The organism is Kitasatospora sp. HPM-01-4 (assembly GCF_051374625.1).
GTDB lineage: Bacteria > Actinomycetota > Actinomycetes > Streptomycetales > Streptomycetaceae > Kitasatospora.
The window spans coordinates 2,806,804-3,268,176 of sequence record NZ_JBPQGP010000005.1; the positions used below are offsets into that span (position 1 = coordinate 2,806,804).

Here is a 461,373-nt window from a genome sequence, read left to right on the forward strand (position 1 = left end):
GCCGACCGACGACAGGGCCCGCGGCCCCGGAGCCCCGTCCACCCCGAGCAGGTGGTGGACGGGGCTCCGTGCTTCTCCGGCAACCGTGCTTCTCCGGCGACCCGTGCTTCTCCGGTAACGCTTCGGCATCCACCCCTCGCCTGGTCATTGACACCCTCCGGCGGCTGGACTTAGCGTCCTCTCAGTGATTGGAAACTTTCCTAACAGTCGGCGCTTTCCCCACCCCGCACCGCACGGACCGCCAGGGACAGAGGAGGATCGGGCCGTGAACGACAAGATCCCCACCCCGTCGGGCCGGCCGGCCCCGCTGGCCGGCACCCCCAGCCTGCTGCGCGCGATCAACGACCGGGCCGCCCTGGAGCTGCTACTGGAGCACGGTCCGCTCTCCCGTACCCAGATCGGTGCGATGACCGGGCTCTCCAAGCCCACCGCCTCCCAGCTGCTGGCCCGGTTGGAGTCGGCGCGGCTGGTGGAGGCGGTGGGCACCGCGGCCGGCGGTCCCGGGCCGAACGCGCAGCTGTACCGGGTCAATCCGGCCGCCGCGTACGTCGCCGGGCTGGATGTGGACACCGCCCGGCTGAGGGTCGCGGTCGCCGACATCACCGGCACCGTGCTCGCCGAGCACACCGTCCGCACCAAGGGCCGGCCCGCCGCGGAGGCGGTGCCGCGCGCGGTCGCCGCCATCGCGGAAACGGTTCAGCAGGCCGGGCTCCCGGCGGACTGCCTGCGCGAGATCGTGATCGGCGTGCCCGGGGCGCTGGACCCGGGCAGCGGCAAGCTCAGATACGCCTCGCACCTGCCGGGATGGCACTCCCCCCGGCTGCTGGCCGAGCTGACCGAGGCGCTCGGCACCTCGGTGAGCATCGAGAACGACGTCAACCTGGCCGCCGTCGCCGAGCGCAGTTCGGGCGCCGCACAGGGCTGCGACGACTTCGTGCTGCTCTGGGCCGCCGAGGGCGTCGGCGCGGCGATAGTCCTCGACGGGCGGCTGCACCGGGGGTTCACCGGCGGGGCGGGCGAGATCGGCTACATGACCGTCCCCGGCGCCCCGGTGGTGAACAACCTCCACCGGAAGAACTCCGGCGGGTTCCAGGAACTGGTCGGCGAGGAGGCGGTGCTCGCCCTGGCCGCCGAGCACGGTGTGGCCGCGCCGACCGCCGAAGGCGCCGTCGAGCTCGCCCTGCGCACCCCCGGCGCCGGCGACCGGTTCCTGCGGGCCCTGGCCGAGCGGCTGGCCGTCGGCCTGTCCGTGGTGGTCTCGGTGGTCGACCCCGAGCTGCTGGTGCTCTCCGGCCGCACCCCCGGCGCGGGCGGCGAACGGCTGTGCCGGCTGGTCCAGGAGGAACTGGCCAGGATCAGCATCCCCCGACCCCGGGTGCGCTGCAGCACCGTGCCCGACTCCCCCGTCGTGCACGGAGCCCTGCAACGCGCCCTGGCCGCCGCCCGGGAGACGGCCTTCACCACGCACTGATGCTCCCGCCGCCTCCGCACCACCCCCCATCCCCCGCACGCGGGCCGAAGGGCGACGGCGCCTGCCCCCGCACACCCAGGAGGACCCACCGATGCACTCCCAGCGCCGCCCCCGCCGCACGGCCGCCGCCACCGGCGCCGCCGTCCTCGCGCTCCTCGCCACCGCCTGCACCGGCACCAACTCGGCCGGGGGAACGGATGATTCGGCCTCCGGCAAGGACGTGACCATCACCTTCTGGCACGGCTGGAGCCAGGAGAACGAGACCAGGGCGATCCAGGCCAACGTCGACGCCTTCCAGAAACTGCACCCCAACATCCACGTCAAGGTGGTCGGCGACATCGCCGACGACAAGAGCGAGCAGGCGCTGCGGGCGGGCGGCCCGGACGCTCCCGACGTGGTGTCCTCCTTCACCACCGACAACGTCGGCAAGTTCTGCTCGGCGCACGTCTGGGCCGACCTGGACCCGCTGCTGAGGAAGGACGGGATAGACCCGGCCAAAACCTTCCCGGCCGCGATGCTCAAGTACAGCCGGTTCGAGGGCGACCAGTGCTCGCTGCCGCTGCTCGGCGACGCGTACGGGCTCTACTACAACAAGACCGCCTTCGCCGCCGCCGGGATCACCGCGCCGCCGAAGACCCTCAGCGAGTTCGACCAGGACGCCGTCAAGCTGACCATCGCCGAGGGGGACACCTACAAGCAGCTCGGCTTCATGCCGGACTTCCACGGCTACGAGTCCACGCCCTCCCACTTCCTGGGCCAGTACGGCGCCGACTACTTCGGCGCCGACGGCACCTCTGACATCGCCACCGACCCCAGGGTCGCCGCGATGTTCACCTGGCAGAAGAACCTGATCGGCAAGCTCGGCGGCTTCGAGAAGCTGGAGAGGTTCCGCAGCGGCTTCGGCGACGAGTTCAGCGCCAAGAACCCGTTCGAGACCGGCCAGGTGGCGATGGCCATCGACGGCGAGTGGCGGACCGCCTCGATCGCCGACGACAAGGTCTCCTTCGACTGGGCCACCGCGCCCTTCCCGGTTCCGGACGACCAGGCCGACACCTACGGGCGCGGCTACCAGACCGGCACCATCATCGGCATCGCCGGCGGCAGCCGGAAGCAGAGCGCGGCCTGGGAGCTGGTCAAGTACCTGACCTGCGACACCGACGCCGTGGTCGACTTCGCCAACGCGATCCACAACGTGCCCAGCACCATCGCGGCACTCGGCTCGCCCAGGCTGGACGCCGATCCCGACTTCAGGACCTTCGTCGACATCGCCGGGAACGCCCACTCCGACACCACGCCCGCCAGCATCAACGGCGGCGCCTACCAGCTGTCGGTGCAGAACCTCGGCTACGCGTACGAGTCCGGCAGGCAGACCGACCTGGCGGCCGGGTTGAAGGCCACCGCCAAGGAGATCGACGCCGCCGTCCAGCAGGCGAAGTGACATGCCCCTCGACACCACGGCCGTACCGGCGGCGCTGCGCAGGAAGCGCCGCCGCGAGCGGGCCCGCACCCTGGCCTTCCTCTCCCCCTGGCTGATCGGCTTCGGCCTGTTCTTCGTCTACCCGCTGGTCTCCACCGTCTACTTCTCCTTCATGAAGTACGACGGCTTCACCCCTCCCACCTTCAACGGCCTGAAGAACTGGGACTACGTCTTCAACCACTACCCCTTCTTCTGGCAGGGGCTGCGCAACACCCTCTGGCTGGTGGTCGTGATGGTCGCCCTGCGGGTCGTCTTCGGCCTGGGCATCGGCCTGCTGATCACCAGGATCAAGGCCGGCGCCGGCTTCTTCCGGACCGCCTTCTACCTCCCGTACCTGGCGCCGCCGGTGGCCGCCACCATGGCCTTCGCCTTCCTGCTCAACCCCGGTACCGGGCCGGTCGACCACCTGCTCGGCGACCTCGGGCTGCCGCAGCCTGGCTGGTTCAACGACCCGTCCTGGTCCAAGCCGGCCCTGACCATGCTGGCGATGTGGGGCATCGGCGACCTGATGGTGATCTTCATGGCCGCGCTGCTGGACGTGCCCAGGGAGCAGTACGAGGCCGCCGAGCTGGACGGCGCGGGCGCCTGGCAGAAGTTCCGCTACGTGACCTTCCCGAACATCTCGCCGATCGTGATGTTCGCGGTGGTCACCGGGGTGATCCAGACCATGCAGTACTACACCCAGGCGATCGTCGCCGGGAAGGTCGCCAGCGGTGTGATCGGCGGCTCCGGCCAGCAGTTCGAGCCCGGTTACCCGCACGGCTCCACCTGGACGCTGCCGCAGATGGTCTACAACCTGGGCTTCCAGCGCTTCGACACCGGCTCGGCCTGCGTGGTCGCACTGGTCCTGTTCGCCATCTCGATGGCGGTCACCTCGCTGCTGCTGCGGCGCCGTTCGGCCTTCTTCTCCGACTGATCCAGCCTGCGAGGACCGTGATGACCACAACCGCCATGTCCCTGCCGGCGACGGGGAAGGCCACCGCCGCCGCGCGGATGGCCCGCAGACGGGCCGCGCTGCACTGGGTGGCCGTCCACTCGACGGCCGTCGCGGCGGCGCTGTTCTTCCTGCTGCCGTTCGTCTTCGTCTTCCTCACCTCGGTGATGTCGGACCGCCAGGCGCTCACCGGCGACCTGTGGCCGCACCAGTGGCAGTGGAGCAACTACGCCAAGGTCTGGCAGACCCCCGGCTTCCTCGGCTGGTGGCGCAACACCCTCCTCTACGCCGGTCTCGGCACCCTGCTGACCGTCGTCTCCAGCCTCCCGGTGGCGTACGCGCTGGCCAGGTTCCGCTTCCGGGGCCGCAATCTCGCCCTGATGGCGGTGATCTCGATGATGATGCTGCCGCCGCAGGTCACGGTCATCCCGATGTACCTGTTCTGGGCCAAGCAGCTCCATCTCTCCGGCACGCTCTGGCCGCTGATCATCCCGATGGCCTTCGGCGACGCCTTCTCCGTCTTCCTGCTGCGGCAGTTCCTGCTGACCATCCCGAAGGAGTACGTGGAGGCCGCCAGGATCGACGGCTGCGGCGAGCTGCGCACCCTGCTGAGGGTGATCCTGCCGATGGCCCGGCCCGCCGTCGCGGCGGTGGCGCTGTTCCAGTTCTTCTACTGCTGGAACGACTACTTCGGCCCGCAGATCTACGCCAGTGAGAACGAGGGCGCCTGGACGCTCAGTTACGGCCTGGAGTCGTTCAAGGGCGCCCACCACACCAACTGGAACCTCACCATGGCCGCCACGCTGCTCGTGATGGCGCCGGTGATCGTGCTGTTCTTCTTCGCGCAGAAGGCCTTCATCGAAGGCGTGACACTGACAGGGGTCAAGGGCTGATGTCTCTCAAACTCGCCATCGTGGGCGGTGGTTCGACCTACACGCCCGAACTGATCGACGGCTTCGCCCGGCTGCGGGACACCCTCCCGATCGCCGAACTGGTGCTCATCGACCCGGCGGTGGAGCGGCTGGAGCTGATCGGCGGCCTGGCCCGGCGGATCTTCGCCAGACAGGGCCACGCGGCCACCGTCACCACCACCTCCGACGTGGTGGCCGGGGTCGAGGGGGCCGACGCCGTGCTGCTGCAGCTGCGGGTCGGCGGGCAGGCGGCCCGCAACGAGGACGAGACCTGGCCACTGGAGTGCGGCTGTGTCGGCCAGGAGACCACCGGCGCGGGCGGGCTGGCCAAGGCGCTGCGGACCGTGCCGGTGGTGCTGGACATCGCCGAGCGGATCCGCGCCACCAGCCCGGACGCCTGGATCGTCGACTTCACCAACCCGGTCGGCATCGTCACCCGCGCGCTGCAGACCGCCGGCCACCGGGCGGTCGGCCTGTGCAACGTCGCCATCGGCTTCCAGCGCAAGTTCGCCGCCCACCTGGGCGTCGCGCCCGAGCGGGTCCGGCTCGACCACGTGGGCCTCAACCACCTCACCTGGGAGCGCGGCGTCACCCTGCTGGACGCCCCGGGCGGTTCCTCGGGACGGGAGGTGCTGCCCGAACTACTCGACGGCTTCGGCCATCTGATCGCCGATGACCTGCGCCTGCCGCTCCAGGTGATCCGCCGCCTCGGCGTGGTCCCCTCGTACTACCTGCGCTACTTCTACCAGCACGACGCGGTGGTCGAGGAGCTCCGCGCCAAGGGCTCCCGGGCGGCCGAAGTCGCCGAGATCGAACGGCAGTTGCTGGAGCTCTACGCCGACCCGAAGCTGGACGCCAAGCCCGACCTGCTCGCCAGGCGCGGCGGCGCGTTCTACTCCGAGGCCGCCGTCCAGCTGATCGGCGCACTGCTCGGCACCGGCGGCGGCACCGACGTGCAGGTGGTCAACACCCGCAACGACGGCATCCTGCCCTTCCTGCCCGAGGACGCGGTGATCGAGGTCCCCGCCGAGGTGGACGCGCGGGGCGTCCGGCCGCTGCCGCAGCGGCCCGTCGAACCGCTGTACGCGGGCCTGATCGCGGCGGTGACGGCGTACGAGCAGCTCGCCCTGGACGCCGCGCTGCGAGGCGGCCGGGACCGGGTCTTCGACGCCCTGCTGGCCCACCCGCTGGTCGGCCAGCTGGACCTCGCCGACCGGCTGACCGACCGGCTGCTGGCGCACAACCACGCCCACCTGGGCTGGGTCTGAGACCGGCTGCCGAAACCGCAGGACAGGACCTGGAACGAGGACTGATGGACCAACCGATCGACCGGCGGCGGACCGAGCAGCTCCCGGGTGTGCTCGCCATCGACGCCGGCAACAGCAAGACCGACGTCGCCCTGGTCGGCGCCGACGGCACGGTGCACGGCTCGGCGCGCGGCGGCGGCTTCCAGCCGCAGCTGGACGGTGCCGAGGAGGCCGTCGCCGGGCTCGCCCCGCTGGTCGAGGCGGCGGCCGCCGAGGCGGGCCTGAGACCCGGCGGCGGGGTGATCGCCACCCGGGTCAGCGCCTGCCTGGCCAACGCCGACCTGCCCGTCGAGGAGCAGCGGCTGCAGGCCGCGCTCGCCGCCCGGCCGTGGGGGCTGAGCAGCGCGGTCGCCAACGACACCTTCGGCCTGCTGCGGGCGGGTACCGACGGGCCGCGCGGGGTCGCGGTGGTCTGCGGCGCCGGCATCAACTGCGTCGGTCTGCTGCCCGACGGCCGTACCGCGCGCTTCCCCGCCCTCGGCCGGCTCACCGGAGACTGGGGAGGCGGCGGCGGGCTGGCCGCCGAGTCGATGTGGCACGCCGCCCGTGCCGAGGACGGCCGAGGACCCGACACCGCACTCGCCCCGGCGATCGCGGCGCACTTCGGGCTGGAGAGCGCGACCGCCGTGGCGGAGGCCGTCCATCTCGGGCGGCTGGAGCGGCTCCGGCTGCACGAGCTCTCCCGGCTGCTGTTCGAGGTCGCGAAGACGGGGGACGCCATCGCGCTGGGGCTGATCGACCGCCAGGCCGCCGAGATCGCCGGCCTCGCACTGGTCGCCATGCGCAGGCTGGACCTGCTGGACCAGCCGACGCCGGTGGTGCTCGGCGGCGGGGTGCTGGCCGCCCGGCAGCCGCTGCTGATCGACAACGTCACCGCCCGGCTGGCGGCCTCCGCCCCGCTGGCCGAACCCCGGGTCGTGGTCGCCCCGCCGGTCCTCGGCGCCGCCCTGCTCGGCCTCGACCACCTCGCCGCCGCCCGGCTCGGCGGCGGCCCGGCGGCCGAAGGCCGGGTGCGCGCCGCCTACGCCATGCATTCGAGGGCCGCCTGACACAATGCCGGCCGATATCGTCCCGACCATGTCGGGCCGCACCGCCGGAAACGGTTCGAACCGCGCACCGACCTGACAGAATCACATTATTTTTCCAAGCGGACCGCCTTCCTCCCGAAGGCTCCCCGGGGTGCCGCGCACGGCCGTAATCTGCGCATATCCGCCGTACCAGGCCGTCCGGCACCTGCCGCCGCACCGTCCGCACCGCGTTGACCACGCACCGTGGGACAACTACTGTCACACCCAGTCACCCGAGAAAAGCACATGCCAGGAAATATGAAAGAGGTGCCGCAAGGGGATTACCTGGTCCGGCTTCAAGCCCCGTTCCAAGGTATTGGCAGAGTCGCCGCCGGTGAATTCACCCGGCATTCGCCCACCCGTGCCTGGAAATTCTCAGGGAATGGAAACGAACCGCCACCATCACCGGGGCCCTCCGTCACCCCCTGCTGTTCCCGAGCGTTCATGATGATGACGACCCAGAGGAGCCCATGATGGCGTACGTCGTGGAACGGGAGTTTCTGGACGACAAGGATGCCCTGCGCAGAGCACACGAGGCGCACTGGCAGTACCTGCGGCGGCTGGCGGACGCGGGCGAGCTGCTGGGCTGCTGCCCCCCGGGGGAGGACGGCAGCGGCGAGATACTGCTGTTCGAGGTCTCGGAACGGGAGTCGCTGCGCTGCCTGCTGAACGCCGACCCGCATGTGCGGGCCCGCCTGGTCACCCAGGAGCGGATCCGCGAGTGGCAGGTCATCCTCGGCAGTCCCGGCCTGAACTCGGAGGGCCCACCGCTCAGGGCGGCCTCCTCCCTGGCCGAGAGGGCGGCCTCCGCCTCGGGTGAGGGGTCGGAGCTGACCCCGCACGAACACAGGATCGCCGACCTGATGCTCGACGGTATGACGAACCGTCAGATCGCCGCGTTCTTCTCGGTCTCGCCCCGGGCGGTGGAGCAGCACATCACCCGGATCTACCAGAAGCTGTCCATCAGACGCCGGGCCCAGTTGGCGGCCGCGCTCCACGGCCGGTCCACGGTCCGGACCCAGACCGGACCGCGCCGCACCGCGGCGTAGCCGGTCCGTGCGGTCCGCCGCCCGGCTCAGGGCGGCGGACGGCACGAGAGGCGGTCAGCGGTTGGGGCGGACCCGCCAGTACTCCAGCACCGCGGCCCGCAGGGTGCGGGGCGCCGTCACGGCGGACGTGGCGTGCCAGACCGAGGAGTCGAAGGCGATCAGGGTGCCGGCCGTGGGCGCCAGCGAGCGGAACGGCGCCTGTCTCGGATCCCGGGTCTCGCGCACCTCGAAGTGGCCGCCGCCGTCGGCCGGCCAGTCCTGGTTGAAGTACAGCACCGCCGTGATCGCCTTCTCCGGCTCGTCGTGGTGCGGGGAGATGAACTCCCCGGGGGCGTGGGTGAACAGGCCGATGTCGCGGGGCAGCGACCACAGGTCCAGGTCGAGTTCGGCGCCCAGTCTGCGGGTGAACTCCTCACCGCGGAGCTCGTCGAGCAGTTCGGACCAGACCGGGGCGAGCTCCTCGGCGGCCGGCAGCCGTTCGCCGTCCCGGGACAGCCAGAGCGAGCCCATCTGGAACCGCTTCACCGGGTTGTCCACGACGACCTTGGTGAAGCGGTCCTCGTCCGGCTGGGTCCGGTTGAGCTCCCGCAGGTCGTCCCGGGTGAGCAGACCCTCGGCCACCTGGGCCGCTATCGACTCCTTGACCTTGCCGAACCGTGCTTGCGTGCTGAGCATCTGGCAGTCCTCTCATGGGAGTTGACACCGGGACGGCGATCTCCGCGTCCTGCCACGAGGCTATGGGCAGGGCACCTCGCCGAGCTGTACGGAGTCCCGTACCGGGCGCGGCAACCCGCCGGACCGGCCCCCGGCTCACAGCAGCGGAGCGAACCGGGCCACCACCTCCGCCGGCCCCAGGGCGCGGGTGATCTGGTAGAGGTCCGGGCTCTGGGCGCGTCCGCTCAGCGCGACGCGGACCACGTTCGCCACGTCCCGGACCGAACCCCGGTACACCTGCGGCTCCTTCAGCAGCGCGGCGGCGGTCGGTGCGAAGGACTTCCGCTCGGCCAGCGCCCGGATCCGGCCGAACCACTCCTCGGCGTCGCCGTCGTGGCGGTACTCCGCCGTGAAGTCGCGGGCGAGCTCGCGCACCAGCTCCGGGGCCAGCCCGCCGAAGGCCGGGTCCCCGGGACCCGCCACCGGGAGGTGCCCACCCGGCAGCAGGAAGCCGTACAGGCGGCCGAAGTCCGGCCAGCGGGCGAGGTCCTTGCGCGCTCTTCCGGTGCCGAACTGCGCGATCCGCGCGGCCTCGAGGGCCGCCTCCGGGTGCTCGGCCAGCACCCGGTGGCAGGCCTGGTCGTGCTCGGCCGCCCAGGCCGTGACGCCCGCCGACACCTCCCGGGGCGTCAGCGTGGAGATGTACTCGCGGCTGATCGAACGGAGCTTGGCCTCATCCACCATCGGCCCGGCCAGGCCGATCTCGCTCAGCTGCACGGGTTCGGCGAGCGCCTTCTCGGTGGGCAGGTCGAAGAGCCGGCTGTTGGCCAGTCCGCGCAGGTAGTGCTGGAGTGCCTGCGCCGGGTAGCCGGCGGCGAGGAAGTAGGCCGCCGAGGACTCCGGGTCCTTGCGCTTGCTGAGCTTGCGCCGGCTCGGCCCGTCGACCTTCATCAGCGGGGAGATGTGGGCGTACACCGGGGGCCGGAAGCCCAGCGCCTCGTGCAGCTGCCGGTGCAGCGGGAGCGAGGACAGCCACTCGTCGCCGCGCACCACCAGGGTGACCCGCATCAGGTGGTCGTCGACCACGTGCGCGAAGTGGTAGGTGGGCAGCCGGCGGCCGTTGGCCTCCGACTTGAGGATGACCGCGTCGTTCCCGTTGTCCAGCATGGTCACCGAGCCCCGGACCCGGTCGGCGAACCTGACCCGTCCCGGGAAGGGCCGCGGGCAGCGGAACCGGACCACATAGGACTCACCGGCCCGCACCCGCCGGTCGGCCTCGGCCGGATCCAGGTTCCGGCAGACCGCCCACCGGCCGTAGTAGCCAAGCTGCGAACGGGACTTCTGCTGCTCCTCGGCGGCGGCGGCGAGCTCCTCCGGGCCGCAGAAGCACGGGTAGGCCAGAGAGTCCCGCAGCAGTTCGCGGACGTAGCTCAGATAGATCGCCTCGCGGTCGGACTGCCGGTACGGGCCGTAGGCGCCGCCCTGCTCGTCCTCGTCGGGCATCAGCGAGAAGTACTGGAAGATCCGCTCGAAGTCGGCTGCGGCACCGGCCACTTCGCGGCTCTGGTCGGTGTCCTCGATCCGGACCAGGTACCTCCCACCGGTGCGGCGGGCCAGGTCCTGGGCCAGGGTCGCGACGTACACGCCGCCCAGGTGCATCGAACCGGTCGGGCTCGGGGCGAACCTGGTCACCTCGGCACCCTGGGGCAGATCGCGCTTCGGGTAACGGTCCTCCCAGTCCTGCGGGCTGGGGAGGTCCGCGGGGAACCACGAGTTCACAAGATCACGTGCGGGCATGGCGGACTCCCTGGATCGGTCTGGATTCCCGGCCGCGGCAGAGCGCCGCGACCCGCTGAGCAGAACCGTAGGCCGGGAGTCCGGGCAGCCGGGAGCTTCGCGCGGGGTACCGGTGCGGGAACCCGAACACCCCCCGGGCCCGAAGTCCTTCCGCGGTGCGCGGATGGGTGATGCTGTGCTTCCCGGAACACCCGGCCGGCGGGTCGGATGTTCCGGGGGAACAGACACCGAGGGTGGAAGGACGATTCCGTGTTACGACTCCTGCCGCTGGGCCTGGGCGCCTTCGCGGTCGGCACCGATGCCTACATGACCGCCGGGCTCCTGCCCGGCATCGCGCACGACACCCACGGCTCGCTGGCCGCCGTCGGGCAGTTGGTCACCGCCTTCACCCTCTGCTACGCGCTGCTCGCCCCGCTGCTCGCCTCGCTGCTGTCCGCATGGCGGGCGCGGCGGGTGCTGCTCTCCGCCCTCGCGGTCTTCACCGTCGCCAACCTGCTCACGGCGCTGTCCGGTTCGACCTTCGAGCTGCTGCTGGTACGCGGCGCGGCCGGGGTCGGCGCGGGACTGTTCATGCCGGTCGCGGCCACCGCCGCGGCCGCGATGGTCGAGCCGGCCAGGCGGGCCAGGGCGCTCGCCGTGGTACTCGGCGGACTCAGCTCGGGTACCGTGCTGGGCGTCCCGATCGGCCTGGCCCTGGCGGACCACTGGAGCTGGCGGGCGGCGCTGTGGCTGGTCACCGCACTCGGCGCGATCGCCTGGCTGGGCCTGGCCCGGCTGCTCCCCGACCTGGACGCGGGCGCCACACCCGGCCTGCGGGGCCGCCTCACCCAGCTGCGCGACCGGTACGTCGGCAGCGTGGTGCTGACCACGTTCCTGCAGACCACGGCGAGCCTCGGGCTCTACACCTACCTCGCCCCGGTGCTCCACGGCTCGATCGCCACCTGGCAGTTGTGGGTGTGGGGCCTGGGCGGGGTGATCGGCAGCTTCGGCGTCGGGCCGCTGATGGACCGCTGGGGCAGGCCCGCGGTGTTCTCGGCGGTCCTGCTGACGGCCCTCGCCCTGGCCCTGGCCGGTCTGTCGCTGGTCCACTCCCCCGCCGCCGTCGCGCCGCTGCTGCTGGCGTGGGGGGCGGTCGGCTGGGCGTTCGTGGTGCCGCAGCAGCACCGGCTGCTGGCCTCGTCGCGCGGCGGCCCGGCGGCCCTCGCCCTGAACAGCTCCGCCACCTACCTGGGCGGTTCGGCCGGCTCGGCGCTCGGCGGGATCGCCCTCGCCCAGGGCCTGTCCGCGGCCACCGCCCTGCCGCTGCTGGCCTCCGGCGCCGCGCTGACCGGGCTGCTGGTCCAGTTCGCCGGCCGGACTCTGGCGGCACCGGCCGCCGAGGCCCGGTCCGCCGAGGCCTCGAACACCGGGGCCCCGGCCGGTGAACCCCGACCCGGCGAACCCCAGCCCACCGAACCGTAGCCCCACCGCGGACCCGCCGGCCCGAACGCCGCGCCCGGGCCGCACCCCACCGCGCCCCACACCCACCGAGCCGTGTACCGCCCTGCGCGGGCCACCCTCGACAACCGCAGGAGGCAGCCGTGAAGTTCGGCGTCAACGTTCCCAACTACGGTGCCGGCACCTCGCCGCAGAGCATCGCCCGGTGGGCCGGGCACCTGGAGGGGCTCGGGTACCACCACCTGATGCTCTCCGACCACGTGGCCATCACCCCCGAGGTGCAGCAGCTCTTCGCCGCACCCTTCTACGACCCGTTCACCACCCTGGCGTGGCTGGCCGGCACCACCGAGCGGATCAGCCTCGGCACCACGGTGGCGATCCTCCCGTACCGCCACCCCGTGCACCTGGCCCGGGTCATCGCCAACATCGACCAGATCAGCGGCGGGCGGTTCATCTTCGGAGCGGCGGCGGGCTGGGCCCCGCGCGAGTTCGCCGTGCTGAACACCCCGTACCGGCGGCGCGGCGAGGTCAGCGACGAGTACCTGGAGGTCATCCGGGCCTGCTGGAGCGACACCACCGCCTCCTACGACGGCCGGCACGTGTCGTTCCGTCAGCTCGCCACCGAGCCGCTCCCGGTACGGCGGCCCGACGGCCGCACCATGCCGCCGGTCTGGATCGGCGGGCACAGCCACGGTGCGATGCGCCGCGCGGTCCGCCTCGGCGACGCCTGGCACCCCACCTCGGTCACCGGCGCCTGGCTGACCGAGATCGGCCTGCCCACGCTCAGGAAGATCGCGGCGGACCACGACCGCCCGGTGCCCGTGCTCAACCCCCGGATCAAACTCCGCATCACCGACGGCGATCTGGGCCACTACCGGGTGCTCGGCGAGGGCTCGCTGGACCAGATCCGCCGCGACCTGGACCTGCTGCAGCGGCTCGGCGCGCAGTCCGTGGTCCTCGACCCCACCTACCCCGGCGAGCCCCGCGGGCACGCCCGCGCCGAGGCCGACCTCAAGGCGCTGGAGCTGCTCGCCGAGCGGGTGCTCGATCTGGAACAGGAGAGCCTGCGCTGACGTTGCTTCAGGGGCCGCTCCCCCGGTGCCGCACCGGGCCCACCCGAAGGAGAACCGATGAGTACCGTCGGCGAGCCCCGCGCGAACCGGGGTCGCATGGTCGATGTCGACCTGCGGAAACTGCGAGTCCTGCGTGAGCTGGAGCGCCGCCAGACCATCAGCGCGGTCGCCGAGGCGCTCCATCTCACCGCCTCGGCGGTGTCCCAGCAGATCTCCTCGCTCAGCCGGGACCTCGGCGTTCCGCTCACCGAGCCGGTCGGCCGCCGGATCAGGCTGACCGGCGCGGCACGCCTGGTCCTGGAACACGCCGAGCAGATCTTCGCGCAGGTCGAGCAGATGTACGCGCAGCTCGCCAACTACCAGGAGGGCGGCATCGGCGAGGTCACCATCACCGGTTTCGCGGGGGTGCTCTCGCCGCTCGTCCTGCCCGCGGTCGGCATCCTGAAGCGGGAGCAGCCGGAGCTGCGCACCGTGCTGACCGAGGTCGACCCGCCGGTCAGCTTCGACAAGCTGGCCCGCGGCGAGACCGATGTGGTGATCGCGGCGGAGTCGGCGAGCGCCCCGGTCACGGACACCCGCTTCCACAAGGTGCCGCTGATGAGCGAGGGCTTCGACGTCGCCCTGCCGGTCGGCCATCCGCTGGCCGACGCCGCCGAGATCGCGCTGGCCGACCTCGCCGAGGAGGCCTGGATCTTCGCGACCGTGGGGATGTGCCAGGACATCCCGCTCGCCGCCTTCGCGGCGGCCGGCTTCACCCCGCGGTCCGCACACGCCATCGGGGACTGGCACGCCACCTTCACCGCGGTCGGCCTGGGCATGGGCATCTGCCTGGTCCCCCAGGTCGCGCGGCCCGCCACATGGGCCGGCGTGGTGCTGCGCCCGTTCGCCGACGCGCCGAGCCGCAACCTGTTCGCGATGGTCCGCGAGGGCAGCCAGACCGCGCCCGAGATCACCTCCGCCCTCGGCGCTCTGCGGGGCGCCGCCCGCGAGGCGGCCGCCGACGTTCCGGGGTGCGACCTGCACCCGATCGCCTGACCGTCAGCCCGGGATGACGAATCGTTAGACCGGGCTGAAAGGTGACCCTCGGATTCTCTCGATGGACGCCCGCCCCTGCCGGATGTGAAGCTCTTTACCGAGGCCGAACGGCGCGACAGCCGGAAGCCGGACCCCCGCACCGCGAACCACGTGGCACACCGCCGCGCTGTCCGCCGTGTCCTCATCGGGAATCGACGCCTTCAGAAAGCAGGGAGAACCATGTCCAAAGCGGCACTGCTACGGCTTAGCTCACTGAGTCTGCTGTGGGGCTCGGTGTTCCTGTGGATCAAGATCTCGGGCTACGCCTTCTCCCCGGTGGAGATGGTCTTCGCCCGGCTGGTCCTGGGCGCACTGGTCCTGCTGGTCTTCGGCTTCGCCCGTGGCCTGCGCTTCCCCACCGACCCGAAGATCCTCGGTCATATGACGGTCGCGGCCCTGCTCGGCAACGCGGTCCCCTGGCTGCTGTTCGCCGAGGGTGAGCGGACCGGAGCCAGCTCCATCGCCGGCATCGTCAGCGGCACCGGCCCGGTCTGGACCCTGACCACCGCACTGATCCTCGGTTCGGAGAAGCGGCTCGGCCTCCCCCGGCTGGCCGGCATGGTGCTCGGTCTGGCCGGTGTCGTCCTGGTCGCCGCACCCTGGGACCACAACACCCCGATCAGCGTCGGCACCGTGGTGTGCTTCCTGATCGGCGCGATCAGCTTCGGCTCCAGCTTCGCCTACGTGGGCAGGTTCCTCGGCGGCAAGGGGGTCCCCTCGCTGATGCTGGCCGGCGGACAGCTGAGCATCGCCGCGGTCCTCACCCTGATCGCCATGCCGTTCCTCGGTTTCGAGGCCATCCACTGGCGCACCGACTCCACCATCAGCCTGATCGTCCTCGGCATCGTCTGCACCGGTTTCGCGGTGCTGCTCAACACCGAGATCATCACCAAGGACGGCCCGGCCGCCGCGGCCACCGTCATCTACCTGATGACCGTCGTCTCCGTCATCCTCGGCGCCATCTTCCTCGGCGAGTCGCTCGCCTGGACCGTCGTGGTCGGCACCGCGGCCGTGCTCGGCGCGGTCGGCCTGCTGCGCCGCAAGCCCGCGGAGAAGGCGCCGGCCCCGGCCGCGGCCGCCTCGGGTGCGCCGGTCACCGCCCAGGCCAAGTGATCTGACGGCCAGTCAGCAACGCCAGCGGATTCCCGGACCGGTCGGTCGCCACAGGGCGGCCGACCGGCCGCGCAGACCCGGCAGGAGGAGGAGACCTACCGTGCCCTACACCGTTGAACGAGTGATCCGGGTGGACGACCGGAACGCCGCCCACCTCCGCCAGGCCTACTGGACGTACTGGCAGCGGCTGGCCGAGCGGGGCGTACTGCTCGGCGGCGGCCCCCGCGACGACGTCCGGGGTGACGTCCTGATCATCGAGGCGCCGGACGAGATGGCCCTGCGCCGGATCCTGCGGGAGGACCCGTACGCCAGGGAGCGCCTGGTGATGGAGACCCGCACCAGGTCCTGGGCAGCGGCCATGGGCCATGTGATGCTCGCCGGGATGGAGCGGGCCGTCGCCCCCCGGCCCACCGGTCCCGCACCGCACGGCGAACGGACGGCGGAGAGCCGCCGGACCCCGGACGGCGGCCCGGCCGGCAATTCGGCCGGTGAATTCCTCACCCCGCATGAGCAGCGGATCGCCCGGATGATGCTGGAGGGAATGACCAACCAGCGGATCGCCCAGCAGTTCGAGGTCTCCACCCGGGCAGTGGAACAGCACATCACCCGGATTTACCGGAAACTCTCCATCAAGTGCCGGGCCCAGCTCGCCCAGGCCCTGCACGAGGCACAGGCCGGCCCCCGCCGCATGCGGCCCCGACTGACTGCGTAATTCCGTAGTACCGACTGCGTAATCCCGAAGTACGTAATCCCGAAGTGCGCGATCCCGAAGTGCACGATCCAGAAGTGCGCGATTCCGTAGTGACCCGCCCGGCCGGCTGAACCTAGGGTCGGTGGACGACCCCAGTCGGCACCAGGTACCGGCGGGCCGGGCCGACACCCCGTAGTCGGCCCGGCCCGCCACTTCCGTTTTCCCCGGGAAACGGTTCACCCAGCGACGGGTTTGAAATACCGACAGGCTGTGCGGATTTCCGTAGTGCCACCGGCAGAACGTCATCCATATGGTTATGGCATTGCTTCCAACCGTGGGATGAGGTTCCGATGACCCTGCAATCCGCAGCAAAGCTCGGACTGGTGGTTCCCTCCGGAAACGCGGCCGCGGAACCGGAGATCGGCTGCCTGGTCAGGCCCGCCATGAATGTGCACACCTCCCGGTTCCCGAATATCACCGGAAAGGACCTGCGCGCCCGTCTCGACATCTACAACGAGGTCCTTCCCTCCGTTATCGGAGGATTCGGCCGGCTCGCCCTGGACGCCGTGGTGGTGGCCTGCAGCGGCTCGCACTACCTACTGTCGCCCGAGGGCGACCGGGAGTTCTGCGAGCGGCTCGGCGACGAGGCCGGCGCCCCGGTCGCGTCCTCGACCGTCGCCACCCTCGACACCTGTGCCGACCTCGGCCTGACCAAGGTGACGCTGGTCTCGCCGTACGAGCCGTGGCTGACCGACATCTCCGCGCAGTACTGGGAGGCGGCCGGCCTGACCGTCAGCCGGGTCGTCAAGGTCAAGGCGGGCGACCGTTACTCGCCGTACGACGTGAACACCGGGGAACTGGTCCGCCAGGTGCTGGACACCAAGCCGGCCGACGACGAGGCGCTGCTGCTCACCGGCACCGGGATGTTCACCTTCGAGGCGCTGGCGGAGATCAGTGCCGGGAACGACCGGGTGCTGCTGACCTCCAACATCTGCTCCGCCCGCTGGGCGCGCAAGCAGGTCGGCGCCGCCCCGTTCGAGGGCGAGCAGCCCTGGCTGCTCAAGCGCCTCTCCGCCCAGGCCGGTGACGCGTGAGCGAGCCACAGGTCTTCCCCCGGCCGGAGGTCGGGGGAGCGCGCGCCGCCGGCAGGCGTGCGTTCGGCGAAAGCGCCGCCGGACGAGGCGGGGAGGAGGCATGAGCGCCGGCATCCCCCCGGTCGTCGTCGCGGGTGCGGGACCGGTCGGGCTGACTGCGGCCCTGGTACTCGCCCAGGCCGGAGTCCCGGTGCTGGTGCTGGAGCAGGCGGACCAGCTCTCCACCGCCTCCCGGGCCTCCACCTTCCACCCCTCCACGCTCGACCTGCTGGACGGTCTCGGCGTCGCCGAGGACCTGCGGGCGGTCGGCCGCCGGGTGGACCGCATCCAGTGGCGCGATCTCGACCAGCGGGTCCTGACCGAGATCGACTACGCCCTGCTGGCCGGCCGCACCGGCCACCCGTACCGCGTCCATGTCGAGCAGGCCAGGCTCACCCCGCTGCTGCTGCGCAAGCTGGCCGTCCTGCCGAACGCCGAAGTCCTGTTCTCCACCGAGGTGTTGGACGTCAGGCAGACCCGTTCCTCGGTGCGCGTGTGGTACCGGGAGCGCGGCGGGCGGCGGACCTGCCTCCAGACGCCCTACCTGCTGGCCGCGGACGGCGGCCACAGCACGGTGCGCCAGGCCCTGGGCCTGCCGTCCGAGTCCCGTTCCTACCCGTCCTACGCGCTCCGGGTCGTCACCGACACGCCCCTGGACGCACTGGTCCCCGGCCTCTCACCGCTCGCCTACGTCCGCGACGCCAGGCAGTCGTTCAGCGTGCTCGGCATGCCCGACCACTGGCGGCTGATCTTCCGCATCCCGGGCGACACCCCGCAGGACCAGGTCGTCGAGACGGGGGCGGTGCGGGCACTGCTGGAGCGCAGCCTGCCGGCCGTGCACCGCGCGGTGCGGGTCAGGGACGCGCACACCTACCGCCTCTCCTCCTTCGTCCTGCCCGACTACCGGGTGGGCCGGGTGCTGTTCGCCGGTGACGCCGCCCACCTGACCTCCACCGCCGGCGGCATGAACATGAACTGCGGCCTGCACGACGCCGTCGCCTGGGGCCGCGCCCTGGCCGACGTCCTGCTGCACGGCGCGCACGAGGAGGTGCTGCGGGCCACCGCGCGGCAGCGCCGTTCCACCGTGGTCGACGCGGTCATCCCGCGCAGCGAGCAGCGCACCGCCGGCCTGGCCGGCGGCCTCACCGAGGCGCTGGCCGAGGTCCGACGCACCGCCGAGGACCCCGCCCTCGCCACCGACTTCCTCTTCAAGGCCTCACTCCTGGACTGCTCCCCGAACCGACAACTCGTCTCCTGACCACCCACGAAGGGCGGTACGACATGCGAATCTGGTTCCACAAGCACACCGTCGAAGGCCGGCTGCCACTGCTCGACCAGTGGTACCGCGAGCACCTGGACGCCATCACCAGCGCCGGCACCGTCGTCGACATCAAGACCCTGCCCGCCGACACCTACCCGGGTGACACCCCGTTCGGCCTGGTGGGACACCACTCGGCCCAGGTCCTGTTCAGCGAGTACTTCGCCCACTCGGCCGCCCGCGCCGAGCGGGAGGGCTACGACGCCTGGATCACCGCCGCCGGCCAGGACCCCGGGCTGCGCGACGCCCGCCACCTCGCCGGCATCCCCACCCTCGGCTACGGCGAGACCGCCTTCCACCTCTGCGCGATGACCGGGCAGCGGTTCGGCCTGCTGGGCTTCATGCCGCTGCTGCAGGAGCCGATCCGGGCCAACATCACCCGCTACGGGCTGGACTCCTCGCTGGCCGCGTACGAGGTGGTCCCCGGCGGCTGGGACGGCGTGCACAGCTCGCTGGAAGGCGACTTCGACCGGTTCATGACCGTCTACACCGAGGCCGCCGAACGCGCCCGCAAGGCCGGTGCCGAGGTCATCATCCCGGCCGAGGGCATCCCCAACGAGATCCTCTGGCACCTGGGCGTCCGGGAACTGGCCGGCCTGCCCGTGGTCGACCCCGCCGGACTGGCCGTCAAGTTCGCCGAGATGTCCGTCAACCTGCACCGCCTGGGGATCTTCTCCCGGTCCGAGGCCGGCTACTGGCTCGGCCGTCCGGACCCCGCGATCACCGAGCACCTCGAAAAGGTCTTCATCGGCTCAACCCTGACTGGAGCGTGACCGACCGTGAACCTCAACCTCAACAACTCCGCCGACGCCATCGCCGCCCCCGGCACCTCCCGCCTGCCGCTGCACCGGCCGCGCCGGCTGCGCCGCACCCCGGCGCTGCGCCGCCTCACCGCCGAGACCCAGGTCAGCGCGAACAACCTGATCATGCCGCTGTTCCTGCGCGAGGGGATCAGCGAGCCCCGGGAGATCCCCTCGATGCCGGGCGTGTTCCAGCACACCCGCGAGTCCCTGCGCAAGGCCGCGGCCGAGGCCGTCGCCGCCGGGGTCGGCGGACTGATGCTCTTCGGCATCCCGCTGCACAAGGACCCGACCGGCAGCGGCGCCGTGGACCCGGAGGGCATCCTGCAGACCGCGCTGCGCGAGGTGGTCGCCGAGGTCGGCGACAGCACCGTGGTCATCGGTGACATCAACCTGGACGAGTACACCGACCACGGCCACACCGGCGTCCTCGGCGCCGACGGCGACGTCGACAACGACGCCAGCATCCGGCTGTACGCGCAGGCCGCGGTCGTCCAGGCCGACGCCGGTGCGCACATCGTCGCGCCCAGCGGCATGATGGACGGCCAGGTCGGCCACATCCGCGCCGCCCTGGACGCGGCCGGCCACCAGACGGTGGCCATCCTGGGCTACTCCGCCAAGTACGCCTCGCACTTCTACGGCCCGTTCCGCGACGCCGTCGAGTCCTCGCTGAAGGGCAACCGCAAGACCTACCAGCAGTACCCCGGCAACATCCGCGAGTCGCTGCGCGAGGTCGACCTGGACCTCGCCGAGGGCGCCGACATGGTGATGGTCAAGCCCGCCCTGCCGTACCTGGACATCCTGCGCATGATCGCCGACCACGTGGACGTGCCGATCGCGGCCTACCAGGTCTCCGGCGAGTACTCGATGATCGAGGCCGCCGCGGCCCGCGGCTGGCTCGCCCGCGAGGAGTCGATCATCGAGGCGCTGACCTCGATCCACCGCGCCGGCGCCTCGATGATCATCAGCTACTGGGCCACCGAGTTCGCCCCGCGGCTTTCGATCTGAGCGGCGCGGCGCCCCGCAGCAGACCGGCGCGGCGCCCCACCGCCGCCGGATCCACGCGCCCGTACGGCGCCCCCCGTCTGTCCCTACAAGACAGTTAGGTGTGTCACGACCGTGGAACCATCCGTCAAAACCGACTCGGGCAAGTCGGACTCCAACCTGCTGGTGCTCGGCATCAGCCACGCAACGGCACCGCTCGACCTCCTGGAACGGCTCTACGAAGCCCCGAACCCCCTGGACGACCTGGTCAGCCGGATCTCCGCCCGCGAGGACTTCAACGCCGCCGCGGTGCTGTCCACCTGCAACCGCATGGAGGTCTACGTCGAGGCGGCGCCCGCCGCCGACTCCACGGCCCTGGCCGAGATGCTCGCCGAGCACACCGGCGTCAGCGCCGAGGAGATCGTCCCCTACCAGTACACCCACGTCTCCGGTGACGCCCTGCGCCACCTCTTCCAGGTCGCCTCCGGACTCGACTCCGTCGTCCTCGGCGAGGACCAGGTGCTCGGCCAGGTCAAGGACGCCCTGGAGCGCTCCCAGCGCACCGGCAGCACCAGCAAGGTGCTCAACCAGGCCCTCCAGGCCGCCCTGCGGGTCGGCAAGCGGGCCCGCAACGAGACCGGGCTCAACGAGGCCGGGCGCTCCCTGGCCACCGCCGGGCTCGCCTTCTTCGAGCGCCTGGTCGGCTCGCTCGAGGGCAAGACCGCCCTGGTGATCGGCGCTGGCTCGTTCGGCGGCGTGGTGCTGGCCGCACTGCGCAGGTCCGGCCTGCTCCACGTCCACCTGGCCAACCGCACCCCGGACAAGGCGCAGCGGCTGGCCGAGACCGCGGGCGGCACCGGCCACTCCCTGGAGGAGGTGCCCGGGCTGCTCGCCGAGGTGGACGTGGTGGTCAGCTGCACCGCCTCCACCGAGCCGCTGGTCACCCGGGAGGACGTGGCCGCCGCCATGGCGGCGCGCGGCGGCCGCGAGCTGTACCTGCTGGACCTCTCGCTGCCCCGCAACATCGACCCGGCCGTCGGCGAACTGCCCGGCGCCGTCCTGGTCGACCTGCAGCGCATCGCCCGGGAGGGCAACGGCGACGACCTGTCGGCGGCCAGTGTGGCCAGTGCCCACACGATCGTCGACGACGAGGTGGAGAGCTTCGCCGCCGCCCAGCGGGTGGCCCGCGCCACCCCGATCCTCGCCACCATGCGCACCACCGCCCATGAGGCCGCCGCTTCCGAACTGGAGCGCCTGGCCAAGCGGTTGAGCAGCATCGACGACCGCACGCAGAAGGAGATCACCCAGAGCGTGCGGCGCATCGTCGAGAAGATGCTCCACCTGCCCACCGTGCGCGTCCGCCAACTGGCCGACGCCCCCGACGGCGCCGTCTACGTCGACGCCCTCGGCAAGCTGTTCGCCCCCGAACCGAGCGCCCAGAGCGCCCAGGAGGTCATGGTATGAGTGCGATTTCCCAGCTCTGGGAGGCGGACTCGATAGCCGTCATCGGCGCGACCGAACGCGCCGGAGCACTGGGCCGCAAGCCCATGGACTATCTGCTCCGCTACGGCTACAAGGGCCGTATCCTGCCCATCAACCCCAAGGCCGGCGAGGTCCTCGGTGTTCCGGCCTACCCCAGCCTGAAGGACGCCCCCGGTCCGGTCGACCTGGCACTGATCATGGTCTCCGCCGACCGGGTGGCCGGCGCGGTGGACGACTGCGTCGCGGCCGGCGTGCCGCTGGCCGTCATCGCCTCCTCCGGCTTCGCCGAGACCGGACCCGAAGGCGCCTCGCTGCAGGCCCGGATCGTCGAGCGGGCCCGGGCCGGCGGACTGCGCCTGATCGGCCCGAACTGCATCGGCGCCGTCAGCTACAACAGCCGGGTGCTGGCCACGTTCAGCCCGCTGTTCGGCGCGGACGAAGTCCCCTTCGAGCCCGGCTCGCTGGCCTTCGTCAGCCAGAGCGGCGCGCTCGGCTTCGGTGCCGCCAGCCTGGCGCTGCAGCGCGGACTGCGCCCCGGCTGGGTCGTCAGCACCGGCAACGACGCCGATGTCACCGTCCTGGAGGTGCTCCAGGAGCTGGCCAAGGACCCCGAGTGCCAGGGCCTGCTCGGCTACCTGGAGGACGTGCCGGACATCGAGGCGCTGAAGAGCATCAGCGCCTCGGGCAAGCCGGTCGCCCTGCTCAAGTCCGGCCGCACCGAGGCCGGTGGACGGGCCGCCGCCTCGCACACCGGAGCCCTCGCCACGGACGACCGGGTGCTGGACGCCGCGCTGCGCCGGCTCGGCATCGTCCGGGTCGACGACATCGACGAACTCCTGGACGTGGCCCACGCGTTCGAGTTCCCGTTGCGGCCGCGCGGGCCGCGGGTCGCGGTGGTCACCACCTCCGGCGGCTCCGGCATCCTCGCCGCCGACGCGGTGGAGAGCCACGGCCTCCAGCTCAGCGAGCTCACCCCGGAGAGCAAGGCCGCGCTGAGCGAGATCGTCCCCGCCTTCGGCGCGGTGGACAACCCGGTCGACATCACCGCGATGGTGCTCAGCGACCCGACCCTGTTCGACCGGTCGCTGGACGTCCTGATCGCCGACGACACCGTCGACATCATCATCGCGTGCTTCTGCGTCATGGCCAGCAGCGATGTCCAGAAGGCCGTCACCAGCCTGGGGAAGGCCGCCCGCAAGGGCGGGAAGCCGGTCCTGGTGGCCCGCACCGGCGCCGACTTCCTGGCCCCGGACGCGCCCGCCATGCTGCGCGAGGCCCAGCTGCCCGAGTACCCGACGCCGGCCCGCGCCCTGCGTGCCGCCGCCGCGCTCTGGCAGGTCAGCCAGGAGCGCGTCCCGCTCGAGGCCGCCGAGGCCGGTCCGGACTCCGCGCCGGCCCCCGCGCCCACGGCCACCGAGCCCGAGCTCAAGAAGCTGCTCGCCGACGCGGGTGTCAGGGTGCCCGAGGGCCGTCTGGCGACGGACCGTCAGGACGCCGTGGCCGCCGTCCGCGAGGTCGGCGGACGGGCCGTGCTCAAGGCCGTCGTCCCCGGCCTGCTGCACAAGACCGAGGCAGGCGGTGTCCGGCTGGGCATCACCGAGGAGACGGCCGCCGAGGCGTACGACGCCCTGATCGCCCTGGGCGGCGACGTCCTGGTCGAGGAGCTCGCCCCGGAGGGGATCGAGGTCATCGTCGGCGCCCGCAGCAGCGCGCTCGGCCCGGTGCTGACGGTCGGCCTCGGCGGGATCCTCACCGAGATCCTGGACGACGCCAGCAGCCGCCTGCTCCCGCTCGCGCCCGGTGAGGCCGAACGGATGATCGCCGAGCTGAAGGGCGCGGCGATCCTGGGCGGGGCGCGCGGCTCGGCCGGCTCGGACACCGCGGCGCTGGCCGACCTGCTCCAGCGGGTCTCCGAACTCGTCGCCGGCTGGCCCGACGGCTTCGAGCTCGACCTCAACCCGGTCCGGGTCCTGCCGCAGGGCGTGATCGTCCTGGACGCGGCGTACAGCACCACCGCCTGACCGAAGGCCCCGTCCGGTGGCGGCTCCGACCGGTGCCGCCACCGGACCCCCGCTCGGCCCGCCACTTCCCCCGGGCCGGGCGGTGGCCCGGTCCTGCGATCTCCCTCGACCTTCCCGATCCGACTTCCCGATCTGACTTCCCGATCTGACTTCCCGATCTGACACGAAAGGCAGCGCGATGACCGCTGTAAGCCCGACCGCCACCTCCTCCCGGCTCTTCGAGCGCGCGGCCACCGTGATCCCCGGCGGGGTGAACTCGCCCGTGCGGGCCTTCGGTTCGGTCGGCGGCAGCCCGATCTTCATGGCCTCCGCCAACGGCCCGTACCTCGTCGACGTCGACGGCAAGGAGTACGTCGACCTGATCTGCTCCTGGGGACCGATGATCCTCGGGCACCGCCACCCCGCCGTGCTGGAGGCCGTCCGCGGCGCGATGGACCACGGCACCTCCTTCGGCACCCCCACCCAGGGCGAGATCGCCCTGGCCGAGGAGATCGTCTCCCGGGTCGAGCCGGTCGAGAAGGTACGCCTGGTCAGCTCCGGCACCGAGGCGACCATGTCGGCCGTCCGCCTCGCCCGCGGCTTCACCGGGCGCAACAAGGTGGTCAAGTTCGCCGGCTGCTACCACGGCCACGTGGACGCCCTGCTGGCCTCGGCCGGCTCCGGCCTGGTCACCCTCGGCCTGCCGGACACCCCCGGCGTCACCGGCGCCCAGACCAGCGACACCATCGTGCTGCCGTACAACGACCTCGCGGCCGTCGAGCGGACCTTCGCCGAGCACGGCGGCGAGATCGCCTGCGTCATCACCGAGGCCGCGCCCGGCAACATGGGCGCCGTACCGCCGCTGCCCGGCTTCAACGCCGGTCTGAAGGAGATCGCGCACCGGCACGGCGCGCTGTACATCTCCGACGAGGTGATGACCGGCTTCCGGGCGAGCCGCGCCGGCTGGTTCGGCCGCGACGGCGTCGCCCCGGACCTGCTGACCTTCGGCAAGGTCATGGGCGGCGGGTTCCCCGCCGCGGCCTTCGGCGGCCGGGCCGACGTGATGGACATGCTGGCCCCGCTCGGCCCGGTCTACCAGGCCGGGACGCTCTCCGGGAACCCGGTGGCCACCGCCGCCGGTCTGGCCACCCTCCAGCAGTGCACCGACGAGGTGTACACCAGGCTGACCCGGGCCGCCGACACCATCGGCGCCGAGGTCTCCAAGGCACTGTCCGAGGCGGGTGTGGCCCACCGGCTGCAGTACTCCGGCACCATGTTCTCGGTCTTCTTCAGCGAGCAGGAGGTCGTCGACTTCGACGGTGTGAAGGCCTCCGAGTCGTTCCGGTACACCGCCTTCTTCCACAGCATGCTGGAGCAGGGCGTCTACCTGCCGCCGTCCCCCTTCGAGGCGTGGTTCGTCTCCGCCTCGCACGACGAGCGGGCCGTGGACCGGATCGTGTCGGCGCTCCCGGCGGCCGCCCGCGCCGCGGCCGGGGCCCGCGCCTGACGGCGCCCCGCCCACGACGGCGGCGGCCGCACCCGGATTCCGGGTGCGGCCGCCGCCGTCGTGTCGTCCGCCGACGCAGCGTCAGTCGGACACGCTCAGCTCGACCCGGATGTTGCCCCGGACCGCCTTGGAGTACGGGCAGCGCCCGTGCGCAGCCTCGGCCAGTTCCAGCGCCGTCGCCCGGTCCAGACCGGGCAGGCTCACCCGCAGGTCCGCACTGATCCCGTACCCCGAGTCGTCGCGCTCCAGGTGGACCCTGGCCGTCACCACGTCATCGTTCAACGGCACCTTCCGCTCGCGCGCGGCCAGCCGCAGCGCGCTGTGGAAGCAGGCCGCGTAGCCGGCGGCGAACAGCTGCTCCGGGTTGGCGCCGGTGCCCGCTCCGCCGAGTTCCTTCGGCATGGTCAGCGCCAGCGAAAGAACGCCGTCGGAAGAATTAACCGCACCGGAACGGCCATCGCCGCTCGACGCCACCTCGGCAGTGTAGACAATCCCCATGACACATACCTCTCCGTTGAATTCTGCTGGCCCGGCATGAGCCCCAACCAGCAAACCAGACAACGGTGTTCGCCACATCGAAGGCCGCCCGTATACCTTCGGCACTCCGAAGCGGGAAAGACCCAGGAGCAATCCCGCTACGGAATTCCGAAGCCCGTTCCCAGGGGCCGGCTGAGAGAATTCCGAAGACTCCCGGATTCCCCGGGTGATTCCACCGATCCCCCTTCGCGGGCGGACTGGACAGAGGGAAGGCACTGCTATGGGGCCCTTGGACGGCATCCGCGTCATCGAGCTTGCGAGTACCGCGCCATGCGCCTTCGCCGGCACTCTCCTCGCGGACCTCGGGGCCGACGTGGTACGGGTCGACCGGCCGCCGCGGACCGCTCCGACCGACGCCGCGCCGCCGGCCGATCCGCTGGGCCGCGGCAAGCGCTCCCTCGCCCTGAACCTCAAGGACCCGGCCGACCAGGACACCCTGCGGTCCCTGCTGGACCGGGCCGACGTCTTCCTGGAGGGCCTGCGCCCCGGCGGCTGCGAGAAGCTGGGCCTCGGGCCCGACGTCCTCCAGGAGCGCAACCCGGGCCTGATCTACGCCCGGATGACCGGCTGGGGCCAGCAGGGCGCCTGGGCCGAGCGCCCGGGCCACGACCTCACCTTCCTCGCCCTGGCCGGCGCGCTGGACGCGGACCGCGCGGGCGGCGCGGCGCCGCTGCCGCCCTCCACCTACCTGTCGAGCTTCGCCGGCGGCGGCATGCTCCAGGTCCTCGGCGTCCTCGCCGCGCTCGCCGAGCGCGGTTGCTCCGGCCTCGGTCAGACGGTGGACGCCGCGATGGTCGACGGCGCCGCGATGCTGACGGTGATGATCCAGCAGTGGCGGCAGGCGCCGGGCATGAAGACCGTCACCGACGCGCCGTTCTACACCACGTACGCCTGCAAGGACGGCCGGTACATGGCCGTCGCCGCGATCGAACCGCACTTCTACACCGCGCTGCTGGACGGACTCGGCCTGACCGGCCAGGAGCTGCCCGACCGCGAGGACCCTTCGGTCTGGCCGCAGCTGCGCGAGCGGCTCGCCGAGGCCTTCCTCGGCCGGGAGCGCGAGCACTGGGTGAAGACCTTCGACCAGCAGGAGGCCTGTGTCGTCCCGGTGCTGACCGCGGCGGAGGCCGCCGTCCACCCCGTTCTGCGCGAACGCCGCACCTTCACCGAGGTCGCGGGTCAGCCCCAGCCCTCCCCCGCCCCCCGGCTGAGCCGCACCCCCGGCCGGATCAGCCGCCCGGCCCCGCTTCCCGGCCAGCACACCGCCGAGATCCTCGCCCAGTGGGCGGCCCCCGCCTCCTGAGCCCGCTCGGCCCCTGCCGGCGCCGGGGAGCACTCGGCGCCGGCAGGGCCGACACGGTTCAACACCCCGCTGACTCAGGCGGTGCCACGGCCGCGGAAGGCGCGGCGGTAGTCGCGCGGGGCGACCCCGACCCGGCGGACGAAGGCGGGGCGCAGCGAGACCGCCGAGCCGAAGCCGCAGCGGGTGGCGATCTCGTCCACCGGCAGGTCGGTCTCCTCCAGCAGGCGCTGGGCCGCCAGTACCCGCTGCTCCAGCAGCCAGCGCAGCGGCGGGGTCCCGGTGGCGGCGGTGAAGTTCCGGGAGAAGGAGCGCTCCGACATGGCCGCCAGCTTCGCCAACCGGCCTACCGTCCAAGGGACTTCGAGCCCTTCGAGCACGGTGGCCCGCACCGCCGCCAGCGGGTCGTCCGCCGGGCCGCCCTCGGGCACCGGCGAGGGGATGAACTGGGCCTGCCCGCCGGCCCGGAACGGGGCGGTGACCATCGCCCGGGCGATCGCCGCCGCCGCCTGCTGGCCGTGCGCCGAGCGGACCAGGTGCAGGCAGAGGTCGATCCCGGCGGCGACCCCGGCCGAGGTCCAGATCTCACCGTCACCGGTGAACAGCACCTCAGGGTCGACCTCCACCGCCGGGTGGCGGCGGGCCAGTTCGGGGGCCAGCGCCCAGTGGGTGGTGGCCCGCCGGCCGTCCAGCAGTCCGGCCTCGGCGAGGACGAAGGCCCCGGCGCAGAGCGAGGCGATCGGCACTCCGCGCCGGTTGACGTCCCGCAGTGCGTCCAGGATCCCGGGGTCCCGTGACGCCGTCGGTTCCTCGACCCCCGGTATCACCACCAGATCGCAGTCGGCGAGCGCGGCGAGCCCGTGGTCGGGCAACCGTTCCAGGCCGCCGCCGAGCCGGGCCCGCCCGCCCTCGGGTCCGCAGACCCGCAGTTCGAAGGCGGGCGCCCCGAGCCGGGTGTTCCGGTCGGACCAGACCTCGCAGATCACGGCGTAGTCGAAGGCCCGCACACCGTCGAAGAGCAGGCATCCCACCGTACGCATGCCGAGGGGGCCGTCCGCAGTACTCATGGCAGAAATGTATCGATCACCGGCGGACGCGCCACTCACCGTCGGTGCCGGCCCGGCCACATGATGGAGCCATGACGAACACCGCTCCCTTTGACGCCCCGCTCCGGCTCGCCGACGACGCTGTGCTGATCGTGATCGACGTTCAGCAGGGCTTCGAGAACCCCGTCCTCGGCCCCCGGGACAACCCCGAGGCCGAGCAGCGCATGGCCGAGCTGCTGGACCTGTGGCAGTCCACCGGCCGGCCGATCGTGGTGGTGCAGCACCAGTCGACGGGCGGCCCGCTGGACCCCGGAACCCCCGGATACGAGCTCAAGCCCTTCGTGGCCGAGGTGAGTTCGGACCTCCACATCACCAAGAGCGTGAACAGCGCCTTCTACGGCACCCCCGACCTGCACGCCTGGCTCCAGGAGCGCGGCGCCACCCAGCTGGTGACGATCGGCATCATGACCAACGTCTGCAACGAGACCACCGCGCGGATGGGCGGCAACCTCGACTATGACGTGATCTTCCCGGTCGACGCCATGCACACCTTCGACATGGCGGGCCCGGACGGCGAGACGATCCCCGCCGCCGAACTCGCCCGTGCCACCGCCGCGTCGCTGCACAGCATGCGGTTCGCCAAGGTGGTGACCACCAAGGACGTGCTGGCGGCGGGCTCGCCCAAGTAGCGGAGCCCGGCGGGCGTCGCCGTCGAACCGGACCCCGGCGCGGGTCAGCTCGACGGCGGCGCCGGGGGCTGCCACAGGTACGGGGTGGTGGTGGCCAGCGCGGCGAAGCCGAGCCGCCCGAGGATCGGGCGGCTCTGGTCGGAGGCGTCCACCTGGAGGTAGCGGTAGCCGCGTTCGGCGGCCAGGCGGGCCCGGTGGGCGACCATGGCCCGGTAGATGCCCCGGCCGCGCCACTCCGGGAGGGTGCCACCGCCCCACAGTCCGGCGAACCCGGTGCCCGGGTAGAACTCCAGTCGCGAGGCGCACACCGGCTGCCCGCCCGCCATGGCCAGGACCACCACGAACGACTCGGGGTCCCCGGCCAGCTGACCGAGCAGCCGCTGCCGCAGCGCGGAGCCGTCCGTGCCGAAGACCTGCTCGTGGACGGCGATCGCCAGGTCGATCCCGGCCTCGTCGGTCATCGGCACCAGGCTTACGCCGGTGGGCGGTTCGGCCTCGGTGGGCAGTTCCCCGACCTCGGCCACCATCAGCGTCTCGGCGGGTTCGGGCACGAACCCGGCCGCCCGCAGCCGGTCGCCGAGGTCGGCCGGCCGGTCGTACGAGTAGTGCTTCCACTCGAACTCCACGCCCAGCGAGCCGAAGTGCCGCACCTGCGCCGCGATCGCCGCGTCGGCGGTGTCCTCGTCCAGCCCCGACCAGAGCACGGCGTTCCACGTGTGCTGCCCACCGGTCTGCCGCACCACGCCGTCCACCCGCTCGACCACGGCCCCGGGGCCGTCGGGTGCCGCATCCTGCCTCATCCGCTGGTCGAAGACCGCCAGCGTCGCATCAGTGTCCATTGACCGGTACCCCAGCACCGGACGGCGGCCGCGGCAAGTGGATTTACCCCGCGGGCACGCCGTACGGCCCCTCGGCGGCGACACCGCCGTTGTGGCACCTGGTCGGGGCGGCGGCCCGTACCGCACGGCGCGCGGGGTCCGTCCGCGCCCCGCGCCGGCTCCCGCACACCGCCTTTCACCAGCTTGGTTGCACGGCCGGGGAGTTGGACCGAAGGCCCGGACGACGCCGCCGAGGGCCGGTACGGGGCGATGCCGGACGGCGGGCCGATGGCATACGGAGCAACAGCATGCGCGCGCGGGATTGTCAACGCGGCCTCGTCGGACACCTGACACACTTCCCCCCTGTTTCCGGTCGATTCCAAGCGCGGCACTTCCTCCGCCCGGCGACCGGCGGCGAGGCGCCCGGGCGGGCGGCGGGCGGCCCCGACGTGGGCCGCTGCGAGCGGTGACCGGAATATTAGGGAATGTCTGATCTGTCAGCATGCGATCGGATGGGTCACGGTTCTGCGGCAGGGGTCGTGTGACGGCCGAAAATGTACTACCAAGCCCCCCCGGGCCGATGGTTTCCTGGCGGCCATCCCGCAATACCGCGGCAAGGGAGAGAAATATGGCTGAAGTCATCAAGATGCCGAATCCGACCCCTACGGCGTCCACGCGTCCGTGCGGTTTCGTGTCGCCGGACAAGGGAAACGCGCCGACGATCACCCCGCTCCCGAAGACGGAGACGGTCTCCGAGACCGCGACCGCGCAGGAGCCGGTGACCCAGGGCTGACCTCCTGACCGGCCGAAACGGGCATCGTCGCAGGTGGGGCCAGAGGCCCGGGCAACCTGCAGCGACCGCCCCGTTCGGCGCCGTGGCGACGGGGCCTCCCCGTCGCCACCCCCGCCCGCCCACGCCGCACCGCCGTATCGCGAGCACGTTCGATTTCTGGAGGAATTCCGCCCATGTCCGCGCCGGTCTACCAGTCCTCCCGTTACGTCCGCACCGTACGCACCGAGCAGGACCGGGATTTCTCACATTTCGGCGGCCGTCTCGGAACATTCGACGGCAGCTCCCGAACGATCGCCTTTCACTCCCTTTACGGAAATGCCCGGCTGGTCGACCGGGACACCGTGGAACTGCTCCACGAGGCCGCGGACGGGCTTCCGCTGGACCGGCTGTGGGAACGGGTCGGCCGGGAGGCCGTCGACAGCCTGATCGAGGCCCGGTACCTGGTGGCCGCCGGCCACGACGAGGCCCGCGAGATCGACGAACTCCTGGCGAGCCGCGGCGAGGCGCTCGGCAGCGGCGTGTTCCACTCCTCGATCCAGCTGGTGCTCACCAACGCGTGCAACTTCTCCTGCCAGGGCTGCTTCGCCTACAACTTCGACGGCGGCGTCGAGGAGCGCAACACCTCGGGCGAGTCCGTCAAGCCCGGGCCGGTCCTGGTCCAGCTGCGGACCACGCGCGGCGACACCGGTCCGACGCTGGCCAAGGGCGACTGGAACGAGGGCACCGACGGCCACCGCAACCCCTCCATGCACATGTCGCCCGAGGTGGCGGAGAAGACGATCCGCGAGGCGCTCGCCCTGCGCAAGGCCAACGGCGGCGGCGAGCTGACCGTCTCGTTCTTCGGCGGCGAGCCCACCCTGGCGCGCGGCACCATCCTGCACATCCTGCGGACCTTCGGCGACCGCTACGACGGCGTCCGCCTCTCCTACGACATGACCAGCAACGGCTCGCGCATCGACGACGAGCTGCTCAAGGCGCTGGCGGAGCACAAGGTGGCGACCACGGTCTCCATCGACTACCTCGTCCCCGAGACCGGGGAGTTCCGCGGCGGGCAGCAGCAGCGCACCCCCTGGCCGGTGGTGCGGAACGCGATCCTCGCCATGAAGCAGGCCGGCGTCCCGGTCAGCATCACCACCGTGCTCTCCCAGTACACCTGGGACAAGTGGGGCACCCCGCTGATCGACTTCGTCGCCGAGGCCGGGCTCGACTCGCTCGACGTCATCGTCTCCTTCCAGGCCCGCGAGTTCTTCGAGCAGCACAGCCCGCACGAGGTCGCCCAGAGGCTGCTCACCGCGGTCGACTACGGGCGTGCGCTCGGGGTCCAGCTGAGCGGCTACTGGTACCAGACCTTCCAGATGATCGTCGACGAGGCGAAGTGGGCCGCCCAGGCGGACTACAAGACCTGCCCCGCGGTCGGCCGGCAGCTGTCCATCGAGCCCAACGGAAGCGTCTTCGCCTGCAAGGCCACCGCCCGCAAGCTCGGCAGCATCGACGACTGGCGCGGCATCTTCAACTCCTCGGCCTACCGCGACTACGGCATGCGCGCCTACACCAACGGCCCGGGCTGCCAGGGCTGTGAGCTGCAGGGCACCTGCTCCGGCGGGTCGGCGGGAGCGCTGGAGGAGGAGAACGGGTCGATCCAGGTGATGTCCCCCGGCTACTGCGCCTACATGCGCGAGGTCGTCCAGGGGCTGCTGGAGCGCCACCAGGCGCAGGCCCTGTCCGCGGTCTGAGCGGCCCCCTCGACCGCGAGAGGAGCGGAACCCCATGCCGACGATCGGCCTGAACTTCGGGCACGACGGTGGCGCCGCGCTCGCCCAGCCCGGCGGCGTCCACCTCATCGAGGGCGAGCGCCAGGTGGGCCTGCGTCACGTCTGCGGCGGCAACGGTACCTTCGCCGCCGAGGTGGGCGACTGGATCGGGCACCTGGCCGCCCTCGCCGACGGACCGGTCACCGGTATCGCCGTCGCCGACTGGTACACCCCGGCCTGCCGCATCCTGCCGGGCGACCTGGTCGACCTGGTGGCCCAGGACATCGCCTGGAGCAGGCCGGGCCCCGCCCTGGCGTCCTCCGTGCTCCGCCCGCTGAAGGCCGCCGGATGGCCGCTGGCCGACGCGGCCGGCGGCGCACCGGTGACCGCCGTCCGCCACCACTACGCGCACGCCGCCCTCGCCTACTACACCTCCGGCGAGACCAGGGCCCTCACCCTCGCGCTGGACGGCACCGGGAACTTCACCGAGTGCGGCATGGTCTGCCTCGGCGACGGCGACCGCCTCGTCCCGGTCCGCTCCTTCGACAACCGCACCGGACCGCGCTTCGGGCTCGTCTACGAGGCGCTGTCCCGCCGGGTCCACGGCGGCCAGTTCGACACGGGCAAGCTGCTCGGGCTCGCCGCCACCGGCGAGGTCGACCCCGAACTGCTGCCCGTGGTCCGGGCGATGATGATCGGAGAACGGGCGCGCACCGCCGACCCGCTGTTCGTCCCGCTCGGGGCCGCCGCCCCGCTCGGCAGCGCGCTGCGCTACGAGGGCACCTGGTACGAGTACGACGAGACCTCCGGCGGCTACCTCGACGCGCTGCTCGCCGACTCCACCGACGACGACGTCGTGCACTCCTACGGCGGCGTCTTCCCCGACGAGATCCGGACCGCCTCCGGCCGCAGCGTCCTGGTCGGAACCGGCCCGGACGACGCGGTCTGCCGGGACCTCGCCGCGACGGTCCAGGCCGCCGTGGAGACGGACCTGCTGCACCTGGTGACCGGGCTGCGCGAGCAGTACCCGGACTACCCCGTGCTGTGCTACGCGGGCGGCTGCGCCCTGAACATCCTCGCCAACAGCCGTATCGCCGAGGCCGGCCTGTTCACCCGCGTCTCCATCCCCACCTGCTGCGACGACTCCGGGATCGCCCTGGGCGCCGCGCTGGCGGTGGCACACGCCGGGGACCGTCCGCGCCGGGCCGAGGACGCCGAACCGACCTTCGCCGGGCCGCCGCTGGTCCGCTCCCCGATCGGCCCCGAGCACCACCGGGAGGTCTTCCCGGCAGAGGAGGAACTCGTCGCCCACGTCGCCGAGTTGCTCGCCACCGGGCGGTCCGTCGCCTGGCTGCACGGCGGCATGGAGACGGGCCCGCGCGCCCTCGGCCACCGCTCCCTCCTGGTCTCCTCGCACTGGCCCGGCGCGCGCAAGCACGTCTCCCAGGCGATCAAGAACCGCGAGTGGTTCCGGCCGATCGCCCCGCTCTGCCCGGCCGAACTCGCGGACCGGTACTTCAGCGGGCCGCTGGAGCTGACCGACCGGATGCTCTTCGCGGTTCGGGTCCGGCCGGAGAGGGCCAAGGAGCTCGCGGAGGTCCGGCACATCGACGGAACGGCCCGGCTGCAGACCGTCACCCGTACCGGGCAGCCGCTGCTGCACCGGCTCTGCCTGGCGGTGGCCGAGCGGACCGGCATCCCGGTGCTGATCAACACCAGTGCCAACGCCGGCGGCCGGCCGATCCTCAACACCGTCGCCGAGGCGCTGGACCTGCTCACCGGCACGCCGCTGGACGCGGTCGTGCTCGTCGACGACCTCACCGTCATCTCCTGACCCGGCCCAACCCGCCGGGCCCCACCCGCTCCGCCCGCACCGAACAAGGACCCAGATGACGAGCACCCGACTCCGCGATGTCCGCAAGCAACTCCCCCTGCGCACGCTCTCGCCCTCGGACTGGGAGCAGTGGATCACCTGCGGCTACGTGATCATCCGCGAGGCCGTCCCCGAGGACAACGTCCGGCGGCTCACCGAGGCGCTGTTCGAGTTCGAGGAGATGGACCCGAAGGACCAGTCGACCTGGTACCGGCCCCGGACCGGCAACCTGCGGCTGCCCGGCCACAGCGGCCTGGTCGAGATCTACAACCACCAGGCGATGTGGGACAACCGCCAGACGCCGCGGCTGTACGACGCGTTCGTGGACATCTGGGACCGGCCCGACCTGTGGGTGGTGATCGACTTCGTCAACGTCAACCCGCCCAACCGCGGCAGCCGCGCCTTCGACGGCTTCGTCCACTGGGACGTGGACACCTCGCGCCGCCCCCTCCCGAACAGCTGCCAGGGCGTGCTGTCGATCAGCGCGGGCAATGAGGAGATCGGCGGATTCCAGTGCGTGCCCACCATCTTCGAGAAGCTGGACGACTGGCTCGCCGAACAGCGCGCCGACCGCGACCCGTTTACGCCCGACCTCGGCGACCACAAGGTCGTCGTCCCCACCGTCGACCCCGGTGACCTCATCATCTTCAACAGCCTTCTGCCGCACGGAGTTCGCCCCAACCGGTCGGCCGACCAGGTGCGAATGGCGCAGTACATCTCGATGAGCCCGGCGCTCGAGGACAATCTCGCGCTCAAGGCGAACCGTGTAAGGTTCTGGCATGACCGTGTTCCCCCGCACGAGCACGAACAACCCGGGAAATACCGGAAGTTGGAACGCGAGATGTACGGCCGTGCCGAACTGACACCGTTGGGTGAGCGGCTGCTCGGTCTGACGAGCTGGTCCGCCTGACGCGCAAGCGGCGTGTGCCACCGGCCCGGTCCGACGAGAGAGCGAGCGCAGTTGACCACCGAGAACATCCGATCCGTGCCGCGCGCGCCCGGCCTGGGGCGCCCCTTCCGCTGGCTGTGGTCATCATCGGTGGCATCGAACGCTGGTGACGGTATTTCACGGACGCTGTTACCCCTGCTGGTGGTGGCCGACCATCCGCAGCCGCTGGTGGTGTCCGGGCTGACCGCCGTCAACATGCTGCCCTGGCTGCTGTTCGCCCTGCCCGCCGGTGCGCTGGCGGACCGTCACGACCGCCGCCGCCTCCTGGTGATCAGCAACGTCGTACGGGCCGCCGCGCTCCTGGCCGCTGTCGCGGTGTTCGCCGCCGGGGCCTCCATCGCGGTGCTGTACGGGCTGGCGTTCGTCCTCGGCATCGCCGAGACGCTGGCCGAGACCGCGGCCCCGGCGATGCTCCCGGACCTGGTCCCCAAGGAGGAGCTGGAGAAGGCCAACAGCCGGCTCTTCGCTCCGCAGATCATCCTCAACGAGATGGCCGGGCCGCCGATCGCCGGCCTGCTGGCCGGGCTCGGCGCCGCGGCCGCCCTGGCCACCGGCGGAACCCTCTACGCGGTGGCGGCACTGCTGCTCACCGGCCTGGTGGTGGCCGCCCGGGGCGTGCCGCAGGCGGTGCGGCCGGCCGCCTCGGCCCCGTCCTCGATCCGGCGCGACATCCGCGCCGGTGTGCGCTACGTGGTCGGCCACACCGTACTGCTCCGCACGGTGGCCACGAGCGCGCTGTACGGGCTGGTCTACTCGGCCACCTTCTCGATGCTGGTGCTCCTCGCCTACCGGACGCTGGGACTCGACTCCACCGGGTACGGGCTGCTGCTGACGGTCGGTTCGATCGGCTCGCTGCTCGGCACCTGGGCGGTGGACCGGCTGAGCCGGCGCCTGCCCGCCGTCCCGATGGCGATCGGCTCCCTGATGCTGTCCGGGGCCGCCTACCTCACGATGGGCCTCGCCGGGAACGTGGTGCTGGTGGGCGCCGCGCTGCTGTGCAACGGCTTCTTCATGATGAGCTGGAACATCCCCGTCCTCTCGCTGCGGCAGCGGCTGACCCCGGCCGACCTCCAGGGCCGGGTGACGAGCGTGGCCCGGCTGTGCTCCTGGGGCACGATGCCCGTGGGCGCCACGCTCGGCGGGCTGCTGGCCCGCAGCACCTCCGTCACCACCGTCTTCATGGCCTCCGGGGCCCTCCTGATCGTGGGCGCCGTCGTACTGCTCGCCCCGCTGCGGTCCGTCGCGACCTCGTCCGACGCGGCGGACACGGCTGTTGCCAATCACGTTGGAACATCAGAAAGTTGAGGACATGACAGACAACCTCTACGACGCCGTCGTCGTCGGCGGTGGCCCGGCCGGGCTCAACGGCGCGCTGTACCTTGGGCGTTCGCTCCGCCGGGCCATCGTGATCGACTCGGGCGAAGCACGGAACATGGCGGCCGGGGTGATGCACAACGTCGTCACCAACGACGGGGTCGAGATCGCGGACTTCCGGGCGCGGGCCCGCAAGGAGATCTCGGCGTACGGCGTGGAGTTCCTCGACGACGAGGTGACCTCGGTCGCGCCGGACGGCGACCGGATCGTCGTCGAGACGCGGTCCGGGGCAAGGCTGCACGGCCGCACCGTCCTGTACACGGCCGGCATGCGCTCGATCCTGCCCGAGCTGCCCGGTCTCGCCGAACTGTGGGGCAAGCGGGCGTTCGAGTGTCCGTACTGCCACGCCTACGAGGTGCGCAACGGCGCCTTCGGCGTCTACGGCGGCGGCGAGCCCAGCGAGTGCCTGGCCGCCACGCTCACCCAGTGGGCGTCCTCCCTCACCTACCTCTCCGACCAGCGTGAACTTCCGGAGGAGGAGAGCAAGCACCTCGCGGCCTCGGGCATCCCGACCGTCACGGACAGGATCCTCGGCGTCTCGGAGCACCCCGACGGCGTCAGCGTGAAGTTCGCCGACGGGCGCACCCAGGAGTTCACCGCGCTGTTCATGCACACCAAGGCGGAGCCGCGGATCGCGCCGCTGCGCCCGTGGCTGGAGGCGGACGACCTGGAGGCCGTCCAGACCGACGAGCGCGGGCGCACCTCGCTGCCGCGGCTCTACGTCGCGGGCGACCTCGGCAAGAACATGCACCAGGCGGCCATGGCCGCGGCCAGCGGCGGTCTGGCCGCCATGGCCATCAACGCCGACCTGGTCCGCGAGGACCGGCCGGGCTCCCTCTACGACCTGTAGGCCGCCCAGCGGCACCCGACTTCCCTTCGGGACAAGCGGGTTGACCGCACGGGCCGATTCATCGAGCAGGCCGCCCGACCGACCGAGCCACTCGGCGGAGCGGGCCGCCGCAGCCGAGAAGGACCTCGCAACGACCCAGGGAGAGAACAGCCGTGAAGTCCCCGCGCGCGGAACTCGCGCCGCAGATGGAGCACTACAAGTTCATCCTGGAGGACCAGCCGTACATCGGCTTCTTCCAGTATGGCGACGAGAGCACCCCGGTCTACACCACCGACAGCTGCGGATTCCGCGTCTCGCACGCCGCCGACGGCCGGACGGCCGCGGTGGCGGGCGACCGCCCGCGGGGACCGGTACGACTGCTCGCCGGCAGCTCCGCCGTCTTCGGCGTCGGCGCCACCGGTGACCACGCCACCGTCTCCTCCCGGCTCGGCACCCGCTACGCGCCCACCCGACCCTGGCTGAACTTCGCCGGGCAGAGCCTGAACTCGGTGCAGGAGCTGATCCTCCTCAACCTCTTCCAGCACCACCTGGACGAGGTCGAGGAGATCGTGCTGATGTCCGGCGTCAACAACCTCGTGCTCAGCCGGCTGCCCGAGTCGCAGCAGGGCAGGCACGGCGCCTTCTTCGAGTGCGGCCCCGCACCGGAGAACGTCCCGACCCCCGAGCAGCGGATCGCCCTGGCCGGTGAGTTGACGCTGCGTCACGCCCAGGGCTGGCAGCGGTTCGCCACCGCCGTCGGCGCCCGGCTCACCTACGCCCTGCAGCCGCTCGCCCCGTGGGTGCGGGAGCGGCCCGCCCCGCAGGAGAAGTCGCTGTTCGAGGAGCTCGACGACGTCTCCAACTGGCGGCGGCTGCACAACGACATCGCGTCGATGGAGATGGGGCGCCGGTACGCGGACCTGCTGCGCGAGGGCTGCGCGGCCGCCGGGATCGGCTTCCTCGACCTCAACACCGCGCTCGGCGAGGCGGTGAGCGGGGACACCTGGCTGTTCGTGGACCGCGTCCACTGCGTCGACGCCGGGTACGACACGCTCGCGCGGGTGCTCGCCGAGCGGCTCGACCTCCGCTGATCCCGCCATGACCCCCTGCTGAGCGGAGGAGATGCGCCATGTCCCGGCTCCGACGGCTGATCCGCCGGCTGCTGCGCCGCCCGACCAAGCTCAAGCCGCAGCCCACCGACGACGCTTCGATCTACCCGATGTTCTGACCGGATGTTCCGACCCGACGCATCGACGAGGACGCCCGGCGCGCGCTGCCGCCGGCGGGAGGCGCGCATGACTCATCTGACCCTGGGGCTTTCCGCTTTCTACCACGACAGCGCGGCCGCCGTGGTCCTCGACGGTGTGCCCGTCGCGGCAGCGCAGCAGGAACGGTTCAGCCGGCGCAAGCACGACCCGTCGTTCCCCGCCCAGGCCGTCGAGTACTGCCTGAGCGCGGTCGGGGCGGAGCTCGGCGACCTGTCGGCGGTGGCGTACTACGAGGACCCGGCGCTGAAGTTCCGGCGGGTCATGACGACGTTCGGCGCGGCGGCCCCGCACGGCCTGGCCTCGTTCCAGGAGTCGTTCCCGGCCTGGCTGGGCGGCAAGCGGAACGCCGTCCGGACGGTGCGGGAGCACCTCGCGCCGGGCGGCCGGCCGGTGCCGCCCGTCGTCACCACCGAGCACCACGAGTCACACGCCGCCTCGGCCTTCTACCCGAGCCCGTTCCCCAGCGGCGCGGTGCTCTGCGTGGACGGCGTCGGGGAGTGGGCGACCACCACGCTCTGGCACGGCCGGGACACCCGGCTGCGGAAGATCGCCGAACTGCGGTTCCCGCACTCCCTGGGCCTGCTCTACTCGGCGTTCACCTACTTCTGCGGCTTCAAGGTCGACTCCGGCGAGTACAAGCTGATGGGCCTCGCCCCCTACGGGACCCCGCGCTTCGCCCCGCTGATCCGCGAACGGCTGATCGACGTCAAGCCGGACGGGACGTTCCGGCTGAACCTGCGGTACTTCGAGTACCTGCGGGGCCGCGTCATGACCGGGGCCGCCTTCGAGCGGCTCTTCGGCGGCCCCCGCCGGCTGCCCGAAGGTCCGCTCACCGAGCGGGAGTTCGACCTCGCCGCCTCGATCCAGCTGGTCACCGAGGACGTCATGGTCCGGCTGGCGCGGACCGCGCTGGAGCTCACCGGCGAACGCCGGCTCTGCCTGGCCGGCGGAGTGGCCCTCAACTGCGTGGCGAACGGCAGGATCGCCGAGCGGAGCGGGGTGGAGGAGCTGTGGGTCCAGCCGGCCGCCGGCGACGCCGGCGGCGCCCTGGGCACGGCCCTCGCCGTGGCCCACGCGCAGGGCGTCCCCCGGCCGCACCTCGGCCGGGGCCGGGACGCGATGTCCGGGGCGCTGCTGGGGCCGGAGTACGACGACGAGCGGATCGAAGCCGGGCTCGACCGGCTCGGCGCCCGCTACCGGCGCCTGGAACCTGAGGAGTTGGCGCGCACGGTGGCCGCGGCACTGGCCGACGGGAAGATCACGGGCTGGTTCCAGGGGCGGATGGAGTTCGGACCGCGTGCGCTCGGCTCCCGCTCCATCCTGGCCGATCCCCGCGACCCCGGTATGCAGTCGGAGCTCAACCTGCGCACCAAGTTCCGCGAGTCCTTCCGCCCGTTCGCCCCGGCCGTCCTCGCCGAGGACGCCAAGGACTACTTCGAACTGAGCCAGGACAGCCCCTACATGCTGCTGGTCAGCCGGGTCAGCGCCGCCCAGCGGCTGGACCACGAGGTGCCCCCCGGCGCCACCGGCCTGGACCTGCTGCGCGTTCCGCGCTCGACGATCCCGGCCGTCACGCACATCGACGGCACCGCCCGCGTCCAGACCGTCGGCCCCGACCACCCCCACCTGCGCCGGGTGCTCCAGGCCTTCAAACAGCGGACCGGCTGCCCGGTGCTGGTCAACACCTCCTTCAACGTGCGCGGGGAACCGATCGTCAACGCCCCTGAAGAGGCCTACACCTGCTTCATGCGGACCAACATCGACGCCCTCGCGATCGGCGGGTTCCTGCTGCTCAAGGAGGAGCAGCCGCCCTGGCGGGAGGACGCCGACTGGCGGTCCCACATCCCCGCCGACTGACCTCGCCGCCCGCCCCGCCCCGCCCGAGGAGGGACCCCACCGTGCGCCGCGCACTGCTCGCCGTCCTCTACTTCGCCGCCGTCACACCAGCCGGGAAGCTTCACAGGCTGATCGCCGACCCGCTGACCCTGCGCCGGGACCGGAATGCCGCCAGCTACTGGTCGTTCACCGACGGAGCGCGCCGGGGAGCGCGCTAGCCGCTTGCCGTCATGGCGCCATCTCCACCCACTGGGCGCGCCAGGTGGGTGCGGCGAAGGGATCCGCGAAGTACTGGGTCTCGTGGGCGACCTTTCCGTCGCGGAATTCCATCACACTGACGGTGAACGCCGGTTTTCCGTCGTAGTCCATCACATATTCGGTGACCCAGAGATCCCCGCTGCCGAGAATCCGGTGAATGGTGAAGCCGAGCTTGGCCGGGTGGTGCGAGCGCAGCGCCTGCAGGTTGTGGCGGCCGTGGATACGCTCACCCGACTGCGGATAATCCACGATGACGTCGTCGTGATAGATCTCGTGCTCGGTGTCCTGGTCCCCTGCGGCAGACGCCGCCCAGTGCCGATCCAGCGCCGCCCGGGTCTCCTGGTGCCCCATCGCGTTCCCTCCGATCACAGCACCGCCGGCCGGGGCCCGCATCCGGCACCCCGGCCCCTGCTGACCACCGTAACCCTGGCGGCGACAGTCGGCGCGTGCGCCGCCGGGCCGGCCGTCGGCCGGAGCCGAGCGCGCCGGGGAGGGCGCTGTGCGGAGGTCGTCGACCGTGATATTCGATGTACGGGATAACGGGAACAGTGATAATCCGGAAGTCCTGCTTTGACAGCGGATGAGTCGGCGGCCAGCATGGAAACCATCGAAACTTAATCAGTTTCTATGGCAGGGGGTGGTCCCATGACTGGGACACCCGGCAGGGTGGCACTGGTGACCGGATCCAGCAGCGGAATCGGTGCGGCCACGGCGCGACTTCTGGCCGCACGAGGAATGCGCGTGGTGGTCAACTACCTCCACAGCGGCACGGCGGCCGAGGAGGTCGTGGCCGGCATCGAGGCCGCGGGCGGCCAGGCCATGGCCGTACAGGCCGACGTACGTGAGGCAGCGGCGGTCGGGAGCATGGTCGAGCAGGTCCGGGCGGCATGGGGCGGCATCGACGTGCTCGTGCACAACGCGCTCACCCCGTACGCGGTCAAGCCGTTCCGGGAGATGACGTGGGAGGAACTCGGCGGCAAGCTCGACGACGAGATGCGTGCGGCGTTCACGGTCACCAGAGCCGTCCTGCCCGGCATGACCGAACAGGGCTGGGGCCGCATCGTCTATCTCGGCACCGGCCTCAGCCGCCGGCCCCGCGAGGGCATGATCGCCCTGGGCACGGCCAAGGCCGCACTGGCACAGTTCGCCCGGTACCTCGCCCAGGAACTGGGCCCGCTGGGCATCACGGTCAACGTCGTCGAACCCGGCCCGGTGGACGAGACCCGGACGGCGGCCGATGTGCTCGACGAGGAGCACCGGCAGCGGCAGGTGGCCGCAACCCCCTTGGGCCGCCTGGCACACCCGGACGACGTCGCCCAGGCGGTCGCCTTCTACGCCAGCGAGGACAACGCCTTCATGACCGGCACCACGGCCGCGGTCAACGGCGGGATGTCCATGTACTGACGCCCCGCTGTCCCGTCCGCCGACAGGCCGTCACCCAGGCTCAATGAGCCTCGGCGCCACAGGCCTTGGCGGCGGACCCACGGCACGCGGCACGCGCATGACGGTGACACGATCAAGGAAGAGCATTCATGCACACGATCGATCTCGCCTACGTCGGGCGGGGCCTGCACGAGGAACTGGCCGCCTACATCGCCGACCAGCAGGGCTACTACGCCGACGAGGGCGTCCACGTCGCGCTGCACGACGGGTGCTCCTGGGACGAGGAGCGGCTGCGCCGCTGTGCCACCATCGGGCTCGGCCGGGCACTGCTGTCCCGGCTGGCCAACGGCATCCCCTGGGTCGCACTCAACGTCAACACCCACCGCCCGCTGTTCTGGTTCCTCGCCCGCCCCGGCCTGACCCACCTGACCGACCTGGCCGGCCGACGACTGGCGGTGCACGCCCCCCGCACCGCCCCCGGGTGCTTCGCCCGCATCGTGCTGCGCCGGGCCGGCCTCGACCCGGACCGCGACCTCCACAGCATCGTCCGCCCGCCCGGCGACTACGGCATGGACCTGCGCTGGCTGCACGACGGCAGGGTCGACGCCGCCCTGGTCGGCAGCACCATGGCACCGGAGGCGATAGCCGCCGAGCACGGCTGGCAGGTGCCGGCCTGGGTCGGCGACCACTTCCGGATCCCCACCGTGGGCCTGGCCGTCGACCCCACCCACATCCCCCCGGACGACCCCGCGGTCCAGGCCGTCGTACGAGCCCACCGGCGCGCCCTGCAGGTGATCCACGACGATCCCGACACCACGGTGCGCCACATGCTGACGTTCCTCGGCCGACACACCGAGGACGAAGCCCGAGCCCACTACGAGACGTTCATCGCACCGTACTTCACCACCGACGGCCAAGCCGACCTCGCCATCGGCGCCTCCGCGATCACCGCGGTCGCCGCCGAACTCGGCATCCCCGCCACCGTCACCGCGGCCGAGTTCTACCGCACCGCGACCACCATGCCGTAGCCATCGGCAAGCCTGTCAGCCGCTCACATCGAAGGCCTGATCCTGGGCGGCGATCACCAGGCAATGGAGTTCGAGCCCCAGGCGTGGAAAATATCTGATCTGACGCCATATCGTACCGCAGTGAGCCGGGACGGCCGAAAGAGTGAATGACTAAGCCACCAAGGCGTTTCGTTTACGAATCACTGCCATAGCGGCCTGTACTTTTCATGCCTACGGGGTCGCTGTGCACTCCTGCGCCAACCCGTCCCCCTTCGACTCGCCAAGCGGAGGACACAGGAGCGGCCGCCTCCCGGAGTGCAACCGCTTCCCGGCGCGGACCCCGTGGACCGCCCGGGGACGCAGTACCGGCCGACCGCCGGGCCTCCGGTCGCACTCCCGAGTGCCGGCGGACACGGCCGAGCACATCCACCGACTCAACCCCCCTTCGAGGAATCAGGAGGATTCCCATGGCCGTGACCGGCCTCCAGGTGCTTGAGGGAAACGATGCCAAGCCGCCGAACGGATGGCTGAAGATCGAAACCGACCTGAACAAGGGCGCCGGCGGGGCATTCCTCTGGCTCGCATATGAGCAGGACGGACAGGATCATCCCGTCGACGACATCTACTTCGCCCTCGGCAAGGGAGCTCAGCCGAAGCCCGGTTACAAGATGATCGAGACCGACCTGAACAAGGGCGCCAAGGGCGAATTCATCTACCTCTGCTTCTCGCAGAATTCCGACCGGGCCCCTCTTGAGCAGCTTGAGGTGATCGCGGGCGACGTGGAAGCCATCCCGCCCCCCAATGGCTTCGAGAAGATCAACGTCAACCTCAACAAGGACACCAAGGGGAAGTTCGTCTTCCTCTGCCACAGGTAGAGACCGGCCGTCCGAAGCGAACGGAGGGAACGAATATGGCTGTCACCGGACTGACGGTACTGCGGGATGCGGAGGAGCCGCTCCCCGGGTGGGTGAAGGACAAGAACAACCTCAACGAGGGGACATCGGGCACACGCCTCTACTTTGCCTCGGAGAGGGACGGGAAGGAGGCTCCGCTCACTGACGTCCAGTTCATCCGCATGGAGCACGGAATCCCGCCGGCCGGCTACGAGAAGAATTCGACCGACCTGAACGAGGGGGCCGGCGGACGGACGATCTACACCTGCTACACCCGCGACCCCCTCCGGGGCACGGCGATCGAGGACATCTACGTACTCGCGTCAGATCAGCGGGACACTGACTGCCTCCCTGAGAACTACTTCAAAATCCCGGTCGACCTCAACGAGGGCGCCCACGGCAAGTTCATCTACCTCTGCTATCTGGCCAGTTGAGACGACGACGGAAAAGGACGGCCAATGCCCGGTCATGTGACGGATCTCAATGTCATCGTCGGGAAGGTCCAGCCCCCCGACGGGTGGGCCAGGATCGGAGTGGACCTCAACTCGGGTGCCGACGCGCCGTATCTGTGCTTTGCCCTGGAGCGGGACGGCGACCAGCTCCCCCTCACCGACATCGTCTTCATGTCCTCCCGGACGCAACTCCCGGATGCCGGATACACCAGGATCCCGGTCGATCTGAACCTGGGCACGGCGAAGGGCCGCCCGATCTACGCGTGTTTCACGCGGGACCCGAGCCGTGGCAGCCCCATCGAGGAGCTGACGGTGATCTGGTCGTCGTCCGAGAACCCGCCGGTCCCTTCCGGATACCGCAAGCTTCCGCAGGACCTCAACGAAGGGGCCGGCGGGGACTACGTCTACCTGGCACGCATGCCCGGGTAGCCACGATCCCCCCTCCCCCACGCGCCGCCGAGCGCCGGTGCGAGCCCATCAGCACAGGAGAGGAAGACGCGCATGCCCATTGACAACGAGGGGAATCTGCCGGCCGCGGTCTACCGCGCCCTGGAACTGCCGCCTCCTCCCGGAGGCATGGAGGCGATCAAGCACGTGGTGCTCCTGATGCAGGAGAACCGCTCGTTCGACCACTACTTCGCCGATCTGCCCGGCGTACGCGGCTTCGGCGACCGCAACGCGGTCCGGCTGCCCACCGGACGCGGCATCTTCGACCAGCCCTACGGCGACCCCGGCAAGGGCCACGCCATCCGCCCGTTCCTGCTGCCCAGCGACGGCTCCGGCGACGAGAGCATCGACCACACCTGGGAGACCGGTCACCAGGCGTGGAGCAGCGGCTGGTACGACGACTGGGTCGAGGCCAAGAAGAGCGACGGCCGCGGACGCGGCGACACGATGGGGTACTACGGCGTGCAGGGCGTACCCATCTACCGCGAGTTGGCCGACAGATTCACCATCTGCGACGCCTATCACAGCTCGGTGCTCAGCGAGACCACGTCCAACCGGAACTACTGGTTCTCCGGATACGGCGGTTACGAGCCCGACGGAACCCGCGTGACGGGAGCAGAGGCTCACAACAGCCGCGAGAACACGGACGACGCCTACCAGTGGACCAGCTATCCGGAGTGGCTCGATGCCAACGGGAAGACCTGGAAGGTCTACCAGCAGTGGGACAACTTCTACGACAACAACCTGGAGTTCCATGCCGAGTTCAAGCGGATCTTCCGCGCGCTCCTGAAGGACGCCGGACTCCCCGCGCCCTACCAGAGCCTGTTCGACTTCTACGAGTACCTGCAGGGGAACAAGAAGGACGACAAGCCGACCCCGCAGCAGGTGGAGGACTGGCTTGCCGCCCTTGAGCGGCAGGTGGCCAAGCTTCCGGAACCGGACCGCCAGTTGTACGAGCGAGGACTGCGCCGGCACCGGACCGAAGAGAGGCACGAGAAGGACACACCCAGAGGATTCGTACAGGCGTTCCTGGACGACATCAAGGCGAAGAAGCTTCCCCAGGTCTCCTACCTGGTGGCCGCCGCCAGGGACACCGAGCACCCTGACAACCCCCCGGGCCCCGGACAGGAGGTGGTGTACCAGGTGCTGAAGGCCATTGCCGAGGACCCGGAGATCTGGAAGTCGACCGTCCTCCTCCTCAGCTACGACGAGAACGACGGCCTCTTCGACCACGTGCCGCCGCCCGTGCCCCCTGCGGGGATCAATGACGAACTGGTCGACGGGGTGCCCATCGGCCTCGGGGCGCGGGTGCCCCTGATCGTGGTGTCCCCGTGGAGCACCGGCGGGTACGTCTGCTCGCAGGTGTTCGACCACACCTCCCAGGTGCGGTTTCTGGAGCAGTGGCTGGGGGTGCGACAGCCGTGGATCAGCCGGTGGCGGCGTACCGTCGCCGGGGACCTCACCTCGGCGTTCGAGTTCAACCACGACCCCACCGCACAGCAGGTCGTGCCACCCGGCCGCCGCAAGGCCCGCCCGCTGCCCTACCAGGTGGACGCCGACGGTACGTGGAACACCGGCAGGCGGTCGTTCACGGTGCGGATGACCAACACGGGCAAGGCCAGTGCGCATCTGACGGTCTATCCGTACGCGGGCGAGTACCCAAATCCCCTGCATCTGGATGTGCTCGGAGCCCACCAGGAGGACATCCCCACTGGCAAGGGGCGGTACGACTTCACCCTCACCGGGCCCAACGGATTCCGCCGTGAGTTCGCGGGCAAGGCCGACGGCCCCGCCGCGGATGTCCGGGTCTCCTCGGCCCTGAGCGCCGAGCCGCGACAGCTGGAGATCCATGTGGTCAACGGCTCCGCCGCGCCTGTGACGCTCACTCTCACTCCGCTCGCGTACGCGGCGTCCCTCGATCCCGAGCGGCGGACCGTCCAGCCCGGTGGCGAGGAGAGGTTCACCTGGAAGACGGAAGACGCCTCCGGCTGGTACGACCTCCAGGTCTCGATCACCGAGGATCCCGGGTTCCACCGACGTCTCATGGGACACATCGAGAACGGGGCGGTGAGCCTGAGCGGGTGAGCATCACCATGACTCGACGCGCCGTCACCGAGGCAGGGGTGTTCCCGCTCCGAGGGCTGGTGAAGGCGCCCCGACATATGCGGCCCGCCCGTCGGGACAGGCCGGCCGCACGCGGAGGCCCGGGCGATCACGGACGACCGAGGTGAGGCTGCCGAGCGTTCACCACTTCGGGTGAACTCCGGCAGAAGTCAATTCCGCATACGCACTAGCTGCTGAGAGCACGTCTAGCCTCACCCGAGACGGCGAGCGTTCCGCTCCGCCCCCATGACAAGGCCCGACCGCCCGGCCGAGTGCCGGCGTACCGGTCGGCCGCAACTCGAGGAGACACTCCATGGCCGTCACGAACATCACCATCCTGGAAGGCAACGAGCCGACCCCGTCCGGCTGGGAGAAGGACTCGCACGATCTGAACGAGGGGGCCAAGGGGTCCTACCTGTACCTCGCCTACGAGCTGAACGGGAGCGGGAGCTCCATCACCGACCTCTACGTCCTCGACAACTCGGACACCCCGCCGCCCGGTTACGAGAAGATCAACGTCGACCTCAACAAGGGGGCGCACGGCGACTACCTCTACCTCTGCTTCTCCCGGAAGGGCTCGACGCCCATCCAGGACCTTGCCGTGGTCAGCGCCAGCGACCCGAACCCGAACCCCCCGAGCGGCTACAAGCGCATCGACACGGACCTGAACAAGGGAGCCGGCGGGAAGTACATCTACCTCTGTTACAAGAACTGACCGGCAGGCAGTCGCTCCGGCCCGCGTGGGGTGGTCTCCAGCTTCGGGAGACCACCCCACGCGTGTTCCCCCTCAGCCGCCGATGCTCGCGCGGCCGCTCTCGATACGGATGAACGGAAGTGACGTATGGCCCCCAGGTTTCCGCTGGTCGAGAGCTTCTTCGGGGCGATTCCTCCAAGACGGTGGAAGGGGTTCGCGAGAATTCCGCGCAGGGCTGTCGGCCTGGCCGCAGCCGTCGTGGTCGCATCGCCCCTGGCTCCGGTTTCCCTCGCCGCTCCGCAGGTCCTGGAGCGCTGCCCGACCCTCGACAGCCGTCTGACCTGGTACGGGGACAACCTTCACCGCCTCCAGGAGTTCGTCGACGCCTTCGGCAGCTGCGCCCGGCCCGGTCGGCATCCCCTGGCGGTGTTCGACTGGGACAACACCATGGTCAAGAACGATGTCGGCGACGCCACCACCGCCTGGTTGCTGCGCAACGGCAAGGTGCGCCAACCCGAGCGCAAGGACTGGTCGACGACCAGCCGCTATCTCACCCCTGCGGCGACCGCCGCGCTGAGCGCGGCCTGTGGGGATGCCGCCGATCCCGGAGAGGCACTGCCCACCGGTACCGACACCCGGTGCGCGGACGAGATCCTGTCCGTGTACAGCGAGGGCACCACCACCGGCCGGCAGGCCGCTTTCGCAGGCTTCGACCACCGGCGCATCGAACCGTCCCTGGCCTGGGCGGCTCAGCTCCTCGCCGGCTGCACCCCCGGCGAGGTCACGGCGTTCGCCGAGGAGGCCCGCCGGGAAAGCCTCGCCGCTCCCGTCGGTTCCACCGAGACGGTCGGTTCCCGTCGTGTCACCGCGTGGGTGCGCTACTACGACCGGATGCGTGATCTGACGGGTGCACTGCGGCGGGCCGGCTTCGACGTCAGAATCGTCTCCGCCTCCGCCGAACCGGTGGTGCGGGTGTGGGCCGCGGGCCTGGGTATCGCCGCCGAGAAGGTGATCGGCATCCGCAACCAGACCTACGCGGGCAGGTTGACGTCCCATCTGGCGAGCTGTGGTGACGCCGAGCCCGATTCCGTGATCCCGTACATCGACGGCAAACGCTGCTTCATCAACCAGGAGATCCTCAAGATCACCGGCGGCGGCGCCTTCGACCGGGCGCCCGACGGAGAGCGGCAGGTCTTCGCGGCGGGAGACTCCGACACGGATGTCACCTTCGTGGGAGACGCGACGGGGCTTCGCCTCGTCATCAACCGCAACTACGCCGAGTTGATGTGCCACGCCTACGCCGACAGTGACCGGACATGGCTGGTGAATCCGATGTTCATCGAGCCCCTGCCGGCCAGGACCTCGCTCTACCCCTGCTCCACCACCGCCTACACCCGTCCGGACGGAACGAAAGGCCCGGTCCTCGACGACCACGGCGCCGTGATCCCCGACCAGGCCGACACCGTGTACTGACGTGAACTGCCGTGCGGCGTACGCCGGATGACCCATGAGGAGAACACCATGCCGAATGCCGATTCGGTCTACCTGACGCCCGCTTCCGACCCCGGAGAGGCCGACATCCTCGTCAGCGACTTCAGCGCGGTCCAGTCCCCGATCGACACGTACTGGGCCCTGCAGAACTGGAACCAAGGCGCCATGATGGGCGGCTATGCGGGGTTCCAACAGAGCAGCGACAAGGGGCGGCTTCTCATCCTCTCCATCTGGGACCACAAGGATGTGAAAGCGGCCAACGAGCTGGTCTACTGCTCTCCGTGCGGACACTCCGAGTCCTTCGGCGGAGAAGGCACAGGCCTGCATGTCACGACCCCCTACCAGTTCCGACTGGGCCAGTGGTACCGCATGGCGATCCGCTGCTGGCAGGACGACCACGGCACCTGCGTCGGCCAGTGGGTGATGGACCTCGCGGCGGACCGATGGGACGCCATCGCGGCCATCCGCTTCCCCCACCAAGGGCTTCGACTGGGCGGCACGCTCGAGATGTTCCAGGAGAACTGGACCGCCACCGGCGAGAACGTCCGTGAAGGACACATCCGCAACAGCTGGTCACGCCACGTCACGCCACCCTGCGTACCCGGCGGCTGGGTGTACTGGGAGACACAGAGAGCCCAGGGCAGCAACGACCACAAGGACTGGGACGGCGGTTCGACGCGCGAGTACTTCTGGGTGAAAGCCGGAGGCGGTACCAAGCCCTCGGATGAACACGGGATCACAGGAAGCGTCAGCCACACCTTCGTTCCGGACGACGACGGAGGAAGCCGCGCGAGCATCAGCACCGCTGAATACGACGCGGGGGTCGTCCATGTCGGGTGGGAGCTCGCGGCAGGCCAGACACCACAGTTCAGCCGCGAAGTCAGAATCCTTGAAACGGAAGGGACCCGGCTGGCCGCCCAGCAGGCGATCTCCCCCTTCTGCTCCCAGGCGAACGTCCGGGTACCGGGTGGGCTGACCCCCGGGAAGGAGTACAGGGCCGAGCTCACGGTGGTCAATCTGTTCGACAAGCCCTCCTCGGCTTCTCTGCACTTCAAGGCCTGACGCCGAACTCCGCGCCTGGTACACCCCGGCTTTTCGACCGTGCGGCACCGTGCTCTCCCTGGCTCCCCACGGCCTCGGCACGCACTCGGCGCCCCCATGCCCGCGAGCTCCCTTCCGAGCTGAACGTCACGCGACATCCAACCGGCCGCGGACCTTCTAGCGCCAACGCGTGAACCTATGCGGTCACGGCGCTAGACAGCTTCCGATCCCAGACGTCGGGATTGGCGCTGGGGGGCACCGAGGTAGGTGAGAACTGCGAGGACGCGCCGGTCGCCGCTGTCCTCAGGCGGGAGGTCGAGCTTCACGAAAATGTTCCCGACGTGCTTGTGCACGGCCCGCTCGGTGACCACGAGGCGATCGGCGATCTCAGCGTTCCCGTATCCCTGGGCCATCATCGCGAGTACCTCGCGTTCGCGCTCGGTGAGCCGCGACAGAGGGTTGCCGCGCGTCGCGAGCAGCTGCCGGACCACGTCGGGGTCCAGCGCCGTGCCGCCGGCCGCCACCCGGTGCAGCGCCTCAAGGAAGTCGTCGACGCGGGCGACTCGGTCCTTGAGCAGGTAGCCGACGCCGGTGCCATCGGCGAGCAGCTCTCGGGCGTAGGTGTCCTCGACGTACTGGGAGAGCACGAGGATCGGCAGGCCGGGGACACGTTCCCTGGCGCGCAGCGCCGCCCTGATGCCCTCGTCGGTGAAAGACGGAGGGAGGCGGACGTCCACCACGGCCACGTCCGGCCGGTAGGCGACAGCGGCCGTCACGAAGGACTCGGCGTCCTCGGTCGTGGCGAGCACCTCGTTCCCCAGGGCCTCCAGCATCGCGGAAAGTCCCTGCGCGAGCAGCGCGTTGTCCTCGGCGATCAGGATCCGCACGGGCACTCCACGGTGATCACTGTGGGCCCGCCGGGCGGGCTCTGTACCCGCAGCACGCCGTCGACTGCCTCGACGCGCTGCCGCATGCCGCGCAACCCGGTGCCGCGGCCCTCTGCTGCCCCGCCTCGGCCGTCGTCGGTGATCCCCGCGCGGACCGTGCCGCCGGCCCTGGTCAGGGTGACCGACACGGAAGCGGCGTGGCCGTGCTTGGCCGCGTTGGTGAGTGCCTCGGTGATGGCGAAGTACACGGCGACCTCGATCTGCGCCGGTACGTCGCCGAGTTCGCCGAGTTCCACGGTGGCGGGTACCGGGCAGCGGGCGACGACCGCCGAGACCGCACCGGCGAGGCCCCGGTCGGCGAGGATCGGCGGGTAGACGGAGCGCAGCACGTCGCGCAGCTCGGCCATCGCCTCCTCGGCGCCCTCCCGCGCCCGGGCCAGCAGCGGGCCCACCGCCGCGGGGTCGGAGCCGAGCGTCCGCTCGGCGAGCCCGAGTTGCATGGCAAGGGACACCAGCCGGGCCTGGGTGCCGTCGTGCAGGTCCCGCTCGATGCGGCGCAGCTCGTTGCCGTGCGCGTTGATGGCCCCGGTGCGCGTACGGTCCAGCGTCAGCACGCGTTCGGCGAGGATCGCGGCGGCCGAGGGGGCGAGCAGCCACCGGCTCACCGACGCCGCCAGCCTGGCCAGCAGGGGCGGGCCGAACAGGGTGAGCAGCACGCTCAGCAGGAACTGAGGCACTCCGGCGTAGACCGCGGATCCCCAGCTGTCGATCGGGATGTTCCCGATCAGCCTGACCGGATCGTCCGTGGGGAACAGCCACCACAGGCCTACGAGCACGAGCACGGCTGCCGGGAACAGGAACAGCGCCGCGCCGATGAGCCCGAGCAGGGTGCCGGCGACCATCATGGCTGGCGCCCACCGCAAGTCGCGGCCGGTTGCCGGGTCCGACAGCACCGCCATCAGGCGCCTTCGCGCGTGGGGTCCGGCCGGTGCCGTGGATGTCGCCGCCCACCGTCCCAGCCGGTCGCGCTCACCGTCGGCCAGCCGGCGCAGCAGCCGGAGCTCGTGCGGCAGGATCAGCAGACCCACGCCGACCAGGCAGAGCACGGCCGAGTACACGAGTACGGGCACCAGCACGAGCAGGGTCAATCCGCGGACGAACACGGCCGCGCAGTACCCGGCGGCATGGGTCGAACGTGCCGCACTCGCTCGCGTCATCGATAAGTAGTTCACGGCGGCCAGTCTTCCCGTCCTCGGCCTCCCGGCGCAGTGGAGCGTGCTACACCATTGGTCGGCGAGCCTGCACGATCGCCCCGGTCCCCCCTCGGTTCGTAGCGTCACGGCCATGAAACGAACGGACACCCGGGGCAGCTCGCGCTCCGATCTCATCCCCTTCCTGTCGATCAGTTTCGTCGGGGCGTGGATCACCATGATCCCGCTCTGGCTCGACGGCCTCCGCCGGACGAACGCCGCGCAGGGGACCCCGCGGCTCGCGGCGCTGTGCATGATCCTCATGATGCTGGTGCCGGCGCTGACCGCTTTCGGTCTCACCGCGCGCGGCCGAGGGCCGCGCCGGGCCGTGCGGGTCCTCGGACTCGCCAGGGCCACACCGTGGCGGCACGAAGTCCGCTCCGTAGCGATCGCGCTCACGATCCCGCTCGGCCTCACCGCCGCCGGCCTGACCGTGGCCACACTCGCCGGCTGGTACACCCCCGCGCACCTGCCCGGGCCCGCCACGATCACGCCGCTCGTGCTGAGCGCGCTGATGTCTATTCCGCTGTACTTCGGCGAGGAACTCGGCTGGCAGGGCTACCTGCTGCCCCGGTTGCTACGCTACGGCAGGACCCGCGGCCTCCTGATCGGCGGCGCGATCTGGGGGGCGTGGCACATCCCGATGACCGCGCTCGGCGGAAGCTATCCCGGTCATTCGGTGCTGCTGGGCATACCCGTCGCCGTGGTGACCGCCATGTTGCTCGGAACGGTGATCGCCACCGTCCGGCTGTCCACCGGGTCGGTGTGGGCGGCCGTCGCGGCGCACCTGTCGCTCAACGAGTTCACGCTGCCGCTGACCCGCGAGGTCTCGGGCCACCTCGTCGACCCGCTGCTCGCCGGCCCGCTGAGCATCTCGACCTGGCCGGTGAGCACCCTCGCCGTGTTGGGCACCTGGCTGGCCTACCGACGGCGCGGCGGGCGCCCGGCGCCTGGCGACGGCGCCGCCCCGCGCGGGCTGGGCGCGCTCCGTACTGGCGACTTGACCAAGGGGGGTGCAGGGCGAGGACGGACAGACCTGTCCGGGCGAGAATCGCGCCTTGCGGGCCCGCACGAGACTTCGGGCCCGGCCTGTGCCTCTCCGGCAGGGGGACCGGGAACGGCGACATCCTCGCGGCCGGCTGCGGAAGCAACAACGACAACCAGTGGTGGGAGCACACCTACGTCGACGGATCCGACAGCTACTGGTTCATCAACTACCGCAACCGGTCCGTCCTCGCCCCCACCTACGACGGCAGCGCGTACCTGAGGATCCTCGGCGACACCGACCCGTACCAGCAGTGGAAGGTCGGCTGACAGCGGCCCGGTAGACCGCGACACCAACGACCCATCCAACCTGGCGGCGTGACCGCAAAGGCGGGCGCGAAGAGACCCCACTGCCAATACGGGGCGGTGGGATCTCGGTGAGGAGCGGACGGTCAGACGGTGCCGAACTCGCCGCTCTTCACGCCTGCCACGAAGTCGGCGAAAGCCTCGGCGGAGAAGACCAGGGCCGGGCCCTCGGGGTCCTTGGAGTCACGGACGGGGATGACGCCTGCGTAGCCGGGCGCGACCTCGATGCAGTTGCCGCCGTTGCCGCTGCGGGAACTCTTGATCCAGTTCGCGCGGGAAAGGTCAAGGTCGGTTGCCATGTTGCGAGTTCCCTCCAGGCTGCACGAATGATGTCCGGGGAAGTGACTTGCGCAGGCGCATACACCTGAAGCCGAACGTAGCGCCGCAGCCCACCCAACCACTGCCGCCACCGACCCGGTAGACCGCCATACCGAGGGCCAGTTCAGCCTGGCGGCGCGACCGCAAGGGCGGATGCGAAGAGACCCCACTGCCAACGGGGCGGTGGGGTCTCGGTGAGGGGCAGGCGGTCAGACGGTGCCGAACTCGCCGCTCTTCACGCCCGCCACGAAGGCCGCGAAGCCCTCGGCGGAGAAGACCAGGGCCGGACCCTCGGGGTCCTTGGAGTCACGGACGGGCATGATGCCGTCGGTGGCGGCGAGTGCAGGTGCGAACTCGATGCAGTTCCCGCCGCCGCCGTTGCTGTAACTGGACTTGACCCACTGGACCGGGTCGGTAGAGGTACTCATGCGGGAAGTGCCTCCATAACCTCTCTGATGAGAGCTGCGGACGACCGGGGCGACAGGGCAGACGCCCTAGCCAGATCGTATGCCCGACGGCGCGCAGTCACGTCCGCATATTCTTCCAGCAAGGTGCCTGTGTCGTTCCGGACGACGACGGAGGAAGCCTCGCGAGCATCAGCACCGCTGAATACGACGCGGGGGTCGTCCATGTCGGGTGGGAGCTCGCGGCAGGCCAGACACCGCAGTTCAGCTGTGAGGTCAGAATCCTTGAAACGGAAGGGACCCGGCTGGCCGCCCAGCAGGCGATCTCCCCCTTCTGCTCCCAGGCGAACGTCCAGGTACCGGGTGGGCTGACCCCCGGGAAGGAGTACAGGGCCGAGCTCACGGTGGTCAATCTGTTCGACAAGCCCTCCTCGGCTTCTCTGCACTTCAAGGCCTGACGCCGAACTCGGCATCCCCGCCACCGTCACCGCGGCCGAGTTCTACCGCACCGCGGCCACCATGCCGTAGCCATCGGCCGGCCTGTCACATCACCGGCTCGCACGGTCCTCAGGGCACTCCAACAGACAGCCTCAGGCCTGTCGGAGGCCCGCGTGATGTGGATGGTGCCGCCGCGTCAGGAGAGGCTTCGGCGCGTCCACCGGAAGCAGAGCGCGGTCGCGAGGAGGGCGAGGGCCAGAAGGACTCCGGTCTCCGCCCACTGGAGCGGCCAGAAGTGGTCGGCGAGATGGAAGGTGGTCTCCTGCCGGTAGCCGAGCTTGCCCAGGACGGCACCGCAGACCTGCGGATCACCGCCGGACTGCATGCAGTTGGTGAACTCGTGCGGCAGTGTGACCGGGTGTCCGGCTGCGTCAAGGGTCCGCTCGGAGATGACCCAGGCACCGTGCTGGTTGATGTCCACGGACAGGGCGCCGTCTCGCAACCCCATGAGGTTGTCGGCGGTGATCGGCACGGTGATCCGGTTGGGTGCGACCAGTAGAGGCCGGATGAACACCGAGATCACGCCCTCGGCCACCGCGAACCCGGCGAGCGTGGTCGCCATCGCGGGCACGGTCCGGCGCAGCACGGTCCCGACCGCGACCCCGAGCGTGAAGGCGAAGACCGCCCAGCCCACCGGGACGACACCGCGCGAGTCGAACATCGTGGGGGAGAGCCGCTGGGGAAAGCCCGCCGCGCCGCCGCCATTGGCGGTCGCCTGGTCGATCGGGGCGCACCACCAGGAGACCGCGAGCGTGAGCAGTCCGGCGGCGGCCATGGCGGCCAGGCCGACGAGTCCGAGCTTCACGGCCAGCCAGCGGGTCCGGGTGACGGACTGGTTCCACGCCAGCCGGTGCGTGCCGGCCTCCAGCTCACGAGCGACCAGGGGTGCGCCCCAGAAGACGCCGATGAGGGCCGGCAAGGCCCGCACCAGCAACGCCCCGACCAGGTACACGTCGTAGTCGGAGCCGCCCAGCAGCTGGACGAAGTGGTCGCCTGCCGTGTGGTGCAGCTGCACCAGGTGGGGGCCGGTGGCCAGCAGGACGGCCGCGAAGAGGGCGAGGCCGGCGAAGACCCAGGCTCCCTGGGTGCGGAACTGGCGCCAGGTCAGCCAGATCATCGGGATATCTCCAGCGCAGGGTGGGCGGGGTCGGTGGTGGAGCGGCTCATGTAGGCCAGGACGAGGTCTTCCAGACCGGGGCGGCTGACGGACCAGGTGGGGTCGTGGATCGGTGTGTCGGCGCGCACCAGGAGGGTGGTCCCCCGATCCGTGTGGCTCGCGGAGACGACGTGCGCGCCTGCCGGGAGGGCGCCGGGGTCGCGGCGGGGCCCGGTGAGCCTGTGGTGGGTGGTGAGGAGTTCCTCGATGTCCCCGGCCACCTGCACCCGGGAGCCGACCAGCACGATGAGGTAGTCGCAGGCCCGCTCCACGTCGGAGACCAGGTGTGAGGAGAGCACGACGCTGAGCTCCAGCTCGGCGGCGGCTTCCGTCAGGTCCCGGAGGAACTCACTGCGGGCGAGGGGGTCGAGGCTGGCGACCGGTTCGTCCAGGATCAGCAGCTGCGGGCACTTGGCGATGCCCAGCGTCAGGGCGAGCTGGGCACGCTGACCGCCCGAGAGCATCCCCGCCCGCTGACGGGGTTGCAGGCCGAGCCGCCGGATCCGGTCGCGTGCGAGCCGGTCGTCCCAGTCCGGATTGAGATGGGCGCCGAGCCGAAGGTGGTCCTCGATGCTGAGGCCGGCATAGGTGGGGGTGTCCTGGGCGACGAAGCCCACCTTGGCCAACTGCGCGGCGCCGTCGGCCGGGTGGCCGCCGCACACCTCGATCGTGCCCGAGGTAGGTGTCAGCATGCCCGCGGCAAGGTTCAGCAGCGTGGACTTCCCGGCGCCGTTGGGGCCGACCAGCCCGACGACGCGGCCGGCCGGGATATCCAGGGTGCAGTCCGACAAGGCCCAGCGCTGCTTGTATCTCTTGCCCAGTCCTTGGGCCCGCAAGACGGCGGTCACGCTGTCTCCTCCGAGTGGTGGTTTGAAAAGTCGGCCGCGCGCCGGGTCTCGCCGCTCCCGCATGTCCCGGGACCGGCCGGGCGTATCGGCCGACCGGCGCTGATCCAGCGCCGTCGCCGACAACGTTTTCGCAGGTTGGGCCGGTGTGGCGTCAGGCCGTCGGCGGACCCCGCTCCCCCGGTGGGCGTACGCCCGCAGAGGGACGCCCGGTGGACGGGGGGGCAGCTGCGATCCCGGCCTGGCGGGGCAACCGCGAGGGACGGATACGAAGAGACCCCACTGCCAACGGGGCGGTGGGGTCTCAGTGAGCCGTGAGCATCGTGAAGTTTCAGGTCACGGGCCTGTGTGCGTCGATGTCGGCGGACTCACGCTGGTCAGCGGCCGGTGTCCACGGTGAGGATCGTCTGACGAACCGGTCGGCGGGAGTGCTCGGGTTCTGCTGCGCGTGCCATGGCGAGCCGCCTACGATCCGTCACCGTGCGGACGCGCCGCCAGGTCACGAGGAGGGTGCGGGATGTCTGAGCTGGAACGGATCACGGCTGTCAGTACCCGATGGTGAACCGCCGCTGGATGAACCGGGGCAGCTCGATCTCATCCAGCAGGGCGGCCGCCGCGTCCGGCACCGAGATCCGGCTGCGGCCCTCGGCGTCCAGGACCGGCTGGTCGCCGCCGATCCGGTAGCGGTTGGTGCGCTCGCCGGGGCCGATCTGCTCGGCGGGGCTGAGATAGGTCCACAGCCGGTTGGAGGCGCGCAGCACGTTGAAAGCGTCCCGGTGGCCCTGCACCGCCGTGATGTACTCGCGGGGCAAGCCGAGTTCGTCCAGGGCCTCGTACACCAGCTCGTCGTGGTCGACCCGGACCACGCCCGGTGCGATCTCCAGGCTGCCGGCGCCGCCGACCACGATCAGCCGGGTGCGGGGGCGCTGCGCGAGGGCGCCCAGCAGGTTGCGGGCGGCGGTGGCGTACACCGTCGGGTCGGCGATCGATCGGGCCACGGTGTCGGCGAAGTCCCGGGAGGCGTTGCCCGGCTGGAACAGGCTGACGACGGCGTCGAACCAGACCCCGGGCGCTTCGAGCTCGCTGCGGACGGCTTCGGCGTCCAGTACGTCGAGGCTGCGCCAGTTGACGTTGGCGCGCTTCTCCTTGATGCCGCTGGCGTCCCGGCTGAACGCGGTGACCAGGTGGCCGCGCTCCAGACCCTGGTCGACCAGCTCGCGGCCGACGCTGCCAGTCGCGCCGATCACTGCGATGTGCATGGGTTCCCTCCCTGGTTGAGTCCTGCCTCACGGCACTCTTGTTCACGCCGTGCGGTGACTATACGGCGTGAAGTTTTAATACGGCAAGCACAAAAGGACGGCCCGTCGGTAGCATGGGTGCCGTGGCGAACACCCTGGGACGACGAGAACGGCTGCGCGCCGAGACCACCGCCGAGATCAAGCGGGTCGCCCTCGCCTTGATGGCCTCCGGCGGGCCGGACGCCATCACGCTGCGGGCCATCGCCCGTGAGATGGAGATGACCGCCAACGCCATCTACGGCTACTTCGCCACCCGCGACGACTTGGTGACCACGCTGATCGCCGAGCTCTACACCGGCCTGGCCGACGCGGTCGAGGCGGCTCGGGACGCGGTGCCGGCCGCCGACCCGGCCGGCCGGATCCGTGCCTGGGCCGACGCCTTCCGCGCCTGGGCGCTGGCCAACTCCGAGGGCTTCCGGCTGATCTACGGCGACCCGGTGCCCGGCTACCAGGCACCCGAGGGCGGGCCCGCCCCCGAGGCCGCCTACCGGGTCTGCACCAGCCTGACCGGCCTGGCGGTCGGCGCCTGGCCGTACCTCGAACCCCACTACCAGGGAGCCGAGTTCGACTGGTCAGATTTCGAGCCCGGCCTGGTCGCCAAGGTCCGAGGCGCTTTCCCCGAGCTGACCCCGATCCCAGTCGCATTGGCACTGCGGCTGTGGAGCCGGCTGCACGGCCTGGTGTCGCTGGAGGTCTACGGCCATCTGCGCGGCCAGACCGGCAGCCCGGACAAGCTCTACCGCGACGAGGTGGCCGAGCTGGTCCGCACCCTGGGGGTCTGAGACGGGCCGTCGTCCGTCAGCATCCGGCGAGGTGGCGCTCGATCCGGGCGATCGCCTCGGCGTCGCCGGTGAAGGGGTGGGCCTGCGGTCCGACTGTCCGCGCGCCCTCGATGTCGGGGGCGTGGTCTCGGCCGACGATCTTCGAGGAAATCATCCGCCCATGACCAGCGTGAGCACGCCGACCTCAACGCACACCAGGCCCGTGACCTGCAACTTCACGATGCACACCGCTCAGTGAGGTGCAGGCGGTCAGACGGTGCCGAACTCGCCGCTCTTCACGCCCGCCACGAAGGCCGCGAAGCCCTCGGCGGAGAAGACCAGGGCCGGACCCTCGGGGTCCTTGGAGTCACGGACGGGCATGACGCCCGCGTAGCCGGGCGCGACCTCGATGCAGTTGCCGCCGTTGTTGCTGTACGACGACTTGAACCAGGACGCGTGGGAGAGGTCAAGGTCCGTTGCCATATCGCGAGTTCCCTCCACCCGGGTTCGACATAATTCGGCAGCCTGGAGTGGCGAATCCGGGGTCTGACCTGGGCGGACGTGCTTGTGGCCGCCTGGAGGGCGTTTCTCTAGGCGGTCGCGTTTCTGCTGGTCAGCGGGTTGCGGGCTGAAGCGCGACGACCTGCTTGGGGACGGGGATCTGCAGCTTCGCGAGCAGGTCACGCTGAGGCTTCGTCAGGGCGGTGACCTGCTGGAACGTTCCGGTGGGGCCGGTGAAGGTGCCCAGGTGGAGGCGGTCGAGCTCGCGTCGGATGTGCGGCCAGGTGTCGCCGGTGGTGGTCTCGGTGATCCTGATCAGCAGGAGAGCGAGCCAGCACAGGACGACGTGGGCTCGGATGCGTTCTTCGAGTCGGTGGTAGACGGGCCGCAGGTCGATGATCTGCTTCATGTCGCGCCAGCCGCGCTCGACTTCCAGCAGTTGCTTGTAGCCGAGCGCGATGTCCTCGGCGCTCAGGTGGGGGTCCGAGCAGCGCAGGAGGTACTTCCCGTCGAGGTTCTCCTCAGCCTTGATCTTCGCCTGGTCGATGCGGAGCTTGCCGGCCTGGGTGGCGCGAAGGTAGCGGTTCAGGCCGGGCTTGTCGGCGATCCTGCCGCGCAGTTCGCCCCGCTTGAAGTCGCTGAGCTTGTCGGTGTCGGCGATCAAGTCGGCAAGTTGGGCGACGAGTTGTTCGCGCATGTGCCGGTCACGCTCGGCCGCTTCAGGGTTGTGGCAGATCACGAACCGGTCGGTGTCGGATATCCGCACTTCCTTGACGCGCATGTTCTCGCCGACGTCCTGGTAGCGGCCCTGCCGGGACAGGGCGGCCTGCACCTCGGGGCTCCCGGAGCGGAGCTTCTCGCCGATGATGTAGGCGTGGTCGCCCTTGCGCAGGTAGCGGCGGTTCTCGGCGGAGGAGAATCCGCGGTCGGCCACCCACACGATCTTGGAGAGGGTCCAGTCCCGCATCTCGTCCTTGACCTGCCGGATCAGGGTCTGGTCGGAGGCGTTGCCCGGCCAGCACCAGCAGCGCACCGGGATGCCGTCGCGGGTGACGGCCATGCCGATGACGATCTGCGGCAGGTCGTCGCGGGAGTCCTTCGACTTGCCGTAGGTCCGGAACCCGACCGGCTTCGCGTCGCCGCCTGCCTGGCCGTCGCCCTCCAGCCTGCGGCCGGCGTTGTCGCGGGCGACCGGCTCGTCGGGCTCCTCCAGCTCGAAGTAGGTGCTGGTGGTGTCGAAGAACAGCAGGTCCACCTCCAGGTTCAGCAGGTTCGCGACCTCGTCGAACACCTGCTTCTCCAGGTCGTCCTTGACCTCGTGCAGCCAGTCCATCGCCCGGTAGCAGGTCTGTTCGCCGGCATCGGCCAGGCCGTCGATGTGCACGTCGTTCGTGATCCAGTCCGCGGCTGCGAGCTTCGAGGACGGGGCCAGCGCGCGGTTGGCGACAAGGGCGAACAGCACCCGCTCGGTCGCGGCCATGTCCCGGCGGCGACCCCGCTTGGGCTGCCCGACTCGGCCCACGATCTGATCGATCCGCAGTCGGCGCCAGAGGTGGTCGAGTACGTAGGCGCCGCCGAACGGCACCGAGGAGACGAACTCCAGGTCGGAGGCGGCGGTCGCGGCCAGGGCGTCCCCCGGCTCCAGCAGCCTCGATAGAGACGCGACCAGGCGCTTGACCGCGTCGCGGTCCAGGTCGTCCTCGCGGCCGAAGGTGAACAGCACCTTCGGCACCGCCCGCCCCTTCACCGGGTCCCACTCGTTGTGGGCTAGGTGCAGGTACCGGACCGTCCCGGACTTGTTCTCCCGCTTCGTCGTCTTCACGTACACGACTCCAGACGATAGGCCGAAGCAGCAGGCCAGCGCAGGAGAATCAGAAAAGTCGCGTCTCTAGGCATTCTCGGGCGCCAGCACCCACCGCAGCCCGATGACCTGCACGTTCAACCCCGGAGACCCTCTAGAACCCGCGAATTACGTCGAACCCGGGCTCCAGGCTGCACGAATGATGTCCGGGGAAGTGACTTGCGCAGGCGCATACGCCCGAAGTCGAACGTAGCGCCGCAGCCCACCCAACCACTGCCGCCACCGACTTGGTAGACCGCGACACCAACGGCCAGTTGAGCCTGGCGGCGCGACCGCAAGGGCGGGTACGAGGAGACCCCACTGCCAACGGGGCGGTGGGGTCTCGGTGAGGGGCAGGCGGTCAGACGGTGCCGAACTCGCCGCTCTTCACGCCTGCCACGAAGGCCGCGAAGCCCTCGGCGGAGAAGACCAGGGCCGGACCCTCGGGGTCCTTGGAGTCACGGAGGGGGACGATGCCGTGGGTGGCGGCGAGTGCAGGTGCGAACTCGATGCAGTTCCCGCCGTTGCCGTTGCTGTAACTGGACTTGACCCACTGGAGGGACTTGGGGGCGGTGCTCATGCGGGAAGTGCCTCCATAACCTCTCTGATGAGAGTCGCGGACGACCGGGGTGACAGGGCGGAAGCCCTCACCAGATCGTATGCCCGACGGTGCGTAGTCACGTCCGGAGTTTCCTCCAGCAGAGTGCCCGTGCCGATGCTCTCCTCGTACGCCACGGCGGAGCTGTCGTCGAGGGTCAGAAGGGTCAAGGAGCCTCCGAGAAGCGCATGCTCACCATGGGCAAAAGGCAGCACCTGCACGAGGGTTGTCGCTCCTTCAGCGAGTACCACAAGCACCTCAAGCTGTGCCCGCATCACCGCCGGACCGCCGATCGGCCGGCGGATCGCCGCTTCGTCGAGGATCACCGACAGGTCGGGCGGTGCGTCGCTTCGCAGCAGGGATTGCCTGCTCATGCGAGCGTTGACCTTGTCGTCCACCTCGTCGTCGGTAGCTCTTGGGTTGCTCACTCGGAAGAGGGCGCGCGCGTAGTCTTCGGTCTGAACCAGCCCCGGAACCAGCGGAGAGAATTCCTCGATGACCCGTGCGCGGGCCTCCAGCTCCATTCGGCGCCGGTATCTGTCCGGGTGCGCCTCGCGCCTGGCGATGTTGTAGAGCCCTACGAAGATCTCGGTCTTGAACTCGGCGTCCAAAAGGGCCGGCAACTCGGGCGGCGGCATGCTGGCAGCCGTCTCGATCCGGGCCAGGTGACTACGGCTCACCGGCACCCTGGCCGCCAAGGCTTCCAGTGTCATGTTGTCTGCCCGCTGGCGCTGCGATCGCATCTGTGAGCCGAACAAGTGTCTGGCGGACACGTTCGGTGTAAGCGGGTTGGATGGTCGTGCCATCTGCACTCCCTTTTCCCATGTCTTGGGCTGGGATAAAAAGCTCTGTCGAATCGTAGACCCGTAGCGTCACGATAGAGGCACGCGCAGTGATGAACGAAGCGCCGCTTCCTCCCACTTGACTGGAGCACCCCTATGCCTGCCGCCGCTGTCGGCCTGCCGGAGATCAACCGTGCGAAGCGTCCGCCGACCCTACTTGAACGCCTCGTGACGCGACAGCAGTTCAGCGCGGTAGCCGCCTGGCGGGGTTTGGCCGATGCATTGGCCCAGGCGGGCATCATGCTGCCATCCCTGGGAGTTGAGCAGGTGCCCGTAGTCGGAAGCGGCGTGTTCCTGGTGGAACTCGGCAGGGCCCGACCTGACGTGATCGTTCAACTCGCTGCGGTGGTACGGCTCGGCGCCGAGGCGCAGAGAGCACAGTCGGGCGCCGTGGCCCTGTGAGAGGGACGAGTTCGCTGCGATGCCCCACTCAGGGGTGCGAGTGGCAGGTCGAGTTGAGTGATCCCGGCACCGAGGGTGTTCGTGACTGGCGTTGTGGCGGTTGCAAGACCTTCGGCTACACGCTTCCGCCGCAGTACGCGGCGGAGCACCCCCACGAGCAGTTCCTCCAGCTGGCCGGCGGCCCGGTGAAGGTCGGGAAGGAGGTGATCACGTAATTCCCGCCTTAGCGTCAGCATCCATCGTCGGGCGCCTGATACCGCGCGCCCGGCCGCCCGATTCGCCGCCCCTCCCCCCGATCACGGAGTTCCCGAAATGACGTACCGCCCCACCCAGTTCATGAACACCGACTACGGCGCCTGGGCAGATCCCCCCGAGCGCCCCGACGCCGACAACAGCGAACCGGACGACGAGCCCGAGCAGTTGGCCGATGGCGCACAACCTGAACAGCCCCGGCCCGACCGGCTCGCCGCGCAGGTGGTGGGCCCGTGAGGCCGAGCCTCCCGGCCCGCCTCGCCGCCATGGCCGTCATCCTCGCCGCTGCGACTGGCATCGCCATCACCACGGCCGCACTGGTCGACCCGCAGCAGCACGGCACCCGCACCCTGGTCGGACTCCTGACCGCCGCAACCGCGATCCTCTGCGCCGTCCCGCTCTACGGCGCCTGGATCACCCGGTGCCGACGGCGCGCGCTCCAACAGCCGTGACGGTCGACCTGATTCTCGGCACCGGCCTGGTCATCGCCCTCACGGTCAGCGGCTGCGCCGCATTCCGCGCCGAGCACTACCGCACCAAGCTCCCACCGGGCCCCAACTCCCCAACCCCGGTGGGTAATCCGGGTCGGCCGCACGCCTCCACCCCCCGAGGGGCGCGCGGCCGGCCACGGTCCCACGATCGCCAAGAGACACCTCACAACAGTCAGAAGGACGGCTGATGCACCCCGACCTCGCTCCCGACCAGCACTCCCGGATCCAGGTGGGATGCCAGGCCCTGATCACCAACCCCCGAGGCTTCATCCTCCTCATCAACCCGGACGACCAGGAAGGCTGGACCCTCCCCGGCGGCACCGCCCACCAAGGCGAACTGCCCCACCTCGCCGCCACCCGCACCGTCCGAGCGAGCACCGGACTCAACCTGCACCTCACCGACACCCTCATCATCGACATCACCCCCGGAACACACGCACCCCAGAGCATCGACCACATCTTCACCACACAGGTCACCGCACAGACCGCCGCCACCGCCACCATCCCCGCCAAAGCACTCACCACCATCAGCGAAATCGCCTGGATCGAACCCGACTACATCCCCGACCGCTGCACCGACCACCAGACCCACCGCATCTGGTCCGCCCTGCTACGCCTCACCGACCCGTTCGCCCCCGTCTACCACGTCGAAGGCCGCGCCATCACGACCTGACGGCAACCCGAACCCCCGCCACCGCATCACTGCCGGTCGCGGGCGCCGTGGAGGGACTGGACCCCCGAAACGGCAGGCCGGAGCAGGGGAATGGGCTCCCCGAGGACCGGCCGACCACCCCGGCCAGGCCACTCCTGCACGGCCTGGCCGGGGCTTCACGACATCGCGACGCCAACCAAACAGGAGGACATCATGGGAGACCAGAACAAGGGCGGGCCGAACGACGGCAAGGGCGGCAGTCACTCCAAGCCCGGCGGACCGGTGATCGGGCCCAAGCCCTCCCCCGACGGTTCGGGCCCCCAGCAGGGCGGAAAGCACCGGTGATGACGGACCCCCAGAACGGGTCGGAGCAGGCCGCCGTGCGCGGCCTGATCCAGGCCGTCAGCGATGAACTCGGCCATGATGTGGCGCCCGAATGGCAGGACGCGGCGCGGTCCCACCCGCGCCACCACTTCCTTCCGGAACGGATCTGGCTCGAAGCCGACGGCGCGTACAGCAGCATCGGCCTGCGGGATGACCCCGAAGCCTGGTTCGCCGCCGCTTACACCGACGCTCCCGTCATCACCCAGATCAACGACGGCAGTGAGCCCGACGATCCGGCCGAGGCATGGCCGTCGTCCTCGCTGTCCGCTCCGTCGGTGGTCTTCGGCATGCTCGGCATGCTCGACCTGCGCGACGGCATGACCGTGTTGGAAATCGGCACCGCCAGCGGCTACACCGCCGCGTTGCTGTGTCATCGCCTCGGGAACGACCGGGTGGTCACGGTCGAACTGGACCCGGTTCTCGCCGGCCGGGGCGAGAAGAACCTCCAGGCGGCGGGCTGCTCCCCCACCGTCGTCTGCGGGGACGGACTGCTCGGCCATGCTCCCGCCGCACCGTACGACCGTGTCGTGTCCACATGTTCGGTACGACGCGTTCCGCCCGAGTGGATCAGCCAGACCACGCCCGGTGGCGTCATCCTCACCCCGTGGGACAACCCGTGGATCTGCTGGGGTCTGCTCCGCCTCACGGTCGGCGAGGACGGCGTGGCCGTCGGCCGGTTCAGCCCGCACAGTTCGTTCATGCTGGCCCGTACCCAGCGAGATGACGTTCAGCTGTTCCGCGACGTGGTGAAGGACGACCACTGGGCTGATGTGTCCGAGACGGTACTGCCCCGCCGCTCGGTCGTCCGGGGAGACGCCGCGTTCGCCGTCGGCCACCGCATCGGCGACATCTGGCACGCCTGGCAGGACACCCCCGTGGACGGCGTGGCGGACCGGCTGTGGATCTCTTCCACTGACCGGGCGTCATGGGCGGCCGTGGATCACGACGGCAGCGATGACGACCGCTTCACCGTCCGGCAGTACGGGCCGCGCCGTCTGTGGGACGAGATCGAGGCGGCGTATCGGTGGTGGCTCGACCACGACCGGCCCGGCCCTGAGCGCTTCGGGCTCACCGTCACGCCCGAGGGCCACCGGGCATGGCTGGACACCCCGACCGACTGGTGGCCGCTGCCGCCGTTCATGCGAGAGCCGTGATCACCACTGGCCCCGCCGGACGACTCCAAGGAGCCGATCGCGCTCGCCGAGGGGCCGCGGGAGTCCACCTGGCCGTGGGCCGACCCGCTGCGTGACCGCCGCCGGCGCGGCACCTCCGCGGCCTGCGGTCACGGAGCCGCTATAGGGTGGGTGATCATTTCGGAAGAAAGGCCACGGCGCTCACGGTGACCGAGTCCCGTCCCCACACTCTGTTCTCCTTCGGCACGCTGCAGGACGAGCAGGTCCAGACCGCCCTCTTCGGGCGGACCGTTCCCACGGCGGCGGCATCGCTGGTCGGTTACACGACCAAGCCCCTGGTGATCGTTGACGAGTCCGTGATCGCCACCAGCGGCCAGGACGTGCACCTGACCCTGGAGCGCAGGTTCGGCGCTACGGTCGAGGGCTCCGTCCTGCACCTCAGTGACCGGGAACTCGCAGCGGCCGACGCATACGAGGTGGACGACTACACCCGTCGGCGGGTGCTCCTGGCCTCCGGGGAGACCGCCTGGGCATACCTCGACGCGAAGCCGCTGCGCTCGGCGGCGCGCATCGTGATCGCGGGCGACAGCATCGCCTATGGACGCTGTGATCCGCAGGGAGGCTGGGCGGCGCGCCTGGCGGCAGCTCACATCGCGGCGAACGAGATCGAACACCGGGTGTTCAATGTCGCCATCCCCGGCAGCACCCTCACCGATGTCCGCGAGCAGATACCCGCACTCCTGGCTCCCCGCCACCCGGACACCATCGTGATCGCCGCCGGCATCAACGATTCCGCCCAGCCGCTCGCCATGCCGGAGGATCACCGCGACGGGCTGGCGCACATCGCGGACACTCTCACCTCGCTGGCCGCCACGGCTCAAAGCCACAACGCGCGACTCGTCGTCGTGGGGCCCGCCTGGGTCGATGAGGCACGCACTCACGACTACGAAGGCCTGCGGTTCACCCAGGCAAGGGCGCTGGCCCTGCGCGAGGCCCTGCAGACCTGGTGCGTCGGTAACCACGTCGACTACCTCGACATGTGGGAACCGCTCCGTGACAAGACCGAGCTGCTCGTCGACGGCATACACCCCACCCCCGAAGGGCACGAGGTGCTCCACCGGCACCTCAACGCGCTCAGCAGCTGAGCCCGCACTCTTGCGGGCGCGTGACCCCATCCGAGGACGGGAGCACCAGGGCGACGAAGCCCCGTCCCGCTCAGCGGAGTTCGGTGCGCACCCACTCCGCGAGGATCTTGGAGGAGCCGTCCACCGACTCCCGCCAGCTGCGGGCGGCGCTCTCGTCGGCCTCGTCGCTGACGTGCTTGATCAGGCGGATCGGGACACCCGCGTGCTGGGCGACGGAGGCGAGCGCGTAGCCCTCCATGTCGACCAGGTCTGCGCGCTCGGCCAGGCGGTCGCGGGCCTGCGGGTCGGAGACGAAGAGGTCGCCGGTGGCCAGGATCGGCCCAGGGGCCTCGCTGACGGTGATCGGCGCACCGTAGAGCCTGCCGGTGAGCGCGTGGAGGGCCGTGGGGTCGATGTCGTGCTGGATCACCTGGGGCACCTGGTGGATGCCGGACCAGCCGGGGCGGAGGGCACCCGCGGTGCCCAGGTTGACGATCTCGGACGGGACCGCGCCCCGGGCCAGCACGGTGGCCAGCGAGGCGGCCGCGTTGACCTTGCCTATGCCGGTGAGCAGGACGGGGAGGCCGTCACCGAGGTGGACGGCCTCCTCCTCGGCAGCGACGACGAGCAGCGGGCGGTCGGGGGTGATCGTTCCAAGCAGGCGCATGCGGTCCATGGTAGGCGGCGCGTTCCCGGCCCGGGAGTGCCGAGCACGTACCGGGGCCTTCCCCGACCAGCACCGGCCCGTACGACCCGTACACGGCTTGCCCGGCCCACCGCACAGGGTGCATCCGCGCCGACACCCACCGGAACCCCGCACGGGCGGAACCGGTACGGGGAAAGGGAGTTGGGGCTCGACAAAGCTCAAGAGCCGCACAACTCGCGTGTGGCCGCCCGAAGCTGCGGCCATACTCCTGGGCAATGGCGGGCTCCGGCAGGCGGAGCGGCCTGTCGGGGGAGGTCGGGCAGGTGGCGGTACCGGCACGCACGGGGGAAGCGGCACGCACGAGAACAGCGGCACCGAGACCGGCATCGGCACCGAGGCCCGCGCCGGTGCCGTCCGCGAGGCCCGGCCCGGCCCGGGCGGTGGTCCGGGGCGTAGCGGCGCAGCTGCGCCGCACCACACGGACCGCGCCCGCCCGACTGCGCACCGCCGCCGTCCTGTTGACGGTCCTGGTGCTGGCCTTCGGCGCGCTCACGGCCTGGCAGGCCGCCGTCCGGGCGCACGCGGCCGGCCAGGTGGTGTCGCACAGCCAGCCGCTCAACCAGGACGCCGCCGAGATCTACCGCTCGCTGGCCGACGCCGACGCCACCGCCGCGTCCGCCTTCCTGCTCGCGGGCGACGCTCCGCAGGCCGTCCGCGACCGCTACCGCGCCGACCTGGACACCGCCGCCCGGCTGCTCGCCGAGGCCGCCGCCCGGACCGGTCCCTCATCCGAGGCCCAGCAGTGGCTCACCGCGCTGAACCGGCAACTCCCGCAGTACACGGGCCTGGTGGAGACCGCCGGGGCGGACGACCGGCAGGGCCTGCCGCTCGGCGGGGCCTATCTGCGGTACGCGTCCGCGCAGATGCAGGGCACCATGCTGCCCGCCGCCCAGCACCTCGCGGCGGTGGAGGCCGGGCAGTTGGACGGCGACTACCGGACCGCCGGGTCCCTCCCGTGGGCCGCGCTGGTGCTCGGGGTGCTGACGCTGGCGGCGCTGGTCCGCTGCCAGGTGCTGCTGCTGCGCCGGACCAACCGGGTCTTCAACCCAGGCCTGCTCGGTGCGAGCGCCGCCGTGCTGGCCGTGCTGGGCTGCCTGGCGGCGGGCAGCCTGAGTGTCCGGTCCGAGCTGGCGGACAGCCGGTCGAACGGCGCCGTCCCGCTGCGGACGCTCAACCAGGCCAGGATCGAGGCCCTCCAGTCGCACACGGCGGAGAACCTGGACCTGGTGGCCCGGGGTGCCTCCGACACCTACACCAGGCAGTGGTCCGCGCTGACCGCCTCGCTGGCCGGTGCGCCCGGCGCGGACGGCGGCGACCGGACGGGCGGCACCCTCGCACGGGCCCGCTCGGGCGCTCCCGGTGAGGCGGCCACGGCGCTGGACCGGGCCCGGACGCTCTTCGCCACCTGGGACGAGCGGCACGTCGCCGCCGCCAGAAGCAATGAGCAGGGCGACTACGAGGCCGCGCTGCACACCGTCCTCGGCGGCGCGGGCGACTCCGCCGAGGGCGCCTTCACCGCGCTGGACCAGCAGCTCGCGCGGGCCGCGACGGCGGAGCAGACGGCGCTCACCCGGTCGGCGAAGGGCACCGACGGTGTGCTGGACGCGGTGGCGGCGGGTGCCGTGGTGCTGGCCCTGCTGGCCGCGGCCGGGGTGCTCCGGGGCCTCGGCCACCGACTGGCCGAGTACCGGTGAAGGGGGACTGATCGATGCGTGAGGCAGTGGCACGTACCGCGAGGCTGGCCGGCGCCGCCGTGCTGGCGACCTGGCTGCTCGGCGCGGGCGGCTCCGGGGCCCTGGCCCCGGTGGCGGCACCGCGGCCCCAGGCCGCCGCACCACAGGCGGCACCGGAGTCGGCGGGCGGCTGCGAGGACCGTACGCCGGCGCCGAGCCACGACGAGAGCGGGCCGAAGATCCGGCAGATCAAGCAGCGCGGCACGCTGATCGTCGGAGTGGACCAGAACAGCTACCACTGGGGCTACCGCAACCCGCAGACCGGCCGGATCGAGGGCTTCGACATCGACCTGGCCCGGGCGGTGGCCAAGGCGCTCCTCGGCGACCCCGACAAGGTGACCTTCCGGACCGTCCCGACGGCCCAGCGTATTGAAGCCGTCAAGACCGGCCAGGTCGACCTGATCGCCCGTACCATGACGATCACCTGTGCGAGGTGGCAGGACGTCGCCTTCTCCGCCCCGTACTTCGCCTCCGGCCAGCGGCTGGTGGTACCGAAGGCGGCCAGGGTCACCAGCCTTGCGCAGGGGCTCAGGGGCAAGCGCGCCTGCGTGGCCGACCAGTCGTCCTCGCAGGCGGTGCTCAGCCCCGGAGGGAAGCAGAACCCGTACGGGACGGCCGAGGTCAGGGTGGTGGAGAACCAGCTGGACTGCCTGGTGCTGATGCAGCTGGGCCAGGTGGACGCCACGCTCACCGACACCGCGCTGGCGGCCGCCCAGGCGGCGCAGGATCCGACCGTCGAACCGGCGGGCGAGCAGATCGCGTTCGCCCACATGGGCATCGCGATGAAGAAGGAGGACACCGACCTGGTGGCGAGGGTGAACCAGGTGCTGGTGGACTACCGGGCCGGCGGCGGCTGGCGGGCGAGCTACGACCACTGGCTGGCCGCCAGCATGGGAGCCGACCCGGCCGAGTACCTCGGGTGACCGGTCCGGAATAGTGTCGGCCAGCGGATCGGAGCGCCCGAAGCCGCCCTGGCACGTCACACGGAGGGCGCGCCGGTGCCGTGGGCCACGTGCGACCGACGCAGGAGGGAGTGAGGAGTGTCGGCACCGGATCGACGCGCCCGAAGTCGCAGAGACACGTCACAGGACAGAGGAAGGACTGAGCGTTGGCAGGATCTGCTGGCCCGGTGATGAACCGGGAGGAGGTGGACCGCGCCCTGGCACGGCTCGGCGCCGAGCGCGATGCCGTGGAGGCGGCGCTGCTGGCCCTGCAGGACCACCCGGGCCGTCGGCTGCTGGAGGGCGCCGCGCTGAGCGGGCGCACCGAGGAGCGCTGGTCCGTCGCCGCGCAGGGCCTGACGCTGCTCTGGGCGCTGTTCGACCGCTACTCGGAGGCGCTGGCCTCCGCCCGGGCGGTCCGCTCCCGCCGCAACCGCCTCGGCGGTGCCGAACTGGCCGAGCTGAGCGAACTGCTCGGCGGCGCGGCCGTGACCGTCTCCGGCGGCCAGCTGCCCGACCTGGCCGGGCCGGGCCCGGCCCGACTGGTGGAGCGGATCAGCCTGGACGAGCTCATGCAGCGGATGAACGCCTGGTACGCCACCGTGCTGGAGGTGGTGAACTCCGCCGACGCGGTCTGGTCCGCGCTGCCCGCCCGGATAGACCTGCTGCTGGCCGAGCTCGGCCGGGTGCAGATGCTCGCCGTCTCGGTCGGCGTCCGGCCCGGCACCCACCCGCTCGGCGACGATCTGGCCGGGCTGACCGAGGAGTTGACGGCGCTGCGGGCCGAGGTGCTGGCCGACCCGCTGACGCTCTGGCGGCCGGCCCGGGTGCCGGCGCAGCGTGCCAGTGACACCCCCACCGGCGCCGGTCCCTTCGCCCCGGCCTCCGGCGTGGTGGACACCGAGCGCTTCGACCGCGCCGGGCGCGCGCTGGACTCCGTCCGGGTCGAGCTGGAGGGGCTGCTCCGGCTGCGCGACGAGGCCCATGAGCGGCTGCAGCAGGTCGGCGACGTGCTGCAGCGCGCCGACGCCACGCTGGCCGAGGCCCGCCGCGCCCGCGGCGAGGTGCTGGCGAAGATCGCCGCCACCGAGGTGCCCGCCGTACCGGGCCCCGCCTCGGCGCTGCGTGAACGGATCGTGCTGGCCGTGGAGTTGCAGCAGAGCGGCCAGTGGCACCGGCTGGCGCCGCTGCTGGACCTGCTGGAGGACGCCGCCGCCAAGGAGCTCGGCCGCGCCCGGCAGTCGCTCACCGAGGTCGCCCAACCGCTCGCGCTGCGGGCCGAGTTGCGCGGCCGGCTGGAGGCGTACAAGGCGATGGCCGCCCGGCTCGGCCTGGCCGAGGACCCGGAGGTGGTCGAGCGTTTCGAGAAAGCCCGCTGGCTGCTGTGGAGCGCGCCCTGCGACCTGCGGGCGGCGGCGGAGGCGGTGAACCGCTTCCAGCAGTCGCTGCGGCCCGTCCAGCAGGAGGCGGCGCGGCGGACGGACGGGCCGGTCGACCGGCCGGTGACCGGGTACCAGGACGAACGGGGGGCTTGAGGTTCATGGGCGAGGCATGTGTACGGCCGGAGTGTTCCGGCTCCGGGGTGATCGACGCCGACGGCTACTGCGACGAGTGCGGGCTCGCCCCGGCGGTGGCCGGTGCCACCGCGGGCGCTCCCGCCGGGGCGGCCGGGCACTCGGGCCCCGGTGACCGCTGCGCCAGGGGCGGGTGCTCCGGGACGATCGACGCGGACGGCTACTGCGACGAGTGCGGACTGGCCCCGCTGGAGGCGGGCACCCAGACCCAGCCGTACGTGCCGTCGGCCCGCACCGCCTCGCCGGACTCCACCAGCAGCCGCTCGGCGCGCACCATGTCCGGCCGCTCCCGCTCGCACCGCTCCGCCCGGACCGGCAGCGGCCGTTCGCTCTCGGTCCGCAGCAGCAAGGGCGGCAGCAAGGGCACCGCGCGGCGCGGCAACCTGGGCGCCGGGCTGGTGACGGTGCCTCCGGTGCCCCGGCCCGACCCGGCGGCAGCGGTGCTGACGGACCCCCAGGTGCCCGAGCGCAAGCGCTTCTGCAGCAAGTGCGACACCCCGGTGGGCCGGGAGAAGAACGGGCAGCCCGGCCGGCCCGAGGGCTTCTGCACCAAGTGCGGTACGCCGTACTCGTTCACGCCCAAGCTGGTCCGCGGCGACCTGGTCGGCGGCCAGTACGAGGTGCTCGGCTGTCTGGCGCACGGCGGCCTCGGCTGGATCTACCTGGCGGTGGACCGGCGGGTCAGCGACCGCTGGGTGGTGCTCAAGGGCCTGCTGGACACCGGCGACGAGGACGCGCTCGCGGTGGCGATCGCCGAACGCCGGTTCCTGGCCGAGGTGGACCACCCGAACATCGTCCGCATCATCAACTTCGTCGAGCACCCTGATCTGCGGACCGGCTCCACCGACGGCTACATCGTGATGGAGTACGTCGGCGGCAAGTCGCTCAAGGACATCGCCAACGAGCGCCGCACTCCCGACGGCCACCGCGACCCGCTGCCCGTCGAGCAGGCCATCGCGTACGCGCTGGAGGCGCTGCCCGCACTCGGCTACCTGCACAGCCGGGGGCTGGTCTACTGCGACTTCAAGATCGACAACGTGATACAGGCCGAGGACTCGCTCAAGATCATCGACATGGGCGCGGTCCGCCGCTTCGACGACGAGGGCCCGATCTACGGCACCGTCGGCTACCAGGCGCCGGAGATCGCCGCCCACGGCCCCTCCCCCGCCTCCGACCTCTACACCGTGGCGCGCACCCTGGCCGTGCTCACCTTCGACTTCCAGGGCTACTCGACCACCTACCGCTACGAACTGCCCGACCCCGAACAGGTGCCGCTGTTCACCCGGTACGAGTCGTACTACCGCTTCCTGGTACGCGCCACCGACCCCGACCCGGCGCGCCGGTTCGCCTCCGCCGAGGAGATGGCCGACCAGCTGACCGGTGTGCTGCGCGAGGTGCTGAGCCTGCAGGACGGACGGCCCAGGCCCGCGCTCTCCACCCTGTTCGGACCCGAACTGCGGGTGGTGGACACCGAGTTGGCCACCATGCCGCCGGACGCGGCCGCCGCCGCACTGGCCCTGCCGGTACCCCGGGTCGACCCCGCCGACCCCAATGCCGGGTTCCTCGCCACCCTGGTCGCCGGCTCGCCCACCGAGGCGCTGGCCGCCCTGGCCACCGCCCCGACCCCCTCGGTCGAGCTGCGGCTGCGCGAACTCCGCGCCCACCTGGAACTGCGGGACGGCGAGGTGGTGGAGGCGGCGCTGCGCGCCCTGGAGGACGAGCACCCGGACGACTGGCGGGTGGTCTGGTACCGGGGACTGGCGGCGCTGGTGATCCGGTCCGCGGAGAGTGCCGGGGTCCGGGAGGCGGCCGAGGCCTTCGACGCGGTCTACGACGCGTTCCCCGGCGAGGCCGCGCCCAAGCTGGGCCTGGCCGTCTGCGCCGAACTGCTCGGCTCGGGCGAGGACGCGGCCGAGTTCTACCGGCTGGTCGGCAGCACCGACCGGGCCTACGTCAGCGCCGCCTTCGGGCTGGCCCGGGTCCTGCTGGCCGCCGGCGACCGGCCGGGCGCGGTGCGGGCCCTGGAGGCGGTGCCCGAGGTGTCCACCCACTTCACCGCCGCCCGGATCGGCGCCGTCCGGGCCCGGCTGCGCGGGCGCACCGCCCAGGAGCCGCTCGGCCCCGACCTGGTCGAGTGCTCCGAGCAGCTGGCCGCGCTCACCCTGGACGCCCGCCGGCGCGAGGAGTTGGCGGTCGAGGTGCTCGACTGCGCCCTCGCCTGGGTGCTGGCCGGACTGCCGGGTACGGGCCGGGACACCACCGTGCGGGTGCTCGGACATCCGGCCGGTGAACGGGAACTGCGCTTCGCTCTGGAACACTCCTACCGAGTGCTGGCCCGGTTGTCCGACCGGACCGAGACCAGGATCGAGATGGTGGAGCGGGCAAACCGAGCCCGTCCCCGGACGTGGGTGTGAGTGCGATGCCGCAGCAGACCGTGTGCCCGAGCTGTGCCGAGCCGCTGGAGGAGGAGGACGTCTTCTGCGGCGCCTGCGGCCGCAACCTGAACGACCCCGGACCCGATCCCGCCGTGAGCCCGCGGGCCGCGGCGGCCCCCGAGGCCGACGCGAGCCCCGATCCCGACGCGAGTCCGCAGGCCGACACGAGCGCGAAGGCCGACGCGAGCGCGAAGGCCGACGCGAGCGCGAAGGCCGACGCGAACCCGCAGGCCGAACCGAGCGCGAAGGCCGCGGTGGCCCCCGAGGCCGGCCCCGGCCAGGTGCCCGCCGCACCGGCGGCCTGCGTGCACTGCGGTGCGGCCGAGGTCGCCGCCGACGGGTACTGCGGGTCGTGCGGCGGTGTGCAGCCCCGGCCGCGCGACCACCAGGAGCGCTCGCTCACCGGCGTCGCCGGCGTGACCGACCGCGGTCTGCGCCACCACCGCAACGAGGACGCGTTCGCGGTGGCCGCCACCTCACTGCCCGGCGGCGAGCCGGTCGTGGTCGCGGTGGTCTGCGACGGCGTCTCCTCCTCCGCCCGGCCCGACGACGCCTCGGCGGCCGCCGTCGACGTCGCCTCCGAGTCCCTGCTGACCGCCCTGGAACACGGCGAGGAACCCGAGGCGGCGATGCGCGGCGCCATCGAGAGGGCCGCGCGCGCCGTCTCCGAGCTGGCGCAGGACGGGGCCCTCACGCCCGGCGGTAGCCTCAACGCGCCGGCCTGTACCTACGTCAGTGCGATCGCGTCGGGCGGACGGGTCACCATCGGCTGGGTCGGCGACACCCGGGCGTACTGGATCCCGGACGACCGGGTCTCCGCCGTCCCGTACCGGCTCACCGAGGACGACTCCTGGGCCGCCCGGGTGGTCGCGGCCGGACTGATGGGCGAGGCCGAGGCGTACGCGGACCCGCGCGCACACGCCATCACCGGCTGGCTCGGCGCGGACGCGGAGGAGCTCGAACCGCACACCGTCAGCTTCACCCCGCATGTCCCCGGAGTGCTGCTGATCTGCACCGACGGCCTGTGGAACTACGCCGAGGCCGCCGCCGACCTGGCCTTCTTCGTCCGGGCCGACGCCCGAACCGACCCGCTGTCGGCCGCCAGGGCGCTGGTCGAGTTCGCGGTCACCGCCGGCGGGCACGACAACATCACCGTCGCCGTCCTGCCGATCGACCCGCCCGCCATCGGACCCGCCCCGACCCTGGTGGACTTCCGGCCGTTCCAGACCCTCATCGACATGCCCTCCCCGGCAGCCACCCCCAAGCCCTGACGCCCCATCAGGCACTGCGGTACCCGCACCACCGTCTCCCCCGGCTCTCTCACCGCTCTACTTCACCCACGGCTCGACAGGAGCAGCGATGGCCACTCAGTCCAAGTCGCACCCGGCTTTCAGCGTCGACATCTTCCAGAACGAGTACCTGGCGGACGGCGCTCGCGAGGTGAACGCGATCGTCACCGTCACCGCCACCGGCGGCGGCACCCCGGTCGGGCTGCCGTCCGCCGACGGCGGGCAGGGCGCGGACGCCGCGGTGGTGATCACGGTCGACGGGTCGGGTTCGATGGACTACCCGCCGACGAAGATGCGCAACGCCCGCGAGGCCACCGCCGTGGCGATCGACACCCTGCGCGACGGTGTCGCCTTCGCCGTGGTCAAGGGCACCCACGAGGCCGTCGAGGTCTACCCGGGCGGCGGCCGGCTGGCCGTCGCCGACCACGACACCCGGAAGCAGGCCAAGCAGGCCCTGCGCAAGCTCACCCCGGCCGGCGGCACCGCGATCGGGACCTGGCTGACCCTCGCCGACCAGCTCTTCGACAGCCGTCCCGACATCGCCATCCGGCACGGCATCCTGCTCACCGACGGCCGCAACGAGCACGAGAAGCCCGCGGAACTGCGGCGCGTCCTGGACGAGGTCGCCGGCCGGTTCACGGCGGACTGCCGGGGGGTCGGCACCGACTGGGAGGTCGACGAGCTGCGCCGGATCTCCTCCGCACTGCTCGGCACCGTGGACATCGTCGCCGAGCCCTCCGGCCTGGCCGAGGACTTCCGCGCCATGATGGAGAAGACCATGGGCAAGCAGGTCGCCGATGTGGCGCTGCGCCTGTGGACCCCGGCCAACGCGGTGGTGAAGTACGTCAAGCAGGTCGCCCCGGCGGTCGAGGACCTGACCGGGCGCCGGACCGAGGCCGGGCCGCGCGCCGGGGACTACCCGACCGGCTCCTGGGGCGACGAGAGCCGCGACTACCACGTCTGCGTCGAGGTCCCGGCCGCCGCCGTCGGCAGCGAGATGCTCGCCGCCCGGATCAGCCTGGTGCTCCCCGCGCCCGACGGCGGATCCGAGGTGCTCTCCCAGGGCCTGGTCCGGGCGATCTGGACCGACGACCTGGTCTCCTCCACCCGGATCAGCCCGCAGGTCGCCCACTACACCGGCCAGGCCGAACTCTCCGCCGCCGTCCAGGAGGGCATGGCCGCCCACCGGGCGGGGGATGTGGACCGTGCCACCGCCAAACTGGGCCTGGCCGTCAGGCTCGCTCACGAGACCGGCAACGAAGGCACGTTCAGGCTGTTGCAGAAGGTGGTGGACGTGGTGGACGCCCGGGAGGGTACGGTTCGGTTCCGTAAGAACGTGAGCGAGGCCGACTCTATGACTCTTGAGACCCGGTCGACCAAGACGGTACGGGTGAAGAAATGAACGGTTCAGCCCAGCACGGCGGACCTGCGGGAATGTGGGGGAACTGATGCCGATCTGCCCTAGGGGCCATGAGTCGCGGGCCGAGGACTGGTGCGACTTCTGCGGCTTTCCGATGACCCCGCCTCCCGGCGTGGCCGTCCCGGGCTCGGCGCCGTTCGGCGGGCCGGGTGCGCCCGGTATGCCCGTCTCGCACGCGGCGGCCCCGATGGGCCGCCCGATGGGTGCCCCGGCGGGCGGGCCGGTGCCGCCGCAGGCTCCCCCGCAGCCGCCGATGTCACCGCCCCCCTTCGCCCCGCCGCAGGAGCCGACGGCCCCGCTGGTCAGCTGCCCGATCTGCCGCACCCCGCAGACCGACCGGTACTGCGAGGAGTGCGGGTACGACTACGACCTCTCCGCCCCCTCGGTCGGCCAGCAGCACTCGGCCCCGCCGGCCGGCGGCGGCTACGGCTACCCGCCGCCCGCGGCCGCTCCGTACCAGCCGCCGGCTCCGGAGCCCGCTCCGTTCCCCGCTCCGGGCCCGGCGCCCTTCGGGAACGACCCGTACGCCCGGCACGAGCCGTACGCCCAGCCGCAGGCCGCGCCGTACGAGAACGCCGACCCGTACGCGCGCGAGCCGTTCGCGAAGGCCGGTCCGTTCGCGGAGGCCGATCCGTTCGTCAAGGCGGCGCCGTACGAGGGTGGGCAGCCCTACGAGGGCGGGCAGCCGTACGAGGGCGGGCAGCCGTACGAGCAGGCGGCGGCGTTCCCCGACCCGGAGGGCTTCGAGCGGACCGGCCCGGTCTACGCCCAGCCCGGGCCGACCGCCCCCGGTGACGAGTTCGGCACGTCCTTCCGGCTGGCGCCGCCCTCGAACGCGCCCGCCGCACCGCAGCCGCCCGCCCGCACCACCTGGATAGCGGTGGTCAGCGCCGACCGCGACTACTTCACCGACATGATGGCGCGCAGCGGACCCGAGGCCGCCGGGCTGTTCTTCCCGCCGTACTGCCCCGAGCGCCGGATCCCGCTGACCGGCCGCGGCCAGCTGCGGATCGGGCGCCGCAGCCAGCACCGGGGCACCGTCCCGGAGATCGACCTGTCGGTCGCCCCGGAGGACCCGGGCGCCTCGCACCAGCACGCCCTGCTGGCCGAACAGACCGACGGCAGCTGGGTGCTGGTGGACCAGGACTCGACCAACGGCACCACGGTCAACGGCGGCTCCGAACCGGTGCCGCCGCACACCGCGATCCCGCTGGCCGACGGTGACCGCATCCACATCGGCGCCTGGACCACGATCACCTTGCACCGCTCCTGAGCCCGTGCCGGTCTGATCCCCCATCGGACCGGCACGCCATCAGGTTCGCGCCTCACCGGGCGGGGCCCCGACCGACGGGCCCCGCCCGGTCACGGTTTCACTAAGCCCACGCCTCTGACCTGCGCGACAATCTCTTCAACCTCTAGTGTGCAGGGCATGACTGCAGCAATATCCGCTGACGGGATCCGGAAGCGGTACGGGGATGTCCAGGCTGTCGACGGGGTGTCACTCACCGTCGAGACTGGCGAGTTCTACGGGATTCTCGGCCCGAACGGGGCGGGCAAGACCACCACTCTCGAAATTCTGGAGGGTATCCGAGAGCCCGACGAGGGCCGTATCGAGCTGCTGGGGATGGCACCCTGGCCGCGCAACAGCAAGCTACTGCCGCGCATCGGCGTGCAGTTCCAGGCCTCGGCCTTCTTCAACAAGCTGACGGCCCGTGAGACCATCCGCACCTTCGCGTCTTTCTACGGGGTGGGCCCGAAGCGGGCCGACGCGATGCTGGAGCGGGTGGGACTGACCGACTCGGCCTCCGTCCACACCGACAAGATGTCCGGCGGCCAGGCCCAACGCCTGTCCATCGCCTGCGCGTTGGCGCACGACCCGGAGCTGGTCTTCCTGGACGAGCCCACCACCGGTCTGGACCCGCAGGCCCGCCGCAACCTCTGGGACCTGCTGCGTGACATCAACTCCGAAGGCCGCACGGTCGTCCTGACCACCCACTACCTGGACGAGGCCGAGGTGCTCTGCGACCGGGTCTCGGTGATGGACCACGGCAAGGTGCTCAAGACCGGAACCCCGGCCGCCCTGGTCCGCGAGATCGACGACACCGTGCGGGTGAGCGTCGAGTCCGGCCAGCTCGCCGTCGCACGGGCGCGCGAGCTGTTCGACGCGGCCGGCGCCGAGACCGCCAACCTTGAGGACAACGGGGTCTCGCTCTCCGTCTCCACCCGCGCCCCGGCGCCGGTGCTCTCGGTGCTCGCCGAGCAGAACGCCCTGCGCGGCCTGGAAGTACGCGGAGCCACCCTGGAGGACGTCTTCCTCCAGCTGACCGGACGGGAGTACCGGGCATGAGCACGACCTCGGCCACGGCACAGGAGACACCGACCGGGCGGGGTCCGGAGGAACGGGAGAGAGTCAGCGCCTTCGGCGGGCTCTCCCGGGCGATGCTGCTCGGCTTCCTGCGGGACCGCGGCACCGTGTTCTTCACGCTGGTCCTCCCGCTGCTGTTCCTGGTGCTCTTCGGCAGCCTCTACAAGAACTCCAGCAGCCCTCAGGTGAAGGTCGCCCAGGTCGGCGCGGTGCAGCTGCTCGACCAGCTGCCGAGCGAGGCGCACGCGCAGCTGGACAAGACCCTCAAGATCACCAAGTACTCGGACGAGGCCAGCGCCCTGGAGAAGGTGCGCAAGGGCCAGCTGGACGGTCTGGTCGAGTCCGGGACGAACGGACAGGTCGTCCTCCGCTTCAGCGCCAACGACCAGGTCAAGGCCGGCGGCGTGCAGGCCATCCTGAACTCGATCGTCGAGTCGGCCAACCAGCAGGCCTCCGGAAAGGCCCCCACCTACACCCTGGCGGCCAGCCAGGTCGAGGACCAGTCGCTCAAGACGATCCAGTTCCTCACTCCGGGCCTGCTCGCCTACGCCATCGCCATGGGCGCCGTGTACGGGGCCTCGTTCACCCTGGTCACCTGGCGGAAGAAGCGGGTGCTGCGGCGGCTGCGGCTGACCCCGGTCTCGCCGCTCGCCATCGTCGGCGCCCGGGTCTGCATCAGCGCGCTGGTCGCGCTGGCCCAGACCGCGCTCTTCCTGCTGGTCGCCACCACGCCGTACTTCGGCCTGAAGCTGACCGGCAACTGGTGGCTGATCGTGCCGGTGGTGCTCTGCGCCACCATCGCGTTCATGTCGATCGGTCTGGTCACCGGTTCCCTCGCCAAGTCCGAGGAGGCGGCGAACGGCATCAACCAGATCATCGTCCTGCCGATGTCCTTCCTGGGCGGCGCGTTCATCCCGCTGGACGTCGCGCCCGGCTGGCTGCAGACCGTCTCGCACGCCCTGCCGCTGCGGTACATGATCGAGCCCGCCAAGTCGGTGCTGAGCAAGGGCGGCGGCCTGATGGACGTGCTTCCGTCCATGGGCATCCTGCTCGGCTTCGCCGCCGTGATGACCCTGATCGCGTCCCGCTTCTTCAACTGGGACGACGCGTAACCGCACGCTCCCCGGCCCCCTGGGGCCGTCCCGCAGGGGTCGTACGCCGAAGGACCGGTGTACGGCCCCTGCGGCCGTCTGCGACCATGGTCGGGTGAATGACATCCCACGTGGCACGCTCAGCGAGGAGACCTTTTACGACGCCGTCGGCGGTGAGCCGACCTTCCGTCGGCTGGTGCACCGCTTCTATCAGGGCGTCGCCGAGGACGAGCTGCTGCGGCCGATGTACCCCGAGGAGGACCTGGGCCCCGCGGAGGAGCGGCTGGCCCTGTTCCTGATGCAGTACTGGGGCGGCCCCCGCACCTACAGCAACGAGCGCGGACACCCTCGGCTGCGGATGCGGCACGTGCCGTTCCGGGTGGACCGGGCCGCCCACGACGCCTGGCTGAAGCACATGCGGGTGGCCGTGGAGGAACTGCGGCTCCCCGCCGACGCCGAGCGCCAGCTGTGGGACTACCTGACCTACGCCGCCGCCTCGATGATCAACACCTCGGGCTGACGACGGTCGGCCCGGTCCACCGGAACGGCACGGCACGGAGGCGGTCGGCACGGAGACGGTCCGGGCGGGGACGGGGCGAGCGCGGCAGGCCCGCCGACTCGGGGGGATCCGCCGAGTCGGGAGGTCCGTCAGCGCGGGGGCTCCGTCAGTGCGGGGACTCCGTCAGCGCGGGGGGCTCCGTCAGTGCGGGGGGCTCCGTCAGCGCGGGGGGCTCCGTCAGTGCGGGAGAGACGTCAGCGCAGTGGGCTGAGGCCCAGTCCGGCCCCCGGTGCCGCGGCGGTGCGCACCGCCACCGACCCGGCCGGAGCGCTCAGCCGCAGCCAGGCTCCGGCCCGGTGCACGGTGAGCGGGACGGCGGGGCGCAGGAACCCCATGACATACGCGGCGTGCGCCGCCCGCAACGGCAGCTCGGGCGCAGCCGTCAGCGGACGGGACCAGATCTCGTCCGCCAGCCCGTCGAGCACGGTGCGGGTCCGGTGATGCTCGGGGACCGCCTCGCTGCGCTCCTTGAACTCCCGGACGGCCGCCATCAGTTCGGGGAAGACCTGCAACGCGGGCGGCTCGGCCAGCAGTTGCCACCCGGTGCGGGGCGGCAGCAGACCGGCCCACGCGGGCCCGGTCACGGCGGCGGGGAGCAGCACGGTGTCGGCCTGCTCGTCGACGGACTCCAGCAACTGGCCCGCGGAGACCGTGAGATCGGCCGGCTCACCCAACTCGGCCAGCCTCGCCGTCCGGATCGCCAGCGCCCCCGAACTCCCCAGCGGGAGCCGCCCGAAGACCGCCAGCACCCCGCTCGCTGCTCCCGGCTGCCCGCTCCCGGCCGAACGCACGGCCTGCAGGCGCACCGCGGCCGCCCGGTCGAAGCGCAGCAGCCGCTCCAGGAAGGCGGCCAGGTCGGCGGCCTCCCCCGCGTCGGCGAGTATCAGGCGGACTGGCGTACTCAACGGATCAGCTCACTCGGTACGGGGATCGGTGCTCGGAGGGTCGGTTCGCGGCGGCGGCGGGGCGGCGGTGGCGGGGCGGCGGTCAACGGCCGATGGCGGTCTGCCTGCCGCGGTCAACCGGTGGCCGTTCGACCAGGGGCGGCGGTGGCGGCCGCCGCACCGGGTGCTGCCGCGCCGGTCAGACGGCGGCCGGGACGCTGCCGACGCCGTCGGCGACGACCGCCTCCTCAACGTCGTCCATGAAGTTGCTGAGGAACTTCCGCTCCACGGGGCTGATCCGCCGCGGCCGGCCCTCCGCCAGGTCGTACGGCACGACGACGGTGGACGCCTCGACGTAGACCGTCTCGCCGCCGTCCTCGTGGATGTCCTTGATCTGGTACGAGACCGTCAGCGAGGCATTGCCGATCCTGGTCACCCAGGTCTCGATGGTGACCGGCGTGGGCCGGTGGACCAACGGGCGCTTGTAGTCGATCTCGTGGCGTGCCACCACGGAGCCACCCGCGAACTCCCCGGCCCCGGCCGCGGCGGCCTGGGTGAACATGAAGTCGATCCGGGCCTCCTCCAGGTAGCGCAGGAAGACCACGTTGTTGACGTGCCCGAAGGCGTCCATGTCGGACCACCGCAGCGGGCAGGCGTAGATGTGGCGTGCCACGAGCTATCTCCTTCAATCCGGTTACCCGTCGGCGGATCACCCGCCGACCGGCTGCCCACCGGCCGACCACCGGTTGGCCACCGGTCGGCTCGCGGGCGGCGGCCCGGCAGGCCGCCGCGCGGGCGGTCTGCCGGGCCGTGGTCGCACCTGGGTGTCAGCTTCGGGTCAGCTTCTTGTAGGTGGCCCGGTGCGGACGGGCGGCGTCGGGGCCCAGTCGCTCGATCTTGTTCTTCTCGTACGACTCGAAGTTGCCCTCGAACCAGAACCACTTGCTGTCGCCCTCGTAGGCGAGGATGTGGGTGGCCACTCGGTCCAGGAACCAGCGGTCGTGGGAGATGACCACGGCGCAGCCCGGGAAGTCGAGCAGGGCGTTCTCCAGCGAGGAGAGGGTCTCGACGTCGAGGTCGTTGGTCGGCTCGTCGAGGAGCAGCAGGTTGCCGCCCTGCTTGAGGGTCAGCGCCAGGTTGAGGCGGTTGCGCTCACCACCGGAGAGCACCCCGGCCGGCTTCTGCTGGTCCGGGCCCTTGAAGCCGAACGCCGAGACGTAGGCACGGGAGGGCATCTCGACCTGGCCGACGTTGATCCAGTCGAGGCCGTCGGAGACGACCTCCCACAGGGTCTTCTTCGGGTCGATGTTGGCCCGGTTCTGGTCGACGTAGCTGATCTTGACGGTCTCGCCGACCTTGACCTTGCCGTCGTCCGGGGTCTCCAGACCCTGCAGCATCTTGAACAGGGTGGTCTTGCCGGCACCGTTCGGGCCGATCACGCCGACGATGCCGTTGCGCGGCAGGGTGAAGGACAGGCCGTCGATCAGGATCTTCTCGCCGAAGGCCTTGTTGAGGTTCTCCACCTCGATGACGATGCTGCCCAGACGCGGGCCCGGCGGGATCTGGATCTCCTCGAAGTCCAGCTTCCGCATCTTGTCGGCCTCGGCCGCCATCTCCTCGTAACGGGCGAGACGGGCCTTGGACTTGGCCTGACGGCCCTTGGCGTTGGAGCGGACCCACTCCAGCTCTTCCTTGAGGCGCTTGGCGCGCTTGGCGTCCTTCTGGCCCTCGACCTTCAGACGGGACTGCTTGGTCTCGAGGTAGGTGGAGTAGTTGCCCTCGTAGCCGATGGCGCGGCCGCGGTCGAGCTCCAGGATCCAGCCGGCGACGTTGTCCAGGAAGTACCGGTCGTGGGTGACCGCGACGACGGTACCGGCGTACTTGGCCAGGTGCTGCTCCAGCCAGTTCACCGACTCGGCGTCCAGGTGGTTGGTGGGCTCGTCGAGCAGCAGCAGGTCGGGGGCCTCCAGCAGCAGCTTGCAGAGCGCGACGCGGCGCTTCTCCCCACCGGAGAGCTTGGTGACCGGCCAGTCGCCGGGCGGGCAGCCCAGGGCGTCCATGGCCTGCTCCAGCTGGGCGTCGAGGTCCCAGGCGTTGGCGTGGTCGAGGTCCTCCTGGAGCTTGCCCATCTCGTCGAGCAGCTCGTCGGAGTAGTCGGTCGCCATCAGCTCGGCGATCTCGTTGAATCGGTTGAGCTTGCCCTTGATCTCCTTGACGCCGTCCTCGACGTTCTCCAGGACGGTCTTGGACTCGTCGAGCGGGGGCTCCTGGAGGAGCATGCCGACGGTGAAGCCCGGCGACAGGAAGGCATCGCCGTTCGAGGGCTGCTCCAGCCCGGCCATCATCTTCAGCACGGTCGACTTACCGGCGCCGTTGGGGCCGACGACGCCGATCTTCGCTCCGGGGAGGAAGCTGAGCGTCACGTCGTCAAGGATGACCTTGTCGCCGTGTGCCTTGCGCACCTTGCGCATGGTGTAGATGTATTCCGCCACGTGGGATCGCTCCGGCGTCGTCATGAGTATTCGGCTTACAGCTTTCCATTCTGCCGCACGGCGGCGGAGGTCCCGAACGGCCGTCGGCAGGGCGGCCCCGGCCACCGGGCCGCCGGCCCCGCAGGACTCCCGGTACGACCCGGTCCCGCCCTCCGCTCGATGCGGAGGACGGGACCGGGCGCCCCTCGGCACCTCAGCGCTTCGGCGACTGGGACGCCGTAGCGGTTCGGTTCACCGGACCGGGGCGGAGACCGCCGGGTCAGGGCGGAAGCGGCTCAGGCCGCGAGTGGGCCGGGCCGAGATCGGCTCGGGCCGCGAGCGGGTCAGGCCGAGGTGCGGCTGTGACGGCCACGGCGACGCAGCGCGAAGACCGCACCGCCACCGGCGATCAGCAGCGCACCGGCGGTGCCGGCCAGCCACGGGGTCTCACTGCCACCACCGGTGAAGGCCAGGCCGCCGCCGGTCGAGCCACCGGTCGAACCGCCCGTGCCACCGCCGGTGGACGAGCTCGGGGAGGGGCTGGGCTTGGGGCTCTCGGAGGAGCCGGGGGTGGTGATGGCGGTGTCGGTCTTGCAGTTCAGGACACCCTGGATGTCCTGCTTGAAACCGTTCGGGCCGGTGACGGTGAAGTGGTACGGCTTGTCCTCCTCCACCTTGATCGGGACGCTGGTGGTGCCGCCCGGCTTCACCGTGTAGGTCTTGCCGTTGAGCGTGAAGGTGTAGTCCTGGTCACCGTTGTTGGTGGCCGTGACGACCACCGCGCCCTGCACGCAGTCCACCTTGCTGGTGACCGCCGGGATCGGGCCGGCCGGGGCCCAGTTGACCGTGACGCCGGCGGTGGCCGGGACCGCCTCGGAGCCCGCCAGGATCAGGGTCTGGCTGTGCACGTTGTCCGCGTTGACGCCGGTGAAGGCGCGGCCGACGGAGACCTGGGCCGCGGTGGTGGCCTTGATGGTCGCCGTGCCGTGGGTGCCGCCGACCGGGGCCTTGGCGTAGATCTCCTCTCCGGGCTTGGCGCTCGTGATGGCCTTGCCGGCCTTGTCGGTGATGGTGAGCCCGGCCTTGGCACCGTCCGCGTCCACGGCGAGGTCCACCGAGGAGCCGTTGGTGGTGACCGTGATCGGGCCGAGCAGCGCGCCGCTCTTACCGGAGACGGAGGTCGGCGCGAGGCTGAGGGTGGGCTTGGGCTCCTCCAGCTGCTGCGCGTTCTTGATGAGGTACTTGGTCAGCTCGTTCGCCTTGCCGTCCTCCGGGACGGCGTCCGCACCGTCGGAGAAGTGCCAGATCGCCGCCTGGGTACCCGCTGCGGCCTCGTCCTCCGACAGGCCGCCGATCTGCGTGTCCTTGGCCAGCTGGCCCGCGCTGACCTGGGGGTAGGAGTGCTGGAGGATCCACAGGATCCTCCCCGCGTCCTCGTTGCCCGCCAGCGAGCTCGACTCCCAGCCGGTCTCCTGGTACTTCGCACCGCGCTGGGTCGGGTTGTGCAGGTCGATGCAGTAGGTGTCGAGGGTCTGGTCACCGGTCTTCAGCTGGATGATCCCGCCCTGGGCGCGCTCGGTGCTGCGCTTGCCGCCGCGCGTGGTGGCGACATCGATGAACTGGCCGTGCTTGAGCGGCCCGTCGACCAGCACCGCCTTGGCGCCCGATATGTTCGCGTCGGCCGCGACAGCCGCACCTGCCGCACCTGCCGCGATCATTCCCGCGCTGACCGCAACGCTGGACGCGAGCATGACAGCGCCTATGCGGGAGACAGCCCGCCCCTGCTTGTGGAACATGAGATCCCTTCGGGCTGGGTCTTGCCGATGGCAGCCCGCCTTGCAAAGCGGCGCACCCTGTGACGCCGCTGCACCTGTGTGAACCAGACGCAATCCTATTGACCCGCCGAGGCCCTCAAACCTCCATGCCAAACCAGGACAGTTCCGTATCTGTATTGTTATCAAGGAGCTTAAACTCGACCGAACTTGACGGGTAACCAGCTTTAGACCGTCAATCAACGCTCCCTACCCGAACCACAGCTCCCCCACTTGGGGACACCCCGGGACGGGGGCGCCCGGGACGGGGGCGGACACCCCGGGTCAGACCGCGACGGCCGGCTCCACGGCGGACGACCCGGGCCCCGCGCCGGACTCACCGGGCAGGCCGCCCTCCCCCGCGCCGCCGGCCGCCCCGTCGCGCGCGGCGTCGGCCCCACCCGCCCCGGCACGCTGCTCGACCCCACCCGCGCCGACCGCCGCGACGATCCAGTCCGGCACCGCGGGCGGGTCGGCACGTTCAGGCCGTGGCGCGACCAGCTCCGGCCTGGCCTGCACCGCCCAGCGGAACGCCGAGGTGCCGCGCCCGAGATCATGGCCGATCGCCCGGGCGTCGATCTCCACCACGGAGCGCCGCTTCTCCTCCTCGCCCCACTCGCGGACCCGCAGCCGGCCGCTCACCACGACCGGATCCCCCTTGCTCACCGAACTCACCACGTTGGCGGCCAGCCAGCGCCAGGCCACCACGGTGACCCAGTTGGTCTCGCCGTCCACCCAGTCACCGGTGGACCGGTCGAATCGGCGCTCGGTGGCCGCCATCCGAAAGTTGGCCACCGGAACGCCGGCTGGAGTTTCCGTATAGCTCACGGTGGAGGCGACATTGCCGACCATCGTCACCAAGGTCTCGTTCACGGAACACTCTCCGTTCCTCAGGAATAACCAAGCGGAATCACCGCCGCGAGGAGAGAGTGCCCGGCATGGAAAATCCGCACCAGCCCCAAGGGAAATCCTGTGGATAACCCGGCCCTGTGGATAACCGAAGTAACTCTCCGGAGTGAATCAGAGACGGAAAATAACCATAGTCCGACTTCAGGGCAACGAGGCCATGACAAGTAGGGATGGCTCGCGGCCAACCGTCCGAGCCCCGAACGGGTGGCCCAGTACATGCGCCCGACCTTGTCATCCAACCGAACGAACCCATATCTGCCCCCCTCCAGACAGGACAGACCCGGATTCTCCGCACCAAATCCATAACGGGTGAGGCTTCAGCCCCGTAACGACTGCACAACGTCCGGCGCCAGAACGTCCCAGAGCGCTGCAGACACGGCCGCCACCTGCGATTATCGGACCGCTCCACCGGGGCCGACACACCCGAACCGGTGCCCTAAGACTCGGAGGAGTATCCGGACACCCTTATCCTGTCCCGGAACAACCGGTCGCCACCGCGTGCGCACCGGTAGACCCCAAACCGGCCGAAGCCCAACCTGGGCTGACTCCACCCTGTAACGCCCTCATAGCTCAGCGGATAGAGCACCCGCCTTCTAAGCGGTAGGTCGCAGGTTCGAATCCTGCTGGGGGCACCACATCTCACCCCGCAATCCGGCCGGCCTCCGGTCCGGTCTCCGAGCGAGAGCCGCCGGGCCGCACGAGCGGCCCAGGGTGCGGAAGGCTCAGGCCGTGCGCAGCGACTCCAGGTAGGCGTCCAGCAGGGCCGTCTGGCGCTCGGGCGGGAAGTCCTGCGGAGCCAGCAGCGCCTGCACCACGAGGCCCAGCACATGGCTCTGCACCGACGCCGCCAACTCCTCCGCCGGGCGGGCCGAGGTCATCGCCCCGGCCTGCTGCGCGTCGGCTATCAGCGCGGTGAGCCGCTCGCGTGAGCGCCGGTAGCGCGCGGCGTGCTCGGCGGCGAGCTCCGGGTCGGCCAGTGCCACGTCCCAGGAGCCGACCCAGATCCGGTTGCCGCCCCGGCTCTCCGGGGTGAGCGGAAGGGTGTCGAGCAGGACCGCCCGCAGCAGCTCCAACGCCGGGGCCTCCGCCCCGTCGGCGGCCTCCAGCGCCGCCACCGCCGGACGCGGACGGCCCTCGGAGCGCCGTTCCAGGACTTCCAGAGCGTGCGTCACCAGGGCGCGCTTGTTCGGGAAGTAGTGCGTGAGCAGCCCGGTGGTGGCCTTCATCTCGGCGGCCACCGCCCGCAGCGTCAGGCCGCCGAAACCCCGCTCGGCCAGTACCCGCCACACGGCCTCGGAGACGTCGGTACGTCGGGCGTCATGGTCTCCGCGGGCAGGTGTCATGGGCGACATGGTACCTACCAAACGTTTGTTATGTATCCTCTCCAGCGGGTACCGGCCTCCCCCGAGACCGGGTACGGCCCTGCTCTGAAAAGCCACCGCAAGCCGCCGAAGGCAGCTGAAGGCCGCGAAAAGCCGTCAGAAGCCGTCGGAACAACCTGTCGAAGCCCCTACCGGAGGCCCCGTGTACGCGATCCCGCTCACCGACGACGCCGAGCTGCGCCCGCTCGAACCCTGGCAGGCCGCCGAGTTCCTGGCCCACATCGACCGGGCCCGTCCGAACACCGACCCGTGGATCCCGTGGGCGTCCCGGTCGACCGACCTCGCTTCGGCCCGCGCCACGCTGCAGGGCTACGCGGACAAGCAGGCCACCGACACCGGCCGGATCTTCGGCATCTGGCTGGAGGGCACGCTGGTGGGCGGCGTGATGTTCGTGCACTTCGACGCCACGACGGGCAACTGCGAGATCGGCGTCTGGGCGGAGGCCGCCGGCGAAGGCCGCGGTCTGGTCAGCGCCGCCGTCCGCCACCTGGTCGACTACGCACTGGTCGAGCGCGGGATGCACCGGGTCGAGTGGTGGTGCAGCACCCGCAACGCCCGCAGCCGGGCGGTCGCGCAGCGGATAGGCATGCACCTGGACGGCGTGCTGCGCGAGTACTTCCCGCACAACGGGATCCGGCACGACAAGGAGATCTGGTCCGTCCTGGCCCACGAGTGGCCGAAGGACGGGACCCAGGACACACCGAAGGCATAACCGGACCGGAGCGCGCCGGCTCTCCGGCCGCTCCGCAGGTGCCGGGCAGCCGGAGAGCCGAGGCGACAGTGGGAGGACCGGGGCGGTCGCAGGGTCGCACGCCCCGGTGCCGCTCCGCGTGGCCGCCCCGGCCGCACCGTCCGGTTGGCCGAGATCACAGCCACCGCCGTGGTCCACGGGGCCACGCTGTGGAAGGGTGAGCGCCGACCCGAGGAATCCGGAGGCCGCCTTGTCCCAGCACGACCCGAGCCGCACCGGCACGACCACCGCTCCGGCCGAGCCGCCGGCCGCCGGCGGCGGCAAGACCACCTGGACGCCCACCGCCGGCGCACCCGAAACGCCAGCAGGCGGCGCGGCAGCGCCCACCGCCGGAGCCCCCGCCATCGCGGCGCCGGCCGGAAGCACCGCCGTCGGCACCGGAGTGGACGGCCTGCGCGCGTACGTCGGGGCCGACGGCGTGGCGGTCCTGGTGCTGGACCGCCCGGAGCGGCGGAACGCGGTGACGCTGGCGATGTGGCAGGCGCTGCCCGGCGTCCTGGAACGGCTCGCGGCGCTGCCGGAGGTCCGGGCGCTGCTGCTGACCGGCGCGGGCGGCACCTTCAGCGCGGGCGCCGACATCGCCGAACTGGCCGGGATCTACGGCACCCCGGACCGGGCCGACGCCTACCACGCGGTGAACGTCGCGGCGGAGGAGGCACTGGCCGCCTTCCCGCACCCGACGATCGCCGTGCTGCACGGCTACTGCGTCGGCGGCGGCTGCCAGTTGGCGGTCGCCTGCGATCTCCGGTTCGCCGCCGAGGGGGCCCGGCTGGGGATCACCCCGGCCAAGCTCGGGGTGGTCTATCCGGCCGTGCCGACGCTCCGGCTGGCAGCGCTGGTCGGGCCGGCCCGGGCCAAGTACCTGCTGTTCTCCGGAGAGTTGGTCACCGCCGAGCGGGCCGAGCGTTACGGCCTGGTGGACGAAGTCCTTCCGGACGGTGAACTCGACTCCCGCGCAACGGAGTTCGCCCGACTGCTGGCCCGGCGTTCACCGCAGACCATCGGCGCGGCCAAGGCCGTCCTGGCCGCCGGAGGGCCCGCCGGCGACCGGCTGGCCGAGGCCCGGGCGGCGGTGGCCCCGTGGGAGCGCAGGTCCCGCCGGGCGCCGGACGTGCACGAGGGGCTGGCCGCCTTCCTGGAACGCCGGGAGCCCCGGTTCTGAGCCCCCGCACGCCCTCACACGCCCCGGCACACTCCCCGGCACACCCCCGCACGGCCCGGCAGGCCCTGGCACACCGCGGAAGCGTGGGCGTCAGCGGATCGGCAGCCCGGAGATGCTGCGTGCGATGACGAGCCGCTGGATCTCGCTGGTGCCCTCGAAGACGGAGTAGATCGCGCTGTCCCGGTGCATCCGCTCGACCGGGTACTCCCGGGTGAAGCCGTTGCCGCCGAGGATCTGCATCGCCTGCGCCGTGACCCACTTCGCGGTCTCGCCCGCGTACAGCTTGGACATCGAGCCCTCGGCGGAGGTGAACGGCTGGTTGTTGGCGGCCATCCAGGAGGCCCGCCAGACCAGCAGCCGGGCGGCGTCGATCCGGGTCTTCATGTCGGCCAGGGTGAAGGCCACACCCTGGTTGTCGATGATCGGACGGCCGAACTGCACCCGGGTCCGGGCGTAGTCGAGCGCCACCTCGTACGCGGCACGCGCGATCCCGACGGCCTGTGCGCCGACCGCCGGGCGGGACGCCTCGAAGGTGGCCATCGCCGCGTTCCCGCCCCGCTTCCCCGGGCCGGCCGCGTCCGCCTCGCCGCGCGCCGCCTGCTCGCGGGCCCGCGCCAGCCTCCCGTCGAGCCGCTCCTTCCCGCCCAGCAGGCAGTGGCCCGGCACCCGGACGTCGTCCAGGACGACCTCGGCGGTGTGCGAGGCCCGAATGCCGTGCTTCCTGAACTTCTGCCCCTGGGTCAGACCGGGCGTGCCGGGCGGGACCACGAAGGAGGCGTGCCCGCGCGCACCGAGCGCGGGGTCCACGGTCGCCACCACCACATGGACGGCGGCGATCCCGCCGTTGGTGGCCCAGGTCTTGGTGCCGTTCAGCACCCACTCGTCCTTGGCCTGGTCGTACACGGCCCGAGTGCGCAGCGCGGAGACGTCCGAGCCCGCGTCGGGTTCGGAGGAGCAGAAGGCGGCCACCTTGACGTCGTCCGCAGTGCCGAACATCTGCGGTGCCCAGGTGCCGATCTGCTCGTCGGTGCCGTTGGCCAGGACCGCGACGGCGGCGAGTGTGGTGCCGACGATGGCGAGCCCGATCCCGGCGTCGCCCCAGAACAACTCCTCCATGGCGATGGGGATTCCGACGCCGGAGGGGTCGAAGTACTGCTGGGCGTAGAAGTCCAGGGAGTAGATGCCGAGCCTGGCCGCCTCCTGGATGACCGGCCACGGGGTCTCCTCCCGCTCGTCCCACTCCGCGGCGGCCGGTCGCATCACGCCGGCGGCGAAGCCGTGCAGCCAGTCGCGTACGGCGAGTTGGTCCTCGCCCGGGTCGAGGGAGAAGGTGCTCATGTTTCCTGCCTCCGGTCACGAGTGCCTGGCGGGTGTTCGGCGGGCTGCCCGTGCCGGCGGAGGGACGGTGCGGCCGGCCGCCGTCCCGGCGCACGGGGTGGTCCACGCCACTGCGGGTGTTACCCCCGGTAACACGCCGGAGTCTGCTACTCATTGGTAACGCGTGTCAACGCCCCGCCCCCGCCCTGCCCCAGTGCCCACGCCCCAGGAGCCAGTACGTGCCGACCGCCGACACCGCACCGCCCGGAGAGCCGCGCCGCGAGCAGCTGCTCAACGCCGCCGACCGGGTGGTCCAGCGTGACGGGCCGAGCGCCAGCATGAACGCCATCGCAGCCGAGGCCGGGATCACCAAGCCCATCCTGTACCGGCACTTCGGCGACCGGAACGGGCTGATCAGAGCGCTGACCGAGCGGCACACCTCCGGTCTGCTGGCCGCCGTCAGGGCGGCACTCGACGAGCCGCTGGAGCGTCGCGACCGGGTCGAGCACGTCCTGGACACCTACCTCGCCGCGATCGAGTCCCGGCCGCAGGTGTACCGGCTGCTGACCCACCCGGAACCCGGCGACCCCACCGGCGCCGGGAACGCGCTGGCACCCGCGCTGAAGCGGATCGCCGACGAGATCACCAGGGCCGTGCAGGCCCAGGTCGACCTCGGCGCGGACGGCCCGCTGCTCTCCGAGGCCTGGGGCCGGGCGATCACCGGCATGGTGCTGGCCGCCGGGGACTGGTGGCTCGAACAGCGGCCCTGCCCCCGCTCGCACATGGTGCGGGCCCTGGCCGACCTGCTCTGGGGCCGGCTGGCGACCGCCGCGCCGCTGCCGCCCGCCGCCGTCCCGCCCACTGCGGACGCCGACGGAGATCCTCCCAACTGACGTGCAATTCACGGAACATGAGCCGTCCTCAGCTCTTGTGCGACCCATCCGCGTGGGGCATCATCGGCGGTCACCACCCCTCCCCTGCCGAGGTGCCCCGTGCGTGTCCGCCGTACCGCCGCAGCACTCACCCTCGCCGTCGCCGCCGTCCTGGGCAGCACCGCCGCCGCCCCGGAGGCCGCACCCCTGGAGCACTTCCCCACCGGTACCGTCACGGCCGCCGACGGCCGTACCGTGCTGGCGGATCCGAGCGGCCGGGCACTCCAGCTGCGCGGCTTCAACGTGGACAAGTACGACGAGACCACCGAGAACGACGTCAGATCCATCGCCGCGCACGGCTTCACGCTGATCCGGGTGGCCGTCTCCTGGGCCCGCCTGGAACCCGCGCGGGACGTCTACGACCGGGGCGAGACCGCCAGGCTGCGCCGGCTGCTGGACTGGGCGGGGAAGTACGGGCTGCTGGCCGTGATCGACTTCCACCAGGACGTGTACGGGCCGAAGTTCGGCGGCGGCGACCGCGGCATCCCGCTCTGGGCCACCCGCGACGACGGGCTCCCGTTCACCCCGGACCCGCACGACTGGTTCGCCGGGTACTACCAACCCGCCGTACAGGCCGCCTTCCGGCACCTCTACGACGACCCCGACCTGCGGCGGTGGCAGAGCGACTTCTACACCCGGATCGCCCGCGAACTGCGCGGCCACCGCGCCCTGCTGGGGTACGACCTGTTCAACGAGCCGTTCGGTCCGATCGACGGGGACCCGGGCGATCCGGCCGTGCTGGCGGCCTCCGCCGCCGAGCTGGAGCAGGGACGGCTCGCCGGGATGTACCGGCGGCTGATCGCCTCGATCCGCCGGGCCGACTCCCGCTCCTGGCTGTTCGTCGAGCCGACGGTGCTGGTCGGCCTGGGCGTACCGACCCGGCTGCCGGTCTTCGCGGACCCGCGCGCCGGTGCCCCCAGGCTCGGCTACGCCCCGCACTTCTACGACACGGCGGTCGAGGCGGGCCAGGACTGGGACCCGTCCGACGGCTTCATCGAGCACTACACCGCCGCCGTCACCGCGTACCCCCGGGCCGGCCGGCTGCCCCTCCTGGTCGGCGAGTGGGGGCCGCCCGACTCCCGCACCCCCGGCAACACCCTGCTGGTGCGGCGGCAGGTCGCCGCCATGACCGGCTTCGCCACCGCCTGGACGATGTGGTACTGGTGCCGCGGCAGCGGCGGCTACTGCGCGCTCGGCCCGGACGGCCGGCCGGCCCCCGGGGACGGACCCGCCTTCGGCCCGTACGCCGCCGCCCTCGCCGGACTCCCCGGCACCGAGGACTACCAGGACGGGGTCTACCGCCTCACCTTCACCACCGGCCGTCCGGGCTGGACCGAGGTGGTGCTCCCGGCCGGCGGCCACCCGGCCCGGGTGAGCGTCGACGGTGCCCGCGCCTCGGCGGTGGTGATCGAGCAGCCCGGCCCCGACCGCTTCGGCCTGGCCTGGATCCTGCTGCCGCGAACCGCCCCGGGCACCCACGTCACCGTCACCGTCAGCTGAGCACGCGACCGGCCGCGACCCCGGCCGGGAAGCGGGACCGGGCGCGGGACCAAGCGCGGCGGACCGGACGGAGGCCGGGCGCACTGCCCCGCGCCCGGGAACCCGCTCAGAGCAGATCGGCCCGCGCCGCCTGGATCCCCGCCTGGAAGCGCGTCCGGGCGCCGAAGCGGTCCATCAGCTCCCGCACCCAGCGCTGTACCGTGCGGGTGGAGACCCCGAGTTGGCGAGCGATGCTCTCGTCGGTGAGCCCCGCGGCCAGCAGGCCGAGCAGACGCTGACGCCGGTCCTCCGGCTCGCTCTCGGCGTCCGCCGCCGGGAACCGCATGGCCTGCGACCAGTACAGCTCGAACAGCCCGATCAGCGCGTCCAGCAGCGAGGACGGCCTGACCAGCAGCACGTGCTGCAGCTCGGTGCCCGCGCTCACCGGCAGCACCGCCCAGCGCGCGTCGACCACCGCCAGCTTGAGCGGCAACTCCGGCAGTATCCGGGCCTGTTCACCACCCCGGATGAAGCCGCGGACCTCGGCCACCCGGTCCGGCTCGCGCAGCACCCGGCTCTCGTACACCACCCGCGTCGTCACACCCCGGCCGAGCAGGGAACCTTCGGTCTCCGGATCGCAGCGGCGGATGTAGGGCGGCCGGTCCAGCACCCGCAACTGCTCGCGCGAACCCAGCTGAAGGCTGCGCCAGAGCTCGGCGATCGCCTCGCGTCCGGTGATCACCTCGACCAGCTCGCCCATCCCGGACTGGCGCCGGCGGTAGGTGCGCATCAGCTCGTTGATCCGCCCGCGGGCCCGGCGGAGTTCGACCTCGCGCTGGAGCAGCAGTTCCTCCAGCGCCACATCGGGCGCGGCGGCCGTCCAGCGCCGCTGCCCTCCGGCCGGACGCGCCACCAGGCCGTGGTCGGCCAGCGACTCCAGTGCGGCCAGCGAGCGTTCGGCGTTCAGCCCGGCCCAGGCCCCGAGCTGCTGTGCGGAGGCGCTGCCGGCGTCGAGCAGCCGCAGGTACAGCTCCTCCGCGTCCGCGCCGATACCCAGCCCGGCGAATCTGGCCCCAGCGAGTTCCGGCATCGGTGCCCCCTTCCCGGACCCGTCCTGAACGAGAAGTCCGCTGGTGGAGTCCGACTCTGCTCCGACTCTGTGTCATCGGACGGACGAACGCAAGGGACCGGCGACAAGACATGTACCCGCCATGACGCGTTCCTGACCCGCTCATTGCCTTCCGTCCGGGGCCGGGCGGCCCGCACTCTTGGCGACAGCGTTCCGCCGGGTGCCGACCCCACACCGGTCCGGTGGTGCGCCGAAGTCCTCGACCCCCACCAGGAGTTCTCCATGCCCGCATTCCGTATCGCCGGCTCCGTGGCCGCCGCCGTGCTCGCCGTCTCCGCCGCCACGCTCGCCACCCCCGCGAGTGCCGCCACTCCCGCCCACTCCGCGCGGGCCGTGCACTACTACGGCCATCACCCCCGCGGCTCGCACAACTACGCCGACAGCGTCTGGGGCGGGTACGTCGCCCAGGGCAGCAACTTCAGTACCGTCACCGGCTCCTGGACCATGCCGCAGGTGCAGTGCAACACCTCGAACGACCTGTTCGCACCCTGGGTCGGCATAGACGGCTACGGCTCGCAGACGGTGGAGCAGACCGGCGTCCAGGTGGACTGCTCCAGCGGCTCACCGGTCTACTCGGGCTGGTACGAGATGTACCCGGCCCCGCCGCAGTACTTCAACGACCCGGTGGACGCCGGTGACAGCTTCACCGGCAGCGTGGTCTCCAACGGCAACGGCTCCTACTCGCTGAAGCTCACCGACAACACCAAGGGCTGGACCGAGACCACCGACCAGTCGCTGGACGCCCAGAACGTGAGCGCCGAGGCGGTCATCGAGTCGCCGTCCCAGAGCTACCCGTCCTTCAACAGCCTGGACTTCAGCGGCGTCACGGTGAACGGGCAGGCCTTCGACGCGTACTCGCCGCAGGCCATCGACAGCGGCCAGTACACCGAGACCGCTCTGCAGAACGGCTCGTTCTCCATCGTCCCGGCGAACTGACCACCGGCCCCGGTCCGTCGCCGCGCCGGCGCGGCGACGGACCGGTACCACGGGTGAGCGGGGATCAGGCCCCGGCGAGCCCGCGCCGCTTCAGCAGCGGGGCGATGTCGGCCTCGCGGCCGACCACGGCGCGGAAGCAGTCCAGCGCGTCCCTGCTGCCACCGCGCGAGAGCAGTTCGGCCCGGAAGACCCCACCGCTCTCACGCACCGTGCGGCCGTTGGTGCGGAACCACTCGACGGTGTCCGCGTCCAGCACCTCCGACCAGATGTAGGCGTAGTAGCCCGCGCTGTACTCGCTGGCGAAGATGTGGCTGAAGTACGTCGTGCGGTAGCGCGGCGGGACGGCCGGCAGCGCGAGGCCGGCCCTGGACAGCGCCTCGGCCTCGAACTCCTGGGCGTCGGCGATCTCCTGACCGGCCGGCACCGTGTGCCAGGCCCAGTCCAGCAGCGCGGCGGCCAGGTACTCGACCGTACGGAAGCCCTGGCCGAACCGCTCGGCGGCGGCGATCCTGGCCACCACCTCGGCCGGCAGGGCCTCGCCGCTCTCGTGGTGCCTGGCGAAGTTGGCCAGCACCTCGGGCCAGTCCATCCACATCTCGTTGACCTGGGACGGGAACTCCACGAAGTCGCGCGGCACCTCGGTCCCGGCGAACAGCGGGTAGCGGACGGCGGAGAACAGGCCGTGCAGCGCGTGGCCGAACTCGTGGAACAGCGTCCGCACCTCGTCCCAGGTCAGCAGGGCGGGCTCACCGGGGGCGGGGTGGGCGATGTTGAGGTTGTTGACCACCACCGGCCGCTGGCCGAGCAGCTCGGACTGCGAGACCAGTTCGTTCATCCAGGCGCCGCCGCCCTTGGACTCCCGGGCGTAGAAGTCGCCGAGGAAGAGGCCCAGCGGGCTGCCGTCCGCCTCGAACACCTCGAAGACCCGGACCTCCGGGTGGTACCCGGTGAGGTCCTCCCGCTCGGTGAAGGTCAGCCCGTACGCCAGGTTGGCCGCGAAGAACACACCGTCCCGCAGCACCCGTTCGAGCTCGAAGTACGGGCGCAGCGCGGCGGTGTCCAGGTCGTAGACGGCCTTGCGGACCCGCTCCGAGTAGTAGGCCCAGTCGTGCGCGGCGAGCTCGGTGACGCCGTCGGCCTCGGCGGCCCTGGCGAGTTCGGCGGCCTCGCGCTCGGCGTTGGCCACCGCGGCGGGCACCAGGCGGGCCAGCATCGTGTCCACCGCCTCGACCGTACCGGCGGTCTCGTCCGCCACCACGTACGCGGCGTGGCTCGGGTAGCCGAGCAGCGCCGCGCGCTCGGCGCGCAGCGAGGCCATCCGGATCGCCACCGGACCGTTGGACTCCACGGCCCGGCCGAGCGAGGCCTCCAGCAGCCGGGCGCGCACGGCCCGGTCGGTGAGCGCCGCCAGCTCGGGCTGGTTGGAGAAGTTCTTCAGGCTGAGGACGTAGGTGCCGTCCGGGTGGCCGAGCGCCTTGGCGTTCTCGGCGGCCGCGGCGATCTGGCCGGCGGGCAGGCCAGCCAGCCGCTCGGCGCTGTCCAGCTCCAGGGCGCGGGCCCGGGTGTCGTCGAACACGTGCTGCCGGAAGGTGGTCGCGTCCGAGGCCAGCTGGGCGTTGATCTCACGCAGCCGCTGCTGGTCGGCGGCCGACAGCCGGGCCCCGGCCCGGACGAACCGGGTGTGGTGGCGCTCCAGCAGGCGCAGCGCCTGGGCGTCCAGGTCCAGGCTCTCGCGGGCCTCGTACACGGCGCGCACCCGGGCGTAGAGCGCCGGGTCGAGGTGGATCGCGTCGGCGTGCGCCGCGAGCCGCGGGCTTATCTCGGCGTCCAGTTCCTGCAGCGCGGGAGTGGCGTCGGAGGCGACCTGGTTGTCGAAGGCCAGCCGCACCCGGCGCAGCAGCGCACCCGAACGCTCCAGCGCCACCAGCGTGTTGTCGAAGCCCGGCTGCTCGGGGTCGGCCACGATCGCCGCGATCTCGGCCAGCTGGTCGGCCATTCCCCGCTCGAAGGCGGGCAGGTAGTGCTCTTCCCGGATCTCGGCGAAGGGCGGGAGTTCGTAGGCCAGGGTGCTGGCCTCGAAGAAGGGGTTGTCGCTCATTGCCCGAACCTTACGCGCTGTCAAGCCCGCTGCCTACGGGTCGATCGGCCCACCCGGCCCTCCTCGGCCGCCCGGTTCCGGCCCGGGCCGCGGAGACGGGCGGAGCCGGCCGAAGGCGCCGCTCGGCTCGCCGCTCCGGGCCGTCCGCGACGGTGAGGACCGGGGGACGGCCGTGTTCCAGAGGACGGCCCTTCCAAAGGACGGCCGCATTCCGGGGGCCGGCCCGTTCCAAAGGCCCCGCCCGGCCGGCTCCGGCATCCGGGGTGCGGCGCCGGGCCCACGCCGGGCCGGGTGAGCCGCGCGACGGCCCGGCGAACGGCCCGCCGACCGCCAGGCCCGCTTCGGCCTCGCCCTGGACGCCCCTGCCCACCGGCCTCACCGGGCACCGGCCGCCCCGGAGCCGGGCCGATGCCCCGGTTGTCAGTCCCGGGCGTTACCGTCGAACGACCACCCGTCCGAGAGGAGGAGACCCCGTGACCCCGGCCCCCCGCACCGCACTGGTGCCCGACCCGCACGGCCCGGGCGGGCGCCTCCAGCCCCTCGCCGAGGACGGCACCCCGCTCGGCCCGCCCATCCGCACCCCTTCGCTGGCCGCCACCGTCGCCGAGCGCGAGGCCGCCGAGCGGCCCCGCTGGGTCTGGTCCTCCGCCGACAGCGCGTACGCACCGCTGCTGCCGCTGCGCCTGGCCCGCTGCCACGACCTGCGGCTGACCGAGGCCCTGCTGCTCGGCCACGACGGCGCCTGGGGTGCGCCGCGCTCGCTCGGCGCCGCCTGGGCCAGGCTGCGCGGGCTGCCCGTCCCCGCCGACCTGCCCGAGAGCGCCTCCCCGGACGACCAGGACGGCCTCTTCGCCCCGGACCGCCTGCAACTCCCGCCCGGCACCGACCCGCTGTCGGCGGTGGTCGCCGTCCACGCCGAGCAGCAGCGCCGCCTCCAGGCCGTCACCGACCCGGCGGCCCGCGCCCGCCTCCGGCTGCTGGTGGCCGCCGAGTCCGCCGGCGGCCTGCTGGCGGCCGAGATGTCCCACGACGGGCTGCCCTGGCGTGCCGACGTCCACGACCGGCTGCTCACCGAGCTGCTCGGTCCGCGCCCGGCCGTCCCCGGCACCCAGCCGAGCCTCCTGGCCGAACTGGCGGTCCAACTGCAGCAGGCCCTCGGCGGCCGCCCGTTCAACCCCGACTCGCACAGCCAGGTGCTGCGCGCCTTCGCCGAGCAGGGCATCCAGCTCGGCTCCACCCGCTCCTGGGAGCTGAACCGGGTCGACCACCCCGCCGCCCGCCTGATGACCCGGTACAAGGAGCTCTCCAGACTGCACGCCGCCCACGGCTGGGCCTGGCAGGACACCTGGGCCAGGGGCGGCCGGTTCCGCCCCGAGTACGTGGCCGGCGGCGTGGTCTCCGGCCGCTGGGCCAGCCGGGGCGGCGGCGCGCTGCAGACCCCCCGGATCCTGCGCCGCGCCGTGGTCGCCGACCCCGGCTGGACCTTGGTGGTCGCCGACGCCGCCCAGCTGGAGCCGCGGGTCCTGGCCGCGCTCTCCCAGGACGCCGGGCTGGCCCGCAGCGCCGCCGAGGGCGACCTCTACAACGCACTCGCCGCCACCGCCTTCCAGGGCGACCGCGAGCAGGCCAAACTCGGTCTGCTCGGCGCGATGTACGGACAGACCAGCGGCGACATCGGCCCGCTGCTGGCCACCCTGCGCCGCCGCTACCCCGCAGCCATGGGGTACGTCGAGGCCGCGGCCCGGACGGGAGAGGACGGTGGGATCGTCCGCTCCCGGCTCGGCCGCACCTGCCCGCCGCCCTCCGCCGACTGGCTCGACCTGATCGAGGCCCCCGAGACCAGCGGTGAGGCCGGCGGCCGCTCGGCCAGGGCGCGCGGGCGGTTCACCCGCAACTTCGTCATCCAGGCCAGCGGGGCGGACTGGGCGCTCGCGCTGCTCGCCGCGCTCCGGCGGCGGCTGACCGCGCTGGAGTCCGGCGCGGACCGGCCGCACCTGGTCTTCTTCCAGCACGACGAGGTGGTGGTGCACACCCCGATTGACCTGGCCGACCAGGTCGTCGCGGCCGTGCGGGACTCCGCCGAGGAGGCCCGGGTCCTGGTCTTCGGCGACACCCCGGTCCGCTTCCCGCTCAGCGCCACCGTCGCGGACTGCTACGCCGACGCCAAGTGATCAGGGGCAAGGGGCAGCCCCCAGGGGCGGCCTTCGGCCCCTGAGGCGCACCTCTCCGGCGGCCGGGCCGCTCAGAACTTCCTGAAGCCCCGTGCCTCTTCGGCCGCCGCGACCACCGCCGCCAGGTCCGCCCCGGCCGAGGCCGTGACGACGGCCGCCACCGCGCCCTCCACGAACGGCGTGTCCACCAGCACCACCCCGTCCCGCGGATCGTCCTCCAGCACGACCCTCGCGGTCAGCACCGAGCTGCCGAGGTCCGGCACCACGACCACTCCGACGCCGCTGTCCGCCTCCTCGACCGCGCGGGCGATCAGGTCGTAGCTGGTGCCCAGGCCGCCGTCCTCGGTGCCCGCGGCGATCGCCACGGTGACGCCGTCGGAGCCGAGTTCGGTGAGGAGCTCACGCAGTCCGGCCGCCATGGCGGGGCTGTGCGAGACGAGAACGATACCCACGTGCTTGACCATGCTCCGACCCTAGCCCGCTTCATCGCCCGTCACTCGACGGCCAGTTCGAGACTCGGCGTGTCGTATCGCTCACCAAGCCGTGTCGGCTGGCGTAACGTCACCTTCAAGATCTGCCGAGGGAGTGTGCCTTGAAAAAGCTGATCAACTCACCGGACACCGTCCTGACGGACGCGCTGGCCGGACTCGCCGCCGCCCATCCGGAGTTGGCGGTGGACATTCCCAACCGCGTGATCACCAGAGCCGGACGGCCCGGGCGCCCCAAGGTGGCTCTGATCTCCGGCGGCGGCTCCGGCCACGAGCCGCTGCACGTCGGTTTCGTGGGGCGCGGCATGCTCGACGCCGCCTGCCCCGGCGAGGTGTTCACCTCCCCGGTACCCGACCAGGTGCTGGCCGCCGCCCAGCGGGTGCACAGCGGCGAGGGCGTACTCCTGATCGTCAAGAACTACACCGGCGATGTGATGAACTTCCAACTCGCCGCCGAACTGGCCGCCGAGGAGGGCATCGAGATCCGCACGGTCCTGGTCAACGACGACGTCGCGGTGGAGGACTCGACCTGGACGGCGGGCCGCCGGGGCACCGGGGCGACCCTGATGGTGGAGAAGATCACCGGGGCGCTGGCCGAACGCGGCGCGCCCCTGGACCAGGTGGCCGAGCTCGGCCGACGGGTCAACGCCGCCTCCCGCTCCTTCGCCGTCGCACTCACCGCCGCCACCACGCCGGCGGCCGGGAAGCCCGGCTTCGACCTTCCGGAGGACGAGATCGAGGTCGGCGTCGGCATCCACGGCGAGCCGGGACGCCGACGCGAGAAGCACCGTCCGGTGAACGAACTGGTGGCGGAGGTGGTGGACACCATCCTCACCGACCACGAACTGGCAGCGGGCGACGAGGTGATCGCCCTGGTCAACGGCCTCGGCGGCACACCGCTGCTGGAGCTGTACGTGGTCTACGGCCAGGTGCGCGACAGGCTCGCCGAACGCGGCATCCGGATCGCCCGCAGCCTGGTCGGCAACTACGTCACCAGCCTGGACATGGCCGGCTTCTCGCTGACCCTGACCAAGGCCGACCCCGAACTGCTGGAGCTGTGGGACGCCCCGGTGGCCACCCCGGCCCTGAACTGGTCCTGACCCCGATCCCGTCCCCTGGAGGAGCACCGTAGTGGACACCGAACTCGCCGTCGCCTGGATCCGGGAGACCGCCGCCGCCGTCGAGCAGCAGGAGTCGTACCTGGCCGAGCTGGACTCGGCGATCGGCGACGGGGACCACGGCAGCAATCTGCGCCGCGGCTTCACCGCCGTGGTCACGGCCCTCGACGCACTGGAGCCGGACTCCATCGCCGCCGTCCTCGCCAAGACCGGAACCACGCTGATCTCCAAGGTCGGCGGAGCCTCCGGGCCGCTGTACGGAAGTGCGTTCCGCGCCATGGGCAAGGCGCTGCCGCAGGCCACGGCCACTCCGGCCGAGCTGGCCGCCGCGCTGACGGAGGGCCTGCTGGCGATCCAGCAACTGGGCGGGGCCGCACCCGGCGACAAGACCATCGTGGATGCCTGGGCACCGGCCGTCGCCGCCTTCGAGGCGGCCGCCGGCGACGGTCTGCCCGCGGCGGCCGACGCGGCGGACGCGGCCGCCGCCCAGGGCGCGCGCGACACCATCCCGCTCCAGGCCCGCAAGGGCCGCGCCTCCTACCTCGGCCCCCGCAGCACCGGCCACCAGGATCCCGGCGCGACCTCCACCGCCCTGCTCTTCCACACCCTCGCCCTGGTCGCCCGCGCCGGCTGAGGTCCCGGGCGCGGCCCGGGGGCGCGCGGCAGAGGGGCCCGCGGCGCCCGGCGGCGCGAAGCCGCACCGCGTCGACTGTACGGAGAGCCAGGCCGTACGGGAAGCCAGGCTGTACGGAGAGCCAGGCCGTACGGAGAGCCAGGCCGTACGGAGAGCCGCGCGACCGGCCGTCACCGGATCCGTCCGGCCGGTCGCGCGGCTCTCCGCGCCGTCGCACGGGTCCGCTCACCCGATCCGCGACCAGTCGAGATCCGTCCGGCTGATCAGCAACAGCAGCGCGTCGTCATCGAGCTCCCCGCCGGTGTGCGTCAGCAGGTCCGCGTAGACCCGCCCGACCGCGCTCTCCAGCTCCGCCACCGAGCGCGCGGCGTCCCGCACCAGCGGCCCCACCCGCTCGGCCAGCGGATAGAACTCGCCCGACCTGTGGTGCCTGGCCTCGATCACCCCGTCGGTGCAGAGCACCAGGACGTCATCCGGACCGAACGGCAGATCGACGCTCTGCGGTGAGCCGCTCGCGAGCCTGCCGAGCCCCAGCGGCACCCACGGGTCGGCGGCCTCCAGCACCGTCACCGTCCCGTCCGGGCCGACCCGGATCGGCGGGACGTGCCCGTAGTGCAGCAGCCGCATCGTCCCGGGCCGACGGAACTCGGCGAACAGCGCGGTGGTGAACTCCCCTTCCGGCACGTGCCGTTCGACACTGGCCTCGATCCGGGACGCCACCGCCGCCAGCCCCCTCTCGTCGTACGCCGCCTCGCGGAAGGCGCCGAGCACCACGGCGGCGGTCCGCACCGCGTCCAGCCCCTTGCCCCGGACGTCGCCGACCAGCACCCGGGTGCCGTGCGGGGTGTCCAGCACCGAGTACAGATCCCCGCCGATCCGTGCCGCGTCCGCCGCCGAGACGTACCGGACGGCCAGCCGAAGCGGCCCGACCGAGGGACCCGGCAGGCTGAGCAGCGCCCGCTGGGCGGCCTCGGCCACCGAGCTGACGGCGGCGAACGCGGCGGCCCGGTGCATCCGCAGACGGGCCAGCCAGGCACTGAACACCGTCAGCACGATGTAGCTGAGGAGCGCCCCGTAGAGGAACCGGCCGTCCTGCAGGTCGTCCATCCGGTCGTAGTGGCTCAGGCCGAGCAGGGCGAAGAGGCCGAGTGAGCAGACCAGCAGCAGTTCGGCGGGGCGCAGCGTGAGCGCGGCGATCGACGGCACCACCACCATCAGCGGCGCCAGATAGCGGTCCTGCCCGGAGAAGTAGTCGGTCGCCGACACCGCCAGGACCGCCAGCAGCGCGGGAGCGGCTCGGCGCAGGAAGGTCAGGTCCTGCAGGTCGGTGGCGAGCAGCGCGCTCTCCCGCCTGGCCCGTGGCAACCCGGACGGCCGAGGGTTCGCGGGCGACTGGGCGGGGCGGAACCGGGGCACACACCGAACATATCGGAGGAACCACACGACTGCGGCGCGCGCGCCGATATCAGGATTCCCTGCTATTTATCTGATTTGCCATACGGTACGAGAGCGTGACCCAGCCCACCGTCGGACCGAGGGAAGGCGGCCGCAGATGTCCGGGCCCGGCAGCACCCCGCCACCGTCGACCCCGCCACCGTCGCCCCCGCGCTGGGGCCACCCCGCCCAGCCGGGCGGGCCCCCGCCGGGCAGGCCACCGGGACCGCCGCAAGGCTGGCCGCCCGTCCCGCCGTCCGTCGCGCCGACCCAGCACTGGCTGAAGGTCTTCCTGACCGGCCTGGCACTCTGGGTCGCCACCGTCGTGGTCACCTTCCTCACCGCCAACAGCAACCTGGTCCCGACCATCGTGCTGCTCGGCAGCTTCCTCGTTCCGACCACCTTCGTGGTCTGGGCGTACGAGCGTTTCGCGGCCGATGTCGGCATCGAGCGGATCTTCGTCTGCTTCGGCATCGGCGGCATCATCGGCGTACTCGGCGCCTCGGCCCTGGAGAGCTACTTCGTCTCGCCCTCGGTGTGGATGTACGTGCTCGTCGGGCTGATCGAGGAGGGGGTGAAGCTGGCCGCGCTCATCATGGTCGCCCGGCGGATCCCGGTCACCGGGCTGCGGCACGGACTCGTCCTGGGCGCGGCCGTCGGCGCCGGATTCGCCGCCTTCGAGAGCGCCGGCTACGCCTTCAACGCCGTGCTCACCGTGCGGGGGCTCTCACTGCACGACCTGGTCGAGACCGAGATCCTGCGCGGCATCCTGGCCCCGGTCGGCCACATCCTGTGGACGGCCATCCTCGGCGGCGTGCTCTTCCGCGAGCGGCAGGGCACCCACTTCCGCCTCAACGGCCCGGTACTGCGCACCTATCTGGGCGTCTCGCTGCTGCACGCGCTCTGGGACAGCATGAGCGGCATCGCCGTGTGGCTGGTCGCCCTCACCACCGCCAGCGCCCACCAGCGAGCCCTCTTCAGCCTCGGCTACCTGCCCTCGCCCACCGAGGAGCAGGTGCACCTCTACACCCTGTACGACGTCGGCGGCCTGGTCCTGGTCTCGCTCGGGGGCCTGTGCTGGCTGCTCACCCTGGTCCGGCAGGCCCGGGTGACCTGACCGCGCACTCACCCGGGCGGGTGGTTGCGCCCCGTCTGCGGAACCATCCGCCGCGCCGCTCCGACGACTGCAGAAGCCGCCCGCGCGGGCTGCGACGTGCACCACAGTCCCTTGCCCGCGGAATACCCCCTAGGGGTATTGTGTTGCGAGCGGACGGAAGCGCGAACCCACCAAGTGTCCGGGCACCCCCGCCCGGACGGTACCGACTCGGAGGCCCTGGATGTCCAGCACCATCACGTACACCGTCACCGGCATGAGCTGCGGCCACTGCGAGAAGTCGATCAGCGAGGAGGTCTCCGCCCTCCCCGGCGTGACCGACGTCACCGCCGACGCCAAGGCCGGCACGGTGACCATCTCCTCCGACGCGCCCCTGGACGAGAGCGCCGTGCGCGCCGCCGTCGACGAGGCCGGCTACGAACTGGTCGGCCCGGCCGCCTAAGACCGATCGGCAGTAGGGCCCTATTGCCGGTCGGTCTAAGCCCGCCGTACGGGGCGCGCCGAGGCGTGCGCGCCCCGTACGCCCGCACCGAGGTCAGCAAGGAGCAACCAGCATGAGCACCACCACGCCGGGCATAGCGTCCGGGGCCGTCCGCGAGCGGGTCGAACTCTCCATCGGCGGGATGACCTGCGCCTCCTGTGCGGCCCGGATCGAGAAGAAGCTCAACCGGATGGACGGCGTCGAGGCGACGGTCAACTTCGCCACCGAGAAGGCGCGGGTGGACTTCGCGCCCGAGGTGAGCGTGGCCGACCTGATCGCCAGGATCGAGCAGACCGGCTACACCGCCGAGCTGCCCGCCCCGCCCGCCGCCGCGGCGGAGTCCCCCGCCGAACCGGCCGCCGAACCCGACCCGCTCTGGGACCGGCTGCTGGTCAGCCTCGCGCTCTCGGTGCCCGTGGTGATGCTCTCCATGATCCCCGCCCTCCAGTTCGACAACTGGCAGTGGCTGGCCTTCGCCCTCACCGGCCCGGTCGTCGTCCACGGCGGCCTGCCCTTCCACCGCGCCGCCTGGACCAACCTCAGGCACGGCGCGGCCACCATGGACACCCTGGTCTCGCTCGGCACCCTGGCCGCCTTCGGCTGGTCGGTGTGGGCCCTGTTCTACGGCAACGCCGGAATGCCGGGGATGCGCCACGAGTTCTCGCTCTCGGTCGGCGGCGGCGACGCCTCCTCCTCGCTCTACCTGGAGGCCGCGGCCGGCGTCACCACCCTGATCCTGCTCGGCCGCTGGCTGGAGCACCGCTCCAGGCGCCGCGCGGGCGCGGCCCTGTACGCCCTGCTGGACCTCGGCGCCAAGGACGTCGCGGTGCTGAGGTCCGGCCGCGAGGTACGGCTGCCCCTCGCCCAACTCGCCGTCGGGATGCGCTTCGTGGTGCGGCCCGGCGAGAAGATCGCCACCGACGGCGTGGTGGTCGAGGGCGCCTCCGCCGTGGACGCCTCGATGCTCACCGGTGAGTCAGTCCCGGTCGAGGTCACGGTCGGCGACCCGGTCACCGGCGCCACCGTCAACGCCGGCGGCCGCCTGGTGGTCGAGGCCACCCGGGTCGGCGCCGACACCCGGCTCGCCCGGATGGCCAGACTGGTCGAGGAGGCCCAGAACGGCAAGGCCGCCGCCCAGCGCCTGGCCGACCGGATCTCCGCCGTGTTCGTCCCAGCGGTCATCCTGATCGCGCTCGGCACCCTGGCCACCTGGCTACTGCTCGGCGGCAGCGCCACCGAGGCCTTCACCGCCGCCGTCGCCGTGCTGATCATCGCCTGCCCGTGCGCCCTGGGCCTGGCCACTCCGACCGCGCTGATGGTCGGCACCGGCCGCGGTGCCCAGCTGGGCATCCTGATCAAGGGCCCCGAGGTCCTGGAGACCACCCGCGCGGTGGACACCATCGTGCTGGACAAGACCGGCACCGTGACCACCGGCCGCATGGCGCTCACCGCCGTGCACACCGCCGACGGCGTGTCCGAGGCCGAGGCGCTGCGCCTGGCCGGTGCGCTGGAGCACGCCTCCGAGCACCCGATCGCCCAGGCCATCGCCGCGGCCGCGGCCGAGCGGCTCGGCGAGCTGCCCGCCGTCGCGGGCTTCGAGAACCTGCCGGGACGCGGCGTTCGGGGCGTGGTCGAGGGCCGCACGGTGGTGGCGGGACGCGAGGTGCTGCCGGCCGACTGGGCCCAGCACCTGCCGCCCGCGCTGGCGGACGCCAGGTCGGCCGCCGAGGCCGCCGGCCGGACCGCCGTCGCGGTCGGCTGGGACGGCGCCGCCCGCGCCGTGCTGGAGGTGTCCGACACGCTCAGGCCCACCAGCGCCGAGGCGGTCCGCGAGCTGCGGGCACTGGGTCTGCGTCCGGTCCTGCTGACCGGCGACAACCGGAAGGCCGCCGAGGCTGTGGCGGCCGAGGTCGGCATCCCCGCCGAGGACGTGATCGCCGAGGTGCTGCCCGAGGACAAGGTGGCCACCGTACGGCGGCTGCAGGCCGAGGGCCGCTCGGTGGCGATGGTCGGGGACGGTGTGAACGACGCCGCCGCGCTCGCCCAGGCCGATCTGGGCCTGGCCATGGGGACCGGGACCGACGCGGCGATCGAGGCGGGCGACCTGACCCTGGTCCGCGGCGACCTGCGCTCGGCCGCCGACGCCATCCGGCTCGCCCGCCGCACCCTGGCCACCATCAAGGGCAACCTCTTCTGGGCCTTCGCCTACAACGTCGCGGCGGTCCCGCTGGCGGCGGCCAGCCTGCTCAACCCGATGGTCGCCGGCGCCACCATGGCCTTCTCCTCGGTCTTCGTGGTGACCAACAGCCTCCGGCTGAAGCGCTTCAACCCGTCGTGAGCCGCTTCTCCTCAGGCGCCGGAGGCCACCGGCCCCCAACGGGCCACGGCCTCCGGCACCCGCACGGTTCCCGCGCCCCGGATGCCGCAGGCCACCCGGGCGCCGTGCCGCGGAGCGCTCAGCGCCCGAGCAGCTCCCCGCCGTTGCAGTGCAGGATCTCGCCAGTGATGAACCCGGCCTCCGGCGAGGCCAGGAAGTAGACCGCCGCCGCTACCTCACCGGTCTCGCCGATCCGGCCGAGCAGGGTACGGGCGGCCCGCCGGGACACCTCGGCGTCGTCCAGCCGGGGCCCGAAGAACTCGGTGCCCGCGACCGTCCCGGGCGCCACGATGTTGGCGGTGATGCCGGAGGGGCCGAGCTGGGCGGCCAGGAAGTGGTTCCAGGCGTGCAGCGAGGCCTTGGCCGCCCCGTAGGAGCCGGCCCCGCGCAGGGCCGCGATCGAACTGACCGTGACCACCCGGCCGGTGCCCTGGATGAGCCGGTCCCGGATCGACTCGGTGAGCATCACCACGGTGAGCACATTGCGCTCGAAGTCCCCGCGCCAGCGGGCCAGCACCGCGTGCGGCCCGGCTCCGATCACGGTCTCCCGGCTGCCGGCGTTGTTGACCAGTACGTCGATCCGCTCGGGCAGCTCGGCCAGCGCGTCCTCGACGGCGTCCGGGTCGGCCAGGTCGCAGACCAGCGGCGTGACGTTGCTGCCCAGGTCGGCGGCGGCCCGTTCCAGCACCGCGCGTCGGCGCCCGACGATCACGACCTGCTCGCCCGCCTCGGCGAAGCGCCGGGCCACGTCGTACCCGATACCCGTGCCGCCACCCGTGACGACGACGTTTCTGGCCATCTGCGCACTCCCTCCCAGTTCCGCCGCCGCGACTTCGGCGAGCGCGGTCGGTCCGTACCGGATTGGCACGATTCCTATCACGCTGGGTTGCCACGTCTGCGGGCAGGGTGATGTCACTCGCTGTGGATCGTGTGGTATGGGCGAGGGTACAGACGCATACAGAGCGTGGAGAGAGCCAACTCACACCCGTCGGGCGTAACTTTGCGCCCCCAGATACGTCTTACCTTTTGTAGTGCGGCAGCTTTGGTGGGCAGCGGCGCCGAGAACGGCATGACGTCGCCGCGGGGCCACCACTGTCGCCGACGGGGCTCCGGCGGGCCCCGGGACGACTGCCGACCGGTTCGTTCGGTGGTCCTCGCGCACGACGCCGGGGCGCGGCCGGCCAGGAACGCTTTGAGCGGCCGTTCCTGGCCCGGCCGCCCTCGGGCGTCGTGCGCCGTTGCGTCGAAGGGCCCGGCTGCCATGGCAGCCGGGCCCTTCGGTTTCAGACCTCTGTCAACTCCGGACCGACGTCAGCTCCGGACCGGCGTCGGCTTCGAGCCGACGTCAGCGAGCGTCGAGCGCGACGTAGTCGCGGGTCTCCACGCCGGTGTAGATCTGACGCGGGCGGCCGATGCGGCTGCTCGGGTCGTTGATCATCTCGTGCCAGTGGGCGATCCAGCCCGGCAGCCGGCCGAGCGCGAACAGCACGGTGAACATGCTGGTCGGGAAGCCCATGGCGCGGTAGATCAGGCCGGTGTAGAAGTCCACGTTCGGGTAGAGCTTGCGCGAGATGAAGAAGTCGTCGTTGAGCGCGTGCTCCTCCAGCTTGAGCGCGATCTCCAGCAGCTGGTCGGACTTGTCCAGCTGGCCGAGGACCTCGTGGGCCAGGCCCTTGACCAGGCGGGCACGCGGGTCGAAGGCCTTGTACACGCGGTGACCGAAGCCCATGAGCTTCACGCCGTCCTCGCGGTTCTTCACCTTGCGGATGAAGGCGTCGACGTCGCCGCCGTCCTGCTGGATCTGCTCCAGCATCTCCAGCACGGCCTGGTTGGCGCCACCGTGCAGCGGGCCCCAGAGCGCCGAGATGCCGGCCGAGATCGAGGCGAACTGGTTGGCGTGGCTGGAGCCCACCAGGCGGACCGTGGAGGTCGAGCAGTTCTGCTCGTGGTCAGCGTGCAGGATCAGCAGCTTGTCCAGCGCGTTGACGATGACCGGGTTGATCTCGTAGTCCTCGGCGGGGACCGCGAAGGTCATCCGGAGGAAGTTCTCGACGTAGCTCAGGTCGTTGCGCGGGTAGACGAACGGCTGGCCGACCGACTTCTTGTAGGCGTAGGCCGCGATGGTCGGCAGCTTCGCCAGCAGGCGGACCGTCGACAGGTGGCGCTGGCCGGCGTCGAACGGGTTGTGGCTGTCCTGGTAGAAGGTGGACAGCGCGCCGACGACCGAGGACAGCATCGCCATCGGGTGAGCGTCGCGCGGGAAGCCGCCGAAGAAGCGCTTGACGTCCTCGTGCAGCAGGGTGTGCTGCGTGATCTCGGCGTTGAACTCCTGCAGCTGTGCGGCGTTCGGCAGCTCGCCGTTGATCAGGAGGTACGCGGTCTCGATGAAGCTGCCCTGCTCGGCCAGCTGCTCGATCGGGTAGCCGCGGTAGCGCAGGATGCCGTTGTCACCGTCCACGAAGGTGATCGCGGACTTGTAGGCGGCGGTGTTGCCGAAGCCGTTGTCCAGGGTGACCAGACCGGTCTGCGGGAGCAGCTTCGAGATGTCGAAGCCGGCGTTGCCCGCAGTGCTCTCGACGACGGGGTACTCGTACTCGCCGCCCTGGTACCGCAGTACTACCGATGTGTCGCTCACGTCTTCCTCACCGACGAAATTAAATCCCTGGGTGTCCTGACTGACTCTACGATCCCCCATCCGAGGGACAGCTGCTCACCCGGGGTGGGCCGAAAAGGGCCCGGTCCTACAAAACCTGTCGCCGCTGCCGGTATGTACCGGACAAGATCGGCGTCAGACTAGGCTCTGCCTTAAATCTCTTTACGTCAAGACAACCCCAGAGCCGCCGACCCCCTTGGACGATCATCCAGTCGCCAGTCGATGATCAAGCGCAGAGTGCCTCCGACCTGCACTGACCGCGCGAACAGCCTGCCCGATTGCTCTCCGTGACCCCACCAGCACCACCAGTTTCTTCGCCCTTGTCACGGCCGTATAGAGCAGATTGCGCTGCAGCATCGTCCAGGCCGAGGTGGTGACGGGAATCACCACCGCCGGATACTCACTGCCCTGCGAACGGTGAATGGTCACCGCATATGCATGCGAGAGTTCGTCAAGTTCGTCAAAGTCGTACGGCACCTCCTCGTCCTCGTCGGTGAGCACCACCAGTCGCTGCTCCTCGACGCTGAGCGAGGTCACCACCCCGACCGTGCCGTTGAAGACGCCGTTCCGCCCCTTCTCGTAGTTGTTCCGGATCTGGGTGACCTTGTCCCCCACCCGGAAGGTACGACCGCCGAACCGGCGCTCCGCCAAGCCCTCGCGCGCCGGTGTGACCGCCGCCTGCAGCAGCGTGTTGAGATTCCCCGCACCCGCGGGACCCCGGTGCATCGGTGCCAGCACCTGGACGTCCCTGCGGGCGTCGAAGCCGAACTTCTGCGGGATCCGCCGGGCCACCACGTCCACCGTCAGCCCGGCCGCCCGCTCCGCGTCCTCCTCCACGAAGAGGAAGAAGTCCTTCAGCCCGTCGGTGATCGGCGGCAGCCCCTCGTTGATCCGGTGCGCGTTGGTCACCACGCCGGACTGCTGCGCCTGCCGGAAGATCCTGGTCAGCCGGACCGACGGGATCGGGCTGCCCTCGGCCAGCATGTCCCGCAGCACCTCGCCCGCCCCCACCGAGGGCAGCTGGTCCACATCCCCAACGAACAGCAGATGCGCCCCCGGCGCGACCGCCTTCACCAGCTTGTTCGCCAGGATCAGATCCAGCATCGACGCCTCGTCGACCACCACCAGGTCCGCGTCCAGCGGGCGGTCCCGGTCGTACGCGGCGTCACCGCCGGGACGCAGTTCCAGCAGCCGGTGGACCGTCGACGCCTCCACCCCCGTCAGCTCCGACAGCCGCTTCGCCGCCCGCCCCGTCGGCGCCGCCAGCACCACCTTCGCCCGCTTGGCCAGCGCCAGCGTGACGATCGACTTCACCGTGAACGACTTGCCGCAGCCCGGACCACCCGTCAGCACCGCCACCTTCTCGGTCAGCGCCAGCTTCACCGAGTCCCGCTGCTCGGGCGCGAGTTCGGCCCCGGTACGCTGCGCGAGCCAACCCAGCGCGGCCGTCCAGTCCACCTCCGCGAAGCCGGGCATCCGGTCGGTCCCCGCCCGCAGCAGCCTGATCAGCTGGTTGGACAGCGAGATCTCCGCCCGGTGGAACGGCACCAGATACACCGCCGTGACCGGCTCCCCCGCCTCACCCGGCACCGGCTCCCGGACCACACCCTCCTCGGCCACCAGCTCCGCCAGACAGTCGATCACCAGACCGACATCCACCTGAAGGAGCTTCACCCCGTCCGCGATCAGCCTCTCCTCCGGCAGATAGCAGTGCCCCTGATCACTGCTCTGCGACAGCGCGTACTGCAGCCCCGCCTTCACCCGCTCCGGACTGTCGTGCGGGATCCCCACCGCCTGCGCGATCTTGTCGGCCGTCAGGAACCCGATGCCCCAGACATCCGCCGCCAGCCGGTACGGCTCGTTCTTCACCACCCCGATCGAGCTGTCGCCGTACTTCTTGTAGATCCGTACGGCGAGGGACGTCGAGACCCCGACCCCCTGCAGAAAGACCATCACCTCCTTGATGGCCTTCTGCTCCTCCCAGGCCGCGGCGATCATCTTCGTCCGCTTCGGACCGAGCCCCGGCACCTCGATCAGCCGCCCCGGCTCCTGCTCGATCACCTCCAGGGTGTCCACCCCGAACCGCTCCACGATCCGCTCGGCGAACCGCGGACCGATCCCCTTGATCAGCCCGGACCCCAGATAGCGCTGGATGCCCTGCACCGTCGCGGGCAGCACGGTCGTGTAGTTCTCCACCATGAACTGCTTGCCGTACTGCGGGTGCGACCCCCAGCGGCCGAACAAGCGCAGCGACTCCCCCGGCTGCGCCCCCAGCAGCGCCCCGACCACCGTCAGCAGATCGTGCGCCCCGCGGCCCGTGTCCACCCGGGCCACCGTGTAACCGGTCTCCTCGTTGGCGTACGTGATCCGCTCCAGCACGCCCTCCACCTGGGCCAGCTGGCGCTGCTGCTGACCGGCGGCCTGGGACCCGCCCCGTGCGGCGCCGGACTCGTCCGCCTGCCGGGCCGACCGCTGCTGCATCCCCACCGGGCCCCCTCTTCGCTCGGATACCGGTGACCTTCCGCTACGCACCGTACCGCCCGCCGCCGACAGCCCGGGAACCCCGCCCGGCCGCACCCCGCCCACGGCCCGGCACCACCGGTTGTGGGCGACCCGGGCAGGGCCGAGGATGCCAGAGGGGGCACCACCGCCACACCCGTCGAAGGATCACCATGCTCACCACCGACTCCGTCCCCGGTTCCCCGGTCTGGCTCGACCTCGGAAGCCCCGCCCCCGGCACCGCCGGAGAGTTCTACTCCGCCCTCTTCGGCTGGACCCTCGACTCCGCCGGCCCCGAGGCCGGGGGCTACGGCTTCTTCCGACTGGACGGCATGACCGTGGGCGGACTCGGCCCGCTCACCGAGGAAGCCGCCGCCCCCGCCTGGACGGTCTACTTCGCCACCGAGGACGCCGACGCCACCACCGCCCGGGCCCGGCAGGCGGGCGGCACCGTGCGCTTCGGCCCCGTCGACGTCTTCAGCCACGGCCGGATGTCCGGCCTCACCGACCCGACCGGCGCACAGTTCGCCGTCTGGCAGGCCGGCGACACCAGCGGCCTCGGCGCGGTCACCATCCCCCACAGCCTCTGCTGGACCGAGTTGCTGAGCGCCGACCCGGCGGCCGCCAAGGGCTTCTACCGCTCCGTCTTCGGCTGGCAGGAACAGGACGTCCCGTTCGGCGACGCCACCTACACCGTGCTCACCCCGGCCGGCGGCGGCACCAGCAGCGGCCAGGGCGGCATCATGCAGCTGACCGCCGCGCAGGCCGCCGCCGGCCTCGGCTCGCACTGGCTCCCGTACTTCGAGGTCCCGGACGCCGACGCCACGATCGCCGAGGCCCGGCGGCTCGGCGGAGCCGTCCGGGCACCGGCCAAGGACGCCCACGGCGTCGGCCGCTTCGCCCAGCTGACCGACCCGCACGGCGCCCCCTTCGCCGTCATCACCAGTGCGGGACCCGGCGACTGACGCACGGTCAGCCGGGATGTGTCCTTCCGAAGCCGCCCAAGGGGTGCTGAGCGGGCTGGGCTAGGGTCCACCGGTATGACGACCACCACCAGCGGCCTGACCATCCGACCCGCCGCCCTGACCGACGTCCCCGCGATCGTCGCCCTGCTCACCGACGACCCGCTCGGCGCCACCCGGGAGTCCCCCGACGACCCGGCGCTCTACCAGGACGCCTTCGTCCGCGTCTCCGCCGACCCCAACCAGCACCTGATCGTCGCCGAACGCGACGGCCGGGTCATCGGCACGCTCCAGCTCTCGGTCATCCCCGGCCTCTCCCGCCGTGGCGCCACCCGCACCGTCATCGAATCCGTCCGCATCCACACCACCGAACGCGGCGGCGGCCTCGGCACCGAACTGATCCGGTGGGCCGTCGACCGCTCCCGCGAACTCGGCGCCGACCTGGTCCAGCTCACCTCGGACGCCACCCGCACCGACGCCCACCGCTTCTACGAGCGTCTCGGCTTCGTGGCCTCCCATGTCGGCTTCAAGCTGGCGCTCTGACCCAGGGCCGTGCCCTGGGTCTCAGCGGACCGCCGGGACTGGAAAAAAGAAAAGCCGTGGCTCCCAGTGAAATCACTGGGAGCCACGGCTCTGAATAATTGTTCGGCGGCGTCCTACTCTCCCACAGGGTCCCCCCTGCAGTACCATCGGCGCTGTAAGGCTTAGCTTCCGGGTTCGGAATGTAACCGGGCGTTTCCCTCACGCTATGACCACCGAAACACTATGAAACTATCAACCGCACCAACCCACACAGGGTCGGGGTCGTTGTTTCAGAACAACACAGTGGACGCGAGCAACTGAGGACAAGCCCTCGGCCTATTAGTACCGGTCAACTCCACCCCTCACGAGGCTTCCATATCCGGCCTATCAACCCAGTCGTCTACTGGGAGCCTTACCCTCTCAAGGAGGTGGGAGTGCTCATCTCGAAGCAGGCTTCCCGCTTAGATGCTTTCAGCGGTTATCCCTCCCGAACGTAGCCAACCAGCCATGCCCTTGGCAGAACAACTGGCACACCAGAGGTTCGTCCGTCCCGGTCCTCTCGTACTAGGGACAGCCCTTCTCAACACTCCTACGCGCACAGCGGATAGGGACCGAACTGTCTCACGACGTTCTAAACCCAGCTCGCGTACCGCTTTAATGGGCGAACAGCCCAACCCTTGGGACCTACTCCAGCCCCAGGATGCGACGAGCCGACATCGAGGTGCCAAACCATCCCGTCGATATGGACTCTTGGGGAAGATCAGCCTGTTATCCCCGGGGTACCTTTTATCCGTTGAGCGACGGCGCTTCCACAAGCCACCGCCGGATCACTAGTCCCTACTTTCGTACCTGCTCGACCCGTCAGTCTCACAGTCAAGCTCCCTTGTGCACTTACACTCAACACCTGATTGCCAACCAGGCTGAGGGAACCTTTGGGCGCCTCCGTTACCCTTTAGGAGGCAACCGCCCCAGTTAAACTACCCACCAGACACTGTCCCTGATCCGGATCACGGACCCAGGTTAGACATCCAGCACGACCAGAGTGGTATTTCAACGGCGACTCCACCATGACTGGCGTCACAGCTTCAAAGTCTCCCACCTATCCTACACAAGCCGAACCGAACACCAATATCAAGCTATAGTAAAGGTCCCGGGGTCTTTCCGTCCTGCTGCGCGAAACGAGCATCTTTACTCGTAATGCAATTTCACCGGGCCTATGGTTGAGACAGTCGAGAAGTCGTTACGCCATTCGTGCAGGTCGGAACTTACCCGACAAGGAATTTCGCTACCTTAGGATGGTTATAGTTACCACCGCCGTTTACTGGCGCTTAAGTTCTCAGCTTCGCCCGACCGAAATCGGACTAACCGGTCCCCTTAACGTTCCAGCACCGGGCAGGCGTCAGTCCGTATACATCGCCTTACGGCTTCGCACGGACCTGTGTTTTTAGTAAACAGTCGCTTCTCGCTGGTCTCTGCGGCCACCCCCAGCTCAGAGTGCAAGACTCATCACCAGGAATGGCCCCCCTTCTCCCGAAGTTACGGGGGCATTTTGCCGAGTTCCTTAACCATAGTTCACCCGAACGCCTCGGTATTCTCTACCTGACCACCTGAGTCGGTTTGGGGTACGGGCCGCCATGAAACTCGCTAGAGGCTTTTCTCGACAGCATAGGATCATCCACTTCACCACAATCGGCTCGGCATCAGGTCTCAGACTATTGCAGGGCGGATTTGCCTACCCTACGTCCTACACCCTTACCCCGGGACAACCACCGCCCGGGCTGGACTACCTTCCTGCGTCACCCCATCGCTCACCTACTACCACCTCGGGTCACCGGCTCCACCACTCCCCTTTGTCCGAAGACTCCGGGACGGCTTCACGGGCTTAGCATCAGAGGGTTCAGCGTTGGCGCTTCAAAGCGGGTACGGGAATATCAACCCGTTGTCCATCGACTACGCCTGTCGGCCTCGCCTTAGGTCCCGACTTACCCTGGGCAGATCAGCTTGACCCAGGAACCCTTGGTCAATCGGCGCAAGAGTTTCCCACTCTTGTATCGCTACTCATGCCTGCATTCTCACTCGTATACCGTCCACGACTCGATTCCTCGGCCGCTTCACCCGGCACACGACGCTCCCCTACCCATCACAGCAGGCGTTAGCCCTCATGCTGCAATGACACGACTTCGGTGATGTGCTTGAGCCCCGCTACATTGTCGGCGCGGAATCACTTGACCAGTGAGCTATTACGCACTCTTTCAAGGGTGGCTGCTTCTAAGCCAACCTCCTGGTTGTCTCTGCGACTCCACATCCTTTCCCACTTAGCACACGCTTAGGGACCTTAGTCGGTGTTCTGGGCTGTTTCCCTCTCGACCATGGAGCTTATCCCCCACAGTCTCACTGCCGCGCTCTCACTTACCGGCATTCGGAGTTTGGCTAAGGTCAGTAACCCGGTAAGGCCCATCGCCTATCCAGTGCTCTACCTCCGGCAAGAAACACGCGACGCTGCACCTAAATGCATTTCGGGGAGAACCAGCTATCACGGAGTTTGATTGGCCTTTCACCCCTAACCACAGGTCATCCCCCAGGTTTTCAACCCTGGTGGGTTCGGTCCTCCACGTGGTCTTACCCACGCTTCAACCTGCCCATGGCTAGATCACTCCGCTTCGGGTCTTGGGCATGCAACTCAAACGCCCTATTCGGACTCGCTTTCGCTACGGCTACCCCACACGGGTTAACCTCGCTACACACCGCAAACTCGCAGGCTCATTCTTCAAAAGGCACGCAGTCACGGCCACCGAAGTGACGACGCTCCCACGGCTTGTAGGCACACGGTTTCAGGTACTATTTCACTCCGCTCCCGCGGTACTTTTCACCATTCCCTCACGGTACTATCCGCTATCGGTCACCAGGGAATATTTAGGCTTAGCGGGTGGTCCCGCCAGATTCACACGGGATTTCTCGGGCCCCGTGCTACTTGGGTATTCTTCAAGCGAGCCGTACAGATTTCGTCTACGGGGGTCTTACCCTCTACGCCGGACCTTTCGCATGTCCTTCGACTACCCATACGGTTTCTGACTCGCCGACCGGCCGGCAGACCGATCAAGAAAAAACCCACGACCCCTCAAGCGCAACCCCTGCCGGGTCTCACACGCTCAAGGTTTAGCCTCATCCGGTTTCGCTCGCCACTACTCCCGGAATCACGGTTGTTTTCTCTTCCTGCGGGTACTGAGATGTTTCACTTCCCCGCGTTCCCTCCACACTGCCTATGTGTTCAGCAGCGGGTGACAGCCCATGACGACTGCCGGGTTTCCCCATTCGGAAACCCCCGGATCAAAGCCTGGTTGACGACTCCCCGGGGACTATCGCGGCCTCCCACGTCCTTCATCGGTTCCTGGTGCCAAGGCATCCACCGTGCGCCCTTAAAAACTTGGCCACAGATGCTCGCGTCCACTGTGCAGTTCTCAAACAACGACCAGTCACCCACACTCCGAAACCCCACAGGGCTCCATCACATGAGACCGGCATCCTAGAGGTAACAGCCATACAGCCGTTCCCTCAGGACCCAACAACGTGCCCGACACAATCCAGTCACACACCACGTTCCACGCCCCAAAGGGCAGTACTAGCGGAAGCTTCCGAACCGTGCCGAATAGTCAACGTTCCACCCATGAGCAACCAATCTGAGGCATTCGCTCAGATCTGGCTATGTGCTCCTTAGAAAGGAGGTGATCCAGCCGCACCTTCCGGTACGGCTACCTTGTTACGACTTCGTCCCAATCGCTGGTCCCACCTTCGACGGCTCCTCCCCTTACGGGTTAGGCCACCGGCTTCGGGTGTTACCGACTTTCGTGACGTGACGGGCGGTGTGTACAAGGCCCGGGAACGTATTCACCGCAGCATGCTGATCTGCGATTACTAGCAACTCCAACTTCATGGGGTCGAGTTGCAGACCCCAATCCGAACTGAGGCCGGCTTTTTGGGATTCGCTCCGCCTCACGGCATCGCAGCCCTTTGTACCGACCATTGTAGCACGTGTGCAGCCCAAGACATAAGGGGCATGATGATTTGACGTCATCCCCACCTTCCTCCGAGTTGACCCCGGCAGTCTCCTGTGAGTCCCCATCACCCCGAAAGGCATGCTGGCAACACAGAACAAGGGTTGCGCTCGTTGCGGGACTTAACCCAACATCTCACGACACGAGCTGACGACAACCATGCACCACCTGTACACCGACCACAAGGGGGCTGACATCTCTGCCAGTTTCCGGTGTATGTCAAGCCTTGGTAAGGTTCTTCGCGTTGCGTCGAATTAAGCCACATGCTCCGCTGCTTGTGCGGGCCCCCGTCAATTCCTTTGAGTTTTAGCCTTGCGGCCGTACTCCCCAGGCGGGGAACTTAATGCGTTAGCTGCGGCACCGACGACGTGGAATGTCGCCAACACCTAGTTCCCAACGTTTACGGCGTGGACTACCAGGGTATCTAATCCTGTTCGCTCCCCACGCTTTCGCTCCTCAGCGTCAGTAATGGCCCAGAGATCCGCCTTCGCCACCGGTGTTCCTCCTGATATCTGCGCATTTCACCGCTACACCAGGAATTCCGATCTCCCCTACCACACTCTAGCCTGCCCGTATCGAATGCAGACCCGGGGTTAAGCCCCGGGCTTTCACATCCGACGCGACAGGCCGCCTACGAGCTCTTTACGCCCAATAATTCCGGACAACGCTCGCACCCTACGTATTACCGCGGCTGCTGGCACGTAGTTAGCCGGTGCTTCTTCTGCAGGTACCGTCACTTGCGCTTCTTCCCTGCTGAAAGAGGTTTACAACCCGAAGGCCGTCATCCCTCACGCGGCGTCGCTGCATCAGGCTTTCGCCCATTGTGCAATATTCCCCACTGCTGCCTCCCGTAGGAGTCTGGGCCGTGTCTCAGTCCCAGTGTGGCCGGTCGCCCTCTCAGGCCGGCTACCCGTCGTCGCCTTGGTAGGCCATTACCCCACCAACAAGCTGATAGGCCGCGGGATCATCCTGCACCGCCGGAGCTTTCCACCAACCCCCATGCAGAGGAAGGTCATATCCGGTATTAGACCTCGTTTCCAAGGCTTGTCCCAGAGTGCAGGGCAGATTTCCCACGTGTTACTCACCCGTTCGCCACTGATCCACCCCGAAGGGCTTCACCGTTCGACTTGCATGTGTTAAGCACGCCGCCAGCGTTCGTCCTGAGCCAGGATCAAACTCTCCGTGAATGATTACCCGTGATCGGGTCAACACTCGCGTTGAGCGGCACGGCAACCACCGGAATGAGGTGATCCCGCGCACTGCGTCCTCGCTGTGTATTACAAAAGGAATCTCCAACAAGACCGGATGGTCTCGCCGGGGATGTCAACATATCTGGCGTTGACTTTTGGCACGCTGTTGAGTTCTCAAGGAACGGACGCTTCCTTCGAGCCGCCTTCCAGCGGGCCCTCCGGGCGCTTCGTTCTTTCGTGTTTCCAGCTTATCAGATGTTTTCCGCTCCGTTTTCCGGAGTTTCATTCATCGGACTCGCTTTTCTTCGCCCCTCTCGGTGCGACTCCGGAACTCTACGGGTACGGCCCCCCGGCAAGCAAATCGCCCCCGCCCGAGGTCCGGGCGGGGGCGATCAGGAGCGACGATCAGCGAACCTCGGTGATCTCCGGGCCGCGTGCGAAGGGGTCGAGCGAGGCGCCGCCGAAGCGGGAGCCTTCGGCCTGGGCCTCGCCGGGGCCCGCGTCGGCGACCATCTGGGCGTCCTCGGGGAGCTTCAGCACGATCGGGTCACGCGGTGCCATCGGGCTCTCACCGCGGACGACCACGGTCTGGCGGAACACCTGCTCGAGGATCCCGGCCATCTCGGGCTGCACCGCGGCCTGCCCGGAGATCACGCCGCGCAGGAACCAGCGCGGGCCGTCGCAGCCGACGAACCGCACCAGCTGTGCGCCCTGGGTGCCGTCGGGCAGCTGGACGGGGACCTGGGCGCGGAGGTGCCAGCCCAGCGGGCCCTCTGCCTCCTCCACCAGGCCGCCCTGCTGGGTGATGCCGGTGGCGATCTCCTCGCGGACCTCGCCCCAGATGCCCTCGGACTTCGGTGCCGCGAAGGCCTGCAGCTGGATGGCGCTGTTGCCGAGGACCAGGGTGGCGGCCACGATCGCGTCGCCGGCCACCTCCACCCGGAGCTCCATGCCCTCGACCCCGGGGACCAGCAGGCCGCCGAGGTCGACTCGGCCCTCCTGCGGGTTCTCCAGCTCGGAGATGTCCCACGGTCCGTCGGGGCGCGGAGCCGGCGGCAAGCCGACCCGGTCCGCCGGGTCCTGCTCGGTCACGTTCTCGCTCTCGGAGTCTGCGGAACCTTCGACGCCCTCGGCCGTCTCGTCGGCGCTGGTGGCATCGTCGGCGAGCTGCTCGACAGCGTCCTCGCTCTTCTGGCGACGACGGAACACGGTCACTGTCCTTCCCGGTCCAAGACCCCGGTCCAAGACCGAAGCGAATACCTGCTCGGCTACTGCGAGCCGCGGGCATGCTAGACCGCGGCGTGACCACCCGTCGATCCGAACCCGCCCTCGGCGCGTGCCGACCCGGGCAGCTCCGTCACCTCGTGGAAGCGCGCCTTCTCGACCTGCTGGATGACCAGCTGGGCGATTCGGTCCCCACGACGGAAGCTGACCTTCTCACGCGGGTCCAGATTGACGACGATCACCTTGATCTCACCACGGTACCCGGCATCGACCGTCCCTGGGGCGTTCACCAGAGCAACACCGCAACGAGCTGCGAGACCCGAACGCGGGTGCACGAAGGCGGCGTAGCCGTCGGGGAGGGCGATGGCGATGCCGGTCGGGAGCACGATGCGCTCCCCGGGAGCCAGTTCGGCGTCCTCCGTGGTGCGCAGATCGGCACCGGCGTCGCCGGGGTGCTCGTACGCCGGGAGCGGCAGTTCGGGGTCGATCCGGGTAATCAGGACGTCTACCGGCTGGCGGACGGTGGGGCTCACGGGTTCACCTCAAAAGCTCTGGAGCGCTTCAACAGATCGGCGTCGTCGAGGACCTTCCTAACGTCCTCGGGACGACCGTGCTGGGTGAAGTGTTCCAGCTTCACCTGAATGAAGAGTGCCTGAGCGCGGATCGCGACCGGTCCGTCCGGGCCTCCGATCCGCCCCTCGGCGGCGCTGTAGATCTTGCGGCCGTGCACACCGGTGACCCTGGCGTGGATGTACAGCTCGGCGTCGACCGGGACCGGCATGAGGAAGTCGGTCTCCAGCCGCCCGGTCACGGCCGGGGCGTGCAGCAGCCAGTTCAGCGTGCCGAGCGTCTCGTCCATCGCCGTGGTCAGCACACCGCCGTGGGCCAGTCCCGGGCCGCCCTGGTGGCTCGGCTTGACCCTGAAGCGTGCCGTGACCTCCAGCCCCTCCCCCGCCACCGCGCTCAGCTGGAGCCCCTGCGGGTGCTGCGGGCCGCAGCCGAAGCAGTGGTCGTAGTGCGAGCCGAGCGGGGTTCCGGGGGCCGGGGCCTCGGGGGCCCGGGGCGGCAGCACCGCATCGGCGGGCGGGGTGGTCGGCGAGAGGACGATGGCACCGTCAGCGGGCACGGCGGTGCCCTGCGGGGCGGGCGGGGAGGCGACAGGTCCGTTCACACGCGCGACCCTACCGCCGAGTAGATAAGGAAGAACAGGGTTGTTGAATCCGGGACCGCCGAATCGGGACAGGCCGGACACGCAGGTGGGAGCAGGTGTGCCGGTGAGGGCCGCGCCCACAGCCGGGGGCGGGGCGGGGCCGGCAGCGGTCGGCGCACACAATGGGGGCATGTACGACGAACGCCTCACCGTCCCGCGCTCCTGGTGGCTGCTCCCGCTCGCGACAGGGCTCTCACTCGCGCTCATCGCGCTGCGCTTCAGTGCGGTGGCCGCCCTGGTCGGGCTGGTGGTCGGCATCGTCGCGGCCGCGGCGGCGCTGAGCAGCTACGGCTCGGCGCGGATTCGCGTGGTGCAGGGCTCACTGGTCGCGGGACAGGCCCGGATCCCGGTCGAGGCCCTCGGCGAGGCGCACCCGCTGGACCGGGACGAGGCGGTGGCCTGGCGCGGGGTGAAGGCCGATCCGCGCGCCTTCATGCTGCTGCGCAGCTACATCCCGACCGCGCTGCGGGTCGAGATCACCGATCCGGCCGACCCGACACCGTATGTGTACCTCTCGACCCGTTCGCCGCAGCGGCTGGCGACGGCGCTGGCCAAGGCCCGTCAGGCCGGCGAGAACTGACCCGCGCGCCCTGGGCGGGGCTGCGCCGGGCCCGGAAACGGAGGAGGGACGGTTCCGCTGGTGCGGGACCGTCCCAGTGCTCCGGTGAAGGGGTCGTGCGCAGGAGACTCCTGCCGGTGCGGCCACTCAGGGGACCGCGCTTTCTGCCTCCGGCCCGGATTCGCGGGGCCGGACGGGGCGGCTTGCCGGGCCGACGGAGGCCGTCGGGCCCGGAGCAGGCCCACATGGTGCCTATTCGCAGTCTCGGCAGATCGGCTGGCCGTTCTTCTCACCGGCGAGCTGGCTGCGGTGGTGCACCAGGAAGCAGCTCATGCAGGTGAACTCGTCGGCCTGGCGAGGAAGCACTCGGACCGACAGCTCCTCGTTCGACAGGTCGGCGCCGGGGAGCTCCAGGCCCTCGGCGGCCTCGAACTCGTCGACGTCGACGTTGCCGCCCGACTTCTCGTTACGCCGAGCCTTCAGTTCCTCGATGCTGTCCTCGTTGAGGTCGTCATCGGTCTTGCGTGGGGTGTCGTAGTCCGTAGCCATTTTCGCTCTCCCCCTCTGGGTGTGTGTGCGGTATCTCCAGCGCACGTAACGCATGGGCGGTCGGTCTTGTGCCCGACCCGAGGCGGGAATTGTGCCTTACTTCAAGCCCTGTTACTCAATCGACACCCAGCGGCGGGTCCGTTGGAGTGATCCGGTGCGGTTCCGGCACTCTCACCCAGCGCTTCCGACCCGCTGCGCAGCGGGTCACCCGGCCGCCGCCCCACACGCGCCGTGCGACCGCACGACACCGGCAATTCCCCAGGCCACCAGGGTGATTGACGGGACGACGGGAATTCCCGGCGGCGGATTCCCGGCCGCCGCCGGCCGACCCGGCGGCCGGGCTCCCGGTCACACTGGGCAATCAAGTCGTCATGTCACGCATTCGGATGTGATCTTCATCACATCGAGGACGTTTCAGGCAAAAACTGGGAAAAACGCCCTCCTGATGTCACCTTCCCACCGGCTCCGGCAGCGCCGTCCCGGGACGGACGGCACTGCCGGGACTCACCTCGCGGACCTCACTTGCGCGCGGCCCGGCGCGCCAGAAGAGCGGCCTGCCGCTCGTCGAAGCGCACCGCCTGGGCATGCAGGCCCTCCAGGAACAGTCCCAGCTCCTCCTGGGCCCTGGCGCCCTCCGGGCCGAGCCCGTCGATGTCCAGCACCTTGAGGTGGCGCAGCACCGGCTGCAGCACGTCGTCGTGGTGGATCCGCAGGTTGTAGACCCCGCCGACGGCGATCTGGACGGCGGCGCGCTCGAAACCGGGGATGCCGTGTCCGGGCATCCGGAAGTCGGTGACCACGTCGGCGATGGCCCGCATCGCCTGGTCGGGGGCGAGCTCCAGGGCGGCCTTCAGCAGGTTGCGGTAGAAGACCATGTGCAGGTTCTCGTCGTTGGCGATCTTCGCCAGCAGTTGGTCGCACAGCGGGTCGCCGGCGAAGTGGCCGGTGTTGCGGTGCGAGATCCGGGTGGCGAGCTCCTGGAAGGCCACGTACGCGATGGACTGCAGCATGCTGTGCGCGTTGTCGGACTCGAAGCCGGCCGACATGTGCGACATCCGGGCCCGCTCCAGCTCCACCGGGTCCACCGCACGGGTGGCCAGCAGGTAGTCACGGATCGCGATGCCGTGCCTGCCCTCCTCGGCGGTCCAGCGGTGCACCCAGGCGCCCCAGGCGCCCTCGCGGCCGAACATGGTGGCGATCTCGTGGTGGTAGCTGGGGAGGTTGTCCTCGGTCAGCAGGTTGACGACCAGCGAGGTCCGGCCCAGCGGGGTGATCTTCGACTGCTCTATCGCCCAGGGCTCGCCGCCGAGCACTCCGTCGAAGTCCCGGCCCTGGCTCCACGGCACGTACTCGTGCGGCATCCACTCCTTGGCCGCCTTCAGGTGGCGGTTGAGCTCGGTCTCCACCACCTCCTCCAGCGCGAGGATCAGCTTGGTGTCGGTCCAGGCCGTCGAGGCTGGGCGCTGCACGGGTGCGATGGTCACGACTGGTGCTCCTGAGGGCGGGCAGGGACGGGTGGGACGCACTGGGACCCCCGGGGCGGATCCCGCGTGGCGGGGCCGGAACCGGGGCCTGGGCCGGACGGAGCCGGGCAGAGGCGACTCACTTACGGCTGCGTAGGTTACGTAACCGTAAGTTGTACCGGCGGCAAAAGACAAGCCGCCCCTGCCAGGGCTTATGTCGTCTTGACAGCCTGGCGGGGGCGGCGGTCGATGGTCCGCGCACGGAGCAGAACGGGCCCGCACCCGACTCGGTCGGGTACGGGCCCGCGGAGGGCGCCTGACGGCCGTACGGCCATCCGGGGAGGTTCAGGCTCCGGGGATCCGAACCCGGATCGTGAGCCCGCCTCCCGCGCGCGCGGTGGCCTCGATGGCCCCACCGTGCGCACGGACCACCGAGCGGACGATGGACAGGCCCAGCCCGACCCCCTTGTCGCTGCGGGTGCGGTTGGCGCCCTTGACCCGGCGGAAGGGCTCGAAGATGTGCTCCAGCTCGTACCCGGGGACCACCGGACCGGTGTTGGAGACCACCAGCTCGCCGGCCCCGCCCGCCACCACGGTGGTGGTGATCTCCACCCAGCCGTCCGGGACGTTGTAGCGCACCGCGTTCTGCAGCAGGTTCAGCGCGATCCGCTCCAGCAGCACCCCGTTCCCCGAGACCGTCACCGGGGTCAGGGTCGAACGCAGCTCGACCTCACGGGTGGCCGCCTCGGCCCGGGTCTGCTCCAGCGCCCGGGTGGCCACCTCGGACAGCTCCACCGGTCTGCGGTCGGTGAGCTCGTTGTCGCTGCGGGCCAGCAGCAGCAGGCCCTCGACCAGCTGCTCGCTGCGCTCATTGGTGGCCAGCAGGGTCTTGCCGAGCTGCTGCAGATCGGGCGAGGCGTTCGGGTCGGAGAGCTGGACCTCCAGCAGGGTGCGGTTGATCGCGAGCGGGGTGCGCAGCTCGTGCGAGGCGTTGGCGACGAACCGCCGCTGCGAGTCGAAGGAGCGGTCCAGCCGGTCGAGCATCCCGTCGAAGGTGTCGGCCAGCTCCTTGAGCTCGTCGTCCGGACCGTCCAGCTGGATCCGGCGGTGCAGGTCGGAGGAGGCGACCTCGCGAGCGGTCCGGGTGATCCGGCCGAGCGGGCGCAGCACCCGGCCGGCCATCGCGTACCCGGCCATGAAGGCGATCACGGCCAGGCAGACCAGCACCGTGAGCGACTTGCGCAGCAGCACGGTCAGGGCCGCGTTGGACTTGAGCTCCTGCATCTGGACCAGTTGCTCGTTGAACTGCTGGGAGGTCATCACCCGGCCGTTGACGGTGGCACCGCCCTGGTCGAAGCCGAAGGTCGGCAGCAGGGCGTCGTGGAAGGCCTGCCGGACGAAGAAGTACATCAGCACCAGCAGGACCACCCCGGCCATCAGGAACATCCCGCCGTACAGCAGGGTGAGCCTGATCCGGATGGTCGGCCGCAGCTGGAGCCAGCTGAGCAGGCCGTCGCCGGGGGTGTAGGACTCGGACTCGGACCTGCGGGCGGGCTGCTCCACGGCGGTGGCCGGCGCATGCGCCGGCTTGGGCGGTACCGGGACCGGGCCGCCGGCAGGCGCGCCGGGGGCCCCGCCGGCGGGGGGCGGGGTGGTCATGACTGTCCTCTCCGGGTCTTGCGGTACGTATGGTGCGACGCGGGGGCGGCGGACGGCCGCCCGCGGCGGCTCAGATGCGGTAGCCCGAGCCGGGGACGGTGACGATCACCGGCGGGTCGCCGAGCTTGCGGCGCAGGGTCATCACGGTGACCCGTACGACGTTGGTGAACGGATCGGTGTGCTCGTCCCAGGCCTTCTCCAGGAGCTGCTCCGCCGAGACGACGGCGCCGCCGGCCCGCATCAGGACCTCCAGCACGGCGAACTCCTTGGGTGCGAGCTGGACGGTCTTGCCGTCCCTGAGCACCTCGCGGCGGCCGGGGTCGAGCGTGATCCCGGCCCGTTCCAGGATCGGCGGCAGCGGCACGGTCGCGCGGCGGCCCAGTGCGCGGACCCGGGCGACGAGTTCGCTGAAAGCGAACGGCTTGGGGAGGTAGTCGTCAGCGCCGATCTCCAGGCCCTCGACCCGGTCGCTGATGTCGCCGGAGGCGGTCAGCATGATCACCCGGGTGGCGAGGCCCTGCTCGACGACCTTGCGGCAGACGTCGTCACCGTGGACCAGCGGGAGGTCGCGGTCGAGCACGACCACGTCGTAGTCGTTGATCGCGATGCGCTGCAGCGCGGCCTCACCGTCGTACACCACGTCCACGGCCATCGCCTCGCGGCGCAGGCCGGTCGCGACGGCTTCGGCGAGCAGCTGCTCGTCCTCCACGACGAGTACCCGCACGATGGTTGTCCCTTCTTCCTGAGCGGCCCGCCGCCGTGCCCGCCCGTGCGGGCCACCTGGCGCCGGGCGCGGAGCCGACGCGTCCGGAAACCCGGGGCTCGGCATCGGCCCGGGAGCCGGCACACGGATCCGACGGTGTTCCCATCCTGCCTGGTCGGCCGGTAAAGCAACGGTAAGCTGCCGGAGCCCGGGACCGTGAGCGGCTTGAAACGGCAGGGTCCCCTGCCGTTTGGACTGTGACGCGGGCAACTTTCTCGGGTCCGGAGGTTTCCCGCCTTCACCCGCGGGGAGGACAGCTGCACACCCGCGATCGGGCCGTACGCCGATCGCAACCACCACCCGCCGTGCGTTCATCCGCACCGGCTCAGGGGACCAGGTGTCACCGGGAGCGGCCCGAGGCCGTCTCCGCACCCGACCGGAGAACAGCAGCTGGCTGGGGCGTTTCCGTTGACCGCCGTCCTCCCCGACGCCGGGGAACGCCGGACCGTGCCCGTCCGACACAGCAAGGGGGCTCGTATGGACGCCTTCACCGCCGGAATCCTGCAGCGCATACAGAACACCGAACAGGACCTCCACCGCGCCATCGAGGCCGGTGACGACTTCTTGGCCGAGGTCGAGCAGTCGGAACTGGACGATCTGCGCCGACTCGCCGCTGAACACGGCATCGACCCGGTTCGCGAGAGCCACCGCTCCGCCGCCTGACGCGACCCTCAGCGGTCGCGACTCGCTCGCACCATCCGCCCCGGCGGCCACCGGGGCAGCCGAAGCCGGGCCCTGGCACCAGATCGCACGTGTGCCAGGGCTTTTCGCTTGCCTCCTTCGGCCGCCCCGTCGCCACCACCCGGTTCATCCGCGCGACACCTCGGCGTCACGTGCCCGCCGGACCGGGTTTCCGGGCCGGGCCTGCCGCCGCGGCGTCGCGCGGAACAGAGCGCTCAGTCGTGCCAGGCGCCGAGGGATTCCAGCCGGGACTGGAGCGGTTCGAAGACGCCGGGAGGGGCCGCCACGGTGAGGTCGCCGTCGGGCTCCTCGCCGGGGCGTCCGCCGGCCAGCGCCCCGGCCTCGCGGGCGATCAGCACCCCGGCGGCCATGTCCCAGGGCTTCAGCCCGCGCTCGTAGAAGGCGTCCATCCGGCCGGCCGCCAGGTCACAGAGGTCGACGGCCGCGGCCCCGGCGCGACGGATGTCGCGCACCTCGGGCATCAGCGCGAGCAGCACCTGTGCCTGGTGGGCCCGGACCTCACGGACGTAGTTGAAGCCGGTGCCGACCAGCGCCTGGCCCCAGGGCGGCGCCGGACGGCAGGAGATCGGCCGGCCGTCGAGGCGGGCACCGCCACCGAGCACCGCCTGGAACAGCTCGTTCCTGGCCGGAACCGCCACCACCCCGACCACGGCCCGCCCGTCCAGCTCGGCGGCCACGCTGACCCCCCAGGAGGGCAGCCCGTAGAGGTAGTTGACCGTTCCGTCGAGCGGGTCGACCACCCAGCGGACTCCGCTGGTGCCGGGGTGGTCGGCACCCTCCTCGCCGAGGTAGCCGTCCTCGGGGCGGCGCCGGCCGATCAGCTCCAGGATCAGCTTCTCGGAGGCGAGATCCATCTCGGTGACCACGTCCACGGGGCTGCTCTTGGTGGCGGCGACGCCGAGGTCCGCGGGACGGCCGTCACGGAGCAGGGCACCGGCTCGGGTGGCCGCGTCGACGGCGACGTCGAGGAGTTCGGCGAGCAGCTCGGGGTTGGGCATGGGATTCCTTCCAGTCCTGGGCGCGTGGCGAGCGCCCTGGGGTCGGGGCTGATCGGACCTCAGTGCTCGGCCGCCGCGCGGCGCGGAGCTCGCGGGTTGGGGCAGCAGGCGAGGGCGCACACGTCATGGCTGGGGCCGAGCGTGCCCAGGGCGCGGCGCTCGGCCGGCAGGCCGCGCTCGACGGCGGCGCGCTCCAGGAGCAGTTCGCGGACGGCCGCCGCGAACCGGGGGTCGGCGCCCACCGTGGCGGCGCGGGCCACCGGCAGGCCGAGTTCGGCGGCCTTGGCGACGGCCTCGGTATCGAGGTCGTACCTGACCTCCATGTGGTCGGAGACGAAGCCGATCGGCACCATCACGGCCGCCGGGACGCCCGCCGCGTGCAGGCTCTCCAGGTGGTCGCAGATGTCCGGTTCCAGCCACGGGATGTGCGGGGCGCCGCTGCGGCTCTGGTACACCAGCTCCCAGGGGCGGCCGGCCACCGCGGTGGCCTCCTCGACGGCGGCGGCGATCAGCCGGGCGACGTCCAGGTGCTGGGCGACGTACGCGCCGCCGCTCCGGCCGCGCGCGGGGTCGTCGGGGGCGCCGGAGGTCTCGGCCATGCTCTCGGGGATGGAGTGGGTGGTGAAAGCCAGGTGGGCCCCGTCGCGGACCGCGGCCGGGAGCTCGGCGAGCGCCGCCAGGGTCGCGTCGATCATCGGCTGGACGAAGCCGGGGTGGTTGTAGAAGTGCCGGAGCTTGTCGACGCGCAGCTCGGGCAGGCCCTCCTCGGCCAGGGTGGCCAGGGCGTCGGCGAGGTTCTCGCGGTACTGGCGGCAGCCGGAGTATCCGGCGTACGCGCTGGTGGCGAGGACGGCGATCCGGCGGTGTCCGTCGTTCGCCATCTCGCGCAGGGTGTCGACCAGGTAGGGCGCCCAGTTGCGGTTGCCCCAGTAGACGGGCAGGTCCAGGCCGTGTCCGGCGAAGTCCCCGCGCAGCGCGGCGAGCAGCTCGCGGTTCTGCTCGTTGATCGGGCTGACCCCGCCGAACAGGAAGTAGTGCTTGCCGACCTCGGCGAGACGCTCCTTGGGGATGCCCCGGCCCCGGGTGACGTTCTCCAGGAACGGCACCACGTCCTCGGGGCCCTCGGGACCGCCGAAGGAGAGCAGGAGCAGTGCGTCGTAGGGCGCGGGATCGGTGGGGGTGCGCGAGTCGGGCATGGCACCGATCCTGCCACCACCCCGTCGGCGCCCGGCGGCAGGTCCGCCCGACGGGTAATCGTTTGCCATGGTTCGTAAGCTGTCTAAACGATCCGTGTTCCTTACCCCACTCCCAGCGGAGCCTCGCGTGCTGTCCAGCTACCGCCAGATCTTCGCCGCCCCCGGCGCTCTGGCCTTCTCCTCCTCCGGTCTGATAGCCCGGCTGCCGATCTCGATGACCGGGATCGGCATCGTCACCATGCTGTCCCAGCTGCGCGGCTCGTACGGGCTGGCCGGCGCCGTCTCCGCCACGATGGCGCTCGCGGGGGCGGTGCTCGGGCCGCAGGTCTCCCGGCTGGTGGACCGCTACGGGCAGCGCCGGGTGAGCCTGCCCGCCACCGGGATCACGGTGGCGGCCGCGGTCGCACTGCTGCTCTGCGCGCGTGCCGAGGCCCCGGACTGGACGCTGTTCGCGGCCGCGGCCGGGATGGGTGTGGTGCCCAGCACCGGTTCGATGGTCCGGGCCCGCTGGGCCCAGCTGTACAGCGGAGAGCCGTCCAAGCTGCACACCGCGTACTCGTTCGAGGCCGTGATGGACGAGATCTGCTTCATCGTCGGCCCGGTCCTCTCGATCGGCCTGGCCACCTCGGTCTTCCCCGAGGCCGGTGTGCTGCTGGCGGGGCTCTTCCTGGTCAGCGGCGTGTTGCTGTTCACCGCGCAGCGCCGCACCGAGCCGCCGGTGCACCCCGCCGCGCACCGCTCCGGCAGGTCCGCGCTCTTCTCCCCCGGGCTCGAGGTACTGGTCCTGACCTTCATCGCCACCGGTGCGATCTTCGGCTCGGTCGAGGTGGTGACCTACGCCTTCTCCAGGGAGCAGGGGCACAACGGCGCCGCCGGTCTGGTGCTCGCCGTGTACGCGCTCGGATCCGGCCTGGCCGGGGTGGTCTTCGGGGCGCTCAAGCTCAGCGGTTCGATGGCCGGCCGGTTCCTGGGCGGGGTCGCCGTGATGGCGGTCAGCATGGTGGTGCCGCTGCTCGCCGCCACCTGGCTGCGCGGCGTCACCGGCATGGTCGCGGTCGGCGCCGCGCTGTTCCTGGCCGGTATCGCCATCTCGCCGACGCTGATCACGGCCATGGCCCTGGTGGAGCGGCTGGTTCCGGCCGCCCAGCTGACCGAGGGCATGACCTGGACCACCACCGGGCTCGCCCTGGGCGTCGCGCTCGGCTCCTCGGCCGGCGGCTGGGTGGTGGACGCCGCGGGCGCCCCCGCCGGGTTCCTGGTACCGGCCGGCGCGGGCCTGTTCGGTGTCCTCACCGCGCTCGCCGGGCTGCGCCGGCTGCGCTCGGGCTTGTCCTCGCCCTCCGCCGTCGAACCGGCCGACTCACAGGCCGCGCTCCAGCACTGAGCACCGCCCCGGGGTGCGGGGGCTCCCGCTCGACCGACGGCGCGGCCCGGCCCGGCCCGCCGCACGGTCGCGGGAGCGCCCGCACCGCCCCGCGCCCGCGGGCTCCCCGGGCGGCCGCGACGCGCGCTTTCGCGGCCGGTTCCATGGACCTGAGTCGTGCGACTGGCTACGCTCCCCCTACTCAGTGGTAGGACGTGCTCGGGGCACAGCCGTCCCGGCACCGGAGCAGGAGGCACCCGTATGCCGCAGGCCAGTACCGCCCGCTGGAGCAACTGGGCCGGCAACCAGAGCGCCCGCCCCAGCCGGGTGGTCGCCCCGGCCTCGACCGCCGAGCTGTCGAAGGAGATCCTGCGGGCCGCCGAGGAGGGCCGGACGGTCAAGGCGGTCGGTTCGGGCCACTCCTTCACCGCGATCGCCTCCGCCGGGGACGGCGTCCTGGTCCGGCCCACCGCGCTGACCGCCGTCCGGGAGCTGGACCGCGCGGCCGGAACGGTCACCGTGGAGTCCGGCCTTCCGCTCTCCACCCTCAACCGGCTGCTCGCCTCGGCCGGCCTCTCGCTCACCAACATGGGTGACATCGAGGTGCAGACCGTGGCCGGCGCCACCAGCACCGGCACCCACGGCACCGGCCGTGACTCCGGCTCGCTGGCCGCCCAGATCCGGGAGCTGGAGATCGTGCTGGCCGACGGCACCGTCCGGACCTGCTCGCCGACCGAGGACCCCGAGCTGTTCCAGGGCGCCCGGCTGGGCCTCGGCGCGCTCGGCGTGGTCAGCGCCCTCACCTTCGGCGTCGAACCGGCCTTCCTGCTGACCGCGCACGAGCAGCCGATGCGCTTCGATGGGGTGCTGGACCGCTTCGAGGAACTGGCGAGCGTCAACGAGCACTTCGAGTTCTTCTGGTTCCCGCACACGGAGCTCTGCTCGACCAAGCGCAACAACCGCAGCCAGGGCCCGGCCCGTCCGCTGCCGCCGGCCAGGGCCTGGCTGGAGGACGACTTCCTCTCCAACACCGTCTGGGAGGGGGCCTGCCGGATCGGCCGGGCCTTCCCCGCCACCGTCCCGGCCATCGCGCAGCTCGCCGCGCGGGCCTGGTCGGAGCGGACCTTCACCGACCTCGCGTACAAGGTGTTCACCAGCCCCCGCAGGGTGCGCTTCTTGGAGATGGAGTACGCCGTACCGCGCGAGGCGGCCACCACCGTGCTGCGCGAGCTGAAGGCGCTGGTCGAGCGCTCGAACTGGCGGATCGGCTTCCCGGTCGAGGTGCGGCTCGCCCCCGCCGACGACCTCTGGCTCTCCACCGCGAGCGGCCGGGACACCGTCTACATCGCCGTCCACCTCTACCGGGGCACCCCCGAGCAGGGCTACTTCACCGAGGTCGAGCGCCTGATGACCGCCCACCAGGGCCGACCGCACTGGGGCAAGCTGCACACCAGGGACGCCGGGTACCTCGCCTCGGTCTACCCGCGCTTCGGCGAGTTCACCGCGCTGCGCGACCGGGTCGACCCCGGCCGGCTGTTCGCCAACCCCTACCTGCGCCGGGTGCTCGGCGAGTAGTGCTCAGGGAGTCGGGGCGGCGGGCGGCGTCTCGGCCCCCCGGCCGCGCTGGTCACCGAAGGTGCCCGGGTCGGAACCGGTGCCGGAGCTCGGGCTCGGATCCGGGGTGGTGCTCGGGCCGGAGCTGGGCATCGGCGAGGAGGACGGCGTACCGCTCGGGTTCTGGGACGGTGTCGCCGAGGGCGTGTGCCGGTCGCTCGGCACGGTCTCCGGGGTGCCGGTCGAGTGGCGGGAGGGGACCGTCGAGGGGTCGGTGCCGGCCGAGCCGCCCGACGGGTGGTCGGCGGGCGGCGGCTGCTCCGACCTGCGGCCCGGGTTGAGCGAGGTGCCGGAGGAGCTGCCGTCGCCGGTGACGATGGAGTGCATCGGCTTGTCCGCGATCAGCTCCACCGCCAGGATCGGCGTCATCGCCAGTACGAAGATCAGCCCGGAGACCGCCGAGTACGTCTTCCAGGTCCAGCGCCGCTTGGCCCGGACGGTCTGCGGCTCGTTCCACTCCGGGGAGATCACCGGGGAGGCCATCGGGGAGGCCACCGCCCCGTCCGCCGGTACCTGCCTCAGGTCGTTGACGGTGACACCCGGCCCCCGGTCGACCGCGCTGCGTATCTGCTCGCCGGTCCGCCTGAACAGGTGCTGGAAGACCGCACCGCCGGTGGTCGCGCCGATACTGACCACCGCCGCGCCCAGGATCGTGCCGTACACACCGAGTTCGGAGGCGAGCACCGCGCCGACCACCGCGGCCAGGGCACTGGCGGCGACCTGAGCCACACTCAGGTCGATCCGTGCACGCCTGGTCGCCGGCGGCTCGGCGTCCTGCGACTCGCCCTGCTCACGCTGCTGCGGCATCAACATCCCTCGGTCGGTACGGCTCGACATCGACAAGTCCCTCCATCTTGCACAAAGAAGGACACAAGGGGCGAAAATCTGGTTCTCAGCGGTCGATATATGTGAAGATGATCACCGTCCGCTGATCGGCGGTCGGCCATTGGAGTGCCCGCCCTTGAGATTCCCGTGAATCGCGGGAGACTTGACCGGCGAGCCGCCCCTGTGGATGCCACTAATGGAGTACTGTTCGTGGGGCCTGAGCCTTTGGTCGACGTATCGACACTCCGTCAGCCGTCGACCGGGGAACACGGGCACGACGTCGACCGGCGACGTGGCAAACAGGCAACCGTGCCATAAGGGCGTGTCCGGGCGAAAGCACGACACGCGAGTAACTCAGCAAGGTTGTGGCCACTCGCGAGTGGGCAGGCCACACTCAGTACGGGAGCAGCGACGCAGGTGACGTCGGCAGGCACCACCCGGGAGGTAACCGTGCCCGAACTGCGGGTTGTGGCCGTCAGCAACGACGGCACACGGCTGGTGCTCAAGGCTGCCGACAGCACGGAGTACACCCTTCCCATCGACGAGCGGCTGCGCGCCGCCATCCGCGGGGACCGGCCGCGCCTCGGCCAGATCGAGATCGAGGTCGAGAGCCACCTGCGGCCCCGGGACATCCAGGCGCGGATACGAGCAGGCGCCTCCGCCGAGGAGGTCGCCCAGGCTGCGGGGATCTCGGTGGACCGGGTGCGGCGCTTCGAGGGTCCGGTGCTGGCCGAGCGCGCCTTCATGGCCGAACGGGCCCGCAAGACCGCGATCCGCCGCCACGGCGAGCCCACCGGGCCGCAGCTCGGCGAGGCCGTGGCCGAGCGCCTGGCGCTGCGGGCGGCGGAGAAGGACACCGAGCGGTGGGACTCCTGGCGCCGCGACGACGGCACCTGGGAGGTCATCCTCTACTACCGGTCCGACGGCGAGGGGCGCAGCGCGAGCTGGACCTACGACCCGCCGCGCCGGCTGGTGCAGCCGAACGACGACGAGGCCCGCGCGCTGATCGGCGAGAGCGTCGAGCGCGAGGAGGACTCGGTCTTCCCGTTCATCCCGCGGATCGCCCGGCTCCCCCAGGACCGGCCGGCCCGCCCGATGATCGAGCGCCCCTCGGCGGACCGGATCATGTCGGGCCGTGAGATCCGTGAGGCCACGGCCGACGGCCGGGACTCGCTGACCAGCCTGCTGGACGTGGTGCCGGCGTTCCGCGGCGAACTCACCGTGCCGGCCGTGGAGGCGGTACAGGTCGAGGAGGCCGAGGAGGTTGAGGAGCAGGCCGCCCCGGCGGCCAGCGTCGGCGCGGGGTCGGCGTACGCGGACATCCTGATGCCGCGCGCGGTCTCCCCGCACCGCGAGCGGCTGGTGGGCACCACGGACCGCCAGGCCGAGGCGGACGGCGTCCGTCCCGGCCGACGGGCCACCGTGCCGAGCTGGGACGAGATCGTTTTCGGCAGCCGCCGCAAGAAGCAGGACTGAGGCAAGGGCCCGTGCCCTTGTCCCGTACGGAACAACGATCCGTACGGGACGAGGGCACGGGCCTTCTTCGTCCCTGAAGCGGTCTGCGGTCAGCCGGGCAGCGGGCCGGTGGCCGCCGGGTTGTCGGGGTCGGCGGACCACTCGCTCCAGGAGCCCGGGTAGAGCGCGGCGCGGAAACCCGCCACCTCAAGGGCCAGCAGCTCGTGCGAGGCCGTGACGCCCGAACCGCAGTAGACGCCGACCTCGCCCTCACCCACGCCCAGCGAGCGGAAGCGCTCGGCGAGTGCGGCGGCGGGCAGGAAGCGTCCGTCCGGGCCCACGTTCTCCGTGGTGGGGGCGCTCACCGCACCGGGGATGTGCCCGGCGCGCGGGTCGATCGGCTCGGTCTCGCCCCGGTAGCGCTCGCCCGCGCGGGCGTCGAGCAGCAGTCCGGTGCGGGCCAGTGCGGCGGCCTGTCCGGCGTCCAGGACGGGCAGCCGGCCGGGGGCGGGCCTGAAGTCGCCCTCCCGCGCCGGGGCTTGGCCGGTGCTCTCGGGCAGGCCGGCGGCGCGCCAGGCGGCCAGGCCGCCGTCCAGGACGCGGACGTCCCGGTGGCCAGACCAGCGCAGCAGCCACCAGGCGCGGGCGGCCGAGGTCGCGGGCCCGGCGTCGTAGACCACCACCGGGCGTTCGGCGCTCACCCCGGCCCGGCGCATGGCCGCGCCGAACACCTCGGGGTCGGGCAGCGGGTGGCGGCCCGCGGCACCCGGAGGTGCGGCCAACTCGTCGTCCAGGTCCACGTACTGAGCCCCCGGCAGATGCCCGGCGGCGAACTCCTCGGCGCCGGGCGGGCCGCCGAGCTGCCAGCGGATGTCGAGCAGGACCGGCGGGTTCGCGGAGTCGAGGGCCCTCGCCAACTCGGCGACGGAGACCAGCGAAGCGGCGGCCGGCGGGCGGCCGGCGCCGGAACCTTCAGCGGATGCGGCTGTCATGCCCGCCATTGTGACCCGCGTGACCGTGCTCTTTGTACGGTCTTTGCCTACCACCGCCGCGCGGCCAGCGGATTTCGGCGGGCAAAAGGTGGAAGCATCGCCGTGGGACGCTCGGCGGCCCCCGCCGGCCGCCCCCGGCGAGGAGGAACGCGATGACTGCGGTGACGGTGCGGCTGGCGCAGGGCACACCCTGCTGGGTGAGCCTGATGACCAGCGATCACCAGGGGGCCACGGCCTTCTACGGATCCCTGCTGGACTGGGAGTTCACGCCAGGCCCGACCCATCTCGGCGCCTATGCGCGGGCCACCCTGCACGGCGCCAAGGTCGCCGGAATCGGTGTCACCCCTCCGGGTCCCGGCCGTCCCGTGGAGTGGACGACGTACTTCGCGGTGGACGACGCCGACCTGGTCTCGCAGCGGATCCGCGAGTGCGGCGGCACCGTGGCGGTCGGACCGCTGCAGGCGGAACGCGCCGGACGGCTGGCGATCGCCGCGGATGTGTGGGGTGCGGTGTTCGGCCTCTGGCAGGGCGAGGAGCACCTCGGCTGGGAGGTCGTCGACGAGCCGGGCGCGCCCGCCTGGAGCGAACTGCTCACTCCTGACGAGCAGTCGGCCACCGCCTTCTACCGCCAGGTGTTCGCACCGAGCCTGCCGCAGCAGGACGCGGTGGCGCCGGTGTCGGGCATCAGGCACAGCACCGATCTCCGGGACGGGCCGCCGCGCTGGCGGGTGCACTTCGCGGTCGCCGACGTGGAGTTGACGGCCGATCGGGCACTGGCGCTGGGCGGTTCGGTGCTGGTGGCCCCGCACCAGGGCCCGGCGGGGCGGGTGGCCAGGCTGGCCGACCCGCAGGGCGGGCGCTTCTCGGTGGTCCAGCTGCCGTGACGGCCCGTACCGCCCGCGCCCAAGGGAACCTCAGGAGCGCTGCCCCTCGAAGGGCAGGACGTCCGGGGAGAGCACCGAGGCGCGGGCGGCGGCGGCCGTGAGGCGGCGGCGGTGGTGGCGGCGGCAGAGCACCTCGTAGCCGACCTCGGTCTCGCTGACGGCGATGTCGCCGACCACGACCTGCGCGCCCTCGACCACCATCACGCCGCCGACGGTGCGGGCGTTGTGGGTGGCCCGGGCGCCGCACCAGCAGAGCGCCTCGACCTGGAGGATCTCCACCCGGTCGGCGAGTTCGATCAGGCGCTGGGAGCCGGGGAAGAGCTTGCTGCGGAAGTCGGTGGTGATCCCGAAGGTGAACACGTCGATGTTCAACTCGTCCACCAGGCGGGCGAGTTGGTCGACCTGCTCGGCGGCGTAGAAGTTGGCCTCGTCGCAGATCAGGTAGTCGACCTTGCCGCCGGCCGAGAGCAGCTGGACCACATAGGCGTGGAAGTCGAATTCCTCGGTGACCTCGATGGCGTCGGCGCGCAGGCCGAGCCGGCTGGAGATGGTGGAGGCGCCGGCCCGGTCGTGGCGGGAGAAGATGATCCCCTTCCGGCCCCGCGCGGAGTGGTTGTGGTCGAGCTGGAGGGCGAGCGTCGACTTGCCGCAGTCCATCGTGCCGGAGAAGAACACCAGGTCAGCCATGGGTGGAGCGAGGGCCTTTCGAAAGACTTACGAGTGGGGGCGGTTCAGGCGCGGACTTCGAGCAGCGGCACCAGCTGCTCCACCGGGGTCATCGAGCCGTGCAGGCCGATCATCGAGGACTCGCCGGGCTCACTGCGGGAGGCGATCACCGCGATGTCGTCCCGGGCGGCGGCGACCACGTCGCCGATCCGGTGGTAGACCCGGTCGTCGACCGCCGGGCCGAACCAGCCATTGGCTATCGCCTGGTCGCGCCCGGCCACCCACATCCGGTCGCCGAGCACCTCGCTCCAGACGGTGAGCACGTCGTCGGCCGCGCCGGGCACCGCGTACACGTGCCGGGCCCGGCCCTCGCCGCCGAGCAGGGCGACGCCCGCGCTCAGCTCCCAGTCCTCGTCGAAGTCGATCCGGTCCTCGGGGGCGATGTCGATCATGCCGTGGTCCGCGGTGACGTAGAGCGCCGAGCGCGGCGGCAGCTGTTCGGCCAGCCGCTGGGCGAGGCGGTCCACGGTGTTCAGCGTGAGGCGCCACTCGTCCGAGTCGACGCCGTAGCGGTGGCCGGCGGCGTCCAGTTCGCTGACATAGGTGTAGACCAGGGCCCGGTCGTGCTCGGCCAGCCACCGGGCGGAGACGTCCATCCGCTCCTCGGCGGTGCTGCGGCCGAGGAAGGTGCCGCCGGAGAGGGCGACCCGGGTGAGCGGGGTCTGCGCGAACAGCGGGGAGGAGACCTGGCAGGTCGCCACCCCGGCCGCGTCGGCCCGCTCGAAGACGGTGGGGTAGGGCTGCCAGGTCTCCGGCTCGACGTACGGCTGCCAGCGCAGCTGGTTCATCAGCTGACCGGCACCGGGGATCGCCACGGTGTAGCCGGCCAGCCCGTGCACACCGGGGGTGAGGCCGGTGCCGACCGAGGCCAGCGAGGTGGCGGTGGTGGACGGGAACCCGGCGGTGATCGAGCGGCCGCCCGCCGTCAGCGAGTTGAGGAACGGCGCCCACTCGGGGTGACGCCTGATCAGCTCCCAGCCCATGCCGTCGACCAGGAAGACGCAGACCCGGTCGGCCGGGACCAGTGGCAGCCCGCTCTCGAAGCCGGGTACGCCGAGCCCGGCCGCCACGGCGGGCAGCAGGTCGGCCAGCGAGCCGTGCCCGTACGCGGGGACAGGGGCGCCGGAGGGGTCGAGGATCTCGAAGGAGTCGTAGTCCAGGTGCGACATGGGTGACGTACGCCTCAGGCCCGGTTGGCGATGGTCGCCTCGGACAGGGCACGCGCGAAGACCAGGGCCTGGGCCACCGTCTCCGGGCCGTCCCCGGCCTCGCTGACCCGCAGCGACAGGTCGTCGGCGGTGGCCGAGCCGGTGTAGCCGTGGTCGGCCTCGCAGTTGGGGTCGGAGCAGCCGGCCGGCTCCAGGTCGAGCCGCTGGACGGCGCCCCAGCCGATGGTGAGCACCACCTCGCGGGGCAGCGTGCCCGGCGTGTACGTCTCCGGGTTGGCCACCATGCGGCTGAGCACCACCGAGTTGATCCGGTCGATCCGGACGCACTCGGTGGAGGTGGTGGCGTACGGCACCGGGCTGGTGGCGTCGCCGGACTGCTCGTCGGTGTGGCTGACCACGAACCTGGACGCGGTCAGCACCAGCACGGTCACGTGCCGGCGCACCTCGTTGGCGTCGAAGGTGGTCTCCTGGTGCACCAGGTACGAGGTGATCGGCTCGGGACCCACCGCGGACTCGACGGCCTCGGACACCAGGGCCGGGTAGTAGCCGCTGCGCTCGATCGCCGAGCGCAGGTCCTGCGTGGTGGTGGTACCGGTCTTCGCCATAGCTCCATCCTGGCATGTCCCGCCGACGAGGCGGTCGGCACTGGGCCGAGCGATCGGCCTTCCGCGCCCGTGGGAGAAGAACTGGTGGGCGCAACCAAGGAAGGTTACAGGGTGCTCATGACGCGCGGGCCCAGATCGGTGCGGACTGGGAGCGGGGCGATCCGGACGCGCGCCTCCAGGACCGCAAGCCCGTGCGGGGCCACGACCACGGGTTCGAGGTCCACGGAGGCGACCTCGGGCAGGTCGTCGACCAGCCGGGAGACCCGCAGCAGCAGCTCCTCCAGCGCGCCGGCGTCCACCGGCACGGCACCGCGCCAGCCGAACAGCAGCGGAGCGGCCCTGACTTCGCGGATCAGCGAGGCGACGTCCCGGTCGGTGGCCGGGATCAGCCGGTGCGCGACATCGCCGAGCAGCTCGGCGGGCGCTCCGGCCAGTCCGAAGGAGAGGATCGCGCCGACCCCCGGGTCCACCGTGGCGCTGATCACGGTGTCCACACCGCGCGGGGCGAGCCGCTGCACCACCGGGCGGATCCGCTCCGCGCCGCCGAGCAGCGCGTTCAGTTCGCGGTAGGCGCGGCGCAGCCCGGGCTCGCCGGTCAGGTCGAGCCGGACGCTGCCGAGGTCAGGGCGGTGCCGCAGGTGCTCGGCGGTGGCCTTGAGGGCCACCGGGTAGCCGAGGACGGCGGCGGCCCGGACGGCGCTCTCCTCGTCGGGCGCGGGCAGCGTCGGCACGACGTCGATGCCGAAGTGGGCGAGCAGCGCGGCGGCCTGGTCGTCGGAGAGGGTGGTCTTCACGCCCTCGGGCCGGGTACGGGGGGTGCCCGGTTCGGGAGCGCTGGACGGGCGGGCCCCGGCCGTGCCGATCCCCAGGGCCTCGGCGATCAGTGCCCGCGCCCCGGCCTCGTCGATCCGGTCGAACTCGGGGACCCGGGCGGTCTGCTCGGCCTCCGCGGTGCGGCGGCGCCAGGAGGCGTAGTGGACGGCCTGGGTGAGCGCGGTCACCGCCCGCTCCGGCCTCGGGTAGGCCGGGATGCCCACCGTCCGCAGCCGCTGCGGCAGTTCGGTCAGCGCCAGATGGACCAGCAGCAGCGGCTTGCCCAACTCGGCCGCCCGCGCGCCCGCTTCGGTGAGCGCCTCGGCGAACTCGGGCTCGTCGGCGCCCATCTCGGGGCTGCTCGCGGTCTGCGCGGCGATCGGCGGGATGGCGACGGCGACCACCGCGTCCACGCCGGGGTCGGTCAGCGCGGTCTCCAGGGCGATCCGGAAGTTCTCCCCGGTGGCGGCGGTGGTGAGGTCCACCGGGTTCCGCGGGCGCAGCCCGGCGCTCAGGCAGGCGTCGTAGGTGACCAGGCCGAGCGAGTCGGAGTTGCCGACCACGGCGACCCGGTCGCCGGTCGGGAGCGGCTGGGCGGCGAGCAGTTCGCCGGTGTCGAGCAGTTCGGTGATGGTGCCCACCCGGAGCACCCCGGCCTGCCGGAAGAGCGCGTCCACGGTGGTGTCGTCCAGCCCGCGGGCGGCCGGCTGGACGGCGTGCCCGGGCGGCAGGCTGCCGGTGTGCCTGGCGCCCTTGATCACCACCACCGGCTTGGCCTGGGCCAGGCGGCGGGCGATCCGGGTGAACTTGCGCGGGTTGCCGAAGGACTCCAGGTAGAGCAGCACGACCTCGGTGGCCGGGTCCTCCTCCCAGTACTGCAGCCAGTCGTTGCCGGAGACGTCCGCCCGGTTGCCGACCGAGGCGAAGGAGGAGATGCCCATGCCCCGGCGGTGGGCGGCCTCCAGCAGTGCCACCCCGATCGCCCCGGACTGGCAGAACAGCCCGAACGGCCCGCGCGCGGGCAGCACGGGGGCCAGCGAGGCGTTGAGCGGGCCGGCGGGGTCGGTGTTGAGCAGGCCGAAGGCGTTCGGGCCGATCACCCGCATCCCGGCGGCGCGGGCCTGGCTGACCAGCTCGCGCTGGCGGTCGCGCCCCTCGGGGCCGGTCTCGGCGTACCCGGCGGTGACCACCACCAGGCCCTGCACACCGTGCGCGCCGCACTCGGCGACCGCCTCGGGTACGGCCTCCCTGGGCACCGCGATCACCGCGAGATCGACCGGCCCCTCGATCTCCAGCAGCGAGCGGTGGGTGGGCACCCCTTCCAGCTCGGTGCCGCGCGGAGCCCTGCGGTTCACCGCGTACACCGGCCCCTGGAAGCCGGCGAGGTTGCGCAGCAGCGCCCGGCCGACCGACTGGGGGTTGCGGGACACCCCGAGGACGGCCACCGAGCGCGGGGTGACCAGCCGCTGCACCGACCTGGCCTCGGCCCGGTGCTCACGGGCGCGCATCACCGCGAGCGAGGCGGCGGTCGGCTCCAGGTCCAGCTCCAGGTGGACCACGCCGTCGGCGAAGCTGCGCCGCTGGACGTACCCGGCGTCGGTGAAGACCTTCACCATCTTGCGGTTCTCCGGCAGCACCTCGGCGGTGAACCGGCGGATGCCGCGCTCCTGGGCCACCGCCGCGATGTGCTCCAGCAGTGCGGAGGCCACGCCCCTGCCGTGGTGGGCGTCCTGCACCAGGAAGGCCACCTCGGCGTCGGTGCCGGAGGCGGAGGGGCGGCCTTCCGGGCCGATCCGGTCGTAGCGGACGGTGGCGATGAACCGGTCCCCGACCACGGCGGCCAGGCCGACCCGGTTGACGTAGTCGTGGTGGGTGAACCGCCTGACGTCCTTGTCGGACAGGTGCGGGTAGGGCGCGAAGAACCGGAAGTACTTCGACTGGTCGGAGACCTGCTCGTAGAACTCCACCAGCCGGTCGGCGTCGGCCGGGGTGATCGGGCGGATCCTGGCGGTGCCGCCGTCGCGCAGCAGGACGTCGGCCTCCCAGTGCTGGGGGTAGCCGTAGCGGTCGTCGTCGGGCCGGCCGGTGGCCTGCGGCTGCTCGGCCAAGGGCCGGTCGGCGGCGGGCCGGGTCGCGTCGGTGGGAGGCCGCGAGCTGGGCGGCTGCGAGGGCCGGGGGTCGTCCACATCGGCCAGGTTATCCGGCGGCGGGCCGCTTGGCTCCGGCCGTACCGGCCCGGCCGCCCGGGGCCGAACGTCCCCGCCCGCCGCCGGGTGCGTGGTACGGCCCACCGGCCGGTGGGCAGTGGTTCACGGGGCCCGTCCGGCGCCGGCCGGGTGCCGGGGACGCGGCTCGGTCTCGGGTCGGTCTCAGGTCGGGCCCAGCTCGGGCTCAGGTCCGGCACACCGCGGCCTGGGAGCCTCCCGCACATGCAACACTGGTCTAGACAACATGGTCACCCAGTACCACCTGAAAGGCACGTCTCATGGCTGAGCGCCGCGTCACCATCGGTTGGGCCGAGGGCCTGCACGCCCGTCCCGCCTCCGTCTTCGTCCGCGCGGCCACCGCCGTCGGCGTGCCGGTCACCATCGCCAAGGAGGGCGGCAACCCGGTGAACGCCGCCTCCATGCTGGCCCTGCTCGGCCTCGGCGCCCAGGGCGGCGAGGCGGTCGTCCTCGCCTCCGACGCCGAGGGTGCCGAGGGTGCTCTGGACCGCCTCGCCAAGCTGGTCCAGGAGGGCCTCGACGAGCTGCCCGCCGTCTGACACGGGCGCCACCGCACCAGGGCGTGCCGTCCCGCCGGCCACCGGACCCTCCGGAGCCGAGCGGCGACGGCACGCCCTTGCGCACGCCGCGGGCCGGGCAGTGCCCGGGGCCCGATGGACCGCACCCCGCCGGCACCCGACCGGCCCTGCGCCACCGACCGCCGCGCACGGCCGGCCGGGCGGCTCGGATGCGGGCCGCGGACCGCCGGGTCAGGTACGGCAGGCCGTTGGGCCCCGATCAGAAGAAACGTTCCGGCAGGTCAGAAGACGGACCAGCCCGTCGCAGTGGTCAGCGCGTCCAGGGCCGCCACTCCCAGCACCGAGTTCCCCGCGGTGTCCAGCCCCGGGCTCCACACGCACACCGCGCCCCGCCCCGGCAGCACCGCCAGCACTCCCCCACCGACCCCGCTCTTGCCCGGCAGCCCGACCCGGTACGCGAACTCGCCCGCCGCGTCGTACGTCCCGCAGGTCAGCATGACCGCGTTGATCCGCTTCGCCTCACTGCGCGTCAGCAGCCGCGAACCGTCCGCCCGCAGACCGTGCCGGGCCAGGAACCGCCCGGCCAGCGCGAGGTCCCGGCAGTTGGCCGCGATCGCACAGTGCGCGTAGTAGTGCGCCAGCACGCTGTCCACCGGATTGCGCAGATTCCCGTAGCTCGCGATGAAGTGCGCCAGCGCCGCGTTCCGGTGACCGTTCCGCGCCTCCGAGGCCGCCACCGTGTCATCCGTGGCGATGGCCGCGTTGCCCGACTCCGCGCGCAGGAACTCCCGCACCGCCCCCGCCGCGTCGCCGGTCAGCTCCAGCAGCCGGTCCGTCGCCACGAGCGCACCCGCGTTGATGAACGGATTGCGCGGAATGCCGGCCTCGGTCTCCAGCTGCACCAGTGAATTGAACGGATTGCCCGAGGGCTCGCGCCCCACCCGCTGCCACAGGTCGTCGCCGCCCTCCGCCAGTGCCAGCGCCAGCGTGAACAGCTTGGAGACGCTCTGGATCGAGAACGGCTGCTCCCAGTCGCCGACCCCGTACACCTCACCGTCCACCGTGGCCAGGGCCATCCCGAACGACTCGGGGTCCGCCTCCGCCAGTGCCGGTATGTAGTCCGCCGGCCGACCGCGCCCCGGAGACCGGCGGGCGGTCTCCATGGCTTCGTGCAAAAACTGCTGGTAGTTCACCCAGCCATTCTGCCGGTCCGGTCCTGGAAGCGGGATGCTCCCCTGGGCCGACCGGCGACAGGGCCCGCGCCGGATCCTTCGGCGCCCGGCCCCGGGGACTCGGCAGAGCGGTACCCGCCGCCCGGGTCCGAGCTCCGCGCGGACGGGCCGTCCAGGGCGCCCTCGGCGGCGGCACGGGCCTCCTCCCCTCTCGGCCCCCGGAGCGGCTTCGGGCCCCGCCGTTCCCCGCGCTGATCTGCGCGCTCGCACCGCGGCACCGGCGTCCTCGCCGACGCGCGCCGAGCGCCCGGCCGGGTTCTGGACACCTCACACCGCGGCAACCGACAATTCCCCCATGGCACTTCCAGAGATCCGTACCCAGGTTTCCCGGCCCACCGAGGCCGAACGGGATCACGCGGTCTCCGTCCTCCGCGAAGGGGTCGGCAGCGGGCGGCTCTCCCACGACACCTTCCTCGGCCGGCTCGAACTCGTCCTCGGCGCCCGCAGCCGCGCCGAACTCGACGCCGTCCTCGCCGACCTGCCGCACGACGGCAGGCTGCCGGGCCTGCTGCTGCGCGCCGTCGGCCGCCTCTCCGCCTTCCGCGCCCGCCTCCGCGGCGCCTGGCGGACCGAACAGGCCCCCGGCCTCTGCCTGCCCGCCCCCGGTGACCAGCCCATCCGGATAGGCCGCATACCCGGCTCCGACCTGCGCCTCACGGACAGCTCGGTCTCCCGCCAGCACGCCGAACTCCGCCACCACGCCGACGGCTGGACCCTCCACGACCTCGGCTCCACCAACGGCACCCACGTCAACGGCCTGCGCATCATCGGCGCCGTCCGCGTCCGCCCCGGCGACCTGGTCACCTTCGGCACCGTCAGCTTCCGGCTCGCAACGGGCTGACGACCCGCGCGCAAGGGCCGGGACGCGCCTCGCGCGCACCCCGGCCCGGCGGTTCAACCCTTGACGCACACCACCTGCTTGAGCTGCGCGACCACCTCGACCAGATCGCGCTGCTGCTCGATCACCTTCTCGATGTTCTTGTACGCGCCCGGGATCTCGTCCACCACGCCCGCGTCCTTGCGGCACTCCACCCCGCTGGTCTGGTCCGCGAGGTCCTCGGTGGTGAAGCGCTTCTTGGCGGCGGTACGGCTCATCTTCCGGCCCGCGCCGTGCGAGGCCGAGTTGAAGGCCGCCTCGTTGCCGAGACCGCGGACGATGTACGAACCGGTGCCCATCGAGCCCGGGATGATCCCGTAGTCGCCGGAGCCCGCCCTGATCGCGCCCTTGCGGGTGACCAGCAGCTCCACGCCGTCGTAGCGCTCCTCGGCCACGTAGTTGTGGTGGCAGCTGATGGTCTCGTCGAAGGCGACGTTCGCCTTGGGGAACTCGCGGCGGACGACGTCCTGGAAGAGCGCCATCATGACCGCCCGGTTGTTCTTGGCGTACTCCTGCGCCCAGAACAGGTCCTGACGGTAGGCCCGCATCTGCGGGGTGTCCGCGATGAAGACCGCGAGATCGCGGTCGACCAGGCCCTGGTTGTGCGGAAGCGCACGGGCCACGCCCATGTGGTGCTCCGCCAGCTCCTTGCCGATGTTGCGCGATCCGGAGTGGAGCATCAGCCAGACCGAACCGGTCTCGTCCAGGCAGACCTCCAGGAAGTGGTTGCCCGCCCCGAGCGTTCCCATCTGCTGCGCGGCCCGCTCGCGCTTCCACCGCACCTCGGGTGCGATGGAGTCGAAACGCTGCCAGAAGTCGTCCCAGCCGGCCGTGGCGAAGCCGTGCAGCCTGCGTGGTTCCACCGGGTCGGAGTGCATGCCCCGGCCCACCGGGATCGTCCGCTCGATCCTGGAGCGCAGCCGGGACAGGTCGTCCGGCAGGTCCCCGGCGGTCAGCGAGGTCCTGACCGCGCTCATCCCGCAGCCGATGTCCACCCCGACCGCCGCCGGGCAGACCGCGCCCTCCATGGCGATGACGGAGCCGACGGTGGCGCCCTTCCCGAGGTGGACGTCGGGCATCACGGCGAGCCCGTGCAGCCAGGGCAGGGAGCTGATGTTGCGCAGCTGCTGCATCGCCTGGCCCTCGACGGTGGCCGGGTCGGTCCACATCCGGATCGGGACCCGGATGCCGGGTACCTCGGTGTACGACATGGTTGTACGACCTCCAGAGGTCGGTTGGTTCAAGCCTGGTTGTGGAGTGTCGCCACGCGAAGCTTCCGGCGTGGCTCGGGGAAGTCCCTCGGGGGGAGCGCGAAGTGAGCGGCGCTCAGGCGGAGCGGCGGCGGAGCCGGGGCGATCGTGGGGAGCGCCGGGTGGTGCTGGGCTCGACCCGCATGGTGATCGCCTCCTCTCCTGGTGTACCGGGTGTTCCGTACCGCGGTGGACATCTACCCACGTCCTGCGGGGGACGTGCAAGCGGATATAAGACCGACCGGCAATAGGGCCCGCGGCGTCGCGTGCCGGTCGGTCTAAGCACGTGGGCCCGGCGGAGCCGATGCTCCGCCGGGCCCACCGGGCGAACCCCGGATCAGGAGGTGAGGACGGTGACCTCGCCGATGCCGAGCTCCCTGACCTGGTCGGCGATGGCGGCGGCATCGCCGACCAGCACGGTGACCAGGCGGTCGGGCGGGAAGGCGGCGACGACGGCCTCGGTGGCGGCGGCCGTCGGAAGGGCGGCGAGCTGCCGGTAGACCTCGGCCTGGTAGTCGTCGGGCAGGGACTGCTCGACCTGGTCGGCGAGGGTGCCGGCGACGGAGCCCGCGGTCTCGTACTTGAGCGGGGCGACCCCGACGAGGTACTGGACCGCCTCGGCGCGCTCGGTGTCGGTGAGGCCTTCGGCGGCGAGGGTGCGCAGGATGGTCCAGGTGTCGGCCAGGGCGGGAGCGGTGGAGGCGGTGTCCACCGAACCGCTGATGGCGAGCATGGCGCGGCCGCTGCCGTCGGCCGCGGAGCGCAGCGGCTGGGCGAAGGCCCGGACGCCGTAGGTGTAGCCCTTCTCCTCGCGCAGGACCCTGTCGAGGCGGGAGGTGAGGGTGCCGCCGAGGCAGTAGATGCCGAGGATCTGGGCGGCCCAGGCGGGGTCGTGGCGGTCGGGCCCGATCCGGCCGATGAGGAGCTGGGTCTGCACCGAGCCCGGCCGGTCGACGATGACCACGCGTCCGGTGTCGTCGGCGGTGACGGGGGCGTGGAGGCTGGGCGCGGCGCTGGTACCGCTCCAGCCGCCGAGGGTGCGCTCCAGCAGGGGCAGCAGCTCGGTGCCGGAGAGGTCGCCGACGACCACCACGGTGCTGGTGGCGGGCCGGACATGGGCCTGGTAGAAGGCGCGGACCGCGGCGCGGGTGATGTTCTTGACGGTCTCGGCGCTGCCGTTGCGCGGCCGGGAGAGCCGGTCGGTGTCGTCGAAGAGGGTGGCGTAGAGGGCCTTGGCGGCGCGGCGGGCGGGGTTGGCCTGCTCGTGGACGATCTCGTCGAGGCGGTTGGCGACCAGGCGGTCGATCTCGTCCTCGGGGAGGGCGGGCGCGCGCAGGGCGTCGGCGAGCAGGGTGAGGCCGCGTTCCAGCCGGGAGGCGGGGACCTCCAGCGCGATCCGGATGCCGGAGTGGTCGGCGTGGGAGTCCAGGGTGGCTCCGGCGCGTTCGAGTTCACCGGCGAACTGCTCGGCGTCCAGCGTGTCGGTGCCCTCGCTGAAGGCACGGGCGAGGATGCCCGCGATGCCGTCGAGGTCGGCGGGTTCGGCGGCGAGCGGGACGTCGAGGAGGACCTCGACGGCGACCAGCTGCTGGCCGGGCCGGTGGCAGTGCAGCACGGTGAGGCCGTTGCCGAGGGCGGCCCGCTCGGCCGCCGGGAAGGCCCACGGGGTGGGGGTGCCGGCGGTGGGCTGGGGGTGGAAGGTCATGGTGGGCGTGTGGTCGGTCATGCCGCCGTCTCCTCGTTCTGGTCGCCGTCGGCGGTGGTGGTCGGCTCGTAGACCAGGACGGCACGGTTGTCGGGCCGCAGCCGGGCGGCGGCGACGGCCTTGACCTCTTCCGCGGTGACGTCGAGGACCCTGGCGAGCGCGGTGTTGAGCAGCTTGGGGTCGCCGAACAGGACGGCGTAGCGGCAGAGTTCGTCGGCGCGGCCCGCGACGGTGGTGAGCCGGTCGAGCCACTCGCGCTCGATCTGCGCCTGGGCGCGCTCGAGTTCCTCGGGGGTGGGGCCCTCGGCGGCGAAGCGGGCGAGCTCCTCGTCGACGGCGGTGTCGATCTGCTGGATGGTGGCGTCGCCGGAGGCCTTGACGTCGAGCCAGCCGAGGGAGGGCGCGCCGGCCAGCCGGAGCAGGCCGAATCCGGCGGCGACGGCGGTGCGGTCGCGGCGTACCAGGCGGTTGTAGAGGCGGCTGGACTCACCGGAACCGAGGATGGTGAGGGCGAGGTCGGCGGCGTCGGCCTCACGGGTGCCGTCGTGCGGGAGCCGGTAGGCGGCCATCAGCGAGCGGGAGGGGACGTCCTCCTCGACGATCTCCCGGATCTCGCGGCCGATGGTGTCGGGGAGGGCGCCGTCACGCGGGGGCTGCTTGCCGCTGTGGGCGGGGATGGTGCCGAAGTACTTCTCGACCCAGGCGATGGTCTGCTCGGGGTCGAGGTCGCCGACGATGGCGAGGACGGCGTTGTTGGGCGCGTAGTAGGTGCGGAAGAACGCGCGCGCGTCCTCCAGGGTGGCGGCGTCGAGGTCGGCCATCGACCCGATGGGGGTGTGGTGGTACGGGTGGCCGTCGGGGTAGGAGAGCGCGGTGAGCTTCTCGAAGGCCGTGCCGTACGGGACGTTGTCGTAGCGCTGGCGGCGCTCGTTCTTGACGACGTCGCGCTGGTTCTCCATCGAGGTCTCGTCGAGCGCGGCCAGCAGGGAGCCCATGCGGTCGGCCTCCAGCCAGAGGGCGAGCTCCAACTGGTGGGCGGGCATGGTCTCGAAGTAGTTGGTGCGCTCGAAGCTGGTGGTGCCGTTGAGCGAGCCGCCGGCGCCCTGGACCAGTTCGAAGTGGCCGTTGTTGGAGACGTTGGCGGAGCCCTGGAACATCAGGTGCTCGAAGAGGTGGGCGAGGCCGGTGCGGCCCTTGACCTCGTGGCGGGAGCCCACGTCGTACCAGAGGCAGACGGCGGTGACGGGGGTGAGGTGGTCCTCGGACAGCACCACGCGCAGGCCGTTGGCCAGGCGGTGTTCGGTGATGGCGAGGCCTTGGTTGGCGGCGGGGGCCGGGTTGGCCATGCGTTTGGGGTCCTTCCCGTCTTCGACTGCTGGTCGGGGGTACGTACCGTGTCCCCATTGTGGTCCAACGCGCGAGAGGCCGGGACGTGTCCGTGGTACGGGAGCGTTCGCCAGGGGCGGAAGTGCGGTCGGGAAACCGACTGCGGGTCACCCTTGACAGTGGCTGTCGGCGGGAGGGTCCACAATGGGGGGCGCCGTGCCCCCGTACGGTTTGAGTCAGTTATCACAGGATCGACGCAGCCGACCGAGCAGCCGACAGCCACACACAAGGGAGCCCCGCCGCGATGGCCCGCCGTAGTTCGCCCACCCCGCCGCCCGGAGATTTCGAGGAGCGGATCCTCGACGTCGATGTGGTTGACGAGATGCAGGGTTCCTTCCTGGAGTACGCCTACTCGGTGATCTACTCGCGCGCCCTGCCGGACGCGCGGGACGGCATGAAGCCGGTGCACCGCCGGATCCTCTACCAGGCCAACGAGATGGGCCTGCGCCCCGACCGGGCGCATGTGAAGTGCGCCCGTGTGGTCGGCGAGGTGATGGGCCGGCTGCACCCGCACGGCGACGCCTCGATCTACGACTCGGTGGTGCGCATGGCGCAGCCGTTCTCGATGCGGCTGCCGCTGATCGACGGTCACGGGAACTTCGGTTCGCTGGGCAATGACGACCCGCCGGCCGCGATGCGGTACACGGAGTCGCGGCTGACGGCGGCGTCGATGGCGATGGTGGAGTCGATCCACGAGGACACCGTCGACTTCGGGCCGAACTACGACGGCAGCGAGCTGGAGCCGACGGTGCTGCCGGCGGCCTTCCCGAACCTGCTGGTGAACGGCGCCTCGGGCATCGCGGTCGGTATGGCCACCAACATGCCGCCGCACAACCTGTCCGAGGTGGTGGCGGCCGCCCGGCACCTGATCAAGCACCCGAACGCGGACCTGGAGACGCTGATGCGTTTCGTCCCGGGTCCCGATCTGCCCACCGGTGGGCGGATCGTGGGGCTCTCGGGCATCCGGGACGCCTACGAGTCGGGCCGTGGCACCTTCAAGATCCGGGCGACGGCCTCGATCGAGAGCGTCACCGCGCGCCGCAAGGGCATCGTGGTCACGGAGCTGCCGTACACGGTGGGCCCGGAGAAGGTGATCGCCAAGATCAAGGACCTGGTGGGCGCCAAGAAGCTCCAGGGCATCGCGGACGTCAAGGACCTGACGGACCGTGAGCACGGCCTGCGCCTGGTGATCGAGGTCAAGAACGGCTTCGTCCCCGAGGCGGTGCTGGAGCAGCTGTACAAGTTGACGCCGATGGAGGAGACCTTCGGCATCAACAACGTCGCCCTGGTGGACGGCCAGCCGCTGACGCTGGGCCTGAGGGAGCTGCTGGAGGTCTATGTCGACCACCGTTTCGAGGTGGTCCGCCGGCGCAGCGAGTTCCGGCGCGGCAAGCGGCAGGAGCGGCTGCACCTGGTCGAGGGCCTGCTGGTGGCGCTGGTCGACATCGACGAGGTCATCGCGATCATCCGCAACAGCGACAACGCGGGGCAGGCGAAGGAGCGGCTGATGGAGCGCTTCTCGCTGTCCGAGACGCAGACCTCGTACATCCTGGACACCCCGCTGCGGCGGCTGACCCGGTTCGACCGGGTGGAGCTGGAGGACGAGCAGCGCAAGCTGATCGCCGAGATCGCCGAGCTGACCGAGATCCTGGAGTCGGACAGCAGGCTGCGCAGTGTGGTGTCGGGCGAACTGGGCGCGGTGGCCAAGCAGTTCGGCACCGAGCGGCGCACGGTGCTGCTGGAGGCGGGGGCGGCGCCGAGCGCGGCGCTGTCGGTTCCGCTGGAGGTGGCGGACGACCCGTGCCGGGTGCTGCTGTCCTCGACGGGTCTGCTGGCGCGGACCATGGACAGCGAGCCGCTGGACCTGGCGGAGCTCTCGGGCAAGCGCGCCAAGCACGACGTGATCGTCTCGGCGGTGCCGGCCACCGCGCGGGGCGACGTGGGTGTGGTGACGACGATCGGCCGGGTGCTGCGGCTGGCGGTGATCGATCTGCCGGAGCTGCCGCCGACGCCTACGCCCTCGCTGGCGGGCGGCGCCGCGGCGGGCGAGTTCCTGCGGCTGGAGGAGGGGGAGCGGGTGCTGGCGCTGACCACGCTGGACGAGTCCTCGCCGGGTCTGGCGCTGGGCACGGTGCAGGGTGTGGTGAAGCGGGTGGTGCCCGAATGGCCCGCGAACAAGGACGAGTTCGAGGTGATCGCCCTCAAGGAGGGTGACGAGCTGGTCGGCGCGGTGGAGCTGCGGACGGGTGAGGAGGACCTGGTCTTCATCACCTCGGACGCGCAGTTGCTGCGCTACCCGGCGGGCCAGGTGCGTCCGCAGGGCCGTCCGGCGGGCGGTATGGCCGGGATCAAGCTCTCCGACGGAGCGCGGGTGCTGTCGTTCACGGCGGTGGATCCGGCTTCGGACGCGGTGGTGGTCTCGGTGGCGGGCTCCCCGGGGACTCTGGCGGGTCAGACGCCGTCCTCCTGGAAGGTGACGCCGTTCGAGCAGTACCCGCGCAAGGGCCGGGCGACGGGCGGCGTGCGCTGCCAGCGCTTCCTGCGCGGTGAGGACGCGCTGGTGTTCGCCTGGGCGGGCGCGGCACCGGCGCTGGCCTCGGCGGCGAACGGGGTGCCGGTGGAGCTGCCGGAGCGTGACCCGCGCCGGGACGGCTCGGGTACGCCGGTGTCGAAGCCGATCGTCGCGGTGGCCGGCCCGGCGCGCTGACCCCCGAGGGGCGCGGGGCCTGCGAGACCGGCCGGGTGGCTTCCCGGCCGGCCGCTCGCAGGCCCCGCGCCCCTGGCTGCCGCAACGGCCGGGCCGTGCATGGACGGCCGCGCGGCTCCACGCCCCGGGCGCGGCACCGGCGCCGGCTCGGACGGCTCTCCGGGGCACCGGTCAGCACCGCCCGGCTTCCCGATCACCCTCGTGGGCGACCTGACCCGCGGGTAGGGTGACCGGCGTGATCACCTGTACGACGCTGTCGCGTGAACTGACCGAGCCGCTGGCCGCGACCGCCGCGACCGCCACCACCTGGCTGCTGATCGAGCAGGCCGGGCCTTGGGGCGCGAAGGCGCTCACCGAGAGCCACCTCGACGCCGGGCTCGGCCGGGCGCTGGACGCGGCCTGCGGGGGTACCGGCGTACGGATCGCGCTGATCCGCCGCCCCGGACGGCATGCGGACAGCATGCCGATGGCCGGGCACGAGGTGATCGTGGCGCACACCAGGCCCGGCCGCTCCTGGGTGCGGCGGAGCACCGTGGCGGATCCGGCGGAGCTGCTGGACCTGGACTTCGGGGCCCTCGGCGACGGCGAGCACGGCGGTTTCGGCACGGCCCATGTGGGCGGTCCGATCGCGCTGGTGTGCACCAACGGCCGCCGGGACCGCTGCTGTGCGCTGCTGGGCCGCCCGCTGGCGGCGGAGCTCGCGGCCGCCGGGCACAGCGAGGTCTGGGAGGTCACCCACCTCGGCGGCCACCGCTTCTCCCCGACCATGCTGGTGCTGCCGTACGGCTACGCGTACGGGCGCCTGACGGGGGAAGCGGCGAAGGAGGTGCTGGCGGCGACGGCCGCGGGGCACACGGTTCCGGAGTGGTCGCGGGGCCGCTCGTGCTGGGACCGTCCCGGCCAGGCCGCGGAGCAGGCCGTACGGCTGCTGACCGGTGAGACCTCGGCCGACGAGCTGACGATCGGCCGTGCGGAGGGACTGGTCGAGGTCCGGCACCGCGACGGGCGCCGCTGGCTGGCCGAGGTCGCCGAGCGGGCGAGCGAGCCGCCCCGTCCGGAGAGCTGCGGAAAGACCCCGGGCACCCCGTCCCGGATGGACGTGGTCTCGCTGCGGGAGGTGTGACGACGGCGCGGCGGCCCGGTACCCGCCCGAGGCGGGTACCGGGCCGCCGTCGGCCGCGGGCTCAGCCGGCCTTGCCGACGAACTCGGTGGTGTAGGTCCGGCTCAGGTCGATGGACCCTTCCTTGCCCTTGACGTCCGGGTGGAAGGCGCCGAGCACGTCCAGGACGGTCTTCGGTCCGTCGGGCGGCATCACCCCGTCGGTGGTGAACATCGGCAGGGTGGCCTTGATCGCCTCGGCGTACTGCCCGGCGCCGCCCTGTGCGTAGTCGGCCGGCATCTTGGCGGCGATCTCGGCCGGGGTGTGGGCGGACATCCACTTGAGCGTCCTGACGAACGCGTCGGCCAGCTTCTGGGTGGTGTCCTTGTTCCGGTTCACCCAGTCGGTGTTCATGTACAGCGCGGAGGACGGGTAGAGCCCGCCGAGCGCGGCGCGCGAGCCCTCGGGGGTGCGCATGTCGTAGAGCACCGTGCCGATCTTCTTGTCCAGGATGCCGGCCACGGTCGGATCCGTGGTCATCCCGGCGTCGATGCTGCCCTGCTGCATCGCGGCGATGAAGGTCTGCCCCGCGCCCACCCCGATCGGGCTGAACTCGCTCACCGCGACACCGTTCTTGACGGCGAGGTACTTGGTGAGGAAGTCGGTGGAGGAGCCGATACCGGTGACACCCAGCTTCCTGCCCTTGAAGTCCGCGGCGCTCCTGATCGTCCCCGCCTGCTTGGCGGAGACCACCTCGACCTCGCCCGGGGTCTGCGCCAGTTGCACCACCGACTCCACGTTCTTGCCCTTGGCCTGCAGGTCGATGGTGTGGTCGTAGAAACCGACGGCGCCCTGGACGTCCCCGGCGAGCAGCGCGGTGGTGGCGTTGACCCCGGCGGGTTCGCTCATCAGCTCGACGTTGACCCCCGCCTCGGCGAAGTAGCCGAGCCGCTGGGTGAGCATCGCGGGCAGGTAGATGACCTTGTCCAGGCCACCGACCATGATCTTCACCTTGGGACCGTCGACGGTGGGGCCGGCGGGGGCGGCACCGGAGTGGGAGCCGGAGGCGGCGTCATTGGCGCAGGCGGTCACGGACAGGAGCAGCGCGGCGGCGATGGCGGCTGCGGCGGTTCTACGCATTCTCAATGGCCTTTCGTGGCGGAGGGTTTCAGCGGCCGTCGCCGGTGTCGGCGGGCTTCCAGCGGAACAGGCGCTTCTCGGCGAAGGTGAGCAGTCCCTCGGTGAGCAGCGCGACCACGGCGAGGATGGCCATCGCGGCGTACACACCCGCCGCGTTGAAGGTGCCCTGGGCCGCCGCGACCAGCAGGCCGAGGCCCTTGGTGGCGCCGATGTACTCGCCGACGATCGCGCCGATCAGCGCGAAGCCGAAGCTGACGTGCAGGCTGGTGAAGATCCAGGTGGTGGCGGCGGGAACGACCACCTGCAGGGTGACCTTGCGGTCGCCGGCCCCCAGGATGCGGGCGTTGGCGACCAGGTTGCGGTCGACCTCGCGGGCCCCCTGGAAGGCGTTGAAGAAGACCGGGAAGAACACCAGGACGACGGCCGAGGCGACCTTGGAGGCCGGGCCGAGGCCGAACCAGATCAGGAAGACCGGGGCGAGCACGATCCTCGGGATCGCGTTCAGCACCTTGATGTACGGGCCGAACACCTCGGCGAGGAACCGGATCCGGCCGAGCGTGATCCCGAGCAGCACCCCGCCGATGACGCCGATCACCCAGCCGCCGAGCGCCTCGTAGAGGGTGTAGCCGATCTGCTCGCCGAGCGGGCCCTGGGCGGTGCCGTGGGTGATCCACTGCTGGATCTGGTCCCAGATCCGGGAGGGCTGCGAGAAGTTGAAGGGGTCGATCACCCCGGTGCGGGCGCCGATTTCCCATAGCCCGAGGAAGCCGGCCAGCACCGCGGCACGCATCGCGTACACGGTCAGCTTCCGGTTGCGGGCCGCCCGTTCGCGCTGTTCGGTGCGGGAGGTCACGGCGGCGGGTGTCCGGTCGGCGGTCTCAGGCTGCATGGCCCGCTCCTCGCTCACGGGTGATCCGGACCTCTTCGCCGAGCGAGGCCCAGATCTCGCGGTACAGCTCCACGAACCGGGGTTCCAGCCGGACCGCCTCGACGGTGCGCGGCCTGGGCAGGTCCACGGTGAAGCTCTCCTTGACGGTGGCGGGGCCCGCCGTCATCACCACCACCCGGTCGGCGAGTGCGATCGCCTCGTCCAGGTCGTGGGTGACGAAGATGACGGAGGAGCCGGTGCCGGCCCAGAGTTCGAGCAGCTGGTCCGACATCAGCGCCCGGGTCTGCACGTCGAGCGCCGAGAAGGGCTCGTCCATCAGGAGGATCTCCGGGTCGTTGACGAAGGTCTGGGCGAGCGCCACGCGCTTGCGCATCCCGCCGGAGAGCTGGTGCGGGTAGCGGTCCTCGAAGGCGGCCAGACCCACCCGGCCCAGCCAGTCGCGGGCGCGCTCGCGGGCCTCGTGCGCGGGCACGCCCCGGAAGCGCGGTCCGGCCATGACGTTGGACAGCACGGTCCGCCAGGGGAAGACGGCGTCCTGCTGGAAGACGAAGCCGACCTTCCGGCTGATCCCGCTGACCGGCGCCCCGGCCACCCTCACCTCGCCCTCGGTGGGCTCCTCCAGACCGCTGACCAGGGTCAGCGTGGTGGACTTGCCGCAGCCGGTCGGGCCGACCACGGCGACGAACTCCCCTTCGGCGACGGTCAGATGGAGGTCCCGCACCGCGGTGTGCAGCGCCCCCGAGGGAGTCCTGAACCGCTTGGTCGCACCGGTCAACTCGATCGCCGGCGCTGTTCCCGCCTGTTTCATCGGCCCTCGTCTCCTGCTGGTTCCGTGCTGTGCTCCGGGAGGTTAGGAGCAGGCCCGGGGCGCGCGGCAGCCTTCCGGGCGTACTGCGGCTTTCGCGTGTTGAGGGCTGTTCTGCTCGTTTTGCTTCCGCTACAACAGCGGGGCAGGGCTGACAGAAACACGGCCGAAACATAGGGTGTGCGTCCCAAACCCACCTGTCGGCACCGGGCCGCGGCCGGCCCGCGGTGACCACAGGCCCCCCGGTACGAGAGGAGACCCAGCGATGAGGCGTCCGCACTGGCCCCGCCGGGTCTTCGCCCAGCTGCTGCTCAGCCAGACGGTGGTCACGGTCGGCGTCACCGCCGTGACGGCGGGGCTCTTCCTGGCGCCGGTCAGCCGGGAGCTGGACCGTGACGCGATGCAGCGGGCGCTGTCGATCGCCCAATCCACGGCCTCCGACGAGTCGATCGCCCGTGCCGCGGCCGCCCGGGACGCCGCCGCCGTGCAGCACGTCGCCGAGCGGATCCGCCTGGCCACCGGCGCCAGCTTCGTGGTGGTGACCGACAGCACGGGTATCCGGCTCTCGCACACCGACCCGTCGAGAATCGGCCAGCGGGTCTCCACCGACCCCGAACCGGCCCTGCGCGGGCAGAGCGTGACGGCGATGCAGGAGGGCACCCTCGGCCGCACCGCCCGCGGCAAGGTCCCGCTGCGGCTGGCCGACGGCCGGATCGTGGGCGAGGTCTCGGTCGGCATCAGCGACGACTCCATCCGCCACCGGCTGCTGAGCATGGTCACGGGCATCCTGCTCTGCGCGGGCGCGGGCCTGGCGGCGGGCACGGTGGCCACCCTGGTGCTGGCCCGGCGGCTCAAGCGGCGCACCCACAACATCGCCCTCGCCGACATCTCGGCACTGCTGGTCGAACGCGAGGCGATGCTGCACGGTATCCGCGAGGGCATGGTCGCACTGGACGAGAGCGGCCGGATCCGGCTGGCCAACGACGAGGCGATCCGGCTGCTGGCCCTGCCCGAGGACTCCACCGGACGCCGGATCGACGAGATACTCCCGCCCGGCCGGCTGGCCGAGGTGCTGACCGGCCGGATCGAAGGCGCCGACCTGCCCGCCGTCCGGGGCGACCGGGTGCTGGTGGCCAACCGGATGGCCACCGCCGACGGCGGCGCCGTGGTCACCCTGCGGGACCGCACCGAACTGGAGCTGCTGGTACGGGAACTGGACAACACCCGCAGCCTCACCGAGGCGCTGCGGGCCCAGGACCACGAGCACGCCAACCGCCTGCACACCCTGCTCGGCCTGCTGGAACTCGGCCGGTACGAGCAGGCGGCCGAGTTCGTCTCCGAGCAGTCGGGATCGCACACCGCCCTCACCGCCAGGATCGCCGAGCAGGTCCAGGACCCGCATGCGGCGGCGCTGCTGGCGGGCAAGGCCGCGGTCGCGGCCGAACGCGGCATCCGGCTGGCCGTCACCCCGGACAGCCATCTGCCGGACACGGCCCTCGACCCGCGCGCCGTGGTCACCGTGCTGGGCAACCTGGTCGACAACGCACTGGACGCGCTCACCGGCGGCACGGTCGAGGTCACCCTGCGGGCGGACGGTGCCACCCTGCTGATCGAGGTGGCCGACAGCGGGCCCGGCATCCCCGCCGAGCTGCGCGAGCGGATCTTCGAGGAGGGCTGGACCAGCAAGGACGCACCCGCACACCGCCCGCGCGGCCTCGGCCTGGCCATGGTCCACCGGCTGGCCGAACGCTGCGGCGGGCGGATCGAGGTCGGCCGCGGACCGCTCGGCGGCGCCCGGTTCACGGTCGAACTTCCCGAGGCCCTGCACTCCCCCGTCCCCGGGCCCGTCCGCGTACCGTCCAGCCGCGGCATCCCCCATCTGCCGCAGGCGGCGACCCCCCTGCTCCTGGAGGCACCGTGATCGACGTACTCGTGGTGGACGACGACTTCCGGGTCGCCGAGGTGCACGCCGCCTACGCGGCGAAGGTCCCCGGCTTCCGGGTGACCGGCCGGGCGCACAGCGCCGCCGAGGCACTGGCCGCCCTGGAGCGCCGTCCGGTCGACCTGGTGCTGCTGGACCACCACCTGCCCGACGAGAACGGACTGGCCCTGGTCCGCCGGATGCGCGCCGCCGGGATCGGCTGCGACGTGATGATGGTGACCGCCGCCCGGGACGTCTCCACCGTGCACGCCGCGATGCAGCACGGGGCGCTCCAGTACCTGGTCAAGCCGTTCACCTTCACCGGCCTGCGGGAGAAGCTGGTCGCCTACGCCCAGCTGCGGCACGCGCTGGCCGGGCCGGCCGCGCGCGAGACCTGCCAGGACGAGGTGGACCGGATGTTCGCCGCCATGCGCAGCGCCGCGCCGCCCGCCGCCACCCTCCCCAAGGGCCACTCGGCACCCACCACCGACCTGGTGCTGGGCGTGCTCAGAAAGGCCGGCCGGCCGCTCTCCGCCCAGGAGGTCGCCGACCACTCCGGACTGAGCCGCTCCACCGCCCAGCGCTACCTCAAACAGCTGGAGCGTGACAGCCGCCTGCGGCTGAGCCTGCGCTACGGCGACACCGGCCGCCCCGAGCACCGCTACCTGCTGCCGTCACGCGGCTGACCCGCCCCGCGCATGGGCCGGCTCGCGCATGGGCCGGCTCGCACCGTACGTGGTTCGGGACCCGCCGTTCGACGCCACCTGATCGACGCCACCTGATCGACGTCATCTGATCGACGAGACCTGATCGACGCCGGTCGATCGACGCGAACCTGACAGAAAATCCCGAAACTGGTAACTCTTCTCATCCGAGCTGATCACAAAACGTGACGTAACCCATAGTGACGGCCGCGTTACGTTGGTGAAATAGTCGGCACAGCCCGCACATTCGGCTCTGATTCAAAGGAGAACAGTGCCATGATCTCGCGTATCGCAGGTCTGATGGTTGGAACGGCAGCGGTCCTCGCAGCCGCCGCAGGGCCCGCGCTCGCCGCCCCGGCAACCGCGCAGGCCGTGACCCCCGCCTGCCTGGCGGCCCTCAACCGGCCCTGCGCCTGGCAGCAGCCGAACGGCGCCGGCTCGGGGGTCGTCGGCTCGGCGAAGGTCTACGCCGCCGATGACCAGCTGACCTATCTCCGGGTCGAGGTGAAGATCCAGCGCGCCTGGGGCAGCCCCTGGGAGACCGTCGCCTCCACCACGATGATCCGCAACGGGTCGATAGCGCAGCTGTCCACCCCCGTGGTGGTGACCGACTACCGCACCATGGTCTGCGCCACCGGCGGCCCGGCGGCCGACGTGGAGCAGTTGGTCACCACCTGTACGCCGTAACACCTCGAAGGCGTGGGGAACCGGTCCGACCGCCCGGTTCCCCACGCCTTCGGCCTCCGGTCGCTACGCCGCGCCCGCCCCCGTCAGCGACCGGACCTCCAGCTCGGCGTACCGGTCGGGGTCCGGGACCTCCGGTGAGGTCACGGTGCCGATCCAGCCCGCCAGGAAGCCCATCGGAATGGAGACCACACCGGGGTTCTCCAGCGGGAACCAGTGGAAGTCCACACCGGGGAAGAGCGCGTCCGGGGTCCCGGAGACCACCGGGGAGAACACCACCAGCAGGACCGCGGGGACCAGCCCCCCGTAGACCGACCAGACCACGCCGCGGGTGGTGAACCGGCGCCAGAAGAGGGTGTAGAGCAGGGTCGGCAGATTGGCCGAGGCGGCCGCCGCGAAGGCGAGGCCGACCAGGAAGGCGACGTTCAGCTGCTGGGCGAAGAGGCTGAGCACGATGGCCGTGGCCCCGATCACCACGGCCGCCACCCGGGCCGCCACCACCTCCTGGCGATCCGTCACCTCCTCGGCACCGGGGCGCCGCCAGGCCCGCGCGTAGAGGTCGTGGGCGGAGGCGGCCGAGGAGGCCAGGGTGAGTCCGGCCACCACGGCCAGGATGGTGGCGAAGGCCACCGCCGAGATCAGCGCGAACAGCATCATGCCCCCGGCGCTGCCCATGCCGCCGCCCAGATCCAGGGCCAGCAGCGGAACCGCGGTGTTCCCGGCGGAGTTGGCGGCCCGTACCGTCGTCGCGCCGATCAGCGCGGTCGCACCGAGGCCGAGCACGATGGCCATCAGGTAGAAGCCGCCGATCAGGCCGATGGCCCACATCGTGGAGCGCCGGGCGGCCCTGGCCGTCGGCACCGTGTAGAAGCGGGACAGGATGTGCGGCAGACCCGCCGTGCCGAGCACCAGGGCGAGGCCCAGGCTGAAGAGGTCCAGCCGACTGGTGGCACTCGTGCCGTACTTGAGCCCGGGCTCCAGGTAGGCCTGGCCGACACCGCTGTTCCGTGCGGCGGCCCGCATCAGCGCGAACGGGTCACCGTGGAAGCGGGCCAGCACCAGGACGGTGAGCAGCAGTGCACCGGCCAGCAGCAGCCCGGCCTTGACGATCTGGATCCAGGTGGTGGCCCGCATCCCGCCGACCGTCACATAGATGATCATCAGTGCGCCGACCCCGACGATGGTCAGCGTCTTGGCGAGGCCGCTGTCGGTGCCCAGCAGCAGGGCGACCAGGCTGCCCGCACCGACCATCTGCGCGATGAGGTAGAGCAGGGTGACGACCACACCGGCCGTACCGGCGGCGGCCCGCACCGGGCGCTGGCGCATCCGCAGGGCCAGCACATCGGCCAGGGTGTACCGGCCGGCGTTGCGGACCAGTTCGGCGACCAGCATCAGCACCACCAGCCAGGCGACCAGGAAGCCGATGCTGTAGAGCACGCCGTCGTAGCCGTACAGCGCGATCAGGCCGGTGACGCCGAGGAAGGAGGCGGCGGAGAGGTAGTCCCCGGAGAGCGCGAAGCCGTTCTGCAGCGAGGTGAAGCCGCGCCCGCCGGTGTAGAAGTCCTCGGCCGCCTGGCCACGCCGTCCGGCCCAGAGGGTGATGCCGAGGGTGACCAGGACGATGACCGCGAACAGGACGATGGCCAGGTCGTGGTGGGCACCGCCGGTCAGCGTCCCGATGCCGGAGGGCGCGGGCGCCGGCTGCGGCGGTGTGGTGGTGAGCGGCGCCGAGTGCGGGGCGAGGTACGGGGCGTCCGGCCGCGCGGTCACGGCGAGTGCGGTCTGGGGGTTCGGGATCCGGGTCATCGCAGCTGGTCCTGGGTGTCCCAGCGGAGGCCGAGCGCCGCACGGTCCCGCTTGGCGCGGGCGTTCCTGGCGTAGAGCCAGGCGAGCAGGAAGGTGGAGGCGAACTGCAGCAGGCCGAGCAGCCAGGCGACGTTCACCGGACCGGCCACCTGACTGCGCATCAGCCCGGGGGCGGCGGCCTGCGCTCCGAGGTAGAGCAGGTACCAGGCCAGGAAGGCCACGGTGGCGGGGAAGACGAAACCGCGGTAGCCGCGCCGGATCTCCTGGAACGCCGCGCTGGCCTGCACCTCCCGGTAGACCTCGGCGGCGGCCTCGGCCGACACCGAGGTCTCTTCGGGTGCGGCCGAGGCCGCCGCCGACGGCTCCACGGCTGTCCTGGCCGCCGAACGCCCGAGTGTGAGGCGTCTCACCGGCGACGGGAGGACTGCCTTGCGTCCGGCGGGCTGTGCCGCCCACCAGTCGAACCTCTCCTGCTGTGCCACTGCTGCTCCTGGACCTGGACGCCGAAGGGGGTGGGGCGTCGGTGTGGGCTGGTGCAGGTGGCGAAGATTGCGGTTCCGCACACCCGCTGACCGCACCATGGTCGAGCCGCTGGGAACACCCTTCTGGCCGATTGCAGATACGTTCACCCGATCAGGCGATCGAAGCGTCAGCTCACGAACTGCGCCTAATCCCATGGGTGAACGCGTACGCCACCGCCTGCGCGCGGTCACGGACGGCGGTCTTGGCGAAGAGGTTGTTGATGTGCGTCTTGACCGTCGCCTGGCTGACGAAGAGCTCCCGCGCGATCTCCGCGTTGGACAGCCCGTCGGCGATCAGCGCCAGCACCTCGGCCTCCCGGGCGGTGAGCCCGTCGGGCAGCTCGGCCCGGGCCGCCGCCCTCGGTTCGCCCGCAGCCGGCCGGTCCTGTCCGGGCGTCTGCGACAGCCGCTCCAGCAACCGCAGCTGCACCTGGGGCGAGAGACCCGCCGCGCCGGAGCGGACGTCCGCGATCGCCCGGGCGATCTCCTCGCCGCCGGCGTCCTTGGTCAGGTACCCGCGGGCACCGGCCTGCAGGGCGGGGAAGAGTGAGGCGTCGTCGGCGTAGGTGGTGAGCACCACGACCTCGGTGGCCGGGTACTCGGCGCGGATCCTCCGGGTGGCCTCGACGCCGTCGCAGCGCGGCATCCGGAGGTCCATCAGGACCACGTCCGGGCGGTGCTCGGCCACCAGCCGGACGGCCTCCTCGCCGTCGGCGGCCGAACCGACGACCTCGATGCCCGGCAGCAGACCCAGCAGCATCACGATCCCCTCGCGCACCACCGTCTGGTCGTCGGCGACCACTACCCTGGCCGGCCGGTCAGTCATGCCCCACCTCATTCACGCCGGCACCCGCAGCAGCACGCGCCAGCCTCCGTCCTCCGGGCCCGCCAGCAGCTCGCCGCCGAGCAGCTCCGCGCGTTCGCGCATCCCCAGAAGACCGTACCCACTCCCGCTGACCGCGAGCTCCCCCGAGCCCGCGCCACGCGGTGGACGGCCGTTGCGCACCTCCAGCTCCACACCGTCCTCCAGATAGCCGAGCCGGACCGTGACGCGGCTGCCGGGCGCGTGCTTGCGGACGTTGGTGAGCGCCTCCTGGGTGGTGCGCCGCACCGCCAGCGCGGCCTCGGCGGCCAGCGGCCTGGCCGTACCCCACACGATCAGCTCCGCCCCCGCCTGTCCGGTCAGCTCCACCAGGTACTCGCCCACCGGCGTGAACTCGCCGCGCAGCGCGGAGAGCGCCTGCCGGGTCTCGGCCAGGCCGTCCTGCGCCATCCGGCGGGCCGCCACCACCCGCTCCCTGACCGCCTCGCGCTCGGCCCCGGTGTCCAGCATCAGCCGGGCCGCCTCCAGGTGGACCAGCTGCGCGGAGAGGCTGTGCGCCAGTACGTCGTGGATCTCCCGGGCGATCCTGGCCCGTTCGGCCAGCGCCGCGCTCTCCGCCTCGGCCTTGTGCGCGGCCCGTTCCTGGACCAGCAGCCGGTGCGCGGTGGCCCGGGCTCCGGCGTCCAGGCGCAGCAGGTACCCGAGCAGCATCAGGCCGCCGACGGTGGGGGCGGTGGCCAGCCAGCCGCCCCAGCCCACCACGGTGTACGTGCCGAAGGCGGCGGCCGCCGCCAGCACGGCCGGCCCGAGCGGCAGCCGGACCAGCACGGTGACCCCGAGCCCGAGGAAGACGATGTCCGACAGCGGGGTCGCGTGCTGCCACTCGGCCAGGGCGCCGACCGCGAGCAGCCCGGCGGTGGCCGCCATGGCGGGCCCCAGCCGCTGGCCGCGGGTGGACCGGAGCAGGGCCACGGTGAGGGCCACCGCGGCGAGGATCTCCGCCGCCACCGCGGCGCCTTCCCAGAACCCGAAGCGGCCGTGCGCGTAGGTGCCCCAGATCATCACCGTGAGCACCACGATCCGGGTGACCACCGAGATGACGCGCCGCGGCGTACTCTCCCGGTCGCGGCTCGTCCCCTCCCGGGGCGGCCAGCGGGTCCACTCCTCCAGCGGCACGGACGGTCCTCTCGCGGCTCGGACAGTCGGCTCAGACGCCGACGGCATGGGGCTGCTCCAGGCTACGGGCCCGCCAGTTCACCACCACACCGCGGACCAGCAGCAGCGCGCCGAGGCTGAGCAGCAGGGCGTTGCTGCTCTGGTGCACATGGAGCGCGGCGCCGATGCCGTAGAGGCCGAGCCGGACGGCGATCATGACACCCCAGGCGGCGACGGTGGCCTTGGTGCCCTTGGCCCACACACTGCCGTCGCCCTCCTGCCAGAGCCGGACGGTCCATCCCCAGACCGAGCCCATGGCGAGCACCGCGACGATCGAGGCGGCCAGCAGTGCGGCGGACTCGGCCCTGTGGGCGGGGTCGACGAGCCTGGGATCGCGCAGTGCGACCACGGCCAGGACCACCGGGAGGATCCAGAACCGGCGCTCGGTGTCGATCCTGCGGGCGCGCAGCTGACGGCTGATGACCAGGGCGATCGCCGCGACGGCGATCAGGACGTTGGCGAGGGCGGGCATCGGTTTCTCCGACCGGACGGTGGTGTTTCCCTGACACCACCGACGCTACGGATCACGGGCCCGCGAGTCCTCGGAGCCAGGGTTGATCCGGACGGCGGAGGGGCCCTCCACCCGTGGGTGGAGGGCCCCTCGGTACCGGCTCGGTACCGGCTCGGTACCGGCGGCGTCAGGCGTCGATGCGCGAACGGTCCAGCGTGGCGGCGGAGTCCACGATGAACTCCCGCCGCGGCGCGACCTCGTTGCCCATCAGCAGGTCGAAGATCCTCTCGGCCTGCTCCAGGTCTCCGAGGTTGATCCGGCGCAGGGTGCGGTGGCGCGGGTCCATGGTGGTCTCGGCCAGCTGGTCGGCGTCCATCTCACCGAGGCCCTTGTACCGCTGCACCGGGTCCTTCCAGCGCTGCCCCTTGCGCTGGAACTCCATTAGCGTGCTGCGCAGTTCGGCGTCGGAGTAGGTGTAGTGGTACTTCTCCTGGCCGCGCTTGGGGTTGGTGAGCTCGATCCGGTGCAGCGGCGGGACGGCCGCGAAGACCCGGCCCTGCTCGACCATCGGGCGCATGTACCGGTGGAAGAGCGTCAGCAGCAGGGTGCGGATGTGCGAGCCGTCGACGTCGGCGTCGGCCATGAAGATGACCTTGCCGTAGCGGGCCTGGTCGATGTCGAAGGTACGGCCCGACCCCGCTCCTATGACCTGGATGATCGAGGCGCACTCGGCGTTCTTGAGCATGTCGCTCACGGACGCCTTCTGCACGTTCAGGATCTTCCCGCGGATCGGCAGCAGCGCCTGGAACTCGGAGTTCCGGGCCAGCTTGGCGGTACCGAGCGCCGAGTCGCCCTCCACGATGAACAGTTCGCTGCGGTCGACGTCGTCGCTGCGGCAGTCGGCCAGCTTGGCGGGGAGCGAGGAGGTCTCCAGCGCGGTCTTCCGGCGCTGCGCCTCCTTGTGCTGGCGCGCGGCGACCCGGGTACGGGCGGCGGCGACCACCTTCTCCAGCACGGCCCGCGCCTGGACCTTCTGCTCCTTCTTCGCGGAGGTCAGGAAGGCCTTGAGCTCCTTGGCCACCACCGCGGCCACGATCCGGTTGGCCGCCGAGGTGCCGAGCACCTCCTTGGTCTGGCCCTCGAACTGCGGCTCGGCGAGCCGGACGGTGACCACGGCGGTGAGGCCCTCGGTGGCGTCGTCCTTGGTGATGTCGTCCTCGGCCACCCGCAGCAACTTGGCTGCCCGCAGCACCTCGTTGACGGTCTTGGCCAGCGAGCGCTCGAAGCCGGTGACGTGGGTACCGCCCTTGGGGGTGGCGATGATGTTGACGAAGGAGCGCAGCGTGTAGTCGTAACCGGCGCCCCAGCGCAGGGCGATGTCCACGCCGAGGTGGCGGGTGACCTCGGTCGGGGTCATGTGCCCGCGCTCGTCCAGGACCGGGACGGTCTCCTTGAAGCTGCCCTCGCCGTGCAGCCGCAGCACGTCGCAGACCGGCTTGTCGGGAGCAAGGAACTCGGCGAACTCGCCGATGCCGCCGTCGAAGCGGAAGGTCGCCTCCTCGGCCTTGTCGCTCTCCGTCAGCCGTTCGTCGCGGACCACGATGGTGAGGCCGGGGACCAGGAAGGCGGTCTGCCGGGCCCGGTTGTGCAGGCTCTCCAGGGACAGCTTCGCGTCCTTGAGGAAGATCTGCCGGTCGGCCCAGTAGCGGATCCGCGTTCCGGTGCGGCCCCTGGGCGCCTTGCCCTTCCTGGTGAGTCCGCTGGTCGCCTCGAACGGTGCGTCCGGGCTGAGTTCGGTGAAGATCCCGGGGGTGCCGCGCCGGAAGCTGATCGCATGGGTGTGCCCGCCGCGGTCCACCTCGACGTCCAGCCGCGCGGAGAGCGCGTTGACCACGGAGGCGCCGACACCGTGCAGACCACCGGAGGCGGCGTACGAGCCACCGCCGAACTTGCCGCCGGCGTGCAGCTTGGTCATCACGACCTCGACACCGGACAGTCCGGTCTTCGGCTCGACGTCGACCGGGATGCCACGGCCGTTGTCGCGCACCTCGACCGAGCCGTCCTGGTGCAGCAGCACCTCGATCCGGTCGCAGAAACCGCCGAGCGCCTCGTCCACCGAGTTGTCGATGATCTCCCACAGGCAGTGCATCAGACCGCGACTGTCAGTCGACCCGATGTACATACCCGGACGCTTGCGGACGGCCTCCAGGCCCTCCAGGACGAGCAGGTGCCGCGCGGTGTAATTGGAACCGTCGTCTCCGGCCAACAAGCCGGACGGCACGGTTTTTTCAGCGCTCACGCGGTGCTCCTCATTGAAGTTCTGACCCGTCCGACTTCCGTCCGACGCTCGACTGACTTCCGACCCGGTCGACAGGCCGACTCGCACAGTGTTCCCAATGCCTGAGACACAGGCGGTTCGGCCCGCGCAGCTTGTACGCGCTGCGCGAACAAGACCTCTACCGGAGCCCGGTCCTCGGGAGCGCCATCTCCACCTGCCAGCAAGGGTCCTGGCGAACCGGGACGCGAACAACAGGCGGCGGAACTGCTGCGATGCAGGCTACCGGTGCCGGGGACGGGGCTTATGCTCCAACCCAGCTGAGGATTATGCTACGCGGACCCCGACCCCGCTTCGTCAGGGCGTTCGAGGGCCGGGGCGAGTCCTGGGAATCGGTACGCATGAACCGCCGACGCCCTGGGCACGTCCTCAACAACGACACAGCAGAATCCTCAAAGAAGAAAAGCCACGAGCGGGAACGATTTCGACCTGGTTGGATGTTGACCCTGGTACGACAGCTCGTCGAGCTAGAGAAGAGGCGACGTGACTACTGTTCTGACACCTGCGAGCCCGCTCACCGCGGCTGACCGCTGCGACCGCTGCGGCGCCCAGGCATACCTGCGCGTCGTACTCGCAAGCGGCGGAGAGCTGCTCTTCTGCGCCCACCACGGCCGGAAGTTCGAGCCCGAGCTCAAGAAGATCGCCGTCGAGATACAGGACGAGACGGGTCGCCTCACGACGACCACCGCCTCGGCCTCCGACGACGAGCGCTGATCTCGACGCTCGCCCGGCGAGCTGAGTCGAGCCAGGCCGACACCAGCCGGACGGCAGACCCCAGCAGGGGTTCGCCGTCCGGCTGCGGTGTTTCCCGCCCCCCTGCGCCGAACTGACGGTCTGTCGCAGCGTGACCGACCCAACACCCTTGGTCAGCAAGAGTGCACGGAAGGCAGTCGTCAGATCACCGAGTGCAGCCAGTCCGAGACCGCCGCCACCCGCGTGTAAACACCGGGGTGGTCGGGGTCGGCGCAACCGGTACCCCAGGAGACCAGCCCGGCGAGCCGGCCGCCCACCACCAGCGGGCCGCCGCTGTCGCCCTGGCAGGCGTCCTTTCCGCCGTGTTCGTCCCCGGCGCAGACCATGCCCCTCGCGTCGAACGCCCCGTCCGGGCCGCCCGGGTACGCGTGTGCGCAGACCTCGTCCGCGACGATCGGCAGCTCGACGCTACGCAGGGTGTTCGAGTAGCTGCCGTTTCCCCTGGTGTCGCCCCAGCCGTAGACCCTCGCCCGGGTGCCCGGCGCGTACGGCCCGGTCTCGCCCGGCGCCAGGTAGTCGAGCACGGCGGAGACCGGCTGGGCCTCGGCGAGCGTGAGTACCGCCACATCCTGCATATTGGCTGTGAAGGAGTACTCGGGGTGGACCTGGACCTCGCGGACCTCGACCTCCTTGCCGGTGCGCTGGGTCAGATCGTCCCGGCCGACGATCACTCGCAGCCCCGGACGGTTCACCCGGCGGCCGGTGCTCTCGTCGTAGAAACAGTGCGCGGCGGTGACCACCTTGGTCGGTGTCACCAGGGCACCACCGCAGAACTGCCCGGACCGCGTGTTGCCGTACTCACGGCGGCTGGCCACCGCCACCATCCAGGGGTGGGTGGCGGTGGAGACCGCCCCGCCGCCCACCACGCGCCGCTGCGCCTCGGCGGGCACGGCGGCGGTCAGCGCGACCAGCGGGGCCGGGAGGGCAGCGAGCAACGCCAGGGCCACCATCCGACGGCGGCGCCTGCGGGGCGACAGCGTGGCCGGATGGGCGTCCAGGATGGGCAGCACCGGTTCCTCCAGACAGTTCGGCGGCAGGCAACCGGCACAGCGTATGTGACCGACTACGCAAAGCACCGGCACCCGACGCCGGACCACCCGCACGAGCGATCCGGTGCACGGCCGGATGACGCGCGCCCCGCGCCGACTGTGCCCGGGCAGGCCGAAGGGCCCGGAGCACACGGCTCCGGGCCCTTCGGGGACGACTCCGGATCAGTCCAGGTAGTCGCGCAGAACCTGCGAACGCGACGGGTGGCGCAGCTTGGACATGGTCTTCGACTCGATCTGGCGGATGCGCTCACGGGTGACCCCGTAGACCTTGCCGATCTCGTCCAGCGTCTTCGGCTGGCCGTCGGTGAGGCCGAAGCGCATCGAGACCACGCCGGCCTCGCGCTCGCTCAGGGTGTCGAGCACCGAGTGCAGCTGCTCCTGGAGCAGGGTGAAGCTGACCGCGTCGGCGGGGACGACCGCCTCGGAGTCCTCGATCAGGTCACCGAACTCGCTGTCGCCGTCCTCACCCAGCGGGGTGTGCAGCGAGATGGGCTCGCGGCCGTACTTCTGGACCTCGATGACCTTCTCCGGGGTCATGTCGAGCTCCTTGGCCAGCTCCTCCGGGGTGGGCTCGCGGCCCAGGTCCTGGAGCATCTGGCGCTGGACACGGGCCAGCTTGTTGATGACCTCGACCATGTGCACCGGGATACGGATGGTGCGGGCCTGGTCGGCCATCGCGCGGGTGATCGCCTGGCGGATCCACCAGGTGGCGTAGGTGGAGAACTTGTAGCCCTTGGTGTAGTCGAACTTCTCGACCGCACGGATCAGACCCAGGTTGCCCTCCTGGATCAGGTCCAGGAAGAGCATGCCGCGGCCGGTGTAGCGCTTGGCCAGCGAGACCACCAGACGGAGGTTGGCCTCCAGCAGGTGGTTCTTGGCGCGGCGGCCGTCCTCGGCGATGATCTCCAGCTCACGCTTGAGCTTCGGCGCGAGCTTGTCGGCGGCGCTGAGCTTGTCCTCGGCGAACAGACCGGCCTCGATGCGCTTGGCGAGCTCGACCTCCTGCTCGGCGTTGAGCAGCGGGACCTTGCCGATCTGCTTCAGGTAGTCCTTGACCGGGTCGGCGGTGGCACCGGCGACGGCGACCTGCTGGGCGGGCGCGTCGTCCTCGTCGTCGTCGGAGAGGACGAAGCCCTCCGACTCCTCCTCCGGCCCGTCGCCCTCGGCCTTGTCGCCGGGCAGAGCGACATCGTCGAGCAGCTCCTCGTCGCCGAGCAGCTCCTCGTCACCCTTGCCGGCCTTGGCGGCGGTCTTCTTGGCGGCGGTCTTCTTCGCGGGCGCGGCGGCCTTCTTGGCCACGGTCTTCTTCGCGGGGGCAGCGACCTTCTTGGCCACGGCCTTCAGCTCGGGCGCCTCGACGCTCTCCACCACCGTCACGTCGGTGGTGGAGACCACCGCGGCGACGGCCGGGGCGGCCGGGGTCGCCGCGGGAGCGATCCGTACCGGGGGCCGGGTGGGGGCGGTCGGGGTCCGAGTGGTGACGGCCTTGGTCGCGGTGCGCTTGGTGGTGCTCTTGGCGGCAACGCTCTTGCGCTTGGACCCGGCGGGCTCAGCAGCGCTGACCATCAGGTCCACCCCTTCCTCAATCAGCACCTGGTTGAGGCTGCGCATGACGTTCTTCCACTTGGTGACCGGGATCTGGTCTGCCTCGAACGCCTGGCGCACGTCGTCACCGGCGATCTGCCCCTGGGCCTTGCCCCGCTCGATGAGCGCGAGCAGAGCCGCGGACTCGGCGATCTCGGGGGGAAGCGAACGGGATGTGCTGGCCGACACGAACAACCTCTCGGACGATGAGTGGACTCGAACCCCGTACCTGACCGCCCGAGGGGACGGGGAAGCGACACGCGACGGCGCGCGGTGTCGATTCCGACCGGCTCGGGGCCCCAGGACTGGGTTTGTAGGACGGCAGCAGCGCCGCAGACCAACACAGCATTGTGACACTGGCTGGTATTCCGGAGCTGCTTCCGCTCCGTACACATCGCTGCCGCCCCTCAAGTGTTACGCATGGCCGTCGTGGCGCCGGTCACACCGGCGTGTCGGCATGGACGCGGCCCTCCGGGCCTTCCCGGACGGCCTGCGCGACCGCGGCGGTCCGGGGACTGCGGCGGTCGCGGAGCTCAGTCGGTTCAGCCGAAGGGCCGTGGTGCCAATTCTCTCCGGAAAGTGCCCGGATTCTTCTTCCGGTGGATGCCCGGTCTTCCCCGAGCGGTACCCGGATCTTCTCCGGGCGGTACCCGGACCTTCCCCGAGTGGTAGCCGGATCTTCCCCGGGCGGCGCCTGGTCTTCTCCAGGCGGCATGCGTTCCGGTCGCTGCTCCCGGCCGGATCAGTGCTCGCGCGGGCCCGGCACCGAGGGCTCGATCTCCGGGTGGACGGTGAGCAGTGCCCGTACGGCCGCCTCGGCGGCGGTGCCGTCCCCGGTGCCGAGGGCGTCGACCAGCCGGCTGTGCAGGCTGACGGAGGAGTCGGACGGCCGCTCGCAGGTGGTCGCCGCTCCCCCGGAGACCTGCAGGGCACAGGCCACGATCCCGGATAGGTGCTCCAGCATCCGGTTGCCGGCCAGCTGCAGGACCAGCGCGTGCAGCTCGGCGTCGGCGCGGCCGAAGCTGACCAGGTCACCCTGGGCCGCGGTGTGGTTCATCACCTCGGTGAGCTCCACCAGCCGCTGCTGGACGTCCTCCCGGCCGTGTCCGGCCGCGAGACGGGCGGCGAGCGGCTCGATCGCCCAGCGGAGCTCGAACAGCTCGCGGCGCTGCTCGTCCCGCTGCGGACCGAAGGCCCGCCACTCGATGATGTCGGGGTCGAGCAGGTTCCAGTCGCCGACCGGGCGGACCCGGGTGCCGACGTTCGGCCTGGCGCTGACCAGGCCCTTGGCCTCCAGCACCCGCAGCGACTCGCGGACGACGGTGCGGGAGACCTCGAACCGCTGGCCGATCTCCTCGGGGACCAGCGGGCGGTCGGCGCCGAGGTCACCGGAGACGATCATCTGGCCGAGCTGCTGGACCAGTTGGCCGTGCAGGCCGCGGCCACGGCTGCTGGTGGTCTTCCGTCCGACCCTGCTGAGGTCGGCCTCCGCGCCCTCCCAGCGTGGCGCGGGCGGAGTGGGCCGGTCGGCGTACGAGAAACGGTCCAGCTCGCCGGCGCCGACGGAATCTGCCGAACGAGCTGCGGTCATGGTGGGGTGCGCAAGGGTACTCACACGTCCTTTGTCGGCGATCGGTGGGGCTGGCTTGAGAATTCTCGTGAAAAGCACACGAAAGGGTGATCGCCCATGACCGGATAATTGACCTCTTATCAGGAAGAAAGCGCTTGTTTCGATCTCTCCCTTTCAGATGCCGTGACGGCCGGTCACCGGACTGGGTCGCACGGCCTGTTGCGCGGACCGGGCCCGACCGGAACGTCCTGGCCGTGGGCGCGGCGCCGTGCCGGTCCGTTCCGCGCCGTCTCTCATCGCACCGTCTCTCATCGCACCGTCTCGCGCCACGCCGTCTCGCGCCACGCCGTCTCGCGCCACGCCGTCTCGCGCCCCGCCGTCTCGCTCTGCCGCTTCTCTCTGCGCCGGCCACGCCGCCTCCGACTCCCGCGGTTCCGGCTCCCGCGGTTTCCGACTCCCACAGCGGCGGCCGTCAGAAGGCGCGCCGCCGGGACTGCGCCACGAGGCAGGCGACCACGAGCGCCGCCGCCGGGGCGAGCGAGGCCGCGAGGAGGAGCGGCTGCAGGGTCGGCTGCAGTCCGGGGCCCAGTACCGGGCCGAGCGTCGTGGCATCGCCATCGGATCCGCCACCCGGCCAGTCCAGCCCGTACTGGAACGGCAGCAGCTCACGGGCCTGCTCGGGCAGCGATCCGTCCAGTTGGCGGAGGGCCAGCGAGAACGCGGGCTCCAGCAGCGCCGGGAGCACACAGAGGATGAGCGTTCCCGCGGCCGCGCTGCGCACCAACGAGGTCGCGAGCAGCCCGGCGCATCCGGCCAGCACCACCAGCGCCCCGAACACCGCGAGCGGCCGACCGGCCGCCAGGAGGCCCGGGACGCCCCCGGAGAACAGTGGTCCCGTGTCCACACTCGTCGGGAGGGCGAGGCGCAGCACCACGATGTCCACCACGGTGGTGGCGACCGCGAGCGCCGCGGCGAGCAGACCGATCACCATCAACTTCCCGGCGAGCAGACCGATCCGGCTCCGGTATGCGACCTGCGAGGCCGCCAGGCCGGGGTGTCTGACCTCGTGCCCGTACGAGAGCGCCCCCAGCGCACCCGCCCCCAGCGCCGCGATCGGGAGCGGCAGCAGCGGGACGACCGCGGTCACCGAGCGGACCATGGCGGACACCGAGAGGACACCCGCGGGCTGTTGTTGGGCGAGCACGGTGGCGACCGCGGCATCTCCGATCAGGACCGCACCGAGGACGGACCAGGTGGAACGGAGACCGCGCAGCCGTCGCAGCTCATAGCCAAGGACTCGCACGACTCACTCGCTCCGGTGGTGGTCGAGGCCGGGAAGGGGCTGGGACAGCAGGGTCGGCTCGGGCTCCGGCCCCGGCATCGGCACGGTCGCCGAGGGCCGCGCCGCCGTCCGGTCGGACTGGACGGGAGCACCGGCCACCGCGGATCCGCCCGCCTCGGCCCCGCCGCCCGGCTGAATCCCGCCGGAGGCTCGGGCCGGGGACTGCCCCGCCGTCTGCTCCACGGACTGGGCCCTGAACCGGTCGGGCTGCCGACCGAGTGCCCGGCTGCCCGACCGCCGCCCGGCCGTCGACTGCGCGGCCGGCCCGCTGCCCGGACCGCCGCCCGTGCCGTGCACACCCGCCGCCGGCGCTCCCGCGGCATGTGCGCCCGCGGTCGGCGCGACCACCGCTGGGGCAGCCGATGCCTGAGTGGCCGCCGCCCGAGCGTCCTCCGGCCTTGCCGCGGAGTGGAGTTGGACCTGGCCCGATCCCCCCGAGGCGGACGGCAGGCTCAGGTGCGGCACGGGCTGCTCGACCACGCGGTCGGACAGCTCGTGAAGCAGGATGCCGTGCCGGTAGGCGAGTTCACCGATCTCGGTACGGCCGATGCCGCTCACCGCGATGCCGGCGCCACCGTCCCGGCGCACCCGGGCACCCTGTCCGGCGAGCAGGTCCGCCAGCCGGGCCATCTGCGGGCCGCGGACCGAGACTTCGGGGTGCAGCCGGGTCCGGCGGAACTCCACGACCGGCTGGTCCGCGAGCAGTCGCCCCTGGTCCAGGGTGATCACCCGGTCCGCGAGGACGGACGCCTCCTGCGGGCTCCGGGTGGTGACCAGCACCGTGCCGCCCGAGACGGCGAAAGAACGCACGAAGGAGTGGAACCACTCGACGTTCCGCGGTGAGAGGTCCTCGGTGGGAGCGTCGAGCAGCAGGGTGTGCGGGGAACCGAGCAGGGCCGCGGCGAGAGCCAGCCGACGGTGTATCCCGGGTGAGAAGCTGCGCAGCCGGTGGGACGAGACCGTAGCCAGCCGGGTCTGTTCCAGCAGCTCGTCCGCTCGGGTGTCCGGGACGCCGACCGCTGCGGCCAGCATCCTCAGGTGGTTGCGCGCCCGACGCCCCGGATGCCCGGCCAGCGGCCTCCCACCGGGGAGCAGCACGCCGACCTCCCGCTCGGGATGGCGCAGTCTGCGGTAAGTGCGCCCGTCGAAGAGCGTGATGCCGGATCCGCGCTCCACTTCCACCATGAGCCGAAGAGCGGTGGTCTTCCCCGCACCCTCGGCGCCCAGCATGACGGTGACCGCACCGGGACGGGCGTCGAAGGTCAGGTCCAGCAGAGCCGGCGGGCGGCCCCGACGATAGACCTTGGTCAGTCCGGTGATCTGGATCATCGCTGCCTGCTCCCACGTCTTGGGCCGACCGGGTCGCGGGCGTCCGGGACGGCCGCCGGGTACCCGCGCCAGCACACTAGGGCGCATCAAGGGAGAAATCGGGCATTACGGATGAGTCGTGCACGGCATGCCCGCGCAGCTCACTCAATCAGGCGACTGCGGTGGCGGGTGATCAGTTCACCGGCGTCCGCCGCCGGATTCCGCGTTGATCCGTCAGGACTCGGGGCGAAGCATCGGCGGGTTGAGGACGGTCGCCCCACCCGCCTTGAAGAGCTGCGCCGGGCGGCCGCCCTGGCGGGTCGTCGTACTGCCCGAGGGCACCAGGAAACCCGGGGTACCGGTCACCTTGCGATGGAAGTTGCGCGGGTCCAGGGCCACGCCCCAGACCGCCTCGTACACCTGGCGCAGCTCGCCGACGGTGAACTCCGGCGGGCAGAACGCGGTGGCGAGCGAGGAGTACTCGATCTTGGACCGGGCCCGCTCCACCCCGTCGGCGAGGATCTCACCGTGATCGAAGGCCAGGGGTACGCCCTCGGCCTGGCCCGGTCCCAGCAGCTCGGCGACCGGCGCCCAGCGGGCGCTGCGGGCATCCCCCCCGGGGCGGGGGGTGGGCAGATCGGGGGCCAGCGCCAGGTGCGCCACGCTGACCACCCGCATCCGGGGGTCACGCTGGGGATGGCCGTACGTCGCCAGCTGTTCCAGGTGCGCACCGGCCGAGCCCTGACCGGGAGTGGAGTGCGCGCGCAGGCCCGTCTCCTCGGCGAGCTCCCGTGAGGCCGCTTCGGCCAGTCCCTCGTCCGGCCGGACGAAGCCGCCGGGCAGCGCCCAGTACCCCTGGAAGGGGGGCTCACCACGACGTACCAGCAATGCGCACAGCGCGTGCTCCCGCACCGTCAGCACCACCAGGTCGACCGTGACAGCGAACGGGGGGAAGGCCGACCGGTCATAACGCGACATGGCGACGATCATAGTCGTCTTTCTGACGATAAGCACAGGGTTGTGCAAGGAAGGACCGGACAGTTCTGTGGGACTGCACTGTCGCGCCCTTCACCCGGGCAGCGCATGCCTGTCGACAGGCCGCCGACGCCGCTCCCCTCCACGCCTCGCCGACCGGCCCTCCGGTGCCCCGGACTGCCACCGCCCTGCTGCTCAGCGGGTGCCCAGCTGGAGTGCCGGCGGTGCCTCCTCCACCACGGCGACGCCGATCCGGCTGACCCTGACCGAGAACGGCTCCCCCGCCACGCGCAACCCCGTGAGCTCCAGCTCTCCCAGCGGAGCCGTACTGGCCGGGCGTACCACCACCCGTCCCCCCGGGACGTCGGGACGTACCCCGCCAAGCGTCAGCACCAGGTGGACCGATGCGGCGGCCGAGACCGCCGCGGGGCGGCAGGCAGCGGGGTGCGGCACCGGAGGGCAGCCCAGCACCCGCTGCTCTCCGGCGTACATCTCGGGCAGTCGGCCCTCGAAGTGTGTCGATGCGTCCAACAGGCCCTCCAGCAGCGCCCCGGCCTCCCGTTCGAATCCGGCTTCGGCCAGACCCGCCACCGCGAGGACGGTCTCGTGCACCCGGACCGCTCCGCTGCGGTGCCCGAGCGGGTTGAACCGCGGGGACTTCGCGCTCAGCGTGCGCAGACCCCGGCCGCAGTCGAGCTCAGGAGCGGCCAGGCGCTGCGCAAGCGCCCGGGTCTGCTCCCGATCGAGCAGGCCCTCGTGAAGGGCGCCTTCGGCCGACAACCCCAGGTCGAGCAGGTGCACGAAAGAGGCCGCGACCGCGGGCACCGGACGCCCCGGCCCCGCTAGCGCCGCCGCGGGGCGCCCTCCGGACAGATCGTCGATCCAGAACTGTTCTCGGAAGCGTTCACGCAGGCCGGCCGCCCACGCCCGCCAGTCCGCGCCACCGGGACGGCCGAAGGCGTCCAGCAGCTCGGCCCCGTGCAACGCCGACCGGTAGGCCTGGGCCTGTACCTCACAGCGGGCCGGAGCCGGACGGGAGGCCCGCTCCCCGGGAGAGCGCCCGAGGTCCGTCACGAAACTGCCCGGCCCGTCGGTCAGGAAGGCCCCCGAGCCGTCACTGACGTTGGTGCGCAGAGCTGCGAGAGCGCGCTCGGCAGCCGGGAGAAGCTCGGCGACCTCCTGCTCGGGCAGCCCCCAGCGCCATGCCTCGGCCAGCAAGGTCACGAAGAGGAGTGTGGCTTCGGTGGCGGTGCAGGACGGCGGCAGTTCGGGACCGCCGTGTTTCAGTCCACCCGGCAGGAGGCCTTCCGGGCCGGCCCAGGGACCCGGCCCGGCCGCACCGGCCGCAACTGCCGCCCCGGGTGCGCTCGATGCGGCTCTGCCGCTCGCGATGCCCGTGGTGGAGCCGGAGGACGCCCAGCCACCGGGGCCGCTGAGGCCGGGTGAACCGACGCCGTGGTGCTGACGGCGCGCCAGCGCCCGCAGCGTCCCGGCCGCAAGACGCGTGCCGAGGGGCAGCATCAGCCTGGCCGCCCAGATCGCGTCGGCCGCGGTCAGTCCGAACCGCCACGGGACGCCGGACGCCGCGTAGAGGTCCGTCGGCCGGTCGGAGTCGGCGAGCAGCAGACCGCCGAGGGTGTCCAACGAGCGCGGGACGAGCAGTTCCACCCTGGCGTCGTCGCATCGCACCTCCGGCTCCGACCAGGGCAGGAGCACGCCCTGGGCGCGACCGGTCGGTGGGCGGAAGGCCGCTGACGCAGAGGAGTCGACGTCGATCCGCAACTCGACCGACCAGCGGCCGCCGGGTTGAAGTTCCAAGTCCCAACGCAGCACCCCGGCCCCGGCCAGAACGGAGTGCGGGGACGGACGTGCCGCGACGGTCGCGCTGCATCCCGGCCTACCCCATCGCAGTCCGGCTGACTGGACCTGGCCCGGAAGATCGGCCGACCGCCGACCGGCGGCGATGTCGGCCAGCGGCCCCAGGTCCGTACCGAGGGCGATCTCCAGCGGGAGACGGGCCGGACGGCCGCCCGTGTTCCGTACGGTGACGGTCTCCACGCCGTCGGCGTGACGCAGCCGCTCGACGGTCAGGGCAGGGTCCGGATCCGGGTCTCCGGGGATACGGACCGCACCGACGAAGCGTGCGGCGGCCGTCGACGTCAGTGCGCCCTGCAGGGGAAGCGGCTCGATACCGCCCAGTCGGAGTTCCATCCGGGCCAGCACTCGGATACCCGAGCGGTAGAAGCCGTGGAGGCCGTGACCACGGAGCTGGCCGTCGGGCCCGGAGGCCGCCATCGCGGGAGCGTTGACGCACAGGATCGCGGCGTGGGCGGCGGCATGAGCGGCCGTCGACACGGGTGTCTGCTGCATACGCGCCTGGTACGACGGACGTGGCTGCCCAAGGCTCGCCCACTCTGAGCGCACAGCCGAACGGGGCACGGCCTCCGGCGGATCGGCCTTGGGCAGGACGGCTCCGGCAGAAGCGGCAGCAGTGGTCGGGCGGACCGGATCGGTCTGGGGCAGTCCGCTGCGCGCTGCCGCGAACGACGTGTCGACCAGGAGCGCCGCGGACTGGGTCTGCGCCGCTACCGGGGGTGCCGGTACCACGGCCGGGCCAGGGCCGGCCGGAACCGGCGGTTGGGATGACGGTGCGGTCGGCGGCGCTGTCTGCGGCACTGCCTCTGGTGGCCTCATGGCGGTCACCTGGCTCTCCTCTCTCGGCCGACCGACGGCTGCCGTACCGGTCGGCCGCGAGCGTGCTCGATCGCGTTCTGCTGTCTGGGCCGCCGCCCCGGGGTGGACACCCGTCAGCGGCCGGCCTCTCCGCCCTGTCTTCGGCGCTGCCCCGGCTGCGCCCCCGACTCACGGCCCTGTCTGGCGCGGCCTGGCCGGTGGCCTGGACCCGGCGGCCGGTCCGGCTCAGGAACCGGCCTTCCGCCCGCCCCGGCCGGAGCCGGACTCCCCGAGCACCGCCTCACCCCGCCCCCGGGCCGGAGCAAGGCTGACAGTCCGGTGCGTCTCCGTCTCCCGAGCCTCCCGAGCACCCGACACCAGTCCGAGGAGCGGCAACACCCCGCAAGGGCTGCACCCCGCAGGATGAACGCGGCTTACCTCCCCCAGGTCACGCCGGACCGATGACAACCGCCCCAGTGGCGCCATCCCTCAGCGCACACCGCCGGTCCCTGCTCCGCGCCCCGTGCCACCGAGCCGAAAGTCCGACCAACACGTCGAACATCCGAACCATCAGCGCCGAGCCGGCCCACCGTGCCGACTCGCACTGCGGTTGCCGACGGACAGCGGGCCCGATGGGCCGTCAGCAGCCGGACGAACGGGGGCGCCAAGGCCGACCGCCCCCACCCTGCCGCCGCACCGAAGCCCGGCACGGCGGCAGGATACGGTGCGTGGGCGGCGGGCCCCGCACCAGGGACCCCGCTGGTATCCGCCGTACCGCGCCCGTGACCAGCTCATACCGAGGACTCGTATGCCCATCACCAGCCGACTGCCCGGGATCGTCACGACCGACCGCCTCTTCCAGCTGCCTCTGGACCACCAGCTGCCCGACGGTGAGCAGATCGAGGTGTACGCCCGCGAAGTGGTCGCCGCAGGACGGGAGTCGGACGATCTGCCGTGGCTGCTCTTCCTCCAGGGCGGGCCCGGTGGCAAGGCCGCGCGCCCACTGGGCCGGGACAGCTGGCTGGCCCGGGCTCTGGACGACTACCGGGTGCTGCTGCTCGACCAGCGCGGCACCGGGCGCTCCACCCCGGCAACCCGTCAGACTCTGGCCCGGCGCGGCACTCCCGGACAGCAGGCGGACTACCTGGCCCACTTCCGAGCCGACTCGATCGTCCGGGATGCCGAGTTGATCCGCCGTCGGCTGCTCGGTGAGGACGGCCGCTGGACCCTGCTCGGCCAGAGCTTCGGCGGCTTCTGCACGCTCACCTACCTTTCGCTGGCCCCGGAGGGCCTGCGCGAGGCGTTCGTGACCGGCGGCCTGGCCGGCCTGCGCAGTTCGGCGGAGGACGTGTACCGCGCCGCCTACCCGCGTGTGGTGCGGAAGAACGAGGCGCACTACGCCCGCTATCCGCAGGATGTGGATCGCGTTCGACGGATCGCCGCGCACCTGGCCTCGGCACCGGTCCGGCTGCCGGACGGCGGTCTGCTGACCGTAGAGGCGTTCCAGGGGCTCGGCATGCTGCTCGGGTTCGGGACCGGTTCGCACACCCTGCACTACATGCTGGAGGAGGCGTGGGTGGAGGGCTCGGAGGGCCCCGAGCTGTCGGACACCTTCCTCGCCGACGTCCAGGCACAGCTGTCCTTCGCCCGCGGGCCGCTGTACGCGGTGATGCACGAGTCGATCTACGGCCAGCGCTCGGTGGACCCGGCCGGGACGGGCTGGGCGGCGGAACGCGTCCGCAAGGAGTTCCCGGAGTTCTCCGCCGAACAGGCTCTGGCGGAGGACCGGCCGGTGCTGTTCACCGGCGAGATGATCTACCCGGCGCTGTTCGAGACCGACCCGGCGCTTCGCCCGTTGCGTGAGGCGGCGCAGCTGCTCGCCGAGCGCGGCGACTGGCCCGACCTGTACGACTCGGCGCGGCTGGCGGAGAACGAGGTGCCGGTGGTCGCGGCGGTCTTCCACGACGACATGTACGTGGACACCGCCGACTCTCTGGAGACGGCCCGGGCCGTGCGGGGGCTGCGCACCTGGGTGACCGATGAATGGGAGCACGACGGCCTGCGCGTCAGCGGCACTGCGGTGCTGGACCGGCTGATCAGGATGGCGCGAGGGGAGCTGTAGCCGGGCCTCGGGCCCTCGGCCGAGACGGTCCGGGCCGGTCGACGGCGCGCGGCCCCGTCGGTGCGAGGGCGGTGGCCGGTGGACGGTGGCCCCGCCCGCGTGGGTTGGCGGGGCCACCCGGGGCGCGAACCCACTCATACCGGCTTCCCGATCCGGCTCGGGGCCCGGTGCCGGGAAGCACCACCGCACCGCGGAACGGAAGCACGCCGAGCCGCCGCACCCGGTCCCGCCGCTCGGAGCCGACCCGACAGCCGCCGGCCGGCCTGACGGACCTGGCTCCGGAGGCTGCTTCGGTCGACGCACCGCCGCTCCCCCGGGTCGGCCGCGCCGTCGGGCGGACCGGACCCGGCTTCAGGACCGTGGACCTCGTGCGTCCCCCGCCCCTCGCCGGCCGCCGGAGGTGTCTCCCCGCTCGCTCCTGCCGGGAGCGCCCAGCCCGGGCCGGGGAGGGCCGAGACGTCCTTCTCGGCCGGCGGGGCTCCGTCCTCGACCTGCGGGGCTCCGTCGGCCGCGTCGGCCGCTGGTACCTCCGTGTTCTGCTCCTCGGGCAGCCGGTGGCCCGCCCGCGCGTTGCCCGGCGGCCCGAGGAGGGGCGGCTCGGTGATCGGCGCTCCGGCGACGGCCGCCTCGTCGATGTGTGCGTCGATGTGTGCGTCGTCGACCGGTGTCTCAGGCCCCGGCGAGCCGGCGGCCGGCGGATCCTCCGAGGGCGGCGCCGAGTCCCGGCGGACCGCCCTCTCCTGGCGCACGCTGCCCAGCAGCTGGTCCGGAAGCAGCCCGCTGTTGAGCGACTCGTAGAGCAGCTGCGCCAGCGTGTACTCGGGGTTGAGGTCGAGCGTCCTCGCCAGCACGACCCGGGCCGTCGCGGAGTCGTCCGCCAGCCAGGACGTCCAGGCGAGCAGTGTCAGGGGCGCCGCCGCGAGGTGCTCGAAGGGCGGGACGCAGCGCTGTACCAGGAAGCGCCAGAGCCGCTGGGCCGAGCCGAGCTCCTCCGCCTCCGCGTACTCCGCGGCGCGGTCCCTGCCCAGCTTGTCCTGCAGACCGACCAGCAGCCGCGCCGCGCGCTCGGGTGTGATCTCGTGCGCACCCGCCTGGAACTCGGCCATGCTCTCGTCGAGCAACTCCACCGTGCGGGCCACCGCGGCCTGGCGGCCGCCCGGCGCGGTCAACTCGTCGAGCAGCTGAGGCCCCGCCCGCTCGATCGCCACCCGTTGCGGCTCGTCGTCGGGTGCTCCGATCGGCGCCAGGCTCGCGATGATCGACTTTCTGCTGCCTCTCGGAGCCAGCCCCGCGAAGGTGGCCGCCGCGGCGGCCGGGCTCGCCGTCCCCGGCGGGCGGACCGGGACGCCCTCGGGGTCACAGCAGCCCGTCCCGGCGCAGAGGAAGGACCACCAGCGGCCGGCCGAGACGCACAGGGACTCCTTCACCACGACGCCCTGTTCACCGAACGCCTGCGCGAGGTACCCCGCCAGCGGTCCGAGCTCCGCGAGGACGCCGCGGCCATCGCCGTCCGCGGGATCTCGACAGAGGTAGAGCAGTACCTGCTCGGGGCGGCGATCGCGCTCCTCGGACAGTTCGACCAGCAGTCGTGCGGTCTCCGTCGCCATCGACTGCCACTGGGCGGGGGTGTCGGGGATGTCCAGCCTGATCACCCCGCCCTGCTGGAGGTAGGGGCCCCGGAGGCCCACGGCGACGATGCTGTCGTCGGGGAAGAAGCCCAGCAGGTAGGGCAGCATCTCGGCCATGTCGGCCGGGCCTCTCAGCCGGACCGGCAGCTGGGTGGGCAGGTGGCCGGGAACACGCCCGGACGGTTCGGTGGGAGTGGTGTCCTCGTTCATGCCGGGAAGCGTGCCGCAGCCCGGACTCCTCCGGCCGAAGTCGGCTCCCGCCTGTGGACAAACCGGGGGATACAGCACCAACTCACTCGTTCGAGTGAATTGAAATCAACAACATATCCGGACAAACAGCACCCACTCGGCAGACTGTCCGCTGGTATTCAGAACTCCACCCATTTCCGGTATTCGCCGCTTGTCCGTCCCACCCGGTATCCATGGAGCCATGCACGCACCCATCGAAGCCCAAGACACCGCCCCCGACCGCGCCGCCGTCCGGGCTCAGGCCGAGGCCGTGCTGCACCGGCTGGCAGGTCCCGCCGCCGCGCTGCGTGAGGACCAGTGGCTCGCGATCGAGGCCCTGGTCATCGACCGCCGCCGCGCCCTGGTGGTCCAGCGCACCGGTTGGGGCAAGTCGGCCGTCTACTTCATCGCCACCGCCCTGCTGCGCGCCCGCGGCGCGGGCCCGACCGTGATCGTCTCCCCGCTGCTCGCCCTGATGCGGAACCAGGTCGACTCGGCCGGCCGGGCCGGGATCCACGCCCGGACCATCAACTCGGCCAACCCCGAGGAGTGGGACGAGATCCAGGCCGAGGTCGCCGCAGGGACGGTGGACGTCCTGCTGGTCAGCCCGGAGCGGCTGAACAACCCGGACTTCCGCGACCAGGTGCTCCCCAAGCTGGCCGCCTCCACCGGTCTGCTGGTGGTGGACGAGGCACACTGCATCTCCGACTGGGGCCACGACTTCCGGCCCGACTACCGCCGGCTGCGGACCATGCTCGCCGAGCTGTCCCCCGGCGTGCCGGTGCTGGCCACCACGGCCACCGCCAACGCCCGCGTCACCGCCGACGTCGCGGAGCAGCTGGGGACGGGCGCCCCCGGCGGCACCACGCCCGGGAACCAGACCGCACCGGGCACCGGCACCCGGGCGCTGGTGCTGCGCGGCCCGCTCGACCGGGAGAGTCTCAGCCTCGGTGTCCTGTCGCTGCCCGACCCCGCGCACCGGCTCGGCTGGCTGGCCGACCACCTCGCCGAGCTGCCCGGCTCCGGCATCGTCTACACGCTCACCGTGGCCGCCGCCGACGAGGTCACGGACTTCCTGCGCTCCCGCGGCTACCGGGTCGCCTCGTACTCCGGCCGGACCGAGGACGCCGAACGGCGCGCCGCCGAGGCCGATCTGCTGGCCAACCGGGTGAAGGCCCTGGTGGCGACCTCCGCCCTGGGCATGGGCTTCGACAAGCCGGATCTCGGCTTCGTGGTGCACCTCGGCTCACCGAGTTCGCCGATCGCCTACTACCAGCAGGTCGGCCGGGCCGGGCGCGGTGTGGAGCGGGCCGAGGTGCTGCTGCTCCCCGGCCGTGAGGACGAGGCGATCTGGCGGTACTTCGCCTCGCTCGGGTTCCCCGCCGAGGAGCAGGTCCGCCGGACCATCGACGCCCTCGCCGAGGCCGGCCGGCCGCTCTCCACGGCCGCGCTGGAGCCCCGGGTCGATCTCCGCCGGACGCGGCTGGAGACGATGCTCAAGGTGCTCGACGTGGACGGCGCGGTCCGCCGGGTGCGCGGCGGCTGGACGGCCACCGGCGCGGCCTGGTCCTACGACGCGGCCCGCTACGCCAAGGTCGCCGAATCCCGTGAGGCCGAACAGCGGGCGATGCGCGAGTACGCGGCGACCACCGGCTGCCGGATGGAGTTCCTGAGGCGGCAGCTGGACGACGAGGAGGCGTCGTCCTGCGGCCGTTGCGACAGCTGCACGGGCCCGCGCCACTCCCCCGAGGTCTCCGCCGACACCCTGGCGGCGGCCAGGGCCGCACTCGGGCGTCCCGGTGTCACCTTCGAGCCGCGCCGGCTCTGGCCCACCGGGATGGACGCGCTCGGCGTCGGGCTCAAGGGGAGGATCCCGGCGGGCGAACAGGCCGAGACCGGCCGGGCCCTGGGCCGGCTCTCGGACATCGGCTGGGGCACCCGACTGCGCGCGCTGCTCTCGGAGCAGACACCCGACGGTCCCGTTCCGGCCGAGGTACGGGACGCGCTGGTCAGCGTGGTCACCGACTGGGCCCGCGGCCCCGGCGGCTGGGCCGGCCCCGCGGCAGCCGACGGCACTCGGCTCACCCGGCCGGCCGGGGTGGTCGCGATGGCCTCCGCCACCCGGCCGATGCTGGTGGAGAGCCTGGCCTCGGAGATCGCCGCGATCGGACGGCTGCCGCTGCTGGGACGGGTGGAGTACGCCGCCGGCCGGCCGCCGCACGGCCCGCGCAGCAACAGCGCCCAGCGGCTGAACTCCGTCGCGAGCACGCTGGTCGTACCGGCCGGGCTCGCCGCGGCGCTGGCGGCGTCCCCCGGTCCCGTGCTGCTGATCGACGACCTGGTCGACTCGGGCTGGACGGTCACGGTGGCGGCACGCCTGCTGCGGCAGGCGGGCGCCGGTGCGGTGCTGCCGCTCGTTCTGGCGGTGCAGGCGTGACCGGCTCCGCCCGTCTGACGGCCGGGCCCCGGCCGTCAGACGGGCGGCTCGGATCCTGACGCGGAACATGTCCGGCAGATCGCCCGAATGCGGGCGGCGAGCACCGAGTCGTCGTTGCCGGTCGGGCCGGTATGACCGGAGAATTGGTCCGTACCCCGCCCCCGGTCCAGTGGACCTGGCCCTTTGGCCTACGCGGGTACCGGTACGCCCCGCGGGCGGGTCAGGAGGATCGCGATCAGCGGCATCGACCGACATCGGTACCCCTCCGCCCGGAAACGGTCCATCGACCTTGAGACCTGGACCGGCTCCGGGATCCCGCCGCTACACGCCGCGCGCGCGTTCGTCACCGAGCTGCACCGGCTGCACCTTCCCCAGCCCGGCAGCACCGTGGTGGCCGTGCTGGACGTCCGGCACCGGGTGACGGCCTCCGCCTCGTTCGCCGTGCGCCCGCACGTCGAGGACGGCTGGCACCACCGGAACGCGATCCTCGCCCATCTGCGCCAGGTCACCGCGCACGACCTGCGGCTCGCCGGGCCCACCCGGACGGCGGTCCTGCTGCGCTGCCGCGAGGGTTCGGGTGACTGGACGGAGCAGGACGGCGCCTGGATGTGGGCACTGCGCGACGCGGCCACCCTGCACGGTCTGCGGTGCGGCTCCTACATCGCCCTGACGCCGACCGGCTGGCAATCGCTCGGCGACGGCCACCGCGGCCGCACGCCGCACTCGGGCTCGTGGGCCGAGGGCCCCCTGCACACCGTCACCGAACTCACGCCGTCTTCCGTCCGGGAGCCCGCCCCGGAGCGGGCCTGGCGGCCGACCGGCCTCGCCTCGGTCGAGACGGTCCGCCGCACGGCCGCGCGCTGACGGTCCTTCCACCAGGCGCGGCTGACGGTCCCGCCACCAAGCGCCCTCGACCGGACGGGGCGGCCCGTGCCCACCAAGCGCCCTCGACCGGACGGGGCGGCCCGTGCCCACCAAGCGCCCTCGACCGGACGGGGCGGCCCGGGCCCACCGAGGCGCCGCCCGGGCCGTCCTCGCGGACCCGGGGGCGCAGGCGCGGCGACCCGGAACACCGGGCCGCCGCGGAAGAGGGCTGATGTCTGCTCGAAGCCACCGGCCTGGACGGGCGCACCCAGCGGGAGGCCGGTCGGGCCGGACCGGTGCGGCTCCGGGCCCTGGCCGGTTCAGGCCGGGACGGGTCGGCTGGCGTCCGGGAAGACCGCTGCCGTCAGCCCGGGCTCACCGCAGACCACCAGAAGTGCTCCGGCGTGGCCGAGCGCCTTCCGGGCCAGCTGCTCGACCTGCGCGGAACGCGCCGCGTTGACGACCAGCACCACCACATCGCGGCGGAGCAGCCTGGTAGCGGTGGACTCCGCGTAGAACACGTCGCCGCCTTCGGCGAGTTGGGACCAGTACCGGTCCGCGCCGAAGGAGAGCTCGTGCTGCTGCCACGGGTGCGGCTCACCCACCGTGAGCACCAGGATGTCGCCGGGCCGGTGTCCGGACTCCAGCAGCAGGTCCACCGCCTCGTCCGCCCGCTCGATCGCGTCCTCCGGTGCGGTCGGCACCAGACGCACCTCGGGCTGCCCGGCCGGGCGTTCGGCCGCGGGCACGGGCGCGACCTGACGGGGACCGGGGACCGGCTTGGGCACCGGTGTGCGGGCCGAGGGCGGCGTCGGCCGGGGCCGGGCGCTCGGCGGGGCCGGGCGCGGCGCCGCAGGCCGCGGCCCGGGCACGACGGCACCCGTGGCGGGAGCGGTTGCGGGGGTCTTGCTGCCGACGGCAGGCGTACGGGGGGCGTGTGCGTCCGACTCGCGGGGGAAGGGAACGCCGGGGCCCGGGATACTCTCGTGAATCTCCGGCTCCTCGGGGAAGACAGGCATACCCGGATATCTATCAAATGCCGGTCGGATGCGCACGGGCACCCCACCTCTTGGGCGTTGGCCACCCAACCGCCAAGCCGCGCAGGCGGATGGACGATTCGTCAGAAGCCGTCAGAAACCCAGCGAAAGCTGCTCGCCCTGCGCCTCCGCCGCCCTCTCCCGTTTCAGGTGGCTCCACTTGGGCAGCGCGTCCAGGTACGCCCAGGACAGCCGGTGGTGTTCGGTCGGCCCGTACTCCTCCAGCGCCGACCGGTGCACCGGCGAGGGGTAGCCCGCGTTCTCCGCGAAGCCGTACGCGGGGTACGACTCCCCGAGTTCGGCCATCAGACCGTCGCGGTGCACCTTGGCGAGGACGGAGGCGGCCGAGACGCAGATGCAGGACTGGTCGCCCTTGATCACGGTGCGCACCCGCCACGGGCCGCCCAGGTAGTCGTGTTTGCCGTCGAGGATGACCGCGTCCGGCCGCACCGGGAGCGCCTCCAGCGCGCGCACGGCGGCAAGCCGCAGGGCGGCGGTCATGCCGAGCTCGTCGCACTCCTGCGGCGAGGCATGGCCGAGCGCGTAGGCGGTGACCCAGTCGGCGAGGACCGGGGCGAGCGCCGTACGGCGGCGCTCGGTGAGCAGCTTGGAGTCGGTCAGGCCCTCCGGCGGTCGGCGCAGGCCGGTCACCGCCGCACCGACCGTGACCGGACCTGCCCAGGCCCCGCGCCCGACCTCGTCGAGGCCGGCCACCAGTCGGGCACCGGCCCGGCGGAGGGAGCGTTCGACCGAGTGGGTCGGCGGATCGTAGGGCATCGGAGGTCCTTCGGCTGTGTCCAGGGCGCCTCCAGCCTACGTCCTGGCCGCGTCCCGGATCCCGCCGCGATCGACCTGGGCCACAACGGCCGCTCGGGCGCACGGTCTCCGCTCAGCCCTTGACCGATCCGGCCAGCAGTCCCTTGACGAAGTAGCGCTGGAGGCTGAAGAAGACGATCAGTGGAACGATCAGCGAGAGGAACGCCCCGGCCGTCAGCAACTCCCAGCGCCCGCCGAAGGAACCGGAGAGCTGGGCCAGCCGTACGGTCATCGGGGCGACCTCAGGGGTGCCGCCCGCGAAGGTGAGCGCGACCAGCAGGTCGTTCCAGACCCAGAGGAACTGGAAGATCGCGAACGAGGCCAACGCCGGTGTGCAGAGCGGCAGCACGATCGATCTGAAGATCTTGAAGTGCGACGCTCCGTCCACCAGCGCCGCCTCCATCAGATCGCGAGGCAGCTGCGAGATGAAGTTGTGCAGCAGGAACGTGGCCAGCGGCAGCGCGAACATGGTGTGCGCCAGCCAGACCGGGACGTACGTCCCTCCCAGGTCCAGGGCCGGGAGGATGGTCACATCGCCCAGATGCGCGCCGTCGGAGAAGAGCTGGAGCAGCGGGATCAGTGCCATCTGCAGCGGCACCACCTGCAGTGCGAAGATCACGAAGAAGACGGTGTCGCTGCCCTTGAACCGCACCCAGGCCAGTGCGTACGCGGCCAGTGCCGACAGCACCAGCGGGAAGACGGTCGCCGGGACGCTGATGGCCAACGAGTTGACCAGATAGGGCATCAGGCCGCCGCTGACGCCGAACCCGCCCTCGAACAGCACGGTGTGGTAGTTGGAGAGGATCAGGTCCGGATGGACGAAGACCTCCCACCAACCGCTGTTCGCCACCGCCTCCTTGGGGCGGAGCGAGGTGGCCAGCAGGCCGAAGGTGGGGATCGTCCAGAGCACCGTCACCGCGATCACGAAGACCGAGGCGAGCGGACTGCTGAAGGACCTGCGCACGGCCTTCGCCCCGGGGCGCGCAGGCCGTAGGGATCGCGCCCCCGGCGCGAGTTGCGTCTTCGGGGCGTGCCGCACCTTTGAAGCGCGCGGCGGCCCTGGAGCGGGCTGCGTCCCTGGAGCGCGCGGCGGCCCTGGAGCGGGCCGCACCTCCGGAGCGGGCTCGGAGGCGGGCATGGCCGCGTCGCTCATCGGGTCTCACGCTCCTTGCGCAGCTGAACGATGTTGTAGGCCACCAGCGGCAGGACGGCGAGGAAGAGGATCACGGCCAGGGTGCTGCCGCGGCCGATGTTGTACTGCTCGAAGGACTGCGAGTACATCTCGTTGGCCAGCACCTGGGTACCGAAGTTGCCGCCGGTCATGGTCCGGATGATGTCGAACGCCTTCAGCGTGGTGATCATGACGGTGGTGAGCACCACCACCACCGTGGTGCGGATCATCGGCACCGTGACGTACCAGAAGAGCCGCAGTCCGCGTGCGCCGTCCAGCCTGGCCGCCTCGGTGACCTCGTCCGGTATCGCCTTGATCGCGGCCGAGAGCACCACCATGGCGAATCCGGTCTGCACCCAGACCATCACCGCCATCAGCAGGAAGTTGTTCAACGGATGGGAGAGGATCCAGTTCGGCGGGTGCGACCAGCCCAGGCCGATGGCCAGTTGGCTGAGCAGGCCGATCTGCTGCTGGGAGGGGTCGCGGGCCTCGTAGACGAACTTCCAGATGATGCCGGCGCCGACCAGCGAGACCGCCATCGGCATGAAGATCAGCGACTTGTAGACCGCCTGGCGTTTCATCCGCTCGACCAGCAGCGCGAGCACCAGGCCCAGCACGGTGGCCGCCAGCGGCGCGACCACCAGCCAGAGTGCCGTGTTGAGCAGCACCTGGTGGATGGAGTCGGTGGTCAGTGCCCAGCCGTAGTTCCTGAGGCCCACCGAGCGGGTGGAGTCGTCATTGCGGAAACTGAGGTAGACCGTGCGGACCAGCGGGGCGATCAGGCCGATGACCAGCAGAACGACGGCCGGCCCGAGGAAGACCAGGACGGCCAGCGGGCGCCCGAACCGTCCGGTGGCCCGCCCGGCGGCGAAGAAGACCGCCAGCAGGATCCCCAGGAAGACGGCAACGGCACCAAGGCTGTTGCCGAGTTTGACGGCGGCGTCGGTCCACGCGGAGTCGGCCAGCAGGGCCGCGCGCATACGGGAACTCCCTTCCTCGAAGCCCAGACGCACGGAAGCGGGAAGCAGGAAGCGCAGAGGGGACAGCGGCGGGAAGCGCGAGGCGCGGCACGGCGGGAGGTGCGAGAGCCGGACCACGGAACGGGCGCGGAGCCGGAAATGGGCGGCGCGGGCGGGTGGTCCCGCGCCGCCCGTGACGACTGCCTACTGCGGCCAGGCCGCGTCGATGTCAGCCGCCACCTTCGGGATGGCCTGTCCCTCGGCGAACCACTTGGTCAGTGACTTCCACTCCTGTGCGGAGCCCACGGCGGCCGGCATCATGTCGGAGGCGTCGAAGCGGAACGTCGCGGTCGGGTCGGTGAGCAGCTCGGCGGAGAGCCTGTCGATCGGGTCGGTGTAGAGGCTCTTGTCCACGCCCTGGTTGGCGGAGACCCAGCCCGTGGCCACCTTCACCCGGCTGCTCGCCCAGTCCGAACTGGAGAGGTAGTTCTGCACCGCCTGCACCTCGGGCCGGCTGGAGAAGGCAGTGACGAACTCCCCGCCGCCCTCGACCGGATTGGCCACCGCCGGGTTGACCGCGGGGAGGTGGAAGGCGAAGACGTCGCCGTCGGGGCCGACCTTGGTGCCCTTGGGCCACTGGGCCTCGTAGAACGAAGCCTGCTGCAGCATCCAGCACTTGTCGGTGAGGATCGGCGCCCCGGCGTCCTGGAACGTGGTGGTGGCGATCGACTTCACGTCACCGAAGCCGCCGTTCACCCAGTCGGGATTCTGCATCCAGCCGGCCACGGTCTGCATGGCGGCGATGATCTTCGGGTTGCTGAACTTCACCTGGTGGCTGACCCACTGGTCGTAGACCTCGCCGCCGTACGAGCCGAGCACCACCTCCTCCAGCCAGTCGGTGGCCGGCCAGCCGGTGGCGGTGCCGGAGCCGATACCGCCGCACCAGGGCTTCCCACCGCCCGCCTTGGCGATCCTGTCGCTGAGCGCCATCAGGTCGGCCCAGGTCTTCGGCACCTGGTAGCCCGCCGCCTTGAACGCCTTGGGCGAGTACCAGACCAGCGACTTCAGGTTGGCGCTCATCGGTGCCGCGTAGAAGGTGCCGTTGACCGAGCCGTAGGTCTTCCAGGCCGGATTCCACTTGTTCTCGTTGGCCACCGTCTGGGCGGGCGGCTTCACGACCTTTCCGCTCTTCACCATCTGCGCGAGCAGACCGGGTTGCGGAATGATCGCGAGATCCGGGGCGTTCCCGCCGGTCACGCGGACCTGGAGCTGCGACTCGAAGTCGTTGGAGCCCTCGTACGAGATCTTGATGCCCGTACAAGAACTGAACTTCGCCCAGGACTTCTCCAGCGAGTCCGACTCCGGGCTGAGGATCGAGGCGTACATCGTCACCTTGGTGCCCGAGTGTCCGGCGTACGCCTGGTACCCGGCGCAGTCACCGGTCAGTGTCGGGGCCGCCTCGCCGCCGCCCTTCGAACCGCCCGAGCTGTTGGAGCAGGCGGCGGCGAGAGCGAGCACGAGGACGGCCGGAACGGCGAGCAGACGGCGGCGCGCGGACGGAACAGACCGTGGCTTCCTGGTCATCGGGGGCCTACGGCGGCGATCGTGGCGAGGGTCATGGCGGTCCTCCTTGCCAGGGCACGGGATGCCTGCGGTGAGAGAGAACTACGCTGCGCTGTACCGGAGATCGACTGGAACCGGGGTCGGTCGTGCCAGGGACCCGCCGCACCGCCGACCGGCTGGGGCCGGGCCCGGCGGAACAGGGGTACGCAGAACGGCCGGGCGGCTGGGCTGGCTTGAAGACGTTAACCCACTGATCACCCGCCGCCAAGGTGTGCGTTCGACCTTCATCCGCCGGTGCCTGCTTTGTGACCCCACCGTGCTGAGGGGCCGGCCCCTCGGCACGTCACCGAGGGGCCGGCGGTCCGCCACCGACCGGCCCCGCCGCCCACTACCCGGTCACAACCGGACCGGGAGCTCCCGCAGGCTGTTCACCACCATCGCCGGGGTGGGCCGCAACTCACCGTCCCCAACCGCCAGTTGCAGCCCCGGGAAGCGCTCGAACAGCGCCGGGAGCGCGATCGAGGCCTCCAGCCGGGCCAGCTGCGCTCCCGGGCAGACATGCGCTCCGTGCCCGAAGGAGAGGTGCCGGGCCGCATCCCGGGTGATGTCGAAGATCTCGGCGGTGATGCCGTGCTGCGCCGGGTCCCGCCCGATCGCGTTGTACGAGACCAGCACCGCGTCGCCCTTGGGGATCACCGTGTCCTCGTACGCGATGTCCTCGGTCGCGAAGCGGAACAGGAAGTTGCTGGTCGGGGGCGTCCAGCGGAGGGATTCCTCGACCACCGCGGCCCACTCGACCTCGCCCGAGCGGACCAGCGCCAGCTGATCGGGGTGGGTGAGCAGGGCGCGCACCGCGTTGGTGATCAGGTTGACGGTGGTCTCATGGCCGGCGGCGATGATCACTCGCAGGGTGGCCGCCGCCTCCTCGTCGGTCAGCGCACCGCCCTCCACGACCTCCTCGGTGTCCGCCGCCAGCAACGCGCTCGCCAGATCGTCACCCGGCTGCGCCCGGCGCTTGGCGACCAGATCGTCGACGAAGGCGTTGAGCGCGGTGATCGTCGCCCGCACCTGCGCCGGGTCCTTGACGCTGCTGAAGAAGCTCTCGTACAGCTCGCGCACATAGGCGTGGTCGGCCTCGGGCACGCCGAGCAGCGAGCCGATCACGGTCATCGGGAGCGGGAAGGCGAACGCGGTCTTCAGGTCGACCACCGGCCCCAGACCGGCCAGCCGGTCCAGCAGTTCGGCGGTGATCTTCTCGATCGCCGGGCGCATCAGCTCCACCCGGCGGGGCGTGAACGCCTGCGCCACCAGCGCGCGCAGTCGACGGTGCTCCGCGCCGTCCGTGGTGACCATGCTCCGGCGCGGCAGCGCCAGTCCGATCAGCGGCCAGCTCCCGGGGACCTCACCGCGCTGGTACGCCGCCCAGTGCTCGGCGCTCTTCACCAGCCGGTGATCCGTCAGCAGATCGCGCGCGGCGGCGTGCCGGGTGACCGCCCAGCCCCGTACCCCCATCAACTCCACGGGCACCACCGGCCCTGCCGCGCGCAACAGGGCGCCCTCCGCCGCGTTGTCGCGGGCCAGCGGGTCCATCACTATCGGGGCGGTCATCCGCTCTCTCCTCAGCTAGGCAAATCCTCGGGCCGACCGCTCCCCGGGGCCCGCCGTACCTCCGGCAGGCGAGCCCCGGGCGGACAGGCAGGACCGGATCGAACGGTCCGGACCAGGGCACACCGGCCGCCAGGCGACAGCCGACCGTCGGCCGACGGTCGGCAGCCGGCGCTCAGCCGAGCGCGTACCCCGGGGTGTAGGCCACCGGCAGCGCCACCAGCGCCCGCACCCAGGCGGAGGGCCGCCAGACCAGGGCGCTCTCGGCCACCGCCAGCCGGATGTCGGGCAGCCGGTCCAGCAGCACCTCGATCGCCGTCGCGGCGATCACCTCGGCCTGCTCCTGCGCCGGGAACGGGCAGCTGTGCGGGCCGTAGGAGAAGCTCATGTACGCCCGGTTGCCCTCCGCCGGAACACCGCTCTCCTGCCGGACGGTCGGGTCCGAGTTGGCCCCGGCGTACCCGAGCAGCACCATGTCCCCGGCCGCGATCCGCTGACCGCCGAGCTGGGTGTCCCTGGTGGCCCAGCGGCCCGCGAAGATCTGCGTCGGGGTGTCCTCCCAGAGCGCCTCGGAGAGTGCCTGGCTGATGCTCCGCCGGCCGCCGGAGAACGAGGCGGCGAACCGCTCGTCGGTCAGCATCAGCCGCAGTGCGTTGGCGATCCAGTACGCGGTGGGCTGGTGAGCGGCGATCAGGATCACCCGCATGTCGCGCATGACCTCCTCCTCGCTCAGCCCGGCCTCGTGGGCCAGCAGCCGCGAGGTGATGTCCGCACCGGGGTGCTCGCGCTTGGCCCGCACCAGATGCAGCATGCTGTCCAGCAGCCGCTGCGCCGCCGCGAGCGCGTCGGCGCCGCCGTCCAGCATCGCGAGCACGCTGCTGATCAGCACCGGAGCCTCGTCCTCGCCCAGACCGAACAGCCGGCAGAGCACCAGCAGCGGCAGCCGGTGCGCGTACTCCGCGACCAGATCCGCCTCGCCCCGGCCCGCGAACTCGTCGATCAGGGCGTCGGCGATCTCCTCGCAGTGCTTCTTCAGCTCGTACGGGTCCACCCCGGCCAGGGCGTCCGTCACCGCGGACTTGCGGCGCTGGTGCTCCTCACCCTCGGTGTAGAGCATCGACGGCACCGGGGCCATCATCGGCTTCAGCGGCCAGTCGTCCGGGATCCTCGGCCACATGTTCCAGCGGCTGGAGTCCCGTCCGAAGACCTTGGGCTGGCTGGTCACCAGCTGCAGCTCGCGGTAGCCGATCACCAGCCAGGCCGGTACGCCGCCCGCCAACTCGACCGGTGCGACCGGGCCGTGGGTCTCGCGCAGCTCCTGGTAGAGCTGTCCCGGATCGGTCTGGAAACGCGGACCGTACAGCGGGGCCGCGTTCGCGTGCGCCGGGCAGCCCGGCGGCGGGGTGATCGCGGGCTCGGTCACGGGGTGCACTCCTCTAGGCGGAACTCGGCCGGCAGTTCGGCGGGGACACCGGCGGACGGCTCCGCGGGGCTCCCGGCCACGGGGTCGGGCTCGGGCTCGGCGCCGGCCAGGCGGTACAGATGGCGGACCAGCTCGATCAGCACCTGCTTGCTGGACTCCCGGTCCCGGGCGTCGCAGTCCACCAGCGGCACCTCGTCGGGCAGGTCCAGCGCCTGACGGACCTCCTGCAGCGTGTACTCGGGCTCGATGAAGTTGTTGCGGGCCACGATGAACGGCATGCCGTGGTGCTCAAGCCGGTCGATCGCGTACCAGGACTCCTCCAGCCGCCGGGTGTCCACCAGCACCACCGCGCCGAGCGCACCGCTGAACAGCCGGTCCCAGAGGAACCAGAAGCGCTCCTGCCCCGGGGCGCCGAACAGGTACAGCACGTTCCGGTCGTTGAGCGTGATCCGGCCGAAGTCGAAGGCCACCGTGGTCGAGCGCTTGCTCTGGATCCCCGACAGGTCGTCGATGCCCTCGCCGGCCTTGGTCATCGTCTCCTCGGTGTTGAGCGGACGGATCTCGCTCACCGCACCGACCAGGGTGGTCTTGCCGACGCCGAAACCGCCCACCACGACGATCTTCAGACCGTTCTCCGCCGTACTGCGCAGCGGGACGGTGCCGCGCGACCCCTGGGCGTGAGCGTCAGAGCCGTTGGAGTCCATGCAGCACCTGCTTCAGCGTGTCGAGGTCGGGCAGCCGGGCCTTGGTGGGGGCGAACCGGGGGTGCCGCGCGGTGATCCGATGGGTCTCCAGCAGATCGCCCAGCAGGATCTTGACGATGCTCACCGGCAGGGCGAGCTCGGCCGCGATCTCCACCACGGCCGTCGGCGTCCGGCACAGCTCCAGGATCCGGACGTGCTCGGACTGCATCCCGGCCACCGGCTCCTGCTCGCTGACGATCAGCGTGACCAGGTCGAAGGCGTGCTCCGGCGGGCGGCTGCGCCCCCGGGTGACGGTGTAGAGCCGGTCCGGGTCGTCGTCACGGCCCGGCAGGCCCGGAACTCCCGGCCGCCCGGTCACACCCCGGCCTCGTTCCCGGTCACGGCCGCCCTCGGCGGCGAGCTCAGCATGGTGCCGATCTGCTCGATCAGGCCGTGCATGTTGTGGCCGACCACGCCGACGTCCGCGTCGTCGTCCGTGACCACGGCCAGGTGCGCGCCCTCACCGGCCGCCACGATGCACAGGATCCCGCCGTGGAACTCGGTCATCGACTGCCGGACCCCGCCGCTGCCGTCACCGAACTCGATCGACGCCCCGTGCGCCAGGCTCTGCATTCCGGAGGCGATCGCCGACAGCTGGTCGGCCTGGTCGACGCTCAGGCCCGAGGTGTGGCAGAGCTTGAGTCCGTCGGCCGAGAGCACCAGCGCGTGCCGGGCACCGGGTGTACCGGACAGCAGGTTCTCCAACAGCCAGTCGAGGTCGCGGTCGGTGCTGCTGCTCATCGGGAGTCATCCTTCGGGAGGGCTTCGGTGGTGTCGGGCCCCTGCTGAAGGGCCCTGCGGAAGGCGCCGAACCGGGCTGCGGAGACGGCCGCGTCGGCTCGTACGGGCTGCGCCGGCAGTGCGGCGGACGGCTGGGCCGCCGCGAGGGTCTGGCCCCGACGGCGCTGCGGCAGGCCACCGGTGGGCCTGCCGCCGCTCGCCCCGGCGCCGGGGGTGCTCGCGCCGGAGTCGGCACCGGTCGCGGTGGCGTCGTCCACCGGCTCGTCCACCGGCTCGTCCACCGGTCCGGCCGGCGTTACGGCCGCCGGCTCCAGCTGGCCCTGCTCGGGACGGGCGACCGGGGCAAGGGCGGAGGGCGAGCGGCTCGGCTCCAGTGCGGGGCGCACCCGCTCGGTACGGATCTGTTCGGCCCGCGGCCGTTCGGCGCGACCGTGTTCGGCCCGCCCCCGGGTGCCGTCTCCCGCCTCCGTACGGGCGGCCGTGAGGGCCCGGCTCAGGGCGGGGCCCGGGTGCGTGACCAGCGTCTCGGGGATCAGCATCACCACGCCGGTCCCGCCCCGGGCGGACGGCCGGAAGGAGATCGACAGACCGTGCTTGCGGGCCAGCGAACCGACCACCGCGAGGCCGAGCCGGGTGCCGGCGGAGAGCGTGGTGAGGTCCAGCGGAGCGGCCGAGACGGCCTGCTCGGCCCGGCGCAGCCAGCTCTCGCTCAGTCCGAGACCACCGTCCTCGACGGTGATCGCCAGGCCGGAGTGGACCTCTTCGACGTACACGTGCACCTCGGCCGGCGGTGCCGAGAAGTTGGCGGCGTTGTCGAGCAGTTCGGCCAGTGCGTGCATCACGCCCTCGGCCGCGAAACCGGCCACCGCCGCCGTGCTCGCGGAGTGCAGCCGCACCCGCTGGTACGCGCTGATCCGGCCGAGCGCACCGCGCAGGATCGATTCGACGCCGATCGGCTTGGTCCAGCGCCGTCCGGAGCGGGCACCGGTCAGCACCGCGATGCTGTCCGCCATCCGGCCGACCTGGGCGGTGGAGTGGTCCAGGCTGAGCAGGTCGCCGAGGACGTCCTCACCGTGCTGGTGCTGCATCTCGCGCAGCTCGGCGTGCATGCTGGTGGCCAGCGCCTGCACCCGGCCGGCGGCCGTGGCGCAGACCGCGAGCGCCGCCGCCCGCTGGCGCTCGCCGCGGCCGACCTCCTCGGCCACCGTGCGCAGCAGCCCGGCGTGGGTGAGGGCGGTGTGCGGCGCGAGTACGGAGTCCACCGAACCGCCGGAGCGCAGCCGGGCGACCACCGCGGGCAGCACCTCGTCGGTGAGCCGGGCGAGTTCGACGCGTTCGTGCTCGGCGGCTTCGGTGCGCTCGCCCAGCTCGGCCGCCGTCCCGTCCAGTTCCCCGCGCAGCGCGGTGAGTTCGGTCTCGCTCCGCTCGCGCAGTTCCGCGGTGGCCGCCTCGGCGTCGGCGAGAGCGGTGCCGGCGACCGAGAGTTCGGCCCGGGCGGCCTCGGCCTCGCCCTGCGCCGCGGTGAGCTTGGTGCGCAGCGCGGCCGCGGCGGCCTGGGCGGCGGACAGCTCCGACTGCAGTGCGGTGGTCCGGGAGCGGACGTCCGTCAGCTCGTAGCGCGCGGTGGCGAGCTCCTCACGCATCCGGCGGGAGCGCTCGGCCTGCCAGCACGCGACCACCACCAGGGCCGACCACAGGACCAGGCCACCCGCCACGGTCACGGCGACGGCGGTCCGCTGGGCGGTGGAGGCGAGAGTGACCGCACCGGCACCGGCGAGAGCCCCCACCAGGATCCCGGCCACCGCCCAGAGCACGGTCCTGCCGTTCGGGCGTGGTTGCGCCACGCGGTAGAGGCGCGTGCGAGCTCTCATCAACCTGATCCTCGGGGGCGGGCGTCAGTGCGGACCGAACGACAGCGCGCCGCTGCCCGGGGCCTGTCAGGGGGGTTGGCTCAGGACAGTCGACAAATACACGCGGTCAACAGATCATATCCATTCACCCTATTTGCTCAACCGACCAGTTGACAGACCGTCTCACTCGTGCGAGCTCCGGGCCCGGATCGAGCCACCCCCCGGCCGGGCGGCCCGGAAGGGCTGTCAGGCCGCCTCCGCCGCCAGCGCCCGGGCCACCGCCTGCTGAACGGCGGCCGGATCCAGTCCGTACTCACGGATCGCCAGCACCGCGACGCCTCCGCCCTCGCGCAGCAGGCCCAGCAGGATGTGCCCGGCCTCGATCCGGCCGCCGCCGAGCCTGACGGCCTCCTCCAGACCCAGCGAGAGCGCCCGCTTCGCCCGGTCGGTGAACCGGGGCGCACCGATCCTCCGCCGCCGCTTCGCCGGCACGGGCGCGGCGTCCAGCGCGCCGGCGCCGAAGCTCGCCTCCACCGCCTCCCTGATCGCGTCCAGGTCGACCCCGATCGAGGCCAGCGCCGCGCCGTCGACGTCCGGGTGCGGAGCACCCAACAGCCGGGCCACCGCACCGCGCGCGGTCACCAGGTCGAACCCGGCTCCTTCCAGCACGGCCGCCGCCCGGTCCTGCGGCTGCCCGAGGACACCGAGCAGCAGATGCTCGGTCCCGATGAAGCCGTGCCGCAGCCGCCTTGACTCCTCGCGCGCCAGGACCACCGTCCGCCGCGCCCCTTCAGTGAACCGCTCGAACATCCTCAGTCCCTCCCCGCCCCGAAACGCTTGGCGTACTTCTTGTGCACCGCCTGCCGGCTGACCCCGAGGCAGGCCGCGATCTCCTGCCAGGACCACCCCAGCCCCCGCGCGTTGCCCACCTGCAGGTCCTCCAGCCGATCCGCCAGATCCCGCAGCGCCCGGACCGCTCGCAGTCCCACGGCCGGATCCCGGCTGCTCGCGTCCGCCGCAAGCTGCTTCGTATCGCTCATATTGTCAACGTAGGTTGACACACCCATCGTGTCAACCTACATTGACGCAATATTCCGGAGCAGACGCGAAAAGGCGGGGCGAGGACTCGAAAGTCCTCGCCCCGCCTTCGAAACCACCCCTCAGGGTGGAATCAGCTCAGCGAACCCGCAGCGGATCAGCTGCAGCCGCTGGTGGAGCCGCAGCCCTCGCAGAGGTAGCAGCTGCCGGCGCGGCGCATCTTGGTGCCGCAGGAGAAGCAGAGCGGCGCGTCGGCGTTGAGGCCCTGCTGGATCTCCAGCAGCTCGGTGGAGTTGTGGGCCTGGGGCTTGGGCGCCTTCGGCTGCTCGGCCACCGGCTGCTGGACGACCGGCTTGGCGGCCACCGGCGCGGACTGGGCCAGGCCCTCCACGTCGACGTCCTCGGGCTCGAGCGGCTCGTAGGAACCGGTCTCCAGGTGGCGCTGGCGCTCCTCGACGGAGTGGATGCCGAGCGCGGAGCGGGTCTCGAAGGGCAGGAAGTCCAGCGCCAGGCGGCGGAAGATGTAGTCCACGATGGACTGCGCCATCCGCACGTCCGGGTCGTCGGTCAGACCGGCCGGCTCGAAGCGCATGTTGGTGAACTTCGACACGTACGTCTCCAGCGGGACGCCGTACTGCATGCCGACCGAGACCGCGATGGAGAAGGCGTCCATCATGCCCGCGAGGGTCGAGCCCTGCTTGGACATCTTCAGGAAGACCTCGCCCAGGCCGTCGTCCGGGTAGGAGTTGGCGGTCATGTAACCCTCGGCGCCACCGACCGTGAAGGAGGTGGTGATGCCGGGGCGGCCCTTCGGCAGACGCTTGCGGACCGGGCGGTACTCGACCACCTTCTCGACCGCCGGCTCGGCCGCGGCCTTCTCCTCCTCCTTGGCCTTCTTGGCCGAGAGCGGCTGGCCGACCTTCGAGTTCTCGCGGTAGATCGCGAGCGCCTTGACGCCCAGCTTCCACGCCTCGAAGTAGATCTCCTCGACGTCCTCGACGGTTGCGGTGGACGGCATGTTGACCGTCTTGGAGATGGCCCCGGAGATCCACGGCTGGATCGCCGACATCATCCGCACGTGGCCCATCGGCGAGATGGAGCGCTCGCCCATCGCGCAGTCGAACACCTCGTAGTGCTCGGCCTTGAGACCGGGCGCGTCCATCACGTTGCCGTGCTCGGCGATGTGGGCGACGACCGCCTCGATCTGCTCGTCCTGGTAGCCGAGGCGCTTCAGGGCGCGCGGGACGGTGCCGTTGACGATCTGCATCGAGCCGCCGCCGACCAGCTTCTTGAACTTGACCAGGGCCAGGTCGGGTTCGACACCGGTGGTGTCGCAGTCCATCATCAGGCCGATGGTGCCGGTCGGGGCGAGCACCGAGGCCTGGGCGTTGCGGAAGCCGTTCTGCGCACCGAGGCGCAGCACGTCCTGCCAGGTCTCGGAGGCGGCGGCCCAGACCGGCGCGTCCAGGTCGTCGTAGGCGCGGGCGACGCCGTTGGCGTCCGCGTGCTGCTGCATGACCCGCTGGTGCGGGGCGGCGTTGCGGGCGTAGCCGTCGTACGGGCCCACCACACCGGCGAGTTCGGCGCCGCGGCGGTAGGCGGTACCGGTCATCAGCGAGGTGATGGCACCGGCGAGCGCGCGGCCGCCCTCGGAGTCGTACGCGTGGCCGGTGGCCATCAGCAGGGCGCCGAGGTTGGCGTAGCCGATGCCGAGCTGGCGGTAGGCGCGGGTGGTCTCGCCGATCTTCTCGGTCGGGAAGTCGGCGAAGCAGATGGAGATGTCCATCGCGGTGATGACCAGCTCGACGACCTTGGCGAAGCGCTCGGCGTCGAAGGAGTCGTCCTCGCGCAGGAACTTCATCAGGTTCAGCGAGGCCAGGTTGCAGCTGGAGTTGTCCAGGTGCATGTACTCGGAGCAGGGGTTGGACGCGTTGATGCGGCCGGACTCCGGGCAGGTGTGCCAGTGGTTGATGGTCGAGTCGTACTGGATGCCCGGGTCGGCGCAGGCCCAGGCGGCCTCGGCCATCTTGCGGAACAGCTTCTTGGCGTCGACGGTCTCGATGACCTCGCCGGTCATCCGGGCGCGCAGGCCGAAGGAGCCGCCGGCCTCGACGGCCTTCATGAACTCGTCCGAGACGCGGACGGAGTTGTTGGCGTTCTGGTACTGGACGGAGGTGATGTCGTCACCGCCGAGGTCCATGTCGAAGCCCGCGTCGCGCAGGGCGCGGATCTTCTCCTCTTCCTTCACCTTGGTCTCGATGAAGGCCTCGACGTCCGGGTGGTCCACGTCCAGGACGACCATCTTGGCCGCGCGGCGGGTGGCACCGCCGGACTTGATGGTGCCGGCCGAGGCGTCGGCGCCGCGCATGAAGGAGACCGGACCGGAGGCGTTGCCGCCGGAGGAGAGCAGTTCCTTGGAGGAGCGGATGCGGGAGAGGTTCAGGCCGGCGCCGGAGCCGCCCTTGAAGATCATGCCCTCTTCCTTGTACCAGTCGAGGATCGACTCCATGGAGTCGTCGACGGACAGGATGAAGCAGGCGCTGACCTGCTGCGGCTGCTTGGTGCCGACGTTGAACCAGACCGGCGAGTTGAAGCTGAACACCTGGTGGAGGAGGGCGTGGGTCAGCTCGTGCTCGAAGATCTCGGCGTCGTCCGGGGTGGCGAAGTAGCCGTGCTTCTCACCGGCGGCGCGGTAGGTGAGCACCACGCGGTCGATGATCTGCTTGAGGCTCCACTCGCGCTGCGGGGTGCCGACGGCGCCGCGGAAGTACTTGGACGTCACGATGTTCACGGCGTTGACCGACCAGAAGTCGGGGAACTCGACGCCGCGCTGCTCGAAGTTGATCGACCCGTCACGCCAGTTGGTCATGACGACGTCGCGCCGCTCCCAGCGGACCTCGTCGTAGGGGTGGACGCCAGGGGTGGTGTAGATGCGCTCGATCCTCAGGCCGCCCTTGAGGGCCTTGCCGGCCGCCTTGGTCGCCTTCTCGGACTTCGACCCGCGTGCGGAACCGCTCGTCGTGTCTGTCACTTCTTCTCCTCCTCCTGGGCAAACGCCCCGGATGCCCCGATGCTTCCGGGCATCGCTGGCTCGCTTTTCCTGGTGTGCGGGCAGCCGGAGACATCGGCGGCCTATGCACGGTTTGTGTTGTTCTGCGCCCTGTTTTCGGGCACGCGTCGACCCCGACGGACCGACTGGGGTCGACCGGCCGTACTAGGGCGCGGCGGTGGCGGACGGCACGGCTTCGGCGCCCTCCGCGATGAGGGGCCGCTCGGCGCGGAGTTCCGCGATGGCGGCCTCGAAGTCTTCGAGGTCGTCGAAGGCGCGGTAGACCGAGGCGAACCTCAGGTACGCGACCACGTCGAGCTCCTTGAGCGGGCCGAGTATGGCCAGGCCCACATCATGGGTCGAGAGCTCGGCGCTGCCGCTGGCCCGGACGCACTCCTCGACCCGCTGGCCGAGCTGGGCCAGCGCGTCCTCGGTGACCGGCCGGCCCTGGCATGCCTTGCGGACGCCGGAGATGACCTTCTCCCGGGAGAACGGTTCGGTCACACCGCTGCGCTTGATGACCATCAGAGTGGCCGTCTCCACAGTGGTGAAGCGACGACTGCAGTCCGGGCACTGACGGCGACGGCGGATCGAACTCCCGTCGTCACTGGCACGGCTGTCCACAACACGGCTGTCCGGGTGCCGGCAGAAGGGGCAATGCATCCCGAGGACTCCCAACCAGGCGTGACAGCAGACCCCGACACTCTACGCGATAGACGTGGGTGAACCACAACTTGTGGGCCCAGGCGAGGACGCTAGCCACAAGATCTAGGCCTGGAGGCTCGCCACGCCGCTACGAGTCGAGATCTTCACAGGGAGTGAAATAGACTCTTGATGTCGAACATTTAATCGATCTACACCCAAAGCCTTGATCGAGTCAGCCAACCTCGAAATAATTCACTCGAACGTGTGTTTGGCGCAACCTTTCGATAGGTGCACCAGTTGAGCTGAACAAGAGGGAGAACGCCTGTCGAGAAGAGGGGCCGCCATGAACACCGTCGAAACCAAGAGCAACTCCATCCCGGTGCAGGAGCGTTCCGAGCGCACCATGGACCAGCAGAGCGTGGACATCAGCATGAGCCGTAGCGAAGACCAGCGCCTGGCCGGTGCCGCCCTGACCGGTCCGACCGGATCGGGCCGCCTGCCGGACCAGGCGATCGAGCACGCCGTCGCCCCCGACTCCCCGCTCGGCGTCGCCGCCCCCGCCCGCTCACTCCCCGGCCGCCCCCCCGGCATCCGCACCGACGAGGCCGGTCTGACCGAGCGTCAGCGCCGGGTCATCGAGGTGATCCGGGACTCCGTCCAGCGCCGCGGCTACCCGCCGAGCATGCGGGAGATCGGCCAGGCGGTCGGCCTCTCCAGCACCTCCTCCGTCGCCCACCAGCTGATGGCCCTGGAGCGCAAGGGCTTCCTCCGCCGCGACCCGCACCGCCCCCGGGCGTACGAGGTCCGCGGCGTCGAGGTCGCCCGGCCGAACACCGCCGAGGCCGCCGGCCGGCCCTCCACCTCGTACGTCCCGCTGGTCGGCCGGATCGCCGCCGGCGGCCCCATCCTGGCCGAGCAGACGGTCGAGGACGTCTTCCCGCTGCCCCGCCAGCTGGTCGGCGACGGCGAGCTGTTCGCGCTCACCGTGCGCGGTGACTCGATGATCGACGCCGCCATCTGCGACGGCGACTGGGTCACCGTGCGGCGCCAGCCGGTCGCCGAGAACGGGGACATCGTGGCCGCGATGATCGACGGCGAGGCCACGGTCAAGCGGCTCAAGCGCGAGGACGGCAGGATCTGGCTGATGCCGCACAACCCCTCCTACGAGCCCATCCCCGGGGACAACGCCACCATCCTCGGCAAGGTCGTCGCCGTGCTCCGCCGCCTCTGAACGACGCCTCCGAACGACGCCTTCGGCAACAGGTCGCGTCCCTCCAGAAGGGATCGGGCCTTCGGAAGGGACAGGGGCAACTCCTCGCCCCTGTCCGTCACCCGTTGCGCTTGGCCACCGGCCTGACGGGCGAGGCCGAGGCGTCGATGGCGGCCAGGGAGCGACGGACCTGGTTGCGGTCCGTGGTGTACCAGAAGTCCGGCATCGAGGAGCGGAAGAAACCGCCGTACCTGGCCGTGGCCAGCCGGGGATCGAGCACCGCGACCACACCCCGGTCGTCGGCCGCCCGGACCAGGCGCCCGGCGCCCTGCGCCATCAGCAGCGCGGCATGGGTCGCCGCCACCGCCATGAAGCCGTTGCCGCCCGCCTCCTCGACCGCCTTCTGACGGGCGCTCATCAGCGGATCGTCGGGGCGCGGGAACGGAATGCGGTCCATCACCACCAACTGGCAGGCGGAGCCCGGCACATCGACGCCCTGCCAGAGCGAGAGCGTCCCGAACAGGCAGGTCTCCGGGTCGGAGGCGAACTCCCGGATCAGCTCACCCAGGGTGTCCTCCCCCTGCAGCAGGATCCGGTTGCCGAGCCGGCCCCGCAGCGCCTCGGCCGCCGTCTGCGCGGCCCGCATCGAGGAGAACAGGCCGAGCGTCCGGCCGCCGGCCGCGCCGATCAGGTCGGCGAGCTCGTCCAGCATCTCCGGCCGGTCCGGCTCCCGGCCGGGCGGCGGCAGATGCCTGGCGACGTACAGAATGCCCTGCTTGGGGTACGAGAACGGCGAGCCGACGTCGATCCCGCGCCAGTACGGCGGGGTGTCCTCGCCGATCTCCAGCTCGGGCTCGCCCGGGCCGCGGGAGTCCGGCAGGCGGCCCTCGGCCGGCAGGCCGACCGAGGCGGCGACACCGTTGAAGTCGCCGCCCAGCTTGAGGGTGGCGGAGGTCAGGACGACCGAGCGCTCCTTGTAGAGGTTCTCCCGCAGCAGGCCGGAGACGCTCAGCGGGGCCACCCGCAGCGAGGCGGTGCCGAGGCCGTAGCGGTCACTGCGCTCGATCCAGACCACGTCGTAGTCGGACTCTCCGAGCAGCCGCTCGGCCGTCTCGTGCAGCGACTCGGCGGAGGCCATCGCCTGCTTGCGGACCGCGTCCTCGTCGGTGAGCGCCTTGTCCCTGACCTCGCCGAGCGAGGTGATCACCTGGCGGCAGGCGTCCCGGATCCCGGCGACCGCGTAGGCCAGGTACTCGGGCAACTCCTCGACCCGGCCGGGCTGCGCGGTCTCCATCAGGCCGTGGTAGTTCTCGGCCGCGGCCTGGAGCTGGTCCACCGCCTTCTCGTTGGCCAGCTTGGCGGCCCGCTTGACCGCTCGGTTGACCGCGCCGACCGTCAGCTCCGCGGTGGCCGCACCGGTCACCCGGTTCACCAGCTCGTGCGCCTCGTCGATGATCAGCATCGCGTGCTCGGGCAGCACCGGCGCGCCCTCGATCGCGTCGATCGCCAGCATCGCGTGGTTGGTGACCACCACATCGGCCAGCTTGGCCCGCTCACGGGCCTTCTCCGCGAAGCACTCCTGCCCGTAGGCGCACTTGGTCGCCCCCAGGCACTCCTTGGACGTGACCGAGAGCTGGGCCCAGGCCTTGTCGGAGACGCCGGGCGAGAGATCGTCGCGGTCGCCCGTCTCGGTCTCGTCGGCCCACTCGCGCAGCCGCAGCACATCCTGGCCGAGCTTGCCGGTCGGGCCGCCGAGCGCCTCCACCGGGTCGAACAGGCCCTCGCCCTCGTCGCTCGGGGTGCCCTCGTTGGCCCGGTGCAGGCAGAGGTAGTTCGAGCGGCCCTTGAGCATCGCGTACAGCGGCCGGCGGCGCAGCACGGGGTGCAGCGCCTCCACCGTACGGGGCAAGTCCCGCTCCACCAGCTGGCGTTGCAGGGCCAGGGTGGCGGTGGCGACCACCACCCGGTCGCCGTGGGCGAGCGCGGGCACCAGGTAGGCGAGGGACTTGCCGGTGCCGGTGCCGGCCTGGACGAGCAGGTGCTCGCCGTGCTCGACGGCGTCGGCGACGGCCTCGGCCATCTGGACCTGGCCGGGGCGCTCGACGCCGCCGACGGCGGTGACGGCGGCGTGCAGCAGCTGTGGAACGAGGGCGCGGGAGACGGTCTCCGGGGCCTCGGACGCGCCGGGCAGGGGCTGGGGTGCGGAGTCGTTGGTCATGGCACTCCAACCCTACGGCGCGGGAGTGACAGTCCGGTCCCGCCGACAGGAGTGAGTGCCCGGACCGACCGGATTCAGGACGTTGGCGACCTGGCCGTACACGGCGGCATGCGGGCGCTGGGGGCGGTCCCGGTAGCCGTCCAGCAGCAGGCGGTTGCGGTTGAGGCAGAGCCGGTCGATGCGCGGGGTGAAGAGGTCGAAGAGCTTGAACCGGTCGGCCAGCTCGGGGAAGCGGCGCTGGTAGGCCAGGATCCGCTCGCTCAGCAGTGTCCAGAACTCGTCCTCGGCGACGCCCAGCTGGCGCTCGGCGATCGGGGCGAGGTAGCGGTAGACGCCGATGAACAGGCCGGAGTGCAGGAACTGGCAGAGGTACTCGGGCGGTTGGCGCAGCAGTACGGCCTCGACCTCGGCGGGGAGGCCGGCGAACTCGGGCAGGTCCTGGTCGGAGATGTTGACGTCGTCGACGAAGTCCTTGACGGCCAGGCGCACCGGGCGGTCGTGCTCGTCGAAGACCACGATGGCGTTCTCGCCGTGCGGTGAGAAGACGGTGCCGTACCGGTAGAGGAAGTGCAGCAGCGGCGGCATCATCACGGCGAACAGCCGGCGCAGCCAGTCCCGGGCGGGCAGGCCGGAGCGGGCGACCAGTTCGGCGACCAGGGCGCGGCCGTCGGAGCCGGTGGAGAGCAGCGCGGCCAGGGTGCGGGCCCGCTCGCCGGGCCGCAGCCGTGGATCCAGCGGTTCGCGCCAGATCGCACCGAGCAGTTCCTTGTACTGGTAGGGGACTTCGGGGAGTTCGCGGTAGATCGGGTGGTCCACGGTGACCGAGGCGATCTCGCCGAGCAGGATCACCCGGCACTCGTCGCGCAGGAAGGGGTCGTTGTCGCGCAGGCCGTGGATCCAGGCGGTGACGGCCGGGGCGGCGAGGGTGCGTTCGGTCGGCAGGCCGCGCCAGACCAGGGTGTTGAGGATGGAGAGCGGCAGTTTGACGGTGCAGCGCTCGGGGTGGCTGAGGTTGAAGAAGCTGCGGATGGACTGCTGGGGCAGCCGCAGGTCGCCGTCGCTGGGCAGCGGCACGATCAGCCCCGCGGCGATCTGGGGGGCGAACAGCGGGAGGATCACCTCGTCCCACTGCCAGGGGTGGACGGGCAGCAGGTGGTACTCCTCGGCCCGTGCGCCGAGCGGTGCGCGCAGGGCCGCCGGGGAGTCCAGTTCGCGCTCGTAGAGGCCGGCGGGCCCCCGGTACTGGGCGAGGCTGCGGTGGACGGCGAGCCAGGGCAGCCGCTGCGGGGTGCGGGCCTCGGGGGTCCACTCGGCCGTGTCACGGGCGGAGAGGCCGATCCGGCCCTTGTTGGGGACGATCCAGGGGTGGCCGGTCTGCCGGCCCTCCAGCTCGGTGTGGCCGAGGTCGGCGAGCTCGGCGGCGGTCAGTTCGGTGGCGAGCTGGCGGGTGTCGGCGAGCAGCGTGGCGGTGAGCTCGCGCAGCAGGTGGCCGAGGGTGTCGCCGGTGAGTTCGAGGGTGTGCCGGGCGTGCTGGAGGAAGCGCAGCGGGTCCACCTCGGCGCTGGAGGTGATCGAGTCCGGGTCGACCTGCCAGCTGCCGTAGGCGCCGCGCCGGGCGGTGTAGCGGTAATCGGCGGTGGGGAGCTCCAGGTGGTAGCCGTCCGCCTCCGGCACCGGGGTGATCAGTTCCTCGTACGCGAACTCGCCGAGCATCTTGGCCAGCATCGCCCGGCAGGCCCGCCGCCAGTGCTCCTCGGTGAGCTGTGCGGGCCGGTGGAGCAACAGCCGCTCGCTCCCCGGCCTCCGGGCCTCGGGGCTCTCCCCGGCCGAAGGCTCGGGGACGAGGCCCTGCGGCCCAGGGACGGGGGACGGGTGCCCCCGCCCGGTGTCGGCCGAGGAGGGTTGGTCAGCGGGTTGGTGTTGCGGCACGGTTCCGCTCCTGGGGTCGTGGGAGAACGGTGGTGGCGGTGGGCGGCGCGAAGCTGGTCCAGGCAGCGCGCTCGGGCAGGTGGTGCACGGTCCTGCCGGCCACGGCGTTGAGGATGACGGCGGCGCGGTGGGCGCCGAGGCCGAGGTCGGGGGTGCCGACGCCGTGGGTGTGGAGTTCGGCGTTCTGGACGTAGAGGCCGCCGCTGAGCGGGGGTCTGGTGGCGACCCGGTAGTCGAGGTCGACCCGGTAGCGGCCCTGTTCGTCCCAGTCGATCAGCTCGGCGATCGGGTCGAGGGCGGCGGGGCGTTCGGCGCGGTAGCCGGTGGCGAGCACCACGGCGTCGGTGCGGACGGTGTGCTCGGTGCCGGAGTCCAGGTGGCGGCAGAGCAGTTCGAACCCGCCGCAGGGGCCGGCCGCGGTCCCGGTGACGGCGGTACCGGGAAGGATCTCGACCGGGTCGGTGTCGATCGGGCGGCCGATGGTGCGTTCGTAGAGGTGGTCGTGGATCTCGGCGAGGGTCTCGGCGCTGGCGGCCTTGTGCAGCTGCCACTGGTCCTGGACCAGGCGGTCGCGGACGGCGGGCGCGAGGGTGTGGAAGTAGCGGGTGTAGTCGGGGGTGAAGTGCTCCAGGCCCAGCTTGGAGTACTCCATGGGGGCCAGCGCCCTGGTCCTGGTGAGCCAGCGCAGCCGGGTGCCGTCGGTGCCCCGGGTGCGCAGCAGGTCGAGGAAGACCTCGGCGCCGGACTGGCCCGAGCCGACCACGGTGATGTCCCGTGCCCCGTCGAGTGACCGGCGCCTGGCCAGGTAGTCGGCGGAGTGCCAGATCCGGGGGTTGCCGCGCAGCGGGGCGAACGGCTCGGGGTGGGCGGGCCGGGTGCCGACGCCGAGGACGACGTTGCGGGCCCGGAGCCGGCCCGTCGGGGTGTCGACCCGGAACAGTTCGTCCTCGGCGGACCAGTGCAGGGCGGTGACGGCCGTGCCGAAGCGGCAGTTGACCAGGCGTTCGGCGGCCCAGCGGCAGTAGTGGTCGTACTCGCGGCGGGCCAGCTGGAAGCGCTCGGCGAAGTAGAACGGGAAGAGCCGCTGGTGCTGGCGCAGGTAGTTGAGGAAGGACCAGGGGTTGGTGGGGTCGACCAGCGAGACCAGGTCGGCCAGGAACGGGACCTGCATCCGCGCTCCGTCCACCAGCATCCCCGGGTGCCAGCTGAACTCCGCTCTGGCCTCGCAGAACAGCGAGCTGAGGCCGCTGACCCGGTCGGCCAGTGCGGCCAGTGACAGGTTGAACGGGCCGAGGCCGACGCCGAGCAGGTCGTACGGCTCGGGCTGCAGGTTGTCCATGGTGTCCAAGGGATGTCAGGAGCGGGTGCGGCTGCGGATCATCAGCGCCGCGCGCTTGGTGGGCAGGTCGAGTTCGTCGGCGGGCCGGAAGCCGGCGGCGGCGAAGGCCCGGACGGACCGGGTGTTGCGGACGTCCGGTTCGGCGAGCACCCGTCTGCAGGCGGGCTCGGCGGCGAGGATGCGGTCGGCGAGGGCGGCCAGCAGCACACCGCCCAGGCCGCGGCCGCGCGCGGTGGCGGCGAGCAGCAGGTGGATGCCGATGTCGTGGTGCCGGGCGGGGTAGTGCTCGGCGAGCGGGTCGAGGTCGGCCCGGTAGATCTCCCAGTAGCTCATCGGGAGGCCCTCCAGCAGGCCGACGCAGGGGAGGCTGCGGCCGTCTCCGTCGAGCTGGGCGCGCAGGTGGCGCTCGGTGACCTCGGCCGGCCCGTCCAGTTCCCAGAAGTCGGCGACCTCCGGGTCGTTCATCCAGGCCGTGAGCAGCGGCAGGTCGTGCGGCAGCCGGACCGGGCTGAGGCGGAACTCCCCCGCGGTGGTGGGCATCGGTCCCCTGGCGGGGATCTCCTCCAGTCCCCCACGGGCCTCGCCGAGGGTCCTCATCGGCCGACGACCGGGTTCCGGATGGTCACGTACACGGACTGGGTGGCGACCGGGCCGACCAGTTCGTCCATGCCGTTCAGCCGGGTGAGCAGGTTGGCCTTGCAGTGCAGGAAGGGTTCGTCCAGCAGCAGTCGCGGCAGTCCGGAACCGGTGGCCACGGCCCGCCCTCCGGCGAGGAAGCGGCGCAGGGCGGCCAGCAGCACGCCCTCCTCGGCCAGGCCCTGCGAGCCCATGGCGCCGATCAGGCCGAGCACGTGGTTGATGCCGAGGTAGTAGGCGAAGCGCTTGTCGACCACCTCGTCGTCGACGAACGTGTCGCTGTGCGCACCGATGCCCGGCAGGCGGGCGGCCAGCCGGTCGGCGTGCGAGGTGCGGTAGTAGTAGCCCTGGTTGTCGCGGTAGCGTCCGCCGGCCGGCCAGCCGTCCTCGTCCAGCAGGACCAGGCTGTTCTGCTGGTGCGCCTCCAGGGCGATGCCCGCCCGGCCGTCCAGCCAGAGCACCGGGAGCACCACGGCGTCCAGGTAGCGCGAGAACCACTCGGCGGCCACCGTCTGCACCGGCTGCCCGCTGCGGGCGGCCAGGGGGCGCAGCACGTCGCCCAGGTGGGACGGCAGCGGTCCGCCCGGGCCGATCGGCCGCTCGGCGACCAGTCCGGCCACGCAGAGCGCCCGTTCGGTGGGGCCGAAGGGCTGGCTGCGCAGCACGGTGTCCAGGCCGCCCGGGTCGCCGAGCGCGGGGAGGTCGACGCCGATCCAGGCGGGGTCGCGGACGATGTCGAAGCCTGGGTGGGCGGCGCGCCACTCGGCGCCGAGGCCTCGCTCCAGCAGCCGGTGCACCTCCACACCCCGGTGCAGTTCCTTGCGCAGGTTCTCCCGGCGGGAGTTGGTGATCCGCAGGCCGAGCGAGAGCTTGAGCATCCAGGGCGTGCCCGGGCGGCAGACGGTCCGGACGGAGGAGGTCGGGTGCCAGAACTCCCCGTGTACACCGAGGTCGTGGAGCAGCCCGGCGGCCAGCAGCCCGGCCACCTCGGGGCGCAGCGCCAACTCCCGCGCCTGCCAGGGGTGCAGCGGCAGCGCGGCGGTGCCGGGCGGCAACAGGCCGCGATCGCCCAGCAGTTCGGCGGTGAGCTCCTCGGCGGGCCGCCCGACGGCCGAGTCGGCGGCCAGCAGCTCGCGGTCCACGGCGTACCAGTGCAGCCGGAAGGCACCGTGCAGTTCGGGTGAGTAGGCGGCGCTCTGGGCCGGGCCCAGGCCGTCGCGGCTCTTCGGGGTCGGGTGCAGCGGGTGGCCGAGCAGCAGTGCCTGTTCGGCCCGCAGGAAGGGCCAGTCGCCGGGCTCGGCGGCCCGGCGGCGGTGGGCGAGCACCTCGGCGGTGCGGACCACGGAGTCGGCGACCCGGCCGGCCAGGTCGGCGATCTGCCCCGGGTCGGGGCGTTCGGCGGCGGCGCTGGCCATCAGCGCCGCGAGGGTGACCGCGTCGACGGGTGCGCCTTCGCCCTCCAGGGCGGGCGGGTCGAAGCGGTGCCAGCCGCAGGCCGACCAGTACCGTACGGGTGCCGCGAGCCGCGCCGCGCCACCCAGGACCGGGATCCGCAGCAGCCCGTCCGCCCCGGGTACAGCTCCGGTCTCCCGGACCCAGCAGCGAAGCAGGCACTCCACCGCGGCGTGCTCGGCGGCGACCGCCGGATCGGGATGGAGCAGCGGATCGGTGTCGGCGCTGTGGTGCGGGGCGTCGGCGGGTGGGGCTCCGGTGAGGGCGGTGCTCAAGGCTGCTCCTTGGGGCGCGTGGGGCTGCGGACGCGAGCGGTAGCGGGCGCGGGGCCGTGGGGGTGCGCGGGGTGGCGCGGCGCGCTTCCGGCGGGCGACAGGTAAGGGTTACCTACCCCTGACGAGTGATCACAAGATCAGCTCACTCGTTCCGGTGAATACCGCCGGATCACTCATCCCTGGGGGTGACCGGACCGGCTGGACTGTCCGACGGGCCGGCCCGGTCGCGGGCTCGGTGACCACCCGTCAGTGCGGGCAACCGAGGGGGCGGCGGTGCCCACCGGGCTCCGGGGTGGAAAAATTCACCCGGCCCGGGGCGAGTTCCCGGGCCATTCGTTCAGGAAGCCACCGGGGGGACCGGCTATGTCATCGGTACGTCGTACGGCCTGCGCGCTCTTCGCCGCAGCAACCCTGTTCACGGTCGCGGCGTGCGGCAGCGACGGGGCGAAGGACACCCCGCAGGCCGCGGGCGACACGGCGAGCGCCGGCCCGGGCAGCAAGCTGCACCTGCCGTCCAGCCTTCCTTCGGGCCTGCTGGACGGGCTGCCGAAGAGCTGGGACGAACTCAAGAAGTGGAAGTACGCGGACTGGGACCGCTGGGCCTCCAAGCACGTCTTCAACAATCCGGTGGTCCGTGACCTCTGGAACCCGGACAAGATGAAGAACGCCCAGCCGCAGCAGCCCGAGCCGGCCGCCTCCACGCCGCCGGCCGAATCCGGGGTGACCGACCCCGACCCCGCTCCGGTCCGGGCGGTCGCGGTGCCCCGCCCGTACACCAGGTACGCGGCCTCCGGGAAGGTCTTCTCGACCGCCCCGAACGGAGGCACCGGCCAGTGCTCGGCCACGGTGATCCAGGACCCGGCCCACCCGGGCAAGAGCAACCTGGTCTGGACGGCCGGGCACTGCGTGCACGAGGGCAAGGGCGGCGGCTGGTTCAAGAACATCATCTTCGTGCCGGCCTACAACAGTTCGGGCGCGGCCAGCGCCGGCCACAAGGCCACCCCGCAGGACGTCGCGCCGCTCGGCATGTGGTGGGCGGACAACGTCATCACCTCCCCGCAGTGGACGGCCGAGGGCAGCCACAGCGGAAACGCGGCCAACCAGTACGACTTCGCGGTGCTGAAGGTGCACAGCCCCGACGGCAACGGCAAGTCGCTGGAGGAGACGGTCGGCAGCGCGATGCCGGTCTGGTTCGACGCACCGCGCGACCAGCTGTCCGTCTCCGCCTGGGGTTACCCGGTCGTCAAGCCCTTCGACGGGCAGGAGCTGGACAAGTGCGACGGCGGGAAGCCGGTGCGGCTGTCCTTCGACCCGAAGCGGCCGCCGATGATGACCATCGGCTGCACCATGACCGCCGGTTCCAGCGGCGGCGGCTGGTTCGCGACCATGCCGGACGGCCGCGAGGCCCTGGTCAGCAACACCTCGCTCGGCACCACGGACCACACCTCGCTCAGCGGCCCCTACCTGGAGAGCGTGGCCAGGGAGGCGCTCGACTACATCAGCAAGAAGTAGGACCGACCGGCGACAGGGCCCGCGGCGTCGCCCACGCTCCCTGTCGCCGGCCGGTCCGACGGGCGGGCGGGAGCCGACCGCCCGGATCAGTACGCTCGACCAGCATTCGGGGGAATCCTCATGAACACCACCACGCACACCGCGGGCCCGCGCCGACGCGCCGGGCTGACCGCCGCCGTCGCGGCCGCACTCGCGCTCACCGCCACCGCCTGCGGCCCGGACGGCAAGGGCGGTTCCTCGCAGGCGGCGGCATCGCCGTCGGTGAGCGCGAGTGCGAGCGCCGACAAGGGCGGCATCGACCTGTCCAAGGTCCTGCAGAACATCAAGAACTGGAGCGCGGACGACTGGGCCAAGTGGGCCGAGCAGCACGGCTTCAAGCCCGAGGTGATCAAAGGCTTCTGGGACCAGGCCAAGATGCAGGCGGCCAAGGGCATGGAGAACCAGGAGGCCGGCGTCCAGTCCGGCAAGACGGTTCCCGGCAACGATCCGCTGCCGCCCGTGATCCAGGCCAAGCCGCAGCCGCACCCCTACACCCCCAACACGGCTGTGCTCGGCAAGATCTTCATGCAGGTCGACGACCAGGAGGCCGCGGTCTGCTCCGGCACCGTGGTCAGCGACCCGGCCCACCCCGGCAAGAGCAACCTGGTCTGGACGGCGGCGCACTGCCTGCACGGCGGCAAGGGCAAGGACTGGTTCAAGAAGATCAGCTTCGCCCCGTCCTTCAACCGCACCGGTGCCGCCAGCAACGGCAGGACCGGCACCCGGGAGCAGGTCCTCCCGTACGGCATGTGGGACGCCGACTACGCCGTGGTCTCGCCGCAGTGGACCGAGGAGGGCGGCGAGCGCGGCGGCCCGGTCAGCCAGTACGACTTCGGGCTCATCCGGGTGCACAACGAGGACGGCGACGGCAGGTCGCTGGAGGAGACCGTGGGCAGCTCGGTCCCGGTCTGGTTCAACGCCCCGCGCGACCAGATCACCTCCGTCTCCTCCTACGGCTACCCGCAGGCCGCACCGTTCGACGGCCGCGAGCTGGAGCACTGCGACTCCGCCATACCGCCCGCCCGGATGTCCTTCGACGCCGACCGCCCGACCATGTACAACATCGGCTGCACCATGACCGGCGGTTCCAGCGGCGGCGGCTGGTTCGTCCTCAGGAACGGCAAGCCCTCGCTGATCAGCAACAACTCGATCGGCCCGCGCCCGGCGGCCTGGATGGCCGGTCCTTCGCTGGGTGACGAGGCGAAGTCGGTGTTCGACTTCATCAGCAAGCGGAAGGGCTGACCCGGTACACGGCGAGGGCCCCCACCGTCCTGGGAGACGGTGGGGGCCCTCGGGATGTCCGCCGGTGTCAGCCCTGGGCGACGACCGCGAAGCGCTCCAGCTCGGCCGCGAGTTCGGCGGAGACCTTGGCGCGCAGCAGCGTCCCGTCGGCGGTGTGCTCGGTGTCGAGCAGCTCGCCCTCGGCGTGCACCCGGGAGACCAGGTCGCCCCTGGTGTACGGCACCAGGGCCTGGAGCTCGATCGCGGGGCGCGGCAGCTCGTCGTCGATCAGCTGCAGCAGCTCCGCCATGCCCTGCCCGGTGCGGGCCGAGACCACGATGGCGTGCGGCTCACGGCGCAGCAGGCGCTGCAGGACCAGCGGATCGGCGGCGTCGGCCTTGTTGATCACCACGATCTCCGGCACGTTCTGTGCCTCGACCGAGACGATCACCTCGCGGACGGAGGCCAGCTGGGTCTCCGGCTCGGGGTGCGAGCCGTCCACCACGTGCAGGATGAGGTCGGCGTCGGCGACCTCCTCCATGGTCGAGCGGAAGGCCTCGACCAGGTGGTGCGGCAGGTGCCGGACGAATCCGACGGTGTCGGCCAGGGTGTAGATCCGGCCGCTGGGGGTCTGCGCCCGGCGCACGGTCGGGTCCAGGGTGGCGAACAGCGCGTTCTCCACCAGCACGCCCGCGCCGGTGAGCCGGTTGAGCAGCGAGGACTTGCCCGCGTTGGTGTAGCCCGCGATGGCGACGGAGGGGACCTGGTGGCGCTTGCGCTCCTGGCGCTTGGTGTCCCGGCCCTTCTTCATCTCGGCGATCTCCTTGCGGAGCTTCGCCATCTTCTCGCGGATCCGTCGGCGGTCCGTCTCGATCTTGGTCTCACCGGGACCACGGGTGGCCATACCGCCGCCGGAGGAACCGGAGCCACCGCCACCCATCTGCCGGGAGAGCGACTGACCCCAGCCGCGCAGCCGCGGCAGCATGTACTGCATCTGCGCCAGGGAGACCTGCGCCTTGCCCTCCCGGGACTTGGCGTGCTGGGCGAAGATGTCCAGGATCAGAGCCGTCCGGTCGACGACCTTGACCTTGACGACGTCCTCGAGGTGGATCAGCTGGCCCGGGGTGAGCTCACCGTCGCAGACGACGGTGTCGGCGCCGGTGGCGGCGACGATGTCGCGCAGCTCCTGCGCCTTGCCGGAGCCGATGTAGGTCGCGGCGTCCGGCTTGTCACGGCGCTGGATCACGCCGTCGAGAACCTGGGAGCCGGCCGTCTCGGCCAGCGCCGCGAGCTCGGCCAGGGAGTTCTCGGCCTCCTCCGCCGTGCCGTCCGTCCACACGCCGACGAGTACGACCCGCTCCAGGCGGAGCTGGCGGTACTCGACCTCGGTGACGTCCTCGAGCTCGGTGGAGAGACCGGCGACGCGCCGGAGTGCGGCACGCTCGCTGCGGTCGTACTGCTCGCCGTCGAAGTGCTGGTCGAGGTCCTCGTCGATCGCCGCGAGGTCCTCGTCCATGAGGGCTCCCGCCCGCAGGCCGTACAGACGGCTCGCGGACTCGTCGGAATGGCTGCGGCTGTCGAACGTGGAGGTCATCTCATCCTTTGCGGGTCGGGAGGGCCGGTGCGCAGGCCCGCGCACCCCGGAGCCTGCCCAGATACCCGCCCCTGCTACCGGACGAAGGTGATGAGCTACCCCTGCAGGCCACGGTCTGCACCGGCACTACTGCGTACCGGTGAACGCCGTGGACCGGCCGTGAATTCCCCTGAATGGTCGCATGCCGGACCTGGGTGGGGCATCTTCATTTCACCCGGCCGACGGCCCGGCCCTCACCCGTGCCGGCCCCGGCGGGCCGGGTCGGGCCTCGGCGGCCCCGCCCGGTAGACGTCGTACACCCCGGAGACCCGCAGCATCGCCCGCATCACCAGCGGCAGCGTCCCCGGGGTGGGCAGCTCGATGGTGTAGGTGTGCCGCACCCTGAGGTCCTGCGGGGGCTCCACGGCGGCCGAGACGATGCCGATGCCCTCCGCCGACATCACGGCCGTCAGGTCGGCGAGCAGCCTGGGCCGGTTCAGCGCCTGGGCCTCCAGGGTGACCCGGAAGCCGCAGGGCGGGCAGACCCCGGCCACCCAGCCGGGCACCACCGGACTGCGGCCCGCCTCCCGCAGCCGCTCCCCCGCCGGGCAGCCGACCCGGTGCACCGCGAACGCGCCGCCCCTGGTCTCGTACCCGACCACGGCGTCCGGCGGGACCGGGGTGCAGCAGCGGGCGAGACGCACCGGCGCGCCCGGACGGCCGGGCACCGCCACCGGGGACGGCTCGCCCCGACCGGCGGCGGGGGCGGGCGGGACTCCCGGCGGGCGCTCCGCGGGCGGGCCGCCCGCCGGGGCGAGGTCCGGCGCACCTTCCGGGTGCTCGGCCAGCCAGCGCTCGATGGCGAGCCGGGCGGCCGGCGTCCTGGTGTACTCCAGCCACTCGGGGGCAGGCCCCGAGGGCTCGGCGCCGGGGCCGGGACCGGCCTGCTCGGTCAGGACCGCCACCACGTCGCCGTCCCCGAGCACCGTGGAGAGCGCGACCAGCCGTCCGTTCACCCGGGCCCCGAGACAGCGGTGGCCGGTCCCCTCGCCGAGCAGGTACGCCGCGTCCACGCAGCTGGCCCCGGCGGGCAGCTGGAGGGTCAGACCGTCCTCGGTGACGGCGGTGATCTCACGGTCGTCGGAGAGGTCGGCGGTGAGGGCGGACCAGAAGGTGTCCGGGTCCGGGGTCTCCTGCTGCCACTCCAGCAGCCGGCTGAGCCAGCCCGGCCGGGCCCCCTCCGCCCCCTCCGGGCGCTCGGACTCGCCGCCCTGGCCGCCGGGGACCGGCCGGTCCCCCAGCGCGACCACGCCGAACTCGGCCACCCGGTTCATCTGCCGGGTCCGCACCAGCACCTCGACCACCTCGCCGTCGGCCAGCGTCACGGCGGTGTGCAGGGACTGGTAGAGGTTGAACTTCGGTGCCGCGATGAAGTCCTTGAACTCGCCCGGCAGCGGCGTCCAGCAGGTGTGCAGCTCGCCGAGGACGGCATAGCAGTCGGCGTTCTCCTCGACCGTGACCAGCAGCCGGCCGAAGTCGGCGGGCCGCAGCCCCTGCGGCAGGCCGTCCGGCCCCGCGGCGGCGGTGCGCTTGAGCAGGATCCGGTGCACCGAGACGCAGTGCCTGGCCCGGACGGTGACACCCGCCGTCACCCCCGCCTCGGCCAGCTGCCGGGTGAGCGCCCGGGCGAAGGGCTGGAGCAGCGTGTCCGGCTGCGCCTCGTGCGCGGTCACCAGGGCGCGGGTGCGGGCGTGTTCCTCCGGGTGCAGGGTGGCGAAGACGATGTCCTCCAACTCGGCCTTCAGCACCTGGATTCCGAGCCGCTCGGCCAGCGGGATCAGCACGTCCCTGGTGACCTTGGCGATCCTGACCCGGCTGGCGGGCTTCATGTGGCGGATCGTCCGCATGTTGTGCAGCCGGTCGGCCAGCTTGATCACCATGACCCGGACGTCGTCCCCGGTGGCCACCAGCATCTTGCGGAAGGTCTCGGCCTCGGCGGCCGCGCCGAAGTCGACCTTCTCCAACTTGGTGACGCCGTCGACCAGGTACGCCACCTCGGGGCCGAACTCGGCACTCACCTGGGCCAGCGTCATCTCGGTGTCCTCCACGGTGTCGTGGAGCAGCGAGGCCACCAAGGTGGTGGTACCGGAGCCGAGTTGGGCCAGGATCATGGTCACCGCGAGCGGGTGCGTGATGAACGGCTCACCGCTCTTGCGGAGTTGGCCCCGGTGGCTGGCCTCGGCCGTGCGGTAGGCGCGGCTGAGCAGGGTCAGGTCGGCGTGCGGATGGTGGCGGCGGTGCGCCTCCACGATCGGCTCGATCGCGTCGGGGACCGGCGTACGGCCGGTGGCCAGCAGGGCCGCCCTTCCGGCCCGGCCGAGCGCCGCGCGGCCGAAGGGGGACCGGCCGGACCGGGCGGGCGGACCGGTGGGCTCGCCGTGGTCGGCGATGACGGGCCGGCCGAGCTGGGGTGGGCCGCCTGCTGGTTGGCCGGTCAGGGGCCGGCCCGCGTCGATGGTCATCTGCACCTCCGGCAGCGATCACCGGAGCGGCTCCCGGCCCCGGTGGTCCATGCTACCGAGCACAACACGTTCCGCGATGCCGTGCTTCCCACCCGTCACCGAAATCACCCGATCGGGCGGATTCAGCCACCTCGTAACGGGGGAAAGCGAAGCGCGCACTCGGGAGGGCGAAGAACCCGCGCGCTCGCGTGCGCCCCCGCGAGCCCGTCCTTCGCCCCCAGGAGGTCTCAGCGGAGCGGCAGCCCGCCCAGCCAGGCCGGGTCGATGACGCCGGTGGCGACGATCTCGGCGGGACCGGTCATCTCCACCCGGCCGTCCGGGTGCTCGGTGATGGCCAGGCGTCCGCCCGGGAGGTCCACGGTGTAGGTGACCGCCTCACCGGTGACGGCCGGATCGAGTCCGTCCCGCCGCGCGGCGGCGACCCCGACGGCGCAGGCCCCGGTCCCGCAGGACCAGGTCTCCCCCGACCCCCGCTCGTGCACCCGCATCGCGACGTGCCGCGGCCCCCGGTCCACCACGAACTCGACGTTGACGCCCTCGGGGTACGCACTCTCCGGCGTGGTGCGCGGCGCCCTCAGCAGATCGCCCGCATCGTCGAGGTCTGCGACGAAGGCGACCGCGTGCGGGTTGCCCATGTTCACGTTCCGGGCGGGCCAGCTGCGCTCGCCGACCGTGACCTCGATCCCGTCGGGGCCGGGCAGCAGCGCGCGGCCCATGTCCACGGTGACCTCACCGGGCGTACCGTCGGCGGCGTCCTCGGCGACGACCGCCCGCCGCACCCCGGCCCGGGTGGCGATCGCGAGCGGGCCCGGCTCGGCCAGCCCGGCGTTGACCAGGTAGCGCGCGAAGACCCGCACGCCGTTGCCGCACATCTCGGCGATCGAACCGTCGGAGTTGCGGTAGTCCATGAACCACTCGGCCTGGTCGGCCTGGTCGGCGGCGGCCGGGTCGGCGGCGGAGCGCACCACCCGCAGCAGCCCGTCGCCGCCGATGCCGGCGCGGCGGTCGCACAGCCGGGCGACGACGGCCGGGCCCAGGTCGAGCAGGCCGTCCGGATCGGGGATGATCACGAAATCGTTCTGGGTCCCGTGGCCCTTGAGGAAGGACAGGCCCGTCGCGGTAGCGGAAGCACTCACAGTGCCGATGGTACTGACCGGCCGGACGGCCCGGTCACCTGGTCCGGCCCGTGGGAGCGGGACCTCGGCCGCAGGCCCTCCGGGAACGGGCCACCGCGGCGGGGAGACGTCCTCAGCCGCCCAGGCGGACGACCCGCCAGACCGCCAGCACCGCCGCCACGACCGCGATCAGGGTGTAGACCGCGATGGCCCGGCGGCTGGCCCGCTGCCCGGTGCCCCGGCGCGGCAGGCCCGGCCACTTGTACCCGGCGATCCTGGCCGCCATCGCGCCCCAGCCGACCGAGGCGGCGGTGAGCAGCAGCCCGAGCATCCCGATCATGGCCGAGGCGCTGTCGCTGGAGCCGAAGGCGAGCGGGAAGGCGAACATCAGCGAGCCCAGGGTGGCGACCAGGGCTATCGGCAGGATCTGCCACCAGCGCAGCCTGCGCCGCGGACGGATCTCCCGCTCGTGCACCACGCCGGGCACCGCCAGGTCCCCGATCGCGGGCACGGCGACGGCGTACGAGGTGGTGGGTACGGCGAGCTCGGGCAGCGTGATCTCGGCGCTGTCCTCGGCGCCGTTCTGCAACTGCTCGATCTCGGGGCCGGTACCCGGCGACACGCCGCCTCCCCTGACGGTTTGACACGGGCTCATGGAGCCGTGAACGGTGAGGCCGGTCCATGCGACCGACCTCATATGCCCTCGATGATGGCATGTCCAGAGATGGCCGCAGGGCGTCCCGAGGGGTCGGCGGGTGATCCGTGGCCAGGACGTGATGCGGCCGTAACCCCGAGTTCGCCATGCACATGCAGGTGCATGGCACGATGGCTGGAATTCATCGGAACTGAGGCCGAATCAGATCAGCGGCATCAGTCGGCGATCAGCTCCAGCGACCGGTCGAGCAGCTCGACCGGGTCCGCCCCGGCGGGACGGTCCAGCCAGTGGATCCGCTCGTCGCGGCGGAACCAGGACTCCTGGCGGCGGGCGAACCGCCTGGTCGCCCGGACCGTCTCGGCGCGTGCCTCCTCCTCGGTGCACATCCCGGCGAAGTGGTCGAGCACCTGCTGGTACCCGAGCGCCCGGCTGGCCGTACGGCCCTCGCGCAGGCCGAGCTTCTCCAGTTCCCGCACCTCGTCAAGGAGTCCCGCCGCCCACATCCGGTCAACCCGCAGCGCGATCCGCTCGTCCAGCTCGGGACGCGGCACCCGGACGCCGATCTGCACCGTGTCGTACACCGACCGGTGGCCCGGCAGACTGGCCGTGAACGGGAGGCCGGTGATCTCTATGACCTCCAGCGCCCGGACGATCCGGCGGCCGTTGCTCGGCAGGATCGCCGCGGCGGCGGCCGGGTCGAGCCCGGCGAGCCGGCGGTGCAGCAGGCCGGACCCGGCCTCGGCCAGCTCCTGCTCCAGCCGGGCGCGCACCTCGGCGTCGGTGCCCGGGAACTCCATCTCGTCGATGGCCGCCCTGACGTACAGGCCGGAGCCGCCGACCAGCACCGGGGTCCGCCCGGCCGCCAGCAGCCGGTCGATCTCGGCCCGCGCCAGGCGCTGGTACTCGGCGACGCTGGCGGCCTCGGTGACCTCCCAGATGTCCAGCAGGTGGTGCGGGATGCCGCCGCGCTCGTCCTCGGTGAGCTTGGCGGTCCCGATGTCCATCCCCCGGTAGAGCTGCATGGAGTCGGTGTTGATCACCTCGCCGCCGAGGCTGCGGGCGATGGCGACCGCCAGATCGGACTTTCCGGCGGCGGTCGCGCCGACCACGGAGACGACGCGGGGCGCATGGACACGGGAGCTACTCACGGTCCCAGTCTCGCAAAGCCGGCCGGAAGACCGTGCGCCGGTACTGGAGATCGTTCCGGAGAACAATGAGGCTGTCTGGGGCGTTGAACCATTCGGAACATCCGACCCACGAGGAGAGCGAGACAGCCATGGGCCTGATGGACACCCTCAAGGACAGGGCCGAGGAGCTCAAGGTGAAGGCCAGCGAACTCGCGGGCCAGCACAACGAGAAGATCGACCACATGGTGGAGAAGGCCGGCGAGGCCGTCGACAAGGCGACCAAGCACCGGTACACCGACAAGATCGAACACGGTGCGTCCAAGACCAAGGAGGCCGTGCACAGCTTCGCCGCCAAGCCCAAGGACGAAACCGGGGACGAGACCCAGCCCCCGGCCGGCTGACGTCAGGCCCTCCTCCCGACCGTCAGGCCCTCCTCCCGCCCGTCAGGCTCGCTTCCGGGCCGTGCCGTCGGGCGTGGGGTGGCGCGCGGCCCCGAGCGCTGTGGGCCGTGATGCGGGGCCCGGGTGCCGCGGGGCCTCGGGCCCGGCGGTCAGTGCCAGGAGGCCACGAAGTAGCCGACCCCGTACGGTGCCTCGGCGTAGCGCAGCCGCGCGCCGAGCCCCGCCCCCTCCGCGGCTCCGGCGAGGACCTGCCAGGGCGCGCGGCCGTCCACCAGCAGCTCGGTGGCCGGCTCCGGGTCGAGGGCGGCCAGCGCCTGGACGTCGGCCGCGCCCAGGGCGCGGGCGACGTCCGCGTCGTAGCCCTCGGCGCGCTCGTCCAGGTAGCCCGGTGCCTTGACCGAGCGGCAGGCGCTGCCGTCGCCCATCACCAGCAGGCCGACCCGGTCAGCGAGGTCGGCCAGGCCCTTGCCCAGGCCGAGCATCCGGGCGGGTGAGGCGTCGGCGGGGACCGCGCAGGCGTGTGTGGGCAGGGTGGCCCGGGCCTCGGTCAGCAGCCAGGCCCCGACGGTCAGCGAGGGGGCGAGCTCCGGCCCCTCGACGCCGCCGGAGGGCAGTCGGACGGCCAGGTCCACGCCGTACCGGTGGAGGGAGCCCGCGCCGCCCTCGGTCCAGACCTGGGCCTGCGGGCCGGTCCCGACCACCACCAGCAGCTCGGCGCCCGAGTCGAGCAGCTCCCGCACCGCCTCAGCGCAGGCGGTGCGCAGCGGCTCCAGTTCGGGCGCGGCCCCAGCGGCCACCTCCGGTACGAGCAGCGGGGGGCAGGGGCAGACGGCGGCGGCAACCAGCATGTCGATCACTCTAACCGCGCGTCCCGACCGGCCCCCAGGCGGCGCGGGGATCCGCCCGACCAGCCGGGCGGCACCGGGCGCGGGTCCGCTCGGCCGACCGTGTGTGCGCAGCCGTGCGCCGCCGTGGCGGGTAGGCCTCACACGCGGTCGACCCGACCGGCCCCGCGCCCTGGTGTGTCCGTGCCGCTACGTCAGCAGTCGCCGCAGCCGTTGGCCGGCGCGGCCGCCAGCGGCGCCGGCGCACCGATCGTCGGCAGGCCGAGCATCACTCCGGCCGGCTTCGCGGCCGGCGCGGCCTGCCGCTTCTCCCACGCGTCACCCGCGCGGGTACGGCGCACGGAGAGCACCGGCCCCTCGGCGAGCAGGTGGTGCGGGGCCGCGTAGGTGATCTCGACCGTGACCATGTCGCCGGGACGCACCGGAGAGTCCGGCCGGCTGAAGTGGACCAGCCGGTTGTCGGGCGCGCGGCCGGACAGCCGGTCGGTCCTGTCGTCCTTCTTGCCCTCGCCCTCCGCGACCAGGATCTCCAGGGTGCGGCCGACCTGCTTCTTGTTCTCCTCCCAGGAGATCTCCTCCTGGAGGGCGATCAGCCGGTCGTAGCGCGCCTGCACCACGGCCTTGGGGATCTGGTTCTCCATCTCGGCGGCGGGGGTGCCGGGCCGCTTGGAGTACTGGAAGGTGAAGGCGTTGGTGAACCGGGCCTCGCGGACCACGTGCAGGGTCTGCTCGAAGTCCTCCTCGGTCTCGCCCGGGAAGCCCACGATGATGTCGGTCGAGATGGCGGCGTCCGGCATCGCCTCGCGGACCTTCCTGATGATCCCGAGGAAGCGCTCCTGCCGGTACGAGCGGCGCATCGCCCGCAGCACGGTGTCCGAACCGGACTGCAGCGGCATGTGCAGCTGGTGCATCACGTTCGGGGTCTCGGCCATCGCGGCGATCACGTCGTCGGTGAAGTCGCGCGGGTGCGGCGAGGTGAAGCGGACCCGCTCCAGGCCCTCGATCTGCCCGCAGGCGCGCAGCAGCTTGGAGAAGGCCTCGCGGTCGCCCAGGTCGGAACCGTAGGCGTTGACGTTCTGGCCGAGCAGGGTCACCTCGACGACGCCCTCGGCGACCAGCGCCTCGATCTCGGAGAGGATGTCGCCGGGGCGGCGGTCCTCCTCCTTGCCGCGCAGCGCGGGCACGATGCAGAAGGTGCAGGTGTTGTTGCAGCCGACCGAGATCGCGACCCAGGCCGCGTACGCGGACTCACGGCGGGTGGGCAGCGTGGAGGGGAAGGTCTCCAGCGACTCCAGGATCTCGACCTGGGCCCTCTTCTCGACCGCCGCGCGCTCCAGCAGCGCGGGCAGGTGGCCGATGTTGTGGGTGCCGAAGACCACGTCGACCCACGGGGCCTTCCGCACGATGGTGTCGCGGTCCTTCTGCGCCAGGCAGCCGCCGACGGCGATCTGCATGCCCTTGTGGCGGTTCTTCACGGGCGCGAGCTGGCCGAGGTTGCCGTACAGCTTGTTGTCGGCGTTCTCCCGCACCGCGCAGGTGTTGAAGACGACCAGGTCGGGATCGTCACCGCCCTGCTCGGCCTTGACGTATCCGGCGTCCTCCAGCAGTCCGGCGAGGCGCTCGGAGTCGTGGACGTTCATCTGACAGCCGTACGTGACGACCTTGTAGCTCTTCGGTTCCTGGCTCGTACCCACGGACCCAAGAGTACGAGACCGCGGTCCACCCGTGTGAACCTCTCCCGATCATGGCCCGGGCCTGGCAGGATCCCCCGCATGACTTTCGCGCCGGGCACCGTGCTTCGCGTGGTGGCCCGCAGCCGGCTCGGCCGGGCGGCCGCCGCGCTGCTGCTGGTGGTCGGCGCGCTGGCCGGCTGGTGGCTGAGCTCGGGGAACGGCAACCGCTACCCGGGAGGCCCGCCCAGACTCGCGACCGGTGTGCAGCGCGGGGTCTACGACAAGTACGGGTCGCTGCTGCGCGAGTACCTGGACGAGCACCAGCCCGCTCTGAAGCTGCAGTTGGACGACTCGGAGGGCTCGGTCGACAACCTGGAGCGGGTGCTCTCCGGACGGGACGCCTTCGCGATAGCGACCGCCGACGCGGTCACCGACTACCAGGGACCGCAGAAGTCCCGGCTGCGGGCCATCGCCCGGCTCTACGACGACTACCTGCAGCTGGTGGTCCCGGCCGACTCGCCGGTGCACCGGGCGGCGGACCTGCGGGGCCTTCGGGTGAGCGTCGGCCAGAGCCTGTCCGGCGTGAACCTGGTGACCAGACGGCTGCTGGCCGCCGCCGGGCTGGACCCGGACAAGGACATCCACCCGGCCATGCTCGGTGTCGGCGACGCGGCCGACCAGCTGAAGGCGGGCAAGCTGGACGCCTTCTTCTGGTCCGGCGGGCTGCCGACCTCCGCGCTCGCCGACCTCTCGGAGCAGTTCCCGATCCGGATCGTGCCGCTCGGCGACCTGGCCGAGTCGGTGCACCAGCAGGAGGGCGGCGGCGTCGACGCCTACCGGGCCGCGACCATTCCGCCCGACGCCTACCCCAAGGCCCAGAACGGCGAAACGGCGGTGCCCACGCTCGCGGTGCCCAACCTCCTGGTGACCAGGGACGACGTCGATCCCGGTCTGGTGGAGGACCTGACCAGGGCGGTGATCGACAGCCGCGACACGATCGGCGCCAAGGTGCACGCCGCCCAACTCGTCGACCTGCGCACCGCCGTCTACACCGCCCCACTCCCGCTCCACGAAGGCGCCCGCCGCTACTACACCTCGGTCAAACCGTGAGACGCCCCCGGGGCGGAGCCGGCCGGAGGTAGCGGGGTGACCGCCCTACCCGGTGCCCTTGGGCACGGTGAGCGTCACCGCCAGCCCCCTCGGCTCGGCCGGGGCGAAGTCGAGTGAGCCGCCGCCGGCCAGCAGCAGGGTCCGGGCGATGGAGAGCCCGAGCCCGGAGCCGTCGACGTTCTGGTGCCTGGGGCTGCGCCAGAAGCGGTCGCCGACCCTGGACAGCTCCTCCTCGGTGAGCCCGGGCCCCTCGTCGGTGACCGTCACCGCGACCTCGCGCCTGCCCATCGCTATCCGCAGCGCGATCCGCCCGGCGTCCGGAGTGAACTTGAGCGCGTTGTCGAGCACCGCGTCCAGCGCGCTGCCGAACCCGATCGGATCGGCCAGCCCGACCGCCGACGGCGACCCTTCCCAGTCCAGCCGCTGCCCGCGCTGCTCGGCGACCGGACGCCAGGCGTCCAGCCTGGCCAGCACCAGACCGGTGAGGTCGACCTGCTCGGGTTCGGGGCGGGCGTGCTCGGCGGTGGCCAGACCCAGCAGGTCGTCCAGCACCCGGGCCAGCCTGGCACCCTCCTCGCGGACCTGGCCGAGCTCCTCCTCGTGCCCCTCGGGCAGCTCCAGGCCGAGCAGCTCGACCCGCAGCAGCAGGGCGGCGAGCGGATTGCGCAGCTGGTGCGAGGCGTCCGCGACGAAGGCGCGCTGCTGGTCCAGAGCGAGCACCACGTTGTCCGCCATGTGGTTGAACGAACGTGCCAGCCGCCGGAGCTCGGGCGGGCCCGCACTGGCGGCGACCCGCGCGTTCATCCGTCCGGTGGCGATGTCATGGGTGGCCCGGTCCAGGGTGCGGACCGGGCGCAGCACCCAGCGGGTCAGGCGTACCGCCAGCAGTACGGCCACGATCATGGCCAGCGCCTCGCCCGCGCCGAGCACCAGCCAGCGGTGCAGTATCCGGGCCCGCAGCGACCCGGTCGGCGAGTCGGTGAGCACCACGGCGACCACGTCGCCGTCCCGGACCACGGGGGTGGCCACGGTGAGCGTCCGGTCCGGGGTCCAGGGCCAGACCTGCGGCGGGTTGTGGCTGCGCCGACCGTCCAGCGCCTCCTGGAACGCCTGGCGGCCCGCGACGGTACCCGGCACCCGCCAGCCGTCCGGTGCGCTGGCCGCGGCGACGCCGCTGCGCCGGAAGATCCCGATCCGGATCCCGTACAGGTTGTGGTAGCGCCCGGCCTCGACGGCCAGGGCGTTGCGGCGGCCGGGGTCGCCCGGGTCGGGCGTCGGGTCGCCCTTCATCGCGGTGTCCATGCCGAGGTAGCCCTGGGTGGGCAGGTCCTGGGCGAACCTGGCCGCGTCGTCGAGCCGGTCGACCACCACCACGCTCTGCTCGGCGGCCGCGATGAACACCGCGAGCGGCACCCCCAGGGCCGCGAGCACGCAGGCCATCAGGGAGAGCAGAATGCCGAGCAGACGGTTGCGCACGGGGGTCAGCGCCCCGATTCGGGGGTGGCGGGGTCGGCCTGGGCCGGCTGCTCGGCGATCAGGCGGTAGCCCACGCCGCGGACGGCCTCGACCAGCCCGGGCAGGCCGAGCTTGTTGCGCAGCGAGCCGACGTGAACCTCCAGGGTGCGCCCGTTGCCCTCCCAGCCGCTGCGCCAGACCTCGCTGAAGATCTGCTCGCGCCGGTAGACCACGCCGGGGCTCTGCGCGAGCAGCGCCAGCAGGTCGAACTCCTTGCGGGTGAGCGGCACGTCGCGGCCGTCCACGCTGACCCTGCGGCGCTCCCGGTCGATCGAGATGCCGCGCGACTCCAGCGGTCCCGGCCGGGCCGACTGGTCGCCGGACTCGGATCCGGTGCCGGTGGCCGGCCAGCGCCGGACCACCGCGTGGATCCGGGCGAGCAGTTCGCCCATGTCGTAGGGCTTGGTGATGTAGTCGTCGGCGCCGAGGTTGAGCCCGTGGATCCGCGAGCGGACGTCGGCCCGCGCGGTCACCATGATCACCGGCACCCCGCTGTGCGCGCGGATCCGGCTGCACACCTCGAAGCCGTCCCGGTCGGGCAGCCCGAGGTCGAGCAGGACCACCCGGTACGGCTCGTTACCGTCGGGCACCAGCGCGTCCAGCGCCTCGTGCCCGCTGCGGGCATGGCGTACCTGGAAGCCGTGCCTGCCGAGTACGGCGACCAGCGCGGCGGCGACCCGTTCGTCGTCCTCGACGAGCAGCAGGCGCACCCCTGCCTCCTTTCCGTGGTCTGTCCGGTGAGCGATCGGTCCGGGTTTGGCCGGTCCTTGCGGAGTATGGTCGAGTCCGCCGGGTCCTGTCACCAGGCCGTCGGTGCCCGGCCGTCGGTGCACGGCCGCTCGCCCGGCAACCGCCCGGCGCACAGCGGGATCCCGTGGTCACTCCGGGCAGATGGTGTGGCCGGATCGTGATGCTCAAGTTCCCCTCAGATCGGCTGACATGACATCGTCGGCGCTTCTATGGTCTGCCCAACCGGGGGCCGTCGGGCTCCGCCGGCTCTCGGCCCCCGGCGCAGACAGCACATGCACCAGCACCGCAGCCCCGGGGCTCACCCGGGTCGGACCCGAGGGAGCAAGGCGCGATGACCGAGACCACCGGCACCGACTCCCGGCCTGAGCCCCTGGTCGCGCTGAGCGGTGTCAACAAGCACTACGGGGCGCTGCACGTGCTCCAGGACATCGACCTGGAGATCGCCCGGGGCGAGGTGGTGGTGCTGATCGGCCCGTCCGGCTCCGGGAAGTCGACCCTGTGCCGGACGATCAACCGGCTGGAGACCATCGACTCCGGCACCATCACCGTCGACGGCCGTCCGCTGCCCGCCGAAGGGCGGGAACTGGCCAAGCTGCGGGCCGAAGTCGGCATGGTGTTCCAGAGTTTCAACCTCTTCGCACACAAGACCGTGCTGGAGAACGTGGTGCTCGCCCAGGTCAAGGTCCGCGGGATCCCGAAGGCCGAGGCCGAGCAGACCGCCCGCACCCTGCTGGACCGGGTCGGGGTGGGCGCGCAGGCGGACAAGTTCCCCGCCCAGCTCTCCGGCGGCCAGCAGCAGCGGGTGGCGATCGCCCGCGCGCTGGCCATGAAGCCCAAGGTGATGCTCTTCGACGAGCCCACCTCGGCCCTCGACCCCGAGATGGTCAACGAGGTGCTGGAGGTGATGCGTTCACTCGCCGCCGAGGGCATGACGATGGTCGTGGTGACACACGAGATGGGCTTCGCCCGCTCCGCCGCCAACCGCGTGCTGTTCATGGCGGACGGCCGGATCGTCGAACAGAACACCCCCGAGGCCTTCTTCACCGCGCCGCGCAGCGACCGCGCCAAGGACTTCCTTTCGAAGATCCTGCACCACTGAGGCCGCAACTGATCTAGCGTCTGACCCGATTCCGGTGGGACCGGGCCCGAGAGCGTGCCCGGAAAACCCACCGGTGGTTGGCGCGCGGGTACCGTGCCAGGAACTCTTAAGCCCAGCGGCCCGGTTGACCCGTGGCCAAGAACGAGGAGAGCGAACCCTCATGAGGACCCGTCGCACCATCGCCGCCGCCATGTCGGTACTCGCCCTGACCGCCGTCGCAGCCTGCGGCAAGAGCGGATCCCCCAGTGACAGCGCGGCCGGCGGCAGCGCCGCCCCCAAGGCCCCGACGTACCAGGTGAAGAGCGACGTCAAGCTGACCGGCTCGCAGACCTTCGACGCGGCCAAGAAGCGCGGCCACCTGGTCGTCGGCGCCAAGTCCGACCAGCCCTTCCTCGGCTTCGAGGACCTCACGGCCGGCTCCGGTGCCAGCGCCCGCTCCGGTTTCGACATCGAGATCGCCCGGATGATCTCCGCCGACCTGGGCTTCGACCCGAACACGATCGAGTGGAAGACGATCGCCTCGGCCAACCGCGAGACCGCCATCTCCCAGAACCAGATCGACTACTACGTCGGCACCTACACCATCAACGACAACCGCAAGAAGCAGGTCTCCTTCGCCGGCCCCTACCTGGTGGCCGGCCAGGACCTGCTGGTCGCGAAGAACAACACCACGATCACCGGCCCCGAGTCGGTCAAGGACAAGGCCGTCTGCACCGTCACCGGCTCCACCTCGATCGACAACATCGTGAAGTACGGCGCCAAGATCACCAAGTACGACAACTACTCGCAGTGCGTGGACAAGCTGATGACCGGTGAGGTCGACGCGGTCACCACCGACGACGCGATCCTCAAGGGCTACGCCGCCAAGAACCCCGACAAGCTCAAGGTGGTCGGCAAGCCCTTCACCCAGGAGCCGTACGGTGTCGGCCTGGCCAAGGACGACACCGTCCTGCGCGGCGCGATCGACGACGCGCTCAAGGCCCACGAGGACAACGGCGACTGGAAGAAGGCCTACGACGCCACCCTGGGCCTCTCCGGCGCCCCCGCCCCGGCGGTCCCGGCCCTGAACCGCTACTGAGCCTGACAGCCGACCAGTTCCGACCACCTGACAGCCCCTTTGATCGAGAGGAGGGCCGCCGGCATGGGCATAGTCTTCGATGACGGCAACTTCGCGCTGCTGCGCGCCGGATTTCTGCAGACGGTCGAGCTCAGCGCGCTGAGCGCGCTGCTCGCGCTGCTGATCGGCACCCTGCTGGCGGCCTTCCGGGTCTCCCCGGTACCGGCGCTCCGCGTCTTCGGCACCGTCTGGGTCAACATCTTCCGCAACACCCCGCTGACGCTGCTGTTCTTCGCGGTGGCCTTCGGGCTCCCCCGGCTCGACGTCCACCTCTCCAGCTTCACGTTCGCGGTGATCGCGCTCGGCTTCTACACCGCCAGCTTCGTCTGCGAGGTGCTGCGCTCCGGCATCAACACCGTGCCGCTGGGGCAGGCCGAGGCCGCCCGCAGCCTGGGCATGAACTTCGGCCAGACGCTCGGCCTGATAGTGCTGCCGCAGGCGGCCCGCTCGGTGCTGGGTCCCATGAGCAGCGTCTTCATCGCCCTGCCCAGGAACTCCGCCGTGGCCGGCGCGTTCAGCGTCAGCGAGCTCTTCAGCGCACAGCAGACCCTGACCGAGCGCGGATACGCCATCTTCGCGGTCTTCTTCTGGCTGGCCGCCGCCTATCTGCTCGTGAGCGCCGTGGTCGCCCTGATCTTCCGTCTCCTGGAGACCCGACTGGCGGTGGCCCGATGAGCAGCGCCCCGACCTCGACCGTCCTCTACGACACCCCCGGCCCCCGCGCCAGGGCTCGCTACCGCGCCTTCGGGGTGCTCTCGGTGCTCGGCATCGCGGCCCTGCTCTGGTACGCGTACGACAGCCTGGACAGCACCGGGCAGTTCGCCGCCGCGATGTGGGACCCGTTCCAGTACACCGCCATCCAGCAGCGGATCCTCGACGGCCTGCAGAGCACCCTGACCGCCTTCGGCCTGGCCGCCGTCCTCTCGCTGGCCCTGGGCTCGCTGCTGGCGGCCGGACAGCTCTCCGACCACAGGCCGGTGCGGGCGGTGGCCACGGCGATCGTGCAGTTCTTCCGCGCGATGCCGCTGCTGATCATGATCTTCGCGCTCTACCACTCGCTGTTCGCCACCTCCCCGCTCTGGGGGCTGGTCACCGGACTGGCCCTGTACAACGGCGCCGTCCAGGCCGAGATCATCCGCGGTGGTGTCAACGCGGTCCCGCGCGGGCAGGGTGAGGCCGCGTTCGCGCTCGGCATGCGCAAGACCCAGGTGCTGTTCACCATCCTGGTGCCGCAGGCCGTCCGCACGATGCTCCCGACGATCATCGGCCAGCTGGTGGTCACCCTCAAGGACACCTCGCTCGGCTTCCTGATCACCTACACCGACCTGCTCTACGCCGGGAAGCTGATCGCCAGCAACACCTCCACCCCCGGGGGCTACCCCTACATCCCGGTCACCATCGTGATCAGCGTGATCTACATCGGGATGTGCCTGGCGCTGACGGCGCTGGCCAAGTGGCTCGAGGCGCGCGGGCGCCGCGGCGCGAACCGGCGTACAACAGCCACTGCTTGACGGACACCCAGGCGATCTGTTGCATTGCTCTTCGTGACAGCACCCGGGACCCCCTGCACCGCAGCCGACGCCGCTTCCTCCGTATGCCCCGTATCCCCGGAGGTCCCGGCACGCGCGGCCACCCCCGCGGGGGCCCGGGTCCGGACGGAGGTCCGCGCGTGGACCCCGTGATCGTGGTCGGCGCCGGGCCGGTCGGGCTGGCGACAGCACTCGCCCTGGCCCGGCACGAGGTGCCCAGCATCGTCCTGGACGAAGGCGCGGGTGTCTGCCCGGAGGGCCCGCGCACCGTCGTCCTCGGCGACGACAGCGCCGCCCTGCTCACCCGGCTCGGCTACACCAGGGCCGTCTCCGACGCCGCCCGCTGGGACGCGCTCAGCGTCTGGCGCCGCCGCTCCGAAGTACTGCGGCTGGAGCTGGACGCCAATCCGGTGCTCCACCTCCCGCAACACCGCCTGCAGCGGGGCCTGCGCGACGCCGTCACCGCCACCCCGCTGGTCCAGCTCACCCCGCTCAGCCGGGTCATGGAGCTCGAACAGGACCGGGACGGCGTCAGCGTGCGCACCCGCCACACCCAGGACGGCACCGACACCTGGTGGCGCGGCAGCCACCTGGTCGGCTGCGACGGCGCCCGCTCCACCGTCCGCAAACTGCTCAAGGTCCGCTTCCCCGGCCGCCCGGCGGTGGACCGGCACGCCGTCGCCACCGTGCGCGTCAACCTGCCGTTCCCCGGCGAGGCCCGGCTGCACCGCGAACCGCCGTGGCGCGGCGACCGCGAGGCCTCCGCCCGCCCGCTGCCCGACGGACTCTGGCGGCTCGACTGGCGACTGCCCCCCGGCCGCCCGGCGCCCACCGCACCGGTCGACCCGCACGCCACCTGGCCCGGCATCGTCACCGGCGACACGCTGCTCGCCCGGGTCAAGTCCACCCTCACCGGCTGGTGCGGCGAACTCCCCCCGTACGAACTGCTCGCCGCCGCCGACCACACCTACCAGCAGCGCCTCGCCGCCCGCTTCCGGGTGGGCCGCTGCTTCCTCGCCGGGGACGCCGCCCACCTGCACGGCGCGCTCGGCATGCAGAACCTGGTCGACGGCCTGCGCGACGCTGACAACCTCTCCTGGCGGATCGCCCTCACCTGGCACCTCCCCCCGGCCTCCGGCCGACAGGACCCTCCTCCCGCCCAGCTCACCGGCGGACCGCAGCCCGACGGCTCGCTGCTCGACGGGTACGAGGCCGAGCGACGCGGCGCGGTCGGCGCCCGGCTGCGCTCGGTCGACCAGGCCATGCCGCTGCTGCGACCGCTGCGCGGCTGGCAGCAGACCAGGCGCTCGCTGCTCACCGGCTCGTTCCGCAAGCACGCCCCGCTGCTCGCCGACGGCCAGCTCGGCACCGGGCGCTTCGGCGGCGCGCCCGCCTACCCGGCGGCGCCGTCCGGCGTACCCGGCCGGGTGCCGGTGCAGCGCGGGGCCGGCCGGGGCACCACGCTCAGCGAGAACCTGCCCGCGACCGCGCCCGGGGTGCTCGTCCCCGACGTTCCCGTGCTCACCACGGAAGGGTCCCCCGACTCACTGCGGGCCCGGCTCGGAGCCGGGTTCCTGCTACTGCTGGTCGCCCCCGGCACCGCCGTATGGGCCTCACAGCACTGGCTGAGCGCCGGGATGATGCCCCAACTCGCCGAGGTGGCAAGCGCGTTGCCGGTGCCCACCGAAGTCCTGGTCACCGAGCGGTACCCGGGTGCTGATCCGCACACCGTGCTGCTGATCCGCCCCGACGGCCACCTGGTCGGCACCACCCAGGGCTGCCGCGGCGAAGACCTCCGGGCCCTCGCCGACCGCGCCCGCGGCGGGCCGCCCTCGCTGGCCGGCGCCGAGAGCTGACTCCCGAGTGCCGCGCCTCGGGGCGGCGGCTCTTCAGAGCTCCGGCCCGCCCGACGGGGGGGCGACTGCCGGCCCACCCGGGGCACGAGCGCCCCAGGACGGTGGCTCTTCAGGGCACGGAGCGGATGCCCAGGACGAGGGGAGGCCTCCAGAGGCACGGGGAGCCGCGTGGAGGAGCACCCCCTCACCCCTGGTCCGTCCGCCCCGGCCTACCAGTCCTCCGCCGGGCCGTCCTCCCCGTCCGGCGAATCGCCCTCCCCGTCCAGCGCGTCCCGCACCACCCGGAAGGCCAGGCCCTCCGAGTAGCCGCGCCTGGCGAGCATGCCGACCAGGCGGCGGATCCGGGTGTCCCGCGCCAGCCCCCGGGTCGACCGCAGCTTCCGGTCGACCAGCGCCCGGGCGGCCTCCGCCTCGTCCTCCTCGTCCAGCTGGGCCACCGCCTGCTCGACCAGGTCACCGGCCACCCCCTTGGTCCGGAGCTCCTGGGCCAGCGCCCGCCGGGACAGGCCTCGGACGGCGTGCCTCGACTCGACCCAGGCCTCGGCGAAGGCGGCGTCGTCGATCAGCCCGACCTCCTCGTACCGGGAGAGCACCTCCTCCGCGACCTCGTCCGGGATCTCCCGCTTGCGCAGCGCGTCCGCCAGCTGCTTACGGGTCTTGGCCGTGCCGGTGAGCAGGCGCAGGCAGATGTCCCGTGCCCTGGCCTCCGGATCGACCGACTCCTCCCGTGCCGGCCGCTCCGGGGGCTCCGCCCCATCGGAACGGGCTGCCCCGCCCGGACGTCCGGCCCGGCCGGACCGCTCCGGGCGCCCCTCCCCACGACCGCGCCGCCCCTCTCCCCGGGGGCCGCGCCGTCGCTCCCTGACCGGCACGTCGGGAGCCGCCCCGTCGAAGACCGCCGGCTCGAACGCCGGCTGCTCGGCGGCCACGGCGGTCCGCCGACGACGACGCCCGGGTGTCAGCTCGGAAGCCCGGACCACCCCGAGCTCCGTCAAGCCGTCCGGCGTCTCCTCCTCCGCACTGCCCGTCCACCAGTCCGGTGGACCGTGGTCGCCGGGGCCGGGGGCGGCCCCCGGCGGCCACTCGTCCTCGTAGCTCACTCGTACCTCGGTGGACTCAGGCCTTGGCGGCCGCCGCCTTCTTCGCCGCCGCGGTCTTGGTGACCGTAGCGGTGATCGGCTTGGCCGCGCCCTCGGCCTCGGCGGCCGGGGCGGCGTCGCCCTCGGTGTCGCCCTTCACACCGATGCCCAGCTTCGTCTTGATCTTCTTCTCGATCTCGTCGGCCAGCTGCGGGTTGTCCCGCAGGAAGTTGCGGGCGTTCTCCTTGCCCTGGCCGAGCTGGTCGCCCTCGTAGGTGTACCAGGCACCCGACTTGCGGATGAAGCCGTGCTCGACGCCCATGTCGATCAGACCGCCCTCGCGGCTGATGCCGATGCCGTAGAGGATGTCGAACTCGGCCTGCTTGAAGGGGGCGGCCACCTTGTTCTTGACCACCTTGACCCGGGTGCGGTTGCCGACCGCCTCGGTGCCGTCCTTCAGGGTCTCGATCCGGCGGATGTCCAGCCGGACCGAGGCGTAGAACTTCAGCGCCCGGCCACCGGTCGTGGTCTCCGGGGAGCCGAACATCACGCCGATCTTCTCGCGCAGCTGGTTGATGAAGATCGCGGTGGTGTTCGACTGGTTCAGGGCACCGGCGATCTTGCGCAGCGCCTGGCTCATCAGCCGGGCCTGCAGACCGACGTGCGAGTCGCCCATCTCGCCCTCGATCTCCGCGCGCGGCACCAGCGCCGCGACGGAGTCGATGATCACCAGGTCGATCGCGCCGGAGCGGATCAGCATGTCGGTGATCTCCAGGGCCTGCTCACCGGTGTCCGGCTGGCTGACCAGCAGGGCGTCGGTGTCCACGCCGAGCTTCTTGGCGTACTCCGGGTCGAGGGCGTGCTCCGCGTCCACGAACGCGACCGTGCCGCCCGCCCGCTGGGCGTTGGCCGCCAGGTGCAGGGTCAGCGTGGTCTTGCCGGAGGACTCGGGGCCGTAGATCTCGATGACCCGGCCGCGCGGGATACCGCCGACACCGAGGGCGATGTCGAGGGCCGTGGAACCGGTGGGGATCACGTCGATCGGCTCGTTGGCCTTCTCGCCCAGGCGCATCACCGAGCCCTTGCCGAACTGCCGCTCAATCTGGGCGAGTGCGGTCTCAAGAGCCTTCTCGCGGTCCGTACCTGCCATGGCTTCCACCCTCGGGTTCTGTGCTGTGCGCTTCATCGTCCTCGACGCTAGCGCGTCCCACCGACAATCGACCCGGATCGGGCTCGGCCTGTGGATAACTCGACACCAAACAGTATAGGGAACAGGCGTTCGAATAGAACGAAACCGCCTACCTGCTCTCCTCGCCACCGCCCTGACCTGCGGAATCCTCCGATCCGCCAACACCGACCAGGCGTCGCAACCGGCGTGCGGTCTCCAGACTGCGCTCCCTGGCAAGCCGCTTACGCTCCTCGCCTCGATCGATCCGCGGATCGCTGGCGACCTCGTACCTGCGGACGTACGTCCCGACGAAGCCCTGCAGCGTGGCGGCGGCCGGGATCGCGATCAGCGCGCCGACCGCGCCCAGCAGCGCCGCCCCGGCGATCACCGAGCCGAAGGCCACCGCCGGGTGCAGGTCCACCGTCCTCGCGGTGATCCTCGGGTGCAGCAGGTAGTTCTCGACCTGCTGGTAGACGATCACGAAGACCAGCACCCAGAGCGCGTCCACCGGCCGCACGGTGAGCGCGACGAGCACCGGAAGCGCACCGGCCAGATAGGTGCCGATGGTCGGGACGAACTGCGACATCACCCCGACCCAGATCGCCAGCGCCCCCGCGTACGGGAGCCCGAGCACCGCGAACATGACCCAGTGCCCGACGGCCGAGACGACCGCCAGCAGCGCCCGGGAGTAGAGGTAGCCGCCGGTCTTGGCCAGTGCGATCTCCCAGGCCCGCAGCACCTCCGCCTGCTTGGCGGGCGGCAGCAGCGAGCAGACGGTCCGCCGCACCCTGGGTCCGTCGGCGGTGAGGTAGAAGGTGAACAGGCCGACCGTGAACGCCTGGAACAGCCCGCCGAGCAGTGTGCTGGACAGGCCCCACACGTTGTCCGCGGCCTGCTGGGCGTACTTCTCGATGCTCCCGGAGTCCTTGAGCACCCGCTGCTGGAGCTGACCCAGCGACAGGTCCTGGTGGAACGTCCGGTTGATCCAGTCGATCAGGTTGTCGACCAGGTGCGGCAGGTCACCGGCGATCTTCGCCACCTGGTCCACCAGCAGTGTGCCGAGCGAGGTGAGGAAGCCCGAGAGCGCGATCCCCAGGCCGATGAAGACCAGGAACGTACCGAGCCCGCGCCGCACCCCGCGAGCGGCCATCCGGTCCACCGCGGGCTCGATCGCCAGCGACAGGAAGAAGGCGACCAGCAGCATCACGAAGAGGTCGATGAGCTGGTGGAACGCCCAGTCGGCAAGTTTGAACGCCCCCACCAGCAGCAGCGCCAGCATCATCGCCCTGGGCAGCCAGCGGGGCATCGCCTCGCCCCGCAGGGCACCGCGGCGGGCGGGTGGCGGGTCCTGGTCCGGGCCTTCCCGGTCGGTCCGGTCGGTCTGCTGGGGCTCTGCGCTACTAACCACCAGCCCAGTCTCACCCATGTCCGTCCGGAACCGGGCGGACCGCCGACCCGGGCCGCGGGCGGGCGGGCGGTCTCAGCGCAGCAGGGTGGAGACCCCCTGGGTGTCGCAGACCACCCGCCACACGTCCTTCGCCTCCCAGCCGGCCTCCAGGGCCTGCCGGATCGTCCGCCCGCCGAGCCCGCTCATCACGTGGTCGCTGGCGAACGACTCGGCGTACGCCTCGCCGAAGTGCTCGTACATCCGTCGCCAGAACTCGGTCAGCCTCATGGCCCCCAGTATCCCCCGCGTCAGCGCGGACCCCGCCGGCGGGCGTGCCATTCGGCCCGCTCCAGCGCGTACTCGACCTCACCGTGCTCGGAGCCCTCGATGGCCTCGGGCCAGTCCTGGAAGAAGGTACGGACGTGGCGCAGCCCGGCCTTCTCCATCACCCGGCGCGAGCCCTGGTTGACCGCCATGGTGACCGCGAACACCCGCTCCACGCCGGGTTCGGTGAACCCCTTGCCGATCAGCGCCCGGGCGCCCTCGGTGGCGTAGCCCAGGCCCCAGGCGGAGCGCCGCAGCCGGTAGCCGAGTTCGACCTCGTCCGGCCGCTCGTCGTCCGGCGGGCGGAACTCGAACCAGCCCAGGAACTCGCCGGTGGTGCGCTCCAGCGCCGCCCAGTACCCGAGCGCCGGGAAGCGCCGGTAGTAGGAGAAGTACAGCAGCAGGATCCGCTGTTCCACCTCCTCCCGGGGCGTGGCCCGGCCCCCGGTCAGGTAGCGCATCACCTCGGGATCGGCGTCGAGCTCCAGCAGGAGGTCGGCGTCCTCGGTGGTGAACCGGCGCAGCACCAGGCGCCCGGTCTCCAGATGAATCCGCATCCGCCGATACTGCCCGGGCCGCCCGAGCGTGCGCACGCCGTTTTCCGGGCGCCGCCCGCGGCCGTCACTCCCTGGGCAGGGCCAGCACTCCGGCGCCGTAGTAGTCGTGTTCCGTGCAACGTCCCTGTCCGAGCGGGCAGTTGGCCGCGGCCGTCCTGGTGAGCAGGGCTACAGTCCGGTCCGGGCCGAAGTCGGGGTGCTCCGCGGCCACCACGGCGACCGCGCCGGTCACGTGGGCGGCGGCCATCGAGGTACCGGCCAGCGCGGCGTACTGGCCGCCGGGCCAGTCCGAGACGATCCCGCCGAGCGCCCCGGTGTCCGGGTCGCCGCCGGGGGCGGTCAGGGTGATCCGGCCGTGGCCGTAGTTGGAGTACCCGGCCGGCGCCCCGCTCCGGTCCACGGCGCCGACCGTCACCACACCGGGCAGTTCTCCGGGGAGGCGGATGCACTCGGTGCCGAGGTTCCGGTCCTGCGCCGGCCCCGAGGTCCGGTCGTTCGGGCTGCGCTGGTCGGACCGGGCGGCGCCGAGGTCCTGCCCGTCGTTCCCGGCGGAGGCCACCACCACGGCACCCTGCCGCTGGGCGTACGCCACGGCCCGGCCGACCGCCGCGATCAGCGCGGCCTGGTCCGGGTCCTCGGGGCAGTTGTACTTCCACGGGTCGGCGAAGTAGCTGTCGTTGATCGCCCTGGCCCCGTGGTCGGCCGCCCACAGCAGACCGCAGACGATGTTCTCGGTGTAGTACTGGCCGAGCGGGCCGAGCAGCCGGACGGCGGCGATCCGCACCCCCGGGGCGACCCCGACGACGCCCTTGCCGTCCTGCGCCGCGCCGACGATCCCGGCGACATGGGTGCCGTGGCCGCTCTCGGGCACGCCCTCGTCGGGGCGCCAGGCGCCGTACCGGGGATCGGGGCGCCCGTCGGCGCAGGAGGCGGACGCCGCCGGGTCCACCGCGCTGCGCAGGTCCGGGTGGGTGTCGTCGACGCCCGAGTCCAGCACCGCCACCAGCACCCGGCGCAGCTGCTGGGCGGAGGGCAGCGGCCGGTCCGCGCCGCGGTCGACGGCGGGGCCGCGCAGCAGGGAGGTGGCGTTCCCCGGGCTCCCGGCCGCACCGATCATCGCCAGGTTCCAGCCGGCGGCCTCCCTCGGATCGGGGACCGTGCCCTCGGGGCGTGCCGCGGCACGGTCCAGGGATGCCGGCACCCCGCACCCGGGCGGGCGCTCCGCCGGGCAGCCGTCCCGGGGGAACCGCGCGCCCCGGGAGGCGGTGCCGCCGCACCGGGCCCGGGAGCCGCAGCCGCCGAGGGGCGCGGGGAGCCCGCCGGGGAGACTCACGCCCGGCCGGCGCGCCTGCGGCGCTCCGGTGGCACCTGGGCGGTACGCGGCCGTCCCGCGCGCCCCCGGTCCGGCGGAGCCCGGCGCGCTACCGCCGGCCCGGAAGTCGCCGATGCCGGACAGGGGGCCCGGCGGACTGGGCACCGCCTCGGTCCTGGTCGCCCCGACCGCCGCGACTCCGGGCCGTCCGCGGAGCCGTTCGCCGAACCCGCCGCCCGCGTACGCGAGCACCGCCCCGATCTGCGGGTACTCCTGGACCACCTGCCCGCCCGCCGCCCGGACCAGCCCCGATGCCAGGGCGGTTCCCCCGGGGTCCTGCTGTTCGGCCAGCACCAGGTAGCTGAGGTACGAACGGCCCGGTCCCGAGACATAGGGGACCGCGCCGCCGAGCACCAGCGCGGTCATCAGCATGGCCAGCAGGGCGCGCGCGGGGCCGCCGGGACGTTTCGCGGGCTTGCCACAGGCCGGACCGACCCGTTCCATCGCGCCGCCTCCGCTCCTCGACCCCCGCGATCACCGGACTGAGTCATCACAATATGAGCTGATTGTCCTAATTGACCCGCTGGACTAGGTCAGACGGTCGCCCGGCTCCGCCCCGCGCGGCAGCCGGGCTGGCCCACCCACAGACCTCCGGCACCGGTTGTCAGTGGCGGGCTGCACCATGGGGGCATGGCGCGACGTACCGGTGCGGACTCAGTGGACGGCCCCGACCCGCTCGCGGGGTTCGCCCCCGCGACCAGGGCCTGGTTCACGGGTGCCTTCACCGCGCCCACCGCCGCCCAGTCCCAGGCCTGGGCCGCCATCCGGCAGCAGACGGACGTCCTGGTGGTCGCCCCCACCGGCTCCGGCAAGACGCTGGCGGCCTTCCTCTCCGCGCTCGACCGGCTCAGCAGCACCCCGCCGCCCGCCGACCCGAAGCACCGCTGCCGGGTCCTCTACATCTCGCCGCTCAAGGCCCTCGCGGTGGACGTCGAGCGCAACCTGCGCGCACCGCTCGCGGGGTTGCGCCAGGCCGCCGTCCGGCTGGGCCTGCCCGAGCCGGAGGTCCAGGTGGCCATCCGCTCCGGCGACACCCCGGCCGCCGACCGCCGCCGCTTCGCGAGCCACCCGCCGGACATCCTGATCACCACCCCGGAGTCGCTGTTCCTGCTGCTCACCTCCGCCTCCCGGGAGGCACTGCGCGGCATCGACACCGTGATCCTGGACGAGGTGCACGCCGTCGCCGGCACCAAGCGCGGCGCCCACCTCGCCCTCAGCCTGGAACGGCTGGACGAGCTGCTGGAGCGGCCGGCCCGCCGGATCGGCCTCTCCGCCACCGTCCGGCCGGTCGAGGAGGTGGCCAGGTTCCTCAGCCCGCGGCGCGGCGCCGCGATCGTCCAGCCGCCCGCCGCCAAGCGGTTCGACCTCTCGGTGGTCGTCCCGGTGGCCGATCTGGGCGAACTGCCCGCCGGTGCGGACGACGGCCCGTCCCGGCCGCAGGCCCAGGGAGCCTCCATCTGGCCGCACGTCGAGGAGCGGATCGTCGATCTGATCCAGGCCCACCGCTCGACCATCGTCTTCGCCAACTCCCGCCGCCTCGCCGAGCGGCTCTGCAACCGGCTGAACGAGATCGCCGTCGAGCGCGCCGCCGACGCCGTGCCCGATCCGCGCGGCCGGGTCGCGACGCTCACCGAGTCGCACGCTCCGGCGGAGCTGATGGGCGGGTCCGGTGCCGCCAAGGGGGCTCCCCCGGTGCTGGCCAGGGCGCACCACGGCTCGGTCTCCAAGGAGCAGCGCGCCCTGGTGGAGGAGGAGTTGAAGGCCGGCCGGCTGCCCGCCGTGGTGGCCACCTCCAGTCTGGAGCTGGGCATCGACATGGGCGCGGTGGAGCTGGTGGTCCAGGTCGAGTCACCGCCCTCGGTCGCCTCCGGCCTGCAGCGGGTCGGCCGGGCGGGCCACCAGGTCGGGGCGGTCTCCACCGGTGTGGTCTTCCCCAAGTACCGGGGTGACCTGGTGCAGTCGGCGGTGGTGACGGAGCGGATGCGCGCCGGGCGGATCGAGGCCCTGCGCATCCCGCGCAACCCGCTCGACGTGCTGGCGCAGCAGCTGGTCGCGATCACCGCCCTGGACACCTGGGACGTGGACGAGCTGCTCGCCCTGGTCCGCCGGGCCGCGCCCTTCGCCACCCTGCCGCAGTCCGCCTTCGACGGTGTGCTCGACATGCTCGCCGGCCGCTACCCCTCCGACGCCTTCGCCGAGTTGCGGCCCCGCCTGGTCTGGGACCGGGTCGCGGGCACGGTCACCGGCCGCCCCGGCGCCCAGCGCCTCGCCGTCACCTCCGGCGGCACCATCCCCGACCGCGGCCTGTTCGGCGTCTTCATCGCCGGCACCGACCCCAAGAAGGGCGGCGGCGGGCGACGGGTGGGCGAGCTGGACGAGGAGATGGTGTACGAGTCCCGGGTCGGCGACGTCTTCACGCTGGGCACCACCTCCTGGCGGATCGAGGAGATCACCCACGACAGGGTGCTGGTCACCCCGGCCCCAGGCATCCCCGGGCGGCTTCCGTTCTGGAAGGGCGACTCCCTCGGCCGTCCGCTCGAACTCGGCCGCGCGGTGGGCGCCTTCGTCCGCGAGCTGGGTTCCCTCACACCGGGCGACGCCACCACCCGCCTCAAGGCGGCCGGTCTCGACGACTGGGCGGCCGGCAACCTGCTCAGCTACCTCGCCGAGCAGCGTGCCGCCTGCGGCCACCTGCCGGACGACCGCACCATCGTGGTCGAGCGCTTCCGCGACGAACTCGGCGACTGGCGGATCGTCATCCACTCCCCCTTCGGCGCCCAGGTGCACGCCCCGTGGGCCCTCGCCCTCGGCGCCCGGCTGCGCGAGAAGCACGGGCTGGACCCGCAGGTGATGCACGCCGACGACGGCATCGTGCTCCGCCTCCCCGACGCGGACCTGCTCGACTTCCCCGCCGAAAAGCCGGCTTCGGACGAGGCCCCGGTCGGTGCCGACACCGCGCTCTTCGACGCCGAGGAGATCGAACAGCTGGTCACCGACCAGGTCGGCGGCTCCGCGCTGTTCGCCTCCCGCTTCCGCGAGTGCGCCGGGCGCGCGCTGCTGCTCCCCCGGCGCAGCCCCGGCAAGCGCACGCCGTTGTGGCAGCAGCGCCAGCGTGCCTCCCAACTCCTCGAGGTGGCCGCCGAGTACGGTTCCTTCCCGATCGTCCTGGAGGCCGTCCGCGAATGCCTCCAGGACGTGTTCGACGTCCCGGGGCTGGTCGAGTTGATGCGCGATCTGGAGTCGCGCACCGTACGCCTGGTGGAGGTCACCACTCCCGAGCCGTCCCCCTTCGCCCGCTCGCTGCTCTTCGGCTACGTCGCCCAGTTCCTGTACGAGGGCGACTCCCCGCTCGCCGAACGCCGCGCCGCCGCCCTCTCGCTGGACTCCCGGCTGCTCTCCGAGCTGCTCGGCCAGGCCGAGCTGCGCGAGCTGCTGGACCCGGACGTACTCGCCGAGTTGGAGGCCGAGCTCCAGCGCCTCACCCCCGACCGGCGGATCAAGGACATGGAGGGGGTCGCCGACGCACTGCGCCTGCTCGGCCCGCTGAGCGAGGACGAGTTGACGGCACGCGGAGCCGAGCCGCTCTGGGCACTGGAGCTGGAGGCCGCCCGCCGCGCCATCCAGGTCCGGATCGGCGGCGAGCCGCGCTGGGCGGCGATCGAGGACGCCGGCCGGCTGCGCGACGCCCTCGGCACCCCGCTGCCGGTCGGTGTGCCCGAGGCGTTCACCGAGCCGGTGAAGGACCCGATGGGCGATCTGCTCGCCAGGTACGCCCGTACTCACGGCCCCTTCACGTCGGTTGAGGCGGCGTCGAGGTTCGGCCTGGGCACGGCCGTGGTCACCGGCGCGCTGCACCGGCTCACCGCCGCCGGCCGCCTGGTCCAGGGCGAGTTCCGCCCGCCCGGCCAGACCGCCGCCCACCACCCTTCCCAGGGGGTGCTTCCCGCCGCCCCGTCCGAGGGCCACCCCGCCACCGTCGAGTGGTGCGACAGCGAGGTGCTGCGCAGGCTGCGCCGCCGCTCGCTGGCCGCGCTGCGCCAGGAGGTCGAGCCGGTCCCGCCGCGCACGCTGGCCGCCTTCCTGCCCCAGTGGCAGCACCTGGCCGGCCACCGGCTGCGCGGCCTTGACGGACTGCTGCGCGTGGTCGAACAGCTCCAGGGCACCGCGCTGCCCGCCTCCGCGCTGGAGAAGCTGATCCTCCCGGCCCGCCTGTCCGACTACACCCCGGGGATGCTGGACGAGCTGATGGCGGCCGGCGAGGTCGGCTGGTCCGGCGCGGGCGCGCTGGCCGGCAAGGACGGCTGGATCAGCCTGCACCTGCCCGAGTCCGCCCATCTGCTCCGCCCCGAGCCGGTGCCGCCCGCGCTGACCCCGGTGCACTCCGCCCTGCTGGACGCCCTGACCGGCGGGTACGGGCTGTTCTTCCGCCAGCTCGCCGAGCGGGCACCGGACACCCCCGCCCCGGAACTCACCGAGGCGCTCTGGGACTTGGTCTGGGCCGGGTACGTCACCAACGACACCCTGGCCCCGTTGCGGGCCCTGCTCGGCTCCGGCCGCACCGCCGGTGCCACCGCGCACCGCGCACCCCGCGCGACCCCGCGCGGCCGCTACGGCGGCGCCGGGCGCGGCTTCGGCCGCCCGGCGAGCGCGCTGCGCGCCGGGCCGCCCACGGCGGCCGGGCGCTGGTCACTGCTGCCCCCGTTCACCGAGGACGCGACCACCCGGGCCGCCGCACAGGCCCAGATCCTGCTCGACCGGCACGGCGTGCTCACCCGGGGCACGGTGGCCGCCGAGCGCGTCCCGGGCGGCTTCGCGGGGGTGTACCGGGTCCTCGCCGCCTTCGAGGAGCGCGGCCGGGCCCGGCGGGGCTACTTCGTGGAGGGACTCGGCGGCGCCCAGTTCGCCATGGACGGCGCCGCCGACCGGCTGCGTTCGGTCAACGGCCGACTGGAGCGGGCCGCCGCCACCGAGTGGCCGGGCACCGGCACCGGCGCGGAGCCGCCCCAGATCCTGGTGCTGGCGGCGGCCGACCCGGCCAGCGCCTACGGCGCCGCACTGCCCTGGCCGGAGCCGCCGGCCGCCCCGGGGGCCGAAACGGCTGCGGCCCACCGGCCCGGCCGCAAGGCGGGTGCCCTGGTGGTGCTGGTCGACGGCGAGCTGGCGCTGTACGTCGAGCGCGGCGGGAAGTCCCTGCTGGCCTGGCGGTCACTGCCGGCCGCGGTCGAGGCGCTGGCCGAGGCGGTCCGGCAGGGCGCACTCGGCAGCAGCGTCACCATCGAGCGCGCCAACGGCGAGTCCGCCCTCACCTCCGACCTGGGCCGCCTCCTGGAGCAGGCCGGCTTCCACCCCACCCCGCGTGGTCTGCGGCTGCGCGCCTGATGCCGCCGGGCGCGGGGCCCCAGGGGCACCGGCCGAGGCGCGTGGGGCCGGTGCACGGGCCGGACGTCATGGCGTCCGGCCGACCCGGCGGGAGCACACCGGGGGCGCGGGAGCCCGAGTGACCGGCCCGCGAAGGTGCATGGTCACTCGCTTGAGCCCCGCGCCCCTGGGAGACCGTCCCTGCTCCTGGCGCCCTGCCGGGGGATCTGCGGTCTATCGGTCAAGTGGCGCTGCCGGTTCCACCTTCGGCGATTCACCCGTACGGCGTCGTGACCCGGTCAGCGGACGGCTGCTGTGCACCGGTACGAGCCCAAGACCCCAACCGCCCAGCGCCAGCGCCCCGAGCATCGCGCCACCGCTCGGCAGCCCTCCGCCCATCAGCAGTACCCCGGCGGATGCGACCAGCAGGACGGCCGGGCTCCAGCACCGGTCCGGGCCTATTCGCCCGGGGGTGGGGACGCACCGCCGTACGGCGGCACACGCCGCCCGGACCCTCCGCATCGCCGGCCTCCTTCACTCGTCCCCGCGGTACACGGGGGGCGAGGTCCGGTCAGGCCGCCACCACGTCCACGGCCGCGGCCTTGGGCGAGATGCCGCTCATCCGGTCGACACCGGGAGCGGGCAGCGGAACCGGTTCGAGTACCGGCCTCAGCAGCTCACCCTCCGAGAGGGTGGCCATTGCCGCAAGTTCGGCGAGCGACAGCTCGTCGCTGACCTCGCGCATGACTTCGGACATCCGGACATCGAGTGCGTCGCAGATGGCGGAGAGCAGCTCGGAGGAGGCCTCCTTCTGCCCCCGCTCGACCTCGGAGAGGTAACCGAGCGAAACCCTGGCGGCCGCCGACACCTCGCGGAGTGTGCGGCCCTGGCGCTGGCGCTGCCGACGCAGTACATCGCCCAGTAGGCGACGGAGCAGGATCATCGGTGCCTCCCTCCTCGGACTGCGGATCGAGATGTCACGACCCCACCGTACCGCCTTGTCCGCATCGCGTGCGGGGACCATGGTCGTGTTCACTCTGGGCTGCAAGGCTGTCCCCTCCCCTGTTTGTTCCCCGCCCGGACCGTCCGCGCGCCCGCTGTCGGCCCGCAGTCGAGGCCACGCGACTTGCCGGCTACCTGGTTTCTGCCCAGCCAGGCCATCTGGTGTAACACGATCCTCCAGCTCTGACAGCCAGTTCGGTGCCGATTCGGGAAAACAGCCGGTGGACTCAGTGCGACGGGGCTTCAGCCGCCACCCGGTCGCTGAGCAACTCCAGCGCGGCCGCCACCGCATCGGCACGGATTGTGTCACGTGTACCCGACAGCCGGGGCGAGACCACGAAGGTTCCCTCCGGTCCGGCCAGTGCGAGGTGTACCGTGCCGACCTCCTGGCCGTCCTGCGGATCGGGTCCGGCCACACCGGTGGTGGCCAGTCCGTAGGTGGCGCCGAGCAGTCTGCGGACGCCGTCGGCCATCTGCCGGGCCACCACGGGGTGGACCGGCCCGTGGACGGCCAGCAGCCCCTCGTCCACCCCGAGAACGGACGCCTTCAGATCGGTGGCGTACGCCGTGACCGAGCCCCGGAAGGTCCTGGAGGCGCCGGGGACGTCCACCAGCGCCGCCGCCAGGAGTCCGCCGGTCAGCGACTCCGCGACGGCCAGCGTGGCACCGCGCCCGCGCAGTGCGGCGTGCACCCGCTCCGCCAGTGCGTGCGCCGGAGCCGCCGTGCGGTCCGTCGGGGTGGTGTCGTTCACCGCTCGGCCCGTTCCCTGGCCATGCCCTCACGGCGCAGCCGGATCGCCTGTCCGATGTAGTCGATCCCGGTACCGACGGTGAGCACGACGGCGAGGCCCATCAGCACGGCCCGCCCGGTGGCCAGCCAGCCGGTGAGCACCAGCACGTACATGCCGACCGCGATGCCCTGGGTGAGGGTCTTCAGCTTGCCTCCCCGGCTGGCGGGGATGACGCCGTAGCGGATCACCCAGAAGCGGAGCAGGGTGATGCCGAGCTCGCGGGCCAGGATGACCACGGTGACCCACCAGTAGAGGTCGCCGAGGACGGAGAGGCCGATCAGCGCGGAGCCCATGATCGCCTTGTCGGCGATCGGGTCGGCGATCTTGCCGAAGTCGGTCACCAGACCCTTGCGGCGGGCCAGTTCCCCGTCGAACAGATCGGTGATCATCGCGACGGCGAACGAGGCCCAGGCGACCGAGCGCCACTTGGGGTCATGGCCGCCCGCCGCGAAGAGCAGCGCCACGAACACCGGCACCAGCAGCAGCCGGACCATCGTCAGTACGTTGGCGATGTTCCAGAGGCCCGGCTGCGGCGGCAGCGCCGCCCCCGGGCGGCCCGGGTGCGGCGCTGCCGGGGCGCCCGGCCCCTGGGTCATGCCTCGGCCCCGGCGTCGTCCGCGGTGCCGGCTGCGTCCGCCGCGTCCTCCGCGTGTGCCGGAATCAGCTCCGCGACCAGGTCGACGCCCTCGGTGGCGACCACGACGGCGCGGTGGTACTCGCCGACCTCGACGTGCTCGGCGCCCAGCAGGGTGGTCAGGCCGTCGGTCTCGGGGGCCTGGTGGGCCGCCCGGCCCTCGACCACGCCGTCCTCGACGGACTCGACCAGCACCACGACCTCGGTGCCGATCCGCTGCTCGGCGCGCTGCGCGGTCATCTCCTCGGCGAGCCGGGAGAGCTTGGCCAGACGCTCGGCGATCACGTCCTCGGGCAGCTTGCCGTCGTAGGAGGCGGCCTCGGTGCCGTCCTCGTCGGAGTAGCCGAAGACGCCGATCGCGTCCAGCCCGGCGTGCGTGATGAACCGTTCCAGCTCGGCGAAGTCCTCCTCGGTCTCACCGGGGAAGCCGACGATGAAGTTGGACCGGGCGCCGGCCTGCGGGGCCTTGTCCCGGATGGTCTTCAGCAGGTCCAGGAACTGGTCGGTGCTGCCGAAGCGGCGCATCCGGCGCAGCACCGCCGGGGCCGAGTGCTGGAAGGACAGGTCGAAGTACGGGACGACCCCGTCGGTTCCGGTCATCGCGTCGATCAGGCCGGGCCGCATCTCGGCGGGCTGCAGGTAGCTGACCCGGACCCGCTCGATGCCCTCGACGGCGGCGATCTCGGTCAGCAGCGTCTCCAGCAGGCGGATGTCGCCGAGGTCCTTGCCGTACGAGGTGTTGTTCTCGCTGACCAGGACCACCTCGCGGACGCCCTGACCGGCCAGCCAGACGGCCTCGTTCAGCACGTCGGAGGGGCGCCGGGAGATGAAGGAGCCGCGGAACGCCGGGATGGCGCAGAAGGAGCAGCGCCGGTCACAGCCGGAGGCGAGCTTGATCGAGGCCACCGGGCTGTCGTCCAGCCGCTTGCGCAGCGTGCGGGGGCCGGAGGCCGGGGCCACGCCCTCGGGCAGGTCCTCGGGGGCGCCGTGGCCCGGCAGGGCGACCTCGGCGGCGGCCGCCTGGCGCTCGACCGGGGTCAGCGGGAGCAGCTTGCGGCGGTCGCGCGGGAGGTGGGAGGCGTGGTGGCCGCCGGAGAGGATGGTCTGCAGGCGGTCGGAGATGTTGGTGTAGTCGTCGAAGCCGAGCACGCCGTCCGCCTCGGGCAGCGCGTCGGCGAGCTCCTTGCCGTAGCGCTCGGCCATGCAGCCGACCGCGACGACGGCCTGGGTGCGGCCGTGCCCCTTGAGGTCGTTGGCCTCCAGCAGGGCGTCGACGGAGTCCTTCTTGGCGGCCTCGACGAACCCGCAGGTGTTGACCACGGCGACATCGGCTTCGGCGGCGTCGTCGACCAACTGCCAGCCATCGGCCTCCAGTCGCCCGGCGAGTTCCTCGGAGTCCACCTCGTTGCGGGCGCATCCGAGCGTGACAAGGGCGACTGTGCGGCGTTCAGGCATAGGGCCAAGATTAACGCGCGACCTCCGGTGCCGTTCGCCCCGGAGGTCACGCGCCCCGAATGACGGCTCCGCTCAGCCCGCCTGCGGGTCCCCCGGGGTGTACGTGAGGTGCACCACCTGGCCGTCCGCGCCCGCCGGGCCGAGGTCCTTGCCGTTGACGTACACGTGTACGGCGGCCGCGTTGCCGATCACCAGCTTGATCTGCTTGGGGTCGGTGAAGGTCTGGTCGGTGCCCTGGTCCAGGTTGTTCTGGAAGAGCGACTTGCCGGTGCTGTCCGTCGCCGAGACCCAGCTGGTGTCCTTCTCCGCGACCAGCTTGACCGTGACCTTGTCGGCGGGGGCCGCGGCGATCGCGCCCGCGCTCGACGCCGCGGTGCTCGGCGCGGGGGCGGGCGGCTGGACGGCACTGGACTGGGAGGCGGCCGGGGCCGTGGTGGAGCGCGGGGATCCGGCCGTCGGGCGGCTCGGCTTGCCGGCGAACAGGTTGTAGCCGATCAGCACGACCACCACGAGGATCGCGACCGTCATCGCGGCCGTCCAGTTCGGGCGGCGGTGGTCGTTGACCTTGATCGGTCCGGTGTCCAGCAGCCGGGTGGCGCGCCGCGCCCCGGGCGCACCGCCGTGCGCGGCGTCGTACCTGGCGACCAGCCACTCACCGTCGGCACCGACCGCCCGGGCGATCGACCTGATGTGGCCGCGGGCGTAGAAGTCGCCGCCGCAGCGGCTGAAGTCGTCGTCCTCGATGGCGTGCACGATCGGCACCCGGACCCGGGTACCGGCACTCACCTGATCGACCGTCATCCCGGCCGCCAGTCGGGCGGCGATGAGCACCCGGCCGATGCTCTCCGCCTCGGCGGCGGGCTCGACGGGCAACTGCTGCTCCGAAGGGGCCCCCGAGGGGCCGGCGGAGGACCGGCGCTTCGCGCGGCGGGAGGACTTGCCGATGGTCACTGGGCGCGCCTTTCGAGCGTTGGCCATCTGCTGAGAAGACAGTCTAGGGGCGGGGACGGAGCCTTTCTCAAGCGGAACGGACCCGAATGCGCCCCCTGTTTCCGGTCCGCGCTGACATGCGGTCAACCGGCGGGCGCACCGGACTTCCCTTCCCGGGGAACGGACCGGCCCGGCCGGTGGTTTCCCGCCCGCCGGGCCTCACCCGCTTCCTCCGAACGAGTGAGGCCCGGCCGTCGTCAGCCTCGGATGGTGAGGATGACGGCGTCCAGCTCGTCCGGCTTGACCAGCACGTCGCGGGCCTTGGACCCCTCGCTCGGCCCGACGATGCCGCGCGACTCCATGAGGTCCATCAGCCGGCCCGCCTTGGCGAAGCCGACCCGCAGCTTGCGCTGGAGCATCGAGGTCGAGCCGAACTGGGTGGAGACCACCAGCTCGGCCGCCTGGATCAGCAGCTCCAGGTCGTCGCCGATCTCCTCGTCGACCTCCTTCTTCGGCCCGCCGCCGACCGTCACGTCGTCCCGGTAGGCCGCGGCCAGCTGGTCCTTGCAGTGCTGGACCAGCTTGGCGATCTCGGCCTCGGTGACGAAGGCGCCCTGCATCCGGACGGGCTTGCTCGCGCCCATCGGCAGGAAGAGCGCGTCGCCCTTGCCGATCAGCTTCTCGGCACCCGGCTGGTCCAGGATGACCCGGGAGTCGGCCATCGCCGAGGTGGCGAAGGCCAGCCGGCTCGGGACGTTGGCCTTGATCAGACCGGTGACCACGTCCACCGAGGGCCGCTGGGTGGCCAGCACCAGATGGATACCGGCCGCGCGGGCGAGCTGGGTGATCCGGACCACCGAGTCCTCGACGTCGCGCGGGGCGACCATCATCAGGTCGGCCAGCTCGTCGACGATCACCAGCAGGTACGGGTACGGCTTCAGCTCCCGCTCACTGCCCAGCGGCGGGGCGACCTTGCCCGCCCGGATCGCCGCGTTGAAGTCGTCCACGTGCCGGAAGCCGAAGGCCGCCAGGTCGTCGTAGCGCGCGTCCATCTCACGGACCACCCACTGGAGGGCCTCGGCGGCCTTCTTGGGGTTGGTGATGATCGGCGTGATCAGGTGCGGGATGCCCTCGTAGGCCGTCAGCTCGACCCGCTTGGGGTCGACCAGGACCATCTTGACCTCGTCCGGGGTGGCCCGGGCCAGCACCGAGGTGATCAGGCAGTTGATGCACGAGGACTTGCCCGCGCCGGTCGCGCCGGCCACCAGGATGTGCGGCATCTTGGCGAGGTTGGCCAGCACGGTGTGGCCCTCGACGTCCTTGCCCATGCCGACCACCATCGGGTGCTCGTCCTCGGCGGCGCTGCGCGAGCGCAGCAGGTCGCCGAGGTTGACCATCTCCCGGTCCCGGTTGGGGATCTCCACGCCGACCGCCGACTTGCCGGGAATCGGGCTGATGATCCGCACGTCCGGGCTGGCCACCGCGTACGCGATGTTCTTGGCCAGCGCGGTGATCCGCTCGACCTTCACGGCGGGGCCGAGCTCGACCTCGTAGCGGGTGACCGTCGGGCCGCGGGTGAAGCCGGTGACCTTGGCGTCCACCTTGAACTCGGCGAAGACGCCGCTGAGCTGGGCCACCACCTCGTCGTTGAGCGCACTGCGGGCCTTGGCGGGCGCGCCGTACTCCAGCAGGTCCAGCGGCGGCAGCTGGTACGTACCGCCGCCGGGCAGCTGGAGCTGCTCCATCCGGACCGGATCCTCCGTGTGCTTGGACAGGTCGACCCGGTCCGCGGCACGGGCGGGCGGGACCGCGGGCTCCTCCGGCGGGGCGGTGCGGTCCTGGACCTGGTGCATGATGCCGGCCACCGCGGGCGAGGCGGGCACCCCGTGCGCCAGGGCGCTGCCCAGCTCGGCGGCCACGCCTGCGGCGATATCCCTGGTCGCGAACGGCTCCGCGGCGAAGGCGTCGGGGGCCTCGGCGGCCGGCTCGGCCTCGTCCGTCTTCCTGCGCCGGCGGCGGCGCCGGGCCGCCACCTCGTCCTCGGGGGAGTCCGCGTTCTCGACGGTGAACGGCAGCGCGTCGGGGTCGGCATCCTCGGGCGGCTCGTTGGAGTACTCGTGCCCGTACGCCTCGTCGTCCTCGGCGTGGTACGGCGGCTCGACGACGCCCAGGCGCTCGCCGAGCAGGCGCAGCCGCTCGGGGATGCGGTTGACGGGGGTGGCGGTGACCACCAGCAGGCCGAAGAAGGCGAGCAGCAGCAGCAGCGGCACGGCGAGCGGCGGTCCGGCGGCGGCCATCATCGGTGTCGACACCGCCCAGCCGATGATGCCGCCGGCGTGCCGTATCCGGGTCGCGCCCAAGGACATCCCGGGCGCACCGCAGCCGATGTGCACCAGGCCGAGAATGCCGACGATCAGCGCGCTCAGCCCGATCGCGACCCGGCCGTTGGCCTCCGGCACCCCGGGGTGGCGCATCATACGGACCGCCAGGACCGCCAGCAGCAGCGGCATCAGCACGTCGAGCCGGCCGAACAGCCCCGACACCACGTCGGTGGCCGCCTCGCCCAGCCAGCCCTGCGGGCTGAACCAGGTACCGGCCGCCGTGACCAGGGACAGCGAGAGCAGCAGCAGCGCCACCCCGTCCTTGCGGTGGTCGGGGTGGAGGTTCTTGGCGCCGTCGCCGAAGCCCCGGAAGACCGCGCCGACACTGTGCGCCATGCCCAGCCAGACCGCTCGGACGGCCCGGAAGAGTATCGGCTGGCGCGGCGGCGAGGACACCGGAGGCCTGGTGGCGCTCCTGGCCGCGGTCCGCTTCGCCGGGGTCCGCTTGGCCGACGGTCCGGCGGCTGCGGTCTTCTTGGCGGCGGCCTTCTTCGCCACGGGCTTCTTGGCGGCGGGCTTGGCGGTGGAGGCCTGCTTGGCCGGCCCGGGTTTGGAGTTTCGTGCGGCGCTGCCGGGCGTACGTGTGGCCATGGGTCAGCAGCCTACCGGGGCCCGTCTTCCGTGCACATGTGACCGATCGCCACGTGTCGCCGACGCCCCGTCAGGCACTGGTATCCCGGGCAAGGACCGGCGGGTGGGCCGCTGGGCACACCCCGGGAGCCACCCGGTCGCGCGACGTCGTCGACGCCGAACGCCGCATGGTTCCGCGCCGCTGTCTGCGCCGGGAGCGCGCACAGGCGCGCGAGGTTCAGTTCGCGCCTGGGCGCAGGGCTTCGAGCGCCTGGCGCAGACTGGTGAGCTTGCGCTCCAGATGTGCCGCCGTGACCGCCGCGCCCGCCTCGCTGGACCCCGCCAGCTGCTTGGTGAGCGCCTCCGCCTGCTCCTCCACCGAGGCCAGCCGCGCGGACAGCTCGCCGAGCAGCATGCTGCCGATGGCCGGCTGCTCGCCCGCCTCCAACTGCAGCCGCAGCAGCGCCGCCTGCTCCTTGAGCTGGCAGTTCTTGGTGTAGAGGTCCACGAAGACGGAGACCTTGGCGCGCAGCACCCACGGGTCGAAGGGCTTGGAGATGTAGTCCACCGCACCGGCCGCGTAGCCCCGGAAGGTGTGGTGCGGGCCGTGGTTGATCGCGGTCAGGAAGATGATCGGGATGTCCCTGGTGCGCTCCCGGCGCTTGATGTGGGAGGCGGTCTCGAAGCCGTCCATGCCCGGCATCTGGACATCCAGCAGGATCACCGCGAAGTCGTCGGTGAGCAGCGCCTTCAGCGCTTCCTCCCCCGACGAGGCACGAACCAGGGTCTGGTCCAGCGCGGAGAGGATCGCCTCCAGCGCGAGCAGGTTCTCCGGCCGGTCGTCGACCAGGAGGATCTTCGCCTTCTGCACCAGGACCCGCCCTCCTGCCGGTTGTTTTCCGAGGGAAGACACCCGCGTGCCGCCCACCACTGCCCCGGTCATGCTAGCCGCACCCCCTCGCCCGCCACATCGCTGTGCGCAAATGCGGCCCGCAGACTTCGTGGAGACACTCCGGGCCACGACCGGCCCGAAAACGCGACTTGTCACCATTCGGTCACTGTTCGCAGTGATGGGTGACCTTACCGGGTTCCCGGCTCAACCCGCCAGCCCGGCCGGAAACCTGAATTCCCCATATTTTTGGCCGCTGCTACCCCTGCCCGCGTCCGGGCGCTCCGATCCGGAGCCGACGCTCGCCCTCCCCGCCCGCCTTCGGGCAGGGAGGGGCCCCGCTCCCGCGTCCCTCGGTCGTCTCCCCGGCACCGGCACGCCCTTCGGCTCGCGAAGGGGCACGCCCCCTTCGACTCACGTACACACTCAGACGCACCGGCGCCCGATCCGGCTTCCCCGCGCCGTGGCGACTACTTGCCGGACAGCCACTGGCGCATGACCGCCAGCAGGTGATCGGTCTCCACCGGCTTGGTGACGTGGTCGCTGGCTCCCGCCTCCAGGCTCTTCTCCTTGTCCCCCTTCATCGCCTTCGCGGTCAGCGCGATGATCGGCAGGCCGGAGAACTGGGGCATCCGCCGGATCGCCTCGGTGGTCGCATAGCCGTCCATCTCCGGCATCATGATGTCCATCAGGACCAGTGCCACGTCATCGTGCTGCTCCAGCACCTCCAGGCCGGCCCGTCCGTTCTCCGCGTACAGCACCGTCAGCCCGTACTGCTCCAGCACGCTGGTGAGGGCGAAGACATTGCGGACGTCGTCGTCCACGATCAGGACCCGCTGGCCGTCGAAGCGGCCCTGGAACTGCTCGGCGGCGTTCGGCCGCCCGGCCGCCTCCCCGCCCTGGCCGGCCGCCTCCTCGGCCGCCCGGCGCCGCTCGGCCTCGCCCCGGCGCCGCTCCTGCGCCAGCTCGCGGACCTCCTGCGCCCAGTGCTCCGCCGGGTTCTCCCCCACCGGCACCGGGGTGCCCGCGGGGGTCACCGCGACACTGGCCCGCAGCTGCGGTGACGGCTGCCGCTCCAGCGTGACCATCGGGCCGGGTGCCTCGCTGCGCAGCGGGAGGTAGAGGGTGAAGGTGGAACCCTGGCCCAGTTCGCTCTCGGCGTGGATCTCGCCGCCGAGCAGGCGGGCGATCTCCCGGCTGATGGAGAGTCCGAGTCCGGTGCCGCCGTACTTGCGGCTGGTGCCGCCGTCGGCCTGCTTGAAGGCCTCGAAGATCTCCCGCAGCTTGTTGTCCGGGATGCCGATCCCGGTGTCGGAGACCGAGAAGGCGATCAGCGTCTCGTCGGGGTCGGTGATCGAGCCGCTCTCCAGCAGTTGCTCCCGGACGTGCTGCGGGGCACCGCCCGCACGGCGGATCCGCAGTTCGACGGCGCCGGACTCGGTGAACTTGAAGGCGTTGGAGAGCAGGTTGCGCAGTACCTGCTGGAGCCGCTGCTCGTCGGTGTGCAGGGTGGCCGGGATGTCGGGGGCGACCACCACCGCGAAGTCCAGGCTCTTGCCCACGGTGAGCGGGCGGAAGGCGGCCTCGACGTAGTCGACCAGCTGGACCAGGGCGATCCTGGCCGGGCGGACGTCCATCTTGCCCGCCTCGACCTTGGAGAGGTCGAGGATGTCGTTGATCAGCTGGAGCAGGTCGGAGCCCGCGCCGTGGATGGTCTCGGCGAACTCGACCTGCTTCGGGGTGAGGTTGCCCTCGTTGTTGTCGGAGAGCAGCTTGGCCAGGATCAGCAGCGAGTTGAGCGGGGTGCGCAGCTCGTGCGACATGTTGGCGAGGAACTCGCTCTTGTAGCGCGAGGCGAGCGCGAGCTGTTCGGCGCGCTCCTCCAGGACCTGCCTGGCCTCCTCGATCTCGCCGTTCTTGATCTCGATGTCGCGGTTCTGCTGGGCGAGTTGCTCGGCCTTCTCCTGCAGCTCCTCGTTGGTGCGCTCCAGCTCCTCCTGGCGGGCCTCCAACTCGGCGGAACGCATGGAGAGTTCGGCGGTGAGCCGCTGGGACTCCAGCAGCAGGCCCTCGGTCTTGGTGTTGACGCTGATGGTGTTGACGGTGACGCCGATCAGGTCGGCGATCTGGTTGAGGAAGTCCAGTGCGACGGTGGTGAAGGAGCTGAAGGTGGCCAGCTCGATCACGCCGAGCAGCCGGCCCTCGAACATCACCGGGAGCACCACCACATGGGCCGGGCTGGCCTCGCCGAGTCCGGAGGCGATCTTCAGATAGCCGGGCGGGGTCTCCCTCAGGATGATCGAGCGCTTCTCCACCGCCACCTGGCCGACCAGCCCCTCACCGGGCCGGAAGGTGGTCGGCATCGCACGGCGCTGGTAGCCGTAACTGCCGATCAGGCGCAGCACGGTGTCGTTCTCGTCGTCGTCCTCGGTGATCAGCTCCGCGGTGCGTCCGGCGGGCTGAGCGAGGAAGAAGGCGCCGTGCTGGGCGGAGACCACCGGGGTCAGCTCGTTCATGATCAGCGAGGCGACGGCCTCCAGGTCCCGGCGGCCCTGGAGCAGGCCGGAGATCCGGGCCAGGTTGGTCTTGAGCCAGTCCTGCTCCTGGTTGGCACGGGTGGTGTCGCGCAGGTTGGCGATCATCTGGTTGATGTTGTCCTTGAGCTCCTCGATCTCGCCGGACGCGTCGACGTCGACCTTGAGGCTCAGGTCGCCCCTGGTCACCGCGGTGGCGACCTGGGCGATCGCACGCACCTGCCTGGTCAGGTTGTTGGCGAGCTCGTTCACCGACTCGGTGAGGTCCTGCCAGGTGCCGTCCACTCCGGGCACCCTGGCCTGCCCGCCGAGCCGGCCGTCGGTACCCACCTCGCGGGCGACCCGGGTGACCTCGTCGGCGAACGCCCCCAGCTGGTCGACCATGGTGTTGATGCTGGTCTTGAGTCCCAGCATCTCGCCGCGGGCGTCCACGTCGATCTTCTGCGAGAGGTCACCGCGCGCGACCGCGGTGATGACCAGGGCGATGTTGCGGACCTGCCCGGTCAGGTTGTTGGCCATCTGGTTGACGTTGTCGGTCAGGTCCTTCCAGATGCCGGCCACACCGGGGACGCCGGCCTGGCCGCCCAGGATGCCGTCGGTGCCCACCTCGCGGGCCACCCTGGTCACTTCGACGGCGAAGGCGGACAGCTGGTCCACCATGGTGTTCAAGGTGCCCGCCAGGGCGGCGACTTCGCCCTGCGCCTCGATGGTGATCTTCTTGGAGAGGTCGCCCCGGGCCACCGCGGAGGCGACCTCGGCGATGTTCCGCACCTGGCTGGTCAGGTTGGAGGCCATGAAGTTGACGTTGTCGGTCAGGTCCCGCCAGATACCGGAGACTCCGCTCACCCGGGCCTGACCGCCCAGGATCCCCTCGGTACCCACCTCGCGGGCCACCCTGGTGACCTCGTCCGCGAACGCCGACAGCTGGTCCACCATGGTGTTGACGGTCATCACCAGCTCGCGGATCTCGCCGCGCGCATCGACGGTGATCTTCTTCGAGACGTCGCCGCGGGCCACCGCGGTGGTCACCTCTGCGATGTTCCGCACCTGACTGGTCAGGTTGGACGCCATGAAGTTGACGCTGTTGGTCAGGTCCTTCCAGGTACCGGACACCCCCGGCACGCTCGCCTGGCCACCGAGGATGCCCTCGGTGCCGACGTCCCGGGCGACTCTGGTGACCTCGTCGGCGAAGGCACCGAGCTGGTCGACCATGGTGTTGATGGTGTTCTTCAGCTCCAGGATCTCGCCCCTGGCGTCCACCTGGATCTTCTGCGACAGGTCGCCCTTGGCCACCGCCGTGGTCACCTGGGCGATGTTGCGCACCTGGTTGGTGAGGTTGTTGGCCATCGAGTTGACGTTCTCGGTCAGGTCCTTCCAGACCCCCGCGACGCCCGGCACCTGCGCCTGACCCCCGAGGATGCCCTCGGTGCCCACCGCACGCGCCACCCTGGTCACCTGCTCGGCGAAGCCGGAGAGCTGGTCGACCATGGTGTTGATGGTGTTCTTCAACTCCAGGATCTCGCCCCTGGCATCGACCTCGATCTTGCGCGACAGGTCGCCCTTGGCCACCGCCGTGGTCACCTCGGCGATGTTGCGCACCTGCGCCGTCAGGTTGTTGGCCATGAAGTTCACCGAGTCGGTGAGGTCACGCCACACCCCGGCGACGCCCGGCACCTGTGCCTGACCGCCGAGGCGGCCCTCGGTACCCACGTCCCTGGCCACCCTGGTGACCTGCGCGGCAAAGGAGTTGAGCTGGTCCACCATCGTGTTGACGGTGTTCTTCAGCTCCAGCATCTCGCCGGCCACGTCCACCGTGACCTTGTGCGACAGGTCGCCCTTGGCCACCGCCGTGGTCACCTCGGCGATGTTGCGCACCTGCGCCGTCAGCCGGCCGGCCATGGTGTTGACCGAGTCCGCCAGGTCCTTCCAGCTGCCCGACATCCCGCGCACCCGGGCCTGGCCGCCGAGCTTGCCCTCGGTGCCCACCTCGAGGGCGACCCTGGTCACCTCGTCGGTGAACTCCGAGAGCTGGTCCACCAGTCCGTTCACGGTCCGGCCGACCTTCAGGAACTCCCCGCGCAGCGGGTGGCTCACCCCGTTCATGTGGACCGAGCGCAGCTCCATCCGCTGGTCCAGGTCGCCCTCGGCGATCGAGGAGAGCACCCGGCCCACCTCGGCCATCGGCCGTGCCAGGTCGTCGATCAGCGCGTTGCAGTTGTCGACCGCCGCCATCCAGGCGCCCTCGCCGACCCCGCTCTCCAGCCGCTCGGAGAGCCGCCCCTCCCGGCCCACCGCCCGCCGGACCCGGGCCAGTTCACCGGTCAGGTGCTGGTTGCGCTCGGCGACCTCGTTGAACACCGCCGCGATCTCGGCCAGCGGCCCGTCCCCGGGGACGGTCAGCCGGCGCCGGAAGTTGCCGTCCCGCATCGCCGTCAGCGCCGCCAGCAGCTTGCGCAGATCCGCGGGCTCGGCCCCCCGGTTGTGGCTCGGACGCCGCCCCTGGCCGCCGCGTGCCTGCGTGGCCCGGCCACCGCGCGCGGTCGCCGGAGTCGTACCGGGTACGTCCTTGGTGGCCGAACTCAACGGGCCCTCCCACATCGTGACTGCTCAAGTCCGATCGGAAGCGGGCACCACCCGCCCCCGAACACCGCCCCGGCCGCTGCGGAACAGCCACCGACGCACCCCACCGACCGTACTGCGTCGCCGCCTGCCGCGGATCCCCCAGTCTGGCAGCACCGGCGCTCCGTGTCCGGCCCGTTGCACAGGGTCTCCACCCGGCGGGAACAAAGTGGTGGCCAGAATCACCCTCAGGTGCCTGTTTCGACGCCCCGGGCCCACGGGGTACCAAGCGGAAAGTAGGGTGGAGCGCTGCACCTGGCCATGGGCGCTCCCCATACCCCGACACCCGCCGCCAGGTCGGCCAGGCCGGGAGGGGTTCCCGGCCGGTGCCGCCGGGAAGTCATTCCCGGCCGGTGCCAGCAGGCCGGAGCAGAGCCGTCGAGCGACCTGATGGGAGAAGTGGCACGTGGTCACCGCGCGCGCAACCGCCACCTTCGAACCGGTCGGCCGCTCGGCCGCCGCCGCGCGCGGCTTCGTCCGCGACGCCCTGCTCGGCTGGGGCCTGCCCGAGGTCGTCGACGACGCCGTCGTCCTGGTCAGCGAACTCGTCACCAACGCCGTGGTGCACGCCGGCACCGCCGCCGAGGTCGCCTGCCTGCGCGAGGAGGACTCGGTACGGATCGAGGTGACCGACCGCCACCCCGAACGCGGCCTGCCGTCCTTCGCCAACGTCCCCGCCTCCTCCGACCGCTACGCCGACCCGGACGGCGAGGGCGGCCGCGGCCTGCTGATGTGCTCCGCGCTCGCCAGCCGCTGGGGCGTCGAGTACGCGACCGGACAGAAGACCGTCTGGTTCCGGCTGCCGCTGCCCGAGCAGGTCACCGGCACCCGCTACGCCCTCCCCAGCCTCCCCGGCGGCGAACTCCCGGACGCCGAGGCCCCGGTGCGGGTCGCCGTCGTCCAGGTCGACGAGCACGGCCTGGTCCGCGCCTGGAACCCGGACGCCGAAGCGCTCTTCCAGCACCCCGCCGGCCAGGTCGTCGGCCGCCCCTGGAGCGAGCTGGCCGTCTGGCCGCAGAGCTCCGGGATGGGCCTGGGCCTCGCCGAGACGCTCCGACTGGCCCGCTGGGAGGGCGGCTTCGGGCTGCGCCGCGCGGACGGCCGGGTCGCCGAGGTGTACGGCCTCCAGGTCCGGGTCCGCGACACCCACGGCACCGCGTCCACCCTCTGCCTGCTGGTCCGTGAGACCGACCGCGGCGTACTGCGCTCCCCGAGCACCACCGCCGAAACCCCCTCGGCCATCGAACCGCTGGACCTGCTGGTCGGCCCGGTCGACCAGCACGACCTCGGCGGCCTGCTCCAGCGCGTCGTCGAACGCGCCCGCGACCTGCTCGACGCCGACGCCGCGTACCTGATGCTCACCAGCGACGACGAGACCGAGTTCGAGGTCCGCGCGGCCACCGGGCTGAACCCGCTCGGCCGCCACCACCGCCCGATCCCGGTCGAGGCCGGCGCCGGCCGCGGCTTCGACTCCGCCCGGCTGCCCGCGGTGCACGAGGACCTCTCGGTGCGGCCCAGCTCGGCGCCGCTGCTCAGCGGTAGCGGACTGCGCTCGCTGATCACCGTCCCGCTCAAGGTCGAGGGCCGCCTCACCGGCTCGCTCGGCGTGGCCGCCGCCACCCCCGGCCGGTACGACAACGAGGACGCGCTGCGCCTCCAGTTCGCCGCCGACCGGATCGCCCTCGCCCTGGAGAGCGCCCGGCTCACCGAGCTCGAACGACTGCGCAGGGGCTCGCTCTCCTTCCTGGTCGAGGCCTCCGACCTGCTGGCCGGCACCCTGGAACACCGGCAGACCCTCGCCCTGATGGCCCAGATGGCGGTCCCCACCCTCGCCGCCTGGTGCGCCGTCTACACCACCGCCGACCAGAGCGGCGGCGCCGACCTCGCCTTCGTGCTGCACGAGGACGAGGACCGGATCGACCCCCTGCGCGCCCTGCTCGACAAGACCCCCGCGCCCGAGACCGACCCGGCACCCGGCGCCCGGTTCTGGAAGGGCCCGCTGGAGACCGCCCGTGCCGCCGGCCTGGCCGACAGCCCCGAACTGGCCGGACTGCTCGGCGAGACCGTGGTACTGCCGCTCGCCGCCCGCAACCGGGTGATCGGCCTGCTGGTCCTCGGGGTGGGCACCGGCGTCCGGTTCCGCCAGGAGATGCTCGAACTCGCCGAGGACCTGTCCCGCCGGGCCGCCCTGGCACTCGACAACTCCCGGCTCTACTCCGAGCGCACCGCCACCAGCCAGGCCTTCCAACGCGCCCTGCTGCCGCCCGAGTTGCCCAGGATCCCGGGCGTCGAGGTGGAGGTCTTCTACCAGGCCGCCGGCGAGGGCAACGAGGTCGGCGGCGACTTCTACGACATCTTCCCGATCCGCCCGGGCACCTATGGCTTCGCGATCGGCGACGTCTGCGGCACCGGCCCCGAGGCCGCCTCGGTCACCGGCCTGGCCCGCCACTCGCTGCGCCTGCTCGCCCGCGAGGGCCTGGGCGCCCCGCAGGTCCTCGCCCGCCTCAACGCGGCCATCCTCGACGAGGGCGCCCGCAGCCGCTTCCTCACCCTGCTCTACGGGGAGTTGACGCCCCGCCCGGACGGCAGCACCGCACTGTCCCTGGTCTGCGCGGGCCACCCGCTGCCACTGCGCCTGCGCACCGACGGACAGGTCGAACCGGCCGCCTCGCCACAGCCCCTGCTCGGCGTGCTGGAGGAACTGGAGCTGGAGGCCGAGGAGTTGGTACTCCACCCCGGCGAGGTGCTGCTCTGCGTCACCGACGGTGTCACCGAACGCCGCGAGGGATCACGGATGCTGGGCGACGACGGACTCGCCCAGGTCCTCAGCGGCTGCACCGGGCTGACCGCCGGAGCGATCGCGGCACGCGTCCAACGTGCGGTGGAGCGCTTCGCGCCCGAGCCGCCCTCGGACGACATGGCGATCCTCACCCTCCGGGTGCCCGACCGGCAGGCCGGCTGACCGGCCGCCACGCGGCCCACGCGACCCACCGGCAGCGACCGGGGCGCAACCGCCCCGCCGCCGAACTGACCGGCAGGCGCGGCCTCCGCTGACGGCGGAAGGGGGTCCCTGGGCCTCTCGGGGGTCGGGAGCACCCCCTGGCCGTACCGGTCACCCCTGAGCCCTCAGGACCGGCTCACGGACGGCTGCTCCCCGAGCCGGCCCTCCGCCCGGGCGGCCGTGACGGCCGGCTCGTCGGCATCCGTCCGCCAGCCGCCGGCCGCGTACTGCACCAGGTACACCACCGACAGCAGTGCCACCGCCACGATGCCGTCCGCCCAGAAGTGGTTCGCCGTCACCACCACGACCACCACCGTGATCAGCGGATGCAGCACGGCCAGCCACCGCCACGGCCCACGCGCGACCTGCACCACGGCCACCGCCACGATCACGCACCACGCCACATGGACCGAGGGCATCGCGGACAGCTGATCCGCCACCACACCGCCGACCCCGCCGCCGTACACCGACTGCCCGTGCTCCGCCGCCAGGTCCACGAACCCGCTCTCCGGCAGCATGCGGGGCGGTGCGACCGGAATGAACTGGATCACCAGGCAGGCCGCCGTGGTCAGCACCACCGTGGTCCGGACCCTGCGGTAGCGGTCCCGGTGCCGCAGGAACAGCCAGAGCAGCAGCACGAGCATCACACCGAAGTGCATGGTCGCGTAGTAGTAGTCGGCGCCGGTGACCAGCCAGCCGTGCCCCTCGACCGCGCGCTGCCAGGCCGCCTCGTCCGGCAGACCCAGCCGAAGCTCGGTCCGGTGGATCCACTCCGCCCGGTCCAGCGCATGGTCCGCGCTCATCACCGAGAGATGGCCGACCAACTGCCAGAGCGCGAAGAGCCCCAGCAGAATGCCGGCCTCCCGCAACACCGCGGCCGTACCGGCACCACGCGCGGCCGGTCCGGCATGAGTGGCGCGCTTGACCGCATACGCGGCGCCGAACAGGACCACCGCCGCACCGCCGGCGGTCTGCCACGTAAGGGTCAGGTTCTGCATTGGCAGAGATTAACGCAGAAATGCAGAAAGCCCCTCCCGATCCCGGGAGGGGCTTTCTGCTATCAAAATTTGTTCGGCGGCGTCCTACTCTCCCACAGGGTCCCCCCTGCAGTACCATCGGCGCTGTAAGGCTTAGCTTCCGGGTTCGGAATGTAACCGGGCGTTTCCCTCACGCTATGACCACCGAAACACTATGAAACTATCAACCGCACCAACCCACACAGGGTCGGGGTCGTTGTTTCAGAACAACACAGTGGACGCGAGCAACTGAGGACAAGCCCTCGGCCTATTAGTACCGGTCAACTCCACCCCTCACGAGGCTTCCATATCCGGCCTATCAACCCAGTCGTCTACTGGGAGCCTTACCCTCTCAAGGAGGTGGGAGTGCTCATCTCGAAGCAGGCTTCCCGCTTAGATGCTTTCAGCGGTTATCCCTCCCGAACGTAGCCAACCAGCCATGCCCTTGGCAGAACAACTGGCACACCAGAGGTTCGTCCGTCCCGGTCCTCTCGTACTAGGGACAGCCCTTCTCAACACTCCTACGCGCACAGCGGATAGGGACCGAACTGTCTCACGACGTTCTAAACCCAGCTCGCGTACCGCTTTAATGGGCGAACAGCCCAACCCTTGGGACCTACTCCAGCCCCAGGATGCGACGAGCCGACATCGAGGTGCCAAACCATCCCGTCGATATGGACTCTTGGGGAAGATCAGCCTGTTATCCCCGGGGTACCTTTTATCCGTTGAGCGACGGCGCTTCCACAAGCCACCGCCGGATCACTAGTCCCTACTTTCGTACCTGCTCGACCCGTCAGTCTCACAGTCAAGCTCCCTTGTGCACTTACACTCAACACCTGATTGCCAACCAGGCTGAGGGAACCTTTGGGCGCCTCCGTTACCCTTTAGGAGGCAACCGCCCCAGTTAAACTACCCACCAGACACTGTCCCTGATCCGGATCACGGACCCAGGTTAGACATCCAGCACGACCAGAGTGGTATTTCAACGGCGACTCCACCATGACTGGCGTCACAGCTTCAAAGTCTCCCACCTATCCTACACAAGCCGAACCGAACACCAATATCAAGCTATAGTAAAGGTCCCGGGGTCTTTCCGTCCTGCTGCGCGAAACGAGCATCTTTACTCGTAATGCAATTTCACCGGGCCTATGGTTGAGACAGTCGAGAAGTCGTTACGCCATTCGTGCAGGTCGGAACTTACCCGACAAGGAATTTCGCTACCTTAGGATGGTTATAGTTACCACCGCCGTTTACTGGCGCTTAAGTTCTCAGCTTCGCCCGACCGAAATCGGACTAACCGGTCCCCTTAACGTTCCAGCACCGGGCAGGCGTCAGTCCGTATACATCGCCTTACGGCTTCGCACGGACCTGTGTTTTTAGTAAACAGTCGCTTCTCGCTGGTCTCTGCGGCCACCCCCAGCTCAGAGTGCAAGACTCATCACCAGGAATGGCCCCCCTTCTCCCGAAGTTACGGGGGCATTTTGCCGAGTTCCTTAACCATAGTTCACCCGAACGCCTCGGTATTCTCTACCTGACCACCTGAGTCGGTTTGGGGTACGGGCCGCCATGAAACTCGCTAGAGGCTTTTCTCGACAGCATAGGATCATCCACTTCACCACAATCGGCTCGGCATCAGGTCTCAGACTATTGCAGGGCGGATTTGCCTACCCTACGTCCTACACCCTTACCCCGGGACAACCACCGCCCGGGCTGGACTACCTTCCTGCGTCACCCCATCGCTCACCTACTACCACCTCGGGTCACCGGCTCCACCACTCCCCATTGTCCGAAGACTCCGGGACGGCTTCACGGGCTTAGCATCAGAGGGTTCAGCGTTGGCGCTTCAAAGCGGGTACGGGAATATCAACCCGTTGTCCATCGACTACGCCTGTCGGCCTCGCCTTAGGTCCCGACTTACCCTGGGCAGATCAGCTTGACCCAGGAACCCTTGGTCAATCGGCGCAAGAGTTTCCCACTCTTGTATCGCTACTCATGCCTGCATTCTCACTCGTATACCGTCCACGACTCGATTCCTCGGCCGCTTCACCCGGCACACGACGCTCCCCTACCCATCACAGCCCCCGTTAGGAGTATTGCTGCAATGACACGACTTCGGTGATGTGCTTGAGCCCCGCTACATTGTCGGCGCGGAATCACTTGACCAGTGAGCTATTACGCACTCTTTCAAGGGTGGCTGCTTCTAAGCCAACCTCCTGGTTGTCTCTGCGACTCCACATCCTTTCCCACTTAGCACACGCTTAGGGACCTTAGTCGGTGTTCTGGGCTGTTTCCCTCTCGACCATGGAGCTTATCCCCCACAGTCTCACTGCCGCGCTCTCACTTACCGGCATTCGGAGTTTGGCTAAGGTCAGTAACCCGGTAAGGCCCATCGCCTATCCAGTGCTCTACCTCCGGCAAGAAACACGCGACGCTGCACCTAAATGCATTTCGGGGAGAACCAGCTATCACGGAGTTTGATTGGCCTTTCACCCCTAACCACAGGTCATCCCCCAGGTTTTCAACCCTGGTGGGTTCGGTCCTCCACGTGGTCTTACCCACGCTTCAACCTGCCCATGGCTAGATCACTCCGCTTCGGGTCTTGGGCATGCAACTCAAACGCCCTATTCGGACTCGCTTTCGCTACGGCTACCCCACACGGGTTAACCTCGCTACACACCGCAAACTCGCAGGCTCATTCTTCAAAAGGCACGCAGTCACGGCCACCGAAGTGACGACGCTCCCACGGCTTGTAGGCACACGGTTTCAGGTACTATTTCACTCCGCTCCCGCGGTACTTTTCACCATTCCCTCACGGTACTATCCGCTATCGGTCACCAGGGAATATTTAGGCTTAGCGGGTGGTCCCGCCAGATTCACACGGGATTTCTCGGGCCCCGTGCTACTTGGGTATTCTTCAAGCGAGCCGTACAGATTTCGTCTACGGGGGTCTTACCCTCTACGCCGGACCTTTCGCATGTCCTTCGACTACCCATACGGTTTCTGACTCGCCGACCGGCCGGCAGACCGATCAAGAAAAAACCCACGACCCCTCAAGCGCAACCCCTGCCGGGTCTCACACGCTCAAGGTTTAGCCTCATCCGGTTTCGCTCGCCACTACTCCCGGAATCACGGTTGTTTTCTCTTCCTGCGGGTACTGAGATGTTTCACTTCCCCGCGTTCCCTCCACACTGCCTATGTGTTCAGCAGCGGGTGACAGCCCATGACGACTGCCGGGTTTCCCCATTCGGAAACCCCCGGATCAAAGCCTGGTTGACGACTCCCCGGGGACTATCGCGGCCTCCCACGTCCTTCATCGGTTCCTGGTGCCAAGGCATCCACCGTGCGCCCTTAAAAACTTGGCCACAGATGCTCGCGTCCACTGTGCAGTTCTCAAACAACGACCAGTCACCCACACTCCGAAACCCCACAGGGCTCCATCACATGAGACCGGCATCCTAGAGGTAACAGCCATACAGCCGTTCCCTCAGGACCCAACAACGTGCCCGACACAATCCAGTCACACACCGCGTTCCACGCCCCGAAGGGCAGTACTAGCGGAAGATTCCGAACCGTGCCGAATAGTCAACGTTCCACCCATGAGCAACCGTGCGAGACATTCGCTCGCAGTCGGCTATGTGCTCCTTAGAAAGGAGGTGATCCAGCCGCACCTTCCGGTACGGCTACCTTGTTACGACTTCGTCCCAATCGCTGGTCCCACCTTCGACGGCTCCTCCCCTTACGGGTTAGGCCACCGGCTTCGGGTGTTACCGACTTTCGTGACGTGACGGGCGGTGTGTACAAGGCCCGGGAACGTATTCACCGCAGCATGCTGATCTGCGATTACTAGCAACTCCAACTTCATGGGGTCGAGTTGCAGACCCCAATCCGAACTGAGGCCGGCTTTTTGGGATTCGCTCCGCCTCACGGCATCGCAGCCCTTTGTACCGACCATTGTAGCACGTGTGCAGCCCAAGACATAAGGGGCATGATGATTTGACGTCATCCCCACCTTCCTCCGAGTTGACCCCGGCAGTCTCCTGTGAGTCCCCATCACCCCGAAAGGCATGCTGGCAACACAGAACAAGGGTTGCGCTCGTTGCGGGACTTAACCCAACATCTCACGACACGAGCTGACGACAACCATGCACCACCTGTACACCGACCACAAGGGGGCTGACATCTCTGCCAGTTTCCGGTGTATGTCAAGCCTTGGTAAGGTTCTTCGCGTTGCGTCGAATTAAGCCACATGCTCCGCTGCTTGTGCGGGCCCCCGTCAATTCCTTTGAGTTTTAGCCTTGCGGCCGTACTCCCCAGGCGGGGAACTTAATGCGTTAGCTGCGGCACCGACGACGTGGAATGTCGCCAACACCTAGTTCCCAACGTTTACGGCGTGGACTACCAGGGTATCTAATCCTGTTCGCTCCCCACGCTTTCGCTCCTCAGCGTCAGTAATGGCCCAGAGATCCGCCTTCGCCACCGGTGTTCCTCCTGATATCTGCGCATTTCACCGCTACACCAGGAATTCCGATCTCCCCTACCACACTCTAGCCTGCCCGTATCGAATGCAGACCCGGGGTTAAGCCCCGGGCTTTCACATCCGACGCGACAGGCCGCCTACGAGCTCTTTACGCCCAATAATTCCGGACAACGCTCGCACCCTACGTATTACCGCGGCTGCTGGCACGTAGTTAGCCGGTGCTTCTTCTGCAGGTACCGTCACTTTCGCTTCTTCCCTGCTGAAAGAGGTTTACAACCCGAAGGCCGTCATCCCTCACGCGGCGTCGCTGCATCAGGCTTTCGCCCATTGTGCAATATTCCCCACTGCTGCCTCCCGTAGGAGTCTGGGCCGTGTCTCAGTCCCAGTGTGGCCGGTCGCCCTCTCAGGCCGGCTACCCGTCGTCGCCTTGGTAGGCCATTACCCCACCAACAAGCTGATAGGCCGCGGGATCATCCTGCACCGCCGGAGCTTTCCACCAACCCCCATGCAGAGGAAGGTCATATCCGGTATTAGACCTCGTTTCCAAGGCTTGTCCCAGAGTGCAGGGCAGATTTCCCACGTGTTACTCACCCGTTCGCCACTGATCCACCCCGAAGGGCTTCACCGTTCGACTTGCATGTGTTAAGCACGCCGCCAGCGTTCGTCCTGAGCCAGGATCAAACTCTCCGTGAATGATTACCCGTGATCGGGTCAACACTCGCGTTGAGCGGCACGGCAACCACCGGAATAGGGTGATCCCGCGCACTGCGTCCTCGCTGTGTATTACAAAAGGAATCTCCAACAAGACCGGATGGTCTCGCCGGGGATGTCAACATATCTGGCGTTGACTTTTGGCACGCTGTTGAGTTCTCAAGGAACGGACGCTTCCTTCGAGCCGCCTTCCAGCGGGCCCTCCGGGCGCTTCGTTCTTTCGTGTTTCCAGCTTATCAGATGTTTTCCGCTCCGTTTTCCGGAGTTTCACTCACCCGATCCGCTTTCCTTCGGCCTTTCGGCGTTCCAGACTCTATCAGAGCCTTTCGCGCTTCCCGGCCTTCAGGAGGCTTTCCGCCGGACCCGACCTGACGGCCCGTCCGACGTCCAAAACTTTAGCCGACCCCCGCTCCGAAAAGCGAATCCAGCCACAATCCAGAAAAACAACACGGCAATTCGCACCAAGCCGCGACAATGCACGACTCAGCTCGAACAGAAGAAGTGGTGTTTCAGAGGATTGGCCGCCCCGGGACCGTCCGCGCCGATGCGTGTCCGGTGCTCCCTGCCGAGCGACTAGGGAACACTACCCCTGTCCGGGGCCGAAGGCAAATCCCAGTGGCCGACGATCCGGGTGCATGCCTCGCGGCCTGTCTTGATGTACTCACCGTTCGGGTGGTCGTTGGACGTGATCCGCTGGCGGGCGGCCTCCGGAGCCCGGCCGCCCTCGGTGTGCCGGTGCATCAGGCGGGTGTCCCGCACGTCGTCGGCGGTGTCCACGTACCAGAGTTCGCCCAGCAGGACGCGGGCCTCGGACCAGGGGGCGTCGGCGCTGGCGAGGTAGTTGCCCTCGGTGATGACGAGTCGGGTGTGCGGTCGGATCACGTGCTGGGCGGCGATCGGTTCGTCGAGAACCCGGTCGAAGTCGGGGACGTACACGTCGTGGAAGCGCTCGGCGAGGACTCTGCGCAGCAGGACGACGTAACCCTGTGCGTCGAAGGTGAGCGGGGACCCCTTGCGGTCGTGCAGTCCCAGGCGTGCCAGCTGGGCGTTGGAGAGATGGAAACCGTCCAACGGGAGATAGGCGGCGGTGCCGGAGCCCTTCTGGCGGTTTATCTCGTCGACCAGGTAACGGGCCAGGGTGGACTTTCCGGCCCCGGGCGGCCCTGCCAGGCCGAGGATGGTGCGGCCGATGGCGTTGGTGCGGTCGTGGAGCAGTCGGAGGGCCGATGCGACGAGCTCCGCGCGTCCGCTGATCAGCGGTGGTCCGTTCGGAGAACGTCCTGCGCCTGTGGCCACTACGCGGCCGCCGTGCTCCGTGCCCGTCGCCGCAGGGGCGTGCGGGGCACGGCTCTGCGGCGCGGAGGCGTCGGAAGGGGTGCGCTCGCTGTGGCCGTCCACGTGCATGGCCGCACCCTACTCATCGGTGCCGGTCTGGAGAACCGGAGCTTCCAGGGTCAGCCTGCCCGCATCGGCGTCGAGGTGGGCCGGGACGCCGAGCGGCACGGTGAGACTGGTGGGGCAGTGGCCGAACCCGAGTTCCCACAGGACCGGTACGCCGAGTGGGGCGAGCCGGTCGAGCATGACCTCGCGTACCCGGTCGAGCGGACCGCAGCCTTCCCAGGAGCCGAGCACGATGCCCGCCACGCCGTCGAGGGCGCCGGTGCGGATCAGCTGGGTGAGGATGCGGTCAAGCTGGTACGGATGCTCGTTGACGTCCTCCAGCAGAAGGATCGCTCCGGCGAAGGAGGCCCGGGCGGTCGGGGTGCCTCGGTCTGCGGCGAGGGTGGAGGCGCAACCGCCGGCCGTGATGCCGCGGGCCCGGCCCGGCACCAGCGCCGCCGCGGTGGTCGAGGTGAGGACGAGCGTGTCCGCCGGGTGGAAGAGGGTACGGCGGAGGTGCTCGGCCGTCGGGCCGTCGCTGATGAAGGCGGCACTCGAAGCCATCGGCCCGTAGAGCGTGGGGATGCCGAGGCGCTGCGAGACGGCCTCGTGCAGGATCGTGATGTCGCTGAATCCCACCAGCGCTTTCGGCGGGGCGGTACGGAGTGCGTCCCAGTCGAGGAGGTCCGCCATCCGCTGCACTCCGAATCCGCCGCGGGCGCAGATGACGGCGGCGATGGTGGGGTCGAGCCAGGCGCGCTGGAAGTCCGCGGCGCGGTCGGCGTCGGTGCCGGCCAGGTGGCGGAGGGCCGGGTGGGTGTCCTGGAGGTGCTCGGCCGGTACGACGTCGAGGCCCCAGCCGTGGAGGATCTCGATGCCGGCGGCGAGCCGGTCGGGTTCGAGCGGGCCGCTCGGAGCGACCAGGGCGACTCGGTCCCCGGGGACCAGACGGCGCGGACGCCGGTCGGAAGCGGGTGGCTGGAGCCGAACCATCAGCGGGACCTCTCTTGGGGAGTCGGTGGGCGGTGATCGGGCATCACACCGTATGCCCGATCCGGTGCGCGGTCCGGCCCGGCCGAGTACCCGGAGCCGGGAGCCGAGTACCAGGGGCCCGACCGCGCACCACGGAGAAGGGGCGTTACAAAAGGGGGCGCTACACCGGTGCGAAGGAGCGCAGCACCAGCGCGAAGCCTTCAGCGCATGCCCATGACCTCCCGGACCTCGGCCAGCGTGGCGTCGGCGACCGCGTTGGCGCGTTCGTTCCCGGCTCGCAGGACGGCCCGCAGGTGGGCCCGGTCGGCCGCGAGCTCGGCCCGGCGGGTGCGGTGCGGGCGGAAGTACTCGTTCACCGCCTCGGTGACCCGCTGCTTCAGTGCGGCCGAGCCGCGGTCACCGATCTCCTCGGCGATCTCCTGCGGTTCTCCGCCTTCGCACAGGGCCGCGAGCAGAAGCAGGCTGGACACCTCGGGCCGCTGCTCGGGGTCGTAGCCGATCCGCCGTTCGGTGTCGGTCTTGGCCCCCCGGATCAGCCGGGCGGTCCGGTCCTCGTCCGCACCGAGGGTGATGGCGTTGCCCCGGCTCTTGCTCATCTTGCCGCCGTCGGTGCCCAGCAGCAGCGGGGCTTCGGAGAGCAGTGCCTCGGGTTCGGTGAAGACCGCGGCGCCGTAGCGGTCGTTGAAGCGGCGGGCGATGGTCCGCGCGGTCTCCAGGTGCGGCAGCTGGTCCTGGCCGACCGGGACCAGGTTCCCCTTGCAGGAGAGGATGTCGGCGGCCTGGTGCACGGGGTAGGTGAGCATCAGCCCGCTGACCGAGCTCTGCCGGGAGTGCGCGATCTCGTCCTTGACCGTGGGGTTCCGCTGGAGTTCGGCGACGCTCACCAGGCTGAGGAAGGGGAGCAGCAGCTGGTTCAGCGCCGGCACGGCGCTGTGGGTGAAGATCGTGGCGCGCTCGGGATCGATGCCTGCGGCCAGGTAGTCGAGGACGAGTTCCTCGGCGCGTTCGGCGGGGCGGTCGGCGATGTCGCGGTCGGTGAGTACCTGGTAGTCGGGGATGACCACGAACAGTTCGACGCCGAGCCGCTGCAGCCGGACCCGGTTCTGCAGGGTGCCGAAGTAGTGGCCGAGGTGGAGCGGTCCGGTCGGGCGGTCTCCAGTGAGGACGCGGTAGCGGCTGGGGTCCTGCTGGACCTGGGCGGTGCTGGTCTGCACTGCGGGTTCTCCTTCGGGCGGGCCGGCGGCGGTTGCCGGTGGGCTGACGGTGCGTCGGCACGTGGGCGCCGCCGGCGGCGGCGGTGTGCCGGTGGGCGCGTCCGTCGGTGCGGCCCGCGAGGAGGTAAAGCATCAGGGCCGCCCGTACGGACGGCCCGGTGGTCATGCAGGAGTGGTGGCCGTCCTAGGACGGCCACCAGCTCAGGCACGGCAGATGCTTCATGCCTTCGAGGGTAGCGCCTCTCGGCCGGTTGCCGCCATGCCCGTTCCGGACGGCCGATGCCCGGTCAGTCTTCGACGACCATGGCCGGGGTGTCCTTGCGGAGGGTCTCACCGCGGAAGAACTCGGGTCGGCTGACGCTGTAGGCGGTCATCAGGACGGCACCGAGCAGCAGGATGCCGACGCCGATGACGAACACCGAGCCGACTCCGAGTACCGAGCCGCTGCCGTAGTCGGCGTGGAAGGAGCCGACCAGGGTCTGGATGAAGACCGCCGTCAGCAGCACACCGCCGAGCAGCGGCGCGACTCCCTTGAGCACCAGATCCCGTGGGCTGCCGAGGAGTTCGCGGCGGAAGTACCAGACGCAGGCGAAGGCCGTGAGTGCGTAGTAGAAGCAGATCATCAGCCCGAGGGCCTGGATGGTGTCCAGCAGGACGTCCGAACTGATCAGGCTCAGACCGACGTAGAACAGCGCGGTCGCGCCGCCGGCCGCGAGGGTGGCGAAGCCCGGGGTGCGGTGCTCCGGGTGGACGGTGCCGAAGCGCGGCGGGACGGCCCGGTAGGCGCTCATCGCCAGCAGGGTACGGGCGACCGGGATGAAGGTGGTCTGCAGGCTGGCGGCGGCGCTGGCGACGACGGCCAGGAAGAGCAGGATGCTCCACGGCGTGCCGAGCACAGGCCGGGCCAGCGCGGCGAACACGTTGTCCGCAGTCGCCGGGTTGCCGAGGCCGGTCCCGGTGCTGCCGGTCCCGGCGAACATCTGGGACGCCACGGCGACCAGGAGGTACGAGCCGACCAGGGTGACCATCGAGATCATCGCGGCGCGGCCGGGGGTCCTGGCGCTGCCGAGGGTCTCCTCGTTCATGGTCAGGCAGGTGTCCCAGCCCCAGTACATGAAGATCGAGAGCGACAGCCCGGCGGTGAACGCGCTGAACGAGCTGACGTCCAGCGGGTTGAACCAGCTCGCGGAGAAGCCCAGCGAGCCGGGCAGGTCCCCCGAGACGGCCCTGCCGATGGCGACGCCCGCGAAGAGCAGCAGCACCGCCAGCTGGAGACCGACCAGGGTGTACTGGAACCATCTGGTGGAGGTCACGCCCCGGTAACTCATCGTGGTGGCGGCGCCGATGAGCAGCAGCACGGTGACGAGGTGGACCGCCCTGGCATCGCCCAGTCCGGCGACCCGGTCGCTGCCGGTGATCTCACCGAGCATCAGGTAGATGAAGTCGGCGGCGACTCCGGCGAGGTTGGAGAGCACGATGATCGTCGCAACCGTCAGGCCCCAGCCCGCCATCCAGCCGATGCGGGGACCGAAGGCCTTCACCGTCCAGGTGAAGGAGGTGCCGCAGTCCGGGAACGCCTTGTTGAGCTCCTTGTACGCGAAGGCGACCAGCAGCATCGGCAGGAAGCCGGCGAGGAAGACCGCCGGCATCTGGACGCCGACCGCGGTGACGGTCGGGCCGAGCGTGGCGGTCAGGCAGTAGACCGGAGCGACGGTGGAGACGCCCAGCACGACGCTGCTGACCAGCCCGACCGAGTTGCCGCGCAGCCCCTTGCCCCCGGCGGGCGGTGTCGGCGGAGCCGCTCCCGCGGAGTCGGTCGTGCCGCTGTCCGGGGCACACCTCGGGGCGGTGGGCGTCGTTGCCCGTCCGCCGATGCCGTGCTGCTGATCAACCACGACCGCAGGGTAGGTAGCAGCAGTGCGAGCTGGATAGGTCAAAAGAAGGTGATATGAAACACCGTTTTCGGTAAACCTTCAGCAAAATTCGGAAAATTCCAGGGTTTTGAGGCTCACCCGCCACCCTCCGGGAGGGGGCGGCCGAGACCTGACCGGCCGTCCGCTGCACCTGGTCACGTTCCGTCAGTCTTCCTCCACCCCTTTGCCGGTCACACGCTCGTACGGGAGGATCATCCGACCGACTTCGGGAGGGCCCGTACCGATGACCTCGCTCGACCAGTCCGCATCCGACAACTCCCCGGCCCGGGCCTCGCAGGCCGACCGTGACGCGGCGGACGCCGAGGCCACCACCGCGGCCTGGCTCCTTGCCGGACTGGCAAGCAGACTCCGCACGGCGTACGAGCAGGGCGCCGACGTCCGGCTGCTGGCGGAGGCCTGCCGACAGCCGGAGTCGGAGGTACGGCGGCTGCTGGAACTCGCCGGGGCCACGGAGGGCCGGCGACCGGGCGGAGTTCCACCCGCCGGGGTGCCGGGCCAGGGCGGCGGCCCGACGGCGCCGTTCACGGACTGGCAGGACTTCCGGCGGATCCGTCGGCCGACACCCTCCCGGCGGCTGAGCCGGCTGCACCCGCGCAGTTCACCGGCGCCGGAACCCGAACGGGCGGCGCCCGGACCGGCGGTACCGGTGCAGAGACCCGGAGGCAACGAGTCCGGGCAGCCGGTGGAGAGTGCGACCGCACCCGCAGCAGCCGGGACTCCGGCGGAGGTCGCGACCACACCCCCAGCGGCCGCACCCCCAGCGGCCGGGGCGGCGGCGCAGGCGCAGCCGCACGACCAGGTGTCGGCCCCGCTGGGCGTCCTGATCGGCGCCTCCCCGGCCTACGCCGAACCGCCGAGCGCGTTGAGCTCCTCGGGTCCGCGCCGGGTACCGGTCGAACTGGTGCGGCTGAGCCCAGGCACCAGCCTGATCGTGCTGCCCTCCTGGCGCGCCGCCATCGCGGTGTCGGTACCGACCGAGCAGCTTCTCGCGGAGACCGGACTGGGCTTCCGGGACCTGCCCGGGGCCCGGCTCACCGTGCTGATGAACCCGGACGCACTGCACGACCGCGAACTGGACCTGCGCTGCTGGCGGACCGAGAACGGGCCTGCGGCCACCGGGAACTGACGCCCGCCGCCGCGCGGCGCAAGGCCGTACCGCCGGTTGCCGGTACCGCGGTCCGCGCCTCCCGCCCCGGTCCGGTTCACCCACGGGAAGCAAGCCCCCGGATCCGCGCACGGGGCCCCGGGCGGTTGGCGGGAAACTCCGGCGCACCGGGCGGTACCCCGGTTCTACCCTGGGCCCATGCCGGTACCCGTCATCCTCCTGCCCTCCGATCCGCTGACACCCCGCCGACCGGACCCCCACTTCGTGTGGGAGGCGCGGCTCGTCCGCGAGTTGGGCGGGGAGTACGTGCTCCTCGACCATGACGCGCTGCTCGCCGGGGACGCCGTCGCGGCGGTCCGCCAGGTACCCGAGGCGTACGGGCCGTTCTGGTACCGGGGTTGGATGGTGCCCGTACCGGCCTACGCCGGACTCGCCGCCGCCCTCACGGCACGCGGCTGCACACTGCTGACCTCTCCCGCCGCGTACGCCGACGCCCACGAACTGCCCGGCTGGTATCCGGTCTTCGAAGGCGCGACACCGCCGAGTGCCTGGATCCCCGGTGGCGAACCAGACCTTGCGGCGCTCCTGGAGGCCGCGCGGCGGCTCGGCGGCCGGGGCCCGGCCGTCGTGAAGGACTACGTCAAGTCCCGCAAGCACGAGTGGGACGAAGCCTGTTACGTGCCCGAGCTGGCCGATCTGCCCGCGCTCAGCCGGGTGGTGTCCCGGTTCGTGGCGCTGCAGGGCGAGTTCCTGGCCGGCGGCGTGGTGCTGCGCAGGTACGAGGAGTTCACGAAGGACGCGGACGGGCGCACCGTCGAGGCCCGGATCTGGTGGGTGGACGGCGAACCGGTCCTGGTCGGCCCGCACCCCGACCACCCGCAGGCCACGGTGGACCCGGACCTCTCCGAAGTCAGGCCGCTGGTACGCGCGTTGGGCTGCCGGTTCATCACCACCGACCTCGCCCGGCGGGCGGACGGGCCCGGGTGGCGGGTGATCGAGGTCGGTGACGGCCAGGTCAGCGGGCTGCCGCACGGGATCGACGCCGCCCCGCTGCTGTCCTCGCTCCTCGCCGCGTGAGCGGGTGAGCGGGGCCGGCAGCGGGGCACGGCGACGGCGGTGTGCTCAGCTCGCCGCCGGCACTCGCGCCGGCTCCTCCCGGTCGAGCTGCCCGTCGGCGATGAAGGCCCGCCACAGCCCGGCGTACGTGCCGCCTCGGCGCAGCAGTTCCTCGTGCGTCCCGTCCTCCACCACCCGGCCGCGGTCCAGGACCACGATCCGGTCCGCACGCTGGGCGGTCGTCAGGCGGTGGGCGATGACCAGTGTGGTTCGCCCGCCGGCCAGCCGGTCGGCCGCGTTGTTGACCGCCGCCTCGGTGGCCAGGTCGAGCGCCGCGGTCGCCTCGTCGAGGAGCAGGATGTCGGGGGCGACCAGTTCGGCACGGGCGAGCGCGATCAGCTGGCGCTGCCCGGCGGAGAGGTTCCGGCCCCGGGCGGCGACCTCGTGGTCGTAACCGCCCGGCAGCTCGACGATCATCTCGTGCGCGCCGACCGCCCGGGCGGCGGCCTCGACCTCCGCGTCGGTCGCGGTGGTCCGGCCGTACGCGATCGCCTCCCGCACCGTCCCGGCGAAGAGGTACGCCTCCTGCGGGACGACACCGAGCCGGTGCCGGTACTGGGCGAGGTCGTAGCGGGTGATGTCGGTGCCGTCGATCCGGACGGTGCCGCCGGTCGCGTCGTAGAACCGGGCCACCAGCTTGACCAGGGTGGACTTCCCCGCGCCGGTCTCGCCGACCAGTGCGACGGTCTGCCCGGCCGGGATGTGCAGGTCGACGGCCGACAGGACGTCCGGGTTGCCGTCGCCGCCGCCGTTGTAGGCGAAGCCGACGTTCTCGAACCGGATCTCGCCGCGCAGCTTCGACACCGGCACGGAATCGTCCGCGTCCGGCGTACTGGTCGGTGTCCGCAGCAGCTCGCGGATCCGGCCGAGGCCGACGGACGCCTGCTGGTAGCCGTCGAAGACCTGCGAGAGCTGGTTGACCGGCGCGAAGAAGAGGTCGATGTAGAGCAGGTAGGCGACCAGTGCGCCGATGCTGAGCGTCCCCGAGTCCACCCGGGAGGCACCGGCGATCAGTACCAGAGCGGCGGCCGCGCTGGAGAGGAACTGCACGAACGGGAAGTACAGCGAGATGTACAGCTGCGCCTTGACCCGGGCGTCGCGGTACTCCAGTCCGCGCGCCACGAAGCGGGTGGTGTTGGTCTCCTGCCGCCGGAACGCCTGGACGATCCGCATGCCGGCCACGTTCTCCTGGAGGTCGGCGTTGACCGTGCTGATCAGGTCCCGGGCGATCTGGTACTGGGCGGTCGACTTGCGCCGGAACACCACGGTGGCGATCACCAGCAGCGGCAGCACCGTGAAGACCACCAGGGCCAGGCCGGCGTCGATGATCAGCAGGGCGATCAGGATCCCGAAGAAGGTCAGCACGCTGATCACGGCGGTGACCACACCGGTCTGCAGGAATGACGATATGGAGTCCACATCGGTGGTCATCCGGGTCATGATCCGGCCGGACAGCTCGCGTTCGTAGTAGTCCAGGCCGAGCCGGTTGAGCTGGGCGAAGATCTTGAGCCGCAGGGTGTAGAGCACCCGCTCCCCGGTCCGTCCGCTGACCCTGGTCTCCGTGCTCTGGACCAGCCAGTCGAGCAGCACGATCACGAGCGCCGCCAGGGCGGCGGCCGCGACGCCGGACATCGCGGCCTTGCGGACGCCGTCGTCGATACCGTGCCGGATGAGCACCGGGAGCGCGAGACCGGCGGCCGTGTCCAGGGCGACCAGCAGGAGGGCGAGGGCCAGCGGGCGGCGGAAGGGCTTCAGCAGGCGGGCGAGGCCGAAGCCGGGGTCACTCGCCTCGGCTGCGGGGATCGGGACGTCCGGGATGTCGGTGGCCGGCGGGAGTGCGGCCACGTCGGCGAGCAGCTTCGCCCGGTCGGGATCGGTGGCCCCGGACGGAGTGGCCCGGTCGATCCCCTTGAGCCGCTTGGCTCCGACGAGTCGCCCTGCGCCACCGGGGCGCTCGGCTCCGTTGACCGGAGTGCCGTTGACCGGAGTGCCGTTGACCGGAGTGCCGACCGGTGCGGCCGGCTCACCGGCACGGCCGGCGGCGGGTGCCGGGGCCTCGGGGGCCTGGGCGTCGGGGTCGGTGATCAGCGCACGGTACAGCGGACATCGCCGTTCGAGTTCCTCGTGGGTACCGAGATCCATCAGGCGGCCGTGGTCGAGCACAGCTATCCGGTCGGCCAGGTGCAGGGTGGACCTGCGGTGGGCGATGAGCAGCGTGGTCCTGCCGCTCATCACGCCACTGAGCGCCTCGTGGATCTCGGCCTCGATCTGCGGGTCCACCGCGGAGGTCGCGTCGTCCAGCAGCAGGACCCGCGGGTCGCTCACGATCGCCCGCGCGAGGGCGATCCGCTGCCGCTGGCCGCCGGAGAGGGTGAGCCCCTGCTCCCCGACCTTGGTGTCGTAGCCCTCGGGGAGCTCGCGGATGAAGCCGTCCGCCCGCGCGGCCCGGGCCGCCGCCTCGATCTGTGCGTCGGTCGCGTCCGGGTGGCCGTACGCGATGTTGTTCCGGACGCTCTCGGAGAACAGGAAGCTGTCCTCGGGGACGATCCCGACGGCGCTGCGCACCGAGTCGAGCGTGAGCTCGCGCAGGTCGTGGCCGTACAGCCGGATGGTGCCGGCGGTCGGGTCGTAGAACCTCGGTACGAGTTGGGCGACGGTCGACTTGCCCGAGCCCGAGGCGCCGACCAGCGCCAGCGTCTCGCCCTCCGCGAGTTCCAGGCTCAGCTGCCTGAGGACGAGTCCGCCGTGCGGCGAGCCGTCCTGCGAACGGTCCGGCGAACCGCCGTGCGCGTCGTCCCGTGCACCGTTCCGCGCACCGTCGTGCCAGTCGCCCTGCGACCCGTCCTGCGCGCCGTCCCCTGCCTCGCCGAAGCGGAAGTCCACCTTGTCGAACTGGAGCGCGGGGGCCCCGGGGACGGCGCGGACCACACGGCCGTCCGAGCCGCCGGGCCGGTCCGAGCCGGGGAGGACGAGGTCGGCCGCGTCCCCGTGCTCCCGCACCACGGGCTGCCGGTCCACCAGCTGGAACACCCGCTCCACACCGGCTCGGGCCTGCTGGCCGACGGTGATCAGCATGGTGAGCATGCGGACCGGACCGCTCATCTGCGCCAGGTAGGCGGAGAAGGCCACGAAGGTGCCCAGCGAGACCTGGCCCCGGACCGCGAGCCAGCCACCGAGGGCGAGCACGGCGACCTGCCCGAGCGCGGGCATCGCCTGCATCGCCGGGGTGTAGCGGCTGGTGAGCCGGATCGCGCGGAGCCGTGCGCCGTAGAGGCTGCGCGAGGCCTGCTCCAGCTTTCCGCGCTCCTGGGCTTCCTGGCCGAAGCCCTTGACCACCCGGACGCCGCCGATGGCCCCGTCCACGACACCCGCCACGGCCGCCGCCTCCTGCTGCGCGGCCCAGGTCGCCGGGAACAGCCGCTTGCGGCTGATCATCGCGATCCACCAGAGCAGCGGACCCATCACCAGCGCGACCAGGGTGAGCGGCGGGGAGAGCCAGAGCATCACCAGGATCGACATGCCGAACATCAGGAAGTTGCCGGTCATCATCGGCAGCATCGACAGCAGGCCGTTGATCAACTGGAGGTCGGAGGTCGCCCGGCCCACCACCTGGCCGATGTCGAGCGAGTCCTGACGGGTGCCGTCCAGTCTGGTGAGCGAGCGGAAGAGGTCCGCCCGCAGGTCGTGCTGCACGTCCACGGCGAGCTGACCACCGTAGTACCGGCGGATCTGGGTGCAGAGGAAGACAAGGACGGCGGCCAGCAGCAGCACACCCGCCCACGGCGCGAGCGGCCGGGTGTGGGCCGTGATGACGTCGTCGATGATCAGCTTGGTGATCAGCGGGACGAGGGCCGTGACAGCCATGCCCACCAGCGAGGCTCCGAAGGAGAGCAGCACGTTCCGGCGGTAGCGCCAGCAGTAGTGCGCGATCCTGGTGAGCCAACCGGGCTCGGCCGGTTGCCGCCGGGCCGACTCGGGACGGGGGTGAGGGCCACTCGCCGAACGGGTGGTCGCCGAGCCTGTACCGGACAGGTCTCGGTCTGCCCTGCCGCCTGGCGAAAGCTCCGCTGTGGATCCGTGAGTCTCAGGCATATTTAGGGATACTAACCATTCGGTCGGGTGGGAGTCCACGGAGATTCCGACGGGGCCCGAGCGGGCCCTACGGGTGTGCAGTGACTCGAACAGTGCGCGACCCGAGCTGCTTCCCGTCTCCCACCAGCCTGGATCAACCGACGGCCGCGCGACACCGGCCGGGCGGTCTCGGCCCGGCCCTCCATTGGTCCTAGGGCCCGCCCATCCGCCTCGGGGTCACACTGGGGCCGCCCCGGAAGGCCGCTACGGCCGCACCACACCCCACCCCAGTCGGCCGAACGCGCCCGCCATGACCACCACCCCGATCAGCCGGCGCACCCTGACCAACGGGCCGAAGGGCGCACCCCGACCACCCGGTCGACCGGCCGCGCCCCACCGCGGCGACAGCCGCCGGTCAGCCGGCCGCACCCGCCACGGCGGCAGCCGCGGCGGCGAACGCGCCCAGCGCCAGACTGTGCAGCAGCGCCGCCATGCTGTCCCGGGTCAGGCCCGACCGCTCCCCCTGCGCCAGCTGCGGTCCGGCGCTGTGCGGGGTCGAGTTGAGCAGGCCGAAGACCGCGTGCACCGCCGCCCGGGCGGTCTGCTCGGAACCGTCCTCCGCCAGCGCGGGAAACGCCTGGCGGACGACGTCCACCCAGAGCTCCACATAGCCCCGCTGGAGGCGCCGAACCCGCCGACGATCCTCCTCCTTCAGATGGAGCAGCTCGCGGTCGTGCAGGATGATCAGGTCGCGGTCGTCCAGCGCGAAGTCCACGTGCCCGCCGATCAGGGCGTCGAGCGCGCCGGTCGCGTCCGGTGCGTCGCCCGCCCGGCGACGGCCTTCGTCCAGCAGCCGCTCACTGATGCCGACCAGGAGGTCGGCGAGCATGGCGTCCTTACCGGAGAAGTGCCGGTACAGACCCGGGCCGCTGATGCCCACCGCCTTGCCGATCTCGTCGACGCCGACACCGAGGAACCCACGCGCCGCGAAGAGGCGCGCGGCCTCCTTCCGGATCTGGTCGCGGCGTGAGAGCGCGGAGGAAGCCTGGGCGTTCAACATGCCGTCCATCGTAGACAGTCGAGTTATCGAGGGTTAACCTGGGCGACAGGAGTTAACGGTCATTAACAGGGCGGCGGAACTCATCCGTTCGCATGCCCACCTGGCTCCGAGGGCAAGGGAGCTCTTGGGATGGTCTTCTCAACCGTCGGCCCGGCCGCAGCATCCGCAGGCGCGGCACCGGGGCTGTTCAACGACGCAAGCACGGGTCTGTTCGAGCCGGTCGCCTCGCCCGCCGCCGCTGCTCCCGCGCCTCGGCTGGAGAGCTCGGTGGACACCGGCTCGGCGGCCTTCCGCACCAACACCGCCGCGCACCAGGCCCTGGTGGCCGATCTGCGGGAGAAGCTGGGGGCCGCCGCCCTCGGCGGCGGGGCCAAGGCCCGCGCCCGGCACACCTCCCGGGGCAAGCTGCTGCCCCGCGACCGGGTGAACACCCTCCTCGACCCGGGCTCCCCCTTCCTGGAGCTGAGCCCGCTCGCGGCCGACGGACTGTACGACGGCGCCGCGCCGGCGGCGGGCGTGATCGCCGGGATCGGCCGGGTGGCCGGCCGCGAGGTGGTGGTGGTCGCCAACGACGCCACCGTCAAGGGCGGCACGTACTACCCGATGACGGTCAAGAAGCACCTCCGGGCCCAGGAGGTCGCCCTGGAGAACCGCCTGCCGTGCATCTACCTGGTGGACTCCGGCGGAGCGTTCCTCCCGATGCAGGACGAGGTCTTCCCGGACCGCGACCACTTCGGGCGGATCTTCTACAACCAGGCACGCCTCTCCGCCGCCGGGATCCCGCAGATCGCGGCGGTACTCGGCTCGTGCACCGCGGGTGGCGCGTACGTCCCGGCGATGAGCGACCAGGCGGTGATCGTCCGCAATCAGGGCACCATCTTCCTCGGCGGCCCGCCGCTGGTGAAGGCGGCGACCGGCGAGGTCGTCACCGCCGAGGAACTGGGCGGTGGCGACCTCCACTCCCGTACCTCGGGGGTCACCGACCACCTGGCCGAGGACGACGCCCACGCCCTCTCCATCGTCCGGACCATCGTCTCCGAACTCGGTGCCCGGCCCGCCAAGCCCTGGCCGCTGGCTCCGGCCGAACCGCCCGCGGTGGACCCGGCGGCGCTGTACGGCGCGGTGCCGGTCGACCCGCGCACCCCGTACGACGTCCGCGAGGTGATCGCCCGGATCGTGGACGGCAGCCGGTTCGCCGAGTTCAAGGCGGAGTACGGCGCCACCCTGGTCACCGGCTTCGCCCGGATCCACGGCCACCCGGTCGGGATCGTCGCCAACAACGGTGTGCTGTTCGCCGAGTCGGCCCTCAAGGGAGCCCACTTCATCGAGTTGTGCGACCAGCGCGGCATCCCCCTCCTCTTCCTGCAGAACATCACCGGCTTCATGGTCGGACGGCAGTACGAGGCGGGCGGCATCGCCAAGCACGGCGCCAAGATGGTCACGGCCGTCGCCTGCACCCGGGTGCCGAAGCTGACCGTGGTGATCGGCGGCTCGTACGGTGCGGGCAACTACTCGATGTGCGGCCGGGCTTACTCACCTCGCTTCCTGTGGATGTGGCCCGGGGCGAAGATCTCGGTCATGGGTGGCGAGCAGGCGGCCTCCGTACTGGCCACCGTGCGCCGCGACCAGCTGGAGGCGCAGGGCGAGGAGTGGCCCGCCGACGCCGAGGAGGAGTTCAAGCGGCCCGTCCGGGAGCAGTACGAGCGGCAGGGCAACGCCTACTACTCGACGGCCCGGCTCTGGGACGACGGCGTGATCGACCCCATGGACACCCGTACCGTGCTCGGTCTCGCCCTCACCGCCTGTGCCAACGCCCCGCTCGCCGACCCCCGTCCGTACGGCGTCTTCCGTATGTGAGCGGCCGGTTCGCGCTCTTCTGTCTGTGAGCGGCTGCGTGTGAGCAGCCGCCTGCGAGCCGACGGCCCCGGCGGCGACCGCTCAATTGTCCGCCGGGCCGGGCTCCTTGCCCCCAGTGCCACCCTCGGCCCCACCCCACGGTTCCCTCGACCCGGAGGAACGCCTCCCATGTTCGACACAGTTCTGGTCGCCAACCGAGGCGAGATCGCGGTACGGGTGATCCGTACCCTCCGGAAGCTCGGAATCCGCTCGGTCGCCGTCTTCAGTGACGCCGACGCCGACGCACCGCACGTCCGCGAGGCCGACGTCGCGGTCCGGCTCGGCCCCGCCGGCCACAGCGACAGCTCGGCCGTCGAGACGTACCTGCGGACCGACCAGATCCTGGCGGCCGCCCGCCGCACCGGCGCCCAGGCCGTCCACCCGGGGTACGGCTTCCTGGCCGAGAACCCGGCCTTCGCCCGAGCCTGCGCCGAGGCCGGTCTGGTCTTCGTCGGCCCGCCGCCGTCGGCGGTGGAGCTGATGGGCGACAAGATCAACGCCAAGGAGGCGGTCCGCGCCGCCGGGGTGCCCGTCGTCCCCGGCAGCCAGGGCGGAAACCCCACCGACGCCGAACTCACCGCGGCCGCCGCGGAGATCGGCTACCCGGTACTGCTCAAGCCCTCGGCCGGCGGGGGCGGCAAGGGCATGCGCCTGGTCCGCGACCCGGACGACCTGCCCGCCGAACTGGCGGCCGCCCGACGGGTCGCGCGGACCGCCTTCGGTGACGACACCCTGCTGCTCGAACGCTGGGTGGACCGGCCAAGGCACATCGAGGTCCAGGTCCTGGCCGACACCCACGGCCGGACCGTCCACCTCGGCGAGCGCGAGTGCAGTCTGCAGCGCCGCCACCAGAAACTGATCGAAGAGGCACCCTCCGTTCTGCTGAATCCGGAGACCCGGGCGGCCATGGGAGCGGCCGCGGTCCGGGCCGCCGAGGCCTGCGGCTACACCGGCGCCGGTACGGTGGAGTTCATCGTGCCGGGCGTGGACCCCGACGGGCCGGCCCCCGACGGCGTCCTCGACTTCTTCTTCATGGAGATGAACACCCGTCTCCAGGTGGAGCACCCGGTCACCGAACTTGCCGTCGCCATCGGCGCCGACACCGGCCGGCCCGAGCGGCTCGACCTGGTGGAGTGGCAACTCCGGGTCGCCGCAGGCGAATCCCTGACGTTCGACCAGTCGGACGTCTCCTTCCTGGGCCACGCGATCGAGGCCCGCATCTGCGCCGAGGACCCGGACCGGGACTTCCTGCCCACCGGTGGGCGGATCCTGCTGCTGGACGAGCCGCACGGCCCCGGCATCCGCGTCGACTCCGGTGTCGGCCCCGGCACCGAGGTCGGCAGCCGCTACGACCCCATGCTGGCGAAGGTCATCGCGTACGGACCCGACCGCCCGACCGCACTGCGCCGCCTCCGCGCCGCACTCGCCGAGACCCGGATCCTCGGTGTCACCACCAACACGGGCTACCTGCGCCGGCTGCTCGCCCACCCCGATGTCGCAGCCGGCCGCCTCGACACCGGCCTGGTGGAGCGGACCGCCGAGCACCACCCCGAGCTGCTGGCCTCCCCGTACGTGACCCACCCGAGCGGGACCGACACGCCGTCAGCGACGGCACACCTCAACGGTTCCGATGGCGAACCCCCTTCCGTCGCGGACGCGTCCACCGCGCCCCCTGTCGGCGCCTCCCCCGTCGAGACGCTCTACTACGCCGCCGCGCTGGGCCGGCATCTGGGCCTGGTACCCGCCGTCGCCTCCAACGGCTGGACCGACCCGTTCTCCGTCCCCTCCGGCTGGCGCCTCGGCGGCGAAGCCGCCTGGACCACCCACCGGCTCCGGCTGCCGGGGCACGAGCCCGTCTCCGTCCATGTCCGCCCCGTGGCCGATCGCAACGTATCGGACACCACTGACAACTCCCCCGATACCACCCCTGAACTGCACATCCGCCTCGGTGAAGGCCCGACCAGGCGCGCCCGCGCGGCCCGGGCCGGCGGCCGGCTGCACCTCACCGTGGACGGCTTGCAGAGCACCTTCGCACACACCACTGACAACGGCCCCGGCAACGCCGCCGGCCCGGTCACCTGGCTGGGCATCGACGGCGACGCCTGGCCGCTCCACCCCTACGACCCGGTCGCCGACCGGACCTCCTCCGCCGCCGCCCATCACGGCGCGCTGACCGCGCCGATGCCGGGCACCGTGACGCTGGTCAAGGTCGACGTCGGCGAACAGGTCAGGCGCGGTCAGCCCCTGCTGGTCCTGGAGGCCATGAAGATGGAACACGTGATCGCCGCGCCACACGACGGCACGGTCAGCGAGCTGCGGGCCGCCGCCGGGACCACGGTCGCCATGGAGGAGCTGCTGGCCGTGGTGGCACCCTCCGACGAACCCTCCCTCGAGGTGACGCCATGACCTCCGCCCAGACTCCGGCCGCGGCCCCGCCCGCCAGCGTCCAAGAGCCCGACGCCCTCGACCTCGGCCTGCCGGACGCCGTACGGGACCCGGCGCTGCCCGCCAGGGTTCGCATCCACGAGGTGGGCCCGCGCGACGGGCTGCAGAACGAGAAGGCGCTCGTACCGGTCGAGGTGAAGGCCGAGTTCATCGAACGGCTCGCCGCCGCCGGGCTGCGTACCGTCGAGGCGACCAGCTTCGTCCACCCCAAGTGGGTGCCGCAGCTGGCCGACGCCGAGGAGCTGATGCCCAGGCTCGCCGGGCTCACGGAGCGCCACCCGGGCCTGCGGCTGCCGGTCCTGGTCCCCAACGAGCGCGGTCTCGACCGTGCCCTCGCCCACCACGCCACCGACATCGCGGTCTTCGCCAGCGCCACCGAGACCTTCGCGCGGCGGAACCTCAACCGGTCGGCCGACGAGGCCCTGGAGATGTTCCGGCCGGTCGTCGGCCGGGCCGCCGAGGCGGGCGTCCCGACCCGCGGCTACCTCTCGATGTGCTTCGGCGACCCGTGGGAAGGGCCGGTCCCGCAGTCCCAGGTGATCGGCTTCGGCCTGCGCCTGCTCGAGATGGGCTGCACCGAACTGAGCCTCGGCGACACCATCGGCGTGGCCACACCCGGCCAGGTCACCGCACTGCTCGACGGCTTCGTACGCGCCGGGGTGCCGATCGAGCGGATCGCCGTCCACTTCCACGACACGTACGGCCAGGCGCTGGCCAACACCCTGGCCGCGCTGCGCAGCGGGGTCACCGTCGTGGACGCCTCCGCCGGCGGTCTCGGCGGCTGCCCGTACGCCAAGAGCGCGACCGGCAACCTCGCCACCGAGGACCTGGTCTGGATGCTGCACGGGCTCGGCATCGAGACCGGGGTCGACCTGCGGGCCCTGGTCGCGGCCAGCGGCTGGATGGCGCAACGGCTCGGCCGTCCGAGCCCGTCCCGTGCCGTCCAGGCCCTGTTCCACCAGCAGGCCTGACCGCCACGGCGGTTCCGGGCCAGGACCTCTCCCAGCCCCCTTGCCAGGCCCCGGACGTGTCCGGTGCTTCGCCCTTGGACCACCGGCCGCTGCGGCCGCCACACAGTCGACACCGTCGGCCTTCCGAGCCGCGACCCAGGAGGATCACCATGCTCGACCATCGTCTCGACCACGAGTACGAGGAGCTCCGGCGCACCGTCGCCGAGTTCGCCCAGGATGTGGTCGCCCCGAAGATCGGGGAGTTCTACGAGCAGGGCGAGTTCCCGTACGAGATCGTCCGCGAGATGGGACGGATGGGCCTGTTCGGCCTGCCGTTCCCGGAGGAGTACGGGGGCATGGGTGGCGACTACTTCGCGCTCTGCCTCGCGCTGGAGGAGCTCGCCCGGGTGGACTCCTCGATCGCCATCACTCTGGAGGCGGCGGTCTCGCTGGGCGCGATGCCGATCTACCGCTTCGGGACGGAGGAGCAGAAGCGCACCTGGCTGCCCCGGCTGACCTCGGGCGAGATGCTCGGTGCCTTCGGGCTGACCGAGCCGGAGGGCGGTTCGGACGCGGGCGCCACGCGGACCACCGCCCGCTTCGACGAGGCCACGGACGAGTGGGTGATCAACGGTACGAAGTGCTTCATCACCAACTCCGGCACGGAGATCACGGGCCTGGTCACGGTAACCGCACTGACCGAACCGACCACCCGTTCGAGTGAAGATGACTCGGACCTCTCGCCAAGGCGCGAGATCTCCTCCATCATCGTCCCCACCGGGACCCCGGGGTTCACGGTCTCGAAGAAGTACTCGAAGGTCGGGTGGAACGCCTCCGACACCCGCGAACTGTCCTTCACCGAATGCCGAGTCCCCGCCGCCAACCTGCTGGGTGCGCGTGGCCGCGGCTACGCCCAGTTCCTGCGGATCCTCGACGAGGGCCGCATCGCCATCGCAGCCCTGGCCACCGGCCTGGCCCAGGGGTGCGTCGACCAGTCAGTCCTCTACGCCGGTACCCGCCGGGCCTTCGGCCGGCCGATCGGCGCCAACCAGGCCATCCAGTTCAAGCTCGCCGACATGGAGATGCGCGCACACACCTCCCGCCTCGCCTGGCGGGACGCCGCCTCCCGGCTGCTGCACTCCGAACCCTTCAAGAAGGAGGCGGCGATCGCCAAGCTCTACTCCTCCGAAGCCGCCGTCGACAACGCACGGGAGGCCACGCAGATCCACGGCGGGTACGGCTTCATGAACGAGTTCCCGGTCGCACGGTTCTGGCGCGACTGCAAGATCCTTGAGATCGGCGAGGGCACCTCGGAGGTCCAGCGGATGCTGATCGCAAGGGAGTTGGGCGTCACGTCCTGAGGCGTCACGCCTGAAGGAATCGCGCATTGAAACGTTGCGCCCTGAGGCTCGACGTCCGAGGCCGTGTGCTTCGGTAGCCCCGGCCGGGGCTACCGAAGAGCCAGCCCCCTGACATGCCGTCAGGGGATCACGATCACAGGCCGGTTGGCCCGCCTCGCCAGCCGACCGGATACCGAACCGAACAGCTTGCCGAGCAGGCCGTGGGTGCTGCCCACCACGATCGCGTCGGCGGCGTACTCCCGTCCGACCTCCTCGATCTCATGGCAGATGTCACCGCCGCGCTCGACCAGGATCCAGGGCACCCCGGTGAGGAAGTCGGCACAGGCCAGTTCCAGACCGAGGACCTCCGTGCGGTGGTCCGGGAGGTCGACGAAGACAGGGGGCTCGCAGCCGGCCCAGACCGTGGCCGGCAGGCGGTTGGCGACATGGACGATCACCAGCCCGCACTGGGAGCGGCGCGCCATGCCGACCGCGTACGCCAGTGCGCGCTCACTGGAGAGCGAGCCGTCGAAGCCGACCACTACACCGTGCTGGAAGACCGGGTCACAGGAGTGGACGGGCTGCTCCTGCGGGGTCAGCCCGCTCTCCCCGTCGGTACCGCCCGCCGCGCGTGCTCCGCGCGGCCGGCCGACGGGTGCTCCGGCGCCATCCGTCATGGCGTCTCCCACCTGCTCTCCCCTGCGCTGCCGGGGTTTCGGCCAGCCCCTGCGGACGACGTCGCGGGCAGAGGGCTCCCTGGACTGCCGACCGTCCCGCGCGGACGCCACGACGCGCCCAGCGGCCGCATCGGCCGCACCATGCCCGCCAGCCGCGCCGTACTCAGCGGCTGGGGCCCGCTCTGCCTGAGCTCCGCACTCGAAAGGATCTTCCTGCCCGGCAGAGCCTCCGCAGACAGGTCGAGCCCCATGTGCACCGGAAGTCCCGGGCGCCACGGGAGTCGCGGACGCAGCGGGAGTCGCGGACGCAGCGGGCCTGCCAGGGACAGTGGCCCCACGAGGTGCAGGGGGTCTCGGCGCGGGGGGCACGGAATCGTTCGGCACCGCGTCCACCGGCCGCGCGACGATGTCTGCCTCAGCAGATCTGGAGGACTCAAAACCAGCCATGGCTCAAGGCTCTTCGAGTGGGGTTGGCCGACAGGAAAGGGCGTGGTTGTCGAGGCAACAGGCCCGCCCAAGGCACCGATTCGGTCTCCGCAGAACAGCACCGATTGTGACCTGTTCCTTTCAGAGTACGACGGGCATGAGGCCCGGCCCAGCAGCAGAACCCTGAAACGGCAACGTTCCCGCTAACGGGTGACGCGCATGTCGGGCTTTTCGCGCCCTCGACCGGCAACCTCGCGCCTACCGGGAGAGGTTCCCTGGAGCTTCGCCGAGGAGACGCGTTGACGCAACAGGGCAGCCACACAACGTGACCCGACTGTCATCGAGCATCGCCGCCCCATTGATGACCTCCAGGGCAGTTGGCAGACCAGGTGCCCGTGCCATCCCATGCGCCCCAGCTGCCCCATTGGTCCGTGACGCTCCGGTTTCAGCCAATTACATCTGGTTCGGGACGACGACTGGCAATTGCCTGATGCATACCCCGTGGCGCTGGCAGCATTCAGCGCATGCCCCTGCTCCTGTTCGACCTCGACAACACGCTGCTGCCCAGGGACGCTGCGTACCTGGCCTGGGCCCAGGACTTCCTCGACGAACACCGGCTGCCCACCGGCGACCTGAGCTGGTTCGCCACCATAGACGGCGGCGGCTACGTGCCCCGCAGCACCGTCCTGGGCGCGGCCAAGCGCCGCTACGGACTCGACCACTCCCTCGACTTCCTCCTCGCGCACTACCGGCGAGGCGTCAACTCCCACATCCACTGTCCCGCCTCGCACATCGAGGCGTTGAGGTCCGCCAGAGCGGCGGGCTGGACGCTCGGCATCGTCAGCAACGGCGGCACCGGGCCGCAGTTGGAGAAGATCCGCCGCACCGGCCTCGAACCCCTGGTGGACGGATGGGTGATCTCCGAGGAGGCCCGGTGCGTGAAGCCGGACCCGAAGATCTTCGAGATCGCCGCGAAACGCTGCGGCGTCCCACCGGTCCACGACTGGACCTCCCACACCTGGATGGTCGGCGACTACGGACCCGCCGACATCGCCGGCGCGGAGGTGACCGGACTGCGCAGCGTCTGGCTGCACCACGGCCGCCCCTGGGCCGAAGGCGGCTACCGTCCCACGCTCAGCGCGGCCGGTCTGCCGGAAGCGGTCGGACTGGTCCTGAGCTCGCGCAACGCTCCCGGCTCCCAGGTGCGTCAACGGCCTGCCGGTCGAGGCAAGTTGGCCGTTGCCGCATCAAGTCTCGTGCCACGGGCAGCAGTTGCCGAGGAGCGATTCGCACGCGGTGGCGGCGGTGCGCCGCCGCGCCGGTACGCCGCAGTCGCCCGCCTGGGCGGACCGGCAGACGGCAAGGCCGGCTGAGTCGGCTGTTCTGCCGAGTCGGCGGCGCGGTCGGCGACGCCGAAGGCGTCGGCTGGGCGACAGCACGCCGATCCGGTCGAACGCGGTGGCCAACGGTATGAACTGCGGGCAGGCCGCTCTACCTGCCCGCTGATCCTTACCCGCCCACCGACCCCCGCCAGATCCACCGAGAGCCGTCGGCAGCCGTCGGCAGCCGTCGGGACCGCCGGAGTCGGGTGGAACCACCAGAGGCGGCCGAGGCCGGCCCGAGGCCACCAGCGGTGGCCACAGGGCACTCCCGGGCACTCCCGGCGCTCCCGGGCACTCCAGGGCGCGCTCCGGACTCATCGCCGCGCCACCGCGCCCCGAACCCCCGTACGCGGTACCGCCATACCACCGAACCGCAGCACTGCCGCACCGCCCTACCGCCGCTCCACCGCGCCACCGCTCCACCCGCGCTGCCGAGCAGCCGCGCCGCCGGGATGGCCACCAGTGCTCCGGCACCTGTGCGGTGATGTCGAGTCAGTGGAACACGGGCCCGCTCGCCAGGCGATCACCCGCCGAGGACGTCGGCTCGGCCCCGGCATGGCGCACCGCCTCGAAGCCCCGGCGATGGCGTTCCCGACCACGCCCCGAACCCGCACCCGGGGGCCGGGCGAGGCGTAGGTCGACCGCGCCACCGTTGGCCTGTTCGAGTCTGCTCCGCGACTCCGGGAAAGGGTATGCGGGTTGGTCCTGACCACACGTCACGACAACCCGTTCCGGCCTTTGATAGCACGGAACCGGGCCGTACAACAGGCTCACAACGGCGCACGGCAGTAGGTCGCGCGCCCCTTTGTTCAACCGTCTGTTTTCGGTCAATCTCGGCCCACCCCCTACCCCTTGGGCAAAGCCGCAGTCCAGAGCGTTCAGCGCTGCCCAGCCCGCCCCGATCGCCGTCAGCGGGTCGTGCGACAACAAGCCACCGTTCCTCCTGCCCCCTTCCCAGAGGGGTCGCGGGATGCCACGCTTCGTGATCGAATGCATCACGCCAAATTGCCATGTCGACATAGCGTCGGATGGTGAACTTGTCACAACGGCAACGGTCCACCCAGTAGATTCGATCTTGGCGAACAGTGCGGCACCACCACACCACACCACCGAGGGGGCTGGAGCGCCTTGAGCAGGGTGAGCAGGAGCGACGCGGGTCCTGACGGCGGCCAGTCGCCGACCGGTCGCACGAGCCGGGCCACCAGAGGGGGCGTGCCCGCGCAGCCGCCGATGCCTACTCCGACGACCAGACTGCCCCGGCCGCCGCAGGCCGGCCCGCACGCCGCCGTCCCCCGGTCCCCCGGCGCCGCCCAGCCCGCGAAGCCCTACTACGCGCAGAGCCCGTTCGCGCCCCGGCCCGGCATCGCGTCGTCCGCCAATCCTCTCGTGGGACAGGCAGGTTACCCGTTCTCCGCCGCGCCCTCGTACCCGACCCCCGGTCCGTCGGCCGGCCTGGTGCCGGAAGGCGCCCCGCTCACGGCTCCGGGGCCCGGCGCCGGTCACCTCTCGGTCCAGCTCGCCGGCCATGCCACCGGTCAGTACGGTCCGGCCGTCGGCAGCATGGCCGCCACCGGCGCCTCCGCTGCCGCCACGATGGCCGCCACAGCTGCCGTAGCGGCCACGGTGGCGGCAGCGGCGTCCGCGGGCAGCGCGGGATCTTCGGGTTCCATCGGCTCCTCGGGCTCGTCCACGATCGCACCGGCCGCCGCGCCGAGGAAACTGTCGGGCCGTCGGCGGCGCGAGACGGTGGCCGTACTGATCTTCGGCGGTGCCCCTATCTTCGAGAGCTCCATCCCGCTCTCGGTCTTCGGGGTGGACCGCCAGGACGCGGGAGTGCCCCGGTACCGGCTGCTGGTCTGCGCCGGCGAGGAGGGCCCGCTCGCCACCACCGGCGGACTCACCCTCACCGCCCCGTACGGGCTGGAAGCGCTCGCCCGGGCCGGCACGATCGTGGTGCCGGCCTGGCGTTCCATCTCCCAGCCGCCGCCGGTCGAGGCCATAGCCGCCCTGCGCAAGGCCCACCACGAGGGCGCCCGGATCATCGGGCTGTGCACGGGCGCCTTCGTCCTGGCGGCGGCGGGCCTGCTGGACGGACGGCCGGCCACCACCCACTGGATGTACGCGCCGACGCTGGCCAAGCGCTACCCCCGGGTCCACGTCGACCCACGTGAACTCTTCGTCGACGACGGCGATGTGCTCACCTCCGCCGGTACGGCCGCGGGGATCGACCTCTGCCTGCACGTCGTGCGGACCGACCACGGGGCGGAGGCGGCCAACGCGCTGGCCCGCCGGCTGGTGGTACCGAGCCGCCGCAGCGGTGGCGGACAGGCTCAGTACATCGATCAGTCATTACCTGAAGAGATCGGCAACGACCCGCTCGCCGAGGTCGTGACCTGGGCGCTCGAGAACCTCAACCAGCAGTTCGACGTGGAGGTGCTCGCCGCCCGCGCCTACATGAGCCGCCGTACCTTCGACCGGCGCTTCCGCACCCTGACCGGCAGTGCGCCGCTGCAGTGGCTGATCACTCAGCGGGTACTGCAGGCGCAGCGACTGCTGGAGACCTCCGAGCTGTCCGTCGACGATGTCGCGCGCCGCTGCGGCTTCCGCTCACCGGTCGCGCTCCGGGGCCACTTCCGGCGCCAGCTGGGGGTCTCGCCGGCCGCGTACCGGACGGGCTACCGCGCCCGGCGCCCGGTCCCGACCGCCACCACGGTGCCGCCGCAGGGACATCCGGCCCACGGCCCCGGCCAGAGCCACCCGGTGCTGGGACACCCCGGCGCGGGCGGCCACCCGGCCGAGCGGCTGACGGGTACCGCCGGTTCGCCCGGCACGGCCTCCGGGCCGGGCGGCGCGGTCGGGGCACCGGCTGCGGGCGCGGCCGGGAACGCTCCGGGCACCGGCTTCGGTCAACCCGGCGTGGCCGCGGCGACCGGCCCTGTGCTCACCGGAAGCCCGGAGATCACCGGTCTGGTGAGCGGCAGTCCGACAGCCGGCGCCGCGGCGGGTGTTCCCTCGGTGCACCAGTCGCCGAACGCGCCGGGCACCGCGGGCTCGCCGGTCGCGGGCGCACCCGCCAGGGGACGGTTCCGCCCTGCCGTTCCATCGCAGCCGGGCATGGGCCTCGGCAGGCTGCTCAGGCCCGGCGAACGGCCCGGCGAACGGCCCGGCGAGCGCCCCGGGGAACGAGCGGCCGACCGTCCCGCGGAACGGCACGAGCGGCAGGAGCGGCGGGCGGAACGGCTGACGGACCGCCTGGCCGATCGGTCGCCGGAACGGGCCGTCGAGCACGCGGCCGCGGAGGACGAGGCCCACGGCGGTGCCGCCGCCCGGGGCCTCGGGCAGCGGCACCGCACCGACGGCAGCGCTCTTCCGCACGCCCACAGGTCCGGCGTCCCGGCGGCCGGAGTTCCGGTGCCGGGCCTCCCGGCGGCCGGCAGGCTCGGCACCGGGGACCACCCGGGCGGCGGCTTCGCGGACGGCGGTCCCGACGGCCCCCGCACCGGTGGTCCCGGCGCCGAGCACAACAAGGTCCCCGACGCCGACCGGACGGACGACACCACCGGGGGGAACCCCGAAACCGGCGGTACGGCACGCCCTGCCGGGGCGGACCGTCAACTGTCCGGCTCGCGTGATCGCGCCGTAGGGTGAGTGCGTGAATGACCGTTTGGTATGGATCGACTGTGAAATGACGGGGCTCGACCTCGACCGGGACGCACTGGTCGAGGTCGCCGCCCTGGTGACCGACTCCGAGCTCAACATCCTCGGCGAAGGCGTGGACGTCATCATCCGCCCGCCCGCCGAGGCGCTGGCCAACATGCCCGAGATCGTGCGCACCATGCACACCTCCTCCGGGCTGCTGGACGAGCTGGAGCACGGCATGACGCTCGCCGAGGCCGAGGAGCGCGTCCTCGCCTACATCCGGGAGTACGTGCCGGAAGCCGGCAAGACCCCGCTGTGCGGCAACTCGGTCGCCACCGACCGGGGCTTCCTGGCCCGCGACATGCCCGCCCTCGAAGGCCACCTGCACTACCGGATCGTGGACGTCTCCTCGATCAAGGAGCTGGCCCGCCGCTGGTACCCGCGCGCCTACTACAACAGCCCGCAGAAGGGCGGCAGCCACCGTGCCCTCGCGGACATCCGCGAGAGCATCGCCGAACTCCGCTACTACCGCGAGGCCGTGTTCGTCGAACAGCCCGGACCGGACACCGACGCCGCCCGCGCGATCGCCGCGAAGTACCAGCTGCCGACCGCCTGAGCCGGGCCGGCCGGCCGCCACCACGACCCGAGCGACAACCCTGGCGCGAGCACCCCTTCTGATCCTGTAGAGTTCTCTGTGTCGGAGCGGGAACGCGAAAGCGGGAAAGCCCCGGACAGATGGTGGGCGTAGCTCAGTTGGTAGAGCACCTGGTTGTGGTCCAGGTGGCCGCGGGTTCGAGTCCCGTCGCTCACCCCAACAGCCTTGAGGGGCGGATCTCTTGGAGATCCGCCCCTCAAGGCGTTTTCGCGTTGCGGACTTTCACGTCCGACCCGGTCGGACAGGTCGCCCGGGTGGACCGGATCAGCCCGCCCGGCCCACCCGACCCAACCGGCCCGCACACTCGGCCGAGTCGCGCACCCCATCGCCGCGCACCCCACGGGCCGCGTGCACCCCATCGCCGCACACCACCGCCGCACACCTCGCCAAGCCCGGCTGGCCGAAAAGATTTCCGACCCCCCTCCCCGAAAAAGCTACCCGCTAGTAACATCATCGCCATGACCACTCCTTCGATCGGCCAGCTGCTCGACTCCACCGTGCCGATGGCCCACACCCTCAAGCTCGAGTACCTGGAGACCGGCTCCGAGCGGGCCGTGCTCCGCCTTCCGGACCAGCCGGAGTTCCACAACCACGTCGGCGGCCCGCACGCCGGTGCGATGTTCACGCTGGCCGAGTCGGCGAGTGGCTGCATCGTCCTCGCCGCCTTCAGCGACCAGCTGTCGCGGGCCGTGCCGCTGGTCGTGAAGGCCGAGGTCTCGTACAAGAAGCTGGCGATGGGTCCGGTCACCGCCACCGCGACGCTCGGCCGGCCGGCCGCGGACGTCGTCGCCGAGCTGGACAAGGGCGAGCGCCCCGAGCTGCCGGTGACCGTCGAGATCACCCGCGCCGACGGCGCCGTGACCGGCGTGATGACCATCACCTGGACCCTGCGCCCCAACTCCTGAGCTCCGGCTCCCGGGCGCCAACTCCCGGGCTTCGGAAGCTTGCTGGACTCCCGGCGGGGAGCCGTCGACGGGGGCGCAACGGCATCCCGCACGAGCACTCGTGCGGGATGCCCCCGTCGGCGGGCCGAGACCGGTCAGGACGTACCGGCAGTCCTCCGCACCGGGCGCATCCGGGACACGGCACCTGCCCGCGACACGGCCCCACGCGCAGGACGGCACCTGCCCGCGACGCCGAACGCATCCGCAGCGCCGGGCCTTCCGAGGGCACGGGCCGACCGGGGACCCCGGGCCCGACCGGGACACCAGATCTTTCCGAGGCATCGGAAGCAGAAGTACGCCGTCCGCCCGAAGTCGCGTCAGATCGTCCGAAACCCGCCCTCACGAGTACTGCCGCCTTCGGGCGGCAGGGTCCTCGAAGGCGCCGTCGGACCGAGACGACGAGCTGCCGCGATGACGGAAGGTCACCAGTGCGCGTGACCTGACACCCCGAGTGCTCGTTCTCGCTTCACGTGCGAGCCATTCACGCGATCCCAGCGCAGCCGGGAGCCGCTCCCGTCCAGCCCGACCGTCCGGGGCGCATCCCGCCGCAGACCGGCGGACGGCTGCCCCGCCCCCGCGCCCTGGCCGTGGGCGGCGCGCTGCTGGCCCAGGTGTGGGGTCTGGGTATAGGCATCACCGGTGCGTACGCGGCGACGGCCGCCGAGCCCGACACCGACCTGGTCGGCCGCGCCGACGCGCCCGCCCTGCTGGACGGTCTGGCCGGCAGCGCCGCACCGGCCCTACGGCAGCCGGCCGCACCGGTCGAGCACGTGCTCCAGGACCGGATCAGGGCGGGCGGGCTGCCGCTCCCGGGGCAGGCGGCCGGCGTGCCGGACGCCTTCGCGATCGCCGCCGTGCTGCTGCCCGCCGCCCCGTCGCAGCCGCGCGGGAACGGCCCGCGTGCTTCACGGTCCGCCCCGGCCGACGGTGAGGCGGGCTCCCCCGACACGGCGGACGCCGAGACCCGGCCGGCCACCGAGGCCGCCGCCGACCAGGCCGCCGTGCCGCCGCAGGTCGCGCCCGGCGGTACGAGTGGCAACGGTGCGGGAGCCGGCTTCGACGCGGCCGCGACCGGCGGTCGGCCCGGCCCGGAGCCGGTACGGCTCCAGGATCCGGCCCAGCCGCTCACCGTCGATCCGCTCGCCCTCACCGCGGTCACCCCGGTCGAGCCGGGCGGCGACCTCACCGCCGTACTCGTCCCGATCGCGGGCGGCATGCTGCTCACCGGGGCAGCGATGTACAAGCACCGGGGGCTGCCGCGCGGGCACTGAGCGCGCGAGCCGGGCCCGACCGTTCGCGCCGGGCCGTGGGCCGGCGCGCCGGGGCTCAGCGGAAGACGCCGGGTGGCGGGGCCGGCGACGGGGCTGCCGTGGCGTCGGTGGCCGGAACCGCGCCGGCGGTGAAGTCGGCCAGTGAGCGGCCGTGCTCGACCCGGCCGAGATAGGAGTCCGAGGCCACCCGCCGGCTCAACTCGTCCAGCGGGAGCGGCTGCTGGGCCGCCACCAGGATCAGGTTCCCGAACCGCTTGCCCCGCAGCACCGCCGGGTCGGCCACCAGACAGACCTCGGGGAAGACCGCGCGCATCGTGGCCACCTGGGACCTGGCGAAGCGCAGTGCCGAACCGTCCGCGATGTTCACGGCGTACCGCCCACCGGGCGCCAGGGCCCGCGCGGCCAGGGTGGCGAACTCCACCGTCGCGCAGTGTGCCGGAACCCGGGCCCCGGCGAAGACATCGGCTATGACCAGGTCCACCGCCCCTTCCGGGGTGCGTTCGAGCACGGCACGGGCGTCGGCGCCACGGACCTTTATCTGCCAGCCGCGCTCCAACGGGAGCTCCGCCCGGACGAGTTCGGTCAGTGCGGTGTCGATCTCGGCCACCTGCTGGCGTGAGCGGGGACGGGTGGCGGCGACGTAACGGGCCAGGGTCAGGGCGCCACCGCCGAGGTGCAGGACGGTGACGGGCTTCCCGGGGGCGGCGGCCAGGTCGATCAGGTGGCCGAGCCTGCGCTGGTACTCGAAGCCCAGGTAGGTGGGGTCGGCGAGGTCGACCAGGGACTGCGGCGCACCGTCGACCAGCAGGGTCCAGGCCTGCGGACGGTCCCGGTCGGGAACCAGCTCGGCCAGTCCGGAGCCCACCTGGCGGGCCAGCGGGCCCTGGGCGCGGGTACGGCCCGCGCCGGACGGTCCGCTCGGGGCGGCGGGGGTCGGCTCGGTCTCGCTGCGAGCCCTGCCGGCCCTGTTACTGCGTCCCATGCCGACCATTATCGCCGGAGCGGCGGGCGACGCCGCAGCTCAGCGGGGGGCTCAGAAAGGCCCGAGGCCGCCTGCGGTCAGTGTGCAGGCGGCCTCGCAGAGTGCTGAGCGCAGCACCCACGCGTCCGTGGCCCGGGCCACGGAGTCCGGACCGGACGGTGGCATCACCCACCGTGGATCGGTGGGCGGGTAGAGCACGGCGCCCGGTGTACAGCTGCTGCCCGGCAGGTGCCAGAGGTCGGCGGTGCCGGCCGGCACGAGGAACGCGACCGCCGAGCCGCCCGCGGTCTGGAGCACCGCCCCGCAGGCGCGGCGGAGCCGGAGGATGTCGACCGTCTCGAGACCGTGCCGGACGGCGACGGTGACCGTGTCGTAGCCGACCTGGGCCGGGGGCGGTGCGGTCGCGCCGCCGCCCCCGGCGCAGGCCGATGGTTCGCCCTCGACGCCCCTGGCTCCTCGGGCGCCCTCGGCGCCGCGCGGGCCGTCCGGCAGCAGAGCGGGCTCCAGCCCCTGGGCGAATCCGCCGGCGACCGTCCGTCGGTACTGCGGTACTCCGATGACCATGACGGCCCTCCTGTCACCTCGTCAGGTCGGAAGCCCGACCGCTCTCTGGCAGTGGGGGTGCGGTCAGGCTTCCAGCTATCAGGACAACGCGAAGGGTGCGCCCAAAGCCACGGGGCCGCCTACAGCAAGCCATGGCATTTCATGGCAGATCTCGGCAATGACGTCCAAAATGTGGGGAATTGAGGGTACATCATCCAGCAACTCACCGTATTCGCCGGATAACTCCGGGTACTGTCGTGAGCGCCCGTCCACCACCGACCTCATGCCATCACAGCGGCCACCGGGGACGCCAACCGCATCCCCGTCAACAGCCGCCGGCGCCGTTCACGACCGCACCGGCCGCGGTGCACCCCGTACGACCCGCCCCACCCGGCACGACCCGGCACGACCCCGCCCCACCCGGCCTCCCGAACCGTCACAGCGACAGCCCGCAGCGACCGCGACCTCCACAGCACGAGCCCGGAGCACAGACCATGGCAGCCCAGCGATCCGGCGGACCGCAGTCCACGCCGACTGCCGCCGTCACCCCCCACCTCGCCCTCCCCGGCGCCGCCGTCCCCAACGCCGTGATGCGGGGGCTGCGGGGCGACCGCTCCCCCGGCGAGTTCGCCACCGCGATCCGGCGGGCCGCCCGCGAGATCGGCGAGCACGTGTCCTGCGACGCCCGTTACGTGGGGCGGGTCGAGTCCGGTGAGATCCGCTGCCCCAACTACGCGTACGAGCGGGTGTTCCGGCACATGTGGCCGGACCGCTCACTGCAGGATCTCGGCTTCTCCCCGCGCACGGCGGTCCGTCGCCGCACCGCGGGGAGCGCCGCACCCAGGCCGGCCGCACCCAGGTCCGACGGCCCCGGGTTCGACGGCCCGGCCCTGCTCACCGATTCGCACCATCCCCACGAGGAGAACGACGACGTGCGTCGCCGTACGTTCCTGAGCGGCGGCTCGACCGCCCTGGCGGCAGCGCTCGGCCTTGACCGGCCGGCGCAGGCCGCGGTCCCCGCACCCGCTGCCGGCGTCCAGGCGCCGCTCCCCCGGGTCGAGCCGGCTCCCGGCTGGCCGGCCGGTGACGAACTCCCCCCGACCCGGGCAGGACTGGCCCGGCAGGCGGCCCGCGTCCCGCCCCCGCGCAGGGTCGGTGCCGCCGAGGTGCGCGGTGTCGAGCAGGCTGTCCGTGACATCCGGCTGCTGGACGACGCGCACGGTGCGGACACCCTCTTCGAGCTGGCCGGGCAGTCGCTGCGCAACGCGTACACCCTGCTCAACGACGGCGAGTACAACAGCGCCACCGAGCGCCGACTGCAGTCCGGGGCAGGGGAGTTGGCCATCTCGGTCGGCTGGCTGGCGCATGACTCCAACCGGCTGGCCGATGCCCGGTCGTTCTACTCCGAGGCGCTCGCCACCGCCCGGATGGCCGACGACGCGTCGCTCGAGGCACATGTGTTCTGCAACAGCGCGTTCCTCGCCAGGGACGCCGGACGGCCACGCGAGGCGCTGCGGGCGGCGCAGGCCGGCCAGGCCGCGGCACGGAGGCTGGACTCGGACCGGCTGCTCGCACTGCTCGCCATGCGCGAGGCCGGGGGCTGGGCACTGCTCAAGGACCGGCCGGCCTGCGAGCGGGCACTGGCCCGCGCGTACACGCTGTTCGACCGAGGTGAGTCGGAGGCCGACCCGGAGTGGATGTCCTTCTTCGGTGAGGCGGAGATCGCCGGTCTGGAGGCGCAGTGCTGGTCCGCGCTGGGCGAGTGGGACCGGGCGAGCGAGCAGGCCGGGCGGGCCATCGCGCTCCAGGACCCGCACTTCGTCCGCAACCGGGTGCTGTTCACCGCCGAACTGGCCCATGACCGGCTCGGCCGGGGGGATCTGGTGGGGGCGGCGAGCCATGGTTCAGCGGCCGTGGCGCTGCTCGGCGAGGTCCGCTCGGCACGGATCCGGAGCATGCTCGCCGACACCGCCGAGCATCTGGGGGTGCACCGGTCGGTGACGGAGGTCGCCGACTTCCTGAGGGTGTACCGCAACGCGATGGCGGCCTGACCGTCGCACCGAGGCGCCCCCGGGGCGGGACGCGACCGGTCACGCGCCGCCCCGGGGTGGACAACCCCGGTTCAGTGGCCGTCGAGGTGGCTGAGGTCGTTCCAGATCTCGACGGCGGGCAGGCCGTACTCCCAGGAGAGGACCGAGAGCGCCGCCGTCCCCAGCTTGAAGCGCTGGGCGTACTCGGGCGGCAGGCCGAGCCAACGGGCCGTCAGGATGCGCAGCAGGTGGCCGTGGGCGAAGAGCACCACGTCGCGGTCCGCGCAGTGCATGGTGGTGGTGTCGGGGTCCGGGGTGCCGTGCTCCTCGTTGAGTCCGGCGAGGAAGGCGTCGACCCGGTCGGCCACGTCGGACAGCTTCTCGCCGCCGGGTACGCCGTCCCGCCAGATCAGCCAGCCGGGGCGGTCGGTGGCCCTGATGTCCTGCCCGGTGCGGCCCTCGTACTGGCCGTAGTCCCATTCCATCAGTTCGGGGCGGTCCACCGCGCGGTCGCCGAACCCGGCCAGCTCGCAGGTCTCCCGGGCCCTGGAGAGCGGGCTGGTGTAGACGACGGCGTCCGGCAGGCCGTTCCACGGTGCCTTGGCCAGCCGCGCCCCGAGCGCGCGTGCCATCGCGCGGCCCTCCTCGGTGAGCGGGATGTCGGTACGGCCGGTGTGCCGACCGGTGGCCGACCACTCGGTCTCGCCGTGCCGGATGAGCACGATTCGAGCGGGCATGGGGAACTCCTCGCAGCTGGGGTGGCGGGTAGCCAGGGTGGGGTGCGGCCGGGCTCGCCGTCGAGTCGCCGAGGACCATGATCCCCCACCACCGTGCCCGCGCCCGGCACCGGCCCATGGCCGACCCGGCCCGCGCCCACGGTTCGGCCACGACCGACCCGTACCGCGCCGTCGCGCCGACCGGTTCCGTGCCATCCGCTCACCGCGCGCGGCGCCGCACGGCGGGCACCCGGAAGGACTTCCGGCGGGCCCGCCCGGAGACCACGCACCCCGGGCGGCCGCCACCCCGCACATCCGTACGGGCCCACGGACTCGTACGGCCGGCGCGGTCGGTGCGGTCCGGAGGGCACCGTCCGCGCCGAATTGTCGGCCCCGGATGCGAAACTGGGCCGCACCATGAACGTCTCGACCATCGGGCAGGCAGAGCCGCTGGCCCAGCGCCTCTCCGAGCTGCGCGGCCGGGCGCCGCAGCGCAGCCTCGACGCCCGCGCCCTCGCCGCCCTCGCCGCCAACCCCGGCTGCCGCCGCCGCGCCGTACTGGACGCCGCCGGGGTGGACAAGGCGGCCGTCGCCGGACGCCTCGGCCGGCCGGCGCCCTTCGGACAGTCACCGTTCGCGATCGCGCGCGGCCACGTCTTCGAGTCCCGCCTCAAGAGCGACGGCTACGCCGCACTGCTGGAGCCGCTGCGCCGCCACCTCGGGCTGCCGCCGGAGAAGGCCGAGCTCGCGGTGCCCGATCTGCTGGTCCGTTCCGCCCCTGCGGTCCGGGCCGAGCGGACCGGGGAGGTGCTGGCCGAGGCCGCCGCCACGCCAGGGGCCTGGACCTTGCTCGACCATCCGATGCTGCGGCTGACCGTGGCCGGCAGCCCGGTGTACCTGGAGCCGGACGCCGTGGTGGTGCACGACGGCCGCTGCACCGTGGTGGAGATCAAGTCGTTCCCGGTCCTGGACGGCTCCGCCGACCCGGCGAAGGTCGGGGCGGCGGCCCGGCAGGCGGCGGTGTACGTGCTGGCGCTCCAGGAGGCCGCGGCCGCGGCGGCCGGGCAGGAGGTGCCCGGCTCGCCGTACGCGGAGCAGAGGCTGCCCGGCAGCCCGGAGTCGAGCGTGCTGCTGGTCTGCCCGAAGGACTTCGGCAACCGTCCGACGGCCGTCGCCGTGGACGTCCGGCGTGAGCTGGCCACCACCCGCCGTCAGCTCGGTCGGCTCACCCGGATCGAGGAGCTGCTGGCCGCGCTGCCGTCCGGCACCACCTTCGACCTGGCGCCGGACGAGGCGGGCAGCCCGACCCGGCCCGTCGAGGAACTGGCCACCGTGGTCGGGGCGTTGGACGCCTCGTACAGCCCGGACTGCCTCTCCGGCTGCGAACTCGGCTTCCACTGCCGGGCGCAGGCCCGCTGCGCCGACTCGGTCGAGCAGCTCGGCCGCAGTGTCCGGGGCGAGCTCGGCAGCCTGCGTACGGTCACCGAGGCGCTGGCCGCCGCCGAGGGCCGGGGTGCCGCCGGCTGTGACGGTGCGGACGGCTCCGGCCAGGCCGAGGCCGCCGCCCGGCTCGCGCACGCCGCCGCGCTGCGCGCCGAGGCCCTGGGCAGGAGCGCCGGATGACCTCGCACGCCGCCGCGGTCCCGGCCCCGTACCCGAGCGGAGTGGTCAGGGGGTCCACCCGATGAGCCTGTTGAGCACCCTGGCCCGGCTGGAGGCCGTCCGCAGCGGCCAGGCCGAGCCGCTCGCGACGGTCCGGCACCGGCACCTCTCGGAGCGCCCCATGGTGCTGGTGCCGTTCTCCGCCGCCGGTGAGTCGGGCGCGCCGCTCGCCATGCTGCTGGGCACCGACCGGACCGCACCGCGGCTGCACATCGTGCCGCAGCCGCTGAACCGCACCCAGCGCTTCGACTTCCTCGCCCACATCGCCGCCGACCTGCTCCCCTATCTGGAGTCCTACGGGGCCGAGGCCGAGCGGATCGAGGGCTCGGAGAAGGACCCGGAGACCGGCGAGAAGACCCAGGTCTTCAGGGAACTCTGCACCGACGCACCCCAGTTGATCGTCCCCAACGGCGCGGCCGTCCGGCATCTGGCGCTGCTCGGCCGGTCCACCCGGTTCCGCCGCACCGCCGAGGACGCCGACCCGGGCCCCTACCCCGCACCGACCCGGGTCCCGCTGCTGGGCCGCTGGCTGACGCATCTCACCGAGCGGGCCCAGGTGCCGGGCGCCAGCCTGCTGCTGTCGATGACGGCGCTGCTGGCCCGCCACTGGGCGACCGGCCAGAGCCACCTGGAGGACCAGCACCTGGCCGCCCAGCTGGCCTGGCACTTCCCGCGTCCGGGCCTGAGCGGCGCCGAGACGGCCGTGCTGACGGAGACCGAGCGGGACGCCCACGGCCGGCTCACCCACCCGCCCGCCGGCCCGGTCACCGATCCGCGCTTCGACGAGCTGCTGCTCGCCCCCGCCATCGGCCGCCACGACTCCGCCGTGGCCGCACTGGCCGCGCTCCGGGAGGCCCAGGCCCACACCGCGCAGGTCGAGCAGGCCCGACTGCACGTCAAGGAGGCCTCGGCGCAGCTGCACTCGGTCCTCGAGCAGGAGCTGCTGCCCACCTGGCATGACGTCTGGCGCGGCCTCGACCTGCTGTACGCGCTCCCGCCGGCCGCCCACCTCGCCGAGCGCTGGGAGTCCGACCGCTGGTCCTACACCGGCCACCGGGACCGGCTCGCCGCCGGGGAGCCGCCGCAGCCCAGGCAGGACGACGCCGTGACCGCCGCCCGCAAGCTCGCCCAGCGCGAGCGCGAGCAGGCCAGGCTGGCGGTCCAGGAGGCGCTGGACGACCCGCTGGCGATGGCCGAGCACCGGCTGGCGGGCGAGGCCTTCGCGGGCACGGTGACCGAGGTGGCCATGGACTACGACACCTCCGGCCGCTCGCCCAAGCCCCGGCCGCTGGTCACCGTCCGCACCTCCGACCGCCCGCACGCCGATCCGGGCCGCGAGGTGTACCGGGCCTCGGGCCCGACCGCGCAGAAGGCCGTGGTCGTCGGGTCCGACCCGGCCGGCGGCACCGTCACGGTCCGGATGCTGTCCGGGATGGGCCGGAAGAAGGAGCCCGAGCCGGGCAGCCTGCCGGAGCCCGGCGACCGGATCGTCCTCACCCTGTTCGAGCTGACGCCGCGCCAGTCCGCGCCGCTGCCCGAGCCCGAGGACACCCCCTGGACACACGGAGGACCGCCGGGCGCCGCCGACCATTCGCTCACCGCCGCCGAAGAGTGGGAATGACAGACACCATGACCTTCGACCCGGAGTCCGCAGCCGACTCCTTCGGCAAACCGCAGACCGTCTCCCCCGGCGCCGCGGCGGACGCCGCCGTGGCCGGGATCCTGGCGGCCACCGTCCACCCCGGCCCCGGCGCGCCCCGCGGCGTGGTGGTGGACTCACCACCCGGCGCCGGCAAGTCGACGCTGGTGGTGAGGGCGGCGAAGGAGCTGGTCTGCGCGGGCGAGCGGCTGATGATCGTGGCCCAGACCAACAGCCAGGTGGACGACCTGGTGGACCGGCTGGCCGAGAAGGGCCCCGAGCTGCGCATCGGTCGGCTGCACGCGAGTGACTCCCGCCCGGCGCCCGAGGCGCTGCGGCACGAGAACGTCACCCCGTCCGACAAGGTGAGCGCGCTGCTGGAGCACGACGTGGTGATCTCCACCGCCGCCAAGTGGCAGTGGGTGAGGACGGAGGCACCGTGGCGGCACGCGATCGTGGACGAGGCGTACCAGATGCGCTCCGACGCGCTGCTCGCGGTGGCCCGGCTGTTCGAGCGGGCGCTGTTCGTCGGTGACCCCGGCCAGCTGGACCCGTTCACGGTGGTCGGCACCGACCAGTGGTCGGGACTCTCGTACGACCCGTCCAGCAGCGCGGTGGTCACCCTGCTGGCGCACAACCCGGAGATCCGGCCGCACCGCCTTCCGGTCTCCTGGCGGCTGCCCGCCTCGGCGGCACCGCTGATCTCCTCCTCCTTCTACCCGTACGCGCCGTTCCGCTCCGGTACCGGGCCCGGCGAGCGACGGCTGACCGCGGCCGTGGCGGCGGACGGTTCGGCCCTCGACGCGGCGATCGACGAGGCCTCCGAGAGCGGCTGGGCGCTGCTGGAGCTGCCCGCCCGGCACACCGTGCGGACGGACCCGCAGGCCGTCGCCGCGGTGGCGGCGACGGTCCGGCGGCTGCTGGAGCGCGGTCTCACCGCCCACTCCGAGCAGGGCACGGCCCCGCTGACCCCGGCCCGGATCGCGGTGGGCACCGCGCACCGGGACCAGGCCGCGGCCGTCCGGACGGCGCTGGCCGGCCTGGGCGTACCGGTCGACCCGGCCGCCGGTCCGGCCGTGACGGTGGACACCGCCAACCGGCTGCAGGGCCGGGAGTACGACGTCACCGTGGTGCTTCACCCGCTCTCCGGCCGCCCCGACGCGACGGCCTTCCACCTGGAGACCGGCCGGCTGTGCGTGCTCGCCTCCCGGCACCGGCACGCCTGCATCGTGGTCGCCCGCGCGGGCATCGCCGAGGTCCTGGACGAACACCCCGCGACCGAGCCGGTCCAGCTCGGCGTCACCGTCAAGTTCCCGGACGGCTGGGAGGCCAACTACCGGATGCTGCAGCACCTGGAGGAGCACCGGGTGCGGCTCTGACCGGAATCCGCAGCCGAGGGCCGTTCTCCACCCGGCGCGCGGACCGGGAATAGCGCTCTGCCCTCACACCGTTCCGCTACGGGCTGCCGCCGAGTGACAATGGACGGCGGCCGACAGCGGCGGCCCTACCCGGCCGCCCGTGCCCCGAGGCAGCGAACCCACCCACCACCCCGGAGGTGTCCCCCCATGCCCGATCGCCACTCGCCGGTCTCCGGCCAGAGCGGCCAGCACGTCCCGAGCGGCCCCGCCGGACCGGCCGCACCGGGTCCGGGCACCCCCGTCCGCCGGCTGCGCCCGGCCCAGCTGCTCTTCGAGCCGCAGGCGAGCGAGCCCGAACCGGAACGCTTCTTCGACCTGGATGCCATCGAGGATCCGTCCGAACTGCTGCGCCGTTCCACCGAGTTGACCCTGGCCTTCAGAGCCGCGGCCGAACGCGCCACCGACTTCCAGGCGATCGCGGCGGCTCAGCTCGCCGACACGCGGCGGTTCGACGCGCTCTCGCCCGCCGAGATCGCCGACCGGGCCGACTGGACGCCCGACTACGCGGCGCGGATGGTCGAGTACGGACGGACACTGCTGAAGCAGCAGGCCGCGGGCGAGCACTGAGCCCCGCCGCACCCGCGAGCGCTCCCCGCTCCTCCGTGCTCCCCGTTCCCCGTGCTCGTCGAGCCGCGCACCTTCTTCCCCGGAAGTCGCGTTCCGCCCCACGGAAGCCTGCCCCGCCTGCCTGCGGGGTAGCCAGTGGCATATGCAGGCGGGAAGGGTACGCCTGCACAACGGGCGTTGTCCGGCGATTGGGGCTTTTCTTCCACGCGGGGCGGCCGGGGGCCAGGCTGCTGTACGTGGACATCTGGACCTATCAATCCGTGGAGTACGTCACCGTCGCCGGCGAGGCGTGGCTGGCCTCGGCGAGCGAGTACCCGCGCAGCATGCGGGCGCTGTGGGAGTCCAGGCCGTGGGCGCCGTCGGTGCTGCCGTGCGGGCGGGTCTTCGACGTGATCAGCATGCCCGCGCTGTTCGGCCGCCGGGTCCTGGACGAGCTGTGGGAGTCCGGCCCGGGGTGCGGGCCGGTGGCGCTGTTCCGGGGACGGACCCTGGTCTTCGTCCAGCCCGGCGCGGCCCCCCGGCTGCGGAGGCTGCTGGCCTGGGAGGAGTGGGCCCGCGAGGTGCCGCCCCTGCTCTGCCACGGGGCGGGCGACGCGGTGACCGTCCCGCCGATCCAGCGGGTGGTGGACGCGCCCGACTCCCCCGGCCAGGGCGCGGGCCGCTGGATCGTGGCGCCGGACACCCGTGAGCCGTGGCTGCCCGGCGCCGCCACGGTGCTCTGGGCCTGCGTCCGCGCCTCCAGGACGCCCACCGCTCAGACGGCCGGCACCGGGGCACCCTCCCGCGAGCGGCGCGCCCCGGCCGCCGCGGACCTGGACGGCGAACCCGAGCCCGTGCCCTTCGCCTGAGTCCGGTCCTGCGGGCATTCGATTTTGGTTCCACCCGAGGCCACTGCTAGAGTTTTCTCTGTCAGCAGGCGCCGCTAGCTCAGTTGGTTAGAGCAGCTGACTCTTAATCAGCGGGTCCGGGGTTCGAGTCCCTGGCGGCGCACAGACAGCCGAAAGGCCCCTCGCAGCAGCGAGGGGCTTTTCGGCGTTCCCGGGTGCGAAGAGCCCCCCGGGTGGGCCGCCCCGCGCGGGGCGGCCCACCCGGGAGTCCGGTCAGCGGCCGCGCAGCGAGCGGTAGTTGGCGACCAGGGCGGCGGTGGAGCTGTCCAGCTGCTCCGTGCCCGCACCGGTCAGCAGCACCGGCTCGATCCGCTTGGCGAGCACCTTGCCGAGCTCGACGCCCCACTGGTCGAAGGAGTCGATGTTCCAGACCGCACCCTGGACGAAGACCTTGTGCTCGTACAGCGCGATCAGCTGGCCGAGCACCGACGGGGTGAGCTCGGCGGCCAGGATGGTGGTGGTCGGGTGGCTGCCCTTGAAGGTCTTGTGCGGGACCAGCTCGGCCGGGACGCCCTCGGCGGCGACCTCCTGGGGGGTCTTGCCGAAGGCGAGCGCCTGGGTCTGGGCGAAGAAGTTGGCCATCAGCAGGTCGTGCTGGGCGACCAGGCCGGGCAGCAGGTCGGCGACCGGCTTGGCGAAGCCGATGAAGTCGGCCGGGATGACCTTGGTGCCCTGGTGCAGCAGCTGGTAGTAGGCGTGCTGGCCGTTGGTGCCGGGGGTGCCCCAGACCACCGGGCCGGTCTGCCAGTCGACCGGGTTGCCCTGGCGGTCCACCGACTTGCCGTTGGACTCCATGTCCAGCTGCTGGAGGTAGGCGGTGAACTTGGACAGGTAGTGCGAGTACGGCAGCACGGCGTGGGACTGGGCGTCGAAGAACGCGCCGTACCAGACACCGAGCAGCCCGAGCAGCAGCGGGACGTTCTGCTCGGCCGGGGCGGTGCGGAAGTGCTCGTCGACCAGGTGGAAGCCGTCCAGCATCTCCCGGAACCGCTCCGGGCCGATCGCGATCATCAGCGAGAGGCCGATCGCGGAGTCGTAGGAGTAGCGGCCGCCGACCCAGTCCCAGAACTCGAACATGTTCTCGACGTCGATGCCGAAGTCGGCGACGCCCTCGGCGTTGGTGGAGAGGGCCACGAAGTGCTTGGCCACCGCGTCCGTGTCGCTGCGCAGCTCGGTGAGCAGCCAGTTGCGCGCGGAGACGGCGTTGGTGATGGTCTCGATCGTGGTGAAGGTCTTGGAGGCCACGATGAACAGGGTCTCGGCGGCGTCCAGGTCGCGCAGCGCCTCGTGCAGGTCGGCGCCGTCCACGTTGGAGACGAAGCGGACCGTGAGGTCGCGCTGGGTGTAGGAGCGCAGCACCTCGTAGGCCATCGCGGGGCCGAGGTCGGAGCCGCCGATGCCGATGTTGACGATGTTCCTGATCCGCTTGCCGGTGTGGCCCTTCCAGGCGCCGGAGCGGATCCGGTCGGAGAAGGCGGCCATCTTGTCCAGTACGGCGTGCACGGCGGGGACGACGTTCTCGCCGTCCACCTCGATGACGGCCTCGCGGGGGGCGCGCAGGGCGGTGTGCAGGACGGCCCGGTTCTCGGTGATGTTGATCTTCTCGCCGCGGAACATGGCGTCCCGCAGCCCGGCGACCCCGGTGGCCTCGGCCAGCTCGCGCAGCAGGCGCAGGGTCTCGTCGTTGATCAGGTGCTTGGCGTAGTCCACCCGGAGGTCACCGGCCTGGAGCACATAGCGGCTCCCGCGCTCCGGGTCCGCCGCGAACAGCTCGCGCAGGTGCCGCTGCCCGATCTCCTCCCGGTGCTTGGCCAGTGCCGCCCACTGCGGCAGCCGGTCCAGCGGGGTACGGCCGCCGACAGGGTTCTCCGTCATCGGTTGCTCCTTGACTCATCCGGTTTCTCGGATACCGGCAGGGCCCAGCGGGGAGGGTTGCGCAAGGGTCTGGCGGTACGGGGTGCTGTGTGCGCCGACTCCGTTGACGGCCTGCCCCGGCACAGCCTACGCTTCCGGCCCACTCGCCTGGCGCAGCGTCACCTGCGCCTCGCCAGCGCCGTCACCTGCACGTCACCGGGGTTCCGCCGGGCCGTCACCCACGCCGTCACGCAAGCCGTCGCGAGTGCATCAGCCGCTCCGTCACGGGGTGGCCGGTCCGCCGCACCGCCGCGTCACCTGCGCCGGGACATCAGGTCCAGGCCGCGCATCACCTGGTCGGCGATCTCCGGGTCGGACCCGACCTCGCCGCGTGCCGCCAGCACCTCGCGGCGGGAGGCGGCGATCATCTCCTGCTCGACCTCGGCGGCCGCCTGCCACTGGCTCGTCCGGAGCCGGGCCTCGGCGGCTTCCTCCTCCTCGTACTTCTCCGGGCAGAGCCTGGCCAGCCGGTCGTGCTGGCGCTCGCGCAGCCGGTCGGCGACCTCGGGCGGCAGCCCGCGCTCCTCCTCCAGCTCGGCCAGCCGGTCGAGACCGGCCTTCGCCGCCCGCCACCACAGCTCCCTGACCTCCCGCTCGTGCCGGTCGTGGCCGGTGTCCAGCCGGAGCAGCCGGACCAGCCAGGGCAGGCTGAGGCCCTGGACCAGCAGGGTGAACAGCACCACTCCGAAGGCGATGAAGACGATCTCGCTGCGCCCGGGGAAGGGCTCTCCGCCCGCCAGCAGCAGCGGGATGCCGAGCGCGAGCGCGACGGTGGCCACCCCGCGCATCCCCGACCACCAGAGGACCACCGTTTCGCGCCAGCTGATCGGGGTGTCCTCCTCGCCGTGGCTGACCCGGCTGGAGATCCAGGCGGCGGGCAGCAGCCAGACCAGCCGGACCAGCACCACGGTGGCGATCACCCAGGCGGTGTGGCCGAGCATGCCGCGCCAGCTGTCCTTGACGTCGGCGAGCACGGTGGACAGTTCGAGCCCGATCAGGCCGAAGGCGACCCCGGTGATCAGGATCTCGACGATCTCCCAGAAGGCGTTGCCGACCAGCCGGAAGGAGACGTCCTCGGCGTCGGCCGCCCGGTCGGCCAGGTAGAGCGCGCAGACCACCACGGCGAGCACGCCGGAGCCGTGCGCCTCCTCCGCCAGCACGTACGCGGCGAACGGGACCAGCAGGTTGAGTGCGACCTGCTGGGTGGGGTCCTCCAGCATTCCGGCCAGCCTGGTGTTGAGCCAGCCGAGCGCGATGCCGATGACCACGGCGACCACGGCGGAGAGGATGAACCGCAGCACCGCGTGGGTGGCCGAGAAGTCGCCGCTGACCACGGCCTCGATGGCCAGCGAGTAGATCACGATCGCGGTGACGTCGTTGAACAGGCCCTCGCTCTCCAGTACCGCCACCAGCCGGCGCGGCAGGCCGATGCTGCCGGCCACGGCGACCGCCGCGACCGGGTCCGGCGGGGAGACCAGCGCGCCGAGCGCGACCGCGGCGGCCAGCGGCAGTGCGGGTACCAGCCAGTGCAGGACGCCCGCGACCGCCGCCGTGGTGATGATCACCAGGGCGACGGCGAGCAGCAGGATCGAGCGGATGTTGGCCCGGAAGTAGCGCACCGAGGAGCGTCTGGCCACCGCGAAGATCAGCGGGGGCAGCACCAGCGGGAGGATCAGCTCCGGCTCGATCTTCACATTGGGGATCTGCGGCACCAGGGCCATCACCAGCCCGACCACCGTCATCAGCACCGGTTGAGGCACGCCGGTCCGCCGCGCCAGCGGAATGGTCACGACCGATGCGAGCAGTACCACGAACAGCAACGACAGCTGGGTCACCAACTCAGCATAAATGTGACAAACAGTCGATTCCGATCATTTGTCCGCGGCCCGGTCTTGATCTCAAGCCCACTTCAACTTGCAGAGTGGTGGCACCCGAGAGAGAGGACGTCCGGACATGCTGGCATCGATCTTCGACCGGCCCGGCGGGCCGGAGGTGCTGCGGGTTGCCGAACTTCCGGTACCCGTGCCGGGCCCGGGCCAGGTGCTGGTCCGGGTACTGGCCGCCGGCATCCAGCCCGCCGACACCGCCATCCGCGGCGGCTGGACGCCGCCGGGCGCGGCCGTCGAGCTGCCCGCCGTACCGGGCAACGAGTTCGCCGGGGTGGTGGAGCGGCTCGGCGAGGGCACCACGGGCTGGACGGCCGGGGACGAGGTGCTCGGCTTCCAGTTGCTCGGCGGCCACGCCCAGTACATCGCGGTGGACGCCGACCGGCTGGTGGCCAAGCCGGCCGCGATGCCCTGGACCGCCGCCGGTTCACTCTCCGCCTCCGGTCAGACCGCCCATGTCGCGCTGACCGAGCTGGAGGTCGGCCGGGGCGATGTGCTGCTGGTGCACGGCGCCGCCGGCGGGGTCGGCACGGTGGCCGTGCAGCTGGCCCGTGCCTGGGGGGCCACGGTGATCGGCACCGCGAGCGAGCGCAACCACGGCTACCTGCGTGAGCTGGGCGCGATCCCGGTGGCCTACGGCCCCGGGCTGGCCGACCGGGTCCGCGCGCTCGCCCCGACCGGGGTGGACGCCGCCTTCGACGCGGCCGGCCGGGGCGCGCTGGAGGCTTCCGTGGAGTTGGTCGCCGACCGTACGCGGATCGGCACCATCGTGGACTACGAGACCGCCGAACGCCTGGGCCTGCGCGGGCTGCGCGGCCTGCGGACCGCCGCCCGGCTGGCCGAACTGGTCCGGCTCTGGGAGGCCGGCGGGCTGCGCCTGGAGACAGCCGCGACCTTCCCGCTGTCCCGTGCCGCCGAGGCCCACCGCCTGGTCGAGGACGGGCACGTCCGGGGCAAGGCCGTGATCACCCCGTGGTCGGCCGACTGACCCGGGGCGCCGGGCACCGATTATGACTTCGGGCCGCTGACCAGGTAATGTTCTCTTCGTCAGCAGGCGCCGCTAGCTCAGTTGGTTAGAGCAGCTGACTCTTAATCAGCGGGTCCGGGGTTCGAGTCCCTGGCGGCGCACAGACAGCCGAAGGGCCCCTCGCAGCAGCGAGGGGCCCTTCGGCGTTCCACCTGCACCGCTCAGCCGAAGTAGCCGTGGAAGTTCTTCGAGAACTCCTGGCGGTCGACCTCGGCGGGGTCGACGTAGCCGCTGCCCGCGCAACTGTCGGGCGGCATGCCGATGGCGATCCGGGACGAGGCAAGCGGCGGGAACACGTTGCCGGTGCCACCCGCGACCGGGGAGCCGGTGAGCAAGATGTCGGTCATCGCGATGTGGAAGCCCGCGCCGCCCCTCGACGTCGACGTCGAGCCCGTCCAGACCTCGATACAGGGGTGCCCGGACGCCGGTGGCCGCGCACGGCTCCCGAGTGGACTAGACCACTGAAGCGAACCGCCGCACCGGGTGCCAATGGCCGGGGCCGTGCCCGGTTCTGGCGGGCCGTCGTCCGGCGGGGCACGGGGAGCAGTCCCGGTTGCGGGCCGCTCCGAGCCACCGAAGCATGGAGTGGTGACCGCGCCCGGCTATCTGAGGTACCCCCATCTGCGCGGCGGGCTGCTCACCTGCACCGCCGAGGACGACGTCTGGGCCGCCCCGCTCGCCGCCGACGGCACGGTCGGCCGGGCGTGGCGGGTCAGCTGCGACCGGACCAGGGTCAGCCATCCCCGGCTCTCCCCCGACGGCTCCACCATCGCCTGGACCAGCTGGCAGACCGCCGTCCCCGAGGTGTGGACCGCGCCGACCGGGGGCGGCGAGGCCGTCCGGCTCACGTACTGGGGCAGCCACGACACCCGGGTGCGCGGCTGGCTGCCGGACGGCGAGATCCTCGCGGTGACCTCGTACCACCAGCCGTTCAGCCACTACACCTGGGCGCACGCGCTGCCGCCGGACGGTTCACCGGGCCGCCGGATGCCCTGGGGCCCGGTCAACGACGCCCAGATCGGGGCCGAACACACGGTGCTGCTGACCGCCGCGGCCCCGCACGAGCCCGCCGCCTGGAAGCGCTACCGGGGCGGCGCCACCGGCCGGCTCTGGCTGGACCGCACCCAGCTGCTGCCCGACCACCGGGGACACCTCTCCTCCCCGATGCCGGTCGGCGACCGGATCGCGTTCCTCTCGGACTACGAGGGCGTCGGCAACCTCTACTCCTGCCGTCCGGACGGCACCGACCTGCGCCGCCACACCGACCACGCCACGTACTACGCCCGCGAGGCCGCCACCGACGGCACCCGGATCATCTACCAGCACGCGGGCGACCTCTGGCTGCTGGAGAGCCTGGACGCCCCGCACCCGCACCGGCTGGAGGTCCCGCTCGGCGGCTCGCGGGCCGGGCGCCGCCCGTACCAGGTGAACGCCGGCTGGCAGGTCAAGGACCTGGTCTGCGACACCACCGGACGGGCCGCGGTGGTCACGGTACGCGGCAGTCAGTACTGGCTGAGCCACCGGGACGGCCCCGCCCGGATGCTGACCGACACGCCCGGGGTGCGGACCAGGCTGCCGGTGATGCTCGGCCACACCGGCCAGGTCGCCTGGGTGACCGACGCCGAGGGCGAGGACGCCATCGAGATCGCCACCCTGCCCGCGCGTGGCCGGGCCGAGGACGGCCCCGACGGTCCGTGGGCCGCCGCGCCGCGCCGGATCGCCGCCGGACGGATCGGCCGGGCGATCGAACTCGCCGCCACCCCCGACGGGCACACCCTGGCGGTGTCCGCCTCGGACGGGCGGCTGCTGCTGGTCGCGACCGCCGACGGCGCCGTCCGGCAGGTGGCCGCCTCCTCCTACGGCCCGGTGAGCAGCCCGTCCTTCTCCCCGGACTCACACTGGCTGACCTGGTCGCAGCCGGTGGCCGGGCGTTCGCTGCGCAGCATCAAGCTGGCGCGGGTGGACGCGCCCGAGCATGTGACCGACGTGACCGGCGGGCGGTTCGAGGACGAGCACCCGGCGTTCACCAGGGACGGCCGCTTCCTGGTCTTCCTGTCCTGGCGCGGCTTCGACCCGGTGCACGACGTGCACACCGGGGACATGTCCTTCCCGCTCGGCTGCCGCCCCTACCTGGTGCCGCTGGCGGCCGACACCCCGTCACCGTTCGCCGCGGCAGCCGAGGGACGGCCCCCGGTCGGCCTCGACCCCGACCTTTCGCAGGGCGACGGCACGGTGCGGGTGGACCCGGTCGGGCTCGCCTCCCGGCTGGTGGCCTTCCCGGTGATCGCCTCCAAGTACTCGGCCACGGCGGCGGTGCGCGGCGGCGTGCTCTGGCTGCGCTGGCCCATCTCCGGGGCGCTCGGGCAGACCTTCGCCAACCCCGCCGACATCTCGGGCCGCCCGTCCCTGGAGTACTTCGACCTGGCCCGCGGCACCCGCAGCACCCTGGTGGACCGGCTGGACGGCTTCTCGGTCTCCGGCGACGGCAGCGCCGTCCTGGTGTACTCGGGCGGCTCTCTGATGCTCCATCAGATCATCTCGTCCGCACCCCCGTTGAGCGTCGATCTGCGCAGGATCACGCACACCGTGCACCCGGCCGCCGAGTGGCGGCAGTCGTACCACGAGGCGGCCAGGATCGTCCGCGACCAGTTCTGGGACCCCGGCATGTGCGGCCTCGACTGGCCCGAGCTGGTCACCCAGTACGAACCGCTGCTCGAACGCATCGCCGGTCCCGACGACTTCGCCGACCTGCTGCGCGAACTCCTCGGCGAGCTCGGCACCTCGCACGCGTACGTCACCCCGTCCCGGCGCGGCGAGGGCCCGGCGCCCGTCCAGCAGCCGCTGGGCCTGCTCGGCGCCAACATCCACCGGATGCCGGACGGGCGGTGGGTGGTGGACCGGATCCTGCCCGGCGAGTCCTCCGACCCCCGGGCGCGTGCCCCGCTCGCCGGGCACGGCCTGCGCGACGGCGACGAGCTCCTGGCCGTCGACGGACGCCCGCCCGACCCGGTGCGCGGGGTGGGGCCGCTGCTGGCCGGCACCGGGGGCAGCACCGTCGAACTCACCTTCCGCAGCGGCCCGCAGAAGCGGATCCGGCGGATCGCGGTGACCCCGCTGTCGGACGAGCGGCCGATCCGCTACCAGGACTGGGTGATCAAACGCCGGTACCTGGTACGGGAGTTCAGCGACGGCCGGTGCGGCTATCTGCACATCCCGGACCTCGGCGGCTCCGGCTGGGCCCAGTTCAACCGCGACCTGCGGCGCGAACTCGACCGTCCCGCCGTGGTGCTGGACGTCCGGGGGAACGCCGGCGGGAACGTCTCCGAGCTCGTCCTGGAGAAGCTCCGGCGCCGGGTGATGGCCTGGGACTTCAGCCGGGGCAGGGAACCGGTCCGCTGGCCCAGGGACGCGATGCGCGGCCCGATGGTGGCCCTCGCCGACCACGCCACCAGCTCGGACGGGGACGTCATCATCACCGCCATCAAGCTGCTCGGACTCGGCCCGGTGGTCGGCACCCGGACCTGGGGCGGGGTGGTCGGGATGACCGGCAGGCACGTGCTCGGCGACGGGACGGCGATCTCGGTGCCGAAGAACGCGTCCTTCTTCCTCAGCGGTATCGGCTTCTCGGTGGAGAACTACGGGGCCGCCCCGGACCTCGAGGTGCTGCGCTCCCCGCACGACTGGGCCAGGGGCGATCACACCGAACTGGTGACCGCCGTCCGCGTGGCGATGGACCTGCTGGAGGACAACCCCGCCGCCGTACCGCCGCCACCCGACGTGCCGCCGCCCGACCTGCGGCGTCCGCCGCTGCCGCCCAGGCCCTGAGCCGGGGGCCGGCCCCGCGCCGGAAGGCTGGCCCCGCACTGGGGGCGTACGGCCGTGGCCGACGGGCGTACGGCCATGGTCAGCATGGTCAGCGGGCGTACAGCGCAGCGGGGCGCGCCCGCTCCGGACGGACGCGCCCCGCTGCGCGCCGGCTGATCGGTCCGGCTGGACGGTCCCGCGGGCCGGTCAGCCCCAGGGGTCGCCCTCGGAGGTCATGTCCGCGGCGCGCCTCTCGTCCTGTTCCCTGAGTTCGGCCGCCCGCTGGGTGTCCTCGCGGGACTTCTCGGTCTCGTCGCTGAAGGCGTCGGCGGCCTCGTCGTGGGCGAGGGCCTCGCGCTCATGGGCGAGGCTGGCACGCTCCGCCGGGCTCTCGTGGTGGTGGGCCTTGCCGCGCAGCCTGTCGAAGATGCCCATGTCTCCTCCTCTGGTCCTGACCGGACGATGGGCCTCCCTCACTGTCACACTACGTCGCACGGCATGCCACCGGGGCGACCCCGGTTCGGGGCGGCCCCGGTGCGCGGCGCCGGGCCCGGATCACCACGGCTTGTCGCGGTCCTTCAGGTTCTGCTCTTCCTGCTCGACGGTGTGCTCGGCGCTCTGCCCCGCCTTGGTGGACTCGTCGGACAGCGCGTCGGAGGCCTGCCCCGACTTCTGGCCGAGGGCGGCCTTCGCGTGCTCCATCAGCTCCTGCGCCTTCTCCTGGAACTTGTCCATGAGGCCCATGTCTCCTCCTAGGGATGCGATGGACGACGCGACCACTGTGGCACCGGCACCCCGGGGTCGCACGTTGGGACATCCGGGTGACCGGCGCGCCGGGGCGTCAGCAGGACGCCCGTCCGCGAGCGGGGCGTCCGGGGCGGCCTGCGGCAGCCGGGCGGGCGTCTCGCCGGTGGGCGCGAGGACGGTGACGGCCCGGGCCCGGTCCGGGGCGGCGGCCCGGACGGCCGTGAACAGCGCCCGCCCTCCGACCCGTGGGTCCGCGGGCCGGAGGGCGGGCGCCGGACCGCCGGCGGAGGAATCGGCCGCCGCGCCGGACCGTCCGGGCGGATCAGCCGGAGATGCTGGGGCTGCCGGTCTCCAGGTGGCCGGAGAAGCGCTGCGACCAGGTGGAGTCGGAGCTGACGGTGACGGTGAAGTCGTACCAGCCGTCGGTGTAGGCGGCGGCGTTGAAGTAGTCGCTGGTGCTGCCGCCGGCCGGGACGGTGTAGGTCCAGGGGCCGTCGGTGCGGTAGCCGTTGGAGGTGATGGTGAAGGTGACCGGCGCGCTGTCCGCGTTGTCGAGCTTGAACCAGACGGCGAGCTGGCCGGTGTCGGGGGCGCCCGCGTAGGAGGCGGTGACGGTCACCGACTTGCCGGGCTTGGTGGCGTCGCCCTTGAAGCGGCGCAGGAAGCGGTTGGGGCCGATGACGCTGAGGTCGTACGGGCCGTTGCCGAAGTTCGTGCCGCAGTTGAAGAAGTCGCTGGTGTCGGCGCCCGGGTCGACCGTGTACTGCCACGGGCCACCGCCGCGGTAGGCGTTGGCGTAGGCCGCGAAGTGCGCCGAAGTGGCGCCCGGTGCGCCCTCGTTGGCCATCTTCAGCCAGACCTTCATCACACCGCCGGAGCCGTACTCCAGGTGGTCCAGGTTGGCGTTCGGCTGGTAGGGCAGTGCACGGGCCGGGCGGGTGCCGGGCTCCTGGGCGGGGAGCGCGTTGCTGGTCGGCGAGGGGTTGAGCTGAGGTCCGCAGGTGGCCAGGCCGATGGTCTGCGACGTGTCCGGCAGCGAGGGCATTCCGTAGACCGGGTTGGCGAAGTCGAAGACTCCGGTGAGGTCGCCGCAGACCTTGCGGCGCCAGTCGCTGATGTTGGCGCAGCCGGCGGGCGAGCCGATGGCGGCCGTCCACACCTCCAGGAAGCGCAGCACCGAGGTGTGGTCGAAGACCTCGGAGTTGACCCAGCCGCCGCGGCTCCAGGGCGAGATGGCGATCAGCGGGACCCGGAAGCCGAGTCCGATGTTGGTGCCGTTGTAGAACTCGCCGGGGGTGCCGGCCGGGGCGGCCGGCGGCGGGACGTGGTCGAAGAAGCCGTCGTTCTCGTCGTAGTTGAGCAGCAGGATGGTGGAGTTGAACACGTCGGGGTCCGCGTTCAGGGCGTCCATCACCATGTGCACGAAGTGCGCGCCGTCCTCGGGCGACGCGTACGGGTGCTCGGAGGACTGCTGGTCGGCGACGATCCAGGAGACCTGGGGCAGCGTGCCCCCCAGCACATCGGCCTTGATCGCGGCGGCGATGTCGTCGGGGGTCCGGCCGGTCACCTTGGGGACCGAACCCATGCCCTTGACCGCCAGCGCGCTGCCGGCCGGGGCGCTCGCGAACTGGCTGAAGTAGGCGAGGGCGTTGTCACCGAAGTTGTCGGCGGCGTTCTGGTAGACCTTCCAGCTCACCCCGGCGTTCTCCAGCGCCTCGGCGTAGGTCTGCCAGCGCAGTCCCTTCTCGTCGCCGCCGTCGTACGCCGGACCGCCGGCGGTGCCCGCCGGGTCGATCATGCCGCTCCAGTGGTAGGTGCGGTTGGGACCGGTGGCGCTGAGCGTCGAGCAGAAGTAGGCGTCGCAGACGGTCCAGTTGTCGGCCAGCGCGTAGTGGAAGGGTATGTCGGAGCGCCGCAGGTAGCCCAGGGTGCGGACGTTGCCCTTGGCGGAGACCCAGGAGTCCATCTTGCCGCCGTTCCACGCCTTGTGCTGGTCGGACCAGGCGTGCGCGAGGTCGCCGTTGCACTGGGCCCGGATCTCCGCGCTGGAGGTGGCGCCGGAGTCGGTGGCGTTGAACGCCCACGGGTACTGGCGGAAGAACAGGCCGTTCGGCTGGTTGAAGACGCTGTAGCCGCCCGCGATCTGGATGGCGCTGCGGTCGGCGAACCCGCGGACGCCCTTGAGCGTGCCGAAGTAGTGGTCGAAGCTGCGGTTCTCCTGCATCAGGATCACGATGTGCCGGGCATCGGTGATGGTGCCGGTGGTGCTCAGGCCCGCACCGCCGGTGGCCGCCGCGGCCGACGCGCCGCCACCGGCCACCGACCCGGCGACCGCCGCGCTCGCCGCCGCACTGGCGGACAGCGACATGAACTTCCTACGACTCAGCTCAGCCATCTGGGGCCGACCGTCCCTTCAGTCGCGATGTTGTGCACACAGGTTGTGTCCACGCCACCGATCGCGCAGCATCTTTGCGCAGGTCCGGGCGCCAGTACATGGCCGTGCAGCAAGGATTGTCGGACTGTTCAGCCCGGCTTCGCCTTGCCGCAGCCAAGTGAAGGAAATGTCAGCGCTCCTTGACGGTGATGCCCAGCGCGGCGGCGAACTGGGGCGCGAGTTCGAGGAGTTGGCTGGTGGAGATGACCGCGCCGCGCAGCCCCTGCGGCCCGTCGGGGAGTTCGAGCCGGACGGCGCCGCGCAGGTCCACCTGGCGCAGCTGCGCGCTGCCGAACCGGACCTCCTCCAGGGTGCTGCCGGGGAACGAGACATCGGTCAGCCTGGCCTCGCCGAAGTCCACGTCGCGCAGCAGGCAGTCCTCGAAGACCACGTCGCGCAGCACGGCACCGCGCAGGTTGACCGACTCCAGCTTGCAGCGGCGGAACACCACCCGGCGCAGCGCGGAGCCGTACGCCGAGACGCCCGCGAGCACCGTGCCGAGCAGTTCGCTGTCCTGCCACTCGCTCTCGGGCAGCTGGACCGCGACCCAGCGGCTGCCCTGCACCCAGACCTCGTTGAAGCCGGCCTTGCGGAGCTTGACACCGCTGAACTCGACGCCGGTGAAGGCGCACTCCAGGAAGCTCGCGCCGCCCGCGGCCTGGTCCCGGTAGCCGCCGCCGTCGAAGTGGACGGTGTCGTAGCGCTCGTCCCCGCGGAGCGGCCCCGTGTGCGGGCGGAGCAGATGGCCGTACGGCAGGTCGGAGAGCTGTTCGTAGGCGGAGGGCATGGCTTCTCTTCTCCTCGGGACGACGGAAGGGCCATGCTCGCACGGCCCGCCGACAGCCTCGCGGAGGTGGAGGCGGGCGGGTTCAGCGGGGAGAACCCTGCGCCGTTCCGCCGTTCCCACCGGAAGCGGAGGTGGCCCCGGCCAGGCCGTGCAGGAGTGGTCTGGCCGGGGTGGTCGGCCGGTTCTCGGGGAGCCCATTCCCCTGCTCCGGCCTGCCGTTTCGGGGGTCCAGTCCCTCCACGGCGCCCGCGACCGGCAGCAGTGATGCGGTGGCGGGAGTTCGGGGTGCCGTCAGGCCGTGATGGCGCGGCCTTCGACGTGGTAGACGGGCGCGAACGGGTCGGTGAGGCGCAGCAGGGCGGACCAGATGCGGTGGGTCTGGTCTTGGGTGCAGCGGTCGGGGATGTAGTCCGGTTCGATCCAGGTGATTTCGCTGATGGTGGCGAGTGCTTTGGCGGGGATGGTGGCGGTGGCGGCGATCTGTGCGGTGACCTGTGTGGTGAAGATGTGGTCGATGCTCTGGGGTGCGTGTGTTCCGGGGGTGATGTCGATGATGAGGGTGTCGGTGAAGTGCAGGTTGAGTCCCGTGGTGGCGCGGACGGTGCGGGTGGCGGCGAGGTGGGGCAGTTCGCCTTGGTGGGCGGTGCCGCCGGGGAGGGTCCATCCGTCTTGGTCGTCCGGGTTGATGAGGAGGACGAAGCCTCGGGGATTGGTGATCAGGGCCTGGCATCCCACCCGGATCCGGGAGTGCTGGTCGGGGACGAGGTCGGAGTGCATCAGCCGTCCTTCGGTGCGCAGTGATGGGTGGGCCCGTGTGGTTTGGGCAGGGGTTGTCGCATGGTGATCGGGTGACCGTGGCCGGCCGCGCACCCCTCGGGGGTGGAGGCGTGCGGCCGACCCGGATTCCCCACCGGGGCTGGAGAGTTGGAGCCCGGCGGGAGCTTGGTTCGGCGCCGCTCGGCGCGGACTGCGGCGCAGCCGCTGACCACGGGGACGATGAGCGGGCCGGTAGCGGCGGCGATTGCGGGTGAGGCGGGCCGAAAGGCTCGGCCTCACGGGTTCACACCTGCGGGGCGACCTGGTCGAACTGGGGTTGCTCAGGCCGCACGTCATCGGCCAACTGCTCCGGCTTGCCGTCCAGTTCGGCACTGTCGACGTCGGCGCGCTCGGGAGGATCCGCCCAGGCTCCGTAGTCGGTGTTCATGAACTTGGTGGGGCGGTACGTCATTTCAGGAACTCCGTGATCGGGGGCGGGGGGCGATGAATCGGGGGCCGGGCGCGCGGTATCAGGCACCCGAAGACGGACACCGGCACCAGGGCGGGAATCACGTGCAGCCTTCACCGGGCCGCCGGTCCGCTGGAGGAACTGCTCGTGCGGATGCTCCGCCGCGTACCCCGGCGGGAGTGTGTAGCCGAAGAACCCGCAACCGGGACAACTCCAGTCCCTCGCCCCGTCGTTAGCCGGAGCACTCAACTCGACCTGCCCGCCGCATCCTTGCGTGGGACACAGCAGCGAACCCGTCTCGTTCATGCCGTCACGAGGCCCGGTTTCATCGGCTGCGCCTGAGCTCCGAGCCGAACCACCGCCGCGAGTTGGTCGATGACGTCGGGCCGGGCCCTGCCCAGTTCGACCAAGTGGACACCGCTCCCAGCCACGGGTTCCTGCTCGACCCCCAACGACGGCAGCACAATGCCCACTTGAGCCAGAGCACCAGCCAGGTTGCGACAAGCCTTGACGGTCTCGAACTTCTGGCGCGTCATGAGGCATTTGATCAACAGCCGCCCGCCCTGCGAACCGTCCTCATTCTCGATACGAGGGTCAAACCCCTCAGTGAGGCGACAGTCGTCCAATCCCGCCGCAGCAATCGCCAGGTCCGGGCGTCGCACCAGCAAGCCCCGAACAATCTCCCGAACCTGGCGCTGGTACGGCGCTCTGCGGGTCGTCCCATACGTCTCCACTGCCACTCCTCTCTATAGCGATCCCACTACCAGGATCGGTAGCAAGCCCTACGATCGGAAGCACTTCAACTACGGAGCTGAACTCACCTCAAGTTGGTAATGCTCGTGAATCGACGAACACTTGATCCAACATCATCACCGCTAGCCGCACTAGCTGTGCAACTTCGCAGGTCACGCGAGGCAAAAGGCCTGACACAGGTCGACCTCGGACTCCTGGTCCGCTACTCCAACACCTACATCTCGAACACAGAGACGGCAAAAGAGCCGCCGAGTTTGACCTTCGTGCAGCGGGCTGACCAGCACCTGAATACCGGCGGCTCTCTTGAGCTGCTGTGGTGGAGCTGGAAGAACGGCGCACTGATCCCTGGATTCCCCGAGTACACAGCGCAAGAGACCAATGCCGCTGCGGTACGCCTGTTTCAGACGCGCGTCGTTCCCGGTCTCCTACAGATTCGCGAGTACGCAACCGCCTGGGAGTCGGGCAACGTTCAGCGCGGCAAGGTCACACAGGAGCAGGCTGACAGCCGTGTGCAGTTTCTGATGGACAGACAACACATCCTTACCAAGTCTCCCAGCCCAGCCATCCACGCGATCATGGATGAAGCCTGCCTGCGCCGCCCCATCGGCGGGCCCGCTGTGATGGTTCGGCAACTTCGGCATCTCGAAGCGCTGGCCCTGCGACCCAAAACCACGATCCAGATCGCCCCCGAGTCACTGGGGGAGGCTCACCCGCTCAACCACACCTTGACGCTGCTCACGATGCCTGGCCGTGTGATGCTCGGCTACACCGAGACGCTTCAACGCGGCTTCCTGGAGAGGGATAGTGAGACGGTGGCAACTTGGGCAAGCGACTACGATCAGCTCCAGATCGAAGCGCTTCCCCGAGCTGCTTCACTGGACATCATTCGCAGGCTACGAGAGGGCTTTGAACATGAACGCTGACCTGTCTCACGCCGCCTGGCGCAAGAGCTCCTATTCCGGAAGCGGCGGGGAGTGCGTCGAGGTCGCCGACGGCTTCCCCGGCATCAGGCCTGTCCGTGACTCCAAGGACCCCGAGGGCCCCGCCCTGGTCTTCTCCGCCGAGGCTTTCGCCGACTTCGTGGCAGGCGTGAAGAGCGGTGACTTCGGCACCGTCTGACCGCCGGCCCCTCCCGAGGCCCCACCGCCGCCGCCTCGACAGTGAGGTCTCGTCGCGTTGGGGCCGCCCCTCGGCCCAACCAGCAAGCGCGCCAGCACCAAGCCCGCTCCTCACTGCCTCGATCTCATACGCAAGGCACGAAAGGAACTTCAGCGATGACGGCCCCAGACCTGCCGGGCGCCCCGTGGCGCAAGAGCACGTACAGCAACGGCCAGGGCGGCTGCGTCGAGGTAGCAGACGGTTACCCCGGCATCATGCCCGTCCGTGACTCCAAGGACCCCAAGGGCCCGGCCCTGATCTTCTCCGCCGAAGCTTTCGCCGACTTCGTGGCAGGCGTGAAGAGCGGTGACTTCGGCACCGTCTGACTGCTCGGCCCTCACGGAGGCCCCACCGCCCGCCGTTGCCTGGTGATCGCCGTCCGCGAGCAGGTCTTCGGCACGGACGGCTCCGCGCTTCGGCATCGGTCGCCCAATGGTCCTTCAGGGCTCCTATTCTCCTGGACATGAGTAACAGTGCCCCGAAGTCCCAGCCAACGTCGCTCCACTCCGTTTCGGTGGCCGGCGCCGTCGTGCGCGAGGACGGGCGAGTACTGGCGATCCGGCGAGCCGACAACGGCACCTGGGAGCCGCCCGGTGGTGTGCTCGAACTGACCGAGACCGTCGAGGACGGTGTACGTCGCGAGATCTTCGAGGAGACCGGGCTCAAGGTCAGCGTCGAGAGGCTGACCGGCGTGTACAAGAACGTGGCGCGCGGAATCGTCGCGCTGGTCTTCCGTTGCCACCCTGAGGGCGGCAGCGAGCAGTTGTCCGACGAGTCGACTGCGGTCGACTGGCTCACGCCGGCCGAGGTGTCCGACCGCATGTCCGAGGTCTATGCCGTGCGCATGCTGGACGCACTCCGCGACGAGACCGCAGCGAGCATCCGGTCTCATGACGGCCGACAGTGGCTTGGTGGGAAAGCCATCTGCTAGCGTCCGGCACGATCGGCCTGGGGCGTGAGTACGTGCTGCTGAACGCCGAGGTAGATCCTCTTGCCGCGTCCGCCGCTTCCCTCACGCGGCCAGGCTGAACTGGCCGTCGGTGTGGCGGTCTACCGGACCGATGGCGGCAGTGGTTGGGTGGTCTGCGGCGCTACGTTCGACTTCAGGTGTATGCGCCTGTGCAAGTCACTTCCCCGGACATCATTCGTGCAGCCTGGAGGGAACTCGCAAGATGACAGCCGACCTTGACCTCTCCCGCGCGGCCTGGATTAAGAGTTCTCACAGCAGCGACGCAGGCCAGTGCATCGAGGTAGCACCCGGCTACGCAGGCATCATGCCCGTCCGTGACTCCAAGGACCCCGAAGGCCCCACTCTGGTCTTCCCGGCGGACACGTGGCAGGGCTTCCTCGCCGGGATCAAGGCGGGCGAATTCCCGATCATCTGACACTCAGTGAAGATCTCTCAGCCCCGGTGCGGTTCGCCCGCCAGGGCTGTTCGCGGCATGTACGCCGGTCGCGCAGCCCCGGTTTACCGGCCTTTTTGCCCATGTGTCAGCGACAGTTGACGGCACAGTGCGCGAACCGGGTGACAGCTCGACGGCTCCCGGGCGCGCCCCATGGAGGATGCCCCATTCGCCCCGATCAGCCCGATAGATTCCCTCCCAACGTCGGAAAGGGGCGACACGGGCGGTCTGCGAGCAACGCGGAAGGTCAAGGCCGATGGCGGGACTTGGGGGCGGAGCCACCGCTCTCCCGTGTCCGCGCCACCGACCTCGTGATCACCGCGCTGCTCGCCAGCGCCGCCTGCTGTTCGTCGGGGCCTCAGCCGGCCCGGCGGCTCCGGGTCACTTCATCCAGCCGATCTTGGCGATATCCGGGTCGGAGAGACTGCTGGCACCTTCGTTGGCCAGGCCCTTGCGGACGGCCAGGATGCTGGGCCGCTGGTAGAGCTCGATGGTGTGGCCGAGCTCCCAGATCTTGGCGTCGGCCTCGTTGTAGAGCTTGTCGGCCTCGGTCTTGTCCAGGGTGGCGGCGGCCTTCCTCAGCAGCGAGTCGATCTCGGGGGTGCTGAGCTTGGAGTAGTTGCCGAACACGTTGTCACCCTCGGGGGCGCGGAAGTTGGCGACGCCCTGGGAGAGCGGGAAGGAGTCGGTGTTCCGCCAGCTGGCCAGGTCGAACTTGCCCTGGTCGATGTACTTGGTGAAGTACTCCTTGCTGGACACCTTGTCGATGTCCATCTTGATCCCCACCTGCTGCAGCATGTTCTGCACGGCGGAGATCATGTCCAGCGTCTGCTGGGTGCTGCCGTCGCTGACCACGAAGTGCAGTTCCAGCGACTGCCCGTCCTTGGTGCGCGGCGCTCCGGCCGCGCCCTCCTTCCAACCCGCCTTGTCCAGCAGCTGCTTGGCGACGTCCGGCGAGTACGCGGCCCAGTCGCCCGAGTTGTTCTGGTAGCCGGCCTGGTTGATCATGTAGAGGTGGTTGTCCAGCTTCTTGAACTGGATCGGCAGGCCCTGGTTGACCACCTTGATCAGCGCGTCGCGGTCGATCGCCCGCCCGATCGCCTGCCGGACCGTCTGGTCGGCCAGCGCGCCGTTGCCACCGAAGGAGATGTGCACCTCGTCCCACGGGGTGCCGGTGCTGATCCGGGTGTCCTTGGCGTCCTTGAGCTGGTTGTACGAGGTCGAGGTGCTCGCCGGGGCCTCGTCGATCTCGTTGTTGAGGTAGGCCTGGGTCATCGCGGGGAGGTCCATCACCCGGTAGGTGACCTTGTCCAGCTTGGCCGGGGTTCCCCACCAGTCGGGATTGCGCACCAGGGTGATGGTCTGCGCGCTCTTGTCCAGGCTGCCGATCTTCATCGGCCCGCCGAAGACGGAGACCTTCTCGATCGAGCCGGTGTTGAACACGTCCGCGGTGGCCAGCATGGAGGCGGGAACCAGCGGGTTGAACAGGTTCTGCCAGTCCGCGTACGGGGTGCTGAAGGTGACCTTGACCTCCTGGTCGTCGGCTCCCTTCTCCACGCTGGAGATCTGGTCGTAGCCGGAGGTGTCCGCGATGTTGTAGCCCTGGGCCTTGCCGTTGGTGGACTGCCAGACCGCCTTGAAGTCCTGGTACGAGATCGGCGTGCCGTCGGACCACTTGGCCTTGGGGTTGATCTTGTACGTCACCACCTGCGGTGAGGTGGAGGTGAGTTCGGCCGAGGTCAGGTAGTCCGGCACCGGGTGGAAGACGCCCTTGGCGTCGGAGCGGAAGATCTTCGCCTCGACGTAGTCCATGATGGAGACCGCGTCGCCGTAGCGGCCGTCAACCTGGTACGGGTTCCACTGGGTGATCCACTGCTGCAGCGCCACCCGCAGCTCGCCACCGTCCTTGATCTTGTCCAGCGGCTGGGCGTTGATGTCATCCGCATCCTGGACGGGGGCCACGGTCTTGGCCACGTCGCCGGTGGATCCCGAGCCGCCGGAGCTGCAGCCGGTGACGGTCAGCGCCAGGGCGATCGCGGTGACGGCGGCCCGGCCAAGGCCGCGGGCGGTGGTGGATCTGTCCATGCGGGAGCCCCCGGGGATTCCTCGATTGATTCGGCGCAGCCAGGTGTGGCAAGCCTTGATGGTGGGCAGCCAATTCGGGTGTCCAGTGAGGAGGAACGTAACAGCCGATCAACTCCGCCACCAGAGGGGCGTGTTCGGAGCTGATCGAATCGCAATAAGCCGCAACATCGCCGCAATACGCCGTAAGCACCCACCTGATCTACTCTGACCTGCGCTTTCCCCCACCCGGGGAGATCCGCCGGCGTCACACCCCTGGACGGCCGGGCGTTCGTGCCGTACAACTGCTGCGCGAAAGTGCGTCAAATACCAGCTCACCGAAGGCCTTTGATCATGCACAGCAGGCTCGCGAACAGTTCCTCCGGCGGTGGGCGGTGATCCGCTACCTGGCCAAGCGCCTGGCGTACTACGTCGTGCTGCTGGTCGTGGCGGTCTTTCTGGCCTACGCGCTCTCCAGTTCCGCGCTCGGCCCCAGGACGTACTTCGAGGCCAAGCAGCCCCGCCCGTCCGCCGCCTCGGTGGACCGGCAGCTGACCGCGCTGAACATCAACGACCACACCCCGGTGGTGAAACGTTTCGGCACCTGGGCCGGCGATCTGGTGCTGCACGCCGACCTCGGCCGGACGATCCACAACACCTCGGTCAACGCCGAGTTCGGGCGCCGGATCCTGGTGTCGCTGCGGCTGCTGGTGATCGGCAGCCTGCTGGGAATGCTGCTCGGGGTGGCGGGCGGAGCCTGGAGCGCGATCCGCCAGTACCGGATATCCGACCGGGCACTGACCCTGTTCTCCTTCGTGCTGCTCTCGACCCCGGTCTTCCTGGTGGCTCTGCTGCTGAAGAACGGCGCCATCGCCGCCAAGGACGCGGTCGGCCACGAGGTCGTCCCGTTCACCGGGTACGAGACCCCCGGGCTGACCGGGGGGATCGGCACCCACCTCGGCGACTGGGCGCTGCACCTGCTGCTGCCCACGCTCTCACTGGCCCTCGGCGGGCTGGCGACGTACAGCCGCTACCAGCGCGGCACCATGCTGGACGTGCTCGGCTCCGACTACCTGCGCACCGCCGAGGCCAAGGGCCTGACCCGCAACCGGGCGCTGCTCAAACACGGGCTGCGGACCGCGATCATCCCGATGTCGACCATGTTCGCCTACAGCTTCCTGGGCATCTTCACCGGCGCCACCTTCACCGAGACCATCTTCGGCTGGCACGGGATGGGCGAGTGGTTCATCCAGGCGATCAACGAACAGGACGTCAACTCGGTGGTCGCGGTCAACCTGTTCGCCGCCGTGGTGGTGCTGGCCTCGGGTTTCCTCGCGGACCTGCTGCACGCCGCGCTCGACCCGCGCGTACGGTCCTGAGGAGCGAATCGACATGACTGCCGCAATCGCGGAGAACACCCCGGTACTGGAGGACGAGGCCGCCCCCGCCGGACGGCTCGGGCTGGTGCTGGGCCGGATGCGGGCCGCGCGCGGGGTGCTGGTCGGCCTCGCCATCGTGCTGCTGCTCTTCCTGCTCGCCTTCGGCGGCCCGTACCTGATCCCGTGGGACTACGCCACGCCCGACTACCTGGCGATCCGCCAACCGCCGTCCGGCCAGCACTGGTTCGGCACCAACGGGCTCGGCCAGGACGTCTTCGCGCAGACCGTGCGCGGCCTGCAGAAGTCGCTGATCATCGGCCTGCTGGTGGCGCTGTTCTCCACCGCGCTGGCCTCGCTGGTCGGCGCCTGCGCGGGGTACTTCGGCGGCTGGACCGACCGGGCCCTCACCTTCCTGGTGGACCTGATGCTGGTCTTCCCCAGCTTCCTGATCATCACCATCATCTCGCCCAAGCTGCGCGGGGCCGGCTGGATCGCCTTCGTCGCGCTGCTGGCCGTCTTCAACTGGATGATCACCGCCCGGGTGGTCCGCTCGATGACCCGCTCGCTCAAGGAGCGCGAGTTCGTCCGGGCGGCGCAGTTCATGGGGGTCAGGCCACTGCGGATCATCGTCCGGCACATCCTGCCGAACGTCGCCTCCTTCCTGATCACCGACGCCACCATCGCGGTCGGCGGCGCCGTGATGAGCGAGACCGCGCTCTCCTACTTCGGCTTCGGCGTCCGCGCCCCCGACGTCTCGCTCGGCACCCTGCTGGCCGCCGGCACCGACCAGGCGCCCGTCTACCCCTGGCTGTTCTACTTCGCCGCCGGGCTGCTGGTGCTCTTCGTCCTGGCGGTCAACCTGATCGGCGACGGACTGCGCGACGCCCTCGACCCGACCTCCGAAGGGGCCCGGCAGCCCCGCAAGTCCCGTCGCACCTCCCGGAGAAGCAAGTGACCACAGCCGTAGAGACGGACCTGCTGACGGTCGACGGCCTGACCGTCGAGTTCAACGGCGTCCCGGCGGTGCGCGGGGTGGACCTGCGGCTGCGGCGCGGCGAGACGCTGGGCATCGTCGGCGAGTCGGGCTCGGGCAAGTCCGTCACCTCGCTGGCGATCCTGGGACTGCTGCCGGGCACCGCGACCGTGGGCGGCTCGGTCCGGCTGGAGGGACGCGAACTGGTCGGCCTGCCGGCGAGGGAACTGGCCGCGATCCGGGGCCGCAAGGTGGCGATGGTCTTCCAGGACCCGCTCTCCGCCTTCACCCCGGTCTACCGGATCGGCGACCAGATCGTCGAGGCCCTGCGCATCCACCAGGACCTGGACAAGGCGGCGGCGCGCAAGCGGGCCGCCGAACTGCTCGACCTGGTCGGCATCCCCGCCCCCGACCGGGCGCTGAACAGCTTCCCGCACGAGTTCTCCGGCGGGATGCGCCAGCGCGCGATGATCGCGATGGCGATCGCCAACGATCCCGACATCCTGCTCGCCGACGAGCCCACCACCGCCCTCGACGTCACCATCCAGGCCCAGGTGCTCGACGTACTGCGCACCGCCCAGCGGGAGACCGGTGCGGCGCTGGTCCTGGTCAGCCACGATCTCGGCGTGATCGCGGGGATGGCCGACCGGGTCGCCGTGATGTACGCCGGGCGCGTGGTCGAAACCGCAGGCGTGGACGAGCTGTTCGCACGCCCCCGACACCCGTACACACTCGGGCTGATCGGCGCGGTGCCCCGCCTCGACACCGGCGGCGGGCCGCTGGTCCCGATCCCCGGCGCGCCGCCGTCGCTCGCCGATCTGCCGCCCGGCTGCCCGTTCGCGGCCCGCTGCCCGCTCGCCGAGGACCGCTGCCACTCCGCCGAACCCCCGCTGACCGGCGCGGACGGCCACCTCGCGGCCTGCGTACGGGCCGCCGAGCTGGCCGAGCGCGCACCGGCGCCGAGCGAGGTCTACCCGGTGCCCGAGGTGCCGGCCGGCCCTTCCGTGCAGGCGCCCCGCCAGGAGCGGGAGACGGTCCTGCGGGTGACCGGGCTGACCAAGACCTTCCCGGTGCTCAAGGGCAGCGTCTTCAAGCGGAAGGTGGGCGAGGTGTACGCCGTGGCCGGCGTCGAGCTGGACATCCGGCACGGCGAGACCCTCGGCCTGGTCGGCGAGTCGGGGTCGGGCAAGTCCACCACGCTCTTCGAACTGCTGCGCCTGGCCAAGCCGGAGGCCGGCACGATCGAGCTCCTCGGCCAGGACACCGCACGGCTCGACCGCACGGCCGCGCACCGGCTGCGCTCCGACATCCAGATCGTCTTCCAGGACCCGATGGCCAGCCTGGACCCGCGGATGCCGGTCTCCGACATCGTGGCCGAGCCGCTGCTGGCGCAGGGCGCGGCACGCGAGGCGATCAAGCGCCGCATACCCGGACTCCTGCGCCAGGTCGGGCTGGACCCGGCGCACGCCACCCGCTATCCGCACCAGTTCTCCGGCGGACAGCGGCAGCGGATCTCGATCGCGCGGGCGCTCGCGGTCCGGCCGCAGCTGCTGGTGCTGGACGAACCGGTGTCGGCCCTGGACGTGTCCGTGCAGGCGGGCGTGCTCAACCTGCTCCAGCGGCTCAAGGCGGAGCTGGGGCTCGCCTATCTCTTCGTCTCGCACGACCTGTCGGTGATCCGGCACCTCTCCGACCGGGTCAGCGTGATGTACCTCGGCCGGACGGTGGAGTCCGGCGCGGTCGAGGAGGTCTTCGAGCGGCCCCGGCACCCCTACACCCGGGCGCTGCTCTCGGCCGTCCCGCTGCCCGACCCGGCCGTCGAGCGCGGTCGCGAGCGCATCCTGCTGGCCGGCGACCCGCCCTCCCCCACCGAGCAGCACACCGGCTGCCCCTTCCGGGCCCGCTGCCCCGTCTACGCCGCGCTCCCGGCCGGGAGCCAGGGGCGCTGCGAGAGTGAGCCCCCCGCGCTCACGGCCGCCGCCGAGGGCCGGGACCACGCCGCCGCCTGCCACTTCCCGGACGCCTGACGTTCAACCCACGGCGACCGGCCGATCACGATTCGGAGATTCGGCCGAAGTCGCGTAGAGTCTTCGACGTCAGCAGGCGCCGCTAGCTCAGTTGGTTAGAGCAGCTGACTCTTAATCAGCGGGTCCGGGGTTCGAGTCCCTGGCGGCGCACAGACAGCCCGAGGGCCTCTCCGTTTCGACGGGGAGGCCCTCGGGCTGTCTGTGCGCCCGTGCACCCTCACTTCGAATGCCGGCTCGACTTCTCCCTGGTGCACGGCGGTACCAGCGAAGTCGGCCGCCGCCCGCTCGGCACGGTGACCCTCGAACTGCACAGCGCGGACGGCAACAATCACCGCCTCCCGGCCAAACTCCACCACACCGGACGAGCAGTGGCCGCATGAAGGTCGGCTGCGGCTCTTCTGGCCGAAGGCGCGCGACGTCACCGGCCAGACCGTCTACGTGACTCCTCCCCACGGCTGCAGCCGTGGGGCTTCCTGTGTCGGTAGCTAAGCCACGTTACAGAGGGCCAGCCCGGCCCTGTTGAGGACGTTCAGGGCACCGACGTGGTCCGCGTTCGCGGCATGGCCGCATGCGGTGCACTGGAACTTCGCTTGGGTGATGCGGTTGTCCGCGCTGACGTGCCCGCATTCGGGACAGGTGCGGGAGGTGTTGCGGGCGTCCACCGCGATCACTCGGCGACCGGCACTCTCAGCCTTGTTCGCCAGGATCGCGAGAAACTGCCCCCAACCCGCGTCGAGGATGCTCTTGTTCAGGCCGGCCTTCGCTGATGCGCCGTTCGACAGGAAGGCGCCAGGCTGCTCGGGGTCGGGCTTGGCCTTCGGGGCTCGGGTCATGCCCGCGATACTCAGCCGCTCATGGGCGATCACGTCGTGGTCGCGGACGAGAGCAAGGGCGGTCTTGTGGTGGTGGTCGACGCGCTGCCGGGCGATCTTGGCGTGCAAATGCGCGACCTTCCGGGCCGCGACCCGATGCTTCTTGGTGCGGTTCTTGGCCTTCCGCTTCTTCGTAAAGGCATCCAGACGCCGCTGTGCATCTGTCAGCGCCTCAGAGGATGTCTGGAGGAAGCGCGGGTTCGGAATGTGCCCACCGTCGCTGGTCGTGAGGAAGTGCACCGTGCCCATGTCGATGCCGACCATCGCGCCGGTATCCGGGAGCGGCTCGGTCGGCACTTCGTCGCAGGCGAGCATGATGTACCAGCGGCGGCCTTCCCGCTTGACGCTGATCGTCTTGACGCGACCCTTGATGGCGCGGTGTTGGTGCACGCGGACGTGTCCGACTCCTTGCAGCCGGACACGGGTCACCGCCTCGTTGGGGGCGGAGTCCCACCGGCAGCCGTCTCCGTCTTTCGGGAACACCACCGTGTCGAAGTGCCCGATGCCCTTAAAACGCGGATAGCCCGGCCTCTCACCAGCCTTGACCCGGCGGAAGAACGCGGCGAACGCCTTGTCCAGGCGACGCAAGGTCGCCTGCTGCGAGCTGAACGACCAGCGACCCTGACACTCTGGGTCGAACGCCCGGATCTCCTTCAGCTGCGTCGACTGGTCCGCGTACCGGACAGTGGTCTTTGAGACGTGCCGGTAGGCGTCGCGGCGTTCCTGGAGCGCCCCGTTGTACAGCGAGCAGTGATCCCGCAGCATCTCGACCAGGGCAGCAGCCTGTTGGACCGTGGGACGCAGAATGAACTTGTACGCGCGGATCAACAGCCTCCCCCTCTCAGCCGATCGCGGTCAACATAGCTGCCAGCACTGGCAACACGCACTGCCCGGCTTTCCAGGCGACGCTCCGGCTCCGCGCCGGAGACCCAAGGATGCGATTTCCCCACCGGCTGAAGCCGGTCGTCCCCTCGCAAAAAGGTCTGATGGTGCTGGTCACCCTGCTGCTCTCCTCGGTCCTCGGACTGGCGCTGGGCCTGCTGCTCTACGCCACCCGCCGGGGGAACCTGCTGCAGAACCGGGTCCTGTTCACCGTGCTCAACCTGCTGATCAACCTGGTCCGGCCGGTGCCGTTCATCATCGCGATCGTGGCACTGGCACCCGTCACCCGGGCGGTCACCGGCTCGATGATCGGTACCGACGCGGCCGTCTTCCCGATGGTCCTCGTGGCCACCTTCGGTGTCGCCAGGATCGTCGAGAACAACCTGGTCTCGGTCGACCCCGGGGTGATCGAGGCCGCCCGGGCGATGGGCGCGGGGCCGCTGCGGATCATCCTCACCGTCCTCGTCCCCGAGGCCCTCGGCCCGCTGGTCCTCGGACTCACCTTCATCCTGGTCGCGCTGATCGACTTCTCCGCGGTGGCCGGCACGGTCGGTGGCGGCGGGGTCGGCAACCTGGCCATGATCTACGGCTACCTGCGGTTCGACACCTCCGTGATGGTGGTGACGGTCGCGATCCTGATCGTCCTCGTCCAGGCCGCCCAGCTCACGGGCAACCTCCTGGCCCGCCGGATCCTCCGCCGCTGAACACCCGCCGTGCGCCCGGCGGGCCGCTTCCCCCCGCCCGCCGGGCGCCCGCGCCCCTCCAAACACCGGACGACGGTGATCCGCACCACATTCGAGCGGCCGGACATCCGATGGCCGCACGCCAAACAGCCTCAAACACTGGCAAGACAGACATCTCCCGGCGCATACCCGCGCAGTCCGATTCGGAGCAGCCCCGCGAACCGTGTATTGTTTTCCAGGTCAGCAGGCGCCGCTAGCTCAGTTGGTTAGAGCAGCTGACTCTTAATCAGCGGGTCCGGGGTTCGAGTCCCTGGCGGCGCACAGACAAGCCTCAGGGCCTCCTCACGACGGTGAGGAGGCCCTGAGGCTTTTTCGCGTCCACTCGCCCCCTCCGCAGGTCTCCCAGTTACGAAATCGTGAAACAAAACAGGACAAAGGTCCCTAACGGCCCACAACGGCCTGAGGCAGGCTGAATCGGTCTGTCGTCCGACTCAGATAGCGTGAGCAACTGTCACAGGGCTCGCCGGAAAGGCGCTACGTTGCGGCGCACATCGCCCACCGGTCTCCGCCCGCTGCCGATCGGCCGCCCCACCGGGCACATGCCCCGGCGCCCCCGTCGGAGGGGCTGGCGCCGGCTGATTCCCACCTGGCGGCTGACCCTGCTCGGCCTGGTGGCCTCGGTACTGCTCGGGGTCGGCCTGTTCGTGATCGGCATGACCGTGGTCAAGGTCCCGGACGCGCACGCCGCGGCGACCGCGCAGAGCAACACCTGGCTCTACCAGGACGGCACCCTGATCGCCCGCACCGGCCAGACCAACCGCCAGAACGTCGGCCTCGACAAGGTCTCGCCCGCGGCCCAGCACGCCGCCCTGGCCGCCGAGGACCGGAACTTCTACAACGAGGGCGCGGTCAACGTGAAGGGCCTGACCAGGGCCGCGATCAACACCGCCACCGGCAAGACCACCCAGGGCGGCTCGACCATCACCCAGCAGTACGTCAAGAACACCTACCTGACCCAGAAGCAGACCATCAGCCGCAAGGTGAAGGAACTCTTCATCTCGCTCAAGGTGGACGCCACCCAGAGCAAGGACGAGATCCTCGCCGGGTACCTCAACACCGCCTACTACGGCCGGGGCGCGTACGGCATCCAGGCCGCGGCCCAGGCGTACTTCGGCGTCGACGCCACCGAGCTCGACCCGGCCCAGGGCGCCTACCTGGCCACCCTGCTCAACGCGCCGAGCGCGTACGACGTCTCGACCGCGACGGCCAAGGGCAAGCAGGACGCGGTCAACCGCTGGAACTACGTGCTGGACGGCATGGTCCAGGAGAACTGGCTCACCGCCGACCAGCGCGCCGCCGTCACCTTCCCCAAGGTGAACGAACCCAAGAGCTCCCCCGGTCTCTCCGGCCAGGCCGGATACCTGGTCGGCGCGGCGACCGACTACCTGACCTCGCACGGGATCGTCAGCGACGCCGAACTCGCCCAGGGCGGCTACACCATCACGCTGACCGTCGACGCCAAGCGCGAGCAGCAGCTGCAGGACGCGGTCCAGCAGCAGCTCACCGACAACCTCTCCCCCGACCGGCGGAAGAAGGACGCGGACGCCCAGGCCGGTGCCGCCTCGGTGGACCCGAAGACCGGCGCCGTGGTGGCGCTCTACGGCGGTACCGACGCCACCAAGCACTGGGTGAACAACGCCACCCGGCAGGACTACCAGGCCGGTTCCACCTTCAAGGCGATCGCGCTGGCCGCCGCCCTGGACAGTGGCGCCCGCACCCAGGACGGCGTCAGGATCAGCCCGGACACGCTCTACGACGGCACCAGCCGCCGCCCGGTGGTGGGCGGGAGCGGCACTCCGTACGCCCCGCCGAACGAGGGCGGCGTGAGCTACGGCCGGGTCACCCTGCAGCAGGCCACCGACTGGTCGGTGAACTCGGTCTTCGCCCAACTCGCCCAGGACACCGGGCTGGAGAAGGTCCGGCAGACCGCGGTCGCGATGGGCGTGCCCGCCGACACCCCCGGGCTGAGCCCCCACCCCTCCATCCCGCTCGGCACCGCCACACCCAGCGTCCTGGAGATGGCCGGGGTGTACGCCACCCTGGACAACGACGGGCAGCAGATCACCCCGTGGATCGTGAAGTCGCTGCAGCACGAGGGCGAGCAGGTCAAGCTGCCCTCACCCAAGACGACCCAGGCGATCAGCAAGGAGACCGCGCAGGCGGTCACCACCATGCTGCAGGGCGTGGTGAGCGACCCGGGCGGCACCGGCTACCGCGCCCAGGCGCTCGGCCGGCCGGTGGCGGGCAAGACCGGCACCACCGACAACTCCAGGTCGGTCTGGTTCGTCGGCTACACCCCCGAACTGGTCACCTCCGTCGCCCTGTTCGGCCAGGACCCCTCCAGCGGCGCCCAGGTCACCCTGGACGGGGTCGGCGGCGTCTCCGCCGCGGCCGGCGGCAAGTTCCCCACCCAGGTGTGGACCGCCTACATGAAGTCCGCCCTGGCCGGTCAGCCGATCAGCGACTTCGACGGCTCGTCCGCGGACAACCCGCTGCTGTCGGGCCCCTCGGGCGGCTCGGACACCTCGACCGCGCCGTCGGACGGTACCGCCTCGGGAACGGCCACGCCCAAGGCCTCCCCGTCCGCGACCGACTCCTCCCCCTCGGCGGCCCCGACCGGCTCGGGCGACTCGGGCGGTCCGTCCGGCGACTCCTCGCCGACGTCCCGGCCGACCCCCCGGCCCACGCCGTCCCGCACGGCGACGCCCAGGCCCGACCCGACGACCCAGCCGCCCACCGAGCCGACGACCCAGCCGGTTCCGGGCCCGAGCGGACAGCCGAACGGCCAGTCGCAGAACGGCGGGTAGCCCCGTGGCCCTTCCTGGAACGGGCAAGTGACGCCCGGTCCAGGAAGGGCCACGGGGCAGGACCAAAAGGCGAGATGGCGCCTTACATAGATCGACACGAGCTGACAGAATGCCCCGATGCACAGCTCTACGTCCGCCGTCGGCAGTACGGCCAGAAGGCTCGGGCTGCCGCTCGCGCTGGTCTCCGCGCTCTCCTTCGGCGGCTCCGGCACGGCGGCGAAACCGCTGATCGAGGCGGGCCTGTCACCACTGCACGTGGTCTGGCTCCGGGTCACCGGCGCCGCGCTGTTCCTGCTCCCGGTCGCCTGGCGGCACCGGCAGGCCGTCCGCCGGCGCCCCGGCGTACTGCTGGGCTTCGGCCTGCTCGCGGTGACCGGCGTGCAGGCGTGCTACTTCGCCGCGATATCCCGGATCCCGGTCGGGGTGGCCCTGCTGCTCGAGTACCTGGGCCCGCTGCTGCTGCTCGGGTACGTCAAGTACGTCCAGCGCCGGCCGATCACCCGGGCCGCCGCGGTCGGCGCCGGGGTCGCGGTGACCGGCCTGGTCTTCGTGGTCGAGATCTGGAACGGCCTGGCCTTCGACACCCTCGGTGTGGTGTTCGCCCTGGGCGGGGCCTGCTGCCAGGTCGGCTACTTCGTCCTCGCGGAGGCCGGACGCGAGGGTGACCACCCGGTGGACCCGATGGCGGTCAGCGCCTTCGGACTACTGATCGGCGCCATCGCGATGACCGCGTTCACCCGGCCCTGGGACGCCGACTGGAGCGTCCTCGCCGGGCAGGTGACCATGAACGGGTCCAGCCTGCCCGCCCTGGTGCCCGCCGCCTGGATGGTCCTGATCGCGACCGTGCTCGCCTACCTGACCGGGGTCACCTCGGTGCAGTACCTCTCCCCGCAGGTCGCCGCGGTGGTGGCCAACCTGGAGGCCGTGGTCGCGACGGTGTCCGCCTGGGTGCTGCTCGGCGAACGGCTCGGCACCCCGCAACTGGTGGGCGGCCTGCTGGTGCTGGCCGGCGCCTTCACCGCGCAGACCAGCAGACCGGCCGCCGACCCCGAGGCTGACGGGGTCCTCGGCGCCGGTGATCCGGCCCTCGGCCGTACTGCCGAGGGCGATCTCCCGGTGGCCGTCGGCGGCCCCCGGGAGGGCACCGCCGAGGGTCAGTTGCCGCTCCAGCCGAACCAGTCGGCGTGACCGAGCGGCCAGACCACCGCCGACACCGGACCGACCACGTTGGCCACCGGCACGGCACCGCCGCCCGGCCCCTCCTGGTGGTACCGGGAGTCGGATGAATCGCTGCGGTGGTCGCCCTCGACCCAGACGTAGCCGCTGGGCACCGTCACCGGGCCGAAGTCCAGTCCGGCACAGGAGTCGTCCCCGGCGTGGAGGTACGGCTCGACCACCGGCCGGCCGTCCACCCGCAGGGTCGAGCCGCTGCACTGGACGGTCTGCCCGCCAGTCGCGATAACCCGCTTGACCAGGTAGTTGTCACCCTTGGGCGGCAGCAGGCCGACGAAGCTCAGGGCGTCCCCGAGCACACCGGAGGTCAGCCCGGAGTCGGGGGCCTGCCCGGGAGGCAGCCAGCCGCCCGGGTCCTTGAACACCACCGGCTCCCCCGGCTTCGGTTTCCACCCGAAGAGGGACACCGCCTTGTTGACGGCCACCCGGTCGCCGATCCGCAGCGTGTTCTCCATCGACCCCGAGGGGATGGTGAACACCTGGAACAGACAGGTCTTCACGAGCAGCGCCACCAGCAGACCCACCACCACCATCACCGGCAGCTCCACCCACCAGGGCCAGCGCCGGCGCGGCGGGCGCGGCCGGGCGGCCGCCCCGGTCCGAGGGGCCTGGCCGGTGTAACGGTCGTCCTGCGGAGCGGCCGGGGCCGACTGCGATCCAGTGCTCACCGGTCAGACCGCCCGTACGCCGGCTGCGGGCGCCTCGTCGGCACCTGGCAGCACACCGCCGCCGCGGCATCCGGCACGGCCGTGCCCACGACGACGGCCGTCGTCGTGCCCGTGCTGCTGCCCGGTACTCCAGGCCTTGCTCTGCCGCCGTGTGCGTGCCACCGCCGGACCACCTCCAGGGGAGTGGGAAGGACAGCACGCTAACGCCGTCCGGGAAGCGTCGGGAAATCAGGCCTTTAGCCCGCGCTCACGCAACCCGGCCCGGCACTCCCCGCCGGACCGGCCGGGCCGGGCCGGAAGCGGCTCAGGAGCGGTCTCAGGAGCGGTCTCAGGAGCGGGCGATCGCCTCGTGGTGGCGGATGACCTCGGCGATGATGAAGTTGAGGAACTTCTCGGCGAACACCGGGTCCAGGTGGGCGCCCGCCGCCAGCTCGCGCAGCCGGGTGATCTGGTCCCGCTCACGCTCCGGGTCGGCCGGCGGGAGCTTGTGCTCGGCCTTGAGCCGCCCGACCCGCTGGGTCGCCTTGAACCGCTCGGCCAGCATGTGGACCACGGCCGCGTCGATGTTGTCGATGCTCTCCCGCAGACTGGTCAGCTCCGCCCGCACGGCCTCGTCGATCGCTTCGAGGGACGCGGCGGCGGAGTTGGCGGGCCGGGTGGGCTGATCAGTCATCGGGGCGGCTCCGGAGGCTGGCTGCATTGGACGGTGCCCGGGCGGCCCGCGTTCCCGCCGAACCTCCCCGAGCCCTCGCAAATCTAACAGGAGAGCACTGGTCCATTCGTGGTTATTCGGGACTTCCGTCCACCATCCGGACGGGGCGCCGGATCCCGGCGGCCGACCGCCGCGAGGACGCGGCCCGCCGCCTGAGGCCCGTACCGGCCGCGGGCCCGTAGCCTTGGCAGCGCACCGCGCCGCACCATCACCGCACCACGCCGCGGAGCCTGACGAACCGGCAGTTCCCCAGTACAGGAGGTACCTGATCGTGGCAACCATCCGTACCGCAAACACCGCCTGGGAAGGCAACCTGCTCGACGGCAAGGGGCTGGTGACCTTCGCCTCCTCCGGCATCGGCGAGTACCCGGTCTCCTGGGCATCCCGCGCGGAGCAGGCGAACGGCAAGACCAGCCCCGAGGAGCTCATCGCCGCCGCGCACTCCGCCTGCTTCTCGATGGCGCTCTCGCACGGCCTGACCGGTGCCGGCACACCGCCCGCCAAGCTCGACACCCAGGCCGACGTGACCTTCCAGCCCGGTACCGGCATCACCGGCATCCACCTCACCGTCACCGGCCAGGTGCCCGGGCTCGACGAGGCAGGCTTCGTCAAGGCCGCCGAGGAGGCCAAGGCCAACTGCCCGGTCAGCAAGGCCCTGAGCGGCACCACCATCACCCTGACCGCCAAACTGGCGGGCTGACGACCGCTCGCCCGCGGCAGCGCCGCGCGCCCCCGGCCCGCGTCCCACGACGCGCACCGGGGGCGCGTGGCGTGCGGCCGGGTGACCCCGTATCCGAAACCGGTTACGGGCGAGGAATCACCCTGGCGGCGGTCGCCGCCGGATCCGTGCGCAGCCTATGATCAGCGGCAGTGCCCTGTTCTCCGCCGAGCGCCGCAGGCAAGCGTTCTTGAACCGAGTTCCGGGGGCCTCGACAGTGCGGGATGCCGGCCACCGCGGTGCGGAGAGCCGGCCCGAATCAGCGTCAGCAGCGGACGGGAGCATGCCGTGCCGGGCCGGAACGAGGGGGCCGACGCGCACCGCCAGCGGGCGCGGCACGCGGAACCGTGCCACCCCGCCCAGGCCGCCACCGCCGACGGCGGCGAGGCCAGGCACCAGCGGCACGAGGCCCTCCGCCTCCCCACCCGCTCCGACGAGCAGTCGTATCCGTACTGCCCCACCTGCTCGGCCCCGCTGGGCGGCGGTACCAGGGAGCTGCTCGCCGCCCTGCGGGCCAGCGAGTCCCGGTTCCGGGCCGCCTTCGCCGACGCCGGGATCGGCATGGCGCTGATCGACGCCGACGACCGGATCATCGAGGCCAACCCCGCGTTCGCGGCCATGATCGGCCGTGAACTGCCCGACCTCGTCCGCACCCACATCCACGACATCATCGACCCGGAGGAGACCGACCGCCGGCACTACCGGGAGCTGGTCCGCGGGGAACGCGACCGGCTGCGGGTGGAGAAGCGGCTCAAGCACCTCGACGGCCGGACCGTGTGGAGCAATGTGACGATCTCGCTGATCCGCGACGGCTCGGGCCACCCGCTCTACACGCTGGCCATGGTCGAGGACGTCACCGAGCAGCGCCTGCTCGGCGACCGCCTGGCCTACCAGGCCCTGCACGACCCGCTCACCAGGCTCCCCAACCGGACCCTGTTCTTCGAGCGCCTCAACGCCGCCTTCATGCCCGCCCCCGACGGGTCACCGCAGGGCGGCTCCGCGGCCAGGGCCGGCGCCGGGTTCGAGCAGCCGGCCGAGTCCGCCCCGACGGCCGGACCGGCGGCCCTCACCGAGGCCGCCGTGTCCGGGGGCCCGGCAGGGCGGGTGGCCACCGTGACGGTGACCGTACCGGCCGCCGCGACGCCCACGCCCCCGGCCGCACCGGCCGGCGCCCGCCCGGCCCGCCGGGTCGGGCTCTGCTACGTGGACCTGGACGGCTTCGCCGCGATCAACGAGACCCTGGGGCACCACGTGGGCGACCAGCTGCTGGTCGCGGTCGCCGCCCGCCTGGAGCGCGGCTTCTCCCGGGACAAGGAGAGCCTGGTGGCCCGGCTCGGCGGGGACGAGTTCGCCGTACTGGTCGCCGACAGCACCGACAGCGAGCAGCTGACCCGGCTGGCCACCGAGCTGATCGCCGCCCTTGAGCAGCCGTTCGACATCGCGGGGCAGCAGCTGGTGGTCACCGCCAGCGTGGGCGTGGTCGAGCGCCCCGTGCAGGAGACCACGCCCACCGACCTGCTGAAGGACGCCGACGCCACCCTGTACTGGTCCAAGGCGGACGGCCGGGCCCGCTGGACGCTCTACGACCCCGACCGCGGCGCCAACCAGCTCACCCGGCAGCGCCTGGCCACCGCGCTGCGCCCGGCGCTGGAGCGCGGTGAGTTCACCGTGGAGTACCAGCCGCTGGTGGGTCTTGCGGACGGCGCGGTGCACGGCGCGGAGGCGCTGGTCCGCTGGCGCCATCCGCGGTACGGGACCCTCTCGCCGGACCGTTTCATCCCGCTGGCCGAGGAGTCCGGCGCGATCGTGCCGCTGGGCAAGTGGGTGCTGGAGGAGTCCTGCCGGCAGGCCAGGCAGTGGCAGGCGGAGTTCCCGGACACCGAGACCTTCGTGAGCGTCAATCTGGCGGCCCGCCAGATCTGGGACTCCGACGTGGTCGCCGATGTCGCCCAGGTGCTGGAGCGCACCGGGCTGCCGCCCCGGCTGCTGCAGCTGGAGATCACCGAGAGCGCCGTGCTCGGCCCCGGCGGCCGCCCGGTGCAGGCGCTCCAGGCGCTGGCCGACATGGGCGTGCGGATCGCCATCGACGACTTCGGTACGGGCTACTCCAACCTCGCCTACCTCTCCCGGCTCCCGGTCCACGTGCTGAAGCTGGACGGCAGCTTCATCGAGGGCTTCCGCGACCCGGCCCCGGGCGGGCGCCCGGACAACCGGTTCCGGCGGGCCGACGCCGACGAGCAGATCGTCGGCGCGATGGTCCAGCTCGCCCATGCCCTCGGACTGACCGTGACCGCCGAGGGCATCGAGAACGCCTCCCAGGCCGAACGGCTCCGCCTCACCGGGTGCGACACCGCCCAGGGGTGGTACTTCGCCAAGCCCGGGGAGGCGGAGCGGGTCGCCGCCATGCTCCGTGCCAAGCGGGCGAGTTAGCGGCGGGCCCGGTCAGCCGAGGCCGTACGCCTCGGCTATCAGGCCGTACGAGCGGATCCGGGCCTCGTGGCCGTGGATGTGCGAGGTGACCATGAGTTCGTCCGCGCCGGTCCGCTTGCGCAGCGCCTCCAGGCCGTCGGCCACCTCACCGGGAGCGCCCAGCACGACGTTGCCGAGCCAGCTGTCGAGGAAGTCCGCCTCGACCTCGCTGTACGGGTAGGCCGCCGCCTGCTCGGGGGTCGGGATCAGCCCGGGGGTGCCGCGGCGCAGCCGCAGCATGGCCAGCGCTCCCGACATCGCCAGTCGCCGGGCGTCGGCCGCGGTGTCGGCGGCGACCGCACCGACGCCGATCAGCGCGTAGGGCTCGTCCAGTACGGCGGAGGGGCGGAAGCTGGCGCGGTAGAGGTCCAGCGCGGGAACCGTGTTGGCGGCGCTGAAGTGGTGGGCGAAGGCGAAGGGCAGGCCGAGCCGGCCGGCCAGCTGGGCGCTGAAGCCGGACGAGCCCAGCAGCCAGATCGGCGGACGGCTCTCGCTCCTGGGCACCGCGGTCAGCCGCGCGTAGGGGTGGCCGTCCGGGAAGTCGCCGTCCAGGAAGTGCGTCAGCTCGGACAGCCGGCGGGGGAATTCGTCGGCGTCCTCGGCGATGCCGCGGCGCAGTGCCGCGGCCGTGGCCGGGTCGGTGCCGGGGGCGCGGCCGAGACCGAGGTCGATCCGGCCCGGGTGCAGGGCCTCCAGCAGGCCGAACTGCTCGGCGATGGTGAGCGGGGCGTGGTTGGGGAGCATGACACCGCCCGAGCCGAGCCGCAGCGTACGGGTGTGGGCGCCCAGGTGGGAGAGCAGCACGGCCGGCGTCGAGCTGGCGACTCCCGGCATGCCGTGGTGCTCGGCCACCCAGAAGCGGTGGTAGCCCCAGCTCTCGGCGCTGCGGGCGAGTTCGGTGGTGGCCGCCAGCGCCTCGCCGGGCGTGTAGCCCTCCCCGACCGTCGCCAGATCGAGGATGGAGAGCGGCGCGGGGGCGGTGCCCCGGACCACGCCGCGGATCGGGTCGGGGAGCGCCGGTCCGTCGGCCCGTGCCGCGCCGGTGCCCTGCTCGTCCTCGGTGGTCATGCCTCGCTCCTCCTGCTCGACCTGATCGGTTGCGGGAGTCCGATCCCGCCTGGGGGTCAACCCACGGGCACAGCGGCCTGTTCCCCGGGTCGGTGCCGGGCACGGGAGCGGCCCGGCTCCGGCCGTACGGTGTGAGCGGCGGGGCGGACCGCATGAGCATGGCGACTCTTCGCCAACGCCGGAAGTCGCCAGGAGAACGGGTCGCGCGGGCGGCCCGGCTTCGGGCAACCTTACTGATCAGTGAGAGCCGTTCACACGGTCCTCACCCATCGGCAAGGCAGGCGGGCTGAACCAGTTCCGACTGACCCCGACGAGCCCCCGGAGCGGCACCCCGCTCCGGGGGCTCTCCCAATTCCCGGGCGCGAACGCCCAGGCCCCCCCGCACCTGTGATCCCGCCCACGGCGGGGGTGCTTCATGGCATGAAATGTCGAAGCGCTAGCGTTGTTCCCCGAGCCACCTGTTCCTCCGGGCCGGCTGGAGGGAGAACGACCTTGGGTGCCATAGCGCTGATCGGCCCTGCGTGGATATGCGTCCTGGCGCTCTTCGCCGTTCTCGGTGACGCACTGCTCCCCTTCCTGCCGAGCGGAACGCTGGTGGTCCTGGCGGTGCTCAGGACCTCGCAGGTCGCTGGGGCCCCGGTGTTCCTGGCGCTCGGTGTGGCGCTCGCCTCCTTCCTCGGCGATCTCCTGCTGCTGTCGCTGGCCCGCCGGGGTGCGTCGCTGGTGGACCGGCGGCTGGCGGGCAAGCCGCAGCTGGCGGCCAGCGTCGAGCACGTCCAGCAGAGCCTGTCGGGCCGGAGCCCCGGGGCCACCGCGGCGATGGTGGTCGTCGCCCGTTTCGTACCGGCCGGGCGCACGGTCCTCGATCTCGCCGTGGGGTACTCCCCCGACCAGTCCCGCAGCTTCCTGCGCTGGTCGGCGCTGGCCGCGGTGGTCTGGGCCGGGTACATCGTCACGCTGGGCTGGCTCAACAGCCACTGGTTCGACACGGCGTGGCTCAGCCTGGCCGTCTCCTGCTGTGCGGCGACCGCGATCAGCACCGCCGTCGCCCGGGTGATCCGCCGCCGGCGCCGCCGGCCGGCCCTCTGACGCCGGCCTTCCGACTCGCCGTCAGCCCTTCCTTCGCACCCGTCCCACCAGCCCCCACCTGCACGGATGTCCGCGCCGACGGACGGGTGAAGTGTCTCAGGACTGCAACAGTGACCGGCGGACCGCATCCACGCGATGGCTCGCCGCGTAATGGCCAATAGTGGGTAGGGCCCCTTGGTCGGTGGTCTGGACCCATGACATCCTGAAGAGGAAATAGTCAGCATTGTCCGTTTTCTCCTGGACGTCCGGATGCCCCGCCGGGGCCTCCGGACTTTTTCCGGGCTCGGACGCCAACCGGCAGGGGAGACCATGACCACCATCTCGCGCAGGGCCGTGCTGAGCGCCGCGGCCGCCACCGCGGCAGTGGGAGCCGTGACGGCCTGTTCGAGTGGCAGCAGCGCCGGTTCGGACGCGAAGGGCCAGGGCGACGGCGGAAACGGTGGGCGTACGCCCGGCTCGTCCGGCTCGCCCGCGGCCAAGGGCACCCCGATCGGGGACGGTTCGACCTCCGACACCGGGCCCCAGCCCAACCAGCCGAAGCCGCAGAAGCTCGCGCCGGGCGAGCGCCCGCCGCAGTTCGTGGTGTTCTCCTGGGACGGGGCCGGCGGCACCGACGACGGCCAGTTCCCCCGGTTCCTCAAGCTGGCCGAGGAGTACAAGGCCACCATGACCTTCTTCCTCTCCGGTATCTACGCGCTGCCGAAGAGCAAGGCCGACCTCTACCACCCGCCGAAGCACTCGGTCGGGGCCTCGGACATCCCGTACCTGTCGGACGGGGCGGTGAAGAGCACCCTGAAGCTGATCAGCCAGGCGTGGCTGGCCGGGCACGAGATCGGCACGCACTTCAACGGGCACTTCTGCTCGACCCGTTCGGACGGCAACGGGGTCAACAAGTGGAGCCCCGAGGACTGGGAGAGCGAGATCGAGCAGGCCGTCTCGTTCGTCACCCAGTGGCGCACCAACACCGGCTTCACCGACGTCGACCCGCTGCCCTTCGACTACCGGAAGGAGCTGATCGGCGGCCGCACCCCGTGCCTCGAGGGCCAGCAGGCGCTGCTGCCGACCGCCGCCAAGCTGGGCTGGAAGTACGACGCCAGTTCGCCCGGCGGCCAGCAGATCTGGCCGCAGAAGGTCCAGGACGGGAAGATATGGGACTTCCCCCTGCAGGGCATACCCTTCCCCGGGCACAGCTTCCAGGTGCTGTCGATGGACTACAACATCCTGGCCAACCAGTCCAGCGGCAGCACCAAGGGCGACCCGGGGAAGTACGACGAGTGGCGCACCCAGGCCAAGGAGGCGTACCTGGCCGGCTTCGACCGGGCGTACACCACCAACCGGGCGCCGTTCTTCGTCGGCAACCACTTCGAGCAGTGGAACGGCGGCATCTACATGGACGCCGTCGAGGAGACCCTCAAGGCGATCGCGGGCAAGCCGGATGTCCGGCTGGTCTCCTTCCGCCAGCTGGTGGAGTGGCTGGAGGTCCAGGACCAGTCCACCCTGCGGAAGCTGCGGACGCTGGGCGTCGGCAAGGAGCCGGCGGGCGGCTGGGAGAGCTTCCTGGGCTCGGCCGGGTGATCGCCGCGGGCTGAGGCGGCGGGGCCGGGGCGCGGCGGGTGACCCGTCGGCGGGCCCGCCGCGCCCCGGTCCGCGGGTCAGCGGCGCACCGGCTCCCCGGCCAGCAGCCGGCCGGCCACGACCGCCGCGCCCTGGCGGCCCATCAGGATCGTGTAGTGGTTGGTCCCGGGAACCGGTGACTGGACCACCCTGGCCGGGTCGAGTGCCGCGTTCTTGAGCCTGACCGGGTCGTACAGGCCCTGGAGCTCGTCCTGCAGTCCGCGCTCCGCCCAGAGCAGTTCGGCGGGGCAGGGGAGCCTGTGGATCGCGCCGGTCACGTCGGCGTCGAGCAGGACCTGCCGGCCGTCCTCCCGGATGGCCTCCGGGACGCACGAGGAGCGCAGTTCCCCTCCGGTGCCGGTCAGGTCCCGGAGGGCGTAGGCGTCGTAGTCCGCGATCCACTCACCGGCGAAGGCCGGCAGTCCGCGCCAGAACGCCAGGTAGGCCTCCTGGTCCGGGAAGGTCATCGACAGGCGGGCGAGCGCCGGTCCGAGCACGGCGGCCAGCACGTCGTCCGCGTCCACGCCGGCGGGCAGCGGGAAGCTGACCGCACCGTCCACCAGCAGCAGCCGCTCGACCAGCGCCGGGTGCCGGACGGCGGTCAGCGCGGCCACGTACGCCCCCATGGAGTGACCCGCCAGCCTGACCCGGCCCAGGTCCAGGGCGCGGATCAGCTCGGCCAGGTCGTCGGCGTGCCGGCCGATGCCGTACGGCCCCAGGACACCGCGGCTGGCGCCCCGGCCGCGCAGGTCGGGGGCGATCAGGGTGGCCCGGCCCGCGATTCGGCGGGCCACCTGGCTCCAGGCCAGGGCGTTGGCGGTGATCCCGTGCACCGCCACCACGGTCGGTGCGTCGGGGACGGTGGCCGGCCAGCGGAGCACCGCCAGGTCTCCGCCTGGAACGGCCACGGACAGTTCTTCGCACTCGGGGGGCTCGGGGCTCACGTGGCGCCACCTTCCGGGAGTCGGGCGGTCTGGGGCCTGGGTACCGCGGTACCGGCTGCCGGAACGGTAGGCGGGGCCGGTCTACCGCAGTATGTGGCAGGACACCGCTTCGGCGGAGGGCGCTGTGTGCCCGCCGGCCATACCCCTGGGTGTGCGCGGAGCGCCGAGGTCGCCCCCGGCCCGTCAAGGTGGCCGCCGGTCACGCGCCGGACGGACCGCGCGCCGGCAGCGGCCAAATGGACCGCGCCCCCGCGCTCCCGGCCACCACTGTTCGTATCACCGTTGGATCCGAATACCCGCCAATAGCACTGATCAGCCGCCGAGTGCACCGATTCCGCCAGATCTTCACCCCCCGAGCAAGGTCGCCGACAGGATCGGTTGCGATCTTCCGTGGTGCTGAGGAGAGTTGACGAATAGTCAGAGAAATCCGCCGAACCCATCGCCCGACCGCGGCGACCGGCCGATTCGCCACGACATCCGAGTCGGAGCCGGGTACCGGGAATCCACGCCTCCGGCGAGCGCGGCACGCTCGCTCGGAGCCGAAGCGGTGACGGCCGGGAGACCGCCGCCGCTTCGACGGCTCGTCAGCCGTGCTTCGCCCCGGAGACCACAGCTGGGGGCGGCGAGTCCGGGGGGATCCGCCGGCACCGGGTTCAGGGGGCAGCAACAGGGCCGCGGCAGCGCGGCCCTCGGGGGGAGTCACCGCCATGCCGACAACCGAGGCACACCCGCAACCTCACATACCGGAGCACACCCGGACCCACCCGTCCCACCGGCGGCGCCAGGAACACCCGGGCGCACTCGGCCGCATCGAACCTCCTTATGACTACGAGCACTTCAGCCGGCTCGCCGGACCGCTGACCGAGCCGGGCACCGGTACGCCGTACCGGGTCCGGTACCGCAGCCTGCTGCGCGAGGAGCCGCACCGCATCCGCGCCGCACTGCTGCTGATCGCCGCTCCCGTGGTCGAGGCGGTGCTGCTGGTCTGGCTGCTGCTGCCCGGGCACTGGCCGGTACGGCCGGGCGAGACCCACCTGTGGCTGCTCGTCGCCGACAAGGCGATGATCACGATCATCGCGGTGATCGAGGCCTTCCGGCTGGTCAACGTGGTCTCCAACGCACACGCCACCCTGGTCGCCCGCGATCCGGTCCCGGTGACGCCCGAGGCCGGCACCAGGGTCGCGTTCCTCACCACCTGCGTGCCGGGCAAGGAACCGCCGGAGATGGTCCGGGCCACCCTGACCGCCGCGCTCGACGTCCGGCACGACGGGCCGTACGACGTCTGGCTGCTGGACGAGGGGGACGACCCGGCCATGCGGCGGCTCTGCGCCGAGCTGGGCGTACACCACTTCAGCCGCCACGGCATCGGGCGGTGGAACCGGCCCAAGGGGCGGTTCCGCGAACGCACCAAGCACGGCAACTACAACAGCTGGCTCGACGCCCACGGCGAGGACTACGACTACTGGGTCTCGGTGGACACCGACCACGTCCCGCTGCCCGACTTCTGCGAGCGGATGCTCGGCTACTTCCGCGACCCGGACGTCGCGTTCGTGGTCGGCCCGCAGGTGTACGGGAACTACGGCACCTCGCCGTCGGCCGTCACCAGGTTCTCCGAGAGCCAGCAGTTCCTCTTCCACGCGCTGATCCAGCGAGCGGGGAACCGCTACGGCACACCGATGTTCGTCGGCACCAACAACGCCGTGCGGATCAGGGCGCTGCTGTCCGTCGGCGGGCTCCACGACTCGATCACCGAGGACATGGCGACCGGCCTGGAGCTCCACCGCCGCCGCAACCCCGACACCGGCGCGAGGTGGAAGTCGGTCTACACCCCGGACGTGCTGGCCGTCGGCGAAGGACCGTCCTCCTGGACGGACTTCTTCTCGCAGCAGCTGCGCTGGAGCCGCGGCACCTACGAGACCATCCTCACCCAGTACTGGCGGGCCGCCTGGCGGCTGTCGCCCGGCCGGCTGCTCAACTACACGCTGATGGTGTGCTTCTACCCGATGGCGGCGCTCACCTGGCTGCTCGGCGGGGTCTCCAGCGTGCTCTACCTCGGCTTCGGGGCCTCCGGCGTGCACGTCTCCTCCGAGATCTGGATGATGCTCTACAGCGACGCCGCCGCCCTCCAGGTGCTGCTCTACACCTGGAACCGCAAGCACAACGTCAGCCCGCACGAGCCGGCCGGCTCCTCCGGAGTCGCCGGAATGGTGATGTCCGCGCTCTGCGGCCCCGTCTACGCGGCCGCGCTGCTCCAGGCGGCGCTGCGCCGCAGAAGCCGCTTCGTGGTGACCCCGAAGGGCGACTCCGCCAGCCCCGACCGGCTCGCCGCCTTCCGCCTCCACCTGTTCTGGGTGCTGGTCTTCGGCGGCTCGGTGGCCGCCTCCTTCGTCACCGGCCACGACCACGTCGCCATGCGCGCCTGGGCCTGCATCGCGCTGTTCTTCAGCCTGCTGCCGATGCTCATCCTGGCCTTCGACCGGCTGCGCCGGCGCCGCGCCCACGCCTGATCCGGCGCCCCGAGCGCCGTCCACACCACCCGCACCGGCTCCACTGGGGGGACCAGCCATGAAGATCCGCCACACCGGCGGCCGGACCAAGCGCTACGCGCTGGGCAGCACCGTCGCACTCGTCGTCGCCGGTATGAACGCGCCGGCCGTCCTCGGCTTCGCCGGGGACCAGTACCACCACTACGTCATCAACCGGCCCGGCTACAAGGCCGAGTACGGCCACTGGCAGACCCTCGAACTGCCGACGCGGTTCCGGGTCAACGCGGTCCACGCCACCCTGCTGCGCACCGGGAAGATCCTGATCGTCGCGGGCTCCGGCAACGACCAGCAGGCCTTCGACGCCGGCACCTTCAAGACCCTGCTCTGGGACCCGGTGAAGAGCACCTACAAGCTGATACCCACCCCCGTGGACATGTTCTGCGGCGGACACACCTCGCTCCCCGACGGCAAGGTCCTGGTGGCCGGCGGCACCCTGCGCTACGAGAAGCTGGACGGCGCGGTCAACAAGGCCGCGGGCACCATGCGGGTCCGCAACGAGAACCCGGACGCCCCCCGCACCTTCGCCAAGGGCACCGTCTTCACCGGCCCGGACGGCCGTGAGTACGCCTCCACCGCCCCGGTCACCGTCCCCGCCGCCGCCAAGACGGTCACCAGGGCCGCCGACGGACGGACCAGCGTGAGCGTCACCGCCGGGGAGCGGCAGGTCTTCGTCGAGGCGGTCGCCGAGGGCGCCTCCTACGTCGACCGGAACCCGGCCCAGTACCGGATCAAGGGCCTCACCGGCGCCGACGCCCGCAACCTCTACGGCATGGGCGGCGCGATGACCCTGGACAAGCAGGACTTCCAGGGCATCCGCAGCGCCTACGAGTTCAACCCGGACACCGAACTCTACGAGCAGGTACCGGACATGGCCCACGCACGCTGGTACCCGACCCTCACCGGGCTCGGCGACGGCAAGGTGGTCACGGTCTCCGGCCTGGACGAGACCGGCCAGATCCTCAGCGGCAACGACAACGAGCTGTTCGACCCGGCGACCAGGACCTGGTCCAAGGCGCCCGACCGGTATTTCCCGACCTACCCCTCGCTCTTCCTGACCGCCTCCGGCAAGCTCTTCTACTCCGGCTCCAACGCCGGCTACGGCCCGGCCGACAAGGGCCGCACCCCCGGCCTGTGGGACCTGGGGAACAACAGCTTCCAGACCGTCGACGGCCTGCGCGACCCGGACCTGCTGGAGACCTCGTCCTCGGTGCTGCTGCCGCCCGCGCAGTCGCAGAAGGTGATGGTGCTCGGCGGCGGCGGGGTCGGCGAGTCCCCGGCCTCGACCGCCCGGACCGGTATCGCCGACCTGAGCGCGCCCGAGCCGCACTTCGTCCCGGGCCCCGACCTGCCCGCCGGCGGCACCCGGTACCTCAACAGCGTGATCCTGCCCGACGACACCGTGTTCACCACCGGCGGCTCCGGCGACTACCGGGGCAAGCACCGCAGCGACCTGCTGAAGGCGCAGACGTACCACCCGGACAGCAACTCCTTCACCACCGCCGCCGCGCCCGCCGTCGGCCGGGACTACCACTCCGAGGCCCTGCTGCTCCCCGACGGCCGGGTGGTGGTGCTCGGCTCCAACCCGCTCTTCGCCGACAAGGCCGACACCCAGCCGGCCGCCTTCGAGCAGCGGATCGAGATCTACTCCCCGGCGTACCTGTACCACGGCGACCGGCCCGAGATCGCCGCCGCCCCCGGCAGGGCGAGCCTAGGCAGCGAGATCACCGTGGCCACCCCGGACCCTGACCGGATCGCCACCGCCAAGCTGATCCGGCCGAGTTCGGTCACCCACGCCACCGACGTCGAACAGCGCTCGGTCGCCCTGGACATCACCGCACGCGGTGCCACCGGCATAACCCTCTCGCTGCCGCGCAACGCCGACCTGCTGCCGCCGGGCTGGTACATGCTCTTCGCCACCGACCGCAAGGGGACGCCCTCGGTGGCGCGCTGGATCCAGATCACGCCCTGACCCTCGACGGCGGCCGGGCCGGGGGCGGGGAGCCGCCTCCGGCCTCCCCCGGTCAGCCGTGGGCCAGCCCAAGGGCGTACGAGAGCCAGAACTCGCCCGCCTTGGGCTCGCCCCGGCCGCAGTCGCCGTCGGACTCGCCCGGGTTCTTGATCCAGAGATAGGCGTCCACGCCCGGCCGCCCGGTCTCGGTGGTCGGTGCCTCACCCAGCGCCCGCCCGGCCGGATTGCACCAGTCGCGGTCCCCGAGCGGGCCGTTGCCGTTGCGGCTGGTGTCGATCACGTAGTGCTTGCCGCCGAGCAGCGCGGACAGCCTGTCCCCGTACGCCGAACTCTGCTCGGTGGTGTAGAAGTTGGAGACGTTGACGGAGAACCCGTCGGCCTCGGCGATCCCGGCGCGGCGCAGCGCGTCGGCGAGCCGGTCCTGGTCCTTGAGCCAGCCCGCGTTGCCCGCGTCCAGATAGACCCTGACCTTGGGCTGCTTCTTCAACTCCGTTACCGCGTAGGCCAGTAGGTCGTAGCGCTCGCCGGCCGCCACCGGCGTCAGGCAGCCGTCCAGGGTGTGCGCGACGGCGTCCGGCTCCAGGACCACCCAGGCGGCGCGGTCGGCCAGACCGGCGGCGAGCCGGTCGGTCCAGTCCCGGTAGGCGGCCGCGTCGACGGCGCCGCCGGCCGAGAACCGGCCGCAGTCGCGGTGCGGTATGTCATACGCGACGATCAGCGCCGTACGCCCCGCCGCGGCGGCCTTGATGGTCAGGTCCTCGGCCTCGGCCCGGGCGTCCTCACCGCCGAGCCAGAGCGCGGACGGCTGGTCGGCGATCCTGGTCAGGCTCCTGGCGTCCGGCCCCTTGGTCTTCGCCAACTCCCTTGCGGCGGAGGTCTGGTCGGAGACGTAGAAGACCTGCCCGGGCCGCTGCCCGAGCGGCCCGGCCGATCCGGCCGGCCCCGGCCGGGCGCCCCCCTGCGCCGCCGCGCCGCACCCGGCCACCACACCCGCGGACAAGGCCGCCAGTACGGTCGTCGCCGCCACTCGCCACCCCAGGCGCCCCACGGCCACCCCTCCCCATCCGCACGGTCGGCACCAGCTTCGCACAGCCGGTGCCGACCGGGGCTACAACGCCAACAAGTGGGCGCCGAAGGGAGGTTGGGGAAATGAGCGGAGAGCGTCAGGCGGACGCGAGGTCCGGCACCCGCCAGTCGATCGGCTCCGAACCGAAGCCCGCCAGCGCCTCGTTGATCTGCGAGAACGGGCGACTGCCGAAGAACAGCTTGGCCGACAGCGGCGACGGGTGCGCCCCCTGCACCACCACGTGCCGCGAGGTGTCGATCAGCGGCAGCTTCTTCTTGGCGTAGTTGCCCCACAGTACGAAGACGCAGGGCTCCTCGCGGTCGCTGACCGCCTTGATCACCGCGTCGGTGAACTTCTCCCAGCCCTTGCCCTTGTGCGAGTTGGCCTCGTGGGCACGGACCGTCAGCACCGCGTTGAGCAGCAGCACGCCCTGCTCGGCCCAGTGCATCAGATAGCCGTTGTCCGGCGCCGGGACACCGAGGTCGGCGTTCAGCTCCTTGAAGATGTTCCGCAGCGACGGCGGGGTCTTGGTGCCCGGCAGCACCGAGAAGCTCATGCCGTGCGCCTGGCCGTCGTCGTGGTACGGGTCCTGACCGAGCACCAGCACCCGGACGTCCTGGTAGGGCGTGGCCTGAAGCGCCGAGAACTCCTGGCCGCTCGGCGGGAAGACCTGGTGCTCGGCCCGCTGCTGCGCCACGAACTTCGCCAGCTCCGCGAAGTACGGCTTCTCCAGCTCCCCCGCCAGCGCCTCGCGCCAGGACTCCGGCACCTCGAACTCCGCGCCCACGGCCACCTCAGCCAGCTCCGTCACGACTCAACCTCCCACCGGGCCGCGCCCGGACCGCATGTCCACTTGCACCGAGAACGCTACACAGACCCACCGACAACGCCCGTCCCCGGCGGAAAGCCGCCGGGGACGGGCACGGACAGCCGGCCCTCCGGGCCCCGCCCTGCCTCCGGAGCGCAGGGCGCACCGCCCGAGGGGGGCCGGCTCAGATGAGTTCGATCAGGTCCGCGACCGAGTCGACCACCCGGCCGGGACGGTAGGGGAAGCGCTCGACGTCCGCCGCGTCGGTGAGTCCGGTGAGCACCAGGATGGTCTCGAGACCGGCCTCCATGCCCGACACGATGTCGGTGTCCATCCGGTCACCGATCATCGCCGTGGTCTCGGAGTGGGCACCGGCGGTGTTCAACGCCTCGCGCATCATCAGCGGGTTGGGCTTGCCCACGAAGTAGGGCTCCACACCGGTCGCCTTGGTGATCAGCGCCGCGACCGAGCCGGTGGCCGGCAGGACGCCCTCGGTGGACGGGCCGGTCTCGTCCGGGTTGGTGCAGATGAACCGGGCGCCCGCGTTGATCAGCCGTATCGCCTTGGTGAGCGCCTCGAAGCTGTAGGTGCGGGTCTCGCCGAGGACCACGTAGTCCGGGTTGTTGTCGGTCAGCACGTACCCGGCCTGGTAGAGCGCGGTGGTCAGCCCGGCCTCGCCGATGACGTACGCGGTGCCGCCGGGCCGCTGCCCCTTCAGGAACTTCGCGGTCGCCAGGGCGGAGGTCCAGATGCACTCCTCCGGCACATCCAGGCCCATCCCGGCCAGCCGGGCGCTGAGGTCCCGAGGGGTGTAGATCGAGTTGTTGGTCAGCACCAGGAACGGCTTGCCGGACTCCCGAAGACGCCGGAGGAACTCCTCCGCGCCCGGGATCGGGGTGCCCTCGTGGATGAGGACGCCGTCCATGTCGGTCAGCCAGGACTCGATGGGCTTGCGGTCTGCCACGTGCATGTCTCCAGAGGTCGTGCGTGGTGGTAGGGACGAAATCCGGCCCGTACGGAACTGCGAACCCGTCCGCCCGGGCACAACCGGGCGGTCGGGGGTGCTACTGGCTGCCCCAACGCCTCCAGCCTAATCCGCCCGCGCACCCGACCGCGGCCGGTCCCGTCGGACGGCCCCCACTGTCCACCGGCCGTGCCCGGAGCCTTCATCCGCCCCCGGCCGGCGCCCGCCGCCTCAACGGAGGCTTAAGCGGCCCCTAAGCAAGCTGATTCGACGTCAACTCCATTGCCGCACATGGATAGCGTACGGAACAGCGCGATCCCCCACCGCGCCGCCGCCGAACCGCCCCCACCGGTCCGGCGGTTCACCCGACCCCCGGGTACCGGCCCCGCGCCCACGATCCCCCCTCCCCGGCGCGTCCGGTACCCGGGTCCACCACCCCGCCGGTCCGCGGACGGTGCCCCACCCCGGGCGCGGCCGTCCCCGCGGACCGGCGGCCGCGTGCCCGGCCGGGGGCGGTGGGACGGGCGCGTGCCTGGGCGAAAGCCCGACGGGCACGTGATTGAGTAGCGCCATGACCAGCAGCACGTCCCACTCCCCGTTCCGCGTCGGTCTGATCGGCTACGGTCTGGCCGGCTCCGCCTTCCACGCCCCGCTGATCGCCACCACCCCCGGCCTGCGGCTGGACGCGGTGGTCACCGCCAACCCCGATCGCCGGGCCCAGTTGCAGCGGGACCACCCGGGTGCCCGTCCGCTGGACACGCCCGAGCAGCTGCTCGCCGAGGCGGACCGGCTCGACCTGGTGGTGATCGCCTCGCCCAACCGCACCCACATCCCGCTGGCCCGGGCCGCGCTGAGCGCCGGCCTGCCGACCGTGGTGGACAAGCCGCTGGCGGCCACCGCCGCCGAGGCCCGCGAACTCTGCGAACTGTCGGAGCGGACCGGGGTGCTGCTCTCGGTGTTCCAGAACCGCCGCTGGGACGGCGACTTCCTCACCGCCCGCCGACTGGTGGAATCGGGTGCGCTGGGCCGGGTGCACCGCTTCGAGTCGCGGTTCGAGCGGTTCCGCCCGAAGCCCAAGGCGGGCTGGCGGGAACTGGCCGACCCGGCGGAGGCCGGCGGCACCCTGTACGACCTGGGCAGCCACCTGGTGGACCAGGCGCTCACCCTGTTCGGTCCGGTGGAGTCGGTGTACGCGGAGGTCGACGTCCGGCGGGACGGCGCGGTGGTGGACGACGACGCCTTCCTCGCCCTGACCCACACCGGTGGCGTCCGCTCGCAGCTGTGGACCAGTGCGCTGGCCCCGCTCGCCGGGCCGCGGCTGCGGGTGCTCGGGGACACGGCCGGGTACGTCAAGTTCGGCATGGACCCGCAGGAGACGGACCTGCGGGCGGGCCGGCGGCCCGACGACGGCGGCGCATGGGGCGCGGACAACCCCGCCGCATACGGCACCCTCGGCACCGACGACTCCTCCGCCCCGCTCCCCACCGACCCGGGCGACTACCCCGCCTACTACTCCGGCATCGCCGCCGCCCTCGCCGACGGCACCCCGCCCCCGGTCGATCCCCGGGACGCCGTCGCCACCCTCGTCGTCCTCGAGGCCGCCCGCGCCTCCGCCGCCACCGGCAACGTCGTCCGGCCGCTCCAGTAGCCGCGCGGAGCGACTCCCCGGGGGCGCGGGGCCCTGCCCGGTCGGCCGCGGGCACGACCGGCCCGCGATGGACCCGTGCGGCTCCCCGCGCCCCGGGGCGACGCTGACGGCGGGCCCGGGGAACTCCGGTGCCCGGGTGGGCGGTCGGCCTCACGGTTCCCCGCGCCCCGGCCATCCCGTACCATCGCCGCTGAGTACCGTTCACCGCCCGGAAGGAGGGCCCGCAGTGTCGTTCATCGCCGCACTGCTCGGCCTGCTCCGGGTTCTGACGGGCGAGCTGCTGGTCGGCCCCGCCCCTCTGACGGCGGTCGCGGCCACCGCGACCCTGGTGCTGCTGGCCGGTGTCGCCGCCGGTGTGCTGACCACCGGCCGCGTGCTCGGGGCGGGCGCCCCGGCACTCGTACGGTCGGGAGTGCTGCGCAGACGCGCGTTCCGGACCGCCTTCCTCCCTCAGCGTGATCCGGACGCCCGGGGCCGCCGCCGGCCCAGGGCACCCGGCGCGGCCCCGGCGGCCGCGTAACTCCCGCTCCTGTCAACGGCCCTGCGCGGCCGCCCTCCGCCGACCTCTCAGCACCGGCACCACGAGTGCCACGAGACCCCGGAGGGCTCGCTCCACCATGTCCGTCCTCACCCTGCTCGACCCCGCCGTACACCTGGCCCACGATGTCGTCTCGGCCCTCGCCGGCCTACTCCCGACCGCGCTCGCCATCGTCGTCTTCACGGTCTGCGTACGCCTCGCGCTGCACCCGCTCGCCCGGGCCGCCGCGCGCGGCCAGAAGGCGCAGGCGCGGCTCGCCCCGAAGATCGCCGAGCTGCGGCGCAAGCACGCCAAGCACCCGGAGAAGCTGCAGGCCGAGCTGGCGGAGCTGTACCGCGCGGAACAGGCCTCACCGTTCGGGGGGTGTCTGCCCGGGCTGGCCCAGGCGCCGTTCTTCTCGGTGATGTACCGGCTGTTCACCACACCCAACGACCTGCTGCACCACACCGTGTTCGGCGTACCGCTCGGGCTGCACGTGAACGCCGCGCACGGCCAGGGCCAGCTGCTGGTCTTCGGCCTGCTGTACGCGGCCCTGGCCGGCGTCGGGTACCTGTCGTTCCGCAACGCCCGCCGGGCGGTGACGGATCCCACGGCGCCCGGTGCGGCACTGCTGCCGTACCTCTCGTTCGGCACCGTGCTGTTCGCCACGCTGGTACCGCTGGCGGCGGGGATCTACCTGCTCACCACCACCACGTGGACCGTCGCCGAGCGCGCCTTCCTCCACCGGGACGCCCGGCCGGCTCAGCCCCTGGCGGTCCAGCCAGCGAGGTAGCCGTCGATCTCGGCGACCAGTCGGGACTTGCCGCCCTCGTCCAGGAAGGACGCCTCGACGGCGTTCCTGGCGAGGGCGGCGACCCCGGCCTCGTCCAGGCCGAGCAGGCGGGCGGCGACCGCGTACTCGGTGTTGAGGTCGGTGCCGAACATCGGCGGGTCGTCGCTGTTGACCGTGACGAGCAGGCCCGCGTCGACCATCTGCCTGATCGGGTGGTCCTCGATCCGCTCGACGGCCCGGGTGGCGATGTTGGAGGTCGGGCAGACCTCCAGCGGGATCCGGTGCTCGCCGAGGTGGTCCAGCAGTGCCCGGTCCCTGACCGCCTGGGTACCGTGGCCGATCCGCTCGGCGCCCAGCTCCCGGATCGCCTCCCAGACCGACTCGGGTCCGGTGGTCTCGCCGGCGTGCGGGACGCTGCGCAGCCCGGCCGCCCGGGCCCGGTCGAAGTACGGCTTGAACTGCGAACGCGGCACGCCGATCTCGGGACCGCCGAGGCCGAAGCTGACCAGGCCCTCCGGTGCGAGGTCGACCGCGAGCCGGGTGGTCTCCTCGGCGGCCGCGTGCCCCGCCATGCCGGGGACGTCGAAGCACCAGCGCAGGACCACGCCGAAGTCCCGCTCCGCGGACTTGCGGGCGTCCTCGATCGCCTCCATGAAGGCGACGTCCGGGATGCCCCGGCTGACCGAGGAGTACGGGGTGATCGTCAGCTCGGCGTAGCGGATCTGCTGGCGGGCCATGTCCTCGGCGACGCCGTAGGTGAGGGTGCGGACGTCCTCGGCGTCGCGGATCAGGTCGACCACGCTCAGGTAGACCTCCACGAAGTGCGCGAAGTCGGTGAAGGTGAAGTACTCGGCGAGCGCGACGGGGTCGGTGGGCACCTTCGACCGGCCCCGGTACCGGGCGGCGAGCTCCGCGACTATCCGCGGCGAGGCCGAGCCGATGTGGTGGACGTGCAGCTCGGCCTTGGGCAGGCCGGCGATGAACGCCTCGATCCCGTTTCCACCGTCTGACACGCCACTGCTCCCTGCTCGAACCTGCCTGGCCTCGGATCATTCCACGATTCGGGGGAAGCGCCCGTCACCGGGGTTTTGTCTGACAAATCCCGCCGGGGGTCGAGCCCTGGAGCGCCTATGACCCGAACACCACCGTCACCGTGTGGATCAGCAGCCCGGCGAGCGCGCCCACCACCGTGCCGTTGATCCGGATGAACTGCAGATCGCGCCCGACGTTGGCCTCGATCTTGCGCGAGGCGTCGTCGGCGTCCCAGCCGGCCACGGTCTCGGAGATCAGCGCCGTGATCTCCTCGCGGTAGGTCTCCACCACGTACTGGGCGGCGTCCTGCAGCCAGCCGTCGGTCTTGGCCTGCAGCTTGGGGTCGGTGGCCAGCCGCTGCGCGAACGACCGTACGCCGTCGCGGATACGGCGGCGCAGTTCGCTCTCCTCGTCCTCGGCGGCGGTCACCACGAGCGAGCGGACGGCGGCCCAGGACGAGGCGATCAGCTCCTGGACCTCGGCGCGGGCGAGCAGGTCCGCCTTGGCCCGCTCGACCCGGGCGATGGTCTCCGGGTCCTGCTGGAGCTCGGTGGCGAAGTCGGCGAGGAAGCTGTCGACGGCTCCGCGGGCGGTGTGCTGCGGGTCGTCCCGTACCTCGGTGACGAAGCGCACCAGCTCCTTGTAGACCCGCTCGCCGACCTGGTGGTCGATGAACTTGGGCGTCCAGCCGGGGGTCTTCTGGGTGACCCGCCGGACGACCTCCTCGTGGTTGTCGGTCAGCCAGTCGTGCGCCCGGACCGCGATCAGGTCGACCAGTCCGTGGTGGCCGCCGTCGGCGATCACCTTGCCGAGCAGCCGCCCGGCCGGCTCGGCGACGGAGGTGGCGGCGGCGCGGCGGGTGACGGCCTCACTGACCACGGCCTGGATGTCCTCGTCGCGCAGCACCGCGAGGACCCCGCGCAGCGCGGCCGCCGCCTCGGTGGTGACGCGTCCGGCGTTGCCGGGCGCGGCCAGCCATTCGCCGAGCCGCCGGGCGATGCCGATCTTGGCGAGGCGGCCGCGCACCACGGGGGCGGAGAGGAAGTTGTCGCCGACGAAGTCGCCGAGCGTCCGGCCGAAGGCGTCCTTCTTGGTCGGGATGATCGCGGTGTGCGGGATCGGCAGCCCGAACGGCCGCCGGAACAGCGCGGTGACGGCGAACCAGTCCGCCAGCGCACCGACCATCCCGGCCTCGGCGGCAGCCGCGACGTACCCGGCCCAGGCACCCGCGCCCGCGGATTCGGCCCAGGCCGTCAGGGCGTAGACCACGCTCACGAAGGCCAGCAGGCCAGTGGCGATCCGCTTCATCCGGCGGACGCCCCGGCGCTTCTCCTCGTCGGCTGCGGTGAAGCTCACTCCGGCAGACAGTCCGACTTTCTCATCAACGCTCACCCGGACAGTCTGCCCCGCGGCCCTGCGCGGGCGGCCTCTTCCGCCTGCACCGGGCCCGATGAGCCGCGCACCGGCCCCGGCGCACCGGGTCCTTCCCGTACGGTCCCGTCACTCCCGCGGGCGGCACGGGCGACGGCGTCCGCCCTCCCCGGGGCGCTCCGGCGAGCGAGTCTCACCCGAAAGGAGGAACGGCACTCGTCGACGGTCCGCGTCCCTCAGGCGGGCGGGTGGTCAGCCGTGCGGGCCCCGGCCAGCAGCGCCGTCACCCCGCGGCGGGGACGGTAGCCGAGCACCTCGCCCGCCCGCGCCGACACGTACACCCGGTCGATCGACGTCGGCAACGCCCAGCCGTGCCGGCCGAACCCGGCCGCCACCTCGGGGATGCGCCGGGTGATGAGGTCGGCCGGATCGTGCCGCAGCTGCCCGCCGTCCTCCACCCGCCACGGATACGGGCCCGCGATGTTCAGCACCCCGGCTGCCTCCCCGGGGCCCCGGACGGCGAGCAGGTGGGCCTGCGTCACATCGGCCATGTCCACACCCCGGTAGAGCCGGTGCCTGGCCAGGACCGCCGGCGGTTCGGGGAAGCACCGGGCGATGCGCAGGCACACCGTGCTCATCGCGCCGGCCGCGGAGAGCACCAGGCGTTCGGCCGCGAGCTTGGTCTCGTCGTAGATGTCGCGCGGCCGGCAGACGAGGTCCTCGGTGACCCAGACCGCCTCGTCCACCGGCTCCAGCGCGTGCCCGTACACCGAGGTCGAGCTCGTGTAGACGAACCGGCGCACCCCCGCGGCCGACGACGCCTCCAGCAGGTCCCGGGTCGCCGTGACGTTGATCCCGTGGAACTCGTCCTCCGGGCACACCCCGACGTGCGGCGCGTGCAGGGCCGCCGTGTGGACGACCGCCCCGGCCCCGGGCAGTGCGTGGCGCCAGGCCGCGGGGTCGCGCAGGTCCGCCACCACGGTCGTGTCGGGGGACGGCCGGCGGTCGAGGCCGACGACCGGGCAGCCCGCGGCTCTGAGGCGGCGCACGATCGCCGAACCGACCAGCCCGGCGGCCCCGGTCACCACCACATGACCCGGCTGCTGCATCACGGACACCCTCCCCGGCGTGAACTCGACGGCACGACCCACCGCTTGAGCGTAGGGCCTCCCGGGGGCGGGGGTGTCCGCCGCGTCCGGTCCGGTGGGGACCTCAGCGGACGAAGCAGTCCGAGTCGGCCGACCTGACGGCGAGCAGATCGGCCACGGCGCCCAGCAGACTGCCGGCCACCGGGACGGACATGCCCCTGAGGTGGTCGAGCTCGTGCAGGGCGTCCTCGCCGGGGTGGTAGAGCATGCAGGACACTCCGCACGCCTCGGCCGCCACGGCGTCGTCCGCGCTGTCCCCGATCATGAGGACCCGGTCCGGGCTGACGCCGAGCTTCGCGAGATGGCGGTCGAGGTGCGGAGCCTTCCGTCCCGCCTGCGTGCCGACCAGCCCGTCCACTTCGGCGAAGTAGTCGAAGATGCCCATCTTCTGCACCAGCGGCACCAGCCTCTCGTGGGGGTGCATCGACAGCAGCGACTGGCCGCCGCCCGACTGCTTCCACGACTCCAGCGCGTCGGCGGCGTCATGCGTCAGCTCGATGCTTCCGCGGCGCCGCGCGTACGACTCCTGGAAGTGCCGGTCCAGCATGCTCTGCTCGGTCGCCGTCAGCGTCCGGCCGGCCAGCCGGTCGTAGAAGACCGGGATCGGCTGGGTGAAGTGCCGCTGGTACGCGGCCCGGGTGACGGGCGGGAGGCCCATGGCGTCGAAAGCATCGATCGTCGAGTCGATGAGGGCCCGGTTGTCGCCGAAGAGAGTGCCGTTCCAGTCCCACACGATGTGATCCACGATCACCCGCCCGGTCACACTGCCTCCTCAAGATACGAGTCCTGGCGTTCCCGCCGTGCGGCGCCGGAGCAGCACACCAGTCCGGCGGCGCACAGCACCGCGACCAGACCCGAGTAGCCGTTGAACGAAGCGCCCAGACCGGCCACGGTGATGACGGCTCCCACGCCGAAACTGGCGATGGTCGTGCCGAGATAGCACCAGATGAAGAAGAACGAGACCGCCTTCCCCCTGCTGGCGGCGTCGCTCTGGACCGCGATGAGCTGGATGGCACCCTGCAGCCCGAACCCCTGGCCCACACCGCAGATCACCGCCGCGGCCGCCATGACGGCCAGGCTCGACAGTTCGACGGCGGCTATCAGTGCCAGCGAGCCGACCGCGGTCCACACCAGGCCCAGCCTGATGGCCGCGATGTCACTGCGCCGCAGCCGCATGGCGCCCGCGACCGCCGACAGGACGAAGCAGACGGAGACCAGTACGCCTTCGACCGCCCCGTTGCCGACGCCGATGACGGAGTCCAGCACCACCGACCCCAACGAGGCGAGCAGGCCGCCGGAGGAGAAGGCGCAGAAGCCCGCGAGCAGCGCGGCGGGACCGGACCACCCTCCGGTGAGCGCGCCCAGGACGCGGCGCAGCGGGACGCGTTCCCCGGTGTCCTGACCGAGGCCGGCCGGGATCCGCATGAACGGCATGATCGCCAGCGTCGCGGCGATCTGGATCACCCACACGAGCTCGCCGCGCCATGGCGCGTACTGCAGCAGCACCCCGCTCCACAGCGGGCCGGCCGCCAGGCCGACCGCGTTCGCGGAGGTGGTGAGGCGGCCCACCGTCTTGTTGACGCCCGACATGTCCAGTTCCGCGAGCAGTACCGGGACCACACCGGTGAACAGGCCGAGCACCACGCCCTGGAGAAGGTGCCCCCCGAACAGTGCGGCCGGTCCGGTCGCGGCCAGGAACAGCAGGTCGGCGAGGATCGAGAGCCCGCACGCGCTCACCAGGACGTACCGCTGCCGGATGGTCAGCGGCACCAGCACGAGCCCGGCCAGCACGCCCACCACGTAGGTCGCGAAGAGCATGCTGACCGTCGCCGACGTGATGCCCATCGTGTTCTCGTACAGCGGGTAGAGCGGGGCGGGCAGCCCACTGGGCATGTGCAGCAGCGTCAGTCCGAAGGCGAGCACCAGTGCGGCCCGCAGGGAGCCGTCCCGCGCTCCCGTCCGCGTCACCGGGCCCCCTCGGGCAGGCGCAGCGGTGCGGCCAGGTCCGGGTTCCCACGCCACTCCTTGGGGAGGTGCGAGACGTCGCCGATGGCCTTCAGGACCGTGCGGTCGCCCTTCATGTGCAGGTGCGACACCGAGCCGACCGCCACGTTGCCGATCTCCCGGTAACGCGACGGCGGGAGCCCGAGGAAGAAGGACAGGACCAGACGGACCGGCGCCTTGTGGGTGACCACGGCCACCGCCGGCGCGGCGAGTGCCGCGTCACGCACCGCCGCGACCGCCCGCGCGGCGACCTCCAGTCCGGACTCGCCGCCCGGCGGGGTGAAGAGGGCGGGATCGGACTCCCAGCGCTCCAGCGCCTGCCGGTCCTCCAGGTCGCCGGGCAGGCGGTCCTCCCACTCCCCGAACGACAGCTCACGCAGCCGCTCGTCGAGCAGGACGGGAAGCCCCCGTGCGGCGGCGATCGCCTCCGCCGTGTGGACCGCGCGCGTGGACGGGCTGGACACCACCGCGCCGATACCGTCCAGCGCGGGGTGCAGTGCGGCCAGCCCGGCCATCTCGCGGCCGACCTCGGTGAGTTCACCCTCGTGCGCCCCGCAGAACCGGCCCTGGACCGTGCACCGCGTCTGGCCGTGCCGGATCAGTACGACCCGGCCGCGCAGCCCGGCCACGGCCGCCTGACTCTGGTCCATCAGCTGTCCTCGTCCGCGCTGAGGTCGATGCCCAGCGACGAGGCCAGCGCCCTGGCGACGTACTCGTCGCACTCCGGGGGCAGCGGGTGCAGTCCGGGTGCCAGCGCAGACGCCTGGGGCAGGACGTTGAGCAGTGCGAGCACCTGGCTGGCGAAGGTGACGTCCATGACCTCGCTGGCGTTGCCCCGGCCGGCGGCGAGATTGACGATGTTGCCGCCGCCGAGGAGGGTCAGCTTCCGGCCGTCGTCCAGCTCGAGGATCTCGGTGCCCTGCGGTGACAACGGCTGGCGCTTCGTCATCCCGTACAGCGCCGCGACGTCCAGCTCCACCGGGAGGTGTCCGCCGTTGGCCAGCACCGCACCGGACTTCATCACCGCGAAGTGCTCGCGGTGGATGACCCCGGCCGCTCCCGTCACGGTGCAGAAGAAGTCGCCCACCGCCGCGGCCTTCGCCATCGGCAGGACCTCGAAGCCGTCCAGCACGGCCAGCAGCGCCCTGGTGGCATCGACCTCGGTGACGATCACCCGGGCGCCGAGGCCGCGCGCCTTGGCCGCGACCCCGGTGCCCACCCGGCCGTAGCCGGCGACGACGAACACCTTGCCGGCCAGCATCCTCCCGCTGACCGTGGCGATGGTCTCCACCAGCGACTGAGCGGTCCCGTGCGGGTTGTCCACCGCGTGCTTGCCGAACGACTCGTCGCTCTTGACCACGGGAAAGCGCAGCTTGTCCAGGTCCTCGAGGACGGTGAGGCCGTCCGGCGTCTTCTCCGAGGCCAGCACCGGCGCGGGCACGTCGGCCAGTTCGCCGTGGAGCGCGCGGATCATCACCGCGCCCTCGTCGAGCACCATCGTGGGGCCCTGCGGCCAGGCGCGCAGGGCCGCGAGCGCCCCGAGCCTGAGGTCCTCCTCGCTCATCCCGCGGCGTCCGTGCACGACCACACCGGACCGGCGCACCAGCTCGGCGATGTCGTCGTCGGTCGTGCTGGTGCTCGACGCGGCCCACACCAGCTCGGCACCGAGCTCCACCAGCGTGTTGACCTGCACGGCCGTCTCGGCCGTGACATGCCCGCAGAGCGCGATGCGCTGGCCGCCGAGCGGCTTGTCCGGGCCGAGGTCGCTCCGGATGGCGGCCAGTACCGCCATCCGGTCACCCGCCAGCTCCAACCGGACCGCAGCGCCGCTGAGTCGGCTGCTCTCAGCTTCCTCAACCATGCTTCACTCCGTTCCGTCGTAGTCGATGCCCATCGCGACGAGCTTGCGGCGCGCGACCTCCTGGTCCTGCTCGCCGCTCACCTCGTGCAGACCGGGCTGCAGCGCGGCCGCGTCCCGGCCCAGCCGAAGGGCGGCCAGCGCCTGGTTGGCGAAGGTCACGTCCATGACCTCGCTCGGGTTCCCCTCGGCCGCGTCGAGGTTGACCAGTCCGCCGCCCGAGAGCAGGTCGACGTAGCGTCCGCCGGCCAGGACGTGCCTGCGGACGTGCGGCCTCACCTCACGGACCTCCTCGGTCCGCGCCTGGAGGTCGGCCAGGTTGATCTCGGTCACCGAGTGCCCGGTGTTGCAGAGCACCGCCCCGCTGGGCAGGAGGTCGAGGTGGTGTCCCCTGACCACGTCCGGGTACCCCGTCGCCGTGCACAGGATGTCGGCGACCGCCGCCGCCTGCCGCAGCGGCAGCACCTCGTACCCGGCCAGCCTGGCCTGGACCGCGGTGGTCGCGCTGCGGCAGGTCACGATGACCCGCGCGCCCAGACCGGCGGCCCGCAGCGCCACGCCGCGGCCGACGTGGCCGAAGCCCACGACGACGAACCGCTTGCCGGCGATCAGCGCGCCGGTGGCCCGGAGGATTCCGTCCACGGTGGACTGGCCGGTTCCGTAGGTGTTGTCCACCTCCCACTTGGTGACGATGTCGTTGACCGTCACCACCGGGAAGTCCAGGCGGCCCTGCCGGTTCCACTCGCGGACCCGCCGGCTTCCCTCGGTGGTCTTCTCGGTGGCGGCCAGCAGCTCGGGGAACCGGGCGCGGTCGCCGAGGACCGTCTCGATCAGCCGGCTGCCGTTGTCCAGCACCAGGGTCGGCCCGGACGGGAAGGCGGTGAGGGCCTCCGCCGCGGCCTCCTCGACCTGCCGGGTGGTGATGCCCCGCCGGCCGAAGACCCTGACGCCCTGGTCGGCCAGCGCGGCGGCGACGTCGTCCTGGGTGGACACCTCGTCGCCGCCGGTCCAGGCGACCTCCGCGCCGGCGGCGAGCAGCAGCTCGACCAGTACGCCGGTCTCCTTGGTGAGGTGGATGCAGCCGCTGATGCGGTGCCCCTCGAGCGGCCGGTTCACGGCGGCCTCGGCCTGGATGGCGTCCAGTACCGGCATCTGGCTCCGGGCGAAGTCAAGCGACTCCCGTCCGCGCCGGACGAGTTCGGCCGACGGAGAAGTCACCCGCAGGCTCATGTGCGCGCCCCCGACAGGGCGGTCTGGCAGCCGCAGTCGACGCCTTCCACACTCTCGGGCAGCGCCTTCACCAGACGGCGGACGATGTCCAGCACCCGGTCCGAGTCCGCGCTGAACGCCTTGAGCACGCCCTCGTGCGAGACCGCCTCGGCCTCCTCGCCGGCGATGACCTCGGCCGCGGCGACGTCGTAGTCGGTGATGTAGGAGAGGTTGGCGTAGCAGAGCTCCAGCTCCCGGGCCAGCACGACCTCGGGGTACTGGGTCATGTTGACCAGGTGCCAGCCCTGCGAGCTGAACCAGCGGCTCTCGGCGGTGGTCGAGAAGCGCGGCCCCTGGATCACCACCATGGTGCCGCTGGGGTGCACCGTCGCGTCGGCGCCGACCAGCGCCTCGGCGGCCAGCGAGCGCATCCGGCCGCAGTAGGGCACGGCCGAGCTGATGTGCGCCGCCGCGCTGCCCTCGAAGAAGGTGTCCGCACGGCCCGTCGTCCGGTCGACGAATTGGTCGACGAGGACGAAGTCCCCCTTGCGGTAGTCCCGCTGGAGGCTGCCGACCGTGTTGAACGCCACGATCTGCCGAACGCCGATCTCCTTCAGCGCCCACAGGTTGGCGCGGTAGGGCACATTGGCGGGCAGGTAGTCGTGGTTGCGGCCGTGCCGCGGCAGGAAGGCGACCTTCTGCCCGGCAACCTCCGCGATGCTGATCGGCGCGCTGGTCTCACCGTAGGGGGTGGAGACCTCCACCTCCTTGGCACCGTCCAGGAATTTGTAGAAACCGGTGCCGCCGATGATCGCTATCGTCGCTTCGGACATGTACGTACTCCTTGCACATATGAAACTTCGTCAATTGATAAAAAACATGGGCCACTTATCCATGCGCGATGGCAAGTAGCGTTCAGGAAAGGCCGGTTCCGACCGCTTCGACCACACGCTGGGCGAGGCCGTCGGCGGCGGACTCGGCGAGGAACTCGCCGTAGATCCGGACCCCGCCCTCGGTGGACGAGGGCCGCAGGAGCAGCCACTGGCCCCGGCCGAGCCAGAACTTGACCCCGTCGGTCTCGGTGACGGCCGACACGGAGCGGTCCAGCCGGCTCTCGGCGAGGGCCTTCAGGCCCGCCTCGCGCAGCGCGGCGTTGTCCGCGACGCCGTCCACCTTCGCCTCGAACCAGCTCAGATCGCCCACCCGGGCCCGCAGGTCGTCGAGCAGGCTCGCCACCGAGAGTTCGGTGGCACCGAGCAGGTCCGCGAAGAGCGCGATCGCCGCGAACGGATCGCGGTCCACGCCGTACTCGGCGAACGCCAGGTCGCCGACGCTCCCGCCGGCGGCGTCCGCCAGCCCGGCGGCGAGCTGCGGCGACAGGTGCTTGAAGCCGATCCCGAACTCCTTCACCGGGGCGCCGATCCACCGGGCCACCCGGCGCACCGCGGTGCCGGCGGACGCGGTCACGGCGACACCGCGCCGCGGCGTACCGTAGCCCGCACGGTGCCGGTGCTCCAGCAGCAGCGCGAGCAGTTCGTGCGACTGCACGGTCCGCCCCCGCTCGTCCACGACGTACACCCGGTCACCGTCGCCGTCCAGGACGATGCCGAGGTCCGCGCCCCGGTCGAGCACCTCGCCGGTCACCCGCCGGCGCGAGGCCGGGACGGAGGGGTCGGGCACCAGCCCGCCGAAGTCGGGGGCGGGGAGGTGTCCGACGGCGTGGACGTCCCAGTTCAGCTCGGAGCACAGCCGGGCGGTGGGACCGCCCGCGATGCCGCCCAGTCCGTCGACCACGACGCTCAGCCGCCTGGCCGGGCGCCGGGGGAGCCGGGAGAGCACCTCCTCGATGTGCCGCCCCACGACCGCGTCCCCGCCCTCCGCCTCCGCCACCGGATCGGCGTCGGCTCCCGCCCCTGCGAGGGCGTCCTGGAGCCGACGGCCGAACAGCTCGTCGGTGGCCCGCTCCACGGCCTTCGGCGGCGGACAGCCAGGCGCCGCCTTCACCTTCAACCCGTTCCAGCGGGGCGGGTTGTGACTCGCCGTCACCAGCAGTGCGAGGTCGGCCTCGCCGAGCCGCACCGCGGCGGTGGCGGTGGGGGTCGGCAGGTGCGGCACCAGCCGCACCTGCCGGGCTCCGGCGGCCTGAGCGGCCCGAACGACCGCCTGTGCCGCCTGTGCGCCGAACCGGCGCCCGTCATGGGTGACGAGCACCCTCGGGGAGTTCGCGACGACCTCGACCACGCATCCGGCCAGCAGGCCCGCAGAGGCCGGGGTGAAGCTCTCGCCGATCACCCCGCGCCAGCCGTCGGCACTCGACCGCAGCCGCAGTGCCGTGTTCATCTCAGTCATGTCCCGTTCCCGGCTCGGATGCCGACGCCTTCCTGATCAGGGGGTTTCCGTGATCAGGCCCCTTCGGTTGATCAGGTGCCGACGCGCCAGTCGGTCAGGTAGCCGGTCTGGCTGTCGGTGAGCCGGTCGATCTCGATGCCGTAGGCGTCCAGCTTGGCCTGGGCCACCGTGTTCTCGATCCAGCGCGGGATCTCGTGCACGTCGGGGCTGAGACCGGCGGCGTTCTCCACGAGGTACTTCACCGCGAGGGCCTGGGTGGCGAAGGTCATGTCCATCACCTCGGCGGGGTGCGCCTCGGCGGCGGCCTGACCCACCAGCCGGCCCTCGGCGAGCAGGAGGATGCTCTTGCCGTCGGACAGCTTGTACTCGACGCAGTTGGGGCGGATCTCCTGCCGGCTGACGGCGGCCTCCGCCAGCGCGGCGACGGCGATCTCCACGTCGAAGTGGCCCGAGTTGGCGACGACGGCGCCGCTCCTCATCCGCTGCATGTGGGCGAGGGTGATGGCGTCGCGGTTGCCCGTGACGGTGACGAAGACGTCGCCCAGCGGGGCGGCCTGGTCGATGGTCATCACCTGCAGGCCGTCCAGCTTGGCCTCCAGCGCGCGGATCGGGTCGACCTCGGTGACGATCACCTGCGCGCCCATGCCGCGGGCCCGCATCGCCACGCCGCGGCCGCACCAGCCGTAGCCGACGACGACCACGGTCGACCCGGCGAGCAGGATGTTCGTGCCACGCAGGATGCCGTCGATGGTGTTCTGCCCGGTGCCGTACCGGTTGTCGAACAGGTGCTTGGTGGCAGCGTCGTTGGTCGGCAGGACCGGGTAGCGCAGGGCGCCGTCCTTGGCCATGTTGCGGATCCGCAGGACACCGGTCGACGTCACCTCGGTGCCGCCGATGATGTTCTCCAGCAGCTCCGGGTGATCGTTGTGGATCTTCGTGGTGAGGTCGGCCCCGTCGTCGACGATGATGGTCGGCCGGATGCCCAGCACACCCTGCACCTGCTTGTAGAAGGTGTCACGGTCGCAGCCGCGGATCGCGAACACCTCGGCGCCGAGGTCCCGCTGGATGGAGGCGGCGACATCGTCCTTGGTGGACAGCGGGTTCGAGGCACACAGCGCGAGCTCCGCACCGCCGGCGACCAGCGCCTTGCACATGTTCGCGGTCTCGGTCGTCACGTGCAGGCACGCCGCGATCCGCTGCCCGAGGAACGGCTTGGACTCCGCGAAACGCTCCGTCAGCGCCGCCAGGACCGGCATCCGGCTCGCCGAGTAGTCGATCTTGAGTTTGCCCGCGTCGGCGAGCAGGGGGTCACGCAGCATGCTCATGGGTCGAGTGCTCTCTTTCCTTGTATTCGACAGCCGGGTCACTGTCGGGCTACTGGGGTGCGGACGAGGTCCGATGGACGGAGGCCCACGTCACGGCACCAGATCGGGAAGCCGGGCGAGCCGACCACGGGCACCGACCGCACCGACCGCGAGCGCTCCGCTCGCGTTGGCGACGGCCAGTCGTTGGACGGGCTCCAGCCCGGCCAACCGGGCGAGCAGATAAGCGGCGGAGAAGGCATCGCCCGCCCCGGTCGGATCGACGACGGGCACGCGTCTTGCCGGGACGGCCCACTCCGAGCCCCGGTGGCGCAGCGCGGAGCCGTTCTCACCGGAGGTCAGCACCAGCTCCGGGCGCAGGGCGTCCGACTCGATGGCGGGCAACCGCTCTGCCAGGTCGCCGTGTTCGGCACGGTTGAGGAAGAGCACGTCGCAGTGCGGCACCACCTGCTCGGCGACGGGGTCGCGGGAGTAGATGCCGCCGGGCGTCCAGCACAGGATCGGCGCCGAGGCCATCTTGGCGGTCACGCGCTCGATCTCCCGAAGCACCTCCCGGCTCGGGTCGAACAGCATGACGGCGTCGAAGTCCTGCCGCAGCGCCGCGTCCTGTACGTCGGACGCGGTCAGCAGCTCGTTGGCGCCCCGGGACAGCAGCATGTAGTGCTTCTCGCCGAACACCGGGATCACGACCCGGCCCGTGGGCTCCTGCTCGTACCTCCGCACGCCGGAGACGTCCACCCCGCGCCGCAGCAGGTCGGCCAGCAGCAGATCGCCGTCGGCGTCGGTGCCGACCGCCGCGACCAGGCTCACCGACATCCCCAGGGCGGCCAGGGCCGAGGCGCAGTTGCCGGCGTGCCCGCCGACGTCCGTGGTGGCCTTGCGGACCAGCACCGCGCCCTCGTCGGGCGGCTCGGAGTCCACGTTCAGGATCAGGTCGACGTTGAGCGAACCGATGACCAGGACCCGGGCCTTCGCGGCCGTCTCCCGTAACGCCTGCCCGGCCGCCTGTGGCAGCACCACGTCGGTCACCGAGCCTGCCTCGCCCCGTCGCCGGAGACGACCGCGATGCCGCTGATCTCCACCAGGCAGCCCTCCTCGGCCAGCCGGGAGACCTCGACCAGCGTGCTCGCGGGCGCCGGGCGGCTCAGCACCCGGTTGCGCACGGTGGAGACCGCCTTGAAGTCCCGTGCCACGTCGTGCACGTAGATGACCAGGTTGACGAGGTCGGCGAGGTCCGCGCCCGCACCGTTGAGCACCTGCCGGATGCGCTCGAAGACGATCTCGGCCTGTGCTCCGGCGTCACCCGGCGCGAGGACGTTGCCCTGGTCGTCGGTGGCGACCTGGCCGCTGACGAAGACCAGCCTGTCCGTGGCGGACACGGAGAGCGCCACACCCGGTGAGTACAGGCCGATCGGTTTCGAGTGCCCGTCCGGAACGATGGCCGTCACGTCGGTCGTCAAAGCACAACCCTTTCCGGGAAGAGTCCGTAGGTGGAGGTCATGGCGGCCAGCTGGACCTGTCTGATCTCGACGTTGGGCGGTAGCTCGAACAGTCCGGCGACGACCTCGGCCACCTCGGCCGCGGTGAGTGCGCCTTCCCGTGTTCCGGGGCCGGCCTCGGCCTGACTGCCCTGGAAGTAGGTGTCCACCCTGCTCGGAAGCACCGCGCTCACGCGGACTCCGCTCGCCCGCACCTCCCGCCGGACGACCTCCAGCAGCGCGCTCATCCCCGACTTGGACGCGGAGTACGCGGCCCGTTCGGCGAAGGGGTGCAGCACCGAGTCCGAGAGCATCCCCACCAGCAGCCCGTGTCCGTGCGCGATGAGATGCGGGAGCGTCTCGCGCAGTACGTGGTAGGTGCCGTCGAGGTTGGTCCTGATGGTCGCGGACCAGTCCTCGGGGTCGATGTCCGCCAGCGGGGACCACACACCGCGGCCCGCGTTGAGCACCAGCCCGGCCAGTCCCTCGGCCGCGTCGATCGACTCCGCGGCCGACGCGACCTGCCCGGCGTCGCCCACGTCGACCGTGGCGGTCCGCACCCGGGCCCCCAGCGCGCGGGCCTGCTCGGCCGTGTCGGCGAGCGCGTCGGCACTGCGGGCCCACAGGACGAGGTCGAAACCCCGTCCTGCGAGCGCCATCGCAGTGGCCCCGCCGATGCCCCGGCTCGCGCCGGTCACCAGCACCCATCCCCGTCTCGCCGTCATGTCCGGTCCTCCCGGACATCGTTGGCGAGGACCCGGCCGGGGGTGGTCTCCATCCTGGTCGAGACGGGCTCGACCAGCTCGGGTGCGAAGTCGGCCAGGATCTGGAAGGCCAGATCGACGGACTTCACCGAAGTGCTCGGGTCGCCGCCCACCGAGCGGATCCGGCCGTCCCGCACCAGCCCCTGGGCGACCTCGCCCACGGGATAGCTCCGCAGCAGGTCCCCCTTGGTGTGGTGCACCGCGATACGGCGCTCCCGCGCCAGGCCGGCCCCGGCGACGAGGAGCGCGCCGGAGCACACCGCGTAGATCGCGGCCCCCCGGGCGTCGGCGGCCCGCAGCAGATCGGTCAACTCCGGTTCCGCTGAAGCGTTCTGCGCACCGCGGCCGCCCGGGACCACGACGACGCCGGCTGTCGCGGCCGCGTCGAGCCCGTCGTCCACGGCGAACCGCACACCACCGGAGCCGGTCACCTGCGGTTCGCTCGCCACGATACGGACGTCCAGCCTGGGCCCCCGCGAGCTCTCTCCGCTCAGGGAAGCGGCCTTGGCGAGCACCGAGTACCCCCCGAACAGGTCCAGCTCGTCGACCTGCGGGTAGGCCAGGAGCACGACCTCGATGACGTCCGTCCGCATGTCCGGCTCCGGTGGTGTCCCGGTCACTTCTCGGCCATCGCCTCGGTCACGGCGTCCAGCTGGCGGTACGCCTCGGCGACGTCCTCGCTGGTGTAGCTGGGGTGACCGCCGGCCGGGGACTTGAGCACCTTCACCGCCGCGGCGGAGAAGCCGCCGAAGCCGACCCGCCGGGCGGCGGCCGCGATGCGGATGAGGTCGATGATCACACCGGCCGCGTTGCTGGAGTCCTGCACCTTGAGCTTGAGGTCGATCGACACCGGGGTGCCCGCCCAGCCGAGGCCCTCGATGTTCAGCATCGCGACCTTGTGGTCCTTCAGGTGGGCCACGTAGCCGGCGGAGGGGATGACCTCGACGTTGCTGGTGTCGACGCCCTCCTGCGCAAGGGCGTTGATCTTGGACTGACGCTTGCTGGCGCCGCGCTCCCGCAGGTTGCGGAAGTCCTCGTTGCCGCCCAGGTTCAGCTGGTAGGAGCTGGCGAGGGAGAGACCGCGCTCGCTGAGCAGCCCCAGCAGCGCCCGGTGCACGACCGAGGTGCCCAGGTGGCTCGCCAGGTCGTCACCGATCAGCGGGACGCCGGCCTTCTCGAACTCCTCGAGCAGCTCGGGCGTCCGAGCGACCAGCTCGGGGGTGCAGTTGACGAACGCGACCTTCGCCTCCAGCGCGGCGCGGGCGTAGGCGATGGCCGCCCACTGCAGGCCGGTGGGGAGCGAGTACAGCAGAACCTCGGCCTTGCTCTCGCGCAGCCGCTCGACGATGCGGCGGAAGGCCGGCGAGGACGGGTCCGCGTCCTCCTCGGTCAGGCCGGCGTCCACCGAGAAGCCCGGGTCCGGAAGCTCGACGCCCAGGAGCGGGTAGTTGTTCGGCTCGGCCAGGGCGGCGTCCTTGAACGGGACACCGACCTTGTTCGGGTGGAGGTCGAAAGCCGCGACGAACGTCAGGTCGCTGACACCTATGCCACCGATACGGGGCCGCTTGATACCGGGGAAGTCAGCCTCGGCGACTCCCTCGGCACTCATCTTGCGGTACAGCTCCGCTCCCTGGAAGAGCGCGGAAATGTTGTTGCCGACGCCCGCGACAGCAAGGCGAATCGATTCTGCCATGTGTGTCACCGATACCTTTTATCAGGAATAAGTTAAGGAGTGCATCATCATCCTGCAAATCCACACCGGAGGGTGGATATAAACGCCGACTTCCGCAAACAATCAGAATCAGAATTCCTGGACAATTCCAGGATTACCGCAGCCGCGCTCCAGAGCTTCTTCGAGGAGAAGCTGCGCGGCATGCCCGGCGGAGAAGTCGGCGACACCGGTCGAATCCATCTCGACACCGCGAGCGATGCGGGTGAGAACGAATTCGTAGGGGTTCATCGAGTGCGGCCCGAAATTCGTCACCGAAGGTGCGAGAGGCTCCCCGGTGACCACGGTGAGGGTCGCGCTGCCACTGTCCGGGTTCGCGGACAGCACGGCGTACCCCTTCGTCCCGTGCACCACCACGCGCAGCGCCCGGCGCCCCGCCGAGACCCTCGACACCAGCACACGGGCCCGCGCCGGGCCGTCCGTGTCGGCCAGCAGCACATCGGCGATGTCCTCGGTCTCGCACTCCACCACGCCGCCCTCATGGGAGCGCCGCGGCCAGGCCACCGAGGAAGTGCCCGCCACCACGGACCAGGCGCCGGGCGCCAGCCATCCGAGGAGGTCGAACATGTGCACACCCTGGTCCCCCAGGGTGCCCGCACCGGCGGTCTCACGCCGGTGGCGCCAGGGCCAGGCGGTGGTCGGCCCGGCCAGGAAGTCGTGGTGGAACTCCAGGTCGACCCGCACCACGGTGCCGAGATCGCCCTGGGCGCACACCTCGCGCAGTCGACGCAGACCGGGGTTCACCCGCCACTGGAAGGTGACGAAGGCGCCGTTCGCGGCGGCCTTGGCCCGTTCGACGAGGAGCGCGGTGGCCTGGGCACTGCTGGCCAGCGGCTTGTCACTGAAGACGAGCAGGCCGGCCTCCAGCCCCGCACTGATGAGCGCTTCGTGCGTGTCGGGAGGACTGACCACGGCCAACGCGTCGATACCGCCGTCGGCTATGGCCTGAATTGGATCATCGCTTACCTGCGGCACACCGTACCGCTCAGCCAGGTCAAGCGCGCGCGCCTTGTTCTTCTGGTAACCCAGAACCTCGACGGAGGCATCCGTGCACTCGGTTAACCACCCGAGATGCGTCTCCCCAAAACCGGCTCCGACCAACATGAAGCGCAACGTGCTTCCCTCTCGGTGCATTACGAAGGTGCTTGCTGATCTCCGGGGCGCACCCCGGCCGTGCTCTTGTAAGTTATATGAACCATTCGGCCGACTCAAGCGATCTTTGGTGGTTTAAACGGAACGCAAGCGGCACATGTGCACTGACCTGCAAGTCCGTGACCTTTGCAAACCGGTCCGGTGGCCGGTTTTGACCAATGCATGACCGGTTCTGATCGCTTGCCGAGGTTGTTGATCTTGCACGGGGTGCCGGCCGCTCATCGCGGCCGACCGGCGGGCGAGCGTGAGGCCCCGCCGGAGCGTCCGCCGGGGCCTCGGGAAGCCGGGCTCAGCCGATCGCGACCTCCGCGTACATCCGGGCGATGACGTCCTCGATCGCCGGCTCGCGGACCGAGAGGTCAGCGAGCGGGTAGCGGTCCGCGACGGCGGCGACGATGGGCGCGGCGCTGGTCCGGGCGGGGAAGGCGAGCCACTGCCGCGGGCCCTCGACCCTGACCACCCGCGCCCCGGCGACCTCGATCGCGGGCCCGGCCTCGGCGAGGTCGACCACCAGGGTGCGCTCGCTCCGCCCGGCGGCGTGCAGGCCCTCCAGGCTACCGTCGTAGACCACCCGGCCGTGGTCGATCACCATCACCCGGCCGCACAACTGCTCGATGTCGACCAGGTCGTGGGTGGTGAGCAGCACGGTGGTCCGCCGCTCGGTGTTGACCTCGCGCAGGAACTCCCGGACCCGGGCCTTGCTGACCACGTCGAGGCCGATGGTCGGCTCGTCCAGGTAGAGCACCTGCGGATCGTGCAGCAGGGCGGCGGCCAGGTCCCCCCGCATCCGCTGCCCGAGCGAGAGCTGGCGCACCGGGGTGTCCAACAGGCCGCCCAGGTCCAGCAGTTCGACGCAGCGGTCGAGGTTGGCCCGGTACCGGGCGTCGGGGATCCGGTAGATCCGGCGCGCCAGCTCGTAGCTGTCGCGCAGCGGCAGGTCCCACCAGAGCGTGGTGCGCTGGCCGAAGACCACGCCGATCCGCCTGGCCAGCCTGACGCGTTCACGCGCCGGATCGACCCCGGCGACCCGCAGGCGTCCGCTGCTGGGCACCAGGATGCCGGTGAGCATCTTGATGGTGGTGGACTTGCCGGCCCCGTTGGGACCGATGTAGCCGACGCACTCCCCGGCGTCGATGCCGAAGGTGAGCCCGTCCACGGCGTGCACCTCGCGCTTCTCCCGGCGCAGCCGTCCGGCCCTGGTGCGGACGGTGAAGCTGCGCCGGACATCCTGCAGTTCGATCATGCTCACGGTTGAACTCCTCTGCGGTGAAGGTCAGTTGCCGGTTCCCCGGTATGCGCGCAGCCCGGCCCGCCAGGCCAGTGCGGCGGCCAGGACGCAGAGCGCGGCGGCGAGGGGGGAGGCGTACTGGAAGGCGGTGGGCAGGCCGAGCGGGTCGGGCTTGCCGAGGATGCGCAGCGACGGCAGCCAGTTGACGAAGGCCAGGGGCACACCGAAGACGGCTCCGGCGACGAGTTCCTTGGCGAAGACGGTCGGCGGGTAGTGGATCAGCGTGGCGCCGCCGTAGGTCAGGGAGTTCTGCAGCTCCCTGGCCTCGCCCCACCAGAACTGCAGGGTGGCGCCCCCGACGAAGATGGCGCCGAAGATCACCGTGCCGGAGGCCAGCATCAGCGGCACCAGCAGCACCCGGTCGGCGCTCCAGTGCACCGGCAGTGCGGTGAGCGACCAGGCCAGCACGGCGGCGGCCTGGAACGGGCGGCCGAGACGGCGCAACGAGAAGCGCTCGGCGCAGAGTTGGGCGAGCGCGGGCGCGGGCCGGATCAGCATGGTGTCGAGGGTGCCGGTGCGGATCCGGTCGCCGAGGGCGTCCACACTGCCGACGAACAGGTTGGCCAGTCCCAGGGCCAGGCCCGAAGTCCCGTACAGGAAGCCGAGTTCGGGCAGCGACCAGCCGCCGAGGCGGTCGGTGTGCCGGAACATCAGCAGCAGTACGACGAAGTCCAGCGAGGTGACGGCGAAGTTGGCGATGAGCATCAGGTAGAAGGAGGCCCGGTAGGCCATGATGGCGCGGGTCCACATGGCGGCGACCAGGAACCAGGAGCGCAGCGCCCAGCGCGCCCTGGCCGACCTCCCTTCGGCCACGAGGAGTTCAGCCACCCTGGACCACCACCTTGCGGGCCGCGAGCAGCTGGGCGGCGCGGCCGGCGGCGAGCAGCAGGACGGCCCACAGCAGCTGGAAGCCGAGTCCGGCGAGCACGGCGAAGCCGGTGCGGCGTTCCAGCAGGATGTCGGTGGGGATCTGGATCAGTGCCGCCCAGGGCAGCACATGGGCGAGTTCGCCGAGCCAGCCGGGGAAGAGGCCGATCGGCAGCAGCATCCCGGAGAAGAACATGGCGACCACCAGCGTCACCGCCCGGATGCCCTCCGAGTCGTGCAGCCAGAAGCCGGTGAGCGAGACCAGGAAGCGCAGGCCGAAGCTGACCAGGACGGCGAACAGCACGGCGAGCAGGAAGAGGGCCCAGACCAGCGGGTCGGCGGGCAGCGCGAGGTCGAAGGCGAGCGAGCCCGCCAGGGTGGGCGCCAGGCCCCGGGCGAACAGGTGGAAGGCGGCGCGGCCGAGGTCGGTGGCCAGCCACCAGCCCTGGAAGTCCACCGGACGGTAGAGGTCGATGGCGATGTCCCCGCTGCGGAACCGCTCCTGGACCTCGTCCTGGAAGCCGCCGCCCCAGACCGCGACGGTGACCAGCAGGGACTGGCTGATCCAGATGTAGCTGACGGCCTGTGCGGTGTCGTAGCCGCCGAGTCCCGGCCTGGCCCGCCAGAGCGCGAGGAAGGTGTAGGCGAGGATGAAGCCGAAGACGGTGTTGGTGACCGCGCCCGCGACGGTGGCCGCGCGGTAGGTGGAGTAGCGGCGGAACGCGCCCTTGGCGATGGCCGGGTAGAGCCGTACGGCGCCGCGCCACCCGGCCTCCCGGCCGGCATCCGGCTCCCGCACCCCGTCATCCGGTCTGAGCTGCACGGAGATCTCCACAGAGGTGTCCATATTGTCTCCTTGTCGACTTTTCATCGCGCGGTACTCCGCGACTCCCCGCATGCACACGCGCAGCGTCGAACGGCTCCGACCGGCGGACCCCCGGGGGTGGCGGGGCGCGGGCGGAGCTGCGGACTCTTCCTGTGCGCTATGCGGTTTTCACCTTTCACCGTAGCGCCGCCGGGCAGGCCGCGCAGCCGCTTTTACCCGCCCGCAAGCCCCCCGGGGCGCGAGGAGCCAGCCTTACTCCAATCCGCCGCAAAAACGGCTGATTACGCACCAAATCACCCATAATCCCCCCATGAGCCTGGAGTCGCCGGACCACCCCGTCGCCGGAAGCACGCCATCGCACACCCCGAGCCCGCACGACCCGCTGGAGCGCGAGGACCGCGCCGAGGGCTCGCGCCGCGACCGCCGCCGCGCCAGACGCACCGCCCGCCGGGCCCGCCGCCGGGCCCTCCCCCACTGGCGCCGCCTGGTGCCCACCTGGCGGATGACGGTCGGCGGCCTGCTGTCCCTGCTCCTCCTGGGCATCGCGGCCTTCGTGACGCTCTACCTGCTGGTCCCCGTCCCGGACCCGAACGCCCGCGCGGTGGCCCGGAGCACCGTCTACTACTACGCCGACGGCACCACCGAACTGGCCCGCACCGGCGAGGTGAACCGCGATCCCGTGGCGATCGGCCAGATCCCACCGGCCCTTCGGCACGCCGTGGTCTCCGCCGAGGACCGCTCCTTCTACCGGAACAAGGGCGTCGACCTCAAGGGCATGCTCCGCGCCGCCTGGCGCAACCTCCAGGGCGTGGCCGCCAGCGGCAAGGGCTTCCAGGGCGGCTCCACCATCACCCAGCAGTACGTCAAGAACCTCTACCTGACCCAGGACCAGACCATCACCCGCAAGGTCAAGGAGCTGTTCATCTCGCTCAAGGTCGACCAGCAGCAGGGCAAGGACGACATCCTGGCCGGCTACCTCAACACCAGCTACTTCGGCCGCAACGCCTACGGCATCCAGACCGCCGCCCACGCCTACTACGGAGTGGACGCGACGAAACTGACCCTCGCCCAAGGCGCCTACCTGGCCACCCTGCTGCAGGCCCCGAGCGCGTACGACGTCAGGACCGGCACCCCCGCCAACCGCGGCAAGGCCGTCGCCCGCTGGAACTACGTCCTGGACGGCATGGTCTCGATGGGCGTCCTGCGCCCCACCGAGCGCGCCTCGCTCACCTTCCCCGAACCGCTGGACCCGCAGCCCACCAAGGGCCTGAGCGGGCAGGCGGGCTACCTGGTCGGCATCGTCGACGACTACCTGGCCGGCACCGGCGTACTGGACACCGCCAGCCTAAAGGCCGGCGGCTGGAAGATCACCACCACCTTCGACAAGGCCAAGCAGGACGCCTTCGTGGCCGCCGTCCGAAGCCGGCTGACGTCCGAACTCGACCCCAGGGCCCGCCCCGACTCCGACACCCACGTCCGGGTGGCCGGCGCCTCGATCGACCCCGCCACCGGCCGGATCGTCGCCGTCTACGGCGGCCCCGACTACGCCAGCCAGCCCTTCAACGACGCCACCCGGCAGGACAACCAGGTCGGCTCCACCTTCAAGCCGATCGACCTGGCCGCCGGACTGGAAGGCGACCACACCACCCAGTACGGCCACCGGATCACCACCGAGACCCTGTACGACGGCGACAGCGGCCTGTCCGTCGCCGGCGGCCCGACCGCCTACTCGCCGTCCAACGAGGACGACGTCGACTACGGTGACGTCACCCTCCGCTACGCCATGATGAAGTCCGTCAACTCCGTCTACGCCCAGGAAGGCGTGGACGTCGGACTGGCCGAAGTCCGGCAGACCGCCGTGAGACTCGGCATCCCCGACACCGTCCCCGGCATGGACCCCGCCAACACCTCCATGACACTGGGCACCGCCACCCCCAGCGCGATCGACCTCGCCGCCGCGTACGCCACCTTCGCCAACCACGGCCAGGCGATCGCCCCTTGGCCGGTCCTCAGGCTGGAGCGGGCCGGCGGCAGCGAGGTCCCCAAGCTGCCCGGCCACCCCACCCGCACCGCCGTCGCCCGGGGCACCGCCGACGCCGTCACCGACGTACTGGAGGACGTGGTCAGCCCCAGCGGCACCGGTGCCCTCGCGCTCGACCTCAACCGACCGGCCGCCGGGAAGACCGGCACCACCGACAGCAACCGGTCCGCCTGGTTCGCCGGCTACACCCCCGAACTCGCCACCGCCGTCGGCCTGTTCCGCGAGGACCCGAAGACCCACGCCAAACTGCCGCTCTCCGGGACGGCCGGCCTCGCCCGGATCAACGGCGGCGCCTTCCCCACCTCGATCTGGACCGCCTACATGGGCAGCGCGCTGCGCTCCACCCCGGTCTCGTCCTTCGACCTCCAGCTGGACCGGGACAACCAGCCCGCCGAGGCCCTGCCGCCCCGCCCGGCACCGGCCAGGCCCCGCCCCCCGGCACCGGCCGGACCGCACGCACCGGCACCCGCGCCGGCCCCGCCCGCGGCGCACCCCGCCCAGTCCTCCCGCACGCCCGCTCCCCCGCCCCGCCACACCCCGACCGCGACCCGCCCCCCGAGCCGTCATCCGTCCCCCTCCGCCGTACCGTCCCTCCCCGACCCGTGGCCCACGTCGGAAGCCGAGTCATGGGCCGGTCAGTGATCCGCCGCATGAGCCGCCCCTCTGCTCCGGCCCCTGCTCCGGCCCGTACTCCGGCCCGTACTCCGGCGGCCGGGCCACCCACCGGCATCCGGGCCGTGCTGCGGCGTCCAGCCCGTGAAACGGCATCCCGGCCAGAGACCGGCGAGGAGTAGGGTGTCCGCCATGCATCGCGGAGTTCTGCCACCTCCTGCCGCCTGAGCGGGCGGCAGGCCACTGAGGACCCGACCCGGGCGCGCTAGCCCCCCGGGACGGTCGTTGCTGCCCGCAGCCGGAGCACACGACCGACATCCGAGTCTTCCGTGGGAGAACACCCGTGTCTTCTGCCGTACCCACCCTGTCCACCGGACGGGGCCTGCTCTACATCGCCTTCGCCGCCACCTCCTGGGGCACCGCCGGCGCGGCCGCCGCACTCTGCTTCGACGGCAGCGGCCTGGGCCCGCTGGCCCTCACCTTCTGGCGCTCCCTCGGCGGGCTGGCCCTGCTGCTGCTCGCCTCCCGGGCCACCCGCCGCCGCACCCCGGCCGCGCCCGCGCAACCGCGCCGCCGCCGGATCACCGACACCCTGGTCAACGGCCTCGGCCTGACCCTCTTCCAGGCCGCCTACTTCGAAGCCGTCCAGGGCACCGGGCTGGCCGTGGCCACCGTGGTCACCCTCGGCGCGGCACCCGTCATGATCGCCCTCGGCGCCCGGGTCACCATGGGCGAACGGATCGGCGGTACCGGCACCGTCGCGGTGACCGGCGCACTGACGGGCCTCGCCGTCCTGGTCCTCGGGGACGGCGGCGGCAGCGGCGAAGTCCGCCCCGCCGGCATCGTCTGGGCCCTGCTCTCCGCGGCCGGCTACGCCTGCATCACCCTGCACACCCGCAGGCAGGGCCGGACCGGCCGGCCCTCGGACGCCTTCGCCACCACCGTCCGGTCCTTCGCGGTCTGCGCCGTCTGCCTGTTCCCGTTCGCCGCCGCCGAGGGCCTGTGGCCGCACTCGGCCGGACTCGGCCGCACCCTCGCCCTGCTGCTGTACATCGCCGCCGTTCCCACCGCACTCGGGTACGCGCTGTACTTCGCCGGCGCCGCGACGGTCCGGGCCACCACCGCCTCGGTGATCGCCCTGATCGAGCCGGTCAGCGCCACGGTGATCGCGGTCGCCCTGCTCGGCGAACACCTCACCGCCGCGACCGTGGCCGGCACCGCCGTCCTCCTCGCCTCGGTCACCGGCCTCGCCCTCGCCGAGGCCCGCCTCGCCGTCCGCACCCGGCCGGCGCCCGCCACCGGGTGACCCGTCCCCGTACCCGGACGCGGCCACCGCCGGCCGGATAGGCCCTGACAGAGCCGGACCCGCACCGCCCGACCGGGCAGTGCGGGTCCGAAGCCGGGCGGGCGGCCGCTACGTCACGATCCTGAACCGCTGGTTGGCCCCGCCGGTGCAGCGGTACTGGATGACCGGCGTATCGTCCGCCGAACTGCCACCCCTCACATCGAAGCACTTGTCGGCAAAGGTCCGGATCTCGAACTCACCGACGCCGACCGGCAGGATCCTGAACCGCTGGTTGAACCGCCCGGTACAGACGTACTGGATGACCGGCGTATCGTCCGCCGAGCCGCCGCCCCTCACATCGAGGCACTTGTCGGCGAACGTCCGGATCTCGAACTCACCGTCACCGACCGGCAGGATCCTGAACCGCTGGTTGAACCGCCCGGTACAGACGTACTGGATGACCGGCGTATCGTCCGCCGGACTGCCACCCCTCACGTCGAAGCACTTGTCGGCGAACGTCCGGATCTCGAACTCACCGCCCTGCCGGATGTCGACGACCTGGGTCGCCTGTGCCGCGGTGAACGGCGCCATGGCGGCAACCGCCATGCCCAGCACGGTCAGCGCACGCCAAGCCTTGGAAGAAGCACGCACGAAGCCACCTCTCTGTGTGGGAGGTCTACCTGTCCGCCCAAGCGTCGGCTCCCCCGCTCCCCCGGGGTCGCGCGAACGGCCCGGCTTCACCCCGTTGCAGCAGCACGACCGCACCGACGAGTGAGCCGCAGGACCTCGTCGACGCCACCTCCCGGTCCTGGGGCGCCTCCGTAAACGACGGGCTTCATGGACGGAGGTCACTCCCCCTGGGCAGTGAAGGCGGACGCGTTCTCGACGGCCCACTGCCGGAAGGTGCGGGCCGGGGTGCCGAGCAGAGTCCCGGTGGTGTCGGCGATGGTGGCGGGGGCGGCCGAGGCGGCGGCCCAGAAGTTGAGCAGGGAGCCGATGATCACCGGCGGCATGAATCGTGCCATCTGCTCCTCGGCCTCGGCCCGGCTGATGCTCTGGACGGCGATGTCACAGCCCAACACCTCGGCCAGGACGGCGAGTTGCTCGCGGAAGGTCAGCGCCTGCGGGCCGGTGAGGGTGACGGCGCGGCCGCGCAGGGCCGTACCGGTCAGCGCCTCGACGGCGACGTCGGCGATGTCCTCGGCATGGATCGGCGCCACGGACGCCTCGGGGTAGGCGAGTTGGACCGGCAGGCCGTGGCCGATCGGGTGCGCCCAGGCGAACGCGTTGCCGGCGAAGGCACCCGCGCGCAGGAAGGTGCACGGCAGACCGCTCGCGGTGAGGGCGCGCTCGACGCCGAGGTTGTGCGAGGCGAGCGGGTCGGTCTCGGCATCGGGCGCGAGGACGGATGAGGACGAGAGCAGCACGACGCACTCGACGCCGGCCGCACGGGCGGCCTCGGTGAAGGCGCCGATGCCGGCGGGCTCCGGGTAGAGGAAGACCTGGCGCACGCCGTCGAGCGCGGCGGCGAAGGTCTCCGGCCGGTCGAGGACGAGTCCGGCGGTCTCGACACCGTCCGGGACGGCAAGGTCGGCGGGCCTGGCGCTGGCGGCGCGGACCGGCAGGCCGGCAGCGTGCAGCCGGTCGAGGACGGCGCGGGCGACCTTGCCGCGAGCGCCGGTGACGAGGATGGTCATGGGTGTTTCCCCCGCATGAGACTCAGTGCGCAGCCGCTTGCCGCGACACATATGCATGCTGGCATGCATATAATTGCCAGTCAACACATTCTTGCCACTGCTCATGGACATTAGGATGGAGGTCATGACGACGAACGAACCGGACGACCACACGGCCGAGGACCTCCTGAACGCCGTGGGCCCGGCGTTCGGCAAGCTGCGCCGCACCTCGCTCCTGGAGGTCGAGAACCCGATCTCGGCCAAGGACCTCAGCCGCACCCTGGTCCTGAACCTCGTCGAACAGCACACCCGCGACTCCGAGGCGGAGATCACCGTCGGCGCGGTGGCCGAACTCCTCGGCGTGGACCCGTCGGTGGCCAGCCGCATGGTCGGCGACAACATCAAGGCCGGCTACCTGACCCGCGCCGCCTCCCAGCAGGACGGCCGCCGGACGGTCCTCCACCTCAGCCCGGCCGGCACCGACCTGATCGCCCGCCTGCGCCGCCACCAGCGCGACGCCTACGACTACATCACCGCCGACTGGAACGAGCGCGACCGCCTCGAATTCGCCCGCCTGATGCTCAAGTACGTCGCCTCCCTCGACCGCCTCGCCGAGCGCAACGCGAACGGCGGCGGGGCGAACGGCTAAGCCACGCCGGCACAGCGCCGGTCGGCCCGGGCTTCAGCCGGGCATGACTTCTGCAAAGCCATCCTCGACAGCCTGTCCCGCAGCGCAGCCGCCCACCTCACATTGCTGACTGAGCCGTAGCAGCCGCAGATCGAGGTCGGGCCCTCCCCCGGTCACCGGGGAAGGGCCCGAACAAGCGGCCGCACGATCACAGGTAGAGGCCGGTCGAGCCCTCCGTGTCACCGAAGCGGGTCGCCGCCACCGCGTGCAGGTCACGCTCGCGCAGCAGCACGTAGGTCGCGCCGCGCACCTCGACCTCCAGCTTGTCCTCCGGGTCGTACAGCACCCGGTCACCGGGCTCCACCGAACGTACGCTCTGGCCGACGGCCACGGCTTCCGCCCAGGCACAGCGCTTGGACAGCTCGGCGGTGGCCGGAATGAGGATGCCGCCGGTCGAACGGCGTTCGCCCTCGCCCGCCTCGGTCTTCACCAGGACCCGGTCGTGCAACATCTTGATCGGCAGCTTCTCGCCCAGCCGGTCGTGCCGGGGCGCCTCGTGCTGCTGGCTCTGCTCTGCATTCGTGCTCACGCCCCTGACGGTACCCGGCGCATGCGGCGGCCGTGACGTTGACCCGTTGAGCGGCAGGGCAGACGAAAGGGGCCGGTGCCCGGCCCCTTGGTCGCGCTGCAGTCCGAAGCCCGGCTCAGCCCCGCTTGCGCTCGCTGCGCGCGGAGGCGATCAGCAGCAGCACACCGGTACCCACCAGCGCGGCCGGGACGATCCGGTCCTGCCGCGGCCGGCCCTGCTCGTCCGTGAAGTGCGCCTTCACCTGCTCGACGGCACCGCTCACCGCGACGTACGCACGCCCCGCCTTCTGCTCGACCGAGGCTCGCATCTTCGCCTTGGTCTGCGCCGCCACCGTACTCGGGTGGACACGCATGGCGAGCTCGTCGAGGTTCACCGCGAGCTGCTTACGGGTCCTCTCGATGTCGGCCTCGATCTGGGCGGTCGTCCGTGCCGCCTTGTCCTCAGTGCCGGCCTTGCCCACGCGGGCCACCCCTTACCTGATCACTCGTCCTGTCCTTCAGGGCCAGTCTCTCAGCTGCCCCCGCCATCCGCGCGGCCCACCCACCGTCGGAGGGTAAGTTGACCGTGGTACGACCACCAGTCCATCCACGAGGAGATCCATCGTGAGTGAGCGCCTCAAGGCCGGCGACACCGCTCCCGCCTTCACCCTGCCCGACGCCGACGGCAAGCAGGTGTCCCTCGCCGACCACCTCGGCCGCAAGGTGATCGTCTACTTCTACCCCGCCGCCCTCACCCCGGGCTGCACCAAGCAGGCCTGCGACTTCACCGACAACCTGGAGGTCTTCGCCGGCGCCGGGTACGACGTCATCGGCATCTCGCCGGACAAGCCGGAGAAGCTCGGCAAGTTCCGCGAGGCCGAGGACCTCAAGGTCACCCTGCTCTCCGACCCCGACAAGTCGGTGCTGGCGGTCTACGGCGCGTTCGGCGAGAAGCAGATGTACGGCAAGACCGTGGTCGGCGTGATCCGCTCCACCGTCATCGTCGACGAGCAGGGCAAGGTGGAACACGCCCTGTACAACGTCAAGGCCACCGGCCACGTCGCCAAGCTGCTCCGCGATCTGAAGATCGCCGCGGCCTGACGCCGCCCGGCCGCCCGCCACGGGGCGGCGACCGCGCACCGACGGCGGCGGTGCACCCCGACCGGGTGCACCGCCGCCGTCCGCCGTCCGGGATCAGCAGGGACCGAGGTCGCTCCAGACTCCGAACTGGCCGGTGGTCGAGGGGTCCTCGCCCTGGGTCCACCACTTGTTGCTGTAGTAGTGGCCCTTCCAGGACACCTTGGTGCCCGGGGCGGCGTAGACCGTGGCCGCGCTCCAGCTCGGCGCACCGGTGCAACTCGCGGGCGTACTCGGGCTGCTGCTCGGGCTGGAACTCGGGCTGGAACTCGGGCTGCTGCTCGGGCTGGAGCTCGGGCTGGAGCTCGGACTGGACGAAGGCGAGGAGCTCGGCGAGGAGCTCAGGCCGCCGGAAGGCGAGGAGCTCGGCGAGGAGGCACCTCCACCCGCACCCCTGGTGAAGTCCCCGGCGAGGCCGTACAGCGTGCCCCCGACGTTGACCGTCCAGTTCGCCGGGGTGCTCACCGGCAGGTAGTAGACGAAGTCGATGTCGACCGAGGCCCCCGGCGCCAGCGACTGCCAGGCGGGCAGCTTCACCGAGACCCGGTTGTAGGTCCCCTTCAGCCCGCCGATGTTGTTGCCCCCGGTGTTGTCCTGCCGGATCACCGTCAGCCCGTAGCCGGACTGGTCCTTGGCGTTCCCCGGAGCCGAGTTGCCGTAGTCGAACTGGAACTCGGTACCGCCCGGCAGCGTCAGCTGCGAGTTGTTGACGATGTGGATCTTCGGGTTGATCGGGTAGTTGCTGTCACCGAGCGCGAAGTTGGTGAACGACACGTCGACCGGCAGGGTCCGCGTCGGCAGCGCGATCGTCGAACGCGTCGCACCGTACGGCGAGGCCGACTTGAACCTGTTGTACAGGTCCGTGGTCAGCGTGGAGCCCGCCACGTACTCGCCCTTGCCGCCGTTGGCCGCCGGGTCGAAGGTGTAGTCGCCCGCCAGCTCCCAGATCATCGCGCCACCGGCGCCCTGGCTGACCAGGTAGTCCGCCTTGGCGTTGACCGACTGCTCGTCCTCGGTCGACAGGAACACCTTCTTGGCCGAGTTCCACAGCCACGGCGCCACCAGCGAGGAGCTGTAGTTCCGCGCGTAGGTACCGGTCAGCGGGGTGTCCGTCACGCCGTACTTCGACAGGTAGTCCGGCAGGATGCCGTTCTCCAGGTTCTTGGCGTGCCACATCGGGTTCGAACCCGCCGGGGACTCCTTGCCGTTGGCGTCCAGGTCGTGCCACAGGTTGTCGATGCCGACCGCACCGTCACCACAGGTCGTCAGCCCGGATCCCGCCGGGCAGCTGGTCGTCGAGGACGTCCCCCACAGGCCGTTGGTGCCACCCGTGACGTTCTTGAAACCCCGGGTGTAGTAGGGCAGTCCGAGGTTGATCCGGCCGGCCGGCATCGAACCCCGGAAGTAGTGGTACGCCCAGTCGCCGTTCAGATAGCCGATCCCGCCGTACTGCGAAGTGCCGTACACGTTGGCGGCCTTGAGCTCGGCGTCGTTGCCGTCGTCGTACAGCGAGGCGTTCGGGCCGACGTACTGGTTCCAGGCCCCGTGCAGGTCGTACGACATGATGTTGACGTAGTCCAGGTACTGCGTCACCTGGAACGTCTCCATACCTCGCAGCAGATAGCCCGAGGACGGCGCCGCCACCGACAGCAGGTAGTACCGGCCGTCCTGCGCCGAGGCCCGGTCCAGCTTCTCCCGCACGGTCTTCAGCAGCGCCGCGTAGCCCTTCATCAGGGATGCCCGCTTGCCGTTGGCGATCGTCCAGTCCAGCGGGTTCCCGGCGTTGTTCATCGAGGTCGGGTACTCGTAGTCGAGGTCGACGCCGTTGAAGCCGTACTTCTCGACGAACGCGACCGCCGAGTCCGCGAAGGTGTTGATGCCCGCCTGGTTGACGCTGCCGTCCGCGTTGACCGTCATCGAGTAGAAGCCGCCCGAAGCCACCCGGTTGCCCGAGTCGTCGAAGTAGCCCCCCGTCTCGGCCCAACCGCCCACCGAGATCATCGTCTTGACGTTCGGGTACTGCTTCTTGAACTTGCTCAACAGGTTGAAGTGCCCTTGGTACGGCAGCGACGGGTCCATCTCCGCACCCGCCACCCCGGGGAAGGTCATCCCGGTCGCCGCGTTGCTCGGACCGTCCGAACCCACCGAGATCCGGTTGTCGCTCCCGACGTGCGCGAAGGCGTAGTTGAGGTGGGTGACCTTGTCCCAGGGGATGTTGTTCACCAGGTACGCGGGCGTACCGTCCCTGCCGGTGCGCCAGCCGGTGAAGTAGCCGATGACCCGGCGCGGGTGGTCCGCGCCCATCATCTCCCGGCCCGAGCCGTCGTAGACGTCGCAGTACGGCACATCCACCCCGGGCGTGGTGTACATCCCGTCGGGCCGACACGACTGGTTGTCCACCGGCGCCGACGCCCGCGAGGGCGCCGCACCCAGCGTGGCCACCAGCAGACCGGCCAGCCCGGCGGCGGCCACGGTGGCCAGCGCCGCCCGTATACCGGTGGCGATGGGGCGGCCGGCAGCGGTGGGGCGCTGCTCGGCCCTGGTTCTGATCAACACTCGGCCTCCAGGAGTGAGTGCCGCGCGCGCCGTGGGGGGACGCGCTCGTGGGGGATCGGGAAGCATCGTGCGGCTGACTGCCGGTCAACTCGTGCCGCTGCCAGGCCGCAGGTTGGCGTGACCGTATGTGGTCTGAACCAGTAGGTCAATAGGTCTGTACCAATTGACGGCAACTGTCGTCACGTTCATGCGGCGGCCCTCTCGGCACTCCCCCATCTCCCGGACGGCCGTGACCGGTTCGCCCGCCGCTCGTTTGTGTGTGCGGGGGACGGGCGCCCAATCCACTCGCGGAGGCACCCAATGAACGACACCTACGAGCCGACCAACCTTGCTGCCCAGGTGGCACGTTCGCGGAACTGGAACGACCTGATGCGCAACCTCGGCGTCGAGATCAGCGGCGGCAGGCGAAAGCAGCTACAGAAGGTCGCCAAGACGCTTGGCCTCGACACCGGCCACTTCAAACAGGCCAGCCCCTGGGTGAAGTACTCCGACTCGGCCATCGCCGCCGCAGTGGCTGAGTCGACCAACCTGCGCGAGACCGCGCAGAAGCTGGGTGCCACTCCCGCCAGTGGCACCCTCTCTCACCTGCGGCGGCGCATTGACAGGGCGGGAATCGACATCAGCCACTTCCCGCTGATGAACCGAGCTGCTGACTCCGAACTCCCCTTCACCCGAGCAGAGATCGAGCAGGCAGTCCGCGTGGCACGCAGTGTCCGCGAGGTGGCAAAACTGCTCGGGGTCGCCAACGGAGACAGCGACACCCGTCGGTTGCTCGGCCAGGCCGTCAGGCAGCTGAAGCTCGACACCGCGCACTTCATGTACGCCACCATGGCCTTCGACGAGCAGGAGCTACGTACAGCCGTCGCCGAATCCAGCAGCTTCGCACAGGTCATGCGCCGGTTCGGGCTCGTCACCAACTCCGCCAACCACCGCAAGGTCCGGACCCGTGTGCACAAACTGGGTCTGGACACCTCCCACTTCACCCGGCGCTCGACGGACCTTCCACCCCGAATGCCGACACAGCGGCAGCCCACCGATCTCCTCCGGGTACTCCCACCCGGGTCCACCCGGCTCAACCACCCCCGACTACGGCGAGCGATGGAGGCCATCGGGATGCCCTACCGATGCAAGTCCTGCGGGAATCCCGGTGAGTGGATGGGCGGACCGATCACCCTCCAGATCGATCACATCAATGGCGACTGGCTTGACAACCGCCCCGAGAACCTCCGGTTCCTCTGCCCTAACTGTCACGCCCGAACAGAGACCTGGTGCGGCGGAAACCGAGGCAAGGTTCGACTCCGGGGGAATGGAGGTGTCATCCGTTCTGCAAGCCAAGTAGCATGATGGGCAGCAGTACGAGCGGCCGTGGCGGAGCTGGCTTAGACGCGCTGGGTTTAGGTCCCAGTGGGGTATTCCCCGCGAGGGTTCGAATCCCTCCGGCCGTACGCTGCCGAAGGCCCACCCCGGGTGATCACGGAGTGGGCCTTCGTTGTGTCCACCGACGCCCCGTCAGCCCAGCAGTTCCCTGACCACCGGTGCCAGTGCCCGGAAGGCCTGGCCGCGGTGGCTGATGGCGTTCTTCTGCTCGGCGGTGAGCTCGGCGCAGGTCCGGGTCTCGCCGAGGGGCTGGAGGATCGGGTCGTAGCCGAAGCCGCCGTCGCCGGCCGGGGCGGTGCGCAGCGTGCCGGGCAGTCGGCCCTCGACCACGCGCTCGGTGCCGTCGGGGAGGGCGAGTGCGGCGGCGCAGGCGAAGTGGGCGCCGCGGTGCGGGTCGGAGATGTCGGAGAGCTGGGCGAGGAGGAGTTCCAGGTTGGCGCGGTCGTCGCCGTGCTTTCCGGCCCAGCGGGCGGAGAAGATGCCGGGCGCGCCGTTCAGGACGTCCACGCAGAGGCCGGAGTCGTCGGCGACGGCGGGCAGTCCGGTGGCGCGGGCGAGGGCGTGTGCCTTGAGGAGGGCGTTCTCGGCGAAGGTGACGCCGGTCTCGGGTACGTCGGGGATTTCGGGGTAGGCGTCGGCGCCGACGAGTTCGACGTCCAGGCCGGCGTCGCCGAGGATGGCGCGCAGTTCGGTGACCTTGTGCTGGTTTCGGGTGGCGAGGACGAGGCGTCGGGTAGTCATGCGGTCCACCCTACTGACCTGCGGAGTCGGCACGTTCCGGTCAGCGGTTCACGTGCCTGGGCGGCTCGTCGTCGCGGCGGCTCACCTGCCTGGCCGCCGGTTCACTTGGCGCAGACCTTGGTGAGCTGGGCTGCCGCGTCGCCGAGCGGTTTGAGGTCGGGCGTCTGCTTGTCGTTGATCGCCTGCTGGGCCTTGTCCGCCTGGGTGCGGAGGTCGTCGACTGCCTTGGCGAGGTCGGTGTCGCTGGAGTTGCGGCCGATCTGGTCGAGGTCCTGCTTGAGCTTCTGCAGAGCTTTGCCTGCGGCCTGCGGGTCCTTGTCGGCGTTGTTGTAGGCGGTGCCGGCGTCGGCGACATCGCCGGCGATCTTCACGGCGGTGCTGCCGCAGTCGACCGCTTTCTGGGCGGCGGAGCAGCTGACGGCGCTGAGTGGCAGCAGGAGGATGAGTGCGGCTGCGGCGAGGGTGGTGGAGCGGTTGATGCTGGGCTGCATCGCTGGTCCTCCGGTGGTGGCACTGGGGCTGGTCCGGTATGGGAGGACGGCCGGTGGGGTGCCGGCGGTTCCCGGTTCCGGATCACTGTGCCGAACGGTACGGGTTCCGGGCGCGGCCTGTACAGCGGGCGTTCCCGGAACCCGTCCGGTGTTGACGGGTGTTCAGCTCTGCAGGGCCTTGCGCTGGATCTCGTCCAGTTCGGCGCAGCCGAGGGTGCCGAGGTCGAGGAGCTGGTTGAGCAGGTCGCGGTCGAAGGGGGCGCCTTCGGCGGTGCCCTGGACTTCGACGAAGCGGCCGTCGGAGGTGCAGACGATGTTCATGTCGGTCTCGGCCCGGACGTCCTCCTCGTACTGGAGGTCGAGCATGGGGGTGCCGCCGACGATGCCGACGCTGATGGCGGAGACGCCGCCGGTGATCGGCCGGGCGTTGGCGCGGAACAGCTTCTTGTCGCGGGCCCAGGAGACGGCGTCGGCCAGGGCGACGTACGCGCCGGTGATGGCGGCGGTGCGGGTGCCGCCGTCGGCCTGGAGGACGTCGCAGTCGAGCACGATGGTGTTCTCGCCGAGGGCGCTGTGGTCGACCACGGCGCGCAGTGAGCGGCCGATGAGGCGGCTGATCTCGTGGGTGCGGCCGCCGATCTTGCCGCGGACGGATTCGCGGTCGCCGCGGGTGTTGGTGGCGCGCGGGAGCATGGAGTACTCGGCGGTGACCCAGCCTTCGCCGCTGCCCTTGCGCCAGCGGGGGACGCCTGCGGTGACGCTGGCGGTGCAGAGCACCTTGGTGTCGCCGTAGGTGATGAGGACGGAGCCTTCGGCGTGCTTGCTCCAGCCTCGTTCGATGGTGACGGGGCGGAGCTGGTCGGGGGTGCGGCCGTCGATGCGTGACATAGCCTTTGAGCGTAGTCGTTTCCGGGGCGTGCGAAGAACGGGCGTGGAACGCGCGAAGGCCCGCCGGTCGGGGTGGCCGGTGGGCCTTCGCGGTGAGCCTGTGGGCTCGGTTACATCATGTCCTCGATCTCACCGGCGATCGGGTCGGCGTCGGTGCCGATGACGACCTGGATCGCGGTGCCCATCTTGACGACGCCGTGGGCGCCGGCGGCCTTGAGCGCGGCTTCATCGACGAGCTCGGGGTTGACGACCTCGGTCCGCAGGCGGGTGATGCAGCCCTCGACCTCTTCGATGTTCTCGATCCCGCCGAGGCCGGCGACGATCTTCTCAGCCTTGCTGGCCATGTCTTTCTCCCTCTGTCTCGGCGCGTCGGCTGCTCTGCCGGGTGCCGTACTGCTCGGTGCTGGGGTGCCCCGGCCGGAGCCGGGGGTGGCTGCCGGAGTTGATGCGGGCTCAGCTGTGGCGCGCCGCCGGGCAGCGCGACCAGCATCACCCGAGTCCGCCGGGTGTGCCATGTCAGGCCACTGATGGAGCATTCCGGCGCGCACGTTACCGATCTTCATTCGAGAATGGACGATCAGTAGGGCGTGCGGCCCGGTGCGGCCGACCCCGCCGATGGTGGTCTACACCAATCTTAGGTGCACTTCGCGCAACGAGGGACGGGGCCCCAGGGTTCCGCGACCGCCACCGTATCCGGAGGGCGAAGATGAGCTCAGCAGGCGCCGCCGTCCCGCGGGGCCGGTGGTGGCACGGCTTCTACGGCGGCCTGCAGAAGATGGGGCGCAGCCTGCAGCTTCCGGTGGCCGTGCTGCCGGCGGCGGGTCTGCTGAACCGGTTCGGCCAGGACGACGTCTTCGGCAGGGACGGCCTGGACTGGGAGGACGTCGCCAGGGTGTTCGCCGCGGCCGGTGGTGCGCTGCTGGACTCCTCGTTCGGGCTGCCGTTGCTGTTCTGCGTCGGTGTGGCGATCGGGATGGCGAGGAAGGCCGATGGTTCGACCGCGCTCGCCGCCGTGGTCGGGTTCCTGGTCTACTACCGGGTGCTGCACGCCTTCCCCCTCGCCTGCAGGGCGCCGACCGTGCTGGTCGGTGACAGTTGCGTGGACGTCTCCTCGGCGCGGGCGGCAGCGGCGACGTACCGGAATCCGGGTGTGCTGGGCGGCATTCTGCTCGGCCTGGCGTCCGCGTGGCTGTGGGTGCGGTTCCATCGGACCAGGCTGGTGGACTGGCTGGGCTTCTTCAACGGCCGGCGGCTGGTGCCGATGATCACGGCGCTGGTCGGACTGGTCCTCGCCTGCCTGTTCCTGTGGGTCTGGCCGCCGATCGGGGATGCGCTGACCTCCTTCAGCAGGTGGCTCTCCGATCTCGGCGCCGTCGGGTCGGGGGTCTTCGGGCTGGCCAACCGCTCGCTGCTGCTGATCGGTATGCACCAGCTGCTGAACACGTTCGTCTGGTTCCAGTTCGGCGACTTCGTGAAGCCCGACGGATCGACGGTCCACGGTGACATTCCGCGTTTCCTGGCGGGCGATCCGACGGCCGGGCAGTTCACCTCGGGTTTCTTCCCGATCATGATGTTCGCGCTGCCCGCCGCCGCGATGGCGATCGCGCACTCGGCCCGTCCCCACCGCCGCAGGGAGATCTACGGTCTGATGGGCTCGGTGGCCCTGACCTCGTTCGTCACCGGTGTCACCGAGCCGGTCGAGTACTCCTTCGCCTATATCGCGCCAGGGCTGTACGGGGCGCATGCCGTCCTGACGGGCGTGTCGATGGCGGTCACCTGGGGGCTCGGGGTGCACGACGGGTTCAGCTTCTCGGCCGGCCTGATCGACTACGTGATCAACTGGGGCCTGGCCACCAGGCCGTGGCTGATCATCCCGATCGGGCTCTGCTTCGCGGCGGTCTACTACGCGGTGTTCCGCTTGATCATCGTCAGGTTCGATCTGAAGACCCCGGGGCGCGAGGAGGAGTCCGAGGTCGAGGACGTCACCAAGGCCTGAGCGGAAGCCGCCGCCGGGTGCGGAGAATTCCCGTCGTGAATCGTTCGGCCCGGGCACCGGTATTTTGTTGCGCAACTCTCCAAAATCACGGTTCCGCCGGGCGACGTGATCATTAATCCGCATCAAGGTTTCGATTTCATAGCGCTTCCCACCGGCGTGCCTTTCCGCCCTTTCCCCCCTCGTCCACACGTGCTACAAAGCTGGTCTACACCACTAGTGGTGTAGACCAGTTCGCGGTTCGGCCCCCATTGGACGTCCCCCGTCCGACCCGCCCTGTCGTTAGGAACCATCCCCCATGAGTACGACTGCGCAGGCATCGGCGCCCGCTGCGGCACCGGCCCCTTCCCCTGCCAAGAAGTTCGGCCAGAACCTGCTCCAGGGTCTGCAGAAGATCGGCCGGAGCCTCCAGCTCCCGATCGCCGTGCTGCCGGCAGCCGGTCTGCTGCTGCGGCTGGGCCAGGATGACGTCTTCGGCAAGGACGGGCTCGGCTGGGGCAAGGTCGCCGCGGTGTTCTCCACCGCGGGCAGTGCCGTCTTCGACAACCTCCCGCTGCTGTTCGCCGTGGGCATCGCGATCGGCTTCGCCAAGAAGGCCGACGGCTCCACCGCGCTCGCCGCGCTGGTCGGCTTCCTGGTCTACAAGAACGTGCTGACCGCGTTCCCGATCACCGAGGGCCACATCGACAACGGCAAGTGGGTCGCCGCGACGTACCAGAACCCGGGTGTGCTCGGCGGCATCGTCATCGGCCTGCTGAGCGCGGTCCTCTGGCAGAAGTACCACCGCAAGAGGCTGGTCGACTGGCTCGGCTTCTTCAACGGCCGCCGGCTGGTCCCGATCATCATGGCCTTCGTCGGCACCGGCGTCGGTGTGCTCTTCGCCCTGTGCTGGGGGCCCGTCGGCGACGCCATCGGCAGCCTGAACAACACCCTGATCGGTGCCGGTGCCTTCGGCGCCGGCGCGTTCGGCCTGGTCAACCGCGGTCTGCTGCCGGTCGGCATGCACCAGTTCGTCAACTCCTACGCCTGGTTCCAGACCGGTGACTACACCAAGGCGGACGGTACCGTCGTCCACGGCGACCTGACCCGCTTCTTCGCCGGCGACCCGAGCGCCGGACAGTTCATGACCGGCTTCTACCCGATCATGATGTTCGCGCTCCCCGCCGCCGCCATCGCCATCGCGCACTGCGCCCGCCCCGAGCGCCGTCCGGCCGTGATGGGCATGATGGTCTCGCTCGCGCTCACCTCGTTCGTCACCGGTGTCACCGAGCCGATCGAGTTCTCCTTCATGTTCATCGCCCCGGTCCTGTACGCGATCCACGCCGTGCTGACCGCCCTGTCGATGGGCATCACCTGGGCGCTGGGCGTCCACGACGGGTTCACCTTCTCCGGCGGCCTGATCGACTACGCCCTGTCCTGGAGCAAGGCCACCGAGCCCTGGCTGATCATCCCGATCGGCCTGGTCTTCGCGGCGCTGTACTACGTGCTGTTCCGCTTCGCGATCACCAAGTTCAACCTCCCCACCCCGGGCCGCGAGCCCGAGGAGGAGATCGAAGACGTCACCAAGGCCTGACGCCCTCCGCGCCACGCCCACGGACCCCGCCCCGCGCACGCGAGGCGGGGTCCACCCGTTCACGGGCCCGGCCACACCCCGCGGAGAAGCGCGAATTCCCGCCCGGAGCAGGCGAGTTGAGGTCATGCCAGGACGGCCGGGCGCGGCGCCGCTGAGGCCGTCTCAGACCTCGTACGTCGCGCCGGCCCGGGCGATTTCGACCGGGCCGTGGTACTCCTTGGCGGCGTCGCGCCGGTTGCCCTCGGCGTCCGTCCACGGCGGGATGTGGGTGAGCACCAGGCGCCCCACCCCGGCGGCCTCGGCGTGCTCCCCGGCCTGGCGGCCGTTGAGGTGGACGGATTCGATCTCCTCCTTGCCGTGGGTGAAGGCGGCCTCGCAGAGGAAGAGGTCGGCCCCCCGGGCGAGTTCGACCAGTTCGGGGCTCTCACCGGTGTCGCCGGAGTAGACCAGGCTGCGGCCGCCGTGCTCGATCCGGAAGGCGTAGGCCTCGACCGGGTGGTTCACCGGCACGGCGGTGACCCGCAGCGGGCCCAGCCGGAAGCTGCCCGAGTTCAGGGTGTGGAAGTCGAAGACCTCCTTCATCCCCGGCTCCTCGGGCATGTCGTACGCGCGGGCGAGCCGCTCGGCGGTGCCGTGCGGACCGTAGACCGGGATGGCCGGGGGGCACCCCTCCACCCGGTAGTTGCGGGCGACCCAGTACGCGCAGAGGTCGATGCAGTGGTCCGCGTGCAGATGGGTGAGCAGCACCGCGTCGACCTCGTACAGCCCGCAGTAGTTCTGCAGCGCGCCGAGGGCGCCGTTGCCGAGGTCCAGGACGGCGCGGTAGCCGTCGGCCTCGACCAGGTAGCTGGAGCAGGGCGAGTCGGCGGACGGGAAGCTCCCCGAGCACCCCACCACGGTCAGTTTCATGCCGAGCCCCTCCGCCCCACTGGGTCATGGTCCGCAGCCACTGCCACTACCTGCCGGTAGCACTGTGTTCGCCTGTCGAGAGTAAGGGCGCGGAGGCACTCTGTCCCCGTCCCCGTGCCGCGCTGTGGCTGGAATCACCAGAACGGGCCGGGCCCGCGCCCACGCCCGTACGGACCGTCGGGCAGAGCCGTACGCATGCCCGACCGAACGCCCGACCGCGCCGCGTGGGCGCCCGCTCGGCGGCGGCCCGGCCGGCTGCGGACGGCGCTCTGGCCGGCGTCGGTCCGGACGGCGTCGGTCCGGACGGTGTCGGTCCGGACGCCGATGTGCCGGGCGGTCTCCGCACAGGAGCACAGGTCACTGCCGCGCGGGCTCACCCCGACCGCCGTGGTGCGAGGCCCCCAGGCGTGGGGCGAGGCCCCGGGGCCGTGGGGGCCGGCGTCCTGGCCCGGAGCGGATGCGCCGGCGCGCCATGGACCCCGTCGTCGTACCGCGACCGGCGAAACGCCGTGGTCACGGCCTCGAACCGGACGAGGGTGCGGCGCCCTGCGACTGCCGCACCCTCCGGTCGAACTGACGGACCGTCAGGCCCAGAGCTGCCCCTGGAGCGCCTCGACGGCCTCCTCGGTGGTGGCGGCGGTGTAGATCCCGGTGGACAGGTACTTCCAGCCGCCGTCGGCGACCACGAAGACCACGTCGGCCCGCTCGCCCGCCTGCGCGGCCTTGCGGCCGACGCCGATCGCGGCGTGCAGGATCGCACCGGTGGAGACCCCGGCGAAGATGCCCTCCTGCTGGAGGAGTTCGCGGGTGCGGCGGACCGCGTCCTGGGAGCCGACGCTGAACCGGGTGGAGAGCACCTCGGCGTCGTACAGCTCGGGGACGAAGCCCTCGTCGAGGTTGCGCAGGCCGTACACCAGGTCGTCGTAGCGCGGTTCGGCGGCGACGATCCGGATGCCGGGGACCTTCTCGCGCAGGTAGCGGCCGACGCCCATCAGGGTGCCGGTGGTGCCGAGTCCGGCGACGAAGTGGGTGACGGTCGGCAGGTCGGCGAGGATCTCGGGGCCGGTGGTGGCGTAGTGCGCACCGGCGTTGTCCGGGTTGCCGTACTGGTAGAGCATCACCCAGTCGGGGTGCTCGGCCGCGATCTCCTTGGCGATGCGGACGGCGGTGTTGGAACCGCCGGCCGCGGGCGAGGAGATGATCTCCGCTCCCCACATCCGCAGCAGCTCGCGGCGCTCCTCGCTGGTGTTCTCCGGCATCACGCAGACCATGCGGTAGCCCTTGAGCTTGGCCGCCATGGCGAGCGAGATGCCGGTGTTGCCGCTGGTGGGCTCCAGGATGGTGCAGCCGGGGGTGAGCCGGCCGGCCGCCTCGGCCCGCTCGATCATGTGCAGGGCCGGGCGGTCCTTGATCGAGCCGGTCGGGTTGCGGTCCTCCAGCTTGGCCCAGAGGCTGACCAGGCCCTCCGTGTTGCCGGGGATGGCGGCGGAGAGCCGGGGCAGGCGGACCAGCGGCGTGTTGCCGACGGCTTCGAGCGGACTGTCGTAGCGCACGGGGCCTCCGGCGGCTGAGGAGTGGGCGGGGAGCGGGAGGGTCAGCGGGCTCCGCCGGCCACGGCGGGAAGGATGGTGACGCTGTCGCCGTCGGAGAGCTCGGTGGCGACACCGCCGAGGAAGCGGACGTCCTCGTCGTTCAGGTAGACGTTGACGAAGCGGCGCAGCTCTCCGCTCTCCTCCAGCAGCCGCTCGGCGATGCCCGCGTGGCGGGTGTCGAGGTCGGCGAAGAGCTCCCCGAGGTTGCTGCCGGTGCCCTCGACGGCCTTGGCGCCGTCGGTGTAGGGGCGGAGGATGGTCGGGATGCGGACCTCGATGGCCATGGCTGCGCTCCTGTGGAGTCGGTCGGGTGCCGCAGGGCTCGCGGCAGGGCGGTTGGCCCCTGGGCGGGGCGGCGGTTCGGCGCCGAGGTCAGCTGGCGTCGGCGGTCGTGTCGGTGAGCGGCTCCGCCGCGTGGGGACAGATCGAACTGGCGAGCCGGCACAGGTCGATGTGCAGGCGCGCCACGAGGCGGATGCCCGGGGCCTGAGTTCTCACATCGACGGAACGCATGGGCTCATCGTATAGATTCCCGGGCCCGCACCGACATCTCCGTCTTGCGATACGGATGTTTCCGTTCCTCCCCTTGGGATTCGCCCGGAAGCAGAAGGGCCCGCCGCACCGTCCGGGGACGGTGCGGCGGGCCCTCGTCGAGCCGGACCGCTAGACCTCGACGACCTGGACGTCTTCCTCCGTGATCACACCGTCCACGATGCGGAACGAGCGGAACTGGAAGGGGTCGCCCTCCCCGTTGCCCTCGGCCGTGGAGACCAGGACGTAGTGGGCGTTCGGCTCGGAGGCGTAACTGACGTCGGTGCGCGAGGGGTAGGCCTCGGTGGCGGTGTGCGAGTGGTAGACCACCACCGGCTCCTCGTCCCGGTCGTCCATCTCGCGGTAGAGCTTCAGCAGGTCACCGGAGTCGAACTCGTAGAACGTGGGCGAGCGGGCCGCGTTGAGCATCGGGATGAAGCGCTCGGGGCGGTCGCTGCCGGCCGGTCCGGCGACCACGCCGCAGGCCTCGTCCGGGTGGTCGGCGCGGGCGTGGGCCACGATCGCGTCGTGCAGCTCTCGGGTGATGGTCAGCATGCGGTCAGGATAGCCAGGCCCGCTCGGGCGCTCCCGGCCTCGTCTCACCTGCCGGACTTGACGTGCAGATGGTCGTGCGCCTGGGCCTGGACGGCCTCCGGGCGGGAGCGCTTGAGCACCTGGTAGCCGACCACCAGCAGCACCGCCCAGAACGGGAAGACGTAGAGCGAGATCCGGTTGTCCGGGTCGAGGCCGATCAGCACGATGACCACGGCCAGGAAGACCAGCGCGGCCCAGCTGGCCACCACGCCGCCGGGCGCCTTGAAGCTGGGCGGCGGCAGGTGCCCGTTCTTCCAGGCCTTGTGGTAGCGGATCTGGCAGATCAGGATCATCGCCCAGGTCCAGATGCCGCAGACGGTCGCGACCGAGGTGATGTACTCGAACGCCTTGGCCGGGGCCAGGTAGTTCAGCACCACGCCCAGGCCCATCAGCGCGCAGGAGACGGTGATCGCGGAGGCCGGGGTCCTGTGGGCGTTGAGCAGGGTCAGGCGGCCGGGAGCCTGGCCGCGCAGCGCGAGGTCACGCAGCATCCGGCCGGTGGAGTACATCCCGGAGTTGCAGGAGGAGAGCGCCGCGGTGAGCACCACGAAGTTGATGATGCCGGCCGCGGCCGGGATCCCGATCTTGCCGAAGGCGGCCACGAACGGGCTCACGCCGGGCTGGAACTCGGTCCACGGGACCAGGGACAGGATGATGATCAGCGCGCCGATGTAGAACAGCGCGATCCGCCAGGGCAGGGTGTTGATCGCCCGGGGCAGGGTCTTCTCGGGGTTCTGGCTCTCCCCCGCGGTGACGCCGACAAGCTCGACACCGAGGTAGGCGAACATGACGATCTGCAGGGTCATCACGGTCGAGCCGATGCCCTTGGGGAAGAAGCCGCCCTCGTGCCACAGGTGGGTGACCGACGCCGTGTCACCCGCCTTGCTGAAGCCGAGGGTGAGCACTCCGATGCCGATCAGGATGATGCCGATGATCGCCGTCACCTTGATCATCGAAAACCAGAACTCTATCTCCCCGAAGACCTTCACCGAGATCAGGTTGGCGGCGTAGAGGATCACCAGGAAGCCCAGCGCGCTGACCCACTGCGGGATGTCCGGTTCCCAGTACTTTATGTAGACGGCGGCGGCGGTGGTCTCGGCCATGCCGGTGACCACCCAGAACAGCCAGTAGGTCCAGCCGGTGACGTACCCGGCGAACGGGCCGAGGAACTCCCTCGCGTACTCGGCGAAACTGCCGGAGACCGGTCGGTAGGTCAGCAGCTCACCCAGCGCCCGCATGATCGCGAAGATCACCAGGCCGGCCACCGCGTAGCTGAGGATGAGGCTGGGGCCCGCCTTGGAGATGGCGGTGCCGGCGCCGAGGAAGAGGCCGGTGCCGATGGCGCCGCCGATGGCGATCATCTGGATCTGGCGGCTGCCCAGCCCGCGGGCATAGCCCTCCTCATCCGGTTCGGTGTCGACGACTTCGTCATACGCCTGATCGGCCATGGCCACCGCCTTGGGTCGTGGGGGAAAGAGGAGAAGTCCTACCACGGTTTGTCCGGATACCGGCGGGTATCTGAGCGTTACTTGAGCATGGCATGTCCGTTTTTGTGATGATACGCCTGAAATGAGATAACCCCCTGTCCAACAGGTGGACAGGGGGTTATCGGGCGTTAACGCTCAGCCGGCCATCGCGGTGAGCAGCGACTCCTGCATCCCGCCGAGCCAGAGATAGGCCATCACCAGCGGCTTGCGCGGATCGCTGTCCGGCAGCCCGTAGAAGTCCTCGTCGTCCTCGGCGACCTCCAGCCGGGAGCCCAGGGTGAGCCGCAGGTCGTTCAGCGCCCCCAGCCAGTGCCGGCAGTCCGCCGCCGCGACCGTCACCACACCGCCCTCGCCGCCGAGCCCGTCCAGCGCCCTGATCACGTTCAGCGCGTCGTCCCGCTTGCGGGTGCGCAGGTCCGGCTCGGTGTAGCGGCGGAACTCGCCCGCCATCGCCCGGGTCTCCGAGTCGGCCACCGCCCCCGGATCGCCGTACGCGTCCGGAAACAGCCGGGCCAGCGCCGGATCGGCGGGCGCCTCGGTCGGCCCCTCGGCGAACAGCGCCGCCAGCGGATCGTCGCCGTCCCCACCGGGACCGGGCCCGATCAGCTCCAGCATCTGCACCTCGAGCGAGCGCAGGATGGAGGCCTCCAGCTCGTCCAGCGCGATCGCCGCGCCACCGTCACCGGCACTCTCGAACAACCCAGCCATGAGTCCCAATCAGCCCGTCTTCGTCGTGTGTCAGAGGTCGCAGCAGGTCGCGCGCGGTCAGTCGTGCTGAAGGGTCGCCCACAGTCCGTAGCCGTGCATCGCCTGCACGTCCCGCTCCATCTCCTCGCGGGTACCGCTGGAGACCACCGCCCTGCCCCTGGTGTGCACCTCCATCATCAGCTTCCTGGCCTTGTCCTTCGGAAAGCCGAAGTAGGCCTGGAAGACGTACTGGACGTAGCTCATCAGGTTGACCGGGTCATTGTGGACGATGGTCACCCAGGGGGTGTCCGGCTCCACTGCCGGAATGCCTTCGACCTCCGGGCGCTCGATCTCCACGGGCGCGACACTCACGGCAGCCACTCCTCATCAGGGCACGGTTTCCGTCTCTCATGCTTCCATCCGGGGGAGGTCCGGGCGAATCCGGGTCACTCCACCCGACAGAAATCGTCACTTTGACGCTAAGTGGTAGTAGCATCATCAGCATGGACGCCATCACCTCGCACCGCTCCACCGCGCTGCTCACCGACCGTTACGAGCTGACCATGCTGCAGGCCGCGCTGCGCAGCGGGGCGGCGCACCGCCGCTCGGTCTTCGAGGTGTTCACCCGGCGGCTGCCCAACGGCCGCCGCTACGGTGTGGTGGCCGGGACCGGTCGGCTGCTGGACGCGATCGAGGCCTTCCGCTTCAGCACCGCCCAGCTGGACTGGCTCAGCGACCGGGGTGTGGTGGAGGAGGACACCCTGGAGTTCCTGGCGAACTACCGGTTCACCGGCGATGTGCACGGCTATCCCGAGGGCGAGGTCTACTTCCCCGGCTCACCGGTCCTCACCGTCGAGGGCAGCTTCGCCGAGGCGGTCATCCTGGAGACCGTCATCCTCTCGATCCTCAACCACGACTCGGCCGTCGCCGCCGCCGCATCCCGGATGACCAGCGCGGCCGGGGGCCGCCCCTGCATCGAGATGGGCGCCCGCCGGGCCCACGAGGGCGCCGCCGTCGCCGCCGCCCGCGCCGCGTACATCGCCGGGTTCACCGCCACCTCCGATCTGGAGGCCGGATACACCTACGGCATCCCGACGGCCGGCACCGCCGCGCACGCCTTCACCTTGCTGCACGACAGCGAGCGGGACGCCTTCACCGCCCAGATCGAGTCGATGGGCCGGGGCACCACCCTGCTGGTGGACACCTACGACCTGGCCGAGGCGGTCCGTACCGCCGTGGAGGTCGCGGGGCCCACCCTCGGCGCCGTGCGGATCGACTCCGGCGACCTCACCCTGCTCGCCCACCGGGTCCGCCGCCAGCTGGACGAGCTGGGCGCCGAGAAGACCCGGATCATCGTCACCTCCGACCTGGACGAGTACGCCATCGCCGCGCTCGCCGCCGCCCCCGTGGACGGCTACGGCGTCGGCACCAGCCTGGTCACCGGCAGCGGGCACCCGACCTGCGCGATGGTCTACAAGCTGGTCGCCCGGGCCGCCACGCCGGACGGTCCGCTGCAGCCGGTCGCCAAGCGCTCGGCTGGGGGCAAGACCAGCGTCGGCGGCCTCAAGTGGGCCGCCCGGCGGCCCGACGAGGACGGGGTGGCCGAGGCCGAGGTGGTCGGCACGGGGCCGGTGCCCGAGCACCTGGCGCCGCACCTGCTGCACGTTCCGCTGATCCGCGGCGGCGAGGTGGTCGGCCGCGAGCCGCTCGCCGCCGCCAGGGAGCGCCACAAGCACGCCCGCTCCACCCTCCCGCTGTCGGCCACCCAGCTCTCCAAGGGCGAGCCGGTACTGGTCACCGAACTGCTGGCCTCCTGAACTCCCGGGGGCGCGCTCCGGGCGCGGGTGATCCCCTGAGGGCTGCCCTCCGCCGGTCCTCCGGGAGGGGGAACCGCACACCGCCGTGCGGCCCCCCGTGCACGGCTCGCCGTGCCCCCGCGATGCGGGGGCCCGGGTCCGCGGCGAGGGGCCGCCGGGCCGGTCGCGCACCAGGCCGGTCGAGCCGGTTCCGCGCCGCCCGGGCACCGGCCTGCCGGGCCCTGCCGCCAGGCTTCCGCCTACGCGCGTAACTCCCTAGAGTGGCCACACCAGCGGACCGCCGCACCGAGCCGCCGCACCACCGAATCCACCCAAGGAAGCACCCCATGCACCGGGCACTGATCGTCGTCGATGTGCAGAACGACTTCTGCGAGGGCGGCAGTCTGGCCGTCGCCGGCGGGGCCGAGGTGGCCGCCGCGATCACCGACCTGATCGCCGAGGCCTCCCCCGGGTACGCGCACATCGTCGCCACCCGGGACTGCCACATCGACCCGGGTCCGCACTTCTCCGCCGAGCCCGACTACGTCGACTCCTGGCCCGCACACTGCGTCGCGGGCACCGAGGGCGTCGGCTTCCACCCCAACTTCGCGCCGTCCGTCACCTCGGGCGCGATCGAGGCGGTCTTCGACAAGGGCGCCCACTCGGCCGCGTACAGCGGTTTCGAGGGCGGCAACGAGAACGGCGAGACGCTGGCCGGCTGGCTGCGCGAGCGGAACGTCACCGCGGTGGACGTGGTGGGCATCGCCACCGACCACTGCGTCCGGGCCACCGCCCTGGACGCCGCCCGCGAGGGCTTCACCACCCGGGTCCTGCTGGACCTCACCGCCGGGGTCGCCCCCGCCACCACCGAAGCCGCTCTCGCCGAACTCCGTCTCGCTGGCGTCGAGTTGACCGGGAGCCCGGCAGTGCAGTCCTGAGCCTGGCGAGGACACGGAACCCGGCCGACCGCCCGCGCCACCGGCCCCGCACGGTGGTGCGTTGACTCCCCCGCTCGCGGTCGCGCCGACGGCACCCGCCGCCCTCGAAACCCTTCCGGCGCGCCCGTGACCACGGGGCCGCACCACGGCTCTGCCCCGAAACGCCCGCCGCACGGCCGTTCAGCGCTCGGCGACGACCAGCTCCACCACATCCGCCCCACCCGCCACGAACGCCTCCCGCAGCTCGGCGCCCACCGCGTCGGGCTCCGCCGCGACCCGCTCCCCCGAGAGGTGGACCACCCGTACCCCGAGGTACTCCATCCGCTGCTGTCCGCCCCTGACCCAGGCCGACTCGCCCTCGCTGACACAGCGCAGCTCCGAGTCCACCTCCACCGCCACCCCCACCGCGGGCCAGTACAGGTCGGGCACCGCGATGTACGTGCCGCCCCGCATCCGCAGTTCGGGGCTGGTCAGCGGGACCGGGAGCAGCCACTCGTCCACCAGCTCGCCGATCCGGTCGAGCGTCGACTCCCGTTCCGCGGCCAGGAGTTCGTCCAGCGCCGCCCTCACCCGGGCCTCGCCCAGCAGGTCCGCCTCCCGCAGCTCGGTCAGCAACTCCCGCAGTGTGCACCGGGATTCGCCGCTCACCAGGCCCGGACCCGCCGGCCCCCCGGAGACCGCCTCCCCGAGCACGGCGCGCAGCAGCTCGGGCCGGGCCTCGCCGCGGTCGAACACGCCCTCGTCCGTCCATTCGCGTACGGCGTCCGCGACCGCCCGCGCCACCGGGGCGCAGGCCAGGCCGTGCACCGAGCGCGCCTCCAACTCCCGTTCGGTGCGCCGGATCCGGACCTCGCCGACGTCCCTGAGCCGCCGCTGCCTGGGCACCAGGACGTCCACCTCGGTGACCGCGGGCAGCCGGGGTGCCGAGGCGAAGCCGTACAGGGCGAGTGCCGCCGCGCCGGTGATCACCGCGCCCTCGCGGCGGCCCTCCTCGCGGCCGTTCTGCGCCGCGTACAGCAGCGCCGCCCACATCCGCTGCTCGGGGGTGGGCTCGCCGTCCTGCAGCAGGTACACCCGGGGCAGCACCCGCTGCCATGGACCACCCCGCCGGCAGTGCTCGCTGACCAGCCTGGTCGGCACGCCCCTGGCACGCAGCTGACTGGCCGTGATGACGTTCTGCTGACGGCGCGCCAGTTCTTCGAGCGAGGGGTGCGAGGGAGGAGTCTGGTAGTTCATGCCGACACCCTCCCCAACAGCCAGGCCGCCACATTCACGACCTGACGCACTGTTACCCAACCGTCGCCAAATCGGGACTACCCCGCACTAAAGTCCCCATATCCTCACTCGTTCGGCGTAACGGACGTTCACCACCTTGCCGCTTTCGACCGGAGTTGACATGTGCCATCCGGTTTTTTCACCATCCGCTGGCTCCGATGGCGCCTGCCCGGAATCCCGCGCTGAGCTGGGATGGCTGACCGACAGTGACGAAGGCCATACGGTGAAGCACCACCCCGAGGTCACGACCGCCCTCCGGGATTGCCTACCATCACCTCATGCCACGCGATGAGTCCGCCGGCCTGCGTGCCGCCCAACTTCGTCTCGGCCGACTGCCCGGTTACGTCCGCCAGCCAGATCTGGCCCGCCGCAACGGCGAGGACGGCCGCACGTACAAGAAGGGGTGGGAGGTCCGCTTCACCGCTCGCACCGAGGAGGAGATAGCCGAGATCCGCGACCTGGTGGTCGCCGCGGGCTTCGCCCCCGCCCGCCCGTTCTTCAAGGGGCACCAGCTGATCCAGCCCGTCTACGGGATCGCCGCCGTACAGGCCTATCTCGCGGCCCGCGAGGCGGTCGAGGACCTGGCCCGCACCAGAGGCGGCACACCGCGCATCCCCGAGCAGTGCCGGGCCGAACCGGCCGACCGCACCCCGGCCCAGCGCAGAGGCGCCGACCGGAGCCGCAGCGAGCGGGGCCGCGCCGAACGCGAGCACCGCAGCAGCGCCGCACCGGCGGCCGCAGCCGCGGCCTCGGCTGCCGCAGCGGCGGCGGCACGGCGGGCCCGCCAGGCCGCGGAGCCTGCCGCGAGAGCGGAGGCGCAGGTCAACGGGCCGGCAGCCGGTCGTACATCCTGAAGGTGTACTCGGCGTCGTAGGTCATCAGGTTGCCGGCCGGGGAGGGCAGGCCGAGACGGCGGTTCAGCAGACCGGACAGCGGACCGCAGTCCTTGGCGGCAGGGACGGTGAACTGGTCGGCGTACGCCGAGAACTTGATCAGAGGGGGGTTCTGGGACAGCCAGACCGAATTGCCCGAGCGCTTCAGCCGGAAGTCCACCGGGGCGTCCGCACCGATGCCGCAGCCCTTGGGCAGCAGCGGGCCGGCGAGTTCGAAGCCCAGGCTGAACTGCCCGTTGTAGAAGTCCGAACGGCCGCCGTACCGCGGCTTGACGGTCACACCCGTCAGCGCCGAGTGCTTCCCCGCCCCGGCACCGGTGAGCCCTCCCGGCACGACGGTCGGCGTGGTGTGCATACCGCCCCAGACCTGGGCCATGGTGCCGTCCGCGAGCGGGCCCTCGGCATGCGTCATGGTGATCGGCGCAAGCTTCAGCTGCCGGACCTCGCCGATCGTCAGCACCGGCGCGCTCACGGTCACCTCGCAGCGCCAGCGGGACGGGTCCACCCCGGCCGGAAGCCCGGGGCAGTCCCGGTAGTCGGTGTGCCCGGGGTCGATCAAGGACCCCTGGACGGCCGCCGGAGCGGGGGTAGGTGCCGCCGTCTCCGCATGGGCGAAGGCGGGTGCGTAGGCCGCCGCGATCACCGCCGTGGTGGCCGCTCCGGCAAGGACGGTCGCGGCCCTGCGGGCGAGGGGCGGACGGGCTCCGGTGGCGGCTCGGGCGGAGCGGGCTCGGGCGGAGCGGGCTTGGGCGGCGCCAGCACGGGCGGTGTGGGCTCGGGCGGTGTCGGCTTCGGCGGCGGCCTTCTTGATCTCCATGGCCGCCAGCCTGCCGCCCGGCACGCCCCCGCGGCCATCGGTGACACCCCTGCCCCGCCCCTGAGCCGACCATGACCGACCGTCAGGGTTCCACCCCGGGCGGAGGATGGTCGATGTGCACGGTGGCGGCCAGCAGCCGTGGAACCGCCCTGATCAGCGCCCGTTCGGCCGCCTCCGCCACCTGGTGCCCGGCGACCACCGTCAGCCCGCCGTCCACCACCACATCGGCCTCCGCCCGCAGCGAGTGCCCGATCCAGCGCATCCGCAGCGCCCCCACCCCCTGCACACCCGCGACCGTACGCAGTTCCCGCTCCGCCGCGTCCACCAGAGCCGGATCGACGGCGTCCATCAGCCGCCGGCCGACCTCGCGCACGGAGGTCCGCAGCACCAGCAGGATCGCCCCGGTGATCACCAGACCGACGACGGGGTCGGCCGGCCGCCAGCCCAGCGCACTGCCGGCCGCGCCGAGCAGCACGGCCAGCGAGGTCAGCCCGTCGGTGCGGGCGTGCATCCCGTCCGCGACCAGGGCGGCCGAACCGATCGCCCGCCCGGTGCGGATCCGGTGGCGCGCCACCCACTCGTTGCCCAGGCAGCCGGCCAGCGCCGCCCCGGCGACCGCCCACAGGTGGGTGACCGGCTGCGGATGGAGCAGCCGGTCCACGGCGGTGGCGGCGGCCAGCACCGAGGAGGTCAGCACGGCGAGCACCACGACCACTCCCGCGAGGTCCTCGGCCCGGCCGTAGCCGTAGGTGTAGCGGCGGTTGGCGGCCCGGCGGCCGAGCAGGAAGGCGAGCCCGATCGGCACGGCGGTCAGGGCGTCGGCGAAGTTGTGCACGGTGTCGCCGAGCAGGGCGACCGAGCCGGACAGGACGACGACCGCCGCCTGCACGGCGGCGGTCAGACCCAGGACCAGCAGCGAGATCCAGAGCGTGCGCAGGCCCCGGGCCGAGGACTCCAGGGCGCTGTCGACCCGGTCGGCGGCCTCGTGCGAGTGCGGCCCGACCAGATGCCCGAGCCGGTGGGCGAAGCCCCGCCAGGAGCGCTCCCGGCCGTGGCCGTGCTCATGACCGCGGTCGTGCTCATGGCCGCAGTCGTGGCCGTCGTATCCCCCGTCGTACTGACCGTGCCCGTGGGGGTGCCGGCCGTGCTCGTGGGAGCGCTCGCCGTACTCGCCGTACTCGCCGGCATGGGCGTGCGGGTCGGCGGCCCCACGGGTGCGGCCACGGCTCGCGCCAGGGCCGTGGTGGTGGTCCGCGTATGCCTCCATGAGGCCCACGGTCGCACACCAACTCCCTTGCAGCCACTGCCGTTGTACCTACCCTGACCAGCTGCGACATACTTGCAACCGCACCGGCCGGGCACACCGGCTGACACGTCGTCAAATAGCGGCTCAATCAAGCCCATTCCAAGAATCTGATGGGACTTGTCACTCAAAGCAGCCACTCAAGGGCCTAGAGTGAGCATAGGGTGCTCCCTTGCCGCCGAGACCAGATCGCGAGGCCGATGTGACCGACCGTCATGTCCCTTCCACCGGCCTGGGCAGCTCGGAAGACGATCCCGCCGCCGGGGAAGATCTCACCGAACTCTCCGCCATGCCCCTGGACTTCACCGCGTTCCGGGAACTGCACCATCCGCGCTACCTGAGCTACGCGCGGGTCTGGTTCCACGAACCGGCCCAGGCCGCGGCGATCGTCGAACTGGCCTTCCGCGCCCTGGCCGGGGTGTGGCGAGAGGTCCTGGGCACTCCCAACCCGGCTGCCGCGGCCTGGCAGATCCTCCGTACCACCGTCGCGGAGCAGATCGCGCACCGCGACGGTCCCGACGGCCAGGCCTCCGCCAGGGAGTGGAACCTCCCGGAGCAGCGGCGCGCGGCCCTGGACGAGGACCTCGCCATCCTGCACTACGTGGTCGGCCTGGCCACCCCCGAGATCGCCGACGTGGTCGGCGGCGACTCCGCGAGCATCGCCAGCCAGCTGCGGCACGCCTTCCGGCACGAAGCGGCCGACTGGTGAACCGCCCGGGCCGGCCGTGACCGTAATCACCCGCCGGGACCCTACTCAGCCGACCCCGTCGGGCGAAGGATGATCTCCGTCCGGATCCCGATCCCGCGCAGGCAAGGAGTCCCCTTCCCATGTCCATCGACCACGCCGTCGCGATGTTCGGACGCCAGGCAGAGGCCTGCGAGGAACTGGGGTCAGCGCTGTACGCCGCGCTGCTCGTGCGGGCCGCCGAGGACATCCGGGACGGCGGACCGTGTGCCGACGCCATCGCCGGGTACGAGGACGCTCCCGGCCCCGACGCGATCGCCCTGCGCCTGCTCGGCGGCGTCCACGCGCTGGTGCTCACCGGCCGGGCCACGGAACTCGCCGTGCACTACCCGAGCGCCGGCGGCGTCTTCGACCCCGGCGCCGCGGACCGGGCCTGGGCCGCCTTCCGCGCCACCGTGGCGGCCGAACTCCCCTGGATCAGGGACTGGATGACCCGTCCCCCGCAGACCAACGAGGTCGGCCGCGCCAACCTGCTGATCACCGGGCTGCTCCACACCCTGGCCCGGCACCCCTTCCCCGTGAGGGTCTTCGAACTCGGTTCCAGTGCGGGGCTCAACCTCCTCGCGGACCGCTTCCGCTACGAGTCCGCCGGCTTCGCCCACGGCTCCGAGGACTCGCCCGTCCTGCTCCCGGACGCCTGGCGCGGCACCCCGCCCGCCTGGCTCACCGGCCCGCAGCCGGCCGTGGCCTTCACCGAGCGGAGGGGCTGCGACCCGAACCCGATCGACCCGGTCTCCCCCGAGGGCTCGCTCGCGCTGCGCGCCTACGTCTGGGCCGACCAGCCCGCCCGCGCCGCCCGCCTGAACGGGGCACTCCGGCTCGCCGCCACGATTCCGCCCCGGGTCGAACCGGTCGGGGCCGCCGAGTTCCTCACCCGCGTGGAACCCCGGGAGGGCGCGCTGACCGTCGTCTGGCACTCCGTCATGCGCCAGTACGTCCCCGCCGGGGAATGGGCCCGGGTCGAGACCGAGTTGCGGCGCCTGGCGGCGGCGAGCACCGCCGCCGCGCCGTTCGCCCACATCGCCTTCGAGCCCCGCCGGGTCGGCGGTGAGCACCGGTTCCGGCTGACCGTGCGGGACGGAGCCGACTTCGAGCTGGAGCGGGTGCTCGCCGAGGCCATGCCGCACGGGCTCCCCGCCTGGGCTCTCTGACCCTCCCGGGGACGCCGGGTCCTCTGGGGGCTACCGGGCCCTCCAAGGGAACGCCGGGCCCTCCGGGGCTTCAGATCACGACACCGGTGACGTCGAAGAGGTGGTGCACCGGGTCGTGGATCAGGTAGCGCGCGAAGGACTCCACGGTGAAGCGCGCGCCGTCGCTGCGGTTGCCGGTGCGCTGCCACTGCTCGCCGGAGACCGCCTCGAAGGCCTGTGCCAGCCGCTCGGCCGCCTCGGCCAGCTCCACCGCGACGACCGCCGGATCCTGGGTGCCGTACTGCTCGGCGACGGCGGTCTCGTCCTGGTTCCAGTTGGCGAAGAGCGGGTCGTCCTGGGTGAGCATCAGGTCGAGCCGGACGGCGAAGAGCCGGAACACGTCCCGGACGTGGCAGGCGTACTCCAGGTCCGACCACACCTCGGGGCGCGGACGGCGGCGCAGCCGCGCATCGGGGAGCTCGGCGAGCCTGGCCACCCAGGAGTCGGCATTGGCGCGCACCATCGCGGGAACGTCCTCGCGGACCACCGACGGGGTGTCCAATCTGCAGTCCGCGCACGGGCGTTGGAGGACCCAGGTCCAGTCCTTGGTGTCAGGAGTGATCATGCGTCCAGGGTGGCGCGTCCGCCCCTGTCTCCGCCAGCGGCCGGACCGCCAGCCGACACCAATATCCCGCCAATCGCGCCCCGTCGGCCACCACCCGCGCCGGGGCCACCGCGAGCAACCGCCCGCCGAAGGAGAAGTTCCACCGCGCGACACGACCCGCTTCGAGGTACATGTCCGTAATGGGGCCACGCCCCACCGGCGACCCGGAGGCGGTTTGTCCGACCGGTGACCCCACAAGTAGAACTACTGAGTGATCAACGACCACGCCCTGAACGACAAACCCACCGTGATCGGCGAACAAGTACGCCTGGTACCCCTGGGCCCACAGCACGCGGAACCCTTCTGGCACGCCACCGTTGACCCGGAGAACCGCCGACTCACCGGCACCCGCCGGGAGTTCACCCTCGACTTCGTCCGCGACTGGTGCGCCGACCGCGCCACCCAGCCCGGCCGGCTCGACCTCGCCATCGAGGACCGCACCACCGGCGACTACCTCGGCGAACTCGCCCTGATCGACATCGACCACGACAGCGAGTCCGCCGCCTTCCGCATCGCCCTCAGCCCCGGCCTCGCCGGCCGCGGCTACGGCACCGAGGCCGCACGCCTCCTACTCGGCTACGCCTTCGGCCAGGTCGGGCTGCACCGGGTCCAGTTGGAGGTCTACTCCTTCAACTCACGCGCCATTCGCGCCTACCAGAAGGCCGGCTTCGCACTCGAAGGCCGCCTGCGCGACGCCCACATGTGGGAGGGCCGGCGCTACGACGTGCTCTGCATGGCCGCCCTGCGCAGCGAATGGCGGCCACCCGCCCAGTGAGCGGGCCCCGCCATCCGACGCCGACCTTCCGTCAGTTGCTCGTGCCGCCCGTGCCGCCGTTCATCCGAACCGTGCAGACCGCGTTGACATTCTGCTGAGTGAACCCGGGCGCCCTGCCGAAGAACGCGTTCAGCAGCCCGTCGCAGACCGCCGCCTCCCGCGGAGTCTTCGCCCCATCGGCCACCGCCGGCTGCGCCACCAGCAGGGGCGCCGCCAGCAGAGCGGCTGAGCACAGCGCGCGGGTGGCGAACCTCTTCAGCATCGACCTTGATGCCGATGTGGCTGTAGCTGTCGCTGTCGCTGTCGCAGAGAACATGTCGGCCCTTCGGATAGGCGATGGACGAGCCATCCCTATCCGAAGGGCCGTTTACCGCAACGGATCCTGCGCCATCCGTGAGCGTGTCAGCGCTGCCGGTACCCACTGATCTGACTGTGGACCGGGGTCAGACTGGCGCCGGCTCACAACCGCTATGAGTGGGAAGGGTGAGCCGAACGATCCCTCAAGGATGCTCAGTCGACAGCTGGACGATGGGCTACGGACCGTGTCGCACTCAGCCCTTCGCGCCGGAGGCCCGTGCCGGGGATCCGGACCTCACCCGTGTGCCCCTCCGGCCCGCCGGGCACGCGCTGCGGTGGCTCGGCCGCTCACGGGGCGTGGACTGTTCGGAGCGACTGCACTCCCCCATACCGCCGGGCATGGCCGATTCGGAACACGTCGGGGTCAGCGGGGCTTCACCTTGTCGGCCGGGCGGATCCGCACGTAGTGCGAGCGACCGTTCATGTCGAATGCGAGGACGAGCCGACCGTCGCGCCGGATGAACTCCCTCACCTGCTCGACCGCTTCGGGACGGGTGAGGAAGTGCCGGAACGCGTCCGACTGCACCGCGTCCAGCGGCAGCAAGCGCAGCGAGTCCCAGAGCGCCGACAGCGCAACCGGGAGGCGATCGAACGTTGCCGGACCGCACACGTCCTCGATCTCGACCACCACGGGCCCACTGCCACCGGACCCGACCGCCTTGCGCTTGCGCATCACCGGGCCGCCGCCTTCGCAGTACGGTCGGGACGGGCCGCCGCCGCTCCATCACCCTGCCGGACCTCGTGCCGCACATGAACTGCCGCCATCCGGACACCCGGTCTCGGAAACATCCGCCGATCGGTCCGGTCGGACGTTCCCGAGTGAATACATCGACCATTCGTCGCGGTCAGTTGACGATGCGCCATCCACTGGCTGACCTCGCTCATTCCGCAGTCGAGCCCGACGGCGCGATGGCCGCCCAGACGAGCTTGCCGATCCCACCCACGCGCGAGCGGCAACCCCAGCCGGTCGTCAGCTGCTCGACCAGCCAGAGCCCTCGGCCGCGCTCGTCGTCGGGACCCACCGCCCGCACGGTCGGGTGCGTACTGCTCGCGTCATGCACTTCGATCCTCAGCTCTTGCAGCCACAGCTCGAAGCGGACCATGAGCAGTCGGCCCGGCGGTGTGCAGGCATGCTGGACGGCGTTGTTGACCAGCTCGGTCAAGACCAACTCGCCGACCTCCACGAACCGTTCTCCGTCGGCGCGGCCGGCCAGGAAGTCCCGAAGCAGCCTCCGGGCGGCGCCTCCCGACTTTCGGTGGCGCGGCAGATAGCACGAGTACTCGTTGGGTGCGGCGGACGGTCTCTCCAGTGCTTCGGGCATGGCAGATTCCCTCTGGACATGGTCGGTGAACGTGAGCCTGAGCGAGCCAACAGCCTTGGTGGCGAACGGAATCGGGCATGGGGATGCCCGACGGCGAGCCGCCGCCATCACGCTGAGTTGGCAGTTGACTACGTTCGGCAGCATGCTCTGCCATAGAGTCACTGTGCAAGTGCATGCGTCATGCAATTGCACGAACGAGTGACGGTTAAGCACCTGGGCAGGAGTGGCAGACTGTGTACCGACGTGACCTACCGGGGAGAGTGGCGGGTGGACAGCCCAACCGTGCTGCGGCGTAGGCTCGGTGCAGAGCTGGGAAAGTTGCGCATGTCGCGCGGCGCGAGCGCCAAGGACGTTGCCGCCGCACTGGGTTGGTCCGCTTCCAAGCTGAGCCGCATCGAGAGCGGGAGCGTGCCGCTACAGGACCGTGATGCGGCAAAGCTGCTGGGGCACTACGGTGTGGACGACCCCACCGAAGTGAAGCAGTTCATCAGCCTCACTCGACAGAGTCGCCAACAAGGCTGGTGGCACGCCTACGGCGATGCACTGCCCGACTGGTTCCGTGCGTACATCGGACTTGAGGCCGACGCAACAAAGATCGTGACCTTCCAGTGCGAACTGGTGCCGGGGCTGCTCCAGACGGAAAGCTACGCCCGGCAGGTCATCCGGGCCATGAACCCCACGGAGTCGGCAGACGACATCGAACGCCGCGTAGCACTTCGCATGGAGCGGCAGCAGGTCCTCGACCGGCGCGAACCGCCGCAGCTCTGGGCCATCATCGGAGAGGCCGTCATAAGGCGGCAGGTCGGTGATCCTTCCACCATGCGCGCCCAACTCGACCACCTGGCCGACATCGCCGAGACGAGAGCCAACATCACCATCCAGGTGCTCCCGTTCTCCGCTGGCGCGCATGCTGCCATGGGAGCGTCGTTCTCCGTCCTGTCGTTCAGCGACGCCCATGGAAGCGTGGCCTATTCCGAGGTCACGACGAGCAGCATCTACACCGAGCGGAAGTCCGAAGTCGTCCGCCATGAGGAGACGTTCCTTCGACTCATGGCGTCATCGGTCCAACCGGAGAGGTCGGTCTCATGGCTGAGGAAAGTCGCAGAGGAGTACAGGTGAAGCACCGGATACCCGCCATCAGGTGGCGCAAGAGTTCGTACAGCAATGGACAAGGCGACTGCGTCGAGGTGGCCGACGGCCTTCCCGGTGTGACTCCAGTCCGTGACTCCAAGGACCCCGACGGGCCTGCGTTGGTCTTCCCGGCCGAGACGTGGTCAGCGTTCGTCGCCGGGGTCAAGATGGGGGACTTCCCGGACAGTTGGCGATGAGGCGATCCCTGGCTCAGCGGCAGCCCCGGGTGATCGCCCGGGGCTGCCGTATCGCCCGGTAACCGCACAGCCATTTCCTGCGAGCCGGCGAGCCACCCAGCCCGCCGACACAGAAGAACGTGACGGCCCCTCGGACGGGCGATGGACGAGCCATCCCTATCCGAAGGGCCGTTCATGTCCACGGATGGGGCACCACCCGTGAGCGGATCAGCGATACGGGTTCTCCGAACCCGACGGCGGCTGCGGCTGGTAGTACTGCGGCGGCTGCCCGGCACCACCCGCTGGCGGCACCTGCTGCTGGTACGGCGGGTACTGCTGCTGCCCACCCCCGTACGGCGGCTGCCCACCCGGCGGCACGTAACCTCCGGGCCCGCCCGGCCCACCCGAGCCCCCAGGGCCACCGGATCCACGGCCACGACGCACCACGAGCAGCACCACGCCACCGATCACCAGCAGCGCGACCACACCGATGCCCGCGAAGAGCACCAGCGAGCTCTTGCTGTCCTTCTTCTCGGGAGCGGCCTGGGCCTGCCCGCTGTCCTTGCTCGCTCCGGACGACGGGGCTGTCGACGACGATGCGCCGGCGTCAATGGGGTGCGCCTCAACCCGGTTCAGCAGCGGGTTTTCCTTCGGCCCGTTGTCGACCTCCGGATTGGGCGCCAACGCCTTCGAAGGCGACGCAATCCCGTAGCCGTAGCTGTTGTTGGGAACCTTCGAGCCGTCGGGCGGCGCCACCGCAGTCTTAATCATGCGGTTGATCACCTGGCCAGCCGACAGGCTCGGGTACTTGGACCGAATAAGCGCCGCGATGGCAGAGACATAAGCCGTGGCATCGGAGGTTCCATCGGCGGCGCGATAATCAGTCGCAGAATTATTTCCAGCCGAACGAATTCCAACACCAGGGGCCGCCAGCGTGACCTCCGGCCCCCGGTTCGACTTGTTCCAGATATTCCCCTGCTTGTCGATAGCACCGACAGCCACCACTCCAGGGAATGCCGCCGGATATCCCACAGGGGAATCGTGATTCCCCAGGTTTCCGGCGCCGCTCACCAGGACAACATCCTTGTCGGTGGCATACTTGACGGCTGCACGATCTTCCGCGCTCGAAAAGCCGGTGATAGACATGTTGATCACCTTGGCCCCGTGATCAACTGCAAATCGCAAAGCCTGCGGAAGCGTGTCATCCGCCGCGACTGGATCATCGGAAGGCGTAACGCCGATCTTTACGGGAAGGATTTTTGCTTTAGGCGCCAAACCGATAACTCCGGCATTGTCTCCGTGCCCATGCGCAGCAATAAGACTGGCCATTCCCGTACCGTGACCATACTGGTCGGCAGTTCCGTCACCCTTCCCATCCGTGAAGTCCTTCCCAGGGAGAACCTGCCCCACGAGGTCCTGGTGAGTGGCCGACACCCCACCGTCGATGACAGCGACCACTACGTTCTCGCCCTGGCTGATGGGCCAGACCTTAGTCACAGCCTCGTAGTTCACGAGGGCCCACTGCTCGTCACGGATGGTGTCTGCACTGGCCGGTGCAGCGCTCAGACCCCAGAGCAGGGCTCCCGCTGCAAGCGCGGCCACACCGCGCATCGGTCGGCTGGTCGTCAAGCCACGTCACCCCACTCATCGAAGCGGCCGTCCCGCAGAGACGATCTGCGGGACGGCCGGTCAGGTCCGACTGCCCTGCTGGCAGGGAATCATTCCACCACGTTCGGGTTGGATTTCTCCCCCGACTTCCAGGTTTCCTCGTCCTCCACCAGGTAGGACGGACGGTCCTTGCCCTTCTTCTCCTTCTTGCTGCCCTTCCCGGCCGCACCGGGCATCCCGTGCGCACCGGCGTTGGCCTTCCCAGCCTGCTCGGCCTGCGCACCGGCGCCGGCCTTCCCGGCCTGCCCAGCCTGCATACCGGCGCCGGCCTTCCCGGCCTGCGCACGGCCTTGACCAAGGCCCGAACCGCCCGCGGTGGACGAGCGCCGCCCAGCCCCACCGGCCCCGGCCTCACCCGCTGCCCCGCCAGGACGCTGCCCCAGCCCCGGGCCCGAACGGCCACCACCCGCAGCCCCGCCGGCTCCGCCTTCGGCGCCGCCCATACCGTCGGCCCCGAACGCGCCTCCCGCACGCATCGCACCGCGACCGCCACCGATGCCGAGGCCGCCACGGCTCGACGCAGGACCGCCGCCGGTCAAGCCGCCCTTGGCGCTACCGGGAACTCCTCCGCTGCCAGCCACGGGCTGGTAGGCCCCCGTACCCGGGAGTGTGCCGGTGCCAGTGCCACCGTTCCCGCCCCCGCCGATGGTCGGTCCACCTCCGACCTTTCCAGGCTTGGGGGTGACTACACCACCGTCAATCCCGGTACCAGGACCGGTGTTTCCAGGCGATTGCGGGCGACGAGCCGGATTGGCAGTACCTCCCCAAACGCCGGGATCGGTCGGCGCAACCACAACCGGCTTCGGAGGCGGTGGGGTTTGACCGGAGGACCACGAGGCCGTCTCTCGGCTACTCGGGTGGGCAGTTTCGGCGCTGCTGCCAGCACTTGCGAGACCCAGACCAGCACCGACAATCAGACCACTGATAGCCTCAGCGCCACTCGAATCTCCCGGCGGCGGGATATCCGTCGGGTCATCAATATTGCCAGCCCGCGGCGTCTTCAAAGCGGCTGTGCTAGCACGATACTTAACCGCCAGCGTCTCCATGACAGCAACAGCCTGCGCCTTCCGCTCGTCAGCGATGGGCGTAGTCTTCTCGCCCACCATCGACTTGGCGGCGTCGCCGATGGAGTCGCCGACCTTGTCCAGGAAGTCTGGCTCCTCGGGCATGTCGCGCTTGGCCTGGTCAATGGCCTCGGAGATCCCCTGAAGCTCGACCGCGGCATCGTTGGCGTAGGCGGCAACGTTATTGACGCTGTTGGCCAACTTGGTCATCTTCCCGTAGAAGGCGTCGCTGGTCGCGCCCTCCCACGAGTGCGTGGCATCGCCCGCAGCGGTGTTGAGAGCGGTTCGGATCTGCTTGAGAGTGGCGGCGGCCTTGCGCCACGGATCACTGGCGGCCATAACCGCACCGGAGTCCATGGACTGGACCATGCGCCGCAGGTCGCCGTGGCTGTACCCGCTGAAGTTCGTGTTCGCGTCACTCATGCTCGGACGCCTCCTGTCCCCGTCCTGATCCCCGTCGCTGCACCGCTTCGGCCACCCTCAACACGCGCTCGCCTACCACGTCGGGTGCGGCTCGCTGCTGCCCGCCGAGGGGCCGCCCGCAGGAGTTTTGGTTGCACCGGTCGAAGCAGCTCTGGAGGTGTACCCAGCCTGGCTGACAGGTGCGGAGGCGCTGCCGACCGACCAGCCATCGCTGTTCACCCTGAGGCTGCGGGAGGTCTCCTGCTCCTGCTCCTCATAGTTGTTGGCGGTGAGGTCAGCCTTCCGCTGGGCGTCGTCGATCGCGTCCTGGATGACGTTGAGTACGTCACGGAGGCCGTCGCGCATGTACTCGTATTTGGCGTGCAGCGCCTGCGCCTCAGCGAAGTTCCCGAACGCGCCCGCCCCCACCCCGCTCTGCCCATGCGCGCGGTTGCCACTCGCACTCGCCTCGAACTCGCCCAGCAGCCCCCGCACCTGAGAGGCGAAAGCCCGCAGGTTGTCCACCTCCACGCGGTAGCCGGCTCCGGCGCCCCCGGTCGAACCGGTTCCTGTGCTCACGACCTCGTACCTCCCCCGTACACCCTGTGCACCTTCAGCATCTCCCGTACCGCCAGCATCGTCGGCACGGCACCGACCGAACGATCCGCCGATACGCACTACAACCCGACGCTGACCCTCATGTCTAACACATGCCAGAGACCGTCAGAACGCCGCCGCGCAACCGGGACCTGAGACCTGCGTCGCCCACCTGACCCCACTCGTCAAGGGCACCGCCCACCCCATACCCCGCCGGGACCGGCGGGATGCCGGAAGGATGCCGACGACGAATCGCCGACGAGTCCGTCAACGGCCTTCCACCGCGGTGGCAAGCGCGCGGCGGCACAGCGAGTCAGCCTTCCGAGTGGTTTCGGGCAGGCGGTACGCGGGTGCCAGTTCCAGGGTCAGATCGGCGGCTTCGGCGAGGGCGATGCGGTGCCCGACGGAGACGAAGACCGGCTTCACGCCGCGGCGGATGCGGAGTGCCCGGCCCACCTCCTCGCCGTCGGCGGCGTCGTGCAGCGGCGTCCACGCGCCCCGGTCGGGGCCGGGCTGCTCGTAGGTGAAGGTGAACGGGGTCTTGGCGACGCCGATCGTGCGCAGGCCGCTGAGTACCCCGAGGTGGCTGGCGAGGCCGAGGCGGCGCGGGTGTGCGAGGCCGTAGCCGTCGCAGACGACCAGGTCGGGGGTCTGCGCGAGGCCCGCCAAGGCCGCGAGTACGGTCGGCAGTTCGCGGAAGGCCAGGAGTCCGGGGAGGTACGGGAAGCTGATCCGGCCGACCGCGGTGGACTCCTCCACCACCTCCAGGGTGGTGCGGTCGAGCAGGACGGCCGCGGCGGCCACCACGTCCCGTTCGTCGTCGTACGCGACGTCGACACCGGCCACCAGCGAGATCCCGGCGAGTGCGGGACCGCACGGCCCGGCGTCGACCAGCCCTCGCAGCCGCTCCTGCTCGGCCAGCGCCTCGGCCTCGGTAACGGGCCACCCGGCGGGCGGATCAACGCTGTTGGACACGGCTCGGCTCCCCCTGAACACCTGACACCACTCGAACCCCACCGTATCGAAATGCCGGCCGACCCCCGACCATCGGCGACCCGGCGCAATCACCTGCCCACACTCAGTAAGGTTGTGCGCAGATGACCCAACTGCGGCCTGCCGGAGCGATGTCGGGCCACGAGGGAGAGCGATGAGCGGTGCCATCAGAGTGGACCCGCACGGCCTGGCCAAGGTCGGCCGGCACAGCCGGGAGGTCGCGGCCGCCATGCCCGGCGAGATCGTCCGCGTCCAGGGGCCGTCCGAGGAGGCGGCCGCCGGGCTGCGCGGCTGGCGCACCCAGGAGGCCCTCACCCGTTGCACCCGGGCCTGGGAGGAGTGCCTGCGCGCGCTGGCCGCCGAAGTCGACGCCAACGGCACCAACATGATCGCCACCGCCGGCAACTACACCGCCACCGACGCCGAGATCCACGGCGCCCTGTTCTACACGGGCGCGCCAGTACCAGTACCAGTACCCGCACCCGCACCCGCACCCGCACCCGCGAGCACAAGCACAAGCACACCCACATCCACCTCCAACGGAGCACGCTGATGGTCGACTTCACCGCACTGCGCGACGCCCGCCCGGCCGGGCTCGGCCCGGCGGCCGACGCCTACGACGCGCTCGGCCGGGCGAACGAGGCGCACCACGAGGTCGTCAAGGAGGCCGTCCGCTGGATCTGCCACGGCGCCAACTGGTCCGGTTCGGCGGCCGCGGCGGCGACCAAGGCGCTGGAGCGGACCGACGGACGCCTCGACGGGTCCCACACCGCGATGCGGGGGATGGGGATCCTGCTGCGCGATGCCGCCGAAGCCTTCGAACTCGCCCAGGCCAAGCTGCTGGAGGCGGTCGGCGAGGCGACTGCCGCCGGGTTCTCCGTCGCCGACGACGGCTCGATCGACTGCCCGCCACCGGCCGAGGCGGACCGGCGCGACCCCGGCTGCGCCACGCCCGGCGCCCCCGCGCAGGCCAGGGCGCGCGCCCTGGCGGCCAGGGTCACCGGCGCGATCGCCGAGGCCGACGCCGCCGACCGGCAAGTCGCCGCGCTGCTCGACCAGTTGGCGGAGAGCGCGCGCTCCGGCTGCGGCATCAACCGGGATGCCGCCACCACCCGCCTCGACAGCATCAACGGCCTCGGCCGCAAGCTCACCACCGCGGCCTGGCCGGCCGATGACGCCTCGCCCGCCCAGGTGCACGACTGGTGGCAGAGCCTCACCCTGGCCGAGCAGCAGAAGCTGATCAAGGAGCGCCCCGAGCTGCTCGGCAACCGCGACGGCATCCCCAGCGCCGCCCGCGACCAGGCCAACCGGAGCGTGCTGCCCCGGCTCCTCGCCGCGTACCGGAGCAAGCCGCACCCGCTCTCCCCGGCGGACCAGCGGAAGCTCGACGGCTTCGAGGGGCTCCGCAAGCGCCTCGCCGGTGAGCTCCCGGACGGCGGCGGGCCGGGCAGTGATCCACCGCTGCTGCTGATCGGCCTCAGTGACCAGGGCCAGGGCCGGACCATCCTGAGCTGGGGAGACCCCGACACCGCCCGGCATGTCTCGGCCCTCGTACCCGGGCTCAACAGCACCCTCGCCGGTACGGCCGACGGCGACACGTCCACCGCCCTGCGGATCCGCCAGGCCGCGGGCGAGGAAGCCACCGGCACCGCCTCGATGATCTGGCTCGGCTACGACGCACCACAGCTGGACGGCGGCTCCGTCCTCACCAAGGACCGCGCGGTGGCCGGAGCGGCCGGGTACGACCGGTTCCTGTCCGGGCTGCGCTCCACCCACCGGGGGGACACCCCCGCACATGTCACCGCGGTGGGGCACAGCTACGGCTCACTGCTGGTCGGCCAGGCTGCGCAGCGGCCCGGCCGCCTCCCGGCCGACGACGTGGTCCTGGTCGGCAGTCCCGGTGTCGGCGCCGGCCACGCGTCGCAGCTGAGCGTCGGCGCCGACCATGTCTACGTCGGTTCCGCGTCATGGGACCCGGTGAGCCGGCTGCCCTCGGCGACCGATGCCGCCGCCACCGGTCTCGCTCTGGGTGCCGGCACGGTGCTCGGGCCCGTCGCCGCCGGGCTGGGACACCAGGTGGACCGGCACGGGCTGTGGTTCGGCCAGGATCCGGCGAGCGCGGAGTTCGGTGCCCGGCGGTTCCGGGTCGACCCCGGCACTCCGGCGGACTCCCACAGCAACTACTTCGGCAAGGACGGGAAGGGCGGCGACTCGCTGGCCAACATCGGCAGGATCGTCGGCGGCCACCCCGACCAGATCACCCGGGCACCCGGCCGGTGACGGCCCGTCGGCGCCCCGGTGCGCGGCCGGGGAACGTTCTCACCGCGCTGCTCGCCGCCTGGGCACTGCTGCTCTGCGGCTCCTGTTCGCTCGTCCCGGTGGTGTACGACTCGGTGACCGACCGACCGGCCGTAGTGCCGCTCGACGTCGCTCACGGCCGGCTGGAGAGCCTCTTCGGGGAGACCTTGGCGGCCGTGCAGCCCCCGGTCCAGTGGACCGACCCGGCCTACACCGCCTTTCCCGTCCTCTCCGGGCTCTGCGGTACCCAGGGCTGCCATCCCACCGGCCGGGCCGAGCTCCAGGGCATCCGCTGGGTCAGGACCCGGGTCTCGGCTGCCCGCTATCGCACCCTGCTGGACCAGGTGGCCCGGCGCTGGACCGAAGGCGGTCACCAGGTCGAACGCCGTGACCAGGAACTCGTCCTGCGGGCCCCCGGCCACACGACGCGGCTGTGGTGGCTGGACGCCGCCACCGGGTGCGTGCGGCTGGAGAGCTCGGTGGCCGATGTCGAGGCCCCCGGCGGAGCGGGCGGCATCGAGACCCACCCGTTCGGGCACGGCGGTGACGGCAGCCGCGGCTGCGCCTCGGTGACGGACCCTTACTGGTCCGGTTGAGCCGTCGTCCCGGGCGGCACGGCCGGGATCCGACGGTGAGCCCGTGCGCCCCTGTGTGCCCCGCACTTGCCCGATCGGGCTCTACTTACCGGGCCGAGGTGCGGGGTAGAGCTGCTGTACGAACCTCGGATGTACGCCCTCGGAGCCGAATCCCGCGCTAAGGACTGACCGCCATGCCGCGCCCCACACCTGTCCAGTTCTGCACCGGCACCCTGATCATCGTCGTCACCACCGTGGTGCTGCTCGCCGTGTCGGGGGCGACGGGGGTGCCTGCCGTCACGGCACTGGTCATCGTCGCGGTGGCGCTCGGTGTGCTGGTCACGGTCCTGCTGATGGCGGCGGACCGGCGTCGGCCGGCCGCCCGCCCGGCCGCCGACCGCCCCGGCCCCGAGCCGCGGCGGGCCACACGGCCCGCCGCACCCGAGTACGCCCGTCAGCGCTGACACCCGCCGGCGCCGACGCCTGCCGGTGCCGACGCCCGCCAGCGCTGACGGCACCGGGCCGGGCGGGGAACACTCGGGCCGTGGCCCCCGGGCTCGGCTCCCGGTGGCCACGGCCTGTGTCCGACCGCCGCGGTCAGGCGGTCGAGACGACCACCGTCTTGGCCGCCTTGTCGTGGATGCACTGCCGGTACGGCTTGTCGAACACCCCGAACAGACCGTTGACCGGCCACCAGAGCAGCCCGCAGCAGACCAGCGCCGGCACCACGAAGACCGCCGACCTGGTCCATGCGGCGGCGCCGGTCGGGACGCTCCCGTCGGCGAGCATCGCGACCCGCAGCTTCATCAGCTTCTTGCCGACCGTCTGGCCGTCCCGGCTGAGCATCACGCCCTCGTAGACCAGGTACATCGCGTACCCGAGCCAGGTCGCGCCGACATAGCCGTCCTGGTTGCCCAGGTTGGCGAACGGCAGCACGATCAACCCGGCGATGATCTGGATCCCGATGTAGTCGATCAGCTTGGCGAGGATCCGGTTGGGCCAGCTGCCGAGCGGCGGCATCCCGGGCAGCGGACCGGGAGCGGCGCCGGGGCCGGGCGGGTACGGAGCACCGTAGCCGGGCGGCGGGGCACCGTACTGCGAACCGTAGCCGGGCGGCGGAGCGCCGTAACCGCCCGGGGTCTCGTACGGGCCGCCGGGCGGCGGGGGCGGCGGTGCGCCGTTCGGTCCCGCGCCGGGCGCCCCCGCTCCCGGCGGAGGCGGTGGAGGCGGCGGGGGCGCGCCGTACGGCTCCGACGGGGCTCCGGGCGTGCCCTCCGCCGGGGGCTGCTGCTTGTCGGAGGAGGGCTGGCCGCCACCCTCCGACTCCTGGCCTGCGGGGTCGTGGCTGCTCATGAATCCGAGTAGAACATCATCATTCCTAGGATGTTGGGACATTTAGCCCGTTTTGCGGTATCGGACCGGATGGTGACCGCCCTTCAGGAGCGCACCACCCTGGTACGGGCGGCGCGGTCCTGCCAGCCCCGCCGTGCGGCCGGGTCGAGGAGCGGCGGCAGCAGACCGACCACCGTGAGTACGCAGAGCTGGCTGACGACCCATCGGAGCAGTGAGCGGCCGAGCGCGGGCGGGCCGGCCGGGCCCGCCGCGCGGACCACCCTGACTCCCAGCAGCCGCTTGCCCGGGGTCTGACCGGTCCGGGCCGTCGGGAGCACCTCGTACAGCAGCCCCGCCAGCACCAGCAGCGCGAGCAGCACCCCGGCCTTGCCGAGCACCACGGCGTCGAGCAGCCAGACGTCCACCGCGCGGTGCGTCGCCCTGGCGACGAGCTGGGCGTGCTGCAACCGGTCGTGGACGTGGGCCATGGCCGAGGAGAGCAACGGCACCCCGGCGGCCACCGCGACCAGCGCGATCACCGCGCTGTCGAACAGCCGGGCGGCCAGCCTGCGCCCCAGGCCCACCGGGACGGCCGGGCGTGGTCGCTCTACTGGGCGCGCCGGACTCGTCTGGCGCGCTGGACCCGCCTGGCGCGCCGGGCGCTCAGTCGGCCGGCGGGCGCCGGTCTCGCGCGGCGCGGTGAGCACGGGGAGCGCCGGCTGCGGCCTATGCGCCGGAACGGCCGGGGACGCCGCTGCCGGCGCCGGGACGGGTGCGGGTGCGGGCGCCTCGTCCGGCTTCGACCAGGCGGGGACCGCGTCCCAGGACACCCGGCGCGGCGCGTCCCCTGACTTCGCCGCCTCCGCCGCGCCGCGCCCGGCGCTGTCGCCCGCCCGGTGCTCCCCGGCCTCGGCGCTCCGGCTCCGCGGAAGCGGTTCGGACGGCGCACCGGACACCCCGTCCGGCTCGGGTTCCGCCTCGGGCCGCGACTGCGACAGCGGTTCGGACGGCGCCACCGGCCCGGTAGCCGGCTCTGGAGCGGACAAGGTCACCGTGGGTTCGGCCGTCGCACGCGTCCGCCGCTCCGGCTCCTGCTCCGCCTCGGGTGCCAGCACGAAGGAGGCCCCGCCGGAGGTCTGGTCGAAGAACAGCGGCCCGGTCTCACCCACCGCGGCCACGACGGCGGAACCCACCGCCGCAACCGAAGCCGGGGCAGGGCCGGGGCCGGAGGTGGGAGTCCGCTGTTCCAGCACCTGCTCCGCCTCGGGCGCCAGCACGAAGGAGGCCCCACCGGAGGTCTGGTCGAAGAACAGCGGCCCGGTCTCACCCACCGCGGCCACGACGGCGGAACCCATCGCCGCAACCGAAGCCGGAGTCGGAGCCGGGGTCGAAGCCGGAGCCGGGGAGGGCGTCGGCGGCGGTACGTGGCGCGCGGCGGGCGGCACTGCCTGGCGGGCGGCGAAGCGCGGGGGTTCCAGGACCTCTCCCGGCTCGGGTGCGGGCCTGCTGGTGCCGGGCACCCAGGCCGCTCCACCCCAGTAGCGGACGAAACCCGGAATGGAGGGGTCGGGGTAGTAGCCCGGCGTCGGGTCGACGGCGGTGTCCGCGCCGCCGACGAAGGGCCGGTCCGTCATGTGGTTCTTCTTTCGTTGCAGCGCCGGGGGGACGGCGGAGCAGAGGACTGCGGGCAGGAGCACTAAGGGCAGGCAGGCTGCGGGCGGTAGCACAGCGGAGCAGAAGGTGCCGCTGGGACATCGGCGCAGCAGCGCAGGGCAGGCTCGGACGAGCCGCCGCGGCGTGCGGCGGACAGTCGTCAGGCAGTCACAAAGGGTAGTACCTCCGCGCCGCGACGGCGGGCAGTTGGAAAATCCCGGGTTTTCCGCGAAAAGTGTGTAAGACCTTTCATCCGCCGTGCTCTCTCCCGGTGAAGGGGCTCGAACGCAGCCCCGCGGAGACGAGAGGAACCCGGTCATGGACAGCTACACCACCGTCGTCGAGCAGGAGCTCGAGCTCAGCCTGGTGCTCTCCCCGGAGCAGAGCATCCCGGTCCCCGCCCGGCTGTCGTACAGCGCTCACGACCCGTTCGCCGTGCACATCACCTTCCACCTGGACAGCTGCGCGCCCGTGACCTGGGTGTTCGCCCGTGAGCTGCTGGTCGAGGGCACCTTCAGGGCCTGTGGGCACGGCGATGTCCGGGTCTGGCCCGCGCGGTCGGGCCGGCAGAGCGTGCTGTGCATGGCGCTGAGCTCCCCGGCGGGGGACGCGCTGCTGGAGGCCCCCCTCCCGACCGTGGCGGCCTGGCTGGAGCGGGCGCACCGGCTGGTCCCGCCGGGCGCCGAACTCTCGGCGCTCGACCTTGACAACTCCCTCGCCGAGTTGCTCGCGTGAACCGCCGTCGAGCGTACGCGCGCCCCCGGGGGCTTCAGCGGGCCGCGGGGGGTCCGCTGAAAGCCACCGGGGCGCGGGGAGCCGAGAGACCTCCACGAGGATGCGGGGTTCTCGTGCACGCGGTCGACCGGCCCGGGCGCGGGGAGCCGGACGTCCGAAGGTGCGCGGCTGCCCGGGCGGCGCCTCGCGCCCCTGGCCTCGCCGGGCCGGCCGCGCGCCTAGCGCCCGTCCGCGGCCGCGCCGACCGGCTGGCGCGCCGGCGCGCTGTCGGCCCGCTGCAGCGGCACCCGCACCAGCGGTGCTCCGGCCGCCCGCCGGCGGGAGCGCACGCGCAGCGCGGACACCGCCAGGAACCCGAGCCCGAGCAGCGGGTAGACGTCGGCCGGGAGCTGGAACACGTACGGCATGAGCCGGTCGCGGTCGCCCTTGTGCGGGATGATCCACATCGCGAAGGAGAGGAAGCCGAAGAGCGTCGCTCCGAAGATCCACCGCCAGCGGGTCCGCCGGATCGCGGCCGGCCGGGACCGTTCGTGCGCCGCCTCCGCGGCGAGCAGCACCAGCATCGGGACGCACCACACCCAGTGGTGGGTCCAGCTGATCGGCGAGACGAGGACCGCGGTGACGGCGGCGGTGCACACCCCCCAGGCCTCGGAGCGGGGCAGCCAGCGGTCGCTGCGGTAGGCCCAGGCGGCGATGGCCAGTCCGGCGAGTCCGGTCAGGCCGGCGATCACGGTGGCGGTGGTGCCGGGGTCGGCGGTGTGCATCAGCCGGGCGACGGCCCCGCGCAGCGACTGGTTGTCGACGATCTCGGTCTTGCCGACCCGGGAGGAGTCGTAGAGGTACTTGGTCCAGAACCCGTAGGTGGCGTCGGGCAGGACGGCGGCGCCGATCGCGAAGGTGCCGAGGAAGGTGAGGCCGGCCACGAAGGCGGCCCTGATCCGGCCGGTGATCAGCAGGTAGACCGCGAACAGGCCGGGGGTGAGCTTGATCCCGGCGGCGATGCCGATGGCCACGCCCTTGCTGCGGCGCTGGTCGGGGCGGGTCAGGTCCCAGAGGATCAGGCAGGCGAGCGCCAGGTTGATCTGCCCGTAGCGCAGGTTGGTGAAGACCGGCTCCAGCCAGACCCCGAGGCCGGTGACCAGGACGATGCCGATCGGCCGCAGCTCACGGCGCGGCCAGCCGGCCAGTTTGAAGGAGAGGTGCGCGAGCAGTGCGAGCAGCACCAGGTTGCCGCAGGTGACCGCGACCCGCAGCAGACCGACGCCCAGGTAGGCGGTCGGGACGAAGAGCATCGCGGCGAACGGCGGATAGGTCGCGGGCAGGTTCCACTTGGTGACCCGCAGCGCGTACAGGTCCTGGCCGTGGGCGACGGCGGAACCCTCGGCCCGGTAGACGATCATGTCCACCATCGAGGTGCCGACGAAGTGCCGGACGATCGCGTACGCGAGCAGCGAGAACAGCGCCACCCCGCCCGCCCTGACCAGCGCTCGCCGCGGGGCCTCGCGCAGGGCGACGACGGGCGCGGCGAGGGCGGCACGGACGGTACGGGTACGCGGTCGTTCCGGCGGGGCAGAGCCGTTCCGGCCGGGCTGCCGCTGGGGCACCCACTGCTGCTCCTGTACCGCTGTCACGTTCCGCTCCGTCCTCCGGTCAACCGGCTAGCGACACTACCTGACGCGGCCGTGGGTGCCCCGAGCTCTTTCGTGGCGCCCACGACCACCTACGGCCGGAGGACGGGCGGGAGCCGGACTCAGCCGGTGTATCCGCCGAGGGCCCGGGTGAAGTCCAGCGGTTGCTGGACGATGCTGCTGCAGCTCGCGTCGGCGTACGGCTGCGCGCCGCCCGGGCACGCCTTGTCACGGGTACCGGACCACATCGAGAGCCAGGCCAGGTGCTTGGTCGTGGCGAAGTCGGCGAGCTGCCTGGCGTCGGCGACCGTGAACACCTCGGTGGAGACGTCGTTGACGCCGATCATCGGGGTGACCGCGACCTTCGCCCAGGCGGCGCCGTCGTCCAGGCCGAGCACGCTCTTGACCTGCGCCTGGGTGGCGGTGGCTGCGGCGATCGCGTACTTGCCCATCTGCCCGTTCGGGTTGGGGGCGACGCCGTCGCCGTAGTCCATCGCCATGATGTCGACGGCACTGATCGCGACCCCGCTGCGCTTCGCGTCGGCCACCAGGTCGATGCCGTCCTGGGTCAGGCCGCTGGGCAGCACGGGCAGTGTGAAGGAGACGTCCAGGGTGCGGCCCTTGGCGGCGGCGTTCCGCTGCAGCTGGGCGATGGCCTGCGCGCGGCGCGTGTTGGCGGCGGTGTCGGCGAGCGCGCCGCCCTCGATGTCGAAGTCCAGCTTGGTGAGCCCGTACGCGTCCACGGCCCGCTGGTACGCGGCGGCCAGCTCGGCCGACGAGGAGCAGACGGTGGCGAGCTCGCTGCCGTTGGCGCCGCCGAAGGAGACCCGGACGTCGCCGCCGATCCCGCGCAGCGCGCCGATCTGCGCGGCCACGGCGTCGGCCGACAGGTCGCTGACCCCGCCCCACTTGGGGGTGCAGCCGCCGCCGGAGACCAGGAAGGCGAGGTTGAAGTTCTTCACCCCACTCGCCTTGGCGGTGGCGACCAGGTCGTAGGGCGGGTAGAGCGAGGTGTCCACGTACGGGGCGAAGCGGGCACCGCTCACCGGTATCGGGTGTGTCGGGGTCGGCGTCGGGTGTGTCGGGGTCGGCGTTGGGTGTGTCGGGGTCGGTTTCGCGGTGGTCGGAGTGGCGCTCGGGATCGGAGTGGCGCTCGGGGTCGGGGTGGTGGAGGTCGGGCGGCCGGAGGGCACCGGGGTCGGACCAGTGCCCGCGGTGCACGAGGTGTTGTTGATCAGACAGCCGGTCGGCTCGGCCTGCGCCGCGCCGGAGCCCTGGACGACGAATCCCACCTCGACCGTCGTGCCGGGGTCGATCCGCCTGTTCCACGACTGCGGCTTCACGGTGATGTGCTGCCCGGAGGCGGTGAAGGTGGCGTTCCAGAGCGAGTCGATCTTCGCCCCGGACGGCAGGTCGAAGCTGAGCGTCCAGTCCTCGATCGCCTTGCCACCCGGGTTGGTCACCAGGTACCCGCCGGTGTAGCCGCTTTCCCAGGTGCTGCTCCTGCTGTAGACGGCGCCGACCGAAGCCGCGCTCGCGGAGGAGGCGAACGCTGTGGCACCGCCCACGACGACCACGGCGGCGAGCGCCGCCGCCCCGATCACCCTTCCCTTCCGACTCCGCCGGTGACTGCCTGAACTCAGGCTCCGCTGCGACGCCATATCCCGTGTACCTCCCTGGAACGACCGGTCGCCGGGGCTCCCCGGCCCCGGCCCCGCCGACGCTAGCGGCGCTCGCACACCCGACCGGCTGATATCAGCCATCCCAGAGCCTCCGTTAGGGCGCGCTTGAGGAACCGGGCGGCCACCGGGGCCGAAGGTCCGTCAGGAGCGGCCGCGGCGGCGGCGGACGGCCCGTGGCGGACCGCCGTCCGGGTGGGTGCGCAGGCGCAGGCACAGTTCGGCGCCGCCGAGCACGGCCGAGCGGCCCAGGGCGAGGTCGCCGCCGGTGCCCTCGGCGAGCTTGCGGACGATGTCGAGCCCGAGGCCGGTGGAGCCCTCGCCGCCCTGGCCCCCGCCCCGGCGGAGGGCGGCGACCGGGTCGGCGAATCCCGGTCCGGCGTCCCCGACCAGGACGAGGACAGCGGCTTCGGTCGCCAGGACGTCCACCGCGAAGGCGGTGCCGACCGCGGTGTGCCGGAACACGTTGCCGAGCAGCGCGTCCACGGCGGCGGCGAGGTCGCCGCGCTGGACGGGTACGGGCGCCGCCCCCTCGGCCCCGGCCAGCTGCCAGCTGCGGCCTTCGTCCTCGGCGAGCGCGGACCAGAAGCCGACCCGCTCCCGGATCACCTCGGCGGCGTCGCAGCCGACCGCGACCGCGGGTACGTCGTCGGGCGCGCGCCGCGCCGAGCGGATGATCTGGTCGACCTCGCGTTCCAGTTGGGCCACCGCGTGCCGGGTGGCGTCGGCGGCGTCGCCCTCGCCGAGCCCGGCGGCGTTGAGGCGGAGCACGGTGAGCGGGGTGCGCAGCCGGTGCGAGAGGTCGGCGGCGAGTTCGCGTTCGGCGGCGAGCAGGTGGACGACCCGGTCGGCCATGGCGTTGAAGGCGTTGGCGGCGTCGCGCAGCTCCCGGGGGGTGCCGTCGGCTCGGTCGCCCTCGACGGGGACGCGCACCGCGAGGTTTCCGCCGCCCAGGGAACGGGCCGCGGCGGCGAGCCGGCGGGCGGAGGCGACGATCCGGGCGCCCATCCGGTCGGCGACCAGGACGGAGATCGCGACCAGGGCGAGGGCGACCAGGGAGAGCACCAGCCAGGCGGTGCCGACGCCCCGGGTGAGGTCGCCGTCGGCGACGTACACCTCGACCACCGCGATCCGGCCGCCCTCCACCGCGACGGCCTGGAGCAGCGCGAAGCCCCCGGTGACCCGGACGGTGTAGGAGCGGGCCGGGGCGCTGTCCGAGTCCCGGCCCGGAGGGTCGGCCCGGCCGGCGGCGGTGGAGACGGCGGGGGCGCCGGCCCGCGCGGTGCCGACCACGGCGTCCGCGCCGTCCGCGGTGGGCAGGTGGACCGCCACCCGCTCGCGGGCTCCGGCGTCGGTGCTGGCAAGGGCGCGGGCGATGGCGTCCTGGTCGGTGGTGATGGCCAGCGCGGGGGCGAGTGCGGCGGCCTGGCGCTCGGCGGAGGTGAACGCCCGGTCCCTGGCGGTCTGCTGGACCATCAGGCCGAGCGGGATCAGGAAGGCGAGGGCGACCATGGTGGTCCCGGCGACGGCCGCCTTGATCAGTGCCCAGCGAAGCGAGTGCCCGCCGCGCGTGTCCCGGTCGCCGCCGTCCGGTGTCACGTGGGTTCCCCTGACGGTGCCTCGAGCCGGACGCCGACGCCGCGCACGGTGTGCAGGTAGCGCGGCTTGGACGCGGTCTCGCCGAGTTTGCGGCGCAGCCAGGAGAGGTGGACGTCGATGGTCTGGTCGCCGCCGTACGTCTGGCGCCAGACCTCGGCCAGGATCTCCTTGCGCGGGACCACCACGCCGGGCCTGGCGGCCAGGAAGGCGAGCAGGTCGAACTCGCGGCGGGTGAGGTCGAGCGGGCGCCCGTCGAGTACGGCCTCGCGGCGCTGGACGTCCACGGTCAGCCCGCCGACCCTCAGGATCTGCGCCACCAGCGCGCGGCCGCCGCCGAACCGGCGCAGCACGGCGGACATCCGGGCCGTCAGGTGCTCGACGGAGAACGGTTTGACGAGGTAGTCGTCGGCACCGTCGTTGAGCAGCCGGACGATCTCGGCCTCGTCGTCGCGAGCGGTGGAGATGATCACGGGTACGTCGGTGAGCCCGCGGATCATCTTCAGCGCCTCGCCGCCGTCCAGGTCCGGCAGGCCGAGGTCGAGGATGACCAGGTCGCAGCCGACCTGGGCGACCTCGCGGAGTGCCTCCAGCGCGGTGCCGACACTGCGGACGGCGTGGCCGGAGTCGGCCAGGTGCCGGATGAGGGCGGAGCGTACGAAGGGGTCGTCCTCGACCACGAGCACTGTTGCCATGGCCCTGCACGGTACGCCATTCGGGTGCGGTGGCCGCCACCTCGCCGTCAGGGCAAGGCATTTGGGCCGGTTCGCTCCCGATTTCGAGGGGTACCGGGCGGTGGGCGGCGGGATGCGGCAGGATGTGCTCGCGATGCGGAACGGACTGGTACAACTCACCGCCTGGCTGGCGGCCACATCGGCGGCGGTGGCGCTGTCCTGGCTCGGTGTGCACGCCGTCCTGGCGGACGCCGCCTTCGAACAGCCGCGGGCGGTGGCGCTGCCCTCGCCGAGCGGACAGAGCGCTGACGCACCGTCGGGCCCGCCGGCGGCCACGGCCGGGGCCGCCTCGCCCGGCCCTTCCGTCCCCGCCGCCCCGCCCGCCCCGCCCGCGCCGTCCGCGTCGACCGCCACGTCGGCATCCGCGGCCGCGGTCTCGTCCGCGGCCGTGTCCTCGTCGACGGCCTCGTCCACGTCCCAGGCTCCGCCGTCCTCCTCCGGTCCGGGTGCGGCTCGCGGCGCGCGGACGGCGGACGCCTCGGTGCGCAGCTACCTGGTGCCGGGCGGGCGGGTGGCGCTGGACATGGAGCCGGACCGGGCGGACCTGGTCTCGGCGGCCCCGGAGCCGGGCTGGCAGATGCAGGTCTGGCGCCAGGACGGCTGGCTGCGGGTGGACTTCTCCCAGGGCGACAAGGTCAACTCGGTGTTCGTCACCTGGAACGGGCACCCGCCGGACGTCCAGACCGTGGTGCGCTGACCCCTCGGCGCGCCGTCAGCCGTGGCCCCGGCCGCGCAGCGGCAGGACCTCGGCGGGCGGCGGCACGTAGCCGGGCAGGAACAGGCCCGCGTAACCGGTGCGTTCGACCAGGATGTGCCGGGCGGGCCCGTCGGTACCGATGACGGCGAGCACCACCGTGCCGTAGCGGTCGCTGAGTTCGTACGGCTCGGTGACGGGGGTGGCGCCGCGGTCGACGGCGTAGTCGTACACCCCGTAGGCGTCGGGCACCTCGATGACCAGGTCGAGGATGGTGTCGCCGTGGGCGGCGACGTGGTCGGCGATGCGGTGGCCGTGGTCGGTGAGCGGCTGGACGGCGGCGGTGACCACGAGGCGGGCGGCGCCGGACTCCAGGACGTAGGAGGCGGTCTCCGGGTTTCCGGTCTCGGGCCCCGAGTAGGCGGTGCACCGCATGGCCAGTGCCAGGCAGTAGTGGTGGGCGGTCCTGCGGGCGTCGCCGACGGCGAGGACGACGGCGTCGGTCCGCTGGGCCGGGACGAAGATGTCGGTCAAGAGCGCCTCCCGGTCCACTGGCCGTCCGCCGTCCCGTGGCGCGGTGTGGGGCCCGCGCCACGGAGTCGTGGAGGGAGCGTGGCGCCCATCACACCGATATGCAACTGTTCCGATTCCTCCTGGTCAAGCTGCCCGGCGGGGCCGGAAAATGGCAGTCCCAGCTGGACAGATTGCCCATCGGACGGAGCCTGCCGTGCACTCCTCCCACGACGCCATCGACGCGCTCGACGGAAAGCTGATCAGACTGCTCAACGAGGAGCCCCGGATCGGGGTGCTGGAGTGCTCGCGCCGCCTGCAGGTGGCCAGGGGGACCGTCCAGGCGCGGCTCGACCGGCTGCAGGCGCGCGGGGTGATCGGCGGTTTCGGCCCGCAGGTCGACCCCGCGGCGCTGGGCTATCCGGTGACGGCCTTCGCCACACTGGAGATCTCGCAGGGCCAGGGGGTCGACGTCCGGGCGCACCTGGCCTCGGTGCCCGAGGTGCTGGAGCTGCACACCATCACCGGGCAGGGGGACATGCTGGTCCGGATCGTGGCGCGTTCCAACGGCGACCTGCAGCGGGTGATCGACCGGGTGGTCGGCTTCGAGGGGATCGTCCGGGCGTCCACCGCGATCGCCCTGGAGAACCCGGTGCCGTACCGGATCCTGCCGCTGGTCGAACAGGCCGCCGGGGAGTAGCCGGGCCCCGGGCGGCTCGCCTTCCCAGACCTCCGCCCGCGCCTCAGAGCGTGCCTCAGCAGCTGGGCACCGCGCCGCCGGTCTTCAGCGCCTTCAGGGCGTCCACCGCGCCGGACAGCGTCTTGACCGGGACCAGCCTCAGGCCGGAGGGGGTGTTCACCTTGGCGTCCGAGCACTCGGCCGTCGGCAGCAGGAACACCGTGGCGCCGTCCCGGGCCGCGGCCTGGGTCTTCAGCGGCACACCGCCGACCGCGCCGACGTTGCCCTGGTCGTCGATGGTCCCGGTGCCCGAGACCACCTTGCCGCCGGACAGGTCGCCGCCGTGGCCGTCACCGGCCAGCTTGTCGATGATCCCGAGCGCGAGCAGCTGGCCGGCGCTCGGGCCGCCGATGTCGCCGAGGTCCACCTTGACCTTGACCTTCTCCGGCGACAGGTGGAGGTAGCCCAGGGCGGCGAGGGTCGCGCTGTCCTGGGACTCCGCCATCTGCTGCAGGGTCGCCTGGTTGGCCTTGACCGGGTTCTGCTGCGGGTAGACCGCCTCGGACGGCAGCACCGCCTCCTTGGGGTTCAGCCAGGAACTGAGTGCCTCCCGGAGGCTGATCCGCTCGCCCGCGCCGGTCGCCGTGATGGTCACCATCCGCAGCTGGCCCTCGGTGGCACGGATGGGCGCTCCGGTGATGCTCAGCACCGGCCGGTCCTGGAACGTGCCGAGCACGTCCGCGGTGGTGCCGGGCACGGTCACGGTGAACGGCAGCGGCGCGAAGGCGGCCGTCCCCACCAGCGCGCCGACCAGCACGCCGCAGAGAGTAAGAGCGCGGGTCTTCGGGGCGGTCAGCGCCGCACGCGGCTTCACATCAGGCACACAGGCATCCAAACACACCCGTCCCCCTTCCCGCAGACGGGTGAGCCCCCGGGATGGGGGAACCGCGCGTTCCGGAAGGCTCCGGGGCCGCCCGTGCCCGCGACGGCCGCGGTGCGCCTCCCCGTCGGGGCCCTGCCGGTGCGACCGGCCGGGCTTCGCGGACCGTCTTCCGCCCGGCGCGGTTCCCGGTGCCGCCGCCCGCTCGGCCGGCCGCACCGGCGGGGCGGCTCCGCTGCGGGCGGGCGGCTCAGCGCAGGGCGTCCGCGACCTCCGTCGCCGCCTCCACCACCCGGGGGCCGACCCGTTCGGGCACCGGTCCGCTGAGCATCACCACGCCGACGCTGCCCTCGATCCCGCTCAGTCCCAGCAGTGCGGCGGCCGCCCCGCTCGCACCGGACTGCTCGTCCGCCCGGGTGACGACGAATCCCTGCTCGGGCCGGCGCTGCCCCGGGAAGGTACGCGCCTCCAGGATCGCCCGCCCGGCCGCGCTCTCGGTCAGCGGGTGCCGCAGGCCGGTCCGGTACGCGACGTGGAAGTCCGTCCAGCTGGGTTCGACCACCGCGACGGCCAGTGCCTCGCTGCCGTCCACCAGGGTGAGGTGGGCGGTGGCTCCCAGGTCCTCGGCCAGGCTGCGCAGCGCGGGCAGGGCGGCCTCGCGCAGCAGCGGGTGGACCCGGTGGGCGAGCCTGAGCACGCCGAGGCCGACCCTGGCCCGCCCGCCGATGTCCCGGCGGACCAGGCCGTGCTGTTCCAGGGTGGCCAGCAGCCGGTAGACCACGGTCCGGTTGACCGCGAGCCGGACGGCCAGCTCGGTGACGGTCAGCCCGCGTTCGGAGTCGGCCAGGAGTTTGAGGACCCTTACGCCGCGGTCCAGTGTCTGGGAGGTCTCGGTGGTCACGCGCACATTCCTTTCTGCGCCGGTGACCGGCGGCACCCGGCGGGACCGGAGCGCCGGACGGAGCGCCGGGAGGGACGGTGGAGGTGCTGCGCGCAGGAGTGTGTCCGCGCTTGAGCGGCGCGCCGGCGTCATCGACGAGCGCGCGACCGTGCCGCGCCCGCCTTCGGTGGGTGGACCGTTGAGCGAGCGTTGGGCAGAACGTAATGAAGGCGAACCTGCCAGGAAAGGGTTTGTCCAAAATCCGGGAGATTTTCTGGGCGGACCGGACCCCGAGCCGGGACACACCCGGGCATTTCCCATGCCGTAATCGCTCGGGAGTTCGACGCCCTCTCCGTACTCCGGACGCGCCCCGGGGCCCTCAGCCGACCCGCAGCAGCCCCTCCCGCAGCGCCACCGCGACCGCGGCGCCCCGGCTCTCGACCCCCAACTTGGCGTAGATGTTGGTGAGATGGCTCTTCGCGGTGGCCTCGCTGATGAACAGCCGGGCCGAGATCTGCCGGTTGGAGAGCCCTTCCACCAGCAGCCGCAGCACCTCGCTCTCCCGCCGGGAGAGCACCGGGACCGCACCGCGCATCCGCCGCAGCAGCCGTCCGACCGTCGCCGGTCCGAGTACCGACTCGCCGCGGGCCGCCGAGCGGACCGCGGACACCAGCGCCTCGGCCCCGGCCTCCTTGCCGATGACGCCCGTCGCACCGGCGTCCAGCGCCGTGAGCACCTCCTGGGTGGCGCTGTACGCGCTGAAGACCAGGACGGCCGGCGCGTCCTTGAGCCCGGCCAGCCGCTGGACCAGGTCCACGCCCTGCAGCGGCCCCGCGCCCAGGTTGAGGTCGAGCAGCACCACGTCGGGGGCGTCCTCGGCGGGCGCGTCCGCCAGCAGGCGCAGCGCCTGGTCGACCCCGTCGGCCTCGCCGACCACCCGCAGGTCGGGCTGGTCCTCCAGCATCACCCGGACCCCGAGCCGCAGCGCCGGGTGGTCGTCGACCACCAGCACGCGGACGACCTCTCCGGTCACCAGTCCGACTCCCGTCCAGGCGCCGCCGCGCCGCGCTGCTCAGCTCGAAGGGGTGTGATCACGCGAACCGCCTCGTCGGTGCCCCAGTATGCCAGCGGAAGTCGATCACCTGGCGGAAGGCCGGCGCCGCTGCCGGAGCGGGCGGAACCGGCGCTCCCGGCCGCTGCCGCGCCCCGGCCGGTCGCGGAACTCCACCGCCACCGTGGTGCCGCCGCCCGGCACCGAGTCCAGGGTCAGCCGCCCGCCGAGCCGCCCGATCCGCTCCTCGATCCCGGCGAGTCCCAGGCCCGCCCCCGGCGGCCGGCCCGCGGGTGGCAGCCCGGCGCCGTCGTCCCGCACCACCAACCGCACCCGGTCGGGCAGATGGCGGAGCTCGACGGTGACGGTGTCCGCCCGGGCGTGCCGGACCGCGTTGCCGACCGCCTCCTGGACCAGTCGCAGGGCCGCGCTCTCGGCCACCAGGCCGAGCCGCCGGGCGGTGCCGGTGATCCGCAGCTCCAGCTCGGGGGCGTGCATGCCCAGGGTGCAGGGTGGCCGCTCCCGGCCCGGTTCCAGCAGTCCGCGCATGCTCTCCAGGTTGCGCCGGCACAGCGCCACGTACCGGGTCAGCGCCGGGACGAGTCCGCCGGTGCCCAGCTGGGCCAGGGCCACCCCGCAGGTCAGGTCCTGCGCCTGACCGAGGGTCAGCAGCGCGGTGTCGTGCACCGCCGCCAGCCGCTCCCTGGCCCGTTCGAGTCCGGGCTCCCCAGGCGGCAGCGCCTGGTCGGCGGCGCGGACCAGCAGGGTGATCGCGGCGAGTCCCTGGACGACGGTGTCGTGGGTGTCCTGGGCGATCCGCTCGCGCTCGGCCAGCCTGCCCTGCTCACGGGCGAGTTCGATCGGGTCGGCCCTCGGCCCGGCGGCCCGGCCTCGGTACAGCCGCCGGCCGGCGGCCAGGACGGCGGCACCGGCCAGTCCGGGCAGCAGCACTCCCGCCAGTCGCCGCACCAGGCCCCCATACCATCGACCACCACCGATGACCACCGCCGTTTTGACGGTTTCCGCCAACCGCAATTGGCGATTTCCATCCCCGACGGTCGACGGATGCGGCTGTCCGACCAAGGAGGGAGTCTGGTCGCAGGGCCGCGCCGAACAAACCGGTCGGCCGGGAAACATCCGACGACGAGGGACGATATGCGTTTTCGCGAGCAACCGGAAGAGCTCTCACCGTTGGGGCCCCCGGCCCGGCGGCACCTGCACACCCTGCTCGCGATGGACCTGGAGAGCCCGCTCGGCCCCCGCTTCCCGCTCCAGGTGGCGTTCGACTACCACACGGGCGATCCGGTGGCCGTCCACCTCACCTTCCCGGTGCCCGGCGACACCCCGGTGACCTGGGCCGTCTCCCGCGAACTGCTGCTGGCCGGGCTCAGCGCGCCGAGCGGCACCGGCGATGTGCACGTCCGACCGGCACGCGGCGGACTGGTGGAGCTCCACCTGCACTCGGCCGCCGGATCGGCGATTCTGCTGACCGAGACGGACGCGCTGCACGCCGCACTGCTGTGCACCGCCCAACTGGTGCCGTTCGGCGCCGAGTTCAGCGAGGACCGGCTGAACCGGGGACTGGAGCTGCTGCTCCGGTCCCCGGCTGGCGAAGGCTGAACGCCCTTGGCGCCCCGGCTACTTGGCCCACTCCCGGATCTTGGCGATCCGGGCCTTGAGCTGGTTGGCGGTGGCCTGCGCGGTGAGCGGGCCGCCGCACTGGCGGCGCAGCTCGTTGTGGATGGTGCCGTGCGGCTGGCTGGTGCGGTGGTGCCAGGCGGCGACCAGCGTGTTCAGCTCCTTGCGCAGCTCGCGCAACTCCTGGTGGGTCACCACCGGGCGTTCCTCGGCGGGGAGTTCGAGCAGGTCGGCCTCCTCGGCGGGCCTGGCCTTGCTGCGCTGGATCTGCCGGTGCTGGCGCTTCTGCAGCAGCATGTGCACCTGGTCGGGCTCCAGCAGGCCGGGGATGCCGAGGTAGTCCTCCTCCTCCTCGCTGCCCGGGTGCGCCTGCATGCCGAATTCCATGGCGTTGTAGAGCACCCGGTCGAAGACCGCGTCCGAGCCCAGCGCCTCATAGCTGAACTCCTCGCCGCCGGCCGTGTCCGGGCCGTCCTTGGCCTGGTTGGCCTCGGCGAGCAGGCGGTCCTCCTCGTCGAAGAGGCCCTCGCCCTCCTTCTTGGGCCGGTCGAGCACGTGGTCGCGCTGGAGCTCCATCTCGTTGGCGAAGCCCAGCAGCATCGGGATGGTCGGCAGGAAGACCGAGGCGGTCTCGCCTCGCTTGCGGGCACGCACGAAACGGCCGACGGCCTGCGCGAAGAACAGCGGGGTGGAGATCGAGGTGGCGTACACCCCGACGCAGAGCCGGGGCACGTCGACGCCCTCGGACACCATCCGGACCGCGACCATCCAGCGGGAGTCGCCCGCGGAGTAGTCGGAGATCCGCTTGGAGGCCTCGGCCTCGTCGGAGAGGACCAGGGTCACCTTCTCGCCGGTGATCTCCCGCAGCATCTTGGCGTAGGCGCGGGCCACGTTCTGGTCGGTGGCGATCACCAGGCCGCCGGCGTCCGGGATCGCCTTGCGCACCTCGGTGAGCCGGCGGTCGGCCGCCTGCAGCACGGCGGGGATCCACTCGCCCTGCGGGGAGAGCGCGGTGCGCCAGGCCTGGGCGATCAGGTCCTTGGTCATCGGCTCGCCGAGCCGGGCCTCCAGCTCGTCACCGGACTTGGTGCGCCAGCGCATGTTGCCGCTGTAGGAGAGGAAGATCACCGGGCGGACGACGTGGTCGGCGAGCGCGTGCCCGTAGCCGTAGGTGTAGTCGGCGACAGACTTGCGGATGCCGTCACCGCCCGCCTCGTACTGGACGAACGGGATCGGGTTGGTGTCCGAGCGGAACGGCGTACCGGTCAGCGCGAGACGGCGGGTGGCGGGCTCGAAGGCCTCGGAGCAGGCCTCGCCCCAGGACTTTGAGTCACCGGCGTGGTGGATCTCGTCCATGATCACGAGGGTCTTGCGGGCCTCGGTCCGGTTGCGGTGCAGCATCGGGTTGACCCCGACGCCCGCGTAGGTGACGACGATGCCGTCGTACTCCTTGGACAGCGGACCCGAGGAGTAGGCCGGGTCCAGCTTGATGCCGATCCGGGCGGCGGCCTCGGCCCACTGCTTCTTCAGGTGTTCGGTCGGGGCGACGACGGTGACCTGCTGCACCAGGTGGTTGTGCAGCAGGTACGACGCCAGGGTGAGCGCGAAGGTGGTCTTGCCTGCGCCCGGGGTCGCGACGGCCAGGAAGTCGCGGGGCTGCTTCTCGATGTACTTGTCCAGCGCTCCCTGCTGCCAGGCCCGGAGCTTGCCGGCGGTGCCCCAGGGGGCACGGCCGGGGAAGGCCGGGGACAGGTGGGGCGAGGGAGCTGCGGCTGCCCGGACGGGAGCGTGCGGTTCGGCGTCCGAGAACAGCGGGGCCATGGCTGAAGCGGCGGCAGTACTCACGGTCTCCGAAGGGGGATCGTTGCAGGTCAGGGCCGTAATCGCGGCCCCGCCCCGCAGTTGGTCGGCGAGCGGACAACCCGCCCAGCCTACCGGTACTCCCCACCCTCCGAGCCGCGGCGCGAACCCCTCGCACCCCGCGCGCGACCCCCTCCGCGGACCCCCTCGGCCACCCCGGCGGCACCACCCGCCGACCTGGCCAAACCGGCCCGGCTCACCTCTTGCGCCCCACCCGAAACGGGGCGGGACACGGCGGCGGACGAACACCCGCGCGTGACACGGATCACGCCAATCCGAGGCCACCCGGCGGCCGCCGTCCCCCCGGCCACACCCCGGCCGGACTCCCCCGGCGCACCCCCCGGCACCGATGCGGCGCATCCGCCGCCCGGGGCGCCCCACGCAGCCCCGGGCGGCGTCGGCTCCCGGCGTGAGCGGCCACCGCCGGGGCCGGCCCGGACCCTACTGGTCCAGACCAATGACCATTGTGCGCGAAGCGAACCCGCAGGTCACCCCGCCGTTCGGCGGATTCGCCCCACGGACGGGGTCAGGACGAGAGCCTCCGCATCAGCCGCACCCCCTGCGCGGGCGTCAGATGCGGCAGGTACGCCTTGCCGATCGCCCGGGTGATGCTGGCCAGCGCCGCCGGGTCGGGATAGGCCATGTACATCGGCCGGTACTCGGGCTGGAACTTGGCCTTGAAGGCGAGCAGCGAGCGGAAGCCGTACACCGGTTCGAGCACCCCGCCCATCCAGTCGAGCATCCGCTGCAGCGCGGTGGGCTGCTCCCCCCGGTCGGCGCGGGCCAGCGGGGCGCCGGAGAGGCTGACGAAGCGGGCGCCCTCCTCCTTGAAGCCGAGCGCGGCGGAGGCGATCAGGAACTCCATCACGCCCCGGAAGGACCGATGGGCGGCCGGCTCCCGGGCCTCGGTGCGGCGGCGCATGAAGTCCAGCGTCCAGCCGACCGGTTCGCCGTTCTCGTAGACCGGCATCCAGCTGGTGAGCCCGTGCACGGTGCGGTCGCCGTCCACCGCGATCAGCAGCCGCACCTCCGGGTCGGCCAGCTCCGCCAGTCCGCCGAGGGTGAAGCCCATCTCGGGCAGGCCCTTGTCGGAGGCCCACTCCTCGGAGATCGACCGTATCTGGTCGGTGAGGGCGAGCGGCAGGTCCCGGTAGCGCCACCACTCGGCGGTGACGCCCTGCTTGGCCGCCTTGTTGAGCGAGGTGCGGACGTCCTGCCACTTCTTGCCGGTGAAGGCCAGGCCGGGCAGCGGGATCACGGTGTCCTCGGCGACCTGGAGCGAGCGCCAGCCCAGTTCCTCGGCCGCGGCGGCGGTGTCGGGGGTGACGCTGTAGAAGCAGGGCGTCCAGCCCCGGGTGTCGCAGTACCTGGCGAACCCGGCCACCGCCCGGCGCCGGGCCTCCGGTTCGCCGAACGGGTCACCGGTGGTGAGCGCCACCGTCGCGATCACCCGGTACGGGACGGCCGCCGTGCCGTCCCGGTCGAACCAGTAGTGGTTGCCCTCCCAGGTGGCTATGTAGGAGAGCGTGGAGCCGCCGTACCGGGTGAGCAGCTCCCGGGCGCGGGCCGCGTCCCCGTCGTCCACGGGCACCACCGGGCGGCGGAAGGCCAGCAGCAGCGAGGTGAGCGCGACGGTCCAGAACAGCAGCCCGCAGTAGATCTCCAGCGTCTGCGCCGCCCCGCCGGCCGCGATCGGCGAGCCGGGCAGCAGGTCGCTGTACGAGGGCGGCAGCAGCTCGGCGAGCAGACCCGCGCCCAGCTTCCCCAGGGTGGCGGTCGGCTCGTACTGCCTCCTGACCAGCCAGCCGATCCCGACGTACGCGCCGCCGCTGAGCAGCAGTGCCCCGCCGATCACCCCGGCCAGCCTGCGCAGGTCCCGGCGCGACAGCCGCTGGTCGAAGCGCCGGCGGGTGGCCAGCAGCAGCGCCAGCATCAGGACGGGCAGCAGCACCGCCTCGCCGATCAGCTCGTACAGGTACGCCACGCCGTCGGTGACCGCGTAGTAGCCGTAGTTGAGGACCAGCAGCCGGCCCAGCACCCCGATCCAGAGCAGCTCGGTCACCGCGGTGATCCACCAGGCCGCCCGCAGCCCCCGGCGCAGCCCCTCGGCGAGCACCATCAGCAGGACCGGGACCAGGGCGGCCATCAGCCGGCCCGGGGAGCCGAAGAAGCGCTGCATCGAGTGCGCGCGGGCGCACTCCGCGGCGGTCTCCTGGCAGGCGGCGACCACGTCCCGGGCCGTGGTGGCGTGCGAGAAGTACAGGTCGCCGAGGGTGTTGAACGGGCCGATGGCGTCGGAGTAGAGCGAGGCGACCAGCGGACCGAGCGCGGTGGCGGCCAGGCAGAGCGCGACCAGCACCCGGGTCTCGGTGCGCGAGACCCGCTGCGGCCGGGCGGGCAGCCGGCGGTGCATCAGCGCGCCCAGGCCGAGGCCCACCAGCACCCCGGCCATCCGCTGCACGCTCTGCAGGTTCCCGACGTAGAGCATCATCACCAGCGGGACCAGCAGCAGCACCAGCCGCAGCCGGCGGCGCCAGAGCACGGTGAGCCGGTGCGCGAGCACGGCGGCGACGGCGACCAGACCGGTCATCGGTCCGATCGCCAACTGGTCCTGGATGTCCAGGGTCCAGCCGATGTCGGCGCTCATGCCCAGGCGGACCGCACCGGTGCCCAGCAGCGCGCCGCCCACCTGTCCGGCCAGCAGCACGGCGGCGGTCAGCGGGGTGCCGAGCCGCTGCTCGGTGGCGGGGCCGATCACCAGCAGGATCAAGGTGGTCGCCACGTACGCGCCGATGCCCGAGCACCACAGCAGCGAGGCGGGCAGCGCCCACCAGTGGGCGTCCGTCAGACTGGCGAGGCCCACCCCGACATGGCCGAGCAGCCGCTCCGAGGGGCCTCTGCCGATGCTGCCGGTGGCCCAGCCGACGGCCCACAGGGCGACCAGCAGCGTGGTGGTGAGCGGCGCGGCGCGCATCCGGGCGACGGCCGCGCCGAGCACCCGCGCCCCGCGCCGCCCGCCCGGCTCGGCCTCGGGCGTCCTGGTGACGGGTTCCACGGCGGCCGCGCTCACCGGATCAGTCCCAGCTGCCGGGAGAGCCAAGGGAGGTTCTGGTCCAGCCCGCCCTGGAAGGCCTTCCAGTCGTGGCCGCCGGGCACGGCGGTGAAGGTGGCCTTCATCCCGGCCTCGACGGCGGCGGCGTAGACCCGGCGCTGCTGCGGCCCGTACTTCCGGTCGGCCTCGCCGACCACGAAGGCGCCGGCGGTCTCGGGGAACCTCCTGCTGGCCATCAGGTGCATCGGGTCGACCGCCTCGAACGCGGCCTCGTCGCCGCCGAAGGTCGCCTTGACGGTCTTGCCGTGACTGCCCAGCGTCGGCTCCTGCTGGCCGGAGATGTCCAGGAAGGCGCCGTAGACCTGGGGTGCGTTGACGGCGAGCTGCAGCGAGCAGGTGCCGCCGAGGGACATCCCGCCGATCGCGAGGGAGCCGCGGCCGGTGGCGGTCTGCAGATGGGTGCGGATCCAGTCGGGGACGTCCTCGGCGAGGTAGGTCTGCGACTTGGCGATCCTGGAGTCCATGCACAGCGGGTTGCCCCAGGCCGAGCCGATCTGGTCGACGACCAGCACGATCGGTGCCAGCCCGTCGTGCCGGCCGGCGAAGGAGTCCAGCAGTTCGGCGAGCCGGCCGGAGTTGACCCAGTCGGAGGGTGTGCCGGGCTGACCGGCCATCAGCACCAGGACGGGCAGCAGGGGGCGCGGTGCGGCCTGGTAGGCGGGCGGCAGGTACACGAACGCGTCGCGGGCCTTGAACCCGGACTTCGCCCCGGGGATCGGCGCGCTGGAGACGGTGCCCTTGACGGGCAGGTCGGCGGGGCGGTGCCAGACCTCGGCGAGCGCCTCGCCGGGCGGGGCGGCGAGGGTGTCGGACACCGGGGCGGCGGCCAGCGGATGGGCCCGGCCGAACCAGGAGTCCAGCAGCACCCGGGTGCTCGGGTACTGCTCGAAGAAGCCGTTGACCTGGTCGGAGGACATCAGCAGCACCAGTACCGTGGCGAGCACCACGCCCAGCCGCACGCGCCGGCGTCCGGGCGCCGGCGGGAGCAGCCGCGCCACGGCGAGGACCAGGGCGAGGATGCCGACCCCGATCCAGGCGGTCACCTGGAGCGGCAGCTCCTCCGGGAAGGGCTGCCACCAGTCGTCCACGACGATCTGCAGCAGCGCGGTGAGCGCGGCCGCCAGCACCACGGAGCACGGGAGGCGGCGGCTCCACCAGTGCCGCCCGCCCGGCACCGCGAGGCCCATCAGGGCCACGACGCCGAGCGCCATGACGGCGAACAGGACCGCGCCATGGGTCAGCGGCCAGTCGAGCGGGTTCGGCGCCGCCAGCGGCCGGCTGCTCATCATGCTCCTTGCATGGTCGAGTCGGCTGATACTGGATCAGCCGACGTGCGATCGGATGACGCTCGGGTGATGCGACCGGCGGCCGCTGCCGGTCGACTAGGACAGGCTACGGACCAGGTGCGCGAACACAACGACATTTGCGTCGTACCCGTTGGACGAGGTGAAACCGCCGCCGCAGGTGATCAGTCTCAGCTGCGAGTCCCGGGCCGGACCGTAGACCTTCTCGTCCGGGAAGTCGTCCTTGGGGTACACCTCGGCGGCGTCCACGACGAAGAAGCCGGTGCCCCCGTCCGCGCCCGTGATCTCCACCTGGTCCCCCTTGCGCAGGGTGCCGAGGCGGTAGAAGACGGCGGGCCCCTCGTGGGTGTCGACGTGGCCGGCCACGATCGCCGTTCCGCGCTGGCCCGGGGTGACACCGTCGCGGTACCAGCCCGTCAGGTCGCGCCGGCTGTCCGGGGGAGCCTGCAGGCGCCCGGCGGAGTCCAGGCCGAGGCCGGTGACGGGCGCGTCCACCTGGATCGACGGGATCCGGATCCTGGTCGGGACGGCCCGGGGGCGGGGCGGGACCAGCAGCGCGGGCGAGGTGACACCGCCGAGGCCCTGGGAGATACCGGGCAGCGGGGGGAGGTGCAGAGCACCGCCGCCGTGGATCATCCAGGCACCGAGTACCAGCGCGGCACCCGTCACCAGCGTCCCCGGCCAGGGGCTTCTACCCGCCTGCGCGCCCACTCCCCGCTCCTTCGTCGATCCGCCGGTCCAAGTCAAACGCCCGCGTCGGCGCGGGACATCCGCAACGGGTCGGAATCCGGGCCCGCCGTTCGGCTGGGTCCGGGTCGATGAGCGCAGGTCAGCAAGCCGATCAGGAGCCGGCCGGGTCGTTGGGAACGCCCTGCGCCGAGCGGGCGAGCGACTCCCGCCCCTCGCCCGCCGAACGGCGCAGCCGGGGCCGGGTCAGGAACCCCTCGGCCAGGGCGTTGGCCAGCGCGATCGCGGGCAGCTCGGAGGACTTCTCGTACAGCAGGAAACGCGGCTCCCAGACCGGCTGGTACCTGGCGTTCGCACGGTAGGGCGACTCCAGCTGCCACCAGCGGGAGAGGAAGCGCAGCACGGTGCGGGAGAGCCGCAGCACCGGTCCCGCACCGATCCGGGCGCCGTACTCGAAGACGTACCGGAACACCGCGAAGTTCAGCGAGACCCGGGTGACGGGCAGCTCGCCCGCCGCGGCGCGGGTCAGCAGCTCGGCGACCATGAACTCCACCAGCCCGTCGTCGGCCTCCCGGTCACGGCGCATCAGGTCCAGCGAGAGGCCGTGCGCACCCCAGGGCACGAAGCTGAGCAGGGCGTTGGTGCGGTCGTGCTCGTCCCGGCACTCGATCAGCAGGCAGTCGCCGTCGGCCGGGTCGGCGAGGCGGCCGAGCGCCATCGAGAAGCCGCGCTCGCTCCGGCCGTGCCGCCAGGCGTCGGCGAGCCGGGCGAGGGCCGTGAGCTCCTCGGGCGGGATGTCCCGGTGGCGGCGGATCACCGCCCGGTAGCCGGCTTCGGCCACCCGCTGACGGGCCTGTCTGAGCGGGCCCATGGAGTTCCCGGCCAGGGTGAAGCCCGCCGTCTCGACCACCGCCTCGTCGCCGAACTCCAGCGCCCGCAGGCCCGCCTCCCGCCGGTAGACGATTCCCGCCCGCTCGCCCGCGCCGGTCACCGCGGGCACCCAGGCGTGGTCGCGGACCTCCTCGCGCCATCGCGCGATCGCCTGCGGCCAGGCCTCCGGATCGCCGACCGGGTCGCCGGAGGCCAGCGCGACGCCGTTGACCACCCGGTAGAGCACGGCCGCCTTGCCCGAGGGCGACCAGCAGACCGACTTGTCCCGGCGCAGCGCGAAGTACCCGAGCGAGTCCCGGGCACCGTGCCGCTCCAGCAGGACCCGCAGCCGCCGCTCGTCCTCGGGCTCCAGGTGCACCCGGCTGCGCGGGGAGCGGAAGAAGACCCGGACGGTGAGCAGCAGCAGCGCCGCGCCGAGGACGTTGACGGTCAGCGCGACCCAGCCGGGCACGTCCAGGTCGGAGTACTCGACGACCCCGGAGAGGGTGACCAGCCGGAACAGGACGTAGACCGCGCTGTCGCGCCAGCCGGGCGCGGCCCCGGCGTAGCCGAGCCGGACCAGCGCGGCGCCGATCGCGGTGACGGCGGCCCCGCCGGCCAGCAGGACGCCGAGCCCGAGCACCAGGTTGCCCCGCTCACCGCGCACCCGGCAGGCCGGGCGTCCGAGCAGCAGGGCGGCCAGCACGGCGGTGGTGAGGGCGGCCGAGCCCCAGTTGAAGGGGTGCGAGCGGTCCTCGGGTGCGACGGCCAGGGCGAGCGCGATCAGCGCCGTGTACCCGGCGACCACGGTGGTGGCGACGATCCAGGCGGCCCGCTTGCGGCGGCGCAGCATCAGCGCGAGCAGCCCGGCGAACAGGGCGGCGGTGAACCCGGCGGTCATCAGCACCGGGGTGAAGAACTCGCCGGTGTCGGCCCGGTGCACCCGGTTGCGGAACGGCGCGATCAGCCCGGTCACCAGGTTGAGCAGGGCCGCGATCCGCAGGTACCACTCGGCGAAGGCGACGCAGCGCCCGCGCCAGGCGGGCACCGGCCCCGGCGCGGGCGGGGCGGCGGGCTCCGGGACGTACGGGGCGGCGGGTTCCGGTGCGGCGACCGGTTCCGGCTGCCGGCCGGTGACCACGTCGGGCGCGCCGGCCAGCACGTTGTAGAAGGAGAGCTTGACCCCCTCCAGGCGCTGGTGGATCCGGGCGTCGCGGCGCTCGGCGCGCGCCATCCGCTTGGGCCGCGAGCGGTAGCGCCAGCGGGCCCACGGGCTGCGCGGCCTGGCCAGCCGCACGGCCCCGACCAGAGCCAGCGGCCAGACCATCACCCCGAGCAGACCGGTGAAGATCTTGCCCTTGAACAGGCTGACCACCACCAGCAGCAGCACCAGCGCGGCCAGCGCCAGCTGTCCGGCGGTCAGGTGCCCGGAGAACCCGCCCAGCGGCAGCGCCCCGAACAGCAGCAGCCCGATCATCGCCACCGCGATGATCACCGCGTCCACCGACTTGCGGCCCTGCTCGCTCCAGTAGACGTCCTCCAGGTGCAGCACCAGGGCGAACTCGTCCAGGACCAGCCCGCAGCCGATCCCGAAACCGGTCGCCATCACCTCGCGCGGCACCCCGCCCTCGCCCCGGATGGTGAAGGCGCCGACCCCGCAGACCAGCATCAGCGCCTGGCCGAACACCACATGGTGGATGTGCAGCCCGCCCGGGGTGACGTTGCCCGGCCACCAGCTGGTGCCGCGCCGGATCATCCGGACGCTGAAGCGGATGAACAGGAACGAGCCGATCAGCCCGAGCAGCAGCAGGAAGAGCGGCTGACGACCGGCCTCGACGATCCGTTCCCGGTAAGCGTCGAGTACCGACTGCCACATGACGGGCGCACCTCCGGGCCGTAGTGGACACGGGCCGCCGCGCTCGGGCGGCCCGCGGTTTCAGGGGCCACCGATCCTATGGGCCGCCGTACCCCGGCCCGTCAGGCCGCCCCGCACCACCGCGGCGGCCGGCTGCTGCTCCGGGCGGGTGAGCCGACGGCGGCGCAGCCGTTGATCACCCTGCGCTGCGCCCCGCCTTACCGATCTGACGAACCGTCACATGCGATGCTGTGGGCCCGATCCGGCCCGCACCGACACGAGCGCCGAAGTCTCTCGGACCGCCGACCCCCATGGCCTTCCCCACCGCAGGGCCCTCCCCTGCCCGGGCACCCCCAGGAACGGACGTGATCATGGACGCACTCTCCCGCAGGAACCTGCTGGCCGCCGGCGCGGGCGCCGCGGCCACCCTGATGGCGGGCTGCGCGAGCAGCGGCACCGGTGGGCGCCCGGCGGCTCCGCCCCGCTCCGCCGGCTCCCCCAAGCCGCCCGCCCCGGCTCTGATCGGGGACGGGTCCACCTCCGACACCGGCCCGCAGCCGCACCAGCCCGCAGCCGAGCCGCTCGGCCCCGGCGAGACGCCGCCGCAGTTCGTGGTGTTCTCCTGGGACGGCGCGGGCGAGCTGGACAACCGGCTGTTCAGCCGGTTCCGGGAGCTCGCCAAGGAGCACCGGGCCTCGATGACCTTCTTCCTCAGCGGCCTCTACCTGCTCCCCGAGTCCAAACGGGAGCTCTACCGCCCGCCGCAGCACCCGGTCGGCGCCAGCGACATCGGCTACCTCAGCGACCAGCACATCCACGACACCCTGAAGCAGCTCGGCGCCGCCTGGCTGGAGGGGCACGAGATCGGCACCCACTTCAACGGCCACTTCTGCGGTGCCGACGGCGTCGGCAGGTGGTCGCCCGAGGAGTGGGACAGCGAGATCGAGCAGGCGATGGACTTCGTCATGAAATGGAAGACCAACACCGGCTTCACCGACCTGCCCGCCCTGCCCTTCGACTACCGCAAGGAGCTGATCGGCGGCCGCACCCCCTGCCTGGAGGGCCAGCGCGCCCTGCTGCCCACCGCCGCCGAACGCGGCTGGAAGTACGACAGCAGCGGGCCCGGCGGGCTCCAGATCTGGCCGCAGAAGGTCCAGGGCGGTGCGCTGTGGGACTTCCCGCTGCAGTCCATCCCCTTTCCCGGGCACACCTTCCAGGTGCTGTCGATGGACTACAACATCATGTTCAACCAGTCCGGTGCCAACACCAGGGGCGACCGCGCGATGTACCCGGACTGGCGCACCCAGGCGCGCGACTCCTACCTGGCGGGCTTCGACCGGGCGTACACCACCAACCGGGCGCCGTACTTCATCGGCAACCACTTCGAGCAGTGGAACGGCGGCATCTACATGGACGCCGTCGAGGACGCCTTCAAGGTGATCGCCGAGCGGCCCGGGGTCCGGCTGGTGTCGTTCCGCCAGCTGGTGCACTGGCTGGAGGCGCAGGAGCCGGCGGTGCTGCGCAAGCTGCAGTCGCTCGGCCCGGGCGAGGCACCGGCCGGCGGCTGGCGGGCCTTCCTCGGCACTTCCGAGCCGGCCCCCGCCCCGGCCGTCCCCTGACACCTTCCGCCCGGGGCCGCTCCCCCGGCTCGGGCCCCGGCCCGTACCGGGGCGCGCCCCGCCCGCTCAGGCCGCGGCCCGCACCCGGCCCGAGAGCAGTGCGCCGACCAGCGCCACCCCGGTCATCACCAGGAAGATCACCGCGAACGCCGCCGCCGGCACCGGCGAGCCCTGAGCGGCCGCCACCGAGCCGCCGCCCAGGCCCGCGAAGAGCACCCCGGACAGGCCGATCAGCAGCACATTGCCCAGCGCGTCGCTCATCTGCAGCGAGGCCGAGTTGGCGCCGGCCTCCTCGGGGGCGGACAGCTTCATCATCAGCACGCTGACGCTCGCCACCGTCAGGCCCATGCCCAGCCCGCCGACGGCCCAGGCCACCGCCGCCGCCCAGGTCGGGACGGCCGGCACCAGTACCAGCGCCGCCCCCGCGATCGCCACCGCCGTCAGCGCGAAACCGAGCCGGATCATCGCCTCCCGGTGCCTCTGCACCCCCGGCCGCCCCTGCAGCCACGAACCCAGCGCCCAGGAGAGCCCCCCGCTGGTCAGGGTCAGCCCGGCCATCGTCGGGCTCAGGCCCCGCTCGGTCACCATCATCAGCGGGATGAAGGCCTCCGCCGCGAAGAACGCGCCCGCCGCCACCCCGCGCAGCAGGATCACCGTCGGCAGTCCGCGCGCCGCCCGCAGCGTGCCCGCGGGCAGCAGCCGCAGCACGGCCGGGAGCAGCAGCCCCGCCCCTGCCAGCCCCGGGACCAGCGCGATCAGGTCGAGCCGCTGGCCCGCGTACTGCAGCAGCCCCGCGCCGAGCGCGGCCATCGCCGCCAGTGCCGACCGCCGGTGGTCGAACTCCGGCCCCGGCGCGGTCTGCCGCTCACGCTGCTCCCGCTCGCTGCGCCGCAGCGCCGGACCCATCACCGCCAGCGGCAGCAGGATCAGCACCGGTACGGCCAGGAACACCCAGCGCCAGCCCAGGTGCTGGGTCACCGCCCCGGAGACCGCGGGTCCGAGGATGGACGGCAGCACCCAGGCCGCCGAGAAGGCCGCGAACACCGAGGGGCGCAGCCGCTCGGGGAAGGCCCGTCCGACCACCACGTACAGCGCGACGATCACCAGCCCGCCGCCGAGCCCCTGGATCGCCCGGCCGGCGACGAACAGCCACATGTCCGCCGCCGTCCCGGCCACCACCAGTCCGGCCCCGAACACCGCGATCCCGGAGAACAGCGGCCCCATCGGCCCCCGGCGGTCGCACCACTGGCCGGACACCACCAGCGCGAACAGCGTGCTGGTGAAGTACCCGGAGAAGGCGAAGGCGTACAGCCCGAGCCCGTCGAGCTGACGGGCCGCCACCGGCATCGCGGTGTTCACCGCCGTCGCCTCGAAGGCCAGCAGCAGCACGACCGAGACGATCCCCAGGGTCAGCGCCCGGTACGGGCCGCTGAGCACTCCTCCGGTGTCCGGATCTGCTGTCGGGATGGGTATGGACGAGGTCGCGGAGGAGGGGGCCGTGGTCATGCCCTTCATGGTAAGTGCCTATTAATCGATTTACTCCTGACCTGCGGTCCCGTGACCGCCTCCCCCATCGGTCCTAGTACTGCAATCACAGTTATGGGATGTGGCCTCGGCGTTTGTAGTGGCTGAGGCGGGCTCGGGTCTGGCTGAGACGTCGCCACCATGACCAGCGCAGATGATGCGCCGGAGTGAGGTGGTGGGGGTGGAGGATCAGGCCGATGAGGCGGCGAATCTCCGCGACAGACAGGGGTATGAGGTCGCTTTGTCCTAATCGGCAGCCCCTTTTTCCAGCTCGTGGGCGCGGATCGCGGTCAGCGCGGCGAGGGCGGCCATGGACAGGGTGATGTGCCGGTACCAGGCGTCGTAGCGGCGGACCTGGTAGTGGTCCAGGCCACACTCGTTCTTCGCGACCTGGAACGACTCCTCTATTGCCCACCTCGCCGCGGCGACCTTGACCAGGTCTTTCAACCGGGTGGCCACAGGCCCGTAGCACACGTAGTGGGCGATCTCGGTCGGGTCGCTGACCGAGCGGCGGGCCAGCACCCAGTGCCCGACGCCGTCCTCCCACACCGGGCGGATCGCCACCCTGGCCCAGTCGTAGACCCGCTCGCCATGGGAGCCCTTACCACCGGACAGGCGCTTCCAGGCCTGCCGCGGCAGCGCGGCGACCAACTCGTCGACCCGGACCTCACGCCACCGCGTCGTGATCACGGTGTCGTTGACCCTGGTGGCCAGCACATACCCGATGCCGCGCTGCTCCAGCCAGACCCGCAGGTGCTTGACCTGCCCGTAGGCCTCGTCCGCGGTCACCCACGCGAACGGCACCCCGGCGTCGATCGCGCGCTGCAGCATCCAGCGGAAGTGCTCGTTCTTCGTCGCGAACGGCACCTCATCGGGCACGCCGGCCGCCCGGCAGCGCTCGCGGTCGTCCGTCCACGAGGCCGGCAGGTACAGCTCCCGGTCGATCAGCGCGCGGCCCTTCGCCGAGGCGTAGGCCAGGAACGTGCCGATCTGGGAGTTCTCCGTCCGTCCCGCCGTCCCCGTGTACTGGCGCTGGACCCCGGCCGACCGCGTGCCCTTCTTCAGGAAGCCGGTGTCGTCGCCGATAAGGATCCCGTCCTTGGCACCGATGGTCTCCACGACGAAGTCCCGCACGTCGTCACGGACATCGTCCGCGTCCCAGTCCGCCTCGCCGAGCAGGCGTTGCATCCCGATCGGATGTCCCTCGCCCGCGCGCTCCGCGAGGGTCCACCCGTTCTTCCTCTCCAGCGGAGCGATCAGCCCTGCCATATACGTCAGGGCACGCGCACGCGGCTCCGACCTGGAAAAACGCGCAGCGAACCGCGCGTGCAGCCCGGACAGCATCTCCTGCCAGGCCTCAACCTGCCCCACCCCGAGATCCACAGACACGGCGAAACACAACCACAGCCACCGGCAGAACTCACAACCGCCCCACCCGTAACTGTGATTGCAGTACTAGGACCCTCCGCGGTCCTGGGCCGGGCACCGGCGTCAGTGCAGCACCTTCAGCCCCACCACACCGCCGAGTATCAGCACCAGACAGGTCACCCGGGCCGCCGTCACCGCGTCCCCCATGACCGCCATCCCGTACAGCGCCGTACCGATCGCGCCGATCCCCACCCACACCGCGTACCCGGTCCCGAGCGGGATGCTCCGCATCGCCAGGGCCAGTCCGCCCATGCTCAGCACCAGCGCGACCGCGAACACCAGGCTCGGCACCAGCCGCGAGAACCCCCTGGACGCCTCCAGCGCCACCGCCCACACCGTCTCCAGCACACCGGCGACGATCAGTACCACCCAGGCCATGACCCGACTCTCCTCCGCAGTAGTCGACGGCGGACCCTCATGGGCCCTGCCGCAGTACTGCGCCGTCTTGTCATTACCGGGTACGACGCGCCTCGTCCGGGGTGATCGGCTCACCTGCCCCCGACGGTAGCACAGGACGACACACAGAATTCATATTCGGATATTGACGCGGTCGGCCCGGCACCCCCTAAAATGAATTCACCGACAGGCGCTCCGGAGGATTCGGAGCCCACCCGCGACACCGCAGCACGAGAGGAGCAGGCCATGAACAGGAGGACGGCGACGGCACGGACACCCCGCCCCTGTGCCGCTCCCAGCTGTTGTCGCACCAGTTGTCAGGCCTGAGCGCTCCCCCTTCCGGCGGATTCCGCTCTGTTCACGGCCGTGTGCCCGAGTGGTTTAGGGAACCGCCTGCAAAGCGGTTTACACGGGTTCGATTCCCGTCATGGCCTCCACGCCCGAATTGCCGATCAGAGATTTCCGCCGATCGGCAGTTCGGCATTTCCTTTTCCACCGAAAGGGCTTCCCGGGAGTTCATTTCCGGCTCGCCGGTTCCAGGCGGGAACGCCCGTGGGGCGCCCTCCGACTGGAGGACGCCCCACGGCTTCGGACCGGCCGACGGCTACTCGATGACCGGCGGGTTGGCCGCCCCTCCGGTACGCCAGGTGTCCTCGTCCTCGACGAGGTAGTCCGGGCGGTGGCCGTTCTTGTTGTTGCCCTTCTTCTTGCCCGCCGCGCTGCCGGGAGCCCCGTGGGCTCCGGCCGCGCCCTGCTGGCCGGCGCGGTTCTTGCCCAGGCCCGAACCGCCCTCGGAGAAGGCCCGGCCGCTGGCACCACCAGGACGGGCACCGCCGACCGTACCGCCGGCGCGACGGACCAGGCCGGGTCCGCTCTTGCCGCCCGCGCCCTTGGCACCGGCACCACCGGCGTGCGCTCCGCCCATACCGGGCATGCCCGGACGGCCCTGGGTCGCACCGGCACCGCCGGCCGCACCGGCACCCGTGCCACCGGCCGCACCACGACCGGCGCCCGCACCGGCACCCGAGCTGCCACCCGAGCCTCCGGTCGAACCGCCGCCCAGACGGCCGCCACCGGTCGGAAGGGTGCTGCTGCTTCCGAGGCTGCCACTGCCGGGCAGGCTGAAACTACCCGGCAGCCCACCGGGCAGCCCACCGGGACCGCCGCCACCGCCGGGCTGGCCGGGGCCACCGCCACCGGGCAGCCCACCGGGGACGCCGCCACCCGGCGTCGGGAAGGTCCCCGGCGCGGGCAGGGTGCTCGTGGGCGGGAGCGAGTCGATCCCGGTGTGGCTCGGCGGCGGCAGGACCGGACTACTGGGATCGGTCGGCAGGCCCGGTATCCCCGGCCCACCCGGATGCACCGGCGTCGGCGTCCCCGGCGACGGCGGCGCCTCGAAGTGCGGGTTCGGCAGGTTCGGCTGGTTCGGGGTGTTCACCCCGGGCCCACCGCTCGGGTCCGACCAGCCGGGCCCACCGGTCCCACCGGGGTTCGGCGACGGCGGCGCTGGCATGGGCGGCATGGGAGCGGGGGCGACACCGGGCGGAGCGGGGTTGGGGGGCGGCGGCGGGAAACCCTCCTCCCCGCCGCGTCCGCCCTCGTCGGGCACCTGGAGCCAGTTGGCGGCCTGGTTGTACTGCTTGCCCACGTACTCCATGACGATGATCGCGTTCTGGTGCGCGACCTCGCCCGCCGACAGCTGGTCATAGTTCTTCTGGAGAGCGGCGGTGCGGTCCATGCCACCCGCTACGTCGGCCCTGAACTGCGCGTCGGAACGGTCTCCGAGGTCACCGACGAACTTCAGTCCGCTGTCGAGCGTGCTGGGCTCGTGGATCCCGCTCATGCTCTTGGCGGCCGACTCAAGCGCCGTACCGGCGAAGCCGATCGCATTGGAGGTGGTGCCGGCGTGAGCCGCCGTATTGGTCAGGTTGGTCTGGATCTTGCCGGCATGAGCGACGAAGGCCTGCGAGGCCGCACCCTCCCAGTTCTGGGACGCGTGCTCCACGGCCTGCTGTAGGTCGGAGGCAGCGCTGTTGAGCTCCGCCTCCACGCTCTTCCAGTGGTCGCTGACCTCCTTGAGCCGCCCCGAGTTGGAGATCTCGAGCATGTGCTTGAGATTCTTGAGGCCGTAGTTGTCGAAGTCCGTCTTGGGTCCGTTGTCCGCAGCCATCAGACTTGACCTTCCTGCTTCCGCATGGCCGCAACCTGCTGCTCGTCGTCGTTGCGGTAGGCGTCGTTGACCGTCTTGGTCTTGTTCCCGAACTCGTTGATCAGGGAGTCCAGGTCGGCGGTCGTCCTCGCCAGGAACTGCTGCAGCTGGTCATGCGCCGTGTACAGGGCCTGCGCCTCGGCGAAGTCACCGCCGAAGTCCGAACGGGCGACGACGGTGTTGTACTTGGACTTGTTGGCGGTCTGACCGAGGTTCTGCTGGAGGGCCCGCAGTCGTTTGACCACCGCCTCCAACTCGTCGATATCGACCCGGAATCCGTCGGACATACGGCTCTCTCCCCCTGGAGTGTCGATGCTTCCCCGTCTGGCACTGGCTCCGGCGGGTGGTGATGGTGTCCCAGCTAGCGGACAGCAACTCGATAGCTAGGGCGTTCGATGGTAGCGCTTGCCGAGAGAGTGCTGACACACCCTCAGCGCTGCTGGTTGCCGCCCTGCCCGTACGGGTTGTTCTGGGGCGGGTAGCCGGGCGGCGGGGCCTGGTTGCCGTAAGGCGGCTGCGGCTGGTTCGGGTACGGCGGCTGTGCCTGCTGCGGCCAGGCGGGCGGGGTTCCGTACTGCTGCTGAGCACCGTAGGGCTGGCCGCCGTACGGGGGCTGGACGAACTGGCCCTGAGCAGACTTCCGGCGGCGGGACACCGCGACGATCACCGCGATCACCACGACCAGGAGCACGATGCCGACGCCGGCGGCAGCAAGGACAAGAGTGCCCTTGGAGTGCGACGACGAACCGACGGTCTGCGGCTGTCCGGCAGATCCGGGACCCACCGTGGCCGGGGCTGATGCACCAGGCGCCTGACCGCCGCCTCCCACGTCACCCGCAGCCACAGGCTTGGCGAGCGGGCCCTGCGCCGGACCGTCGGGGATGTCCTGGGTGAGCGCCTCATACGGACGGATGATGCCGTAACCATAGTGCGGGTCGGGCAACTTGGCGCCCTGCAGCGACGACGGGACGTAGGCCGACTTCACCAGCCGGTTGGCGACCTGGCCTGCCGTCAGGTTCGGAAACTTGGCCCGGATCAGTGCGGCGGCTCCAGACACATAGGCTGTCGCGTCGGAAGTGCCGTCTCCGATGCAGTACTGGTTGCTGTTGCACGGGCCGGTACTGACGATACGGACACCAGGGGCCGAGAGCAGTACCTCCGGACCGTAGTCCGACATACTCCAAATGGTGTTGTTCTTGTCTACTGCCCCGACCGTCAACACGCCTGGTTCGTCCGCCGGCGAGGCCACCGGCCCGCCTTCGTTGCCTGCGGCGACGACCACGAGGACGTCGTTCTTGGCGGCATACGCAACCGCATCCGCCATCTTCGGGTTCCGGATGGGGCTGCCCAGCGAGAGGTTGATCACCTTGGCCTTGTGATCAACGGCCCACTTAATGTCCTCGGGGACGTAGTCGGTGTCCTGCGCCGTCGACTTGTAGATCGGAAGAATCTTGGCACCCGGCGCCAGACCGACGGCGCCATCCCCGTTGCCGTGACCGTGCGCGGCGATCAGACCGGCCATCGCGGTGCCGTGGGAGTCCGTGGGATGAGTGTCACGCCCCTGGCCGCTCGGGTCGTATCCCGGAAGCAGTTGCCCCGACAGGTCGGGATGACTCGGGTCCACTCCACTGTCGATGACAGCGACGATGACCCCGTCGCCCTTGCTGACCGACCAGACCTTGTTGAGGTCGAACTCCTGGTTCGGCCACTGCCCGTCGCGGACGTAGTCCGCGCTCGCGACCGGTGCGGTCGTCAGAAACAGACCCGCGGCCAGTGTCGTGGCGCCGAGTGCGCGCATGGTCCTGCTGAGCGTCATCGCTTCCCCGTCACCCCGTCAGTAGACATCCGGTGCATCCGTCCGTACCGCCGTGAGTACAAGCGGACAGCCAATCGATCGTATCGCTCGACAGGTCGGCACGGGCAGGACCCCACGCCCCTGCACGGCTTCTGCACGCCGGAGTTGACCCGTCGCGGACAACGCCGCCGAGGGTGCGGACCCGCACCGGGCCCGCCGCCCTCACCCGACGATGGCGTCCTCCGGCAGGATCGGCAGCCGTCCCACCGGAAGCCCGGTGGCGGCCCGCACCGCCGCCGCCACCGCCGCGGGCGCGACCACCGCGGGCACCGCACTGACGGCCTTGGCGCCGAAGGTGGCGACCACGTCGCGCTCCTCCAGCAGGGCGGCGATCCGGATGTCCGGGGTGTCCAGGGCGGTGGGCAGGCGGTAGCCGGTGAGGGAGGCGTTGAGGATGCGGCCGTTCTCGGTACGGAGGTTCTCCAGGAGGGCCAGACCGACGCCGTGGGCCACGGCGGCCTCGATGCGGTCCTCGATCTGGCGCGGGTTCAGGACACGGCCCACGTCCTGGGCGACCGTCACATCGACGACCCGGACCGCGCCCAGTTCGATGTCGACGTCCACCACGGCCCGCATGGCGCAGAAGGCGATGGAGACGAAGGCGTCGCCCTGGCCCGACTCGTCCAGCGGTTCGGTCGGGTGGGGGCGGCACTGGGCGGTGGCCCAGAGCTCCTTGCCCTCCAGGGCCTCGCTGACAGGCATGCCCAGGACGCCGTCGTAGGAGGTGATCTTTCCGTCGGCGATCGTGAGCAGCTCGACCGACATGCCGAAGTTGGCGGCGATCGGCTGGAGTAGCTGGTGACGGACCATCAGGGCGGCCCGCTCGACCGCGCCGCCCGAGACCCAGGTGTGCCGTCCCCGCGCGGACGGGCCCGCGACCGACTGGTCGCTGTCGACCGGCGCGATGTAGACCTCGGAGACGCCGAGTACCGACTGCACGATCTGGCGGGCCAGGGTGGCGAAGCCCTGGCCGACGTCCACCGCCGCGCAGATCACGGTCGCGTGGTTGCCGCTGACCCGGACGGTGGCGGTGGAGACCTCGTCCTCGCCCTCCGCACCGAGCATGTGCACCATGCCGACCGCGTACCCGATGCCGCGCCGGACGGCGGACGGGTCGCCCGCGCCGCCGGGACCGCCGGGGAGCAGCCAGTCGGCCTCGGGGTCGTCCAGCGGCAGGGCGGGCAGCGGGGACTCGGCGATCGCGTCCAGCAGGGCGGTGACCGGCGCCGGGCAGGTGACGGCCTGTCCGGTGGGCATCGGGTCGCCGGTGGCCATGGCGTTGCGGCGGCGGATCTCCAGCGGGTCGATGCCCAGCTGCACGGCGAGCTGGTCGAGCTGGGACTCGTACGCGAAGCAGGTCTGCAGGGCGCCCTCGCCGCGCATCCGGCCGGCCGGCGGGTTGTTGGTGCGCATGGCCCAGGCGTCCACGAAGACGTTCGGGCAGACGTACGGGCCGACCGAGAAGGCCGCGGCGGCGGCCAGCGCCTCGGCGGAGACGTCGGCGTACGCGCCGCCGTCCAGCAGGATCTGCGCCTCGACCTTGACCAGCCTGCCCTCGGCGTCCGCGTGGTGGCGGTAGCGCAGCAGGGCCGGGTGGCGGCTGGTGTGGGCGTGGAAGGACTCCTCGCGGGTGAGGACCATCTTCACGGGGCGGCCGGTGCGCAGCGCGAGCAGGGCCAGGGTGACCTGGAAGGAGAGGTCCTCGCGGTCGCTGGTGGCACCGGGGACTCCGGTGACGACCAGTCGGACCCGGTCGGGTTCCAGGCCCAGGCAGGCGGCCGTGCGGTCGCGGTCGCCGTGCGGGTCGGTGGAGGAGAGGTGGAGCTCGACGCCGCCGTCCGGCCTGGGCACGGCCAGTCCGGCCTCGCAGCCGAGCGGGGCCGGGTCCTGGCGGCCGACCTGGTAGAGGCCCTCGACGACGACCTCGCCGACGGCCTCCGGGTCACCGGTGCGCAGCGGGAGGTGCCGGAAGAGGTTGCCCTCGGGGTGCAGCGGCGGGACGTTGAAGGACTGCTCGGGGTCGGTGACCGCCTCCAGCGGCTCGTACTCGACCACGATCGAGGCGGCGGCGAGGCGGGCGGTGTCGGGGTGGTCGGCGGCGACGGCGGCGATCGGTTCGCCGTGGTGGCGCACCACGCCGCAGGCCAGGATCGGCCGGTCGGCGGCGACCGGTCCGGACGGCGCGCCGTCGGGGATCCCCTCGGGGCCCGGCGGCAGGTCGGCCGCGGTGACCACGGCGTGCACACCGGGGAGGGCGAGCGCGGGGGCGGTGTCGATGGCGACGATCCGCGCGTGCGGGTGCGGCGAGCGCAGTACGGCGCCCCAGAGCAGCCCCTCGGCCCACAGGTCGGCGGCGTAGGGGTAGATGCCGAGCGCCTTGGGAAGGGCGTCGGTGCGCAGGGCAGGGCTGCCCAGGCCGAAGGGCTCGGCGTCCTTCGGCTCCTCGGGACCGGCCGCGGGCAGGTCGGTGGGCGAGGAGATGTCGGTCGGCGAACTCATGCGTGGTCGTCCTCGCGGATGCCGTGGGCGGGGGTGCTGCCGTCGTGGCCCTCGTAGACGGGGGCGGCCTCCGCGAAGGGGATGCCGTGAACGGTGCCGTCGTAGCCCTCGTAGACGGGGGCGCCCTCCACGAAGGGGATGCCGTGGACGGGGGTGCTGCCGTCGTGTCCCTCGTAGACGGGGGCGGCCTCCGCGAAGGGGTTGCCGTGGGCGGGAGCCGGGACGTACGGGGTGCCGTGCGCGGGCGTGCTCTCGTAGAGCGGGCCGTCCACCGCCGCGCCGTGGACGGGGGCGGCCTCGAAGTGGCTCTGGCCGTAGGAGGTGTCGTACGCCGCGTCGTAGGGGCCCGCGTACGAGGACTGGGCCTCGTAACCGGGGGTCTCGTAGCCGGAGGCCTCGTAACCGGGGTCGTACGGCGTGCCGTGCGGCGGCGTGGCGGTGTAGCCGGGGTACGGCTCGTAGACACCGGTCTGGTGGGCGCCGGCCGTCCCGTAGTCGATGCCGATCCCGGTGCCGGCGGTGGTGGGTTCGACCGGGTACGGGGCCTCGATCCAGGCCTCGGAGTCGGCGTAGACCGGCAGCTCACCGGTCTGCGCGGGCAGGTCGGCCGCGGGCTGGGCGGACTCCGGCTGCGCGGGCATCGGCTGAGTGGGCACCGGCTGCGCGGTCCCGGTGTCCTGGACAGTGGCCGGGACGGGCTCGGCGGGCGGCGCGGTGGTGGCCGGGTCCGGTTCGGCCACCGCCGCCGGTGCCTCGGCGGCTGCCGCGGCCTCGTCCTCGGTGAGCTCCTCCTCGGCGCCGCGCGCCTCGGCGACCGCCTGCACGGCGGCGAGGACGCCCCGGTAGCCGGTGCAGCGGCAGAGGTTGCCGCAGAGTGCCTGGCGGGCCTCGATCTCACTGGGCCGGTGGTTGCGCTGGAGCAGGTCGTGCACGGCCATGGCCAGGCCCGGGGTGCAGTAGCCGCACTGGACGGCGCCCGAGTCGGCGAGCGCCTGCTGGACGTCGCTGGCGACGCCACCCGCCGACAGGCCCTCGACCGTGGCGATCTCGCTGTCGGAGGCGAGCGCGGCGGGCACCAGGCAGCCCGCCACCAGCTGACCGTCCACCAGCACCGAGCAGGCACCGCACTCGCCCTGCTCGCAGCCGTCCTTGGCCCCGGCCAGACCGAGGCGCTCGCGCAGCACGTAGAGCAGGCTCTCACCGATCCAGGCGTCGGTGACGGGCCGTTCGAAGCCGTTGACCCGCAGGGTGTACGAGGCGCAGGGCCGGCCGTTGCCGCCGAATTCCACCGGGCCGGGGCCGAGTGGGTCGGTGCCCAGCGGATCGGCGCTCAGCAGATCGGTGCCCAGCGGGTCGGGCACAGCCGCACCGGCTCCCGCAGCGTCGGATCCGACCGAGCCGGAGTCGATCGGGTCTGTCGTCGTCACTTCAGCGCCCTTCCCAGTGCCCGTCGGGCCAGCACCGATACGGTACGCCGCAGCCGTGCGGCCACCACGCCCGGCCCCTCCGGGCCACTGTCCAGAGCGCCCTCGGGGATGCAGGCCGCGGCCACGTACTCGCCGAAGGCGGCGGCCGCCGCCGGGTCGATCGGGACCAGGCCCTCCTCGCCCCTGGCGTCCCAGTCGATGCAGCCGGCGACCCAGGCCTCGGCCTCCAGCGGCCGCAGCGGTACGGGGGCGACGGCGCCGACCGCGCAGCGCACCGCGCGCCGGGCGGGGTCGAGGACCAGGGCGACGGAGGCGGTGGCGCGGGCGGGACCGCTGCGGTTGGTGGCCTTGAGGAAGACCTGCGGGGCGTGCAGCAGCGGGACCCGGACCCAGGTGAGCAGTTCGCCGGGGCGCAGCGGGTCCAGCCCGGTGAGCAGGTGGCTGATCGGGACCTCGCGGGTGCCGCCCGCACTGGCCAGGGTGGCGGTCGCCTCCAGGACCGTGAGGACGGGGAGGGTGTCGCCGGCGGACGCGCCGGAGGCGATGTTGCCGCCCAGCGTGCCCACGTTGCGCACCTGCGGGGGACCGGCGGTGCGGGCCGCGTCGGCGAGGGCGGGGATGAGCGCGGCGAAGTCGGGGCGGTCCATCCGGGCGTGGGTGAGGCCGGCGCCCAGGACCGCGGTGCCGCCGTCCTCGTAGCGCCAGCCGCGAAGCTCGTTGATCCGGCCGAGGCCGATCAGCGCGGCCGGGCGGAGCCGTCCGGCGTTGACCGCCTCCATCAGGTCGGTGGCCCCGGCCACCGGCACCGCGCCGGGGGTGACTGCCAGCGCCTCCACGGCCTCGTCGAGCGAGGCCGGCAGCATGATCGTCCGGTTCACCAGGATTCCACCGTGCTCCACTTGCTCATCGAACTGCCTGCCCTCCCCCGACTTCTCCGGACGGAGGAAGCACCGGGCGGCCTCCGGCCGGGGTCTCGGCCCCATCGGCAGTGCGGCCTGGCCCGTAGGGTACGGGCGATCGGTGCGGGTTGGGCAACTCTGGCACACAAAGCGCGGTGATCATTTCCCGGCCGGCGCGGGCAAGCAGGCGGATTCCCGGACGAATCCGGCCGGAGTCCGTCGCGATGCCGTCCGAACGGGATCGGTCGTTCACCAGTTCTTGACGCACTGCCACCCGGGCGGGTTCCCGGACGGGCCGTCCCGGTGTACCAATTCTCGCCCAGCGGAGCGCCCGGTGTCACCGCCCCTGGGGATGATCTTGGTCGCATTCGGCGGGCCTAGCGTGGAGTCACCCGATCCCGGTACCGAGGAGCCGAAATGACCCGACGGCAGGATCCCGCCGCCCCGGCCGAGCTCGCCGAGCTGGCCGCCGAACTGACCGAGATGGCCGCCGCCGACCACGCGGCCGCCGACACCGCCCACAGCCCCGACCTCGCCGAGCAGCTGACCTGGCGACGGCTGACCGCCCGCCACGGCGAACGGCTGGCCCAGATCATGGACGAGTACGGCTGGCCCACCGCCGACCTGGTCGGTCCCGAGGCCGCCCGAGCCGCCTGGCTGGTCGCCCAGCACGCGGACCGCCGTGCGGACATCCAGCGGCGGGCCCTCGACCTGATGACCGAGGCCGTCCGGGGCGGCCGCGCGGGCGCCCGCGAGCTCGCCTTCCTGCGGGACCGGACCCTGGTCAACGAGGGCCGCCCGCAGGTCTACGGCACCCAGATCGGCGCGGTGGTGGACGGCGCGCCCGTCCCGTGGCCGTGCGAGCGGCCCGACCTGATGGACGAACTCCGCGCCGGGGTCGGCATCGAGCCCTTCGCCGTCCACACCGCCAGGCACGCTCCGCGCTAGCCGTCCCGTGGCGACCGGCCCCTCTTCCGCGAGCCTCGGGACCGTCAGAGCGTGGGCGGCGGCCCGTCCAGCGGCCGGCCGGCCACGCCGGGGCGGCGCTGCCAGGGGTGGGGGCCGCCGCTCGGGCGGTACTCGACCCCGAGCGCGTCCAGTCGGGCGTAGTGGGTCGTCATCCGCCGCTCGAAGCCGCCGAGATCGCGCTCGGCGGGCGCGGGCAGCGCGGACCACGCGACCTCGGCGAAGGCGGCGAGGCGTGGGAAGGCCCGGTAGTCCACGTCCCGCACGTCGTCCACGAACTCGGTCCACAGGTTCGCCTGAGTGCCGATCACGTGCCGGGCGGCCGCCCCGCCGTCGTCCAGCGCTGCCAGCTCCGGCGGCACCGGCTCGAACCGGTACACGTCGGCCGGCGTGCGGACGTACCCGATCGGGATCGGCTCGTCCGTACCCTCCGCCTGTCGGTGGTCGAGATAGACCTGCTGCTCAGGA

Annotated in this window: 380 protein-coding genes, 8 tRNA genes, 6 rRNA genes, 2 pseudogenes and 1 riboswitch (1 of these 397 only partly in view); of the genes and pseudogenes, 174 read left to right on the forward strand and 222 right to left on the reverse strand. The window is 71.6% G+C overall.

The genetic code is table 11. The features are described from left to right. Positions 1-265: 265 nt before the first annotated feature. From ACSMTC_RS11900 to ACSMTC_RS11930, 7 genes are all read left to right on the forward strand, one after another. On the forward strand, positions 266-1,471 hold the full coding sequence (locus ACSMTC_RS11900; protein ID WP_436559641.1) for an ROK family transcriptional regulator: 1,206 nt from the start codon (positions 266-268) through the stop codon (positions 1,469-1,471). Between the two features lie 91 nt (positions 1,472-1,562). Next, positions 1,563-2,909 (forward strand): ABC transporter substrate-binding protein, encoded by a 1,347-nt coding sequence (locus ACSMTC_RS11905; RefSeq protein WP_436559642.1) that lies wholly within the window; start codon positions 1,563-1,565, stop codon positions 2,907-2,909. 1 nt (position 2,910) lies between these two features. Further along, positions 2,911-3,864, forward strand: coding sequence for a carbohydrate ABC transporter permease (locus tag ACSMTC_RS11910; protein WP_436559643.1), 954 nt, complete (start codon positions 2,911-2,913; stop codon positions 3,862-3,864). Positions 3,865-3,884: 20 nt separating this feature from the next. After that, positions 3,885-4,775, forward strand: a complete 891-nt coding sequence (locus ACSMTC_RS11915) for a carbohydrate ABC transporter permease (protein ID WP_436559644.1) — start codon at positions 3,885-3,887, stop codon at positions 4,773-4,775. After that, positions 4,775-6,061, forward strand: coding sequence for a 6-phospho-beta-glucosidase (locus ACSMTC_RS11920; protein ID WP_436559645.1), 1,287 nt, complete (start codon positions 4,775-4,777; stop codon positions 6,059-6,061). The genes ACSMTC_RS11915 and ACSMTC_RS11920 overlap by 1 nt, the downstream gene beginning before the upstream one ends. A gap of 44 nt (positions 6,062-6,105) precedes the next feature. Continuing rightward, positions 6,106-7,149, forward strand: a complete 1,044-nt coding sequence (locus ACSMTC_RS11925; protein ID WP_436559646.1) for an N-acetylglucosamine kinase — start codon at positions 6,106-6,108, stop codon at positions 7,147-7,149. A 491-nt stretch (positions 7,150-7,640) separates the two neighbouring features. Then, positions 7,641-8,216, forward strand: coding sequence for a LuxR C-terminal-related transcriptional regulator (locus ACSMTC_RS11930; RefSeq protein WP_436559647.1), 576 nt, complete (start codon positions 7,641-7,643; stop codon positions 8,214-8,216). A 54-nt stretch (positions 8,217-8,270) separates the two neighbouring features. On the opposite strand, the gene ACSMTC_RS11935 is transcribed toward ACSMTC_RS11930, so the two are convergent. Together ACSMTC_RS11935 and ACSMTC_RS11940 are read right to left on the reverse strand one after the other, a co-directional pair. Beyond that, complete coding sequence (locus ACSMTC_RS11935; protein WP_436559648.1) at positions 8,271-8,891, reverse strand: 2OG-Fe(II) oxygenase; 621 nt, start codon at positions 8,889-8,891, stop codon at positions 8,271-8,273. A gap of 135 nt (positions 8,892-9,026) precedes the next feature. Continuing rightward, on the reverse strand, positions 9,027-10,667 hold the full coding sequence (locus tag ACSMTC_RS11940; protein WP_436559649.1) for a glutamate--tRNA ligase: 1,641 nt from the start codon (positions 10,665-10,667) through the stop codon (positions 9,027-9,029). 249 nt (positions 10,668-10,916) lie between these two features. Between ACSMTC_RS11940 and ACSMTC_RS11945 the strand changes: the two genes are divergently transcribed. The 12 genes from ACSMTC_RS11945 (at position 10,917) to hemL (ending at position 25,279) form a co-directional block, all read left to right on the forward strand. Continuing rightward, positions 10,917-12,128, forward strand: a complete 1,212-nt coding sequence (locus ACSMTC_RS11945) for an MFS transporter (protein ID WP_436559650.1) — start codon at positions 10,917-10,919, stop codon at positions 12,126-12,128. A 119-nt stretch (positions 12,129-12,247) separates the two neighbouring features. Beyond that, positions 12,248-13,177, forward strand: a complete 930-nt coding sequence (locus ACSMTC_RS11950; RefSeq protein WP_436559651.1) for a TIGR03619 family F420-dependent LLM class oxidoreductase — start codon at positions 12,248-12,250, stop codon at positions 13,175-13,177. Positions 13,178-13,234: 57 nt separating this feature from the next. Next, positions 13,235-14,212: a LysR family transcriptional regulator gene (locus ACSMTC_RS11955; RefSeq protein WP_436559652.1), complete on the forward strand. Its 978-nt coding sequence runs from the start codon at positions 13,235-13,237 to the stop codon at positions 14,210-14,212. 219 nt (positions 14,213-14,431) lie between these two features. Continuing rightward, entirely contained in the window at positions 14,432-15,364 is a 933-nt protein-coding gene (locus ACSMTC_RS11960) for a DMT family transporter (protein ID WP_436559653.1), read from the forward strand. 100 nt (positions 15,365-15,464) lie between these two features. Beyond that, on the forward strand, positions 15,465-16,076 hold the full coding sequence (locus ACSMTC_RS11965; protein WP_436559654.1) for a LuxR C-terminal-related transcriptional regulator: 612 nt from the start codon (positions 15,465-15,467) through the stop codon (positions 16,074-16,076). Between the two features lie 329 nt (positions 16,077-16,405). Beyond that, positions 16,406-17,149 carry a maleate cis-trans isomerase family protein gene (locus ACSMTC_RS11970; protein WP_436559655.1) on the forward strand — a complete coding sequence of 248 codons (744 nt, stop codon included), beginning with the start codon at positions 16,406-16,408 and terminating at the stop codon, positions 17,147-17,149. A 100-nt stretch (positions 17,150-17,249) separates the two neighbouring features. Continuing rightward, entirely contained in the window at positions 17,250-18,446 is a 1,197-nt protein-coding gene (locus ACSMTC_RS11975) for an FAD-dependent oxidoreductase (RefSeq protein ID WP_436559656.1), read from the forward strand. Between the two features lie 23 nt (positions 18,447-18,469). Next, complete coding sequence (locus ACSMTC_RS11980) at positions 18,470-19,279, forward strand: aspartate/glutamate racemase family protein (RefSeq protein ID WP_436559657.1); 810 nt, start codon at positions 18,470-18,472, stop codon at positions 19,277-19,279. Positions 19,280-19,285: 6 nt separating this feature from the next. Beyond that, positions 19,286-20,314, forward strand: coding sequence for a porphobilinogen synthase (hemB, locus tag ACSMTC_RS11985; protein ID WP_436559658.1), 1,029 nt, complete (start codon positions 19,286-19,288; stop codon positions 20,312-20,314). A 111-nt stretch (positions 20,315-20,425) separates the two neighbouring features. Further along, the gene (gene hemA, locus ACSMTC_RS11990; RefSeq protein WP_436559659.1) at positions 20,426-21,754 is read left to right on the forward strand and encodes a glutamyl-tRNA reductase; all 1,329 of its coding nucleotides are present in this window, start codon (positions 20,426-20,428) and stop codon (positions 21,752-21,754) included. Continuing rightward, positions 21,751-23,793, forward strand: coding sequence for an acetate--CoA ligase family protein (locus tag ACSMTC_RS11995; protein WP_436559660.1), 2,043 nt, complete (start codon positions 21,751-21,753; stop codon positions 23,791-23,793). Before hemA ends, ACSMTC_RS11995 begins: the two co-directional genes overlap by 4 nt. A gap of 178 nt (positions 23,794-23,971) precedes the next feature. Further along, entirely contained in the window at positions 23,972-25,279 is a 1,308-nt protein-coding gene (hemL, locus tag ACSMTC_RS12000) for a glutamate-1-semialdehyde 2,1-aminomutase (RefSeq protein ID WP_436559661.1), read from the forward strand. A gap of 81 nt (positions 25,280-25,360) precedes the next feature. On the opposite strand, the gene ACSMTC_RS12005 is transcribed toward hemL, so the two are convergent. Then, positions 25,361-25,777: an organic hydroperoxide resistance protein gene (locus ACSMTC_RS12005; protein ID WP_436559662.1), complete on the reverse strand. Its 417-nt coding sequence runs from the start codon at positions 25,775-25,777 to the stop codon at positions 25,361-25,363. Between the two features lie 259 nt (positions 25,778-26,036). On the opposite strand from ACSMTC_RS12005, the gene ACSMTC_RS12010 reads away from it, so the two are divergent. Beyond that, a complete protein-coding gene (locus ACSMTC_RS12010) occupies positions 26,037-27,119 on the forward strand; it encodes a CaiB/BaiF CoA transferase family protein (RefSeq protein ID WP_436559663.1) in 1,083 nt (360 codons plus the stop codon). 74 nt (positions 27,120-27,193) lie between these two features. Here the strand turns inward: ACSMTC_RS12010 and ACSMTC_RS12015 are convergent, their stop codons facing one another. Beyond that, complete coding sequence (locus tag ACSMTC_RS12015; RefSeq protein WP_436559664.1) at positions 27,194-28,183, reverse strand: GlxA family transcriptional regulator; 990 nt, start codon at positions 28,181-28,183, stop codon at positions 27,194-27,196. Positions 28,184-28,254: 71 nt separating this feature from the next. On the opposite strand from ACSMTC_RS12015, the gene ACSMTC_RS12020 reads away from it, so the two are divergent. Beyond that, on the forward strand, positions 28,255-28,851 hold the full coding sequence (locus tag ACSMTC_RS12020; protein ID WP_436559665.1) for a cysteine hydrolase family protein: 597 nt from the start codon (positions 28,255-28,257) through the stop codon (positions 28,849-28,851). Positions 28,852-28,895: 44 nt separating this feature from the next. On the opposite strand, the gene ACSMTC_RS12025 is transcribed toward ACSMTC_RS12020, so the two are convergent. Further along, entirely contained in the window at positions 28,896-29,690 is a 795-nt protein-coding gene (locus tag ACSMTC_RS12025) for a GNAT family N-acetyltransferase (protein WP_436559666.1), read from the reverse strand. 607 nt (positions 29,691-30,297) lie between these two features. On the opposite strand from ACSMTC_RS12025, the gene ACSMTC_RS12030 reads away from it, so the two are divergent. The 9 genes from ACSMTC_RS12030 to ACSMTC_RS12070 all read left to right on the forward strand — a co-directional run bounded on the left by ACSMTC_RS12030 (position 30,298) and on the right by ACSMTC_RS12070 (position 40,560). Then, on the forward strand, positions 30,298-30,462 hold the full coding sequence (locus ACSMTC_RS12030) for a hypothetical protein (protein WP_436559667.1): 165 nt from the start codon (positions 30,298-30,300) through the stop codon (positions 30,460-30,462). Positions 30,463-30,635: 173 nt separating this feature from the next. Then, complete coding sequence (locus ACSMTC_RS12035; RefSeq protein WP_436559668.1) at positions 30,636-32,195, forward strand: radical SAM protein; 1,560 nt, start codon at positions 30,636-30,638, stop codon at positions 32,193-32,195. Positions 32,196-32,229: 34 nt separating this feature from the next. After that, positions 32,230-34,047 (forward strand): carbamoyltransferase C-terminal domain-containing protein, encoded by a 1,818-nt coding sequence (locus ACSMTC_RS12040; protein ID WP_436559669.1) that lies wholly within the window; start codon positions 32,230-32,232, stop codon positions 34,045-34,047. A 55-nt stretch (positions 34,048-34,102) separates the two neighbouring features. Next, on the forward strand, positions 34,103-34,996 hold the full coding sequence (locus tag ACSMTC_RS12045) for a phytanoyl-CoA dioxygenase family protein (RefSeq protein ID WP_436559670.1): 894 nt from the start codon (positions 34,103-34,105) through the stop codon (positions 34,994-34,996). Positions 34,997-35,071: 75 nt separating this feature from the next. After that, entirely contained in the window at positions 35,072-36,340 is a 1,269-nt protein-coding gene (locus ACSMTC_RS12050; protein ID WP_436564659.1) for an MFS transporter, read from the forward strand. Between the two features lie 4 nt (positions 36,341-36,344). Then, a complete protein-coding gene (locus ACSMTC_RS12055) occupies positions 36,345-37,259 on the forward strand; it encodes an NAD(P)/FAD-dependent oxidoreductase (RefSeq protein ID WP_436559671.1) in 915 nt (304 codons plus the stop codon). Between the two features lie 152 nt (positions 37,260-37,411). Beyond that, a complete protein-coding gene (locus ACSMTC_RS12060) occupies positions 37,412-38,329 on the forward strand; it encodes an Inducer of phenazine A (protein WP_436559672.1) in 918 nt (305 codons plus the stop codon). A 204-nt stretch (positions 38,330-38,533) separates the two neighbouring features. After that, entirely contained in the window at positions 38,534-40,363 is a 1,830-nt protein-coding gene (locus ACSMTC_RS12065) for a carbamoyltransferase family protein (protein ID WP_436559673.1), read from the forward strand. A 41-nt stretch (positions 40,364-40,404) separates the two neighbouring features. After that, entirely contained in the window at positions 40,405-40,560 is a 156-nt protein-coding gene (locus ACSMTC_RS12070) for a hypothetical protein (protein WP_436559674.1), read from the forward strand. A gap of 10 nt (positions 40,561-40,570) precedes the next feature. Here ACSMTC_RS12070 and ACSMTC_RS12075 read toward each other — a convergent pair whose 3' ends face one another. Then, the gene (locus ACSMTC_RS12075; RefSeq protein WP_436559675.1) at positions 40,571-40,951 is read right to left on the reverse strand and encodes a nuclear transport factor 2 family protein; all 381 of its coding nucleotides are present in this window, start codon (positions 40,949-40,951) and stop codon (positions 40,571-40,573) included. Between the two features lie 294 nt (positions 40,952-41,245). Between ACSMTC_RS12075 and ACSMTC_RS12080 the strand changes: the two genes are divergently transcribed. The 9 genes from ACSMTC_RS12080 to ACSMTC_RS12120 all read left to right on the forward strand — a co-directional run bounded on the left by ACSMTC_RS12080 (position 41,246) and on the right by ACSMTC_RS12120 (position 50,132). Then, positions 41,246-42,004: an SDR family NAD(P)-dependent oxidoreductase gene (locus ACSMTC_RS12080; protein WP_436559676.1), complete on the forward strand. Its 759-nt coding sequence runs from the start codon at positions 41,246-41,248 to the stop codon at positions 42,002-42,004. Between the two features lie 128 nt (positions 42,005-42,132). After that, complete coding sequence (locus tag ACSMTC_RS12085) at positions 42,133-43,011, forward strand: ABC transporter substrate-binding protein (RefSeq protein WP_436559677.1); 879 nt, start codon at positions 42,133-42,135, stop codon at positions 43,009-43,011. Positions 43,012-43,457: 446 nt separating this feature from the next. Further along, positions 43,458-43,865, forward strand: coding sequence for a hypothetical protein (locus ACSMTC_RS12090; protein WP_436559678.1), 408 nt, complete (start codon positions 43,458-43,460; stop codon positions 43,863-43,865). A 35-nt stretch (positions 43,866-43,900) separates the two neighbouring features. After that, on the forward strand, positions 43,901-44,317 hold the full coding sequence (locus ACSMTC_RS12095; protein ID WP_436559679.1) for a hypothetical protein: 417 nt from the start codon (positions 43,901-43,903) through the stop codon (positions 44,315-44,317). A gap of 36 nt (positions 44,318-44,353) precedes the next feature. Beyond that, the gene (locus tag ACSMTC_RS12100) at positions 44,354-44,764 is read left to right on the forward strand and encodes a hypothetical protein (RefSeq protein ID WP_436559680.1); all 411 of its coding nucleotides are present in this window, start codon (positions 44,354-44,356) and stop codon (positions 44,762-44,764) included. A gap of 72 nt (positions 44,765-44,836) precedes the next feature. Next, complete coding sequence (locus ACSMTC_RS12105; protein WP_436559681.1) at positions 44,837-46,867, forward strand: alkaline phosphatase family protein; 2,031 nt, start codon at positions 44,837-44,839, stop codon at positions 46,865-46,867. A gap of 331 nt (positions 46,868-47,198) precedes the next feature. Continuing rightward, positions 47,199-47,600 (forward strand): MVB12 family protein, encoded by a 402-nt coding sequence (locus ACSMTC_RS12110; RefSeq protein ID WP_436559682.1) that lies wholly within the window; start codon positions 47,199-47,201, stop codon positions 47,598-47,600. A gap of 237 nt (positions 47,601-47,837) precedes the next feature. Further along, on the forward strand, positions 47,838-49,052 hold the full coding sequence (locus ACSMTC_RS12115; protein ID WP_436559683.1) for an HAD family hydrolase: 1,215 nt from the start codon (positions 47,838-47,840) through the stop codon (positions 49,050-49,052). Positions 49,053-49,079: 27 nt separating this feature from the next. Beyond that, the gene (locus ACSMTC_RS12120; RefSeq protein ID WP_436559684.1) at positions 49,080-50,132 is read left to right on the forward strand and encodes a DUF3472 domain-containing protein; all 1,053 of its coding nucleotides are present in this window, start codon (positions 49,080-49,082) and stop codon (positions 50,130-50,132) included. A gap of 191 nt (positions 50,133-50,323) precedes the next feature. Here ACSMTC_RS12120 and ACSMTC_RS12125 read toward each other — a convergent pair whose 3' ends face one another. Further along, positions 50,324-50,998: a LuxR C-terminal-related transcriptional regulator gene (locus ACSMTC_RS12125; RefSeq protein ID WP_436559685.1), complete on the reverse strand. Its 675-nt coding sequence runs from the start codon at positions 50,996-50,998 to the stop codon at positions 50,324-50,326. After that, complete coding sequence (locus ACSMTC_RS12130; protein ID WP_436559686.1) at positions 50,986-52,215, reverse strand: sensor histidine kinase; 1,230 nt, start codon at positions 52,213-52,215, stop codon at positions 50,986-50,988. The genes ACSMTC_RS12125 and ACSMTC_RS12130 overlap by 13 nt, the downstream gene beginning before the upstream one ends. Positions 52,216-52,342: 127 nt before the next feature. Between ACSMTC_RS12130 and ACSMTC_RS12135 the strand changes: the two genes are divergently transcribed. Beyond that, positions 52,343-53,515 (forward strand): CPBP family intramembrane glutamic endopeptidase, encoded by a 1,173-nt coding sequence (locus ACSMTC_RS12135; RefSeq protein WP_436559687.1) that lies wholly within the window; start codon positions 52,343-52,345, stop codon positions 53,513-53,515. Between the two features lie 169 nt (positions 53,516-53,684). Here ACSMTC_RS12135 and ACSMTC_RS12140 read toward each other — a convergent pair whose 3' ends face one another. The 5 genes from ACSMTC_RS12140 to ACSMTC_RS12160 all read right to left on the reverse strand — a co-directional run bounded on the left by ACSMTC_RS12140 (position 53,685) and on the right by ACSMTC_RS12160 (position 58,078). Beyond that, positions 53,685-53,897 (reverse strand): DUF397 domain-containing protein, encoded by a 213-nt coding sequence (locus ACSMTC_RS12140; RefSeq protein WP_436559688.1) that lies wholly within the window; start codon positions 53,895-53,897, stop codon positions 53,685-53,687. 228 nt (positions 53,898-54,125) lie between these two features. After that, on the reverse strand, positions 54,126-54,344 hold the full coding sequence (locus ACSMTC_RS12145; RefSeq protein ID WP_436559689.1) for a DUF397 domain-containing protein: 219 nt from the start codon (positions 54,342-54,344) through the stop codon (positions 54,126-54,128). Between the two features lie 610 nt (positions 54,345-54,954). Continuing rightward, entirely contained in the window at positions 54,955-55,935 is a 981-nt protein-coding gene (locus ACSMTC_RS12150) for a transporter (RefSeq protein ID WP_436559690.1), read from the reverse strand. Beyond that, positions 55,932-56,822 (reverse strand): ABC transporter ATP-binding protein, encoded by an 891-nt coding sequence (locus ACSMTC_RS12155; protein ID WP_436559691.1) that lies wholly within the window; start codon positions 56,820-56,822, stop codon positions 55,932-55,934. Before ACSMTC_RS12155 ends, ACSMTC_RS12150 begins: the two co-directional genes overlap by 4 nt. Before the next feature lie 542 nt (positions 56,823-57,364). After that, the gene (locus ACSMTC_RS12160) at positions 57,365-58,078 is read right to left on the reverse strand and encodes an NAD(P)-dependent oxidoreductase (RefSeq protein WP_436559692.1); all 714 of its coding nucleotides are present in this window, start codon (positions 58,076-58,078) and stop codon (positions 57,365-57,367) included. 113 nt (positions 58,079-58,191) lie between these two features. On the opposite strand from ACSMTC_RS12160, the gene ACSMTC_RS12165 reads away from it, so the two are divergent. Further along, positions 58,192-58,899: a TetR/AcrR family transcriptional regulator gene (locus ACSMTC_RS12165; protein WP_436559693.1), complete on the forward strand. Its 708-nt coding sequence runs from the start codon at positions 58,192-58,194 to the stop codon at positions 58,897-58,899. 16 nt (positions 58,900-58,915) lie between these two features. On the opposite strand, the gene ACSMTC_RS12170 is transcribed toward ACSMTC_RS12165, so the two are convergent. The 5 genes from ACSMTC_RS12170 to ACSMTC_RS12190 all read right to left on the reverse strand — a co-directional run bounded on the left by ACSMTC_RS12170 (position 58,916) and on the right by ACSMTC_RS12190 (position 62,623). Further along, the gene (locus tag ACSMTC_RS12170) at positions 58,916-59,053 is read right to left on the reverse strand and encodes a hypothetical protein (RefSeq protein WP_436559694.1); all 138 of its coding nucleotides are present in this window, start codon (positions 59,051-59,053) and stop codon (positions 58,916-58,918) included. A gap of 95 nt (positions 59,054-59,148) precedes the next feature. Next, positions 59,149-59,361 (reverse strand): DUF397 domain-containing protein, encoded by a 213-nt coding sequence (locus ACSMTC_RS12175; protein ID WP_436559695.1) that lies wholly within the window; start codon positions 59,359-59,361, stop codon positions 59,149-59,151. 130 nt (positions 59,362-59,491) lie between these two features. After that, on the reverse strand, positions 59,492-61,207 hold the full coding sequence (locus ACSMTC_RS12180; protein WP_436559696.1) for an IS1634 family transposase: 1,716 nt from the start codon (positions 61,205-61,207) through the stop codon (positions 59,492-59,494). Positions 61,208-61,580: 373 nt separating this feature from the next. Further along, the gene (locus ACSMTC_RS12185; RefSeq protein ID WP_436559697.1) at positions 61,581-61,799 is read right to left on the reverse strand and encodes a DUF397 domain-containing protein; all 219 of its coding nucleotides are present in this window, start codon (positions 61,797-61,799) and stop codon (positions 61,581-61,583) included. Then, positions 61,796-62,623, reverse strand: coding sequence for a helix-turn-helix domain-containing protein (locus ACSMTC_RS12190; protein ID WP_436559698.1), 828 nt, complete (start codon positions 62,621-62,623; stop codon positions 61,796-61,798). The genes ACSMTC_RS12185 and ACSMTC_RS12190 overlap by 4 nt, the downstream gene beginning before the upstream one ends. 132 nt (positions 62,624-62,755) lie before the next feature. Between ACSMTC_RS12190 and ACSMTC_RS12195 the strand changes: the two genes are divergently transcribed. The 8 genes from ACSMTC_RS12195 (at position 62,756) to ACSMTC_RS12230 (ending at position 67,118) form a co-directional block, all read left to right on the forward strand. Beyond that, on the forward strand, positions 62,756-63,061 hold the full coding sequence (locus tag ACSMTC_RS12195) for a hypothetical protein (protein ID WP_436559699.1): 306 nt from the start codon (positions 62,756-62,758) through the stop codon (positions 63,059-63,061). Between the two features lie 53 nt (positions 63,062-63,114). Continuing rightward, on the forward strand, positions 63,115-63,276 hold the full coding sequence (locus ACSMTC_RS12200; RefSeq protein ID WP_436559700.1) for a hypothetical protein: 162 nt from the start codon (positions 63,115-63,117) through the stop codon (positions 63,274-63,276). A gap of 97 nt (positions 63,277-63,373) precedes the next feature. Continuing rightward, the gene (locus ACSMTC_RS12205) at positions 63,374-63,550 is read left to right on the forward strand and encodes a hypothetical protein (RefSeq protein WP_436559701.1); all 177 of its coding nucleotides are present in this window, start codon (positions 63,374-63,376) and stop codon (positions 63,548-63,550) included. Beyond that, positions 63,547-63,765, forward strand: a complete 219-nt coding sequence (locus ACSMTC_RS12210; protein ID WP_436559702.1) for a hypothetical protein — start codon at positions 63,547-63,549, stop codon at positions 63,763-63,765. Before ACSMTC_RS12205 ends, ACSMTC_RS12210 begins: the two co-directional genes overlap by 4 nt. A 226-nt stretch (positions 63,766-63,991) precedes the next feature. Next, on the forward strand, positions 63,992-64,477 hold the full coding sequence (locus ACSMTC_RS12215) for an NUDIX domain-containing protein (RefSeq protein ID WP_436559703.1): 486 nt from the start codon (positions 63,992-63,994) through the stop codon (positions 64,475-64,477). A gap of 192 nt (positions 64,478-64,669) precedes the next feature. After that, complete coding sequence (locus tag ACSMTC_RS12220; RefSeq protein ID WP_436559704.1) at positions 64,670-64,801, forward strand: hypothetical protein; 132 nt, start codon at positions 64,670-64,672, stop codon at positions 64,799-64,801. Further along, positions 64,801-65,994 carry a methyltransferase domain-containing protein gene (locus tag ACSMTC_RS12225; protein ID WP_436559705.1) on the forward strand — a complete coding sequence of 398 codons (1,194 nt, stop codon included), beginning with the start codon at positions 64,801-64,803 and terminating at the stop codon, positions 65,992-65,994. Before ACSMTC_RS12220 ends, ACSMTC_RS12225 begins: the two co-directional genes overlap by 1 nt. A 185-nt stretch (positions 65,995-66,179) precedes the next feature. Continuing rightward, on the forward strand, positions 66,180-67,118 hold the full coding sequence (locus ACSMTC_RS12230; protein WP_436559706.1) for a GDSL-type esterase/lipase family protein: 939 nt from the start codon (positions 66,180-66,182) through the stop codon (positions 67,116-67,118). 70 nt (positions 67,119-67,188) lie between these two features. On the opposite strand, the gene ACSMTC_RS12235 is transcribed toward ACSMTC_RS12230, so the two are convergent. Further along, positions 67,189-67,764 carry a nucleosidase gene (locus tag ACSMTC_RS12235; protein ID WP_436559707.1) on the reverse strand — a complete coding sequence of 192 codons (576 nt, stop codon included), beginning with the start codon at positions 67,762-67,764 and terminating at the stop codon, positions 67,189-67,191. 386 nt (positions 67,765-68,150) lie between these two features. On the opposite strand from ACSMTC_RS12235, the gene ACSMTC_RS12240 reads away from it, so the two are divergent. The 10 genes from ACSMTC_RS12240 to ACSMTC_RS12285 all read left to right on the forward strand — a co-directional run bounded on the left by ACSMTC_RS12240 (position 68,151) and on the right by ACSMTC_RS12285 (position 81,171). After that, positions 68,151-69,497: a hypothetical protein gene (locus ACSMTC_RS12240; protein ID WP_436559708.1), complete on the forward strand. Its 1,347-nt coding sequence runs from the start codon at positions 68,151-68,153 to the stop codon at positions 69,495-69,497. A gap of 14 nt (positions 69,498-69,511) precedes the next feature. Continuing rightward, entirely contained in the window at positions 69,512-70,459 is a 948-nt protein-coding gene (locus ACSMTC_RS12245; protein WP_436559709.1) for a glutamate ABC transporter substrate-binding protein, read from the forward strand. Positions 70,460-70,668: 209 nt separating this feature from the next. Beyond that, positions 70,669-72,012, forward strand: a complete 1,344-nt coding sequence (locus ACSMTC_RS12250; protein ID WP_436564660.1) for a hypothetical protein — start codon at positions 70,669-70,671, stop codon at positions 72,010-72,012. Positions 72,013-72,017: 5 nt separating this feature from the next. Continuing rightward, the gene (locus ACSMTC_RS12255) at positions 72,018-74,465 is read left to right on the forward strand and encodes a serine/threonine-protein kinase (protein WP_436559710.1); all 2,448 of its coding nucleotides are present in this window, start codon (positions 72,018-72,020) and stop codon (positions 74,463-74,465) included. 5 nt (positions 74,466-74,470) lie between these two features. Continuing rightward, positions 74,471-75,757 (forward strand): PP2C family protein-serine/threonine phosphatase, encoded by a 1,287-nt coding sequence (locus tag ACSMTC_RS12260; protein WP_436559711.1) that lies wholly within the window; start codon positions 74,471-74,473, stop codon positions 75,755-75,757. A gap of 88 nt (positions 75,758-75,845) precedes the next feature. Then, positions 75,846-77,177, forward strand: a complete 1,332-nt coding sequence (locus ACSMTC_RS12265; RefSeq protein ID WP_436559712.1) for a vWA domain-containing protein — start codon at positions 75,846-75,848, stop codon at positions 77,175-77,177. A 46-nt stretch (positions 77,178-77,223) separates the two neighbouring features. Next, the gene (locus ACSMTC_RS12270; RefSeq protein WP_436559713.1) at positions 77,224-78,468 is read left to right on the forward strand and encodes an FHA domain-containing protein; all 1,245 of its coding nucleotides are present in this window, start codon (positions 77,224-77,226) and stop codon (positions 78,466-78,468) included. Positions 78,469-78,624: 156 nt separating this feature from the next. After that, on the forward strand, positions 78,625-79,542 hold the full coding sequence (locus ACSMTC_RS12275; RefSeq protein WP_436559714.1) for an ABC transporter ATP-binding protein: 918 nt from the start codon (positions 78,625-78,627) through the stop codon (positions 79,540-79,542). Continuing rightward, positions 79,539-80,672, forward strand: a complete 1,134-nt coding sequence (locus tag ACSMTC_RS12280) for an ABC transporter permease (RefSeq protein WP_436559715.1) — start codon at positions 79,539-79,541, stop codon at positions 80,670-80,672. Before ACSMTC_RS12275 ends, ACSMTC_RS12280 begins: the two co-directional genes overlap by 4 nt. A gap of 94 nt (positions 80,673-80,766) precedes the next feature. After that, positions 80,767-81,171 carry a globin gene (locus ACSMTC_RS12285; RefSeq protein WP_436559716.1) on the forward strand — a complete coding sequence of 135 codons (405 nt, stop codon included), beginning with the start codon at positions 80,767-80,769 and terminating at the stop codon, positions 81,169-81,171. 233 nt (positions 81,172-81,404) lie between these two features. Here the strand turns inward: ACSMTC_RS12285 and ACSMTC_RS12290 are convergent, their stop codons facing one another. The 5 genes from ACSMTC_RS12290 to ACSMTC_RS12310 form a co-directional block, all read right to left on the reverse strand. Beyond that, complete coding sequence (locus ACSMTC_RS12290; protein ID WP_436559717.1) at positions 81,405-82,115, reverse strand: DUF8010 domain-containing protein; 711 nt, start codon at positions 82,113-82,115, stop codon at positions 81,405-81,407. Between the two features lie 178 nt (positions 82,116-82,293). Continuing rightward, entirely contained in the window at positions 82,294-82,767 is a 474-nt protein-coding gene (locus ACSMTC_RS12295; protein ID WP_436559718.1) for an acyl-CoA thioesterase, read from the reverse strand. A 154-nt stretch (positions 82,768-82,921) separates the two neighbouring features. Beyond that, entirely contained in the window at positions 82,922-84,586 is a 1,665-nt protein-coding gene (ettA, locus tag ACSMTC_RS12300) for an energy-dependent translational throttle protein EttA (RefSeq protein ID WP_436559719.1), read from the reverse strand. Positions 84,587-84,909: 323 nt separating this feature from the next. Then, complete coding sequence (locus ACSMTC_RS12305) at positions 84,910-86,316, reverse strand: Cys-Gln thioester bond-forming surface protein (RefSeq protein ID WP_436559720.1); 1,407 nt, start codon at positions 86,314-86,316, stop codon at positions 84,910-84,912. Positions 86,317-86,661: 345 nt separating this feature from the next. Further along, positions 86,662-87,249 carry a single-stranded DNA-binding protein gene (locus ACSMTC_RS12310; RefSeq protein WP_436559721.1) on the reverse strand — a complete coding sequence of 196 codons (588 nt, stop codon included), beginning with the start codon at positions 87,247-87,249 and terminating at the stop codon, positions 86,662-86,664. A 595-nt stretch (positions 87,250-87,844) separates the two neighbouring features. Here ACSMTC_RS12310 and ACSMTC_RS12315 point away from each other — a divergent pair. Continuing rightward, positions 87,845-87,920: transfer RNA gene (locus ACSMTC_RS12315), tRNA-Arg, on the forward strand. An 87-nt stretch (positions 87,921-88,007) separates the two neighbouring features. Here ACSMTC_RS12315 and ACSMTC_RS12320 read toward each other — a convergent pair. Beyond that, the gene (locus ACSMTC_RS12320) at positions 88,008-88,628 is read right to left on the reverse strand and encodes a TetR/AcrR family transcriptional regulator (protein ID WP_436559722.1); all 621 of its coding nucleotides are present in this window, start codon (positions 88,626-88,628) and stop codon (positions 88,008-88,010) included. 181 nt (positions 88,629-88,809) lie between these two features. On the opposite strand from ACSMTC_RS12320, the gene ACSMTC_RS12325 reads away from it, so the two are divergent. Both ACSMTC_RS12325 and ACSMTC_RS12330 read left to right on the forward strand, forming a co-directional pair. Beyond that, positions 88,810-89,379 carry a GNAT family N-acetyltransferase gene (locus ACSMTC_RS12325; RefSeq protein WP_436559723.1) on the forward strand — a complete coding sequence of 190 codons (570 nt, stop codon included), beginning with the start codon at positions 88,810-88,812 and terminating at the stop codon, positions 89,377-89,379. A gap of 421 nt (positions 89,380-89,800) precedes the next feature. Continuing rightward, complete coding sequence (locus tag ACSMTC_RS12330) at positions 89,801-90,580, forward strand: enoyl-CoA hydratase/isomerase family protein (protein ID WP_436564661.1); 780 nt, start codon at positions 89,801-89,803, stop codon at positions 90,578-90,580. A 90-nt stretch (positions 90,581-90,670) separates the two neighbouring features. Here the strand turns inward: ACSMTC_RS12330 and ACSMTC_RS12335 are convergent, their stop codons facing one another. Further along, positions 90,671-91,918 (reverse strand): acyl-CoA dehydrogenase family protein, encoded by a 1,248-nt coding sequence (locus ACSMTC_RS12335; protein ID WP_436559724.1) that lies wholly within the window; start codon positions 91,916-91,918, stop codon positions 90,671-90,673. Positions 91,919-92,136: 218 nt separating this feature from the next. Between ACSMTC_RS12335 and ACSMTC_RS12340 the strand changes: the two genes are divergently transcribed. Together ACSMTC_RS12340 and ACSMTC_RS12345 are read left to right on the forward strand one after the other, a co-directional pair. Beyond that, positions 92,137-92,790, forward strand: coding sequence for a TetR/AcrR family transcriptional regulator (locus ACSMTC_RS12340; protein WP_436559725.1), 654 nt, complete (start codon positions 92,137-92,139; stop codon positions 92,788-92,790). Between the two features lie 99 nt (positions 92,791-92,889). Beyond that, entirely contained in the window at positions 92,890-94,329 is a 1,440-nt protein-coding gene (locus tag ACSMTC_RS12345) for a glycoside hydrolase family 5 protein (RefSeq protein ID WP_436559726.1), read from the forward strand. Positions 94,330-94,435: 106 nt separating this feature from the next. Here ACSMTC_RS12345 and ACSMTC_RS12350 read toward each other — a convergent pair whose 3' ends face one another. After that, entirely contained in the window at positions 94,436-95,398 is a 963-nt protein-coding gene (locus tag ACSMTC_RS12350) for a helix-turn-helix domain-containing protein (protein ID WP_436559727.1), read from the reverse strand. Between the two features lie 261 nt (positions 95,399-95,659). On the opposite strand from ACSMTC_RS12350, the gene ACSMTC_RS12355 reads away from it, so the two are divergent. After that, positions 95,660-96,373: a G1 family glutamic endopeptidase gene (locus tag ACSMTC_RS12355; protein WP_436559728.1), complete on the forward strand. Its 714-nt coding sequence runs from the start codon at positions 95,660-95,662 to the stop codon at positions 96,371-96,373. 64 nt (positions 96,374-96,437) lie between these two features. On the opposite strand, the gene ACSMTC_RS12360 is transcribed toward ACSMTC_RS12355, so the two are convergent. Then, a complete protein-coding gene (locus ACSMTC_RS12360) occupies positions 96,438-98,471 on the reverse strand; it encodes a M3 family metallopeptidase (RefSeq protein WP_436559729.1) in 2,034 nt (677 codons plus the stop codon). 473 nt (positions 98,472-98,944) lie between these two features. Here ACSMTC_RS12360 and ACSMTC_RS12365 point away from each other — a divergent pair, with 473 nt between their 5' ends. Then, positions 98,945-100,642, forward strand: coding sequence for a bifunctional 3'-5' exonuclease/DNA polymerase (locus ACSMTC_RS12365; protein ID WP_436559730.1), 1,698 nt, complete (start codon positions 98,945-98,947; stop codon positions 100,640-100,642). 71 nt (positions 100,643-100,713) lie between these two features. Here ACSMTC_RS12365 and dhaM read toward each other — a convergent pair whose 3' ends face one another. Next, the gene (dhaM, locus tag ACSMTC_RS12370) at positions 100,714-101,106 is read right to left on the reverse strand and encodes a dihydroxyacetone kinase phosphoryl donor subunit DhaM (RefSeq protein WP_436559731.1); all 393 of its coding nucleotides are present in this window, start codon (positions 101,104-101,106) and stop codon (positions 100,714-100,716) included. 128 nt (positions 101,107-101,234) lie between these two features. Between dhaM and dhaK the strand changes: the two genes are divergently transcribed. Together dhaK and dhaL are read left to right on the forward strand one after the other, a co-directional pair. Further along, positions 101,235-102,230: a dihydroxyacetone kinase subunit DhaK gene (gene dhaK / locus ACSMTC_RS12375; RefSeq protein ID WP_436559732.1), complete on the forward strand. Its 996-nt coding sequence runs from the start codon at positions 101,235-101,237 to the stop codon at positions 102,228-102,230. 31 nt (positions 102,231-102,261) lie between these two features. Next, complete coding sequence (gene dhaL, locus ACSMTC_RS12380; protein ID WP_436559733.1) at positions 102,262-102,882, forward strand: dihydroxyacetone kinase subunit DhaL; 621 nt, start codon at positions 102,262-102,264, stop codon at positions 102,880-102,882. Between the two features lie 225 nt (positions 102,883-103,107). Here dhaL and ACSMTC_RS12385 read toward each other — a convergent pair whose 3' ends face one another. After that, a complete protein-coding gene (locus ACSMTC_RS12385) occupies positions 103,108-104,298 on the reverse strand; it encodes a PP2C family protein-serine/threonine phosphatase (RefSeq protein ID WP_436559734.1) in 1,191 nt (396 codons plus the stop codon). Between the two features lie 136 nt (positions 104,299-104,434). Between ACSMTC_RS12385 and ACSMTC_RS12390 the strand changes: the two genes are divergently transcribed. The 3 genes from ACSMTC_RS12390 (at position 104,435) to ACSMTC_RS12400 (ending at position 108,249) form a co-directional block, all read left to right on the forward strand. Next, on the forward strand, positions 104,435-105,433 hold the full coding sequence (locus tag ACSMTC_RS12390; RefSeq protein WP_436559735.1) for a PrsW family glutamic-type intramembrane protease: 999 nt from the start codon (positions 104,435-104,437) through the stop codon (positions 105,431-105,433). 220 nt (positions 105,434-105,653) lie between these two features. Continuing rightward, a complete protein-coding gene (locus ACSMTC_RS12395) occupies positions 105,654-105,872 on the forward strand; it encodes a heavy-metal-associated domain-containing protein (protein WP_436559736.1) in 219 nt (72 codons plus the stop codon). Positions 105,873-105,984: 112 nt separating this feature from the next. Continuing rightward, complete coding sequence (locus ACSMTC_RS12400) at positions 105,985-108,249, forward strand: heavy metal translocating P-type ATPase (protein WP_436559737.1); 2,265 nt, start codon at positions 105,985-105,987, stop codon at positions 108,247-108,249. A gap of 118 nt (positions 108,250-108,367) precedes the next feature. On the opposite strand, the gene ACSMTC_RS12405 is transcribed toward ACSMTC_RS12400, so the two are convergent. The 3 genes from ACSMTC_RS12405 to recD2 form a co-directional block, all read right to left on the reverse strand. Further along, entirely contained in the window at positions 108,368-109,087 is a 720-nt protein-coding gene (locus ACSMTC_RS12405; protein ID WP_436559738.1) for an SDR family NAD(P)-dependent oxidoreductase, read from the reverse strand. 546 nt (positions 109,088-109,633) lie between these two features. Beyond that, the gene (locus ACSMTC_RS12410; RefSeq protein ID WP_436559739.1) at positions 109,634-110,923 is read right to left on the reverse strand and encodes a citrate synthase; all 1,290 of its coding nucleotides are present in this window, start codon (positions 110,921-110,923) and stop codon (positions 109,634-109,636) included. 222 nt (positions 110,924-111,145) lie between these two features. Beyond that, positions 111,146-113,422 carry an SF1B family DNA helicase RecD2 gene (gene recD2, locus ACSMTC_RS12415; RefSeq protein WP_436564662.1) on the reverse strand — a complete coding sequence of 759 codons (2,277 nt, stop codon included), beginning with the start codon at positions 113,420-113,422 and terminating at the stop codon, positions 111,146-111,148. Positions 113,423-113,613: 191 nt separating this feature from the next. Between recD2 and ACSMTC_RS12420 the strand changes: the two genes are divergently transcribed. Both ACSMTC_RS12420 and ACSMTC_RS12425 read left to right on the forward strand, forming a co-directional pair. After that, a complete protein-coding gene (locus tag ACSMTC_RS12420; RefSeq protein ID WP_436559740.1) occupies positions 113,614-114,405 on the forward strand; it encodes a VOC family protein in 792 nt (263 codons plus the stop codon). 75 nt (positions 114,406-114,480) lie between these two features. Beyond that, positions 114,481-114,945, forward strand: a complete 465-nt coding sequence (locus ACSMTC_RS12425; protein WP_436559741.1) for a GNAT family N-acetyltransferase — start codon at positions 114,481-114,483, stop codon at positions 114,943-114,945. Positions 114,946-115,045: 100 nt separating this feature from the next. On the opposite strand, the gene rrf (ACSMTC_RS12430) is transcribed toward ACSMTC_RS12425, so the two are convergent. The 6 genes from rrf (ACSMTC_RS12430) to ACSMTC_RS12455 form a co-directional block, all read right to left on the reverse strand. Continuing rightward, positions 115,046-115,162 (reverse strand): 5S ribosomal RNA (gene rrf, locus ACSMTC_RS12430). Between the two features lie 81 nt (positions 115,163-115,243). Next, a 23S ribosomal RNA gene (locus ACSMTC_RS12435) occupies positions 115,244-118,354 on the reverse strand. A 285-nt stretch (positions 118,355-118,639) separates the two neighbouring features. Further along, positions 118,640-120,163: ribosomal RNA gene (locus tag ACSMTC_RS12440) — 16S ribosomal RNA — on the reverse strand. The 16S, 23S and 5S rRNA genes sit together here, the layout of an rRNA operon. Before the next feature lie 408 nt (positions 120,164-120,571). Beyond that, positions 120,572-121,375, reverse strand: a complete 804-nt coding sequence (locus tag ACSMTC_RS12445) for a DUF3710 domain-containing protein (RefSeq protein ID WP_436559742.1) — start codon at positions 121,373-121,375, stop codon at positions 120,572-120,574. A gap of 80 nt (positions 121,376-121,455) precedes the next feature. Beyond that, positions 121,456-121,923 carry a dUTP diphosphatase gene (gene dut, locus ACSMTC_RS12450; RefSeq protein WP_436559743.1) on the reverse strand — a complete coding sequence of 156 codons (468 nt, stop codon included), beginning with the start codon at positions 121,921-121,923 and terminating at the stop codon, positions 121,456-121,458. Continuing rightward, complete coding sequence (locus ACSMTC_RS12455; RefSeq protein ID WP_436564663.1) at positions 121,920-122,498, reverse strand: PaaI family thioesterase; 579 nt, start codon at positions 122,496-122,498, stop codon at positions 121,920-121,922. Before ACSMTC_RS12455 ends, dut begins: the two co-directional genes overlap by 4 nt. A 232-nt stretch (positions 122,499-122,730) precedes the next feature. Here ACSMTC_RS12455 and ACSMTC_RS12460 point away from each other — a divergent pair, with 232 nt between their 5' ends. After that, complete coding sequence (locus ACSMTC_RS12460) at positions 122,731-123,180, forward strand: DUF3093 domain-containing protein (protein ID WP_436559744.1); 450 nt, start codon at positions 122,731-122,733, stop codon at positions 123,178-123,180. A gap of 231 nt (positions 123,181-123,411) precedes the next feature. On the opposite strand, the gene ACSMTC_RS12465 is transcribed toward ACSMTC_RS12460, so the two are convergent. The 4 genes from ACSMTC_RS12465 to ACSMTC_RS12480 all read right to left on the reverse strand — a co-directional run bounded on the left by ACSMTC_RS12465 (position 123,412) and on the right by ACSMTC_RS12480 (position 127,554). Continuing rightward, on the reverse strand, positions 123,412-123,708 hold the full coding sequence (locus ACSMTC_RS12465; RefSeq protein ID WP_045305571.1) for a DUF4193 domain-containing protein: 297 nt from the start codon (positions 123,706-123,708) through the stop codon (positions 123,412-123,414). Positions 123,709-124,226: 518 nt separating this feature from the next. After that, positions 124,227-125,192, reverse strand: a complete 966-nt coding sequence (locus ACSMTC_RS12470) for an acyl-ACP desaturase (RefSeq protein WP_436559745.1) — start codon at positions 125,190-125,192, stop codon at positions 124,227-124,229. 324 nt (positions 125,193-125,516) lie between these two features. Further along, on the reverse strand, positions 125,517-126,830 hold the full coding sequence (locus tag ACSMTC_RS12475) for a sensor histidine kinase (protein WP_436559746.1): 1,314 nt from the start codon (positions 126,828-126,830) through the stop codon (positions 125,517-125,519). A 70-nt stretch (positions 126,831-126,900) separates the two neighbouring features. Beyond that, complete coding sequence (locus ACSMTC_RS12480) at positions 126,901-127,554, reverse strand: response regulator transcription factor (RefSeq protein WP_436559747.1); 654 nt, start codon at positions 127,552-127,554, stop codon at positions 126,901-126,903. Positions 127,555-128,070: 516 nt separating this feature from the next. Here ACSMTC_RS12480 and ACSMTC_RS12485 point away from each other — a divergent pair. Then, a complete protein-coding gene (locus ACSMTC_RS12485; protein WP_436559748.1) occupies positions 128,071-128,256 on the forward strand; it encodes a hypothetical protein in 186 nt (61 codons plus the stop codon). Positions 128,257-128,489: 233 nt separating this feature from the next. Here ACSMTC_RS12485 and ACSMTC_RS12490 read toward each other — a convergent pair whose 3' ends face one another. Together ACSMTC_RS12490 and ACSMTC_RS12495 are read right to left on the reverse strand one after the other, a co-directional pair. Next, positions 128,490-129,293, reverse strand: coding sequence for an inositol monophosphatase family protein (locus tag ACSMTC_RS12490; RefSeq protein WP_436559749.1), 804 nt, complete (start codon positions 129,291-129,293; stop codon positions 128,490-128,492). 59 nt (positions 129,294-129,352) lie between these two features. Continuing rightward, the gene (locus ACSMTC_RS12495; RefSeq protein WP_436559750.1) at positions 129,353-130,489 is read right to left on the reverse strand and encodes a ferrochelatase; all 1,137 of its coding nucleotides are present in this window, start codon (positions 130,487-130,489) and stop codon (positions 129,353-129,355) included. A gap of 127 nt (positions 130,490-130,616) precedes the next feature. On the opposite strand from ACSMTC_RS12495, the gene ACSMTC_RS12500 reads away from it, so the two are divergent. Both ACSMTC_RS12500 and ACSMTC_RS12505 read left to right on the forward strand, forming a co-directional pair. After that, the gene (locus ACSMTC_RS12500) at positions 130,617-131,873 is read left to right on the forward strand and encodes an MFS transporter (protein ID WP_436559751.1); all 1,257 of its coding nucleotides are present in this window, start codon (positions 130,617-130,619) and stop codon (positions 131,871-131,873) included. Positions 131,874-132,113: 240 nt separating this feature from the next. Beyond that, positions 132,114-133,427 (forward strand): D-arabinono-1,4-lactone oxidase, encoded by a 1,314-nt coding sequence (locus tag ACSMTC_RS12505; RefSeq protein ID WP_436559752.1) that lies wholly within the window; start codon positions 132,114-132,116, stop codon positions 133,425-133,427. A gap of 3 nt (positions 133,428-133,430) precedes the next feature. Here the strand turns inward: ACSMTC_RS12505 and ACSMTC_RS12510 are convergent, their stop codons facing one another. Next, positions 133,431-134,273, reverse strand: coding sequence for a hypothetical protein (locus tag ACSMTC_RS12510; protein WP_436559753.1), 843 nt, complete (start codon positions 134,271-134,273; stop codon positions 133,431-133,433). 435 nt (positions 134,274-134,708) lie between these two features. On the opposite strand from ACSMTC_RS12510, the gene sepH reads away from it, so the two are divergent. Next, on the forward strand, positions 134,709-135,767 hold the full coding sequence (sepH, locus tag ACSMTC_RS12515; RefSeq protein WP_436559754.1) for a septation protein SepH: 1,059 nt from the start codon (positions 134,709-134,711) through the stop codon (positions 135,765-135,767). A gap of 89 nt (positions 135,768-135,856) precedes the next feature. On the opposite strand, the gene ACSMTC_RS12520 is transcribed toward sepH, so the two are convergent. Beyond that, entirely contained in the window at positions 135,857-136,738 is an 882-nt protein-coding gene (locus ACSMTC_RS12520) for a sulfurtransferase (RefSeq protein ID WP_436559755.1), read from the reverse strand. A gap of 152 nt (positions 136,739-136,890) precedes the next feature. Between ACSMTC_RS12520 and ACSMTC_RS12525 the strand changes: the two genes are divergently transcribed. After that, entirely contained in the window at positions 136,891-137,622 is a 732-nt protein-coding gene (locus ACSMTC_RS12525) for a VOC family protein (protein WP_436559756.1), read from the forward strand. Between the two features lie 30 nt (positions 137,623-137,652). Here the strand turns inward: ACSMTC_RS12525 and ACSMTC_RS12530 are convergent, their stop codons facing one another. The 4 genes from ACSMTC_RS12530 to ACSMTC_RS12545 form a co-directional block, all read right to left on the reverse strand. After that, entirely contained in the window at positions 137,653-138,309 is a 657-nt protein-coding gene (locus ACSMTC_RS12530; RefSeq protein WP_436559757.1) for a thymidine kinase, read from the reverse strand. Between the two features lie 44 nt (positions 138,310-138,353). After that, a complete protein-coding gene (locus ACSMTC_RS12535; protein WP_436559758.1) occupies positions 138,354-139,517 on the reverse strand; it encodes an alkaline phosphatase family protein in 1,164 nt (387 codons plus the stop codon). 14 nt (positions 139,518-139,531) lie between these two features. Continuing rightward, the gene (locus ACSMTC_RS12540) at positions 139,532-140,122 is read right to left on the reverse strand and encodes a DUF5998 family protein (protein ID WP_436559759.1); all 591 of its coding nucleotides are present in this window, start codon (positions 140,120-140,122) and stop codon (positions 139,532-139,534) included. Positions 140,123-140,226: 104 nt separating this feature from the next. Further along, positions 140,227-143,043 (reverse strand): bifunctional acetate--CoA ligase family protein/GNAT family N-acetyltransferase, encoded by a 2,817-nt coding sequence (locus tag ACSMTC_RS12545; protein ID WP_436564664.1) that lies wholly within the window; start codon positions 143,041-143,043, stop codon positions 140,227-140,229. A gap of 377 nt (positions 143,044-143,420) precedes the next feature. Between ACSMTC_RS12545 and ACSMTC_RS12550 the strand changes: the two genes are divergently transcribed. Then, complete coding sequence (locus tag ACSMTC_RS12550) at positions 143,421-143,699, forward strand: HPr family phosphocarrier protein (protein WP_436559760.1); 279 nt, start codon at positions 143,421-143,423, stop codon at positions 143,697-143,699. 260 nt (positions 143,700-143,959) lie between these two features. On the opposite strand, the gene ACSMTC_RS12555 is transcribed toward ACSMTC_RS12550, so the two are convergent. Further along, the gene (locus ACSMTC_RS12555) at positions 143,960-144,871 is read right to left on the reverse strand and encodes a glutaminase (protein WP_436559761.1); all 912 of its coding nucleotides are present in this window, start codon (positions 144,869-144,871) and stop codon (positions 143,960-143,962) included. 334 nt (positions 144,872-145,205) lie between these two features. On the opposite strand from ACSMTC_RS12555, the gene ACSMTC_RS12560 reads away from it, so the two are divergent. Next, positions 145,206-145,751, forward strand: a complete 546-nt coding sequence (locus tag ACSMTC_RS12560) for an FHA domain-containing protein (protein WP_436559762.1) — start codon at positions 145,206-145,208, stop codon at positions 145,749-145,751. 53 nt (positions 145,752-145,804) lie between these two features. Here ACSMTC_RS12560 and ACSMTC_RS12565 read toward each other — a convergent pair whose 3' ends face one another. The 3 genes from ACSMTC_RS12565 to ACSMTC_RS12575 all read right to left on the reverse strand — a co-directional run bounded on the left by ACSMTC_RS12565 (position 145,805) and on the right by ACSMTC_RS12575 (position 150,088). Then, a complete protein-coding gene (locus ACSMTC_RS12565; RefSeq protein WP_436559763.1) occupies positions 145,805-146,998 on the reverse strand; it encodes an RtcB family protein in 1,194 nt (397 codons plus the stop codon). 376 nt (positions 146,999-147,374) lie between these two features. Continuing rightward, the gene (locus ACSMTC_RS12570; protein WP_436559764.1) at positions 147,375-148,763 is read right to left on the reverse strand and encodes a M16 family metallopeptidase; all 1,389 of its coding nucleotides are present in this window, start codon (positions 148,761-148,763) and stop codon (positions 147,375-147,377) included. Further along, positions 148,760-150,088: a M16 family metallopeptidase gene (locus ACSMTC_RS12575; protein WP_436559765.1), complete on the reverse strand. Its 1,329-nt coding sequence runs from the start codon at positions 150,086-150,088 to the stop codon at positions 148,760-148,762. The genes ACSMTC_RS12570 and ACSMTC_RS12575 overlap by 4 nt, the downstream gene beginning before the upstream one ends. A 284-nt stretch (positions 150,089-150,372) precedes the next feature. On the opposite strand from ACSMTC_RS12575, the gene ACSMTC_RS12580 reads away from it, so the two are divergent. Next, complete coding sequence (locus ACSMTC_RS12580; RefSeq protein WP_436559766.1) at positions 150,373-152,835, forward strand: DNA gyrase/topoisomerase IV subunit A; 2,463 nt, start codon at positions 150,373-150,375, stop codon at positions 152,833-152,835. A gap of 235 nt (positions 152,836-153,070) precedes the next feature. After that, positions 153,071-153,958: a sucrase ferredoxin gene (locus ACSMTC_RS12585; protein ID WP_436559767.1), complete on the forward strand. Its 888-nt coding sequence runs from the start codon at positions 153,071-153,073 to the stop codon at positions 153,956-153,958. A gap of 61 nt (positions 153,959-154,019) precedes the next feature. Here ACSMTC_RS12585 and ACSMTC_RS12590 read toward each other — a convergent pair whose 3' ends face one another. Genes ACSMTC_RS12590 through ACSMTC_RS12600 form a run of 3 tightly spaced genes read right to left on the reverse strand, consistent with a single transcriptional unit; the run spans position 154,020 to position 156,772 of the window. Continuing rightward, positions 154,020-155,075: an ABC transporter substrate-binding protein gene (locus ACSMTC_RS12590; RefSeq protein ID WP_436559768.1), complete on the reverse strand. Its 1,056-nt coding sequence runs from the start codon at positions 155,073-155,075 to the stop codon at positions 154,020-154,022. Between the two features lie 28 nt (positions 155,076-155,103). Then, a complete protein-coding gene (locus tag ACSMTC_RS12595; RefSeq protein WP_436559769.1) occupies positions 155,104-155,964 on the reverse strand; it encodes an ABC transporter permease in 861 nt (286 codons plus the stop codon). Further along, positions 155,954-156,772 carry an ABC transporter ATP-binding protein gene (locus tag ACSMTC_RS12600; protein WP_436559770.1) on the reverse strand — a complete coding sequence of 273 codons (819 nt, stop codon included), beginning with the start codon at positions 156,770-156,772 and terminating at the stop codon, positions 155,954-155,956. Before ACSMTC_RS12600 ends, ACSMTC_RS12595 begins: the two co-directional genes overlap by 11 nt. A 262-nt stretch (positions 156,773-157,034) precedes the next feature. Here ACSMTC_RS12600 and ACSMTC_RS12605 point away from each other — a divergent pair, with 262 nt between their 5' ends. The 3 genes from ACSMTC_RS12605 to ACSMTC_RS12615 all read left to right on the forward strand — a co-directional run bounded on the left by ACSMTC_RS12605 (position 157,035) and on the right by ACSMTC_RS12615 (position 160,081). Beyond that, positions 157,035-158,690 carry an ATP-binding protein gene (locus tag ACSMTC_RS12605; RefSeq protein ID WP_436559771.1) on the forward strand — a complete coding sequence of 552 codons (1,656 nt, stop codon included), beginning with the start codon at positions 157,035-157,037 and terminating at the stop codon, positions 158,688-158,690. Then, a complete protein-coding gene (locus ACSMTC_RS12610; protein ID WP_436559772.1) occupies positions 158,687-159,376 on the forward strand; it encodes a response regulator in 690 nt (229 codons plus the stop codon). Before ACSMTC_RS12605 ends, ACSMTC_RS12610 begins: the two co-directional genes overlap by 4 nt. 294 nt (positions 159,377-159,670) lie before the next feature. Continuing rightward, on the forward strand, positions 159,671-160,081 hold the full coding sequence (locus ACSMTC_RS12615) for a hypothetical protein (RefSeq protein ID WP_436559773.1): 411 nt from the start codon (positions 159,671-159,673) through the stop codon (positions 160,079-160,081). Between the two features lie 63 nt (positions 160,082-160,144). On the opposite strand, the gene ACSMTC_RS12620 is transcribed toward ACSMTC_RS12615, so the two are convergent. The 6 genes from ACSMTC_RS12620 to ACSMTC_RS12645 all read right to left on the reverse strand — a co-directional run bounded on the left by ACSMTC_RS12620 (position 160,145) and on the right by ACSMTC_RS12645 (position 167,193). Beyond that, on the reverse strand, positions 160,145-161,884 hold the full coding sequence (locus ACSMTC_RS12620; protein ID WP_436559774.1) for a solute symporter family protein: 1,740 nt from the start codon (positions 161,882-161,884) through the stop codon (positions 160,145-160,147). Further along, complete coding sequence (locus ACSMTC_RS12625; protein ID WP_436559775.1) at positions 161,881-162,366, reverse strand: DUF485 domain-containing protein; 486 nt, start codon at positions 162,364-162,366, stop codon at positions 161,881-161,883. Before ACSMTC_RS12625 ends, ACSMTC_RS12620 begins: the two co-directional genes overlap by 4 nt. Positions 162,367-162,538: 172 nt before the next feature. Then, complete coding sequence (locus tag ACSMTC_RS12630) at positions 162,539-163,231, reverse strand: response regulator (protein WP_436559776.1); 693 nt, start codon at positions 163,229-163,231, stop codon at positions 162,539-162,541. Positions 163,232-163,243: 12 nt separating this feature from the next. Continuing rightward, positions 163,244-164,404, reverse strand: coding sequence for a sensor histidine kinase (locus ACSMTC_RS12635; RefSeq protein ID WP_436559777.1), 1,161 nt, complete (start codon positions 164,402-164,404; stop codon positions 163,244-163,246). Between the two features lie 31 nt (positions 164,405-164,435). Further along, the gene (locus tag ACSMTC_RS12640) at positions 164,436-164,915 is read right to left on the reverse strand and encodes a DUF1453 domain-containing protein (protein WP_436559778.1); all 480 of its coding nucleotides are present in this window, start codon (positions 164,913-164,915) and stop codon (positions 164,436-164,438) included. Positions 164,916-165,081: 166 nt separating this feature from the next. Beyond that, positions 165,082-167,193 (reverse strand): DNA gyrase/topoisomerase IV subunit B, encoded by a 2,112-nt coding sequence (locus ACSMTC_RS12645; RefSeq protein ID WP_436559779.1) that lies wholly within the window; start codon positions 167,191-167,193, stop codon positions 165,082-165,084. 519 nt (positions 167,194-167,712) lie between these two features. Here ACSMTC_RS12645 and ACSMTC_RS12650 point away from each other — a divergent pair. Beyond that, positions 167,713-167,943, forward strand: coding sequence for a DUF7455 domain-containing protein (locus ACSMTC_RS12650; protein WP_436559780.1), 231 nt, complete (start codon positions 167,713-167,715; stop codon positions 167,941-167,943). Between the two features lie 179 nt (positions 167,944-168,122). Here ACSMTC_RS12650 and ACSMTC_RS12655 read toward each other — a convergent pair whose 3' ends face one another. The 7 genes from ACSMTC_RS12655 to ACSMTC_RS12685 all read right to left on the reverse strand — a co-directional run bounded on the left by ACSMTC_RS12655 (position 168,123) and on the right by ACSMTC_RS12685 (position 178,180). Next, positions 168,123-168,992: a S1 family peptidase gene (locus ACSMTC_RS12655; protein WP_436559781.1), complete on the reverse strand. Its 870-nt coding sequence runs from the start codon at positions 168,990-168,992 to the stop codon at positions 168,123-168,125. 201 nt (positions 168,993-169,193) lie between these two features. After that, on the reverse strand, positions 169,194-170,810 hold the full coding sequence (locus tag ACSMTC_RS12660) for an RNA polymerase sigma factor (protein WP_436559782.1): 1,617 nt from the start codon (positions 170,808-170,810) through the stop codon (positions 169,194-169,196). A 547-nt stretch (positions 170,811-171,357) separates the two neighbouring features. Continuing rightward, positions 171,358-172,230: a FadR/GntR family transcriptional regulator gene (locus ACSMTC_RS12665; RefSeq protein WP_436559783.1), complete on the reverse strand. Its 873-nt coding sequence runs from the start codon at positions 172,228-172,230 to the stop codon at positions 171,358-171,360. Positions 172,231-172,657: 427 nt separating this feature from the next. Next, positions 172,658-173,488 (reverse strand): hypothetical protein, encoded by an 831-nt coding sequence (locus ACSMTC_RS12670; RefSeq protein WP_436559784.1) that lies wholly within the window; start codon positions 173,486-173,488, stop codon positions 172,658-172,660. Between the two features lie 3 nt (positions 173,489-173,491). Further along, positions 173,492-174,856 carry an ATP-binding cassette domain-containing protein gene (locus ACSMTC_RS12675; protein WP_436559785.1) on the reverse strand — a complete coding sequence of 455 codons (1,365 nt, stop codon included), beginning with the start codon at positions 174,854-174,856 and terminating at the stop codon, positions 173,492-173,494. A 213-nt stretch (positions 174,857-175,069) separates the two neighbouring features. Then, entirely contained in the window at positions 175,070-175,813 is a 744-nt protein-coding gene (locus ACSMTC_RS12680) for an NUDIX hydrolase (protein WP_436559786.1), read from the reverse strand. Between the two features lie 192 nt (positions 175,814-176,005). After that, positions 176,006-178,180 (reverse strand): amylo-alpha-1,6-glucosidase, encoded by a 2,175-nt coding sequence (locus ACSMTC_RS12685; protein WP_436559787.1) that lies wholly within the window; start codon positions 178,178-178,180, stop codon positions 176,006-176,008. 1,111 nt (positions 178,181-179,291) lie between these two features. Here ACSMTC_RS12685 and ACSMTC_RS12690 point away from each other — a divergent pair. Next, a complete protein-coding gene (locus ACSMTC_RS12690) occupies positions 179,292-180,605 on the forward strand; it encodes an alpha/beta fold hydrolase (RefSeq protein WP_436559788.1) in 1,314 nt (437 codons plus the stop codon). 134 nt (positions 180,606-180,739) lie between these two features. Here the strand turns inward: ACSMTC_RS12690 and ACSMTC_RS12695 are convergent, their stop codons facing one another. Continuing rightward, positions 180,740-182,443, reverse strand: a complete 1,704-nt coding sequence (locus tag ACSMTC_RS12695; RefSeq protein WP_436559789.1) for a DUF4192 domain-containing protein — start codon at positions 182,441-182,443, stop codon at positions 180,740-180,742. A 220-nt stretch (positions 182,444-182,663) separates the two neighbouring features. Between ACSMTC_RS12695 and ACSMTC_RS12700 the strand changes: the two genes are divergently transcribed. Both ACSMTC_RS12700 and ACSMTC_RS12705 read left to right on the forward strand, forming a co-directional pair. Further along, positions 182,664-184,898 (forward strand): RecQ family ATP-dependent DNA helicase, encoded by a 2,235-nt coding sequence (locus tag ACSMTC_RS12700; RefSeq protein ID WP_436559790.1) that lies wholly within the window; start codon positions 182,664-182,666, stop codon positions 184,896-184,898. A gap of 183 nt (positions 184,899-185,081) precedes the next feature. Beyond that, positions 185,082-185,762, forward strand: coding sequence for a hypothetical protein (locus tag ACSMTC_RS12705; protein ID WP_436559791.1), 681 nt, complete (start codon positions 185,082-185,084; stop codon positions 185,760-185,762). A 320-nt stretch (positions 185,763-186,082) separates the two neighbouring features. Here ACSMTC_RS12705 and ACSMTC_RS12710 read toward each other — a convergent pair whose 3' ends face one another. The 15 genes from ACSMTC_RS12710 to nrdR form a co-directional block, all read right to left on the reverse strand. After that, positions 186,083-186,511 carry a hypothetical protein gene (locus ACSMTC_RS12710; protein WP_436559792.1) on the reverse strand — a complete coding sequence of 143 codons (429 nt, stop codon included), beginning with the start codon at positions 186,509-186,511 and terminating at the stop codon, positions 186,083-186,085. Between the two features lie 381 nt (positions 186,512-186,892). Then, complete coding sequence (locus ACSMTC_RS12715) at positions 186,893-187,576, reverse strand: ribonuclease HII (RefSeq protein ID WP_436559793.1); 684 nt, start codon at positions 187,574-187,576, stop codon at positions 186,893-186,895. Between the two features lie 112 nt (positions 187,577-187,688). Next, positions 187,689-188,579, reverse strand: a complete 891-nt coding sequence (locus ACSMTC_RS12720) for a carbohydrate ABC transporter permease (RefSeq protein ID WP_436559794.1) — start codon at positions 188,577-188,579, stop codon at positions 187,689-187,691. Positions 188,580-188,764: 185 nt separating this feature from the next. Further along, positions 188,765-189,766 carry a carbohydrate ABC transporter permease gene (locus ACSMTC_RS12725; protein ID WP_436559795.1) on the reverse strand — a complete coding sequence of 334 codons (1,002 nt, stop codon included), beginning with the start codon at positions 189,764-189,766 and terminating at the stop codon, positions 188,765-188,767. A 183-nt stretch (positions 189,767-189,949) separates the two neighbouring features. Beyond that, entirely contained in the window at positions 189,950-191,329 is a 1,380-nt protein-coding gene (locus ACSMTC_RS12730; RefSeq protein WP_436559796.1) for an ABC transporter substrate-binding protein, read from the reverse strand. 375 nt (positions 191,330-191,704) lie between these two features. Next, complete coding sequence (locus ACSMTC_RS12735) at positions 191,705-192,916, reverse strand: cytochrome P450 family protein (RefSeq protein ID WP_436559797.1); 1,212 nt, start codon at positions 192,914-192,916, stop codon at positions 191,705-191,707. 172 nt (positions 192,917-193,088) lie between these two features. Continuing rightward, positions 193,089-194,336 carry a cytochrome P450 gene (locus ACSMTC_RS12740; RefSeq protein ID WP_436559798.1) on the reverse strand — a complete coding sequence of 416 codons (1,248 nt, stop codon included), beginning with the start codon at positions 194,334-194,336 and terminating at the stop codon, positions 193,089-193,091. Beyond that, positions 194,333-195,040: a GTP-binding protein gene (locus ACSMTC_RS12745; protein ID WP_436559799.1), complete on the reverse strand. Its 708-nt coding sequence runs from the start codon at positions 195,038-195,040 to the stop codon at positions 194,333-194,335. The genes ACSMTC_RS12740 and ACSMTC_RS12745 overlap by 4 nt, the downstream gene beginning before the upstream one ends. Next, a complete protein-coding gene (locus ACSMTC_RS12750; protein ID WP_436559800.1) occupies positions 195,021-195,398 on the reverse strand; it encodes a DUF742 domain-containing protein in 378 nt (125 codons plus the stop codon). The genes ACSMTC_RS12745 and ACSMTC_RS12750 overlap by 20 nt, the downstream gene beginning before the upstream one ends. Further along, positions 195,395-195,820 (reverse strand): roadblock/LC7 domain-containing protein, encoded by a 426-nt coding sequence (locus tag ACSMTC_RS12755; protein ID WP_436559801.1) that lies wholly within the window; start codon positions 195,818-195,820, stop codon positions 195,395-195,397. The genes ACSMTC_RS12750 and ACSMTC_RS12755 overlap by 4 nt, the downstream gene beginning before the upstream one ends. After that, positions 195,817-197,691, reverse strand: coding sequence for a sensor histidine kinase (locus ACSMTC_RS12760; protein WP_436559802.1), 1,875 nt, complete (start codon positions 197,689-197,691; stop codon positions 195,817-195,819). The genes ACSMTC_RS12755 and ACSMTC_RS12760 overlap by 4 nt, the downstream gene beginning before the upstream one ends. A gap of 225 nt (positions 197,692-197,916) precedes the next feature. Next, a complete protein-coding gene (locus tag ACSMTC_RS12765; RefSeq protein ID WP_436559803.1) occupies positions 197,917-198,480 on the reverse strand; it encodes a Clp protease N-terminal domain-containing protein in 564 nt (187 codons plus the stop codon). Positions 198,481-198,482: 2 nt separating this feature from the next. Continuing rightward, positions 198,483-198,710, reverse strand: a complete 228-nt coding sequence (locus ACSMTC_RS12770; RefSeq protein ID WP_436559804.1) for an RNA polymerase subunit sigma-70 — start codon at positions 198,708-198,710, stop codon at positions 198,483-198,485. 155 nt (positions 198,711-198,865) lie between these two features. Continuing rightward, the gene (locus tag ACSMTC_RS12775; protein ID WP_436559805.1) at positions 198,866-201,739 is read right to left on the reverse strand and encodes a vitamin B12-dependent ribonucleotide reductase; all 2,874 of its coding nucleotides are present in this window, start codon (positions 201,737-201,739) and stop codon (positions 198,866-198,868) included. A 183-nt stretch (positions 201,740-201,922) separates the two neighbouring features. Then, positions 201,923-202,420 (reverse strand): transcriptional regulator NrdR, encoded by a 498-nt coding sequence (nrdR, locus tag ACSMTC_RS12780; protein ID WP_436559806.1) that lies wholly within the window; start codon positions 202,418-202,420, stop codon positions 201,923-201,925. A gap of 412 nt (positions 202,421-202,832) precedes the next feature. Between nrdR and lexA the strand changes: the two genes are divergently transcribed. Further along, entirely contained in the window at positions 202,833-203,633 is an 801-nt protein-coding gene (lexA, locus tag ACSMTC_RS12785; protein ID WP_436564665.1) for a transcriptional repressor LexA, read from the forward strand. A gap of 97 nt (positions 203,634-203,730) precedes the next feature. Here lexA and ACSMTC_RS12790 read toward each other — a convergent pair whose 3' ends face one another. The 5 genes from ACSMTC_RS12790 to ACSMTC_RS12810 form a co-directional block, all read right to left on the reverse strand. Further along, on the reverse strand, positions 203,731-205,830 hold the full coding sequence (locus tag ACSMTC_RS12790; RefSeq protein ID WP_436559807.1) for an ATP-dependent DNA helicase: 2,100 nt from the start codon (positions 205,828-205,830) through the stop codon (positions 203,731-203,733). A gap of 12 nt (positions 205,831-205,842) precedes the next feature. After that, on the reverse strand, positions 205,843-207,555 hold the full coding sequence (locus ACSMTC_RS12795; protein ID WP_436564666.1) for an IucA/IucC family protein: 1,713 nt from the start codon (positions 207,553-207,555) through the stop codon (positions 205,843-205,845). A 181-nt stretch (positions 207,556-207,736) separates the two neighbouring features. Continuing rightward, the gene (locus tag ACSMTC_RS12800) at positions 207,737-209,098 is read right to left on the reverse strand and encodes a lysine N(6)-hydroxylase/L-ornithine N(5)-oxygenase family protein (protein WP_436559808.1); all 1,362 of its coding nucleotides are present in this window, start codon (positions 209,096-209,098) and stop codon (positions 207,737-207,739) included. Positions 209,099-209,113: 15 nt separating this feature from the next. After that, the gene (locus tag ACSMTC_RS12805; protein WP_436564667.1) at positions 209,114-209,800 is read right to left on the reverse strand and encodes a GNAT family N-acetyltransferase; all 687 of its coding nucleotides are present in this window, start codon (positions 209,798-209,800) and stop codon (positions 209,114-209,116) included. Beyond that, positions 209,692-211,461: an IucA/IucC family protein gene (locus tag ACSMTC_RS12810; protein ID WP_436559809.1), complete on the reverse strand. Its 1,770-nt coding sequence runs from the start codon at positions 211,459-211,461 to the stop codon at positions 209,692-209,694. Before ACSMTC_RS12810 ends, ACSMTC_RS12805 begins: the two co-directional genes overlap by 109 nt. 363 nt (positions 211,462-211,824) lie before the next feature. On the opposite strand from ACSMTC_RS12810, the gene ACSMTC_RS12815 reads away from it, so the two are divergent. Together ACSMTC_RS12815 and ACSMTC_RS12820 are read left to right on the forward strand one after the other, a co-directional pair. Continuing rightward, a complete protein-coding gene (locus ACSMTC_RS12815) occupies positions 211,825-212,973 on the forward strand; it encodes a trypsin-like serine peptidase (RefSeq protein WP_436559810.1) in 1,149 nt (382 codons plus the stop codon). A 120-nt stretch (positions 212,974-213,093) separates the two neighbouring features. Then, a complete protein-coding gene (locus ACSMTC_RS12820; protein ID WP_436559811.1) occupies positions 213,094-214,254 on the forward strand; it encodes a trypsin-like serine peptidase in 1,161 nt (386 codons plus the stop codon). 67 nt (positions 214,255-214,321) lie between these two features. On the opposite strand, the gene hflX is transcribed toward ACSMTC_RS12820, so the two are convergent. The 5 genes from hflX to miaA form a co-directional block, all read right to left on the reverse strand. Continuing rightward, complete coding sequence (hflX, locus tag ACSMTC_RS12825) at positions 214,322-215,827, reverse strand: GTPase HflX (RefSeq protein ID WP_436559812.1); 1,506 nt, start codon at positions 215,825-215,827, stop codon at positions 214,322-214,324. Positions 215,828-216,060: 233 nt separating this feature from the next. After that, positions 216,061-218,328, reverse strand: coding sequence for a RelA/SpoT family protein (locus tag ACSMTC_RS12830; protein ID WP_436559813.1), 2,268 nt, complete (start codon positions 218,326-218,328; stop codon positions 216,061-216,063). Between the two features lie 227 nt (positions 218,329-218,555). After that, entirely contained in the window at positions 218,556-219,464 is a 909-nt protein-coding gene (dapF, locus tag ACSMTC_RS12835; RefSeq protein ID WP_436559814.1) for a diaminopimelate epimerase, read from the reverse strand. A 112-nt stretch (positions 219,465-219,576) separates the two neighbouring features. After that, positions 219,577-220,065, reverse strand: coding sequence for a hypothetical protein (locus ACSMTC_RS12840; RefSeq protein WP_436559815.1), 489 nt, complete (start codon positions 220,063-220,065; stop codon positions 219,577-219,579). Positions 220,066-220,313: 248 nt separating this feature from the next. Beyond that, positions 220,314-221,246, reverse strand: a complete 933-nt coding sequence (gene miaA / locus ACSMTC_RS12845) for a tRNA (adenosine(37)-N6)-dimethylallyltransferase MiaA (protein WP_436559816.1) — start codon at positions 221,244-221,246, stop codon at positions 220,314-220,316. Between the two features lie 83 nt (positions 221,247-221,329). Between miaA and ACSMTC_RS12850 the strand changes: the two genes are divergently transcribed. Continuing rightward, positions 221,330-221,626, forward strand: a complete 297-nt coding sequence (locus ACSMTC_RS12850; protein ID WP_436559817.1) for an antitoxin — start codon at positions 221,330-221,332, stop codon at positions 221,624-221,626. Positions 221,627-221,775: 149 nt separating this feature from the next. Here the strand turns inward: ACSMTC_RS12850 and ACSMTC_RS12855 are convergent, their stop codons facing one another. Together ACSMTC_RS12855 and miaB are read right to left on the reverse strand one after the other, a co-directional pair. After that, on the reverse strand, positions 221,776-222,474 hold the full coding sequence (locus ACSMTC_RS12855; protein WP_436559818.1) for a class III extradiol dioxygenase subunit B-like domain-containing protein: 699 nt from the start codon (positions 222,472-222,474) through the stop codon (positions 221,776-221,778). 191 nt (positions 222,475-222,665) lie between these two features. Then, a complete protein-coding gene (gene miaB, locus ACSMTC_RS12860; RefSeq protein ID WP_436559819.1) occupies positions 222,666-224,165 on the reverse strand; it encodes a tRNA (N6-isopentenyl adenosine(37)-C2)-methylthiotransferase MiaB in 1,500 nt (499 codons plus the stop codon). Between the two features lie 78 nt (positions 224,166-224,243). Here miaB and ACSMTC_RS12865 point away from each other — a divergent pair, with 78 nt between their 5' ends. Next, complete coding sequence (locus ACSMTC_RS12865) at positions 224,244-225,254, forward strand: TAXI family TRAP transporter solute-binding subunit (RefSeq protein WP_436559820.1); 1,011 nt, start codon at positions 224,244-224,246, stop codon at positions 225,252-225,254. Between the two features lie 45 nt (positions 225,255-225,299). Here ACSMTC_RS12865 and ACSMTC_RS12870 read toward each other — a convergent pair whose 3' ends face one another. Both ACSMTC_RS12870 and ACSMTC_RS12875 read right to left on the reverse strand, forming a co-directional pair. Next, the gene (locus ACSMTC_RS12870; RefSeq protein ID WP_436559821.1) at positions 225,300-226,730 is read right to left on the reverse strand and encodes a sensor histidine kinase; all 1,431 of its coding nucleotides are present in this window, start codon (positions 226,728-226,730) and stop codon (positions 225,300-225,302) included. 5 nt (positions 226,731-226,735) lie between these two features. Further along, entirely contained in the window at positions 226,736-227,479 is a 744-nt protein-coding gene (locus ACSMTC_RS12875; RefSeq protein WP_436559822.1) for a response regulator transcription factor, read from the reverse strand. Positions 227,480-227,889: 410 nt separating this feature from the next. Here ACSMTC_RS12875 and ACSMTC_RS12880 point away from each other — a divergent pair, with 410 nt between their 5' ends. The 5 genes from ACSMTC_RS12880 (at position 227,890) to ACSMTC_RS12900 (ending at position 233,120) form a co-directional block, all read left to right on the forward strand. After that, positions 227,890-228,618, forward strand: a complete 729-nt coding sequence (locus tag ACSMTC_RS12880) for an amino acid ABC transporter ATP-binding protein (RefSeq protein ID WP_436564668.1) — start codon at positions 227,890-227,892, stop codon at positions 228,616-228,618. Positions 228,619-228,778: 160 nt separating this feature from the next. Continuing rightward, entirely contained in the window at positions 228,779-229,696 is a 918-nt protein-coding gene (locus ACSMTC_RS12885; RefSeq protein ID WP_436559823.1) for a glutamate ABC transporter substrate-binding protein, read from the forward strand. A 63-nt stretch (positions 229,697-229,759) separates the two neighbouring features. Next, the gene (locus ACSMTC_RS12890; RefSeq protein WP_436559824.1) at positions 229,760-230,410 is read left to right on the forward strand and encodes an amino acid ABC transporter permease; all 651 of its coding nucleotides are present in this window, start codon (positions 229,760-229,762) and stop codon (positions 230,408-230,410) included. Further along, complete coding sequence (locus ACSMTC_RS12895; protein ID WP_436559825.1) at positions 230,407-231,246, forward strand: amino acid ABC transporter permease; 840 nt, start codon at positions 230,407-230,409, stop codon at positions 231,244-231,246. The genes ACSMTC_RS12890 and ACSMTC_RS12895 overlap by 4 nt, the downstream gene beginning before the upstream one ends. Before the next feature lie 158 nt (positions 231,247-231,404). Next, positions 231,405-233,120, forward strand: coding sequence for an FAD-dependent monooxygenase (locus ACSMTC_RS12900; protein ID WP_436559826.1), 1,716 nt, complete (start codon positions 231,405-231,407; stop codon positions 233,118-233,120). Between the two features lie 209 nt (positions 233,121-233,329). On the opposite strand, the gene recX is transcribed toward ACSMTC_RS12900, so the two are convergent. From recX to ACSMTC_RS12930, 6 genes are all read right to left on the reverse strand, one after another. Next, on the reverse strand, positions 233,330-234,220 hold the full coding sequence (gene recX, locus ACSMTC_RS12905; protein ID WP_436559827.1) for a recombination regulator RecX: 891 nt from the start codon (positions 234,218-234,220) through the stop codon (positions 233,330-233,332). Positions 234,221-234,236: 16 nt separating this feature from the next. Continuing rightward, complete coding sequence (gene recA, locus ACSMTC_RS12910) at positions 234,237-235,349, reverse strand: recombinase RecA (RefSeq protein WP_436559828.1); 1,113 nt, start codon at positions 235,347-235,349, stop codon at positions 234,237-234,239. Positions 235,350-235,497: 148 nt separating this feature from the next. Continuing rightward, positions 235,498-236,793: an AI-2E family transporter gene (locus tag ACSMTC_RS12915; protein ID WP_436559829.1), complete on the reverse strand. Its 1,296-nt coding sequence runs from the start codon at positions 236,791-236,793 to the stop codon at positions 235,498-235,500. 54 nt (positions 236,794-236,847) lie between these two features. Next, a complete protein-coding gene (locus ACSMTC_RS12920; RefSeq protein WP_436559830.1) occupies positions 236,848-237,042 on the reverse strand; it encodes a DUF3046 domain-containing protein in 195 nt (64 codons plus the stop codon). Between the two features lie 20 nt (positions 237,043-237,062). Further along, entirely contained in the window at positions 237,063-237,635 is a 573-nt protein-coding gene (locus ACSMTC_RS12925; protein ID WP_436559831.1) for a GNAT family N-acetyltransferase, read from the reverse strand. Between the two features lie 64 nt (positions 237,636-237,699). After that, positions 237,700-239,451, reverse strand: a complete 1,752-nt coding sequence (locus tag ACSMTC_RS12930; protein WP_436559832.1) for a S8 family serine peptidase — start codon at positions 239,449-239,451, stop codon at positions 237,700-237,702. A 186-nt stretch (positions 239,452-239,637) separates the two neighbouring features. Here ACSMTC_RS12930 and ACSMTC_RS12935 point away from each other — a divergent pair, with 186 nt between their 5' ends. Continuing rightward, the gene (locus ACSMTC_RS12935) at positions 239,638-244,386 is read left to right on the forward strand and encodes an ATP-dependent helicase (RefSeq protein ID WP_436559833.1); all 4,749 of its coding nucleotides are present in this window, start codon (positions 239,638-239,640) and stop codon (positions 244,384-244,386) included. Positions 244,387-244,936: 550 nt separating this feature from the next. Here the strand turns inward: ACSMTC_RS12935 and ACSMTC_RS12940 are convergent. The 8 genes from ACSMTC_RS12940 to ACSMTC_RS12975 form a co-directional block, all read right to left on the reverse strand. Continuing rightward, positions 244,937-245,308, reverse strand: coding sequence for a helix-turn-helix domain-containing protein (locus ACSMTC_RS12940; protein ID WP_045302444.1), 372 nt, complete (start codon positions 245,306-245,308; stop codon positions 244,937-244,939). A 286-nt stretch (positions 245,309-245,594) separates the two neighbouring features. Further along, positions 245,595-246,119: a CinA family protein gene (locus ACSMTC_RS12945; protein WP_436559834.1), complete on the reverse strand. Its 525-nt coding sequence runs from the start codon at positions 246,117-246,119 to the stop codon at positions 245,595-245,597. Further along, entirely contained in the window at positions 246,116-246,754 is a 639-nt protein-coding gene (gene pgsA, locus ACSMTC_RS12950) for a CDP-diacylglycerol--glycerol-3-phosphate 3-phosphatidyltransferase (RefSeq protein WP_436559835.1), read from the reverse strand. The genes ACSMTC_RS12945 and pgsA overlap by 4 nt, the downstream gene beginning before the upstream one ends. Further along, the gene (gene rimO, locus ACSMTC_RS12955; protein WP_436559836.1) at positions 246,751-248,247 is read right to left on the reverse strand and encodes a 30S ribosomal protein S12 methylthiotransferase RimO; all 1,497 of its coding nucleotides are present in this window, start codon (positions 248,245-248,247) and stop codon (positions 246,751-246,753) included. The genes pgsA and rimO overlap by 4 nt, the downstream gene beginning before the upstream one ends. Before the next feature lie 72 nt (positions 248,248-248,319). Then, positions 248,320-249,225: a helix-turn-helix domain-containing protein gene (locus ACSMTC_RS12960; protein WP_436559837.1), complete on the reverse strand. Its 906-nt coding sequence runs from the start codon at positions 249,223-249,225 to the stop codon at positions 248,320-248,322. A 209-nt stretch (positions 249,226-249,434) separates the two neighbouring features. Beyond that, entirely contained in the window at positions 249,435-252,149 is a 2,715-nt protein-coding gene (locus tag ACSMTC_RS12965) for a DNA translocase FtsK (RefSeq protein ID WP_436559838.1), read from the reverse strand. 217 nt (positions 252,150-252,366) lie between these two features. Beyond that, positions 252,367-253,002: a response regulator gene (locus ACSMTC_RS12970; protein ID WP_436564669.1), complete on the reverse strand. Its 636-nt coding sequence runs from the start codon at positions 253,000-253,002 to the stop codon at positions 252,367-252,369. A 485-nt stretch (positions 253,003-253,487) separates the two neighbouring features. After that, positions 253,488-258,134 (reverse strand): HAMP domain-containing protein, encoded by a 4,647-nt coding sequence (locus tag ACSMTC_RS12975; protein ID WP_436559839.1) that lies wholly within the window; start codon positions 258,132-258,134, stop codon positions 253,488-253,490. Between the two features lie 442 nt (positions 258,135-258,576). Between ACSMTC_RS12975 and ACSMTC_RS12980 the strand changes: the two genes are divergently transcribed. Further along, a complete protein-coding gene (locus ACSMTC_RS12980) occupies positions 258,577-261,132 on the forward strand; it encodes a SpoIIE family protein phosphatase (protein ID WP_436559840.1) in 2,556 nt (851 codons plus the stop codon). 164 nt (positions 261,133-261,296) lie between these two features. Here ACSMTC_RS12980 and ACSMTC_RS12985 read toward each other — a convergent pair whose 3' ends face one another. The 8 genes from ACSMTC_RS12985 to ACSMTC_RS13020 all read right to left on the reverse strand — a co-directional run bounded on the left by ACSMTC_RS12985 (position 261,297) and on the right by ACSMTC_RS13020 (position 272,836). Next, a complete protein-coding gene (locus ACSMTC_RS12985; protein WP_436559841.1) occupies positions 261,297-262,169 on the reverse strand; it encodes a phosphatase PAP2 family protein in 873 nt (290 codons plus the stop codon). Between the two features lie 71 nt (positions 262,170-262,240). Next, a 5S ribosomal RNA gene (gene rrf / locus ACSMTC_RS12990) occupies positions 262,241-262,357 on the reverse strand. 81 nt (positions 262,358-262,438) lie between these two features. Beyond that, positions 262,439-265,549, reverse strand: a 23S ribosomal RNA gene (locus ACSMTC_RS12995). Between the two features lie 284 nt (positions 265,550-265,833). Beyond that, a 16S ribosomal RNA gene (locus ACSMTC_RS13000) occupies positions 265,834-267,357 on the reverse strand. A gap of 591 nt (positions 267,358-267,948) precedes the next feature. Continuing rightward, positions 267,949-268,779, reverse strand: coding sequence for a nucleoside/nucleotide kinase family protein (locus ACSMTC_RS13005; protein ID WP_436559842.1), 831 nt, complete (start codon positions 268,777-268,779; stop codon positions 267,949-267,951). Positions 268,780-268,788: 9 nt separating this feature from the next. Further along, the gene (locus ACSMTC_RS13010; protein ID WP_436559843.1) at positions 268,789-269,748 is read right to left on the reverse strand and encodes a S66 peptidase family protein; all 960 of its coding nucleotides are present in this window, start codon (positions 269,746-269,748) and stop codon (positions 268,789-268,791) included. A 200-nt stretch (positions 269,749-269,948) separates the two neighbouring features. After that, positions 269,949-270,962: a tryptophan--tRNA ligase gene (gene trpS, locus ACSMTC_RS13015; RefSeq protein ID WP_436559844.1), complete on the reverse strand. Its 1,014-nt coding sequence runs from the start codon at positions 270,960-270,962 to the stop codon at positions 269,949-269,951. A 287-nt stretch (positions 270,963-271,249) separates the two neighbouring features. Next, positions 271,250-272,836 carry an APC family permease gene (locus ACSMTC_RS13020; protein WP_436564670.1) on the reverse strand — a complete coding sequence of 529 codons (1,587 nt, stop codon included), beginning with the start codon at positions 272,834-272,836 and terminating at the stop codon, positions 271,250-271,252. A 283-nt stretch (positions 272,837-273,119) separates the two neighbouring features. Between ACSMTC_RS13020 and ACSMTC_RS13025 the strand changes: the two genes are divergently transcribed. Then, complete coding sequence (locus ACSMTC_RS13025; RefSeq protein WP_436559845.1) at positions 273,120-274,022, forward strand: hypothetical protein; 903 nt, start codon at positions 273,120-273,122, stop codon at positions 274,020-274,022. A gap of 177 nt (positions 274,023-274,199) precedes the next feature. Then, complete coding sequence (locus ACSMTC_RS13030; RefSeq protein ID WP_436559846.1) at positions 274,200-275,078, forward strand: ATP-grasp domain-containing protein; 879 nt, start codon at positions 274,200-274,202, stop codon at positions 275,076-275,078. A gap of 45 nt (positions 275,079-275,123) precedes the next feature. Here ACSMTC_RS13030 and ACSMTC_RS13035 read toward each other — a convergent pair whose 3' ends face one another. Both ACSMTC_RS13035 and ACSMTC_RS13040 read right to left on the reverse strand, forming a co-directional pair. Then, positions 275,124-279,209 (reverse strand): ABC transporter ATP-binding protein, encoded by a 4,086-nt coding sequence (locus ACSMTC_RS13035; protein WP_436559847.1) that lies wholly within the window; start codon positions 279,207-279,209, stop codon positions 275,124-275,126. Between the two features lie 394 nt (positions 279,210-279,603). Then, positions 279,604-280,248 carry an SACE_7040 family transcriptional regulator gene (locus ACSMTC_RS13040; RefSeq protein WP_436559848.1) on the reverse strand — a complete coding sequence of 215 codons (645 nt, stop codon included), beginning with the start codon at positions 280,246-280,248 and terminating at the stop codon, positions 279,604-279,606. 129 nt (positions 280,249-280,377) lie between these two features. On the opposite strand from ACSMTC_RS13040, the gene ACSMTC_RS13045 reads away from it, so the two are divergent. From ACSMTC_RS13045 to ACSMTC_RS13060, 4 genes are all read left to right on the forward strand, one after another. Beyond that, positions 280,378-282,105: a carboxyl transferase domain-containing protein gene (locus ACSMTC_RS13045; protein WP_436559849.1), complete on the forward strand. Its 1,728-nt coding sequence runs from the start codon at positions 280,378-280,380 to the stop codon at positions 282,103-282,105. Between the two features lie 168 nt (positions 282,106-282,273). Beyond that, a complete protein-coding gene (locus tag ACSMTC_RS13050) occupies positions 282,274-284,550 on the forward strand; it encodes an acetyl/propionyl/methylcrotonyl-CoA carboxylase subunit alpha (RefSeq protein WP_436559850.1) in 2,277 nt (758 codons plus the stop codon). Further along, entirely contained in the window at positions 284,547-285,560 is a 1,014-nt protein-coding gene (locus ACSMTC_RS13055; RefSeq protein WP_436559851.1) for a hydroxymethylglutaryl-CoA lyase, read from the forward strand. The genes ACSMTC_RS13050 and ACSMTC_RS13055 overlap by 4 nt, the downstream gene beginning before the upstream one ends. 149 nt (positions 285,561-285,709) lie before the next feature. Beyond that, complete coding sequence (locus tag ACSMTC_RS13060) at positions 285,710-286,900, forward strand: acyl-CoA dehydrogenase family protein (protein WP_436559852.1); 1,191 nt, start codon at positions 285,710-285,712, stop codon at positions 286,898-286,900. Between the two features lie 119 nt (positions 286,901-287,019). Here ACSMTC_RS13060 and ACSMTC_RS13065 read toward each other — a convergent pair whose 3' ends face one another. Next, on the reverse strand, positions 287,020-287,556 hold the full coding sequence (locus tag ACSMTC_RS13065) for a universal stress protein (RefSeq protein WP_436559853.1): 537 nt from the start codon (positions 287,554-287,556) through the stop codon (positions 287,020-287,022). Positions 287,557-288,506: 950 nt separating this feature from the next. Between ACSMTC_RS13065 and ACSMTC_RS13070 the strand changes: the two genes are divergently transcribed. From ACSMTC_RS13070 to ACSMTC_RS13095, 6 genes and pseudogenes are all read left to right on the forward strand, one after another. Then, positions 288,507-289,355, forward strand: coding sequence for an HAD family hydrolase (locus tag ACSMTC_RS13070; protein ID WP_436559854.1), 849 nt, complete (start codon positions 288,507-288,509; stop codon positions 289,353-289,355). A 1,677-nt stretch (positions 289,356-291,032) separates the two neighbouring features. Then, positions 291,033-292,208, forward strand: a pseudogene (locus ACSMTC_RS13075) (helix-turn-helix domain-containing protein); the annotation flags it as partial. An 808-nt stretch (positions 292,209-293,016) separates the two neighbouring features. Next, positions 293,017-293,619, forward strand: coding sequence for an oligoribonuclease (gene orn, locus ACSMTC_RS13080; protein ID WP_436559855.1), 603 nt, complete (start codon positions 293,017-293,019; stop codon positions 293,617-293,619). A 122-nt stretch (positions 293,620-293,741) separates the two neighbouring features. Next, positions 293,742-293,817: transfer RNA gene (locus tag ACSMTC_RS13085), tRNA-His, on the forward strand. 299 nt (positions 293,818-294,116) lie between these two features. Next, entirely contained in the window at positions 294,117-294,563 is a 447-nt protein-coding gene (locus tag ACSMTC_RS13090) for a DUF4442 domain-containing protein (RefSeq protein WP_436559856.1), read from the forward strand. 509 nt (positions 294,564-295,072) lie between these two features. Beyond that, positions 295,073-295,873 (forward strand): hypothetical protein, encoded by an 801-nt coding sequence (locus tag ACSMTC_RS13095; RefSeq protein ID WP_436559857.1) that lies wholly within the window; start codon positions 295,073-295,075, stop codon positions 295,871-295,873. A 55-nt stretch (positions 295,874-295,928) separates the two neighbouring features. Here the strand turns inward: ACSMTC_RS13095 and ACSMTC_RS13100 are convergent, their stop codons facing one another. Then, on the reverse strand, positions 295,929-296,855 hold the full coding sequence (locus ACSMTC_RS13100) for a spermidine synthase (RefSeq protein ID WP_436559858.1): 927 nt from the start codon (positions 296,853-296,855) through the stop codon (positions 295,929-295,931). Between the two features lie 51 nt (positions 296,856-296,906). Beyond that, positions 296,907-297,419 (reverse strand): hypothetical protein, encoded by a 513-nt coding sequence (locus ACSMTC_RS13105; RefSeq protein WP_436559859.1) that lies wholly within the window; start codon positions 297,417-297,419, stop codon positions 296,907-296,909. 473 nt (positions 297,420-297,892) lie between these two features. Here ACSMTC_RS13105 and ACSMTC_RS13110 point away from each other — a divergent pair, with 473 nt between their 5' ends. Beyond that, positions 297,893-299,449, forward strand: a complete 1,557-nt coding sequence (locus ACSMTC_RS13110; protein WP_436559860.1) for an NsdA family TPR-like regulatory protein — start codon at positions 297,893-297,895, stop codon at positions 299,447-299,449. 71 nt (positions 299,450-299,520) lie between these two features. Here ACSMTC_RS13110 and ACSMTC_RS13115 read toward each other — a convergent pair whose 3' ends face one another. Further along, complete coding sequence (locus ACSMTC_RS13115; RefSeq protein WP_436559861.1) at positions 299,521-300,165, reverse strand: histidine phosphatase family protein; 645 nt, start codon at positions 300,163-300,165, stop codon at positions 299,521-299,523. Between the two features lie 396 nt (positions 300,166-300,561). Between ACSMTC_RS13115 and ACSMTC_RS13120 the strand changes: the two genes are divergently transcribed. From ACSMTC_RS13120 to ACSMTC_RS13145, 6 genes are all read left to right on the forward strand, one after another. Continuing rightward, positions 300,562-301,767: a hypothetical protein gene (locus tag ACSMTC_RS13120; RefSeq protein WP_436559862.1), complete on the forward strand. Its 1,206-nt coding sequence runs from the start codon at positions 300,562-300,564 to the stop codon at positions 301,765-301,767. Between the two features lie 61 nt (positions 301,768-301,828). After that, the gene (locus ACSMTC_RS13125) at positions 301,829-303,427 is read left to right on the forward strand and encodes a hypothetical protein (RefSeq protein ID WP_436559863.1); all 1,599 of its coding nucleotides are present in this window, start codon (positions 301,829-301,831) and stop codon (positions 303,425-303,427) included. 8 nt (positions 303,428-303,435) lie between these two features. After that, positions 303,436-304,824, forward strand: a complete 1,389-nt coding sequence (locus tag ACSMTC_RS13130; RefSeq protein WP_436564671.1) for an AAA domain-containing protein — start codon at positions 303,436-303,438, stop codon at positions 304,822-304,824. Between the two features lie 186 nt (positions 304,825-305,010). Then, positions 305,011-305,430: a hypothetical protein gene (locus ACSMTC_RS13135; RefSeq protein ID WP_436559864.1), complete on the forward strand. Its 420-nt coding sequence runs from the start codon at positions 305,011-305,013 to the stop codon at positions 305,428-305,430. Between the two features lie 236 nt (positions 305,431-305,666). Continuing rightward, positions 305,667-306,278, forward strand: coding sequence for a bifunctional DNA primase/polymerase (locus tag ACSMTC_RS13140; protein WP_436559865.1), 612 nt, complete (start codon positions 305,667-305,669; stop codon positions 306,276-306,278). A 68-nt stretch (positions 306,279-306,346) separates the two neighbouring features. Further along, a tRNA-Lys gene (locus ACSMTC_RS13145) sits at positions 306,347-306,420 on the forward strand. A 110-nt stretch (positions 306,421-306,530) separates the two neighbouring features. Here the strand turns inward: ACSMTC_RS13145 and pgi are convergent. Further along, positions 306,531-308,192: a glucose-6-phosphate isomerase gene (gene pgi / locus ACSMTC_RS13150; protein ID WP_436559866.1), complete on the reverse strand. Its 1,662-nt coding sequence runs from the start codon at positions 308,190-308,192 to the stop codon at positions 306,531-306,533. Positions 308,193-308,485: 293 nt separating this feature from the next. Continuing rightward, positions 308,486-310,066: a Na+/H+ antiporter gene (locus ACSMTC_RS13155; RefSeq protein WP_436559867.1), complete on the reverse strand. Its 1,581-nt coding sequence runs from the start codon at positions 310,064-310,066 to the stop codon at positions 308,486-308,488. A gap of 118 nt (positions 310,067-310,184) precedes the next feature. Here ACSMTC_RS13155 and ACSMTC_RS13160 point away from each other — a divergent pair, with 118 nt between their 5' ends. Together ACSMTC_RS13160 and ACSMTC_RS13165 are read left to right on the forward strand one after the other, a co-directional pair. Next, positions 310,185-311,105, forward strand: coding sequence for an NADP-dependent oxidoreductase (locus tag ACSMTC_RS13160; RefSeq protein ID WP_436559868.1), 921 nt, complete (start codon positions 310,185-310,187; stop codon positions 311,103-311,105). Positions 311,106-311,171: 66 nt separating this feature from the next. After that, a tRNA-Lys gene (locus tag ACSMTC_RS13165) sits at positions 311,172-311,245 on the forward strand. Between the two features lie 60 nt (positions 311,246-311,305). On the opposite strand, the pseudogene ACSMTC_RS13170 reads toward ACSMTC_RS13165, so the two are convergent. Further along, positions 311,306-311,521 (reverse strand): annotated as a pseudogene (locus ACSMTC_RS13170) (chitinase); the annotation flags it as partial. Positions 311,522-311,732: 211 nt separating this feature from the next. On the opposite strand from ACSMTC_RS13170, the gene ACSMTC_RS13175 reads away from it, so the two are divergent. After that, positions 311,733-314,969 carry a S41 family peptidase gene (locus ACSMTC_RS13175; protein ID WP_436559869.1) on the forward strand — a complete coding sequence of 1,079 codons (3,237 nt, stop codon included), beginning with the start codon at positions 311,733-311,735 and terminating at the stop codon, positions 314,967-314,969. Positions 314,970-315,155: 186 nt separating this feature from the next. Here the strand turns inward: ACSMTC_RS13175 and ACSMTC_RS13180 are convergent, their stop codons facing one another. The 7 genes from ACSMTC_RS13180 to ACSMTC_RS13210 form a co-directional block, all read right to left on the reverse strand. Then, positions 315,156-315,383 carry a hypothetical protein gene (locus ACSMTC_RS13180; RefSeq protein WP_436559870.1) on the reverse strand — a complete coding sequence of 76 codons (228 nt, stop codon included), beginning with the start codon at positions 315,381-315,383 and terminating at the stop codon, positions 315,156-315,158. A gap of 120 nt (positions 315,384-315,503) precedes the next feature. Next, entirely contained in the window at positions 315,504-315,683 is a 180-nt protein-coding gene (locus ACSMTC_RS13185) for a hypothetical protein (protein WP_436559871.1), read from the reverse strand. Between the two features lie 334 nt (positions 315,684-316,017). After that, positions 316,018-318,090, reverse strand: a complete 2,073-nt coding sequence (locus ACSMTC_RS13190; protein WP_436559872.1) for a phosphocholine-specific phospholipase C — start codon at positions 318,088-318,090, stop codon at positions 316,018-316,020. 169 nt (positions 318,091-318,259) lie between these two features. After that, positions 318,260-318,916: a pentapeptide repeat-containing protein gene (locus tag ACSMTC_RS13195; protein WP_436559873.1), complete on the reverse strand. Its 657-nt coding sequence runs from the start codon at positions 318,914-318,916 to the stop codon at positions 318,260-318,262. Positions 318,917-319,207: 291 nt separating this feature from the next. Beyond that, on the reverse strand, positions 319,208-319,693 hold the full coding sequence (locus ACSMTC_RS13200) for an NUDIX domain-containing protein (protein WP_436559874.1): 486 nt from the start codon (positions 319,691-319,693) through the stop codon (positions 319,208-319,210). Positions 319,694-319,976: 283 nt separating this feature from the next. Further along, entirely contained in the window at positions 319,977-320,144 is a 168-nt protein-coding gene (locus ACSMTC_RS13205) for a hypothetical protein (RefSeq protein ID WP_436559875.1), read from the reverse strand. 299 nt (positions 320,145-320,443) lie between these two features. Next, on the reverse strand, positions 320,444-320,809 hold the full coding sequence (locus ACSMTC_RS13210; protein WP_436559876.1) for a hypothetical protein: 366 nt from the start codon (positions 320,807-320,809) through the stop codon (positions 320,444-320,446). Between the two features lie 165 nt (positions 320,810-320,974). Here ACSMTC_RS13210 and ACSMTC_RS13215 point away from each other — a divergent pair, with 165 nt between their 5' ends. From ACSMTC_RS13215 to ACSMTC_RS13235, 5 genes are all read left to right on the forward strand, one after another. Then, positions 320,975-321,817 (forward strand): helix-turn-helix domain-containing protein, encoded by an 843-nt coding sequence (locus ACSMTC_RS13215; RefSeq protein WP_436559877.1) that lies wholly within the window; start codon positions 320,975-320,977, stop codon positions 321,815-321,817. Next, the gene (locus tag ACSMTC_RS13220; protein WP_436559878.1) at positions 321,807-322,013 is read left to right on the forward strand and encodes a DUF397 domain-containing protein; all 207 of its coding nucleotides are present in this window, start codon (positions 321,807-321,809) and stop codon (positions 322,011-322,013) included. Before ACSMTC_RS13215 ends, ACSMTC_RS13220 begins: the two co-directional genes overlap by 11 nt. A 155-nt stretch (positions 322,014-322,168) precedes the next feature. Next, complete coding sequence (locus ACSMTC_RS13225; RefSeq protein ID WP_436559879.1) at positions 322,169-322,378, forward strand: DUF397 domain-containing protein; 210 nt, start codon at positions 322,169-322,171, stop codon at positions 322,376-322,378. A gap of 125 nt (positions 322,379-322,503) precedes the next feature. Beyond that, entirely contained in the window at positions 322,504-322,983 is a 480-nt protein-coding gene (locus ACSMTC_RS13230; protein WP_436564672.1) for an NUDIX hydrolase, read from the forward strand. Positions 322,984-323,224: 241 nt separating this feature from the next. Beyond that, entirely contained in the window at positions 323,225-323,437 is a 213-nt protein-coding gene (locus ACSMTC_RS13235; RefSeq protein WP_436559880.1) for a DUF397 domain-containing protein, read from the forward strand. Between the two features lie 399 nt (positions 323,438-323,836). Here ACSMTC_RS13235 and ACSMTC_RS13240 read toward each other — a convergent pair whose 3' ends face one another. Then, on the reverse strand, positions 323,837-325,540 hold the full coding sequence (locus ACSMTC_RS13240; protein WP_436559881.1) for an ABC transporter family substrate-binding protein: 1,704 nt from the start codon (positions 325,538-325,540) through the stop codon (positions 323,837-323,839). Between the two features lie 371 nt (positions 325,541-325,911). Between ACSMTC_RS13240 and ACSMTC_RS13245 the strand changes: the two genes are divergently transcribed. The 5 genes from ACSMTC_RS13245 to ACSMTC_RS13265 all read left to right on the forward strand — a co-directional run bounded on the left by ACSMTC_RS13245 (position 325,912) and on the right by ACSMTC_RS13265 (position 330,275). Then, complete coding sequence (locus ACSMTC_RS13245; protein WP_436559882.1) at positions 325,912-326,895, forward strand: ABC transporter permease; 984 nt, start codon at positions 325,912-325,914, stop codon at positions 326,893-326,895. A 13-nt stretch (positions 326,896-326,908) separates the two neighbouring features. After that, positions 326,909-327,850 carry an ABC transporter permease gene (locus ACSMTC_RS13250; protein ID WP_436559883.1) on the forward strand — a complete coding sequence of 314 codons (942 nt, stop codon included), beginning with the start codon at positions 326,909-326,911 and terminating at the stop codon, positions 327,848-327,850. Further along, positions 327,847-329,895 carry a dipeptide ABC transporter ATP-binding protein gene (locus ACSMTC_RS13255; protein WP_436559884.1) on the forward strand — a complete coding sequence of 683 codons (2,049 nt, stop codon included), beginning with the start codon at positions 327,847-327,849 and terminating at the stop codon, positions 329,893-329,895. The genes ACSMTC_RS13250 and ACSMTC_RS13255 overlap by 4 nt, the downstream gene beginning before the upstream one ends. A 76-nt stretch (positions 329,896-329,971) precedes the next feature. Beyond that, a tRNA-Lys gene (locus ACSMTC_RS13260) sits at positions 329,972-330,045 on the forward strand. Positions 330,046-330,104: 59 nt separating this feature from the next. Then, complete coding sequence (locus ACSMTC_RS13265) at positions 330,105-330,275, forward strand: hypothetical protein (RefSeq protein ID WP_436559885.1); 171 nt, start codon at positions 330,105-330,107, stop codon at positions 330,273-330,275. A gap of 105 nt (positions 330,276-330,380) precedes the next feature. Here ACSMTC_RS13265 and ACSMTC_RS13270 read toward each other — a convergent pair whose 3' ends face one another. Continuing rightward, complete coding sequence (locus ACSMTC_RS13270; RefSeq protein ID WP_436559886.1) at positions 330,381-331,595, reverse strand: RNA-guided endonuclease InsQ/TnpB family protein; 1,215 nt, start codon at positions 331,593-331,595, stop codon at positions 330,381-330,383. A gap of 107 nt (positions 331,596-331,702) precedes the next feature. Here ACSMTC_RS13270 and ACSMTC_RS13275 point away from each other — a divergent pair, with 107 nt between their 5' ends. The 4 genes from ACSMTC_RS13275 (at position 331,703) to ACSMTC_RS13290 (ending at position 336,387) form a co-directional block, all read left to right on the forward strand. Continuing rightward, positions 331,703-332,353 carry a methionine ABC transporter permease gene (locus tag ACSMTC_RS13275; protein WP_436559887.1) on the forward strand — a complete coding sequence of 217 codons (651 nt, stop codon included), beginning with the start codon at positions 331,703-331,705 and terminating at the stop codon, positions 332,351-332,353. A 226-nt stretch (positions 332,354-332,579) separates the two neighbouring features. Next, positions 332,580-332,653, forward strand: a tRNA-Lys gene (locus ACSMTC_RS13280). A 218-nt stretch (positions 332,654-332,871) separates the two neighbouring features. Next, positions 332,872-335,199 (forward strand): transglycosylase domain-containing protein, encoded by a 2,328-nt coding sequence (locus ACSMTC_RS13285; RefSeq protein ID WP_436559888.1) that lies wholly within the window; start codon positions 332,872-332,874, stop codon positions 335,197-335,199. A 117-nt stretch (positions 335,200-335,316) separates the two neighbouring features. Further along, the gene (locus tag ACSMTC_RS13290) at positions 335,317-336,387 is read left to right on the forward strand and encodes an EamA family transporter (RefSeq protein WP_436559889.1); all 1,071 of its coding nucleotides are present in this window, start codon (positions 335,317-335,319) and stop codon (positions 336,385-336,387) included. Here ACSMTC_RS13290 and lepB read toward each other — a convergent pair. Together lepB and ACSMTC_RS13300 are read right to left on the reverse strand one after the other, a co-directional pair. Then, positions 336,354-337,100, reverse strand: a complete 747-nt coding sequence (lepB, locus tag ACSMTC_RS13295; protein WP_436559890.1) for a signal peptidase I — start codon at positions 337,098-337,100, stop codon at positions 336,354-336,356. The two genes, ACSMTC_RS13290 and lepB, sit on opposite strands and share 34 nt — an antisense overlap. A 328-nt stretch (positions 337,101-337,428) precedes the next feature. After that, a complete protein-coding gene (locus ACSMTC_RS13300; RefSeq protein ID WP_436559891.1) occupies positions 337,429-337,773 on the reverse strand; it encodes a chorismate mutase in 345 nt (114 codons plus the stop codon). Positions 337,774-338,083: 310 nt separating this feature from the next. Between ACSMTC_RS13300 and ACSMTC_RS13305 the strand changes: the two genes are divergently transcribed. Together ACSMTC_RS13305 and ACSMTC_RS13310 are read left to right on the forward strand one after the other, a co-directional pair. After that, the gene (locus ACSMTC_RS13305; RefSeq protein WP_436559892.1) at positions 338,084-338,512 is read left to right on the forward strand and encodes an OsmC family protein; all 429 of its coding nucleotides are present in this window, start codon (positions 338,084-338,086) and stop codon (positions 338,510-338,512) included. Positions 338,513-338,818: 306 nt separating this feature from the next. Further along, positions 338,819-340,960 (forward strand): putative bifunctional diguanylate cyclase/phosphodiesterase, encoded by a 2,142-nt coding sequence (locus ACSMTC_RS13310; protein WP_436559893.1) that lies wholly within the window; start codon positions 338,819-338,821, stop codon positions 340,958-340,960. Between the two features lie 12 nt (positions 340,961-340,972). On the opposite strand, the gene ACSMTC_RS13315 is transcribed toward ACSMTC_RS13310, so the two are convergent. Further along, complete coding sequence (locus ACSMTC_RS13315) at positions 340,973-342,067, reverse strand: LLM class flavin-dependent oxidoreductase (protein WP_436559894.1); 1,095 nt, start codon at positions 342,065-342,067, stop codon at positions 340,973-340,975. A gap of 492 nt (positions 342,068-342,559) precedes the next feature. On the opposite strand from ACSMTC_RS13315, the gene ACSMTC_RS13320 reads away from it, so the two are divergent. Next, positions 342,560-343,156, forward strand: coding sequence for a DedA family protein (locus ACSMTC_RS13320; RefSeq protein ID WP_436559895.1), 597 nt, complete (start codon positions 342,560-342,562; stop codon positions 343,154-343,156). Between the two features lie 309 nt (positions 343,157-343,465). Continuing rightward, positions 343,466-344,731 (forward strand): polysaccharide deacetylase family protein, encoded by a 1,266-nt coding sequence (locus tag ACSMTC_RS13325; RefSeq protein ID WP_436559896.1) that lies wholly within the window; start codon positions 343,466-343,468, stop codon positions 344,729-344,731. A 77-nt stretch (positions 344,732-344,808) separates the two neighbouring features. Here ACSMTC_RS13325 and ACSMTC_RS13330 read toward each other — a convergent pair whose 3' ends face one another. Then, entirely contained in the window at positions 344,809-345,714 is a 906-nt protein-coding gene (locus ACSMTC_RS13330; RefSeq protein ID WP_436559897.1) for an alpha/beta fold hydrolase, read from the reverse strand. 707 nt (positions 345,715-346,421) lie between these two features. Here ACSMTC_RS13330 and ACSMTC_RS13335 point away from each other — a divergent pair. Both ACSMTC_RS13335 and glxA read left to right on the forward strand, forming a co-directional pair. Next, positions 346,422-348,221 carry a glycosyltransferase family 2 protein gene (locus tag ACSMTC_RS13335; protein ID WP_436559898.1) on the forward strand — a complete coding sequence of 600 codons (1,800 nt, stop codon included), beginning with the start codon at positions 346,422-346,424 and terminating at the stop codon, positions 348,219-348,221. A gap of 58 nt (positions 348,222-348,279) precedes the next feature. Continuing rightward, positions 348,280-350,229: a radical copper oxidase GlxA gene (gene glxA / locus ACSMTC_RS13340; protein ID WP_436559899.1), complete on the forward strand. Its 1,950-nt coding sequence runs from the start codon at positions 348,280-348,282 to the stop codon at positions 350,227-350,229. A 52-nt stretch (positions 350,230-350,281) separates the two neighbouring features. Here glxA and ACSMTC_RS13345 read toward each other — a convergent pair whose 3' ends face one another. The 3 genes from ACSMTC_RS13345 to ACSMTC_RS13355 form a co-directional block, all read right to left on the reverse strand. Then, on the reverse strand, positions 350,282-351,256 hold the full coding sequence (locus tag ACSMTC_RS13345; RefSeq protein WP_436559900.1) for a glycoside hydrolase family 6 protein: 975 nt from the start codon (positions 351,254-351,256) through the stop codon (positions 350,282-350,284). A gap of 136 nt (positions 351,257-351,392) precedes the next feature. Further along, positions 351,393-352,106, reverse strand: coding sequence for a uracil-DNA glycosylase (locus ACSMTC_RS13350; RefSeq protein ID WP_436559901.1), 714 nt, complete (start codon positions 352,104-352,106; stop codon positions 351,393-351,395). A gap of 181 nt (positions 352,107-352,287) precedes the next feature. Then, positions 352,288-353,067, reverse strand: a complete 780-nt coding sequence (locus ACSMTC_RS13355; RefSeq protein WP_436559902.1) for an HAD-IIA family hydrolase — start codon at positions 353,065-353,067, stop codon at positions 352,288-352,290. 571 nt (positions 353,068-353,638) lie between these two features. On the opposite strand from ACSMTC_RS13355, the gene ACSMTC_RS13360 reads away from it, so the two are divergent. From ACSMTC_RS13360 to ACSMTC_RS13370, 3 genes are all read left to right on the forward strand, one after another. Next, positions 353,639-354,715, forward strand: a complete 1,077-nt coding sequence (locus ACSMTC_RS13360; RefSeq protein WP_436559903.1) for a Gfo/Idh/MocA family oxidoreductase — start codon at positions 353,639-353,641, stop codon at positions 354,713-354,715. 226 nt (positions 354,716-354,941) lie between these two features. After that, complete coding sequence (locus tag ACSMTC_RS13365) at positions 354,942-355,235, forward strand: DUF6412 domain-containing protein (protein ID WP_436559904.1); 294 nt, start codon at positions 354,942-354,944, stop codon at positions 355,233-355,235. 97 nt (positions 355,236-355,332) lie between these two features. After that, on the forward strand, positions 355,333-356,025 hold the full coding sequence (locus ACSMTC_RS13370) for a YidC/Oxa1 family membrane protein insertase (protein ID WP_436559905.1): 693 nt from the start codon (positions 355,333-355,335) through the stop codon (positions 356,023-356,025). Here the strand turns inward: ACSMTC_RS13370 and ACSMTC_RS13375 are convergent. The 20 genes from ACSMTC_RS13375 to ACSMTC_RS13470 form a co-directional block, all read right to left on the reverse strand. Then, the gene (locus ACSMTC_RS13375) at positions 355,995-357,038 is read right to left on the reverse strand and encodes an adenosine deaminase (protein ID WP_436559906.1); all 1,044 of its coding nucleotides are present in this window, start codon (positions 357,036-357,038) and stop codon (positions 355,995-355,997) included. The genes ACSMTC_RS13370 and ACSMTC_RS13375 overlap by 31 nt on opposite strands. A gap of 115 nt (positions 357,039-357,153) precedes the next feature. Beyond that, entirely contained in the window at positions 357,154-358,413 is a 1,260-nt protein-coding gene (locus tag ACSMTC_RS13380) for a DUF445 domain-containing protein (protein ID WP_436559907.1), read from the reverse strand. 251 nt (positions 358,414-358,664) lie between these two features. Further along, complete coding sequence (locus ACSMTC_RS13385; RefSeq protein ID WP_436559908.1) at positions 358,665-359,537, reverse strand: NAD-dependent epimerase/dehydratase family protein; 873 nt, start codon at positions 359,535-359,537, stop codon at positions 358,665-358,667. 103 nt (positions 359,538-359,640) lie between these two features. After that, positions 359,641-360,339 (reverse strand): HAD family hydrolase, encoded by a 699-nt coding sequence (locus ACSMTC_RS13390; RefSeq protein ID WP_436559909.1) that lies wholly within the window; start codon positions 360,337-360,339, stop codon positions 359,641-359,643. Beyond that, entirely contained in the window at positions 360,336-361,544 is a 1,209-nt protein-coding gene (locus ACSMTC_RS13395; protein ID WP_436559910.1) for an MFS transporter, read from the reverse strand. Before ACSMTC_RS13395 ends, ACSMTC_RS13390 begins: the two co-directional genes overlap by 4 nt. Beyond that, positions 361,541-362,230, reverse strand: a complete 690-nt coding sequence (locus tag ACSMTC_RS13400; protein WP_436559911.1) for a histidine phosphatase family protein — start codon at positions 362,228-362,230, stop codon at positions 361,541-361,543. Before ACSMTC_RS13400 ends, ACSMTC_RS13395 begins: the two co-directional genes overlap by 4 nt. After that, a complete protein-coding gene (locus ACSMTC_RS13405) occupies positions 362,230-363,441 on the reverse strand; it encodes an adenosylhomocysteinase (protein WP_436559912.1) in 1,212 nt (403 codons plus the stop codon). Before ACSMTC_RS13405 ends, ACSMTC_RS13400 begins: the two co-directional genes overlap by 1 nt. 3 nt (positions 363,442-363,444) lie before the next feature. Beyond that, on the reverse strand, positions 363,445-364,656 hold the full coding sequence (locus ACSMTC_RS13410; protein ID WP_436559913.1) for an adenosylhomocysteinase: 1,212 nt from the start codon (positions 364,654-364,656) through the stop codon (positions 363,445-363,447). Between the two features lie 8 nt (positions 364,657-364,664). Next, a complete protein-coding gene (locus ACSMTC_RS13415; RefSeq protein WP_436559914.1) occupies positions 364,665-365,480 on the reverse strand; it encodes an S-methyl-5'-thioadenosine phosphorylase in 816 nt (271 codons plus the stop codon). Positions 365,481-365,562: 82 nt separating this feature from the next. Then, a complete protein-coding gene (locus tag ACSMTC_RS13420) occupies positions 365,563-366,996 on the reverse strand; it encodes a phosphohexomutase domain-containing protein (RefSeq protein WP_436559915.1) in 1,434 nt (477 codons plus the stop codon). Positions 366,997-367,067: 71 nt separating this feature from the next. Further along, a complete protein-coding gene (locus ACSMTC_RS13425; RefSeq protein ID WP_436559916.1) occupies positions 367,068-368,321 on the reverse strand; it encodes an adenosylhomocysteinase in 1,254 nt (417 codons plus the stop codon). 90 nt (positions 368,322-368,411) lie between these two features. Beyond that, positions 368,412-369,347: a carbohydrate kinase family protein gene (locus ACSMTC_RS13430; protein ID WP_436559917.1), complete on the reverse strand. Its 936-nt coding sequence runs from the start codon at positions 369,345-369,347 to the stop codon at positions 368,412-368,414. Then, entirely contained in the window at positions 369,344-369,778 is a 435-nt protein-coding gene (locus ACSMTC_RS13435; RefSeq protein WP_436559918.1) for a RidA family protein, read from the reverse strand. Before ACSMTC_RS13435 ends, ACSMTC_RS13430 begins: the two co-directional genes overlap by 4 nt. Next, the gene (locus ACSMTC_RS13440; RefSeq protein WP_436559919.1) at positions 369,775-370,521 is read right to left on the reverse strand and encodes an SDR family oxidoreductase; all 747 of its coding nucleotides are present in this window, start codon (positions 370,519-370,521) and stop codon (positions 369,775-369,777) included. The genes ACSMTC_RS13435 and ACSMTC_RS13440 overlap by 4 nt, the downstream gene beginning before the upstream one ends. Beyond that, positions 370,518-371,153 (reverse strand): DJ-1/PfpI family protein, encoded by a 636-nt coding sequence (locus tag ACSMTC_RS13445; protein WP_436559920.1) that lies wholly within the window; start codon positions 371,151-371,153, stop codon positions 370,518-370,520. Before ACSMTC_RS13445 ends, ACSMTC_RS13440 begins: the two co-directional genes overlap by 4 nt. 23 nt (positions 371,154-371,176) lie before the next feature. Then, positions 371,177-372,253, reverse strand: a complete 1,077-nt coding sequence (locus ACSMTC_RS13450; protein ID WP_436559921.1) for an inositol-3-phosphate synthase — start codon at positions 372,251-372,253, stop codon at positions 371,177-371,179. A gap of 108 nt (positions 372,254-372,361) precedes the next feature. Further along, on the reverse strand, positions 372,362-373,393 hold the full coding sequence (locus tag ACSMTC_RS13455) for a Gfo/Idh/MocA family protein (protein WP_436564673.1): 1,032 nt from the start codon (positions 373,391-373,393) through the stop codon (positions 372,362-372,364). A 337-nt stretch (positions 373,394-373,730) separates the two neighbouring features. Further along, complete coding sequence (locus ACSMTC_RS13460) at positions 373,731-374,684, reverse strand: ABC transporter ATP-binding protein (RefSeq protein WP_436564674.1); 954 nt, start codon at positions 374,682-374,684, stop codon at positions 373,731-373,733. Between the two features lie 30 nt (positions 374,685-374,714). Continuing rightward, positions 374,715-375,479: an ABC transporter permease gene (locus ACSMTC_RS13465; RefSeq protein WP_436564675.1), complete on the reverse strand. Its 765-nt coding sequence runs from the start codon at positions 375,477-375,479 to the stop codon at positions 374,715-374,717. A gap of 70 nt (positions 375,480-375,549) precedes the next feature. Next, a complete protein-coding gene (locus ACSMTC_RS13470) occupies positions 375,550-376,443 on the reverse strand; it encodes an ABC transporter permease (RefSeq protein ID WP_436559922.1) in 894 nt (297 codons plus the stop codon). A 289-nt stretch (positions 376,444-376,732) separates the two neighbouring features. Here ACSMTC_RS13470 and ACSMTC_RS13475 point away from each other — a divergent pair, with 289 nt between their 5' ends. Together ACSMTC_RS13475 and ACSMTC_RS13480 are read left to right on the forward strand one after the other, a co-directional pair. Next, on the forward strand, positions 376,733-379,105 hold the full coding sequence (locus tag ACSMTC_RS13475; protein ID WP_436559923.1) for a transglycosylase domain-containing protein: 2,373 nt from the start codon (positions 376,733-376,735) through the stop codon (positions 379,103-379,105). Positions 379,106-379,418: 313 nt separating this feature from the next. Continuing rightward, a complete protein-coding gene (locus tag ACSMTC_RS13480) occupies positions 379,419-380,381 on the forward strand; it encodes a DMT family transporter (RefSeq protein WP_436559924.1) in 963 nt (320 codons plus the stop codon). A 108-nt stretch (positions 380,382-380,489) separates the two neighbouring features. On the opposite strand, the gene ACSMTC_RS13485 is transcribed toward ACSMTC_RS13480, so the two are convergent. Both ACSMTC_RS13485 and ACSMTC_RS13490 read right to left on the reverse strand, forming a co-directional pair. Beyond that, positions 380,490-380,966: an RICIN domain-containing protein gene (locus ACSMTC_RS13485; RefSeq protein ID WP_436559925.1), complete on the reverse strand. Its 477-nt coding sequence runs from the start codon at positions 380,964-380,966 to the stop codon at positions 380,490-380,492. A gap of 242 nt (positions 380,967-381,208) precedes the next feature. Further along, on the reverse strand, positions 381,209-382,057 hold the full coding sequence (locus ACSMTC_RS13490; protein ID WP_436559926.1) for an NAD(P)H-binding protein: 849 nt from the start codon (positions 382,055-382,057) through the stop codon (positions 381,209-381,211). Between the two features lie 124 nt (positions 382,058-382,181). Between ACSMTC_RS13490 and ACSMTC_RS13495 the strand changes: the two genes are divergently transcribed. Then, positions 382,182-382,685 (forward strand): MarR family winged helix-turn-helix transcriptional regulator, encoded by a 504-nt coding sequence (locus ACSMTC_RS13495; protein WP_436559927.1) that lies wholly within the window; start codon positions 382,182-382,184, stop codon positions 382,683-382,685. Between the two features lie 187 nt (positions 382,686-382,872). Here ACSMTC_RS13495 and ACSMTC_RS13500 read toward each other — a convergent pair whose 3' ends face one another. After that, a complete protein-coding gene (locus ACSMTC_RS13500; RefSeq protein WP_145797298.1) occupies positions 382,873-383,175 on the reverse strand; it encodes a GroES family chaperonin in 303 nt (100 codons plus the stop codon). Positions 383,176-383,368: 193 nt separating this feature from the next. Next, complete coding sequence (locus ACSMTC_RS13505; RefSeq protein WP_436559928.1) at positions 383,369-383,713, reverse strand: DUF3618 domain-containing protein; 345 nt, start codon at positions 383,711-383,713, stop codon at positions 383,369-383,371. A gap of 142 nt (positions 383,714-383,855) precedes the next feature. Here ACSMTC_RS13505 and bcp point away from each other — a divergent pair, with 142 nt between their 5' ends. Further along, a complete protein-coding gene (bcp, locus tag ACSMTC_RS13510; protein ID WP_436559929.1) occupies positions 383,856-384,332 on the forward strand; it encodes a thioredoxin-dependent thiol peroxidase in 477 nt (158 codons plus the stop codon). A gap of 93 nt (positions 384,333-384,425) precedes the next feature. Here bcp and ACSMTC_RS13515 read toward each other — a convergent pair whose 3' ends face one another. After that, the gene (locus ACSMTC_RS13515) at positions 384,426-386,924 is read right to left on the reverse strand and encodes a chitinase C-terminal domain-containing protein (protein WP_436559930.1); all 2,499 of its coding nucleotides are present in this window, start codon (positions 386,922-386,924) and stop codon (positions 384,426-384,428) included. 300 nt (positions 386,925-387,224) lie between these two features. Here ACSMTC_RS13515 and ACSMTC_RS13520 point away from each other — a divergent pair, with 300 nt between their 5' ends. Both ACSMTC_RS13520 and ACSMTC_RS13525 read left to right on the forward strand, forming a co-directional pair. Beyond that, positions 387,225-388,268, forward strand: a complete 1,044-nt coding sequence (locus ACSMTC_RS13520; protein ID WP_436559931.1) for an HNH endonuclease signature motif containing protein — start codon at positions 387,225-387,227, stop codon at positions 388,266-388,268. 15 nt (positions 388,269-388,283) lie between these two features. Beyond that, positions 388,284-388,369 (forward strand) — tRNA-Leu (locus ACSMTC_RS13525). A 64-nt stretch (positions 388,370-388,433) separates the two neighbouring features. Here the strand turns inward: ACSMTC_RS13525 and rdgB are convergent. From rdgB to ACSMTC_RS13545, 4 genes are all read right to left on the reverse strand, one after another. Next, a complete protein-coding gene (gene rdgB, locus ACSMTC_RS13530; protein WP_436559932.1) occupies positions 388,434-389,042 on the reverse strand; it encodes an RdgB/HAM1 family non-canonical purine NTP pyrophosphatase in 609 nt (202 codons plus the stop codon). 101 nt (positions 389,043-389,143) lie between these two features. Then, positions 389,144-389,533, reverse strand: a complete 390-nt coding sequence (locus ACSMTC_RS13535) for a hypothetical protein (protein ID WP_436559933.1) — start codon at positions 389,531-389,533, stop codon at positions 389,144-389,146. Between the two features lie 162 nt (positions 389,534-389,695). Next, positions 389,696-390,421, reverse strand: a complete 726-nt coding sequence (rph, locus tag ACSMTC_RS13540; RefSeq protein ID WP_436559934.1) for a ribonuclease PH — start codon at positions 390,419-390,421, stop codon at positions 389,696-389,698. 110 nt (positions 390,422-390,531) lie between these two features. Continuing rightward, complete coding sequence (locus ACSMTC_RS13545; RefSeq protein ID WP_436559935.1) at positions 390,532-390,765, reverse strand: PTS sugar transporter subunit IIB; 234 nt, start codon at positions 390,763-390,765, stop codon at positions 390,532-390,534. 362 nt (positions 390,766-391,127) lie between these two features. Here ACSMTC_RS13545 and ACSMTC_RS13550 point away from each other — a divergent pair, with 362 nt between their 5' ends. Further along, positions 391,128-392,417 (forward strand): PTS transporter subunit EIIC, encoded by a 1,290-nt coding sequence (locus tag ACSMTC_RS13550; RefSeq protein WP_436559936.1) that lies wholly within the window; start codon positions 391,128-391,130, stop codon positions 392,415-392,417. Between the two features lie 295 nt (positions 392,418-392,712). After that, the gene (locus ACSMTC_RS13555) at positions 392,713-393,987 is read left to right on the forward strand and encodes a PTS transporter subunit EIIC (RefSeq protein ID WP_436559937.1); all 1,275 of its coding nucleotides are present in this window, start codon (positions 392,713-392,715) and stop codon (positions 393,985-393,987) included. A gap of 162 nt (positions 393,988-394,149) precedes the next feature. On the opposite strand, the gene ACSMTC_RS13560 is transcribed toward ACSMTC_RS13555, so the two are convergent. The 8 genes from ACSMTC_RS13560 to clpS all read right to left on the reverse strand — a co-directional run bounded on the left by ACSMTC_RS13560 (position 394,150) and on the right by clpS (position 400,159). After that, on the reverse strand, positions 394,150-394,896 hold the full coding sequence (locus ACSMTC_RS13560; protein ID WP_436559938.1) for an MBL fold metallo-hydrolase: 747 nt from the start codon (positions 394,894-394,896) through the stop codon (positions 394,150-394,152). Between the two features lie 584 nt (positions 394,897-395,480). Next, positions 395,481-396,449 (reverse strand): PLP-dependent cysteine synthase family protein, encoded by a 969-nt coding sequence (locus ACSMTC_RS13565; protein ID WP_436559939.1) that lies wholly within the window; start codon positions 396,447-396,449, stop codon positions 395,481-395,483. Between the two features lie 41 nt (positions 396,450-396,490). Continuing rightward, positions 396,491-396,772: a MoaD/ThiS family protein gene (locus ACSMTC_RS13570; RefSeq protein ID WP_436559940.1), complete on the reverse strand. Its 282-nt coding sequence runs from the start codon at positions 396,770-396,772 to the stop codon at positions 396,491-396,493. An 88-nt stretch (positions 396,773-396,860) separates the two neighbouring features. After that, positions 396,861-397,001, reverse strand: a complete 141-nt coding sequence (locus ACSMTC_RS13575; protein ID WP_436559941.1) for a putative leader peptide — start codon at positions 396,999-397,001, stop codon at positions 396,861-396,863. A gap of 150 nt (positions 397,002-397,151) precedes the next feature. Further along, positions 397,152-397,574, reverse strand: a complete 423-nt coding sequence (locus tag ACSMTC_RS13580) for a M67 family metallopeptidase (protein ID WP_436559942.1) — start codon at positions 397,572-397,574, stop codon at positions 397,152-397,154. A 44-nt stretch (positions 397,575-397,618) separates the two neighbouring features. Continuing rightward, positions 397,619-399,061: an amino acid permease gene (locus ACSMTC_RS13585; protein ID WP_436559943.1), complete on the reverse strand. Its 1,443-nt coding sequence runs from the start codon at positions 399,059-399,061 to the stop codon at positions 397,619-397,621. A gap of 174 nt (positions 399,062-399,235) precedes the next feature. Beyond that, positions 399,236-399,808, reverse strand: a complete 573-nt coding sequence (locus ACSMTC_RS13590; RefSeq protein WP_436559944.1) for a DUF2017 domain-containing protein — start codon at positions 399,806-399,808, stop codon at positions 399,236-399,238. 57 nt (positions 399,809-399,865) lie between these two features. Continuing rightward, complete coding sequence (gene clpS, locus ACSMTC_RS13595) at positions 399,866-400,159, reverse strand: ATP-dependent Clp protease adapter ClpS (RefSeq protein WP_436559945.1); 294 nt, start codon at positions 400,157-400,159, stop codon at positions 399,866-399,868. Positions 400,160-400,290: 131 nt separating this feature from the next. Here clpS and ACSMTC_RS13600 point away from each other — a divergent pair, with 131 nt between their 5' ends. Then, positions 400,291-401,604: a nicotinate phosphoribosyltransferase gene (locus ACSMTC_RS13600; protein ID WP_436559946.1), complete on the forward strand. Its 1,314-nt coding sequence runs from the start codon at positions 400,291-400,293 to the stop codon at positions 401,602-401,604. A gap of 326 nt (positions 401,605-401,930) precedes the next feature. Beyond that, positions 401,931-402,521 (forward strand): isochorismatase family protein, encoded by a 591-nt coding sequence (locus ACSMTC_RS13605; protein WP_436559947.1) that lies wholly within the window; start codon positions 401,931-401,933, stop codon positions 402,519-402,521. Positions 402,522-402,701: 180 nt separating this feature from the next. On the opposite strand, the gene ACSMTC_RS13610 is transcribed toward ACSMTC_RS13605, so the two are convergent. Further along, complete coding sequence (locus tag ACSMTC_RS13610) at positions 402,702-403,757, reverse strand: type IV toxin-antitoxin system AbiEi family antitoxin domain-containing protein (protein WP_436559948.1); 1,056 nt, start codon at positions 403,755-403,757, stop codon at positions 402,702-402,704. Between the two features lie 317 nt (positions 403,758-404,074). On the opposite strand from ACSMTC_RS13610, the gene ACSMTC_RS13615 reads away from it, so the two are divergent. Then, positions 404,075-404,650: a hypothetical protein gene (locus ACSMTC_RS13615; RefSeq protein ID WP_436559949.1), complete on the forward strand. Its 576-nt coding sequence runs from the start codon at positions 404,075-404,077 to the stop codon at positions 404,648-404,650. On the opposite strand, the gene ACSMTC_RS13620 is transcribed toward ACSMTC_RS13615, so the two are convergent. Continuing rightward, a complete protein-coding gene (locus ACSMTC_RS13620) occupies positions 404,619-405,506 on the reverse strand; it encodes a hypothetical protein (RefSeq protein ID WP_436559950.1) in 888 nt (295 codons plus the stop codon). The two genes, ACSMTC_RS13615 and ACSMTC_RS13620, sit on opposite strands and share 32 nt — an antisense overlap. 82 nt (positions 405,507-405,588) lie before the next feature. Further along, entirely contained in the window at positions 405,589-406,773 is a 1,185-nt protein-coding gene (locus ACSMTC_RS13625) for a cation diffusion facilitator family transporter (RefSeq protein ID WP_436559951.1), read from the reverse strand. A gap of 238 nt (positions 406,774-407,011) precedes the next feature. On the opposite strand from ACSMTC_RS13625, the gene ACSMTC_RS13630 reads away from it, so the two are divergent. Further along, the gene (locus ACSMTC_RS13630) at positions 407,012-407,518 is read left to right on the forward strand and encodes an RNA polymerase sigma factor (RefSeq protein WP_436559952.1); all 507 of its coding nucleotides are present in this window, start codon (positions 407,012-407,014) and stop codon (positions 407,516-407,518) included. A 119-nt stretch (positions 407,519-407,637) separates the two neighbouring features. Continuing rightward, on the forward strand, positions 407,638-408,705 hold the full coding sequence (locus ACSMTC_RS13635; RefSeq protein WP_436559953.1) for a DUF2332 domain-containing protein: 1,068 nt from the start codon (positions 407,638-407,640) through the stop codon (positions 408,703-408,705). Between the two features lie 70 nt (positions 408,706-408,775). Here the strand turns inward: ACSMTC_RS13635 and ACSMTC_RS13640 are convergent, their stop codons facing one another. Then, positions 408,776-409,309 carry a DinB family protein gene (locus tag ACSMTC_RS13640; RefSeq protein ID WP_436559954.1) on the reverse strand — a complete coding sequence of 178 codons (534 nt, stop codon included), beginning with the start codon at positions 409,307-409,309 and terminating at the stop codon, positions 408,776-408,778. A 250-nt stretch (positions 409,310-409,559) separates the two neighbouring features. On the opposite strand from ACSMTC_RS13640, the gene ACSMTC_RS13645 reads away from it, so the two are divergent. Next, the gene (locus tag ACSMTC_RS13645; protein ID WP_436559955.1) at positions 409,560-410,123 is read left to right on the forward strand and encodes a GNAT family N-acetyltransferase; all 564 of its coding nucleotides are present in this window, start codon (positions 409,560-409,562) and stop codon (positions 410,121-410,123) included. Between the two features lie 31 nt (positions 410,124-410,154). Here the strand turns inward: ACSMTC_RS13645 and ACSMTC_RS13650 are convergent, their stop codons facing one another. The 3 genes from ACSMTC_RS13650 to ACSMTC_RS13660 all read right to left on the reverse strand — a co-directional run bounded on the left by ACSMTC_RS13650 (position 410,155) and on the right by ACSMTC_RS13660 (position 411,946). Beyond that, entirely contained in the window at positions 410,155-410,385 is a 231-nt protein-coding gene (locus tag ACSMTC_RS13650) for a hypothetical protein (RefSeq protein ID WP_436559956.1), read from the reverse strand. Positions 410,386-410,844: 459 nt separating this feature from the next. After that, entirely contained in the window at positions 410,845-411,153 is a 309-nt protein-coding gene (locus ACSMTC_RS13655; protein WP_436559957.1) for a hypothetical protein, read from the reverse strand. Between the two features lie 208 nt (positions 411,154-411,361). Then, complete coding sequence (locus tag ACSMTC_RS13660; RefSeq protein WP_436559958.1) at positions 411,362-411,946, reverse strand: ATP-binding protein; 585 nt, start codon at positions 411,944-411,946, stop codon at positions 411,362-411,364. A gap of 123 nt (positions 411,947-412,069) precedes the next feature. Here ACSMTC_RS13660 and ACSMTC_RS13665 point away from each other — a divergent pair, with 123 nt between their 5' ends. Both ACSMTC_RS13665 and ACSMTC_RS13670 read left to right on the forward strand, forming a co-directional pair. Then, entirely contained in the window at positions 412,070-412,921 is an 852-nt protein-coding gene (locus tag ACSMTC_RS13665) for a helix-turn-helix domain-containing protein (RefSeq protein WP_436559959.1), read from the forward strand. Then, positions 412,888-413,130 (forward strand): DUF397 domain-containing protein, encoded by a 243-nt coding sequence (locus ACSMTC_RS13670; protein ID WP_436559960.1) that lies wholly within the window; start codon positions 412,888-412,890, stop codon positions 413,128-413,130. Before ACSMTC_RS13665 ends, ACSMTC_RS13670 begins: the two co-directional genes overlap by 34 nt. Positions 413,131-413,337: 207 nt before the next feature. Here the strand turns inward: ACSMTC_RS13670 and ACSMTC_RS13675 are convergent, their stop codons facing one another. From ACSMTC_RS13675 to ACSMTC_RS13690, 4 genes are all read right to left on the reverse strand, one after another. Next, on the reverse strand, positions 413,338-414,738 hold the full coding sequence (locus ACSMTC_RS13675; protein WP_436559961.1) for a S8 family serine peptidase: 1,401 nt from the start codon (positions 414,736-414,738) through the stop codon (positions 413,338-413,340). An 89-nt stretch (positions 414,739-414,827) separates the two neighbouring features. Beyond that, on the reverse strand, positions 414,828-416,264 hold the full coding sequence (locus tag ACSMTC_RS13680) for a WXG100 family type VII secretion target (RefSeq protein ID WP_436559962.1): 1,437 nt from the start codon (positions 416,262-416,264) through the stop codon (positions 414,828-414,830). A gap of 72 nt (positions 416,265-416,336) precedes the next feature. After that, positions 416,337-416,822 (reverse strand): hypothetical protein, encoded by a 486-nt coding sequence (locus tag ACSMTC_RS13685; protein WP_436559963.1) that lies wholly within the window; start codon positions 416,820-416,822, stop codon positions 416,337-416,339. Positions 416,823-417,107: 285 nt separating this feature from the next. Then, positions 417,108-417,815: an endonuclease V gene (locus ACSMTC_RS13690; RefSeq protein ID WP_436559964.1), complete on the reverse strand. Its 708-nt coding sequence runs from the start codon at positions 417,813-417,815 to the stop codon at positions 417,108-417,110. Positions 417,816-417,987: 172 nt separating this feature from the next. Between ACSMTC_RS13690 and ACSMTC_RS13695 the strand changes: the two genes are divergently transcribed. The 4 genes from ACSMTC_RS13695 to ACSMTC_RS13710 all read left to right on the forward strand — a co-directional run bounded on the left by ACSMTC_RS13695 (position 417,988) and on the right by ACSMTC_RS13710 (position 421,170). Next, positions 417,988-418,386 carry a hypothetical protein gene (locus ACSMTC_RS13695; protein ID WP_436559965.1) on the forward strand — a complete coding sequence of 133 codons (399 nt, stop codon included), beginning with the start codon at positions 417,988-417,990 and terminating at the stop codon, positions 418,384-418,386. Then, positions 418,386-420,113: an alpha/beta hydrolase gene (locus tag ACSMTC_RS13700; protein WP_436559966.1), complete on the forward strand. Its 1,728-nt coding sequence runs from the start codon at positions 418,386-418,388 to the stop codon at positions 420,111-420,113. The genes ACSMTC_RS13695 and ACSMTC_RS13700 overlap by 1 nt, the downstream gene beginning before the upstream one ends. After that, a complete protein-coding gene (locus ACSMTC_RS13705) occupies positions 420,110-420,727 on the forward strand; it encodes a hypothetical protein (protein ID WP_436559967.1) in 618 nt (205 codons plus the stop codon). Before ACSMTC_RS13700 ends, ACSMTC_RS13705 begins: the two co-directional genes overlap by 4 nt. A gap of 173 nt (positions 420,728-420,900) precedes the next feature. After that, positions 420,901-421,170, forward strand: a complete 270-nt coding sequence (locus tag ACSMTC_RS13710; RefSeq protein WP_436559968.1) for a hypothetical protein — start codon at positions 420,901-420,903, stop codon at positions 421,168-421,170. 133 nt (positions 421,171-421,303) lie between these two features. Here the strand turns inward: ACSMTC_RS13710 and ACSMTC_RS13715 are convergent, their stop codons facing one another. Together ACSMTC_RS13715 and ACSMTC_RS13720 are read right to left on the reverse strand one after the other, a co-directional pair. Beyond that, on the reverse strand, positions 421,304-422,059 hold the full coding sequence (locus tag ACSMTC_RS13715) for an RDD family protein (RefSeq protein WP_436559969.1): 756 nt from the start codon (positions 422,057-422,059) through the stop codon (positions 421,304-421,306). An 83-nt stretch (positions 422,060-422,142) separates the two neighbouring features. Beyond that, on the reverse strand, positions 422,143-423,672 hold the full coding sequence (locus tag ACSMTC_RS13720) for an RDD family protein (RefSeq protein ID WP_436559970.1): 1,530 nt from the start codon (positions 423,670-423,672) through the stop codon (positions 422,143-422,145). 337 nt (positions 423,673-424,009) lie between these two features. Between ACSMTC_RS13720 and ACSMTC_RS13725 the strand changes: the two genes are divergently transcribed. Then, positions 424,010-424,426: an SsgA family sporulation/cell division regulator gene (locus tag ACSMTC_RS13725; protein WP_436559971.1), complete on the forward strand. Its 417-nt coding sequence runs from the start codon at positions 424,010-424,012 to the stop codon at positions 424,424-424,426. Positions 424,427-424,644: 218 nt separating this feature from the next. Here ACSMTC_RS13725 and ACSMTC_RS13730 read toward each other — a convergent pair whose 3' ends face one another. The 4 genes from ACSMTC_RS13730 to ACSMTC_RS13745 form a co-directional block, all read right to left on the reverse strand. Further along, positions 424,645-426,057 carry a glycosyltransferase 87 family protein gene (locus tag ACSMTC_RS13730; protein WP_436559972.1) on the reverse strand — a complete coding sequence of 471 codons (1,413 nt, stop codon included), beginning with the start codon at positions 426,055-426,057 and terminating at the stop codon, positions 424,645-424,647. Positions 426,058-426,176: 119 nt separating this feature from the next. Then, positions 426,177-427,715: a cellulose binding domain-containing protein gene (locus ACSMTC_RS13735; RefSeq protein ID WP_436559973.1), complete on the reverse strand. Its 1,539-nt coding sequence runs from the start codon at positions 427,713-427,715 to the stop codon at positions 426,177-426,179. Positions 427,716-427,877: 162 nt separating this feature from the next. Further along, positions 427,878-429,245 (reverse strand): sensor histidine kinase, encoded by a 1,368-nt coding sequence (locus ACSMTC_RS13740; RefSeq protein WP_436564676.1) that lies wholly within the window; start codon positions 429,243-429,245, stop codon positions 427,878-427,880. Positions 429,246-429,328: 83 nt separating this feature from the next. Continuing rightward, positions 429,329-430,024, reverse strand: a complete 696-nt coding sequence (locus ACSMTC_RS13745) for a response regulator transcription factor (protein ID WP_436559974.1) — start codon at positions 430,022-430,024, stop codon at positions 429,329-429,331. 133 nt (positions 430,025-430,157) lie between these two features. Between ACSMTC_RS13745 and ACSMTC_RS13750 the strand changes: the two genes are divergently transcribed. Further along, the gene (locus ACSMTC_RS13750) at positions 430,158-430,760 is read left to right on the forward strand and encodes a hypothetical protein (RefSeq protein WP_436559975.1); all 603 of its coding nucleotides are present in this window, start codon (positions 430,158-430,160) and stop codon (positions 430,758-430,760) included. A gap of 15 nt (positions 430,761-430,775) precedes the next feature. On the opposite strand, the gene ACSMTC_RS13755 is transcribed toward ACSMTC_RS13750, so the two are convergent. Beyond that, positions 430,776-431,291, reverse strand: a complete 516-nt coding sequence (locus ACSMTC_RS13755) for a VOC family protein (RefSeq protein ID WP_436559976.1) — start codon at positions 431,289-431,291, stop codon at positions 430,776-430,778. Between the two features lie 193 nt (positions 431,292-431,484). On the opposite strand from ACSMTC_RS13755, the gene ACSMTC_RS13760 reads away from it, so the two are divergent. Further along, on the forward strand, positions 431,485-431,967 hold the full coding sequence (locus tag ACSMTC_RS13760; RefSeq protein ID WP_436559977.1) for an Lrp/AsnC family transcriptional regulator: 483 nt from the start codon (positions 431,485-431,487) through the stop codon (positions 431,965-431,967). Positions 431,968-432,022: 55 nt separating this feature from the next. Here ACSMTC_RS13760 and ACSMTC_RS13765 read toward each other — a convergent pair whose 3' ends face one another. The 4 genes from ACSMTC_RS13765 to ACSMTC_RS13780 form a co-directional block, all read right to left on the reverse strand. Next, the gene (locus ACSMTC_RS13765; protein WP_436559978.1) at positions 432,023-432,829 is read right to left on the reverse strand and encodes a hypothetical protein; all 807 of its coding nucleotides are present in this window, start codon (positions 432,827-432,829) and stop codon (positions 432,023-432,025) included. Positions 432,830-433,076: 247 nt separating this feature from the next. Further along, entirely contained in the window at positions 433,077-433,727 is a 651-nt protein-coding gene (locus ACSMTC_RS13770; RefSeq protein ID WP_436559979.1) for an IclR family transcriptional regulator, read from the reverse strand. Positions 433,728-434,085: 358 nt separating this feature from the next. Beyond that, positions 434,086-434,739, reverse strand: coding sequence for a response regulator (locus ACSMTC_RS13775; protein ID WP_436559980.1), 654 nt, complete (start codon positions 434,737-434,739; stop codon positions 434,086-434,088). A 105-nt stretch (positions 434,740-434,844) separates the two neighbouring features. Next, entirely contained in the window at positions 434,845-435,726 is an 882-nt protein-coding gene (locus ACSMTC_RS13780; protein WP_436559981.1) for a sensor histidine kinase, read from the reverse strand. A 186-nt stretch (positions 435,727-435,912) separates the two neighbouring features. Here ACSMTC_RS13780 and ACSMTC_RS13785 point away from each other — a divergent pair, with 186 nt between their 5' ends. Next, positions 435,913-436,377, forward strand: coding sequence for an SsgA family sporulation/cell division regulator (locus tag ACSMTC_RS13785; RefSeq protein ID WP_436559982.1), 465 nt, complete (start codon positions 435,913-435,915; stop codon positions 436,375-436,377). A gap of 18 nt (positions 436,378-436,395) precedes the next feature. On the opposite strand, the gene ACSMTC_RS13790 is transcribed toward ACSMTC_RS13785, so the two are convergent. From ACSMTC_RS13790 to ACSMTC_RS13810, 5 genes are all read right to left on the reverse strand, one after another. Then, complete coding sequence (locus tag ACSMTC_RS13790) at positions 436,396-438,216, reverse strand: DEAD/DEAH box helicase (protein ID WP_436559983.1); 1,821 nt, start codon at positions 438,214-438,216, stop codon at positions 436,396-436,398. Positions 438,217-438,781: 565 nt separating this feature from the next. Further along, positions 438,782-441,325 carry a bifunctional lysylphosphatidylglycerol flippase/synthetase MprF gene (locus tag ACSMTC_RS13795; protein ID WP_436559984.1) on the reverse strand — a complete coding sequence of 848 codons (2,544 nt, stop codon included), beginning with the start codon at positions 441,323-441,325 and terminating at the stop codon, positions 438,782-438,784. Further along, positions 441,322-442,653: an alpha/beta hydrolase gene (locus tag ACSMTC_RS13800; protein WP_436559985.1), complete on the reverse strand. Its 1,332-nt coding sequence runs from the start codon at positions 442,651-442,653 to the stop codon at positions 441,322-441,324. The genes ACSMTC_RS13795 and ACSMTC_RS13800 overlap by 4 nt, the downstream gene beginning before the upstream one ends. Positions 442,654-442,749: 96 nt before the next feature. After that, a complete protein-coding gene (locus ACSMTC_RS13805) occupies positions 442,750-443,307 on the reverse strand; it encodes a class F sortase (RefSeq protein ID WP_436564677.1) in 558 nt (185 codons plus the stop codon). 205 nt (positions 443,308-443,512) lie between these two features. Continuing rightward, positions 443,513-446,104, reverse strand: coding sequence for a phosphatidylglycerol lysyltransferase domain-containing protein (locus ACSMTC_RS13810; protein WP_436559986.1), 2,592 nt, complete (start codon positions 446,102-446,104; stop codon positions 443,513-443,515). A gap of 350 nt (positions 446,105-446,454) precedes the next feature. Between ACSMTC_RS13810 and ACSMTC_RS13815 the strand changes: the two genes are divergently transcribed. Further along, complete coding sequence (locus ACSMTC_RS13815) at positions 446,455-447,702, forward strand: polysaccharide deacetylase family protein (RefSeq protein ID WP_436559987.1); 1,248 nt, start codon at positions 446,455-446,457, stop codon at positions 447,700-447,702. Positions 447,703-447,768: 66 nt separating this feature from the next. Here ACSMTC_RS13815 and ACSMTC_RS13820 read toward each other — a convergent pair whose 3' ends face one another. The 3 genes from ACSMTC_RS13820 to ACSMTC_RS13830 all read right to left on the reverse strand — a co-directional run bounded on the left by ACSMTC_RS13820 (position 447,769) and on the right by ACSMTC_RS13830 (position 451,032). Next, positions 447,769-449,208 carry an MFS transporter gene (locus ACSMTC_RS13820; protein WP_436559988.1) on the reverse strand — a complete coding sequence of 480 codons (1,440 nt, stop codon included), beginning with the start codon at positions 449,206-449,208 and terminating at the stop codon, positions 447,769-447,771. 264 nt (positions 449,209-449,472) lie between these two features. Continuing rightward, entirely contained in the window at positions 449,473-450,570 is a 1,098-nt protein-coding gene (locus tag ACSMTC_RS13825) for an IS701 family transposase (RefSeq protein ID WP_436564625.1), read from the reverse strand. A gap of 147 nt (positions 450,571-450,717) precedes the next feature. Next, entirely contained in the window at positions 450,718-451,032 is a 315-nt protein-coding gene (locus ACSMTC_RS13830; protein WP_436559989.1) for a DMT family transporter, read from the reverse strand. Positions 451,033-451,088: 56 nt separating this feature from the next. Continuing rightward, positions 451,089-451,152: riboswitch (guanidine-III (ykkC-III) riboswitch) on the reverse strand. Positions 451,153-451,412: 260 nt separating this feature from the next. Here ACSMTC_RS13830 and ACSMTC_RS13835 point away from each other — a divergent pair. Next, a tRNA-Cys gene (locus tag ACSMTC_RS13835) sits at positions 451,413-451,487 on the forward strand. A 167-nt stretch (positions 451,488-451,654) separates the two neighbouring features. Here ACSMTC_RS13835 and ACSMTC_RS13840 read toward each other — a convergent pair. From ACSMTC_RS13840 to ACSMTC_RS13865, 6 genes are all read right to left on the reverse strand, one after another. After that, entirely contained in the window at positions 451,655-453,220 is a 1,566-nt protein-coding gene (locus tag ACSMTC_RS13840; RefSeq protein ID WP_436559990.1) for a WXG100 family type VII secretion target, read from the reverse strand. After that, a complete protein-coding gene (locus ACSMTC_RS13845; protein ID WP_436559991.1) occupies positions 453,220-453,546 on the reverse strand; it encodes a hypothetical protein in 327 nt (108 codons plus the stop codon). Before ACSMTC_RS13845 ends, ACSMTC_RS13840 begins: the two co-directional genes overlap by 1 nt. A 143-nt stretch (positions 453,547-453,689) precedes the next feature. Continuing rightward, the gene (locus ACSMTC_RS13850; RefSeq protein ID WP_436559992.1) at positions 453,690-455,075 is read right to left on the reverse strand and encodes a S8 family serine peptidase; all 1,386 of its coding nucleotides are present in this window, start codon (positions 455,073-455,075) and stop codon (positions 453,690-453,692) included. Between the two features lie 201 nt (positions 455,076-455,276). Continuing rightward, complete coding sequence (locus ACSMTC_RS13855) at positions 455,277-457,613, reverse strand: xanthine dehydrogenase family protein molybdopterin-binding subunit (RefSeq protein WP_436559993.1); 2,337 nt, start codon at positions 457,611-457,613, stop codon at positions 455,277-455,279. After that, positions 457,610-459,040 (reverse strand): (2Fe-2S)-binding protein, encoded by a 1,431-nt coding sequence (locus tag ACSMTC_RS13860; protein WP_436559994.1) that lies wholly within the window; start codon positions 459,038-459,040, stop codon positions 457,610-457,612. The genes ACSMTC_RS13855 and ACSMTC_RS13860 overlap by 4 nt, the downstream gene beginning before the upstream one ends. Further along, entirely contained in the window at positions 459,037-459,903 is an 867-nt protein-coding gene (locus tag ACSMTC_RS13865; RefSeq protein ID WP_436564678.1) for an FAD binding domain-containing protein, read from the reverse strand. Before ACSMTC_RS13865 ends, ACSMTC_RS13860 begins: the two co-directional genes overlap by 4 nt. 453 nt (positions 459,904-460,356) lie before the next feature. Between ACSMTC_RS13865 and ACSMTC_RS13870 the strand changes: the two genes are divergently transcribed. Continuing rightward, a complete protein-coding gene (locus tag ACSMTC_RS13870) occupies positions 460,357-460,887 on the forward strand; it encodes a DUF6624 domain-containing protein (protein ID WP_436559995.1) in 531 nt (176 codons plus the stop codon). Positions 460,888-460,931: 44 nt separating this feature from the next. Here the strand turns inward: ACSMTC_RS13870 and ACSMTC_RS13875 are convergent, their stop codons facing one another. Further along, positions 460,932-461,373: the final stretch of a beta-N-acetylhexosaminidase gene (locus ACSMTC_RS13875; RefSeq protein WP_436559996.1), read on the reverse strand. It continues 1,205 nt past the right edge of the window; 442 of the gene's 1,647 nt are visible here — the last part of the coding sequence; its start codon lies beyond the right edge, outside the window; its stop codon occupies positions 460,932-460,934.

Bases quoted from the DNA above. Each gene is read 5' to 3' on its own strand.
- ACSMTC_RS11905 (WP_436559642.1), top strand. From the start codon at position 1,563: ATGCACTCCCAGCGCCGCCCCCGCCGCACGGCCGCCGCCACCGGCGCC.
- ACSMTC_RS11910 (WP_436559643.1), top strand. From the start codon at position 2,911: ATGCCCCTCGACACCACGGCCGTACCGGCGGCGCTGCGCAGGAAGCGC.
- ACSMTC_RS11915 (WP_436559644.1), top strand. From the start codon at position 3,885: ATGACCACAACCGCCATGTCCCTGCCGGCGACGGGGAAGGCCACCGCC.
- ACSMTC_RS11920 (WP_436559645.1), top strand. From the start codon at position 4,775: ATGTCTCTCAAACTCGCCATCGTGGGCGGTGGTTCGACCTACACGCCC.
- ACSMTC_RS11925 (WP_436559646.1), top strand. From the start codon at position 6,106: ATGGACCAACCGATCGACCGGCGGCGGACCGAGCAGCTCCCGGGTGTG.
- ACSMTC_RS11930 (WP_436559647.1), top strand. From the start codon at position 7,641: ATGGCGTACGTCGTGGAACGGGAGTTTCTGGACGACAAGGATGCCCTG.
- ACSMTC_RS11935 (WP_436559648.1), bottom strand. From the start codon at position 8,891: ATGCTCAGCACGCAAGCACGGTTCGGCAAGGTCAAGGAGTCGATAGCG.
- ACSMTC_RS11940 (WP_436559649.1), bottom strand. From the start codon at position 10,667: ATGCCCGCACGTGATCTTGTGAACTCGTGGTTCCCCGCGGACCTCCCC.
- ACSMTC_RS11955 (WP_436559652.1), top strand. From the start codon at position 13,235: ATGAGTACCGTCGGCGAGCCCCGCGCGAACCGGGGTCGCATGGTCGAT.
- ACSMTC_RS11960 (WP_436559653.1), top strand. From the start codon at position 14,432: ATGTCCAAAGCGGCACTGCTACGGCTTAGCTCACTGAGTCTGCTGTGG.
- ACSMTC_RS11970 (WP_436559655.1), top strand. From the start codon at position 16,406: ATGACCCTGCAATCCGCAGCAAAGCTCGGACTGGTGGTTCCCTCCGGA.
- ACSMTC_RS11975 (WP_436559656.1), top strand. From the start codon at position 17,250: ATGAGCGCCGGCATCCCCCCGGTCGTCGTCGCGGGTGCGGGACCGGTC.
- ACSMTC_RS11980 (WP_436559657.1), top strand. From the start codon at position 18,470: ATGCGAATCTGGTTCCACAAGCACACCGTCGAAGGCCGGCTGCCACTG.
- ACSMTC_RS11995 (WP_436559660.1), top strand. From the start codon at position 21,751: ATGAGTGCGATTTCCCAGCTCTGGGAGGCGGACTCGATAGCCGTCATC.
- hemL (WP_436559661.1), top strand. From the start codon at position 23,972: ATGACCGCTGTAAGCCCGACCGCCACCTCCTCCCGGCTCTTCGAGCGC.
- ACSMTC_RS12005 (WP_436559662.1), bottom strand. From the start codon at position 25,777: ATGGGGATTGTCTACACTGCCGAGGTGGCGTCGAGCGGCGATGGCCGT.
- ACSMTC_RS12010 (WP_436559663.1), top strand. From the start codon at position 26,037: ATGGGGCCCTTGGACGGCATCCGCGTCATCGAGCTTGCGAGTACCGCG.
- ACSMTC_RS12015 (WP_436559664.1), bottom strand. From the start codon at position 28,183: ATGAGTACTGCGGACGGCCCCCTCGGCATGCGTACGGTGGGATGCCTG.
- ACSMTC_RS12020 (WP_436559665.1), top strand. From the start codon at position 28,255: ATGACGAACACCGCTCCCTTTGACGCCCCGCTCCGGCTCGCCGACGAC.
- ACSMTC_RS12025 (WP_436559666.1), bottom strand. From the start codon at position 29,690: ATGGACACTGATGCGACGCTGGCGGTCTTCGACCAGCGGATGAGGCAG.
- ACSMTC_RS12030 (WP_436559667.1), top strand. From the start codon at position 30,298: ATGGCTGAAGTCATCAAGATGCCGAATCCGACCCCTACGGCGTCCACG.
- ACSMTC_RS12035 (WP_436559668.1), top strand. From the start codon at position 30,636: ATGTCCGCGCCGGTCTACCAGTCCTCCCGTTACGTCCGCACCGTACGC.
- ACSMTC_RS12040 (WP_436559669.1), top strand. From the start codon at position 32,230: ATGCCGACGATCGGCCTGAACTTCGGGCACGACGGTGGCGCCGCGCTC.
- ACSMTC_RS12045 (WP_436559670.1), top strand. From the start codon at position 34,103: ATGACGAGCACCCGACTCCGCGATGTCCGCAAGCAACTCCCCCTGCGC.
- ACSMTC_RS12055 (WP_436559671.1), top strand. From the start codon at position 36,345: ATGACAGACAACCTCTACGACGCCGTCGTCGTCGGCGGTGGCCCGGCC.
- ACSMTC_RS12065 (WP_436559673.1), top strand. From the start codon at position 38,534: ATGACTCATCTGACCCTGGGGCTTTCCGCTTTCTACCACGACAGCGCG.
- ACSMTC_RS12075 (WP_436559675.1), bottom strand. From the start codon at position 40,951: ATGGGGCACCAGGAGACCCGGGCGGCGCTGGATCGGCACTGGGCGGCG.
- ACSMTC_RS12080 (WP_436559676.1), top strand. From the start codon at position 41,246: ATGACTGGGACACCCGGCAGGGTGGCACTGGTGACCGGATCCAGCAGC.
- ACSMTC_RS12085 (WP_436559677.1), top strand. From the start codon at position 42,133: ATGCACACGATCGATCTCGCCTACGTCGGGCGGGGCCTGCACGAGGAA.
- ACSMTC_RS12090 (WP_436559678.1), top strand. From the start codon at position 43,458: ATGGCCGTGACCGGCCTCCAGGTGCTTGAGGGAAACGATGCCAAGCCG.
- ACSMTC_RS12095 (WP_436559679.1), top strand. From the start codon at position 43,901: ATGGCTGTCACCGGACTGACGGTACTGCGGGATGCGGAGGAGCCGCTC.
- ACSMTC_RS12105 (WP_436559681.1), top strand. From the start codon at position 44,837: ATGCCCATTGACAACGAGGGGAATCTGCCGGCCGCGGTCTACCGCGCC.
- ACSMTC_RS12110 (WP_436559682.1), top strand. From the start codon at position 47,199: ATGGCCGTCACGAACATCACCATCCTGGAAGGCAACGAGCCGACCCCG.
- ACSMTC_RS12120 (WP_436559684.1), top strand. From the start codon at position 49,080: ATGACCCATGAGGAGAACACCATGCCGAATGCCGATTCGGTCTACCTG.
- ACSMTC_RS12130 (WP_436559686.1), bottom strand. From the start codon at position 52,215: ATGACGCGAGCGAGTGCGGCACGTTCGACCCATGCCGCCGGGTACTGC.
- ACSMTC_RS12135 (WP_436559687.1), top strand. From the start codon at position 52,343: ATGAAACGAACGGACACCCGGGGCAGCTCGCGCTCCGATCTCATCCCC.
- ACSMTC_RS12140 (WP_436559688.1), bottom strand. From the start codon at position 53,897: ATGGCAACCGACCTTGACCTTTCCCGCGCGAACTGGATCAAGAGTTCC.
- ACSMTC_RS12145 (WP_436559689.1), bottom strand. From the start codon at position 54,344: ATGAGTACCTCTACCGACCCGGTCCAGTGGGTCAAGTCCAGTTACAGC.
- ACSMTC_RS12150 (WP_436559690.1), bottom strand. From the start codon at position 55,935: ATGATCTGGCTGACCTGGCGCCAGTTCCGCACCCAGGGAGCCTGGGTC.
- ACSMTC_RS12160 (WP_436559692.1), bottom strand. From the start codon at position 58,078: ATGCACATCGCAGTGATCGGCGCGACTGGCAGCGTCGGCCGCGAGCTG.
- ACSMTC_RS12165 (WP_436559693.1), top strand. From the start codon at position 58,192: ATGGGTGCCGTGGCGAACACCCTGGGACGACGAGAACGGCTGCGCGCC.
- ACSMTC_RS12170 (WP_436559694.1), bottom strand. From the start codon at position 59,053: ATGATTTCCTCGAAGATCGTCGGCCGAGACCACGCCCCCGACATCGAG.
- ACSMTC_RS12175 (WP_436559695.1), bottom strand. From the start codon at position 59,361: ATGGCAACGGACCTTGACCTCTCCCACGCGTCCTGGTTCAAGTCGTCG.
- ACSMTC_RS12185 (WP_436559697.1), bottom strand. From the start codon at position 61,799: ATGAGCACCGCCCCCAAGTCCCTCCAGTGGGTCAAGTCCAGTTACAGC.
- ACSMTC_RS12190 (WP_436559698.1), bottom strand. From the start codon at position 62,623: ATGGCACGACCATCCAACCCGCTTACACCGAACGTGTCCGCCAGACAC.
- ACSMTC_RS12195 (WP_436559699.1), top strand. From the start codon at position 62,756: ATGCCTGCCGCCGCTGTCGGCCTGCCGGAGATCAACCGTGCGAAGCGT.
- ACSMTC_RS12205 (WP_436559701.1), top strand. From the start codon at position 63,374: ATGACGTACCGCCCCACCCAGTTCATGAACACCGACTACGGCGCCTGG.
- ACSMTC_RS12215 (WP_436559703.1), top strand. From the start codon at position 63,992: ATGCACCCCGACCTCGCTCCCGACCAGCACTCCCGGATCCAGGTGGGA.
- ACSMTC_RS12220 (WP_436559704.1), top strand. From the start codon at position 64,670: ATGGGAGACCAGAACAAGGGCGGGCCGAACGACGGCAAGGGCGGCAGT.
- ACSMTC_RS12225 (WP_436559705.1), top strand. From the start codon at position 64,801: ATGACGGACCCCCAGAACGGGTCGGAGCAGGCCGCCGTGCGCGGCCTG.
- ACSMTC_RS12235 (WP_436559707.1), bottom strand. From the start codon at position 67,764: ATGCGCCTGCTTGGAACGATCACCCCCGACCGCCCGCTGCTCGTCGTC.
- ACSMTC_RS12245 (WP_436559709.1), top strand. From the start codon at position 69,512: ATGCGTGAGGCAGTGGCACGTACCGCGAGGCTGGCCGGCGCCGCCGTG.
- ACSMTC_RS12250 (WP_436564660.1), top strand. From the start codon at position 70,669: ATGAACCGGGAGGAGGTGGACCGCGCCCTGGCACGGCTCGGCGCCGAG.
- ACSMTC_RS12255 (WP_436559710.1), top strand. From the start codon at position 72,018: ATGGGCGAGGCATGTGTACGGCCGGAGTGTTCCGGCTCCGGGGTGATC.
- ACSMTC_RS12260 (WP_436559711.1), top strand. From the start codon at position 74,471: ATGCCGCAGCAGACCGTGTGCCCGAGCTGTGCCGAGCCGCTGGAGGAG.
- ACSMTC_RS12265 (WP_436559712.1), top strand. From the start codon at position 75,846: ATGGCCACTCAGTCCAAGTCGCACCCGGCTTTCAGCGTCGACATCTTC.
- ACSMTC_RS12270 (WP_436559713.1), top strand. From the start codon at position 77,224: ATGCCGATCTGCCCTAGGGGCCATGAGTCGCGGGCCGAGGACTGGTGC.
- ACSMTC_RS12275 (WP_436559714.1), top strand. From the start codon at position 78,625: ATGACTGCAGCAATATCCGCTGACGGGATCCGGAAGCGGTACGGGGAT.
- ACSMTC_RS12280 (WP_436559715.1), top strand. From the start codon at position 79,539: ATGAGCACGACCTCGGCCACGGCACAGGAGACACCGACCGGGCGGGGT.
- ACSMTC_RS12305 (WP_436559720.1), bottom strand. From the start codon at position 86,316: ATGCTCGCGTCCAGCGTTGCGGTCAGCGCGGGAATGATCGCGGCAGGT.
- ACSMTC_RS12320 (WP_436559722.1), bottom strand. From the start codon at position 88,628: ATGACACCTGCCCGCGGAGACCATGACGCCCGACGTACCGACGTCTCC.
- ACSMTC_RS12335 (WP_436559724.1), bottom strand. From the start codon at position 91,918: ATGAGCACCTTCTCCCTCGACCCGGGCGAGGACCAACTCGCCGTACGC.
- ACSMTC_RS12350 (WP_436559727.1), bottom strand. From the start codon at position 95,398: ATGCCGGAACTCGCTGGGGCCAGATTCGCCGGGCTGGGTATCGGCGCG.
- ACSMTC_RS12355 (WP_436559728.1), top strand. From the start codon at position 95,660: ATGCCCGCATTCCGTATCGCCGGCTCCGTGGCCGCCGCCGTGCTCGCC.
- ACSMTC_RS12360 (WP_436559729.1), bottom strand. From the start codon at position 98,471: ATGAGCGACAACCCCTTCTTCGAGGCCAGCACCCTGGCCTACGAACTC.
- dhaM (WP_436559731.1), bottom strand. From the start codon at position 101,106: ATGGTCAAGCACGTGGGTATCGTTCTCGTCTCGCACAGCCCCGCCATG.
- ACSMTC_RS12390 (WP_436559735.1), top strand. From the start codon at position 104,435: ATGTCCGGGCCCGGCAGCACCCCGCCACCGTCGACCCCGCCACCGTCG.
- ACSMTC_RS12395 (WP_436559736.1), top strand. From the start codon at position 105,654: ATGTCCAGCACCATCACGTACACCGTCACCGGCATGAGCTGCGGCCAC.
- ACSMTC_RS12400 (WP_436559737.1), top strand. From the start codon at position 105,985: ATGAGCACCACCACGCCGGGCATAGCGTCCGGGGCCGTCCGCGAGCGG.
- ACSMTC_RS12405 (WP_436559738.1), bottom strand. From the start codon at position 109,087: ATGGCCAGAAACGTCGTCGTCACGGGTGGCGGCACGGGTATCGGGTAC.
- recD2 (WP_436564662.1), bottom strand. From the start codon at position 113,422: ATGCAGCAGCGGTCGGCCCGGCAGGCGGACGAGTCCGGCGCCGCACGG.
- ACSMTC_RS12420 (WP_436559740.1), top strand. From the start codon at position 113,614: ATGCTCACCACCGACTCCGTCCCCGGTTCCCCGGTCTGGCTCGACCTC.
- ACSMTC_RS12425 (WP_436559741.1), top strand. From the start codon at position 114,481: ATGACGACCACCACCAGCGGCCTGACCATCCGACCCGCCGCCCTGACC.
- ACSMTC_RS12460 (WP_436559744.1), top strand. From the start codon at position 122,731: ATGTACGACGAACGCCTCACCGTCCCGCGCTCCTGGTGGCTGCTCCCG.
- ACSMTC_RS12465 (WP_045305571.1), bottom strand. From the start codon at position 123,708: ATGGCTACGGACTACGACACCCCACGCAAGACCGATGACGACCTCAAC.
- ACSMTC_RS12475 (WP_436559746.1), bottom strand. From the start codon at position 126,830: ATGACCACCCCGCCCCCCGCCGGCGGGGCCCCCGGCGCGCCTGCCGGC.
- ACSMTC_RS12485 (WP_436559748.1), top strand. From the start codon at position 128,071: ATGGACGCCTTCACCGCCGGAATCCTGCAGCGCATACAGAACACCGAA.
- ACSMTC_RS12490 (WP_436559749.1), bottom strand. From the start codon at position 129,293: ATGCCCAACCCCGAGCTGCTCGCCGAACTCCTCGACGTCGCCGTCGAC.
- ACSMTC_RS12495 (WP_436559750.1), bottom strand. From the start codon at position 130,489: ATGCCCGACTCGCGCACCCCCACCGATCCCGCGCCCTACGACGCACTG.
- ACSMTC_RS12505 (WP_436559752.1), top strand. From the start codon at position 132,114: ATGCCGCAGGCCAGTACCGCCCGCTGGAGCAACTGGGCCGGCAACCAG.
- ACSMTC_RS12510 (WP_436559753.1), bottom strand. From the start codon at position 134,273: ATGCCGCAGCAGCGTGAGCAGGGCGAGTCGCAGGACGCCGAGCCGCCG.
- ACSMTC_RS12520 (WP_436559755.1), bottom strand. From the start codon at position 136,738: ATGACAGCCGCATCCGCTGAAGGTTCCGGCGCCGGCCGCCCGCCGGCC.
- ACSMTC_RS12525 (WP_436559756.1), top strand. From the start codon at position 136,891: ATGACTGCGGTGACGGTGCGGCTGGCGCAGGGCACACCCTGCTGGGTG.
- ACSMTC_RS12530 (WP_436559757.1), bottom strand. From the start codon at position 138,309: ATGGCTGACCTGGTGTTCTTCTCCGGCACGATGGACTGCGGCAAGTCG.
- ACSMTC_RS12535 (WP_436559758.1), bottom strand. From the start codon at position 139,517: ATGTCGCACCTGGACTACGACTCCTTCGAGATCCTCGACCCCTCCGGC.
- ACSMTC_RS12540 (WP_436559759.1), bottom strand. From the start codon at position 140,122: ATGGCGAAGACCGGTACCACCACCACGCAGGACCTGCGCTCGGCGATC.
- ACSMTC_RS12550 (WP_436559760.1), top strand. From the start codon at position 143,421: ATGGCTGAGCGCCGCGTCACCATCGGTTGGGCCGAGGGCCTGCACGCC.
- ACSMTC_RS12560 (WP_436559762.1), top strand. From the start codon at position 145,206: ATGGCACTTCCAGAGATCCGTACCCAGGTTTCCCGGCCCACCGAGGCC.
- ACSMTC_RS12565 (WP_436559763.1), bottom strand. From the start codon at position 146,998: ATGTCGTACACCGAGGTACCCGGCATCCGGGTCCCGATCCGGATGTGG.
- ACSMTC_RS12570 (WP_436559764.1), bottom strand. From the start codon at position 148,763: ATGACCGACCACACGCCCACCATGACCTTCCACCCCCAGCCCACCGCC.
- ACSMTC_RS12575 (WP_436559765.1), bottom strand. From the start codon at position 150,088: ATGGCCAACCCGGCCCCCGCCGCCAACCAAGGCCTCGCCATCACCGAA.
- ACSMTC_RS12580 (WP_436559766.1), top strand. From the start codon at position 150,373: ATGGCCCGCCGTAGTTCGCCCACCCCGCCGCCCGGAGATTTCGAGGAG.
- ACSMTC_RS12590 (WP_436559768.1), bottom strand. From the start codon at position 155,075: ATGCGTAGAACCGCCGCAGCCGCCATCGCCGCCGCGCTGCTCCTGTCC.
- ACSMTC_RS12595 (WP_436559769.1), bottom strand. From the start codon at position 155,964: ATGCAGCCTGAGACCGCCGACCGGACACCCGCCGCCGTGACCTCCCGC.
- ACSMTC_RS12600 (WP_436559770.1), bottom strand. From the start codon at position 156,772: ATGAAACAGGCGGGAACAGCGCCGGCGATCGAGTTGACCGGTGCGACC.
- ACSMTC_RS12605 (WP_436559771.1), top strand. From the start codon at position 157,035: ATGAGGCGTCCGCACTGGCCCCGCCGGGTCTTCGCCCAGCTGCTGCTC.
- ACSMTC_RS12615 (WP_436559773.1), top strand. From the start codon at position 159,671: ATGATCTCGCGTATCGCAGGTCTGATGGTTGGAACGGCAGCGGTCCTC.
- ACSMTC_RS12620 (WP_436559774.1), bottom strand. From the start codon at position 161,884: ATGACCCGGATCCCGAACCCCCAGACCGCACTCGCCGTGACCGCGCGG.
- ACSMTC_RS12630 (WP_436559776.1), bottom strand. From the start codon at position 163,231: ATGACTGACCGGCCGGCCAGGGTAGTGGTCGCCGACGACCAGACGGTG.
- ACSMTC_RS12640 (WP_436559778.1), bottom strand. From the start codon at position 164,915: ATGCCCGCCCTCGCCAACGTCCTGATCGCCGTCGCGGCGATCGCCCTG.
- ACSMTC_RS12675 (WP_436559785.1), bottom strand. From the start codon at position 174,856: ATGATCCAGATCACCGGACTGACCAAGGTCTATCGTCGGGGCCGCCCG.
- ACSMTC_RS12680 (WP_436559786.1), bottom strand. From the start codon at position 175,813: ATGTCGCGTTATGACCGGTCGGCCTTCCCCCCGTTCGCTGTCACGGTC.
- ACSMTC_RS12685 (WP_436559787.1), bottom strand. From the start codon at position 178,180: ATGCAGCAGACACCCGTGTCGACGGCCGCTCATGCCGCCGCCCACGCC.
- ACSMTC_RS12690 (WP_436559788.1), top strand. From the start codon at position 179,292: ATGCCCATCACCAGCCGACTGCCCGGGATCGTCACGACCGACCGCCTC.
- ACSMTC_RS12695 (WP_436559789.1), bottom strand. From the start codon at position 182,443: ATGAACGAGGACACCACTCCCACCGAACCGTCCGGGCGTGTTCCCGGC.
- ACSMTC_RS12700 (WP_436559790.1), top strand. From the start codon at position 182,664: ATGCACGCACCCATCGAAGCCCAAGACACCGCCCCCGACCGCGCCGCC.
- ACSMTC_RS12715 (WP_436559793.1), bottom strand. From the start codon at position 187,576: ATGCCCTACGATCCGCCGACCCACTCGGTCGAACGCTCCCTCCGCCGG.
- ACSMTC_RS12725 (WP_436559795.1), bottom strand. From the start codon at position 189,766: ATGCGCGCGGCCCTGCTGGCCGACTCCGCGTGGACCGACGCCGCCGTC.
- ACSMTC_RS12730 (WP_436559796.1), bottom strand. From the start codon at position 191,329: ATGACCAGGAAGCCACGGTCTGTTCCGTCCGCGCGCCGCCGTCTGCTC.
- ACSMTC_RS12735 (WP_436559797.1), bottom strand. From the start codon at position 192,916: ATGACCGCCCCGATAGTGATGGACCCGCTGGCCCGCGACAACGCGGCG.
- ACSMTC_RS12745 (WP_436559799.1), bottom strand. From the start codon at position 195,040: ATGGACTCCAACGGCTCTGACGCTCACGCCCAGGGGTCGCGCGGCACC.
- ACSMTC_RS12755 (WP_436559801.1), bottom strand. From the start codon at position 195,820: ATGAGCAGCAGCACCGACCGCGACCTCGACTGGCTGTTGGAGAACCTG.
- ACSMTC_RS12760 (WP_436559802.1), bottom strand. From the start codon at position 197,691: ATGAGAGCTCGCACGCGCCTCTACCGCGTGGCGCAACCACGCCCGAAC.
- ACSMTC_RS12765 (WP_436559803.1), bottom strand. From the start codon at position 198,480: ATGTTCGAGCGGTTCACTGAAGGGGCGCGGCGGACGGTGGTCCTGGCG.
- ACSMTC_RS12770 (WP_436559804.1), bottom strand. From the start codon at position 198,710: ATGAGCGATACGAAGCAGCTTGCGGCGGACGCGAGCAGCCGGGATCCG.
- nrdR (WP_436559806.1), bottom strand. From the start codon at position 202,420: ATGCATTGCCCCTTCTGCCGGCACCCGGACAGCCGTGTTGTGGACAGC.
- lexA (WP_436564665.1), top strand. From the start codon at position 202,833: ATGAGCCGTAGCGAAGACCAGCGCCTGGCCGGTGCCGCCCTGACCGGT.
- ACSMTC_RS12790 (WP_436559807.1), bottom strand. From the start codon at position 205,830: ATGACCAACGACTCCGCACCCCAGCCCCTGCCCGGCGCGTCCGAGGCC.
- ACSMTC_RS12795 (WP_436564666.1), bottom strand. From the start codon at position 207,555: ATGCTGGCCAAGATGCTCGGCGAGTTCGCGTACGAGGAACTGATCACC.
- ACSMTC_RS12800 (WP_436559808.1), bottom strand. From the start codon at position 209,098: ATGGACAACCTGCAGCCCGAGCCGTACGACCTGCTCGGCGTCGGCCTC.
- ACSMTC_RS12815 (WP_436559810.1), top strand. From the start codon at position 211,825: ATGTCATCGGTACGTCGTACGGCCTGCGCGCTCTTCGCCGCAGCAACC.
- ACSMTC_RS12820 (WP_436559811.1), top strand. From the start codon at position 213,094: ATGAACACCACCACGCACACCGCGGGCCCGCGCCGACGCGCCGGGCTG.
- hflX (WP_436559812.1), bottom strand. From the start codon at position 215,827: ATGACCTCCACGTTCGACAGCCGCAGCCATTCCGACGAGTCCGCGAGC.
- ACSMTC_RS12830 (WP_436559813.1), bottom strand. From the start codon at position 218,328: ATGACCATCGACGCGGGCCGGCCCCTGACCGGCCAACCAGCAGGCGGC.
- ACSMTC_RS12855 (WP_436559818.1), bottom strand. From the start codon at position 222,474: ATGCTGGTTGCCGCCGCCGTCTGCCCCTGCCCCCCGCTGCTCGTACCG.
- ACSMTC_RS12865 (WP_436559820.1), top strand. From the start codon at position 224,244: ATGACTTTCGCGCCGGGCACCGTGCTTCGCGTGGTGGCCCGCAGCCGG.
- ACSMTC_RS12885 (WP_436559823.1), top strand. From the start codon at position 228,779: ATGAGGACCCGTCGCACCATCGCCGCCGCCATGTCGGTACTCGCCCTG.
- ACSMTC_RS12890 (WP_436559824.1), top strand. From the start codon at position 229,760: ATGGGCATAGTCTTCGATGACGGCAACTTCGCGCTGCTGCGCGCCGGA.
- ACSMTC_RS12895 (WP_436559825.1), top strand. From the start codon at position 230,407: ATGAGCAGCGCCCCGACCTCGACCGTCCTCTACGACACCCCCGGCCCC.
- recA (WP_436559828.1), bottom strand. From the start codon at position 235,349: ATGGCAGGTACGGACCGCGAGAAGGCTCTTGAGACCGCACTCGCCCAG.
- ACSMTC_RS12915 (WP_436559829.1), bottom strand. From the start codon at position 236,793: ATGGGTGAGACTGGGCTGGTGGTTAGTAGCGCAGAGCCCCAGCAGACC.
- ACSMTC_RS12920 (WP_436559830.1), bottom strand. From the start codon at position 237,042: ATGAGGCTGACCGAGTTCTGGCGACGGATGTACGAGCACTTCGGCGAG.
- ACSMTC_RS12925 (WP_436559831.1), bottom strand. From the start codon at position 237,635: ATGCGGATTCATCTGGAGACCGGGCGCCTGGTGCTGCGCCGGTTCACC.
- ACSMTC_RS12930 (WP_436559832.1), bottom strand. From the start codon at position 239,451: ATGGAACGGGTCGGTCCGGCCTGTGGCAAGCCCGCGAAACGTCCCGGC.
- ACSMTC_RS12935 (WP_436559833.1), top strand. From the start codon at position 239,638: ATGGCGCGACGTACCGGTGCGGACTCAGTGGACGGCCCCGACCCGCTC.
- ACSMTC_RS12940 (WP_045302444.1), bottom strand. From the start codon at position 245,308: ATGATCCTGCTCCGTCGCCTACTGGGCGATGTACTGCGTCGGCAGCGC.
- pgsA (WP_436559835.1), bottom strand. From the start codon at position 246,754: ATGACCCAGGGGCCGGGCGCCCCGGCAGCGCCGCACCCGGGCCGCCCG.
- rimO (WP_436559836.1), bottom strand. From the start codon at position 248,247: ATGCCTGAACGCCGCACAGTCGCCCTTGTCACGCTCGGATGCGCCCGC.
- ACSMTC_RS12960 (WP_436559837.1), bottom strand. From the start codon at position 249,225: ATGGCCAACGCTCGAAAGGCGCGCCCAGTGACCATCGGCAAGTCCTCC.
- ACSMTC_RS12965 (WP_436559838.1), bottom strand. From the start codon at position 252,149: ATGGCCACACGTACGCCCGGCAGCGCCGCACGAAACTCCAAACCCGGG.
- ACSMTC_RS12985 (WP_436559841.1), bottom strand. From the start codon at position 262,169: ATGCAGAACCTGACCCTTACGTGGCAGACCGCCGGCGGTGCGGCGGTG.
- ACSMTC_RS13005 (WP_436559842.1), bottom strand. From the start codon at position 268,779: ATGCACGTGGACGGCCACAGCGAGCGCACCCCTTCCGACGCCTCCGCG.
- ACSMTC_RS13010 (WP_436559843.1), bottom strand. From the start codon at position 269,748: ATGGTTCGGCTCCAGCCACCCGCTTCCGACCGGCGTCCGCGCCGTCTG.
- ACSMTC_RS13025 (WP_436559845.1), top strand. From the start codon at position 273,120: ATGACCTCGCTCGACCAGTCCGCATCCGACAACTCCCCGGCCCGGGCC.
- ACSMTC_RS13030 (WP_436559846.1), top strand. From the start codon at position 274,200: ATGCCGGTACCCGTCATCCTCCTGCCCTCCGATCCGCTGACACCCCGC.
- ACSMTC_RS13035 (WP_436559847.1), bottom strand. From the start codon at position 279,209: ATGCCTGAGACTCACGGATCCACAGCGGAGCTTTCGCCAGGCGGCAGG.
- ACSMTC_RS13040 (WP_436559848.1), bottom strand. From the start codon at position 280,248: ATGTTGAACGCCCAGGCTTCCTCCGCGCTCTCACGCCGCGACCAGATC.
- ACSMTC_RS13045 (WP_436559849.1), top strand. From the start codon at position 280,378: ATGGTCTTCTCAACCGTCGGCCCGGCCGCAGCATCCGCAGGCGCGGCA.
- ACSMTC_RS13050 (WP_436559850.1), top strand. From the start codon at position 282,274: ATGTTCGACACAGTTCTGGTCGCCAACCGAGGCGAGATCGCGGTACGG.
- ACSMTC_RS13055 (WP_436559851.1), top strand. From the start codon at position 284,547: ATGACCTCCGCCCAGACTCCGGCCGCGGCCCCGCCCGCCAGCGTCCAA.
- ACSMTC_RS13060 (WP_436559852.1), top strand. From the start codon at position 285,710: ATGCTCGACCATCGTCTCGACCACGAGTACGAGGAGCTCCGGCGCACC.
- ACSMTC_RS13065 (WP_436559853.1), bottom strand. From the start codon at position 287,556: ATGACGGATGGCGCCGGAGCACCCGTCGGCCGGCCGCGCGGAGCACGC.
- ACSMTC_RS13070 (WP_436559854.1), top strand. From the start codon at position 288,507: ATGCCCCTGCTCCTGTTCGACCTCGACAACACGCTGCTGCCCAGGGAC.
- ACSMTC_RS13090 (WP_436559856.1), top strand. From the start codon at position 294,117: ATGACCACTCCTTCGATCGGCCAGCTGCTCGACTCCACCGTGCCGATG.
- ACSMTC_RS13100 (WP_436559858.1), bottom strand. From the start codon at position 296,855: ATGGGACGCAGTAACAGGGCCGGCAGGGCTCGCAGCGAGACCGAGCCG.
- ACSMTC_RS13105 (WP_436559859.1), bottom strand. From the start codon at position 297,419: ATGGTCATCGGAGTACCGCAGTACCGACGGACGGTCGCCGGCGGATTC.
- ACSMTC_RS13110 (WP_436559860.1), top strand. From the start codon at position 297,893: ATGGCAGCCCAGCGATCCGGCGGACCGCAGTCCACGCCGACTGCCGCC.
- ACSMTC_RS13115 (WP_436559861.1), bottom strand. From the start codon at position 300,165: ATGCCCGCTCGAATCGTGCTCATCCGGCACGGCGAGACCGAGTGGTCG.
- ACSMTC_RS13120 (WP_436559862.1), top strand. From the start codon at position 300,562: ATGAACGTCTCGACCATCGGGCAGGCAGAGCCGCTGGCCCAGCGCCTC.
- ACSMTC_RS13125 (WP_436559863.1), top strand. From the start codon at position 301,829: ATGAGCCTGTTGAGCACCCTGGCCCGGCTGGAGGCCGTCCGCAGCGGC.
- ACSMTC_RS13130 (WP_436564671.1), top strand. From the start codon at position 303,436: ATGACCTTCGACCCGGAGTCCGCAGCCGACTCCTTCGGCAAACCGCAG.
- ACSMTC_RS13135 (WP_436559864.1), top strand. From the start codon at position 305,011: ATGCCCGATCGCCACTCGCCGGTCTCCGGCCAGAGCGGCCAGCACGTC.
- pgi (WP_436559866.1), bottom strand. From the start codon at position 308,192: ATGACGGAGAACCCTGTCGGCGGCCGTACCCCGCTGGACCGGCTGCCG.
- ACSMTC_RS13160 (WP_436559868.1), top strand. From the start codon at position 310,185: ATGCTGGCATCGATCTTCGACCGGCCCGGCGGGCCGGAGGTGCTGCGG.
- ACSMTC_RS13180 (WP_436559870.1), bottom strand. From the start codon at position 315,383: ATGGGCATCTTCGACAGGCTGCGCGGCAAGGCCCACCACCACGAGAGC.
- ACSMTC_RS13185 (WP_436559871.1), bottom strand. From the start codon at position 315,683: ATGGACAAGTTCCAGGAGAAGGCGCAGGAGCTGATGGAGCACGCGAAG.
- ACSMTC_RS13190 (WP_436559872.1), bottom strand. From the start codon at position 318,090: ATGGCTGAGCTGAGTCGTAGGAAGTTCATGTCGCTGTCCGCCAGTGCG.
- ACSMTC_RS13195 (WP_436559873.1), bottom strand. From the start codon at position 318,916: ATGCCCTCCGCCTACGAACAGCTCTCCGACCTGCCGTACGGCCATCTG.
- ACSMTC_RS13200 (WP_436559874.1), bottom strand. From the start codon at position 319,693: ATGCACTCCGACCTCGTCCCCGACCAGCACTCCCGGATCCGGGTGGGA.
- ACSMTC_RS13205 (WP_436559875.1), bottom strand. From the start codon at position 320,144: ATGACGTACCGCCCCACCAAGTTCATGAACACCGACTACGGAGCCTGG.
- ACSMTC_RS13215 (WP_436559877.1), top strand. From the start codon at position 320,975: ATGCTCGTGAATCGACGAACACTTGATCCAACATCATCACCGCTAGCC.
- ACSMTC_RS13220 (WP_436559878.1), top strand. From the start codon at position 321,807: ATGAACGCTGACCTGTCTCACGCCGCCTGGCGCAAGAGCTCCTATTCC.
- ACSMTC_RS13225 (WP_436559879.1), top strand. From the start codon at position 322,169: ATGACGGCCCCAGACCTGCCGGGCGCCCCGTGGCGCAAGAGCACGTAC.
- ACSMTC_RS13235 (WP_436559880.1), top strand. From the start codon at position 323,225: ATGACAGCCGACCTTGACCTCTCCCGCGCGGCCTGGATTAAGAGTTCT.
- ACSMTC_RS13240 (WP_436559881.1), bottom strand. From the start codon at position 325,540: ATGGACAGATCCACCACCGCCCGCGGCCTTGGCCGGGCCGCCGTCACC.
- ACSMTC_RS13250 (WP_436559883.1), top strand. From the start codon at position 326,909: ATGACTGCCGCAATCGCGGAGAACACCCCGGTACTGGAGGACGAGGCC.
- ACSMTC_RS13275 (WP_436559887.1), top strand. From the start codon at position 331,703: ATGCGATTTCCCCACCGGCTGAAGCCGGTCGTCCCCTCGCAAAAAGGT.
- ACSMTC_RS13290 (WP_436559889.1), top strand. From the start codon at position 335,317: ATGCACAGCTCTACGTCCGCCGTCGGCAGTACGGCCAGAAGGCTCGGG.
- ACSMTC_RS13300 (WP_436559891.1), bottom strand. From the start codon at position 337,773: ATGACTGATCAGCCCACCCGGCCCGCCAACTCCGCCGCCGCGTCCCTC.
- ACSMTC_RS13315 (WP_436559894.1), bottom strand. From the start codon at position 342,067: ATGACCACCGAGGACGAGCAGGGCACCGGCGCGGCACGGGCCGACGGA.
- ACSMTC_RS13325 (WP_436559896.1), top strand. From the start codon at position 343,466: ATGACCACCATCTCGCGCAGGGCCGTGCTGAGCGCCGCGGCCGCCACC.
- ACSMTC_RS13335 (WP_436559898.1), top strand. From the start codon at position 346,422: ATGCCGACAACCGAGGCACACCCGCAACCTCACATACCGGAGCACACC.
- glxA (WP_436559899.1), top strand. From the start codon at position 348,280: ATGAAGATCCGCCACACCGGCGGCCGGACCAAGCGCTACGCGCTGGGC.
- ACSMTC_RS13360 (WP_436559903.1), top strand. From the start codon at position 353,639: ATGACCAGCAGCACGTCCCACTCCCCGTTCCGCGTCGGTCTGATCGGC.
- ACSMTC_RS13370 (WP_436559905.1), top strand. From the start codon at position 355,333: ATGTCCGTCCTCACCCTGCTCGACCCCGCCGTACACCTGGCCCACGAT.
- ACSMTC_RS13385 (WP_436559908.1), bottom strand. From the start codon at position 359,537: ATGCAGCAGCCGGGTCATGTGGTGGTGACCGGGGCCGCCGGGCTGGTC.
- ACSMTC_RS13400 (WP_436559911.1), bottom strand. From the start codon at position 362,230: ATGGACCAGAGTCAGGCGGCCGTGGCCGGGCTGCGCGGCCGGGTCGTA.
- ACSMTC_RS13405 (WP_436559912.1), bottom strand. From the start codon at position 363,441: ATGGTTGAGGAAGCTGAGAGCAGCCGACTCAGCGGCGCTGCGGTCCGG.
- ACSMTC_RS13415 (WP_436559914.1), bottom strand. From the start codon at position 365,480: ATGTCCGAAGCGACGATAGCGATCATCGGCGGCACCGGTTTCTACAAA.
- ACSMTC_RS13420 (WP_436559915.1), bottom strand. From the start codon at position 366,996: ATGACTGAGATGAACACGGCACTGCGGCTGCGGTCGAGTGCCGACGGC.
- ACSMTC_RS13425 (WP_436559916.1), bottom strand. From the start codon at position 368,321: ATGAGCATGCTGCGTGACCCCCTGCTCGCCGACGCGGGCAAACTCAAG.
- ACSMTC_RS13440 (WP_436559919.1), bottom strand. From the start codon at position 370,521: ATGACGGCGAGACGGGGATGGGTGCTGGTGACCGGCGCGAGCCGGGGC.
- ACSMTC_RS13445 (WP_436559920.1), bottom strand. From the start codon at position 371,153: ATGCGGACGGACGTCATCGAGGTCGTGCTCCTGGCCTACCCGCAGGTC.
- ACSMTC_RS13450 (WP_436559921.1), bottom strand. From the start codon at position 372,253: ATGGCAGAATCGATTCGCCTTGCTGTCGCGGGCGTCGGCAACAACATT.
- ACSMTC_RS13455 (WP_436564673.1), bottom strand. From the start codon at position 373,393: ATGTTGGTCGGAGCCGGTTTTGGGGAGACGCATCTCGGGTGGTTAACC.
- ACSMTC_RS13460 (WP_436564674.1), bottom strand. From the start codon at position 374,684: ATGATCGAACTGCAGGATGTCCGGCGCAGCTTCACCGTCCGCACCAGG.
- ACSMTC_RS13465 (WP_436564675.1), bottom strand. From the start codon at position 375,479: ATGTGGACCCGCGCCATCATGGCCTACCGGGCCTCCTTCTACCTGATG.
- ACSMTC_RS13470 (WP_436559922.1), bottom strand. From the start codon at position 376,443: ATGGACACCTCTGTGGAGATCTCCGTGCAGCTCAGACCGGATGACGGG.
- ACSMTC_RS13475 (WP_436559923.1), top strand. From the start codon at position 376,733: ATGAGCCTGGAGTCGCCGGACCACCCCGTCGCCGGAAGCACGCCATCG.
- ACSMTC_RS13485 (WP_436559925.1), bottom strand. From the start codon at position 380,966: ATGGCGGTTGCCGCCATGGCGCCGTTCACCGCGGCACAGGCGACCCAG.
- ACSMTC_RS13490 (WP_436559926.1), bottom strand. From the start codon at position 382,057: ATGACCATCCTCGTCACCGGCGCTCGCGGCAAGGTCGCCCGCGCCGTC.
- ACSMTC_RS13495 (WP_436559927.1), top strand. From the start codon at position 382,182: ATGACGACGAACGAACCGGACGACCACACGGCCGAGGACCTCCTGAAC.
- ACSMTC_RS13500 (WP_145797298.1), bottom strand. From the start codon at position 383,175: ATGTTGCACGACCGGGTCCTGGTGAAGACCGAGGCGGGCGAGGGCGAA.
- ACSMTC_RS13520 (WP_436559931.1), top strand. From the start codon at position 387,225: ATGAACGACACCTACGAGCCGACCAACCTTGCTGCCCAGGTGGCACGT.
- rdgB (WP_436559932.1), bottom strand. From the start codon at position 389,042: ATGACTACCCGACGCCTCGTCCTCGCCACCCGAAACCAGCACAAGGTC.
- ACSMTC_RS13535 (WP_436559933.1), bottom strand. From the start codon at position 389,533: ATGCAGCCCAGCATCAACCGCTCCACCACCCTCGCCGCAGCCGCACTC.
- rph (WP_436559934.1), bottom strand. From the start codon at position 390,421: ATGTCACGCATCGACGGCCGCACCCCCGACCAGCTCCGCCCCGTCACC.
- ACSMTC_RS13545 (WP_436559935.1), bottom strand. From the start codon at position 390,765: ATGGCCAGCAAGGCTGAGAAGATCGTCGCCGGCCTCGGCGGGATCGAG.
- ACSMTC_RS13550 (WP_436559936.1), top strand. From the start codon at position 391,128: ATGAGCTCAGCAGGCGCCGCCGTCCCGCGGGGCCGGTGGTGGCACGGC.
- ACSMTC_RS13555 (WP_436559937.1), top strand. From the start codon at position 392,713: ATGAGTACGACTGCGCAGGCATCGGCGCCCGCTGCGGCACCGGCCCCT.
- ACSMTC_RS13560 (WP_436559938.1), bottom strand. From the start codon at position 394,896: ATGAAACTGACCGTGGTGGGGTGCTCGGGGAGCTTCCCGTCCGCCGAC.
- ACSMTC_RS13570 (WP_436559940.1), bottom strand. From the start codon at position 396,772: ATGGCCATCGAGGTCCGCATCCCGACCATCCTCCGCCCCTACACCGAC.
- ACSMTC_RS13575 (WP_436559941.1), bottom strand. From the start codon at position 397,001: ATGCGTTCCGTCGATGTGAGAACTCAGGCCCCGGGCATCCGCCTCGTG.
- ACSMTC_RS13580 (WP_436559942.1), bottom strand. From the start codon at position 397,574: ATGCTGACCATCACCCGAGAGCTGCACGACGCGATCGTGGCCCACGCC.
- ACSMTC_RS13585 (WP_436559943.1), bottom strand. From the start codon at position 399,061: ATGGCCGATCAGGCGTATGACGAAGTCGTCGACACCGAACCGGATGAG.
- ACSMTC_RS13590 (WP_436559944.1), bottom strand. From the start codon at position 399,808: ATGGCTGGGTTGTTCGAGAGTGCCGGTGACGGTGGCGCGGCGATCGCG.
- ACSMTC_RS13600 (WP_436559946.1), top strand. From the start codon at position 400,291: ATGGACGCCATCACCTCGCACCGCTCCACCGCGCTGCTCACCGACCGT.
- ACSMTC_RS13605 (WP_436559947.1), top strand. From the start codon at position 401,931: ATGCACCGGGCACTGATCGTCGTCGATGTGCAGAACGACTTCTGCGAG.
- ACSMTC_RS13610 (WP_436559948.1), bottom strand. From the start codon at position 403,757: ATGAACTACCAGACTCCTCCCTCGCACCCCTCGCTCGAAGAACTGGCG.
- ACSMTC_RS13615 (WP_436559949.1), top strand. From the start codon at position 404,075: ATGCCACGCGATGAGTCCGCCGGCCTGCGTGCCGCCCAACTTCGTCTC.
- ACSMTC_RS13620 (WP_436559950.1), bottom strand. From the start codon at position 405,506: ATGGAGATCAAGAAGGCCGCCGCCGAAGCCGACACCGCCCGAGCCCAC.
- ACSMTC_RS13625 (WP_436559951.1), bottom strand. From the start codon at position 406,773: ATGGAGGCATACGCGGACCACCACCACGGCCCTGGCGCGAGCCGTGGC.
- ACSMTC_RS13635 (WP_436559953.1), top strand. From the start codon at position 407,638: ATGTCCATCGACCACGCCGTCGCGATGTTCGGACGCCAGGCAGAGGCC.
- ACSMTC_RS13640 (WP_436559954.1), bottom strand. From the start codon at position 409,309: ATGATCACTCCTGACACCAAGGACTGGACCTGGGTCCTCCAACGCCCG.
- ACSMTC_RS13650 (WP_436559956.1), bottom strand. From the start codon at position 410,385: ATGCTGAAGAGGTTCGCCACCCGCGCGCTGTGCTCAGCCGCTCTGCTG.
- ACSMTC_RS13655 (WP_436559957.1), bottom strand. From the start codon at position 411,153: ATGCGCAAGCGCAAGGCGGTCGGGTCCGGTGGCAGTGGGCCCGTGGTG.
- ACSMTC_RS13660 (WP_436559958.1), bottom strand. From the start codon at position 411,946: ATGCTGCCGAACGTAGTCAACTGCCAACTCAGCGTGATGGCGGCGGCT.
- ACSMTC_RS13670 (WP_436559960.1), top strand. From the start codon at position 412,888: ATGGCTGAGGAAAGTCGCAGAGGAGTACAGGTGAAGCACCGGATACCC.
- ACSMTC_RS13680 (WP_436559962.1), bottom strand. From the start codon at position 416,264: ATGAGTGACGCGAACACGAACTTCAGCGGGTACAGCCACGGCGACCTG.
- ACSMTC_RS13695 (WP_436559965.1), top strand. From the start codon at position 417,988: ATGAGCGGTGCCATCAGAGTGGACCCGCACGGCCTGGCCAAGGTCGGC.
- ACSMTC_RS13700 (WP_436559966.1), top strand. From the start codon at position 418,386: ATGGTCGACTTCACCGCACTGCGCGACGCCCGCCCGGCCGGGCTCGGC.
- ACSMTC_RS13710 (WP_436559968.1), top strand. From the start codon at position 420,901: ATGCCGCGCCCCACACCTGTCCAGTTCTGCACCGGCACCCTGATCATC.
- ACSMTC_RS13715 (WP_436559969.1), bottom strand. From the start codon at position 422,059: ATGAGCAGCCACGACCCCGCAGGCCAGGAGTCGGAGGGTGGCGGCCAG.
- ACSMTC_RS13720 (WP_436559970.1), bottom strand. From the start codon at position 423,672: ATGACGGACCGGCCCTTCGTCGGCGGCGCGGACACCGCCGTCGACCCG.
- ACSMTC_RS13725 (WP_436559971.1), top strand. From the start codon at position 424,010: ATGGACAGCTACACCACCGTCGTCGAGCAGGAGCTCGAGCTCAGCCTG.
- ACSMTC_RS13735 (WP_436559973.1), bottom strand. From the start codon at position 427,715: ATGGCGTCGCAGCGGAGCCTGAGTTCAGGCAGTCACCGGCGGAGTCGG.
- ACSMTC_RS13740 (WP_436564676.1), bottom strand. From the start codon at position 429,245: ATGGTCGCCCTCGCCTTCCTGATCCCGCTCGGCCTGATGGTCCAGCAG.
- ACSMTC_RS13745 (WP_436559974.1), bottom strand. From the start codon at position 430,024: ATGGCAACAGTGCTCGTGGTCGAGGACGACCCCTTCGTACGCTCCGCC.
- ACSMTC_RS13750 (WP_436559975.1), top strand. From the start codon at position 430,158: ATGCGGAACGGACTGGTACAACTCACCGCCTGGCTGGCGGCCACATCG.
- ACSMTC_RS13785 (WP_436559982.1), top strand. From the start codon at position 435,913: ATGCGTTTTCGCGAGCAACCGGAAGAGCTCTCACCGTTGGGGCCCCCG.
- ACSMTC_RS13790 (WP_436559983.1), bottom strand. From the start codon at position 438,216: ATGGCCCCGCTGTTCTCGGACGCCGAACCGCACGCTCCCGTCCGGGCA.
- ACSMTC_RS13800 (WP_436559985.1), bottom strand. From the start codon at position 442,653: ATGAGCAGCCGGCCGCTGGCGGCGCCGAACCCGCTCGACTGGCCGCTG.
- ACSMTC_RS13805 (WP_436564677.1), bottom strand. From the start codon at position 443,307: ATGATCCACGGCGGCGGTGCTCTGCACCTCCCCCCGCTGCCCGGTATC.
- ACSMTC_RS13810 (WP_436559986.1), bottom strand. From the start codon at position 446,104: ATGTGGCAGTCGGTACTCGACGCTTACCGGGAACGGATCGTCGAGGCC.
- ACSMTC_RS13815 (WP_436559987.1), top strand. From the start codon at position 446,455: ATGGACGCACTCTCCCGCAGGAACCTGCTGGCCGCCGGCGCGGGCGCC.
- ACSMTC_RS13820 (WP_436559988.1), bottom strand. From the start codon at position 449,208: ATGACCACGGCCCCCTCCTCCGCGACCTCGTCCATACCCATCCCGACA.
- ACSMTC_RS13825 (WP_436564625.1), bottom strand. From the start codon at position 450,570: ATGCTGTCCGGGCTGCACGCGCGGTTCGCTGCGCGTTTTTCCAGGTCG.
- ACSMTC_RS13830 (WP_436559989.1), bottom strand. From the start codon at position 451,032: ATGGCCTGGGTGGTACTGATCGTCGCCGGTGTGCTGGAGACGGTGTGG.
- ACSMTC_RS13840 (WP_436559990.1), bottom strand. From the start codon at position 453,220: ATGGCTGCGGACAACGGACCCAAGACGGACTTCGACAACTACGGCCTC.
- ACSMTC_RS13845 (WP_436559991.1), bottom strand. From the start codon at position 453,546: ATGTCCGACGGATTCCGGGTCGATATCGACGAGTTGGAGGCGGTGGTC.
- ACSMTC_RS13850 (WP_436559992.1), bottom strand. From the start codon at position 455,075: ATGACGCTCAGCAGGACCATGCGCGCACTCGGCGCCACGACACTGGCC.
- ACSMTC_RS13855 (WP_436559993.1), bottom strand. From the start codon at position 457,613: ATGAGTTCGCCGACCGACATCTCCTCGCCCACCGACCTGCCCGCGGCC.
- ACSMTC_RS13865 (WP_436564678.1), bottom strand. From the start codon at position 459,903: ATGCTGCCGGCCTCGCTCGACGAGGCCGTGGAGGCGCTGGCAGTCACC.
- ACSMTC_RS13870 (WP_436559995.1), top strand. From the start codon at position 460,357: ATGACCCGACGGCAGGATCCCGCCGCCCCGGCCGAGCTCGCCGAGCTG.